This window comes from Streptomyces sp. NBC_01689 (assembly GCF_036250675.1).
Taxonomy (GTDB): domain Bacteria; phylum Actinomycetota; class Actinomycetes; order Streptomycetales; family Streptomycetaceae; genus Streptomyces.
This window is the reverse complement of record NZ_CP109592.1, coordinates 4,481,778-4,943,150: the sequence shown is the minus strand read 5'-3', so window position 1 is coordinate 4,943,150 and position 461,373 is coordinate 4,481,778. Positions and strand designations below refer to the sequence as shown.

General features: G+C 71.9%; 374 protein-coding genes, 3 tRNA genes, 3 rRNA genes, 2 pseudogenes and 1 riboswitch (2 of these 383 running past the window's edge). Of the genes and pseudogenes, 237 read left to right on the top strand and 145 right to left on the bottom strand.

The annotated features are described in order from the left end of the window. Both OG776_RS20945 and OG776_RS20940 read right to left on the bottom strand, forming a co-directional pair. On the bottom strand, nt 1-19 hold the beginning of the coding sequence (locus OG776_RS20945; RefSeq protein WP_148009354.1) for an LURP-one-related/scramblase family protein. Its footprint begins 476 nt before the window's first position; only the first 19 of its 495 coding nucleotides appear in the window; it begins with the start codon at nt 17-19; the stop codon falls past the left edge of the window. Next, entirely contained in the window at nt 16-1,035 is a 1,020-nt protein-coding gene (locus OG776_RS20940) for a GlxA family transcriptional regulator (RefSeq protein WP_148009355.1), read from the bottom strand. Before OG776_RS20940 ends, OG776_RS20945 begins: the two co-directional genes overlap by 4 nt. A gap of 52 nt (nt 1,036-1,087) precedes the next feature. On the opposite strand from OG776_RS20940, the gene OG776_RS20935 reads away from it, so the two are divergent. Both OG776_RS20935 and OG776_RS20930 read left to right on the top strand, forming a co-directional pair. Next, nucleotides 1,088-1,480, top strand: a complete 393-nt coding sequence (locus OG776_RS20935) for a cupin domain-containing protein (RefSeq protein ID WP_329322157.1) — start codon at nt 1,088-1,090, stop codon at nt 1,478-1,480. 65 nt (nt 1,481-1,545) lie between these two features. Then, on the top strand, nt 1,546-3,384 hold the full coding sequence (locus tag OG776_RS20930) for a thioredoxin-like domain-containing protein (RefSeq protein WP_329322155.1): 1,839 nt from the start codon (nt 1,546-1,548) through the stop codon (nt 3,382-3,384). Between the two features lie 7 nt (nt 3,385-3,391). On the opposite strand, the gene OG776_RS20925 is transcribed toward OG776_RS20930, so the two are convergent. The 3 genes from OG776_RS20925 to OG776_RS20915 form a co-directional block, all read right to left on the bottom strand. After that, complete coding sequence (locus OG776_RS20925) at nt 3,392-3,625, bottom strand: DUF6458 family protein (RefSeq protein WP_148009510.1); 234 nt, start codon at nt 3,623-3,625, stop codon at nt 3,392-3,394. A gap of 149 nt (nt 3,626-3,774) precedes the next feature. Further along, nucleotides 3,775-5,079 carry a M18 family aminopeptidase gene (locus OG776_RS20920; RefSeq protein WP_148009358.1) on the bottom strand — a complete coding sequence of 435 codons (1,305 nt, stop codon included), beginning with the start codon at nt 5,077-5,079 and terminating at the stop codon, nt 3,775-3,777. A 590-nt stretch (nt 5,080-5,669) separates the two neighbouring features. Continuing rightward, nucleotides 5,670-7,496: an acyl-CoA dehydrogenase gene (locus OG776_RS20915; protein ID WP_148009359.1), complete on the bottom strand. Its 1,827-nt coding sequence runs from the start codon at nt 7,494-7,496 to the stop codon at nt 5,670-5,672. A gap of 320 nt (nt 7,497-7,816) precedes the next feature. On the opposite strand from OG776_RS20915, the gene OG776_RS20910 reads away from it, so the two are divergent. The 3 genes from OG776_RS20910 (at nt 7,817) to OG776_RS20900 (ending at nt 10,571) form a co-directional block, all read left to right on the top strand. Continuing rightward, nucleotides 7,817-8,284, top strand: coding sequence for an SseB family protein (locus OG776_RS20910; RefSeq protein WP_148009360.1), 468 nt, complete (start codon nt 7,817-7,819; stop codon nt 8,282-8,284). Between the two features lie 115 nt (nt 8,285-8,399). Continuing rightward, nucleotides 8,400-9,371, top strand: a complete 972-nt coding sequence (locus tag OG776_RS20905) for a pirin family protein (RefSeq protein WP_148009361.1) — start codon at nt 8,400-8,402, stop codon at nt 9,369-9,371. A gap of 150 nt (nt 9,372-9,521) precedes the next feature. Beyond that, nucleotides 9,522-10,571, top strand: a complete 1,050-nt coding sequence (locus OG776_RS20900; protein WP_148009362.1) for an AI-2E family transporter — start codon at nt 9,522-9,524, stop codon at nt 10,569-10,571. Here OG776_RS20900 and OG776_RS20895 read toward each other — a convergent pair. After that, entirely contained in the window at nt 10,538-12,691 is a 2,154-nt protein-coding gene (locus OG776_RS20895; protein WP_148009363.1) for an ATP-binding SpoIIE family protein phosphatase, read from the bottom strand. The two genes, OG776_RS20900 and OG776_RS20895, sit on opposite strands and share 34 nt — an antisense overlap. Before the next feature lie 152 nt (nt 12,692-12,843). Between OG776_RS20895 and aspS the strand changes: the two genes are divergently transcribed. Beyond that, nucleotides 12,844-14,607: an aspartate--tRNA ligase gene (aspS, locus tag OG776_RS20890; protein ID WP_148009364.1), complete on the top strand. Its 1,764-nt coding sequence runs from the start codon at nt 12,844-12,846 to the stop codon at nt 14,605-14,607. Between the two features lie 138 nt (nt 14,608-14,745). Here aspS and OG776_RS20885 read toward each other — a convergent pair whose 3' ends face one another. The 5 genes from OG776_RS20885 to OG776_RS20865 all read right to left on the bottom strand — a co-directional run bounded on the left by OG776_RS20885 (nt 14,746) and on the right by OG776_RS20865 (nt 21,013). Further along, a complete protein-coding gene (locus OG776_RS20885) occupies nt 14,746-15,384 on the bottom strand; it encodes a DUF7003 family protein (RefSeq protein WP_329322149.1) in 639 nt (212 codons plus the stop codon). 76 nt (nt 15,385-15,460) lie between these two features. Further along, a complete protein-coding gene (locus OG776_RS20880; protein WP_329322147.1) occupies nt 15,461-15,937 on the bottom strand; it encodes a hypothetical protein in 477 nt (158 codons plus the stop codon). A gap of 116 nt (nt 15,938-16,053) precedes the next feature. Further along, nucleotides 16,054-17,775, bottom strand: a complete 1,722-nt coding sequence (gene metG, locus OG776_RS20875) for a methionine--tRNA ligase (RefSeq protein ID WP_329322145.1) — start codon at nt 17,773-17,775, stop codon at nt 16,054-16,056. Nucleotides 17,776-17,961: 186 nt separating this feature from the next. After that, nucleotides 17,962-19,764, bottom strand: coding sequence for a VWA domain-containing protein (locus OG776_RS20870; RefSeq protein ID WP_329322143.1), 1,803 nt, complete (start codon nt 19,762-19,764; stop codon nt 17,962-17,964). A gap of 307 nt (nt 19,765-20,071) precedes the next feature. Beyond that, entirely contained in the window at nt 20,072-21,013 is a 942-nt protein-coding gene (locus tag OG776_RS20865; RefSeq protein WP_148009368.1) for a LysR family transcriptional regulator, read from the bottom strand. A gap of 186 nt (nt 21,014-21,199) precedes the next feature. Between OG776_RS20865 and snpA the strand changes: the two genes are divergently transcribed. Next, the gene (snpA, locus tag OG776_RS20860; RefSeq protein WP_148009369.1) at nt 21,200-21,910 is read left to right on the top strand and encodes a snapalysin; all 711 of its coding nucleotides are present in this window, start codon (nt 21,200-21,202) and stop codon (nt 21,908-21,910) included. A gap of 207 nt (nt 21,911-22,117) precedes the next feature. Here snpA and OG776_RS20855 read toward each other — a convergent pair whose 3' ends face one another. Both OG776_RS20855 and OG776_RS20850 read right to left on the bottom strand, forming a co-directional pair. Further along, nucleotides 22,118-24,064: an FUSC family protein gene (locus OG776_RS20855; RefSeq protein WP_329322140.1), complete on the bottom strand. Its 1,947-nt coding sequence runs from the start codon at nt 24,062-24,064 to the stop codon at nt 22,118-22,120. 150 nt (nt 24,065-24,214) lie between these two features. Beyond that, nucleotides 24,215-25,030, bottom strand: coding sequence for an alpha/beta fold hydrolase (locus OG776_RS20850; RefSeq protein ID WP_329322138.1), 816 nt, complete (start codon nt 25,028-25,030; stop codon nt 24,215-24,217). A gap of 75 nt (nt 25,031-25,105) precedes the next feature. Between OG776_RS20850 and OG776_RS20845 the strand changes: the two genes are divergently transcribed. Continuing rightward, the gene (locus tag OG776_RS20845; protein ID WP_329322136.1) at nt 25,106-26,473 is read left to right on the top strand and encodes an aminotransferase-like domain-containing protein; all 1,368 of its coding nucleotides are present in this window, start codon (nt 25,106-25,108) and stop codon (nt 26,471-26,473) included. On the opposite strand, the gene OG776_RS20840 is transcribed toward OG776_RS20845, so the two are convergent. After that, nucleotides 26,388-27,287 carry a hypothetical protein gene (locus OG776_RS20840; RefSeq protein ID WP_148014667.1) on the bottom strand — a complete coding sequence of 300 codons (900 nt, stop codon included), beginning with the start codon at nt 27,285-27,287 and terminating at the stop codon, nt 26,388-26,390. The genes OG776_RS20845 and OG776_RS20840 overlap by 86 nt on opposite strands. Nucleotides 27,288-27,663: 376 nt before the next feature. Further along, the gene (locus OG776_RS20835; protein WP_329322133.1) at nt 27,664-28,119 is read right to left on the bottom strand and encodes a hypothetical protein; all 456 of its coding nucleotides are present in this window, start codon (nt 28,117-28,119) and stop codon (nt 27,664-27,666) included. Nucleotides 28,120-28,223: 104 nt separating this feature from the next. Here OG776_RS20835 and OG776_RS20830 point away from each other — a divergent pair, with 104 nt between their 5' ends. The 6 genes from OG776_RS20830 (at nt 28,224) to OG776_RS20805 (ending at nt 36,061) form a co-directional block, all read left to right on the top strand. Then, complete coding sequence (locus OG776_RS20830) at nt 28,224-28,859, top strand: NAD(P)-dependent oxidoreductase (RefSeq protein ID WP_329322131.1); 636 nt, start codon at nt 28,224-28,226, stop codon at nt 28,857-28,859. Nucleotides 28,860-28,916: 57 nt separating this feature from the next. Further along, complete coding sequence (locus tag OG776_RS20825; RefSeq protein WP_329322129.1) at nt 28,917-30,218, top strand: PP2C family protein-serine/threonine phosphatase; 1,302 nt, start codon at nt 28,917-28,919, stop codon at nt 30,216-30,218. An 83-nt stretch (nt 30,219-30,301) separates the two neighbouring features. Further along, nucleotides 30,302-31,369: a hypothetical protein gene (locus tag OG776_RS20820; RefSeq protein ID WP_148009370.1), complete on the top strand. Its 1,068-nt coding sequence runs from the start codon at nt 30,302-30,304 to the stop codon at nt 31,367-31,369. Between the two features lie 123 nt (nt 31,370-31,492). Beyond that, nucleotides 31,493-31,858 carry a hypothetical protein gene (locus OG776_RS20815; RefSeq protein ID WP_261994530.1) on the top strand — a complete coding sequence of 122 codons (366 nt, stop codon included), beginning with the start codon at nt 31,493-31,495 and terminating at the stop codon, nt 31,856-31,858. Between the two features lie 4 nt (nt 31,859-31,862). Next, a complete protein-coding gene (locus OG776_RS20810) occupies nt 31,863-34,628 on the top strand; it encodes a caspase family protein (protein WP_148009371.1) in 2,766 nt (921 codons plus the stop codon). Nucleotides 34,629-34,639: 11 nt separating this feature from the next. Then, the gene (locus tag OG776_RS20805) at nt 34,640-36,061 is read left to right on the top strand and encodes an extracellular solute-binding protein (protein WP_261994531.1); all 1,422 of its coding nucleotides are present in this window, start codon (nt 34,640-34,642) and stop codon (nt 36,059-36,061) included. Here the strand turns inward: OG776_RS20805 and OG776_RS20800 are convergent. Both OG776_RS20800 and OG776_RS20795 read right to left on the bottom strand, forming a co-directional pair. Further along, the gene (locus tag OG776_RS20800; RefSeq protein WP_148009372.1) at nt 36,036-37,289 is read right to left on the bottom strand and encodes an amidohydrolase; all 1,254 of its coding nucleotides are present in this window, start codon (nt 37,287-37,289) and stop codon (nt 36,036-36,038) included. The two genes, OG776_RS20805 and OG776_RS20800, sit on opposite strands and share 26 nt — an antisense overlap. Nucleotides 37,290-37,499: 210 nt before the next feature. Continuing rightward, a complete protein-coding gene (locus OG776_RS20795; RefSeq protein ID WP_148009373.1) occupies nt 37,500-37,682 on the bottom strand; it encodes a hypothetical protein in 183 nt (60 codons plus the stop codon). 152 nt (nt 37,683-37,834) lie between these two features. Between OG776_RS20795 and OG776_RS20790 the strand changes: the two genes are divergently transcribed. Beyond that, on the top strand, nt 37,835-39,178 hold the full coding sequence (locus OG776_RS20790; protein ID WP_148009374.1) for a helix-turn-helix domain-containing protein: 1,344 nt from the start codon (nt 37,835-37,837) through the stop codon (nt 39,176-39,178). A 105-nt stretch (nt 39,179-39,283) separates the two neighbouring features. On the opposite strand, the gene OG776_RS20785 is transcribed toward OG776_RS20790, so the two are convergent. Both OG776_RS20785 and OG776_RS20780 read right to left on the bottom strand, forming a co-directional pair. After that, nucleotides 39,284-41,119, bottom strand: a complete 1,836-nt coding sequence (locus tag OG776_RS20785) for an alkyl/aryl-sulfatase (RefSeq protein WP_329322123.1) — start codon at nt 41,117-41,119, stop codon at nt 39,284-39,286. Between the two features lie 250 nt (nt 41,120-41,369). Then, entirely contained in the window at nt 41,370-41,591 is a 222-nt protein-coding gene (locus OG776_RS20780; protein WP_101399314.1) for a hypothetical protein, read from the bottom strand. Between the two features lie 585 nt (nt 41,592-42,176). On the opposite strand from OG776_RS20780, the gene OG776_RS20775 reads away from it, so the two are divergent. After that, nucleotides 42,177-42,455 carry a ribosomal protein L7/L12 gene (locus tag OG776_RS20775; RefSeq protein WP_148014918.1) on the top strand — a complete coding sequence of 93 codons (279 nt, stop codon included), beginning with the start codon at nt 42,177-42,179 and terminating at the stop codon, nt 42,453-42,455. Between the two features lie 138 nt (nt 42,456-42,593). Here OG776_RS20775 and OG776_RS20770 read toward each other — a convergent pair whose 3' ends face one another. Both OG776_RS20770 and OG776_RS20765 read right to left on the bottom strand, forming a co-directional pair. Then, nucleotides 42,594-43,430, bottom strand: coding sequence for a hypothetical protein (locus OG776_RS20770; protein WP_329322120.1), 837 nt, complete (start codon nt 43,428-43,430; stop codon nt 42,594-42,596). Between the two features lie 107 nt (nt 43,431-43,537). After that, nucleotides 43,538-43,810, bottom strand: a complete 273-nt coding sequence (locus OG776_RS20765) for a hypothetical protein (RefSeq protein ID WP_261994954.1) — start codon at nt 43,808-43,810, stop codon at nt 43,538-43,540. 600 nt (nt 43,811-44,410) lie between these two features. Here OG776_RS20765 and OG776_RS20760 point away from each other — a divergent pair. Together OG776_RS20760 and OG776_RS20755 are read left to right on the top strand one after the other, a co-directional pair. Then, nucleotides 44,411-44,614: a cold-shock protein gene (locus OG776_RS20760; protein WP_010986199.1), complete on the top strand. Its 204-nt coding sequence runs from the start codon at nt 44,411-44,413 to the stop codon at nt 44,612-44,614. A 236-nt stretch (nt 44,615-44,850) separates the two neighbouring features. Next, entirely contained in the window at nt 44,851-45,126 is a 276-nt protein-coding gene (locus OG776_RS20755; RefSeq protein ID WP_329322117.1) for an SCO5918 family protein, read from the top strand. 81 nt (nt 45,127-45,207) lie between these two features. On the opposite strand, the gene OG776_RS20750 is transcribed toward OG776_RS20755, so the two are convergent. Continuing rightward, nucleotides 45,208-46,080, bottom strand: coding sequence for a hypothetical protein (locus tag OG776_RS20750; protein ID WP_148007924.1), 873 nt, complete (start codon nt 46,078-46,080; stop codon nt 45,208-45,210). A gap of 340 nt (nt 46,081-46,420) precedes the next feature. Continuing rightward, nucleotides 46,421-46,843 (bottom strand): ATP-binding protein, encoded by a 423-nt coding sequence (locus OG776_RS20745; protein WP_261994412.1) that lies wholly within the window; start codon nt 46,841-46,843, stop codon nt 46,421-46,423. A 334-nt stretch (nt 46,844-47,177) separates the two neighbouring features. On the opposite strand from OG776_RS20745, the gene OG776_RS20740 reads away from it, so the two are divergent. After that, nucleotides 47,178-48,173: an FkbM family methyltransferase gene (locus tag OG776_RS20740; RefSeq protein ID WP_329322113.1), complete on the top strand. Its 996-nt coding sequence runs from the start codon at nt 47,178-47,180 to the stop codon at nt 48,171-48,173. 45 nt (nt 48,174-48,218) lie between these two features. Here the strand turns inward: OG776_RS20740 and OG776_RS20735 are convergent, their stop codons facing one another. From OG776_RS20735 to modA, 3 genes are read right to left on the bottom strand one after another with little or no spacing between them, the layout of a single operon-like run. After that, complete coding sequence (locus tag OG776_RS20735; protein ID WP_329322112.1) at nt 48,219-49,412, bottom strand: ABC transporter ATP-binding protein; 1,194 nt, start codon at nt 49,410-49,412, stop codon at nt 48,219-48,221. After that, the gene (gene modB / locus OG776_RS20730; RefSeq protein WP_443077277.1) at nt 49,409-50,332 is read right to left on the bottom strand and encodes a molybdate ABC transporter permease subunit; all 924 of its coding nucleotides are present in this window, start codon (nt 50,330-50,332) and stop codon (nt 49,409-49,411) included. The genes OG776_RS20735 and modB overlap by 4 nt, the downstream gene beginning before the upstream one ends. After that, nucleotides 50,329-51,171, bottom strand: coding sequence for a molybdate ABC transporter substrate-binding protein (gene modA, locus OG776_RS20725; protein WP_329322110.1), 843 nt, complete (start codon nt 51,169-51,171; stop codon nt 50,329-50,331). Before modA ends, modB begins: the two co-directional genes overlap by 4 nt. 171 nt (nt 51,172-51,342) lie before the next feature. Here modA and OG776_RS20720 point away from each other — a divergent pair, with 171 nt between their 5' ends. From OG776_RS20720 to OG776_RS20710, 3 genes are all read left to right on the top strand, one after another. Then, nucleotides 51,343-51,828, top strand: coding sequence for a molybdopterin-dependent oxidoreductase (locus OG776_RS20720; protein WP_329322108.1), 486 nt, complete (start codon nt 51,343-51,345; stop codon nt 51,826-51,828). Nucleotides 51,829-51,893: 65 nt separating this feature from the next. Next, nucleotides 51,894-52,829: a LysR family transcriptional regulator gene (locus OG776_RS20715; protein WP_329322106.1), complete on the top strand. Its 936-nt coding sequence runs from the start codon at nt 51,894-51,896 to the stop codon at nt 52,827-52,829. A gap of 106 nt (nt 52,830-52,935) precedes the next feature. Further along, complete coding sequence (locus OG776_RS20710; protein WP_329322104.1) at nt 52,936-54,126, top strand: NAD-dependent formate dehydrogenase; 1,191 nt, start codon at nt 52,936-52,938, stop codon at nt 54,124-54,126. Between the two features lie 40 nt (nt 54,127-54,166). On the opposite strand, the gene OG776_RS20705 is transcribed toward OG776_RS20710, so the two are convergent. Beyond that, a complete protein-coding gene (locus tag OG776_RS20705) occupies nt 54,167-54,559 on the bottom strand; it encodes a TOBE domain-containing protein (RefSeq protein WP_329322102.1) in 393 nt (130 codons plus the stop codon). Nucleotides 54,560-54,659: 100 nt separating this feature from the next. After that, nucleotides 54,660-55,196, bottom strand: a complete 537-nt coding sequence (locus OG776_RS20700; RefSeq protein WP_148007931.1) for a universal stress protein — start codon at nt 55,194-55,196, stop codon at nt 54,660-54,662. Nucleotides 55,197-55,582: 386 nt separating this feature from the next. On the opposite strand from OG776_RS20700, the gene OG776_RS20695 reads away from it, so the two are divergent. Next, nucleotides 55,583-57,238: a glycosyltransferase family 2 protein gene (locus tag OG776_RS20695; RefSeq protein ID WP_329322099.1), complete on the top strand. Its 1,656-nt coding sequence runs from the start codon at nt 55,583-55,585 to the stop codon at nt 57,236-57,238. 56 nt (nt 57,239-57,294) lie between these two features. On the opposite strand, the gene OG776_RS20690 is transcribed toward OG776_RS20695, so the two are convergent. Next, complete coding sequence (locus tag OG776_RS20690) at nt 57,295-58,098, bottom strand: L,D-transpeptidase family protein (protein ID WP_329322097.1); 804 nt, start codon at nt 58,096-58,098, stop codon at nt 57,295-57,297. 382 nt (nt 58,099-58,480) lie between these two features. Between OG776_RS20690 and OG776_RS20685 the strand changes: the two genes are divergently transcribed. From OG776_RS20685 to OG776_RS20665, 5 genes are all read left to right on the top strand, one after another. Continuing rightward, nucleotides 58,481-60,097 (top strand): molybdopterin-dependent oxidoreductase, encoded by a 1,617-nt coding sequence (locus OG776_RS20685; protein WP_148007935.1) that lies wholly within the window; start codon nt 58,481-58,483, stop codon nt 60,095-60,097. A 284-nt stretch (nt 60,098-60,381) separates the two neighbouring features. Beyond that, nucleotides 60,382-61,044, top strand: a complete 663-nt coding sequence (locus OG776_RS20680; RefSeq protein WP_148009379.1) for a fasciclin domain-containing protein — start codon at nt 60,382-60,384, stop codon at nt 61,042-61,044. A gap of 148 nt (nt 61,045-61,192) precedes the next feature. Beyond that, complete coding sequence (locus tag OG776_RS20675; RefSeq protein WP_148009380.1) at nt 61,193-61,777, top strand: sigma-70 family RNA polymerase sigma factor; 585 nt, start codon at nt 61,193-61,195, stop codon at nt 61,775-61,777. Then, nucleotides 61,774-62,520, top strand: a complete 747-nt coding sequence (locus OG776_RS20670) for an anti-sigma factor (protein ID WP_329322094.1) — start codon at nt 61,774-61,776, stop codon at nt 62,518-62,520. Before OG776_RS20675 ends, OG776_RS20670 begins: the two co-directional genes overlap by 4 nt. A 323-nt stretch (nt 62,521-62,843) precedes the next feature. Continuing rightward, nucleotides 62,844-63,914 (top strand): chitinase, encoded by a 1,071-nt coding sequence (locus OG776_RS20665; RefSeq protein ID WP_148009382.1) that lies wholly within the window; start codon nt 62,844-62,846, stop codon nt 63,912-63,914. 204 nt (nt 63,915-64,118) lie between these two features. On the opposite strand, the gene OG776_RS20660 is transcribed toward OG776_RS20665, so the two are convergent. The 5 genes from OG776_RS20660 to OG776_RS20640 form a co-directional block, all read right to left on the bottom strand. Continuing rightward, a complete protein-coding gene (locus OG776_RS20660; RefSeq protein ID WP_148009383.1) occupies nt 64,119-65,114 on the bottom strand; it encodes an NAD-dependent epimerase/dehydratase family protein in 996 nt (331 codons plus the stop codon). A 184-nt stretch (nt 65,115-65,298) separates the two neighbouring features. Beyond that, complete coding sequence (locus OG776_RS20655) at nt 65,299-66,138, bottom strand: hypothetical protein (protein ID WP_329322091.1); 840 nt, start codon at nt 66,136-66,138, stop codon at nt 65,299-65,301. 325 nt (nt 66,139-66,463) lie between these two features. Then, nucleotides 66,464-67,237 (bottom strand): polysaccharide deacetylase family protein, encoded by a 774-nt coding sequence (locus tag OG776_RS20650; protein WP_329322090.1) that lies wholly within the window; start codon nt 67,235-67,237, stop codon nt 66,464-66,466. A gap of 170 nt (nt 67,238-67,407) precedes the next feature. After that, entirely contained in the window at nt 67,408-69,447 is a 2,040-nt protein-coding gene (locus tag OG776_RS20645; RefSeq protein WP_148009385.1) for a cell wall-binding repeat-containing protein, read from the bottom strand. A gap of 415 nt (nt 69,448-69,862) precedes the next feature. Beyond that, nucleotides 69,863-69,936: transfer RNA gene (locus tag OG776_RS20640), tRNA-Gly, on the bottom strand. Between the two features lie 517 nt (nt 69,937-70,453). On the opposite strand from OG776_RS20640, the gene dcd reads away from it, so the two are divergent. Together dcd and OG776_RS20630 are read left to right on the top strand one after the other, a co-directional pair. After that, the gene (gene dcd, locus OG776_RS20635; protein ID WP_148012425.1) at nt 70,454-71,029 is read left to right on the top strand and encodes a dCTP deaminase; all 576 of its coding nucleotides are present in this window, start codon (nt 70,454-70,456) and stop codon (nt 71,027-71,029) included. A 4-nt stretch (nt 71,030-71,033) separates the two neighbouring features. Continuing rightward, nucleotides 71,034-71,549 (top strand): phosphoribosyltransferase, encoded by a 516-nt coding sequence (locus tag OG776_RS20630; RefSeq protein WP_329322086.1) that lies wholly within the window; start codon nt 71,034-71,036, stop codon nt 71,547-71,549. 88 nt (nt 71,550-71,637) lie between these two features. On the opposite strand, the gene OG776_RS20625 is transcribed toward OG776_RS20630, so the two are convergent. Then, nucleotides 71,638-71,979: a hypothetical protein gene (locus tag OG776_RS20625; protein WP_148012423.1), complete on the bottom strand. Its 342-nt coding sequence runs from the start codon at nt 71,977-71,979 to the stop codon at nt 71,638-71,640. Between the two features lie 138 nt (nt 71,980-72,117). Next, nucleotides 72,118-74,709, bottom strand: a complete 2,592-nt coding sequence (locus OG776_RS20620; protein ID WP_148012422.1) for a helix-turn-helix transcriptional regulator — start codon at nt 74,707-74,709, stop codon at nt 72,118-72,120. A 548-nt stretch (nt 74,710-75,257) separates the two neighbouring features. On the opposite strand from OG776_RS20620, the gene OG776_RS20615 reads away from it, so the two are divergent. Next, entirely contained in the window at nt 75,258-76,031 is a 774-nt protein-coding gene (locus OG776_RS20615; protein WP_329322084.1) for a hypothetical protein, read from the top strand. 207 nt (nt 76,032-76,238) lie between these two features. Here OG776_RS20615 and OG776_RS20610 read toward each other — a convergent pair whose 3' ends face one another. From OG776_RS20610 to OG776_RS20600, 3 genes are all read right to left on the bottom strand, one after another. After that, nucleotides 76,239-77,252 (bottom strand): Yip1 family protein, encoded by a 1,014-nt coding sequence (locus OG776_RS20610; protein ID WP_148012421.1) that lies wholly within the window; start codon nt 77,250-77,252, stop codon nt 76,239-76,241. A 294-nt stretch (nt 77,253-77,546) separates the two neighbouring features. Beyond that, a complete protein-coding gene (locus OG776_RS20605; RefSeq protein ID WP_148012420.1) occupies nt 77,547-79,052 on the bottom strand; it encodes an FG-GAP and VCBS repeat-containing protein in 1,506 nt (501 codons plus the stop codon). A 301-nt stretch (nt 79,053-79,353) separates the two neighbouring features. Further along, complete coding sequence (locus OG776_RS20600; protein ID WP_329322081.1) at nt 79,354-81,636, bottom strand: (Fe-S)-binding protein; 2,283 nt, start codon at nt 81,634-81,636, stop codon at nt 79,354-79,356. Nucleotides 81,637-81,869: 233 nt separating this feature from the next. Here OG776_RS20600 and OG776_RS20595 point away from each other — a divergent pair, with 233 nt between their 5' ends. The 8 genes from OG776_RS20595 to OG776_RS20560 all read left to right on the top strand — a co-directional run bounded on the left by OG776_RS20595 (nt 81,870) and on the right by OG776_RS20560 (nt 91,412). Further along, complete coding sequence (locus tag OG776_RS20595; protein WP_329322079.1) at nt 81,870-82,889, top strand: MraY family glycosyltransferase; 1,020 nt, start codon at nt 81,870-81,872, stop codon at nt 82,887-82,889. 95 nt (nt 82,890-82,984) lie between these two features. Next, nucleotides 82,985-84,832: a molecular chaperone DnaK gene (gene dnaK, locus OG776_RS20590; RefSeq protein WP_148012417.1), complete on the top strand. Its 1,848-nt coding sequence runs from the start codon at nt 82,985-82,987 to the stop codon at nt 84,830-84,832. After that, nucleotides 84,829-85,491 (top strand): nucleotide exchange factor GrpE, encoded by a 663-nt coding sequence (gene grpE, locus OG776_RS20585; protein WP_148012416.1) that lies wholly within the window; start codon nt 84,829-84,831, stop codon nt 85,489-85,491. Before dnaK ends, grpE begins: the two co-directional genes overlap by 4 nt. A 33-nt stretch (nt 85,492-85,524) precedes the next feature. Continuing rightward, the gene (gene dnaJ / locus OG776_RS20580; RefSeq protein WP_148012415.1) at nt 85,525-86,712 is read left to right on the top strand and encodes a molecular chaperone DnaJ; all 1,188 of its coding nucleotides are present in this window, start codon (nt 85,525-85,527) and stop codon (nt 86,710-86,712) included. Between the two features lie 4 nt (nt 86,713-86,716). Next, nucleotides 86,717-87,163, top strand: a complete 447-nt coding sequence (locus OG776_RS20575) for a heat shock protein transcriptional repressor HspR (RefSeq protein WP_148012414.1) — start codon at nt 86,717-86,719, stop codon at nt 87,161-87,163. Nucleotides 87,164-87,892: 729 nt separating this feature from the next. Then, nucleotides 87,893-89,020 (top strand): substrate-binding domain-containing protein, encoded by a 1,128-nt coding sequence (locus tag OG776_RS20570; RefSeq protein WP_148012413.1) that lies wholly within the window; start codon nt 87,893-87,895, stop codon nt 89,018-89,020. A gap of 110 nt (nt 89,021-89,130) precedes the next feature. Next, the gene (locus OG776_RS20565) at nt 89,131-89,661 is read left to right on the top strand and encodes a hypothetical protein (RefSeq protein ID WP_261994851.1); all 531 of its coding nucleotides are present in this window, start codon (nt 89,131-89,133) and stop codon (nt 89,659-89,661) included. Between the two features lie 716 nt (nt 89,662-90,377). Next, entirely contained in the window at nt 90,378-91,412 is a 1,035-nt protein-coding gene (locus OG776_RS20560; RefSeq protein ID WP_148012412.1) for a helix-turn-helix transcriptional regulator, read from the top strand. Here the strand turns inward: OG776_RS20560 and OG776_RS20555 are convergent. Beyond that, nucleotides 91,375-92,358, bottom strand: a complete 984-nt coding sequence (locus OG776_RS20555) for a helix-turn-helix transcriptional regulator (RefSeq protein ID WP_148012411.1) — start codon at nt 92,356-92,358, stop codon at nt 91,375-91,377. The genes OG776_RS20560 and OG776_RS20555 overlap by 38 nt on opposite strands. Nucleotides 92,359-92,513: 155 nt before the next feature. On the opposite strand from OG776_RS20555, the gene OG776_RS20550 reads away from it, so the two are divergent. Together OG776_RS20550 and OG776_RS20545 are read left to right on the top strand one after the other, a co-directional pair. Further along, nucleotides 92,514-92,711, top strand: coding sequence for a hypothetical protein (locus tag OG776_RS20550; RefSeq protein ID WP_329322073.1), 198 nt, complete (start codon nt 92,514-92,516; stop codon nt 92,709-92,711). A gap of 40 nt (nt 92,712-92,751) precedes the next feature. Then, a complete protein-coding gene (locus OG776_RS20545; protein ID WP_187285880.1) occupies nt 92,752-93,048 on the top strand; it encodes a (2Fe-2S)-binding protein in 297 nt (98 codons plus the stop codon). A 172-nt stretch (nt 93,049-93,220) separates the two neighbouring features. Here the strand turns inward: OG776_RS20545 and OG776_RS20540 are convergent, their stop codons facing one another. Next, nucleotides 93,221-93,634 carry a pyridoxamine 5'-phosphate oxidase family protein gene (locus tag OG776_RS20540; RefSeq protein ID WP_148012408.1) on the bottom strand — a complete coding sequence of 138 codons (414 nt, stop codon included), beginning with the start codon at nt 93,632-93,634 and terminating at the stop codon, nt 93,221-93,223. A gap of 200 nt (nt 93,635-93,834) precedes the next feature. On the opposite strand from OG776_RS20540, the gene clpB reads away from it, so the two are divergent. Both clpB and OG776_RS20530 read left to right on the top strand, forming a co-directional pair. Beyond that, nucleotides 93,835-96,432, top strand: coding sequence for an ATP-dependent chaperone ClpB (clpB, locus tag OG776_RS20535; RefSeq protein ID WP_329322070.1), 2,598 nt, complete (start codon nt 93,835-93,837; stop codon nt 96,430-96,432). 390 nt (nt 96,433-96,822) lie between these two features. Continuing rightward, entirely contained in the window at nt 96,823-97,350 is a 528-nt protein-coding gene (locus tag OG776_RS20530; RefSeq protein WP_148012406.1) for a YbjN domain-containing protein, read from the top strand. A 28-nt stretch (nt 97,351-97,378) separates the two neighbouring features. Here OG776_RS20530 and OG776_RS20525 read toward each other — a convergent pair whose 3' ends face one another. Together OG776_RS20525 and OG776_RS20520 are read right to left on the bottom strand one after the other, a co-directional pair. Next, nucleotides 97,379-98,581 (bottom strand): hypothetical protein, encoded by a 1,203-nt coding sequence (locus OG776_RS20525; protein WP_410093265.1) that lies wholly within the window; start codon nt 98,579-98,581, stop codon nt 97,379-97,381. A 106-nt stretch (nt 98,582-98,687) separates the two neighbouring features. After that, nucleotides 98,688-99,878 (bottom strand): pyridoxal phosphate-dependent aminotransferase, encoded by a 1,191-nt coding sequence (locus tag OG776_RS20520; protein ID WP_148012405.1) that lies wholly within the window; start codon nt 99,876-99,878, stop codon nt 98,688-98,690. 192 nt (nt 99,879-100,070) lie between these two features. On the opposite strand from OG776_RS20520, the gene OG776_RS20515 reads away from it, so the two are divergent. From OG776_RS20515 to kynU, 11 genes are all read left to right on the top strand, one after another. Further along, a complete protein-coding gene (locus OG776_RS20515; RefSeq protein ID WP_329322068.1) occupies nt 100,071-100,385 on the top strand; it encodes a hypothetical protein in 315 nt (104 codons plus the stop codon). Between the two features lie 465 nt (nt 100,386-100,850). Then, nucleotides 100,851-101,393, top strand: coding sequence for a DUF2617 family protein (locus OG776_RS20510; RefSeq protein ID WP_148014785.1), 543 nt, complete (start codon nt 100,851-100,853; stop codon nt 101,391-101,393). Nucleotides 101,394-101,708: 315 nt separating this feature from the next. Continuing rightward, the gene (locus OG776_RS20505; protein ID WP_329322065.1) at nt 101,709-103,352 is read left to right on the top strand and encodes a polyamine aminopropyltransferase; all 1,644 of its coding nucleotides are present in this window, start codon (nt 101,709-101,711) and stop codon (nt 103,350-103,352) included. An 89-nt stretch (nt 103,353-103,441) separates the two neighbouring features. Further along, nucleotides 103,442-104,374, top strand: a complete 933-nt coding sequence (locus OG776_RS20500) for an SRPBCC family protein (RefSeq protein ID WP_329326468.1) — start codon at nt 103,442-103,444, stop codon at nt 104,372-104,374. Between the two features lie 556 nt (nt 104,375-104,930). Beyond that, the gene (locus OG776_RS20495) at nt 104,931-105,719 is read left to right on the top strand and encodes an aldose epimerase family protein (RefSeq protein WP_148012401.1); all 789 of its coding nucleotides are present in this window, start codon (nt 104,931-104,933) and stop codon (nt 105,717-105,719) included. A gap of 10 nt (nt 105,720-105,729) precedes the next feature. Then, on the top strand, nt 105,730-106,278 hold the full coding sequence (gene pyrE / locus OG776_RS20490; protein WP_148012400.1) for an orotate phosphoribosyltransferase: 549 nt from the start codon (nt 105,730-105,732) through the stop codon (nt 106,276-106,278). 161 nt (nt 106,279-106,439) lie between these two features. After that, entirely contained in the window at nt 106,440-107,462 is a 1,023-nt protein-coding gene (gene fbaA / locus OG776_RS20485; protein ID WP_148012399.1) for a class II fructose-bisphosphate aldolase, read from the top strand. Between the two features lie 74 nt (nt 107,463-107,536). Continuing rightward, a complete protein-coding gene (locus OG776_RS20480; RefSeq protein ID WP_148012398.1) occupies nt 107,537-109,072 on the top strand; it encodes an MFS transporter in 1,536 nt (511 codons plus the stop codon). Between the two features lie 95 nt (nt 109,073-109,167). After that, nucleotides 109,168-109,581 (top strand): DUF3151 domain-containing protein, encoded by a 414-nt coding sequence (locus OG776_RS20475; protein ID WP_148012397.1) that lies wholly within the window; start codon nt 109,168-109,170, stop codon nt 109,579-109,581. 155 nt (nt 109,582-109,736) lie between these two features. After that, nucleotides 109,737-110,585 carry a tryptophan 2,3-dioxygenase family protein gene (locus OG776_RS20470; RefSeq protein WP_148012396.1) on the top strand — a complete coding sequence of 283 codons (849 nt, stop codon included), beginning with the start codon at nt 109,737-109,739 and terminating at the stop codon, nt 110,583-110,585. Beyond that, complete coding sequence (gene kynU / locus OG776_RS20465) at nt 110,578-111,765, top strand: kynureninase (protein ID WP_148012395.1); 1,188 nt, start codon at nt 110,578-110,580, stop codon at nt 111,763-111,765. The genes OG776_RS20470 and kynU overlap by 8 nt, the downstream gene beginning before the upstream one ends. On the opposite strand, the gene OG776_RS20460 is transcribed toward kynU, so the two are convergent. Beyond that, nucleotides 111,762-112,364 (bottom strand): TetR/AcrR family transcriptional regulator, encoded by a 603-nt coding sequence (locus OG776_RS20460; RefSeq protein WP_148012394.1) that lies wholly within the window; start codon nt 112,362-112,364, stop codon nt 111,762-111,764. The genes kynU and OG776_RS20460 overlap by 4 nt on opposite strands. Nucleotides 112,365-112,547: 183 nt before the next feature. On the opposite strand from OG776_RS20460, the gene OG776_RS20455 reads away from it, so the two are divergent. From OG776_RS20455 to OG776_RS20440, 4 genes are all read left to right on the top strand, one after another. Next, entirely contained in the window at nt 112,548-113,426 is an 879-nt protein-coding gene (locus OG776_RS20455) for an alpha/beta hydrolase family protein (RefSeq protein WP_329322058.1), read from the top strand. 177 nt (nt 113,427-113,603) lie between these two features. Next, nucleotides 113,604-114,944 carry a sensor histidine kinase gene (locus OG776_RS20450; protein WP_329322056.1) on the top strand — a complete coding sequence of 447 codons (1,341 nt, stop codon included), beginning with the start codon at nt 113,604-113,606 and terminating at the stop codon, nt 114,942-114,944. After that, a complete protein-coding gene (locus tag OG776_RS20445; RefSeq protein ID WP_329322054.1) occupies nt 114,941-115,663 on the top strand; it encodes a response regulator transcription factor in 723 nt (240 codons plus the stop codon). Before OG776_RS20450 ends, OG776_RS20445 begins: the two co-directional genes overlap by 4 nt. Nucleotides 115,664-115,765: 102 nt before the next feature. Next, nucleotides 115,766-116,986, top strand: a complete 1,221-nt coding sequence (locus OG776_RS20440) for a cytochrome P450 (RefSeq protein WP_148012390.1) — start codon at nt 115,766-115,768, stop codon at nt 116,984-116,986. A gap of 235 nt (nt 116,987-117,221) precedes the next feature. Here OG776_RS20440 and OG776_RS20435 read toward each other — a convergent pair whose 3' ends face one another. Both OG776_RS20435 and OG776_RS20430 read right to left on the bottom strand, forming a co-directional pair. Beyond that, on the bottom strand, nt 117,222-118,910 hold the full coding sequence (locus OG776_RS20435) for an ABC transporter permease (protein ID WP_329322052.1): 1,689 nt from the start codon (nt 118,908-118,910) through the stop codon (nt 117,222-117,224). Continuing rightward, nucleotides 118,907-119,821 (bottom strand): ABC transporter ATP-binding protein, encoded by a 915-nt coding sequence (locus OG776_RS20430; RefSeq protein WP_329322050.1) that lies wholly within the window; start codon nt 119,819-119,821, stop codon nt 118,907-118,909. The genes OG776_RS20435 and OG776_RS20430 overlap by 4 nt, the downstream gene beginning before the upstream one ends. 103 nt (nt 119,822-119,924) lie before the next feature. Here OG776_RS20430 and OG776_RS20425 point away from each other — a divergent pair, with 103 nt between their 5' ends. Beyond that, nucleotides 119,925-120,446, top strand: a complete 522-nt coding sequence (locus tag OG776_RS20425) for a GbsR/MarR family transcriptional regulator (protein WP_329322048.1) — start codon at nt 119,925-119,927, stop codon at nt 120,444-120,446. A gap of 68 nt (nt 120,447-120,514) precedes the next feature. On the opposite strand, the gene OG776_RS20420 is transcribed toward OG776_RS20425, so the two are convergent. Then, a complete protein-coding gene (locus OG776_RS20420; RefSeq protein WP_329322046.1) occupies nt 120,515-121,417 on the bottom strand; it encodes a diacylglycerol kinase family protein in 903 nt (300 codons plus the stop codon). Between the two features lie 190 nt (nt 121,418-121,607). On the opposite strand from OG776_RS20420, the gene OG776_RS20415 reads away from it, so the two are divergent. Continuing rightward, nucleotides 121,608-122,891 (top strand): adenylosuccinate synthase, encoded by a 1,284-nt coding sequence (locus OG776_RS20415; RefSeq protein ID WP_148012386.1) that lies wholly within the window; start codon nt 121,608-121,610, stop codon nt 122,889-122,891. Nucleotides 122,892-122,954: 63 nt separating this feature from the next. Here the strand turns inward: OG776_RS20415 and OG776_RS20410 are convergent, their stop codons facing one another. Together OG776_RS20410 and OG776_RS20405 are read right to left on the bottom strand one after the other, a co-directional pair. Beyond that, complete coding sequence (locus tag OG776_RS20410; protein WP_148012385.1) at nt 122,955-123,143, bottom strand: DUF397 domain-containing protein; 189 nt, start codon at nt 123,141-123,143, stop codon at nt 122,955-122,957. Next, on the bottom strand, nt 123,140-123,979 hold the full coding sequence (locus OG776_RS20405; RefSeq protein WP_261994849.1) for a helix-turn-helix domain-containing protein: 840 nt from the start codon (nt 123,977-123,979) through the stop codon (nt 123,140-123,142). The genes OG776_RS20410 and OG776_RS20405 overlap by 4 nt, the downstream gene beginning before the upstream one ends. A 123-nt stretch (nt 123,980-124,102) precedes the next feature. On the opposite strand from OG776_RS20405, the gene OG776_RS20400 reads away from it, so the two are divergent. Both OG776_RS20400 and OG776_RS20395 read left to right on the top strand, forming a co-directional pair. After that, nucleotides 124,103-124,534 (top strand): hypothetical protein, encoded by a 432-nt coding sequence (locus OG776_RS20400; protein ID WP_261994848.1) that lies wholly within the window; start codon nt 124,103-124,105, stop codon nt 124,532-124,534. A gap of 191 nt (nt 124,535-124,725) precedes the next feature. Beyond that, the gene (locus OG776_RS20395; protein ID WP_329322043.1) at nt 124,726-126,540 is read left to right on the top strand and encodes a bifunctional metallophosphatase/5'-nucleotidase; all 1,815 of its coding nucleotides are present in this window, start codon (nt 124,726-124,728) and stop codon (nt 126,538-126,540) included. A 19-nt stretch (nt 126,541-126,559) separates the two neighbouring features. Here the strand turns inward: OG776_RS20395 and OG776_RS20390 are convergent, their stop codons facing one another. The 6 genes from OG776_RS20390 to OG776_RS20365 all read right to left on the bottom strand — a co-directional run bounded on the left by OG776_RS20390 (nt 126,560) and on the right by OG776_RS20365 (nt 134,552). Further along, complete coding sequence (locus OG776_RS20390) at nt 126,560-127,225, bottom strand: class F sortase (protein ID WP_329326467.1); 666 nt, start codon at nt 127,223-127,225, stop codon at nt 126,560-126,562. Between the two features lie 119 nt (nt 127,226-127,344). Then, nucleotides 127,345-128,259 carry a hypothetical protein gene (locus OG776_RS20385; protein ID WP_329322039.1) on the bottom strand — a complete coding sequence of 305 codons (915 nt, stop codon included), beginning with the start codon at nt 128,257-128,259 and terminating at the stop codon, nt 127,345-127,347. Nucleotides 128,260-129,102: 843 nt separating this feature from the next. Further along, nucleotides 129,103-129,753: a hypothetical protein gene (locus OG776_RS20380; protein ID WP_148012382.1), complete on the bottom strand. Its 651-nt coding sequence runs from the start codon at nt 129,751-129,753 to the stop codon at nt 129,103-129,105. Nucleotides 129,754-129,819: 66 nt separating this feature from the next. Further along, on the bottom strand, nt 129,820-132,252 hold the full coding sequence (locus tag OG776_RS20375; protein ID WP_329322036.1) for a dolichyl-phosphate beta-glucosyltransferase: 2,433 nt from the start codon (nt 132,250-132,252) through the stop codon (nt 129,820-129,822). Nucleotides 132,253-132,284: 32 nt separating this feature from the next. Further along, nucleotides 132,285-132,983 carry a GntR family transcriptional regulator gene (locus tag OG776_RS20370; protein ID WP_148012448.1) on the bottom strand — a complete coding sequence of 233 codons (699 nt, stop codon included), beginning with the start codon at nt 132,981-132,983 and terminating at the stop codon, nt 132,285-132,287. Nucleotides 132,984-133,196: 213 nt separating this feature from the next. Next, entirely contained in the window at nt 133,197-134,552 is a 1,356-nt protein-coding gene (locus tag OG776_RS20365) for an aspartate aminotransferase family protein (protein ID WP_329322034.1), read from the bottom strand. A 241-nt stretch (nt 134,553-134,793) separates the two neighbouring features. Here OG776_RS20365 and OG776_RS20360 point away from each other — a divergent pair, with 241 nt between their 5' ends. Further along, nucleotides 134,794-136,770, top strand: coding sequence for a serine/threonine-protein kinase (locus tag OG776_RS20360; RefSeq protein ID WP_329322032.1), 1,977 nt, complete (start codon nt 134,794-134,796; stop codon nt 136,768-136,770). A gap of 151 nt (nt 136,771-136,921) precedes the next feature. Continuing rightward, nucleotides 136,922-138,454, top strand: a complete 1,533-nt coding sequence (locus OG776_RS20355; RefSeq protein ID WP_148012379.1) for a substrate-binding domain-containing protein — start codon at nt 136,922-136,924, stop codon at nt 138,452-138,454. Between the two features lie 257 nt (nt 138,455-138,711). Here OG776_RS20355 and OG776_RS20350 read toward each other — a convergent pair whose 3' ends face one another. After that, nucleotides 138,712-139,452: an SLATT domain-containing protein gene (locus OG776_RS20350; protein WP_148012378.1), complete on the bottom strand. Its 741-nt coding sequence runs from the start codon at nt 139,450-139,452 to the stop codon at nt 138,712-138,714. Between the two features lie 335 nt (nt 139,453-139,787). Between OG776_RS20350 and OG776_RS20345 the strand changes: the two genes are divergently transcribed. From OG776_RS20345 to OG776_RS20315, 7 genes are all read left to right on the top strand, one after another. Further along, on the top strand, nt 139,788-140,129 hold the full coding sequence (locus OG776_RS20345) for a YbaB/EbfC family nucleoid-associated protein (protein ID WP_148012377.1): 342 nt from the start codon (nt 139,788-139,790) through the stop codon (nt 140,127-140,129). Between the two features lie 58 nt (nt 140,130-140,187). Next, complete coding sequence (gene recR, locus OG776_RS20340) at nt 140,188-140,787, top strand: recombination mediator RecR (RefSeq protein WP_148012376.1); 600 nt, start codon at nt 140,188-140,190, stop codon at nt 140,785-140,787. After that, entirely contained in the window at nt 140,780-141,439 is a 660-nt protein-coding gene (locus OG776_RS20335) for a DUF5063 domain-containing protein (RefSeq protein ID WP_148012375.1), read from the top strand. Before recR ends, OG776_RS20335 begins: the two co-directional genes overlap by 8 nt. A 388-nt stretch (nt 141,440-141,827) precedes the next feature. Continuing rightward, the gene (locus OG776_RS20330; RefSeq protein WP_148012374.1) at nt 141,828-143,105 is read left to right on the top strand and encodes an aspartate kinase; all 1,278 of its coding nucleotides are present in this window, start codon (nt 141,828-141,830) and stop codon (nt 143,103-143,105) included. Continuing rightward, a complete protein-coding gene (locus tag OG776_RS20325) occupies nt 143,105-144,262 on the top strand; it encodes an aspartate-semialdehyde dehydrogenase (RefSeq protein ID WP_329322027.1) in 1,158 nt (385 codons plus the stop codon). The genes OG776_RS20330 and OG776_RS20325 overlap by 1 nt, the downstream gene beginning before the upstream one ends. 453 nt (nt 144,263-144,715) lie before the next feature. After that, nucleotides 144,716-145,387 (top strand): SigE family RNA polymerase sigma factor, encoded by a 672-nt coding sequence (locus OG776_RS20320; RefSeq protein ID WP_148012372.1) that lies wholly within the window; start codon nt 144,716-144,718, stop codon nt 145,385-145,387. Next, on the top strand, nt 145,384-146,514 hold the full coding sequence (locus OG776_RS20315; RefSeq protein ID WP_261994844.1) for a hypothetical protein: 1,131 nt from the start codon (nt 145,384-145,386) through the stop codon (nt 146,512-146,514). The genes OG776_RS20320 and OG776_RS20315 overlap by 4 nt, the downstream gene beginning before the upstream one ends. Before the next feature lie 115 nt (nt 146,515-146,629). Here OG776_RS20315 and OG776_RS20310 read toward each other — a convergent pair whose 3' ends face one another. Beyond that, complete coding sequence (locus tag OG776_RS20310; protein ID WP_329322024.1) at nt 146,630-147,490, bottom strand: SURF1 family protein; 861 nt, start codon at nt 147,488-147,490, stop codon at nt 146,630-146,632. A gap of 111 nt (nt 147,491-147,601) precedes the next feature. Here OG776_RS20310 and OG776_RS20305 point away from each other — a divergent pair, with 111 nt between their 5' ends. Beyond that, the gene (locus OG776_RS20305) at nt 147,602-149,443 is read left to right on the top strand and encodes a S9 family peptidase (RefSeq protein WP_329322022.1); all 1,842 of its coding nucleotides are present in this window, start codon (nt 147,602-147,604) and stop codon (nt 149,441-149,443) included. Nucleotides 149,444-150,140: 697 nt separating this feature from the next. Here OG776_RS20305 and OG776_RS20300 read toward each other — a convergent pair. The 6 genes from OG776_RS20300 to OG776_RS20275 all read right to left on the bottom strand — a co-directional run bounded on the left by OG776_RS20300 (nt 150,141) and on the right by OG776_RS20275 (nt 156,747). Continuing rightward, nucleotides 150,141-152,135 carry an NAD-binding protein gene (locus OG776_RS20300; protein WP_329323737.1) on the bottom strand — a complete coding sequence of 665 codons (1,995 nt, stop codon included), beginning with the start codon at nt 152,133-152,135 and terminating at the stop codon, nt 150,141-150,143. Between the two features lie 397 nt (nt 152,136-152,532). Continuing rightward, on the bottom strand, nt 152,533-153,162 hold the full coding sequence (locus OG776_RS20295) for a hypothetical protein (protein WP_261994569.1): 630 nt from the start codon (nt 153,160-153,162) through the stop codon (nt 152,533-152,535). Beyond that, entirely contained in the window at nt 153,159-154,949 is a 1,791-nt protein-coding gene (locus OG776_RS20290) for an alpha/beta hydrolase (protein ID WP_329322020.1), read from the bottom strand. Before OG776_RS20290 ends, OG776_RS20295 begins: the two co-directional genes overlap by 4 nt. A gap of 2 nt (nt 154,950-154,951) precedes the next feature. Further along, the gene (locus tag OG776_RS20285) at nt 154,952-155,122 is read right to left on the bottom strand and encodes a hypothetical protein (protein ID WP_261994570.1); all 171 of its coding nucleotides are present in this window, start codon (nt 155,120-155,122) and stop codon (nt 154,952-154,954) included. A gap of 550 nt (nt 155,123-155,672) precedes the next feature. After that, nucleotides 155,673-156,566: a phosphorothioated DNA-binding restriction endonuclease gene (locus tag OG776_RS20280; RefSeq protein ID WP_148009617.1), complete on the bottom strand. Its 894-nt coding sequence runs from the start codon at nt 156,564-156,566 to the stop codon at nt 155,673-155,675. 31 nt (nt 156,567-156,597) lie between these two features. Further along, nucleotides 156,598-156,747: a hypothetical protein gene (locus tag OG776_RS20275; protein WP_261994571.1), complete on the bottom strand. Its 150-nt coding sequence runs from the start codon at nt 156,745-156,747 to the stop codon at nt 156,598-156,600. A gap of 155 nt (nt 156,748-156,902) precedes the next feature. Between OG776_RS20275 and OG776_RS20270 the strand changes: the two genes are divergently transcribed. Both OG776_RS20270 and OG776_RS20265 read left to right on the top strand, forming a co-directional pair. Next, nucleotides 156,903-158,140, top strand: a protein-coding gene (locus OG776_RS20270; protein ID WP_443077368.1) for an IS3 family transposase whose coding sequence is annotated in 2 segments (ribosomal slippage) — nt 156,903-157,233 and nt 157,233-158,140 — 1,239 coding nt in all. Because the reading frame shifts where the segments join, the coding sequence is not laid out codon by codon here. A gap of 797 nt (nt 158,141-158,937) precedes the next feature. Further along, a complete protein-coding gene (locus OG776_RS20265) occupies nt 158,938-161,115 on the top strand; it encodes an FG-GAP repeat domain-containing protein (protein ID WP_148012368.1) in 2,178 nt (725 codons plus the stop codon). Between the two features lie 451 nt (nt 161,116-161,566). On the opposite strand, the gene OG776_RS20260 is transcribed toward OG776_RS20265, so the two are convergent. The 3 genes from OG776_RS20260 to OG776_RS20250 all read right to left on the bottom strand — a co-directional run bounded on the left by OG776_RS20260 (nt 161,567) and on the right by OG776_RS20250 (nt 163,581). Continuing rightward, nucleotides 161,567-161,640 (bottom strand) — tRNA-Pro (locus OG776_RS20260). 28 nt (nt 161,641-161,668) lie between these two features. Beyond that, a complete protein-coding gene (locus OG776_RS20255; protein WP_329322017.1) occupies nt 161,669-162,469 on the bottom strand; it encodes a Pr6Pr family membrane protein in 801 nt (266 codons plus the stop codon). Between the two features lie 188 nt (nt 162,470-162,657). Then, nucleotides 162,658-163,581 (bottom strand): metallophosphoesterase, encoded by a 924-nt coding sequence (locus OG776_RS20250; RefSeq protein WP_329322014.1) that lies wholly within the window; start codon nt 163,579-163,581, stop codon nt 162,658-162,660. 156 nt (nt 163,582-163,737) lie between these two features. Between OG776_RS20250 and OG776_RS20245 the strand changes: the two genes are divergently transcribed. Beyond that, complete coding sequence (locus OG776_RS20245) at nt 163,738-164,202, top strand: GatB/YqeY domain-containing protein (protein ID WP_148012365.1); 465 nt, start codon at nt 163,738-163,740, stop codon at nt 164,200-164,202. A 408-nt stretch (nt 164,203-164,610) separates the two neighbouring features. On the opposite strand, the gene OG776_RS20240 is transcribed toward OG776_RS20245, so the two are convergent. Beyond that, the gene (locus OG776_RS20240) at nt 164,611-166,878 is read right to left on the bottom strand and encodes a transglycosylase domain-containing protein (protein ID WP_329322012.1); all 2,268 of its coding nucleotides are present in this window, start codon (nt 166,876-166,878) and stop codon (nt 164,611-164,613) included. Nucleotides 166,879-167,285: 407 nt separating this feature from the next. Between OG776_RS20240 and wblA the strand changes: the two genes are divergently transcribed. Beyond that, a complete protein-coding gene (wblA, locus tag OG776_RS20235) occupies nt 167,286-167,624 on the top strand; it encodes a transcriptional regulator WblA (protein ID WP_028799159.1) in 339 nt (112 codons plus the stop codon). Nucleotides 167,625-168,003: 379 nt separating this feature from the next. Here wblA and OG776_RS20230 read toward each other — a convergent pair whose 3' ends face one another. Further along, on the bottom strand, nt 168,004-169,524 hold the full coding sequence (locus tag OG776_RS20230) for an ArsA family ATPase (RefSeq protein WP_329322010.1): 1,521 nt from the start codon (nt 169,522-169,524) through the stop codon (nt 168,004-168,006). Then, a complete protein-coding gene (locus OG776_RS20225) occupies nt 169,521-170,498 on the bottom strand; it encodes an ArsA family ATPase (protein ID WP_148012363.1) in 978 nt (325 codons plus the stop codon). The genes OG776_RS20230 and OG776_RS20225 overlap by 4 nt, the downstream gene beginning before the upstream one ends. 95 nt (nt 170,499-170,593) lie before the next feature. Between OG776_RS20225 and OG776_RS20220 the strand changes: the two genes are divergently transcribed. The 4 genes from OG776_RS20220 (at nt 170,594) to OG776_RS20205 (ending at nt 173,373) form a co-directional block, all read left to right on the top strand. Beyond that, a complete protein-coding gene (locus OG776_RS20220; protein ID WP_143608830.1) occupies nt 170,594-170,755 on the top strand; it encodes a DUF4177 domain-containing protein in 162 nt (53 codons plus the stop codon). Next, nucleotides 170,752-171,222 (top strand): RidA family protein, encoded by a 471-nt coding sequence (locus OG776_RS20215; protein ID WP_148012362.1) that lies wholly within the window; start codon nt 170,752-170,754, stop codon nt 171,220-171,222. Before OG776_RS20220 ends, OG776_RS20215 begins: the two co-directional genes overlap by 4 nt. 454 nt (nt 171,223-171,676) lie before the next feature. Further along, on the top strand, nt 171,677-172,546 hold the full coding sequence (locus OG776_RS20210) for an NUDIX hydrolase (protein ID WP_148012360.1): 870 nt from the start codon (nt 171,677-171,679) through the stop codon (nt 172,544-172,546). After that, complete coding sequence (locus OG776_RS20205) at nt 172,543-173,373, top strand: MBL fold metallo-hydrolase (protein ID WP_148012359.1); 831 nt, start codon at nt 172,543-172,545, stop codon at nt 173,371-173,373. The genes OG776_RS20210 and OG776_RS20205 overlap by 4 nt, the downstream gene beginning before the upstream one ends. A gap of 140 nt (nt 173,374-173,513) precedes the next feature. Here OG776_RS20205 and OG776_RS20200 read toward each other — a convergent pair whose 3' ends face one another. Continuing rightward, complete coding sequence (locus tag OG776_RS20200; RefSeq protein WP_016642758.1) at nt 173,514-174,188, bottom strand: Crp/Fnr family transcriptional regulator; 675 nt, start codon at nt 174,186-174,188, stop codon at nt 173,514-173,516. A 336-nt stretch (nt 174,189-174,524) separates the two neighbouring features. Here OG776_RS20200 and nth point away from each other — a divergent pair, with 336 nt between their 5' ends. The 3 genes from nth to OG776_RS20185 all read left to right on the top strand — a co-directional run bounded on the left by nth (nt 174,525) and on the right by OG776_RS20185 (nt 177,754). Beyond that, nucleotides 174,525-175,634: an endonuclease III gene (nth, locus tag OG776_RS20195; RefSeq protein ID WP_443077276.1), complete on the top strand. Its 1,110-nt coding sequence runs from the start codon at nt 174,525-174,527 to the stop codon at nt 175,632-175,634. Between the two features lie 235 nt (nt 175,635-175,869). Next, nucleotides 175,870-176,541 (top strand): NUDIX hydrolase, encoded by a 672-nt coding sequence (locus OG776_RS20190; protein ID WP_148012443.1) that lies wholly within the window; start codon nt 175,870-175,872, stop codon nt 176,539-176,541. Between the two features lie 13 nt (nt 176,542-176,554). Further along, entirely contained in the window at nt 176,555-177,754 is a 1,200-nt protein-coding gene (locus OG776_RS20185) for a MarP family serine protease (RefSeq protein WP_329322005.1), read from the top strand. A 68-nt stretch (nt 177,755-177,822) separates the two neighbouring features. Here the strand turns inward: OG776_RS20185 and OG776_RS20180 are convergent, their stop codons facing one another. The 6 genes from OG776_RS20180 to OG776_RS20155 form a co-directional block, all read right to left on the bottom strand. Further along, the gene (locus tag OG776_RS20180) at nt 177,823-178,002 is read right to left on the bottom strand and encodes a hypothetical protein (RefSeq protein ID WP_148012357.1); all 180 of its coding nucleotides are present in this window, start codon (nt 178,000-178,002) and stop codon (nt 177,823-177,825) included. Between the two features lie 162 nt (nt 178,003-178,164). After that, the gene (locus tag OG776_RS20175) at nt 178,165-179,115 is read right to left on the bottom strand and encodes an alpha/beta fold hydrolase (protein ID WP_329322002.1); all 951 of its coding nucleotides are present in this window, start codon (nt 179,113-179,115) and stop codon (nt 178,165-178,167) included. Beyond that, nucleotides 179,112-179,588: a phage holin family protein gene (locus OG776_RS20170; RefSeq protein WP_329322000.1), complete on the bottom strand. Its 477-nt coding sequence runs from the start codon at nt 179,586-179,588 to the stop codon at nt 179,112-179,114. The genes OG776_RS20175 and OG776_RS20170 overlap by 4 nt, the downstream gene beginning before the upstream one ends. A 67-nt stretch (nt 179,589-179,655) precedes the next feature. Next, complete coding sequence (gene nhaA / locus OG776_RS20165; RefSeq protein ID WP_329321998.1) at nt 179,656-181,065, bottom strand: Na+/H+ antiporter NhaA; 1,410 nt, start codon at nt 181,063-181,065, stop codon at nt 179,656-179,658. A 246-nt stretch (nt 181,066-181,311) separates the two neighbouring features. Further along, the gene (gene acs, locus OG776_RS20160; protein ID WP_148012353.1) at nt 181,312-183,312 is read right to left on the bottom strand and encodes an acetate--CoA ligase; all 2,001 of its coding nucleotides are present in this window, start codon (nt 183,310-183,312) and stop codon (nt 181,312-181,314) included. 542 nt (nt 183,313-183,854) lie between these two features. Continuing rightward, nucleotides 183,855-186,311, bottom strand: a complete 2,457-nt coding sequence (locus OG776_RS20155) for a bifunctional SulP family inorganic anion transporter/carbonic anhydrase (protein WP_329321996.1) — start codon at nt 186,309-186,311, stop codon at nt 183,855-183,857. A 335-nt stretch (nt 186,312-186,646) separates the two neighbouring features. Here OG776_RS20155 and OG776_RS20150 point away from each other — a divergent pair, with 335 nt between their 5' ends. Beyond that, the gene (locus tag OG776_RS20150) at nt 186,647-187,918 is read left to right on the top strand and encodes a hypothetical protein (RefSeq protein ID WP_148012351.1); all 1,272 of its coding nucleotides are present in this window, start codon (nt 186,647-186,649) and stop codon (nt 187,916-187,918) included. On the opposite strand, the gene OG776_RS20145 is transcribed toward OG776_RS20150, so the two are convergent. Next, on the bottom strand, nt 187,908-188,888 hold the full coding sequence (locus OG776_RS20145) for an ATP-binding protein (protein WP_329321994.1): 981 nt from the start codon (nt 188,886-188,888) through the stop codon (nt 187,908-187,910). The two genes, OG776_RS20150 and OG776_RS20145, sit on opposite strands and share 11 nt — an antisense overlap. A gap of 100 nt (nt 188,889-188,988) precedes the next feature. Here OG776_RS20145 and OG776_RS20140 point away from each other — a divergent pair, with 100 nt between their 5' ends. Further along, a complete protein-coding gene (locus OG776_RS20140; protein WP_148012349.1) occupies nt 188,989-189,813 on the top strand; it encodes an oxidoreductase in 825 nt (274 codons plus the stop codon). A 408-nt stretch (nt 189,814-190,221) separates the two neighbouring features. Here OG776_RS20140 and OG776_RS20135 read toward each other — a convergent pair whose 3' ends face one another. Further along, nucleotides 190,222-191,055 carry an HAD family hydrolase gene (locus OG776_RS20135; RefSeq protein ID WP_148012348.1) on the bottom strand — a complete coding sequence of 278 codons (834 nt, stop codon included), beginning with the start codon at nt 191,053-191,055 and terminating at the stop codon, nt 190,222-190,224. A gap of 596 nt (nt 191,056-191,651) precedes the next feature. On the opposite strand from OG776_RS20135, the gene ssd reads away from it, so the two are divergent. The 7 genes from ssd to OG776_RS20100 all read left to right on the top strand — a co-directional run bounded on the left by ssd (nt 191,652) and on the right by OG776_RS20100 (nt 197,236). Continuing rightward, nucleotides 191,652-192,746: a septum site-determining protein Ssd gene (ssd, locus tag OG776_RS20130; RefSeq protein WP_148012347.1), complete on the top strand. Its 1,095-nt coding sequence runs from the start codon at nt 191,652-191,654 to the stop codon at nt 192,744-192,746. Between the two features lie 275 nt (nt 192,747-193,021). Further along, the gene (locus tag OG776_RS20125) at nt 193,022-194,218 is read left to right on the top strand and encodes a TadA family conjugal transfer-associated ATPase (RefSeq protein WP_148012442.1); all 1,197 of its coding nucleotides are present in this window, start codon (nt 193,022-193,024) and stop codon (nt 194,216-194,218) included. After that, nucleotides 194,212-195,078 carry a type II secretion system F family protein gene (locus OG776_RS20120; protein WP_443077275.1) on the top strand — a complete coding sequence of 289 codons (867 nt, stop codon included), beginning with the start codon at nt 194,212-194,214 and terminating at the stop codon, nt 195,076-195,078. Before OG776_RS20125 ends, OG776_RS20120 begins: the two co-directional genes overlap by 7 nt. After that, a complete protein-coding gene (locus OG776_RS20115) occupies nt 195,075-195,857 on the top strand; it encodes a type II secretion system F family protein (RefSeq protein WP_329321991.1) in 783 nt (260 codons plus the stop codon). The genes OG776_RS20120 and OG776_RS20115 overlap by 4 nt, the downstream gene beginning before the upstream one ends. 135 nt (nt 195,858-195,992) lie before the next feature. Next, nucleotides 195,993-196,205: a DUF4244 domain-containing protein gene (locus tag OG776_RS20110; protein ID WP_148012345.1), complete on the top strand. Its 213-nt coding sequence runs from the start codon at nt 195,993-195,995 to the stop codon at nt 196,203-196,205. Further along, entirely contained in the window at nt 196,192-196,593 is a 402-nt protein-coding gene (locus OG776_RS20105) for a TadE family type IV pilus minor pilin (RefSeq protein ID WP_148012344.1), read from the top strand. The genes OG776_RS20110 and OG776_RS20105 overlap by 14 nt, the downstream gene beginning before the upstream one ends. Before the next feature lie 241 nt (nt 196,594-196,834). After that, nucleotides 196,835-197,236, top strand: coding sequence for an Rv3654c family TadE-like protein (locus OG776_RS20100; protein ID WP_148012343.1), 402 nt, complete (start codon nt 196,835-196,837; stop codon nt 197,234-197,236). Here the strand turns inward: OG776_RS20100 and OG776_RS20095 are convergent. After that, complete coding sequence (locus OG776_RS20095) at nt 197,202-199,655, bottom strand: DEAD/DEAH box helicase (RefSeq protein WP_329321988.1); 2,454 nt, start codon at nt 199,653-199,655, stop codon at nt 197,202-197,204. The genes OG776_RS20100 and OG776_RS20095 overlap by 35 nt on opposite strands. A gap of 80 nt (nt 199,656-199,735) precedes the next feature. Between OG776_RS20095 and bldG the strand changes: the two genes are divergently transcribed. From bldG to OG776_RS20040, 11 genes are all read left to right on the top strand, one after another. Next, nucleotides 199,736-200,077, top strand: a complete 342-nt coding sequence (gene bldG / locus OG776_RS20090; RefSeq protein WP_003975386.1) for an anti-sigma factor antagonist BldG — start codon at nt 199,736-199,738, stop codon at nt 200,075-200,077. 114 nt (nt 200,078-200,191) lie between these two features. Beyond that, nucleotides 200,192-200,629, top strand: coding sequence for an ATP-binding protein (locus tag OG776_RS20085; protein WP_329321986.1), 438 nt, complete (start codon nt 200,192-200,194; stop codon nt 200,627-200,629). A 323-nt stretch (nt 200,630-200,952) separates the two neighbouring features. After that, on the top strand, nt 200,953-203,358 hold the full coding sequence (locus OG776_RS20080; RefSeq protein ID WP_148012340.1) for a sodium-translocating pyrophosphatase: 2,406 nt from the start codon (nt 200,953-200,955) through the stop codon (nt 203,356-203,358). 203 nt (nt 203,359-203,561) lie between these two features. Then, nucleotides 203,562-204,152 carry an oligoendopeptidase F family protein gene (locus OG776_RS20075; protein ID WP_148012339.1) on the top strand — a complete coding sequence of 197 codons (591 nt, stop codon included), beginning with the start codon at nt 203,562-203,564 and terminating at the stop codon, nt 204,150-204,152. 235 nt (nt 204,153-204,387) lie between these two features. Beyond that, a complete protein-coding gene (locus OG776_RS20070; RefSeq protein WP_187285874.1) occupies nt 204,388-205,917 on the top strand; it encodes a DUF7059 domain-containing protein in 1,530 nt (509 codons plus the stop codon). 613 nt (nt 205,918-206,530) lie between these two features. Continuing rightward, nucleotides 206,531-206,728 (top strand): hypothetical protein, encoded by a 198-nt coding sequence (locus tag OG776_RS20065; RefSeq protein ID WP_148012337.1) that lies wholly within the window; start codon nt 206,531-206,533, stop codon nt 206,726-206,728. A 236-nt stretch (nt 206,729-206,964) separates the two neighbouring features. Then, nucleotides 206,965-209,778 (top strand): type I DNA topoisomerase, encoded by a 2,814-nt coding sequence (gene topA / locus OG776_RS20060; protein WP_148012336.1) that lies wholly within the window; start codon nt 206,965-206,967, stop codon nt 209,776-209,778. Nucleotides 209,779-209,892: 114 nt separating this feature from the next. Beyond that, nucleotides 209,893-213,297, top strand: a complete 3,405-nt coding sequence (gene tmk, locus OG776_RS20055) for a dTMP kinase (protein WP_329321982.1) — start codon at nt 209,893-209,895, stop codon at nt 213,295-213,297. A gap of 354 nt (nt 213,298-213,651) precedes the next feature. Then, nucleotides 213,652-214,857 carry a DNA polymerase III subunit delta' gene (locus OG776_RS20050; RefSeq protein WP_148012334.1) on the top strand — a complete coding sequence of 402 codons (1,206 nt, stop codon included), beginning with the start codon at nt 213,652-213,654 and terminating at the stop codon, nt 214,855-214,857. 146 nt (nt 214,858-215,003) lie between these two features. Continuing rightward, nucleotides 215,004-216,617 carry an alpha/beta hydrolase gene (locus OG776_RS20045; RefSeq protein WP_148012333.1) on the top strand — a complete coding sequence of 538 codons (1,614 nt, stop codon included), beginning with the start codon at nt 215,004-215,006 and terminating at the stop codon, nt 216,615-216,617. A gap of 107 nt (nt 216,618-216,724) precedes the next feature. Beyond that, nucleotides 216,725-216,798 (top strand) — tRNA-Thr (locus OG776_RS20040). A gap of 1,515 nt (nt 216,799-218,313) precedes the next feature. Here OG776_RS20040 and OG776_RS20035 read toward each other — a convergent pair. Then, a complete protein-coding gene (locus OG776_RS20035) occupies nt 218,314-218,772 on the bottom strand; it encodes a MarR family winged helix-turn-helix transcriptional regulator (RefSeq protein WP_187285873.1) in 459 nt (152 codons plus the stop codon). Nucleotides 218,773-219,262: 490 nt separating this feature from the next. Between OG776_RS20035 and OG776_RS20030 the strand changes: the two genes are divergently transcribed. Together OG776_RS20030 and OG776_RS20025 are read left to right on the top strand one after the other, a co-directional pair. Then, complete coding sequence (locus OG776_RS20030; protein ID WP_261994841.1) at nt 219,263-220,159, top strand: glycosyltransferase family 2 protein; 897 nt, start codon at nt 219,263-219,265, stop codon at nt 220,157-220,159. A 300-nt stretch (nt 220,160-220,459) separates the two neighbouring features. After that, a complete protein-coding gene (locus tag OG776_RS20025) occupies nt 220,460-224,272 on the top strand; it encodes an AfsR/SARP family transcriptional regulator (RefSeq protein WP_329321977.1) in 3,813 nt (1,270 codons plus the stop codon). A 40-nt stretch (nt 224,273-224,312) separates the two neighbouring features. On the opposite strand, the gene OG776_RS20020 is transcribed toward OG776_RS20025, so the two are convergent. Together OG776_RS20020 and OG776_RS20015 are read right to left on the bottom strand one after the other, a co-directional pair. Continuing rightward, nucleotides 224,313-226,004, bottom strand: a complete 1,692-nt coding sequence (locus OG776_RS20020) for a bifunctional 3'-5' exonuclease/DNA polymerase (protein ID WP_329321975.1) — start codon at nt 226,002-226,004, stop codon at nt 224,313-224,315. A 138-nt stretch (nt 226,005-226,142) separates the two neighbouring features. Then, entirely contained in the window at nt 226,143-226,865 is a 723-nt protein-coding gene (locus OG776_RS20015; protein WP_148012329.1) for a Clp protease N-terminal domain-containing protein, read from the bottom strand. A 180-nt stretch (nt 226,866-227,045) separates the two neighbouring features. On the opposite strand from OG776_RS20015, the gene OG776_RS20010 reads away from it, so the two are divergent. After that, nucleotides 227,046-228,170: a DUF2786 domain-containing protein gene (locus tag OG776_RS20010; protein WP_148012328.1), complete on the top strand. Its 1,125-nt coding sequence runs from the start codon at nt 227,046-227,048 to the stop codon at nt 228,168-228,170. Nucleotides 228,171-228,195: 25 nt separating this feature from the next. Here the strand turns inward: OG776_RS20010 and OG776_RS20005 are convergent, their stop codons facing one another. Both OG776_RS20005 and OG776_RS20000 read right to left on the bottom strand, forming a co-directional pair. Next, nucleotides 228,196-228,735, bottom strand: a complete 540-nt coding sequence (locus OG776_RS20005) for a DUF4232 domain-containing protein (RefSeq protein ID WP_148012327.1) — start codon at nt 228,733-228,735, stop codon at nt 228,196-228,198. Nucleotides 228,736-228,972: 237 nt separating this feature from the next. Next, the gene (locus tag OG776_RS20000) at nt 228,973-229,446 is read right to left on the bottom strand and encodes a hypothetical protein (RefSeq protein WP_329321971.1); all 474 of its coding nucleotides are present in this window, start codon (nt 229,444-229,446) and stop codon (nt 228,973-228,975) included. A 1,535-nt stretch (nt 229,447-230,981) separates the two neighbouring features. Here OG776_RS20000 and OG776_RS19995 point away from each other — a divergent pair. After that, a complete protein-coding gene (locus OG776_RS19995; RefSeq protein ID WP_329321969.1) occupies nt 230,982-231,242 on the top strand; it encodes a DUF397 domain-containing protein in 261 nt (86 codons plus the stop codon). 114 nt (nt 231,243-231,356) lie between these two features. Here OG776_RS19995 and OG776_RS19990 read toward each other — a convergent pair whose 3' ends face one another. Further along, nucleotides 231,357-231,875, bottom strand: coding sequence for an ATP-binding protein (locus tag OG776_RS19990; protein ID WP_329321967.1), 519 nt, complete (start codon nt 231,873-231,875; stop codon nt 231,357-231,359). Nucleotides 231,876-232,212: 337 nt separating this feature from the next. Here OG776_RS19990 and OG776_RS19985 point away from each other — a divergent pair, with 337 nt between their 5' ends. From OG776_RS19985 to OG776_RS19970, 4 genes are all read left to right on the top strand, one after another. Then, the gene (locus OG776_RS19985) at nt 232,213-233,037 is read left to right on the top strand and encodes a helix-turn-helix domain-containing protein (RefSeq protein ID WP_148012323.1); all 825 of its coding nucleotides are present in this window, start codon (nt 232,213-232,215) and stop codon (nt 233,035-233,037) included. 185 nt (nt 233,038-233,222) lie between these two features. Further along, on the top strand, nt 233,223-234,683 hold the full coding sequence (locus tag OG776_RS19980; protein WP_148012322.1) for an aldehyde dehydrogenase family protein: 1,461 nt from the start codon (nt 233,223-233,225) through the stop codon (nt 234,681-234,683). 174 nt (nt 234,684-234,857) lie between these two features. Next, nucleotides 234,858-235,415: a DinB family protein gene (locus OG776_RS19975; protein ID WP_148012321.1), complete on the top strand. Its 558-nt coding sequence runs from the start codon at nt 234,858-234,860 to the stop codon at nt 235,413-235,415. Between the two features lie 36 nt (nt 235,416-235,451). Beyond that, nucleotides 235,452-236,093 (top strand): PadR family transcriptional regulator, encoded by a 642-nt coding sequence (locus tag OG776_RS19970; RefSeq protein ID WP_329321963.1) that lies wholly within the window; start codon nt 235,452-235,454, stop codon nt 236,091-236,093. A gap of 77 nt (nt 236,094-236,170) precedes the next feature. Here OG776_RS19970 and OG776_RS19965 read toward each other — a convergent pair whose 3' ends face one another. Both OG776_RS19965 and OG776_RS19960 read right to left on the bottom strand, forming a co-directional pair. Continuing rightward, nucleotides 236,171-237,577: a glutamate decarboxylase gene (locus OG776_RS19965; RefSeq protein ID WP_148012320.1), complete on the bottom strand. Its 1,407-nt coding sequence runs from the start codon at nt 237,575-237,577 to the stop codon at nt 236,171-236,173. Between the two features lie 85 nt (nt 237,578-237,662). After that, nucleotides 237,663-238,949: an ion channel protein gene (locus OG776_RS19960; protein ID WP_148012319.1), complete on the bottom strand. Its 1,287-nt coding sequence runs from the start codon at nt 238,947-238,949 to the stop codon at nt 237,663-237,665. A gap of 122 nt (nt 238,950-239,071) precedes the next feature. On the opposite strand from OG776_RS19960, the gene OG776_RS19955 reads away from it, so the two are divergent. Both OG776_RS19955 and OG776_RS19950 read left to right on the top strand, forming a co-directional pair. Then, a complete protein-coding gene (locus tag OG776_RS19955) occupies nt 239,072-239,833 on the top strand; it encodes a MerR family transcriptional regulator (RefSeq protein ID WP_148012318.1) in 762 nt (253 codons plus the stop codon). A gap of 255 nt (nt 239,834-240,088) precedes the next feature. Continuing rightward, a pseudogene (locus tag OG776_RS19950) lies at nt 240,089-241,132 on the top strand (VTT domain-containing protein); the annotation flags it as partial. Nucleotides 241,133-241,331: 199 nt separating this feature from the next. Here OG776_RS19950 and OG776_RS19945 read toward each other — a convergent pair. Together OG776_RS19945 and OG776_RS19940 are read right to left on the bottom strand one after the other, a co-directional pair. After that, nucleotides 241,332-242,972: a threonine/serine ThrE exporter family protein gene (locus OG776_RS19945; protein WP_148012316.1), complete on the bottom strand. Its 1,641-nt coding sequence runs from the start codon at nt 242,970-242,972 to the stop codon at nt 241,332-241,334. A 109-nt stretch (nt 242,973-243,081) separates the two neighbouring features. Next, nucleotides 243,082-243,573, bottom strand: a complete 492-nt coding sequence (locus tag OG776_RS19940) for an inorganic diphosphatase (protein ID WP_148012437.1) — start codon at nt 243,571-243,573, stop codon at nt 243,082-243,084. A gap of 79 nt (nt 243,574-243,652) precedes the next feature. Between OG776_RS19940 and dacB the strand changes: the two genes are divergently transcribed. The 6 genes from dacB to folE all read left to right on the top strand — a co-directional run bounded on the left by dacB (nt 243,653) and on the right by folE (nt 251,642). Next, on the top strand, nt 243,653-245,296 hold the full coding sequence (gene dacB / locus OG776_RS19935; protein WP_148012315.1) for a D-alanyl-D-alanine carboxypeptidase/D-alanyl-D-alanine endopeptidase: 1,644 nt from the start codon (nt 243,653-243,655) through the stop codon (nt 245,294-245,296). A gap of 406 nt (nt 245,297-245,702) precedes the next feature. Then, nucleotides 245,703-246,836 carry a zinc-dependent metalloprotease gene (locus OG776_RS19930; RefSeq protein ID WP_148012314.1) on the top strand — a complete coding sequence of 378 codons (1,134 nt, stop codon included), beginning with the start codon at nt 245,703-245,705 and terminating at the stop codon, nt 246,834-246,836. A gap of 193 nt (nt 246,837-247,029) precedes the next feature. After that, the gene (tilS, locus tag OG776_RS19925; protein ID WP_148012313.1) at nt 247,030-248,055 is read left to right on the top strand and encodes a tRNA lysidine(34) synthetase TilS; all 1,026 of its coding nucleotides are present in this window, start codon (nt 247,030-247,032) and stop codon (nt 248,053-248,055) included. 53 nt (nt 248,056-248,108) lie between these two features. Further along, nucleotides 248,109-248,669: a hypoxanthine phosphoribosyltransferase gene (hpt, locus tag OG776_RS19920; protein ID WP_148012436.1), complete on the top strand. Its 561-nt coding sequence runs from the start codon at nt 248,109-248,111 to the stop codon at nt 248,667-248,669. A gap of 198 nt (nt 248,670-248,867) precedes the next feature. Then, a complete protein-coding gene (ftsH, locus tag OG776_RS19915; protein WP_148012312.1) occupies nt 248,868-250,892 on the top strand; it encodes an ATP-dependent zinc metalloprotease FtsH in 2,025 nt (674 codons plus the stop codon). A 144-nt stretch (nt 250,893-251,036) separates the two neighbouring features. Beyond that, the gene (gene folE, locus OG776_RS19910) at nt 251,037-251,642 is read left to right on the top strand and encodes a GTP cyclohydrolase I FolE (RefSeq protein ID WP_148012311.1); all 606 of its coding nucleotides are present in this window, start codon (nt 251,037-251,039) and stop codon (nt 251,640-251,642) included. Between the two features lie 118 nt (nt 251,643-251,760). Here the strand turns inward: folE and OG776_RS19905 are convergent, their stop codons facing one another. From OG776_RS19905 to OG776_RS19880, 6 genes are all read right to left on the bottom strand, one after another. After that, nucleotides 251,761-252,249, bottom strand: coding sequence for a DUF3180 domain-containing protein (locus OG776_RS19905; protein WP_148012310.1), 489 nt, complete (start codon nt 252,247-252,249; stop codon nt 251,761-251,763). A gap of 64 nt (nt 252,250-252,313) precedes the next feature. Then, a complete protein-coding gene (folK, locus tag OG776_RS19900) occupies nt 252,314-252,925 on the bottom strand; it encodes a 2-amino-4-hydroxy-6-hydroxymethyldihydropteridine diphosphokinase (protein WP_148012309.1) in 612 nt (203 codons plus the stop codon). Next, on the bottom strand, nt 252,922-253,281 hold the full coding sequence (gene folB, locus OG776_RS19895; RefSeq protein WP_148012308.1) for a dihydroneopterin aldolase: 360 nt from the start codon (nt 253,279-253,281) through the stop codon (nt 252,922-252,924). Before folB ends, folK begins: the two co-directional genes overlap by 4 nt. 249 nt (nt 253,282-253,530) lie before the next feature. Further along, complete coding sequence (locus tag OG776_RS19890; protein WP_329321954.1) at nt 253,531-254,046, bottom strand: nuclear transport factor 2 family protein; 516 nt, start codon at nt 254,044-254,046, stop codon at nt 253,531-253,533. Further along, a complete protein-coding gene (gene folP / locus OG776_RS19885) occupies nt 254,043-254,903 on the bottom strand; it encodes a dihydropteroate synthase (protein ID WP_148012306.1) in 861 nt (286 codons plus the stop codon). The genes OG776_RS19890 and folP overlap by 4 nt, the downstream gene beginning before the upstream one ends. 188 nt (nt 254,904-255,091) lie before the next feature. After that, entirely contained in the window at nt 255,092-256,897 is a 1,806-nt protein-coding gene (locus OG776_RS19880) for a phosphatidylglycerol lysyltransferase domain-containing protein (protein WP_329321952.1), read from the bottom strand. A 224-nt stretch (nt 256,898-257,121) separates the two neighbouring features. Here OG776_RS19880 and OG776_RS19875 point away from each other — a divergent pair, with 224 nt between their 5' ends. Further along, nucleotides 257,122-258,249 (top strand): alpha/beta hydrolase, encoded by a 1,128-nt coding sequence (locus tag OG776_RS19875; RefSeq protein WP_148012304.1) that lies wholly within the window; start codon nt 257,122-257,124, stop codon nt 258,247-258,249. A 460-nt stretch (nt 258,250-258,709) separates the two neighbouring features. Continuing rightward, the gene (locus OG776_RS19870) at nt 258,710-260,356 is read left to right on the top strand and encodes a hypothetical protein (RefSeq protein ID WP_329321949.1); all 1,647 of its coding nucleotides are present in this window, start codon (nt 258,710-258,712) and stop codon (nt 260,354-260,356) included. A gap of 228 nt (nt 260,357-260,584) precedes the next feature. Here OG776_RS19870 and OG776_RS19865 read toward each other — a convergent pair whose 3' ends face one another. Beyond that, on the bottom strand, nt 260,585-262,027 hold the full coding sequence (locus OG776_RS19865; protein WP_329321947.1) for a PH domain-containing protein: 1,443 nt from the start codon (nt 262,025-262,027) through the stop codon (nt 260,585-260,587). Beyond that, nucleotides 262,024-262,527, bottom strand: coding sequence for a PH domain-containing protein (locus OG776_RS19860; RefSeq protein ID WP_148012302.1), 504 nt, complete (start codon nt 262,525-262,527; stop codon nt 262,024-262,026). The genes OG776_RS19865 and OG776_RS19860 overlap by 4 nt, the downstream gene beginning before the upstream one ends. A 31-nt stretch (nt 262,528-262,558) precedes the next feature. Here OG776_RS19860 and OG776_RS19855 point away from each other — a divergent pair, with 31 nt between their 5' ends. Then, nucleotides 262,559-263,710: an NADH-quinone oxidoreductase subunit D gene (locus tag OG776_RS19855; RefSeq protein WP_148012301.1), complete on the top strand. Its 1,152-nt coding sequence runs from the start codon at nt 262,559-262,561 to the stop codon at nt 263,708-263,710. Here OG776_RS19855 and OG776_RS19850 read toward each other — a convergent pair. Then, a complete protein-coding gene (locus OG776_RS19850) occupies nt 263,675-264,715 on the bottom strand; it encodes an SAM-dependent methyltransferase (RefSeq protein ID WP_329321944.1) in 1,041 nt (346 codons plus the stop codon). The two genes, OG776_RS19855 and OG776_RS19850, sit on opposite strands and share 36 nt — an antisense overlap. 118 nt (nt 264,716-264,833) lie before the next feature. On the opposite strand from OG776_RS19850, the gene OG776_RS19845 reads away from it, so the two are divergent. Both OG776_RS19845 and OG776_RS19840 read left to right on the top strand, forming a co-directional pair. Beyond that, nucleotides 264,834-266,039 (top strand): sensor histidine kinase, encoded by a 1,206-nt coding sequence (locus OG776_RS19845; RefSeq protein ID WP_329321941.1) that lies wholly within the window; start codon nt 264,834-264,836, stop codon nt 266,037-266,039. An 83-nt stretch (nt 266,040-266,122) separates the two neighbouring features. Continuing rightward, nucleotides 266,123-266,794, top strand: a complete 672-nt coding sequence (locus OG776_RS19840; RefSeq protein ID WP_148012298.1) for a response regulator transcription factor — start codon at nt 266,123-266,125, stop codon at nt 266,792-266,794. A 114-nt stretch (nt 266,795-266,908) separates the two neighbouring features. On the opposite strand, the gene OG776_RS19835 is transcribed toward OG776_RS19840, so the two are convergent. After that, on the bottom strand, nt 266,909-268,015 hold the full coding sequence (locus OG776_RS19835; protein ID WP_148015033.1) for a DUF5937 family protein: 1,107 nt from the start codon (nt 268,013-268,015) through the stop codon (nt 266,909-266,911). Nucleotides 268,016-268,187: 172 nt separating this feature from the next. Here OG776_RS19835 and OG776_RS19830 point away from each other — a divergent pair, with 172 nt between their 5' ends. Further along, a complete protein-coding gene (locus OG776_RS19830; protein WP_148015034.1) occupies nt 268,188-268,424 on the top strand; it encodes a hypothetical protein in 237 nt (78 codons plus the stop codon). 18 nt (nt 268,425-268,442) lie between these two features. Here OG776_RS19830 and OG776_RS19825 read toward each other — a convergent pair whose 3' ends face one another. The 3 genes from OG776_RS19825 to OG776_RS19815 are packed head-to-tail and all read right to left on the bottom strand — an operon-like array spanning nt 268,443 to nt 271,488. Continuing rightward, nucleotides 268,443-269,429 (bottom strand): aldo/keto reductase, encoded by a 987-nt coding sequence (locus OG776_RS19825; RefSeq protein WP_148015035.1) that lies wholly within the window; start codon nt 269,427-269,429, stop codon nt 268,443-268,445. A gap of 49 nt (nt 269,430-269,478) precedes the next feature. Next, a complete protein-coding gene (locus OG776_RS19820; RefSeq protein WP_148015036.1) occupies nt 269,479-270,255 on the bottom strand; it encodes a thioesterase II family protein in 777 nt (258 codons plus the stop codon). Between the two features lie 6 nt (nt 270,256-270,261). Next, nucleotides 270,262-271,488, bottom strand: coding sequence for a cytochrome P450 (locus tag OG776_RS19815; RefSeq protein ID WP_261995126.1), 1,227 nt, complete (start codon nt 271,486-271,488; stop codon nt 270,262-270,264). Nucleotides 271,489-271,976: 488 nt separating this feature from the next. On the opposite strand from OG776_RS19815, the gene OG776_RS19810 reads away from it, so the two are divergent. The 19 genes from OG776_RS19810 (at nt 271,977) to OG776_RS19720 (ending at nt 297,896) form a co-directional block, all read left to right on the top strand. Then, complete coding sequence (locus OG776_RS19810) at nt 271,977-273,572, top strand: condensation domain-containing protein (protein ID WP_261995127.1); 1,596 nt, start codon at nt 271,977-271,979, stop codon at nt 273,570-273,572. Continuing rightward, nucleotides 273,572-277,081 carry a non-ribosomal peptide synthetase gene (locus tag OG776_RS19805; RefSeq protein ID WP_148015037.1) on the top strand — a complete coding sequence of 1,170 codons (3,510 nt, stop codon included), beginning with the start codon at nt 273,572-273,574 and terminating at the stop codon, nt 277,079-277,081. The genes OG776_RS19810 and OG776_RS19805 overlap by 1 nt, the downstream gene beginning before the upstream one ends. Then, nucleotides 277,078-278,208: a cytochrome P450 gene (locus tag OG776_RS19800; RefSeq protein ID WP_261995128.1), complete on the top strand. Its 1,131-nt coding sequence runs from the start codon at nt 277,078-277,080 to the stop codon at nt 278,206-278,208. Before OG776_RS19805 ends, OG776_RS19800 begins: the two co-directional genes overlap by 4 nt. 34 nt (nt 278,209-278,242) lie before the next feature. Beyond that, nucleotides 278,243-282,016 (top strand): type I polyketide synthase, encoded by a 3,774-nt coding sequence (locus OG776_RS19795; RefSeq protein WP_148015041.1) that lies wholly within the window; start codon nt 278,243-278,245, stop codon nt 282,014-282,016. Nucleotides 282,017-282,018: 2 nt separating this feature from the next. Further along, nucleotides 282,019-283,380: an MFS transporter gene (locus OG776_RS19790; protein WP_148015038.1), complete on the top strand. Its 1,362-nt coding sequence runs from the start codon at nt 282,019-282,021 to the stop codon at nt 283,378-283,380. Then, nucleotides 283,380-284,732, top strand: a complete 1,353-nt coding sequence (locus tag OG776_RS19785) for a cytochrome P450 family protein (RefSeq protein ID WP_329326466.1) — start codon at nt 283,380-283,382, stop codon at nt 284,730-284,732. Before OG776_RS19790 ends, OG776_RS19785 begins: the two co-directional genes overlap by 1 nt. A 1-nt stretch (nt 284,733) precedes the next feature. After that, nucleotides 284,734-285,501 carry a thioesterase II family protein gene (locus OG776_RS19780; RefSeq protein WP_329321931.1) on the top strand — a complete coding sequence of 256 codons (768 nt, stop codon included), beginning with the start codon at nt 284,734-284,736 and terminating at the stop codon, nt 285,499-285,501. A 34-nt stretch (nt 285,502-285,535) separates the two neighbouring features. Then, nucleotides 285,536-286,360 (top strand): SDR family oxidoreductase, encoded by an 825-nt coding sequence (locus OG776_RS19775; protein WP_148012295.1) that lies wholly within the window; start codon nt 285,536-285,538, stop codon nt 286,358-286,360. 233 nt (nt 286,361-286,593) lie between these two features. Further along, on the top strand, nt 286,594-289,377 hold the full coding sequence (locus OG776_RS19770) for an amino acid adenylation domain-containing protein (protein ID WP_329321928.1): 2,784 nt from the start codon (nt 286,594-286,596) through the stop codon (nt 289,375-289,377). A 104-nt stretch (nt 289,378-289,481) separates the two neighbouring features. Next, nucleotides 289,482-290,414: a Rossmann-like and DUF2520 domain-containing protein gene (locus OG776_RS19765; protein ID WP_148012293.1), complete on the top strand. Its 933-nt coding sequence runs from the start codon at nt 289,482-289,484 to the stop codon at nt 290,412-290,414. Continuing rightward, on the top strand, nt 290,411-291,400 hold the full coding sequence (panC, locus tag OG776_RS19760; RefSeq protein WP_148012292.1) for a pantoate--beta-alanine ligase: 990 nt from the start codon (nt 290,411-290,413) through the stop codon (nt 291,398-291,400). The genes OG776_RS19765 and panC overlap by 4 nt, the downstream gene beginning before the upstream one ends. Next, nucleotides 291,397-293,196, top strand: coding sequence for an L-aspartate oxidase (locus OG776_RS19755; protein ID WP_329321925.1), 1,800 nt, complete (start codon nt 291,397-291,399; stop codon nt 293,194-293,196). The genes panC and OG776_RS19755 overlap by 4 nt, the downstream gene beginning before the upstream one ends. A gap of 5 nt (nt 293,197-293,201) precedes the next feature. Then, nucleotides 293,202-294,218: a carboxylating nicotinate-nucleotide diphosphorylase gene (gene nadC, locus OG776_RS19750; protein ID WP_148012291.1), complete on the top strand. Its 1,017-nt coding sequence runs from the start codon at nt 293,202-293,204 to the stop codon at nt 294,216-294,218. Between the two features lie 5 nt (nt 294,219-294,223). After that, the gene (locus OG776_RS19745) at nt 294,224-295,021 is read left to right on the top strand and encodes a type III pantothenate kinase (protein ID WP_148012290.1); all 798 of its coding nucleotides are present in this window, start codon (nt 294,224-294,226) and stop codon (nt 295,019-295,021) included. Between the two features lie 256 nt (nt 295,022-295,277). Then, a complete protein-coding gene (locus OG776_RS19740; protein ID WP_148012434.1) occupies nt 295,278-295,901 on the top strand; it encodes a hypothetical protein in 624 nt (207 codons plus the stop codon). 13 nt (nt 295,902-295,914) lie between these two features. Next, the gene (locus OG776_RS19735; protein ID WP_148012289.1) at nt 295,915-296,094 is read left to right on the top strand and encodes a hypothetical protein; all 180 of its coding nucleotides are present in this window, start codon (nt 295,915-295,917) and stop codon (nt 296,092-296,094) included. A gap of 145 nt (nt 296,095-296,239) precedes the next feature. Beyond that, the gene (locus OG776_RS19730; RefSeq protein ID WP_410093263.1) at nt 296,240-296,767 is read left to right on the top strand and encodes a BlaI/MecI/CopY family transcriptional regulator; all 528 of its coding nucleotides are present in this window, start codon (nt 296,240-296,242) and stop codon (nt 296,765-296,767) included. Between the two features lie 9 nt (nt 296,768-296,776). Continuing rightward, nucleotides 296,777-297,334: an amino-acid N-acetyltransferase gene (locus tag OG776_RS19725; protein WP_148012288.1), complete on the top strand. Its 558-nt coding sequence runs from the start codon at nt 296,777-296,779 to the stop codon at nt 297,332-297,334. A gap of 226 nt (nt 297,335-297,560) precedes the next feature. Then, entirely contained in the window at nt 297,561-297,896 is a 336-nt protein-coding gene (locus OG776_RS19720) for a histone-like nucleoid-structuring protein Lsr2 (protein ID WP_148012287.1), read from the top strand. On the opposite strand, the gene OG776_RS19715 is transcribed toward OG776_RS19720, so the two are convergent. Continuing rightward, nucleotides 297,875-298,618 carry an SCO3374 family protein gene (locus OG776_RS19715; protein WP_148012286.1) on the bottom strand — a complete coding sequence of 248 codons (744 nt, stop codon included), beginning with the start codon at nt 298,616-298,618 and terminating at the stop codon, nt 297,875-297,877. The two genes, OG776_RS19720 and OG776_RS19715, sit on opposite strands and share 22 nt — an antisense overlap. Nucleotides 298,619-299,048: 430 nt before the next feature. Here OG776_RS19715 and OG776_RS19710 point away from each other — a divergent pair, with 430 nt between their 5' ends. Next, nucleotides 299,049-301,574, top strand: a complete 2,526-nt coding sequence (locus OG776_RS19710; protein WP_148012285.1) for an ATP-dependent Clp protease ATP-binding subunit — start codon at nt 299,049-299,051, stop codon at nt 301,572-301,574. Between the two features lie 1,436 nt (nt 301,575-303,010). Beyond that, nucleotides 303,011-303,658 carry a M23 family metallopeptidase gene (locus OG776_RS19705; RefSeq protein WP_148012284.1) on the top strand — a complete coding sequence of 216 codons (648 nt, stop codon included), beginning with the start codon at nt 303,011-303,013 and terminating at the stop codon, nt 303,656-303,658. Between the two features lie 34 nt (nt 303,659-303,692). Here the strand turns inward: OG776_RS19705 and OG776_RS19700 are convergent, their stop codons facing one another. Then, nucleotides 303,693-304,277: a TetR/AcrR family transcriptional regulator gene (locus OG776_RS19700; protein ID WP_148012432.1), complete on the bottom strand. Its 585-nt coding sequence runs from the start codon at nt 304,275-304,277 to the stop codon at nt 303,693-303,695. 215 nt (nt 304,278-304,492) lie between these two features. Here OG776_RS19700 and OG776_RS19695 point away from each other — a divergent pair, with 215 nt between their 5' ends. Beyond that, on the top strand, nt 304,493-306,073 hold the full coding sequence (locus tag OG776_RS19695; RefSeq protein ID WP_148012283.1) for an MDR family MFS transporter: 1,581 nt from the start codon (nt 304,493-304,495) through the stop codon (nt 306,071-306,073). A 162-nt stretch (nt 306,074-306,235) separates the two neighbouring features. On the opposite strand, the gene cseC is transcribed toward OG776_RS19695, so the two are convergent. The 5 genes from cseC to OG776_RS19670 all read right to left on the bottom strand — a co-directional run bounded on the left by cseC (nt 306,236) and on the right by OG776_RS19670 (nt 310,967). After that, nucleotides 306,236-307,528 (bottom strand): two-component system sensor histidine kinase CseC, encoded by a 1,293-nt coding sequence (gene cseC / locus OG776_RS19690; protein WP_187285869.1) that lies wholly within the window; start codon nt 307,526-307,528, stop codon nt 306,236-306,238. A gap of 319 nt (nt 307,529-307,847) precedes the next feature. Continuing rightward, nucleotides 307,848-308,558 (bottom strand): two-component system response regulator CseB, encoded by a 711-nt coding sequence (gene cseB, locus OG776_RS19685; protein WP_148012282.1) that lies wholly within the window; start codon nt 308,556-308,558, stop codon nt 307,848-307,850. Between the two features lie 29 nt (nt 308,559-308,587). Further along, nucleotides 308,588-309,247 (bottom strand): hypothetical protein, encoded by a 660-nt coding sequence (locus tag OG776_RS19680; RefSeq protein WP_384960573.1) that lies wholly within the window; start codon nt 309,245-309,247, stop codon nt 308,588-308,590. Further along, nucleotides 309,235-309,786, bottom strand: a complete 552-nt coding sequence (locus OG776_RS19675) for a SigE family RNA polymerase sigma factor (RefSeq protein WP_148012281.1) — start codon at nt 309,784-309,786, stop codon at nt 309,235-309,237. The genes OG776_RS19680 and OG776_RS19675 overlap by 13 nt, the downstream gene beginning before the upstream one ends. A gap of 260 nt (nt 309,787-310,046) precedes the next feature. Then, nucleotides 310,047-310,967, bottom strand: a complete 921-nt coding sequence (locus OG776_RS19670; protein WP_148012280.1) for an A/G-specific adenine glycosylase — start codon at nt 310,965-310,967, stop codon at nt 310,047-310,049. A 557-nt stretch (nt 310,968-311,524) separates the two neighbouring features. Here OG776_RS19670 and OG776_RS19665 point away from each other — a divergent pair. After that, on the top strand, nt 311,525-312,361 hold the full coding sequence (locus OG776_RS19665) for a hypothetical protein (RefSeq protein WP_329321915.1): 837 nt from the start codon (nt 311,525-311,527) through the stop codon (nt 312,359-312,361). Between the two features lie 148 nt (nt 312,362-312,509). Here OG776_RS19665 and disA read toward each other — a convergent pair whose 3' ends face one another. Together disA and radA are read right to left on the bottom strand one after the other, a co-directional pair. After that, nucleotides 312,510-313,634 (bottom strand): DNA integrity scanning diadenylate cyclase DisA, encoded by a 1,125-nt coding sequence (gene disA / locus OG776_RS19660; protein WP_148012277.1) that lies wholly within the window; start codon nt 313,632-313,634, stop codon nt 312,510-312,512. Between the two features lie 68 nt (nt 313,635-313,702). Continuing rightward, nucleotides 313,703-315,112 carry a DNA repair protein RadA gene (radA, locus tag OG776_RS19655; protein ID WP_148012276.1) on the bottom strand — a complete coding sequence of 470 codons (1,410 nt, stop codon included), beginning with the start codon at nt 315,110-315,112 and terminating at the stop codon, nt 313,703-313,705. 428 nt (nt 315,113-315,540) lie between these two features. Between radA and OG776_RS19650 the strand changes: the two genes are divergently transcribed. Continuing rightward, nucleotides 315,541-317,292, top strand: coding sequence for a BACON domain-containing protein (locus OG776_RS19650; protein ID WP_329321912.1), 1,752 nt, complete (start codon nt 315,541-315,543; stop codon nt 317,290-317,292). Between the two features lie 3 nt (nt 317,293-317,295). Here OG776_RS19650 and OG776_RS19645 read toward each other — a convergent pair whose 3' ends face one another. Beyond that, nucleotides 317,296-318,156, bottom strand: a complete 861-nt coding sequence (locus tag OG776_RS19645) for a hypothetical protein (protein ID WP_148012274.1) — start codon at nt 318,154-318,156, stop codon at nt 317,296-317,298. Between the two features lie 71 nt (nt 318,157-318,227). On the opposite strand from OG776_RS19645, the gene OG776_RS19640 reads away from it, so the two are divergent. From OG776_RS19640 to ilvD, 4 genes are all read left to right on the top strand, one after another. Next, complete coding sequence (locus OG776_RS19640; protein WP_329321910.1) at nt 318,228-319,160, top strand: Ppx/GppA phosphatase family protein; 933 nt, start codon at nt 318,228-318,230, stop codon at nt 319,158-319,160. A gap of 278 nt (nt 319,161-319,438) precedes the next feature. Continuing rightward, nucleotides 319,439-320,263: a sugar phosphate isomerase/epimerase family protein gene (locus OG776_RS19635; RefSeq protein WP_329321908.1), complete on the top strand. Its 825-nt coding sequence runs from the start codon at nt 319,439-319,441 to the stop codon at nt 320,261-320,263. Then, nucleotides 320,260-320,874, top strand: coding sequence for a TetR/AcrR family transcriptional regulator (locus OG776_RS19630; RefSeq protein WP_329321906.1), 615 nt, complete (start codon nt 320,260-320,262; stop codon nt 320,872-320,874). Before OG776_RS19635 ends, OG776_RS19630 begins: the two co-directional genes overlap by 4 nt. A 205-nt stretch (nt 320,875-321,079) precedes the next feature. After that, the gene (ilvD, locus tag OG776_RS19625; protein WP_329321904.1) at nt 321,080-322,933 is read left to right on the top strand and encodes a dihydroxy-acid dehydratase; all 1,854 of its coding nucleotides are present in this window, start codon (nt 321,080-321,082) and stop codon (nt 322,931-322,933) included. A gap of 122 nt (nt 322,934-323,055) precedes the next feature. Here the strand turns inward: ilvD and OG776_RS19620 are convergent, their stop codons facing one another. Further along, entirely contained in the window at nt 323,056-325,173 is a 2,118-nt protein-coding gene (locus tag OG776_RS19620) for a serine/threonine-protein kinase (RefSeq protein WP_329321902.1), read from the bottom strand. A 180-nt stretch (nt 325,174-325,353) separates the two neighbouring features. Here OG776_RS19620 and OG776_RS19615 point away from each other — a divergent pair, with 180 nt between their 5' ends. The 4 genes from OG776_RS19615 to OG776_RS19600 all read left to right on the top strand — a co-directional run bounded on the left by OG776_RS19615 (nt 325,354) and on the right by OG776_RS19600 (nt 327,631). Continuing rightward, nucleotides 325,354-325,701: an SH3 domain-containing protein gene (locus OG776_RS19615; protein WP_329321900.1), complete on the top strand. Its 348-nt coding sequence runs from the start codon at nt 325,354-325,356 to the stop codon at nt 325,699-325,701. An 88-nt stretch (nt 325,702-325,789) separates the two neighbouring features. Continuing rightward, a complete protein-coding gene (locus tag OG776_RS19610; protein WP_329323733.1) occupies nt 325,790-326,080 on the top strand; it encodes an SH3 domain-containing protein in 291 nt (96 codons plus the stop codon). Between the two features lie 75 nt (nt 326,081-326,155). Continuing rightward, nucleotides 326,156-326,659: an EamA/RhaT family transporter gene (locus OG776_RS19605; protein ID WP_148012268.1), complete on the top strand. Its 504-nt coding sequence runs from the start codon at nt 326,156-326,158 to the stop codon at nt 326,657-326,659. Between the two features lie 99 nt (nt 326,660-326,758). Further along, on the top strand, nt 326,759-327,631 hold the full coding sequence (locus OG776_RS19600; RefSeq protein ID WP_329321897.1) for a class I SAM-dependent methyltransferase: 873 nt from the start codon (nt 326,759-326,761) through the stop codon (nt 327,629-327,631). On the opposite strand, the gene OG776_RS19595 is transcribed toward OG776_RS19600, so the two are convergent. Beyond that, complete coding sequence (locus OG776_RS19595) at nt 327,595-329,016, bottom strand: SulP family inorganic anion transporter (protein ID WP_148015004.1); 1,422 nt, start codon at nt 329,014-329,016, stop codon at nt 327,595-327,597. The two genes, OG776_RS19600 and OG776_RS19595, sit on opposite strands and share 37 nt — an antisense overlap. A gap of 298 nt (nt 329,017-329,314) precedes the next feature. Here OG776_RS19595 and OG776_RS19590 point away from each other — a divergent pair, with 298 nt between their 5' ends. From OG776_RS19590 to proC, 3 genes are all read left to right on the top strand, one after another. Continuing rightward, nucleotides 329,315-330,187, top strand: a complete 873-nt coding sequence (locus OG776_RS19590) for an ABC transporter ATP-binding protein (RefSeq protein WP_329321894.1) — start codon at nt 329,315-329,317, stop codon at nt 330,185-330,187. Continuing rightward, a complete protein-coding gene (locus OG776_RS19585; RefSeq protein ID WP_329321892.1) occupies nt 330,184-331,020 on the top strand; it encodes an ABC transporter permease in 837 nt (278 codons plus the stop codon). Before OG776_RS19590 ends, OG776_RS19585 begins: the two co-directional genes overlap by 4 nt. Nucleotides 331,021-331,119: 99 nt before the next feature. Continuing rightward, entirely contained in the window at nt 331,120-331,929 is an 810-nt protein-coding gene (proC, locus tag OG776_RS19580; RefSeq protein WP_329321890.1) for a pyrroline-5-carboxylate reductase, read from the top strand. A gap of 56 nt (nt 331,930-331,985) precedes the next feature. Here the strand turns inward: proC and trpS are convergent, their stop codons facing one another. After that, nucleotides 331,986-332,984 carry a tryptophan--tRNA ligase gene (gene trpS / locus OG776_RS19575; RefSeq protein ID WP_148012265.1) on the bottom strand — a complete coding sequence of 333 codons (999 nt, stop codon included), beginning with the start codon at nt 332,982-332,984 and terminating at the stop codon, nt 331,986-331,988. A gap of 836 nt (nt 332,985-333,820) precedes the next feature. Here trpS and OG776_RS19570 point away from each other — a divergent pair. The 12 genes from OG776_RS19570 (at nt 333,821) to OG776_RS19515 (ending at nt 346,986) form a co-directional block, all read left to right on the top strand. Beyond that, nucleotides 333,821-335,346 (top strand): 16S ribosomal RNA (locus tag OG776_RS19570). Between the two features lie 311 nt (nt 335,347-335,657). Beyond that, nucleotides 335,658-338,778 (top strand): 23S ribosomal RNA (locus OG776_RS19565). An 88-nt stretch (nt 338,779-338,866) separates the two neighbouring features. Further along, nucleotides 338,867-338,983: ribosomal RNA gene (gene rrf / locus OG776_RS19560) — 5S ribosomal RNA — on the top strand. The 16S, 23S and 5S rRNA genes sit together here, the layout of an rRNA operon. 82 nt (nt 338,984-339,065) lie before the next feature. After that, nucleotides 339,066-339,710, top strand: coding sequence for an HAD family hydrolase (locus OG776_RS19555; protein WP_148012264.1), 645 nt, complete (start codon nt 339,066-339,068; stop codon nt 339,708-339,710). Between the two features lie 136 nt (nt 339,711-339,846). Beyond that, a complete protein-coding gene (locus OG776_RS19550) occupies nt 339,847-340,554 on the top strand; it encodes a VC0807 family protein (RefSeq protein ID WP_261994837.1) in 708 nt (235 codons plus the stop codon). An 80-nt stretch (nt 340,555-340,634) separates the two neighbouring features. Next, complete coding sequence (locus OG776_RS19545; protein WP_329321886.1) at nt 340,635-341,867, top strand: MFS transporter; 1,233 nt, start codon at nt 340,635-340,637, stop codon at nt 341,865-341,867. Then, the gene (locus OG776_RS19540; protein ID WP_148012262.1) at nt 341,818-342,990 is read left to right on the top strand and encodes an acetoin utilization protein AcuC; all 1,173 of its coding nucleotides are present in this window, start codon (nt 341,818-341,820) and stop codon (nt 342,988-342,990) included. Before OG776_RS19545 ends, OG776_RS19540 begins: the two co-directional genes overlap by 50 nt. A gap of 107 nt (nt 342,991-343,097) precedes the next feature. Beyond that, complete coding sequence (locus tag OG776_RS19535; RefSeq protein WP_148012261.1) at nt 343,098-343,913, top strand: phosphatase; 816 nt, start codon at nt 343,098-343,100, stop codon at nt 343,911-343,913. 129 nt (nt 343,914-344,042) lie between these two features. Continuing rightward, on the top strand, nt 344,043-344,255 hold the full coding sequence (locus OG776_RS19530) for a helix-turn-helix domain-containing protein (RefSeq protein WP_004984898.1): 213 nt from the start codon (nt 344,043-344,045) through the stop codon (nt 344,253-344,255). 165 nt (nt 344,256-344,420) lie between these two features. After that, entirely contained in the window at nt 344,421-344,519 is a 99-nt protein-coding gene (locus OG776_RS19525) for a 30S ribosomal protein bS22 (protein ID WP_003948845.1), read from the top strand. Between the two features lie 341 nt (nt 344,520-344,860). Continuing rightward, nucleotides 344,861-345,922 (top strand): NAD-dependent epimerase/dehydratase family protein, encoded by a 1,062-nt coding sequence (locus OG776_RS19520; protein WP_148012260.1) that lies wholly within the window; start codon nt 344,861-344,863, stop codon nt 345,920-345,922. Between the two features lie 14 nt (nt 345,923-345,936). Next, nucleotides 345,937-346,986 (top strand): lysophospholipid acyltransferase family protein, encoded by a 1,050-nt coding sequence (locus OG776_RS19515; RefSeq protein WP_148012259.1) that lies wholly within the window; start codon nt 345,937-345,939, stop codon nt 346,984-346,986. 119 nt (nt 346,987-347,105) lie between these two features. Here the strand turns inward: OG776_RS19515 and OG776_RS19510 are convergent, their stop codons facing one another. The 3 genes from OG776_RS19510 to OG776_RS19500 form a co-directional block, all read right to left on the bottom strand. Further along, nucleotides 347,106-348,338, bottom strand: coding sequence for a DUF5667 domain-containing protein (locus OG776_RS19510; protein WP_148012258.1), 1,233 nt, complete (start codon nt 348,336-348,338; stop codon nt 347,106-347,108). A 263-nt stretch (nt 348,339-348,601) separates the two neighbouring features. After that, a complete protein-coding gene (locus tag OG776_RS19505; RefSeq protein WP_148012257.1) occupies nt 348,602-349,378 on the bottom strand; it encodes an ECF subfamily RNA polymerase sigma factor, BldN family in 777 nt (258 codons plus the stop codon). A gap of 602 nt (nt 349,379-349,980) precedes the next feature. Further along, nucleotides 349,981-350,925, bottom strand: coding sequence for an HAD family hydrolase (locus OG776_RS19500; protein WP_148012255.1), 945 nt, complete (start codon nt 350,923-350,925; stop codon nt 349,981-349,983). Nucleotides 350,926-351,113: 188 nt separating this feature from the next. On the opposite strand from OG776_RS19500, the gene OG776_RS19495 reads away from it, so the two are divergent. The 6 genes from OG776_RS19495 to hemB all read left to right on the top strand — a co-directional run bounded on the left by OG776_RS19495 (nt 351,114) and on the right by hemB (nt 358,513). Then, the gene (locus tag OG776_RS19495; protein WP_187285867.1) at nt 351,114-351,458 is read left to right on the top strand and encodes a glutaredoxin family protein; all 345 of its coding nucleotides are present in this window, start codon (nt 351,114-351,116) and stop codon (nt 351,456-351,458) included. 320 nt (nt 351,459-351,778) lie between these two features. Further along, entirely contained in the window at nt 351,779-352,537 is a 759-nt protein-coding gene (locus tag OG776_RS19490; protein WP_148012254.1) for a redox-sensing transcriptional repressor Rex, read from the top strand. Then, complete coding sequence (locus OG776_RS19485) at nt 352,534-354,303, top strand: glutamyl-tRNA reductase (protein ID WP_329321879.1); 1,770 nt, start codon at nt 352,534-352,536, stop codon at nt 354,301-354,303. The genes OG776_RS19490 and OG776_RS19485 overlap by 4 nt, the downstream gene beginning before the upstream one ends. Nucleotides 354,304-354,434: 131 nt before the next feature. After that, nucleotides 354,435-355,418: a hydroxymethylbilane synthase gene (hemC, locus tag OG776_RS19480; RefSeq protein ID WP_261994852.1), complete on the top strand. Its 984-nt coding sequence runs from the start codon at nt 354,435-354,437 to the stop codon at nt 355,416-355,418. Beyond that, nucleotides 355,415-357,124 carry a bifunctional uroporphyrinogen-III C-methyltransferase/uroporphyrinogen-III synthase gene (locus OG776_RS19475; protein WP_329321877.1) on the top strand — a complete coding sequence of 570 codons (1,710 nt, stop codon included), beginning with the start codon at nt 355,415-355,417 and terminating at the stop codon, nt 357,122-357,124. The genes hemC and OG776_RS19475 overlap by 4 nt, the downstream gene beginning before the upstream one ends. 396 nt (nt 357,125-357,520) lie before the next feature. Beyond that, the gene (hemB, locus tag OG776_RS19470) at nt 357,521-358,513 is read left to right on the top strand and encodes a porphobilinogen synthase (RefSeq protein ID WP_148012250.1); all 993 of its coding nucleotides are present in this window, start codon (nt 357,521-357,523) and stop codon (nt 358,511-358,513) included. Nucleotides 358,514-358,529: 16 nt separating this feature from the next. On the opposite strand, the gene OG776_RS19465 is transcribed toward hemB, so the two are convergent. Continuing rightward, nucleotides 358,530-359,258 carry a DUF4232 domain-containing protein gene (locus tag OG776_RS19465; protein ID WP_329326463.1) on the bottom strand — a complete coding sequence of 243 codons (729 nt, stop codon included), beginning with the start codon at nt 359,256-359,258 and terminating at the stop codon, nt 358,530-358,532. A 162-nt stretch (nt 359,259-359,420) separates the two neighbouring features. Between OG776_RS19465 and OG776_RS19460 the strand changes: the two genes are divergently transcribed. Then, entirely contained in the window at nt 359,421-360,896 is a 1,476-nt protein-coding gene (locus tag OG776_RS19460; RefSeq protein WP_329321872.1) for a helix-turn-helix domain-containing protein, read from the top strand. 114 nt (nt 360,897-361,010) lie between these two features. Continuing rightward, complete coding sequence (locus OG776_RS19455) at nt 361,011-361,913, top strand: SAM-dependent methyltransferase (RefSeq protein WP_329326461.1); 903 nt, start codon at nt 361,011-361,013, stop codon at nt 361,911-361,913. Nucleotides 361,914-362,054: 141 nt separating this feature from the next. On the opposite strand, the gene OG776_RS19450 is transcribed toward OG776_RS19455, so the two are convergent. Next, on the bottom strand, nt 362,055-362,936 hold the full coding sequence (locus OG776_RS19450) for a DUF4253 domain-containing protein (protein WP_329321870.1): 882 nt from the start codon (nt 362,934-362,936) through the stop codon (nt 362,055-362,057). A 160-nt stretch (nt 362,937-363,096) separates the two neighbouring features. After that, on the bottom strand, nt 363,097-364,866 hold the full coding sequence (gene argS, locus OG776_RS19445) for an arginine--tRNA ligase (protein WP_329321868.1): 1,770 nt from the start codon (nt 364,864-364,866) through the stop codon (nt 363,097-363,099). Nucleotides 364,867-365,055: 189 nt separating this feature from the next. Between argS and lysS the strand changes: the two genes are divergently transcribed. After that, the gene (lysS, locus tag OG776_RS19440; protein ID WP_148012244.1) at nt 365,056-366,798 is read left to right on the top strand and encodes a lysine--tRNA ligase; all 1,743 of its coding nucleotides are present in this window, start codon (nt 365,056-365,058) and stop codon (nt 366,796-366,798) included. A 97-nt stretch (nt 366,799-366,895) separates the two neighbouring features. On the opposite strand, the gene OG776_RS19435 is transcribed toward lysS, so the two are convergent. The 3 genes from OG776_RS19435 to OG776_RS19425 all read right to left on the bottom strand — a co-directional run bounded on the left by OG776_RS19435 (nt 366,896) and on the right by OG776_RS19425 (nt 370,417). Beyond that, nucleotides 366,896-368,257: a DUF2637 domain-containing protein gene (locus tag OG776_RS19435; RefSeq protein WP_148012426.1), complete on the bottom strand. Its 1,362-nt coding sequence runs from the start codon at nt 368,255-368,257 to the stop codon at nt 366,896-366,898. A gap of 201 nt (nt 368,258-368,458) precedes the next feature. Next, entirely contained in the window at nt 368,459-369,388 is a 930-nt protein-coding gene (locus OG776_RS19430; protein WP_148012243.1) for a DUF3558 domain-containing protein, read from the bottom strand. A 147-nt stretch (nt 369,389-369,535) separates the two neighbouring features. Further along, the gene (locus tag OG776_RS19425) at nt 369,536-370,417 is read right to left on the bottom strand and encodes a DUF3558 domain-containing protein (RefSeq protein ID WP_148012242.1); all 882 of its coding nucleotides are present in this window, start codon (nt 370,415-370,417) and stop codon (nt 369,536-369,538) included. A 214-nt stretch (nt 370,418-370,631) separates the two neighbouring features. Between OG776_RS19425 and OG776_RS19420 the strand changes: the two genes are divergently transcribed. Next, nucleotides 370,632-371,825, top strand: coding sequence for an RtcB family protein (locus OG776_RS19420; RefSeq protein ID WP_148012241.1), 1,194 nt, complete (start codon nt 370,632-370,634; stop codon nt 371,823-371,825). 139 nt (nt 371,826-371,964) lie between these two features. Here OG776_RS19420 and OG776_RS19415 read toward each other — a convergent pair whose 3' ends face one another. Together OG776_RS19415 and OG776_RS19410 are read right to left on the bottom strand one after the other, a co-directional pair. Next, complete coding sequence (locus tag OG776_RS19415) at nt 371,965-372,741, bottom strand: SDR family NAD(P)-dependent oxidoreductase (RefSeq protein ID WP_148012240.1); 777 nt, start codon at nt 372,739-372,741, stop codon at nt 371,965-371,967. 133 nt (nt 372,742-372,874) lie between these two features. Continuing rightward, nucleotides 372,875-373,213: a YnfA family protein gene (locus OG776_RS19410; protein ID WP_148012239.1), complete on the bottom strand. Its 339-nt coding sequence runs from the start codon at nt 373,211-373,213 to the stop codon at nt 372,875-372,877. Between the two features lie 131 nt (nt 373,214-373,344). Here OG776_RS19410 and OG776_RS19405 point away from each other — a divergent pair, with 131 nt between their 5' ends. The 5 genes from OG776_RS19405 (at nt 373,345) to OG776_RS19385 (ending at nt 378,684) form a co-directional block, all read left to right on the top strand. After that, nucleotides 373,345-373,812 (top strand): hypothetical protein, encoded by a 468-nt coding sequence (locus OG776_RS19405; protein ID WP_148012238.1) that lies wholly within the window; start codon nt 373,345-373,347, stop codon nt 373,810-373,812. A gap of 452 nt (nt 373,813-374,264) precedes the next feature. After that, complete coding sequence (locus OG776_RS19400; protein ID WP_148009910.1) at nt 374,265-375,353, top strand: LLM class flavin-dependent oxidoreductase; 1,089 nt, start codon at nt 374,265-374,267, stop codon at nt 375,351-375,353. Continuing rightward, nucleotides 375,350-376,099, top strand: a complete 750-nt coding sequence (locus tag OG776_RS19395; protein WP_148009911.1) for a CE1759 family FMN reductase — start codon at nt 375,350-375,352, stop codon at nt 376,097-376,099. Before OG776_RS19400 ends, OG776_RS19395 begins: the two co-directional genes overlap by 4 nt. 317 nt (nt 376,100-376,416) lie before the next feature. Beyond that, nucleotides 376,417-377,148, top strand: coding sequence for a response regulator transcription factor (locus OG776_RS19390; protein ID WP_148010971.1), 732 nt, complete (start codon nt 376,417-376,419; stop codon nt 377,146-377,148). Next, the gene (locus OG776_RS19385; protein WP_329321862.1) at nt 377,149-378,684 is read left to right on the top strand and encodes a HAMP domain-containing sensor histidine kinase; all 1,536 of its coding nucleotides are present in this window, start codon (nt 377,149-377,151) and stop codon (nt 378,682-378,684) included. Nucleotides 378,685-378,873: 189 nt separating this feature from the next. Here OG776_RS19385 and OG776_RS19380 read toward each other — a convergent pair whose 3' ends face one another. Next, on the bottom strand, nt 378,874-380,826 hold the full coding sequence (locus OG776_RS19380) for an APC family permease (protein ID WP_148009912.1): 1,953 nt from the start codon (nt 380,824-380,826) through the stop codon (nt 378,874-378,876). A 278-nt stretch (nt 380,827-381,104) separates the two neighbouring features. On the opposite strand from OG776_RS19380, the gene OG776_RS19375 reads away from it, so the two are divergent. Beyond that, nucleotides 381,105-383,690, top strand: coding sequence for a sensor histidine kinase (locus OG776_RS19375; RefSeq protein ID WP_329321860.1), 2,586 nt, complete (start codon nt 381,105-381,107; stop codon nt 383,688-383,690). 91 nt (nt 383,691-383,781) lie between these two features. Here the strand turns inward: OG776_RS19375 and OG776_RS19370 are convergent, their stop codons facing one another. Continuing rightward, a complete protein-coding gene (locus OG776_RS19370) occupies nt 383,782-385,848 on the bottom strand; it encodes an APC family permease (protein ID WP_148009914.1) in 2,067 nt (688 codons plus the stop codon). A 171-nt stretch (nt 385,849-386,019) separates the two neighbouring features. Continuing rightward, the gene (locus OG776_RS19365) at nt 386,020-386,577 is read right to left on the bottom strand and encodes a hypothetical protein (protein ID WP_261994604.1); all 558 of its coding nucleotides are present in this window, start codon (nt 386,575-386,577) and stop codon (nt 386,020-386,022) included. 349 nt (nt 386,578-386,926) lie between these two features. Between OG776_RS19365 and kdpF the strand changes: the two genes are divergently transcribed. The 6 genes from kdpF (at nt 386,927) to OG776_RS19335 (ending at nt 394,137) form a co-directional block, all read left to right on the top strand. Continuing rightward, entirely contained in the window at nt 386,927-387,016 is a 90-nt protein-coding gene (gene kdpF / locus OG776_RS19360; protein ID WP_055544543.1) for a K(+)-transporting ATPase subunit F, read from the top strand. An 8-nt stretch (nt 387,017-387,024) separates the two neighbouring features. Next, complete coding sequence (gene kdpA / locus OG776_RS19355) at nt 387,025-388,689, top strand: potassium-transporting ATPase subunit KdpA (protein ID WP_148009915.1); 1,665 nt, start codon at nt 387,025-387,027, stop codon at nt 388,687-388,689. Continuing rightward, nucleotides 388,686-390,818, top strand: coding sequence for a potassium-transporting ATPase subunit KdpB (kdpB, locus tag OG776_RS19350; RefSeq protein WP_187285670.1), 2,133 nt, complete (start codon nt 388,686-388,688; stop codon nt 390,816-390,818). The genes kdpA and kdpB overlap by 4 nt, the downstream gene beginning before the upstream one ends. A 5-nt stretch (nt 390,819-390,823) precedes the next feature. Then, the gene (locus OG776_RS19345) at nt 390,824-391,489 is read left to right on the top strand and encodes a potassium-transporting ATPase subunit C (protein WP_329321854.1); all 666 of its coding nucleotides are present in this window, start codon (nt 390,824-390,826) and stop codon (nt 391,487-391,489) included. A 21-nt stretch (nt 391,490-391,510) separates the two neighbouring features. Then, the gene (locus OG776_RS19340) at nt 391,511-392,200 is read left to right on the top strand and encodes a response regulator (protein ID WP_148009917.1); all 690 of its coding nucleotides are present in this window, start codon (nt 391,511-391,513) and stop codon (nt 392,198-392,200) included. 122 nt (nt 392,201-392,322) lie between these two features. Beyond that, nucleotides 392,323-394,137: an APC family permease gene (locus tag OG776_RS19335; RefSeq protein ID WP_148009918.1), complete on the top strand. Its 1,815-nt coding sequence runs from the start codon at nt 392,323-392,325 to the stop codon at nt 394,135-394,137. A gap of 312 nt (nt 394,138-394,449) precedes the next feature. On the opposite strand, the gene OG776_RS19330 is transcribed toward OG776_RS19335, so the two are convergent. Further along, nucleotides 394,450-395,136 carry a hypothetical protein gene (locus tag OG776_RS19330; protein ID WP_187285671.1) on the bottom strand — a complete coding sequence of 229 codons (687 nt, stop codon included), beginning with the start codon at nt 395,134-395,136 and terminating at the stop codon, nt 394,450-394,452. Between the two features lie 139 nt (nt 395,137-395,275). Between OG776_RS19330 and hemL the strand changes: the two genes are divergently transcribed. From hemL to OG776_RS19290, 8 genes are all read left to right on the top strand, one after another. Beyond that, on the top strand, nt 395,276-396,592 hold the full coding sequence (gene hemL, locus OG776_RS19325; RefSeq protein WP_148009920.1) for a glutamate-1-semialdehyde 2,1-aminomutase: 1,317 nt from the start codon (nt 395,276-395,278) through the stop codon (nt 396,590-396,592). After that, entirely contained in the window at nt 396,589-397,302 is a 714-nt protein-coding gene (locus OG776_RS19320) for a histidine phosphatase family protein (protein ID WP_148009921.1), read from the top strand. Before hemL ends, OG776_RS19320 begins: the two co-directional genes overlap by 4 nt. Before the next feature lie 172 nt (nt 397,303-397,474). Continuing rightward, nucleotides 397,475-398,791 (top strand): hypothetical protein, encoded by a 1,317-nt coding sequence (locus tag OG776_RS19315; RefSeq protein ID WP_148009922.1) that lies wholly within the window; start codon nt 397,475-397,477, stop codon nt 398,789-398,791. Nucleotides 398,792-398,857: 66 nt separating this feature from the next. Then, complete coding sequence (locus tag OG776_RS19310; RefSeq protein WP_148009923.1) at nt 398,858-399,481, top strand: TlpA family protein disulfide reductase; 624 nt, start codon at nt 398,858-398,860, stop codon at nt 399,479-399,481. Nucleotides 399,482-399,532: 51 nt separating this feature from the next. Continuing rightward, entirely contained in the window at nt 399,533-400,300 is a 768-nt protein-coding gene (locus OG776_RS19305; RefSeq protein ID WP_148010975.1) for a cytochrome c biogenesis CcdA family protein, read from the top strand. A 3-nt stretch (nt 400,301-400,303) separates the two neighbouring features. After that, nucleotides 400,304-402,163 carry a cytochrome c biogenesis protein ResB gene (resB, locus tag OG776_RS19300; RefSeq protein WP_148009924.1) on the top strand — a complete coding sequence of 620 codons (1,860 nt, stop codon included), beginning with the start codon at nt 400,304-400,306 and terminating at the stop codon, nt 402,161-402,163. Continuing rightward, nucleotides 402,160-403,236, top strand: coding sequence for a c-type cytochrome biogenesis protein CcsB (gene ccsB, locus OG776_RS19295; protein ID WP_148009925.1), 1,077 nt, complete (start codon nt 402,160-402,162; stop codon nt 403,234-403,236). The genes resB and ccsB overlap by 4 nt, the downstream gene beginning before the upstream one ends. Nucleotides 403,237-403,294: 58 nt before the next feature. Continuing rightward, complete coding sequence (locus OG776_RS19290) at nt 403,295-403,702, top strand: hypothetical protein (RefSeq protein WP_148009926.1); 408 nt, start codon at nt 403,295-403,297, stop codon at nt 403,700-403,702. Nucleotides 403,703-403,737: 35 nt separating this feature from the next. Here OG776_RS19290 and OG776_RS19285 read toward each other — a convergent pair whose 3' ends face one another. The 6 genes and pseudogenes from OG776_RS19285 to OG776_RS19260 all read right to left on the bottom strand — a co-directional run bounded on the left by OG776_RS19285 (nt 403,738) and on the right by OG776_RS19260 (nt 410,317). Then, the gene (locus OG776_RS19285; protein WP_329323732.1) at nt 403,738-405,282 is read right to left on the bottom strand and encodes an ABC transporter substrate-binding protein; all 1,545 of its coding nucleotides are present in this window, start codon (nt 405,280-405,282) and stop codon (nt 403,738-403,740) included. Between the two features lie 34 nt (nt 405,283-405,316). Then, a complete protein-coding gene (locus OG776_RS19280; RefSeq protein ID WP_329321848.1) occupies nt 405,317-407,413 on the bottom strand; it encodes a hypothetical protein in 2,097 nt (698 codons plus the stop codon). Nucleotides 407,414-407,554: 141 nt separating this feature from the next. Further along, nucleotides 407,555-408,025: pseudogene (locus OG776_RS19275) on the bottom strand (isopenicillin N synthase family dioxygenase); the annotation flags it as partial. A 3-nt stretch (nt 408,026-408,028) separates the two neighbouring features. Beyond that, nucleotides 408,029-408,499 (bottom strand): nucleoside deaminase, encoded by a 471-nt coding sequence (locus tag OG776_RS19270; RefSeq protein WP_329321846.1) that lies wholly within the window; start codon nt 408,497-408,499, stop codon nt 408,029-408,031. A gap of 93 nt (nt 408,500-408,592) precedes the next feature. Then, nucleotides 408,593-409,705, bottom strand: a complete 1,113-nt coding sequence (locus OG776_RS19265; protein WP_148009929.1) for an abortive phage infection protein — start codon at nt 409,703-409,705, stop codon at nt 408,593-408,595. Nucleotides 409,706-409,906: 201 nt separating this feature from the next. Further along, nucleotides 409,907-410,317 (bottom strand): PLD nuclease N-terminal domain-containing protein, encoded by a 411-nt coding sequence (locus OG776_RS19260; RefSeq protein WP_148009930.1) that lies wholly within the window; start codon nt 410,315-410,317, stop codon nt 409,907-409,909. Nucleotides 410,318-410,470: 153 nt separating this feature from the next. Between OG776_RS19260 and OG776_RS19255 the strand changes: the two genes are divergently transcribed. The 8 genes from OG776_RS19255 (at nt 410,471) to OG776_RS19220 (ending at nt 417,216) form a co-directional block, all read left to right on the top strand. Next, nucleotides 410,471-411,922 carry a menaquinone biosynthesis decarboxylase gene (locus tag OG776_RS19255; RefSeq protein ID WP_148009931.1) on the top strand — a complete coding sequence of 484 codons (1,452 nt, stop codon included), beginning with the start codon at nt 410,471-410,473 and terminating at the stop codon, nt 411,920-411,922. Beyond that, nucleotides 411,919-412,821, top strand: coding sequence for a menaquinone biosynthesis prenyltransferase MqnP (gene mqnP, locus OG776_RS19250; protein ID WP_148009932.1), 903 nt, complete (start codon nt 411,919-411,921; stop codon nt 412,819-412,821). The genes OG776_RS19255 and mqnP overlap by 4 nt, the downstream gene beginning before the upstream one ends. 31 nt (nt 412,822-412,852) lie before the next feature. Next, a complete protein-coding gene (locus OG776_RS19245) occupies nt 412,853-413,536 on the top strand; it encodes a UbiX family flavin prenyltransferase (RefSeq protein ID WP_148009933.1) in 684 nt (227 codons plus the stop codon). Nucleotides 413,537-413,663: 127 nt separating this feature from the next. After that, entirely contained in the window at nt 413,664-414,119 is a 456-nt protein-coding gene (locus tag OG776_RS19240) for an Lrp/AsnC family transcriptional regulator (protein WP_148009934.1), read from the top strand. A gap of 134 nt (nt 414,120-414,253) precedes the next feature. After that, nucleotides 414,254-415,417, top strand: coding sequence for an aminofutalosine synthase MqnE (mqnE, locus tag OG776_RS19235; RefSeq protein WP_148009935.1), 1,164 nt, complete (start codon nt 414,254-414,256; stop codon nt 415,415-415,417). An 84-nt stretch (nt 415,418-415,501) separates the two neighbouring features. Beyond that, the gene (locus OG776_RS19230; RefSeq protein WP_148009936.1) at nt 415,502-416,041 is read left to right on the top strand and encodes a GNAT family N-acetyltransferase; all 540 of its coding nucleotides are present in this window, start codon (nt 415,502-415,504) and stop codon (nt 416,039-416,041) included. Between the two features lie 95 nt (nt 416,042-416,136). Next, nucleotides 416,137-416,439: a DUF4229 domain-containing protein gene (locus OG776_RS19225; protein WP_148009937.1), complete on the top strand. Its 303-nt coding sequence runs from the start codon at nt 416,137-416,139 to the stop codon at nt 416,437-416,439. Nucleotides 416,440-416,523: 84 nt separating this feature from the next. Further along, nucleotides 416,524-417,216: a TetR/AcrR family transcriptional regulator gene (locus OG776_RS19220; RefSeq protein ID WP_148009938.1), complete on the top strand. Its 693-nt coding sequence runs from the start codon at nt 416,524-416,526 to the stop codon at nt 417,214-417,216. On the opposite strand, the gene OG776_RS19215 is transcribed toward OG776_RS19220, so the two are convergent. Continuing rightward, the gene (locus OG776_RS19215; protein WP_410093588.1) at nt 417,213-418,142 is read right to left on the bottom strand and encodes a MaoC family dehydratase; all 930 of its coding nucleotides are present in this window, start codon (nt 418,140-418,142) and stop codon (nt 417,213-417,215) included. The two genes, OG776_RS19220 and OG776_RS19215, sit on opposite strands and share 4 nt — an antisense overlap. Before the next feature lie 617 nt (nt 418,143-418,759). On the opposite strand from OG776_RS19215, the gene OG776_RS19210 reads away from it, so the two are divergent. Continuing rightward, entirely contained in the window at nt 418,760-420,661 is a 1,902-nt protein-coding gene (locus OG776_RS19210; protein WP_148009944.1) for an AMP-dependent synthetase/ligase, read from the top strand. Between the two features lie 98 nt (nt 420,662-420,759). On the opposite strand, the gene OG776_RS19205 is transcribed toward OG776_RS19210, so the two are convergent. Continuing rightward, the gene (locus OG776_RS19205) at nt 420,760-420,963 is read right to left on the bottom strand and encodes a cold-shock protein (RefSeq protein ID WP_148009945.1); all 204 of its coding nucleotides are present in this window, start codon (nt 420,961-420,963) and stop codon (nt 420,760-420,762) included. Between the two features lie 343 nt (nt 420,964-421,306). On the opposite strand from OG776_RS19205, the gene OG776_RS19200 reads away from it, so the two are divergent. The 6 genes from OG776_RS19200 to OG776_RS19175 all read left to right on the top strand — a co-directional run bounded on the left by OG776_RS19200 (nt 421,307) and on the right by OG776_RS19175 (nt 427,697). Beyond that, nucleotides 421,307-422,155 (top strand): menaquinone biosynthetic enzyme MqnA/MqnD family protein, encoded by an 849-nt coding sequence (locus OG776_RS19200; protein ID WP_148009946.1) that lies wholly within the window; start codon nt 421,307-421,309, stop codon nt 422,153-422,155. Nucleotides 422,156-422,310: 155 nt separating this feature from the next. Further along, a complete protein-coding gene (locus tag OG776_RS19195; RefSeq protein WP_329323731.1) occupies nt 422,311-424,062 on the top strand; it encodes a serine/threonine-protein kinase in 1,752 nt (583 codons plus the stop codon). Nucleotides 424,063-424,151: 89 nt separating this feature from the next. Beyond that, entirely contained in the window at nt 424,152-424,958 is an 807-nt protein-coding gene (locus OG776_RS19190; protein WP_148015070.1) for a prepilin peptidase, read from the top strand. 71 nt (nt 424,959-425,029) lie between these two features. After that, nucleotides 425,030-426,229 (top strand): cyclic dehypoxanthinyl futalosine synthase, encoded by a 1,200-nt coding sequence (mqnC, locus tag OG776_RS19185; RefSeq protein WP_329321837.1) that lies wholly within the window; start codon nt 425,030-425,032, stop codon nt 426,227-426,229. Nucleotides 426,230-426,236: 7 nt separating this feature from the next. Beyond that, nucleotides 426,237-426,836 (top strand): imidazolonepropionase-like domain-containing protein, encoded by a 600-nt coding sequence (locus tag OG776_RS19180; RefSeq protein WP_148009951.1) that lies wholly within the window; start codon nt 426,237-426,239, stop codon nt 426,834-426,836. A gap of 168 nt (nt 426,837-427,004) precedes the next feature. After that, a complete protein-coding gene (locus OG776_RS19175) occupies nt 427,005-427,697 on the top strand; it encodes a demethylmenaquinone methyltransferase (protein ID WP_148009952.1) in 693 nt (230 codons plus the stop codon). Here OG776_RS19175 and OG776_RS19170 read toward each other — a convergent pair. Together OG776_RS19170 and OG776_RS19165 are read right to left on the bottom strand one after the other, a co-directional pair. Further along, nucleotides 427,687-428,031 (bottom strand): PASTA domain-containing protein, encoded by a 345-nt coding sequence (locus OG776_RS19170; protein ID WP_329321834.1) that lies wholly within the window; start codon nt 428,029-428,031, stop codon nt 427,687-427,689. The genes OG776_RS19175 and OG776_RS19170 overlap by 11 nt on opposite strands. Nucleotides 428,032-428,112: 81 nt before the next feature. Beyond that, complete coding sequence (locus OG776_RS19165) at nt 428,113-428,619, bottom strand: GNAT family N-acetyltransferase (RefSeq protein WP_148009954.1); 507 nt, start codon at nt 428,617-428,619, stop codon at nt 428,113-428,115. A 99-nt stretch (nt 428,620-428,718) separates the two neighbouring features. Between OG776_RS19165 and OG776_RS19160 the strand changes: the two genes are divergently transcribed. Beyond that, on the top strand, nt 428,719-430,014 hold the full coding sequence (locus tag OG776_RS19160; protein ID WP_148009955.1) for a geranylgeranyl reductase family protein: 1,296 nt from the start codon (nt 428,719-428,721) through the stop codon (nt 430,012-430,014). Between the two features lie 517 nt (nt 430,015-430,531). Here OG776_RS19160 and OG776_RS19155 read toward each other — a convergent pair. After that, on the bottom strand, nt 430,532-431,371 hold the full coding sequence (locus tag OG776_RS19155; RefSeq protein WP_148009956.1) for a C40 family peptidase: 840 nt from the start codon (nt 431,369-431,371) through the stop codon (nt 430,532-430,534). 766 nt (nt 431,372-432,137) lie between these two features. Between OG776_RS19155 and OG776_RS19150 the strand changes: the two genes are divergently transcribed. From OG776_RS19150 to nuoN, 14 genes are read left to right on the top strand one after another with little or no spacing between them, the layout of a single operon-like run. Further along, a complete protein-coding gene (locus tag OG776_RS19150; RefSeq protein ID WP_007383963.1) occupies nt 432,138-432,497 on the top strand; it encodes an NADH-quinone oxidoreductase subunit A in 360 nt (119 codons plus the stop codon). Nucleotides 432,498-432,510: 13 nt separating this feature from the next. Further along, entirely contained in the window at nt 432,511-433,065 is a 555-nt protein-coding gene (locus OG776_RS19145; RefSeq protein WP_007383964.1) for a NuoB/complex I 20 kDa subunit family protein, read from the top strand. Then, the gene (locus OG776_RS19140) at nt 433,062-433,808 is read left to right on the top strand and encodes an NADH-quinone oxidoreductase subunit C (RefSeq protein ID WP_148009957.1); all 747 of its coding nucleotides are present in this window, start codon (nt 433,062-433,064) and stop codon (nt 433,806-433,808) included. Before OG776_RS19145 ends, OG776_RS19140 begins: the two co-directional genes overlap by 4 nt. Further along, nucleotides 433,805-435,139 carry an NADH-quinone oxidoreductase subunit D gene (locus OG776_RS19135; RefSeq protein ID WP_148009958.1) on the top strand — a complete coding sequence of 445 codons (1,335 nt, stop codon included), beginning with the start codon at nt 433,805-433,807 and terminating at the stop codon, nt 435,137-435,139. The genes OG776_RS19140 and OG776_RS19135 overlap by 4 nt, the downstream gene beginning before the upstream one ends. Before the next feature lie 29 nt (nt 435,140-435,168). Further along, the gene (gene nuoE / locus OG776_RS19130; protein WP_148010980.1) at nt 435,169-435,978 is read left to right on the top strand and encodes an NADH-quinone oxidoreductase subunit NuoE; all 810 of its coding nucleotides are present in this window, start codon (nt 435,169-435,171) and stop codon (nt 435,976-435,978) included. Continuing rightward, a complete protein-coding gene (nuoF, locus tag OG776_RS19125; protein WP_148009959.1) occupies nt 435,978-437,363 on the top strand; it encodes an NADH-quinone oxidoreductase subunit NuoF in 1,386 nt (461 codons plus the stop codon). The genes nuoE and nuoF overlap by 1 nt, the downstream gene beginning before the upstream one ends. Beyond that, a complete protein-coding gene (locus OG776_RS19120) occupies nt 437,360-439,864 on the top strand; it encodes an NADH-quinone oxidoreductase subunit G (RefSeq protein WP_148009960.1) in 2,505 nt (834 codons plus the stop codon). The genes nuoF and OG776_RS19120 overlap by 4 nt, the downstream gene beginning before the upstream one ends. Next, entirely contained in the window at nt 439,861-441,243 is a 1,383-nt protein-coding gene (gene nuoH / locus OG776_RS19115) for an NADH-quinone oxidoreductase subunit NuoH (RefSeq protein ID WP_148009961.1), read from the top strand. The genes OG776_RS19120 and nuoH overlap by 4 nt, the downstream gene beginning before the upstream one ends. Then, nucleotides 441,236-441,838, top strand: coding sequence for an NADH-quinone oxidoreductase subunit NuoI (gene nuoI / locus OG776_RS19110; RefSeq protein WP_148009962.1), 603 nt, complete (start codon nt 441,236-441,238; stop codon nt 441,836-441,838). The genes nuoH and nuoI overlap by 8 nt, the downstream gene beginning before the upstream one ends. Further along, on the top strand, nt 441,835-442,653 hold the full coding sequence (locus tag OG776_RS19105; protein WP_148009963.1) for an NADH-quinone oxidoreductase subunit J: 819 nt from the start codon (nt 441,835-441,837) through the stop codon (nt 442,651-442,653). Before nuoI ends, OG776_RS19105 begins: the two co-directional genes overlap by 4 nt. After that, complete coding sequence (nuoK, locus tag OG776_RS19100) at nt 442,650-442,949, top strand: NADH-quinone oxidoreductase subunit NuoK (protein WP_018568277.1); 300 nt, start codon at nt 442,650-442,652, stop codon at nt 442,947-442,949. Before OG776_RS19105 ends, nuoK begins: the two co-directional genes overlap by 4 nt. Before the next feature lie 14 nt (nt 442,950-442,963). Next, entirely contained in the window at nt 442,964-444,883 is a 1,920-nt protein-coding gene (nuoL, locus tag OG776_RS19095) for an NADH-quinone oxidoreductase subunit L (RefSeq protein WP_148009964.1), read from the top strand. A 5-nt stretch (nt 444,884-444,888) separates the two neighbouring features. Further along, nucleotides 444,889-446,460 (top strand): NADH-quinone oxidoreductase subunit M, encoded by a 1,572-nt coding sequence (locus tag OG776_RS19090; protein WP_148009965.1) that lies wholly within the window; start codon nt 444,889-444,891, stop codon nt 446,458-446,460. Next, complete coding sequence (gene nuoN / locus OG776_RS19085; protein WP_148009966.1) at nt 446,457-448,106, top strand: NADH-quinone oxidoreductase subunit NuoN; 1,650 nt, start codon at nt 446,457-446,459, stop codon at nt 448,104-448,106. Before OG776_RS19090 ends, nuoN begins: the two co-directional genes overlap by 4 nt. A 58-nt stretch (nt 448,107-448,164) precedes the next feature. Here nuoN and OG776_RS19080 read toward each other — a convergent pair whose 3' ends face one another. Beyond that, nucleotides 448,165-448,767, bottom strand: coding sequence for a hypothetical protein (locus OG776_RS19080; protein WP_148009967.1), 603 nt, complete (start codon nt 448,765-448,767; stop codon nt 448,165-448,167). Between the two features lie 285 nt (nt 448,768-449,052). Between OG776_RS19080 and recQ the strand changes: the two genes are divergently transcribed. Beyond that, the gene (gene recQ / locus OG776_RS19075; protein WP_329323730.1) at nt 449,053-451,029 is read left to right on the top strand and encodes a DNA helicase RecQ; all 1,977 of its coding nucleotides are present in this window, start codon (nt 449,053-449,055) and stop codon (nt 451,027-451,029) included. Nucleotides 451,030-451,136: 107 nt separating this feature from the next. On the opposite strand, the gene fahA is transcribed toward recQ, so the two are convergent. After that, nucleotides 451,137-452,342, bottom strand: a complete 1,206-nt coding sequence (gene fahA, locus OG776_RS19070; protein WP_329321820.1) for a fumarylacetoacetase — start codon at nt 452,340-452,342, stop codon at nt 451,137-451,139. 554 nt (nt 452,343-452,896) lie between these two features. On the opposite strand from fahA, the gene OG776_RS19065 reads away from it, so the two are divergent. Further along, the gene (locus OG776_RS19065; RefSeq protein WP_329321818.1) at nt 452,897-453,715 is read left to right on the top strand and encodes an HAD family hydrolase; all 819 of its coding nucleotides are present in this window, start codon (nt 452,897-452,899) and stop codon (nt 453,713-453,715) included. 75 nt (nt 453,716-453,790) lie between these two features. Here OG776_RS19065 and OG776_RS19060 read toward each other — a convergent pair whose 3' ends face one another. Then, the gene (locus tag OG776_RS19060; protein ID WP_148009970.1) at nt 453,791-454,519 is read right to left on the bottom strand and encodes a LysM peptidoglycan-binding domain-containing protein; all 729 of its coding nucleotides are present in this window, start codon (nt 454,517-454,519) and stop codon (nt 453,791-453,793) included. 4 nt (nt 454,520-454,523) lie between these two features. Next, a riboswitch (cyclic di-AMP (ydaO/yuaA leader) is annotated at nt 454,524-454,682 on the bottom strand. A gap of 582 nt (nt 454,683-455,264) precedes the next feature. Then, on the bottom strand, nt 455,265-457,613 hold the full coding sequence (locus tag OG776_RS19055; protein WP_329323729.1) for a CocE/NonD family hydrolase: 2,349 nt from the start codon (nt 457,611-457,613) through the stop codon (nt 455,265-455,267). Nucleotides 457,614-457,963: 350 nt separating this feature from the next. Here OG776_RS19055 and OG776_RS19050 point away from each other — a divergent pair, with 350 nt between their 5' ends. The 3 genes from OG776_RS19050 to OG776_RS19040 form a co-directional block, all read left to right on the top strand. Then, entirely contained in the window at nt 457,964-458,974 is a 1,011-nt protein-coding gene (locus OG776_RS19050) for a polyprenyl synthetase family protein (protein ID WP_148009971.1), read from the top strand. Between the two features lie 489 nt (nt 458,975-459,463). Next, nucleotides 459,464-460,741 (top strand): LolA family protein, encoded by a 1,278-nt coding sequence (locus OG776_RS19045; protein ID WP_148009972.1) that lies wholly within the window; start codon nt 459,464-459,466, stop codon nt 460,739-460,741. 32 nt (nt 460,742-460,773) lie between these two features. Next, a protein-coding gene (locus tag OG776_RS19040; protein WP_148009973.1) for an ABC transporter ATP-binding protein crosses the window boundary here: on the top strand, nt 460,774-461,373 show its 5' portion. Its footprint extends 372 nt past the window's final position; only the first 600 of its 972 coding nucleotides appear in the window; the start codon lies at nt 460,774-460,776; its stop codon lies beyond the right edge, outside the window.

The following is a 461,373-nucleotide window of genomic DNA, read 5'->3' as shown; positions in this document are numbered from 1 at the left end:
CGCGCACGAGGAATCTCATACCGTCACGGCTTCCCCCGTGGCCGGTCCGAAACGCCGTCTGTAGGCCGATGGGCTCAGTCCCGTCTCCCGTCGCAGCCGGGCCCTGAGGTTCGCGGCGGTACCGAGGCCGCTGTGCCGGGCGACGACGTCGATCCGGTGTTCGCCCCGCTCGATGAGACGGCAGGCCAGCGCCACCCGCTCCCCGGTCAGCCACGCCAGCGGGGTGGTCCCGAGCTGGGCGCGGAAGCGCCGGTGCAGGGTGGCCGGGCTGAGTGCGGCGTGGGCCGCGAGGCCGGCCACCGTGAGGGGTTCCCCGAGCCGCTCCCGCGCCCAGGTCAGCAGGGGTGCGAGGGACTCGTCCGGCACGTCGGGCACGGGACGCTCCACGAACTGTCGCTGCCCGCCGTCGCGGTGCGCGGCGAAGACCAGCCGCCGGCTGACGGCGTTGGCGATCTCCGCGCCGTGGTCGCGCCGCACGACGTGCAGTCCGAGGTCGAGCGCCGACGCGCTGCCGGACGCGGTGAGGATGTCCCCGTCGTCCACGAACAACACGTCCGGCTCCAGGCGCACCTCCGGGAACCGCTGACGGAACGACGAGGCCCACATCCAGTGACAGGCCGCCCGCCGCCCCGTCAGCAGCCCCGCCTCCGCGAGCGTGAACGCGCCGGAGCAGAATCCGATCAGCCGCGCGCCCCGCGCGTGCGCCCGGCGTATGGCGTCCAGGACCTCGGGGGAACGCGGCGCGTCGGTGTCCGGCCGGTTCGGCACGATCAGCGTGTCGGCGTCCTCGGCCGCGTCCAGCCCGGCGACGTCGGCGAGGGTGAAGAACCCGTCCCGCATCCGGGCGCGCCCGCCGGCGGCGCACAGCCGGAAGTCGTACAGCTCCCGTCCCAGCTCGGGTCTGCGCAGCCCGAAGACCTCGACGGCGCAGCTCATCTCGAAGGGGTTGGAGTTCTCGTCGACGATCAGGACGACCCGGTGCGCGGCCGTCCCGGGAACCGCCCCGGGGGCGGGGTGCGAGGATCCTTGCGGCATGTGCGATTTCTAGCACTCGTGGGCCCGCCGGACCAGGCCGAGGATGGGCGGCATGACCGACGAACCCGTCTCCCTGTCCGCCGCCCTCGCCTCCTTCTCCGACCTCTGGAGCCCCCGGATCGTCACCGCCGTCAACGACTACGACGTACGCGTGGCGAAGGTGGAGGGCGACCACCTCTGGCACACGCACGACCACACCGACGAGTTCTTCCTCGTCCTGGAGGGTGAGCTGACCATCGCCCTGCGGGAGCCGGCCGGCGAGCGGGCCGTCGTCCTTCCCAAGGGCTCCGTCTTCACCGTCCCGCGCGGCACCGAGCACAAGCCGAGCGCTCCGGCCGGCGCCGCGATCCTGATGTTCGAACCCACGGGCACCCTCACCGTCGGCGACCGGCACGACGAGATCCCGGCCCATGTGGACGCCACCACGGGTCACGCCCTGGGCTGAGCGCGGGGTCGCGCCCCGGGCCGAGCGCCGGCTGCGTGTTCCGGCCCGGATGGCATGCTTGAAGCATGAACGACGCCGTCCCCGCCCCCGCGCCCCGCCGTGTCCGTGTCCGTGCCCCCGAGCTGATCGGCAAGGGCGGCTGGCTGAACACGGGAGGTGACGCGCTCACCCTCGCCGACCTGCGAGGACGTGTGGTCGTCCTCGACTTCTGGACCTTCTGCTGCATCAACTGCCTGCACGTCCTGGACGAGCTGCGGGAGCTGGAGGAGAAGCACCGGGACACGCTGGTGATCATCGGGGTGCACTCGCCGAAGTTCGTGCACGAGGCCGAGCATCAGGCGGTCGTCGACGCCGTCGAGCGCTACGGCGTCGAGCACCCGGTGCTGGACGACCCGGAGCTCGCCACCTGGAAGCAGTACGCGGTGCGGGCCTGGCCGACGCTCGTGGTGATCGACCCCGAGGGATACGTCGTCGCGCAGCACGCCGGTGAGGGGCACGCGCACGCGATCGCCCGGCTGGTGGAGGAGCTGGAGGCCGAGCACGAGGCCAAGGGGACGCTGCGGCGCGGGGACGGCCCCTATGTGGCGCCCGAGCCGGAGCCGACCGCGCTCCGGTTCCCCGGCAAGGCGCTCGCTCTTGCGAACGGGAACTTCCTGGTCAGCGACACGACCCGGCATCAGCTGGTCGAGCTGGAGGCCGACGGGGAGACGGTCGTGCGGCGCATCGGGTCGGGCGTGCGCGGCTTCGTGGACGGACCGGCCGGCGTGGCCGGGTTCAGCGAGCCGCAGGGGCTGGCGCTGCTCCGTGACGGCGTGGACGCTCCGGTCGTGGTGGCCGACACCGTGAACCACGCCCTGCGCCGGGTCGACCTCGCGACCGGCGAGGTCACGACCCTCGCGGGGACCGGCCGGCAGTGGTGGCAGGGCTCGCCGACGTCCGGCCCGGCGCACGAGGTCGACCTGTCCTCACCGTGGGACGTGGCCTTCTTCGGCGGCAGGGTCTGGATCGCCATGGCCGGCGTGCACCAGTTGTGGGCGTACGACCCGGCGGACGGCGCCGTCGGGGTGGCGGCGGGCACGACGAACGAGGGGCTCGTCGACGGGCCGCCGGCCGAGGCCTGGTTCGCCCAGCCGTCCGGGCTGGCGGCGACGGGGGACCGGCTCTGGGTGGCCGACTCCGAGACCTCCGCGCTGCGCTGGGTCGCCCTCGACGGCAGTGTGCACACCGCCGTCGGCACCGGCCTGTTCGACTTCGGCCACCGTGACGGTGCCGCCGGACAGGCCCTGCTCCAGCACCCGTTGGGTGTCACGGCGCTGCCCGACGGCTCGGTCGCGGTCAGCGACACGTACAACCACGCGCTGCGCCGCTTCGACCCGGCGACCGGCGAAGTGACCACGCTGGCAACGGACTTGCGGGAGCCGAGCGACGCGGTCCTGGTCGGGGACGACATCGTGGTCGTCGAGTCCGCCCGGCACCGGCTGACCCGGCTGCGGCTGCCCGAGGAGGCCGTGCGGGTGGAGTCGGTGGCCCACCGCACCCAGCGTGCGGCCACCGAAGTCGCCCCGGGCGGGCTCCGGTTGGATGTGATCTTCCAGGCCCCGGCGGGTCAGAAGCTGGACACCCGTTACGGTCCGTCCACCCGGCTGCTCGTCTCCTCGACCCCGCCCGAGCTGCTGCTCGAGGGAGAGGGTGCGGGCACGGATCTCTCCCGGGCCCTGGAGCTGAACCCGGCCGTCACGGAGGGTGTCCTGCACGTCTCCGCGATGGCCGCGTCCTGCGACGACGATCCGTCGAACGAGTACCCGGCCTGTCACGTCCACCAGCAGGACTGGGGTGTGCCGGTCCGCCTCACCGAGGAGGGTGCGCGGCGGCTGCCGCTGGTGCTGGCGGGAATGGACGACTGACCCCGGGTCACACGCCGTATCCGCCGCGGTGGTGCCGCTCCTCCTCGATCACCGGGGTGGTCGGCGGCACCACCACGCGCCGCCGCCTCGCGATGCTGTTGAACGTCAGGACCCCGATCACTCCGACGACCATGAAGATGACCCCGACCAGGTCGAGGTTGACGCCCTTCATGTGCCAGTCGGTCGCGAACGTGAGGATGGCCCCCGCGCCGATCAGGATGATGCAGCCGCCCAGGCCCATGGGTGTCGCCTCCTTGGAGTAGCAACTCGCGGTCTTTCCGGGCCTGTTCCGGGTACCCGGGACCTCGCGAGACATGCGGAGGCGCTCACTCGCCTCTCGGTGGCACCGTGCGGCACCGCTCCGGGAGGCGCTTTCCGTGGCCGCGCGGCCTATCCCTCCAGGAACGCCACCAGGGCGCCTGCCAGCAGGAACGGGTCGTCGGTCGCGCACAGTTCACGGGCGCTGTGCATCGACAGGATGGCGACGCCGATGTCGATGGTCTTGATGCCGTGACGGGCCGCGGTGATCGGGCCGATGGTCGTGCCGCAGGGCATGGAGTTGTTGGAGACGAAGGACTGGAAGGGCACGCCGGCCTTCTCGCAGGCGGCGGCGAAGATCGCGCGGCCCGAACCGTCGGTGGCGTAACGGTTGTTGACGTTCACCTTGAGGATGGGGCCGCCGCCCGCGCGGGGGTGGTGCGTCGGGTCGTGCCGCTCGGCGTAGTTGGGGTGCACGGCGTGGCCGGTGTCGGAGGAGAGGCAGACGGTGCCGGCGAAGGAGCGGGCCCGGTCCTCGTACGTGCCGCCGCGCGCGTACACCGAGCGTTCGAGCACGCCGCCGAGCAGCGGGCCGTCGGCGCCGGTGTCGCTCTGCGAGCCGTTCTCCTCGTGGTCGAAGGCCGCGAGGACGGGGATGTACGGGAGTTCGGTGCCGGTGGCCGCCGCGGTGGCGACCGTGACCAGTGCCGCCGTGCCCGCGTGCACGGACAGCAGGTTGTCCATGCGGGGGCCGGCCAGCAGTTCCTTGTCGCGGCCCAGATAGGCGGGCGGTTCGACGGAGTGGGTCATCAGGTCCCAGCCGGTGATCTCGCCGGACTGCAGACCCGCCTCCTCCTCCAGGAACGCGATCAGGTCGCCCTCGCGGGCGTCGCCCAGGCCCCAGACGGGCTGGAGGTGGCGCTGCTTGTCGAGCTTGAGCCCGTCGGTGGAGACGGAGCGGTCGAGGTGGACGGCGAGCTGGGGGACGCGCAGCAGCGGCCGGTCGATGTCGATCAGGCGCGTCGAGCCGTCCCGCAGCGTCAGCCGGCCGGCCAGCCCGAGGTCGCGGTCCAGCCAGGAGTTCAGCAGCGGTCCGCCGTAGATCTCCACGGCCACCTGGCGCCAGCCGTGCGCGCCGCTGTCCGGCTGCGGCTTGACGCGGAGGTTGGGGGAGTCGGTGTGGGCGCCCACGATCCGGTACGGGGTGTGCGGCCCGGCGCCCTCGGGCACGTACCAGGCGACGATCGCACCGCCGCGCAGTACGAACCTGCCGCCGCTCGTGCCGTCCCACGCGTCGGTTTCGGCGACCTGACGGAATCCGGCCTTCTCCAGCCGCTCGGCGGCGTTCGCCACGGCGTGGTACGGCGTGGGGCTCGCCGCCAGGAAGGTCATGAGGTCGTCGGTGTGGCCGCGGTCGAAGCGGGCTGGGTAGCTCATGAGTTCACCTTAACGACGCTCGGGGGCCCCTCCCCGCGATGGTGAGAGGGCTCTCGTAAGGGGGATGTGAAGGGCGGACATCTGGCGGGAGCCGGATGTTCCCCGGTACCGCCCGGCCGGGGAGGGTGGTGCGGGAGGCGGTGCCACCCGTGTTCCGACACGTCCCGGGTGTCTCCGAAAGTTCACGCCCCGGCGCGCGTCGTCCGGTGCGCCTTTTCACGCGCCCCCTTCGCGCCCGTGGATCCCGGCCGGGTGGGCCGGCTCCCGGTCCGGGGCGCGTCCTGACGCGGACGCCGGTTGCGACGTCCGCGCTCCGACGTCTGTTCCGGTACCTGCTCCTCGGTCTGTTCCGGCCCCGGCCACGGGATGCCGCCCGCCTGGGGATGCCGCCACCACGGGATGCCGCCGCCACCACGGGTCTCCCCCGCCCGGTGGCGCCGTGCGGCCGGGGTGCCGCGCGCCCGGGAACCGTCCGCCCGCGCGTGCCGCCCGCTCCCTCGTGCCCGAACGGCCCGCCCCCGGAAACACTCCGGGAGCGGGCCGTCGAGCGGGTGCCGGTGGCCGCCGGGGCGGTCACCTGGGGGCCGGACTCAGAACGCCGCTTCGTCCAGCTCCATCAGGTCCAGGTCCACGCCCTCGGCGAGCTTGCGCGCGCCGGTGACGCCGGGCAGGACGTTCGCGGCGAAGAACTTCGCGGCGGCGATCTTGCCGTGGTAGAAGGGCCGGTCCTTCGCTGACGCCGTCTCCAGCTTCTCGGCGGCGACCGCGGCACCGCGCAGCAGCAGGTAGCCGACGACCACGTCACCGGAGGCGAGCAGGAGGCGGGTGGTGTTCAGGCCCACCTTGTAGATGTTCTTGACGTCCTGCTCGGTCGCCGCGAGGTCGGTGAGCATGAGGCCGACGATGGCCTCCAGCTCGACGGCCGCCTTGGCGAGCTGCTCGCGGGCGCCGGAGAGGTCCTCGCCGCCCGTGCCGAGGGCCAGGAACTTCTTGATGTCCTCGGCGAGCGAGTTCAGGGCCGCGCCCTGGTTGCGGACGATCTTCCGGAAGAAGAAGTCCTGGCCCTGGATCGCGGTGGTGCCCTCGTACAGGGTGTCGATCTTGGCGTCGCGGATGTACTGCTCGATCGGGTACTCCTGCAGGAAGCCCGAGCCGCCGAAGGTCTGCAGGGACTGGGCGAGCTGCTCGTAGCCCTTCTCGGAGCCGTAGCCCTTCACGATCGGCAGGAGCAGGTCGTTGAGGGCCTCCAGCGCGGCGGTGTCCTCGCCGGCGGCCTCCTTGACCTGGATGTCGTCCTGGATGGCCGCGGTGTGCAGCACCAGGGCGCGCATGCCCTCGGCGTACGCCTTCTGCGTCATCAGCGAGCGGCGCACGTCCGGGTGGTGCGTGATGGTGACCTTGGGCGCGGTCTTGTCCATGAAGTTCGCCAGGTCGGGACCCTGGACGCGCTCCTTGGCGTACTCCAGCGCGTTCAGGTAGCCCGTGGACAGGGTCGAGATGGCCTTCGTGCCGACCATCATCCGGGCGAACTCGATGATCCGGAACATCTGGCGGATGCCGTCGTGCTTGTCGCCGATCAGCCAGCCCTTGGCCGGGTGACGGTCGCCGAACGTCATCTCGCAGGTGTTGGAGGCCTTCAGGCCCATCTTGTGCTCGACGTTCGTCGCGTAGGCGCCGTTGCGCTCGCCCAGTTCGCCGGTCTCGAAGTCGAACTCGTACTTCGGGACGAGGAAGAGGGAGAGGCCCTTGGTGCCCGGTCCTGCGCCCTCGGGGCGGGCCAGCACGTAGTGGAGGATGTTCTCCGACATGTCGTGCTCACCGGACGTGATGAAGCGCTTGACGCCCTCGATGTGCCAGGAGCCGTCCTCCTGCTGGACGGCCTTCGTGCGGCCGGCGCCGACGTCCGAGCCCGCGTCGGGCTCGGTGAGGACCATGGTGGAGCCCCACTGCCTGTCCACGGCGATCTTCGCGATGTGCTTCTGGACCTCGGTGCCCTCCTCGAAGAGGATGCCGGCGAAGGCCGGGCCCGAGGAGTACATCCACACGGCCGGGTTGGCGCCGAGCACCAGCTCCGCGTAGGCCCAGATGAGGGAGCGGGGCGCGGTGGAGCCGCCGATCTCCTCGGGCAGGCCCAGCCGCCAGTACTCGGAGTCCATGAACGCCTGGTACGACTTCTTGAAGGAGGCCGGGACCGGCGCGGTGTTGGTCTCCGGGTCGAAGACGGGAGGGTTGCGGTCGGCGTCGGTGAAGGACGCGGCCAGCTCGTTCTCCGAGAGGCGCGTGAGCTCCTCCAGGATGCTCTTGGCGGTGTCCGTGTCCATCTCCGCGAACGGTCCGGTGCCGTACAGCTTGTCGCGCCCGAGCACCTCGAAGAGGTTGAACTCGATGTCGCGGAGATTCGACTTGTAGTGCCCCATGGCGACGGCTCCGTAAGGGTTCGGGGAGGCGGAGGTACTCGCAGCCTCGTTACACGTACCAGCAAGTAGCTACGATGATGCTACCCGTCGGTAATAAGAATCAACCCCTGACGGCCCTTATGTGATGAGGCTCTAACGGGACTTCGGCCGCGCGCCGGTGGAACCCGGGCCGGAGACGGCGGTGGCGCGGGCCGGACTCCGGCGCACGGCGGTATGGAGCGGGGGCCGGACGGCGGTGCGTGCGGGCGGATCCGGCGGCCGGGGACGTGGATGGGCCGTCCGTGACTCCCCCGGGGGCCGCGCCCACTAGTCTTTGGCCCATGTACGGCTACGACCAGAACGCGGGCGCTCAGCAGCAGCAGTACGCCCAGCCGCAGCAGCAGATGCCCGGCGGCTACGGCCAGCAGCCGCCGCTCTACCCCGAGCCGTCCCCGCCGTCGCTGCCGGACGCGGTCCGCGCCTTCACGACGGGATCGCTCGCCGCGGAGGACTTCCAGCAGGTCTTCGCCACGTCGAAGGTCTACTGCCCGCGCGGTGACAACCCCGGTTTCCTGGCGCTGCACAACACCCAGCAGCCCGTCATCCCCATGTTCAGCTCGCTGAAGGAGCTGCGCCGGTACGCCGGCAAGGAGTCCAAGTACTTCGTGATCACCGGTGCCGAGGTGATCGACCTCCTGCCCACCGGCTACGGGTTTGTGCTCGACATGGAGGGTGAGCACCGCATGGTCTTCGATGCCAAGGCCGTGGAGCAGATGGTGGACTTCGCGATGCGCCGTATGTACGGCTAGTCGCCGCTCGCCGAACATCGCGGACGCCCGGAGGGAATTCCCTCCGGGCGTCCGCCGTTACGGGTGGCAGAAAGTTCAACAATCAACTAAACTCGAAGCACAAGGAGGTACCGACATGCCTGCAGTGACCGTCGAGAACCCGCTCACCCTTCCCCGTGTGGTGGCGCCGGCCGACGCCGTGGCCCGTCCCGTGCTCACCGTGACGACCGCGCCCAGCGGCTTCGAGGGCGAGGGATTCCCGGTCCGCCGCGCGTTCGCCGGGATCAACTACCGCCACCTCGACCCGTTCATCATGATGGACCAGATGGGTGAGGTGGAGTACGCGCCGGGAGAGCCCAAGGGCACCCCCTGGCACCCGCACCGCGGCTTCGAGACCGTGACCTACATCATCGACGGGATCTTCGACCACCAGGACTCCAACGGTGGCGGCGGCACCATCACCAACGGGGACACCCAGTGGATGACCGCGGGCGCCGGCCTGCTGCACATCGAGGCCCCGCCGGAGTCGCTCGTCATGTCCGGCGGGCTCTTCCACGGCCTCCAGCTGTGGGTGAACCTCCCGGCCAAGGACAAGATGATGGCCCCGCGCTACCAGGACATCCGCGGGCGCTCGGTGCAGCTGCTGAGCACCCCCGACGGCGGCGCGCTGCTGCGGGTCATCGCCGGTGAGCTCGACGGCCACGAGGGTCCCGGCATCACGCACACGCCGATCACCATGGTCCACGCCACCGTGGCGCCGGGCGCAGAGATCACCCTCCCCTGGCGCGAGGACTTCAACGGTCTCGCCTACGTCCTCGCCGGACGCGGCAGCGTCGGCACGGAGCGCCGTCCGGTCCGCACCGGCCAGACCGCGGTCTTCGGCGCGGGCGGTTCGCTGACCGTCCGGGCGGACGAGAAGCAGGACGGGAACACCCCCGACCTGGAGGTCGTCCTCCTCGGCGGACAGCCGATCCGTGAGCCCATGGCCCACTACGGCCCCTTCGTGATGAACACCCGCGAGGAGCTGCAGCAGGCCGTCGAGGACTTCCAGAAGGGCCGTCTGGGCACCATCCCGGCGGTGCACGGGATGTCCGAGCGCGGTCTGTGAGGCCGTAGGGCCCGGGACGCCGTACCGACGGGCGTCCCACCGGCGCCGGCCCGACGCGGTACGTCCGCGCGGACGCGCGTCCCGGCACCGCGTCACCCGGGCGGGCCGTCCTGAGAGGACGGCCCGCCCTTCGCGTGGTCGGGTGGAGAGGTGCAGCTACTCCCCGAGGGCGTCCGGCGGCTGGCGGCCTGGTGCGCCGTGATCCTGCTCGTCGCCGGTGTGGCGTGGGTCGGGATCCGGCTGTGCGGGGAGCTGCGGACGGCGGTCGTGCCCGTGCTGCTCGCGCTGCTCGGCACCGCGCTGCTGCGGCCGCTGTACCGGCGGCTGGTGACGCTGCGGGTCCAGCGGTCGCTGGCCGCGGGCCTCACCTGTGTCGCGGTCGTCGTGGTGGTGGGCGGTGCGGTCTACATCGTCGTCGCCGCGCTCATCGACACCGGGGACCAGATCCTGGCCTCCCTCAAACAGGCCGCGCGGTCCGTCGCCGAGCACTTCGGCGCGCCGGGCACCTCCCTCGACGACCTCACCTCGCACTCCAGGGAGCTGCTGACCAAGTTCGGCGGGACGGCCGCGTCCAACGTCCTCAGCGGGGTCGGTCTGGTCGGCGAGAGCATCGCCGTCGCCGTCCTGGCCCTGCTGCTCGTCTTCTTCTTCCTGCGCGACTCGCACCGCGCCACGGGCCTGCTGCGTTCGCTCGCCCCGCACGGCACCGCCGACACCCTGGAAGCCATGGCCCGGCGCGCCTTCGGAGCGGTCGAGGGCTTCATGCGCGGGACCACGATCATCGCGCTGATCGACGCCCTGTGCATCACCGTCGGGCTGCTCGTCCTGCGTGTGCCGGGCGCGGTCGGGCTCGGCGCGCTGGTCTTCGTCGGCGCGTACATCCCCTATCTGGGCGCGTTCATCTCCGGCGCGGTGGCGGTGCTGGTGGCGCTCGCCGACCGTGGGCTGGTGATCGCGCTGTGGGCGCTCGGGGTCGTCCTCGCCGTGCAGGTGCTGGAAGGGCACGTGCTGCAGCCGGTGATCCAGAGCCGCACCGTGCAGATGCATCCGGCCGTCGTGCTGCTGGCGATCACGGCGGGAGCGTCCGTCGCCGGGATCCTCGGGATGCTGTTCTCCGTACCGCTGACGGCGGCGGCCTTCGGGGTGATCTCGGAGCTGCGCAAGCGCTACGCGTCGGGTCTGGTCGTGGACGACTCGTAGAACGCGAACCAGATGCTCTTGCCCTGGCCGCGCGGGTCCACGCCCCAGGCCTCCGCGAGGATCTCCACGAGCACGAGACCCCGTCCGGAGGAGGCCAGTTCACCGGGGTGGCGCCGGTGCGGCAGGTCGTCGCTCGCGTCCGTGACCTCCACCCGCATCCGGCGGTCGCCCGGGTCCCCGGTCACCTCGGCGACCAGCAGCGCGTCGTGGTCGGTGTGCACGAGGACGTTGGTCAGGATCTCGGAGACGAGGAGGACCGCCGAGTCGCGCTGGTCCTCCGAGGCCCAGTCGTGCAGCAGCTCGCGCACCTGCTGCCGGGCGTCCGCGATCCGTTCGGGGGCGGTCTGCGCCACGGTCAGCGCGGTACGGCGCGTCGCGGGCGGGACCGCCGCCGTGACCGTGTCCCGCGCGTCCACGCCCCGGCGGGACAGCAGCACCAGGGCGATGTCGTCCTCGCGCCGGTCGGCCAGCGGCCCCGGGGTGTGGTGCGAGGAGGGCCCGTGCACGCCCTGGACCAGTGCGTCGGCGAGTCCTTCCAGGTCGCCGTCGTGGGACTCCAGGATCCGCCGGATGCGCCGCCAGCCGGTGTCCAGGTCGTGGCCGCCGGTCTCGATCAGACCGTCGGTGCAGATCAGCATGGTCTCACCGGGCTCCAGGCCGAGCCGGGTCGTCGGGTAGTCGGCGTCCGGATCGATGCCCAGCGGCAGGCCGCCGGCCGTGGGGCGCATCAGCACCGTCCCGTCCGCCATGCGTATCGCGGGGTCCGGATGGCCCGCGCGGGCGAAGTCCAGCAGCCCGGTCGCCGGGTCCACCTCGACGTACAGGCAGGTCGCGAAGCGGACGTCCGCCGCCCGGCCGCCGCTCTGCCCGCTGGAGCCGTACGTCACCGAGTCCGTGACCCCGTACAGGAACCGTGACGCCCGGGAGAGGACCGCGTCCGGGCGGTGGCCCTCCGAGGCGTACGCCCGCAGGGCGATGCGGAGCTGGCCCATCAGCCCGGCGGCGCGCACGTCGTGGCCCTGGACGTCGCCGATCACGAGGGCGAAGCGGCCGGCCGGCAACGGGATCACGTCGTACCAGTCACCGCCGACCTGGAGACCGCCACCGGTGGGCACGTACCGCGCGGCGAGGCCCATGCCGGGCATCCGCGGGCCCAGCGTGGGCATCATCGAGCGCTGCAGACCGTCCGTGAGCTCCCGCTCCGTCTCGGCGGCCCCCGCCCGGGAGAGGGCCTGCGCGAGCATCCGGGCGACGGTGGTCAGCACCGAGCGCTCGTCGGGCGTGAAGCTGACGGGGTACATGAAGGCCGCCATCCACGCGCCCATCGTGCGGCCCGCGACGGTCAGCGGGAGGAAGGCCCACGACTCCCGGCCGAAGTGCTGGGCCAGCGGCCAGGAGACGGGATAGCGCTCCTTGTAGCTCTCGGGGGAGGAGAGATAGACGGCCCGGCCCGTGCGGACCACCTCCGCCGCCGGATAGTCCGTGGCCAGCGACATGTGGGTGAAGGGGCCCTCGTCCCCGGGCTGCTGTCCGTGGTGTCCGACGACGGTGAGCCGGTCGCCCTCGGCGCCGAAGACGGCCAGTCCGTCCGGGGAGAAGCCGGGCATCGAGAGGCCGGCCGCGACCCGCAGCACCTCCGCCGTCGAGCGGGCCTCGGCCAGGGCCCGGCCCGCGTCCAGCAGGAACGCCTCGCGCGAGCGCCGCCAGTCACCGGTGACCGGGGTGCGCGCGGCGGCGCCGGGGGAGGGTTCGGTGACCTCCTGAAGCGTGCCGAACAGCTGGAACTCCCCGGTGTCCGGGTCGATCGTCGGCTTGGAGCGGCTGCGCGCGGTCCGCAGCACCCTGCCGTGGCCGTCCATCACCCGCAGCCGCACCTCGGCGAGCGTGTCCTCGGCGGCGGCGAGCTGGACGACGCCGGCGACCTCGTTCCAGTCGGCCGGGTGGAACCGGGCACGGACGGCGGCCTCGGTGAGGGTCACCGCCTCCGCGGGCAGACCGAGGAGGCGGGCGGCCTCCGCGTCGAGGGTGACCAGCTTCTGATCGTTGTCCCAGCGCCACAGGCCGGTCGCGAGGGCGGCCAGGACGTCCCCCACGGCGGGCAGGGGCTCACCAGTGCGCATTGAACCACTGTATGAAGAGGTGATCGGTGGGTGCCACCGAGAGTATTCGGGGTGGTGATCTTTGGGTGGCCGGTACCCTTGGGGGGTCCGGGCCCGCGCCCGGAGGTTTCACGTGAAACAGACCCCGATCCGCGAAGACTGGATGAACGACGATGCATCGGTACAGGTCCCACACCTGCGGCGAGCTCCGCGCCTCTGACGTCGACAGCGACGTCCGGCTGAGCGGCTGGCTGCACAATCGCCGAGACCTGGGCGGCATCCTCTTCATCGATCTGCGTGATCACTACGGCATCACGCAGCTCGTCGCCCGCCCCGGCACCCCCGCCTACGAGGCCCTCGACAAGGTCTCCAAGGAGTCGACGGTCCGCGTCGACGGCAGGGTCGTCTCCCGCGGCGCGGAGAACGTCAACCCCGACCTGCCCACCGGTGAGGTCGAGGTCGAGGTGAGCGAGGTCGAGCTGCTCGGCGCGGCCGCTCCGCTCCCGTTCACCATCAACGCCGAGGACGGCGTCAACGAGGAGCGGCGCCTGGAGTACCGCTTCCTCGACCTGCGCCGGGAGCGCATGCACCGCAACATCCTGCTGCGTACGGCCGTGATCTCCGCGATCCGCCACAAGATGACGGCGCTGGGCTTCAACGAGATGGCGACGCCCATCCTCAGCGCCACCTCCCCGGAGGGCGCCCGGGACTTCGTCGTACCGTCGCGCCTCAACCCGGGCCGCTTCTACGCGCTGCCGCAGGCGCCGCAGCAGTTCAAGCAGCTGCTGATGATCTCCGGCTTCGACCGCTACTTCCAGATCGCGCCCTGCTTCCGTGACGAGGACGCGCGGGCGGACCGCTCGCCGGGCGAGTTCTACCAGCTCGACGTGGAGATGTCCTTCGTCGAGCAGGAGGACGTCTTCCAGCCGATCGAGAAGCTCATGACCGAGCTCTTCGAGGAGTTCGGCGGTGGCCGTCACGTCACCTCGCCGTTCCCGCGTATCCCGTTCCGCGAGTCGATGCTGAAGTACGGCTCCGACAAGCCGGACCTGCGGGCCCAGCTGGAACTGGTCGACATCACCGACGTCTTCGAGGGCTCCGAGTTCAAGGCCTTCGCCGGCAAGCACGTGCGTGCGCTGCCGGTGCCGGACGTCTCCGGCCAGACGCGGAAGTTCTTCGACGGTCTCGGCGACTACGCGGTCGAGCAGGGCGCGAAGGGCCTGGCCTGGGTGCGGGTGGGCGAGGACGGTGCGCTGACCGGCCCGATCGCCAAGTTCCTGACCGAGGAGAACGTGGCGGAGCTGACGAAGCGTCTGTCGCTGGCCCCGGGCCACGCGGTGTTCTTCGGTGCCGGTGAGTTCGACGAGGTGTCGAAGATCATGGGCGCGGTGCGGGTCGAGGCCGCGAAGCGCTCCGGCAACTTCGAGGAGAACGTCTTCCGGTTCTGCTGGATCGTCGACTTCCCGATGTACGAGAAGGACGAGGAGACCGGGAAGATCGACTTCTCGCACAACCCGTTCTCGATGCCGCAGGGCGGCCTGGAGGCCCTGGAGACCCAGGACCCGCTGGACATCCTGGGCTGGCAGTACGACATCGTCTGCAACGGCGTCGAGCTCTCCTCCGGCGCGATCCGGAACCACGAGCCCGACATCATGCTCAAGGCCTTCGAGATCGCGGGCTACGACCGGGAGACCGTCGAGGAGCAGTTCGCCGGCATGCTGCGCGCGTTCCGCTTCGGCGCCCCGCCGCACGGCGGCATCGCCCCGGGCGTCGACCGCATCGTCATGCTCCTCGCGGACGAGCCGAACATCCGCGAGACCATCGCGTTCCCGCTGAACGGCAACGCGCAGGACCTGATGATGGGCGCGCCGACGGAGCTGGACGAGACCAGGCTGCGCGAGCTGCACCTCTCGGTGCGCAAGCCGCAGCCGAAGTAGGACCCGTTCACGAACGGGAGCGGCCCGGAACCGGTACCGGTTCCGGGCCGCTCCCGTGTGCGGTGCGCGGGGGAGCTGTGTGCGCACGCCCGCCGTGCCGACCGCCCGGCAGGCTCCGCCGTGTTCACCTGATGGGTGTCAGAGCGTCCCGGCCTCGGGCCAGTGGGACCAATGGCTGTTGGGCGGGAGGGTCGGCCGGTACCGGGCCGGGTCCGAGGAGTGCAGCACCTCGGCGATCATCTGGAAGGTCTCGTGGGCGCTGGGCGGTGTGTCCCAGAGGTCCTCCGGCTGGTTCCACTCGTCGAGGCGCAGCAGGACGGGCAGGTCGGCCGGGAGGTCGGCACGGAGTTCCGTCTCGTCGGCCAGCAGCAGCGGCTTGTGCTCCGGGGCGAGCAGGCGGAACACGTCCTGCAACGGGACGCCGGCGCCCGCGGCGACCGGGAGCGCGGTCCCGCGGACGACCACCGGGACTCCTCCGGCGTAGACCTCCGCTCCCTCGGGGTCGATCTCCGCCATGTTGTCCACGCGCTCCAGGAAAGCGCCGAACCCGGGCTCACCGCGGGTGAGGCAGTTGCCGAAGCGGTGCACGACGTCGATGAGGTTGCCGCCGCGCGGGTTGTAGCCGAGCAGTTCGGCGACCAGGGCCCAGCGCGTACCGTCCCCGAGCGCGTGGATCCGGACGTCGACCGGGTGGTAGTAGCCGTTGTCGAGATCGGGGAACGCCGCCCGGTCCGCGCAGAGATCGAACTGTCCGAGGACCGACGAAGTGGTGATCACCGAGCCAGGGTAGGCAGATCCACGGCGGCCGGCCGGACCGGCCCCGCCCACGACGGAGCGACGGCCGGGGTGGGGCTCAGGTGTCGTACGTGCCGTCCCACGGGTCGCCGAAGCCGAGACGGTCGGGGTAGAGCTCGGCCCACGTCTCCTCCTCGTCCTCCTTGATCACCAGGCCGAAGAGCACGCCGTCGACGGTGAGCCGGAAGGGGCGGACCGCGATGTCCGTGTAGGAGCGCCGGGGCAGGCTCCGCAGGAGTTTCGCCAGGTGGGCCCTGGCCCGGGAGAGGACCGAACTCTCGCCGTGCGGGGCCATTTGCTGTTCGGCCCAGGTGCCCGCGCACCAGACCTCGGAGTCGCGGTAGTGGCCCTGGGAGTCGAAGGTGTGCAGCACCGTGTAGAGGCGCTTGTGCTCTTCCCAGCCGTCGTCGGGCCGGTAGCCCTCGGGGAATGCGTAGGTGACCGATGCCAGAAACTGGCCGTCCGCGTAGTGACCTATGGTCTCGGTGCGGGACTTCGGCTCGTAGGCGATCGGGATGACCGGAGGGACTGCCATGGCGAAACCATACGGGTGGGCACGAGCATGTCACCATCGGGGTCGGTTTCCGGCCGCCGGAGACGGCGGCGGGGCCCGGTGCCGAGTGACGCCGGGCCCCGCCGCCGCTGTACGGACTACTCCGGAGCGCCGCCGAAGCGCTCCTTGTACGACTTCAGGTCCTCGTCCGTGATCTTGGCGAAGAGCACCGGGGGCACGGTGAACGCGGTGCCCGCGGGAACGGCGTCCAGGGACTTCGCCTCGTCCGCGGACACCCACGCCGCCGTGTCGTCCGCCAGCGCGAACGCGGAGCGCATCGCCTTGGCGGAAGCGGGGATGAAGGGCTCCGAGACCACCGAGTAGAGGTGGATGAGGTTCATCGCCGTGCGCAGGGTCAGGGCCGCGCCCTCGGGGTCGGTCTTGATCTCCAGCCAGGGAGCCTTCTCCTCCAGGTAGGAGTTGCCCGCCGACCACAGGGCGCGCAGCGCCGCCGCGGCCTTGCGGAACTGCAGGGCCTCCATCTGGGTCTCGTACTCGGCCAGCAGACCGGCGATCTCGGTGCCGAGCTTCGCCTCCGTCTCGCCGGACTCCGCGCCGGCCGGGACCTCGTCGCCGAACCGCTTCCGGGAGAAGGACAGGACGCGGTTGACGAAGTTGCCGAGGGTGTCGGCGAGGTCCTTGTTGACCGTGGTGGTGAAGTGCTCCCAGGTGAAGGACGAGTCGTCCGACTCCGGCGCGTTGGCGATGAGGAAGTAGCGCCAGTAGTCCGCGGGCAGGATGTCGAGCGCGTGGTCGGTGAAGACACCACGCTTCTGCGACGTGGAGAACTTCCCGCCGTAGTACGTCAGCCAGTTGAAGGCCTTGACGTAGTCGACCTTCTTCCACGGCTCGCGGACACCGAGCTCCGTGGCCGGGAACATCACCGTATGGAACGGGACGTTGTCCTTGGCCATGAACTCCGTGTAGCGGACCGTGTCGTCGGCCTCATACCACCACGACTTCCAGTCGCGGGTCTCGCCCGCCGGCGCCGCGTCCGCCCATTCCTTCGTCGCGCCGATGTACTCGATCGGGGCGTCGAACCAGACGTAGAAGACCTTGCCCTCGGCGGCCAGTTCCGGCCAGGTGTCGGCAGGCACCGGGACACCCCAGTCGAGGTCACGGGTGATCGCGCGGTCGTGCAGGCCCTCGGTCAGCCACTTGCGGGCGATGGAGGAGGCCAGCTGCGGCCACTCCGCCTCGTGACGGGAGACCCAGGCCTCGACCTCGTGCTGCAGCTTCGACTGGAGCAGGAAGAGGTGCGTCGTCTCGCGGACCTCCAGGTCCGTCGAGCCGGAGATCGCCGAACGGGGGTTGATCAGGTCGGTCGGGTCCAGGACGCGCGTGCAGTTCTCGCACTGGTCGCCGCGCGCCTTGTCGTAGCCGCAGTGCGGACAGGTGCCCTCGACGTAGCGGTCCGGGAGGAAGCGGCCGTCCGTCGGCGAGTACACCTGACGGATCGCGCGCTCCTCGATGAAGCCGTTCTCGTTCAGGCGGCGGGCGAAGTGCTGGGTGATCTCGCGGTTCTGCTCGCTGGAGCTGCGGCCGAAGTAGTCGAAGGCGAGCTCGAAGCCGTCGTAGACCGTCTTCTGCGCGTCGTGCGCCTGCGCGCAGAAGGTGTCGACCGGGATGCCCCGCTCCTTCGCGGCCAGCTCGGCCGGGGTGCCGTGCTCGTCCGTCGCGCAGATGTAGAGGACGTCGTGGCCGCGCTGGCGGAGGTAGCGGGAGTACACGTCCGCCGGGAGCATGGACCCCACCATGTTGCCCAGGTGCTTGATCCCGTTGATGTACGGAAGGGCGCTGGTGATGAGGTGTCGAGCCATCGCGGGCTGCTCCCAAGTCGCTACGTGGGGTGACGTCGGGCGATCCAGGTCTGGTCGCCGGTCGTCTTACGAACCTTGAAATCGTAGCCGACACGGGTAGGCCGCCCGCCTCCCGTTTTACGGGTCGGGAAGCGGGCGGCCTCTGTCGGTGCTCTCCGGGATGCCGGCGGGGTGCCGGCGTCGGCGCTACGGACGCCAGTCGGCCAGGACGCCCTCGTAGACCTCGGCGTCCGTCAGCTCGCGGGGGGTGGGGCCCGCGTGGAAGAAGGACGTGTTCGCGGTCTTCAGCTTGCGCAGGTAGTCGAACGCCTTGTTCTCGTGCTCGCCGAAGGCGACGAAGGAGAAGAAGACGCCGGGGTGGGTCTTCGCCGCGTCGGTGAGCGCCTGGGTGGCCGGGGTCTTGGCGTCCGGGGCGCCGTCCGTCTGGAAGATCACCAGCGCGGGGGCCGCGGGGTCCTGCGACTTCTCGTGCTGCGCGAGGACTTCCTGGACGGCGACGTGGTAGCTGGTACGGCCCATGCGGCCGAGGGTGCCGTGGAGCTCGTCGACCTTGTTCTCGTAGTCGGCGAGGGTGAGCTCACCGGTGCCGTCGAGCTCGGTCGAGAAGAAGACGACCGGGACGGTGGCCTCGGGGTCGAGGTGCGCGGCGAGGGCGAGGGCCTGCTCGCCGAGGGCCTGCGCGGAGCCGTCCTTGTAGTACGCGCGCATCGACGCGGAGCGGTCCAGGACGAGGTAGACCCTGGCACGGGCGCCGGTGAGGTGCTGCTTCTCCAGGGTGGCCGCGGCTTCCCTGTACGCGGTGGCGAGGGTCGGGGCGGTGGCCTGGACGTGGGCGGCGGACGCGGCGCTCTCGGTAACGGGGGCGTTTTCGGCCTCGGCTTCGCCTTCGGCCGTGCGGGTGTTCCCACCCGCACCACCCGTGGCGGTCTCGTCGTCGGCTGCGAGTGGCCCCTGTGCGGCCTGTTCGCCGTCGGCGGCCGCCGCCACGACGGACTCGGCCTCGGCCAGGACGGCGGCCTCGGCCTCGGGTTCGGTGGTGGGGGCGGGCTCGGTGGTGGGGGCGGTCTCGGTGGTGGGGGCGGTCTCGGCCTCGGCTTCGCCTTCGGCCGTGCGGGTGTTCCCACCCGCACCACCCGTGGCGGTCTCGTCGGCGGCTGCGAGTGACTCCTGCGCGGCCTGTTCGCCGTCGGCTGCCGCGGGCTCGTCGGCCTCCGGGCCGGGCGTGGTCTCGCCCGTCTGCTCCGAGGCCTCGGGAGCGGCCGCCTCCACGACGGACTCGGCCTCGGCGACGACCTCGGCCACGGGCTCGGCTTCGGTGACGGTCTCCGCCTCGGGCTCGGTGGCGATTGCGGCCGCGGGCTCGGCTTCGGTGACGACCTCGGCGACGGGCTCCGTCGCCTCGGTCACGGTCTCAGGCGCGGGGACGGTCTCGGGCTCTGCCTCGGCCGTGGGTTCGGCCACGGTCTCCGTCTCGGCCTGGGGCTCGGCTGCCGCCTGGACCTCGACCTCGGCCTGGGCCTCGACTTCGGTTTCAGGCTCGGCTTCGGGGTCGCCCGCGGTCGCGGACCGTGCCTCACCGTCCACCTCGGTCGCGGCAGCCACCGGCTCCGGCTCGGTCACCGGCTCCGGAGCGGGCGTCGTCTGCGCAGCCGGCTCCGTCAGGGCGGGCGGCTCTGTCGGCTCCGTCGGCCTGGGGACCGTGACGTTGTCGAACGCCGCCGAGACCAGGTCGTCGGCGACCGATGTCGACGGCCCCGGCTTCGGCTCGGACGAAGGGGCGGGGATCTTCGGCTCCGTCTCCGTCGGGATCCGTTCGGCCGCCTGGGCGGGGATCGACGCGGAGGCCGGCTCGGCCTCCCGCGAGGGAACGTCTTCGGTCTCCGGGGCCGGAACCGAGGGAGCCGAAGCTTCCCGCGAGGTCTCCGCGTCGGCGTCACGCCCCTGGCGTGAGCGGCCGAACGCGTTCCGCAGGAGAGTGAGAATGCCCATGTGCGCAACCCTTCGCATGAGTTGAAGCCCGTCAATCCCTGGCCAGGACGGACACGTAAGGTTAGCGGCCGCTGTCGGCGATCTTGGGCAGGGTCGGGTACCGGCAGGTAGCGGTGTCAAGAGCGTTATCAAGACCCCTACGGCTCCCACGGGTTCACCGCACGTTCAGCGGATCGCCGCACCCCGGCGCCCACATCCCCCCGACATCAAGCCCAGGTCAAGGAATCATGTCGGAAGAGTAAAGTCCGCAGACTGCTGCCGTCGCGCACATCCTCACACAGGAAGCCGGCCGGAGACCGGCCGACGTTCACGGGAGCGCGGGAACCGGTGTCCCCGAACCGCCGTGTTCCAGCCACTCCCGGTAGGCGGGCGCCTGCCGGGCCGTCTCCTCGTAGGCGTCCGCGAGTTCCGGATGGACGCCGTCCAGCTCCGCCTCCGTACGGGCCGCGAGCAGCAGCCGTACCCCGAGCGGGTCGCCGTGCAGGGGGCGTACCGCCGTCTCGGGGCCGGACTGGCGGGTGGGCTGGCAGACCGTGACGACCTCGCCGGTGGCGACCAGGGAGGCCGCCGTGTGGTAGTCGCCGTGCAGGACCCGGGGGTTGAGTCCGGCGGAGCGCAGCATCCGGTGCACGGCGTCCCACTCGCCGTCGACCGTGGGGTCCACCATCCAGCGGTCCTGGGCCAGCTCGGAGAGGTGGACGACGGGACGCGCCGCGGCCGGGTGGTCGTTGGGCAGGGAGACGAACTGGGGTTCCCGCTCGACCAGGATGCGCAGCCGCAGTCCGTCCGGGATGCGCAGGGGGCAGCCCTCCACCTCGTGCACGAAGGCGACGTCGAGCCGCCCCTCGGCGACCAGGTTGAGCAGCGAGTTCGCGGACACGTCCATCTGCAGGAGGGGTTCCTGGCCGTGTTCGCGCAGACGTCGCAGCCAGCCGGCGAGGGCGCGGCTCGCGGTGGAGCCGATCCGCAGCTGGAGCCCGTCCGCGGCGGCGGCCCGCGCCTCGGCGACCAGGGACCGCATTTCGGCCACCAGCGGGCGGGCCCGCCCGAGCACGATCCGCCCGAGCGGGGTGGGCCGGCAGCCGGTCCGTTCGCGGAGGAACAGCTCGCCGCCCAGCTCCTGTTCGATCCGGCGCAGCTGGGTGCTCAACGAGGGCTGGGCGACGCCGAGCAGGCGCGCGGCACGGTGCAGGCTGCCGGTGTCGGCGATGGCGCACAGCGCGCGAAGGTGCCTGACCTCAAGCTCCATGCCTGCGGAGCCTAAGTCGGAAGCCGGGGTTGCACCAGACGCCCAAAACCCCTGCGGAGAGGGCGGGTTGGACAGTCCCGCGCGAGCCGATAGTCCTGGCCTATCGCCACTTGCCATCATCACAGCCGCCGCACAGGCACCGAGACTCACGGTGACGACTTCACTCCCCCACACAAGGAGTCATCGATGGGACTTCCCACGCCCAGGTCCAAGGTCCTGCTCGCGGCGGCGCTCGGTCTGGGCCTCGCGGCCGCCGGGTTCGGCACGGTCCCCGCCGTGGCGGCTCCCGCTGCCGCGCAGGACGCCGTGCACGCCGGACACTCCGCCCTCCCCGGATACGCCGGCTACGCGGGGTCCGCCGAGGAGAGCAAGGCCAACCAGGCGTTCTTCGCGGCGGTCATCAGGTCCGTCGCCGAGAAGCGCGCCGCGAACCCGAGCAGCGCCGCGGCCGTCACCGTGATCTACAACGCCTCCCGCGCCCCCTCCTTCAGCACCGAGATAGCCCGCAGCACCGCGATATGGAACGGCGCGGTGGCGAACGTGAAGCTCCAGTCGGGTTCGGCGTCGAGTGCCGACTTCACCTACCGCGAGGGCAACGACTCGCGTGGCTCGTACGCCTCGACGGACGGCCACGGCAGCGGGTACGTCTTCCTGGACTACGCACAGAGCGAGCAGTACAACCCGATCCGCATCACCGCTCACGAGACCGGCCATGTCCTCGGTCTGCCCGACCACTACTCCGGCCCGTGCAGCGAACTGATGTCGGGCGGCGGCCCCGGTCCCTCCTGCACCAACGCGAACCCCAACGCGGCCGAGCGGTCGCGGGTCAACCAGCTGTGGGCGGGCGGCTTCGCACAGGCGCTGGACAAGGCCCTGGCCAAGGCGAACGCCCGCTAGTCCCACCAGTCCTGCCCGTCCCCCCACGACCGGCACCAGCCCCACCCCCCACGGGTGCGGGCCGCCCCCTGCACGGGCGGCCCGCACCGCCGTTCTTCCCGGGACGGTCCCGGCCGCCGGTCCCGGCCGCCCGTCCCGGAGTCCGGCCCGCTTCCCGGGTGCCGCCTCCCGGTTCGGCTCCGCGGCCGGCGCTCAGTGCGGCCGCGCTCAGTGCGGCGACGCGATCGCGCGGGCCGCGGCGACCTCCTGCCGGAGGGGTTCGAGCACACTGCCGGCCGGGCCGGTGAGATCCGTGCGGACGGCGACGAGCACGTCCGTCTCGCGCAGCCCCTCGGACAGTTCCCGCAGTTGCAGGACCACCTGCGCGAACTCGGCGGCCGACGGGCGCGGGGCCCCGTGCCGGACCCGTACGCCGGCCGCGGTGGTCGCGTCGACGATCCGCTCGACGGCGACGACGAGCGGGAGCCAGGCGGCGGCGCGCCGGCCGTTGGGCGGGGGTTCGCTCAGGGCCCGCTGGAACTCGGTGCGGATGCCGGACAGGTCGCGGTGGAGCCGGCGCCGCATACGGGCGCGTTCGCCGGTGCCGGCGTCCTCCCGGGAGGCGTACTCGACGTAGCGGGCGGTGTCCGCGACCGTGTCGGCGAGCCGGTCGCCGACCCGGGTGTGCCAGCTCTCCGGCCACAGCAGATATCCGGCGACGAGCGCGATCGCGCATCCCATCAGGGAGTCGACGAGCCGGGGGACGAGCAGGGCGGTGCCCTGGTGGTTGAGGACGTCGGACAGGAGCAGGATCACCGGTGTGACGGCGGCGGTCTGGTGGCCGTAGCCGCGTGCGCCGAGGACCGGGATGAGGGGCGCGAGGACGAATATGGCCGCCACGTCCCACCGGCCGAGCGGCACGGCGGCGAGCACGACGGCCGCGACGAGGAGTCCCGCCACCGTTCCGAGCGCGCGCATCAGCGCGCGGGAGAAGACCGATCCGAAGTCGGGCTTCATCACGAAGGTGATGGTGAGGGCGACCCAGTACGAGCGGGCCACCGGCACGAGGGAGACCAGGGCTTGCGCGAGGCCGATGCAGACGGCGAGCCGCAGTCCGTAGCGCCAGGACCCGGCGGACAGCAGGACGTCGCGGGCGGAGCGCGCGGCGCGGACGCCGAGGCCGGCCGGCCTGCCGACCGGGTCGTCGGCGCCGCGGGTGTCGGCGCCCCGGCCGGTGACGACGCCGGCGGCGTGGGCGAGCGCGTGGTCGACGGCGCGCGCGGTCTCGTGGGTCGGGACGGGGAGCCGGAGGTCGGCCGGGCCGGTGTCCCCGGCCTCGACGGCGTCCGCGAGGCGGCGTACGGCCGCGGGCACCTCGGGGGGCAGCGGCTCGCGGTGCTGCCGGCCGTACTGGTGGGCGGCCGGGGCGCTCTCCACGACGGGGGTGACGGCGTTCAGCTGGGCCAGCAGCCGGGCGAGGTCCGGGTTGCGGCCGTGGTGGCGGGCGCGCCGGGCGAGGACGAGGTCGTAGGCCTGGTTCAGGGACCGGGTGACGGCGTGGCGGCGGTCGTCGTACGCGTCGGTGCCGCTCGCGGCGAGCAGGTCGGCGGCCGCCCGGTAGGCCTGCGCGACGGCGATCCGTTCGGGCACTCCCGAGCGCAGCGGCCACGCGAGCAGGGCGAGCGCGAGGACCAGCAGGCCGCCGCCGGACATCAGGAGGGGCGCGAGCCACCACGCGCCCGGCAGCGGGAGTCCGGCGCCGATCACGCAGTTGAGGAGGAGCAGCAGTCCGGACACGGAGGCGACGGCGCCGATCGTCGACAACATCCCGGAGACGAGGGCGACGGCGGTGACCGCGACGACGGTGGTCCAGCCGTGGCCGAAGGCGACCGCGCCGACGGTGACGCCGGCCGCGCCGAAGAGCTGCGGGACGGCGATGGTGAGGATGCGCATGCGGTACGCGTCGGCGGTGTCACCGATGACGCCGGACAGGGCGCCCATGGAGGCGAGCGCGCCGTATTCGGGCCGGCCCACGGCCAGTCCGATCGCCAGCGGCAGGGACATCGCCACCGCGGCGCGGACGACGGCCGCGCGGGAGACGGGGTCGTGCTGCGGGCGGAGGTTCCTGGCCAGCCAGTCGGGCGGGGTGAGCACACTGGGCAACTGGCGGGGCATGAGCCCATTATGACCGTTTCACGGAGCCGTCCCCGGACCCGCCCCCCAGGTCCGCGGGCCCGCGGCCGGGCGCCCGCGCGGACGGGTACGGGCCGGCGGGCGGCGAGACCGGAGGGCCGTGCGGGCCGGAGGGCGGCCGGTGCGCGGGTGTCATGTCCCCTGTGCCCCGGAGGGGACCGGGGTGGAGGCGTCGAGGCGGGCGAGGAAGGCGGCCAGTGCCTCGTTGAACTCCTCGGGGCGTTCCAGGTTCGGCAGGTGGGCGGCCGAGGCGATCACGCGCAGCGTGGAATCGGGCAGTGCCGCGTGCATCGCCTCCGCGTCGTGGACCGGGGTGAACGTGTCGTCCGCGCCGACCACGACGAGTGCCGGGACGCCGACCCGGGTCAGCAGGTCACGGTAGTCGGGGCGGAGCGCCCGCCCGCGCAGGGCCGCCGCGGCGCCCTCGGCCGGCGTGCCGGTCATCATCCGGTGCACCCGGTCCGCGACGCGCGCGTCGGCGTACGGGGCGACCATCCGGTGCAGCACCTCGTCGGCGTATCCCGCCATGCCCTCGCGCAGCAGCCGGTCCGCCGTCGCGGCCCGGGACCGCCGGCCCTTCGGAGTCTCCGCCGCCGGGAAGGTGTCGGCCAGCACCAGCGCGCGGATCCGCTCCGGGAACAGCCGGTAGCACTCCATGGCGATCTGGCCGCCCATGGAGAGCCCGGCGAGGACGCACGTGGTGACGCCGAGGTCGTCGAGGAGTGCCACGACGTCCTCGGCGAAGGCGGACAGGAGGGTGACGCCCGGGACCACCGGCGAGGCGCCGTAGCCGCGCAGATCGGGTGCGATCACCCGGCGGCCGGCCGAGAAGGCGGCGATCTGGGGAGCCCACATGGTGCGGTCGAAGGGGTGGCCGTGGATCAGGACGAGGGGTAGCGCCGACGCGGCGACATCCCCTTTGTCCTCGTATGCGAGGAAGGGTGCCATGTGCCGACCCTAGGACCGGCCAACTGCTCGGTGCAATAAAATCTTTGCTCTCGGTGCAATGTGAGGAGGTGTCGCGTGGAGGACTACCGGCGCATCGCCGACCGGCTGGCCGAGGACATCGCCGCCGGGCGGCTCAGGTCCGGTGAACAGCTGCCTCCGCAGAGGGTGTTCGCGCGGCGGCGCGGTATCGCCGGGTCGACCGCCGGACGTGTCTACGCCGAACTGGTGCGGCGCGGGCTGGTGGTCGGCGAGGTCGGCCGCGGCACGTTCGTCCGGGCGGCCCCGGTCCCCTCGGGCCGCGCCCTCGCCGAACCGCCCCCGGAACTCCCGGGCGGACCGGGCCCGTTCGGCTCCCCGTCCGGCGCTGTCGTCAACATGGAGCTGAACTACCCGGTCGTCCCGGGGCAGTCGGAGCTGCTCGCTCCCGCCCTCGCCACGCTGGCGCGCCCGGACCTGCTCACGGACGCGCTGCGCACGGCGCCCGCCACCGGCACGCCCGCGGCCCGCGAGGCCTTCGCCGCCCTGCTCGCCACCCCGGGCTGGCGGCCCGCCCCGGACCGGCTGGCGTTCGCGGGCAACGCGCGCCAGGCCGTCGCCGCCGCACTCGCCTCCCTCGTCCGGCCGGGCGGCCGCGTCGGTGTCGAGTCACTGACGTATCCGCTGGTCAAGGAGATCGCGACACGGCTGGGCATCACGCCGGTCCCGCTGGCGACGGACGAACAGGGGCTGCGTCCGGAGGCGGTCACCGCGGCGCACCGCTCGGCGCCGCTCGCCGCCGTGTACGTCCAGCCGACCCTGCACAACCCGACGTCGGCGACGGCGGGCGACACCCGCCGCAGGGAGCTGGCCGCCGCCGCCAGGGACGCGGACCTCCCCCTCGTCGAGGACCGGATCTGGTCCTTCCTCCAGGACGGCCGGCGGGGCCCGGCGCCCCTGGCCGCGTACGCCCCGGAGCGCACCCATGTCGTCGACGGGCTCTCCAAGCGCGTCGCGCCCGGACTGACGGTGGGCGTGCTCGTGGTCCCGCCGGAGCGGGTCGAGGCCGTCGGGGAGGCCCTTCGCTCCGGGGCGTGGACGGCGGGGCGCTTCGCGCTGGAGGCCGCGGTCCGCTGGATCGCCGACGGGACGGTGGGGCGGCTGGTCACCGCCAAGCGCGCCGACGCGGCGGCCCGGCAGCGGCTCGTCGCCCGGCATCTCGCCGGGTTCTCCGTACGGGCCGACCCGCACTCGTACTTCGCCTGGTGGGAGCTGCCCCCGCCGTGGCGCGCCGACACCTTCACGGCGGCGGCAGCGGCGCACGGGATCGCCGTCACCCCGGGCTCCGCGTTCGCGGCCGGGAGCGGCGTGCCCGACGCGGTCAGGCTCGGACTTGCGTCGGCTGGTCCGCCGGAGCTTGCGCGGGCGCTGCGGACGCTCGCCGGCGTCGCCCGTACGCGGCCGTGAGCAGCGCGGCCGAGGCCACCGCGACCCCCAGGCCGAGCAGCAGCCAGGAGACGAGGCGGAGGGTGCCGGTGAGGGCGTCGTAGACCGCGCCCGCCGCGCTCGGGGACACGTCGGCCGGCAGGTCGGCGAGGGTCAGCCGGCGGCCCACGGCGATCGCCACGCCGAGCAGCGCGGCGCCCAGCGCGGTCCCGAGCCCGGTGGCCAGCACCGCCCGTCTGCGGCACACCGCGACCAGGATGCCCGTCACGGCGAGGACGGCTGCCGCGGCCGGCAGCCAGAAGCCGGCGAATTCAAGCACGTGGAACCCTTTCCGGAGCTGGTTCAGGTCCTCGGACGGCAGCACCGTGATCTCGGTGTGCTCGACGGGGATCCGGTTGGCCAACGGCATGTGCTCGACCGTCAGCTGGCTCTTGACCCGCTGCGCGACCGGCGCGAGGTCGATGGTCACGGCCTCCTCGCGGTCGCTGTGCAGCGCCCGCATCACGGCGTCGTGCGCGGCCCGGTTCGCCGCCTGCCACGCCGCGCGGAACGCCGGGGTGTGGGTGAAGGAGCGCACCGCGTCCCGCACGAAGTGGTTCACCGGCTTCTGGAGCGGTGCGCCCACGTGGACCTCGCGCAGGATGCCGTCCGTGACCGCCGAGGCGATCGCCTCCCGCACGTCCGAGTCCGAGGCGAGCGGCGCCACCGTGGCCTCGTAGCGCCCGCTGTCGCCGATGCCGTACATCGCCCAGCCCGACAGCGCGCCGAGCGGCGCGAGCAGGCACGCGAGGACGATCAGAACGGCCGACAGGACGCTCCGGGCACGGGGGGACACCCTCTCAGGCAAAGCCCCGGCGAGCCCGGGCGCGAGCGGTGTGACTGCAGATGGGCGCACGTGACAAGCCGAACGGGGGCCGGGGCCCGTGCCCCCCCCCCGGGGAACCCCCGGGCGTCCCGGGGTTCCGTCCGCTCCGGTGGAGGGCTCACCCGAACGGGTGTTTCCTGGAACCTGGAAGAACCGGCGAACCTGGAAGAACCGGCGTGACCATCACGCCCCGCGGCTCCTGGGGCCGGCGTCCCAGGAGGTAGGTGAGTGAGGGAGGTGCACGAGACCCCGGCGGCCGCCGGGATCTCGTGCACCACATGCGGGCCGGGGTCTCGTGTGTCGTACGGGCCGGGTGCCGTGCGCCGCGGACGGCGCGGGAGGGGCGTCAGCCCAGCTGGTGACCGGCCGCGTCCTCGTGGGTGTAGTAGCGGTAGAAGTTCACGACGAACACGCCGAAGGCGACCCCCAGCGACATCATCGTGGACCGCCAGACACTGTGGTCGGCCTGGCTGTAGATGAAGCCGAAGGCGAGGCCGGCGAAGACGGCCCAGAGCACCGCGTGCAGTTCGCGCCGCAGCAGCGGAGCCACCAGCAGGACACCGACGCAGGCCACGGCGAACACGATCGCGCACACGAATCCGAACAGGATGTTCCAGCCCGTGATGGGCCCGCCACCGCGGTTGATGGCCGCCGCCCAGAACCCGTAGACGAGCCCGCCGAGCACGGGTACCGCCCACAGCGCGACGGCGTGGATGCGCGCGTCGAAGACGTCCGACGGCTGTGGCGCCCGTGCCGTGTGCCGTGTCCCGGGCGCCGATGAGGAAGGTGCCGCGTGAGCCATGGGAGGACTCCTCTCTCCTCGCCCCTGCCTTCCAGGGCACACCTCGCCCGGACGGCTGGCAAGTCGGGATGCGGGGGCTTCGGGCGCGTGTTTCGCTGACTCCCATGAAGCTCGTACTCTTCGGCGCCACCGGCATGGTCGGCAGCCGGATCGCCACGGAGGCGGCGGAGCGCGGTCATCAGGTCCTGGCGGTCAGCAGGTCCGGGCGGTCCCCGGTCCCCGGGGTCACCGCCACCGCCGCGGACGCGGCCGACGACGCCAAAGTGGCCGAACTGGCCGCGGGCGCCGACGCGGTCGCCTCGGCGTGCGTGCCGCCGAGGGACGGGCCGGACCTCACGGGTCCCTTCCTCACCCTCAACCGGGCGCTCGTGGACGGCACCCGCGCGGCGGGCGTCGCCCGGCTCGTGGTCGTCGGCGGCGCGGGCAGCCTGGAGGTCGCGCCCGGACAGGAACTCGCGGACCAGCCGGGTTTCCCCGAGCCCGTGCTCGCCGAGGCGCTCGCCCACCGCGAGGCCCTCACCTACTACCGCACCGTCGACGACCTCGACTGGACCTACGTCTCGCCCGCCGCGGACATCGGCCCCGGCCGGCGCACGGGCCGGTTCCGGACCGACGGCGACCGGCTGCTCACCGACGACCACGGCAACAGCCGGATCAGCGCCGAGGACTACGCCGTCGCCTTCGTCGACGAGCTGGAGACGCCCACCCACCCGCGTGGCCGGATGTCGGTGGCGTACTGACATCCGCCGCGCGCCGACAAGGACAGGCGGTACGGCGAGGTGGGCGACCGGCGACTCATGCCCGGCCCGCTGCCGCTCCCGGCCGGGCGGGACGACCCCGTCCAGCGGCAGAAACTCCTGAGAGCGCGCGGCCGCAGCGTCGCCTGGGTGCCGCCCGCGCTGCTGCTCGGCGGGATCGCGGCGGCCGACTGGAACACCTCGGGCGCGTTCCGGATGATCTCGTGGATCGTGCTCGTCCCGGGCATCGCGGCGGCGCTGTGCGGAGTGTGGGGCACGGCGGCCTTCGCCTGCCTCTCGATGCTCACCTACTTCGCGGTGGACCGGTCCTGGTCGTACCAGTACCGGACGGGGCTGGCCGACTTCATCCTCGTCGCCCTGGGCAGCCTCCTCGCGATCCTGGCCTGTGGGGTCCGGGTCCGCGGCGAGCGGCGCATGCTGCACATGCTGGACGTCGTCGAGACCACCCGGCGCACCGTGCTGCGCCCGATGCCGGCCGGCTGGGGCGGCCTCGACCACGCGGCCGTGTACCTGGCCGCCGACAGCGAGGCCAGGGTCGGCGGCGACTTCTACGACATCCAGCCCGGCCCCCGCGGCACCCGGCTGCTGCTCGGCGACGTCCAGGGCAAGGGACTCGGGGCGGTGGAGGCGGCGGCCGCGCTGCTCGGCACGTTCCGCGAGGCGGCCTTCCACGAGCCCGCCCTCGACACCGTCGCCGACCGGCTGGAGGTGCGCATGCTCCGGCACGTGCGCTACCGGGCGGCGCTCGGCCGTGACGACCGGGACCGTTTCGCCACCGGCATCCTGGTCGGCTTCCCCCAGGACGACCGGGACACCGTGGAGTTCGTCAACTTCGGCCACGAACCGCCGCTGGTGGTCGCCCCCGACGGCGTCCGCGACCTGCCGCCGGGCCACGGCCTGCCCCTGGGCCTCGCGGCCCTGACCGACGACCGGCCCCTCGTCCTGACGGCGGTGCTGGCCCCCGGCGAGACCCTGCTGCTGGTCACGGACGGCGTGACCGAGGCCCGTGACGCCGACGGAGTCTTCTTCCCGCTGCGCGACCGGGTGGCCGGCGCCCTCGCGGCCGACCCGGCGACCGCCGACCCGGAACGCCTCGTCGAACTCGTCCGCGACGGCACCCTGCGGCACTGCGGGGGGCACCTCTCCGACGACACGACGATCTTCGCGGTACGACGGCGGCCCGGCGGGGCCACCACGGGCGGCGGCATCGGGGGCATCGGCGGCCGGCGCCGGGGCGTTGGCCGGAGCGGCCGAGGCACGGGCGGCCGAGGCACGGGCGGCAGGGGGTGGAGGGGCGGCGGGAGCGCCGACGGCGGGGGCGGCGCCGGAAGCCGGCCATAGGAGGGCGTTTGCACGTCTGTCGTCCCCCCTTTGCAGGCGCAGAGGTTACGGTGCTGGCGTACGTGATCGATGGGGAGGGAACCATGCCCGGAACCGTGCTGCTCCTCGCGGCCTCGCCGGTCGGCAAGGGGTGTCTGGTGGACGCGGCGTCCGTGCTCCCCGTGCTCGCGGCCGTCTCCCCCGCGGTGCTGTCCGGCACGGAGACGGCGAACGTCGTCGAACTGGCCGACCCCCTGGAACCCCAGGCCGTCCTGACCCGGCTGCGGGCCGCGGCCGCCGCCCCCGGCCCGCTGACCCTGTTCGTGACCGGCCAGCTCCAGCTGGACCGCCGTCAGCGCCTCCCCCACCTCGCACTGGCCCGCACCACCCCGGCGACCGTCCGCTACACGGCCTTCCCCTGGCACTGGATCGCCGAGGAACTCCGGCTGCGCCCGCCCGGCACCACGACGGTCCTGGCCGACCTGCACGCCGACGCGGAGAGCTGGGACCACCTCGCCACCGGCACCCTGGCCGTGGGGCCGGGCGTCGGACTGTACGGCCGCGTGGCCCCGCCGCCGCCCCGGCGCACGGTGGCGTCCCCGGCGTACATGAAGGCCGTCGCCACCCTGCTGCGCAGCGGCCATCGCCCCGCGCTGCCGCTCCTGCACGAACAGGCGCTGGCCCGCGCCGAAGGGAACGGCGGGCGGCCGGGGATCGTGCTGGCGGTGGACGCCCGGGTGCCCGCGGCACCGGACCCGCACGCCGCGATCACCGCCGCCGCGCAGGCGGGCCGGCACGACGAGGCGGCGGCACTGGCCGGGCGCCGGGAACAGGAGGCGGTCCGCGCCTGGGGCGCCGCATCCGAGGAGGCCCTGCACTGGGCGGAGGTCCGTGCCGACCTGGCGATGCTGGCCGGGGACGCGGCCGGCAGCTGCCGGGTCTGGCTGGCGGTGGCGACCGTGCGCCTGGACGCGGGACAGGCCGCCGACGCCCCGGCCGTGGAGTCGGCCGTGGACCGGGCCCACCATCAGTGGGGCCGCGTCGAGGACCCGCTGCGCGCCCGTGAACTGGGGCTCGCCCTGGCCGGGTTGCGGCTGCGCGTGCCCGGGCGCCGGCAGGGCGCGCTGGACCATGTGCAGCGCGAACTCAGCCGGCTGGAGGCGCAGGTCTGACGGCCCGCCTCCGCCCACGGGCCCCTGGACGGAAGCAGCGGTGGGTACGACCCGTGCGGATCGCGTGCCGGTGATGGTCGAGAGCCTCCCCGGACGTCAACTCCGGTGCCATGATGGTGAGTCATGACTGCTGAGGGGGAGGGTGTGGCGACCCGGGCCGTCCGTGTGCGTCTGGACGGGACGGCGAGCGAGAGCGACGTCGGCGCACTGAAGAAGTGGCTGGAGCGGGAGAAGCCGCTGGAGGAATTGGTTGGGCGGGGCGATCTCAGGATCGAGGAGCGCGCCGGGACCGACGCGCAGGGCACGCCCATGGGCGTCGGCACGGACATCGTGCTGGTCCTGATCGGCGCGGGCGCCGAGACCCTGTTCAAGGAACTGCTCGCCCAGGTGAAGAGCGCCGTCCTGGCCTGGCGGGACAACCGCGGCTCCGTGGAGAACGGTGATCCGCCCGAAGCCCGTGTCGATCCCGTGGACCCCGACGAGAGGTAGTCGGGTGGACCGCTTCGACCCGCGCGGACGAGTGAACCGGGCCCTGCTGGTCGGGGTGTCGGAGTACGAGTTCACGCGACCGGAGCACCGCCACGGCGTCCCGAGCCCGCTGCCCGCCGTCGCCCACAACCTGTCGCTGCTCGCCGCCGCGCTGGAGCGGGGCGGAGTGCTCGGGCCGGGCGGGGTCACCGTGGCGCGCTCCCCGGCGCTGGGGGAGTTCCGCAAGGCGCTGCGGGCGGCCGTCGACGACGCCGAGGGACTGCTCCTGCTCTACTTCGCCGGACACGGCGCCGTGCCCAGCGCGGGCGACGAGCTGTGGCTGCAGATGCGTGACGCGGAGGTCGTCCGGGGCGGGACGGCCGGGTTCGAGGGGGCCGCCCCCTTCACCAACGTGCTGAGGATCCTCGCCGACAGCGCGGCGGAGCGGATCGTCGTCGTCCTCGACTGTTGCAACGCGGGCAACGCGGCCCGCGTGTGGGAGGCGGTGGAGCGCCCCGACCTCAGACGGCGCGTCTCCGTGCTCATGGGCGTGCAGGCCAACCACCGCATCGACGCGGGGGCCGGCGGCACCCCCACGCCCTTCACGGCCCGGCTGGTGGATCTGCTGACGGAGGGCGTGGAGGGGGAGGGTGACGAGATTCCCTTCCTGGCCCTGGCGGAGGCCCTCCGGGTGTACATGTCCGCCCATCACCGCACCGAGCGCGGAGAGCCCTGGGAGCCGCAGTGCCGCACGGAGAACCCGGCGGTGGACGTGCTGCTGGCGGTCCGCCCCGGGGCCACCGCGCCCGCCGGGGCCGAAGGGGGCCCGCTGCCCGGCGGCGCGGCCGGCGGATCGGTCCGCCGCGGGCCGGTCCGCCGCGGGCCGGACGACGCGGCCCCGCTCCGGCCCGGCGCCCTGCTCGACGCGGCGGCCCGCGCCGCGCGGACCCGCGTCCGTTCGGTCCGGGTGGCGCTCCACCGCGTCCGGGACCGGGGCGGTCCGCGCCCGCCCCGCCAGACGGGGCGGTGGCGCCCGGGGTGGCGCCGTTCCCGCCGCACCGCCGTCGCCGTCCTGGCCCTCGCCGTTCTGGCCGCCGCCGTCCTGGGCCTCGCCGGCTACCTGGTCCTCGGCCACGGCGCGTCCGGCGGGGCGCCCTGTGCCCCGCCGCTGGAACTGCGCCTGCTCACCGACCCCGACCTGGAGCCGGCCGTCCGCAAGGCGGCCGACACCTACCTCACCTCGGAGACGAACACCACCGGCGACGGCTGCCGGCGCAGCGGGATCACCGTGTACGCCGCCGGTTCGGCGGCCGTCGTGGCGGGCCTGCGCGACCAGTCGGACCCCTGGCAGCGGCCGGTCGACGACGAGCTCGACCCGCAGCGCGACATCGGGCCCCAGCCCGACATCTGGATACCGGGCACCGCGGCGACGGCCGCCCGGGCGCGTCCCACCGGGCTCCGGCGCAGCTATGTGTCGCTGGAGCCGGACGCCGCGCCCTTCGCGTACTCGCCGGTGGTGCTGTCCGTGCCGCAGGAGATCGCCGAGGCATCGGTGGCCGACCGCACCGGCGACTCGCTCGCGGGTCTGCGGCGGAAACTGACGCGGCGGGACGGCAGTGCCGAGGTACGGCGCGCGGACCCGGCGTACACGGACTCCGCGCTGCTGGCGACGGTCGGCCTGTACGGCACCGGGACGCCCGACGTGAGCCGGGCCGAGAAGGGCGTGGAGCAGACCGGGCCGGTCTCTCCCACCGCCGGTGACCTGCTCTGCGCGCTGCCCGACGACGCGGACACCGACCGGGGGACGGCGGCTCTGGTGCCGGAGTTCCTGATGGTGAGCGGTGTCGGCTGCGACCGGACGACGCGCACGCTGCGGATGGCCGAGTACCCCGACGACGTGCCGGCCCTCACGCCGCTCTTCGTACGGGTCCGGTGGAAGGACGGCGACGCCGACGGCGCGGCGCGGGACGACGCGGTCCGGTCCTTCCGCGAGTGGCTCACGGAGCCGGGCGGCGGGAGCGGTGACGGGAAGGGACACGGCGGAGGGCTCGCGGTCTTCGGCGAGGAGGGATTCCGTTCCCCGTCCGGGGCCCATGCCCTGCTCTCCTCGCGGGTCCCGGACTCCGGGCTGATCGCCGACCCCGGAGCGGCTCCCGGGGCGGCGGGCGCCGACGCGATGGAGACGGCCCTGAAGCGGTACCGCAACGCCAACGGGCCGGGCCGGGTGCTGTTCCTGCTGGACAGTTCCGGGTCCATGGCCGACCTCTGGCAGGGGCCGGGCGGCGCCCCCGGCATCCTGAAGCAGTCGTTCGCCGGGCTCGGCGACCGGGACGAGTACGGGGTGTGGTCCGTCGCCTCGCCGGGCGGCCGCCCCTACGACGAGATCCTTACGTTCGGCCCGCACGCGCGGCAGGACGCCGAGCGCACGGTCGACCGCGAGGCCGTCGTCCAGGACGCGGAGGCCGATCCGTACGCCGCGCTCGGGGCCGCGGCAGACACCATGGCCCGCAAGGGCAGGGACGACAGCCGTCCCGAGCTGATCGTCCTCCTCACGGACGACGAGGACAACGACCGCCTGACCGCGCACGGTCACCTCGGCGAACTGCTCGGACGGCTCCACGACAAGGGGGTTCCGGTGGTCATGGCGGCCCTGGACAGCGGCGGCTGCGCCAAGGACGGTCCCGGCCGGCGGATCTCCGAGGAGAGCGGCGGCCGTTGCCTCGACACCACGGGCGATCTCGTGGCCGACCTGCGGAACGAGGTAGCGCGCACGGGAACGGGGGACGAGTGACGGGACGACGGGTGCACGGAAGCGCGGCGGCCCGGCGGGTCCACGGGTGCGCGACCGCCCTGGTGCTCCTGCTGACCGCCGCGTGCACCGGCGGCGGACCCACGCCCTCCGGCGCACCCGTCTCCCCGGGCGGCCCCGGGGACATCATCGTGGCCAGCGGGCGGGACGTGACGGGCAAGGGCGGCGTCCGGCAGCAGCTGATCGACGCGTGGAACGCCCGGCAGGACAAGGAGCGCACCGGGGTCCACGCCCGGCTGGTCGAACTCCCCGGCTCCGCCGACGAACAGCGCAGCCAGCTCCTGGGCGCGCTGCAGTCGCGCGGCGCGGAGTACGACGTCGTCAACCTCGACGTGACCTGGGTGCCGGAGTTCGCCGCCGCGCACCTGATCAGCCCGCTGCGCGCGGACATGCTCGACGGCGACATGATCAAGTCGGTGGCGGACACGGCCCGTTGGGACGGGAAGGTCTTCGCCGTGCCGTTCAACAGCGACGTCGGCCTGCTCTACTACCGTCGCGACTACCTGGAGCAGGCCCACATCCGGGACACCGACCTGAGCCGGGGGGTCGGCTGGCAGCGGCTGCGGGAGCTCACCGACGCCGTCGAGGCACCGGGCGCGCGGCGGCCGCCGGACTACGAGAAGGGCTGGACCACGCAGCTGGGTCCCTACGAGGGCCGTACGGTCAACGGCGTCGAGGCGTTCCTGTCCGCCGCCGACGGTGTCGCCCTCACCGACGACCGGGGCCGCTACACCGCGACCGTGGCGGAGCTGACCGAGGGGGTGGCGGAACTGCGCGCCCGTGCCCAGCCCGCGTACACACTGGGCGACGCGTCCCGCTCCGACGAGACCGAGTCGCTCACCGACTTCGCCGACGGCCGTACGGCGTTCCTGCGCCACTGGCCGTACGCGTACCGCACCCTGCACCAGTCGCTCGGCGAGGCGCAGGTCGGCGTGGCCCCGCTGCCGGGCCGTGCGGTGCTGGGCGGCCAGAACCTCGCGGTGACCACGCAGTCGCCGCGGCGGGCCGCGAAGGCGAAGGAACTGATCCGCTTCCTCACCGGCGAACGGAGTGAACGCTGCCTGCTCGACGCGGGGTTCGCGGCCACCCGGGAGTCCGCCTACCAGGACGACGGGGTGACCTGCGGCACGGCCGCCGCACCCGGCGCCTCCCCCGCCTCTCCGTCGGCGTCGCCGACCGCGGAGAGCGCCGACCGCATGCCGCGCGACGATCAGGGCCGTCCCCGGTACGCGCGCACCATCCTGCTGCCCGCGCTGCGACGCGCCGTGCAGCGTCCCCGCACTCCGCTCTACGGGGCCTTCACGCAGACCTTCGCCACCGAACTGGGCAAGCTGTTCGGCGAGGACCCGCCGGGCGACGCGGAACTGGCCGCCGTACTCGACAGGGCGCTCAGGCGGGTCCTTCCGGACCGTTGAGGCAGGCGAGCGCCCCCGACACCAGCGTCCGTACGCCCGGCGCGAGGGTGCTCGGGTCGGGCGCGAAGTGCGGGCTGTGGTTGCTGGGCACGGCCGCGAACTTCTCCATCAGGTCGTCGCCGGGAGCGGCGTCCCAGACCTCCGCCGGGGTGCTCGTCACGAACCAGTAGGAGTACGGGATCCGTCCGTCCGCGAGCCTCGGGAAGTCCTCGCTGCCCATCGCCGGGCCGGGGTCGAGGATCGTCCCGGTGCCGAAGACCTCACCGTGCACCGCGGCGATCCGCCGGTCGGTGTCGGGGTCGTTGACGGTCACGGGGAAGCTGTTGCCCACGGTGACGTCGGGCTCGCGCGGGCAGCCGGCGGCCAGGCACTCGCCCGCCGCGATCCGCCGGATCGCCGTGATCATGCGTGCGCGCACCTCGTCGGACTGGGTCCGGAGGTTGAGGGCGATCCGCGCCTCGGCGGGGATGATGTTGTGGCGGGTGCCGGCCTCGATCCGGCCCACGGTCAGGACGGCCTGGTCGCGCGCCGCGACCTCCCGGCTGACGACGGTCTGCAGCCGGGTCACCAGGTACGCGGCGGTGACGACCGGGTCCACGGCCGACTCCGGGCGCGAGCCGTGCCCGCCCCGCCCGTGCACGACGATGTCCACGTCGGTCGAGGCGGACATGATGAGTCCGGGCCGGTGGGCGTAGAGCCCCGCCGGACCGGGCGCCGCGTGCTGGGCGAGCAGCACGTCCGGCGGCGGGAACCGCTCGTACACGTGGTCCTCGATCATCGCGGCCGCGCCCTCGCCGGTCTCCTCGGCGGGCTGCCCGAGCACCAGCAGCGTGCCCGACCAGGTGTCGCGGCCGGCGGCGAGCGCCCCGGCCGCGCCCGCCAGCCAGGTGACGTGCAGATCGTGTCCGCAGGCGTGCATCACGCCGGGCGTCAGGGAGGCGTACGGCAGCCCGGTCTCCTCCTGGACCGGCAGGGCGTCCATGTCGGCGCGGAGCAGGACGGTCGGGCCCGGCCCGTTGCGCAGGACCCCGACGACCCCGGTGCCGCCGATGCCCGTGACGGTGTCGAACCCGGCGGTGCGGAAGCGGTCGGCGAGGGCGGCGGCCGTCCGGTGCTCCCGTGCCGACAGCTCCGGGTGCCGGTGCAGGTCCCGGTAGAGGTCCTCCAGGGCGGGGACCGGGAGGTCGGCGGTGAGGTCCAGCGCGGTACGTGCGGCAGTGGAGTTCACCGGGTCAGGGTAGAGGCCGCCGGCGGAACGGGGGGATTTCCGCCGACGGCCGTTCGCGCCGTCCGCCGCGGGGGAGGACGCGGTGTCCGGACGGGCGGGTCCCGCGGGGGCGCCGGCGGGGGTGCCGCCGACGCGGGAGGCCGTCCGCCGTGCGTCCACATCCGTGGGCGACGGGGGTGTGCCGCGGGTCGTGGCCGGCCGCCGCGGCCGCTACGGTCGTGCGAAGGCGCCGTCGTACGCGGTCCCCGCGTGTCCGGAGCCCTGTTGGTGGAGGGCCGGGGCGGAGCCGTCGGCCCTGGCCGGGCCCGCGTTCGCCGCCAGCACCAGGGCGGCCACGGCGATCACGGCCGCACCGAGCACTCGGAAGTAGCGCGCGGAAATACGTCGGAGCACGGCGACCTCGCAACAACAGCGGCGTATTAAGCAGGCTTAACCCGGCGCTTAACGTAGGGGTTCGGAGCACCAAAGGGCAAGGGGCGCAAGGGGAGTTGGACATTAGTCAAAAGCCGTCTCGGGTTAAGTGGACTTAATGGCATGCTTAATCCATGGCGGAGCGTGACGGCCCGGAGGTCATCGGGCGCAGGGTCCAGCAGCTGCGTACGGAACGCGGGCTGACACAACGGCAATTGGCGGAACCGGCGTACACGCCCGCCTACATCTCGACACTGGAGGCGGGGCGGGTACGCGCCTCCGAACCCGCGCTGCGGCACATAGCCGAGCGGCTCGGCGTGGCGTACGAGGAGCTGGCGACCGGCCGGCCCGCCCACCTGGCCACCGATCTGCGGCTGCGGCTGACCGACGCGCAGCGCACCCTGGCCACCGGTGAGGCCGAGGTCGCGGCGGAGCAGTACACGGTGCTCCTCGCGGAGGCGGACACCCACGGACTCGTCGCCGAGCAGGCCGCCGCCCTGCTCGGGCTCGGCGAGTGCGCCCTGGAGAACGGGGACCTGGAGACCGCCCGCGAGCGGTTCGAGGCGTCGGAGCGGCGCCTCGGCGACGCCCCGCTGCCGCAGCGGGTGCCCGCCCTGCGCGGCCGTGCCGTCTCCCACTACCTCGCCGGTGAACTCCGGTACGCCTGCTATCTGTTCGAGTCCACGCTGGACGAACTGAACCGGACCGGGATGCACGACCCGGATGCCCTGCTGCTGCTCTACACCGGCGTCATCGCGCCCTACATGGACATGGGCGCGCACGCCCGCGCCGCCCAGGCCGCGGAGTTCGCGCTCGCCCTCGCCCCGCAGGTCGGCGAGCCCGCGCTGGTCGCCCGGATGCACCGCTCGGTGGCCCGCACCATGATCGCCGAGGGCCGGATCGCGGAGGCCGACGCCTCCCTCGCCAAGGCCGCCGAGCTCTACCGTCAGCTCCAGATCCGCACGGAGCTCGCCAACTGCCACTGGATGCGCGGATACCTCTACGCGCAGAACGGCGAACTGGAGCGCGCGGAGAGCGAGTTGCGCGAGGCGCAGGCCATGCTCTCGGCCAAGCGCGCGGCCCTCTACACCAGCCAGGTCAACGTGGAGCTCGCGGACGTGCTGCACCGGCGCGGCAAGTCGGACGAGGCCGCCGTCCTCCTCCACGAGGTGCTCGGCGACCTCAGCCCCGAGCGCGGCGCCGTGCACTCGGCGGGCGCGCACCGGCTCCTCGGCATCATCGCCGAGGACGCCCGGGACACCGAGACCGCCGAGGAGCACTACGTCCGGGCGCTGAGCCTGCTGGAGCGGGCCGGGGCGGCGGGCGACCTGGCCGACCTCTGCCGTCTGCTCGGGGACCTCCTGCGCCGCACCGGCCGGGTGGAGGCGGCCCTCGACGCCTACCGCACGGGCCTGGGCCACCGCACGGCGCCCGGCACGACCACCCTGGGCCCGGCCCCCGCGCAGCCACCGCTCTGACCCCCGGTGCGCGGGCGGGACCCGGTGCCCGCCCGCGCCGCACCCGCACTCCTCCGAGGCCGCCCGAGGCCCCTCACAGGGCCGCCACGGCGCCGCAGGGCGCCGTCAGGGCGTCACGACGGGGAACGCGCGGTCCGGCTCGGTGGCGTACGACAGGAGACGGTCCAGGAGGGCGGGGTCGCCGTCCGTCTCGACACCCGCGAGGCCCCGCCCCTCCAGCACCGCCCGCAGTTCCGGCCGGGTGAGGGTCAGGGTCAGTCCCGCGTGCGGCTTCGGGACGTGGTGCACCGGCATGCCGCGGTGCGTCAGCGCCCCGTGGTGGAGGTTGACGCGGTGACGGCGCTGCTCGTCCGTCACGACGAGGTCGAGGGTCAGGTGGTCGTGCCAGGCGCGCGGACCGTCGATGCGGACGGCGAGCGAGTCGAGGAGCATGCTCACGGTGAGCGCGGAGGTGAGTTCGGAGTCCGTGGTGTCGATGTCGGTGTCGGCGGTGACCCCGCGCAGCTCCAGGGCCGCGGTGAGGTAGTAGTTGCGCCAGGTGCCGTTCTCGGCGCCGTGCCCGAGCCGCTCGTAGACACCGCAGAGGGTCTCCTTGGCGGCACGGTCCGCCGGGTCGGCGAAGACCAGGTGGTTGAGGAGGGTCGCGGCGAAACGGAGGTCACCGTTGTCCGCGTACGCCCGCGCCTTCACCAGGGCCTCCGCCGGCCCGCCGGCCAGCTCCACGTACCGGGAGGCCAGTTCGGCGGGCGGATGCTCCCAGAGATGGGCGGGGTTCCCGTCGTACCAGCCCATGTACCGCTGGTAGACGGCCTTGACGTTGTGGCTGAGGGATCCGTAGTAGCCGCGCGCGTGCCAGGACCTCTCCAGGGCGGGCGGAAGCCGCAGCCGCTCGGCGATCTCCGCGCCGGTCAGGCCGTCGTTGAGCAGGCGCAGGGTCTGGTCGTGCAGGTACGCGTACAGGTCCCGCTGCTCGCCGAGGAACCGGACGATGTTCTCGCGCCCCCACGTCGGCCAGTTGTGGGAGGCGAACGCGACGTCGTAGGTGTCGGCGAACAGGTCGACGGTCTCGTCGAGGTAGCGGGCCCAGACGCGTGCGTCGCGGACCGGTGCGCCCCGAAGGGTGAGCACGTTGTGCAGGGTGTGACTGGCGTTCTCGGCCACGCACAGCGCGCGCTGGTCGCGCAGCAGGAAGTTCATCTCGGCGGGCGCCTCGGTCCCCGGCGTGAGCTGGAAGACGAACCGCACGCCGTCCACGGTCTCCTCCTGCCCGGTCCGGGTGACGTCCACGTTCGGGGCGACGAGCGTGACGGTGCCCGTGGAGGTGGTGGTGCCGAGCCCGGTGCCGATCTGGTCGCGCGGCCCCTTGGGCAGCGGGGCGCCGTACATGAAGGCGGCCCGGCGCAGCATCGCGTTGCCGGCGAAGACGTTCTCGCTGACCGCGTGCGCCAGGAAACCGCCGGGCGCGAGCACCGGCACCCCGCTCTCCGCGCCGTGCGGCAGCACACCGCGGGCGCCGCCGAAGTGGTCGACGTGCGAGTGGGTGTAGACGAGCCCGGTCACGCGGCGATGTCCGCGGTGCTCGCGGTAGAGGGCGAGCGCGGCGGCGGCGCACTCCGCCGAGATCAGCGGATCGATCACGACGACGCCCTCGCGGCCCTCGACGACGGTCATGTTCGACAGGTCGAGCCCGCGTACCTGGTAGACACCCTCGGTGACCTCGTACAGCCCCTGTCGCGCGCAGAGGCGTGCCTGCCGCCACAGACTGGGGTGCGCGGTCGGCGGGCAGTCGTCCGCGAGGAACCCGTAGGCGTCCGCGTCATGGACCACCCGCCCCGCGGCGTCCCGGACCACGCCGGGAACCAGGGCCGCGATGAACCCGCGATCCGCGTTCTCGAAGTCGGTCAGATCCTCGAACGGCAGCTCTTCGCCCGCGGCATCCATGTCCTCACCCTCGGCGGGACGGGGGCCTGGGGCGAGCGGGGTGGGCCGTTCGGGGGGCCGCGGGGGCCCGGCAAGGTGTCTCCGGACGGGGAGCCGGTGCGGCGCCCGGGCCGTCGCACACCGAAAACCCGGCAACCTGCGGATGGGGGAGCCGCGCGGTGAGGTGGCCGGGTCCGGTGGTGTCAGTCGGGTCGGGTGCCGCGAGCGACGCGGGTGGGGACGGCGGTGCGGGTACTGCGCAACGTGCAGGTCAGAGCCTGTCCATCCGGGTGTAGGGGCTGAGGATGCGGGCCTGGCGGGAGCCGAAGTCGACGAGCATGGCGATGCCCTCTTCGACGCCGATGATCGTGCCCAGGCCGAACTGGTCGTGGGAGACGCGGTCTCCGAGGCTGAATTCCTTGGCCACGGGGACGACCGGGGCAGCGAAGGGGCTGGTGGGCAGGTGGCGCCGGGGCGCGGAGGGTTTCGTCATCGTGTAGCCAGTATGGGCTTTGTTCGGCCGTTCGGAAGCCCCGGATTTCCTTCTTCGGCCGGAGAGCGGTTGCCCGAGGGGCCGCCGGCGGCCCCGGTGATCTTGGGCCGGGCACCCTCCCGGAGGCGGGGGCGGAGCCCGTCAGCAGCGCCGGGGAGGGGCGCCGGGAGGGTCGGCTTTCCGCCCTTGGCCGGGTGTTCCGCGGGGAGATCCGCGGTGAGGCCGGGCTGTGCGCCGCAGCCGCCCGCCGACGGGCGCGGGGGCCCGCGGCGCCCTTGAGGACGGCCGGGGAGCCGTCGGCCGGGCTCTGCATCAATTTGGTCAACACGCCCGCGCAGCCCTCGCCGAAGTCGTGCGGGTGTTCGAGTCGTGGGGGGCGGGTGCGCCGCGCGAGGCGTCCGGCGACGGACCGCGACGCCCCGGTCACCGCGACGCCCCGGTCGCCGGCGGCGGACCCGGTCGCTCGGCGGGTCCGGGTGGGTGGGGGAAGCCGGTCGCGCGGTTCCCCGTGCCCCCTGAGGGCGCTGCCGGTCCTCTTGCGTCGTCTCGGTGTGGACGCGCGGACGCTTCCCTAGGATCGGGCGCATGGGAATACTCGGGTTCTTCGTCCTCGCCATGATCGTCTTCGCGAGCTACGCGGGGCTGGAGAGCAGACTGGGCCGCACCGACCGCAGGATCGCCCGCGTCGAGCGCAAACTCGACCTGATCATCGGCCACTTGGACATCCAGCAGCGCGAACCGGAGCTGGAGCAGGTGGCCGCACTGGCGAGGGACGGCCGGAAGATCCAGGCGATCAAGGCCTACCGGGAGTTCACGGGCGTCGGCCTCAAGGAGGCGAAGGACGCCGTCGAGCGGATGGAATAACGCCCGCGGAGATCCGTACGCCCGGATCGGCGGATCGGCCCCGCCGACCGGTGCGTGCGCCCGGCCCGGCGGACCCGCGGGTCCGGCCCGGCCGGTCCCGCCCGCCCGCTCGGCCCGGGGCCGGGGAGCCGCGGTGCGTCAGTTCGTCGGGCTGGCGGCGGGTGTCTTCCCTTCGAGCACCTGCTGCAGCCGGGGGGTCCCCTGCTGGACGGCCTGTGCCGTGGAGTCCGACTCGGCGCCGTTCAGGCCGCCGTTGGTGAGGAAGAGGGCGCTGCCGCCGACCCGCACGGCGGCGACGTCCAGGGTCAGGGTCGAGGGCTCGCCGTCCAGCTGCCCGTTCATGGTCACCTGCAGGCCCTGCCGGGCGTCGCCCTCGTCGGGCAGCCGCGCCGAGACGACCTGTACGTTCTGCCGGCCGCCCTGCCCGTCGACGGCCGTGAACGCGGCGCACTTCTGGGGCAGCGTGGCCACCCACGCCAGCCGGGTGTGCAGCTCCGTCTCCCCGTACTCCGCGACCTGGTAGTGCATCTGGGCCTGGTTGTCGGTGTCGTCGAACCCGGTGACGGCCTTGGTCCCCTTCGCCGGGCCCAGCAGCTCCTCGGCGTAGAGACCGTCGAGCAGCTTCTGGCAGTCGGCGGCGGCGTTCTTGTCCGTACCGAAGCCCGACGCGTCGACCTTGCTCTTGAGCAGGCCGTCCCGCCAGGTCGCCGCTCCCGACGTCCCCGTCCACTGCGACGGCAGGTCCGCGTTGGTGATCAGCGCGGCCCTGGCCTGGTCCACGGTGAGCGTGCCGGCGGACGCGCCGGCCGACACCTCGGCCAGCGGGGAGCCGTGGACCGTGCCCCCGTCCGCGCCGCCGCTGTTCGAGCACGCGGCCGCCGACCACAGCACGCCCACCGTCAGGGCGCAGACCAGCAGCCGGGGGCCGGGGGACGGGGGGAGGACGGAGGCGGGACGGTACGGCGGACGGTTCACGGCGGGGGCCTCCTGACGGCGGGCACGATGTCTCCTCCCACGCCACCACCGGGCGCGGCGCGCCACCAGCGCACCGGGCCCGTCCGGGTGAGCGGCCGCGCCGGACCTCAGTCGGCCGGGTCGTGCGCCGGCCGCGGCCGGCGCACGGTGTCCGGCGACGCCACCCGCACCCTGCGGCTTCCGCACCGCGTGCACACCGCGTCGGCCAGCGGCGACCTGATCGCGACGCCGTCCTCGTCGACGTACTCCTGCGTGTGCAGGCCCGCGGCGTCGGTCGGATCGGTGAAGAACATGACCTGGAACGCCGCCTCCCAGGTGTGCCCGCAGTTCCGGCACGCGAACGCGAAGGTCTCGGACACCGAACCGGGCTCGCTCGTCATGCGCCCTCCTGCGTCGTACGGGTCGCACTCCCCGTCCCCCGCCCGTACGAGGTGCGCCCTGTCCCGTACGAGGTGCGTCCCGCGGGGGCCGCGGGACGGTCTCCAGCGCACACCGGTCCGCGCGGGGCGGCAACTCGAGGGGGGACCTGACGGGCGGGACGGCGGGTGGGAGGGCGCGCGACACGCCGGGCGGAAGCCGGCCGGCGCGTCCGCGCGGCCGCGGACCGGCGCGGTGACGCGTCGTACGGCGGGGTCCGGCCTGGGTGGCCCGTCCCTGAGGGGCCACCCAGCTCCGGGGCGGGAGATCCGGTGTGGGAGGTCACGGAATATCTGTCATGGCCGCGATAGAAAATGACTCGGCCATGGGGGTGGTTCCTTATTCCCCGGAGTGCGGTGAGATAGTGCGCCGACCTTCGGGAGCCCCGGCGTGCTAGTGTCGATATCAGTTGCAGTTGTGGTTCCCAAAGTCTTGGAGCGTACTTTCCGGTCCGTACCGGTCGGTCGCTTCTGAATTTCCGGTTTTATCCGGAGGGGGCAACATCGCGGCGACGCGGACCCGCACAGTGTGGGTCCTCGAGCTTTGCCCCGAAGGAGATTGACATGGCTACTGGCACCGTGAAGTGGTTCAACGCGGAAAAGGGCTTCGGCTTCATCGAGCAGGACGGCGGCGGCGCCGACGTCTTCGCCCACTACTCGAACATCGCCACCCAGGGCTTCCGTGAGCTCCAGGAAGGCCAGAAGGTGACCTTCGACGTCACGCAGGGCCAGAAGGGCCCCCAGGCGGAGAACATCGTCCCCGCCTAGTCCGGGACCCGCTGACGCCTGACTTCTGAGTCGGCCGACGCTTACAGGTGGCCGGGACCTGCACCCTGAGGTGCGGGCCCCGGCCACCTGCTTTTCTGTTTCATCCCCGGGTTTCGTCCCCGCGACTGGTTTCGTACCGGATTGAATTTCCGGCGAAATCTTCTGTCCGCCGTGCTCACTTTCCGGCCCGCCTCAACCGGTTTTCGGGCCACGGAACTTCATCCCGCGGAGGCACCATGCGTTGTGTGATCGCCCGTTTCCCCTTCGACCTCATCCCGAGCGAGGTCGAGCACTCGATGGCGGGCATCGAGCCCGAATCCGCCACCGGAGCCTCCGTGGTCGTCGGCCCGCACGCCTACCCCGTCAAGCAGGTCGGCGAGGTCATCACCCGGCAGGACCGCCGGGACTTCACCGAGGCCGAGGTGGCCCGCGCGCTCACCCGGCTCGGCTTCGAGTGCCGCCCCGCGGCCCCCGCCCCTACCGCCGTGCCCCACTGGGCCGAACCGGCCTGAGGCGTACCGCCGTACCTGACAGGGGCCGAACCGGCCTGAGGCCCGTCCCGCCGCACCCGGTTCCGCCGGGCCCGGCGGGTCTCACTTCTTCTCCCGCGGCGTCTTCCCCCAGGGTGTGCCCGGCACCCCCGTGGGCACCCTCGCCGCCACGAAGTCGACCGTCGCGTAGTGGCCGGGTGTGACGCGGGCGGTGACGCGGCGGAGGCCGCCCTCGACGTCGATCCAGTAGGTGAGGGGCGAGGTGTCGGCGGGCGAAGCCGTGGGGCGGGGGCCCGAGAACACGCCGTACCCGTGGCCGTCCAGCTTCTCCTCGCGCAGCCACAGCGGGCCCGACCGCGCGAGCCGCCGCGCGTCGCCGGGGCGGTCGGAGGCCACGGACAGCACCAGACGCAGGGCACGGTCCAGCGGGCTGGTGGAGTAGGGACGACGGGTCCACCGGCCGGGTTCCAGGACGCGTGCCCGGCGGACGGCCTGCGCGGCGGTCGTGACGACCTCCGGCGCGGGTGCCGGTGTCCGGTTTTCCTGTGCCCCCGTTCCCCGCCCTCCCGCGGTCGCCGGAGCCCGCGGCCGGACCTCGGCGACGCCGTCCGGGTCCCAGGAGAGCAGGACCCGTGACGTGTGGGCGCCGTCCTTCATCTCGCAGGCGCCCACCGCCCGGCGCGCACGGTGGTCGACCACGGCGCGCACGGTCACGGTCCCCGTCTCCTCCCCCGTCGGCGGCAGCCGCACCCGCACCTCGGCGGGGCTGGCCTCGTAGGCCCGGAACCGGGCCAGTGCCATGCGCCGGGCCTCGTCCGCCGACAGGGCGCGGGGCGTGGGGTCCTCGCCCCCGGGGAGCATGAGCAGCAGAACCGTCAGGGCGCCGGCCGCTGCCGCCGTCGCACCGGCGACGGCACGCAGGCCCGTCGGCGGCCTGTCGTGGCGGGAGCGCGGGGCGTCCGGGAAGAAGCGCATGGCACGTCTCTACATGCGGGTGGTCCGTCGGCGCCCGACTCCTGAGGGCGGCCCGCCCCGCGTCACCCACTCGGCGGACCGGCGGACCGGCTGAGTGGTGTGCTTCCGGAACCGGTGGGCGCGACACGCCACACGCGACGCGCGAATCCCCGGAGGGCGGAGGGCGGAGGGCGGAGGGCGGAGGGCGGACGGGGGACGGGGGCGGCGGACGGCGCGGCGGGCGCCGGAGAGTCGTACGCCCGGGTCCGGGAGACTCCGTTCGGTACCGGGACCGGGACGACCGGGCCGGAAGACCCCCTACCGGACGGGCGCCGGGCGGAGTCGTTCGGGCGGGGCCGGGCTACACGGCCAGGACCGCGCGGACCGTCTTGCCGCCGACGCCCGTGCTGACGACCTCCAGGCGATGGGCGAGGTGCTGGACCATCGCGAGACCGCGGCCGCTCTCCGCGTCACTGTCCACCAGGCCGACCCGGGGCCGGCCCGGACTGTCGTCGTGGACCTCGACGGTCACTTCGCCGCCGTGCCCCACCTGGAGACGCAACCGGCAGCCGGTACGCCCGTGCCGGACGGCGTTGGCGACGAGCTCGGACGCGATGAGCGTGGCGTCGTCGACCTGGTCGGCGGTCGGCGGCACCGTCCGCGGACGCGGCCGGGTGAGGAACGCCGATGTCAACCTACGGGCCCTGCCTGCCGAAACGGCCGTGCGTGGCAGGGTGTACTCCACGCGGGCGGTCTGCCGGACGGCGCGCTGCTGCGCACGCATGACAACCTCACTTCCCCTCCCAGGACACCAGGTACCCGGCGGCCGGACCCCCGCCGGCCGGGCCCCGCGCGATACGGCGCGCGGCGGTCCTGCCCCCGGGTGATGCCCGCCCCCGGCGATCGGCAACCGGCGATCGGGGTCACAAACGGGCCAACGGTGTACAGGAGACGGTCACCCGTGGTCTCTCCGTGCGCGGAGGTGCGGGTGGGGTGATCCGCCGGGCCGGCTGCCGGAGACCGTCATCCATTGTTCGTTCCGGCGAAAGTTGTTCGAGCAACTCCCCTGGCCCGCATGATTCTGCGAGGGTGTGGGGATGCCGACCCTTTACAGAAGAATGCTCGGTCTGCTCCCCCGGATAGGTGTGCAGGTCCTCGATCTCGGTTCGGGCGCGGCGGTGGTCTACCGACGCGGCAGCCGCTCCCGCGTGCCCGTGGGACGCACGGCCGATCTGGTCGCCCGTGGCGCCGGACGCTACGAGGTCACGCCCGTCGGCCCCGAGAAGAAGGCCGACATGTGGGTGGTCGCCCGGGAGTCCTCGGCGCGGGGCGACGCCTGGGGGAGCGTGCCCTTCGGCGAGTCCGGCGGTCGGCTGCTGGTCGACGAGACGGCGTCGGCGGCCGACGAGCGCCGCTTCCAGATCGCGGCCGCCGAGTACCTGTGCACCCAGCACGTGACCGCTCTGCTGGAGAAGTACCGGGTGAACTGCGTCTTCGACGTGGGCGCCAACGCGGGACAGTACGGCCGCCGGCTGCGCAGGCTCGGCTACACCGGCCGCCTCGTCTCCTTCGAACCCACCGCCGACGCCTTCCGGAAGCTGGAGCGCGCGGCGGAGAAGGACGACGACTGGCGGGTGTTCAACGTCGGACTGGGCCGCGAGGACTCCGCGCAGTCCATCCACGTGGGCTGGAACACCATGAACTCCCTTCTCCCGCCAAGCGACTACGGCAAGGACCGCTACCAGCGGTTCGCGAAGACCCGTACCGAGGACATCGAGATCCGCCGGCTGGACGGGATGCTGGAGAAGGCGCTGGACGGCATCGACGATCCCCGCCCCTACCTGAAGATGGACACCCAGGGCTACGACCTGGAGGTGTTCGCCGGGGCGGGCGAGCGGATCGCGGACTTCGTCGGCATGCAGTCGGAGGTCGCGGCGCTGCGGCTCTACGAGGGCAGCCCCCGCATGCGGGAGGCGATCGCCACGTACGAGGAGGCCGGGTTCGAGATCACGGGCATGTACCCGGTGACGCGTGAGGAGACGACCGCGCGGGTGGTCGAGTTCGACTGCGTGATGGTGCGCGCCGACGCGGTGCCGGGGGCCGCGCCCGCGTGACCGGCGCCCACGCCGATGCCGACGCGCGCACCGACGCCGTACGCCCTACGCCGGATACGCGTGTGTCTGGGCGGCTTTGACCGTCGCCCAGACCGGCGTGCCCGTCTGCAGGCCGAGTTCGGCCGCGGCGACGGTCGTCAGGTCGGCGGCCAGCGGGAGTTCACCCGTGAGGTCCACGCGGATCTGGTCGCCGTGCGTCTCCAGACCGGCGACCTCGCACCGCCACAGGTTGCGCGCGCTGGAGCCGGTCGGCCGGTCGCGGTACAGGGTGACGGCGCCGGGCGGGAAGGCCACGAAGACGGGGCCGGCCGGCTCCTCGGTGGTGGTGATCGCCGGGCCCGCGTCCAGTCGTACGGTGTGCCCTTCGGCCGTGCCCCGGTAGAGGTTGAGCCCGACCAGCTGGGCGATGTAGTCCGTGCGCGGGCGGCGGGCGATGTCCGAGGGCGTCCCCTCCTGGACCACGCGGCCGTGCTCGACGACGACCAGCCGGTCGGCCAGCACCATCGCGTCGAGCGGGTCGTGGGTGACGAGCACGGCGACGGCCTCGAACTCGGCGAGATGGCGCCGGAGTCCGGCGCGCACGTCGAGGCGGGTGCGGGCGTCGAGCGCCGCGAGCGGCTCGTCGAGAAGGAGCAGCCGGGGCCTGATGGCCAGCGCCCGGGCGAGGGCGACGCGCTGGGCCTGTCCGCCGGAGAGCCGGCGCGGTCTGACGCCGGCGTGGTCGGCCACCCCCATCCGGTCGAGCCAGTCGGCGGCCAGCGCCCGTGCCTCCGCTTTCGGCACGCCCTGACAGCGCGGCCCGAACGCGACGTTGTCCAGGGCCGTCAGGTGCGGGAAGAGCAGGTAGTCCTGGAAGACGACGCCGACCGGACGGGACTCCGGCGGCGTGCGGTCCAGCGGGACACCGTCCAGGCGGAGCCGGCCGCCGCGGGAGAGCGGGGTGAGTCCGGCCAGGGCCCGCAGCGCGGTGGTCTTCCCGGCGCCGTTCGGTCCGAGGAGCGCGACCACGTCACCGGGGGCGACGTTCAGTGCCACGTCCAGGTGGAAGGCGCCACGGTCGACGACGAGCCGGGCGTCGAGCCCATGGTCCCGCACCGGGTCCGGCCCCCGCTCCGGCGCGGCGTCCGGCTTCGCGAGCGGGTCCGGCCCCCCGGGCGGCCGCGCTTCCGTGACCGGTTCCGGCCTCGCCACCGGCTCCGGGGTTCCGCCCGTCGTGGGGTCGGGGTTCACTCCCGTCATGCCGCCCCCGTCATCCAGCGGTCCCGCAGTCCGGCGAGGACCGCGATCGACACGACGAGCAGCACCAGGCTGAGCGCGATCGCCGCGTCGGGGTCGCTCTGCAGGGCCAGGTAGACGGCGAGCGGCATGGTCTGGGTACGGCCGGGGAAGTTGCCGGCGAAGGTGATGGTCGCCCCGAACTCGCCGAGCGCGCGGGCCCAGGCGAGGACGGCGCCCGCCGCGATGCCCGGCGCGATCAGCGGCAGGGTGACCCGGCGGAACGCGGTGAACCGGGAGGCGCCGAGCGTCGCGGCGGCCTCCTCGTACCGCGGGTCGGCCGCCCGGAGCGTGCCCTCCACGCTGATGACCAGGAACGGCATCGCCACGAACGCCTCCGCGACCACCACCCCCGTCGTGGTGAACGGCAGCGTGATCCCGAACCAGGCGTCCAGCCACTGCCCGACCACACCGTTGCGCCCCAGCGCCAGGAGCAGTGCCACACCGCCGACCACGGGCGGCAGGACGAGGGGCAGGGTCACCAGCGCGCGGACGAACCCCCGTCCGGGGAAGTCGGTGCGGGCGAGGAGCCAGGCCAGGGGCACGCCCAGGACCAGGCTCACCCCGGTCGCCGCGGTCGCGCAGACCAGGGAGAGCTGCAGGGCCTGCCACACCGCGGTACTGGTCAGCAGGTCCGGCAGGCCGCGCCAGGGAGCCCGTACGAGCAGCGCGATCAGCGGCAGCAGCAGGAACGCCAGGCCGACGAGGGCCGGCAGGAGCAGCGGCAGCGGCACCCCGCCCCGGACACCCGGGCGGCCGGACGGCCGGATCCGGGGGAGGGCCACCGCCCGGACGCGTGGCCGGACGCGCGGACGCCGGGGTCCGTCGCCCGGGGTGTCGCCCCGCACGAGAACCTCGGCGTCCGCACGGTCCGGTTCGGTCACGGCTGCAGGAATCCGGCCGTGGTCAGTACCTTCTGGCCCTCGGGGGACTGCACGAGCGCGATGAACTCCTTGGCCGCGGCCGCGTTGGGCGCGTCCTTGAGCAGGGCGATCGGGTAGTCGTTGACGGCCTTGGCCGACTCGGGGAACTCCACGCCCTCCACCTTGTCACCCGCGGCGTTCACATCGGTCTTGTAGACGACCGCCGCGTCGGCCTCCTTCAGCTCCACCTTCGTCAGGGCGCTCTTGACGTCCTGCTCGTAGGAGACCGGCGTGAGCTTGAGACTGCTGGCGTCCAGCGCCTTCTGCGCGGCGGCGCCGCACGGCACCGTCTTGTCGCACAGCACCACCTTCAGACCGGACTTGGTGAGGTCCTTGAGGGAGGCGACCTTGTCGGGGTTGCCGGGCAGGGTCGCGATCTCCAGCTGGTTGCGCACGAAGGTGGCCGGAGTGCCGACCGCGTCGTTCTTGTCCGTCACGATCGCCATCGTCTTGGGGCTCGCGGCGGCGAACACGTCGGCCGGGGCACCTCCGGTGATGCTGGCCGCGAGCGTGTCGCTGCCGCCGAAGTTGAAGGTCACCTTCGTGCCCGGGTGGGCCGTCTCGAAGTCCCTGCCCAGGGTCGTGAAGCTCTCCTTGAGCGAGGCGGCGGCGAACACCGTCACCGTGCCCGACAGCTTGTCGGACTTCGGGGAGGAGCTGGACTTCGCGGAGCTGTCGGACTTCGTGGAGCCGTCCGAGTCGGAGGAGCAGGCGCTCAGGGCCAGCAGCGCGGCGGCGCCGACACCGGCCGCCTGCAGCATCCGGCCGGTGCGGCGGTTTCGGCGCGCGGATCGGGTCATCAGGTGTACTCCCTCGAAGGCCTCAGCATGCTGACGCCAATCATACTTTCGCAGATGCGAGCCATAAGTCTCCTGTCGCATCGCATGAGCCGTGTGATCGATGACCGGGTGTCCGCATGTGCGTTTGTACGGGACGGTGCTCTGGGTACGGTTTCCGGGAGGTGGTGCCCAGTGAGCCGGTCCCTGACACATCCGCCCGCGCACTCGCTCGCGACGGTCGCCCTGACCGGGGACCTCGCCCGCCCGGCCCGGCTGACCGTGCCCGATCTGCTGGGCTGGCCCCAGCACCGCGCCCGGGTCAGTTTCGAGTGCGCCACCAGCGGCGTGCAGCACCACCGCTTCGAGGGCCCGCTGCTGCACGACGTGCTGCGCGACGCAGGCCCCGGCTTCGATCCCGCCCGCCGCAAGGACCGCCTGCGCTTCCTCATCGCGGTGGGCGGCGCGGACGGCCATCACGCCCTGCTCACCTGGGCCGAGATCGACCCCGACTTCGCCCACGCCCCCGTGCTCCTCGCGGTCGGCGCCGACGGCACCCCGCTGGACCTGGCCGGCCCCCAGCTCGTGCTGCCCCAGGACCGCTGCGGCGCGCGGCACATCAGCCGCATCGACACCATCCACGTGGACGGCCGCTACGGTCCCGCACGCCCATGGACGTGACGCGAACCCGTCTGCGAGCCTGACCCGCCGGCGGTCGACGGCCGGCCGTCCGCGGGAGGTCGCGCATGCTGCTGCGTCAGCTGGAGTACCTGGTCGCGCTCGCCCGGGAGCGGCACTTCGCCCGCGCGGCGGCCGCCTGCTTCGTGTCGCAGCCCTCGCTGTCCGCCGCGATCCGCCGCCTCGAACACGAGCTGGGCGTGCCGATCGTGCGCCGGGGGCGGCGGTACGAGGGGCTGACCCCGGAGGGCGAGGTGGTGCTGGCCTGGGCGCATCGCATCCTCGCCGAGCGCGACGCGCTGCACCAGGAGCTGTCGGCGCTGCGCGGCGGCCTGACCGGCACCCTGCGTCTGGGCATCGTGCCCACCGCGCTGCCCGCGGCCTCCCTCCTGACCACCCCGTTCTGTGAGCGTCACCCGGGGGTCCGGGTCAGTCTGGAGTCCCTGTCGTCCGTGGACATCTCCCACGGGCTGGCCGAGTTCGAGCTCGACGCGGCGATGACGTACCTCGACGACGACGGGCTGCGGCACATGCGGCGCTTCCCGCTGTACGAGGAGCGGTACGTGCTGCTGACCCCGGTGGACGGCCCGCTGGCCACGGCGTCGACGGCCCGCTGGTCCCGTGCGGCCGGGCTGCCGCTGTGTCTGCTCAATCCCCGGATGCGCAACCGCCGCATCATCGACGAGTGCTTTGCCGCGGACGGCGCGACGGCGGCGCCCACGATCGAGTCCGACAGCGTGGCCGGACTGTACGCGCAGCTGCCGGGCGGCCGCTGGTCCAGCGTGATCTCACACGCGTGGCTGCACATGTTCGGCGTGCCGGACGGCATGCGGGTGGTGCCCCTCGAAGGGCCCGCGCACGGGCCGCGGGTGGGGCTCGTGGTGGCGCGGGACGACCCCCCGTCCGTCCTGGCGGAGGCGCTGGTGAAGGTGGCGCGCGAGGCGGGTGCACGGGACGCGCTGGACGCCCTGCTGACCAGCTACCTGGGTACCGCGCGGAGTTGATAGCCGTCGGCTATCTCCGTATAGCGACATTCGCTTTGACCTGCGGAATCGACTCCGAGCATGGTGAAAGGGACCTTCCGTAGACGGAGTTGAGGAGAGCCGCGACATGGCCAAGGTGCTCTGTGTGCTGTACGACGACCCGACCGACGGATATCCGACGACGTACGCCCGCGACGACCTGCCCGCCATCGACCACTATCCCGGCGGGCAGACCACGCCGACTCCCAAGGCCACCGACTTCACGCCGGGCCGGCTGCTCGGCAGTGTGACGGGTGAACTCGGCCTGCGGCGCTTCCTGGAGGAACGCGGACACACCCTGGTCGTCACCTCCGACAAGGACGGCGACGGCTCGGTCTTCGACCGCGAACTGCCCGACACCGACGTGGTGATCTCCCAGCCGTTCTGGCCGGCGTACCTGACCCCCGAGCGGATCGCCGCCGCGAAGAACCTGAAGCTCGCGATCACGGCCGGCATCGGCTCCGACCACGTCGACCTCGACGCCGCCATCGAGCACGGTGTCACGGTGGCCGAGGTGACGTACTGCAACAGCATCAGCGTCGCCGAGCACGTCGTCATGATGACGCTCTCCCTGGTCCGCAACTACCTTCCCTCGCACCGAGTGGTCCTGGACGGCGGCTGGAACATCGCGGACTGCGTGGCCCGTTCGTACGACCTGGAGGGCATGCACGTCGGCACGGTCGCCGCCGGACGCATCGGGCTCGCGGTGCTGCGCCGTCTCGCGCCCTTCGACGTGAAGCTGCACTACACCGACCGGCACCGGCTGCCGGAGGCGGTCGAGCGGCAACTCGGCCTGACCTTCCACCCGACCACGGCCGACATGGTGCCGCACTGCGACGTGGTCACCGTCAACGCGCCCCTGCACCCGGAGACGGAAGGGCTGTTCGGGGACGAGCTGCTCGCGACGATGAAGCGCGGCGCGTATCTGATCAACACGGCGCGGGCCCTGATCGTGGACCGGGACGCGGTGGGACGCGCGCTGCGCAGCGGGCAGTTGGCGGGGTACGCGGGTGACGTCTGGTACCCGCAGCCCGCGCCGGCCGACCATCCCTGGCGCACCATGCCGCACCACGGCATGACCCCGCACATCTCGGGCTCCTCGCTCTCCGCCCAGGCCCGCTACGCGGCGGGCACCCGGGAGATCCTGGAGTCGTGGCTCGACGGCACCCCGATCCGGGACGAGTACCTGATCGTCGACGGCGCCGGCCTCGCGGGCACGGGGGCGCACTCCTACTCGACGGCCACGGCGCCGACGGCACCTCCGGCGACCACGGCCTGAGCACGCGGGGCCACCGCCCGCCGAGGTTCCCGGACGGCCCTCAGGTCCGGTCGATGTGCACGTTGGTGGACTTCACACGGGCGGTGGCCTCCACGCCGACCTCCAGGCCGAGTTCCTCGACGGCCTCCCGGGTCAGCAGGGAGACCAGCCGGTGCGGTCCGGCCTGGATCTCCACCTGGGCCGCCACGTCGCCGAGTTTGACGGCGGTGACGATGCCCGGGAAGGCGTTGCGCACCGAGGTGTAGGACGTCTCGTCCTCCTCGCCGGTCTTCGCCAGATCGACGGAGAAGGCCGCGAGGTCGCGTCCGTCGATGACACGCCGGCCGCCCTCGTCGCGACGCGTGGTGATGCGCCCGGCGTCCGCCCACCGCCGCGCGGTGTCCGGGCTCACGCCGAGCAGCCGGGCGGCCTGACCGATGGTGTAGGACTGCATGCGCGCCAACATAGGCGCGAGATGCTTGCATCTGCAAGCAAGGGCGGCCGTACGGGGGTGGAGGGGACGCGCCCCGGGCTCCCGGGGAGCGGGCCGGGTCTCAGGAGCGGCCGTCCGTCAGCTCTCCCGCGTTCAGCGGCAGGCGTAGGCTGACCCGGCGCCGCACCGCGGCGAGTTCGCGGTGCAGCGGGGAGCGGGGCACGGCCAGCACCGGACAGGAGGCGTGCGCGAGGCAGTAGCGCGCCACCGAGGGAAGCAGCGCGCGGTGCACCCTGCCACGGCGCCCGGCGCCGATCACCAGGAGGTCACCGGCACGGTCGGCGACCCGCACCAGGGCGCGCCCCGGCCGGTCCCACACGGCCACCACCCGCAGCGGCACTCCGGGCCCGGCGCCGCCGAAGGCTGTGTCCAGGGCGGCACGCAGCCGTTCGGCCGCCAGCTCCCGGAACTCGGCCACGGGCGGCGCGAGCATCGAACTCGGATGCGTGAGCGCTCCTCGTGGCGGCTCCCACGCGCCCACGGCCACCAGCCCGGCACCCCTGCGGTGCGCCTCGGCCGCGCCCCGGTGCAGGGCCGCGAGGCTGCCCAGCGAACCGCTGACCCCCACCACGACACGTCGCCGCTCCGCCTCGCTCATCGCTGGCCCACCCCTCGGCGTACGTCCATACGGGCATCCGGGTCCCATGGAACGCGCCGGCGGTACGGCGCGGCCACGGTGTTGGCCGTCATCTGACGCGGAGACGACAGTTCCTGACACTCGCGACACGGTTCTGAAGCGCGTGGCGTCGATGTGCGGGGTGTGCGGGGTGCGCCGGACGCGCGGCGTGTGCGGCGTGCGCGAGGGGCGCGCATTTATCCGTGCAACCACCCGTATGTCGCGAAACGGCAACAGGCCCTTGCGCGGCCTCGCCCTTGTTGAAGCCTGGGGAGGGTAACGAGGGGGAAGTGTGAATATCTTGTTCGCTGTCCTGCTGATCATCGCGGGCGGGTCGGGCCACCGCCGCGTCGCGGGGAAGAAGCGGCATGCCGACTGAGTCGTGGCCCGTTCTGCTGGCGGTGGCCGTTCTGGTGTGCACGGCTCTCGCCGCCCTTCCGGTCGGCAGCAGACACAAACGCGCGGCACCGGGACGCGTGCTGGCGATCGTCTCCGTACGGGTCGACGAGGGTCCCGGCGAAGGCGAAGGCGACGGCGACGGCGGGCGCGGAGGGGCCGGTGGGGGCGAGGGCGACGGTGGAGGCGAAGGTGCCACCGCGCGGCTGTACGCGACCGTCCGCTCGCTGACCGGGCAGTCCAGGCCGGTCGACGCCGTCCATGTCGTCGACGACGGATCCGCGGCGCCCGTCGTCCCGTTCGAGCATCCCTCGGTCACCTGGCACCGGCTGCCCGGCGTCGGCAGACGCGCGGCCCGCGCCACGGTGGTGCGCCGACTGCGGGGCAACGGGCGGCCGTTCGACTACGTCCTCACCGTGGACGCGGGCTCCGAGGTGCACAAGGACGCGGTCTGGCAGATGCTGCGCGTCCTGAACGACCGCCGTGTCCAGGCCTGCACCGGAACCGTGCTCACCCGGGACCGGCACGCCGGCCTCACCGCCCGGCTGACGGACCTCAGGCTGTTCGTCCTGTGCGTGCTCGGGCGTGGACTGCGCTCCGCCGTGGGGGCCGCGCGCCCGGCCCCGGGGGGCGTCTCGCTCTACCGGATGCCCGTCCTGTCGGACCATCTGGAGCACTACGTGTCCTCGGGCGGCACCGCTGGCGACGACGACCGTCAACTCTGCGGCTACGCCCGCTCGCGCGGCCGGGTGGTCTCCGTGCCGCGCGCCTACGTCACCGCCGACGCGCCCGGCACCCTCGGCGAGACCTACAGGCAGCAGCTGCGCCGCGCGGGGGCGGTCCGGCGTCTGGTCCCCTGGGAGCTCCTCGCCCTGCCGGCGTCCGCCCGGACGGCCCGGCTGGTGGAGCTGGGCGCCGGGGCCCTGCTGCCGCTCCTGTCCCTCGGCCTCGTGGCGGAGGTCCGGCGCACCGGTTCCGCCGCCCCGCTGCTCCACGCCCTGGCGGGCGTCGGGGTGTTCACGCTGGCCGAAGCGCTGCTGTACGCGGTCCTGCGGCCCGGCCTGAGCCGTACGGAACGGCTGACGGCTCCCCTGCTGGCCCCGCTGCACGCGGCGATGATGTTCTTCGTGGTCCACCCGGCCACGTACCGGTCCCTCGTCGGGACCCGGCACGCGGACGCAGGCGTCCGCGAGGTCCGCGCCACCGCCCGGGGGGACTCCACCGAGTCCATGGCCGAGGACCGTGCGGACATTCGAGACACGCGGGACACGCGGGGTGCGTCGGATGCGTCGGGTCCGCGGGGACGGTCGTGCCCGGAGGGACCGTCCGGTCCGGCGGGGCCGGTGGGGTCGGTGGGGTCGGTGGGGTCGTCGGGTCGGACAGGTCCGGTGGGGTCGTCGGGTCCGGAGGGTCCGTCGGGCGGCCCGGGCACCCCGGAAGGGCCGAGGGACACGCGGTCCCCGGGCGCTCCGCGGAGCCCCGAAGGTCCACGCGGCCCCGAAGGTCCCCGGACACCGCGGAGCCCCGGTGTCGCGCGGCCCGCGCCGGGGCCGGCCAAACTCCTCGATCCCCTCACCGAACAGACCCTCGAAACGCCCTTGAGGATCCGTACCGCACACCCCGACTGACCTGTCCGGACCCGACACCCCTCCCGCGCACGGGGCATGGGGCGCGGTCCCGGACGTCAGCGGGCGAGGGACGCGGCGTCACCCATGACGACGACGGGGTGCTGGGCGGGGTCGAGCGTGAGCAGGAGTTCCCTCATGTGCCGCTGGGCGAGGCTGACGCAGCCGTGCGTCGGGCCGCCGTGGTCCACGTGCAGCCAGATCCCGCCGCCGCGGCCCGCGCCGAGCGGGCGGGTCCAGTCGAGCGGTGACGTGCCGGGCTCGCGGTTGTAGTTGATCGCGACGACGTAGTCGAAGGAGCCCGCGAGCGGTTCGCCCTCGAAACCGGTGCCGCCGACGGTGAAGCCACCCGAGCGGTCGTACGGCAGTCTGCTGCCGGGGTCGGACAGCCGTCCCCCGGCGTCGGTGAGGGCGAACACGCCTATGGGGGACCGGAGATCACCGGAATGGTGGTCGTCCGTCCAGCCCCGGAGCGCGTTGTGGGCGGGCCACTGGGCCCCGGCTTCCCAGCCCGTGTCCGTACGCCGGTACAACGTCGCCTCCGACACCGGGGAGTTCCTGCCCCGGCCGGTGACCAGGACGACCTGCCGCGCCGTGCGGGGGACGGCGGCGAGCGTGCGGGCGCCCAGGCCGGGCAGCCGCGCGGCGGTGGCGCTGCCGGGCGCCCCGCTGCCCGCGGAGGGCCGGGAGGGCCGGGCCTGCGTCGTGCCGGACGCGGCGGCGGGCGCGTCGGCGGCCGCTGTCCGCGCGCCGCCGGCGGATCCGGTGCCGCTCCCGCATCCGGTGAGGGCGACGGACAGGATCAGGACCACCGCGGCCGTCCCCGGGCGGACACCGCCCGTGCGGTTGATGGAGAAAGACATGATCATCATCCTGGACGGGACATGTGAGGAAGTGGTCAGCAGGCCTGAGAAGCCGAAGCAGGCGGAGAACCGGGGAGCACGTCCCGTGCCCGTACGCCGTCGCGAGGGCCCCCGGCCGCCGCGGTCGGTGTCCGGACCGTAGGCGAGCCGCCACGCGAATCCACCGGGCGTCCGGCGATTTCCGATGAATCCCCGGACTTTTCCCGCGGCCCGGCCCCGCTCCCGTCCTTTCGTGCCCTCTTGTTCGAAGCGGAACGCGGCGCGGATTGGTCGGGAACGAAAATTCCTCCGATGTGATGAGCGACCAATCCGCGGCACTGTTCTGCTTCGGATTCCGGCCGTGAGACAAGAACCGAGTACGTCGAGGAACGGCATCCGGTGGATGCGGCGGGCGCGTGCCGCGCTGAGCGGACTGCTCGCCGGCTACGCGGCCCTGGCCTTCGCCGAGTTGGTGTCCGCGTTCGTACGTCCGGAGGCCGGACCGGTCGTGGCCGTCGGGTCGGCGGCGATCGACCGGACACCGACGCCCGTGAAGGACTGGGCGATCCGCCACTTCGGCACGGACGACAAACTCGTTCTGCAACTCGGAATTCTCGCCGCGCTCGCCGCCCTGGCGATCCTGCTCGGTCTCCTCGCGAAGGCCCACCGCCGGACCGGCGCGGCCGGAGTGCTCGTGTTCGGCGTCGTCGGCGCGGCGGCCGCGCTCAGCCGTCCGGACTCCACGGGCGCGACCGACGCGCTGCCGTCCGTGGCGGGCGCGTTGACGGGCGGTCTGCTGCTGTACTGGCTCGCCGGCCGTCCGTCCGTGACCGGGCATCTCGACGCCGCGCCGGCCGACCGGCCCGGCGGGGACCGTCCCGTGGCGGCCGACGACACCGTCGGCGGGCCCGCCACGCCGAGGGAACCCGGCTGGGACCGGCGCGGCTTCCTGCTGTCCGCCACAGCGGCCGCCGCGGCCTCCACCGGCGCCGGAGCGCTGGGACGGTCGCTGAACGGCAGCCGCGGCCGTGACGCGGTGGCCGCCCGCGACAAGGTGATCCTGCCCGCACCCGGCTCTCCGGCGACCCCCGTTCCCCGCCGCGCGGGGCTGCGGATTCCCGGCGTCGGTCCGTTCCTGACGCCGACCGAGGACTTCTACCGGGTCGACACGGCCCTGGTCGTGCCCAGGATCGACGCCACCACCTGGCGGCTGCGCGTCCACGGCAAGGGGGTGACCCGGCCGGTGTCACTCTCCTTCGACGACCTGCTGCGCCGTGAACTGATCGAGCGCGACATCACGTTGACCTGCGTGTCCAACGAGGTCGGCGGCCCCTACGTGGGCAACGCGCGCTGGATCGGGGTACGGCTGGCGGATCTGCTGGCCGAGTGCGGGGTGACACCCCCCTCGAAGGGCGGTCCGGCCGATCAGCTGGTCGCCCGCTCGGTCGACGGCATGACCATCGGAAGCCCGGTCGACGACGTGATGGACGGCCGGGACGCGCTGCTCGCCGTCGGCATGAACGGCCGGCCGCTCCCCTTCGAGCACGGTTTCCCGGTCCGCATGGTGGTGCCCGGCCTCTACGGCTACGTGTCCGCGTGCAAGTGGATCCAGGACATCGAGCTCACCACCTTCGACGCCTACGACCCGTACTGGGTGAAACGGGACTGGGCGCGCAGGGCACCGATCAAGACCCAGTCCCGGATCGACACGCCCAAGCCGTTCGCCCGTCCGCGGGCGGGCACGGTGATGGTCGCCGGGGTCGCCTGGGCCCAGCACCGCGGTGTCCGCGAGGTGGAGGTGCGGGTCGACGACGGCCCCTGGCAGCGGGCCCGTCTCGCCGCCGAGGACACCGTCGACACCTGGCGGCAGTGGTCCTTCCCGTGGGAGGCGACCAAGGGCGGTCACACGCTGACCGTCCGGGCCACCGACGGCACCGGCCGGGTACAGACCGCGCTGCGGACCCGGACCGTCCCGGACGGCGCCGGCGGCCGGCACTCGGTGGTGGTGACCGTGGACTGAGCGGCCCCACCGGATGCGGTCCAGCGCGCCCGTACGGAAACCCGGCGCACGCGTCGTCCATTCATCCGAACGCCCTTGCCCCCCACCCCGTTTCCGCTCCCTTCCCGCCTTCCCGCCTTTCCGCCCTCTCCGTTCCTTCCATTCTTCCTCCGTCCTTCCCCCCCCACCAGGCTCCCCCTCCTTTCCCTCTCCCTCCGATTCCCCATTCCTCTCCGATCCTCATTCCCATCCGAAATTCCCCCCTCGAACGCGGCTTCCCTGCCGCGTCGTCCTAGGAGAACTCCATGAACACCCGTTTCCGCCGTACCGCCCTCACCGTCGCCGCGGCCGCCGTTCTGCCCCTCGCTCTGAGCGCCTGCTCGGACAACGGCAAGGACAGCGCCTCCTCCGACAACGCGAAGTCCTCGTCCACCGCGAGCGACACCGCGACCGACAGCGCCACCACCGGCTCCGGCGACATGACCGGCGGCGACCAGCCCTTCGGGCCGGGCTGTGCCACGGTGCCGAAGAACGGCGCGGGCTCCTTCGACGGCATGGCCAAGGACCCGGTGGCGACCGCCGCGTCCAACAACCCGGCCCTGTCCACGCTGGTCACCGCGGTGAAGAAGGCCGGTCTGGTCGACACGCTCAACACCGCCCAGAACATCACGGTGTTCGCGCCGACCAACGACGCCTTCGCGAAGATCCCGAAGGCCACGCTGGACAAGGTCCTGGCCGACAAGGCGCAGCTGACGAAGATCCTCACGTACCACGTCGTGGGCCAGAAGCTCGCTCCCAAGGACCTGGAGAGCGGCTCCTACCCCACGCTGGAGAAGTCAGAGCTGAAGACCGCGGGCTCCGGCGAGTCGTACAAGGTCAACGACGCCTCCAAGGTCGTCTGCGGCAACGTCAAGACCGCCAACGCCAACGTGTACATCGTCGACACCGTGCTGATGCCGAAGAGCTGACGCCGGAGTGCCGGCGCCGAGGAGCTGACGTCAGCACCCGGCGCCGCACCACGACTCCCGTGACGGGGAGGAGCGGGGAGGGTGGCCGGACCCCGGTCCGGCCACCCGCCCGCCACCCGCGTTCCCGCGCGTTCCGAAGGATGGCCAAGTGAAAGAAGCCGTGTACATCGGGAGCGACCCGGCCCGGCGTCCCGACCTCGAAGCGCTGATGCGGTCCGTGGCCTGTGGCGACGAGCAGGCCTTCACCGGACTCTACGACGCCGTCGCCGGCCCGGTGCTCGGCGTGGTGCGCGCGGTGCTGCGGGACCCGGCCCAGTCCGAGGAGGTCACCCAGGACGTGCTGGTCGAGGTGTGGCGCACCGCGCCCCGTTTCGAGGCCGCGCGCGGCTCGGCCATCAACTGGGTGCTCACGCTGGCCCATCGGCGCGCGGTGGACCGGGTCCGCTTCGCCGAGGCCACGGCCGCCCGGGATCACCGGGCGGCGCTGCTCGACCGGCTGCCCGAGTACGACGAGGTGACCGAGCAGGTCGAGATCCGGCTCGAACGCGAGCAGGTACGCCGCTGTCTGCGCACGCTCACGGAGCTGCAGCGCCAGTCCGTGACGCTGGCCTACTACCAGGGACTGACCTACCGCGAGGTGGCCGCCCGACTGTCCGTGCCGCTGGGGACGGTCAAGACCCGTCTGCGTGACGGTCTCATCCGACTGCGTGACTGCCTGGGAGTGAGCGCGTGACGACCACCGCCGACCTGCACACCCTGACCGGTGCGTACGCCCTGCACGCACTCCCGGACCAGGAGCGCGCCGAGTTCGAGGAGCACCTCGCCGCGTGCGCGGCCTGCGCCGAGGAGGTGGCCGAACTGGCCGCCGCCGCGGTCAGGATGGGGCTGGCGGTCTCGGCCCCGCCGCACCCCGCGATGAAGGCGCGGGTCCTGGACCGTGTCTCCGCCGTCCGGCAGGACGTCCCGCGGGTCCGTCCGCCCGCTCCGTCCCGTGCGCTCACCCGGCGGCTCGGACGCCTGGCGCTGGCGGCGTGCGTCGCGGTGGCCGCCGGACTCGCCGGCACCACGGTCTGGCAGCACACCAGGGCCGACGACGCGGGCCGGCGGGCGAGCGCGTCCCGGCAGCGGGCGGACGACCTCGCGGCGGTCCTCTCGGCCCCCGACGCGGCATCCCGCCACGTACGCCTCGCGGGCGGGGCGACCGGCACGCTTCTCGTCTCCAGGAGCCGCGGCCAGGTGGCCTTCGTGGCCTCCGGGATGGCGGTGCCCCCCCGCGGCAAGGTCTACCAGCTGTGGTTCGACGACTCCGGGGCCATGCGGCCGGCGGGGCTGATGGACGCCGGCCGGGTCACTCAGGCCGTACTGCTGGACGGTTCACCCCGGGGGGCCTCCGCGGTGGGCATCACGGTGGAACCGGCCGGCGGCTCGCCCCGCCCGACCTCGGTACCGGTCGCCCTCATGGAGCTGCCCGCCTGAGCGGACCACTGTGGTGGAGCCGCCCACCCCTGCGGGAGGGGCGTTCTCGTGGAGGCGTGTCCGTACCCGGCGGCCCCCCGGCGGTTGTCCGTCCGAGGGGGGCCGGGGAAACCGCCGCGGGACCGGCGATTCGTGGCAACGCCGGTGTTGTTCGGGTCAGTTCACCGTAAAGAACCTTGACAGTCGATTGGTCTAGTCCAACGATGGTCGCTGTTCGCCCCTGGTCCAGCGGAAGCCCTCCGGTGCGCAGTCGGCCCGGCAGGGCTCCCGCGGTGATGCCCGTCCGCCGTGCCCGCCTGCTCTTCCCCACCATGGGAGCGTCAATGAGACGACCTCGTCCGCTTCGTACCTTGCTGTCCTGCCTGACCGTGACCGCCCTCTCGGCCGGGCTCGTCGCCCTCGGCGGAGGCGGCGCGCTGGCCGCGACGCCGGCCCCCCGGCACGCCCCGAAGCCGCTCCCCGCCCACGTGGCGGCGCCGTACTTCGAGGCGTGGACCGGCGAGAGCCCGGCCGCGCTCGCCGCCGCGTCGGGCAACAAGTACCTCACGATGGCCTTCCTCCAGACGGACGCGCCGGGCTCGTGCACCGCGTACTGGAACGGCGCCACCACCCAGCCGATCGGCAAGGCCACCTTCGGCGCGGACATCGCCCGCATCCAGGCGCGCGGCGGCAACGTCATCCCGTCCTTCGGCGGCTACAGCGCCGACACCACCGGCACCGAACTCGCCGACAGCTGCACCAGCGTCGACGCCATCGCCAAGGTGTACGAGAGTCTCGTCACGACGTACGGCGTCACGCGGATCGACCTCGACATCGAGGCCGACTCCATCAACAACACCGCCGGGGTCGACCGCCGGAACAAGGCGATCGCCGAGGTCCAGCGCTGGGCCGAACGCACCCGTCACCACGTGCAGTTCTCGTACACGCTGCCCACCTTCGCCAACGGTCTCGCGCCCAGCGGGGTGGCCCTGCTGCGCAACGCCGTCGACAACGGGGCGCGCGTGGACGTCGTCAACATCATGGCCTTCGACTACTGGGACGGCGCCACTCACGACATGGCGGCCGACACGAAGAGCGCCGTGACCGGCCTGCACGGTCAACTGGCCGCGCTGCACCCGGAGAAGTCCACGGCGAAGCTGTGGAGCACGATCGGCGTCACCGTGATGCCCGGCATCGACGACTACGGCCCCGAGGAGACCTTCACCACGCAGGACGCCGTGACGGTCGAGAAGTGGGCCGCCGCGAGGGGCCTCAACACCCTCTCCTTCTGGGCCCTCCAGCGCGACAACGGCGGCTGCGTGGGCACCGCGGGCGCCAACGCCTGCTCCGGGATCGCCCAGGACACCTGGCACTTCAGCCACGTCTTCGAGCGGTTCACGCGCGGCGCCCACTGACGCCCCCCGTACGGCTCGAAGCCGTACGACCCGGCGCCGCCCGCCCCCGCCCACCCGTCCTCGTACCCGCTCCGTGCCCGGACCCGCGTTCGCCGGTCCGGGCACGGTGGTCCGGGGGCACCCCGGCCTCGGCCACGAGCCGTACGGGGGGAGGGCGCGCAGGAGATGCGCAGGCGCGAGCCGCGCAGCGAGGCGGAGGGAGCGTCACTCCCCGCGGAGCCGCGCCGTGGCGAACTCCCGCATCCCCTCCTCGAACCCGACCTCGGCCTTCCAGCCCAGTTCGGCCCGGAGCCGCGAGGAGTCGGCGGTGATGTGGCGTACGTCGCCGAGGCGGTACTCGCCGGTCACCACGGGTTCGGGTCCGCCGTACGCGGCGGCCAGCGCCCGCGCCATCGCCCCGACCGTGTGCGGCTCCCCGCTGCCGGTGTTGTAGGCGGTCAGCGCGCCGTCCCGGGGTGCGGCCGTGAGCGCGGCCACGTTCGCCGCCGCCACGTCCCGTACGTGCACGAAGTCCCGCCGCTGCCGTCCGTCCTCGAAGACGCGTGGTGCCCGGCCGTGCGCGAGGGCCGACCGGAAGAAGGAGGCGACACCCGCGTACGGGGTGTCGCGGGGCATCCCGGGCCCGTACACGTTGTGGTAGCGCAACGACACCGCCGAGCCGCCGGTGGCCCGGGCCCAGGCGGCGGCCAGGTGCTCCTGGGCGAGCTTGGTCGTCGCGTACACGTTGCGGGGGTCGGCCGGCGCGTCCTCGCCGACGAGGCCGGGGGCCAGTTCCTCACCGCACCGCGGACACCGGGGTTCGAACCGTCCCGCGTCCAGGTCGGCCACGGTCCGGGGACCCGGCCGCACCACCCCGTGCCACTCGCACGCGTACCGCCCCTCCCCGTACACCACCATCGACCCGGCGAGCACGAGCCGCCGCACCCCGGCCTCCGCCATGGCGGTCAGCAGGACCGCCGTACCGAGGTCGTTGCGCGACACGTACTCGACCGCGTCGCCGAACCCCGTTCCCAGTCCGACCATGGCCGCCTGGTGGCACACGGCGTCCACCCCCGGCAGCGCGGCCGCCACCGCGCCGGGGTCGCGCACGTCCAGGCCGTCGTCCAGGTCGAACACGACGGGTTCGTGACCGCTTCGCGCCAGCGCCTCGACGACATGGGACCCGATGAACCCGGCACCGCCGGTGACCAGTACACGCATGTCGCGCACGCTAGGCCCCCGATCCGCGCCCGCGCAGCGCCGCGCCCGGCATGTCACCGCTCCGTAAGACCTCACCCGGCCGCGCGGCGACCACGCCGGGATCAACCGTGCCGGTCGACGGGCCCGGTCCATCCCACCGACGGACCGGCGGCCGGCTGCCGCCGCGGCCCGTGTCCGGTGGGGGTCAGTGGTCGTCGCGGATGCTGGTCGCGATGCCGTTGCTGATGACGACCTCGGCGCCGAAGCCCTTCCTGGCCGCCGTCTCCAGCTGCTGCTCAGTGCACTTGGTGCCGTCCCGGCCCGCCGTGCCCGCGTCGCCGCAGATGTCGTCGTAGCCGCGGATGTCGGTGTCCTCGGCGACGAAGAACTGCTGCTCGACGCCCTTCAGGCCGGAGACCGTGAACTTGCCGGGGGCCAGCAGGGAGACGTTGCCGAACCAGGTGCCGCTGACACCCCTGCCCTTGTCGACGCCGTCGACCGCGGTCTCGCGCGAGCCGGTGCCGGACCCCTGCGGGGCGGCCGCGCGCCGCTCGGTCACCAGGGTCGCGACGCCGTTCCTCATCTCGACGTCGGCGCCGACGGCACCCTTCTTGGTCGCCGCCTCCAACTGGTCCAGCTTGCACGGCGCGTCCACCCTGGACCCCGCGTCTCCGCAGATCGTGCCGGCGCCGTGGACCTCGGTGTCGTCGGAGACCCAGAACTGCTGGTCACCCTTGCCCGGAGCGGACACGATGTACTTGCCCGGCGCGAGGTAGCTGACCTTGCCGTTCTCGAACGAGCCGCTGACGCCCTTGGAACGCGCGGAGTTCGCCGGGTTCGCCGCGTTCGCGGTGCCCGAGGACCCGGAGCCCGAGGAGTCCTTCGAGTTCTCGGCGTCCGAGACCTTCTCCGCGACAGCCGCGGCGCCCGTTCCGTTCTTGCCGGACGCGTCGGCGCCGGTGCCGCTCTGGCACGCCGTCATCAGCAGCCCGGCGGTGATCGCGATGGAGGCGAGGACGGCCTTGCGCAGGTGGCGGTTGATCACGGGAGGTTCCTTCCGGCGGGACGGTGGGGAGCCGGCGTCGTCCGCCGGGCTCCCGCTCTGTGTCGACCATGAGGGGCCCTGATGTGCGCAGGTCACGCCCGTCGTCCCTTCCGTACACCCCCGTCGCGGCCTCGTGACACGGCAACACTCCGGTGAAGGAACCGGGTTCGGCGACGCGCCGCCTTGCGGTGGTGACCGGGAGAGGCCGGACCACGCCCGCGCACCGCGCACGCGCCCACGCACCGCGCACGCGAGCACCGGGCGGGGCAGGGTGCTCCGGTGCCTGGGTGCCCGGCCGTGCCCGGGTGCTCCGGCGTTCCGGTGCTCAGCGCACGGGGAAGCCGAAGGAGTAGCCCTGCCCCTTGAGCCAGGGCAGGATCTGGCGCAGCGCCTCGACGGTCTGGGAGCGGTCGCCTCCCGCGTCGTGGAAGAGGAGCGTCGGCCCGTTGGGGAGTTCCTGCTGGACGGTGGCGACGATGGCGCTCGTGCCGGGCCGTTCGAAGTCCTTGGAGTCCACGTTCCAGCCCAGCGGCCGCATGCCCCGGGAGGCGGCGAGCTTGCGGCTGTCCGGGGTGAAGGCGCCGCCCGGGGCCCGGTAGTACAGGGGCCGTACGCCCCCGGACGCCTCGGTGATCATGCGTTCGGCGTCGAGTATCTGCTGCGACCGGTAGGCCGGGGACTTCTTGTCCATCGTGGTGTCGTGCGACACGGTGTGGTCGCACAGCCGGTGCCCGGCCGCGACCACCTTCTTCACGAGGTCGGGGTGGGCCTGCGCCTGCGTCCCCACCATGCAGAACGTCGCCTTCACCCCGTACTCCCGCAGTACGTCGAGCACTTGGGGCGTCCATACGGGGTCGGGGCCGTCGTCGACGGTGATGTTGACGCCGTGCGCTCCCTTGTCCGAGGCGTGCGCGATGGTCATCGCGACCGTCCTGACGGCGCCGCGCGGCGCGGCCGGCGCGGACGCCTTCGGCGAGGAGCTGCCCAGGGCGTCGGCCTGCGCGGTCCACACCGCGGCACCGGCCGCGAACATGGTCACCCCGAGCGCCGCCCCGATGACCTTGCCGTACCAGCCTCGCGTTCCGCCGTGCCGCGCCATGTCCGCCCTGCTTTCGCCGTTGCCCCGTGGTTCCCCGGTCGCGTCGTGACCACATGGCAGGACGAGCGATGCCGGCCGGGGGATCCGCCCGTTACGGATCACGGACAATCCCGGAGAAGTTCACGGACAACCGGGCCGCCCTCCGGGAGGAAGGCGGCCCGGACGCGGGGTCACTTCGAGACGGTCACCTTGAGCGGCGCCAGATCCGGGCTCGGAACGGGCCTGCCGGTGCTCGTGGTGCTCGCGGTGCTCCCGGACAACGGCCGGGCGGCCGGGCTCTGCGGGATGTCGCCCTTGTAGTAAGGGGTGTACGTGTAGGCGCTGTCCACGCCGATGGCCCTGCCGATCAGCGGGACGACCTTCGCGTCGACGGAGCCGTTGCCGCCGAACACGGCCACGTGGTTCAGACTCGCCGACGTGCGCATCATGTACCACTTGGTGTCGTACGTCAGCGAGGTGACGTCGGTCCACAGCAGCGGGCCGAACGTGGTCATCGCCGACGACGCGGAGACGCCGCCGGTCCAGCTGTTCACCGAGGCGACCGCGGCGTCCGACGGCGACGACCACCAGAACTCGGCGAGCCGCGCGGCGACCGGCGCCGGACTGCCGCCGAAGCGGTAGTAGCTGTACTTGCCGGGCCAGTGCGGCAGCTTGCCGCCGTTGTAGGCCTTGGCCAGGGCCGATTCGGCGTCGACCCCCACCGTGATGATCTTCGTCGTGCTCGGGCTGTACTTGTTCAGGTAGCCGTACACGGACGCCGTCATGGTCGAGCCCTCGGTCAGCAGCACGACCGCGGTGCCCGAGGTGCCGAGGGCGCCGGCGGCGGAGCTGGCCGCGAGGGCGTTGTGGTAGTCGGTGCCGGTCGCCAGGAACACGTACTTCGGGGCGCTGGTGATCGTCTTGGCCACGGCCACCGAGGTGGAGTAGCGCGAGACGTCGGACAGCCGTTTGGCGACGTACCCGAGCGAGGTCACCTTGGACGCCACCGAGCTGTTGAGGATGCCGGTGCCGCCGACCAGGTAGACGGTCCTGCCCTTGGGCAGCATGCGCTTCAGCTCGGTCTGGACGGCGGAGTCCAGGCCCGTGCGGGAGGTCATGAGCACCGGTCCGTGCTTCTTGCCGGCCAGCGAGGTCGCGGTGGTGGCGTACGCGGAGTCCGTCTTGCTGATCAGGACGGCCGCGCTCGCGTTCATCAGGCCCGGGACGCTCTTGCCGAGGGTGTTCCAGGTCCACTTGGAGGACGCGATGTTGGTGCCGTAGGTGTCGGCGCCGTAGACCCGGGAGATCGCGTTCTTCCGGAGCGGCTGCCAGGCCACGTCCGTGCCGTCGGCCATGGGCACCCGCGTCTCCGTGCCCGCGGCGAGGTCGTGGATCCAGATCTGCGAACCGCTGGGGGCGTCCGGGCTGCCGGCGAAGTAGGTGTCGTACGCGATCCGGTCGCCCTTGGGCGACCAGGCGGGACGGCGGTGGTCGACGGGGTCCGTGGTGACCTGGGTCAGCCCGGTGCCGTCGGCCTTGACCGTGAAGAGCTGCCTGTGTCCCGCGACGCTGCGGGTGAAGACGAGCGACTGCCCGTCCGGGGACATGCTCGGCTCGTCCGCGTCGGCGGCCACCTTCTTGAACGCCTTGGTGGGGCCGTTGTAGACCCAGACGGCCGGAGTTCCGGTGGTGGAGCAGCTCGTGCCGGTGCGCACGAAGGCCAGTTTGCCGTTGACGGCGCCGCTGGCCTTGGAGTCGCAGCCGTCGACGTCGGTGCCGAACAGGGCCTGAGGAGCGCGGGTGCTGTCGGCCGAGGCCACCCGCAGCCGGCCTCCGGCGGTGAAGACGATGTCGCCCCCGCCGTTCAAGAACGTCGGATCGGCCGGATGCCAGCCACTGCCCGCCGGCATGACGATGTCGTTGCCCGAGATCGACTCCTGGGCGTACGTCTTCGTGCGGAGACGGCTGTCGCCGGAGCCCACGTAGGCGATCTGGCTGCCGTCGGCGGACCAGGCGGCCTGGTCCGCGGTCTCGTAGAACTGCTCGCTCCTGGTCCCGTCGGGGTTGATGTAGCGCAGCGAGCCGAGTTCGTTGTACAGCAGCGTGCCGTCCGCGGCCGGCCAGCCCGCGGTGTCGGCGGTCGCCCGGTCCGGGAGGCCGGCGACGAGACCGGCCGCGAGCGCGGCGGCGGTCGTGAGCGCCGCGAAGCCGCGACGCGCAGAGATGTTCAATGTGCCCCCACAGATGAATGGATGGCTGCGTTTCCCCTCCCCCGAGGCGAACGGGCGGCATCGTGTCCGTGATCCGTACGGCAGCGGCGAAACCTTAACCCCGTACCACGGCATCTGTGGAGGCAGGGGCACCACCCGTGGACGCGTCGCGCCGCCGCCACCGGGCGGACGACCGGGGGAAGGACCACCGGTGCCTGCCGGACCGACGGTCCCCGGCGGCCGGGCGCCTGTCGCCAGGGGCGTGATGGACGCGGATCTCGACCCGCGGGTGCTGGTTGAACCGGGCGGCCGGCGCGACGGGTTCATTGCGGCCGGGGCGCAGGACCCGACAGGCGTTCTGGCACGGATCCGGCACACGACAGCCGGTCCCGGCGCAATACAAAAAGGCCCGGGTCTATGACCTGGGCCTCAGTCGTGGAGCGGGTGACGAGAATCGAACTCGCGCTCTCAGCTTGGGAAGCTGATGTTCTACCATTAAACTACACCCGCGTAAGACGCCGGTTGTCGATCCGGTGTCGAATGCCCGCTCACTCTACCCCATGCCTGGCCCCCGGCGCTGAAGCCGCGGGGCCGCTGTGCGTTTCGGGGGGTGGACACGGCTGCGGGGGAACGGAGTTGGGGCGTACGGTGGGGGCGTGGGAGAGGGTCCTGGCGGGGCCGGAGTGCCGCCTGGAGAGCCGTCCTATTCATCCCGTAATGTGGCTTTCGTCGTCAGCCACGCCAGTGTCTGACGAAGGCTCTTGGGGAAGGGACTCTGTGGACTTGATGGAGCGCACCGTCGTCCGATGTGCCGAGGGGCACGTGTTCAGCACCGCTTCGTTCCCGATGCAGAAGGCCGAGCGGCTCGGACCCGGTCGATTGATCCGGTGTCCGCGGTGCGCGCGGCTGCGGAGCGTCGTTCCGGTGGCGTTGGAGAAGCAGCAGCGGTAGTCGCCGCGCGGTCTCGGCAGCGCGTGGACGTGGGGCTGTTCGCAATTGCGGGCAGCTCCACGCGTATCCTCGGGGCGTGCTTCTCTCAGACAAGGACATCCGGGCCGAGATCGACGCCGGACGGGTGCGGATCGATCCGTACGACGAATCCATGGTGCAGCCGTCGAGCATCGACGTGCGGCTCGACCGCTATTTCCGGGTGTTCGAGAATCACCGCTACCCCCACATCGATCCCTCCGTCGAGCAGGCGGACCTGACACGGATGGTCGAGCCCGAGGGCGACGAGCCGTTCATCCTGCATCCCGGCGAGTTCGTGCTCGCCAGCACGTACGAGGTCATCACGCTGCCCGACAATCTCGCCTCGCGGCTCGAAGGCAAGAGTTCCCTCGGGCGGCTCGGCCTGGTCACGCACTCCACCGCCGGGTTCATCGATCCGGGCTTCTCCGGACACGTGACCCTGGAGCTGTCCAACCTCGCGACGCTGCCCATCAAGCTCTGGCCGGGCATGAAGATCGGGCAGCTGTGCATGTTCCAGCTCAGCTCGCCGGCCGAGTTCCCGTACGGCAGCGACCGGTACGGCTCCCGCTACCAGGGACAGCGCGGACCGACCGCCTCCCGGTCCTTCCTGAACTTCCACCGGACCCAGGTGTGAGGACATGAGCATGGCGGAAGCACGCGAGAACCTCACCTACGAGCGGTTCGGCACCGCCGTCCAGGAGCTCGCCCAGACCATCGCGGACGACGGGTACGAGCCGGACATAGTGCTCTCCATCGCGCGGGGCGGTGTCTTCGTCGCCGGCGGTCTCGCGTACGCCCTCGACTGCAAGAACATCCACCTGGTGAACGTGGAGTTCTACACGGGCGTCGGTACGACCCTCGAGATGCCCGTGATGCTCGCTCCCGTCCCCAACGTGATCGACTTCTCCGACAAGAAGGTCCTGATCACGGACGACGTCGCCGACACCGGCAAGACGCTCAAGCTCGTCCACGACTTCTGCGTCGACACCGTCGCCGAGGTCCGCAGCGCCGTGATCTACGAGAAGCCCCATTCGCTGGTCAAGTGCGAGTACGTGTGGCGGCGGACCGACGCGTGGATCAACTTCCCGTGGAGTGTTCTGCCTCCGGTACGCAGGTCCGGCGAGCCGGTCACGCCCTCCAAGGACGCGCTCTGAACGAGTGCACCGCGGGCGGACGCTGAGGGCGCGCCCCACGCGTCACACGCACCGCGCGCGTCACACATGTCGAGCGGACGGCCCGTGGTCAGCCCCCGCCCGTCGCGCTCGGGCGGATGTCGTTCAGGCTGCCGACGATCGTCGCGGGCGGCGGATCCGCCGGCGTGGGGACCTGGATGAGAAGGGGGACATAGACCATTTCCCCGTGCCTGAATTCCGCCTTGAACGAATGCCGATAACACACGAGGTCATTCGGGCTGCCCTGCGTCGCATAGCACTGGAGCGACGAATGCGCCGATGCGGTCCGCGCCGTCGGGGAAAGAGCGTCCGCTCCCCCCGTCGACGCGCCCCACGCGGCCAGCGCCGTACAACAGCAGGCCGCCGCCAGACCGGCACTCCGCAAGGCACTCCGCGAAGCTGCGTTCTTCATTCTCATCACCCTGAAGAGCTGAAGCAGGCTGCGAGTGCACTCGTTTCTCATTGTCCCACGATGCCGGAACGTGTGCCGGATCGAGCCGTCCGCGCTCCGCTCTCCGCCCCGTCGTGCGGAACGGCGTTCCGGGAATTCCTAGCGGCGGTCGGAATGATGGAGTTTGCGCGCGGCCTCGTGCCGTGTGTGGACGCCGAGTTTGTTCAGTACCGCGCCCACGTGATGCCCGGCGGTCTTGGGAGTGATGTAGAGGCGGGCCGCGATCTCGGCGTCCGACAGGTCCTCGTTGAGCAGCTTGAGGACGTCCAGTTCCCGGTTGGTCAGCCCGTACGGATTGGCCCGGGTGGCCGCCCGGGGGCCTCGCCGGACCGGGCGGACCCCGCGGCTGCGCATCACGGCCCGGGTGCGGGCCACGGCGGGCCGGGCGCCGAGGGACTCGAAGGCGGCCAGGGCCCGGCGCAGCGCCGGCGCGTCACCGGACAACCGGGCCAGCGCCGCGTCGTACGGGGAGCCGAGCGCGTCCCAGCGTTCCGCGGCGGCGGCCCAGTCGCCGGCCAGTTCCAGCGCATGGGGTTCCGACGCCGGCACCCGCGGGGGTTTTTCCCCGGAGCGGCGGATCCAGCAGGCCAGCGCCCCGGACAGCCAAGGGTGCTCGCGGTCCGTCAGCGCGTCCAGACCGCGCCGCGCCTCCGCCCGGACCCGCTCGTCCTCGCCGGCCAGCCAGGCCGCCTCGACCCGTGCCTCCCACCCCAGACCCGTGGCCGTCAGGCAGTTCGGATCGACGAGGTTCGCGGCCTGTTCGAGCAGCGGCCACGCCTGGGCCGTGCCCCGACGGGCCCGGACCAGGCCCAGGACGGTGAGGGCCAGGGCCCGGCCGACCGGCGGTGAGTCGGGGTGCGACAGGACCTTCTGCGCGGCGTCGGCCGCCGGGGTCCACAAGCCCCGGTTCAGTAGTCCCCAACTGCCCCAGGCTCTCGTGCACAGCAGGTGGAACAGCAGGTCGTGATCCAGGCAGTGGGCTTCCGCCCGGCTCACGGCCGCGGTGGTCCGGTCGGCGTCACGCCGCAGCACGGCGAACCAGCACATGACGAGTGCCAGGGAGGCCGCGTCCGCCGCCGGGTCCCGTGTCATCGCGACGGACACCGCTTGTTCGCAGTCCGACCAGCCGTGTCCTTCGGCCAGCATCCGTGCCGCCGCGGTGTGGAAGCGCGCCCGGGCGACCACGTCCGCGTCGCCCAGACGCTCGCCGAGGGCGATCGCCTTCTCCGCGTGGGCGGCGGTCACCGCCACCGCCTCGTGCTCGTAACAGGCCAGCTGACAGAGGTTCAGGTACGCCCGGGCCAGTTCCCGGCCCGGTTCCTGTCCTTCGAGCATCAGTACCGCGTCCTGGGCGGTCCGCCCCGACTCGACGGTGTGGCCGGCCGGCCACAGCCAGTCCGAGAGCCGGCGCAGGTTCTCCCCCTCGCGCAGCCGGTCGCCGGCCGTGCGCCGGGACGCGATGGCCGCGCGCAGGGAGCCGACGCCCTCGTCCAGCCGGCTCGCGAGGAAGGATGCCTCCGCGTGGCGTTCGAGCAGGGAGGTCCGCTCTCCGGGCGACAGCCGGTCGGCGTACCGCAGGGCGCGGGCGTACTGGTCGGCCGCTTCCCGGTGCGCACCCCGCGCGGCGGCACGGGCGGCCGCCGCGGGCGCGTACTCCACGACGGCGTTCGGATCCCCGGCGGCCTCGGAGTGGTCGGCCAGCAGTGCCAGGTCGTCCGGGGTGACCGGTCCGGACCGCATCGTGGCCAGCGCCTGCTGATGCACCCGCAGACGGCAGGCGGCGGGGATGGCGTCCAGCACCGCCAGCCGGGTCAGCTCGTGCCGGAACTCGGTCGCGTCTCCGACGGTGCGCACGATTCCGCAGGCCACGGCTTCTTCGAGCGCTTCCTCCGAGTCCGGCAGGACGCCGGTCAGCAGGGGCGGCGTGACCCGGCGGCCCAGGACGGCCAGTACGTCGACGACCGTGCGGGCGGCGTCCGAGAGGACGGCGAGGCGTCCCGCGACGGCCTCGCGCACCGTGGCGGGGATGTCCTCGTCGGGAGCCGCCAGGATCTCGCTGACGATGAACGGGTTGCCGGCGGAGAGGCGGAACAGCCGCTCGGCGTCCACGGTGTGCCCGGTGGCCAGGCGGGCGACGGCCGGACGGCTCAGCGGGACCAGGTCGTGGCGGTGCACCCATGGATACCGTGCCAGGGTGCCGAGCAGCGCGGTCACGTGGTGGGTGCGGCCGATCTCGTCGTCGCGATAGGTGGCCACCACCAGCGACGGAACGTTCGTCAGACGCCGTGCCAGGTATCTGAGGAGGTCCATCGTGGCCTCGTCGGCCCAGTGGAGGTCCTCGACGACCAGCAGGCTCGGACTGGCGCTCAGGTCGGCGAGCAGGCGGTCGAAGACCTCGTCGGAACGGCAGGTGCCCGCCAGTACCCCGGTCAGGGCGGTGCGGACGGTGGGGTCGAGGCGGGGTGCCAGATCCATGAGGGCGCCCAGCGGGCGGGGTGTGGCGAGGGGGTCACAAGCGCCGACGAGCACCCTGACACGGGGGTCGGCGAGTTGAGCCAGTCGGTGGACGACGGTGGTCTTGCCGATGCCGGCCTCGCCCCGCACAAGGGCGAAGCGTCCGGGGCCGCTCACGGCCGCCTGCAGGTGACCGGTGAGGTCCTGGAGTACGGCCTCTCGCTCTAGTAGGTCCATCACCAGCCATTTTCTCCCCGTGGCCGGGGCCGCGCAAAAGATCCAGACCGCTCGGGACAGGTGCGCAGGTGGGGTGGTACGACGCTCTGCGCGGACGGGGTGTGGGGACCGCCGGGAGGGGATCTGGGGTGTGCCCTCGTGGAACTTGGGGTGTTCGCCCGATGTACGCCCGGCCGCGGCGGAGCATGCTGACCGAGGAGTTCCAGAAACCGGGTCTTCCCGGTTCGTTGCTCGAACCGACCCGCGCCGAGAATGTCGCGCACCGCCTCCGCCCATCCCCCGGCAACGAATACCGACCCCTCGTGAGAGAAGAAAGACGAGGGAGTCGTCCCCTGCCGGGCCATGGGATTCCGGAGGTCGGAACGGTGGGAGTGCCGGGTCCGGCTCACTGAGTCGGTGGCACGTTTTGCGGTGAATGTGTTCCGCAATCCAATTGGGCCGTGAATCGGCAGGACCCACACCGGAAGGGAATCGTCATGCTCAACAAGATCGCAAAGCGCGCGGCAATGCTGACTGCATCGGTTGCTCTGGCTGCGGGCGGTGCATCGGTGCCGACCGTCGCCTTCGCTGCCTCGACACCCACAGGAACTCACGCGACGGCGCCGAGCGACAACAACAACAACAATAACAACAACAACAACCGAAGGGGTGCGAGGAACAACAACAACAACAATAACAACAACAGGGGTCGGGCGAACAACAACAATAACAACAACAACAACAACGGAGGCCGGGCGAACAACAACAACAACAATAACAACAACAACGGCGGGGGCGGGAACAACAACAATAACAACAACAACAACAACGGAGGCCGGGCGAACAACAACAACAATAACAACAACAACGGCGGGGGCGGGAACAACAACAATAACAACAACAACAACGGAGGCCGGGCGAACAACAACAATAACAACAACAACAACGGAGGCCGGGCGAACAACAACAACAATAACAACAACAACGGCGGGGGCGGGAACAACAACAATAACAACAACAACAACGGAGGCCGGGCGAACAACAACAATAACAACAACAACAACGGCGGAGGCGCGAACAACAACAACAACAATAACAACAATGGCGGAGGCGCGAACAACAACAACAATAACAACAACAACGGCGGAGGCGCGAACAACAACAACAACAATAACAACAACGGCGGAGGCGCGAACAACAACAACAACAACAATAACAACAACGGCGGAGGCGCGAACAACAACAACAATAACAACAACAATGGCGGAGGCGCGAACAACAACAACAATAACAACAACAACGGCGGAGGCGGGAACAACAACAATAACAACAACAACGGCTGAGCTTCAGAGTCCGACGGCCGGGTGGGTCGAAGCCACCCGGCTGCCGGGCTCTCCCGTGCTCGCCGCGCTATTGAGGGCCAGGTCGCCGCAGGTGGATTTCCACGCGGCCGGCGGGCACCGACGGGGGAACAGGGAACCGGGACGAAAAGGGGGCTCCTCCCGCACCGTGCGGGAGGAGCCCCTTTTCGTGTGGCGCGCCGCCGCGGGTCAGAACGTGCCGAGCTTGACGATCGACAGGATCGCGACCAGCTGGATCGCCGACGCGGCCAGGGCCTTCGGCCAAGGGAGGTCGTGGGACCGGCTGACCATCAGAGTGAGCAGAGCGCCCGCCGCCACCCACGTCACCCAGCCGAGGAGCTGGACGAAGGACGCGTCGCCGCCGAAGAACATGGCGACGACCAGGCGCGGGGCGTCCGTGATCGACATGATCAGCATGGAGAGGCCGACCGTCGGCTGCCAGGCGCCGTCGCCGCCGAGCTGACGGGCCAGCGTGTGGGTGACGACACCCAGGACGAACGTGCTGAGGACGATCGCCACGGCCGTCGTCAGGACGATCGGAACGGCGTTGGAGAGCGTGGCGGTGATGGCGTCCTCGCGGGCGCCGTCGAAGCCGAAGACCGCCAGCAGGCCGTAGAGGAACGTCACGATCAGGGCCGGGGCCCACATCGTGTAGTCGCGCATCTGCAGGAAGGTCTGCTTGGGGCTGACGACGATGCCCCTCAGCAGGTCCTTCCAGTGCAGGCGGGGACCCACGGGCGGAGCCGCGGCCTGGCCCGCGCGGTAGGTCTCGCCCTGGGAGTACGGGTCCTCGCCGACCGAGAAGGCCTGGGTGTGGCCGGGGCTGTTCGCCGCGTACGGGTCCGGGCCCTGCTGCGGGTGCCCGTCGCCGAAATACTCCGGCTCACCGCCGCCGGGGCCGCCCTGGGGCCAGCCGCCCTGCTGTCCACGGCCGTAGGGCTGCTGCCCGCCGCCGTACGGCTGACCTCCGTAGGGCTGCTGCTGCCGCGAGGGCGCGCCCGGGTGGCCGTACGGCTCCCGGCCTCCCTGGGGGGCCTGCTGCCCGTACGACGGTTGGTGTTGTTGCGGTCGCGCTTGCGGGGCCCGGTTGTCCCGGCCGCGCCCGATCCTGAATCCAGCCACGTAATCGAACGTACCTGGTCCCGCACGGTGACGTGCCGGACACGGGCCCCAGGACCGGGGTTTGGGTCCGAGCTGTGACATCCCCTAAGGGGCCGCGCAAGGGCCGAACGGGTGTTTTCCGCGGGGTGTCCGGGGGCCCTCACGAGGGACGTTGCAGCGCGCGGGGCGCCGGAGGCGGGGGTGGGAGACGGGCGGCCCGGCCGGTGAGGGCCCCCGTACGCGTCCGCCCCGCGCGCCCGCCCCGGACGTCCGTTGCCGGACACACGGCCGTACGGGTCGTGCGGGCCGCGACCGGTGAACGCCGGCAGCCCCGGCGCGGGCCCCCGCCCCGCGCCGGATCGCACCGGACCGTGTGGTCCTTCGCCGAACGCGGACTCAGTCCGCGAAGTTGGCGCCGAAGCCCGGGGTGCCCGTGGTCGAGACGCCCGCGTCGGCCGGCCAGACGGAGCGGGAGCCGGTCGTGGTGATCTTGGTGCCGTTGGAGGGGAGGTAGGTGACCGTGCCGTCACTGGAGTTCTCGTCCGAGCCCACCAGGAGGTCGGCCCTGCCGTCGCCGGTCACGTCGTCGAGCTTGACGTCCAGGCCGAAGAGGTCGCCCTTCTCGTCGTTGCCCGGGACACCCGGGGTGCTCTGCGTGAAGGCCTGCGCGCCGGAGGAGGTGTTGACGCCGTGCGTGGAGCCGTACAGGACGGTGACCATGCCGGCGTCCGCGTGGCCGTCGATGTCCTCGAACGCCGTGCTGACCACGAGGTCCTGGTAACCGTCGTGGTTGATGTCGCCGAGGTCGAGCTCGTAGCCGAAGCTGTCGTTCTTCTCCGCGGTGCCGGGCACGCTGCCGGTGTCCTGGCTGATCCCGGTGGTCGAGGCGGGACCGGACGCCGAGCCGTAGGTGATGTTCACCTTCCCGCCGTAGGCGGAGTCCGGAGGGGTCGTGCCGTCGCTGAGCTTGGTGTTGTCCCAGGGCGCGCCGCTGACGATGTCGCCGTAGCCGTCGCCGTTGATGTCACCGATGGCCGTGATGATGCCGGTCTTCAGGGTCTTCGCGGCGGAGACGTTCAGGCCGTTCGCCGTGCCGGGCACGTAGTAGTTCGTGTTCCAGCCGTAGTCGGTCTTGGTCTCGAAGCCGTCGACCACCAGGTCGGTGCGGCCGTCGCCGTTGATGTCGCCGGCGGTCAGGTTCAGCGGACCGCGGGCGGTGCCGCCGGACTGGATCGGGGGCTTGACGGTGGTGCGGGCGCGGCCGGCCGCTCCGCCCGTGGTGATGCCGCCCTTGTAGACGTAGATGGTGCTCGACGTGCTCCCGACGGCCAGGTCCGCCTTGCCGTCGCCGTCGAAGTCGCCCGCGGCCAGGTTCTTGCCCCACATGTCGTGCGAGGAGGCGGCCGGGTCGGCGATGTTCACGCCCTTGCCGGTGAGGCCGCTCGGGGAGCCCCAGAGGACCGCCAGGCCGCCGCCGTCGGTGTCGGTGCCGACCTTCTCGTGCGGGGAGGACACGGCGAGGTCGTCGTATCCGTCGCCGTTGAAGTCGGCGTACGCCGTCTCCGAGCCGAAGGCGTCGCCGGCCTCGGCGGTGCCGGGGACCCCGGCCGTGTTCTGGCTGATCGTGGAGCGCTTGGCGGCCGACACACCGGTGGCGGTGCCGTAGAGGGCGACGACCTGGCCGGCGGTCTTGTGGCCGCTCACGTAGGCGCCCGCCGCCGAGAAGGCGACGTCACCGATGCCGTCGCCGTTGAAGTCGGCGGCCGGGACGGTCGTGGAGTCGGCGGCCGTGGCCGTCGTGGCCGCGATGGTGAGCAGACCGCCCGTCAGCGCGGCCGCGGTGGCCGTCGCGAGGGCGAGCCGCAGCGCGCGGGAAGGGTGGTGCGGGTGCTGCTTGTGCATGCGGGGTTCTCCTGCGGCATGCGGGAATGCCTGGCGGGCATTCCGAGTCAATGGGGTGCGGACGGCCCACGTTCGCCGGGAGTTGCCCCGGTGTTCATGATCGGTCGGCGAACAGGAGACCCACAGGCAGGCAGGAGGGTTGTACGCGAGTTCGGATTTCCTGTGAGGGACGTGAGGGACGTGAGACTCCCGGGGTGGGAGCGTGTCCCCGGGACCGGACGCGGCGACGGCGCCCGCGGGGGAACGCGAACGCCGGAGGCGCTGTCCTCAGCTCCTCCGGCGTTCAGGGGACGTGCCCGGGCTACTTCACCGGTTCGGGCTCCGGCTCGCTCTCCGTCTCCGCGGCACCCGCCGGGTCGACCGGCGTCCGCACGGAGTCGAGCAGCAGCTGCGCGACGTCGACGACCTGGACGGACTCCTTGGCCTTCCCGTCGTTCTTCTTGCCGTTGACCGAGTCGGTCAGCATGACGAGGCAGAACGGGCAGGCGGTGGAGACGATGTCTGGGTTGAGCGAGAGGGCCTCGTCGACACGCTCGTTGTTGATGCGCTTGCCGATCCGCTCCTCCATCCACATCCGCGCGCCGCCGGCACCGCAGCAGAAGCCGCGCTCCTTGTGGCGGTGCATCTCCTGCTGGCGCAGGCCGGGGACGGCGGACATGATCTCGCGCGGCGGCGTGTAGATCTTGTTGTGGCGGCCCAGGTAGCACGGGTCGTGGTACGTGATCAGACCCTCGACCGGGGTGACGGGGAGCAGCTTGCCCTCGTTGATGAGGTGCTGGAGCAGCTGGGTGTGGTGGATGACCTCGTAGTCGCCGCCGAGCTGCGGGTACTCGTTGCCGATGGTGTTGAGGCAGTGCGGGCAGGTGGCGACGATCTTCTTCGCCGACTTCGGCTTCCTCGACTCGGGGGTGGTGTTGCCCTCGTCGTCCGTCTCCTCGCCGAAGGCCATGTTCAGCGCGGCGACGTTCTCCATGCCGAGCTCCTGGAAGAGGGGCTCGTTGCCGAGGCGCCGGGCGGAGTCACCGGTGCACTTCTCGTCGCCGCCCATGATCGCGAACTTGACGCCCGCCATGTGGAGCAGTTCCGCGAAGGCCTTCGTGGTCTTCTTCGCGCGGTCCTCCAGGGCGCCGGCGCAGCCGACCCAGTAGAGGTACTCGACCTCGGTGAGGTCCTCGATGTCGCGGCCGACGACGGGGATCTCGAAGTCGACCTCCTTGGTCCACTCCAGCCGCTGCTTCTTGGCCAGGCCCCAGGGGTTGCCCTTCTTCTCCAGGTTCTTGAGCATCGTGCCCGCCTCGGACGGGAACGCGCTCTCGATCATGACCTGGTAGCGGCGCATGTCGACGATGTGGTCGACGTGCTCGATGTCGACGGGGCACTGCTCGACGCAGGCGCCGCAGGTGGTGCAGGACCACAGGACGTCGGGGTCGATGACGCCGCTCTCCTCGACGGTGCCGACGAGGGGCCGTTCGGCCTCCGCCAGCGCCGCGGCGGGCACGTCGGCGAGGGCCTCGGCGGAGGCCTTCTCGTTGCCCTCCATGTCCTTGCCGCCACCCGCGAGCAGGTAGGGGGCCTTGGCGTGGGCGTGGTCCCGGAGGGACATGATCAGCAGCTTGGGGGAGAGCGGCTTGCCCGTGTTCCAGGCGGGGCACTGCGACTGGCAGCGGCCGCACTCGGTGCAGGTGGAGAAGTCCAGCAGGCCCTTCCAGGAGAACTGCTCGACCTGGGAGACGCCGAAGACGTCGTCCTCACCGGGGTCGGTGAAGTCGATGTCCTTGCCGCCGGAGGTCATCGGGAGCAGGCCGCCGAGGGCGGTCGCGCCGTCCGCGTTCCGCTTGAACCAGATGTTCGGGAAGGCGAGGAAGCGGTGCCAGGCGACGCCCATGTTGGTGTTGAGGCCGACCGTGATCGCCCAGCCCATGGTGACGCCGAGCTTGATCATGGCGGTCAGGTAGACCAGGTTCTGCAGGGTGCCGAGGCTCAGGCCCTTGAAGGCGGCGACCAGGGGGTACGACGCCCAGTACGCGGCCTCGTAGTGGTGGACGCCGTGGATCGCGCCCTCCAGACCGCGCAGGGTCATGATGGCGAGGCCGATGACGAGGATCACGGCCTCGACGAAGTAGGCCTGGCCGGTCTTGGAGCCCGCGAAGCGCGACTTGCGGCCCGGCTTGGACGGCCGGTTGAGCTGCCGGATCGCGATCAGCACGAGGATGCCGAGCGTCGTGAACAGCGCGATGAACTCGGTGTAGAGCTCGTAGGGCAGCCAGTCGCCGAGGACGGGCAGCGTCCAGTCGGCCTTGAACAGCTGGCCGTAGGCCGTGACGATCGTCAGGCCGAGGGTCAGGAAGCCGACGGCGACGAACCAGTGCGCGACGCCGACGATCCCCCACCGGTTCATCCGGGTGTGGCCGACGAACTCCTTGGCCAGCGTGATGCTGCGGGCCTTCCAGGCGTCGGTCCGGGAACCGGCCGGGACGGGCTGGCCGAGCTTGATGAACCGGTAGATCTGCGCGACGGCTCGGGCGATGAGCGCAACGCCGACCACGGTCAGGGTCAGCGACACAATGATCGCGGCGAGTTGCATTGGGGGCTCCTCGGGCCTGCGAGGTGGGGCTTTGTGTGATTACTAAGCGGTAACTTATGCAGTCCGTCTGAGACTACCCACTTCTTGCGCCGCACTGTAGTCAGCGGTGCGGTGATCTGCGTCGCTGAGGGTCGCCTGACGGGGATGTCTCTTCCCGGGGTCGTGGGGTCGACACGTAAACCCGATCGTGTTATCTGCAGCACATTTCAGACATTCAACCCTAAGTTGGCGCTGTGTTGTACGGAATCGCCGCCGCCCTCGCCGCTCTGTTCCTCGCCGCCGTGCTCGCCGCACTGCTCCGTGCGCTCGCCCTGCGCCTCGGTGCGGTCGAGCGACGCCGGGGGCGCGTGGTGGCGCTGCTCGGCGGGCCGGCGGTGGTCGTGGCGACGGGGCTGGTGGCCGGTGCCGGTGACTGGACGGACGTCGCGCCGCTGGGTCCGGCGGCCGGACGGCTGCTGGTCGCCGGGGCGGGGGTCGGTGCCCTCGGGCTCGTCGCCGACCTGAGAGCCGTGCCGCTCGCGGTGCGGGCGGCCGTCGTGACCGCCGCCGCGGCGCTGACCGTGCCGTTCGGTGAGCTCGGGCTGCCCGTGGGGATCGTGGCTGTCGGATGGATCGTCCTGGTCGCGCACGCGTTCACCTCCCTCGATCACGCCGATGGAGTGATGGGGACGGTCGCCGTCGTCACCGCCTTCGCCCTGAGCGGGTGCGCGGCCGCCGAGGTCATGGACGGTCTCGCGACGCTCCTGAGCGTGCTGGCGGCCGCGCTCACCGGGTTCCTGATGCACGGCTGGCCGCCCGCCCGGATCGCGCCGGGGCGCTGCGGCGGCCTGTTCGCCGGGTTCGTGCTGGCCTCGGCCGCGGTGCTGGTGCACGCCGGCCGGGAGGCCGGGCCGGGCGTGGGGGCCGTCTTCGCGCTGACGGTGGTGGCGACCGCCGACGCGGCACTGGTGCTGGTCTCGCGCCGGCGGGCCGGACGTCCGCTGCTGCGCGGAGCCTGCGACCACCTCGGCCACCGGCTGCGGCACCTCGGTGTCACCGCGCCGGGCGCCGCGGTCCTCGTCGGGGCCACCGGCTTCGCGGGTGCACTCGTCGGCCTGCTGATCGACCTGGGGTGGGTGGGGGCGTGGGCGGCGCTGTGGGTGGCCGGTGGTGCCTCCGTGATGGTGCTGGTACTCCTTCGCGTGCCCGCGTATGGGGCAGGGTTCCTGGGGAAACCGCAGGCAGGAGCCCACCTGCGCGTAAGGAACAGATAAGACTTGAGTCCCCTCGACTCAGCTCTGTTGACCGGGAGCCGGGTGTCGTGCACACTTGAGTCCGTTCCACTCAAGTCATTGCTGGAGGAATCGAAATGGCACGTGCGGTCGGCATCGACCTGGGCACGACTAACTCCGTCGTCAGCGTTCTGGAGGGCGGCGAGCCCACCGTCATCACCAACGCCGAGGGTGCCAGGACCACGCCGTCCGTCGTCGCCTTCGCCAAGAACGGTGAGGTGCTCGTCGGCGAGGTCGCCAAGCGCCAGGCGGTCACGAACGTGGACCGGACCATCCGCTCGGTGAAGCGTCACATGGGTACGGACTGGAAGATCGAGCTCGACGGGAAGCACTTCAACCCGCAGCAGATGAGCGCCTTCATCCTGCAGAAGCTGAAGCGCGACGCCGAGGCGTACCTGGGCGAGAAGGTCACGGACGCGGTCATCACCGTCCCGGCGTACTTCAACGACTCCGAGCGTCAGGCGACGAAGGAGGCCGGCGAGATCGCGGGCCTGAACGTCCTGCGCATCGTCAACGAGCCCACGGCCGCCGCGCTCGCGTACGGCCTGGACAAGGACGACCAGACGATCCTCGTCTTCGACCTCGGTGGCGGCACCTTCGACGTGTCCCTCCTGGAGATCGGCGACGGCGTCGTCGAGGTGAAGGCCACGAACGGCGACAACCACCTCGGTGGTGACGACTGGGACCAGCGGGTCGTCGACTACCTGGTGCAGCAGTTCAAGTCCGGCCACGGCGTGGACCTCGCCAAGGACAAGATGGCTCTCCAGCGTCTCCGCGAGGCCGCGGAGAAGGCCAAGATCGAGCTGTCCTCGTCCACCGAGACCTCGATCAACCTGCCCTACATCACGGCCTCCGCCGAGGGCCCGCTGCACCTGGACGAGAAGCTCACGCGCGCCCAGTTCCAGCAGCTCACCGCCGACCTTCTGGAGCGCTGCAAGACGCCGTTCCACAACGTCATCAAGGACGCGGGCATCAACCTGTCCGAGATCGACCACGTCGTTCTCGTCGGTGGCTCCACCCGTATGCCGGCCGTCGCCGAGCTCGTCAAGGAGCTGACCGGCGGCAACGAGGCCAACAAGGGCGTCAACCCGGACGAGGTCGTCGCCATCGGCGCCGCGCTCCAGGCCGGTGTCCTCAAGGGCGAGGTCAAGGACGTCCTGCTCCTCGACGTGACCCCGCTGTCCCTGGGCATCGAGACCAAGGGCGGCATCATGACGAAGCTCATCGAGCGGAACACGACGATCCCGACCAAGCGGTCCGAGATCTTCACCACCGCCGAGGACAACCAGCCGTCCGTGCAGATCCAGGTCTACCAGGGCGAGCGCGAGATCGCGGCGTACAACAAGAAGCTCGGGATGTTCGAGCTGACCGGTCTGCCGCCGGCGCCCCGCGGCGTCCCGCAGATCGAGGTCGCCTTCGACATCGACGCCAACGGCATCATGCACGTGACCGCGAAGGACCTGGGCACGGGCAAGGAGCAGAAGATGACCGTCACCGGTGGCTCCTCGCTGCCGAAGGACGAGGTCAACCGGATGCGCGAAGAGGCCGAGAAGTACGCGGAGGAGGACCACGCCCGCCGCGAGGCCGCCGAGTCCCGCAACCAGGGCGAGCAGCTCGTCTACCAGACGGAGAAGTTCCTCAAGGACAACGAGGACAAGGTCCCCGGTGACGTCAAGACCGAGGTCGAGGCGTCCGTCGAGGAGCTGAAGGCCGCGCTCAAGGGCGAGGACACCGCCGAGATCCGTACGGCCACCGAGAAGGTCGCCGCCGTCTCGCAGAAGCTGGGCCAGGCCATGTACGCCGACGCGCAGGCCGCGCAGGCGGGTGGCGCCGAGGGTGCCGCCGGTGCCGACCAGGCCAGGGCCGACGACGACGTCGTGGACGCCGAGATCGTCGACGAGGACCGCAAGGACGGTGCCGCGTGACGGAGGAGACCCCGGGTTTCGAAGAGAAGCCTGACGTCCCCTCCGGCGCCACCCCTGACGACGCCGAGCCGAAGGACGCCCCCTCCGCGGAGGGGGCGTCCCCGGCCGGGGACGCATCAGCCGCAGCACAGACCGCCGGTCTGACGGCCCAGCTGGACCAGGTACGCACGGCGCTCGGTGAGCGCACCGCGGACCTCCAGCGGCTCCAGGCCGAGTACCAGAACTACCGCCGCCGGGTCGAGCGCGACCGGATCGCGGTCAAGGAGATCGCCATCGCGAACCTCCTGACCGAGCTCCTGCCCGTCCTCGACGACATCGGCCGCGCGCGGGAACACGGTGAACTGGTCGGCGGTTTCAAGTCGGTGGCCGAGTCGCTGGAGACCGTCGCGGCGAAGATGGGGCTTCAGCAGTTCGGCAAGGAGGGCGAGCCCTTCGACCCGATGATCCACGAAGCCCTCATGCACTCGTACGCGCCGGACGTCACGGAGACGACGTGCGTGGCGATTCTGCAGCCCGGGTATCGCTTCGGCGAGCGCACCATCCGCCCCGCGCGGGTGGCCGTCGCCGAGCCCCAGCCGGGCGCGCAGTCCGCCAAGTCCGACGACACGACGGCTGAGGCGGCCGACGACAAGGAGAGCGGTGGCCCGGACGAGGGCTGACGTTGACACGACGAGGAAGGAGGGACGTCGGGGATGAGCACCAAGGACTTCATCGAGAAGGACTACTACAAGGTCCTCGGCGTCCCCAAGGACGCCACCGAGGCCGAGATCAAGAAGGCGTACCGGAAGCTCGCCCGCGAGTTCCACCCGGACGCCAACAAGGGCAACGCCAAGGCCGAGGAGCGCTTCAAGGAGATCTCCGAGGCGAACGACATCCTCGGGGACGCCAAGAAGCGCAAGGAGTACGACGAGGCACGCGCCCTCTTCGGCAACGGCGGCTTCCGTCCGGGGCCCGGAGCGGGTGGCGGCAACTTCAACTTCGACCTGGGCGACCTCTTCGGGGGCGGCGCCCAGGGCGGTGCGGGCGGCGGGGCCGGCGGCTTCGGCGGTGGCATCGGTGACGTCTTCGGGGGCCTGTTCAACCGCGGTGGCGCGGGCACCGGCACCCGGACCCAGCCCCGGCGCGGCCAGGACATCGACACCGAGGTGACGCTCAGCTTCACCGAGGCGGTGGACGGCGCGACCGTCCCGCTGCGCATGACCTCGCAGACGCCCTGCAAGGCCTGCTCGGGCACCGGCGACAAGAACGGCACACCGCGGGTGTGCCCGACCTGTGTCGGCACCGGCCAGGTGGCGCGGGGCTCCGGCGGCGGGTTCTCGCTGACGGACCCCTGCCCGGACTGCAAGGGCCGCGGTCTGATCGCCGAGCACCCCTGCCTGGAGTGCTCGGGCAGCGGGCGCGCCAAGTCGTCCCGCACGATGCAGGTCCGCATCCCGGCGGGCGTCACCGACTCGCAGCGCATCCGGCTGCGCGGCAAGGGCGCGCCCGGCGAACGGGGCGGCCCGGCCGGCGACCTGTACGTCACGGTCCACGTGGACGCCCACCCGGTCTTCGGCCGCAAGGGCGACAACCTCACCGTCACCGTGCCCGTCACCTTCACGGAGGCGGCGCTCGGCGGCGAGGTACGGGTCCCGACCCTGGGTGGCCCCCCGGTCACCCTGAAGCTGCCCCCGGGCACCCCCAACGGCCGTACGATGCGGGCCCGCGGCAAGGGCGCGGTCCGCAAGGACGGCACCCGCGGCGACCTCCTCGTCACCGTCGAGGTCGCGGTCCCCACGGACCTGTCGGGCAAGGCGCGTGACGCCCTGGAGGCGTATCGCGAGGCAACCGCGGACGAGGACCCGCGGGCGGAGCTGTTCCAGGCCGCGAAGGGAGCTTGAGCAGATGGACGGCCGTCGTCGAAACCCCTATGAACTGACCGAGGAGACCCCGGTCTACGTCATCTCGGTGGCGGCCCAGCTCTCCGGCCTGCACCCGCAGACCCTGCGTCAGTACGACCGCCTCGGACTGGTCTCCCCGGACCGCACGCCCGGGCGCGGCCGTCGCTACTCGGCCCGCGACATCGAACTGCTGCGCACCGTCCAGCAGTTGTCGCAGGACGAGGGCATCAACCTGGCCGGCATCAAGCGCATCATCGAGCTGGAGAACCAGGTCGCCGCGCTGCAGTCCCGTGTCGTGGAACTGGAGTCGGCCCTGGACGGCGCGGCGGCCACCATGCGGCAGCGCGAGGCCGCCGTGCACGCCTCCTACCGGCGGGACCTGGTCCCGTACCAGGAGGTCCAGCAGACCAGCGCCCTGGTGGTGTGGCGGCCGAAGCGGTCGCCGGAGTAGTTCTCGACCGTCGAAGGGGCCGGGAGGTGGTTCACCTCCCGGCCCCTTCGCATGCCGCCGGGCGGGAGGCCCCGCCGTACCGCGAAAGGGTCCTCCGCGCGGGCACGTTTGCCGACGGGAACGGCGGGACCGGCGGGGACGGCGGGACCGGCGGCGAGGCGGGACCGGCGCTCTCCTCCGGCGCGTCGGCGCGGGACCGGCCCCGGGCGTTCCCGCGCCGACGCGCGGGAGGGTGCCGAACCGGCCAACTCCGCGTCGCGGTCGGAGCGGTCCGTTTTCCGCGGTGTGTCCGGCGCGACGCCGTGCGCGTGAACGGCCGTCAGCCGCCGAGTCAGACAAATTCGGTCATTGCGGCCGGAGTTGTGCGAGGCGCCCGGCTGACGACCCGAAAGGTGACGCAGATCACTTGAGGTCGGAGGTGTGCCACCGCGCCGGGCCGGGACGGGGTCGCGTGCGACCGTCCGGAGCTGCGGTGATTCTCGGCCGTCTTCAAGTCTCCAGGTCGGGGGCGGGGGTTGCGCGGCCCCGACGGGGTGTGAGGGAAGCGGGTGCACCGTCGGCGTCGCGTGGAAGTGGAGGTGCGCCCTCTTTCCATCGTGTTCACTTGAGGAACACAGAACGCTGTTGCCATCTCGTTAAGTGGTTACTCCTTGACGCTGAGGTGATCGCCGCGTTGGCTTTCAGCCACCTGGGTCGCAAAGCAGCTACCTCGCCCGGAAGGCACCTGATGTGAACACTCGTAACACCCGGCTTCGTCGTACGGCCATAGCCCTGGTCTCGTCGGCGACGGCCGTCTTCCTCGCCGGCTGCGGGGTCGTGGACGGGATCGCCGGCAGCGACTCCAAGGCGAGCCCGACCAAGGGCGACGACCTCACGGTGGGTCTCCTTCTGCCCGAGAAGGCGAACACCCGTTACGAGAAGTTCGACTACCCGATCATCGAGCAGCAGGTCAAGTCGCTGACCCACGGCAAGGGCCAGGTGGTCTACAAGAACGCGGAGCAGAGCGCGAGCAAGCAGAGCGCCCAGCTCCAGCAGATGGTGGACGACAAGGTCGACGTCCTCCTCGTGGACGCGGTCGACTCCAAGGCCATCGCGAGCGGTGTCCGCAAGGCCAAGGCCGCGGGCATCCCCGTCATCGCCTACGACCGCCTCGCGCAGGGCCCGATCGACGCCTACATCTCCTTCGACAACGAGCTCGTCGGCGAGGTGCAGGCCAAGGAGCTGCTGAAGGCGATGGGCAGCAACACCGAAACGAAGCAGATCGTGATGATGAACGGCGCGGTCACCGACCCGAACGCGGCACAGTTCAAGGCGGGTGCCATGTCCGTGCTCGACGGCAAGGTGGAGATCGCCCGGAAGTACGACACCAAGGACTGGGACCCGGCCAACGCCAAGGCGAACATGGAGGAGGCGATCCAGGCCATCGGTCTCAGCCACATCGCCGGTGTCTACTCCGCCAACGACGGCATCGCGGGCGCGGTCATCGACGCGATGAAGACCATGGGTGTCAGCAACGTGCCGCCGGTCACCGGCCAGGACGCCGAGCTCGACGCGGTGCAGCGGATCCTCGGTGGCGACCAGTACATGAGCGTCTACAAGTCGTACCCGCAGGAGGCCACCGCCGCCGCCGAGATGGCCGTGGCCAAGGTCCAGGGCCGCGGGATCGAGTTCGACGCGCTGACCCGCGACCGGGTCGACAGCCCCACGAACCAGAAGATCCCCTCCCAGCTCGTCCCGGTGGTCGCCCTCACCAAGGCGAACATCAAGGAGACGGTCCTCCAGGACAAGATCTACAAGGTCTCGGAGATCTGCACCGCCAAGTACAAGGCGGCCTGCGCGGCGGCCCACATCAACTAGCCGTCCGTCCTGTCACGTGTGCGCGGGCGTCCCGGCCGGGGCGCCCGCGCACACGTCTCTCACGGCCCGGGTGAACCCTCCCGGGCCGGCCGGGCTCTCACCGGGAGACCGTGCTCGACGCGTTCGTACCGGAGGCGCCCGTGGCCATGATCGGCCTGTTCTGGATCACCGAGAAGAGCGTGTACGTGGGCGCCGAGCCCGCGGGGCACGGGCGAGGGGTGCGGCTCACCGCGGAGGGCGTGGAGGCCGTGGGCGGGGGCCGGCGGGGCTTCTGGGCGTGGCGGGACGTACGCGCGCTCACCGTGCACGACGTGCAGGTGCGTTCCAGCACCCGGTGGCTGGTGAACAGCGTGATGGACACGGTCCTGGACGTGGCGACCGGTGCCGGTGAGGCACCGCCCGCGTTCGAGCTGCACGTCCGTACGGACGAGGAGAAGGCCGAGCTGACGGTGTACACGGCGGCCGTCGGGGGCTATGTGCAGTCCGAGTACGAACTGTCGCTGGACCTGTTGAACCGTTTCGTCGAGGGCACGGCGGACGTGACGCGGCTGCTGGAGTGGGGGAGCGCGGAGGGCGACGGCGTCACGCCCTGGCGTCCCGCGCGGGAGGCACTGCTCAGGAGCTGGGCCGCGGCCCCCTGAGACCGGCCCTGAGGCCGGTTTTGAGGGCAGCCCTGAGGCCGGTTCTCAGGCCGGCTCCGAGAACAGCCCCCGAGGGCGGCCCTGGGGCCGGCCGTCGCGGCGGTCGGCCCCGGTCGCGGGTGCCGCTCCCGGCGGGACGGCCCAAGGCCCCCTGATGGCCTCCGGAGGTCCCTGAAGGCCCGCCGAGGGCTTCGCGGGCGGGCCCGGAGGCCGGCCGCCGCGGGACACCCGGCGCGCCCCTCGCGCCCCCGTCGCCTTCGCGCACCCGTTGCCCTCGCGAACCGGGCCCGCGAACCGCGTCCGCGAACCGCGCCCGCGAGCCGTGCCCACTCAGGACTTCGTCCGCGAGCCGCGCCCGTGCAAGAGCTCGTGCAAGACCCCGTCCGTGAGCCCGTGTCCGGGAGGTCTCCGGCCGAACACCGTGACGTGTCCCGGTCGTTCGCGGCGCGCGATCCGGCCGCCCGGGACCGCGCGAAGGCGGCGTCATGTTGTTGCAAGGCGCCGTGGGGAGGTGGGGAAATGTCAGGACGTATGCGGGCGAGAAGGGGCGCGCGGGGGGCGCGCCCGTGTTGCGATGGCGGTCGGGGCCGCGCATAGTTGCGCTGCGGAAGACGCGGGCCGGCGGTCCCGCGGTGCGGAAGTGCTCCGCCGTGGACGGTGCGGAGCGTCGCCTCACGGGGGTTGCTGGAGCCGGAGGTTGGAGCCAGGGGTGGGAGATGGCCGGGCACGGGACGGACAGGCATCCGCACGGCGCTGACCGACTCTGCGACGCCGGGGACCGGGTGTACTCCCGGGCCGTGCGGCGCGGACGGGTGCCGCGCGCGGACGCGGAGTCGGTGCCCTGCCTGGTCGAGCTGGCGCTGCTGCACCCGGACCCCGACGACATGGGATGGCTGGTGCCGACCTCGCCGCAGGAGGTCATGACGCGGCTGATCCGGGGTGTGTACGAGGAGGTCAGCGCGAGTCAGACGCGGGTGGGCGACGCGGTGACGGCGTTCGAGTGGTATGCCGGGCTCGGAGGCCGGACGCAGACGCGGGCCGAGGGCGTCGCGATCCGGGTCCTCGACGGACTGCCCAGGATCCGGGCCGCGATGGACGAGGCCACCGAGGCGTGCACCGACGAGGTCCTGACCGTGCAGCCGGGCGGCATCCGCCGCGAGGACGAGCTGTCGGAAGGCCTGCACCGGGCGCTGGAGATGCGCCGGCGGGGCGTGCGGATGCGGGACCTGTACACGCACGTGGCGCGGCACGGCCAGGGCCTGCACAACTACATGGAGATGATGGAGGGGGCGGCGGAGGCCCGGACGCTCGACGAGGTGGTGGAGCGGCTCATCCTCTTCGACCGCAAGGTGGCGTTCATCCCGGCCAACGACGACCGCACGATAGCGCTGGAGCTGCGGCATCCGGCGCTGGTCTCCTACCTGGTGACGGTCTTCGAGCGGCTGTGGAGGCTGGCGATACCGCTCGCCGCCCCGCTCCCGGAGACCGGCATCGACGGCATCACCCACCGGGAGCGCTCGATCGCGGCGCTGCTCGCCGAGGGGCACCAGGACGCGGTGGTCGCCGAACGGCTGGGGATCAGTGTGCGGACCTGCCGGGCGCACATCGCGCGCCTCTCGGAGACTCTGGGCGCGGCGAGCCGGACGCAGCTGGGCGTCCGGATCGCGCAGGCGGGCCTCGACGGGCCGCCGCGCTCCCCGGAGCCGCTGCCGGTCAGCTCTCCTGGTCCAGAATCCCCGACTGTGCGATGAGATAGCCGAGTTGGGCCCGGCTGCCACTGCCGAGCGACGTGGCCAGCTTGGCGACGTGGGCCCGGCAGGTACGGACGTTCATGCCGAGACGGCGGGCGATGGCCTCGTCGACATGGCCCTCCACCAGGAGCTTGGCGATGGAGTGCTGGATGTTCGTGATGCCGCCGGGGGCGGTCTCGTAGGGCGCGCCGGCGGTGAGCGGGACGGCGCGGCCCCAGATGAACTCGAAGACCTTGATCAGGTAGCGGACGAGCCCGGGGTGGCGCAGTTCCAGGGCGACCTGCTGGTCGTCGCGGGTGGGGATGAAGGCGACGCTCTCGTCGCAGACGATGAGTCGCTCCACGAGCTCGTCGATGGTGCGGTACTCGACCTTGCCGTCGGACAGCTGGGCCACGTACGCGAGTTTGTCGGGACTGTAGCGGGCGGTGTGCTGATACAGCGTCCGGATCTTCACACCACGTTCGATCAGGGGCCGGTCGCGTTCCAGCCCCTGGAGGAGGCTGCGCTCGGAGCCGCGGTCGCTCGGCTGGATGGTGAGCATCTCGTGCTGGCACTGGGCGGTCGCCAGGTTCAGCGCCGCGTTGATACGGTCGCCGCCCTCCAGCACCGTGATGGAGTGGGTGGGCGTCACCCCCTGGACGCTGAGGGCCATGAACGGCTCAAAAGCGTCACTCAACTCGACCGAGAGGCGCCTGCGTTCGGTGATCTCGCGCTCTATGGGGTTGAGTCGCTGGGCCAGCGCCACCGAAGGGGGCACCGGACGCAGCCAGTTCGGGTCGTCCGGATCGGGGTGGAGGAGGGCCAGTTCGACCAGACAGGGAGCCGGCTCCGCGTCCTCGCGCGCGATTCGTCCTGTGCGCAGCGCGTTCGCGTAGAGACGGCCTCCGTCCTCGCACAACTGGGTCACACCGTGGGGATGTGTCGCATTGGTCTGATTCGTTGTCAAAAGTCCACCCCCCAGGGTCCTGAACGTGCAGGAACATGATGCATCGATTATGTGGCCACGACGTGCCCGAATGAGCCATCGTCTTATTCGACGGGGGAAGACGGGACTTTCAAGTGAGGACGAAGCCGACTATGCGTAACAAAATGCTTCGCTCGGTGCTTGTCGCCGCCTTCTCCGCCATGGTGGCATTCGGAGCTCTGGGCGGCCTCTCCGGGACGAAGGCCGACGTACTGGCGGACAGTCACTGGCCGGCGGTGGCCACGGACAACGTACTGGCGGACAGTCACTGGCCGGCGCCAGCCGCGAACGACGTGGTGGTGACTCCGGCGGCGGATGACGGCACCGGGAGTTGACGTGACGACGCCCCCCGACGACCGCTCCTTCCGTCGCGAGATGGCTACCGCCTACCGCTCCGGCTGGCACTTCATCGACCTGGCGACCGCGATCCCGCACACCGGGGACTCGCTGATGGTGACCGTGTTCGGAGAGCCGGTCGTCGTCACCCGGGACGAGGAAGAGGACGTACGGGCGTACCGGTGTCTGCGACGGCCGCGCGGCGCGCCGCAGCCCGTGCGATGTGCCATCAGGTACGGAATGATCTTTGTGAACCTCGACCAGCGTGACCACCAGCTGGCCGAGCCGGAAGCCCCGGATGTAAGGACCATCTCAGCCACCCCCCGCAGTGCCTGACGCGATTCCCCCGTCGTAGTAGATCGCGCAGGTACTTCCCCCCGCAGCGGCGTCACCGTGACCTGAACACGGTGACGCCGCTGCAGTTTTGGGCGGAACATCCTGGTATCCGCATATCTGCGCATCCGCATATCCGGGTGTCCGCGTGTCCCGGGCCGGCCGTGCGGGGGGATCAGCCGTGCCCCAGGGCCGAGGTCAGGCTGATCTCGATCACCACCCGGGCCGGGTTGGGCGAGGGCGTCCTGCCGTACCGCTCCGCGTACCGCCGCTCGGCCTCCGCGACACGTGAGGGATCGGCGGAGACGGTCGCGCGCCCCTCCAGGGTCGCCCACCGCCGCCCGTCCACCTGGCAGACCGCGACCCGGGCGCCCTCGGCCCCCGCGGCCGTCACGTGTTTCGCCTTGGCGCTGGTCCCGCGGGTGATGACCCGGGCCAGACCGGCCTGTGGATCGTAGGTGACCCCGACGGGGACGACGTGCGGGCTGCCGTCCGCCCGGAGCGTGGTCAGGGTGCACAGATGCCGTTCCCGCCAGAAGGCGAGGTAGGCGGGGTCGGGATCGCGCGGTTCCACCGGATGTGCGGCCATGGCCCGAAATGTAGCCGCACCGGTCCGCCACAAGATGCCCCGGGTTTACCTTGAGTGGAATAGACTCAACTTTGTGTACGTTGGTTGAGTCAGTCCGTACAGGGCGTCCGTGTCAAGGGGAGTCCGTACGGGAAGCCGGTGCGCAACGTCCGTACCGGCAGTCTGTTCAGGAAGTCCGTGCACAGGAGGAGAACGCGAACGTGGACGCCGAGCTGACCAACAGGAGCCGGGACGCGATCAACGCGGCCACCAGCCGGGCCGTGTCCGGGGGGCACCCGGACCTGACCCCCGCACACCTGCTGCTCGCGCTGCTCGGGGGGCAGGACAACGAGAACATCATCGATCTGCTGGCCGCCGTCGACGCGGACCAGGCCTCCGTACGGGCCGGCGCCGAACGGGTCCTGGCCGCCCTGCCCAGCGTGACCGGGTCGACCGTCGCGCCGCCGCAGCCCGACCGCGAGCTGCTCGCCGTCATCGCCGAGGCGGCCGACAGGGCCAAGGAGCTCGGCGACGAGTACCTGTCGACCGAGCACCTGCTCATCGGCATCGCCGCGAAGGGCGGCCGGAGCGGGGACGTACTCTCGCAGCAGGGCGCCGGTGCGAAGAAGCTGCTGGAGGCGTTCCAGAAGACCAGGGGAGGGCGCCGGGTGACGACCCCGGATCCTGAGGGCCAGTACAAGGCACTCGAAAAGTTCGGTACGGACTTCACGGCCGCCGCGCGCGACGGCAAGCTCGACCCGGTCATCGGCCGGGACCAGGAGATCCGCCGGGTGGTCCAGGTGCTGTCCCGGCGCACCAAGAACAACCCCGTCCTCATCGGCGAGCCCGGCGTCGGCAAGACCGCCGTCGTGGAGGGCCTCGCCCAGCGGATCGTGAAGGGCGACGTGCCCGAGTCCCTCAAGGACAAGCGGCTCGTCTCGCTGGACCTCGGCGCCATGGTGGCCGGGGCGAAGTACCGGGGCGAGTTCGAGGAGCGGCTCAAGACCGTCCTGGCGGAGATCAAGGACTCCGACGGGCAGATCATCACCTTCATCGACGAGCTGCACACCGTGGTGGGCGCGGGCGCCGGGGGTGACTCCTCGATGGACGCCGGCAACATGCTCAAGCCCATGCTCGCCCGCGGCGAGCTGCGGATGGTCGGCGCCACGACCCTCGACGAGTACCGCGAGCGGATCGAGAAGGACCCGGCCCTGGAGCGCCGCTTCCAGCAGGTCCTGGTCGCCGAGCCGAGCGTCGAGGACACCATCGCGATCCTGCGCGGGCTCAAGGGGCGCTACGAGGCCCACCACAAGGTCGTGATCGCGGACAGCGCGCTGGTGGCCGCCGCGACCCTCTCCGACCGGTACATCACCTCCCGCTTCCTGCCCGACAAGGCCATCGACCTCGTCGACGAGGCCGCGTCCCGGCTGCGCATGGAGATCGACTCCTCCCCCGTGGAGATCGACGAACTCCAGCGCTCCGTGGACCGCTCGAAGATGGAGGAGCTCGCGCTCAGCAAGGAGACGGACGCCGCCAGCAAGGAGCGTCTGGAGAAGCTGCGCCGCGACCTCGCCGACAAGGAGGAGGAGCTGCGCGGTCTGACCGCCCGCTGGGAGAAGGAGAAGCAGTCCCTCAACCGCGTCGGCGAGCTGAAGGAGAAGCTCGACGAACTGCGCGGCCAGGCCGAACGTGCCCAGCGCGACGGTGACTTCGACACCGCCAGCAAGCTGCTCTACGGGGAGATCCCGACCCTGGAGCGGGATCTGGAGGAGGCCTCCGAGGCCGAGGAGGAGGCCGTCGGCGACACGATGGTGAAGGAGGAGGTCGGCCCGGACGACATCGCCGATGTCGTGGGCTCCTGGACCGGCATCCCCGCCGGGCGCCTCCTGGAGGGCGAGACACAGAAACTGCTGCGCATGGAGGAGGAGCTCGGCCGCCGGCTGATCGGCCAGAGCGAGGCCGTGCAGGCCGTGTCCGATGCCGTGCGGCGCACCCGCGCGGGCATCGCCGACCCGGACCGGCCCACCGGGTCCTTCCTCTTCCTCGGCCCGACCGGCGTCGGCAAGACCGAACTCGCCAAGGCCCTCGCGGACTTCCTCTTCGACGACGAGCGGGCCATGATCCGCATCGACATGAGCGAGTACGGCGAGAAGCACAGCGTCGCCCGGCTGGTCGGCGCCCCGCCCGGATACGTCGGGTACGAGGAGGGCGGCCAGCTCACGGAGGCCGTGCGCCGGCGCCCGTACAGCGTGGTCCTGCTCGACGAGGTGGAGAAGGCCCACCCGGAGGTCTTCGACATCCTTCTCCAGGTGCTGGACGACGGACGGCTCACGGACGGACAGGGCCGGACGGTCGACTTCCGCAACACCATCCTGATCCTCACCTCGAACCTGGGCAGCCAGTACCTGGTGGAGCCGCTGACCTCGGCGGAGGAGAAGAAGCAGCAGGTCCTGGAGGTCGTCCGCAGCTCCTTCAAGCCGGAGTTCCTCAACCGGCTGGACGACCTGGTGGTCTTCTCCGCCCTCGACAGCCAGGAGCTGGAGCGCATCGCCAGGCTCCAGATCGAGCGGCTCGCGCGGCGGCTGGCACAGCGCCGGATCACCCTGGAGGTCACCGACGCGGCCCTGGCGTGGCTCGCGACCGAGGGCAACGACCCGGCGTACGGCGCCCGGCCGCTGCGCCGCCTCGTGCAGACCGCGATCGGCGACCGGCTCGCCAAGGAGATCCTGGCGGGCGAGGTCAAGGACGGCGACACGGTCCGGGTGGACGGGTTCGGGGAAGGCCTGCTCGTGGGCCCCGCGACCGGCAAGACGCTCTGACGGGGACGCGGATGCCGGTGCCGGTGCCGGTGCCGACGCGGGCGGAGGTGCGCGGCACCGGGTGACGCGGCGAGTGGCACGGCGTGGGTACGAGGGGCGGGCGACACCGGCCTCGTACCGGCGCCGGGACCGGCGTGAACGGCTCCGGGGCCGGCGGGTGCCGGGCCGCCGGGGTTCCGCGCCGGCCGCCGGGTCACGTCCGTGAACGGACCGGTGGCGGCGGGGCGCCGGAGGCCGCCGGGGCGGGCCTCGCACCCCCACGACGACGGGTTCCGCCCCCGCCGCCGGTGACGTGATCGTGCCACCCCGGGCGACAGGCCCCGCCAGGGGTTGCCACTCCCCGCCCCGGATGGGGGAGGATGGCGGTATCCGTACGAAGGGAAATACACGGTGAGCATCGACCCGTCCTCGATTCCGAACTTCGGGGGCCAGCCCGAGCCGCAGCCCGGCGGACCGGCGGGCCCCGTCGTCCCGGATCAGGACCTCGTGAAGCAGCTCCTCGACCAGATGGAGCTGAAGTACGTCGTCGACGACGAGGGTGACCTCGCGGCGCCGTGGGAGGAGTTCCGTACGTACTTCATGTTCCGTGGCGAGGGGGACCAGCAGGTCTTCTCGGTGCGGACGTTCTACGACCGGCCCCACCAGATCGACGAGAAGCCGACGCTGCTGGAGTCGATCGACGACTGGAACCGCCGCACGCTGTGGCCGAAGGTCTACACCCACACGCACGACGACGGCACCGTCCGCCTGATCGGCGAGGCGCAGATGCTGATCGGCACCGGCGTCGCCCTCGAACACTTCGTGTCGTCGACGGTCAGCTGGGTGCGGGCCGCCATCGAGTTCGACAAGTGGCTCGTGGAGCAGCTCGGCCTGGAGCAGGAAGTGAACGAGGCGGACAAGCCCGAGGACGACGAGTAGTCCTCCCGCACTGGTTTTCCGCCAGGTTCTACAGCGGCGTGTGCGCGATGACGACGAGGTACGCGCCGTAGGCGAACGAGAGCCCGGCCAGGGCGCCGACCACCAGGACGGCGTGCCAGGGCCGGGCTCTTGCCGTCCGTACCAGCGCCCTGGCCAGTGGCAGCAGCAGCGGGAAGGCGGGCAGCAGGAAGCGCGGCTTGCACTCGAAGAACCCGGCGCCGCCGAGCGCGATCAGCAGCAGGACGCCGCTGTGGACGAGCAGCGGCAGCGGGGCCCGGTCCGCGATCAGCAGCGCGTACAGCAGCACGGCCACCGCCACGATCACCAGCGCCATGGGGAACACGAAGCGGTCGCCGCGCAGCAGCAGGTGCCGGACGAAGCGCAGCGCGCCCACGCCGAAGTCGAAGCGCGAGCCCCACAGCCGCTGCACCTCGAAGTAGCCGCCAAGTGGATCACCCCGGCGACGGCCCACCCACAGCACGTAGCCGCACCAGCCGAGCGGTGCGAGCGCGGCGCCCGTCCACAGGCTGTGGGGAACTTTCCGGCCGCGCCGCCGCCAGACCTCGCAGGCCGCCGCCGCGAGCACCGCCGCGGCGACCGCGAACCCGTTCGGCCGGGACAGGCCGGCCAGCGCCGCCAGCGTGCCGGCCCACAGCCAGCGTCCGGTGAGCACCGCGTACAGGGACCAGGCGGCGAAGGCGGTCAGGACAGGCTCGGTGTAGGCGAGGGACAGCACCACCGAGTGCGGGAGCAGGCCCCAGAGCAGGACGAGCGCGGTGCCGACGGCGCGGCCGTGCAGCCGGGCCCCGACCGCGTAGATCCCGCACGCGGCGGCCCCGGCCGCCAGCCAGGACACCACCAGTCCCGCCGCACCGCCGCTGAGCGGGACCACGGTCGTGACGGCCCGGACGAGTCCCGGGTACAGCGGGAAGAACGCCAGGTCGCTGTGGACGACGGTGGGCCTGAGGTGCTGGACGCGTACGTAGCCGTGCGCCGCGATCCCCAGGTACCAGAGGGAGTCCCAGGAGCGTCCGAGCAGGGCGAGCGGGTGCCTGCCGTGGGCCCGGGCGGTACCGGCGAGCACCAGGACACCGATGAGCCGGACCAGGACGAACAGCCCCAGCGCGTACACGACGGCGGGCGGCCGGCGCACGGACCGCGCCGCGCGGACGCGGTCGCCGTCGTCGGGCTTCTGGACGGCGGGGGCCGGAAGGGTACTGGCGTGGGTCACACCCGAACCCTGCGTCCCTCACGGGCCGGTCGCGAACGGTGCGCGTCCGCGCGGGTGCGGTTCTCCCCGCCCCGGCGCGCCACCCGCGGGACCCGCTGCCCGCGTGCTAGCGGAGCGCCCGGAGCCGCCCGGCCGCGTCCTCCAGGACTTCGGTCCGCTTGCAGAACGCGAAGCGTACGAAGGGCGCGCCCTCCTCGCGGTGGTCGTAGAAGACCGCGTTCGGGATGGCGACCACCCCCGCGCGCTCCGGCAGCGCGCGGCAGAAGGCGAAGCCGTCGCTCTCGCCGAGCGGGCGGATGTCGGTGGTGACGAAGTAGGTGCCGGCCGGGCGGAAGACCTCGAAGCCCGCCGCCGTGAGTCCGGCGGCCAGCACGTCCCGCTTGGCCCGCAGATCCGCGCGGAACGCCTCGAAGTACGTGTCCGGCAGAGCGAGCGCCTCGGCCACGGCGTACTGGAACGGCCCCGACGCCACGTACGTGAGGAACTGCTTCGCCGACCGCACAGCGGTGACCAGGTCCGGCGTGGAGGTGATCCAGCCGACCTTCCAGCCGGTGAACGAGAAGGTCTTGCCCGCGCTGCCGATGGTGACGGTCCGCTCCCGCATCCCGGGGAAACCGGCCAGCGGCACGTGCTCGGCGTCGTCGAACACCAGGTGCTCGTACACCTCGTCCGTCACGACGAGCAGGTCCCGTTCGACGGCGAGCCGCGCGATCTCGCCGAGTTCCTCGCGGGAGAGGACGGTGCCGGTGGGGTTGTGCGGGGTGTTGAGGAGCAGCAGCCGGGTGTTGTCCGTGACCGCGTCGCGCAGTTCGTCGAGGTCCAGGCGGAAGCGGCCCTCGTGCGGGCGCAGGGTGACCGGGACGCGGGTGCCGCCGGCCAGCGCGATGCCGGCGGCGTAGGAGTCGTAGTACGGCTCCAGGGCGATGACCTCGTCGCCGGGTTCCACCAGGGCCAGCAGGCTCGCGGCGATGGCCTCGGTGGCGCCCGCCGTGACCAGCACCTCGCGGTCGGGGTCGTACGAGAGTCCGTAGTGGTGCTTCTGGTGTTCGGCGATCGCCGTCCGCAGTTCGGGCACGCCGGGGCCCGGGGGGTACTGGTTGCCGCGTCCGTCGCGCAGCGCCCGCACGGCCGCCTCCCGGACCTCCTCGGGTCCGTCCGTGTCGGGGAAGCCCTGGCCGAGGTTGATCGAGCCGGTGCTGAGCGCCAGGGCCGACATCTCGGCGAAGATCGTCGTGCCGAACTCGGCGAGGCGGCGGTTGAGCAGCGGACGGCGGACGTCGGATGTCATGCCGGTCATCCTGCGCCCAAGCCGGGGAGTTCCTCAACTCACCCGCCGCCCGGCCCCGGTCCGAGGGCCGTCCGGTCCTCCGATGCTCAGGAGTTGCTCAACTCTGCTTTGGCCGGCGGGACGCGGGGGCATCCCCCTGTCACGCACGACGCGAGGCGCCCACGGGGGGTCGCCTCGGGGGAACGAAAGGAGGGTGGCGCCATGATCATCGGCATCATCCTGGCGGTCTTCTTCATCGTCCTGATCGGCGGTCTGAGGGCCGGCCGCCGCGGTCGCGGCAAGGCCGGTCAGGTGCGGGCCCGCGGCTCCCGCTCGGGCGGGAGCGCCCTGGGGGGCGGTGCGGGCGGGGGCGGCAGCTGGTGGGCCGGCGGGGGCGACTCCTCCGGCGGCGGCCACCACGGGGGGCACCACGGCGGTCACTCGTGCGGCGGCGGCCACTCGTCGTGCGGCGGCGGCTCGTCGTGCGGCGGCGGGTCGTCCTGCGGGGGCGGCGGCGGATGCGGTGGAGGCAGCTGACACGGGGCAGCCGAGCTCCACACGGACACGCGTCCGCGGCACGCGGTGGTGCCCGCCGGGAACGGCTTCCGGCGGGCACCTCCGTGTTCGGGCCGAGAAAATTCACGCGGACGTGCGGGTGCCGCCGGAGCTTCCCCTCGTGAGCCGTCCGGGAGGCTTTCCGGCCGTGGTGACCGGCGGGTGTGGCGGTGTTCCGGGAGGCCGGAGAGGGCTTCCGCTTCCGCGCGCCCGGCGCCCGCCGTGGTTGAACAGTTGAACTGTGGAGCCCTCGGGGGGATGGAAACCCTACGAAGTTGGGTAAAAACGCTGTGGTGGCACCACAGTTCATGATTCCCTCTAAATCACCAACGCGGCCCTCGGATCGCCCCTTCCTGACAGGGCTGACCGGGCTAACCGGGTCGATCCCTCACACCGACCGGGTGCGCCGGACCCCCACCTCCCTTTGCGTGCTAGCGGAGCCGACCCATGCTCACGACCCTGAACACCGCCTACACCGACACGCGCGCGGCCGACCTCGCGTGGGCCCTGGGGCGCGAGCCGCTGCCCGCGCTCGCCACCCTGGACCTCGAACTCGACGGAGCGAGCCTGCAGTTGCGGCTCCTCGGCGCGTCCCACCAGGTCCTCCTCCAGGAGGAGCGGGGCAGCTGTTCGGAGACCGTCGCCTGTATCGCCGGCAGCAGCACACCTCTTCCCCTCGGCGTGGCCAAGCGGGTCGGCGACTGGGAGTACGAGTTCGCGGCGCGCGTCGAGACCCTCTCGTGCGGCTCCTTCGCCGGACGCGCCCAGGAGTTGCTGGCCCTGGTCTCCGACCACCCGAACGGACTCGTCGGCGTCTTCCCGGGCAGCCCGCACGCCTTCACCGCCCTGCTGGCCCAGCGCCACGAGGGCCAGGTCCACTGGCGTACCTGGCACGCCTACCCGCAGGACGGCCAACTGGTGGCGACCCGCACGAGAGTGGGAGTGCGGGTACCGGCCGACGCCGATCTGCTCAGCGCGTCCGGCGTGTGAGGCAGATCGGCCGGGCGCGTCCGGCGGGCGTGGCCGGGTCGGCACCGGCCGGTCCGCGCGTGCCGCCGCGGACCGGTCCGACCCCGGGCCCTGGGGACACGTCCGTCCGGCCGAACCCGCGGCCGCGAGGACGGCCCGCGAGGACGGCCCGCGAGGACGGCCCGCGAGGGCGGGCCGGGAGGGCGACCCTGGAGGACGGCCCACGAGGGTGGCCCGGGAGGGTGAAGCACACGCTCCGACAACCGTACGGACGAGCCCCAGATCCACACGTGTGGGTGACGAGGCGTGGAGCCGGTCTCACGTAGCGTTCCCAGCGTGATCGAACCGCACGCGCCAGCTCCCCCCGGCGCGCCGCCGTCCTGGGGCGTCCAGGGCCAGGCGCGGCTGCCCGTCCGTACGGGCACCGGCCGGTTCCTGGTCCTCGCGGGTGTGTTCGTCTGCGCGGCCTGCGGACTCGTGTACGAGCTCGAACTCGTCGCGCTCGCCTCCTACCTCGTCGGCGACTCGGTCACCCAGGCCTCGGTCGTGCTGTCCGTCATGGTCTTCGCCATGGGCGTCGGCTCGCTCGCCGCCAAGCGGCTGCGGCCGCGCGCGGCGGCCGGCTTCGGAGCGGTCGAGGCCGCGCTCGCGCTGGTCGGCGGCTGCAGCGCGATGGCCCTGTACGCGGCGTTCGCGTGGACCGGCGGCTGGGGCGGCGTCTGGGCGGACGGGCCGCGGTATCTGCTGGCGGCCTTCTCGCTCGCCATCGGACTGCTGATCGGCGCCGAGATCCCCCTCCTCATGGAGCTGATCCAGCGCATCCGGCGGCAGGACCCGGGCGGGGCGGTCGCCGACCTGTTCGCCGCGGACTACGTCGGCGCCCTCGTCGGCGGGCTCGCCTTTCCCTTCCTGCTGCTGCCCCGGCTCGGCGAGCTGACCGGCGCGCTGCTGACCGGGGCGGTGAACGCGCTGGTGGGCGGCGCCCTCGTCCTCGGCCTGTTCCGCGGGGACCTGAGCAGGCGCGGACGCTGGCTCCTGCTGATCGCCAACGTGACCGTCCTCGGCCTGCTCGCCGCGGCCGCCGTGCTCGTCGACGACTTCGAACACGCGGCACGGCAGGCGGTGTACGGCCGGGACGTCCGCGTGGCGCTGCGGACCGGCGTACAGGAAGTGGTCCTCACCGGCGGCACCCGCGGACATCCGCTCGGCCTCTTCCTGGACGGACGCCTGCGGGCCGACGGCCGCGACGAGCGCCGCTACCACGAGGCGCTGGTGCACCCGGCGATGAACGGGCCTCACGCGCGCGTGCTGGTCCTCGGCGGCGGCGACGGACTCGCGGTCCGCGAGGTGCTGCGCCACCCGGACGTCCGGCGCGTCGACGTGGTCGACCGCGACGCCGGGGTGGTGGGGCTGGCCCGCCGGGACCCCGCCCTGTCGGCGCTGAACGGGCACGCGTTCGACGACCCGCGGGTGCACGTGTTCACCGCCGACGCCTTCTGCTGGCTGCGCCGCGACCCGCGCCGCTACGACGTGGTGATCTCCGACCTGCCGGACCCCGGGATCACGGCGAGCGCGAAGCTGTACTCGCAGGAGTTCTACGGGCTGACGCGCCGGGCGCTGGCCGGGGGCGGGCGACTGGTGGTGCACGCCGGGCCGGTCTCCTCCCGCGCCCGTGCCTTCTGGACGGTCGAGGCGACGGTGCGGTCGGCCGGCCTGCGCACCGACCCGTACCGCGTGAACGGACGCGACCCCGCTTCGCCGGCCGGCCCCGGCCGTACCGAGGGGACGCCCCGGGCCCCGCGCGACTGGGGGTTCGTCCTCGCGTCCGCCGGGCGCACGCGCCTGGGCCTCGACCCCCGCGGGCCCGCACCGCGCTGGCTCACCCCGCGGTCCCTCAGGGTGGACGCACGGGCCGTTCGGCTGACCCGGATCACGGGGCTGGTGCCCTCCACGCTGGCGCATCCGCGCTACTCCGACTGACCCGCGGGGGCGGGGGGAACGGGGGAACGGGGCGGGAATCCCGGGATACGCGGGTGCGGTTCCCACCGGCCTGGGTAGGCTCGGCCGACATGGAGCATGAGGTGTTCGTTCCGGTTCCAGCCGAGCGGCTGAGGGAGGCGCTGGCCGATCCCGCGCGGGTGGCCCGGGCGGTGCCCGGGCTCCAGCAGGACGCCGGCACCGCGCCCGTCTCCGGACGGCTGCGCGTCCGCGTCGGCGGCCACACCATCACCTATCGCGGTGCGGTGCGGGTCGTCGCCCGTGACGACGGCGCGTACGCGGTCGAGGGGGACGGCACGGAGGCGCGGGGCACCGGAACCGTGAAACTCGCCCTCACCCTGCGGCTGGCACCGGCCGAGGGCGGCACCACGCTCGTCGTCACCGGGACCGCCACGGCGGACGGGCGCCTCGGTGAGCTCCCTCCCGCCACGGTCGCCACCGCCGCGACCCGCCTGCTGAACCGCTTCGCGGAGAACCTCGCGACCGGCACGGGGAGCGCGTCCGCGACGGAGGGCGGCACCGGGAGCGAGGGCGTCCCCGGGGGCGAGGGCGTCCCCGGGACCGGGATGGAGGCCGGGCCCGCGTCCGGTTCCGCCTCCGGTTCCGTCTCCGATTCTGTGTCCGGTTCCGGGGCCGACGACGTGAGTGAGCCGGAGACCGGCGACGAGGGTGACACGACGCCGTCCGACGTCGACGCCGAGGTCACGCCGCCGTCCCTCGCCCCCCTGGCCGGGGACGACGGGGACGACGGGGAAACGGCCGCGGCGGTGCCCGGGCCGGTGGACGGAGAGGACTCCGTCGCCGAGGCGGCGCACGCGCGGCGGACGATGATCGGGCGCAGCGCGGAAGAGGTCGACCATGCGCCGCCGCGCGGGCGTTACGCGCCCGTTCCGGCACCGGAGACCGACGCGGGGAGCGCGGCGCTTCGCTGGGCGGCCCCCGCGGCGGCGGTGGTGCTGGCCTCGGCGATCGTCGTCACCCGGGCACTGCGCAAACGCCGCTGAGGTTTGCCAGTCGTCCTCGGTGGGCTGCGCCCCCCCCGGACCGCTGCCAGGGGGCTGCCGCCCCCTGGACCCCCGCCTTCGCCCGAAGGGCTCGTCCTCAAGCGCCGGACGGGCTGAGGGTGTGGGTCTGCGTTGATCGGGTCCGGGGTTTTCGCCCGAAGGGCTCGTCCTCAAAACGCCGGACGGGCTGATGATGCGAGCCCGCGCTCATCGGGTGCCGGGTCTTCGCCCGAAAGGCTCGTCCTCAACGCCGGACGCGCTGGAGATGCGGGCCCGCGCCGGAAAGGCCACGTCGGCCACCGCCTTTTCAGCGCCGGCCGGCACCAGCAGCCCGTCCGGCGCTTGAGGACGAGGCCGTCCAGGCCGATGCGGGGGTCTGGGGGCGGCAGCCCCCAGGGGCACGGAGGCCGAGGGTCACCACCCCGCATACGCCGCCGCACCCACCCAGCCCGTCCGGCGTTTGAGGACGAGGCCCTTCAGGCCGGAGCGGGGGTCTGGGGGCGGCAGCCCCCGGATACGGGCCGGTCGGCTCAACCGGACCAGTAGGGTCAACTCCGTGAGTAACGAAGACATCACGCTGACCGCGGGCGACGCGGAAGCGACCGTCACGCCGGGCAACGGCGGACGGCTCGGCAGTCTGAAGGCCGGCGGCGTGGAACTGCTGCGCCAGGGTGCGAAGTTCGGGTGCTTCCCGATGGCACCGTGGTGCGGACGGATCCGCGACGGCCGCTTCCTGGACGGCGCGACCGTCCGGCAGATGCCCCTCAACTCCCCGCCCCACGCCATCCACGGCACCGCCCGCGACGGCGCCTGGCGCACCGCCCGCGCCGACAAGCGGGAGGCCGTCATCGCGTACGACCTCGTCGCGCCCTGGCCCCATCCGGGCCGCGTCACCCAGGCGTTCGCCCTGACCGAGGACTCCCTCACGCTCACCATGTCCGTGGAGACGCACGATTCCTCCTTCCCGGCCCAGGTCGGCTGGCACCCGTGGTTCAACCGGACCGTGGAGGGAGAGGACGTCCAGGTCGGCTTCACCCCCGCGTGGCAGGAGGAGCGCGGCGCCGACCATCTGCCCACCGGCCGCCGCGTCGACCCCCTCGCCGGCCCCTGGGACGACTGCTTCGGCATGCCCGGCGGTGTCGACGTCACGCTCACCTGGCCGGGCCGGCTGGAGCTGAAGGTGACCAGCCGCGAGGAGTGGGTCGTCGTGTACGACGAGCAGGAGGCGGCGGTGTGCGTGGAGCCGCAGACCGGTCCGCCGAACGGGCTGAACACCCACCCGCGCCTGGTCACCCCCATCGAGCCGCTGGAGGCGTCCATGACCTGGAGCTGGCGGCGCCTCTAAGCTGGCGGGCATGAGTGACGTACGCGGCGCGCTGCTGCAGCAGATCAAGGACAAGGCCGTGGTGCACGGCAAGGTGACCCTCTCCTCGGGTCTGGAAGCCGACTACTACGTGGACCTGCGCCGGGTCACGCTGGACGGCGAGGCCGCGCCGCTGGTCGGACAGGTGCTCCTCGACCTCACGGACGGGCTGGACTTCGACGCGGTCGGCGGTCTCACCATGGGCGCCGACCCCGTCGCCGGTGCGATGCTGCACGCCGCGGCGGCCCAAGGCCGCAGGCTGGACGCCTTCGTCGTGCGGAAGGCGGCCAAGGCGCACGGTCTGCAGCGCCGTGTGGAGGGTCCGGAGATCAGGGGACGGCGGGTGCTCGTGGTCGAGGACACCTCGACCACCGGCGGCTCGCCGCTCGCCGCCGTCGAGGCGGTCCGGGAGGCCGGCGCCGAGGTCGTCGGTGTGGCGACGATCGTCGACCGCGCGACCGGTGCCGCCGAGAAGATCGAGGCCGGCGCCGGAGTGCCGTACCTCTTCGCCTTCTCCAAGGACGAGTTGGGCCTCGACTGACGTCCGGTCCGGGATCCCGCCGGCCTGGGGGGTCCCGTATGCCGGACAGGGTGACCTGAGCACCGGGTCACGTCTGGAAGGATGGGGACGACGATGACGTCGCCCCCTAGGTCAGGGCCGTAACCAGCAGAACGCCACCCGCACATACAAGGAGCGGACAGATGCCCATCGCAACCCCCGAGGTCTACGCCGAGATGCTGGACCGGGCGAAGGCAGGCAAGTTCGCCTACCCGGCCATCAACGTGACCTCCTCCCAGACGCTGCACGCTGCGCTGCGCGGCTTCGCGGAGGCGGAGAGCGACGGCATCATCCAGATGTCCACCGGTGGCGCGGAGTTCCTCGGCGGCCAGCACAAGAAGGACATGGTGACCGGCGCGGTCGCGCTCGCCGAGTTCGCGTACATCGTCGCCGAGAAGTACGACATCACGGTCGCGCTGCACACGGACCACTGCCCGAAGGACAAGCTGGACACCTACGTCCGGCCGCTCCTGGACATCTCCGCCGAGCGCGTCGCCCGGGGCGAGAACCCGCTGTTCCAGTCGCACATGTGGGACGGCTCCGCCGAGACCCTCGCCGACAACCTGGCCATCGGTCAGGAACTGCTCGCGAAGGCCGCCGCCGCGAAGATCATCCTCGAGGTCGAGATCACCCCGACCGGTGGCGAGGAGGACGGTGTCTCGCACGAGATCAACGACTCGCTCTACACCACGGTCGACGACGCGATCCGCACCGCGGAGGCCCTCGGCCTGGGCGAGAAGGGCCGCTACCTGCTCGCCGCGTCCTTCGGCAACGTGCACGGCGTCTACAAGCCGGGCAACGTGGTCCTGCGCCCCGAGCTCCTTAAGGAGCTGAGCGACGGTGTCGCCGCCAAGTTCGGCACGGCGTCCCCGTTCGACTTCGTCTTCCACGGCGGCTCCGGCTCCTCGGCCGAGGAGATCGCCACCGCGCTGGAGAACGGCGTCGTGAAGATGAACCTCGACACCGACACGCAGTACGCGTTCACGCGTCCGGTCGCCGACCACATGTTCAGGAACTACGACGGCGTCCTGAAGGTCGACGGCGAGGTCGGCTCCAAGAAGACCTACGACCCGCGGACCTGGGGCAAGCTGGCCGAGGCCGGCATGGCCCAGCGGGTGACCGAGGCCTGCGCCGCGCTGCGTTCCACGGGCACGCGGATCAAGTAACCGGACCTGGCCACATCACTCCGGTCGGGGCTCGGCACCTCCACGGTGCCGGGCCCTTCCGTATGCTCCGGAGTATGGCTGTGCCCTCGCAGGAAACACCGGCCGTACGGATCGCCACGCCCGCGGGCCGGTGGATCCTGCTGACCACCGTGCTCGGCTCCAGCATGGCCATGCTGGACTCGACCGTCGTGAACGTCGCGCTGCCGCGGATCGGCCGTGACCTGGACGCGAGCCTGGCCGCGCTGCAGTGGACCGTGAACGCGTACATGCTGACGCTGGCCGGGCTGATCCTGCTGGGCGGCTCGCTAGGGGACCGGTTCGGGCGCCGCAAGGTGTTCGTCCTCGGCGTCGTGTGGTTCGCCTCCGCCTCGCTGCTGTGCGGGCTCGCGCCGAACGCGGGCGTGCTGATCGCGGCGCGCGCCCTCCAGGGCATCGGCGGGGCGCTGCTGACCCCCGGTTCCCTCGCGCTCATCCAGGCCTCCTTCCACCCGGACGACCGGGCGAAGGCCGTCGGCCTCTGGTCGGGTTTCGGCGGCATCGGCGGTGCGGTCGGCCCGTTCCTGGGCGGCTGGCTGGTGGACGGCCCCGGCTGGCGCTGGGTCTTCCTGCTGAACATCCCGCTGGCGCTGGTGTGCGTGCCCGTGGCCCTGCGGCACGTCCCCGAGTCCGACGGGAGCACCGTCGTGCCCGGCCGGGACCAGGAGGCCGCGGGCGGGCGGCCGCACCGCGGCTTCGACGTGCTCGGCGCGTCGCTCGGCGCGCTGGCGCTCGCGCTGGTGACGTACGCGCTGATCGAGGCCAGGAGCGGGTCCCCGGTGGTCTGGGTGACCGCCGTCGTGGGGGTGGCCGCCGGGGTGGGCTTCGTGCACGTCGAGCGCAGCCGGCCGGATCCGATGATGCCGCCGGACATCTTCGCGTCGCGCCAGTTCACGGCCGTCAATCTCGTGACGCTCTGCGTGTACGCGGCCTTCGGCGGGTTCTTCTTCCTGACCGCGCTCCAGCTCCAGGTCGTGGCCGGCTATTCGCCCCTGCAGGCGGGTACGGCGCTGCTGCCCACCACCGCGCTGATGCTGCTGTTCTCCGCCCGCTCCGGCGAGCTGGCGCAGCGCATCGGGCCGCGCATCCCGCTCACGGTGGGCCCGTTGCTGTGCGCCGTGGCCATGCTGATGATGCTGCGGGTCGGCAAGGACGCCGTGTACGTCAGCGACGTGCTGCCCGCGCTCCTGGTGATGGGGGCGGGCATGGTGACGCTGGTCGCGCCCCTGACGGCGACCGTCCTCGCCTCCGTGGACACCGGGCGGGCGGGCCTGGCGAGCGGCATCAACAACGCGGCGGCCCGGGTCGGCGGCCTCCTCGCGGTGGCGGCGCTGCCGGTGCTGGTGGGCATGGGCCCGGAGGCGTACCGCTCGGCGGACGCCTTCGACTCCGCCTTCCGGCGGGCGATGCCGCTGTGCGCGGGCGTGCTCGTGGTGGGGGCGGTGCTGGCCTTCGCGACCGTCCGCCGGCCCGCGCCCGACTGCCGTCGCCCCCAGTGCCGTACGCACGGCTGTGTGACCACGCCCCCGCTGGAGCCGCAGCGCGCGGCGCGCCCGGGCCGGCTGCCGACCTGAGCCGTCCCGGGGCCGCTCGGCCGCTTCCGCGGAACCGGCGGCTCCCGGGGGTGGGCGGACGTCACCGGGCACCGGCGATGCAGCAGACTGAGCGCATGACGATGCACGAGAACCTCCTCGGGGGACCGCCCCCGACCCATCTGCCCGACGACCCGGAGCCGCGCGAGCTCCTCGCGAACGGCACGCCGTCCGCCGATGTCGCCGCCAAGTACCCGACGTCCTCGCTGGCCTGGGCCCAGCTGGCCGACGAGGCGTACGAGCGGGGCAGCGTCGTGGAGTCGTACGCGTACGCCCGTACGGGTTACCACCGCGGGCTGGACGCGCTGCGGCGCAGCGGCTGGAAGGGGCACGGCCCGGTGCCGTGGGAGCACGAGCCGAACCGCGGCTTCCTGCGCGCCCTGAACGCCCTCGCCCGCGCCGCGCAGGCGATCGGCGAGAAGGAGGAGTACGAGCGCTGCAGCCAGTTCCTGAAGGACTCCTCGCCGACGGCGGCCCAGACGCTCGGATAGGGCCGTACGGCCGTGGGACCCGTCCGGCGGGTGTGACCGGGCGGGTCTTGCGTTTTCGGGGGACGATTGCGCAGGATTCCCGGTGGGGACCGGGGCCCCCGTGCCGAGGACGGCAGGGGCGGACCGCTACCCGGAGCACGTATCAGGAGACAGCGATGTCGTCCCATCTGGCCCGGCCCGAGGTGGCCCAGGAGCCCGACACCCCGCATCTCGACTTCCACGGCACCACGCCGTACGAGGACTACGTCCAGGCGGACGTCCTCACCCATCTGCAGCAGACCCGCTCCGACGATCCCGGAGAGATGGTCTTCCTGGTGACCACCCAGGTCATGGAGTTGTGGTTCACGGTCATCGTGCACGAGTGGGAGACCGCGGCGCAGGCGCTGCGCGAGGACCGGCTGCCCGTCGCCGTGGCGGCCCTCAAGCGGTCCCTGCGGGAGCTGGAGGCGCTGAACGCGTCCTGGCGGCCCCTCGCGCAGCTCACGCCGGCGCAGTTCAACTCCTACCGGTCCGCCCTCGGTGAGGGCTCCGGGTTCCAGTCCGCGATGTACCGCCGGATGGAGTTCCTGCTCGGCGAGAAGTCCGCGTCGATGCTGGTCCCGCACCGGGGCGCGCCGCGGGTGCACGCCGAGCTGGAGAAGGCGCTGCACGAGCCGAGCCTGTACGACGAGGTGCTGCGGCTGCTCGCGCGGCGGGGGCACGCGGTCCCGGCCGAGGTGCTGGAGCGGGACGTGTCGCTGCGGTACGAGCCCTCGCCGCGGGTCGAGGCGGTGTGGACGGAGCTCTACTCCGGGGACGCGGAGAACGACCTGGCCCGGCTCGGGGAGGCGCTGACGGACGTCGCGGAGCTGGTGTGGCGATGGCGCAACGACCACCTCGTCGCGACGCGCCGCGCGATGGGCGCGAAGACGGGTACGGGCGGCTCCGCCGGGGTGGCCTGGCTGGAGAAGCGGGCGCAGAAGAACGTGTTCCCCGAGCTGTGGACGGCGCGCAGTCATGTCTGAGTCGTACGCCGGGAGGGCGGCCGCGCTGGACGCGGCGGACGAACTGGCCGCGCTGCGCAAGCAGTTCGTGCTGGACGACGTGGTGTACCTGGACGGGAACTCGCTCGGCGCGCTGTCGGTGAACGTGCCAGGCCGGGTCGACGACGTGGTCCGCAGGCAGTGGGGCGAACTGCGGATCAGGTCCTGGGAGGAGAGCGGCTGGTGGACGGCCCCGGAGCGGATCGGTGACCGTGTGGCGCCGCTGGTCGGCGCCGCTCCCGGGCAGATCGTGGTCGGTGACTCGACGAGCGTGAACGTCTTCAAGGCGCTGGTCGGGGCCGTGCGGCTGGCCGGTGCCGGGCGGGACGAGATCGTGGTCGACGCGACGACGTTCCCGTCGGACGGTTACATCGCCGCGTCGGCGGCCCGGCTGACGGGCTGCGCGCTGCGTCCGGTGGAGCCGTCGGCGGTGCCGGACGCCGTCGGGCCGCGCACCGCGGCGGTGCTGCTGAACCACGTCGACTACCGCACCGGCCGGCTGCACGACCTGCCGGCGCTGACGGCCGCGGTGCACGCGGCGGGCGCGCTGGCGGTCTGGGACCTCTGCCACAGCGCGGGGGCCCTGCCCGTGGATCTGGACGCCCACGGCGTCGACCTGGCGGTGGGCTGCACCTACAAGTACCTGAACGGGGGGCCGGGGTCGCCCGCGTACCTCTATGTCCGGACCGGTCTGCAGGAGCGTTTCGACTCCCCGCTGCCCGGCTGGAACGCGCACACGGACCCGTTCGCCATGAGCGCGGAGTTCATACCGGCGCAGGGTGCGCCGCGGGGCCGGGTCGGTACGCCGGACATCCTCTCCATGCTGGCCCTGGAGGCCGCGCTGGAGGTGTGGGACGGGGTGTCGGTCGACGCGGTCCGGGCGAAGTCGCTCGCGCTGGGCGACTTCTTCCTGGAGTGCGTCGAGGCGTACGTCCCCGGGGGCCGCGTGGAGTCCGTGACGCCGTCGGCCCACGCCGAACGCGGCAGCCAGGTCTCGCTGCGGTGCGCGGACGCGGGGGAGGTGATGAAGCGGCTCATCGCCCGCGGTGTGGTCGGTGACTTCCGCACTCCGGACATCCTCCGCTTCGGCCTCACCCCGCTGTACGTGGGGTTCGCGGACGTGGAGCGGGCGGCTCGGGTGCTCGGGGAGACGCTGGGTTAGACGACGTACACCCCGGCCGCCGCGGCCGCGAACGCCGCCTCGGCGGCCCGGTCGGCGGCGGCCCCGTCCGGCACCGCGCCAGTGGTGAGCAGCGTGTAGTAGAGGGGCGCCGACACCGCCCGCACCACCTGCGCGGGGTCCGTCCCGGCCGGCAACTCCCCCCGGGCGACGCCCTGTTCGACGCACGGCGCCCACTCGTCCACCCGCACCTCGTAGAACCGCCGCAGCGCCTCGGCCGTTCGCGCGTCGGACGTCGCCGCCGCGATCACCGCCCGGAACAGCGGCCCCTGCCGGGCGTCGGCCAGGGTCCGACGCACCAGCGCGGCGTTGGCCCGCAGATCACCGAGGACCGACCCGGTGTCGGCGCGGGGCAGCGACTGTTCCGCCATGTCGCTCAGCAGATCGGCGACCAGTCCCGCGACCGATCCCCACCGCCGGTACACCGTCGTCTTGCCGACCTCCGCCCGCCGTGCCACGTCGGCGAGGTCGAGATGCGCGAACCCCCGCTCGGCGAGCACGTCCCCGGCGGCGTGCAGGACGGCCGCGCGGACACGGGCGGTGCGCCCGCCGGGACGCACGGTGCCGGGCTCGGCGGACATCACGGGCTCCCTCGGGGTCGGCTTGTGATACCCGCCCAGCGTAACGGCACAGCAGAACCGTTTGACCCTCACCGAGCGTGACATCCGGGTGTAGACGCACGTCATCGGCCTGATACCGTCCCCGCCAACGGCCGATCACCCTCCCGGTCCGCCAAATCCGTTTCAGCGCTGAGAGGTTGGAGCATGTCGGACGACGCCGCAGCACGGGACGCCGCAGAGGAGGCCTCGGCCTTCTCCCACCCGCCCGTCGATCCCGACGCCACGGCCGTGTACGGCGACCACCCCGACCAGGTGATCGACTTCTACGCCCCGCGCGACCCCGACCCCGCGCTGCCCGTCCCGCTGGTCGTCGTCCTGCACGGCGGTGCGTGGCGCGCCCCGTACGACCGCCGGCACGTCACCCCGTTCGCCGACTTCCTGGCGCGTCGCGGCTTCGCGGTGGCCAACGTCGAGTACCGCAGGGGCGCGGTGCTGCCCGCGCAGGGCGGCGAGGGCCCGGTGGCGGGCCGCTGGCCGGACACCTTCGACGACGTCGCGGCCGCGCTCGACGCGCTGCCCGCGCTGGTCGGCGCGCACCTCCCGGCGGTCGACCCGCGCCGCACGGTGATCACCGGCCACTCCGCCGGCGGTCATCTCGCCCTGTGGGCCGCCGCCCGGCACGTCCTGCCCGCCGACGCGCCCTGGCGCACCGACCGTCCCGCCCCGCTGCGCGGTGTCGTCGCCCTCGCCCCGATCGCCGACTTCCAGATCGCCGGGAAACTCGACGTGTGCTCCGGGGCCGCCCGCCAACTGCTCGGCGGTGAGGAGCGGTTCGCTGAACGGCAGCCGTACGCGGACCCCGCGCACCTGCTCCCCACCGGCATCGCCACGACGCTCGTGCAGGGCCGCACCGACCTGGTCGTGCCGCAGGCGGTCGCCGAGTCCTACGCCGAGGCGGCGGCGCGGGCCGGAGAGGTGGTCGGTCTGACGCTCCTGGAGGACGTCGGCCACTTCCCGCTGATCGACCCGGCGGCGGACGCGTGCGCGGTGGTGGCCGAGGAGATCGCCCAACTGGCCTGGTGACGGCGGAAGCCGCGGCCCGGTGACAGCGGCGGCCACGGCCGTCCCGTACCCCCGGAAGCCGGCCCCGGCCCGCCCCCGCACCCCCTCCGGGGCCGCCCGTAGTACCTGAGACGGATCCGCCAGGACCCTTCTCACAGGTGACGACGGCGACCCGGCGGGCGGCCTACCGTTTCGAACGTGACCGAGACGACCCAGACGCAGACGACACCACCGGGCGGTGCCGGGCCGCGCAGCCCGGAGGCCCGGTTCACCGCGGACGCCCTGCGCGGACTGCGGCAGGACCTGTTCCACGACGCCTTCGCCTACCGCCCGCTCCCGCGCATGCGCGTGGACGGCCCGCTCACCCGGCGTCTGCCCCCGGGCGTCCGGGAGTACGCGGCCTGGACCCCGCACGCCGTCACCACGCTCGCCGGACTGTTCGCCATGGCCCTCGCGAGCACCTCGGGCGGCGGCTCCGGCACCCTGAGCCTCGTGCCCGGCTTTCTCGCCCTGCTCCCGGTCCTGCTCACGCTCGTCCGGCCGGCCGGCGCCTTCTGGTTCTCCCTCGCGGCGACCCCGTTCGCGGCGGTGTTCGGGGAGAGCTGGAGCGCCTGGCCGTGGCCGCCGGGCGCCTTCGTCTCCCACCTGGTGGTGCTGACGGTCGTGGCGCTGCGGACGGGCCCGCGCACCGCCGCCTGGATGTGGGTGCTGACCGCGTTCTACGGGATGGCGGCCGAGACCCTCTTCGGCGCCGGGCACTACGGGACCGACTCGGTGGCCCTGCTGTTCCTCGCCGCCCTGGCCCTGCTCGCCGTCACCGTCCTGCACATCCGCCGGGCGGCGGAGCGCGAGGTGACCGCCCAGCAGTCCGTGACCGCGCACGAGCGCTCCAAGCGCACCCTGCTGGAGGAGCGCACGACGATCGCGCGCGAACTGCACGACGTGGTGGCCCACCACATGTCGGTGGTCGCCATCCAGGCGGAGGCCGCTCCCTACCGGGTGGAGAACCCGCCGCCCGAGCTGGAAGCGGCCTTCGCCACGATCCGGGAGAACGCGGTGGCGGCGCTGACCGAGCTGCGCCGGGTCCTCGGTGTCGTACGCGCCGAGGACTACGAGGCCCCGGACGCCCCGCAGCCCACCCTCGCCGACCTGGAGGCGCTGCTCGCGAATGTGCGGGACGCGGGCCTGAGCGTGGAGAAGGTGGTCACGGGCGCGGTGCGCGAACTCCCGCAGGGCGTCGAGCTGTCGGCGTACCGCATCGTGCAGGAGGCACTGAGCAACACGCTGCGGCACGCGCCCGGTGCCACCGCCCGCGTGGAGATCGGGTACGTCCTCGGCGGGCTCGGCCTGCGGATGGTCAACGGCCCCGCGCCGGTCACGAACCTGGTGAAGTCGACGCACGGCGCGGGCCACGGCATCACCGGCATGCGGGAGCGGGTCACGATGCTGGACGGCGAGATGACCACCGGCGGGACGGACGACGGGGGATACGAGGTGACCGTGTTCCTGCCGGTGCCCGTGCCGGAGGAGGCCGCATGACGCGGGGGACGGCGGACGGGACGGCCGTCGGCCCGGTGCCCGGGCAGCGGCCCGGCGCCATCCGGGTGGTGATCGCCGACGACCAGGTGATGGTCCGCGAGGGGTTCTCCGTGCTGCTCAACGCGATGCCGGACATCGAGGTGGTCGGCGAGGCGGTGAACGGGCGGGACGCGGTCGAGCGGGTCCGTGAACTCGGCCCGGACGTCGTCCTGATGGACATCCGCATGCCGGAGCTCAACGGCATCGAGGCGACCCGCGAGATCGTCGCCGCGGACGGCACCGCGAAGGTGCTGGTGCTCACCACCTTCGACCTCGACGAGTACGTGTATCAGGCGCTGCGCGCGGGAGCCTCCGGCTTCCTGCTCAAGGACGCCTCCGCGCGGCAGCTCGCCGACGGGGTGCGGGTGGTCGCGGCGGGCGAGGCGCTGCTCGCCCCCTCGGTCACCCGGCGGCTGATCACCGAGTTCTCCAGGCTCGCCGACGCCCCGCGGCTGCCGGCCACGGCCCAGGCGGCCTACGGCGATCTGACCGAGCGCGAGACGGAGGTGCTGGTCCTGATCGCGCAGGGTCTGGCGAACGCGGAGATCGCCTCCCGGCTGTTCGTCGCGGAGTCCACGATCAAGACCCATGTGAGCCGCATCCTGGTGAAGCTCGGACTGCGGGACCGCACCCAGGCGGCGGTCTTCGCCTACGAGGCACGGCTGATCACGCCCAGGTGACCCCGCCGGGTCCCGGCGCCGGGCGGCACGGGACGGGCCGCGGACGCCCGGGTGCCGGGACACCCCTGGTCAGAGCGGGGTGCGGCGGGCTAGCGTCCGCTCATGGCAGCTTTGGAGACCCCCGGGACCTTCGACCCCTGGGACCCGGCGTTCGTGGCGGACCCGTACCCCGCCTACGCACACCTGCGTGAGCGCGGCCGGGTCCACCACTACGAGCCGACCGACCAGTGGCTGGTCCCGCACCACGCGGACGTGTCGGCGCTGCTGCGGGACCGGCGCCTGGGCCGGACGTACCAGCACCGGTTCACGCACGAGGACTTCGGGCGGACGGCTCCGCCGCCCGAGCACGAGCCGTTCCACGTGCTCAACGACCACGGGATGCTGGATCTGGAGCCGCCGGACCACACCAGGATCCGCCGGCTGGTCTCCAAGGCGTTCACCCCGCGCACGGTCGAGCGGCTGGGACCGTACGTGCGGGGGCTGGCGCGCGAACTGGTCAGCGGTCTGGTCGCGGCGGGCGGCGGTGATCTCCTCACCGATGTCGCCGAGCCGCTCCCGGTCGCCGTGATCGCCGAGATGCTGGGCATCCCCGAGTCCGACCGGGCACCGCTGCGGCCGTGGTCGGCGGACATCTGCGGGATGTACGAGCTGAACCCCTCCCAGGAGACGGCGGCCAGGGCGGTACGGGCGTCGGTCGAGTTCACGGAGTATCTGCGGGAGCTGATCGAGGCCCGCCGCAAGGAGCCGGGCGACGACCTGATCTCGGGGCTCATCGCCGCGCACGACGAGGGCGACCGGCTCACCGAGCAGGAGATGATCTCCACGTGCGTGCTGCTGCTGAACGCGGGGCACGAGGCCACGGTCAACGCCACCGTGAACGGCTGGTGGACGCTCTTCCGCCACCCCGGCCAGCTGGCCGCCCTGCGCGCCGACCACTCGCTGGTCCCCACGGCGGTGGAGGAGCTGATGCGCTACGACACCCCGCTGCAGATGTTCGAGCGGTGGGTGCTCGACGACATCGAGATCGACGGTACGACCATCCCGCGCGGCGCGGAGATCGCCCTGCTCTTCGGGTCCGCCAACCACGATCCGGCGGCCTTCGCCCGCCCCGGCGAACTGGACCTCTCCCGCGTCGAGAACCCGCACATCTCCTTCAGCGCGGGCATCCACTACTGCATCGGCGCGCCCCTGGCCCGGATCGAACTCGCCGCGTCACTGGGCGCGTTGCTCGAACTGGCCCCGACGCTGCGGCTCGCGGAGGAACCGCGGCGCAAGCCGAACTTCGTGATCCGGGGGCTGGAGGGGCTCAGCGTCACCCTCTGACCCGGCGGCCGAGCGTCCGTGGCCCGGCCCGCGCGGCCCGCGCCCGCCCGACGGCGGCCCGCGCCCGGTCGACGCGGCGGTCAGGCAGCCGGCGGCGGTCTGCACGCGCTCTCCCCCGACCGGCAGGGACGCGGCGAGGCGGTCCGGGGGCCCCGGAACGGCGCCCGGTGTCCGCGTCCGGGTGCGTGGCCCGCGCCCGGTCGACGCCGGACGCGCGGCGTCCGGGGCGCGGGGGTCAGGCGCTCAGGTCCCGGCGGCGCAGCGCCGTCAGCCCGGCGGCGGTCAGGCCCACCGCGAGGACGGTCAGGACCAGCACCGGCGTCCAGGTCATCTCCCCGCCCGGCAGCTTGGGGAGGTGCCCGTACGGGGAGAGGTCCATGAGCGCCGGGGGGACGTCCAGGGCGGGCCCGATCCAGCCCAGCAGGAGGACGAGACCCGCCACGCCCCAGGCGCCGGGGGCGACCCGGGGGGAGACCCCGTACAGGAGGACGGCCAGTGCGCCGAGCGTCCAGACCGCCGGGACCTGGAGGAGGCAGGCGCCGAGCACGGGCCACGCCTCGTGGCCGTAGCCCAGCCCGAGACCGGCTCCGCCCAGCAGCATGATCAGGACCGCTCCGCCGAAAGCGATGACCAGGTGCCCGGCCGCCCAGCGCAGTCGGCCCACCGCGTTGGCGAGGACCGGCTCGGCCCGCTGGGAGATCTCCTCGCCGTGCAGCCGCAGCACGGCGGAGACGATGTACAGCGCGGCCACCATCCCGAGCATGCCGGTCATCGTGGCGAGGAACGCGTCCGTGATCCCGGACCGCCCCCCCATCCGTTCGATGATCTCGCGGGTCCTGGCGTTGTCGCCGACCAGGTCGGACACGCCCTGGGTGATCCCGCCGAACGCGGCTCCGGCGGCGAGGAAGCCGAGGCCCCAGCCGGCCAGGGCGCCGCGCTGCAGCCGCCACGCCAGCGCCCCGGCCGTGCCGAGCCGTCCCGCGGCGGGCCCCGGCCGCGTGGGCAGGAAGCTCATGCCGATGTCGCGCCGCCCGGCGAGGGCGTGGGCGAGCGCGCCCTGCAGGACGACGGCGACGGCGAACAGGAGGAGCACCCACCACCGCTCGCGGGCGAACGGCCGTTCGTTCTCCAGCCAGCCCAGCGGCGACATCCAGGTCAGCGGCGACGAACCGTCGTCCGCCGCGGCGTCGCCGGCCGCCCGCAGGACGAACGCCGCGCCCAGCGCGGCACCCGTCAGCCCTTTCGCCAGCCGCGCGCTCTGCGCGAACTGGGCGACGACCGCCGCCGCCGTCGCGAAGACCATCCCGACGCCCCCGATGCCGAGGCCCAGCGCCAGCGCGCCCGGGGCTCCCTGACCGGCCAGCCCGCCCGCGACGAGCACGACGAGCGCGCCGTTCGCGGCCAGGGCGGCCAGAAGCGCCGCCGTCAGCGGGGCACGCCGTCCCACCATCGCCGACGAGAGGAGTTCCTGGCGTCCGCTCTCCTCCTCCTCGCGGGTGTGCCGGACGACGATCAGCAGACTCATGATCCCGGCGAACAGACCGGCGTAGCCGCCCCCGCGCCAGGCGGTGAGACCGCCGAGGGAATCGCCGAACACCGGCCCGTACGTGGCACGCAGTGAGCTGTTGGTGAGCATCTGCCGTGCCAGGTCGGCGCGTTCGGCGGCGGTGCCGTACACCGATTTCAGCGTGTTCGGCAGGGACAGGACCATCAGCGCGATCACGCCGGTCCACAGGGGAGCCGTCCAGCGGTCGCGGCGCAGCGCGAACCTCAGCAGCGCCCCGGTGCCGGCCAGTTGACGGGTGCCGCCGGACCGCACCGCGAAGGCGGCGACGGCGCCCCGCGATCTCCCGGCCCCCGAGGTGCCCGTCCTGCCGGTGCTGTCGGTGCTGTTCGCGGTGTTCCCGGTGTCGGTGGTGGTCATCGCGCCTCCTCCTCGGGCGCGTCCTCCTGGTAGTGCCGCAGGAAGAGCGCCTCCAGGGTCGGCGGGGCGGCGGCCAGGGACCGTACGCCGGAGTCGGTGAGCGAGCGCAGGACGGCGTTCAGCTTGTCCGTGTCGACGTCGAGCCGCACCCGGGTGCCCTGCACGTCGACGTCGTGCACCCCGGGCAGCGACGCCAGGGCGCCGGGCGGGCCCGCGAGTTCGGCGGTGACACCGGTACGGGTGAGGTGGCGCAGCTCGGCGAGTGTGCCGCTCTCGACGGTGCGGCCCTTGCGGATGATGCTGACCCGGTCGCAGAGCTCCTCCACCTCGCTGAGGATGTGGCTCGACAGCAGGATCGTCCGGCCCCGGTCCCGCTCCTCCTCGACGCAGCGCCGGAAGACCTCCTCCATCAGCGGATCGAGGCCGGAGGTGGGCTCGTCGAGGATCAGCAGGTCGACGTCCGAGGCGAAGGCGGCGACGAGGGCGACCTTCTGCCGGTTGCCCTTCGAGTAGGTGCGGCCCTTCTTGGTGGGATCGAGCTCGAACCGTTCGACGAGTTCTGCGCGCCGGCCGTGGTCGAGGCCCCCGCGCAGCCGGCCATACAGGTCGATGACCTCGCCTCCGGACAGGTTCCGCCAGAGCGTCACGTCGCCGGGGACGTAGGCGATCCGGCGGTGCAGCTCCACCGCGTCCCTCCAGGGGTCGCCGTCCAGCAGCCGTACCGTGCCCGCGTCGGCCCGCAGCAGGCCGAGCAGGACCCGGATGGTGGTGGACTTCCCGGAGCCGTTCGGGCCGAGGAAGCCGTGCACCTCGCCTGCCTCCACCCGCAGGTCGAGACCGTCCAGCGCACGGGTCCGGCCGAACGACTTGCGCAGTCCGGATACCTCGACGGCGAGGTGTGCCTTCGTCATGGCCCAGAACGTACGCTTCTTTCAGAAATTTGTGAAGTTAAGGAAACCTGTGAACCCCGGATACACTCGGCGGTGGTGCGCGAGCAGGGGAGATGATCGGCGGATGGAGCGACCGAACGCGGCGGAGCGGGATCTGGAGGCGGTCTCGCGGTTCGTCGAGGGCTTCGCGGCGCAGCTGGTCGAGGCCGGGATGCAGCGGATGCCCGCCCGGGTCTTCGCGGCGCTGCTCGCCTCCGACTCCGGTGCCATGACCTCCGCCGGGCTGGGCGAGCGGCTCCAGGTCAGCCCGGCCGCCGTCTCCGGGGCGGTGCGCTATCTCGCGCAGCAGCACATGGTCTCCCGCGAGCGGGACCCCGGCTCCCGGCGCGAGCGCTACCGCGTGCACAGCGACCAGTGGTACGAGGCGCTGACCAGCCGTGACGCCGTGCTCAAGCGGTGGGAGGCGGCCCTGCGCGAGGGTGTCGACAGCCTCGGCCCCACGACCCCCGCCGGACGCCGGCTCGCCGAGACGCTCGCCTTCTTCGAGTTCGTCGACGGGGAGATCGCCGGGATGATGGAACGCTGGCGCGCCCACCGGGAGAAGCTGTACGGCCGCGACGACCCGGCCGTCGGCGGAGGCACCTGATGGAGCCACCTGACGGAGGCGGCGACCGGCTCCACGGTGAGGACCGGATCCGCGGCGCGGGGTCGCGCTCAGCCCGGGAGGGTCAGCCCCCAGCCGCCCTGCCGCACCGTCCACGTCCGCGTCCGCACCGGCCCCGAGACCACCGAGTCCGCGCGGTACCGGAAGTCGGCGCCGGACACGGTCACCCGCTGCCCCACCACGCGCAACGACGAGGCCTGCGCGCCCACGGACGCCGGCCGCACCTCCACCACCGCGCCCCCGGGCAGCCCCGGTACGACGGACACGGCCTCCACCGGCTGGTCCAGGTCGACCAGGGTCACCCCGTCGACCTCGACCCGCAGCCGCGAGGGCCCCGGCGCGGCGGGCACGGACACCGCCCGTCCCCAGCCCCTCGCCCTCGTCCGCCCCGACGCGACCCCCGCGGGCCGCGTGGCGAGCGTACGGACCAGCGACTGACACGTACGCAGCCACGGGTGCGCCCCGGGAGCGTGCGCGTCGATCTCCTCCGGGTCCTCGGGGACCTGGACGGGCGCGCCCGCCGGCGGTATCCGCAAGGCCCCGAGCACGACCCCGTCGCTGTCGTCGACGAGCAGGTCCAGCCGCCGCTCGACCCCGTCGAGCACCGCCCGCGCCGCGGCCACCGCTCCGGTGGGCACTCCCAGGGCCCGTGCCAGGGAGAGCGATCCGCCGACGGGCACCAGTCCCAACCCGCACACGGCCAGATCCCGTTGTCGGTGCAAAAGGGACACGGCCCGCAGCAGCGTCCGGTCGTCGCCCACGACGACCGGTCTCCGGGCCCCTCTGCGGGACAGCGCCCGGGCGAATTCCTCGGGCCCCTCCGGGAGGCACACCTTCGTGGCCGCACCCGCGCTGAGCACGTCTTTTGCGATCCGTACCGACTCACCGTCACGGCGTCGGGCGACCGGGTCGATGACCACCAGAAGCTGGTCGGAAGCCGCCACCTCGGTCATGCCTCGCTTCCTCGGGTAGCATCTTTGTGCAAGAGCCCCTTGCGCTATTGCGCCAGGGGCTTCGTCTATTCCGGGGCACCCGGTCGGACGGTCGCGGCCGAAGGAGGTCGCCGGTGTACGCAGCCGTGCAGTGCCGCAGCCGCGTACTCCCCGACCTTGGACATGCCCCGCCCGGAAGGGGTGTACGCCTGTGCCCGCACTTGTGCTGCTCGGTGCTCAGTGGGGTGACGAAGGCAAGGGAAAGGCCACCGACCTGCTCGGTGGATCCGTGGACTACGTGGTGCGCTACCAGGGCGGCAACAACGCCGGCCATACGGTAGTCGTGGGCGATCAGAAGTACGCCCTCCACCTCCTCCCTTCCGGAATCCTCACGCCGGAGTGCACTCCGGTGATCGGAAACGGAGTCGTCGTCGACCCGTCTGTCCTGTTCTCCGAGCTGAACGGACTGAACGAGCGCGGCGTCGACACCTCCAAGCTTCTGATCAGCGGAAACGCTCACATCATCACGCCGTACAACGTCACCGTCGACAAGGTGACGGAACGCTTCCTCGGCAAGCGGAAGATCGGTACGACGGGACGGGGCATCGGGCCCACCTACGCGGACAAGATCAACCGCGTCGGCATCCGTGTCCAGGACCTCTACGACGAGTCGATCCTGACCCAGAAGGTCGAGGCGGCCCTCGACGGCAAGAACCAGCTCCTCACCAAGGTCTTCAACCGCCGCGCCATCGAGGCCGGGCAGGTCGTCGAGGAGCTGCTGACGTACGCGGAGCGGCTGAGGCCGTACGTGGCCGACACGGTCCTGGTGCTCAACAAGGCGCTCGACGAGGACAAGGTGGTCCTCTTCGAGGGCGGCCAGGGCACCCTGCTGGACATCGACCACGGCACCTACCCCTTCGTCACGTCCAGCAACCCGACCGCCGGCGGTGCCTGCACGGGCGCGGGCGTCGGCCCGACGAAGATCAGCCGGGTCATCGGCATCCTGAAGGCGTACACCACCCGCGTCGGCTCGGGCCCGTTCCCGACCGAGCTCTTCGACGAGGACGGCGACGCGCTGCGCCGCATCGGCGGCGAGCGGGGCGTCACGACCGGCCGTGACCGCCGCTGCGGCTGGTTCGACGCGGTGATCGCCCGTTACGCGACCCGGGTCAACGGCCTGACGGACTTCTTCCTGACCAAGCTGGACGTCCTGACCGGCTGGGACGAGATCCCGGTCTGCGTCGCGTACGAGATCGACGGCAAGCGCGTCGAGGAACTCCCGTACTCCCAGACCGACTTCCACCACGCGAAGCCGATCTACGAGACCCTGCCGGGCTGGTCCGAGGACATCACCAAGGCGAAGTCCTTCTCCGACCTGCCGAAGAACGCCCAGGCGTACGTCAGGGCGCTGGAGGAGATGTCGGGCGCCCCGATCTCCGCCATCGGGGTCGGCCCCGGCCGCGACGAGACGATCGAGATCAACTCGTTCATCTAGCCGGCGACGACGCGCCCCCGGTGAGGCCTCGGCCGACCCGGGGGCGTGCGGTGTCCCGGACCGTCAGAGGACCCCGGCGAACCGGCGCCAGGCGGCCGGAGAGACGGTGAGGGTGGGCCCGGCGGGGTTCTTGGAGTCGCGGATGTGGACGGCGTCCACTCGCGGGGGGTGCTGTTCGTGGGCGACTTCGAGGCACTGGCCGCCGCTGTCGTTGCTGTAGCTCGACTTGAACCACCGCAGTGTGCTGCTCATGGCTGCTCCTCTCCTGCCAACTTCTGGATGAGGCTCAGCGAGTCGTCCGGGCCCAGAGCCTGTGAACGGATCTTCGCATAGCGGTGCGCGAGTTGAGAGGCCTTCTTCGCATCGCTGACCAGGATGCTCTCGTCCTCGATTTCCATGTAGACCACGTGATGGTGCTCCTTCGTCTCCACGAGGATCATGTCGCCTCGGGCACCCGCGTGTCCGCCGCGCACCCCGCGTTCCAGCGGCATCACTTGGACGCTGACATTGTCCCGCTCCGCGTCCTGCGCGAGCGACCGCAATTGGCCACGGTGGATCTCCCAGCTCGCGAACGGCCGCCTCAGCGCGGCCTCGTCGAGGATCAGCTCGATCATGGCGGTCGGCTCCCGGTCGAAGAGTGCCTTGCGCGCCAGCCTCGCTTCGACCAGTTCCGAGACCTTGTCGTCGGGAAGCCTGGGGAAGCCGCCGCCGATGAGGGCCCGCGCGTACTCCTCCGTCTGGAACAACCCGTCCACCACGTACGTCTGGTACGAGGAAAGGGTCATCGCCTGCGCCTCCATCACCGCGAAGTTCTTGAACTGCGGCGGATATTTGTCCAGGAGCACGTACTTGCGCGCGGTCTCGAACAACCCCAGCCCGCCCCCGATCACCTCCTCCAGCTTGACGAGCATCGTGTCGCTCGCCGGCTGGGCGCACGTCTCCATCGCGCTGACCGCGGACGCCGTATAGCCGATCTGCCTGCCCAACTCCTCCTGCGTCAGCCGGTGCTGTTCACGGAAGGCCTTCGACATCGCGGCGACCATGTGCGCGGTCCCGCCCGCCTCCACCTTGTTCTCCGCCCGCGCCATGCGGTCACCCCCGAACTCAACCGAACTCAACCGGTCACCAGAGCGCCCACGCCGATCCGTACCGTTGCCGATGGTCGACGCAGAGTCATGGAAACGCTAACCCCGCCTGCCGAAACTGTCCTCATGGATACGCAAAGTGACGACGTAAACCTCCGTGTGCCCCCACTCACCCCGGAGATCCCGGACTGGATGCCCCCGTCCGGCATCCAGCTCCGCAAGGCGGGCGTCCAGTTCGACGCCGTGCGGGTGGACGGCGACCCCGGCCGCACCGTCGCCGACCGCCTCGCGCGGGCCACCGGGGGCGACCCCGGCCCGGTCGTCGAGGAGGCCCGCGGGCGCCGCGCCGTCTACTTCCTCGTCCCCGTCGGCAGCACCGCGCACCGCTCGTGGCCGCCCGGCGTCACGCGCCTCACCGCGGGCCCGCACCGCGTCGCGTACATCCCGGTGCCCGCGCTGGGCGGGCCGACCTGGCCGCTGGCCTGGCGCTACCGGCCCACCGCGCGCGACCACCTCGTCCACGCGCTGCTGCTGCGCGCGGTGGCGGAGGGCTGCTGAGCGGCGGCCGGAACGGGCGGTTCCGGGAGCGTTCGAGATGCGGACCGCTCCCGGGATGCTCATCCTTGACCTGGACATGGCTTGCTCCTGGTTCCGGACGGGGCGTGACCCGACCACGCTCTACGCGTGTAGTCCCCGTAGGGCCCGCACGGCTCGTCCCTCTGTCCGCGTCCCCGTCTCCAGGAGCCCGTATGCCCGTCAACCCGCTGAACCGCCGGGAGTTCGTCAAGAAGTCCGCCGTCGCCGGTGCGGCCGTGGCCGTCGCGGGGACGTCGGCGGCGACCCCCGCGCGAGCCGCGGACCACGGCGGGAAGAAGCCCCGTACCTGGTCGTTCTCCATCCTCGGCACCACCGACCTGCACAGCCACGTCTTCGACTGGGACTACTACACCGACGCGGCGTACACGGACAAGGCCGGCAACTCCGTGGGCATCGCCCGGGTCGCCACCCTGGTCAAGCAGCAACGGGCCGCCAAGGGCGCGGACCGCGTGCTCCTCGTGGACGCGGGCGACATCATCCAGGGGACCTCACTCGCGTACTACTACGCCCGCGTCGACCCCATCACCGGCACCGGCGGCAAGCACGGCCCGGTGCACCCGATGGCGATCGCCATGAACGCCATGAAGTACGACGCCGCCGCACTCGGCAACCACGAGTTCAACTACGGCATCGAGACCCTGCGCCGGTTCGAGGAGCAGTGCCGTTTCCCGCTGCTCGGCGCCAACGCGCTCGACGCGAGGACGCTCCGGCCCGCCTTCCAGCCGTACACCGTGAAGCGCCTCCGCGTCCCCGGCGCCCCCGACATCAAGGTGGGCATCCTGGGGCTCACCAACCCCGGGATCGCCCTGTGGGACAAGGACAACGTCTCCGGGAAGATGGCGTTCACGGGTCTCGTGGAACAGGCGAGGAAGTACGTGCCGCGGATGCGGGCCCTCGGCTGCGACGTCGTCTTCCTCACCGACCACTCCGGCCTCGACGGGTCGTCCTCGTACGGTGACGAGCTGCCGTACGTGGAGAACGCCTCCAACCTGGTCGCCGAGCAGGTCCCCGGCATCGACGCCATCCTCGTCGGCCACACCCACACCGAGGTGTCCTCCTACACGGTCACCAACGCCGGGACCGGCAAGGACGTCGTCCTGTCGGAACCGTACTGCTACGGCATGCGGCTGACCGTCTTCGACTTCGAACTCGAACTCGCCCACGGCCAGTGGAAGGTGACGAGCACCAGGGCGCAGACCCTCAACAGCAACGCCGTCGCCGAGGACGCCGAGATCACCAGGCTCCTGACGGCGGACCACGAACTGGTCGTGAAGTACGTCAACACACCGGTCGGCACCTGCACCGCGGACCTCTCCGCGGCGGAGGCCTGCTGGAAGGACGTCCCCGTCATGGACTTCATCCACCAGGTCCAGATGGCGGCCGTCGCCACCGGCCTGTCCACGGCCGACGCGGCCCTCCCGCTCATCTCCGTCGCCGCGCCCTTCAGCCGCACGGCGGACATCCCGCGGGGCGACGTCACCATCCGGGACGTGGCCGGGCTCTACATCTACGACAACACCCTCTACGGCAAGAAGCTCACGGGTGCCCAGCTGAAGGACTATCTGGAGTACGCGGCGAAGTACTACTACCGCGTCCCGTCCGGGACGAAGGTGGACACCGCCACCCTCACCAACGCCAACAGCTTCTGGGACTACATGTACGACACGGCCGCGGGCGTCGACTACGACATCGACATCGCCCAGGCCGAGGGATCGCGGATCAGGAACCTCACCCACCAGGGGGTGCCGGTCGCCGACGACCAGGTCTTCGTGGTGGCCGTCAACAACTACCGCGCCAACGGCGGCAGCGGCTACCCGCACATCGCGGCCGCCGACATCGCGTACAGCTCGACCGACGAGATCCGCCAGCTGATGATCGACTACGTCACGTCCAAGGGCGTTCTGGAACCGGCGGACTTCGCCGACGGCAACTGGAGGCTGACCCAGGACGGCACGCCGGTCTTCTGAGATCCCGGTGCCCCGCGGGTCAGACGAGGTGGGCGAAGACCACGAGGTTCTCGGTGTAGTCCTTCGCGCCGTGGTCGTAGACACCGGCGCAGGTGATCAGCCTGACCTGGGCCTGCGGGGTGTCCGCGTACACGCGGTCGTTGGGGAAGTGGTCCTTCTCGAAGGCCTCGGCGTCGTCGACGACGAAGGACGCGGTGAGGCCGTCGGCGCGCTCCACCCTGAAGGTGTCCCCCTTGCGGAGGGAGCTGAGCCGGGCGAAGACGGCCGGCGAGGTGCTGGTGTCCACGTGCCCGGCGACGATCGAGGTTCCCGCCTCGCCGGGCGTCACCCCGTCGGCGTACCAGCCGACCATGTTCACGTTGTCCGCGGGCGGCGGGTTGAGATGGCCCTTCGCGTCGACCGAGAGGGCCGTGAAGGGCGCGTCCACCGCGATCTTCGGGATGACCAGCCGGGTCGGCGCGGACGACGGCAGGTGCTTGCCCGGCACCGAGGACGACCACGGCATGAGCGCGGCCGAGTCGTGGGGCGACCGGGAGTCGTCGGCCGGCTTGGGCGGGCCGCCGAACACTCCCAGTACCAGCAGCAGGATTCCGGCGCACCAGGCACTCATCGGTACGCCGGGGCGTGAGCCCTGCCCTTGCGGCACGGACTCGGTCACGCCGGGGGAGGACGGCTGGGCTGCCATCGGGAACCACCTCACTAGGGCACTGCGGCGGAGCGGGTTCGGCACGCGGGGAACCCGGCCGGGCCGTCACGACGGGGGCCACCCGCGGCGGTCCCGGCCGACAGGACGCCGGGCATCGGTCAGGACATGCCGCCCGCCGCGCTCCTGCGGCGCAGCGCGTACACGCCCGCTCCGGCCAGCGTCAGGATCGCGAGGCCGCCGGCCGTGACGCCCTTGTCCGCGAGCGCGCCGCCACCGGTGTGGATGCCGCCGTTGGGCTTGTCGCGGCCGGAGTCGTTGCCGCCGCCGCCGTTGTCGCGGCCGTTGCCGTTGCCGTTCCCGTTGCCGCCGCCGTTGTCGCGGCCGTTCCCGTTCCCGTTGCCGTTCCCGCCGTTGTCACGGCCGTTGCCGTTGCCGTTGCCGTTCCCATTGCCGCCGCCGCCGTTGTCGCGGCCGGACCCGTTGCCGTTCCCGTTGCCTCCGTTGTCGCGGCCGTTCCCGTTCCCGGTCCCGTTGCCGTTGCCGTTCCCGTAGTCGCCGTTGCTGTCGTTCTTGTAGGTCTCCGGGTTGAACCTGGCGTCGTCCTTGTTCCAGTCGTCGCTCTTCAGCATGCTGAGCGCGCCGCCGCCGGTGTGGATGCCGCCCCGGGGCTTGTCGTGGTCGAAGCCCTCGTCGTCCCCGCCGAAGTCGCCGCCCCGGTCCGAGTCCCCGCCCCGGTCGGAACCCTTGTCACCGCGGCCGGAGCCCTTGTCGCCGCGGCCGGAGTCCCCGCCGCGGCCGGACTCGCTGCCGCCACGGTCGGAGCCGACGTCCTCGCCCCCGCCCCAGTCCGAATCGCTCCCCTCGTCGCCGTCGTCGCTCTTCAGCTTGAGGAGCGCGCCCCCGCCGGTGTGCATGCCGCCCTTCGGCTTGTCGTGCCGGCCACCGTCGTCGTTGCTGTAGGAGGAGTCGTCGTGGCCACCGTCGCCCGCCGTGGCGGCGAAGGCGCCGGGAGCGGCAATCGCGAGGGCGGCCGTGGCCGTCGCGGTAGCGAGAAGCATGCGGGCAGAACGCATTGTCGAGTCCTTCCGTCGCAGCCGAGCCGCTGACACTTTGTCAGCACGTGGGGAACCCGACCCCGACGTGATCCACCGTCAGCCCCTCCCGGCGCGCTCACCACTCGAGCGGCGCGACCGGTGCGGGTCCCGGCACCGGCCGCGGGGCGCCCCGAGGCTGCCCCTGACCGGGCCGAACCTCTCTGACCTGCTACTTCATCGTGAACTGTCCGCCGTGTCCCACGCCGGTGCGGCCCCAGATACAACCCGATCGGTCGCAACACGACTGCGCGCGCCCGGTGCCCCGTCAGCCCTCCGCACCCGCCCTCCCCCGGGGCGGCGGAGGGAAGCGGGAACCGCCCCGGCGCGGCCTCCCGTCACGGGTGCGGGCGGTGTCCGCCTCGCTCCGGGCGAGGAGGAGCGGGCCGGTCCGGTCCGCAACCGGACGGGGCCGGGCCGGCCGGAGCGGACATCCGACGGCGGACACCCGACCAGGCCCGGAGCACCCCGTGACCCCGGGCCGGGCGGCTGCGGCCACGACGGGGGCGGGGGCGAGACCGGTGAGGTGGGGCCGTTGCTGGTGTTGCCGAAGGGGCGCGGAGGCCGTAAGAGCTCGCGGTCCGGCCGTCCGCCCCCACCCGGGGAGCGGGACGGCCGGACCGCCTCCGAAGGTGGGGAGGAGCGGGCCCCGGGCGCTCACACAGCGACGGACGCCGCCGGGCGTGTAGCCCGGCACCGGGCGTGTGGCCCGGCACCGGGCGTGTAGCCCGGCACCGGGCGTGTGGCCCGGCACCGGGAGGGGTGCGCCGGTGGCCGTCAGGGAATACGCGTGGAGCGGGCCCCCGGCGGCCGGCCGGACGCTCCTCAGCTGAAGATGATCATCGAGCCCTGGGCCAGGCTCCGGGTCGCCGCCGCGTGCAGGCCGAGCCAGACGTGCCGCTCACGGGCGAACGGACTCGCGTCGTACGGGGCGGGGGCGGCCGGCTCCTCCAGCTCCGTGGGGGCCGACGGCGGCTGCGGCGGGGCCGGCGGATTGGCCGGGTCGATGCCGATCGAAGGAGCGACGAACTCCAGCTCGCGCAGCAGCGACTGGGAGGAGCCCAGCGGGCCGCCCCCGGCGAGCAGTTCGTCGTCGGCGAGTGGGTGCGGGAAGTCGACGGGCACGTAGGCGCCCGCGTGGTCGTAGTGCCAGACGAGGTGGGACTGCTGCGCGTTGGTCTGGAACATCTCCAGCAACTGCTCGTAGTCGCCGCCCAGTTCGTCGACCGGGGTCACCGCGAGACCGCACATCTGCAGCAGGTACGCCCGGCGCAGGAAGTGCAGGGCGTCGTAGTCGAAGCCCGCGACCGGGGCGACGTCACCGGACAGCCCCGGCATGTAGGCGTACACGGGGACCGGCGGGAGCCCGGCCTCGCCCAGCACCTTGTCGTACAGCGCCAGTTCCTCGGCGAACGGGTTGTCGGGGGTGTGGCACAGCACGTCGACGAGCGGGACAAGCCACAGGTCACAGGCCAACAGACGGCTCCTCTAGCTCCTGGGGAAGCACGGTGGTCAGGGAAGCGTAATGCGTGGGGCCCGTCCTCAGTCACCCTCGTGCAGATCCCATACCCAGACCCCGTGAACCCACGTGCCGGGGCGGCCCACCAGCTTGTCCAGGGCATCCCGCAGCTCGTTCTGGTGGGGCTGAGGGACCAGCACCAGCGCGCCCGCCCTCCAGAACGCGAAGTCGGCACGGGCCTGCGCCTGCCAGTTCTTGCCGATCACCGGGACCCTGCCCGAGTAGCGGACGTCACGCAGCATGTTCGAGGTGAAGCGGGGGGAGGCGCCGTAGATGCCGATGTGATCGGGCCCGTACGGGCCGTTGTAGTACCCGCCGGGCAGCGAGAAGCCGAGGCCCGCCGCCGTCTGCCAGTGCAGCGCCTCCGCGGCGCCCGGGTCCGGAAGCGGCACCGGCACCAGGGACTCGCCCTTGGCCGGGTCCACGTACGCCCGCCACGTCCCGTCGGTGAAGAAGGCGGGGACCGGCACCCGTTCGACGGTCTTCAGGGGGGCCGGGACGAGGGGGAGCAGCGCGGCCGCGACGGCGAGGGCGCCGAAGTACTGGGTGGCGGCGCGCCGGGCGCTCAGCAGCCCCTCGATCGCGACGGCCACCAGCATGCCCAGCACGGGTGCGCAGATCATCGCGACCCGGCCCTCGATGACGGACTCGAAGAGGGGCTTGTGGGCGAGCAGCGCCCAGGGGCCGGGCAGCACGACGTCTGTCGTCGGGACGCGGAACCTCGGTCCCAGCGAGAGCACGGCGGCGGCCAGTGCCGTGAAGGCGAGCGCCTTGACGAGCGCCCGCTCCCACAGCCGTACGACGACCGCGAAGGCGAACACGACCAGCGGCCACCCGTAGAAGGCGTTCTGCTCGGTGGGGTTGAGGGAGAGCGCGCTCGCCCGCCCGGCGTCCCCGGCGAGCAGCGAGCGCTCGGCGAAGGAGAGCAGGGCGAGGGGGCTGTTGCCGGCGTTGTCGCCGTGCAGCACGCTCGAGTAGCTCTGCGGGCCGGCGAACTGCCAGTACAGCGGGAACGCGACGATCGGCAGGCACACGGCCCCCGCCACCGCCAGTCCGTTCAGCAGCGGACGCCATGCCTCCCGGGCGGCGTCGCGCCGGACGAGCCCGTAGCCGAGGGCGAACAGGGCCATGCCCATCGACGCGAGCAGCAGCGGCTCCTCGCCGAGGAAGATCTGGTACGCGGCCATCAGGCCGAGCACGATCCCGTCCCGGACGACCCGCGTGCCGGCGCACAGCCGCAGCGCGCGGTCGATGATCAGCGGGACCATGAACAGGATCACGAAGTTCGGGTGCGCGTTCGCGTGACTGATCATCGGGGGGGCGAAGGCGGCGAGCGCGGCGCCGGCGAACGCCGCGCCCCGGTGGGCCACGACCCGTTTGGCGATCAGCCAGTACCAGGCGGCGCCGGTCGCGGCCAGCCCCAGCGTCATGACGAGGCTGAGCGCGACCGCCGGGCCGAACAGCAGGGTGACCGGCGCGAACGGGACGGACAGGCCCAGCATGACCGTGTTGGCCATGAGGTTCACGCCGTCGGGGAAACCCTGCAGGGTGGTGAAGAGCGGGTTGTGGAGATGGCGGACGTTGTCCGCCGTGACCGCGAAGAACCACTCCCACTGGTTCTGGTCCTGGAGGGAGTCCGGGAGATAGCGGCCGTCCGGGTCCGCCCAGCGGCCGGAGTAGAGGGCGACCGCCATCAGGAGGAAGAGGGCGACCGCGAGGAGGTCCGCGGGGCGGACGGAGCGGGCCTTGAGGACGGTCAGTTCGGCGAGGACCCGGCCGTAGTCGAGGGGCCGCACCTTCGAGCCCGGCTGGTGGGACCAGCGGACCGGGACCTCGGCCAGCGGCCAGCCCGACCGGCGGAAGTACTGGAGCACCTCCACGTCGATGCCCCAGCCGTTGAGCCGTGACGCGCCGAACGCCTCCCGCGCGCGCTCCCCGTCGAAGAGCTTGAACCCGCACTGGGTGTCGCGTATGCCGGGCACCGCGACGCTGCGTATCAGGAAGTTCCCGGCGCGGCCGAGCAGCTCGCGCAGCCGGTGCTGGTGCTTGTCTATCGTGGCGCCCGGCGTGGCCCGGGACCCTATCGCGGCCGCGTGGCCCTCGCCGAGCGCCTTGTCGAGCAGTTCCAGCTCCTCGATGGGCGCGGCCAGATCGGCGTCCGTGACGAGGACCCGGCGGCCGTACGAGGCGAGGACGCCCAGACGCAGGGCGTTGCCCTTGCCGCGGTTGCGGGGGCTGGTGACGAGCTGGACGCGGGGCTCGCGGGCGCGGACGGAGTCGACGACGTCCTGGGTGCCGTCGGTGGATCCGTCGTCCACGACGATCAGTTCCCAGGTGCCGAAGCGGGTCTCGTTGTCGCGCAGATGCGTGATGATCGCGTCGAGGGTCGGCGCGAGCCGTCGCTCCTCGTTGTAGGCGGGGACGACGACCGACAGGTCGATGGCGGGAGCCGGCATGTCCTCTATGACGTCCGTGGTCCGGTGCGCGCTCATTCGGCGGCCAGACGTTCGATGAGGGCTAGGGAGTGCGCGTTGTACTCGGTGACGATCGTATGCGCCGTCTCCGGGTCGCGCCGCGCGAGCGCGTCCACGAGTTCCGTGTGCCCGGACCAGAGATAGCCCCGCAGGTCGTCCACCCGGCGGAGGTGCTGCACCGTGCAGACCCAGGACTGGACGCGCAGCCGGTGCAGGAAGTCGGCGAGGTAGGCGTTGCCGAAGAGGGCGCTCAGCTCGCGCCAGAAGCGCAGGTCGTAGCCGATGAGGATGTTCAGGTCGCCCGCGACGGCGGCGCGCTGGGCCTCCTCGCCCCGGCGGCGGACGCCCGCGAGGGCGGCGAGGACGCGGGGGTCGTCGGCGAGTTTCATGCCGTCGCCCTCGATGAGGCTGTGGAACATCCCGTCCGCGACGAGGCTACGGGCCTCGATCATGCCGCGGAAGTCGGCCGGGGAGTACTCGTGCACGCGGAAGCCGCGGTGCTGGTCCGCGTCGAGCAGGCCCTGCGCGGACAGATCGACGAGGGCCTCGCGGACCGGGGTCGCGGAGACGCCGTACTGCTCGGCGATCTCCTTCACCGTGAATTCCTGCCCCGGCTGGAGGCGGCCTGCCAGCACCTCGTCGCGGAGTGCGTCGGCGATCTGCTGCCGCAGGGTGCTGCGGGTTACGGCGCCAGTGCCGCCGGTGCCGGGCATGGTGTGTCGCTCCCCCATCGCGTACGGGTGCACGTGCGTGCCTTGTGGTTCCTCTATGAGCACGTCACCTTACGCGGTGGGGTTCCCCCGGAGGCCTTCTCGCCCCGTCCCGGGGCGCTGCGCACCCCGGGCCCCCGCATCGGCCTGTGCGGCCGATGCGGGGGGCCGGGGGCGGTGCACCCGGCTACGGACGGGTCGGGCCGGACACGCTGGTCAGACCGTGTGTTCGTCGGCCACCGACAGGGCCGTGTCCAGCACCGCGAGCCCCTCCTTCGCCTCGGCCTCCGTGACGTTGCACGGCGGCACGACATGCGTACGGTTCATGTTCACGAAGGGCCACAGCCCGTGGGCCTTCGCGGTCGCCGCGAACGCCGCCATGGGCGCGTTGTCCGTCCCCGAGGCGTTGTACGGCACCAACGGTTCCCGCGTCTCCCGGTCCCTGACCAGCTCAAGGGCCCAGAACACGCCCGTACCGCGCACCTCGCCGACACTGGGGTGCCGCTCGGCGAGCTCCCGCAGCCCGGGTCCGAGCACCGTCTCCCCGATCCGCGCGGCCTGCTCGACGATGCCCTCCTCCTCCATCACGTTGATCGTGGCGACGGCCGCCGCGCACGCCAGCGGATGCCCGGAGTACGTGAGGCCGCCGGGGTAGGGGCGGCGCGCGAAGGTCTCCGCGATCTCGGCGGAGATGGCGACGCCGCCCAGCGGCACGTACCCGGAGTTCACGCCCTTCGCGAAGGTCATCAGGTCCGGCGTCACGTCGTAGTGGTCGGCGGCGAACCACTTTCCGGTCCGCCCGAACCCGGCCATGACCTCGTCCAGGACGAAGACGATCCCGTACCGGTCGCAGATCTCCCGCACCCCGGCGAGGTAGCCGGGCGGCGGCGTCATGATGCCGGCCGTGCCGGGGATCGTCTCCAGGACGACGGCCGCGATGGTGCCCGGTCCCTCGAAGGCGACGGTGTCCTCCAGGTGCTGGAGCGCGCGCTCGCACTCCTGCCGCTCGTCCTGCGCGTGGAAGGGGGAGCGGTAGAGGAACGGCGCCCAGAAGTGGACGACCCCGGCCGCGCCGATGTCGTTCGGCCAGCGCCGCGGGTCACCGGTGAGGTTGATCGCGGTGGAGGTGGCCCCGTGGTACGAGCGGTACGCGGAGAGGATCTTCGGACGCCCGGTGTGCAGCCGTGCCATCCGCGTCGCGTTCTCCACGGCCTCGGCGCCGCCGTTGGTGAAGAAGATCTTGTCCAGGTCGCCGGGGGTCCGCTCGGCTATCAGCCGGGCCGCCTCCGACCGCGCCTCGACGGCGAAGGCGGGCGCGAACGTCGTCAGGGTGGCGGCCTGCTCCTGGATCGCGGCGACGACCTTCGGGTGCTGGTAGCCGATGTTGGTGAAGACGAGCCCGCTGGTGAAGTCCAGATACCGCTTGCCTTCGTAGTCCCAGAAGTACGACCCCTCCGCGCCGGCGACGGCGAGCGGGTCGATGAGCTCCTGTGCGGACCAGGAGTGGAACACGTGCGCGCGGTCCGCGGCCTTCACTGCGGCGCCGACCTGGGGGCTGGGCTGAGGGGTCATGCGCCGAAGCGTAGGTGTCCACGGAGCGGACGCGATATCGGCGTCCTGTCTGCGGTCCGGTGCTTTCCGCGACAGTCTGTCGGGCGTGGGAGCCCCGGGACGGAGTGCCCGGCGGACGCGCGACGGGCGTCACGGAAACGCCAGACGCTGTTACGGAACCGTAGACGGCACCCCACCCGCCTCCCCGGACGGCCCCACTATCCTCGGGCTGTTGCACACGTACGGGGGAGGGCGCGCGACGATGGAGAAGCTGGGGGACGGGGACCCGCGTCAGATCGGGGTGTACCGGCTGATGGCGCGGCTCGGTGCCGGCGGGATGGGGAACGTCTATCTCGCGCGCTCCGACCGCGGCCGTACCGTCGCGGTGAAACTGGTCCGCGAGGAGCTGGCCGAGCAGGAGGAGTTCCGGGCCCGCTTCCGGCAGGAGGTGCAGGCCGCGCGCCGGGTCGGCGGGTACTGGACCGCGCCCGTGCTGGACGCCGACACCGAGGCCGCGATCCCGTGGGTCGCGACCGGTTACGTGGCCGGGCCCAGCCTCCAGACGGTCGTCGGCCACGACCACGGCGCGCTCCCGGAGCGTTCCGTGCGCATCCTCGCGGCCGGTCTCGCGCACGCCCTGAAGGACATCCACGCCGCCGGACTCATCCACCGCGACCTCAAGCCCTCCAACGTGCTCGTGACGATCGACGGCCCGCGCGTCATCGACTTCGGGATCGCGCGCGCCCTGGAGACCGTCACCGACGGCGGTCTCACCCGCACCGGCGCCCTCATCGGCTCGCCGGGCTTCATGGCGCCCGAGCAGGTCCGCGGCGACCGTGTCACGCCTGCCTGCGACGTCTTCTGCCTGGGCTCGGTCCTCTCGTACGCGGCCACGGGCGTGCTCCCCTTCGGGGCCGCCGGCAGCGGGGCGCACGCGATGATGTTCCGCATCGCGCAGGAGGACCCGGACCTGGAGGGCGTACCGGAGGGGCTCGCCGACCTCGTAGGGCACTGTCTGCGCAAGGACCCCGGGGCGCGGCCCTCGCTCGACGAGATCCTGCAGCGGACGGGCGCGGAGGACACGGTGTCGGGCGGACGGTCCCGTGACCCGTGGCTGCCGAGTGCGCTGGTCGCCCAACTCGGTCGGCACGCCGTGCGGTTGCTGGACACGGAGAACCCGGACGCGACGCCCGCCGCGCTCCCGACGGTTCCGCAGCGGGCCGCGGACCCGACGGCCGCCCCGGCCCCCGACCTGTCCAAGCCACCCGCCGCACCCGCCGCGTCCGCGCCCGCATCCGAGCCCGCACCCGAGCCCGCTGGACCCGCCGCATCCGCCGAGCCCGTCGCCTCCGGCGCGGTGCCGGTCCCCGAGGTCTCCCCGGAGCACGCGGCCACCCCGCCGCCGGGGCAGCCGGGCCCGGCGGACCATCTCCCCACGATGATCGGGGGTTTCCACGGGACGCCCCCGCCGGCCGCACCGCCCGCGCCGCATCCCGCGTACGGCTACCCCCAGCAGCACCCCAGCCCCGCGGGACCGCCCGCCTACGGCTATCCGCAGGGCGGTTGGGGCACCCAGCCGGGCTCCTACGGCACGACGACGCCGTACGGCCCCGGCGCAGGACCCGTCCCCGACCACCTGGAGCCCCCGCGGAGGAACGGACGCTCGACCGCCGCCCTGATCGTGGTGGCGCTGGTCGTCGCGCTGGGCGCGGGCGGCTCCGTGTACGCCCTGATGCAGGGCGGCAGCGGCGGCACCGACGACTCGAAGGGGACCCGGCCCACCACCGCTCCCGCGACGCCGGGCCCGTCGGCGTCCGGGCCGTCCGGCTCCGCCTCCGCTCCGGCCCCCACCGAGTCGTCGGCCTCGCCGTCGGCCGGGAGCGGGACCGTCCCGGAGGGGTTCCTCGGCACCTGGGGCGCCTCCATCGACAACGCGACGGGGCACAACACACGTCGGCTCACCATCCGGCAGGGCGAGGTCGGCGACACGGTCCTCTCGCTCACCGCGGACGGCCCGCTCGGCAGCGGCACCTACCACTGCGTCTTCGAGGCCACGCTGACCACGGCCCCGGCGGCCGACAGCACGCTGCGGATCGGTCCCTCGCAGGTCGTCTCCGGCGAACCGCTCTCCTCCTGCACCCCGGGCGCCGCCTCGGAGGTGACCCTGTTGCCCGACGGCGGTCTGCGCCGGGTGAACAGCGACTCGGGCGACGCCCTGACGTACACGAAAAGCGGCTGACCGGCGTATCCGGGAAGCGGTGCCCGCGGGCCGGCCGCGGTCGGGGCCGGCCGCCGCCGACTTCCGCCGAGACTTCATCCGGCGTACGCCGGGCGTTCCCGGTCCTGGGCGTACGGTGACCGCACCGTCGGGCTCGGGGGAGTGGCTCGCGATGGAGTGGTTGAGCGCAGAGAACGTAGTGGCCGTCGGGACCGCCGTGATCGGTGTCGTCTCCTCCGCTGTGATGGTCTGGTACGAGCGGCGGGTGCCGCGGCGCAAACGCATCGGGTACCGGGTGCAGATGGACAACCCGGTGGGCGACGACGTGCGTTCGGGGCGCGCCAACGTGCGGCTCGGGCTGTTCGACGAGGCACCGGGCATGGCCGACGCCACCCTGGTGCTGCTGCGGATCGAGAACGACGGCTCGCAGAGCATCGCGGGCGACGACTACACGAGCCGTGAACGGCACGGTCTCACCGCGGTGTTCACCGACCGCACCATCCGGGGCGTGTCCGTCACCCAGCCGCCCGGCACCGACCACCTGATGGACCACTTCACCCCGGCCGCGGGGCTCAGTTACGAGGGCGGCACCCTGCGCATCCCGCGCGTCCCGCTCAACCGGGGCGAGCACTTCAAGCTGCTCGTGCTGCTGTCGGGCGGTGACGTCGGCCGGAACATACGGCTCATCGGCGGCCTGCGGGACGGCGAGGTCAGCCCCAACCGCAGTACGACACCGGACGACCAGCCGCCGCTGTTCAGCCGCGCGGCCCGGACGATCACCGTGGTGCTGACGGCGTGCGTGGTCACCCTCGCGCTGATCGTCGTGCTGCGGGACGACTCGCCGCCGCCGATCGGCTGCGAGAAGGGCACCCTGACGGTCACCGGCTCGACCGCCTTCGCGCCCGTCATGAGCGAGCTGGCGAAGAAGTACGAGCGGGACTGCGGGGGTTCCGACATCGTGGTCGACGCGCACGGCAGCACGGCGGGGGTGCGTGAGCTCGCGGACGCGGGGGCCAAGGCCGAGAACGGGTCGCCGCCCGTCGTGGCCCTCTCCGACGGGCCCAAGCCGAGCGGGTTCCCGCAGCTGCGGGAGAACCGGGTCGCGGTCTCGGTCTTCGCGCTGGTCGTCAACGACGGGATCCCGCTGCGCGGCCTCACCCTGGACGAGGTACGCCGCCTCTACCGCGGCGAGATCCGCAACTGGAAGCAGCTCGGCGGCCCCGACCGGCCGGTGCTCCTCGTCAGCCGGGACGCCAACTCCGGTACCCGGCAGGTCTTCCAGCGCCGGGTGCTGGGCCGCGGCGAGATCGCGAACTCCTCCCTCGACTGCGTCCACAAGGACGACGCGACGGCCCCCGTGGTGCGCTGCGAACTCGACTCCACCGACCAGGTGCTGAGCACCGTGGCGGGGCTCCCCGGCGCGATCGGGTACAGCGAGCTGAACCTCGCGACCGGCCGCAAGGGCCTGCACCGGCTCACCCTCGCCGGCCACACCCCCTCCGTGGAGGCGCTGGAGCGCGGTGCCGGCGACTACCCGTACCGCGAGATCGAGTACGCCTACACCTACGGCCAGCCGCCCGCCGACTCCCTGGCCTCCAGCTTCCTCGCCTACATCAGCAGGGGCAGCGGCCAGGACGTGATCCGCACCCACGGCCACCTGCCGTGCGGCACCCCGGTGGGCCTGAAGATCTGCGGCACGAACTGACCCCACGCCGCCCTGACAAGGGGCGCGGGGAACGGCGCGACAAGCCCTCACGCCCCCGCACCGAACACACGGCCTGGGCCCCCTGATGAGGGGCGCGGGGAACGGCGCGACAAGCCCTCACGCCCCCGCACCGAACACACGGCCTGGGCCCCCTGATGAGGGGCGCGGGGAACGGCGCGACAAGCCCTCACGCCCCCGCACCGAACACACGGCCTGGGCCCCCAGCCCCCACCCCCCACCTGGCCCCGCCCGGAGGGCTACCGCGGCTCGGGCGGCCGCTGCCGCGGCATGTTCGGACGAGTCCCCGGCGGCAACGGAACCCGCCCCTGCGGCGCCCCCTCCGCCCGGGGCGTCCCGGCCGCCGACGACTGGATCCCCAGCGGCGCGGTCCCCGTCCGGAACTCCACCATCCAGTCCGCCGTCTCGGTCCTGACCAGCTCCGTCACGTCCTCGCAGAACCTGCGCAGGACACCGAGACACCGCTCCGCCGCCTCGCTGGCGGTCCCCTCCGCCGGCCCCAGCACCTCCCGCACGCTCTCGGACGCCCAGTCGAACTGGAGCGCCTGGAGCCGCCGCTGCACGGCCTGCGCCGTGGCCACGTCCCTTATCCACCCGGAGGTCACCCCGAAGAACCGGTCGCCCGCCACACACGCCACTCCGAGCAGCAGCGCGAGATACCCCCAGGGAGCCACGCCGCCGACGACTCCGGTGAGATCCAGCAGCGGCAGCGCCGCTCCGGCCACCGCGCCCAGCGCCGCCCCGCCCCGCAGCACCCGGGCCGCCCACCGCTTCCCGGACCGGTCCGACAGGTACCAGGACGCCGTGTCGAGGGCCCCCCGCTCCACCCACCGGTACAGCTCGTGGAGCCGCTCGGCCGGTTCGCCCCAGTCCCCGAGCGGGAGCGGCCTGCCGGTCAGGTCGCCCGGCCGGGGCCCCGCGGACCCGTCGTTCCGGGCGTCCTGGGGCGGCCCCTCGGGCTGCATCTCCGGCTGGCTCACCCGGCACTCCCTCCTGACGACGGTGATGACGCCGACGACGACGCGGACCACGACTCCGGCGACGACGGCTCCGACGAAAACTAGTGACGTTGTGTGATGCTGCGTGACGCATGATGCCCGGGCGCCGTCCCTTTCCTACCGCCCAATGGGTGGCGATGGCCTGATTTTCACCGGTTTTCCGCCCGGACGTGGGTCTTCGTCAGGTATAGGCGGACGGGCGGTGTCACTCGAAAGAGTGCTGGGGCGACCGGCCCGTCGACCACGTAGGCTCGTGCTGAGCGGGAAAACCCCGCCCGCGCAGTGGTGCGGACAGCCGTACGACCCAGGAGCTGATCGTGATTCCCGGTGGTGGCCAGCCCAACATGCAGCAGCTGCTCCAGCAGGCCCAGAAGATGCAGCAGGACCTCGCGAACGCGCAGGAGGAACTCGCGCGCACGGAGGTGGAAGGCCAGTCGGGCGGCGGTCTGGTGAAGGCGACGGTGACCGGCTCCGGCGAGCTCCGCGCCCTGGTGATCGACCCGAAGGCGGTGGACCCCGAGGACACGGAGACGCTCGCCGACCTGGTCGTCGCGGCGGTCCAGGCGGCGAACGAGAACGCGCAGGCGCTCCAGCAGCAGAAGCTCGGCCCGCTCGCCCAGGGCCTCGGCGGCAGCGGCATCCCCGGTCTGCCCTTCTAAGACCGGCGGCGGCCAACTACCGTACGTACTGAACGAATCCAGGAAGGGCGGCAGTCCGTTGTACGAAGGCGTGGTCCAGGACCTCATCGACGAGTTGGGGCGGCTGCCCGGCGTCGGTCCCAAGAGCGCGCAGCGGATCGCCTTCCACATCCTGCAGGCCGAGCCGACGGACGTCCGCCGGCTCGCGCAGTGCCTCATGGAGGTCAAGGCGAAGGTCCGCTTCTGCGCGACCTGCGGCAACGTGGCGCAGGAGGAGCTGTGCAACATCTGCCGCGACCCGCGCCGCGACCTGTCGGTGATCTGCGTGGTCGAGGAGCCGAAGGACGTCATCGCGATCGAGCGGACGCGTGAGTTCCGGGGGAAGTACCACGTGCTCGGCGGTGCGATCAGCCCGATCGAGGGCGTCGGTCCGGACGACCTGCGGATAAGGGAGCTGCTCGCCCGCCTCGCGGACGGCGCGGTCACGGAACTCATCCTGGCCACCGACCCGAACCTGGAGGGCGAGGCCACGGCCACGTATCTCGCCCGCATGATCAAGCCCATGGGCCTCAGGGTCACCCGCCTGGCCAGCGGCCTCCCGGTGGGTGGCGACCTGGAATACGCGGACGAGGTCACGCTCGGCCGCGCCTTCGAGGGGAGACGACTCCTAGATGTCTGACGCCACACTGCACGCCACCAACCAGGACCCCGACGACTTCGGCGTCCAGATCGCGGACCAGGTCGAGAGTTTCCTGGTCGCCGTCGCCGAGGTGGCCAAGGGCGACGAGCCGGACTCGGCGGTCCCCTTCCTCCTCCTGGAGATCTCCCAGCTCCTGCTGGCGGGCGGCCGCCTGGGCGCGCACGAGGACATCGTCCCCGACGAGCGCTACGAGCCGGACCTCGGTCCCGAGCCGGACGTCGACGAGCTGCGCCAGCGCCTCGCCGTGATGCTGGAGCCGATCGACGTCTACTCCGAGGTCTTCGACCCGTACGAGCCCCGCAGGGCCCCGGTCGCCTGCCGGATCTCGGACGACTTCGCGGACGTCATCACGGACCTGCGCCACGGCATGGCCCACTACCGCGCGGGACGCACCAGCGAGGCGCTGTGGTGGTGGCAGTTCTCGTACTTCTCGAACTGGGGCTCCACCGCCTCGGCCGCCCTGCGCGCCCTGCAGTCCCTGGTGGCCCACGTGCGGCTGAACCAGCCTCTGGACGACCTGAACGGCCTGGACACCGACCAGGACCTCGGTGAGGAGATCCTCGCGGAGGAGGCGGGCCGGGTGATGGCCGAGGAGCTCGGCGGACCGCTGGGCCTGGGCACGTCCAAGTAGTCCGGCGGCGGTCCGGCGAAATCGGTCCGGCGAAAACAGTCCGGCGAAAACGGCCTGGCGGGAGCGGTCCGGCGCCGCGATCCGCCCGGTGCGCCGTGACGTACCCGCTGCGCCCGGCGTGCGCTCCCTCCTCGTCCGTGCCCGGGTCGCACCGGTCCCCGTGTGACTCGGGGCACTTTCCGGAGTGGCGGAGCCCGGACGCGGGCAGATGCCGCCTCGGAGCGGCCGGAGGATCCCTGACGGCCTCGGTCGACCTGACGGTCCGCAGTGATCACGTCGTGAGCGGGACATCTCACGATGCGATACTTCGGAAGGGAAATCCGGCCGCTCGTTAAACTGAGCCGACCGCAGGAGTGCGGTGCAGAGACAGATGGAGCGAGGAGCGCACGTGGGCCTTGTCGTGCAGAAGTACGGAGGTTCCTCCGTAGCCGATGCCGAGGGCATCAAGCGCGTCGCCAAGCGGATCGTGGAAGCGAAGAAGAACGGCCACCAGGTGGTCGTGGTCGTTTCCGCGATGGGCGACACGACGGACGAGCTGATCGATCTCGCCGAGCAGGTGTCTCCGATGCCCAGCGGGCGAGAGTTCGACATGCTCCTGACCGCGGGTGAGCGGATCTCCATGGCCCTGCTGGCGATGGCGATCAAGAACCTGGGCCACAGCGCCCAGTCCTTCACCGGCAGCCAGGCCGGTGTCATCACCGACTCGGTCCACAACAAGGCGCGGATCATCGACGTCACGCCCGGTCGTATCCGGACCGCCCTCGACGAGGGCAACATCGCCATCGTCGCCGGGTTCCAGGGCGTCTCCCAGGACAAGAAGGACATCACCACGCTCGGGCGCGGCGGGTCCGACACGACGGCCGTCGCCCTCGCCGCGGCGCTCGACGCCGAGGTCTGCGAGATCTACACCGACGTCGACGGCGTGTTCACCGCCGACCCGCGGGTGGTGAAGAAGGCGAAGAAGATCGACTGGATCGCCTTCGAGGACATGCTGGAGCTCGCCGCCTCCGGCTCCAAGGTGCTGCTCCACCGCTGTGTGGAGTACGCCCGCCGCTACAACATCCCGATCCACGTGCGCTCGTCCTTCAGCGGACTGCAGGGCACCTGGGTCAGCAACGCACCGATCCAGCAAGGGGACCAGAAGGTGGAGCAGGCCATCATCTCCGGTGTCGCTCACGACACCTCCGAGGCCAAGGTCACGGTCGTCGGTGTCCCGGACAAGCCGGGCGAGGCCGCCTCGATCTTCCGGGCCATCGCCGACGCCGAGATCAACATCGACATGGTCGTGCAGAACGTGTCCGCCGCCTCCACGGGCCTCACGGACATCTCCTTCACCCTTCCCAAGACCGAGGGCCGCAAGGCCATCGACGCCCTGGAGAAGGCCCGGTCCGTCATCGGCTACGACTCGCTGCGCTACGACGACCAGATCGGCAAGATCTCGCTGGTCGGCGCGGGCATGAAGACGAACCCGGGTGTCACGGCCGGCTTCTTCGAGGCGCTCAGCGACGCCGGGGTCAACATCGAACTGATCTCGACCTCCGAGATCCGCATCTCGGTCGTGACCCGCGCGGACGACGTGCCGGAGGCCGTGCGCGCCGTGCACACCGCCTTCGGTCTCGACTCCGACAGCGACGAGGCCGTCGTCTACGGGGGCACTGGCCGCTGATGGCCGAACGGACCGGGCGACCGGCTGAACACTCCGGACCCTCCGGTCGCCCCGGTCACTCCGATCACCTCGGACGTCCCGGACGCCTCGGACGTCCCACGCTCGCGGTCGTGGGCGCGACCGGCGCCGTCGGCGGCGTCATGCTCCAGATCCTGTCCCAGCACGCGGACATCTGGGGCGAGATCCGGCTGCTCGCCTCCCCGCGCTCGGCCGGCCGCAAGCTGGCCGTGCGCGGCGAGCAGGTCGAGGTGGCGGCCCTGAGCGAGGCCGCCCTCGACGGCGTCGACGTCGCGATGTTCGACGTGCCCGACGAGGTGGCCGCCCACTGGGCGCCGATCGCCGCCGCCAAGGGCGTGATCGTCGTGGACAACTCGGGCGCCTTCCGGATGGACCCGGACGTGCCCCTGGTCGTCCCCGAGGTCAATCCGCACACCGCGCGGATGCGTCCGCGCGGGATCATCGCCAACCCGAACTGCACCACCCTCTCCATGATCGTGGCGCTCGGCGCGCTGCACGCCGAGTTCGGACTGCGCGAACTGGTGGTCTCCAGCTACCAGGCGGTGAGCGGCGCCGGGCGTGCCGGCGTCGACACCCTGCGCCAGCAGCTGTCCCTGGTCGCCGGCACGGAACTGGGGACCAGCCCCGGCGACGTACGCCGCGCGGTGGGCGACAACACCGGCCCGTTCCCGGAGCCGGTGGCGCTGAACGTCGTACCGTGGGCCGGGTCGCTGCGCGAGGACGGCTGGTCCTCGGAGGAGATGAAGGTCCGGGACGAGTCCCGCAAGATCCTCGGCCTGCCCCACCTGCCGGTGGCCGTGACCTGCGTCCGCGTTCCGGTCGTCACCACGCACTCCCTCACCGTCCACGCCCGCTTCGAGGACAGGGTCACGGTGGCGAAGGCGCGGGAGATCCTGGCCACCGCGCCCGGGGTCGTCCTGTTCGACGATCCGGCCGCCGGCGAGTTCCCCACCCCCGCCGACGTCGTGGGCACCGACCCGACCTGGGTCGGCCGCGTCCGCCGGGCGCTCGACGATCCGACCGCCCTCGAACTCTTCGTCTGCGGCGACAACCTCCGCAAGGGCGCCGCGCTCAACACGGCGCAGATCGCGGAGCTGGTGGCGGCGGAGCTGTCGGTCCGTGCCGCCGACCGGGCGTGACCTGCGCGGCGGGTTTCCCGGCCGCGGGCGGGGGCCGCGAAAAATCTCCCTGGTCATCTCCGGAATCGTTTGTAGGATCTGTGTGAGTCCTGTGGCCGGAATAATGGTCCGGACCACTTGATCGAGACCCACCCGGCGTTCGAAGATTTCCCTCCCCGTCCTCCGCAACCGTGCGGAGGGCGGGGAGCGTCTTTGCGGTAGCCCTGCGCGGGTGGTCCGGGGGCGGCAGGGCACATGGGGCATAGGGGATGAGCTTTAACGCATGAGGGCTTTCAGTGCACTTTCAGGCGCGCTGTCGGGCGCGTCGGCATGTGTTCCGGTGGGCGTGGCGGAGTGCGCGAGAGCGGGTGCCGCGATGCGCGCACGGGTGGGGGTTTCGGCCGAAGTGATGGCCGAGGCGAATGTGATGCCCGTCGCGTACAACCCTGACGGGGGGACGCGTGTCCAACTGGCGTGGCAGAGGTACTCGAATTCACCGCGGTACAGACGAGGGGCGCGGCCCTGCGTCCACCCCGCCGACTCCGCAGCCCCGGCGCGCCCGGCGGCATGCCGGTGATCGCGCCCATGCCCGCAGCGCGGCCCGCCCGCATACCGAGCCAGCGCGACGGCGCTGAGGACAGCAGCACGGCCGCAGGCACGACGGTCGACCATCTGACCGAGACCTACCGCGCCCACTACCGGTCGCTCCTGGGTCTCGCGGCGCTCCTGCTCGACGACACGGCCTCCTGCGAGGACGTCGTCCAGGAGGCCTTCATCCGGGTGCACTCGGCGCGCAAGCGCGTCCGTGACCCGGAGAAGACGCTCGCCTACCTGCGGCAGACCGTCGTCAACCTCTCGCGGTCCGCCCTCCGCCGGCGCATCCTCGGCCTCAAGCTCCTCTCGAAGCCGATGCCCGACATGGCGAGCGCCGAGGAGGGCGCGTACGACCTGCTGGAGCGCGACGCGCTGAAGAAGGCGATGAAGGGCCTGCAGCGCCGCCAGCGCGAGGTCCTGGTGCTGCGCTACTTCGCGGACATGACCGAGGCCCAGGTGGCCGAGACCCTCGGCATATCGCTCGGCTCGGTCAAGGCGTACGGCTCGCGCGGAATCGCGGCGCTCCGGGTGGCCATGGAGACCCCGGCATGAGCGAGAACGAGAACGGGCGGCGCCGTGACGGGGAACGGCATCCGGAGCACGAGCACACGCAATCGCACGCTGGGAACGGAACTGTGAACCACGGCCCCGACGGACAGCCCGGCGAACCGGGCACGGCCGACCTGGGCACCGAAGCGCTCGCCCCGGACGAACTGGCACTGCGCCGGCTGCTGCACCAGGCGGTCGAGGAGATCGAACCCACCGACGGCACGCTGGAGCATCTGCGCCGCGCGGTGCCGGCCCGGCGGGCCCGCAAGCGCCAGGCCCTCGTGGGCATGGCCGCCGCCGCGCTCTTCATCGGCACGGCCGTCCCGGCCCTGATCCACGTCTCGAACGCGTCCGGTTCGAACGCCGACCCCTCCATCGCGGGCAACAGCTCGCAGGCACAGGGCGGCGCGGGCCAGGGCAAGAACCCGGACGGCGGCGAGAGCACCGCGGGCGGCGGCTCCGGCACCTCCAAGGGCCACGACAAGAAGGACCCGACGGGAGCACCCGACAAGAACAAGGACGCGAGCACCGGGGCGGCCACCGGAGGCCCCGATCCGTCGGCCTCGGCACCCCCCGCGCCCCCCTGTACGGGGGCGCAGCTCAGTGCCACCGGCACCGTCGGCGTCCCGGACGCGGCCGGTGCGGTCTACGGCTCCTTCAGCGTCTCGAACGCCTCCGGCATCAGCTGCACCGTCAGCGGCGCGGGTGCCGTCAGCACCCTGGCCCAGGGCGCGGCCGACTCGTCCAAGATCAGCGTGGTGACGCATGTCGCCGGCGACGCGGCCACCGGCCTGCCCGACCCGTCCACGGGGGTCGCCTCGCTGGTGCTGCAGCCGAGCGTCTCGTACGTCGTGAAGTTCGCCTGGGTGCCGTCGGAGACCTGTCCGACCACCGGCGGAGGCGATCCCTCGCCGGATCCCAGCTCCACGGAGGGCGCCACCACGGTCGGCGGCACCGGCACGGACACCGGCGGTACGGGCACCTCGGCCCAGCTCCTCAGGGAGGACGGCGTGGCCGACGGCAGTGTCACCGTCTCCTACGCGACGGACACGGGCGCGAGCACCTCGGCGACGGTGACCGGCGCCTGCGCGGGCACGGTGTACCGGACGGGGATTCTGGCCGCGTCCTGAGCACGGGCGACCCCGGGACACGGACGTCCCCGGGGCCGGGCGCCGGGCGTCCACGGGGCGGTTCCCGAGCGCCTGCGGAACGGACTCCGGGCCGCCCGGAGCGGTCTCCGAGGCCCTACGGAACGGGGCTCTGGGCGGGATCCCGCACCGCACGCCCGTCCGGGTCCCCCTCCGGGGTCCCGTTCCGTTCCTGATCCGCGCCTCCGTCGGTCCCCTCCGAGGGGATCAGACCCAGCTCGGCGTCCCGCGCGAACTCCGCCTCGCGGCGCAGCAGCCGGAACCACATGAAGACCACGAAGCCCGCGAAGACGAACCACTCGCCGGTGTAGCCGAGGTTCTGGAACGCCTTCAGGTCGAGGCCGGTGCCCTGCGGGGCGGTCGCGGGCACCGCCGTCATCCCGCTGTCGGCCTTCGCGAGGGTGATCCAGGCGTCGTAGACCTTGTACGGCACCAGGTTCACCAGCGACGCGGAGCTGATCGCGCCGGTCTGTCCGGCGGGAAGGCCGCCGGCGGCGCTCACCCCGTCGGAACCCGGGCTCTCCGAGACCTGCAGCGCGCCCGTGACGGTCACCTCGCCGGCCGGCGCGGCGGGCGCCTTCGCCGGGTCCGCGGTACCGGGCAGCCAGCCCCGGACGACGGGCAGCGCCTGGCCGCCCTCGGTGCGCAGCAGCGTGAGCACGTAGAACCCGTGGCTGCCGTTCAGTTCGCGGCCCGGCACCAGCAGCTGCCTGCCGTACCGGCCGGTGGCGACGGCCTGCTTGCCGGACGTGTCCTTGTCGACGGGCAGCAGTTCGCGCAGCGGCCTGGCCGGGTCCGTCCGGGCCGCCGCGGCCTGCTCACCGGCGTCGCGCTGGTCCTGGACCCGGTCCTCGAACCGGCTCAACTGCCACGACCCCATGAAGATGCAGAAGGGGATGGCCAACAGCACGAAGACGTTGATCCCCCACCAGCGGGGCGTCAGCAGGAACCGGTACACGACTTCAAAGGTACGGTGCCGCCGCGCGCGGCCGGGCTCGGGGTCCCGGAGTTGTCCACAGGCTGGGGGCCTCGGCGGCGCGAGGACGGGCGGGCCAGGCACTATGGGGCCATGACTGAGAGCAACGGGTCCGTCGAGCAGCAGCAGGCGGCCATGCCCGACTGGGAGAAGCGCTTCAGGGCACCGAGGGTGTCGCTGCCGGACTGGGCGGAGGACGCCCCGCACCGCTCGCTGTTCGTCTCCAACGCGACCGGGACGTACGAGCTGTACGCGTGGGACCGCGATACGGGCGAGCAGCGCCAGGTCACGGACCGGGCGAACGGTACGACGGACGGGGTGCTCTCCCCGGACGGCGCATGGATCTGGTGGTTCGACGACAAGGACGGCGACGAGTTCGGCATCTGGCGCCGGCAGCGTTTCGCCGCGCCCGACGCTTCCGCCGCCGGTCCCGGGGGCGTGGACGAGCCGGCGGCACCGGGCCTGGAGCCCTCGTACCCCGGGGGGCTCGCCATCGGCCGGGACGGGCGCACGGCGGTCGTGGGCCGCTCGACGGACGAGGACGGGTCGACGATCCACCTGGTCCGGTCCGGCGAGGACCCCGTGGAGATCTACCGCCACCGGGAGTCGGCCGGTGTCGGCGACCTCTCCCACGACGGCTCCCTGATCGCCGTGGAGCACACCGAGCACGGCGACGCGATGCACTCGTCGCTGCGCGTGCTGCGCCCGGACGGCACGACGGTCGCGGAGCTCGACGACACCAAGGGCGGCACGGTCGAGCTGGGCCTCGAGGTGCTGGGATTCGCCCCGGTCGACGGGGACACCCGGCTGCTCATCGGCCATCAGCGGCGCGGCCGTTGGGAGCCGATGGTGTGGGACGTCGCGACCGGCGAGGAGACCGACCTCTCCCTCGACCTGCCCGGCGACGTGGGTGCCGAATGGTATCCGGACGGTTCGGCGCTGCTGATCGTGCACGGTTTCGAGGCCCGCAGCGAGCTGTGGCGCTACGAGCCGGCGACCGGCGAGCTGCTCCGCGTGCCCACCCCCGCGGGCACGGTGTCCGGGGCGACGGCCCGCCCCGACGGCAGCGTGGAGTACCTGTGGTCGTCGGCGGCCGAGCCGTCGTCCGTCCGCTCGACGAGTGGCGGGGTCATCCTCGATCCGCCCGGTCTGAAGTCCCCGGGCTCGGTCCCCGTGGAGGACGTCTGGGTGGAGGGCCCCGGCGGCAGGGTCCACGCCCTGGTCCAGAAACCGGCGTGGGCGACGGGACCGCTGCCGACCGTCTTCGACATCCACGGCGGCCCGACCTGGCACGACAGCGACGCGTTCGCGGCCGGCCCGGCGGCGTGGGTGGACCACGGGTACGCGGTGGTGCGCGTCAACTACCGGGGTTCGACCGGGTACGGACGGGAGTGGACGGACGCCCTCAAGCACCGGGTCGGGCTCATCGAGCTGGAGGACATCGCGGCGGTCCGTGAGTGGGCGGTGACGTCCGGACTCGCCGACCCCGAGCGCCTGATCCTCACCGGTGGTTCCTGGGGCGGCTATCTCACCCTGCTGGGCCTGGGCACCCAGCCGGACGCCTGGACCCTCGGCATCGCCGCGGTCCCGGTCGCGGACTACGTCACGGCGTACCACGACGAGATGGAGGCGCTGAAGGCCATGGACCGCACGCTGCTGGGCGGCACTCCGGAGGAGGTCCCCGAGCGTTTCGAGGCGTCCTCGCCCCTGACGTACGTGGACGCCGTCAAGGCCCCCGTCTACATCTCCGCCGGCGTGAACGACCCCCGCTGTCCCATCCGCCAGGTCGAGAACTACGTCGACCGCCTCGCCGCCCGGGGAGCCGTCCACGAGGTCTACCGCTACGACGCGGGCCACGGCTCCCTGGTCGTCGACGAACGCATCAAGCAGGTCCAGCTGGAACTGACCTTCGCGAAGAATCACCTTCCGGCCTGAGGAGCGCGTCCGGCAGGGACCGGTGCCTCCGGCGGTTACCTGGGGGACGGGGGTCTCCGGTGGTGGCGGGTGCCTCGGGCGGTGGCGGGTGACTCCGGTGGTGAGCCGGGGTCTCCGGTGGTGACGGGGGTCTCCGGTGGTGAAGAGGGTGACGGTCGGGATGAGGTGACGAGGACGACGGAGGTGGCTGCGGGGATGCGGTGACGAGGGGCGGGCCGGTGACTAGGGGCGCCCCGACGCCCCGGGGCGCCTCGGCGCGGGCCTGCCCCGCCGCAGACGTCCCTAACGGCCTGGCGCCATCGACGTGTTCCTCCCGGCAGCCGTCCCGGCCCGTCCCTACCGACGTGTCTACGAGGCCCACTCCCACGGGGTGGCACGCCCCGGGGGTCAGGGCCGGAGCCGAGGCTTCCCGGGGTTGAGGGCGGGAGTCCCGGCTTCCCGGGGTTCAGGGCGGAAGCCCAGGCCCCCCGAGTTCAGGGCCGGAGCCCCGGCCTCCTGGGGTCCAGGGGCGGAGCCCCGGCGAAGGCTGGGGCGAAGCCCTGTGGGGCCCGGGGGCGAAGCCCCGGTGGGGTCTGGGGCGAAGCCCCAGGAGGATGGGACGGGTAGGGGCGGCGGGGGCGAAAGACGGGGACGCCCACCCCCACAACCCGCCCTCTGAGCCCCGCCCCTCACTCCGCCCCGCCCCCCGCCCGGAGGGCTACGGCTCGGCCCGCTCCGGCTCCCGCTCGCGCCCCCGCCGCCCCAGCAACTCCGCCAGCCCACGGCGCGTGGCCGCCAGCACCACCCGGTCCTCCGCCCGCAGCACATAGGAGGAGGGAAGATCCCAGACCAGCCCGCTGGGCGCCCGCCCGGAACCCGCCCCGCTGGGCGCCCGCCCGGAAGCCGCGCCCCCGCTCCCCCCGCCGCCCGGGGAATCCCCCCGCCGGCCCACTCCCGTCTCCAGCGCGAGCACCCGCCACGCCCCGGCCCGGAAGGCGTCCCCCACAGTCCGCCCCTCCAACTGCGCGTGCCCGCCCACCTGGATGGCGGCGAACAGCAACACCCGCCGTTCGACCGGGATCGCCCCGAGGATCTGCCGCCCCATCATCGCCCCGGCGAACGCGGGCGCGGTGAGATGCGAAACGCTGCGGCTCCGGGTGAGCGCCTGCGGATGCGCGGCCCGCAGGGTCCGGTACACGGCGGTCGCGAAGTCGTCGTCGTACAGCCGCAGCACCACCCGCAGATCGGGCCGCACCGTACGGGCGTACAGCGCCGCCTCCAGGTTCGTCGTGTCCGCGCTGGTCAGCGCGAGCAACGCGTGCGCCCGGTGGATCTTCGCGGCCTCCAGCACACCTTCCTGGGTCACATCCCCCAGCACCACCGGCACCCGCAGCCGCCGGGCCAGCGCGAGTCCCCGCGCCTCGGGGTCGGCCTCCACGCACACCACGGGAATGTTCAGCTCCCGCAGGCGCGCCAGCACCCGTGTACCGATCTTGCCGACCCCGAGCAGCACCACATGCCCGGACAGCCCCCGCGGCGGCTTGCGCAGGGCGGACCCGCTCCGGAACGTACCCAGCGCCTCCAGGACGGCGGCGAGCAGCACGGGAAGCAGCAGCAACCCGACCAGCCCGGAGAAGAGCTGGAGGACCTGCCGCCCGGCCGGTTCGCCGATGGCGGGGTTGTTGATGGCGAAGAGGTCGAGCAGGGTCAGATAGGTCGCGCGGAGCGGGGGCTCGCGGGTGACGGCCATCGAGGCGACCGCCAGCCCGATCACACACGCCACCAGCCCGGCGAACGACCAGCGCAGCCGCCGCGACAGCAGCGACGCGAACGGCGGCACGCTGCGCCCGCCGGACACCACGGGTCCCGTGTACGAGACGGTCTCCAGGACGACGGTCCCGCGCCCGGTGGCGGCGGCCACCGCCCGTTCGTCGGGCAGCAGCCGGGGCCCCTGCGGGCCGCTGCTCTCCGAACCGTCCGCCCCGGCCGGGTCGTTGGTGGTGGCGGACAGCAGCGCGAGCGTGCACAGGCCGGGGTCGGCGACCTCGCCGGGGCCGGGCGGGGGCCGTTCCACGGCTCGCAGCATCAGCCCGTCCGTCTGGACGACCTTGCTGGTGCCGGCGACGGCGGTCGCGGCGAGCGCGGGCGCGGCGGTGTCGGCGTCGGACAGCACGGTGGTCGACGCGTCGAACCCGCCGGTGCTCCCGTCACCCCGGTCACCGCCACCGTCGCCCTGGCCGTCGTCGATCCCGGCGGTGGCCAACGCCGAGGCCTGGTCGAGGAGTTCCTTGATGTGCTCGCCGAGCCGCCGGTTGTAGAGCCGGATGACGAGCCGCAGCCGCGGATTGAGCCGGCGCGCGGTGAGCGCGGCGCGGATGTTGGTCTCGTCGTCGTCATGGACGAGCGCGAGGGCGGCGGCCCGCTCGACACCCGCCTCGGCGAGCACGGTCTCGGTGAGTTCGGTGGCCTCCAGCACCCGCTCGGAGCCGGGAGGTTCGCTCACCCGGCCCGGCGGCCCGTCTCCGTTCCCGGCGGCCCGGTTCACCGCCGCGGAGACCCGGTCGAAGAGGGTCGAGCCCCGGGCCCGCCCCACCACCGGCGGCCGCACGCGCCGCTGCGCGGGCGGCACGACGAGCGTCACCCGCTCGCCGTACACCCCCCGCAGCTCAGCGGCGAGCCGGTGCGCGAGCGCGTCGTCCCCGGCCACCACCATGTGCGCGACGTTCTCGGACGACGGACCCTGGTACGGAAGACTCCCCACAAGAAAGAAGAGTGCCGCACGGGGAGGCGTGGTTCCACACCGCACCCACCACAAGTACCGCTCCCGTACCTACGGTTGAGAAACGATGCTCGGACCCCGACGCTCCCTGACCCTCGGGGACCACAAGGCCGTTCGTGCTGCGGAAGGACCCACCAGCCCGGTCGGCCGGGTGGGAGGCGGCTTCGGAGAGCGCGGCTCACGGGATTCGACCGTCCTCGACGGCTCTGAGTTCACGGCGCGATCTCGCACTGAGCCCGGCAGGCCGGACTGCCGTCGCGTCCGCCTGAGCTCCGGCCGACAGGGTTCCGTCGAAGTCCGTGTCGCTGAACCGCAGTTCTGTCAGCGGCCCTCACGAGCTCGGCGGCGCCGAGGGTGTTGCTGTCGAGGGTGCGATCGGACCGGTGGAAGACCAGAAGGCGTCGTTCACGTTGGGGCGGGGGATCGCTTTGCCGTAGTAGCTGTGGCCATTTACTTGCGTTGATGGTGCGGCAACGTCTGATTTCTTGACGCAAGCGGTCTGGACGTCAAGAAAGAACTGTCCCTCCCCGCCGACGATCAAGCTCATCTTCAGTAGTCCGTCACTGGTCTCCGCGTACACCTCAGGGAATTCCCTGTCCGGGTTGACATCGGTGATTTCATGGCCGTCCCGCTTCCAGTAGCGCTCAATCACGCCGATGAGAGCCCCCCTCCTCGCCTCCGAAACCTTCGTCATCACGACTGCGCGGCGAGTGACATCCCCGTACCCACTGGATGCGCCGTCGCAACTGCCGTGATCTGAGGTGTCGTGAGTCCACTCGATGGAGGGTTTCACTGCCGAGAGAGTCCGTTGAATCAGTTTGTCGGCCTCGTTCGCCACTCCCTGCATATCCACTTTCGAACTCCCTTTTGCTTTTCCTGAATCTCCGTTGCCCGCGCTGCAGCCGGCGAGGGAGAGAATGGTGAGCGTGATGCCGATCGTTCGGACAGAATGCTTCTTCATCGAGGTTCTTCCGTCTTGATGTGATCGGATCTTCCGGCGACAATCTTGGCGATATTATTGGCCGCTGAGGGATTTCTGTCGGGATCAAAATATCCCGAGTGGGCCGGTGTCATCCCTTCACCTGAGAGCAGGAGCGGCAGCGGCCCGTCCCCTGATTCCATCCGTGTGGCGCCGAACTCCTTACTGGTGGGGTCTCTGCCGAACCAGCGCTCATCGTCCAGCGAATTGACGATGGCAGGGTCAGGGCCAAGAAGGCTACTTTTGGCCGGAAGCCAGGAAACCGGATCATTCCCGGCCGATGCCGCAAAGACATGCCCTTTACCGACGTTGAGTTCGCCTGCGGTCTGTGCACCCGTTCCGGGGCTTCCCAGAAGGACGATGTCGTCGACGCCTGGGATTCCGCCGTGCTCGCGGGCTGCGGTTCCCACCAAGAGGGAGCCGTATGAATGCCCGATGGCCGTGATGTGTGGATTCTTGTTCTCGTTGGTGGCTTCTACGCCCTCCATGAAGCTGAGGTAAGCGGGAGCACCCTTACTTGCGTTGCCTGTGGATGCTACCTCGGCGAAGTTGGGAGCGTCGTAGCCCAACCAGACGATGGAAGCAGTGGAGTGGTCGTACTTATAGGCTCCCTTCTGCGTCTGCAGTGCCCGGCGGACCGTGTCACCCGCGAAGTCACCGTCAAGCTTGGTGCCAAGCCCGGGAACATAAGCGGAGACGTTTTTTGAGGTATCAGGATTTCCGTAACTGACGATCGCCCGCCCGTTCCCCTCGTCTCCGACGCCCAGCAAGAACATCGGTGGACTGCCACCTTCGTCGAGTTTTTCCTGAATTCCCTTCAGGCCATCGAGTTGAGATTTTGAGAGGTCGTCATCCTGGACCTCGAGCTTTGCGATGAGGGCCTTCAGGTTCTCACGGTTCGCGTGATCGCGAACTTCGGCCGGAATTCCGTCAAGGTTTCCGATGAGGCCAGGGAAAGCGGAAAGATATTCTTGGCGTTGGTCCGGCGTGAGGTGCTCCCACCAGGCCTTGCGGTCCGCAGGAGACTCGTCGAGCGGAATTTGGTCCTCGAGGTAGGGCATCGCGGATGCGCCAACAATATCAATATCGGAAGCCAGGTCGGCCCAAGTCTTGGTATCCAAATCCAATCCAGGCGTGGCTTTCAGTCTCTCCAGTGCTCCGGAATAGCGGACGTCGATCTCTTGAGCGCGGAGCACGGCGTAAGCCACGCGGTCGGCGATGTCCATGGCCCTCGCGTAATGCGGATTCGGACTCTCGAACGTGGCTCCGTCTGCCCCGGTGCCGGGTTGGTAAAGCCCTACCTTGCCGGAAGAAGGACTCGGGTTGCTCGAATCGAACCGTCCGTTCTGGCCGTAGGCCGTTCCGCCGGGAACTTCCTTGTCCGTCAGCTCGCTCTGCCCACCGGCGGGATATCCGATACTGCCGTTCTCGTTGACGGTGTAACCGAGGGCCGCAGCGTCGTCCAGAGCCTCCAGGAGTTTATTGCGCTGGGTGGCTAATTCCGTTGCCAGACCGTCGACGCTGCCGCGAATGAGCCCGCACTCGGCCTGGATGTAGTAGTAGTTGTCGCTCAGCCGCTTGAGTCGCTTCACCGCGGCGTTCGCCGACTCACTCTCTTGGGTCTTGGCGAGCGGGCCACCCATCCGGCCGTCGACCTGTTCACGCGCGGAGTCGGCATGCCGGGACGTCGCGCCCCAGCCATCGGCTGCGTCAGAGAGCTCGGACAGTTTGAGATCCCTGAGTTGCTGCCAGGTCAGTGTCGACACCATGGTTACTCGCCCTTCACCTTGCCGGCCACCTTCACCGAGTCGGCCTTGGCGCCCACCTTGACGTCCACTTCACCCATGTCCCGAGCCACCCGGCACAACTTGGGGCCCAGCGCATCGCACTCATCTCGAACGGCGCCCAGACGCCTCTCCCACGAGGCGAGCACGGACTTCAAGACGCCCATGCTCGCGAGTCCCACTGATCCGTCGCCTACACCGGCATGGGCGGAACTCAACTCCGTCTTCGACCTGCCAGTGCTCGTCCGCAAATCGTCGGCGGTGCCCGCGGCTCGTGTCCACGGCCCGTGCGAGTGTTTGAGGATTCCCGCGCCGCGGCCCCCGTCCGTGCCGCCAGTGGGTCCACCAGGGTCAGCAGGAAGCTGATTGAGCTGCATCTGTGTTGTGTGCCGCTCGGCCGCTACCGCTTTGAGCTGCTCCCACTCCTCCCACGCCATGCGTGGCCCCCTCATGCCTTGTCGGATGCCGCCGAGCGGTTGGGACAATGCGGCCGCAGCGCTCTCGTGATCGAGAAGCACAGTAGCGATAACGCGTCACCTGCCTCATCCGTGTCGGCCACCAGTGCAACTGAGTACGGGTACTCAGTTGGACCAAGCCGTGGATCTGGAGGAGAGACGCTGTCCGGCGTGGTCGGAGGTGCATACGCCGGCGGTGTGAACTCCGCTGACACTTCACGAACTTGCCGTGCTACAGAACAACTCGCGGGCGTCAGGCGGCAGCCGGGCGGGGGCTGCCGTGGAAGACCTGGCTGGTGTGCCAGGAGCGGTGGGCTGCCGCGACGGGCGAGATGCCGGGTTGCGGACCTATGAGCGGACGGCCCGCGAGTGCCGTGACATGCTCGCGGGCAGCCTGGCTGCGGCCGATGAATTGCTGCGAGACCAGGATGCGATGGCCGTCGCCTATGCCGAGGACTCCCTTGTCGAAGAGCTTGTGGTGCAGCGAGCACAGGCACAGGCCGTTGTCGACGTCGTCCGGGCCGTCGAACGCCCACCAGCGCACGTGTGCAGCCTCCAGGCCGACAGGCGCCGAGCCGATCACGCCGTCGTAGCCGCAGAAGGCGCACTGGTACTCGTACGCGGTCAGCACCATCTCGCGCATCCGGCGGTCCCGCTGTCGCCTCCCGGGCGCTGCCAGAGCGCCGGTCTCAGCCAGCTCCAGTTCCAGGCCCACCGCGTCGCACAGGTCCTGGTGCAGTGACGGCGGGAAGTGCAGATCCAGCAGCACCCTTGCCATGCGCCCCAGCAGCGACGGTTCGCACTCAAGCGCGGCCCGGAGGTCCTGGGCCAGCCGCCCGGTGGCCCCGCCGGCCCGTAGTTCCCGCACTCCGGTGCCCGGGCTGCCGGCGCCGCGGCCGGTCCGCACTTCCCATACCCCGTCGCTCACCAGGTGGTGGAAGGGATAGGCGGGCGTGGTCGCGCGCGCCGGACCGTACTCCACCAGCAGTTGCCTCAGATCCGATTCCACCGCGCTGTACAGCAGCTCGTCCGCGGCGTCCGCCTGAAAGCGGCCCAGCGCGTACAGCAGCAGCAACGGCTTGTGCGGCGCCCGCACCCCGTCCCGACTCCACTGCCTCAGCTTCGCGGCCCGCTCCAGCCAGTCCATAGCGGTGATCGTAGTGATGCCCTGCCGCGCCTCATGCTGTCCGGGCGGTAACTCCTCCTGCGTCTGCGGCGGGCGCACCGGCTTCGCCCATGCGCCTGCCGGCCCGCCATTCCAGCGCCGGGGGTTCCTCGGTGAACTCGATCAGATGCTGACCGACGAACCGTTGCAGCGCGTCGCGCACCTCCGCCAGGGTGGCGTGGAAGAACTCCTTCCGGCTGTTGACCTGGTTGACCCGCCGTGACGCGAACGAGGGCCACTGGGGTCGGGGCCTCCCCCTGAGTGGTGGACACGCTGATACTGGATCTGCTTGATCCGGAGGAAGCGAGAACACCGCCGATGGCGATGAAGGACTACTCAGACGAGTTCAAGGCCGATGCCGTGGCCCTGTACGAGTCCACACCCGGGGCCACCTACAAGAGCATCGCCGCCGACCTGGGCATCAACCGGGCCACCCTGCGCGAGTGGGTGCTGCGGGACCGCGAACGCCGCGGTGTCACCGCCACGGCTGCAAAGCCGGCCGTCCAACCGGGGGCGGCGGTGCCCTCCGACGCTCCGGACGAGCGGATCCGGCAGTTGGAGGCCCGGGTGGCCGAGCTCGAGGCGAGTGAGCGGAAGCTCGCGACCGAGCGGGACATCCTCCGCAAGGCGGCCAAGTATTTCGCCGGAGAGACGAACTGGTGATCAGCCGCTTCCAGTTCGTCGACGACCACCGGGACACCTACGAGGTGAAGCGGCTCTGCCACGTCCTGGACGTGAACCGGTCCAGCTACTACAAGTGGCTCGCCGGCGCCGAGGCCCGGGCCGCCCGGCAGCACAAGGACCGGATCCTGGCCGAGGAGATCCGCGAGATCCACGGCGAGTCCGGCGGCGCCTACGGCTCCCCGCGAGTGACCGCCGAGCTCCGCGAGAAAGGACGGCGGGTCAACGAAAAGCGGGTCGCCCAGATCATGCGGACGTTCTCGATCACCGGCATCCGCCTGCGCAGACGCGTGCGCACCACTGTCCCGGACCCGGCAGCCTCACCGGTTGCGGACCTCTTCCAGCGGGACTTCACCGCCGCCGATCCGGGACGGAAGTACATGGGCGACATCACGTATCTCCCGCTCGCCGGCGGGGAGTTCCTCTATCTCGCGACCGTACTGGACTGCTTCAGCCGCAAGGTCGTCGGCTGGTCCATCGCCGACCACATGCGCACCGGCCTGGTCGCCGACGCGCTACGGATGGCAGCCTCGACCCGCGGCCGCCTCGACGGCGCCGTGTTCCATTCCGACCACGGGGCCCAATACGGATCCCGGGCCTTCGCCGGCCTCTGCGACCAGCTCGGGGTCACCCGCTCGATGGGCGCGGTCGGCACCAGCGCCGACAACGCGGCCTGCGAAAGCTTCCACGCCTCCCTGAAACGCGAGACCCTCCAGGGCGCCCACGACTATGGTGACGCCGCCACCTGCCGCCGGACCGTCTTCGCCTGGCTGACCCGCTACAACACCCGCCGCCGGCACTCCGCCAACGGCCACCTCAGCCCCAACGAATACGAACACCGACACCACACCGCTAAGCTCACGCTCGCCGCGTGATCAATAACCGCGTGCCCACCTTCACGGGGGAAGGCCCGTCGGGCCGCCGGTCCGGCGGCGGCATCCATCCCGCGGGTGGCACAGGCCAATCCGGCGGCGGATTGAAACGTATGTGGTCATTACCCACTCCCTCGCCCCCGAGGCTCCCCGGCACGCAGGGCGCCAGACATCGGGTTCCAGGTGGAACGCCACGAAGTCCCGAGCGGTGAACTCATCGAGCAGCCAGTGAGTCTCGTACGTGGGGGAGTGTCGTCCGGTGAGGAGTGCTGCAAGGGGCAGTGTGGGCATGCCTGACGGCAGGTCACCACGATGCCGTCCAGCTGGTATTCGCGCACCGCAACCGTCAGGTGACACTGGTTCGGTAGTCAGGTCCTGCCTGGAACCCGTCGCTCGGCACCGCGTCCAGAGCTGGCTGGTGTGCCATCAGGGCGCCGCCCAACACGCTTTCCCCAGTGGCGGTGGGGTGTTGAACTACGTCCAGAGGAGTCCACCCGGGTTCATGACCGGCCGCCCCGTGGCCAAGAGCGGCCTCCTCGTCTCGGCTGCACGTCGGCGAACAGTGAGGGGTCGGCACAAAGGTCTTCGGGATCCACCTCGGGACTACGTCACGGTGCGCCTCGCGGACGACACCCGGGTCCGCCGGCTGCCCCGCTGGACGCGCCGGCGGAATCCCTCTGCGCAGGAGGAGGAAAACCCTCGCGTGGGCCGATCTTGGCTGATATACGCTGCGCCTGACTTGATCGAACAGTTCGGCGAATCCGTACCACCGGATACGCCCTGCCCGGGGGGGCATTCCCATGACTTCGCAGTTCCGCGCGGTGCTCGGCATCGCGCTCACGCCAGTCCTCGCCCTGGCTGCCGCGGCCCCGGCCGCCGCCACCACCGCCGCGGCCCCGGCCGCGCCCGCGGCCACCGGCACCACCGCGGCCAGCGGTACCGCCCCGGCCACCGTCGAGACGCACGCGCCGGGCCCGTGGGGCACCCGCATCCTGCACGCCCCGAGCCCCGACCCCGTCTCCTCCTCGGGCGGGGTGAACGCCTTGGAGTCGGCCGGGAACGGCGCCCTCGTCTCCCTCACCGGCGACGGGCTCTCCCGTACCACCCGGGTCCGGCCCGCCGGCAGCACCCGCTGGCTCGCCCCGCAGACCTGGCCGGACGCCGGCGGGTACAACACCGAGCTCGTCTCGCTCGGCGACGGCTCGGTGCGCCTGGTCTGGCGGGCCAAGCGTGCCGACGACCACAACGACTACTGGCTGAAGGTGGCCACCCTCGCGCCCGGCGCGACCGCCTTCTCCGAGCCCGAGTACATCGCCGCGGTCCCCGAGAAGGGCTACCACCACCTGGCGGCCGCCCCCGACGGCCGACTGGTGGCCGTGTGGTCGGTCTCCGGTGTCGTGAAGGCCGCCGAGAAGAGCGGCCCGCGGGCCGCGTGGACCGCTCCGGCCGACCTCAACGAGCAGCCGCCGTCCGGCAGTCGGGACATTTCCACCATGGACCTGGCGGTCGCCAAGGACGGCACCGCCCTGCTGGTGTGGCAGTGGCAGGCGAGCAAGGTCGTCGTCGCCCTGGAGAAGGCCCCCGGCGCGTCCGCCTGGACCGCGGTGCAGGGCTTCCCGGTCCCGGGCGTGGACCTGGCGCGCCCGAAGGTGTTCGCTGATCCACAGGGCGGCTTCGACGTGTTCTACGACGACATCGCGCACCTCATGCACACGCGCCGGCCCGTCGGCGCCACGCAGTGGAGCACCCCGCGGTCCGCCGCCAACTACGGCAGCACGTACGGGATGACGACGCCCGTCCACCTGCCCAACGGCGACCTCTTCGTCGCCGGCGGGCCGGGCTACTCGACCGGCCCCTGGTACGCGGTGCGCTCGGCGGCCACCGGCGCCTGGCAGCAGTACACGCAGCCCTTCTCCACGCACAAGAAGGTACGCGCGGTCGACGCGGCCGCCACCTCGGGCGGCACGGTCACGGTGACGTGGCGGGAGGGCTACTCGGGCGAGGAGTACACGATGGCCGCCGTCTTCAAGGGCGGCACCTGGTCCGCCCCGCGGCGACTGAGCGCGACGAGTGCCCAGTTCGCCGGGGTGCCCCAGGTGGCCGCCGACGAACTCGGCCGGCCCGTCGTGCTGTGGGACGAGTACAAGCTGAGCGAGACGAACAGCTTCGCCCTGGACGGCGTCTACCAGGCCACCACCACCAGCCGCGCGTTGCCCAAGTGGCGTGACTACACGGACGACGGCAAGGCCGACCTGTTCGGCCGTAGCGGCACCGCGCTGAAGGTGTACGCGGGCGACGCGACGAAGCTGTCCGCGGGGCAGCGCACGAGCAGCTGGCCGACGGGCACGCTCGTGCTGCCCTTCGGCGACCTCGACGGCGACCGCTGCGACGACGTGTTCGTCCGCTACCCGAACGGTGAGGCCCGCGTCTACCCGACGATCTGCGGCGGGCTGCCCGACCAGCTGTCGTTCCACGTCAAGGTCTCCTCGGACTGGAGCGGGTACGACGCGGTCGTCTCGCCGGGCGACGTGACGGGCGACGGGCGGGCCGACCTGCTGACCCGGTCCGCCTCGACCGGGAAGCTGTACCTGTACGCGAACAACGGCGCGGGCGGCTTCAAGGCCCGCTCGCTCGCCGGGTCCGGTTTCGGCGGGTACAAGAGGCTGATCGCTGCCGGGGACCTCGACGGCGACGGCAAGAACGACCTGCTGGCCATCGACGCGTCGAACGAGCTGTGGCGGTTCAGGGGGACCGGCGCCGGCACGTTCACGTCCCGGTCGCTGGTCTTCAAGGACTGGGGCACCTCCTACAAGGACGTGGTCGGCGGGCTCGATCTGTCCGGGGACGGCCGGGCCGACCTGATCTCGCTGGACAAGGACGGCCGGGCCTGGCTGAACCGGGGCAACGGCCACGGCGGCTTCGACAACCGGTCGCAGGCCGGCAAGGCCACGAACTGGTCGGCCATCCGCATCTCCTGACGGCGCGGGTCCGGGGGCCACTCGGCACCACGGGGATCCCGGGGTCCGGCTTCGCGTCTGGTTCCGGTTCCGGCGCGTCCGCCCGGACCATCTCGCCCCGGAAGGTCAGCGGACCGGCCGGGTCAGGCAGCCGCGGCCGCACCGTGACGCCCGGCCGGGCAGGGCGCCGTCCACTTCCGTGGGCGGCGCTCGTGTCCCTGGTCTCCGACCGCGGCGTCCCACCGGAGGGGATCCGGTACGGCTGAGATCGACGAGATCCTCCGAAAGCAGATCCGGCCCGTGATCAGACCGCCGCCGTGATCATGGACGGCATCTTGGGCCCAGACCGAGGCGGGTCGCAGGCACCACTCACGGCACTCCGGAATCGACAGTCACGCAGTAGTTATGCACACAGCAACGCCAGAGGGGCCTCACCGATTCGGTAAGGCCCCTCTGAACTGCTATTCAACTGTCGGGGTGGCGGGATTTGAACCCACGACCTCTTCGTCCCGAACGAAGCGCGCTGCCAAGCTGCGCTACACCCCGATCGTCGCTGCTCTCGCGGCGACGTCGTTTACTTTAGCCCACCGGTGGCCGGAGACGAAATCCGGTTTTCTGGGCGTCGGCCGCCGTGGCGCAGCGGGTCGGGGCGGAGGTGATCCACGGCGACGACGAAGAGGGAGAGGGCGTAGAAGGCGACGCCCAGGATCGCCGTGTTTCCCAGGATGCCGACGTATCCGTGCCGGTCGGCGTCCACGAAGGGGTAGAGGTAGCGCTCCGTCGTGCCGGGCGCGAGCATCGCGCCGCGGGCGAGGGAGAAGGCCAGGTAGACGAGGGGGTAGAGCAGCCAGGTCGCCGCGTGGCGCATCGCCAGGTGGGCCGGGCGGGTCAGCAGGAGCCAGTCGATCGCCACGGCCACGGGGGTCACGGTGTACAGGAGCAGGTTCGCGATCGCCTGCCAGCCGTGGAGCGAGGCGGTCTCGCCGGTCATCGAGAAGCCGCCGGGGCGGCCCGCCAGATGCAGGTGGTAGACCAGACCCGTGATCAGGATGTACACGAGCGTGCCGCCCGTGAGGGTCGCGGGCAGGGGGCGGCGGGCGAACCAGGCTCGTCGGGCCGAGGCGGTGAGGACGACCGCCACCAGCAGGTTGCTCTGGGTGGCGAAGTAGCTCAGTACGTGTCCGGGGCTGCCCAGGTACAGGTCGATGGCGATGCCCGCCGCCGCGGCGAGCGCGACCAGGAGGCGGAAGGCCGCCGCGAGCGGGCGGTGCACCGGGGCGACCACCGCCGCCGACGGGACGTTGTACGGGGCCAGAGCGGCGATACCCGGGATCGGGGGGAGGTCGGGTATGTCCTTGGGGATCGGGGCGATCATGGGCCCACGCTAAGCGGAGTGGGCGAATCGGGCTATTTGGGGCATCCGGTCGGGTTACGGCCCCGTGATGCTCCGGACCTGCACCGCCGGTACCGGTGCAGGCATGGGTACAGACACAGGCGCAGGCGTGCGCCGTATGCGCATCACGGGTCGTGACCGGCCGTGCGGGCCCACCCCTGATCGGGCTGCTAGCGGCTCACCAGCGTCAGGAGCGACGCCTCCGGCGGGCACGCGAAGCGGACCGGTGTGTAGCGGCTCGTGCCGCAGCCCGCCGAGACGTGCAGGTACGACGTCTGCCCTTCCGCCGTGTGCTTGGACAGGCCCTTCACGCGGTCGGTGTCCAGGTCGCAGTTGGTGACGAAGGCGCCGTAGAAGGGGAGGCAGATCTGGCCGCCGTGGGTGTGGCCGGCCAGGAGCAGGGGGTAGCCGTCCGCCGTGAACGCGTCGAGGGCGCGCAGGTACGGCGCGTGGACCACGCCGAGCGAGAAGTCGGCCGACTCGGAGGGTCCGCCCGCCACGCGCGCGTAGCGGTCCCGCTTGATGTGCGGGTCGTCGAGACCGGTCAGCTCGATCTCGGAGCCTTCTATCTTCAGCGTCCCCCGGGTATTCGTCAGGTTCAGCCAGCCCGCCGCGTCGAAGCCGTCCCGCAGGTCCTCCCACGGGTTGTGGACCACGTTGACCGCCGGCTTGTTGCCGTTCAGACCGTGACGGCCCTGCGCCTTTTCGAACAGGTACCGGGCGGGGTTGCGGAGTGTGGGGCCGTAGTAGTCGTTCGAACCGAAGACGTACGCGCCGGGGAACTCCATCAACGGGCCCAGGGCGTCCAGGACTTCGGGGACGCCTTCCGGGTCGGAGAGGTTGTCCCCGGTGTTGATGACGAAGTCGGGGCGCAGGCCCGCAAGGGATCGCAGCCACTGCTGCTTCTTGCGCTGCCCGCTCACCATGTGGATGTCGGAGACCTGGAGGAGACGCAGGGGCCGCATGCCCGGCGGCAGGACCGGGACCGTCACCCGCCGGAGGCGGAACGAGCGGGCCTCGAACCCTGCCGAGTACAGCAGTCCGGCGGCGCCCACCGCCGTGATTCCCAGGGGTACTCCGTATCGTGCGCGCATACGTCCATCGTGTCAGACCCGGGCGGCTTCGCGTTCCGGGCTGTGGACAACCCCGGCGTCGCCGGGCGGCGCAGACGGCGGCGGCCGTCACGGCCACCGGAACCGCCGTCGAAATCAGCAGGCGCCCGCCGTGCCACACCTGCGACAATCGTGGGCATGACCACGCTCAAGTCGAAGCTGCAGGAAGACCTCAACGCCGCCATCAAGGAGCGCGACGAGCTCCGCTCCGCCACGCTCCGGCTGACCCTCACCGCGATCACCAAGGAGGAGGTCTCGGGCACGACGAAGCGCGAGCTCTCCGACGACGAGGTGCAGAAGGTGATCGCCCGTGAGGCGAAGAAGCGCCGTGAGGCCGCGGACGCCTTCGCGCAGGGCGGTCGCCCGGAGTCGGCCGAGCGGGAGAAGGCCGAGGGCGAGCTCCTCGCCACGTACCTGCCCAAGCAGCTCTCCGACGAGGAACTCCAGCAGATCGTCGGACAGGCCGTCGAGGAGGCCAGGGCGGCGGGCGCCGAGGGACCGCGTGCCATGGGCCAGGTCATGAAGATCGTCAACCCGAAGGTCGCGGGTCTGGCCGAGGGCGGGCGGGTCGCCGCCGTCGTCAAGAAGCTGCTCGCGGGCTGAGGCTCCGAACGGCCACGGCCACGGCCACGGCCACGGCCACGGCACACGGCACACAGCACACGGCACACAGCACACGGCCACAGCGCACGGCCAAGGCCCACGACCCATGGCCAAGACTCACGGCCTCCCGCCACGACGTACGGCGAGAGCACGGCGGCCTACACCAAAGGACCTACGCCACGAGGGCCGTGCGCCAAGAAGGACCCACGCCAAGAAGGACCACGCCAAGAAGGACCCACGCCAAGAAGGACCTACGGCAAGAGGGACGCCACCGCGGTGGCGTCCCTCTTTTCTCGTTCCTCGGTGCGACCGGTCCCGGCGCGTGCCCGATGCCGGCCGGCCCCCGGCCCTCCGTCGGCCTCCCGAGAGCCGGCGGGGGCGGGGGACGAGCGCCCCGGCCGGGTGCTGTCAGTGCCGGCGCCCGCCGGTGCCGTTCTGTCCCTGGATGAAGCCCTCGGGGAGCGAGAAGGTGGGGTTCGGCTTCCCGCCGCCGTTCCCGTTGCTGCCGTTGTTCCCGCTGATGGTGTTGCCGCGGTCGTCGCCGCCGCCCGGGCCGCCGTCGTCCGGGCCGCCGTCGTCCGGACCACCGTCGTCGTCGTGGTCCCGCACCGGGTCGGGAATGTCGATCATGTTGAAGGAGGGGGAGTCCTTGCCCACGAGGGCGCCCGTCATGGCGTCCTTCCAGATCGGGCCCGGTACCTCGCCGCCGTAGACGAGCGAGTGGTAGACGCCGCCGATGTTGATGTTCGTCATCTTGACGTTCTGCTTGGGGCTGCCGACCCAGACCGCGCCCGCGAGGTTCGGGGTGTACCCGACGAACCAGGCGTTGCGGCGCTCGTCCGTCGTACCCGTCTTACCGGCGTTGTCCCGGTCCGTCAGACCGGCCTGCTGACCCGTACCGGAGTCGATCACACCGCTCAGCAGCGTGTTGACGGTGTCCGCCGTCTTCTCGGACATGGCCCGCGTGCAGGTCGACTTCGGGACCTCCAGCGACTTCTGCTTGCTGTCCACCTGCTGGGTGATCGACTCGATGGCGATCGGCGTGCAGTACATGCCCCGGGAGGCGAAGGTGGCGTACGCGCTCGCCATGGTCAGCGGGGCGATGCCCTTGGAGCCGAGGGTGATGGCGGGGACCTCGGGCAGCTTGTCGCCGTTGCCCTGCACGACGTGCAGTTTGTCGGTCAGCTTCACCACCGGGCAGATGCCGATGTCCGAGATCATCTGCACGAAGTAGGTGTTGACCGACTTGGCCATCGCCGTCTTCAGCGGGTACGGGCCGTCCTCCGACTCGCTCTCGTTCGAGAGGGTCTCGTTCTGCTGGTTGGTCCAGGGCTTGCCGCACGTCTGCACGGGGCTGGGGTAGGACATCTTGTACGGCGCGGAGTACTCCTGCGTCGGCGGCAGGCCCTGCTCCAGCGCGGCCGCGGCCACGAACGGCTTGAAGGTCGAACCGGTCGGGAAGCCGAAGTTCGAACCGCCCATGTCGCGGTCGACCGAGTAGTTGTACTCCGTCTCGTTCTTCCCGTAGCCGTACGGCCTCGACTGGCCCATGCCGACGATCTTGCCGGTCCCCGGCTCGACCAGCGTGGCCGCCGTGGCGACCGAGTCCGACTTGTTGACGTGGGACTTGATCGAGTCCTGCACGGACTTCTGGGACTGCGGGTCGAGCGTCGTACGGATGGTCAGGCCGCCCTGGTTCCAGAGCTTGGCCCGGTCCTCCTTGGTCTTGCCGAAGACCGGGTCGGTGAGGAACACGTTCTCCACGTACCGGCAGAAGAAGCTCGCGCCCTTGACCGCCGTGATGCAGCCGTTCTTCGGCTGGCTGACCTTCAGGCCCAGCTTCGCGTTCTTTGCCTCCTCGGCCTCCTGCGGGGAGATGTCGTGCACCTCGGCCATGCGCTGCAGGACGGTGTTGCGGCGCTTGATGGCCTCGGCCTCGTCGTTGACCGGGTCGTACCGGCTCGGCGACTGGACGATGCCCGCGAGCAGCGCCGACTGCTGGAGGTTCAGGTCCTTCGCGGGCTTGGAGAAGTAGCGCTGGGCGGCGGCCTCGACGCCGTAGGCCTGCTCGCCGAAGAACGTGATGTTCAGGTAGTTCTCGAGGATCTTCTTCTTGCCGAGCTTCTCCTCGAGCTGGATCGCGTACTTGAGCTCACGGATCTTGCGGCCGAGGGTCTGCTGGGTGGCCTGGGCGACCTTCGTCGGGTCGTCGCCGGCCTCCTCCACGAAGTAGTTCTTCACCAGCTGCTGGGTGAGGGTGGAGGCGCCCTGGGCCACTCCGCCGTTCTGCGCGTTCTGGTTCAGGGCGCGCAGGATGCCCTTCAGGTCGACCGCTCCGTGCTGGTAGAAGCGCGAGTCCTCGATCGCGACGATCGCCTTCTGCATGTACGGCGAGATGCTCTTGAGGTCGACCACCGTGCGGTCGCGCGAGTAGACCGTCGCGATCGGACCGCCCTGGCTGTCCAGGATGGTCGTGCGCTGACTCAGCGCGGGACTCTTCAAGTTGTCGGGAATCTCGTCGAAACCCTGGACGGAACCCTTGGCCGCGAGGCCCAGCGCGCCCGCGGCGGGCAACGCGATTCCGGCCATGACTGCTCCGGCGAGCACGCTGACACCGAGGAACTTGGCGGCCTGCTGCGTGGGCGACAGACCACCACCCGAGAGCTTCTTTGGCATGGGGGCAGCCTACGTTCTCATTCGCCGGACACGCGTATATGCCTTGGCCTAAGCTGCTCTCAACTGTCACAGCAGTGCGGCTACGTATCAATACGTCCGGCGAACCCGAATCGTTCCGGAGGTTCCCCAGTTTTTTGGGGAGGTCGTGTCCGAATCAGCCTCATGCGTCACCAGGCGTCCGTTGTGACTCAACTGAACTGTCCCGCTTTGTCGGGATGGTCGCGCATGTCCTCGGGTCACTCCCCCGGGTGATCTGCCGCTTACGCATAGTCCGTTCGGGCCATTCAAGATTGGGCCCGAAGGGGGTGTTGCGCTGTGCCCACCTTCCGTAACGTCCTCAACTGGCGGCGGTGAATATGCCGCTGCCGCCGTGGGGGAGCCTCGATTCGGGAGAGGACGGCGCCGGTATGGGCTGGGTAACCGACTGGAGTGCGCAGGCGGCCTGCCGCACTACCGATCCGGATGAACTGTTCGTTCAAGGAGCAGCGCAGAACAGGGCGAAGGCAGTGTGTACCGGATGTCCGGTACGCACGGAGTGCCTCGCCGATGCGCTCGACAACCGCGTCGAATTCGGCGTGTGGGGTGGCATGACGGAGCGGGAGCGTCGCGCACTGCTGCGCAGGCGTCCCACCGTCACCTCGTGGCGTCGCCTGCTGGAGACCGCGCGTACGGAGTACGAGCGCGGCGCGGGCCTGCTGCCCCTCGACGAGGAAGAGGTGTACGAGCGTTACGCGGCGGTGGGCTGAAGGTTCTCCTCGGACCACGGACCACGGACCACGGACCACGGACCGGTCAGCCGGGGCGTTCCCGTACGGCGCCCACATCGGGGTGCGGTCGCACGGTGAGCCGTACGCCACCTCGCGCGCGGCGGTGGACCGACGCGGAGCTGGTGCCGGTGCGCCGGTGGTGTCGCCGCGCCGGTGATGTGGTGCGGCAGCGTGCCGGCAGGGGTGACGGACCTCATCAGGGGACAAGGCGCCCTCAGGGCGCGGCAGAGGGCCACAAGGGCCGCCGGGAGGCGGCCCCATGGACCTGTCACCCGGACCTTGTGACGGGTACGGGCTCGTGGACGGCCGCGGGCCCGTGGTGGTCACGGGCCGGGCGGCGGATGGTCGCGGCGTCGGGTCAGGCGTCGGACTCGGGCAGCTCCGGCCGGTTGGCCGCGAGCCGTTCCCCGATGTCCCGCAGCCCCGCGAGGTCATGCACGTCACCGGGCAGCGCGGCCACTTCGGCCACGGCCACTTCGGGGTGACGCGCGGCGAAGCGGTCACGGGTGCGCTGCTCGCGGGAGAGCAACTGCATGCGCTCGGCGTGCAGCCTCAGCAGATCTGCGGTGAACTGTTCGACGGTCCGGTCGGTGACGGTCCGGTCGGTGTCCGTGGCGGCGGGGGAGCCTTCGGCGGAACCGTCGGGAGCCTCGGTGCCTTCGGGAGCTGATGGCGCGGGAGCAGAGGACTCTGAACTGCCGTGCGTGTCGGGAGAGTTACGAAGTCCAGCTTTCCCGCCCTCCTGATCCACAATGCGGGCCCCGTCAAGATTTTCCGCAGCCTCGGAGCCAAGATCTTCCACGGTGTCGGGATCGACGTCCTCGGCGGCCGCGGCGTCGAGGTTCTCCGCCGCCGCGAGTGCCCGTTCCGCCGACAGCTGCGCGGCGCCGCTGCCGTGCACCCGGTTGAGGACCAGGCCGGCGAACGGCATGTCCTCGGCTGCCAGCCGCTCGACGAAGTACGCGGCCTCCCGCAGCGCGTCCCGCTCCGGGGCCGCCACGACCAGGAACGCCGTGCCGGGCGCCTGGAGCAGCTTGTACGTGGCGTCCGCGCGGGTCCGGAAGCCGCCGAACGTGGTGTCCATCGCCGCCACGAACGTCTGCATGTCCTTGAGGAGTTGTCCCCCCAGCAGCTTGCCCAGGGTGCCGGTCATCATCGACATACCGACGTTCAGGAACTTCATCCCCGCGCGGCCGCCCAGCTTCGCCGGAGCGGTGAGGAGCCGGATCAGGCGGCCGTCCAGGAACGAGCCGAGCCGCTTGGGGGCGTCCAGGAAGTCCAGCGCGGAGCGGGACGGCGGCGTGTCGACGACGATCAGGTCCCACTCCTCCCGCGCCCGCAGCTGGCCGAGCTTCTCCATCGCCATGTACTCCTGCGTGCCCGCGAAGCCCGCCGAGAGCGACTGGTAGAAGGGGTTGCCCAGGATCGCGGCGGCCCGCTCGCCGTCCGCGTGCGCCTCGACGATCTCGTCGAAGGTGCGCTTCATGTCGAGCATCATGGCGTGCAGTTCGCCGCCCGCCGAGTCGTCGATGCCCTTCACCCGGCGCGGGATGTTGTCGAGCGAGTCGATGCCCATCGACTGGGCGAGCCGGCGGGCCGGGTCGATCGTGAGCACGACGACCTTGCGGCCCCGCTCGGCCGCGCGCAGCCCCAGGGCGGCCGCCGTCGTCGTCTTCCCGACACCGCCGGACCCGCAGCACACCACGATGCGGGTCCCCGGGTCGTCGAGCAGCGGGTCGACGTCCAGGACACGGGCGGAGCCGATGCCGCGGGCCGGGTCCTGGGCCCGGGCCGGATCGTGGGCCCGGGCCGAGTCGCCGCCGCGGGCGGGGTCGCCGGTACGGGCGGGGTCGTGGGCGCGGGCCGGGTCCGGACTCATGAGATCCCTTGCTGACGCAGTTCCTTGGCCAGTTGGTACAGGCCCGCCAGGTCCATTCCCTCGGCGAGCAGCGGGAGCTCGTGCAGCGGAAGGCCCTGCTCGGTGAGGACGGCCCGCTGCTCGCGCTCCAGGGTGTGCCGCTCGGCGTACTCCTCCGCCTGCTCCAGGAGGGGGCCGACGAGCCGCTCCGCGTTCCCGCCGCGGCGGGCGCCGCCGAGACCCGCGGCGGAGAGCGACTTGGCGATGGCGCTGCGCGCCACGGCGCCCGTGAACTCCAGGTCGGCGTCGTCGAGGAGCGCGGGCCGCACCATGTTCACGATGATCCGCCCGACCGGCAGCTTCGCCGCGCGCAGTTCGGCGATGCCGTCCGCGGTCTCCTGGACGGGCATCTCCTCCAGCAGCGTCACCAGGTGCACCGCCGTCTCCGGAGACTTGAGGACACGCATCACGGCCTGTGCCTGATTGTGTATCGGGCCGATCTTGGCGAGCCCCGCGACCTCGTTGTTCACGTTCAGGAAGCGCGTGATCCGCCCGGTGGGCGGCGCGTCCATGATCACGTAGTCATAGGCGAACTGTCCGCTCTTGTCCTTCCTGCGCACGGCCTCGCACGCCTTGCCGGTGAGGAGCACGTCCCGGACGCCGGGCGCGATGGTGGTCGCGAAGTCGATGGCGCCGAGCTTCTTCAGGGCCCGTCCGGCGCTCCCCAGTTTGTAGAACATCTGGAGGTAGTCCAGAAGGGCCAGTTCGGGATCTATGGCGAGGGCGTACACCTCCCCGCCGCCCGGAGCGACGGCGATCTTCCGCTCCTCGTAGGGCAGCGCTTCTGTCTCGAAGAGCTGCGCGATGCCCTGTCTGCCCTCGACCTCCACGAGGAGGGTGCGCTTGCCCTCTGTGGCGAGGGCGAGCGCGAGGGCCGCGGCTACCGTGGTCTTGCCGGTACCGCCCTTGCCGCTGACGACCTGGAGCCTGCTCACGTCTTCGAGCCTAACCAGTCCACCGCCGGAGTACGCAGGAGGCTGTGGACAACGTGCGCGCGAGGCCCTCCGCGGCAACGGCTACAGTCGGCCACATGACCAAGTGGGAATACGCAACCGTGCCGCTGCTCGTCCATGCCACGAAGCAGATTCTGGACACCTGGGGCGAGGACGGCTGGGAGCTTGTCCAGGTCGTGCCCGGGCCGAACAACCCCGAGCAGCTGGTGGCCTACCTGAAGCGTGAGAGGTCCGCATGAGCGGCACCGTCGAGTCGAAGCTCGCGGAGCTCGGGCTGACCCTGCCGGACGTCGTCCCGCCGCTGGCCGCGTACCAGCCGGCCGTGCGGTCCGGTGTGTACGTGTACACCTCCGGCCAGCTGCCGATGGTGGAGGGCAAGCTTCCGGTGACCGGGAAGGTCGGCGCCGAGGTCACGGCCGAGGAGGCCAAGGACCTGGCCCGCATCTGCGCGCTGAACGCGTTGGCCGCGGTCAAGTCGGTCGCGGGTGACCTGGACCGGATCGCGCGGGTCGTGAAGGTCGTCGGGTTCGTGGCCTCGGCGGCGGACTTCGTCGGTCAGCCGGCCGTGGTGAACGGAGCCAGTGAGCTGCTGGGCGCGGTGCTCGGTGACAAGGGCGTGCACGCGCGGAGTGCCGTCGGGGTGGCGGTACTGCCGCTGGACGCGCCGGTCGAGGTCGAGATCCAAGTGGAACTGACCGAGGCGTAGGCACTCCGGGCGGGGCGGGGTCGGCTGGGTGTTCCTGTTCGCGGGGGCCCGCCGCCCCTGCTCGTCCCGTCACCCGGGGCTCCGCCCCGGACCCCGCCAAGGGCGCTGCGCCCCCTGGACCCCCGCCCTCGCCCGAAGGGCTCGTCCTCAAGCGCCGGACGGGCTGATCATGCGGGCCTGCGCTCATAGGCCCCGGACGGGCTGGAGATGCCCGCCCGCACCGGAAAGATCACGTCCGGCCATCAGCCCTTCAGCCTCGGCCCCGCAGCGCCCGGCCCGCATCTCACGGCCTCGCAGCGCGCGGCCGGCATCGCACGGCCCCGCGGCGCCCGGCTCGCGCCCTCAGCCGCTCCGGCGCTCGACGAAGAGGCCCTCCAGGCCGAAGCGGGGTACGACCCTTCTTGATCGACCGGCGCCCCTCGAACATTCGCCCGGCTCGGGATAGCCTCCGGCCATGGCGAATGGGCAGTGGTATCCACCGGAATGGCCCGAGCGCATCCGCGCGCTCGCGGAGGGCACCCTGACACCGGTGCCCCCGAGGCGGGCCGCCACGGTCATGCTGCTCAAGGACACCGACACCACCCCTCTGGTGCACATGCTGCGCAGACGCACCACCATGGCCTTCGCCGGAGGCGCGTACGCGTACCCGGGCGGCGGCGTGGACCCCCGCGACGACGACCACCGGATCCGCTGGGCGGGCCCCACGCGCGCGTGGTGGGCCGACCGGCTCGGGGTCGACGAGACGTCCGCCCAGGCCGTCGTCTGCGCGGCGGTCCGCGAGACGTACGAGGAGGCCGGTGTCCTCCTCGCCGGTCCCACCCCGGACACGGTGGTCGGCGACACCACCGGGGACGAGTGGGAGGCGGACCGCGCCGCCCTGGTCGCCCGTGACTTCTCCTTCGCGGAGTTCCTCGACCGCAGGGGCCTGGTCCTCAGATCCGACCTCCTGGGCGTCTGGACCCGCTGGATCACCCCGGAGTTCGAGAGCCGTCGCTACGACACCTGGTTCTTCGTGGCCGCGCTCCCGGACGGGCAGCGCACCCGCAACGCCTCCACGGAGGCCGACCGCACCGTGTGGATCCGCCCCGAGGACGCGACCGACGGATACGACAAGGGCGAGCTCCTGATGATGCCGCCCACCGTCGCCACCCTGCGCCAGCTCGTCCCGTACGGCAGCGCGGCCGACGTTCTCGCCGCCGCGCCCGCGCGCGATCTGACACCCGTCCTGGCCAGGGCGCGCCTGGAGAACGGCGAAGTGGTGCTCTCCTGGCCCGGACACGACGAGTTCACCAAGCACGTCCCGACCGGAGGGAGCCCGGCATGACCGACGCCGCGGCCCTTCCCGGCCGGCCCCGGGGCGGGGCCCTCTCCGGTCCGGCCACCGCGCGTGCCGTGAACGTCCTGGCCCCCAACGCGTCCGCGATGACCCTGGACGGCACCAACACCTGGATCGTCTCGGAGCCTGACTCCGAGCTCGCCGTGGTGATCGACCCCGGGCCGCTGGACGACGTCCATCTGCGGGCCGTCCTCGACACGGCCGAGAAGGCCGGGAAGCGGGTCGCGCTGACCCTGCTGACGCACGGGCACCCGGATCACGCGGCGGGCGCCGCGTCGTTCGCCGAGCTGACGGGGACGAAGGTGCGGGCGCTGGACCCCGCGCTGCGGCTCGGGGACGAGGGACTCGCGTACGGCGACGTCGTGGACGTGGGCGGCCTCGAACTGCGGGTGGTCCCGACGCCCGGGCACACCGCCGACTCGCTGTGCTTCCATCTCCCGGCCGATCGGGCCGTCCTGACGGGTGACACCGTCCTGGGTCGCGGTACGACCGTCGTGGCCCACCCTGACGGCCGCCTGGGGGACTATCTCGACTCACTGCGGCGGCTGCGCTCGCTCACGGTCGACGACGGCGTGCGCACGGTGCTGCCCGGACACGGACCCGTGCTGGAGGACGCCCAGGGTGCCGTCGAGTTCTACCTCGCCCACCGGGCCCATCGCCTGGCCCAGGTCGAGACGGCGGTCGAGAACGGTTACGGGTCACCGCGGCAGATCGTCGCGCACGTCTACGCCGACGTGGACCGGTCGCTGTGGCCCGCCGCCGAACTCTCCGTCCGGGCGCAGATGGACTACCTGCGCGAACACGGCCTCATCTAGGCCCGGCCGGGACCGGTCCAACTCGTACGTCATGAACGACGTACGTCATGAACGACGTACGTCATGAACGACGTGCAAGGGGCCCCGTCCTTCGACGGGGCCCCTTGCACGTACTCACTCACGAGCGAGCGGCGAAGCGGTCAGCGGGACCGCTTCGCGAGGCGCTCGACGTCCAGCAGGATCACCGCGCGGGCCTCCAGCCGCAGCCAGCCGCGGCCCGCGAAGTCGGCGAGCGCCTTGTTGACCGTCTCGCGCGACGCGCCGACCAGCTGGGCCAGCTCCTCCTGCGTCAGGTCGTGCACGACGTGGATGCCCTCCTCCGACTGCACGCCGAAGCGGCGGGAGAGGTCCAGGAGCGCACGGGCCACCCGGCCGGGCACGTCCGAGAAGACCAGGTCGGACATCTGGTCGTTGGTCTTGCGCAGGCGCCGGGCGACGGCGCGCAGCAGGGCGGCGGCCACCTCGGGCCGCGCGTTCAGCCAGGGCTGGAGGTCGCCGTGGCCGAGGCCCAGCAGCTTGACCTCGGTCAGCGCGCTGGCGGTCGCCGTGCGCGGGCCCGGGTCGAACAGCGACAGCTCGCCGATCAGCTCACCGGGGCCGAGGACGGCCAGCATGTTCTCCCGGCCGTCCGGGGAGGTGCGATGGAGCTTCACCTTGCCCTCGGTGACCACGTAGAGGCGGTCTCCGGGGTCGCCCTCGTGGAAGAGAGCGTCGCCGCGGGCGAGCGTCACCTCACTCATGGAGGCGCGGAGCTCCGCCGCCTGCTCGTCATCGAGCGCCGCGAAGAGCGGGGCGCGCCGCAGAACGTCGTCCACGAGTTCTCTCCTTGTCGACCTGCTCAGGGGATCTTGCTCCCCCGTGGTACCAGGGGAGCGTGTTCCCCATCTTGCTGGACGGTCCAAACAGTGTGATCAGTCACAAGTCTGCCGCACGGGCGTCGCGGGCAGTGCGGCAGGGGGCCAATTGGAGGCTGATCTTCTGGGTCCGGGGCGGATGTCGGTGCAGGGCTCTAGGCTGGCCGGGTGTCCAAATCGCCGGTGAGAGCACAGGCCAAGGGGGCTGGGCGGGTGGTGGTACGTCGCGATTCCGCTGTGGGCGAACAGGGCCCCGATGGAAGCACGAAAACGACAAAGGGGGCAGATTCTTCGCCGGTGAAACCGACGGTGAAGAAGGCCGCCAAAAAGGCGACAGCCACGACGAAGAAGGCGACAGCGACGGCCAAGAAGGTGACGGCGACGATCAAGAAGGTCACTCCCTCGAAGGCCGCGGCGAAGAAGACGGCTCCGGCGAGGGCGACGGCTGCGGCGGAGGATGCGGCTCCGGCGCAGGCGCCGACCCCCGCGAAGAAGACAGCCGCGGTGAAGAAGAAGACAGCCGCGGCGAAGACGACCACCGCGGTGAAGAAGACGGCTGCCGTGAAGAAGACGGCCGCGGCGAAGAAGACCGCCGGCGTGAAGAAGGCCGTCCCGGCCAAGAAGCCGCTCGTCGCCGAGCCGTCCACCGCCCTCGTCCGCAGAGCCCGCCGGATCAACCGCGAACTCGCCGAGGTCTACCCGTACGCCCATCCGGAACTGGATTTCGAGAACCCCTTCCAGCTGCTCGTCGCCACGGTCCTGTCGGCGCAGACGACCGACCTGCGGGTGAACCAGACGACTCCGGCGCTCTTCGCCAGGTATCCCACCCCGGAGGACCTCGCCGCCGCGAACCCCGAGGAGGTCGAGGAGATCCTGCGGCCGACGGGCTTCTTCCGGGCCAAGACCAAGTCGGTGATAGGGCTCTCCAAGGCGCTGGCCGAGGAGTTCGGGGGCGAGGTCCCCGGCCGTCTCGAAGATCTCGTCAGACTCCCGGGCGTGGGCCGCAAGACGGCCTTCGTGGTGCTCGGGAACGCCTTCGGCCGGCCCGGCATCACCGTGGACACCCATTTCCAGCGGCTCGTACGGCGCTGGCAGTGGACCGAGGAGACCGAGCCCGACAAGATCGAGGCCGCCGTCGGCGCGCTCTTCCCGAAGAGCGAGTGGACGATGCTCTCCCATCACGTCATCTTCCATGGCCGCCGTATCTGCCACGCCCGCAGACCGGCCTGCGGCGCGTGCCCCATCGCCCCGCTCTGCCCGGCGTACGGGGAGGGCGAGACGGACCCGGAGAAGGCGCGCAAACTCCTGAAGTACGAGAAGGGCGGCTATCCAGGCCAGCGCCTCAACCCTCCGCAGGCCTATCTGGACGCCGGTGGCGTCCCGGCGCCCCCGCTGGGTGCCGGATGACGGCGGGCGCGACGGCGGACGGTGAGAGGGACGGGGAACGGGGGTGGCTATGACGGGCGCGAGCGACACGCACCGCGGGCACATGGAGACGCACGACATCGACAGGTACGACGAGCCCGGCACCGGCGCGACGCACGGCCGGCCCGGCACACAGCCGATTCCCGGTGCCCATACGACGCGTGGCGCGGCACCCGGTGACGGCCCCGGCCCGGCGGCCGGCGCCGCCGCCGTTCCGGTGACCCCCGTTCCGGTGACCAAGGAGGGGCTGCCCGCCTGGCTCGACCCGGTGGTGCACGCCGTCGAGACCGTCGAGCCGCTCCAGCTGAGCCGCTTCCTGCCGCCGGCCGACGGCGCGGGACGGCAGTCCGCCGTCCTCGTGCTCTTCGGCGAGGGCGCCCGCGGTCCCGAACTGCTCCTCATGGAGCGCGCCGGCTCGCTGCGCTCGCACGCCGGACAGCCCTCCTTCCCGGGCGGCGCCCTGGACCCCGAGGACGGCGACCCGAAGGGCGACGGGCCGCTGCGGGCCGCGCTGCGCGAGGCCGAGGAGGAGACCGGGCTCGATCCCGCCGGCGTCCAGCTCTTCGGCGTCCTGCCCCGCCTCTACATCCCGGTGAGCGGCTTCGTGGTCACGCCCGTCCTGGGCTGGTGGCGCGAGCCGACCCCGGTCGGCGTGGTCGATCCGGCCGAGACGGCCCGGGTCTTCACGGTCCCCGTGGCGGATCTCACGGACCCCGCGCACCGTGCGACGACCGTGCACCCGAGCGGCCACCGAGGTCCGGCATTCCTGGTCGAATCGGCCCTGGTGTGGGGCTTCACCGCAGGCATCATCGACCGTTTGCTGCACTTCGCGGGGTGGGAGCTGCCCTGGGACCACGAGAAGCAGGTCCCGCTCGACTGGCGCGCGTGACAGGGTGTCGTTCGTGAACGTGCTGGACATCCTGCTGCTGGTCGCCGCCGTGTGGTTCGCGATCGTGGGCTACCGCCAGGGCTTCGTCGTCGGCATCCTGTCGGTGATCGGCTTCCTGGGCGGCGGTCTCGTCGCCGTCTACCTGCTCCCCGTCGCCTGGGACGCCCTCACCGACGACGCCACGGTCAGTACGACCGCCGCCGTCGTGGCGGTCGTCGTCGTGATCGTCTGCGCCTCCGTGGGCCAGGCCCTCACGACGCACCTGGGCAACAAGCTGCGCCGGTACATCACCTGGTCACCGGCCCGCGCCCTGGACGCGACGGGCGGCGCCCTGGTCAACGTGGTCGCGATGCTCCTGGTGGCCTGGCTGATCGGCTCGGCGCTCGCCGGTACGACGCTGCCGACGCTCGGCAAGGAGGTCCGCGGCTCGAAGGTGCTGCTCGGCGTGTCGCGCGCGCTGCCCTCCCGGGCCGACACCTGGTTCGCCGACTTCTCCTCCGTCCTCGCGCAGAACGGTTTCCCCCAGGTCTTCAGCCCGTTCGCGAACGAGCCGATCACCGACGTCCAGCCCCCCGACCCGGCGCTCGCCAACAGCCCCGTCGCCGTCCGCGCGCGGGACTCCATCGTCAAGGTGATGGGAACCGCGCAGAGCTGCGGCAAGGTCCTGGAGGGCACCGGCTTCGTGTTCGGCAACCGCCGGGTGATGACCAACGCGCACGTGGTCGGCGGCGTCGACGAGCCCACCGTCCAGATCGGCGGCGAGGGCAGGAAGTACGACGCCAAGGTCGTCCTGTACGACTGGGAGCGCGACATCGCCGTCCTCGACGTACCGAACCTGACCGCGCCGGCCCTGCGGTTCACCACCGGGGACGCGGGCAGCGGAGACAACGCGATCGTCGCGGGCTTCCCGCAGAACGGCGCGTACAACGTGCAGCCCGCGCGGGTGCGCGGCCGGATCACGGCCAACGGACCCGACATCTACCACCGCAAGACCGTGCGCCGCGACGTCTACTCACTCTTCGCGACGGTCCGTCAGGGGAACTCCGGCGGCCCGCTGCTCACGCCCGACGGCAAGGTGTACGGAGTGGTCTTCGCGAAGTCCCTCGACGACGCCAACACCGGATACGCCCTCACCGCCGACGAGGTGCGGCCGGACGCGGACCGGGGCCGTACGGCCAACCAGCAGGTCGACAGCGACAGCTGCGCGCTCTGACGGGGTCTCATGTACCGCTCCGCCGACCGGACGACCCGGGTGACCGGGTCGCCGGGCGGTGCGGTGGTTCAGCCGCGTGGATGGCGCAATCGCACCGAGACCCAGCGGGCCCGACGGCGCAGAATGCGCGGGATTCCTACCTGAAGACCCGTGCCCTGAAGCTGCGGGGTGCCCCTCTGATGGGAGCTCAGGCCCGTCGCCGAGCGGCGGTTGCGTGGTGCGTCACTGTAGTCGTGCGTCCAGCCCATACCCCGACGTGTGCCCCTGCCCCAAGGTCGATAACCGCTCCATGAGGCCCCAATTGGCCTATGCGCGAGGCATTTGGCTGTTCGTAGGACAGACGTTCCCCTTTGCGCACCGGGAGCGATCGGGCGGTCACCGAAGGGGGCCGTCGGCTGGCTGAAAACGGCCTACCGGTCGGGCTCGGGATCCTTCAGCCAGTTGATGAGTTCGGTCGAGAACGCCACCGGGTCCTCCTCGTGGGGAAAGTGCCCCAGACCGTCGAACAGCCGCCAGCGGTACGGCGCTTCGACGTACTCCCCGGAGCCCGCGGCGCTCCGCGTCCGCATGACGGGGTCGAGCGACCCGTGCAGATGCAGCGTCGGCACCCGGACGGGCCGTTTCATCCGCCGGTTGAACTGGATCCCGTCCGGACGGGCCATGGACCGCACCATCCACCGGTACGGCTCGATGGAGCAGTGCGCCGTGGACGGGATGCACATGGCGCGGCGGTACGTGTCCACGGCCTCGTCGTCGGGCAGCCGCGGCCCCGACCAGTCCCGCAGCAGACGGCCTACCAGGGCACCTTCGTCCGCGACGAGTTGGCGCTCCGGGATCCAGGGCCGCTGGAACCCCCAGATGTACGAACTCGCGGAGGTCTGCCGCACGTCGGAGAGCATCGCCGACCGCCAGCGGCGTGGGTGCGGCATGGAGGAGACGACGAGGCGGCGCACCAGCTTGGGGCGCATCGCGGCCGCCGTCCACGCCAGATACCCGCCCAGATCGTGTCCGACCAGCGCGGCGTCGGGCTCGCCGAGGGACCGTACGACCCCGGTGATGTCGAGCGCGAGGTTCGCGGGGTCGTAGCCGCGCGGGGTGCGGTCGCTCCCGCCGACACCCCGCAGATCCATGGCCACGGCCCGGAACCCGGCGTCGGCGAGCGCCCCCATCTGCCGGCGCCAGGTCCACCAGAACTGGGGGAACCCGTGCAGCAGCAGAACGAGGGGCCCGTCGCCCGTCTCGGCGATGTGGAAGCGCGCGCCGTTGGCGGCGACGTTCCGGTGGGTCACCTCGCGGCCGCCGGGGATGTCGAGGCGTACGACCGAGGTGGGTTGCGCCGATGGAGTGGCGGGGTCCGTCATGAGGATGAGCGTGCCACAGCTTCCAGGGAGTCCTCGACCGGCGCAGGCCGGGGGTGCGGCTTGGCGTTCTGCAGGACGCCCGCCGTCTCCTTCACCGAGGCCGCGACCTTCTGCGGGCCCTTGCCCTTCTTGGCCTTCTTCGCGAAGACCACACCGATCAGCGCGAGGACGCCGGCGACCAGCACGTTCGCCGCGAACGACAGGACGAAGCAGATCGCGAGGTTCCAGTGGGTCCAGGTCCGGATGCCGTACGCCAGGGCGAAGCTCAGCATGGGGAGGGAGAAGATCAGTACCGCCCCGGCCACCGCGAACGCGCCACCGCTGACCGCACCGCGCTTGACGTCCCGCTTGAGCTGCGCCTTCGCCAGTGCGATCTCGTCGTGCACCAGTGCGGACATCTCGGTCGTCGCCGAGGCGACCAGCTGGCCGATGCTGCGTTCGGCGCCGACCGGGCTGCCGTCGGGTGCGCTCATCGCGGACTCCCTCTTCTGCATGTGTCTGCCGTCTGGCTTCTGCGGGTGTTTGTGTCGTCTGGTCAGATCATGCCGGACGGCCGTTCTCCTCGCTTGCCCCGCCCGCCACTTCGGCAAGCCTTCGGTGCTCGGCGGCCTTGCGTTCGTGGATCTCGGCCATCCGCAGGTGGTAGGCCGGGTTGTCCTGTTCGTAGATGTCGGGGATGCCGTCGCTGTCCTCGTCGCGTTCCTCCGCCTCGCACAGCGCACGGTACTTGGCGTTGCGGATCTTCAGCAGTGTCGTGGCAAAGACGGCCGCGACGAGCGAGCCGGCCAGGACGGCGGCCTTGACCTCGTCGGTGAGCACCGGGTCGGCGGTGAAGGCCAGTTCGCCGATGAGCAGGGAGACGGTGAAGCCGATCCCGGCGAGGCTCGCGACGGCGAAGACGTCGGGCCAGGCCAGGTCGTCGCTGAGCGAGGCCCGGGTGAAGCGGGCGGTGAGCCAGGTGCCGCCGAAGACGCCGACCGACTTGCCGACCACGAGCCCAAGGACGACGCCCAGTGTCTCGGGCCGGGTGAACACCTCGCCCAGCGCCCCGCCGGAGACCACGACCCCGGCGCTGAACAGTGCGAAGAGCGGCACGGCGAGTCCGGCGGAGAGCGGCCGTACGAGATGCTCGACGTGCTCGCCGGGGGAGTGCTCCTCGCCCTCGTGCCGGTGGCAGCGCAGCATCAGGCCCATGGCCACGCCCGCGATGGTGGCGTGCACGCCGCTGTTGTACATCAGCCCCCAGATGGCGAGGGCGAGCGGCAGGTACACGTACCAGCCCCGCACGCCCTTGCGCAGCAGCACCCAGAACACGGCGAGTCCGGCGACGGCCCCGCCGAGGGCCGCGAAGTCGAGGGTGTCGGTGAAGAAGACCGCGATGATCAGGATCGCGAGCAGGTCGTCGACGACGGCGAGGGTGAGCAGGAAGGCGCGGAGGGCTGACGGCAGGGAGGTGCCGATGACCGCGAGCACGGCGAGCGCGAAGGCGATGTCGGTGGCGGTGGGCACGGCCCAGCCGGCCAGGGAGCCCCCGCCCGCGGCGTTGGTGAGGGCGTAGACGAGCGCGGGTACGGCCATTCCGCAGACCGCCGCGGCGACCGGCAGGAGCGCGGCCTTCGGGTCGCGCAGGTCCCCGGCCACCAGTTCGCGCTTGAGTTCGATACCGGCGACGAAGAAGAACACGGCGAGCAGCCCGTCGGCCGCCCAGTGCCGCACGGACAGGTTCAGCCCGAGGGCTCCGGGACCGAAGTGGAAGTCGCCCACCGTGGCGTAGCTGTCCCGCAGGGGGGTGTTGGCCCAGATCAGCGCGGCGATCGCGGCGAGGAGGAGGAGTACGCCGCCGACGGTCTCGGTCCGCAGTGCCTCCGCCACGAAGTTCCGCTCGGGCAGCGACAGCCGCCCGAGGAACCTGCGGTTGTCGGTGGTGGTGCGGGGACGGGGCGCGGCCACGGCGGGACCTCCGGGTCGGTACGACGCGCTGACGACCGTCAGGCGGGATCGCCGACGACGTTGCCGACCAGACTTCCCGGCACACCCTGAGGCCTCAGTTTACCTTGGCATTACAGCCGGATAATGCGCCATACGGACATTCGACACCAATGGGTTCCGTGGAGGGTGCCGAAACGCGAGTGTGGGAGGCACGCGAGGTGCCTCCTACACTCGGGCGGGCCGTCGGGCCGTCGGGCCGTGGAGCCCTCAGTCCTCGCTGGGCGCCGCCGGCAGCTTCTCCTGGATCAGGTCCATGACCGTGGAGTCGGTGAGCGTGGTGACGTCCCCGAGCTCCCGGTTCTCCGCCACGTCGCGCAGCAGCCGGCGCATGATCTTCCCGGACCGGGTCTTCGGCAGCTCCGCGACGGGCAGCACCCGCTTGGGCTTGGCGATCGGCCCCAGCGTCGCCCCCACGTGGTTGCGCAGGTCGGCGACGAGCCCGGCGTCGTCCGCGGAGGCCGTTCCGCGCAGGATCACGAACGCCACGATGGCCTGTCCGGTCGTCTCGTCCGCCGCGCCGACCACCGCCGCCTCGGCGACCGCGGGATGCGACACGAGCGCCGACTCGACCTCCGTCGTCGAGATGTTGTGCCCGGAGACCAGCATCACGTCGTCGACCCGTCCGAGGAGCCAGATGTCCCCGTCCTCGTCCTTCTTGGCGCCGTCCCCGGCGAAGTACTTCCCCTCGAAGCGGGACCAGTACGTGTCGAGGAACCGCTGGTCGTCACGCCAGATCGTGCGCAGCATCGAGGGCCACGGCTCGGTCAGCACGAGGTACCCGCCGCCCCCGTCGGGGACCTCCCGGGCCTCGTCGTCGACGACCGTCGCCGAGATGCCCGGCAGCGGCCGCTGCGCCGATCCCGGCTTGGTCTCGGTGACGCCCGGCAGCGGCGAGATCATCATCGCGCCGGTCTCGGTCTGCCACCACGTGTCCACGATCGGCGTCCGGTCCGCGCCGATGTGCTTGCGGTACCAGATCCACGCCTCGGGGTTGATCGGCTCGCCCACGGATCCGAGGACCCGCAGCGAGGACAGGTCGAACTTTGCGGGGATGTCGTCGCCCCACTTCATGAACGTACGGATCGCGGTGGGCGCGGTGTAGAGGATCGTCACCCCGTACTTCTGCACGATCTCCCAGAACCGGCCCTGGTGCGGGGTGTCCGGGGTCCCCTCGTACATAACCTGCGTCGCACCGTTCGAGAGCGGCCCGTACGTGATGTACGAGTGCCCGGTGACCCAGCCGATGTCGGCCGTGCACCAGTAGACGTCGGTCTCCGGCTTGAGGTCGAAGACGGCGTGGTGGGTGTACGAGGCCTGCGTGAGGTAGCCGCCCGAGGTGTGCAGGATGCCCTTCGGCTTCCCCGTCGTCCCGGACGTGTACAGGATGAACAGCGGGTGCTCGGCGTCGAACGCCTCCGGCGTGTGCTCGGCGGACTGGCGCTCGACGATCTCGTGCCACCAGACGTCGCGGCCCTCGGTCCAGTCGACCTCCTGCCCGGTGCGCCGGACCACCAGCACCTTGTCGACCCCGTCGACCCGGCTCACCGCGTCGTCCACGGCCGGCTTGAGCGCGGACGGCTTGCCGCGCCGGTAGCCGCCGTCGGAGGTGATGACCAGCTTGGCGTCGGCGTCCTGGATACGGGTGGCGATCGCGTCCGCGGAGAACCCGCCGAAGACGACGGAGTGCGCGGCCCCGATCCGGGCGCAGGCCAGCATCGCGACGACGGCCTCGGGGATCATCGGCAGATAGACGGCGACCCGGTCGCCCTTGCCCACGCCCAGCTCGGTCAGCGCGTTGGCGGCCTTCGAGACCTCGTCCTTCAGCTCGGCGTAGGTGATCGCGCGGCTGTCGCCCGGCTCGCCCTCGAAGTGCAGGGCGACGCGGTCGCCGTTGCCGGCCTCGACGTGCCGGTCCACGCAGTTGTACGCGACGTTCAGCTTCCCGTCGGCGAACCACTTGGCGAACGGCGGGTTCGACCAGTCCAGCGTCTCGGTCGGCTCGGTGGCCCAGGTCAGGCGGCGGGCCTGCTCGGCCCAGAAGCCGAGCCTGTCAGCCTTGGCCTGCTCGTACGCCTCCGCGGTGACGTTGGCGTTCGCTGCCAGGTCGGCGGGCGGCGCGAACCTGCGCTCTTCCTTCAGCAGGTTGGCCAGGCTTTCGTTGCTCACGACATCTCCCTTTCCCAGGGTGTCCGTTGTGTCCCAGGCCACAGCTCATCAGACCAGGGGCCCCGGTGACAAGGGCCGACCCCAAATTGGTTTAGACCTGTTAGGGGCCGGGCTTGTCCTGTGGTCCTCCAGTCTTCCCCCGGCGCTCACGCCGCGACCTACAGGGGTACGTACGCGGTGGCCCCGTCCACGCCTGGTCCACGCCCGGTCGACTCCGGGTCGGCTATGGGGCGGTCCCGGGGGTGCTCCTGCGTGACGAGGACTCCGTACTCCGAGGCACGGACGGCCGCCCGTCGGGGTTCACCCGACGACGACCGAAACGGGCAGGTTCCCTCGATTCCTCGCCCCGCCGCGATGGTGCCGGTCGGGGTCAGGTACGTCAGCCCGTCCGGCGTTCGAGGACGAGCCCTTCGGGCGACGGCGGGGGTCCAGGGGGCGCAGCGTCCCTGGCGGAGCCCCGGGTGTCGGGTCGGGCAGGGGGGCGGGGCGAAGAAAGGCCCGCCCCGACAACGCGGTCGAAAACAACCCACGTGGACGACGCAAGCCGTGCGGCCCCGCCGCCGGGGCCGCACACCGTGCCCGATTCACACGGGACGCCGCAGCTCCTCCTCCGCCCCGACATGATCGAACAGCTCGTCACCGTCCCGGTCGACCAGCAGATACGCCTGTGCCTCCCCGACGTGGAAATACATCCCGTGCAGTTCGAGCGCCCCCTCCCGCAGCGCGCGCGTCACGGAGTCATGCGCCCGGAGATGCTCCAACTGCTGCACCACGTTGGTCAGACACAGCTGTTCCACCGCGTCCGCCGGCGCCCGTCCCGCGAGCCCGGCCCCCGGCCGTTCCCCGGCGGCCATCCGCTCCAGGCTCGGCAGCCCGTGCCGCAGCCACCGCCGCAGGGGTGTCTGCGCTCCGCCGGGGTCGGAGTTCAGCAGGGCCTGCATGGCCCCGCACCCGGAGTGCCCGCACACCGTGATGGACCGCACGTGCAGCACGTCCACCGCGTACTCGATCGCCGCGGCCACCGAGTCGTCCCCGCTCTCCTGCCCGGGCCTGGGCACGAGGTTGCCCACATTGCGCACGACGAAGAGATCGCCGGGGCCGCTCGACGTGATCATCGAGGTGACGAGCCGGGAGTCGGCGCAGGTGAGGAACAGCTGTGACGGGCTCTGTCCCTCTCGCGCCAGCCGTGCCAGCTCGTCCCGGACCAGGGGCGCGGTGTTGCGCTGGAAGGCGCTGATGCCCCGGGCGAGTCGATGGTCGCTGTGCCCCCGCCGGCCGTCCGCGTCCGCCCCGCTCGGTCCGGAGGAAGCCGTGACGTCGCCCGGCCCGCCGGAACCGTCCGAACCGGCCGCCTCGTCGGACCCGTCCGGTCCAGCGGTTCCGCCGGGCCGGCCGCCGGGGGATCCGGACTGGGGGTTGGCGGAGGGCTCGCAGTGGTGGTTGCGCCAGGGTGTCCAGGGCCGGCAGCGGCAGTGCGCGGAGCCGGAGGGCTCGGCGATCCGGGCACCGCTCCGGCCGGTCAGCTCGACCGTGCCGCCCTGCGCGAGATGCGACTGCTGCCAGTCGTGCAGCGACTCGTACGCCGCGTGGTCCATGAACGAACCGTCCAACTCGACGACGGCGGCGGCGCCCCGGGGCACCAGGTGCAGGGCGCGGCTGAGCCTGGGCACCGCGAGGAAGGTCAACTGGCCGCAGACATGGATGTGATGGACCTCGTCCCTCTCCTCGTGGGTGATGCGGGTGCGGGCGAGGCGGTGCATGGCGACGACGACGGCCACGGCGACTCCCAGCGCCACGCCCTCCAGGACGCCGAGGAGCACGACGCCGAGCGTGGTGACCGCGTACACCACCACCTCGCGGTGGCGGGTGACCGTGCGGATGTGGTGCAGCGAGACCATCTGGATGCCGACGGCCATCACCAGGGCGGCGAGGGACGCGAGAGGGATCAGCTCCAGGATCGGGACCATGAGCAGCGCGGCGATCACTACGAGAACGCCGTGCAGCATGGTGGAGTTCCGGCTCACGGCACCGGCCTGCACGTTCGCCGAACTGCGGACGGCGACCCCGGCGACGGGCAGTCCGCCGAGCGCTCCGGAGACGGCGTTCGCGGCGCCCTGCCCGAGCAGTTCCCGGTCCAGCCGGGAGCGGCCCACCCGGGTCTGCAGCTCGGGTCGCGCGGACACGAGCTTGTCCACGGCCACCGCTCCGAGCAGCGACTGCACGCTGCACACCAGTGTGGTGGTGAGGACGGCGGCGGCGATCCCGAGCACCGGCCCCTCGGGCAGCCCGGCCAGGGCGTGGCTGCTCCATGAGGGCAGGTCGACCTTGGGCAGGACGATTCCGGTGAGCGAGGCGGTCGCGGTGGCCCCGGCGACGGCGACGAGCGCGGCCGGGACGGTGCGCAGGATCCGTCCGACCCGCCCGGGCAGCCGTGGCCAGGCGAACAGGAGGGTCAGTGTCAGCAGGCTCATCGACACCGCCCCGGGATGGACGCGGGTCAACTGCGCGGGCAGTGCCCGGAAGTTCTCCAGGACGGAGCTCTGCGGGACGCCGCCCAGGACGACGTGCAGCTGGGCGACGGCGATCGTCACGCCGATCCCGGCGAGCATGCCGTGCACGATCGCGGGGCTGACGGCGAGTGCGGTGCGGGCCACGCGCAGACAGCCGAGGCCCAGTTGAGCGATGCCGGCGAGGACGGTGATGGCGCAGGTCGTGCGCCATCCGTAGCGGTGGATGAGCTCGGCGGTGACGACCGTGAGCCCGGCGGCCGGCCCGCTCACCTGGAGCGGTGAGCCGCCGAGACGGCCGACGACGATTCCGCCCACGGCGGCGGCGACGAGCCCCGACTGGAGCGGGGCGCCGGTGGCGAGGGCGATACCGAGGGACAGGGGCAGTGCGATCAGGAAGACCGCGATCGATGCGGACAGGTCGGCGCCCGCGATACGGAACCGGCGGGGCGGGACCGGCGGGCGGCTGTGGGGCGGGTGGTTGCGCTCGGGCCGAGTCGAGTCGGCGGCGCGGGTGGGGACGCAGGCAGACATTCCCGTCTCCTCCGGGGCGGCGCGGTCGCGGAACAGGTGGTCCCCCGGGCCAGGGAGGCGGGGGGGCGGATCGCGGCCGTGGGTCACGGCGTACAGCGGCGGGATCTTCAACGATCGGTAAATAGATCGTAATGCAGAGTAAAGGCCTTCTGGGGATTTTCCTCGCAAATGGGGCAATAAATCACTCTCGGGGGTGAAGGGGGTATTTCATCGGCTCGTCTTACTTATCTGGTCCCGGTCTCGTGCGACGTTGGCGGCGCTGTCGGTATTCGCTGCGGATCTCGCAGGGCGCCCTCGACGGCGGCGCCCCGACCGAAGGAAGAAGGTGGGCGGAGATGGCCACGACCCACAGGATCGCCGCGGGGGTGGCACTGGCCGCGGTCTGCGGCGCGGCGCTCGTCGGGTGCGGCACCGGTGCCACCGGTTCCAAGGAGGGCGCGCACGGTCCGGCGGCGGCCGTGCCGGGGGCCGCGGGACCGCAGGGAGCCCCCCGGCTGATCGGCGACGGCTCCACCGCGTACACCGGGGCGCAGCCGCACCTGCCCGCTCCCGACAAACTGAAGCCGGGACAGAAGCCCCCGCAGTTCGTGGTCTTCTCGTGGGACGGCGCCGGTGAGGACGGCCGGAAACTCTTCTCGCACGTCCGGAAGGTCGCCAAGGCCAACCGGGCGACGATGACGTACTTCCTGAGCGGTGTGTACCTCCTTCCGGAGAGCAGGCGGGAACTGTACCGGCCGCCGGGCCACTCGCCGGGCACCTCGGAGATCGGCTTCAACGACGCCGAGGGCATCAGGAACACGCTGGGGCAGCTGCGGGGCGCGTGGCTGGACGGCAACGAGATCGGTACGCACTTCAACGGCAACTTCTGCGGGCCGGGCGGCGTCAGCGAGTGGTCGGTGGCGGAGTGGAGGAGCGAGATCGCCCAGGCGAAGTCGTTCGTGAGGTCCTGGCGGACCAACACGGGGATGAAGGACGTCCCCTCGCTGCCCTTCGACTACGACAAGGAGCTCATCGGCGGCCGCACACCGTGTCTGGAGGGCCGGAAGAACTTCGTGAAGGCCGCCCGGCAACTGGGCTTCCGCTACGACACGAGCGGTGTCGCCAACCAGGTCTGGCCCAGCAGGAAGGGGGGCCTGTGGGACCTGTCGATGCAGCTCGTACCCTTCGCCGGCCACTCCTACGAGCAGCTCGCCATGGACTACAACTTCATGGTCAACCAGTCGGGCACCCTGACCCAGGGGGACCCCGCCAAGCGGCGGACCTGGGGCGACGAGGTCCGGGACAGCCTGCTCAAGGGCTTCCGGCGCGCCTATGACGGCAACCGCGCCCCGCTGATCATCGGCAACCACTTCGAGTCCTGGAACGGCGGCACCTACATGCGCGCCCTCGACCAGGTCATCGAGAAGGTGTGCACGAGGGCCGACGTGCGCTGCGTCTCGTTCCGCCGGCTCGCCGACTGGCTCGACGCCCAGGACCCGGCCACGCTGGACAAGCTGCGTGGCCTCAACGTCGGGCAGGCCCCCAAGCAGGGCTGGGCGTCCTTCCTGTCCAGGCGCCCGGCCCCCGCCCCGAAGGGGGTCCCCGGGGCGCCGGCGGTCAGGCCGTAGCCACCAGCCCCTCACCGAGGACGAACCCGGGGTCGACCTGCGCCGCCAGGTCCGCCCCGGTCCTCTCGTTGGCCCAACTGCTCGCGTTCTTCAGGTGGAAGTGCACCATCTGGCGCGTGTAGCGCTCCCAGTCCCGCAGCTCGTACGTGGCGTCCGCGGCCTCCTGCAGGGTGCGCAGGGAACGGCGGTTGGCGTCCTCCAGGTGCTCGAACCGGGGCGGACGGCCCTTCTCCATGGCGCGCACCCAGTCGGAGTGCCCGACCGTGACCAGCAGGTCGTTCCCGACCTCGGCGCGCAAGAAGTCGATGTCGTCCTGGCTCTGCACCTTGTTGCCGACGACCTTGAGTGCGACTTTGAAGTCGCGGGCGTACTCCTTGTACTGGCGGTAGACGGAGACCCCCTTCCGGGTCGGCTCGGCCACGAGGAACGTCATGTCGAAGCGGGTGAACATGCCGGACGCGAAGGAGTCGGAGCCCGCGGTCATGTCGACCACCACGTATTCGTCGCGGCCGTCGACGAGGTGGTTCAGGCAGAGCTCCACCGCGCCGGTCTTGGAGTGGTAGCAGGAGACTCCGAGATCGGCCTCGGTGAATGGGCCGGTGACCATCAAACGGGCGTCGCCGCCGTCGAGTTCCACCGGGCGCGCGCAGGCGTCGAACACGGGGTTGTTCTCCCGCACCCGCAGCAGCCTGGACCCCTCGCCGGGCGGGGTCGTCTTGATCATCGTCGCGGCGGACGCGATCCGCTGGTTGGAACCGCGCAGGTAGTCCTTGATCAGGGGCAGTCGCGCACCCATGGCGGGCAACGCGACGGCCACCTCCTCGTCGAGCCCGAGTGCTGCCCCGAGGTGCTGGTTGATGTCCGCGTCCACCGCGACGACCGGCGCGCCCGAGGCGGCGAGATGGCGGACGAACAGGGCGGACAGCGTGGTCTTGCCGCTGCCGCCCTTCCCCACGAAAGCAATTTTCATGTTCACCAAGCGTAGTGGGTCAGTGGCTCAACGTGTTCGGGCGGGGTGAAGAAGACCACTCCTTCGTGGGGCGGGCGGCGGGGTGCGTAGTGTCGTACTCATGAGTACGACAGGCGCGACCGCCGATCCGCTCGCGACCCTGGCCTCGCTGCCCGGGGTGGCCGAATCCGTGGAGTCCGTCCGCAAGGCGGTGGACCGGGTCTACGGGCACCGGATCATGCGACGTCGCAGCAACGAGATCACTTCCGAGGCCGCGCTGCGTGGTGCACGCGGCTCCGCGGCGCTGTCCGGGGCCGACTGGGCTCTCGAAGAGGTGCGCCGGCGCACCGACTTCAGTGGGGACGACGAGGCGCGCACGGTCGGCGCGGCCCTCCGGCTGACCGCCGAGTCCGGCCAACTGCTGTCCATCTGGCGGCAGTCGCCCCTCCGGGTGCTGGCGCGGCTGCACCTGGTCGCGGCAGCGGACGGGGAGGACGCGGTCGGCCGGCCGCGCCAGGACGGCGAACCGGTCGACGAGCCGCTCGTCGAACTGCCGCTGCCGGGCGCGGCCGAGGTGGCCGGCCGGCTGGAGGGGCTCTCCCGGCTGATCATCGCGGGCGGCGCGGCCCCGGCCCTCGTCACGGCGGCCGTGGTGCACGGCGAACTGCTCGCCCTGCGCCCCTTCGGCACCCACAACGGCCTGGTCGCCCGGGCGGCGGAGCGCATCGTGCTGATCGGCAGCGGCCTCGACCCGAAGTCCGTCTGTCCGGCGGAGGTCGGTCACGCCGAACTCGGCCGCGCGGCCTACGTGGCCGCCCTGGAGGGTTATGTGTCGGGCACCCCGCGCGGCATGGCGGCCTGGATCGCCCACTGCGGCGAGGCGGCCGGACTGGGGGCCAGGGAGTCGACGGCCGTCTGCGAGGCGCTTCAGCGCGGCGCGGCGTAGGTCCCGGAACAGGGTTGCGGCGGTACGAGTTCTCGTACCGCCGCTGGCATGCTCACCGGGTTACCAAGCGTCCTCGATGTGTTGCCCATCAGGTCGGGAACTGCTGCCCGTCACCTGGTGCGGCTGGCCCGTAATCGACGGGTCGACGTCGCGTGGGTGCCTGGTGTCCATGCTCGGTCCGTGGGGCCTTGGTTGAGTTTTAAGGTGATCCTTTCGGATGTCCTTGGTCTCGCGGGCCGTTAAAACCTTTCTACTCCAGGTCCGGAGGAAGCGGAACCCCTGACCGCACTTCTTTACTTTTAGGTTCAAAGGCCTCTGAATCGGGCGGGACCGGGCGGGAATCGCGCCCCCGCTGCGCGGACAGATATGTCCCGCGCGACAGCCTCCCGCCGCCGTGGCGCGCCGCTGTCACGACGCCGTGGCGCGCCGTCTGCTCGCGTACCAGACCAGTCCGGCCGTGGCCGCCGCCGCACCTATCGCCGCGGCCGCGACGAGCGCGGGGCGCGGCGGGACCGACAGCGCGGGCAGCCGCTGCTTGAGCCGCACCGGACGGTGGAAGTCCAGGACGGGCCACCCCCGCGCGACCGCCTCGCGCCGCAGCGTGCGGTCCGGGTTCACGGCATGGGGATGTCCGACGGACTCCAGCATCGGGACGTCGGTCGCCGAGTCGCTGTACGCGTAGCACCGCGCCAGGTCGTATCCCTCGGACGCGGCCAGCTCCTTCACGGCCTCGGCCTTCGTCGGCCCGTAGGCGTAGTACTCCACCTCCCCGGTGAAGCAGCCGTCCTCGCCCACGACCATCCGGGTGGCCACCACCCGGTCGGCGCCGAGCAGCTCCCCGATGGGCTCGACCACCTCCGCTCCCGACGTGGACACGATCACGACGTCGCGTCCTGCGGTGTGGTGCTCCTCGATGAGCGAGGCGGCCTCGTCGTAGATGATCGGGTCGATCAGATCGTGCAGCGTCTCGGCGACGATCTCCTTGACCTGCTGGACGTTCCAGCCGCGGCAGAGCCCGGACAGGTAGGAGCGCATCCGTTCCATCTGGTCGTGGTCCGCGCCGCCCGCCATGAACACGAACTGGGTGTACGCGGTGCGCAGGACGGCCCTGCGGTTGATCAGCCCGCCTTGGTAGAACGACTTGCTGAACGTGAGCGTGCTCGACTTCGCAATGACCGTCTTGTCCAGGTCGAAGAAGGCTGCTGTGCGAGGCAAGGAGTGGTTTTCCACGAGCCCGAGCATAGGCGCCCGCCATTCGGGCTAGTGTGGGGCGCGTGGGTTTGCCTGAGAGGGCTCTCGGGTACACCATGGAAGTCACGGATCGTTCGCGACCGTGCTAACCCGGTCCGACTCCTCCCCCCCCGAGTCGGCCGTGGGGACGACCCCCGCTCTCCCCCCCGGCGGGGGTCGTCGCATGTCCGGATGGGTTTTCACCCTCCCTTGCGTGACCCTGAACCCCTCTTGTCGCCGCTGCGCCGGTCCCTTCGGCATGCGCATGATTCATCACTGTGGGTAGTCGGTCCGCTGCTCCGCGGAAGTCGTACACAGGCTTCCGCTAAGGGTGAAGGCGATATTCACAACCACTGAGTTGTCCACAGTTATCGACCAAGATCCACACGATTTTCCGGATCGCTGCACCGTGATTCCAGCGCGTCCCGCTCGCGGCGAGTTCCTCGCGGCGAGTTCACGGCCGGTTCCGTTTGTGGGACGCGTTTGGCCGGTTCGTGTCGGCCGTTCATATGGAGGCCGCTCGTCGGTTCTCCGTACGGACGGGAATCACGGGTCCGCGGGCAACCTCGCGGGCTCCGTGCGGGAAGCAGCGAAGGGGGCTGGAGATCGTGGCGGGAGCCATCACACACGACGAGCCGCCCGCCGCCGACGGGCGGCAGGGCGGACCACTGATCGTCACGGAGGACGTCGAACTCCTCGACGACCTGCTGCGGCTGTGCGCGGCGGCGGGCGCGAGGCCGGAGGTGCACCACGGTGTGCCCGAGCGCGGAGGGAGCTGGGAGGCGGCACCACTGGTGCTGGTCGGTGACGACGCCGCGCGGCGGGTGCGCGGCGCCGCGCGCCGGCGCGGGGTGGTGCTGGTCGGGCGGGACCAGGACGACTCGGGTGTCTGGCGGCGGGCCGTGGAGATCGGCGCCGACCATGTCCTGATGCTGCCCGACGGCGAGCAGTGGCTGGTCGACCGCATCGCCGACGTGGCCGAGGGCGTCGGGCGCCCGGCCCTCACGGTGGGCGTGATCGGCGGCCGGGGCGGAGCGGGGGCGTCCACGCTCGCCTGCGCGCTCGCCGTCACCTCGGCGCGCGAGGGGCGCCGCACCCTCCTCGTGGACGCGGATCCCCTGGGCGGCGGACTCGACGTACTGCTCGGCGGAGAGGCGGTCGAAGGCCTGCGCTGGCCGGCGTTCGCCGCCTCCCGGGGCCGGGTCGGCGGCGGCGCGCTGGAGGAGTCCCTGCCCGAACTGCACGCGCTGCGCGTCCTCAGCTGGGACCGGGGCGACTCCGTCGTCGTCCCGTCGCAGGCGGTCCGCGCCGTGCTGGCCGCGGCCAGACGGAGGGGCGGCGCGGTCGTCGTGGACCTGCCCCGCCGCGTCGACGACGGTGTCGCGGAGGCGCTGGCCCAGCTCGACCTCGGAGTGCTGGTCGTCCCCGCCGACCTGCGCGCGATCGCGGCGGCCGGACGGGTGTCGTCCGCGGTCGGCATGGTCCTGCGTGATCTGCGCGTGGCGGTCCGGGGCCCCTACGCACCGGGGCTCGACGACCGCGAGGTGGCACGGCTGCTGGGACTTCCCCTGGTGGGTGAGGTGCCCGCCGAATCACCGCGGCCGGACACCGGCGTGCCACCCGGCGGAGCGGTACGAGGCCCGCTCGCCCGGTTCTGCGCCACCTTCTGGGAGCGGGTGGCGAGGGAGGGCGGTGGCTCGTGAACCGGGACATCGACACGAGGACACACCGCGGCGTGACCCTGGGCGGACCCACGGCACCGGGCCGGCCCGAGGACCCGGCGGAGCGGCCACGGCGGACGGCACGGGCCGGACCGGCCGGGCGACCCGCACCACCAGGACGGTCGGTGCCACCAGGACGGCAGGCGCCGTCGGGGCTTCTGGAACCGTCAGGCCTCTCGGGACCGCGTGGACACATGGGATCGGTGGCGCCGGGAGGGAGGGCCGGTCCGCCAGGGAGCATGGCTCGGGCGGGACACATGGGCCGCGTGGGACACCCGGAACGTACCGAGCGCCGGGAGCTGTTGGACGGTGTACGGCGGTGGCTCGCCGAGAGCGGAGCCGAGCCCACACCCGCGCGCGTGGCACAGGCCCTGCGCGCCCAGGGACGAGTCCTCGGCGACGCGGAAGTGCTCGGGGCGGCACGGCAGTTGCGTTCCGAGCTGGTCGGCAGCGGACCACTCGAGCCGTTGCTCGCCGACCCGTCGGTCACCGACGTCCTGGTGTCCGCGCCCGACCGGGTCTGGGTCGACCGTGGCGGAGGCCTGGAGCTGACAGCTGTCTCCTTCCCGGACGCGGCGGCCGTACGACGCCTCGCGCAGCGTCTCGCGGCCGTGGCCGGGCGCAGGCTCGACGACGCGCGCCCCTGGGTCGACGCCCGGCTCCCGGACGGCACCCGGCTGCACGCGGTGCTGCCCCCGGTCGCCGTCGGTTCGACCTGTCTGTCGCTGCGCGTCGTACGGCCGCGCGCGTTCACGCTCGACGAACTGGTGGCCGCCGGGACGGTGCCGCCGGACGGGGACCGGGTGCTGCGGGCCCTGCTGGAGGCCCGGCTGTCCTTCCTGATCAGCGGGGGCACCGGCTCGGGCAAGACGACGCTGCTGAGCGCGCTGCTCGGGCTGGTCGGTCCGGGGGAGCGGATCGTGCTGGCCGAGGACTCGGCGGAGCTGCGGCCCGACCATCCCCATGTGGTCCGGCTGGAGGGCAGGCCCGCCAACCAGGAGGGCGCCGGGCTGGTCACGCTGCAGGACCTGGTCCGCCAGGCGCTGCGCATGAGACCGGACCGGCTGGTCGTGGGCGAGGTCCGCGGCCCGGAGGTCGTGTCGCTGCTGGCGGCGCTCAACACGGGCCACGAGGGCGGCTGCGGAACAGTGCACGCGAACGCGGCGGCGCAGGTACCGGCCCGCCTGGAGGCGCTGGGCACCGCTGCCGGGCTGGACAGGGCAGCTCTGCACAGCCAGTTGGCGGCGGCGCTGTCGGTGGTCCTGCACCTCGTGCGCGACCGGACGGGGCGGCGGCGCATCGCCGAGGTGCACGTCCTGGAGCGCGAGCCGTCGGGGCTGGTGGTGACGGTGCCCGCACTGCGCTGGGGCGCACGGGAGTTCGCGTTCGAGCCGGGTTGGGAGCGGCTGCGGGGGCTGCTCCACGACGGAGACGAAGGGAGCGGACCGTGCTGACGGGGACCGGCGGGATGTCGGCGGCGGCCATGGCCTGCGCCGGAACGGCCGCCTGGCTGATGAGCGACTGGGACGCGGCGGCCCGTAGAGCCCGGCTGCTGTGCGCGGGCGGCGTGCCGGCGGCCGGACCGTGGACGGGGGAGAAGGCGCGGGCGGGATGGCGGCGGCTGCGCGGGCGGGTGCGGCCCGAGGCGTGGTCGCTGGTGGCCGGGGCGGCCGTCGCGTTGCTAGGAGCCTCGGTCGTGCCGCTGCTCCTCGGCGCCGCCGGGATGCCGTTGCTGCGGAGGGTGCGACGGGCCGGGGAGGCGGACCGGGAGAGGGAGCGCCGGGGCGATGCGGTGATCGCCCTGTGCGGGGCTCTCGCCGGTGAGGTGCGGGCCGGACGGCAGCCGGGCGAGGCGCTGTTGAACGCCGCGCACGACTCGGGCGGCCTCGGCGGGGCGCGGCCGGCGGTGCTGGCGGCGGCGCGGTTCGGCGGGGACGTACCGGACGCGCTGACCGACGCGGCGCGGCAGCCGGGGGCCGAGGGGCTGGTGGGACTCGCCGCGTGCTGGCGGGTGGCCGTGGACCGGGGTGCGGGTCTCGCGGCGGGACTCGACCGCCTGGAAGGGGCGCTGCGCGCGGAGCGCGACCAACGGGCGGACCTGAGAGCGCAGCTGGCGGGATCGCGGTCGACGGCGGTGATGCTCGCGGGGCTCCCGGTCCTGGGGCTGCTGCTCGGCACGGCGCTGGGAGCGGATCCGCTGCGGGTGCTGCTGCACAGCGGACCGGGCCTGGGCTGCCTGCTGGTCGGCGGGGTGCTGGAAGGCGTGGGGCTGTGGTGGGCGCTGCGCATCGTGAAGGGGGCGGAGGCGGCATGAGCGCGGAGATCGTCCACAGGCTGGGGATGCTCGCGTACGGGGCGCTGGTGGTCGGGTGGCTGGTGCGAGAGTGCGGCCGGGCGCGGTACGAGCGGCGGCTGCGCGGCAGGCTGGCCGAGTTGCTGGACGTGCGGCGGGGGCCGGAGCGACGGCGCTTCGACGTCCGGGGAGCGGGGCGGCGGTGGCTGCCGCCGGCCGGTGCCGTGTGCGCGGGCTGGGTGCTGGTCGGAGGGCCGGCCGGGGTCGTGACGGGACTGGTCGCCGCGTTCGGGATCGTGCGGTGGCGCCGACGGCGCGGGCCGGCGCCCGAGGAGGAGTACGACAGGGCGCGGGCCGCCCGGCAGCTTCCGCTCGCCGCCGACCTGGTGGCGGCCTGCGTCGCGGCCGGTGCGGATCCCGTCGCCGCGGCTCGCGCGGTCGGCGAGGCCCTCGGCGGGCCCGTCGGTGAGCGGCTCGCCCGGGGTGCCGCGGAGGTGCGGCTCGGCGGCGAACCGGCGGACGCCTGGCGGCGGCTGGCGTCGATACCGGGAGCCGGAGGTCTGGCGCGGCTGCTGGAGCGGGCGGGGGAGTCGGGAGTCCCGGCGGCGGTGCCGGTCGCGCGACTCGCCACCGAGGCCCGCGCGGAACGGGGGCGGAGCGCGACGGCGCGCGCCCGCAGGGCGGCGGTCCTGGTCACCGTGCCCGTGGGGCTGTGCTTCCTGCCCGCGTTCCTCGCGATCGGTGTCCTGCCCGTGGTGATCGGGCTGGCGGACGGCGTGCTGGGAGGTGGTGGCGGATGACCGGCCCGACGACCGGCGACGGGCGGCGGGAGACGGCACGGGTCGAGTGACCGAGCGGCAGAGACGGCACGGGCCGAGGGGCCGGGTCGGGAGCAGTGATCAGTGATCAACAGAATCGAACCCACGGGGGTTGAGATGCGCAAGACGGTACGAGTTCGGGTGCGAGTGCGGGCATGGATGCGCGGGCTGGCGGCGCGGGGTGACGCGGGGATGGTCACCTCCGAGTACGCGGTGGGGGTCATCGCGGCCGTGGCCTTCGCCGCCGTGCTCTACAAGGTGGTGACGAGCGGCCAGGTCAGTGCGGAGCTCCAGGACATCGTGGGGCGGGCGCTCAATGGCCAGACGTGAGCCGGTGCCGGGAGGCGCGGTACGGTCCGGCGACCGCGGGTTCGTGACCGCCGAGGCCGCGGTGGTGCTGCCCTCGCTGGTACTCGTCGGGATGGCGCTGGTGTGGGCCCTGCTCGCCGCGTCCGCGCAGATCCAGTGCGTGGACGCGGCGAGGGCGGGCGCCCGTTCGGCGGCCCGCCAGGACCCGCCCGCCACGGTCCTGGAGACGGCCCGGCGCGCGGCACCCCGCGGTGCCAGGGTCACGGTGAGCCGGACGGGTGATCTGGTCCGGGTCACGGTCACGGCGAGCGCGCCGGGCCCCGGCGTCCTGGCCCTGGAACTGAGCGACGAGGCCGTGGCCCTGGCGGAGGAGACCGTGGGGGTGACCGGGGATGACCCGAAGCGGTAGCGCGCCTACCGTCCGCCTCCACCCCCACCGCCTACGGTTCTCCCGGCTTCCCCGGCTTCCCCGGCTTCCCCGGCTTCCCCGGCTTCCCCGGCTCTTCTGGCCTCCTCGGCGCCCTCGGGTCCTGCGGCTCCCGCCCGTTCTTCGGCGGTCCCTCGGCGCCCTCCCGCGCCCCCCGCGCTCCCCGCAGGCCGTCCCGGGCTCTCCGCGCGCCCTTCTCCGGGCCGTACGGGCCGCGGCCTGGGTGAGGAGGCGGACGGATGCCGCGGGCTCCTCCGACCGGGGGTCGGCGACCGTGTGGGCGGTCGGGGTGATCGCCGTGCTGTGTGCCGTCTTCGGGGCGGTCCTGGCCATGGGGCAGGTGGTCGTGGTGCGCCACCGCGCGGCGGGGGCGGCCGACCTGGCCGCGCTCGCGGCCGCGGACCACCGGGCGGACGGGAGCGCGGTGGCCTGCGCGGTGGCGGACCGGGTGGTCCGGGCCCAGCGCGCCCGGCTGGTCCGGTGCGCGGTGGAGGACGGGATCGCGGACGTCACGACCGTGTCCGGTGCGGGGCCCTTCGCCACCGAGATCAGGTCCAGAGCGGGGCCGCCCGCGCCCCTGGACCCGGCGGCTACTCAGGCGGGGCTCCCCGCAGCAGTTCGGTGAGCAGCCGGACGGCACCCCGTTTGTGCAACGGCTCGTTGCCGTTGCCGCACTTGGGGGACTGGATGCAGGACGGGCAGCCGGCCTCGCACTCGCAGGAGGAGATGGCCTCACGGGTGGCGGTGAGCCAGGAGCGGGCGGTGTGGAAGGCGCGTTCGGCGAAGCCCGCGCCGCCGGGATGGCCGTCGTAGACGAAGACCGTGGGCAGCAGGGTGTCGGGATGCAGGGGGACGGACACGCCGCCGATGTCCCAGCGGTCGCAGGTGGCGAAGAGCGGGAGCATGCCGATCGACGCGTGTTCGGCGGCGTGCAGGGCGCCGCCGAGGATCTCGGGGGTGATGCGGGCGGCGTCCAGCTGGTCCTCGGTGACGGTCCACCACACGGCGCGCGTGCGGAGCGTGCGCGGAGGGAGGTCGAGCTTCGACTCGCCCAGCACTTCCCCGGTGATGACCCGGCGGCGCAGGAAGGAGACGACCTGGTTGGTGACTTCGACGGAGCCGAAGCACAACCGGCCGTCGCCCCAGGGGATTTCGGTGTCCGTCTCCAGGACGGAGATGGCGGTCGTGTCGCGGGCGACCGTCGAGTACGGCGGGGCGGCCTCCTCGACCAGGGCGACGGAGTCCTCCAGGGCCAGGTGCTTCACCAGGTACGTACGGCCCTGGTGCAGGTGGACCGCGCCTTCGTGCACCGTCGTGTGCGCCGCTCCGGCGTCCACCGTGCCGAGCAGCCGCCCCGTTCCTGCCTCGACGATCTGCACCGGGCTGCCGCCCTCGCCGCGGATGTCGGTCAGGTCGGCGGCCCGCTCCCGGCGCGTCCAGTGCCAGGCCTTCGTGCGGCGGCGCAGCAGCTTCGCGGCCTCCAGCTGCGGCAGCAGATCCGCGGCGGCCGGGCCGAACAGCTCCAGGTCCTCGTCCGTGAGGGGGATCTCGGAGGCGGCGGCGCACAGGTGCGGGGCGAGGACGTACGGGTTGTCGGGGTCGAGGACCGTGGACTCCACCGGCCGGTCGAACAGCGCTTCGGGGTGGTGGACGAGGAACGTGTCCAGCGGGTCGTCACGGGCGACCAGGATCGCCAGCGCGCCCTGCCCCGACCGGCCGGCGCGGCCCGCCTGCTGCCACAGGGACGCCCGGGTGCCGGGGTAGCCCGAGATGACGACGGCGTCCAGCCCGGAGACGTCCACGCCGAGTTCGAGGGCGGTGGTGGCGGCGAGACCGAGGAGTTCCCCGGAGTGCAGGGCACGTTCGAGGGCCCGGCGTTCCTCAGGGAGATAACCGCCCCGGTACGCGGCCACGCGCCGGGCAAGCGAGGGGTCGATCTCGGCCAGTCGCTCCTGGGCGATCACCGCGATCAGTTCGGCGCCGCGCCGGGAGCGCACGAAGGCCACCGAACGTACGCCCTGGACGGTCAGGTCGGTGAGCAGGTCGGCGGTCTCGGCCGTGGCGGTGCGCCGGACGGGCGCGCCCTTCTCGCCGTGCAGTTCGGTGAGCGGGGGCTCCCAGAGGGCGAAGACCAGTTCGCCGCGGGGGGAGGCGTCGTCGGCGACCTCGACCACGGGGAGGCCGGTGAGGCGGCGGGCGGCGACGGAGGGTTCGGCGGCGGTCGCGGAGGCCAGCAGGAAGACGGGTGAGGAGCCGTAGCGGGCGCACAGGCGGCGCAGCCGGCGGATCACCTGGGCGACGTGGGAGCCGAACACGCCGCGGTAGGTGTGGCACTCGTCGATGACGACGTACTTCAGGGCGCGCAGGAAGGAGGACCAGCGGGGGTGGGAGGGCAATATCCCGCGGTGCAGCATGTCGGGGTTGGTCAGGACGTAGTTGGCGTACTGGCGGACCCACTCGCGTTCTTCGACGGGTGTGTCGCCGTCGTACACGGCCGGCCGGACGGCGTTGCCCAGCGATTGTGAAAGTTCCTTCACAGACCGCCGCTGATCGGCTGCGAGGGCCTTCGTGGGCGCCAGGTAGAGCGCGGTGGCCCCCCGGCCGTTCGGCGCCTCGGAGCCGTCCAGGAGGGCTGTGAGGACCGGTACGAGGTAGGCCAGGGACTTGCCGGAGGCCGTGCCGGTGGCGACGATCACGGATTCGCCGTCGAGGGCGTGCTCGGCGGCGAGTGCCTGGTGGGCCCAGGGATGGTCGATGCCCGCGGCCTGCACGGCGGCGACGACCTCCGAACGGATCCGGTCGGGCCATACGGCATGGCGACCCGCCCGCGGGGGCAAGTGCTCCGTATGAGTGATGCGCGAAGCCCGGCTCGGCCCCGAGGCGAGCCGGTCCAGGACAGTGCCCGGAGAAGGGCGCGAAGCGGTGTCCGCCGAGGTTCGATCGGATCGGTGATTCTTGGCCATCGGCATCGAGTGTGTCACTGGAGTGACGGACAATGGGCTCAAGGCGTCGTGCACGCCTGCCGGTAAGTGATTGAATGCCATCGCGGCTGGCGAACCGTCCCGGGGGCTCTGCCGAGGTGTCCCTTGGGATGACCGCTCGATAGCAAGGTGCTGGAGGATCCGTGGACCTGTCCCTGTCGACCCGTACCGTCGGCGATCGTACGGTCGTCGAGGTCGGTGGCGAAATCGATGTATATACCGCGCCCAAGCTGCGTGAGCAGCTGGTCGAGCTGGTGAACGACGGCAGTTTCCATCTTGTCGTCGACATGGAGGGCGTGGACTTCCTCGACTCCACCGGTCTCGGCGTCCTGGTGGGTGGCCTGAAGCGTGTGCGTGCCCATGAGGGCTCGCTGCGACTGGTCTGCAACCAGGAGCGCATTCTGAAGATCTTCCGCATCACCGGTCTCACCAAGGTGTTCCCCATCCACACCTCGGTCGAGGAAGCGGTAGCGGCCACCGACTGACCCCGTCACGGGGCGCCGCGGGATCGTGGCGCCCGGAACGGTAGAAGCAATGGACGGGGACCGGGCCTCGGCGGCCCGGCCCCCTGACAGCACGCCCGTAGGTGAGGGGGATGCATGGCCACCGTTGAACTCCGCTTCAGCGCGCTGCCCGAGCACGTCAGGACCGCCCGACTGGTGGCGGCAGCGGTGGCGCGCAGGGCCGGAGTGGACGAGGCCGTTCTCGACGAGGTCAGACTCGCCGTGGGCGAGGCCTGCAGCCGTGCCGTCGGACTGCACCAGAGCAGCGGCATCTCGGCGCCGGTGCGGGTGACGCTGATCGAGGAGGAGAAGCAGTTCTCCATCGAGGTCGGCGACGAGGCGCCGCGTTCGGCGCCCGGTGAGACGGTGCCCGGAGCATCTCGCGGCGATGCCGACACGGACGCCGAGGAGGACGAGATGGGCCTCGCGGTCATCAGCGGCCTCGTCGACGACGTGGAGGTCAGCGCCGGCGAGCACGGTGGACTGATCAGGATGAGCTGGCCGACCACGCCGCCGGTCACGCTCGTTCCCTGATGTCCCCCTCGTAGCAGGACACGCAACAAGACACATTCATCACCCGAAGGGCCCTGCCTCGCAGGGCCCTTTTTTCTGCGCCCGGGCAGGTGAGATGACTGCACGCGCCTTTCGTGAATTGGTTCACGATCAATCACGCGATTGGGTGATCAAGGGTCAACGCTTTTGGGGCATTACCTCTTTTGGGTTCTGTGGACACCCGTCGATCATTTGCTGACGGGGATGTGAAGGCGAATTCCGTTTACCGCGTACTGTTTTGATCAGGTTCCGGTACCTACAATCCGTCCACATCTTGAGCTCAGCCCAAGCGTCAAGGAGGACGAATGGCGGGGCTTTCTACCCCTCATCAGTTTGACCACCCCACAACCTTCGCAGCCGCAGTGCTGACCGACGACAACCGCCTGATCGTGATGGTCATCGGTGTCGTCGCGCTGGCGGCCCTCGCGGTCGCCGGGGTTCTGGTACGACAAGTGCTCGCGGCCGGCGAGGGCACCGACAGCATGAAGAAGATCGCGGCAGCGGTCCAGGAGGGCGCGAACGCGTATCTGGGGCGGCAGTTGCGCACTCTGGCGGTATTCGCCGCCGTGGTGTTCTTCCTGCTCATGCTGCTGCCCGCGGACGACTGGAATCAGCGTGCCGGAAGGTCGATCTTCTTCTTGATCGGCGCGGTGTTCTCGGCGACCACCGGATACATCGGCATGTGGCTCGCCGTGCGGAGCAATGTCCGTGTGGCCGCGGCGGCACGGGAAGCGACTCCGGCCGCGGGTGAACCCGAAAAGGATCTCACCGCGGTCTCGCACAAAGCCATGAAGATCGCATTCCGTACGGGCGGCGTCGTCGGCATGTTCACGGTGGGGCTCGGTCTGCTGGGCGCCTCCTGCGTGGTGCTGGTGTACGCGGCCGACGCGCCGAAGGTCCTGGAGGGATTCGGACTCGGCGCCGCGCTGATCGCGATGTTCATGCGTGTCGGCGGCGGCATCTTCACCAAGGCCGCCGACGTCGGCGCCGACCTGGTCGGCAAGGTCGAGCAGGGCATTCCGGAGGACGACCCGCGCAATGCCGCGACCATCGCCGACAACGTGGGCGACAACGTCGGAGACTGCGCCGGCATGGCCGCGGACCTCTTCGAGTCGTACGCCGTCACGCTCGTCGCCGCGCTGATCCTCGGCAAGGCGGCGTTCGGCGACTCCGGGCTCGCCTTCCCGCTGATCGTGCCCGCGATCGGCGTCCTCACGGCCATGATCGGCATCTTCGCGGTGGCTCCGCGCCGTTCCGACCGCAGCGGCATGTCCGCGATCAACCGCGGTTTCTTCGTCTCCGCGGTGATCTCGCTGGTGCTGGTCGCGGTGGCCGTCTTCGCCTACCTGCCGGGGAAGTACTCCGGGCTGGACGGCGTCACGGACGCGTCGATCGCGGGCAAGAGCGGCGACCCGCGGATGCTCGCGCTGGTGGCCGTCGCGATCGGCATCGTGATGGCCGCGCTGATCCAGCAGCTGACCGGCTACTTCACGGAGACCACCCGACGTCCCGTACGGGACATCGGCAAGAGCTCGCTCACCGGCGCGGCCACCGTGGTCCTCGCCGGCATCTCCATCGGTCTCGAATCGGCCGTCTACACCGCCCTGCTGATCGGCCTCGGTGTGTACGGGGCCTTCCTGCTCGGCGGCGCGTCCATCACGCTGGCGCTCTTCGCCGTGGCGCTCGCCGGGACCGGCCTGCTCACCACGGTCGGTGTCATCGTCGCGATGGACACCTTCGGACCGGTCTCCGACAACGCCCAGGGCATCGCGGAGATGTCCGGCGACGTCACGGGAGCGGGCGCGCAGGTGCTCACCGATCTGGACGCGGTGGGCAACACCACCAAGGCCATCACCAAGGGCATCGCGATCGCCACGGCCGTCCTCGCGGCCTCGGCGCTCTTCGGGTCCTACCGGGACGCGATCCTGTCGGCCGCGAACGACGTGGGCGAGAAGGTCTCCGGCCCCGGCGCGCCGCTGAACCTGATGATGGACATCTCGCAGCCCAACAACCTGGTCGGGCTGATCGCCGGCGCGGCGGTCGTGTTCCTCTTCTCGGGTCTCGCGATCAACGCCGTGTCGCGCTCCGCGGGGGCCGTGGTCTACGAGGTGCGGCGGCAGTTCCGCGAGCACCCCGGGATCATGGACTACACGGAGAAGCCCGAGTACGGGCGGGTCGTCGACATCTGCACCAAGGACGCCCTGCGGGAGCTGGCCACTCCGGGTCTGCTCGCGGTCCTCGCGCCCATCGCCATCGGGTTCACGCTCGGTGTCGGCGCGCTCGGCTCGTACCTCGCGGGCGCGATCGGGACCGGCACGCTGATGGCCGTCTTCCTCGCCAACTCCGGCGGCGCGTGGGACAACGCGAAGAAACTGGTGGAGGACGGTCACCACGGGGGCAAGGGCAGTGAGGCCCACGCCGCCACGGTGATCGGCGACACGGTCGGCGACCCCTTCAAGGACACCGCGGGACCCGCGATCAACCCGCTCCTGAAGGTGATGAACCTGGTGGCGCTGCTGATCGCACCGGCCGTCGTCAAGTTCTCGTACGGCGACGACAAGAACCTCGCCCTGCGCATTCTGATCGCGGTGCTCTCGCTGCTCGTGATCGTGGGCGCGGTGTACGTCTCCAAGCGGCGCGGGATCGCCGTGGGCGACGACGAGGACGCGGAACGGGTCGCCAAGTCGCCGGATGCGGCGGTGGTTTCGTAGTCCCTGGGTTCTCCATCCGGCCGGACATCGGCCAACGGGCGGGCGGGCGGCGCGTATTGAGGCGCCGCCCGCCCGCCCTGTGCGTTCACCGTCGTGCCGTGAGCCTTCTCTCGCTTGGTGCAAATGGCTTCAATAAGGGACCAATCGGACGCACGGCCCGCGGGTGTCGCCCGGATGGCGTGTATGTTCCGGGGCCGAGAGCCATGGAAGGGACCAATCCGGTGAACAAGAAGCTCACGGCCGCACTGTCCGGCGGTGCGGTACTGGTACTGGCGCTGTCGGGCTGCAGCAGCGACAACGGCAACGACGACAAGCTGAACTCCTGGGCCAAGCAGGTCTGCGACGCCGTACAGCCGCAGGCCAAGAAGATCGAGGCCGCCAACGCCGCGATCCAGAAGGAGACCTCGGACAACAGCGCGCCGGACGCCGTCCGGACCACGGACGCGCAGGCCTTCCAGGACATGTCGGACGCCTACAAGGCGATCGGTGCCGCCGTCGACGGTGCCGGGCCTCCCGATGTCACCGACGGCAAGCGGAAGCAGACGGACGCCGTGAAGGAACTCAACGGCATCTCCGCGTCCTACGCCGCACTCAAGAAGCAGGTCGACGGGCTCGACACCAAGGACCAGGCGAAGTTCGCGGACGGCCTCAAGGGCATCGCGACGCAGCTCGCCAAGCTGAGCCAGAGCGGCAACGACGCCCTGAAGAAGCTGGAGGAGGGTGACGTGGGCAAGGCGATGGCGAAGCAGGAGAGCTGCAAGACGTCGGCGTCGCCCTCGGCGGCCCAGGGCTGAGCCGCGGCCGGGCGAGCCGCCGCCCGCGCGGCTAGGGCCCGGTAGGCGCCCCGGACAGGCCCCGGTACGCAGCTGGAGCTGGGCCGGAGTGGCGCCCGACAGGTGTCCCGACGGGGACCCGGCACGCCCGCGTGCCGGGTCTCCGGCATGTCTGTCCACAGGCGTACGGCCGTTGTCCACAGGTATGCGTGCCGTCATCCACAGGAGTGCGTGCCGATCGGCGTGAACGGACACAATGGGGGATGTGAGTCACACCAGCCTGCCACCGTTGCCCTCGCCCGACCGCGTCGACGTCGCCGCCCGGCTGCGGGACGCCCTGCTCGGCGTCTCGTTCACCGCGGACGGGATGCTCGACCTGCTCGGCGCACCCGCCTACGCGGCGCTGGCGCGCAGCGAGACCGTGCCCGCACTCCGCGCGACCCGCGGGGACACACCGCTGGAGACGCTCGTCCGGCTGTTCCTGCTCCAGCAGCCCGTGCCGCACGCGCGCGTGGCGGACGTGCTCCCGGTCGAGGACTGCCTGGAGAGCGGCTGGCTGGCCCGGACGGGCGGGGACGAGGTCACCGCGACGGTGGACGTCCGGCCGTACGGGGGACCCGACGGCGAGGACTGGTTCATCGTGTCCGACCTCGGCTGCGCCGTCGGCGGCGCGGGCGGCATCGGAAGCCGTGAGGAGGGCGTCGTCCTCGGAGTGGGCGGCGCGTCCACGACCCTGGCCGGCATCACGGTCCGCGAGCCCGTCGCCGCCGCGCTCGATCTCGGCACCGGCTCCGGCATCCAGGCCCTGCACGCGGCTCAGCACGCCACGCGCGTGACCGCGACGGACCTCAACCCGCGCGCGCTGCACATCACCGCGCTCACCCTCGCGCTCTCCGGCGCCCCGGCGGCCGACCTGCGCGAGGGCTCGCTCTTCGAACCGCTCGCGCCCGACGAGACGTACGACCTGATCGTCTCCAACCCACCCTTCGTGATCTCGCCCGACGCCCGGCTCACCTACCGCGACGGCGGAATGGGCGGGGACGATCTGTGCCGCACGCTCGTTCAGCAGTCGGGTGACCGGCTGAACGAAGGGGGATACGCCCAGTTCCTGGCCAACTGGCAGCACGTGGAGGGTGAGGACTGGCAGGACCGGCTGCGCTCCTGGGTGCCGCGCGGGTGCGACGCGTGGATCGTGCAGCGCGAGGTCCAGGACATCACGCAGTACGCGGAGTTGTGGCTGCGTGACGCGGGCGACCACCGCGCCGACCCCGCCGAGTACCAGGCCCGGTACGACGCCTGGCTGGACGAGTTCGAGGCGCGCAAGGTCAAGGCGGTCGGCTTCGGGTGGATCACGCTGCGCAGGACGGCGGCCGCCGAGCCCTCGATCACGGTCGAGGAATGGCCGCACGCCGTCGAGCAGCCGCTCGGTGACACCGTGCGCGCGCACTTCGCCCGGGTCGACTTCCTGCGGGCCAGCGACGACGCGGCGCTGCTCGCCGGGCACTTCAGGCTCACCGCCGAGGTGGTCCAGGAACAGGTCGGGCTGCCCGGCGCCGAGGACCCGGAGCACGTGGTGCTGCGCCAGAACCGCGGGATGCGGCGGGCCACCAAGGTGGACACGGTGGGCGCGGGCTTCGCCGGTGTGTGCGACGGCACGCTGAGCGCCGGTCGGATCCTCGACGCCATCGCCCAACTGGTCGGCGAGGACCCGGTGCTGCTGCGCGACCGGACGCCGGGTCAGATCAGACTGCTGGTGGAACAGGGGTTCCTCGAACCCGCCGAGTGACACGGGCGCCTGCCGGCGGACCACGCGGGGGTCGGCTGTCGGCGCCTCGGGCTCCCGTCCGGCGGCCCTGGGCTTCCGTCCGGCGCCCCGGGCTTCCGTCCGGGTCCCCGGTCCCTCCGGGTCCGTTCCCCCATCCGGACCCCTCCGGGTCCCTTCCCCCGTCCGGACCCCTCCCGGTCTCCTCGTCCGTCCGGGCCCGTCGGCTCGCCCGGTCGCCCCTCCGGGGTCCGTCGGCGAGTCCGGGGTCCGGCGGGATGTGGATTTGGCCAACATCCGGCCGGTGCCGGCCGTTCCCGGTGATCCCCGCGCAGGTGCGCCGTCCACCGGCCCGGGAAGCACCGGAGGCGCTTCCCGAAGCGCGGCGGACCCGTCTCGGAGACGCGCGGGCCGGGCCCGGCCCGGACCGGGGACGACGAATTCGCCACACTCCCGGGCCCGGCGAGCCGCTCCGGCGGGGCGGGAATTCCCTGAGGGCGGCCGCGCGGGCCGCCGACCAGGCGGTGCGGGTCCGCCGATGGGGTGCCGTCCCCCCGGCGTTCACCACAGGTTCGCCCGGTCGCTTCCAGGACGTGCCAGCCTCCCGAACCTGGGACCCGGGGCGGAAGGCACAGCGATGGAAAGTGGACCGGCGATCTTCGTGGGGACGGCGTTCGCCCTGTTCGGAGGCGCTCTGCTGACATGGACGGTGGTGCGGCTGCGGCAGGGCGCGCCCATCGCCGCCGGTGTGAACCGCGTCGCATCGGCGACGCTCGCGAGCGTCGCCGGAGTGGGTGCGCTGGCACTCGGGATGTGGTGTTTCACGCGCGTGTGAGGGCGGGGCCTCCGGTAACCGGGGGATCACACTCCGGATGGGGCCGGAAGGGCGGCTGCGTACTCCGGGCGGCAGGAATGGCGGTAGTCGGGTTACCGTTCGAGTGGCCGTTGCGGGCTTTTCCCGTTTGACACGGGGGCGGGATGTACCGTCACACTCCGCAGCGTCAGCATGACCCGACCCCCGGGACCAAGGCCTGGGGAGACCCCCTGCGTCGACCGGAGAGAAGAGCGAAGTTGTCCCCGACCAGCGACACCGCACACGGCGGCCGCCGACTCGTCATCGTCGAGTCGCCTGCCAAGGCGAAGACGATCAAGGGCTATCTCGGCCCCGGCTATGTCGTCGAAGCGAGCGTCGGGCACATCCGCGACCTCCCCAACGGCGCCGCGGAGGTGCCGGAGGAGTACACCGGCGAGGTGCGCCGCCTCGGCGTGGACGTCGAGCACGACTTCCAGCCGATCTACGTGGTCAACGCTGACAAGAAAGCCCAGGTCAAGAAGCTCAAGGACCTGCTGAAGGACTCCGACGAACTCTTCCTCGCCACCGATGAGGACCGCGAGGGCGAGGCCATCGCGTGGCACCTCCTGGAGGTCCTGAAGCCCAAGGTCCCCGTCCACCGGATGGTCTTCCACGAGATCACCAAGGACGCGATCCGCAGCGCCGTCGCCAACCCGCGCGAGCTCAACCAGCGCATGGTGGACGCCCAGGAGACCCGCCGCATCCTCGACCGTCTCTACGGCTACGAGGTCTCGCCGGTCCTGTGGAAGAAGGTCATGCCGCGGCTGTCGGCGGGCCGTGTCCAGTCCGTGGCGACCCGCCTCGTCGTCGAGCGGGAGCGCGAGCGCATCGCCTTCCGTTCCGCCGAGTACTGGGACCTGACCGGCACCTTCGGCACCGGCCGCCGCGGCGACGCCTCCGACCCGTCCTCCCTGGTCGCCCGCCTCACGGCGGTCGACGGCAAGCGCGTCGCCCAGGGCCGCGACTTCGACTCGCTCGGCCAGATCAAGGGCGCGAACACACTCCACCTGGACGAGACGAACGCCCGCGCGCTCGCCGCCGCCCTGGAGAACACCGCCTTCTCGGTCCGCTCGGTCGAGTCCAAGCCGTACCGCCGTTCGCCGTACGCGCCGTTCCGTACGACCACCCTCCAGCAGGAGGCCTCGCGCAAGCTCGGCTTCGGCGCGAAGGCCACCATGCAGGTGGCCCAGAAGCTGTACGAGAACGGCTTCATCACGTACATGCGTACGGACTCCACGACCCTCTCGGACACGGCGATCACCGCCGCTCGTACCCAGGTCACGCAGCTGTACGGTGCCGACTACCTGCCGGCCCAGCCGCGCACGTACGCCGGAAAGGTCAAGAACGCGCAGGAGGCGCACGAGGCGATCCGCCCCTCGGGTGATCGTTTCCGCACCCCCGCCGAGACGGGTCTGACCGGCGACCAGTTCAAGCTGTACGAGCTGATCTGGAAGCGGACCGTCGCCTCCCAGATGAAGGACGCGGTCGGCAACTCCGTCACCGTGAAGATCGCCGGCAGGGCCGCCGACGGCCGGGACGCCGAGTTCAGCGCGTCCGGCAAGACGATCACCTTCCACGGCTTCCTGAAGGCCTACGTCGAGGGCGCGGACGACCCGAACGCCGAGCTCGACGACCGCGAGCGCCGTCTCCCCCAGGTCGGCGAGGGCGACCCGCTGTCCGCCGAGGAGATCACGGTCGACGGGCACTCCACCAAGCCGCCCGCCCGCTACACCGAGGCGTCGCTGGTCAAGGAGCTCGAAGAGCGCGAGATCGGCCGTCCGTCGACGTACGCGTCGATCATCGGCACGATCCTCGACCGCGGCTACGTCTTCAAGAAGGGCACGGCCCTGGTGCCGTCCTTCCTGAGCTTCGCCGTCGTCAACCTCCTGGAGAAGCACTTCGGGCGGCTCGTCGACTACGACTTCACCGCCAAGATGGAGGACGACCTCGACCGCATCGCGCGCGGCGAGGCGCGCGCCGTGCCGTGGCTCAGGCGCTTCTACTTCGGCGAGGGCGAGGCGACGGGTGCCGCCGAGGCCGGCAACGGCGACGGTGACCACCTGGGCGGCCTCAAGGAGCTCGTCACCGACCTGGGCGCCATCGACGCCCGCGAGGTGTCGTCCTTCCCCGTCGGCAGCGACATCGTGCTCCGCGTGGGCCGCTACGGCCCGTACGTCGAGCGCGGCGAGAAGGACGCCGAGAACCACCAGCGCGCGGACGTGCCCGAGGACCTGGCCCCGGACGAACTCTCCGTCGAGCTGGCGGAGGAGCTGCTCGCCAAGCCGAGCGGCGACTTCGAACTCGGCGCCGACCCGGAGTCGGGCCGCCAGATCATCGCGCGGGACGGCCGCTACGGCCCGTACGTCACGGAGGTGCTCCCCGAGGGCACCCCGAAGACGGGCAAGAACGCCGTCAAGCCGCGCACCGCGTCCCTCTTCAAGTCCATGTCGCTGGACACGGTGACCCTCCAGGACGCCCTCAAACTGATGTCCCTGCCGCGCGTCGTCGGCAAGGACGCCGAGGGCGTGGAGATCACCGCACAGAACGGGCGCTACGGGCCGTACCTGAAGAAGGGCACGGACTCCCGCTCCCTGCAGACCGAGGACCAGCTCTTCACCATCACGCTCGAAGAGGCGCTGGAGATCTACTCCCAGCCCAAGCAGCGGGGCCGCGCGGCCGCCAAGCCGCCGCTGAAGGAGCTGGGCGAGGACCCGGTCAGCGCGAAGCCCGTCGTCGTCAAGGACGGCCGCTTCGGCCCGTACGTGACCGACGGCGAGACCAACGCGACCCTGCGGTCCGGCGACAGCGTCGAGGACATCACCCCGGAGCGCGGCTTCGAGCTGCTCGCCGAGAAGCGCGCCAAGGCCCCCGCCAAGAAGACCGCGAAGAAGGCCGCCGCCAAGAAGACGCCGGCCAAGAAGGCCCCTGCCAAGAAGGCGGCCGCGAAGAAGACGACGACGTCGAAGACGGCCGCCAAGAAGGCGCCCGCCAAGAAGACGGCGGCGAAGAAGACGGCGGCTTCCGAGAGCTGAGACCGGGCCGGCGCCGCCCGGCACATGTGGACGCCCCCGTACCTTCCGGTGTGGGGGCGTCCACATGTTCGGGCACCCCTCCGGACAGTCAGTGGATCCCGATAGGCTTGCAGAATGACGCGAGCCGAGCAGCCTACGGCCCACACTCCGACCCCCGACGACGCCCTGGTCGCGGATTCGCGCGAGCGCGCCGTGCGCGCGCTGCTGCGCCAGCCGCAGCTGAAACGCCTCTGGGGTGCCCACCTCGTCGGGAGCGTCGCCGACGCCCTGGCCCTGCTCGTCCTGGTCGTGCTCGTCCTCCAGGCTGCGGTCGCCGAGGGCTCCTTCGGCGGCGGTTACCGCGGTGTCGCCCTCGCCGTGTCCGCGGTCTTCGCGGCGCGCGTGCTGGCGACGCTGCTCTTCGGAGCGGTCCTGCTGGGCCCGCTCACCTCGCTGACGTCGAAGGACGGCCCGCTCGACCGGCGCTGGACCATGGTCGGCGCCGACGGGCTGCGCGCCCTGCTGCTGATCGTGGCACCCCTGTGGATCGACTGGACACCGGACGACGCCCTCGCCGTCCTCCTGGTCGTCGCGTTCGTGACCGGGGTCGCCGAGCGCTTCTGGACGGTCAGCCGGGAGGGCGCGGCCCCCGCCCTGCTGCCCGCGCCGCCCCTGGAGGGCGCCACCGTGCGCCCGCTGCCGGACCACATGGACGCGCTGCGGCGCCTCTCCCTGCGCACCGGGTTCGTGGCCGTGCCGCTGGCGGCGGCCACGCTCGTCGCGGTGTCCCTCGTCAACAACCTGCTGGGCTCCGGGATCGCCTGGTTCGACCAGCACCAGGCCGCCCTCGCCTCGTACGTCGCCGCCGGGCTGTTCGCCGCCTCGCTCTCCGTGCTCACGTTCCTCGAACTGCCCGGCACCCGCACTCCTCGGGCCCGCTCGCCCCTGGAGGGCCTGCGCCGCCCGAAGACGGGCACGGACGTCGACAAGGGCCGCACCGGCGTGATCCCGCTCCTGGTGCTCGCCTGCTCGGCCGTCGCCGCGGCGATCGCGGCCGCCGTCGCCGTCTCCGTGCTCCAGGCCAAGGACCTGGGCGGCGGACCGGTCATGTACGGGCTGCTGGTACTGGCGCTCACCGGCGGTGTCGTCATCGGCATCCGAACCGCCCCGAAGGTGCTGCCGTCGCTGTCCCGCCGCCGGCTGCTCTCCCTCGCGATCGCCTTCACCGGTATCGCCCTGCTGGCCGCCGGACTGGTCCCGGACGTGACCACCGTGCTGCTGATCGTCGGCCTCGCCGGCGTCGGCGCGGGCGTCGCCGCGAACACCGGTCACGCGCTGCTCGACCTGGAGACCGAGGAGTACCGGCGGTCCCGCACCACCGAACACCTGAACGCGGTCGTACGGGTCTCGGTGGCGCTCGGCGCGCTGCTGGCACCCCTGGTGGCCGCGGCGATCGGACCGCACCGCCTGGAGAACGGCAAGTTCGTGTTCGCGCACGGCGGCGCCGCCTTCACCCTGATGCTCGTCGGCGCTCTGCTGCTGCCCGTCGCCGCCCTGGTGCTCGCCAAGGTCGACGACCGCTCGGGCGTGCCGCTGCGCCACGACCTGCTGGACGCGCTGCGCGGCGGCGACGACCCGCTGCCGACGACCGCCGCGAACGGGTTCTTCATCGCCCTGGAGGGCGGCGACGGAGCCGGGAAGTCGACCCAGGCCGAGGCGCTCGCCGAGTGGATCCGGGCCAAGGGACACGAGGTCGTGGTGACCCGCGAGCCCGGTGCCACGCCGGTCGGCAAGCGGCTGCGGTCGATCCTGCTGGACGTGTCGTCGGCGGGGCTGTCGCACCGCGCGGAGGCGCTGCTGTACGCCGCCGACCGCGCGGAGCACGTGGACACGGTGGTGCGGCCCGCGCTGGAACGCGGTGCCGTCGTCGTCTCCGACCGCTACATCGACTCCTCCGTCGCCTACCAGGGCGCCGGCCGCGACCTGTCGCCGACGGAGGTCGCCCGCATCAACCGGTGGGCGACCGACGGCCTGGTGCCGCACCTGACGGTGCTGCTCGACGTCTCCCCGGAGGCGGCACGCGAGCGGTTCACGGAGGCGCCGGACCGGCTGGAGTCGGAGCCCGTCGAGTTCCACACGCGCGTGCGGTCCGGATTCCTGACGCTGGCCGCCGCCGACCCCGGCCGCTACCTGGTCGTCGACGCCGCGCAGGAGCCCGAGGCGGTCACCACCGTCGTCCGGCACCGGCTCGACGTGATGCTGCCGCTCTCCGAGGCCGAGGTGAAGGCCCAGGAGGAGGCGCGCAAGGCGGCCGAGGAGGAGGCCCGGCGCAAGGCCGAGGAAGAGGCCGCCCGCAAGGCCGAGGAGGAGCGCCAGGAGCGCGAGCGTCAGGAACAGCTCGCCCGGCTGCGCGCGGAGGAAGAGGAACGCAAGCAGCGCGAGCTGGAGGAGGCCCAGCGCCGCGAGGCGGAGCGGCAGGCGGAGGAGGCCCAGCGGCGTGCCGAGGACGCCCGCCGCCGGGCCGAGGAGGAGCGGGCCCGCCTGCTGGCCCGGGAGAAGGTCAGGGCCGCCGAGCAGGAACGGCTGCGCAAGCAGGCCGAGGAGGAGGCCCGGCTGCGCGCCGAGGCGGAGGCCCGGCGGGTGGAGAAGCAGCGCAAGGCCGAGGAGGCGCTGATGCGCGCCGAGCGGGCACGGCGCGCGGCGGCGGAGACGGCGGCCGCTTCGGCGGCGGCCGCGGCCGCCGTGAGCGCCGCCGCGACCTCGCCGTCGACCGGGACTTCGCCGTCCTCCGGGGCCTCCGCGACCCCGGCCGCGTCCGACTCCGGTCCGGCGCGGGCTTCGGCCCCCGCCGCGAACCCGGCCGGTACGGGCACCGGTGCTCGTACGGCCGGCGCGGGCGCCGGTGCCCGCGCGGAGTCCGACAACGAGACGACCGTGCCGACGCCGGTCGTCACTCCTCCGGAGACACCGGGCGGCGCGGTCGACGACACGGCGAAGCTGCCACCGGTACGGGACAGGGACGGTCGCGGCGGTGCGCGGTCCGATTCCGAGGAGACGGCCAAGCTGCCGAAGCCGCCCGTCCCGGAGGGCTCCACGGAGCGGACGGCGGTGCTCCCGGCGGTCGGGGGCGCGGTGGACGAGACGGCCGTCCTGCCGCCGGTGCCCCCCCACGCCGCCGACGAGACGGCGGTACTTCGTCCGGTGCGCGACGGCGACTCCGAGGACGCCAGGGGCAGGAACCGGGACCGGGTCGACGGCGCCGGGGGCGGGGACGCGGCGGGCCGGGTGCCCCCGGGGTACTTCCGGGACGAACGGCCGGCGGCACGGCGTTCCGACGACACGGTGGACCGCACCCGCGAGCTGCCCCAGGTCGACGCCTCGGGCACGCCCCGGCGCCGCCCCCGGCCCGACTGGGCCGAGGAGACCCCCCTCGACGACCTGCCCACCCTCGCGGACGAGCTGCTGGGCCCGCGGGACGACGACGAGGCGGACGACGGGCACGACGACGGGCACGACGGACGTGGAGGACGGCGCCGCTGACGCCGGGGTGGTCGCCCTGGTGTCCGTGACCGTCGCCGCGGTGGCGGTGCCGTCGAGAGGCGTGGCCCGGGCGGCCGGCTGACCGGACGTGAGGGTGCCGACCTCGTCGTGCGCTCTCCGCCTCGCCGTACGCTCCCCGGCTTGCGGCCGTCATCCTGCGGGCCTGCGGGGCGGGGTTCTCCTCGGCGGCCCCGGACCGGACCGGCTCAGCTCGGCTCCCGCGTGCCGCTGACGTCGGGTCGGTCGCCCGTGGGTCCTGGGGCCTTGGGGCGTTGGGTCCGTGGGTCCTGGCTGTCAGTGGTGACCCGCACAATGGACGCGGGAAGGCAGAGCGCGACGAAAGGGCGGTGCCCCGTGCCCGTATGGGACGACCTGGTGGGCCAGGACAAGGTGAGCGAGCAGCTCGCCGCCGCCGCGCGGGACGCCGACGCCCAGGTCACGGCCGTCGCCGGGGCCACCGCGCCCCCCGAGGCGTCCAGCATGACTCACGCCTGGCTGTTCACCGGCCCGCCCGGCTCGGGCCGTTCCACCGCGGCGCGTGCCTTCGCCGCGGCGCTCCAGTGCGTGAGCCCCGACCGCGCGCTGGGCGGAGTCCCCGGCTGCGGTTTCTGCGACGGCTGCCACACCAGCCTGGTCGGCACCCACTCGGACGTGCAGATCGTCCGCACCGACCTCCTCTCCATCGGTGTGAAGGAGACCCGGGATCTGGTCCGCCGCGCCCAGATGTCGCCCGCCGTCGGGCGCTGGCAGGTCATCGTCCTGGAGGACGCGGACCGTCTGACGGAGGGCGCGGGCAACGTGCTGCTGAAGGCCGTCGAGGAGCCCGCTCCGCGCACGGTATGGCTGCTGTGCGCACCCTCCATCGAGGACGTCCTGCCCACCATCCGCTCCCGCTGCCGCCTGCTGACGCTGCGCACACCACCGGTGGAAGCGGTCGCCGACCTCCTCGTACGGCGTGACGGCATCGACCCCGAGGTCGCCGCGGCCGCCGCCGGCGCGACCCAGGGGCACATCGGGCGGGCCCGGCGTCTCGCCACGGATCCCCGCGCTCGTGAGCGCCGGGCCGCCGTCCTCAGGCTCCCGCTCCGGGTCGACGACGTCGGTGGTTGCCTCAGGGCGGCCCAAGAACTGGTCGACACGGCCTCGGAGGACGCGAAACAGCTCGCCGAGGAGGTCGACGTGAAGGAGACCGAGGAGCTGAAGGCCGCCCTCGGCGCGGTCCAGGGCGGACGCATGCCGCGCGGCACCGCGGGCGTCATGAAGGACCTGGAGGACCGGCAGAAGCGCCGCAGGACGCGTACCCAGCGCGACAGCCTGGACCTCGCGCTCATCGACCTCACGGGTTTCTACCGTGACGTCCTCGCCCTCCAGCTCGGCTCCCGCCTGGCCCTCGCCAACGCGGACTCCGCGGACGCGCTGGAGAGACTGGCCCGCGGCAGCTCGCCGGAGGCCACCCTGCGCCGGATCGACGCCATCGCCGCGTGCCGTGAGGCCCTCGACCGCAACGTGGCCCCGCTGCTGGCGGTGGAGGCGATGACCATGGCGCTGCGCGCGGGCTGAGGGGCGGCGGACGAGCGGATGCGTGGCCGGGCGCGCCCGGAAACGCGGCGGAGCCCGGGCGGCACCTGAGGTTGACGATGTCACTCGTCCGAGGCGCGTACGCCACTGAAGGTGATCGAACGATCGCGTGAGGTTACGCTCGCGGAATGTACTTCAGGCGCATCCTCAGGCCCCTGCGCAGGGGCGGCATGCTGCTGGCCGCCACGACGCTGCTCGTCTCCGCCTGCTCCTCGGGAAGTCTCACCACGACGGCGTCGGAGGCGTCGGCCTCGCATCCGACGGCGTCGTCGCCCAAGGAGACCGGGGCGGTTCTGGCCCCGCTGCCCGACTCCACGCCGGCGGCGCTGACGTCGTACTACGAGCAGAAGCCGACCTGGCGTTCCTGCGGTGCGCCCGGCTTCGAATGCACCACCATGAAGGTGCCGCTCGACTACGACGACCCGGCCTCGGGCGCCATCAAGCTGGCCGTCGCCCGCAAGAAGGCCACGGGCCCGGGGAAGCGGATCGGCTCCCTGCTGGTCAACCCCGGTGGCCCGGGCGGCTCGGCGGTCGGCTACCTCCAGTCGTACGCCGGCCTCGGCTACCCGGCGAAGATCCGCGCCCGCTACGACATGGTCGCCGTCGACCCGCGCGGAGTGGCCCGCAGTGAGCCGATCGAATGCCTCAGCGGTCCCGAGATGGACACCTTCACGAAGACGGACATGACGCCCGACAACGTCAGGGAGACCGACGAACTGGTCGAGGCGTACAAGAAGTTCGCCGAGGGGTGTGCCCGGCACTCGCCCAAGGTGCTGCGCCATGTGTCCACGGTCGAGACGGCCCGGGACATGGACATCGTGCGCGCGGCGCTGGGCGACCAGAAGCTGAACTACGTGGGGGCGTCGTACGGGACGTTCCTGGGCGCGACGTACGCGGGCCTGTATCCGCGGCGGGTGGGCCGCATGGTCCTGGACGGCGCGCTGGACCCCTCGATCGACGCCCGCACCCTCAACAAGGACCAGACGGCGGGCTTCGAGACGGCCTTCCAGTCCTTCGCGAAGGACTGCGTGCGGCATGCGGACTGCCCGCTGGGCGGCCGTGGCACGAGCCCCGGCCAGGTGGGCAAGAACCTCAGCGCCTTCTTCAAGAAGCTCGACTCGAACCCGATCCCGACGGGTGACCCCGACCGTCGTCAGCTCACCGAGTCCCTCGCGACGACGGGCGTGATCGCGGCGATGTACGACCAGTCGGCCTGGCCGCAGCTGCGCGAGGCGCTCGGCGCGGCGATGAAGGACAAGGACGGCGCCGGCCTGCTCGCCCTCTCGGACAGCTACTACGAGCGGGACGCCAAGGGCCACTACACGAACCTGATGTTCGCGAACGCGGCCGTGAACTGCCTCGACCTCCCGTCCGCCTTCTCCGGCCCCGGGCAGCTGGAGAAGAGCCTCCCCGCCTTTGAGAAGGCGTCCCCCGTCTTCGGTGAGGGGCTGGCCTGGGCCGCACTGAACTGCGCGTACTGGCCCGTGAAACCGACGGGCGAGCCCCATCGCATCGAGGCGAAGGGCGCGGGCCCGATCCTGGTGGTCGGCACCACCCGGGACCCGGCCACCCCGTACGCCTGGGCGCAGTCCCTCGCCGGGCAGCTCTCCTCCGCCACGCTCCTGACGTACGTCGGTGACGGGCACACCGCCTACGGCCGGGGCAGCACCTGCATCGACTCCGCGATCAACGGCTACCTCCTCGACGGAACCCCTCCGCCCCGGGGAAAGCGCTGCTCATAGCCCTCCCGCACGCCCCGGAACCGGGCCCTCCGGGGCGTGTACGGAGCACCCCCGGAAACTGTGTAGACTTACCGACGTTGCTGATCGCACCATAGTGCGGACAGCGCGCCGCCTTAGCTCAGATGGCCAGAGCAACGCACTCGTAATGCGTAGGTCTCGGGTTCGAATCCCGAAGGCGGCTCTGTGGAAGCCCCAGGATTCTCACTCGCCGTGACCTGGGGCTTTTGCTTTTTACTGAATACGGCGGCGGCGCCGTGCACGAGCCGCGCGGCGGTCCCCGGTCTCGTTCCTGGTCTCAGTCGCGGTGCTGAGGGGCAGATGTCGGGGCGGGCCAGTACCAGCGTGCGGGGCGCCGAGAGCCCCTTGGCGCGCGCACCGGCAGGGTCCCGGCCGAGAGCCGAGAGCCGAGAGCCGAGAGCCGAGAGCCGAGAGCCGAGAGCCGCTCCACCGACCTCGCGTCCCGCAGCACCCGCAGCACCCGCAGACGCCTCCCCGCCGGTCACTGCCGGTACCGATCAAAGCGGTCCATCGGGCTGTCCGGCGAACTGTCATGAAAAGATCGAGGTAGATTCAAGGATCAATCCTTCGGGCTCATTGTTTGAGCAAAGAGATCGCCAAAAGGATAATGTTCTCGCGGTCGCGGGTCGATGGGCACTGACGGAGCATGAGATTCCGATTGCTTGCCTACAAGGCCACTCCATAGCCAATGGCTCATGTTCAATCGTCATGCTCAAATCTCGCTCAGATCAGTCGAGTTTCCTTGACGATCACCCAGGCGGTCCGCGATTGTTCTGTTCATGTCGCTCCCAGGGGGAGCGACAACGGAGGGAACAACGAACGCCATAACTCGAGCATGCACAGCCGCTGCGCTTGTAGGAACCCTTCTCCCAGTTGAAGGAATATCCCTTCGAGCCGAGGGCGAGCCATCCGTCCGGGACTCGGTGATGGAGACGCTCGGGTCGGGCGGGCAGCCGACGGCGGCTGTAAGTGGACCGTCTCGAACCACGGGACCGCCTAGCTTCCGGCACTCTCGCCCTGCATCGCCCACTCGTGAGTCGAGGACGATCTGATGAAGCTGTCCCTGCTGGCCGCCGGCCTGTCGGCCCTGGTGCTTGTGTCGGCCTGTTCCGGGGGAGCTCACTCCCGGGCGACCGCCACCCGCGGGGCGACGCGGTCTCCGGCACAGGCGACGCCCGGGACCGGCGCGCCCCCCTCTCCGGTACAGACCCCGACGAGTCCGGACCGTCTTCCCGATCCGATCCGGTCGTCACTCCCTGTCGGATCGAAGACGCTGTACACGAAATCGGGTCACGGTAAGGGCGGTGTCACGCTTCCCGCGTCGGCGGGGAAGGCCTCATCCATCACGGTGATGTGGACATGCGCCGGTCCCTCCCAATTCGGCGTCATCGCCACCGGAAAGCGTCTCGCCCGGTCTCAGTGCGGTGACGGGACCGGTGTATTCACCGCCGAGATACCACACGCCCAAATGCATGAACTGGCGTGGAAGTTCTCGGCGGCCGATTCGGTGATCTGGCGAATCGTCGTCACCCAACCACCCGGGAAATAGAAACGAGCGCGCCGACGCCCGGCAGAATCCGTCGCGCTCTTCCGCCGAGCCATGCGACGCGTTCTCGCACCGTCCGGTGAACCCCGGTCGCCATCGGACCCGAGCCTCCACCCCCTGGACCCGGCGGGGTCAACCCCGTGGCCAGGGGCGTCCGTCGAGGCGTTCGATGTCGCGGTTGAAGCGGCTGAGGTAGGCGGCGAACTCGGCCACGTCCTCGGCCGTCCAGTCCACCATCACCTTCTCCAGACCTTCCAGGTTCTCGGTCCGGTGGATGTCGAGACGGCGCTCGCCCTCGGCGGTGATGGAGAACTTGCGGGCCATGCCCCCCTCGGGGTCGGGCATGCGCTCGACGACCCCGGCCCGCACCATCGCGGCGGTCTGGCGGTTGAGGGTCGAGGCGTCGAGGCCGAAGGCCTCGCTGAACTCGCCGATCGACATCGGCCCCTGCGCCTGGATGCGGCTGAGCAGGACGTACGCGCTGCGGTCCAGACGCTCCTCGCCGGCTCCACGTGCCCGCGGGTTGAGCATGTGCATGTGCCGCCCGAGCAGCATGGTCTCGAATTCCAGCAGATCAAGTGGCTTGTCCACGCGAGGCATCCTTCAGTCTCCGGCTCGCTCCCCTGTCAGGAGAACTGGCTGCGGCTAGATATACCACTCGTATGTGCATTATACACGAGACATGTACCGTGCACATTGGGAGGTCTGATCCCTGGCCCTCGATGTGTCCCTGATGTCCGGTCCTGGCGGTGATGGCGAGGCGGCGGTCCGCGGCGTCCGTCAAGAGTCGGTGAGAGTCGGCGGACTTCCGGGCGTGCTCCCGTGGCGGCGGTCGCCGCGCCGAGTAGGTTCGCCCCTGATCGCGCGGCCGGAAGGCCGGGGCGAGCCCCTGACCGGGCCGGACGCGGGTCCGCCAGGTGGCCGGGGCCGGATCCCGTGCGCCGAGGCGAGCCCCGTGGGGAGCCGTGAACGGCGTGAGGAACCGCATGCGCGGAGAGGAAAGCCGGGCGTACCTGAGGGATACGCCCGGTGAACAGCTAGCATCGCGGGCAGTGTTGTCGGCCTGGGATGGAGTGGTGTCGTGCCGGAGGGTCCACGGATCGCCGTTGCCGTCGTGACGATGGGCAACCGGCCCGTCGAGGTCGACGCGCTGCTCACCTCGGTGGCCAAGCAGGACGTGCCGCCCGCCCGGATCGTGATCGTGGGGAACGGGTGCCCGCTGCCCGACTTCGCCGAACGGCTCGGACTGCCCGGTGAGGTGACCACCGTGGAGGTCGACGAGAACCTCGGCTGCCCGGGCGGACGGAACGTGGGCCTCGCCAGGCTCGCGGAGTTCGGGGACGTGGACGTCGTGGTCGAACTCGACGACGACGGGCTGCTCGTCGACGCGGACGTCCTGCGCAAGGTCCGCGACCTGTACGCCGCCGACCCGCGCCTCGGCATCGTCGGCTTCCGGATCGCCGACGAGAACGGGGAGACCCAGCGCCGGCACGTGCCCCGGGTCGGGGCGAAGGACCCGATGCGCGGCGGCCCGGTCACCGGGTTCCTCGGCGGTGGCCACGCCCTGTCGATGCCCATGGTGGCGGAGATCGGCGACTGGCCGGCCGAGTTCTTCTTCGCCCACGAGGAGACCGACATGGCCTGGCGTGCCATCGACGCCGGGTGGACCGTGCTGTACGAGCCCGAACTGCTGCTCCAGCACCCGAAGACCTCGCCCGCACGGCACGCCATCTACTACCGGGTCACCGCCCGCAACCGGGTCTGGCTCACCCGCCGCCGGCTGCCCCTCGCGCTCATCCCCGTGCACCTGGGGATCTGGGTGCTGCTCACACTCGTACGGACCCGGTCGCTGGGCGGGCTGCGGGCCTGGTTCGGCGGTTTCGCGGAAGGCCTGCGCGAGTCCGGCGGCAGGCGTCAGCCGATGCGGTGGCGGACGGTCTGGCGGCTCACGCGGCTCGGACGGCCGCCCGTCATCTGACGGTCCGCCGGGTACCGGGGACGACGAAGGCCCCGGTCGTTCACCTCCGCCGACCGGGGCCCTCTCTGTCCCCGGATCCGGCCACGGCGGCGACACTCCCCCGAGTTACGCGTCAAACGCGCGCACCGTCGGGCCAGATCCGATGCCCTGATCCCATCAGCCCGCGCCAACGGATCGCTAACATGTGGCCAACGGTTCCCTCGGGAACCGGCCAACGGTTCCGCCGGAGCCGGGAGACGGTCGGTGCGAAGTCGCCAGGGGCACGGCCGGACGGTCGCGTGGGAAGGCAGTGGGCGGGCTATGCGGTACGGGCTGCGGTTCGGGCTGCTGGGTCCACCGGTGCTGTACGACGCCGACGGAGAGGTCCGGCCGATCGGCAGCGGCAAGATGCGCGCGCTGCTGGTGGCGCTGCTGCTGGAGCCGGGCCGGGTCGTCTCGGTCGACGCGCTCAAGGACGCGCTGTGGGGCGGGACGCCCCCGGCGTCCGCACAGGCCTCGCTGCAGAACCACGTCACCCGGCTGCGCCGGCTCCTCGACGATCCGGAGCGGCTGCGGGCGGTGCCGCCGGGATACGTCCTGCGCGTCGGCGAGGGCGAGTCGGACGTCCGCGTCTTCGAGTCCCACGTCACCGCCGCCCGTGCCGCGCACGCCGGACGGGACGGCGAGGGCGCGCTGCGTGAAGCCCTCGCGGGGCTCGCGCTGTGGCGCGGCACCCCGCTCGGCGGCGTCCGCTCCGAGCTCGGCGGTCACGCCCTGGTCCAACGCCTCGAGGAGGCGCGGCTGCTGCTCCTGGAGTGGCGCTACGAGGCCGAGTTGTGGCTCGCGGGGACGGCCGCCGCCCGTGCCGGAAGCGAGGCGGGCGCGGGGAGCGCCGGAAGCGGCACGACCGGCGATGACGGGGGAGGGCCGGGGAGTTCGGCCAGGTCCGGCGGTACGCCCGGCGGTGCTGAGGGCGCCGAGGGTGCGGCGGGGGTCGCGGGGATGCGCGGCTCCGGGACACGTAAGGGCCTTGCGAAGGCGGACGGGTCCGGTGGCTCCACGGGGTTCGCGGGAGCGGACGGCTCCGGGGGCCTGCTGGGCACCACGGGCGGCATCGGTCCCGGCTGTGCCCGACTCGCCGCTCTCGCGCCCGAGTTGGCGGCACTGGTCGCCGAACACCCCTTGCGGGAGGCGTTCCACCGGCTGCTGATGCTCGTACTGCACCGCACCGGCCGGCAGGCGGAGGCCCTGGCCGTCCACCGCGATCTGCGGGCCCGCCTGGTCGAGGAGCTGGGCGTCGAGCCGGGCCCCGCCGTGCGCGAGGCGCATCTGGAGATCCTGCGGGAGCGGGATCCCGGTGGATTCGCCGGATCGCCCGGAGCGCGCGGGTCGACCCGGACGGGCAGGGCGGATGCTGCGGACGGGTCCGGCAGGCCCGGCGGACCGAGGGGAGCGGGCGGACGCCCGGCGGGCCGACCGGGCGGCGGAGTCGGACCGGCCGGATCTGACGGGAACCAGGGAAACCACGGAAACCACGGACACGACGGAAGCAGGGGAAACGACGGAAACGACGGGCCGGGCGGGACGGACGGACCGTACGGAGCCGGCGCCGTCGAGCAGGACGGCCGTACGGAGACGGACGCGGCGGCCGGCCCGACGCGGACCCCCTCACCCCGCCCCGCGCAACTCCCACCCCCGCCCGCCCACTTCACCGGCCGCAGCGACGTACGTGACGAACTGGGCCTGGTCCTGGACACGGACCGGCGGCTGCGCCTGCCCGTTCCGGCCGTGGCCGTCATCAGCGGTATGGCCGGGGTCGGCAAGAGCGCGCTGGCCCTGCACGTGGCCCATGGGCTGCGGGAACGTTTCCCTGACGGCCAGCTGTACATCAACCTGCACGGGGCCACCCCCGGAATGACCCCGCTCACACCCGGCCAGGCGCTCGCGGCGCTGCTGCGCGACCTCGGGGTCGAGCCGCGTCGCGTTCCCGAACTCCCCGACGCCGCGGCCGCGTTGCTCCGCTCCACGCTGGCCCCGACGCGCACCCTCATGGTGCTCGACGACGCCGTGCACGCCGCGCAGGTGCGGCCCCTGCTGCCGGCGGGGGCCGGGTGCGCGGTGATCGTGACGAGCCGGTCGCCGCTCACCGCGCTGGACGGCGCGCACCGTTTCCCGCTCGCCCCGCTGTCGGACGAGGACAGCGCGGCACTGCTGCGCGCGGTCTCCGGACGCCGCGACGGACTCGACAGCGGGCACCCGCTCGTCGAACTCACCGGACGGCTCCCGCTCGCCCTGCGTGTCGTCGCCGCCCGCCTCGCCGCGCGCCACGCCCTCACCCCGGATGCGCTGGCCGGTCAACTGACGGACACGGAAGGCCGGTTGCGTCATCTGGAGTACGACGACCTGAGTGTCCGCAGGTCGCTCGCGGTGGCCCATGACGCGCTGCGCGCCTCGGACCGCGAGGCCGACCGGGACGCGGCCCGGGCCCTGTGCAGCATCGGCGCGCTCGATCTGCCGGTCTACGGCGCGCCCCTGCTCGCCCGGCTCTCCGGCATCGCCGAACACCGTGCCGAGGCCGCGCTCGACCGCCTCGTCGACGTCGCCCTCCTGGAGGAGACGGCGTACGCCCGCTACACCCCCCACGACCTCGTCCGCGACTTCGCCCGCGAGATCGCGGGAACGACGGAGGCGACGGAGGCGACGGGGACGGCGGGAACGACGCGGACGGCAGGAACGCCCCGGGCGTCGGTGGCGACGGTGACCTTGGTGGCGACGGGGTTCAGCAGTGGGGTGTCCGAGGCGGCGGCAGCACCCGGACCGAGCGGTTCGAGCGGCTCCACCGCCGCGACCGACTCAGCCGCCCCGACCGATTCCACCGGCTCGGTCGGACCCGCCGCCCCGACCGAATCGATCGGCTCGGTCGAACCCACCGGGCCGGCCGGCCCGGCCTCTCCCGCGGGCGGGCCGGAGCGTACGGGCCGGGCGGCGGACACGTCCGACGCGGTGGTCCCGAACCCCTGTGTCTCCGAGCGCGCCCTGCGCTGGTACGCCGGAGTCGCCGCCCGCTCGCTCGAAGTGATCGTCGAGGCGGGGCTCGACCGCGCGGACCGCAGCCGTCCGACGGCCACGCAGCCCGCGGCACACGCGGCGGACGCGGCCGCCACACCCCCGTTCCGTTCGGCCAAGGACGCCTTCGCCTGGGGCGATCTGGAGCTGGAGAACGTGATGACGCTGGTGGAGCGGTACGCGGAGGTGTCCGCGTACGTTCCGGTGCTGGTGCGGCTGCTCAATCCCTACCTCCAGCGCAGCGGCCGGGTCGCGGAGTCGGAGGTGCTGCTGCGCACGGCGCTGGACGCGGCACGGCGGCTCGGGGACGAGGCAGCGCAGGCGTACGCGCTCGGAGACCTCGCCGGGCTGCACTTCATGACGGGACGGGCGGGCGAGGCCCTCACCCTGAACGACGAGGCGCTGGCGATCTGGCGGCGGCTCGGGGTGCTGTCATGGGTGCGGCGCGGTCTGAACAACCGCGGCATGCTCCTGGAAGGGCTCGGACGGTACGAGGAGTCCAGCGAGGCGCTGCTGATGAGCCTCGAACTCTCCCGGGAGCTGGGCGACCCGCACACGGAGGCCATCACCTACAGCCACCTCGGCAACCTGTACGAGCACACCGACGCCCGTGCCGCCATCGACCACCACCGCCGCAGCCTCGCGATCGGCGACGCGATGGACGACATGATCATCCGCCACTCCGCGCACTGCAACATCGGCTACGCGCACCTCACCCTCGGTGAACCGGCCGCCGCCGTACCGCACTTCGAGAAGAGCCTGCGCATCCTCGGCGGACACGACGACTGGCACGGGGAGTCGCAGACCCGGCTCGGACTGGTGCGCGCGCTGCGCGGGGTGGGGCACTGCGAACGGGCCGCGCGGGAGTGCGAACTGCTGCTGCGCCGCGCCGACCGGCGCGCCGACCAGTTCACCGGCGGGCTGGCCCGGCACCAGCGCGGACTGCTGCTGCGCACCCGCGGTGACGTGGAGGGGGCGCACGAGCAGTGGCGGACGGCGCTGGAGGCGCTGGACGGGAGGGACACCTCGGTGGTGGGGGAGCTGCGGGAACTCCTCCGGGGGGCTTGAGGGCTGTCGCGCGCGCCGGGGATCACGGGACAGGCCTCGGCTACTTCGCGTCGGCGTAGCACTCGACCACCGCGGTGGTGAACGGGAAATGGACCGGTGTCTCGCCGAAGGTCAGCCTGCCCGCCAGTTCCGCGGCTTCCCGGATCGCCGCCACGACCGTGTCCGCCTCCTCGGCCGGGCAGTGCACGATCACCTCGTCGTGCTGGAAGAAGACCAGTTCGGCGGCGAGGCCGGCGCAGGTCCGGCGGAGGGCGGCGAGCAGCAGCAGCGCCCAGTCGGCGGCGCTGCCCTGGACGACGAAGTTCCGTGCGAAACGGCCGCGGGCCCGGGAGTTGGAGGAGGCGTACCCGGGCACCCAGCCCTGGTCGCCGAGCGGCTCGGCGGGCTCGTCCTGGGGGAGACCCGCCTCCTCCGACGTCCGGTCGGAGGCGCCGGCGGCCGGGGGGCTGGTGCGCCCCAGCCAGGTCCGGACGAGCCGGCCCTCCTCGCCCTCGCGGGCGGCGTCGTCCACGTACGCCACCGCCTTGGGGAAGCGGCGGCGCAGTGCGGCCAGGTTCTTCAGGCCGTCGCCCGAGGTCTGCCCGTACACCGCGCCGAGGACGGCCAGCTTGGCCTGGGCGCGGTCGCCCGCGAAGGCCCGGTCCGACACCGCCTGGTAGAGGTCGCCCTCCCGGCCCGCGACCTCCATCAGGCCCGGGTCGCGGGAGATCGCGGCCAGGACGCGCGGCTCCATCTGGTCGGCGTCGGCCACCACGAGCCGCCAGCCGGGGTCGGCGACGACGGCCCGGCGGATGACCTTGGGGATCTGGAGCGCGCCCCCGCCGTTGGTCACCCAGCGCCCGGTGACCGTGCCGCCCGGCAGGTACTCGGGCCGGAAGCGGCCGTCGCGCACCCAGTCCTGCAGCCAGGACCAGCCGTGGGCGACCCAGATCCGGTACAGCTTCTTGTAGGCGAGCAGGGGTTCCACGGCCGGGTGGTCGACGGATTCGAGCTCCCACCGCCGGGTGGAGCCGACCTTGATCCCGGCCTGCGCGAAGGCCTTGACGACGTCGGCGGGCAGATCGGGTCTGACCCGTCTGCCGAAGGCCGCCGAGATCTCGTCGGTGAGCTCGGCGAGGCGGCGGGGCTCACCGCCGCCCGCGTACCGCTCGCCGAGCAGTTCGCGCAGCACCTCGCGGTGGACGTCCGCGCGCCACGGCAGTCCCGTCGCGTTCATCTCCGCCGCCACCAGCATGCCCGCGGACTCGGCGGTGGTGAGCAGGTGCATGCGCTCGGGGTGGGTGGTGGCGGCGTGGCGGCGCCACTGGTCCGCGTACACCCCGACGAGGTCCTGGAGGGGCAGGTGGACCGGGCGCGGTTCGAAGAGGGAGGACTGCGAGCCGGGCTCGGCCGAGCGCTGCGGGGGGTCCGCCGGCACGGGGCCGCCGCGCAGTCTGGCCAGCGCGGCGGCCGCCGAGCGGGGTTCGCCGAGCCGGCCCTCGTGGCCGAGCAGGAGGTTCTCGGCGGCCTCGATGTCGTAGCACCGGTCGACGCGCACTCCGGCGGCGAGCAGGCGTGGGTGGACGCCGGCCGTGGACCGCCAGACCCACCGGACCACGTCGGGCCGGGCCCGTACGGCCTCGACGAGGTCGGCCTCCCTGCGCACCGGTCCCGCGGGCAGCCCGTCGGGGCCGAGGGGGGCGAGCTCGGCGCCACCGTCCTCGGTCGGCCCGACAGCCCACCGGTCGCTCATGGGGCCGAGTCTCGCAGGAGGGTCTGACAACGCTGCCGCTCCGCCGCGCCGCCGCGGCCGGATGCGCCGTCGCGGCGGGGCGGGTCCGGCCGGTCATGACCGGCCGGGTCGGTCACGGCCGGCCGGGCGAGGGGCCGGTCACGGTGCCTTGGTGAGCTCCGCCAGCGAGCGGGCGATGTGGGTCTCCGTCGCCTGCTTGGTGATGCCGACGCCGCTGAGCACGCCCTGCCCGTTCTCGTGCTCCAGGAGGGCCAGCAGGATGTGCTCGGTGCCGATGTAGTTGTGACCGAGGCGGAGGGCCTCGCGGAACGTGAGCTCCAGGACCTTCTTCGCGGCGGGCCCGTAGGGGACGAGTTCCGGGACCTCGGCGGCGGCCGGCGGGAGCGCCGCGGTCGCCGCCTCGCGCAGGGCCTCCGGGGTGACGCCCTGAGCGGTGATCGCGAGCGCGGCGAGTCCCTCCGGTTCGGCGAGCAGGCCGAGGACCAGGTGCTCGGGCACACCCTCGGCGTTCCCGGCGGTCCTGGCCTCGGAGTGCGCGGCCATGACCACGTGCCGGGCGCGCGGTGTGTAGCGGCCGAAGCCCTGGTTGGGGTCGAGGTCCGCCTCGGCCTTCGGCACGAACCGCTTCTGTGCCGCCTGCCGGGTGACGCCCATGCTCCTGCCGATGTCGGTCCAGGAGGCGCCCGATCGCCGGGCCTGGTCCACGAAGTGCCCGATCAGATGGTCGGCCACGTCGCCGAGGTGGTCCGCGGCGATCACCGCGTCCTGGAGCTGGTCGAGTGCGTCGGTGTGGACCTTCTTGATGGCCTCGATGAGGTCGTCGAGGCGCACGGATGAGGTGCCGAGCGGATTCGTCGTCATGTGTCAACCTTAAGTTGACACTCCGGGGGTGTCAACCCGAAGTTGACATCGCCTCGGTGTCTCGTCCGGGCCGCTCCGGGAGATCGTTGTCCACAGGCTGTGGATACTTTTTCCGCGCTACGGAAGCACCGGCGGCACCTGCCCCGGAGGTGGCACCGGCACGCGTGACACGATCGGAGGATGAGCAGCAGTACGACGCCCAGCACCGTGGAGCGCGCCTTCGCGGCCGCCCTCTACGCCGACACCGACGCGGCCCTCGACACGGGCGCCTCGCTGCTCGCCGCCGACCCCACGTCCGACACCGAACTCGCCCGGCGCGGCGCGGAGTTCGTGGCCGCCGCCTGGCGCCGCGGCTGGCAGCCGGCCGACCTCGTACGGATCGTGCGGCGCGACCTGGACGACCTCCATGTGCGCCTGGTGTCGGCCCTGATCCTGCGGGAGGACCGGACGCCGCCCCGGGGGCCGCGCTGGGCCGCCCAGCTCGACGGCCTGGCCGCGGACGCCGAGCCGCCGCGCACCGACCGCTTCACCCACGCCACCACCGTCCTGGAGCTGTACCGGCTGCTGCTGCGGCTGCCCGCCATCGAGCCGCTGGACCTGGATCCGCCCCGGCAGGACGCGCCGCAGGACTCCCGGATGCTCACCCGTATCCGGGCCCTGCTCGCCAAGGCCGAGGCGACCGGCTTCCCGGAGGAGGCGGAGGCCCTGAGCGCCAAGGCGCAGGAGCTGATGGCACGGCACAGCATCGACGAGGCGTTGCTCGCCGCCCGGACCCATGCCAAGGACGCGCCCGGCGCCTGCCGCATCGGTGTCGAGCCGCCGTACGAGACGGCCAAGGCGGTCCTGCTCGACGCGGTGGCCGGCGCGAACCGCTGCCGCGCCGTGTGGAACGAGTCCCTCGCCTTCTCGACCGTCGTCGGCTTCGAACCCGACCTGGAGGCGGTCGAACTCCTCTACACCTCGCTGCTCGTGCAGGCCACCGCCGCGATGACGAAGGCGGAAGCGGCGCAGCGGGCCGGCGGACGGAAGCGTACGAAGACGTTCCGGCAGTCGTTCCTCGCCGCGTACGCCCATCGGATCGGCGACCGGCTCGCGACGGCCGCCGAGGGTCAGGTGGCGTCGTCGGAGGGGGAGTTGCTGCCCGTCCTGGCGGCCCGCGACGTGGCGGTCACCGACCACATGGAACAGATGTTCCCGGACACCGTCACCACCCGGCTGCGCGGGGTGGACGACGCGGCCGGCTGGCAGGAGGGGTCCGCGGCGGCCGACCGGGCCCAGGTCAGGGCCCGGCCGCCGCTGCGGTGAGGTGACGGACGGCGCGGCCGGTCGCTCAGTCGCCGGCCGGCTGGAAGGTGCTCACGGAGGCGTTCAGGTCGTCCGGCCCGGTCTTTCCCGCGAGGGGACCGTACGACCACTTGAAGCGCCGGGCGTCCTTGGCGCCGGGCAGGCTGATCTTCAGTGAGGTCGCGTCCAGGCTCTTGGCGTCGCCCGCGGTGCCCCGGACATAGGTGATCGTGAAGGAGGCGGTGCCGTCCTTCGCCAGGGTGATCTTCTGCGGCTTCGCCGACTTGTCCGCGAAGACCTCCGTGCCCTTGGCGCTGTCCTGCACCTCGATGCCGGGGAACCCTTCGAGGGCGCACGTGCCGCCGTGGTTGGTGAGCGTGACGGGCACGTTGCCGGTGTCCCCGGCCGCGGGGGCGGTGTTGGCGGGGCCGACCTCGAAGTCGATCCCGTCGATCGCGCAGACGCCGGAGGAGGCCGCGGTCGCCGTGGAGCCGCCGGAATCCTTCTTGTCGGCACCACCGCTGTCGCAGGCGGACAGCGTGAGGGCCGCCGCGGCGGTGAGGACGGCGATCGGAAGGACGCGCATGGGTTTCCCCCTGGGTTCGTGACGGTGCACACCGATCATCACGCAGACCGGAGGGTGAGTGTCGCGCGACCCCCCGCTCCGGCGCGTCGTCCGGGCGGCCGCCGGCCGGGGAATCACCGGGACGTCGAGAGGCGCGGACCGGCGGGCGTCCGGTCCGCGGCCGCGGCACGGGGCGGGGCCGGGGCCGTGTCCGCAGGCAGAGCCCGTACGGGGGCGGCCGGGCGGGACGGCCGGCCGTCAGGACCCGAGGCTCGCCGTCGGCAGCCCCGAAGGCAGCTTGCCGCCCTGGGCCTTGGTGAAGGACTCCTTGCCGAGACCGCCCGACCAGGTGACCTTGAGCGTCGCGCCGTTGACGGAGTCCACCATGCCCGTGGTGCGCTGCTTGTTCCCGTCCGTGCAGGTGAGGTGGATCATCCGCATGCCCGCCTCCTCCCCGGCCGTACCGCTGCACACGGTGCCGCCGGTCGCGAAGAGCCCGGCCTGCTTCCCGGTGATCACCAGCGCCACCGCCTTGCCGCCCGTGGTCGCCAGCCAGCTGCCCTCCAGGCCGCTGCTCGCGGAGGGCGACGTGCTCCCGGTGCCGCCGGTCCCGGACCCGCCGGAGGACGCGGTGGTCCCGGTGGAGTCCGCACCGGGCGGGGCGGAGCCGGAGTCGCCGCCGCTGCAGCCGGTCAGTGTGAGCGCGCCCGCCAGACCCGCGACCACGAGCATGGCGGTGGCCGCGGTCCGAACCCGCCGACGCGGGAGGATCGCCGAAGTCGCCGATGTCACTGAAACCCCCAAGGGTGGTGGTGTCGCTGGGGTCGCCGGAACGACCGCAGCAAGCTACCAGGAGCGTGCGGGGGTGCCTCGGGCGCGTCATGCGGATGCCCCGCGGGGCACGACCGGCCTCGCCTCCGCCCCGCGCCCGGGCCTCGGCCCCGGCCCAGGCCTTGGGCTTCGGCTTCGGCTCCGGTCCCGAGCTTCGGCTCCGGCTTCGGCTTCGGCTTCGGCTCCAGGCCAGACCCGGTCCCGGCCCTGGCCGGAGTCCCGGCCCTGGCCCGGGTTCCGGTCTCGGCTCGGGTCCCGGCCCTGGTTCCGGCCCGGCCCCCGTCCGGGCCAGAACCAGGCCCCGGCCCCGCTCCGGCCCAGATCCTGGCGCCGGCTTCGGCCGCAGCCCAAACCCCGGCTTCGGCGCCTGCTCGGGGCCCGGTTCTAGGCCCGGCCCTGGCCCCGACCTCGACCCCTACCCCGGCTCCGACCCCTACCCCGGCTCCGACCCCGGCCCCCGGGCCGACCCCGACCCCGGCGCCGACCCCGGCCCCGGCGCCGACCCCGGCCCCGGCGCCGACCCCACCCCCCGGGCCCCCTCTCCGTCCTCCGGTGCGCACCCGCCCTTCCCTGCCTTCACCCCCGGGTGGTCGCCCGCGGTCCGCGCGTGTCGGCTGGGGGGGAGAGGAGGCGGCTTCCGGTGTCCGCGGCGGATGCCCGGTGTTCGCGGTGTTCGCGACGGCGGGGTCCGCGGTGCTGTCGGGTGCGCCCCCGGATCCGGCGGAGCCGATGGCCGGGAAGTGCCCCGGCGCGACCGCGATCCCGCACCGGAGATCCGGCCCCTGCGCCGCGGCTTCGGACGTGCGGGCCCGGCCGCACCCCGCCCCGACGTGCGGGACCGCGGCAAGGTCGCGTACGACGAACGGGCCGGGCCGACCCGGCCGGGAGGCCGCCGACCTGCCGCGCGGGCTCCTCCACGGTGGCGGGAGGGCGCGCGACACCGGGGGCGGCCGTGTGACGTCAGGGGCGGTAGGGGATGGTGGTGTGTGCGAGCGGGAACGTGGAGGCCCGGCCGCCGGCGCCGCACCGCCGTACCGGCCACCGCCCGGTTCCCGGGCCGGAGGTTGAGAACCGGACGTTGAAGCCGAACGTTGAAACTCGAAGGGCCCGCCGTGCGTCTGTTCCTCATACACAGGGATTCGACCCGGACGAACCCTTACGGATACCGGGGCGGACGAGCATGCACGGGGGCCGGGAGGCGCGTGTCGGGCGCTTCCCGGGGAAGACGGCGGGCCGGTGACGGTCCGCCGGGCAGCAGGCCGTAGTCAAGCGCGCAGCAGGCAGTAGTCAAAGGCCGGTAAAAGCTGTAACCGTGGGACCACCCCCCGTGCACGTGCATCTGCTCATGCATCTGCACATGAACAGAGCTATGATCCGGGGCAGTTGGCCACTGCATCAATGGCCACATCGGCCACTGCACGACCGGGGAGCGACCTGTGGACCACGACGTGTGCGACGTGGATGTTGTGTACAACGGCATGGCGGCGACCGAGCTGACCGGGGTGGCCTGGCAGAAGAGCAGGCACAGCAACTCGCAGGGATCCTGCGTGGAGTTCGCGAGGCTGCCGGGGGGTGACGTGGCGATGCGGAATTCGCGGTTCCCCGACGGGCCGGCGCTCGTCTACACCCGCGCCGAGATCGAGGCGATGCTCCTGGGTGTCAAGGACGGCGAGTTCGACCACCTGATCGCGGGCTGAGCCCGGGGTGGCGGCGGACGGACGGCGGGCATCCGCTCCGTGAACGCGGCGCAGCCGTCACGTCGCATAGCGTGACGCGCGTAGAACCGCGGCGCCGAGAAGCGCCGCGGTTCTTCATTCGGCCGGAGCCGGCGCGGGGCCGTGCGGCGGGAGCCGGAACAGCGCCCAGACGACCTTGCCGCTGAGGGTGCCCGCGAGCGGGTGCCAGCCCCAGCTGTCGGCGAACGAGTCGACCAGGAACAGACCCCGTCCCGACTCGGCCGAGAAGTTGTCCGAGTCGCCGGCCACCGGACTGTCGTGACTGGGGTCGCGCACCGCGCACACCAGGCGTGAGGTCCATCGCATCAAGTGCAGCCGCACGGGCGCGCCCTGGTCGTCCGCGCGGGGCGTGTCCGAGGGCAGTGCGTGCCGCAGGGCGTTGGTGACGAGCTCGGAGACGACCAGGCAGACGTCGTCGAAACGGTCGCCGATGTCCCACTGGTCCAGGGTCCTGCGGGTGAACTGCCGGGCGTCGCGCACCGCTTCGTACCGTGCGGGCAGGGCACAGGAAGCGGCGTCGGACACGGCCGCGGGATCGAGCGGCGGAAGTCCCTGCCGTAAGGGCTCGAGCATGGTCGATCCATTCGTCCCCATGCGAGGCACTCCCGGGTGTTCGCGGTCGTTGCGATGCAGCGGTGGCGCGGGGACCATGGTTCCGAATGCGTACAGCAGATGCAAGGGCAGATGCACGTGCACGCGCCGGGATTGAAGAGTCTTGCCCCCCTTTCCGGTGACTTCTTCTGTCACCTTCTTCCCTCTTGTTGGCCCCCGCGTGATCCGTCGCTGCGCGAGGGCTTCGCAAGCTTCCCGTTTCTGTAATCGAACGAGTACTGCTTGGAGTGTTTTAGTGGCAGACTTCGGCGTCTGAAGACGGTTGGGGAGGCGGACGAACGTGAGCGCTGGTGAGTCGAGCGGCTCTGTGGTGCGGCGCATGCTGCTCGGGTCACATCTGCGGCGCCTGCGGGAGGCGCGCGGAATCACCAGGGAAGCGGCCGGCTATTCGATCCGTGCCTCCGAATCGAAGATCAGCCGCATGGAGTTGGGACGGGTGAGCTTCAAGACGCGCGACGTCGAGGACCTGCTGACGCTGTACGGCATCACGGACGAGGCCGAGCGCACGTCCCTGGTCTCCCTGGCCAAGGAGGCCAACGTCGCGGGCTGGTGGCACAGTTACTCGGACGTGCTGCCCAGCTGGTTCCCGACCTATGTGGGCCTGGAGGGCGCGGCGCATCTGATCCGGTCCTACGAAGTCCAGTTCGTGCACGGCCTGTTGCAGACCGAGGCCTACGCCCACGCGGTCGTCTCCCGCGGGATGAAGGGCGCGAGCGCGGCCGACGTGGAGCGACGGGTGGCGCTGCGCCTGGAGCGGCAGAAGTACCTCGTCTCCGAGAAGGCCCCCGAGTTCCACATCGTCCTCGACGAGGCCGCGCTGCGCCGCCCCTACGGGGACCGTGAGGTGATGCGGGAGCAGCTCCAGCATCTGATCGACGTGTCGGAGCGCCCGAACGTGCGCCTCCAGGTCATGCCGTTCAGCTTCGGCGGCCACTCCGGCGAGAGCGGCTCCTTCACGATCCTGAGCTTCCCCGAGTCCGACCTCTCGGACGTCGTCTACCTGGAGCAGCTCACCAGCGCGCTCTACCTGGACAAACGCGAGGACGTCACCCAGTACGAGAGCGCGCTGAAGCAGCTGCAGCAGGACAGCCCCGGACCGTCCGAGAGCCGGGATCTGCTGCGCGGACTGCTGCAGCTGTCCTGACCCCCCGGGCCGGCGCCCGCCGGACGCTTCCCCGGCCTCCCCGGGAAGTCTGCACGGACTGTCCCGAGGTGCACTCCAACTCCCTTTGGTCACAAGTACGATGACGTCTGATCAGACGTTGATCGGATGTCTGCTGACTCAGACTCGAAATGTCTGCCTCGGCAGCAAGGGGATCGAGGGAGCACATGTCGTCCTACTTCACCGACCTGGCCCGGCAGTACATCGGCGGGGAGTGGCGCCCGGGCACCGGATCCTGGGACATCATCGACTTCAACCCGTACGACGGTGAGAAGCTGGCGTCGATCACCATAGCCACGGTGGACGAGGTCGACGAGGCCTACCGCGCGGCCGAGCGTGCCCAGAAGGAGTGGGCCGCGGTCAACCCGTACGCCCGCCGCGCCGTCTTCGAGAAGGCCCTGCGTCTCGTCGAGGAGCGCGAGGCGGAGATCACCGAGGTCATCGTCGCCGAGCTGGGCGGCACCCACCTCAAGGCCGGGTTCGAGCTCCATCTCGCCAAGGAGTTCCTGCGCGAGTCGATCCAGCTGGCGCTGCGGCCCGAGGGCCGGATCCTGCCCTCGCCGATCGACGGCAAGGAGAACCGCGTCTACCGGGTGCCCGTCGGTGTCGTCGGCGTGATCAGCCCCTTCAACTTCCCCTTCCTGCTCTCCCTGAAGTCCGTCGCGCCGGCCCTGGCGCTGGGCAACGGCGTGGTCCTGAAGCCGCACCAGAACACCCCGATCGTCGGCGGCTCGCTCGTCGCGAAGATCTTCGAGGACGCGGGCCTCCCCGGCGGCCTGCTCAACGTCGTGATCACCGACATCGCGGAGATCGGCGACGCCTTCATCGAGCACCCCGTGCCGAAGGTCATCTCCTTCACCGGTTCCGACAAGGTCGGCCGGCACGTCGCCACCGTCTGCGCCTCGCACTTCAAGAGCGCGGTCCTCGAACTCGGCGGGAACAGCGCGCTGGTGGTCCTGGACGACGCCGACATCGACTACGCCGTGGACGCGGCCGTCTTCAGCCGGTACGTCCACCAGGGCCAGGTCTGCATGGCCGCCAACCGCGTCCTGGTGGACCGCTCGGTCGCGGACGAGTTCACCGAGAAGTTCGTCGCCAAGGTCAGGACGCTGAAGGTGGGCGACCCGAGCGACCCGCGGACGATCATCGGCCCGGTCATCAACTCCTCCCAGGCGGACGCGATCACGGCCGCCGTGGACCAGGCGATCGCCGAGGGCGCCACCGCCCTCGTCCACGGCGCCACCACCGACAACCTGGTCGAGCCCACCGTCCTGACGGACCTGCCCGCCGACTCCGGCATCCTCCGGCAGGAGATCTTCGGCCCGGTCGCGCTCCTCGTCCTCTTCGACGGCGAGGAGGAGGCCGTACGCCTCGTCAACGACACCCCCTACGGGCTCAGCGGCGCCGTCCACACCGCCGACGTGGAGCGCGGGGTGTCGTTCGCCAAGCAGATCGACACCGGCATGTTCCACGTCAACGACGGCACCGTGCACGACGAGCCGCCGGTCGCCTTCGGCGGCGAGAAGCACTCGGGCATCGGCCGCCTCAACGGCGAGGCGACGGTCGAGGCGTTCACCACCCAGAAGTGGATCTCGGTGCAGCACGGGCGGAGCTTCTTCCCGTTCTAGAACGCGGGGCGAGGGTCTCGTCCGGCCGGGAGGCGGGCGGGGCCCTCGCCGCACGCGCGGACACGGCGCCGGGAATCGCCAGGTCACGCCGGGCCCTTGCGGACAGAAGCTGACCGCAAGGGCCCGTAGCTTCGTCGGTGTCAGACAGGACGACCCGATGAAAGGCGGCGGACCATGGTGACGCACGTTTCGGCCGAGACCCCCGGTGACGAGCGCGGAGCGCTGCTCTCCTTCCTGGAGGGCGAGCGCGGCGGCATCCGCCGCGCGCTGACCGGTCTGACGACGGAGCAGGCCACGAGCCGCCCGAGCGCGAGCGAACTGTCCCTGGCGGGCCTGCTCAAGCACGTCTGCGAGGTCGAGCAGAGCTGGATCGCCCGCGCCGGGCAGGAGCCGCCCGCGGTGGAGCGGGACGAGTCCAACTGGCACGAGTGCTTCGTGCTCGTCGGCGACGAGACCGTGGAGCAGCAGCTCGCGCTGTGGGAGAAGGTCGCGGCCGGCACGGAGGCGTTCATCCGCTCGGTGCCGAGCCTCGACGACACCTTTCCGCTGCCGGACGCGCCCTGGTTCCCGCCGGACGAGCGGGTGTCGATGCGCTGGGTGCTGCTGCGGCTGATCTCGGAGACGGCCCGGCACGCCGGCCACGCCGACATCATCCGCGAGTCCCTGGACGGGGCGACCGCGTTCGGTCTGGTGGCGCGGGAACGGGAGGCGCGGGAGCAGGCGGCCCGCTGACCGGCGGTCCGGGCGGCCGGCCATAACCTTGGGCCCATGTCAACGATCCGTCTGCTGGTGCTGGGGGCCGTGCGCCAGCACGGGCGGGCCCACGGGTACCAGGTGCGCAACGACCTCGAGTACTGGGGCGCGCACGAGTGGTCGAACGCCAAGCCCGGTTCGATCTACCACGCGCTCAAGCAGATGGCGAAGCAGGGCCTGCTGCGCGCCCACGAGACCGCGCCGTCCACCGCGGGCGGGCCTCCGCGCACCGAGTACGAGATCACGGACACGGGCACGGAGGAGTACCTGGCTCTGCTGCGCCGGTCGTTGACCGCCCGCGACCAGAAGCCCGACGTCCTCTCGGCCGCGCTCGGCCTCATGGTCGACCTCGGCCGGGCGGAGGTCCTCGGGCTGCTGCGGGAGCGGGTGCGTGCCATCGAGGAGTGGCGGGCGTCCGTCACCGGGTACTACACCCCGGAGGGCGGTCCCGGGCAGCTCGGGCACATCGGCGAGATCATGAACTTCTGGGTCCACTCGGCGGACTGCGGAGCGGAGTGGACGCGGGGGCTCGTCGAGCGGATCGAGGGCGGGGCGTACACGTTCGCGGGGGAGGGGGCGCCCTTCGTCGGGGTGCTGGCGGACGGGGAGGAGAACCCGTACGCGACGGGGGTGGCGCACCCCTCGGACCGCACGTAGCGCCCCCTGGACCGCCTCCTGGGCCCCCGCCGGCGTCCTCCGGCGTCCTCCGGCGGGGGTACGGGGGTCCTGGCCGCTCAGTGGTGGAAGCCCGTGGCCCGCTGCCTGTCCTGGGTCCACGGGTGCGGCTGGCGGCGCAGCTGGGGCACCAGCCGGGTCAGGTCCTCCATGAAGAGGTCGGCGAGGTCGGCCGAGAACCCGTTGCGGCAGACGACCCGCAGCACGGACAGGTCCTCCCGGTTCGCCGGGAAGGTGTACGCGGGCACCAGCCAGCCGTGCTCCCGCATCCGCCGGGACACGTCGAAGACGTCGTACGCGGTGACGTGGGGCGCCGTCGTGAAGGCGAACACCGGCAGCTGGTCGCCCCGGGTGATCAGACGGAAGTCCTCCAGCGCCTCGATCCGTCCGGCGAGCCCGCGGGCCAGGTCCCGGGTCGTCTGCTGGACGGCCCGGAAGCCCTCCCGGCCCAGCCGCAGGAAGGTGTAGTACTGCGCCACGACCTGCGCGCCGGGCCGGGAGAAGTTGAGCGCGAAGGTCGGCATGTCGCCACCCAGGTAGTTGACCCGGAAGACGAGCTCCTCCGGCAGCTCCGCCGGTGACCGCCACAGCGCCCAGCCGACACCCGGGTAGACGAGCCCGTACTTGTGCCCCGAGGTGTTGATCGACGAGACCCGCGGCAGCCGGAAGTCCCAGACCAGGTCCGGGTCGAGGAAGGGGGCGATCATGCCGCCGGACGCGCCGTCCACGTGGACCGGGATGTCCAGGCCCGTCCGTTCCTGGAGCCGGTCGAGCGCCGCGCAGAGGTCGGCGATCGGCTCGTAGGACCCGTCGAAGGTGGAGCCGAGGATTCCCACCACCCCGATGGTGTTCTCGTCGCACAGCTCGGCCGCGGCCTGCGGGTCGAGGTGGAACCGGTCGCCCTCCATGGGCACCTGACGCGCCTCGACCTCCCAGAAGTTGCAGAACTTCTCCCAGCAGACCTGGACGTTGATCCCCATGACGAGGTTGGGCCGGGCCCCCGGGTAGCGGTCCGCGTTCCGCTTCGACCAGCGCCGCTTCAGCGCCATCCCCGCGAGCATGCACGCCTCGCTGGAACCGGTCGTGGAACAGCCCACGGCGGCCCCGGGATCGGGCGCGTTCCACAGGTCCGCGAGCATCGCCACGCAGCGCCGTTCCAGCTCGGCGGTGCGCGGGTACTCGTCCTTGTCGATCATGTTCTTGTCGAGGCACTCCCCCATCAGCACCCCGGCCTGGGGCTCCATCCAGGTGGTGACGAAGGTGGCGAGGTTCAGCCGCGCGTTGCCGTCCAGCATCAGTTCGTCGTGGACCAGCTGGTAGGCGATCGTGGGGGTCAGCGGCCGGTCCGGGAGCCGGTGCTTGGGCGGGGCCTCGGTCATGTCACCGAGCGGATTCGCGTCACCGAAGAAGGGGTTGACGGACATCGGTCGCTCGTCGGGCTTCTCGGGACCTCGGTGGAGCGGCATGTGCTCTCCCATCGCGTCGGAGGGTCGGAGGGTCGGAGGGTCGGTGGGCGGGTCCGGGCGGGGCCGTGGGGCCGGGGTCGGTGGGTCAGCGAACGGCGGTTCCGTCCTGGTGGAGCTGCATCTGCGGTCTGCCGGTCACCAGGAGCCAGGCCGGCAGGCTCGCGATGCAGAGCAGCGCGAGGATCGTGGGGGAGGCGACCAGGACGGCCGCCGTGAACAGGCTCAGCCAGCCCTGCCGGGTGACCGCGAGGAGCATGCCCAGCACGCCCGCGGACACGCCGAGAGCGGGCGGGACCGCCGGGACGAGCGCGTGGGCGAACAGGCCGAAGGCGGAGCCGATGAAGACGGCCGGGAAGATCCGCCCGCCCCGGAAGCCGCAGGACGCGGCGACCAGCAGCGCGGCGAGCTTGACCACCGTCATCGTGGCGAACTGTCCGGCCGACCAGCCCTCGGGGTTCTTCGCCAGCTCGGCGACCTCGTCCAGCCCCTTGAAGAGCGTCAGATGCCCTCCCAGAGCGCCCAGCAGGCCGAGGACGAGCCCGCCGAGCGGGAGCGCCAGCATGGGGTGCCCGAGTCGGGAGAAGGCGCCGTGGACGTACGGGAAGGCGTAGACCGCCGCCATGCCGAGCAGCGCGGCCGCGGAGGCGATCACGAGCGCGACCAGGACGTGGCTCCCGCTGAGCGGCCCGAGCGGGGGCAGCCGGAGGTCGAAGGCCGGACGGGACACCAGGGCGGTCGTCGTGGCACCCGTCGCGGCGGCCGTCAGCGGCCCGAACAGGTGGTCCCACAACCTGCCCTCCAGCGGCTGTCCGGCGAGCGCCTCGGAGATGACCAGCGCCGCCGCGACCGGCGTCCCGAACAGCGCGCCGATCGTCGCCGCCTCGGCCAGTTCCGCCCACAGACCGCCGGGCAGCCGGGGCGCGAGTCTGCGGCCGAGGCAGAACGCCAGCGCCACGTTGGTGGCGATGATCGGGTTCTCCGGCCCCAGACTCGGACCGCCGGCCAGCATCAGGGCGGTCGCCACCAGCAGGCCCGGCAGCAGGGCGAGCCGCATCGGGGGCGCCGAGAGACCGATGGTCGCCGGGTCGGGGCCCGCGTGGCCCGGGGCCTTCCACACCACCAGTCCGACCAGGACACCGGTCGAGGTGAGGACGACGAGCATCCAGAGGACGGAGTACCGGCCGATCCCCAGCGACGCGGGCAGCCCGTTCCAGAGCACCTCCTGCAGTCTCTCCGCGAGCGAGCTCACCGCCAGGTACAGGAGGCTGGCCGCGACGCCGACGACGAGTGCCGGGACGATCACCGGCAGCAGCGCCCGCGCGGGGGCCGCCGGGACGGAGGCGGGTGCCTGCCGGGCCGCGTCGTGGGTCACGCGGTCACCCTAAGCGGGCAAACCGGACAGCACATCCGGAGTGGGGCGGCCCCCGATCCGCGCTTGCACCTCACGTGACGTCAGGGGCCAGGCTGAAGGGCGTACGGAGGAAGGAGCGGGAAGTGAGCTATTCGGTGGGCCAGGTCGCCGGTTTCGCCGGGGTCACGGTGCGCACCCTGCACCACTACGACGAGATCGGCCTGCTCGTGCCGGGCGGGCGCAGTCACGCGGGGCACCGGCGCTACGGCGACACCGACCTCGACCGGCTGCAGCAGATCCTGTTCTACCGGGAGCTCGGCTTTCCGCTGGACGAGGTCGCCGCCCTGCTCGACGACCCGGAGGCGGACCCCCGCGCGCATCTGCGCCGGCAGCACGACCTGCTGACCGCCCGGATCGGCAAACTGCAGAAGATGGCCGCGGCCGTGGAACACGCCATGGAGGCACGCACGATGGGCATCGATCTCACGCCCGAGGAGAAGTTCGAGGTCTTCGGGGACAAGGACCCCGAGGCACACGCCGAGGAGGCCGAGCGGCGCTGGGGAGGCACCGAGGCGTACGCCGAGTCGCAGCGCCGCGCCGCCCGCTACACCAAGGACGACTGGAAGCGCATGCAGGCCGAGGTGGCCTCCTGGGGCGAGCGTTACGACGCCCTCATGGAGGCCGGTGAGACCCCGGACGGCGAGCGCGCCATGGACATGGCCGAGGAACACCGGCTCCACATCACCCGGTGGTTCTACGCCTGCTCGTACGAGATGCACCGGGGTCTCGGCGAGATGTACGTGGCCGACGAGCGGTTCAAGGAGTTCTACGAGTCCATGCGGCCGGGCCTGGCCGGACACCTGAAGGAGGCGATCGCGGCGAACGCCGCGCGGCACGGAGGCTGACGGCGGCGCTCCCGCGCGGCGGGGCGGACCGAGCGGGGCCGTCCTTCGGGGGACGGGAGAACGAGGCCGCGGGGCGACGGGGCGCACGGCCGCGGCCGTATCGTCCGGTACCCCGCGGCTCACGGCTTTGTGCCAGGGGGACCACAGTGCATGCTGGGGGCATCGGTGGAACCTGGCGTGGACACCACGCGTTGATAGTTTTGGCCGCCGTACCAGGACGCCTCCTCTTCCTTCACCCCTCAGGAGCCCGGAACCGTGACGACGTTTGCCCTCGGTCCAAGCTGGCTGGATCCGAACACGCTCCTGGAGAACTTCGGCATCTGGGGCCTGCTGCTCATCGTCTTCGCGGAGTCCGGCCTGCTCATCGGGTTCTTCCTGCCGGGCGACTCGCTGCTGTTCACCTGCGGTCTGCTGATCACGTCGAACAGACTGGACTTCCCGCTGTGGGGTGCCGTCGCCCTGATCTGCGTCGCGGCGATCCTGGGCGACCAGGCGGGTTACCTCTTCGGCAAGAAGGTCGGCCCCTCGCTCTTCACCCGCCCGGACTCCCGCCTCTTCAAGCAGGAGAACGTGGTCAAGGCGCACGAGTTCTTCGAGAAGTACGGGCCCAAGTCCCTGGTCCTGGCCCGCTTCGTGCCGATCGTGCGGACGTTCACGCCGATCATCGCGGGCGTCAGCGGCATGCGGTACCGCTCCTTCATCACGTTCAACGTCATCGGTGGCGTCCTGTGGGGCGCGGGCGTCACGCTGCTCGGCTCCTGGCTCGGCAACATCACCGTCGTGAAGAACAACATCGAGGCGATCCTGATCCTGATCGTCCTCGTCTCGGTGGTCCCGATCGCCATCGAGTTCCTGCGGGCGCGCTCCAAGGCCCGGAAGAACCCGCAGGAGCCGGAGGCCCCCCAGGGTCCGGCCGCGTATCAGCAGCAGCCGACGGCCCCCGTGATGGACGACGCCACGCGCCCGCTGCGCATGCACCAGCCGCAGCAGGGCCAGGACCCGTACCACCAGGACCCCTACCAGCAGGGTGCGTACCAGCCGGGCGCGTACCAGCAGGACCAGTACGGGCAGGACCGGCACGAGCAGGTTCAGTACGGGCAGGACCGGTACGGGCAGGATCAGTACGGGCAGGACCAGTACCGGCAGGGCAGCCGGCAGCCGGGCAGCCACCCGCAGGACCCGTACGGCCAGGGGTATCCGCAGCAGCAGGCCCCGTACTCCCAGGGCCAGGGGTACCAGCAGCCGCCGCAGCCGCAGCAGCCCTACGGTGGCCAGGACCAGGGCTACCACCAGGGGCACGGCCAGAACCACCAGGGCCACGGCGCGCCGGACCACGGACAGCACGGCGGCGAGGACGGCCAGGGTCAGGCCCACCCGCCCCAGCAGTACCCGCAGGGTTACCCCCAGCAGCCGTACGACGCGCAGCAGGACCCGTATCGCCAGAGCCGCCCCCGCGGCTGAACCCGGCGGGCCGCGCCCCCGAGGGGCGCGGCCCGTCTCAGAAGCCCCTGGTCCGCTTGGCGGCGCGCCGCCCCGCGGCGGAGCCGCCGGGCAGCCGCAGGAAGAGGCGCGAGATCTCCGACCCGAGGTTCACCCCGATCGCGATGGCCATCGCGAGCGCGGCGGCCTTGGTGAGGGACACCAGCCCCTTGTCGACGTTGTTCTGGGCGATGGACAGCAGCCCGAAGTAGGTGGCCGAACCCGGCAGCAGGGGCCCGATCGCGGCGGTCGTGTACGGCAGCGCGGAGGCGAAGCGGTAGCGGGACAGCAGCTGCCCGAAGAGGCCCACCAGGCCCGCCGCGACGGCCGTCGAGGCGACCGGTGAGATGCCGCCCGGGTAGTGCATCGCCCCGTACACCGACCAGGCCACCCCGCCGTTGAGGGTCACCGCGAGGACGGTGGACCGTTCCTGCTGGAGCAGCACCGCGAAGGTCAGCGACAGCAGCATGGACGCGGCGATCTGCACCAGCGGGCGCTCGGAGATGCTCAGCGCCTGGTCGGGGTTGAGCTGGGCGTCGAACTTCACGCCGAAGTACAGGACCACCAGGACCCCGACGACGATGCCGACGAAGAGGTACATGACCTCCAGCAGCCGCGCGGACGCGGTGATGTAGAAGCCGGTCAGCCCGTCCTGCACACCGGCGACGAGCGCCCGTCCCGGCAGCAGCGCGAAGAGCCCACCGGTGATCACCGCGGACGCCTTCACGTCGACGTGCGCGAGCTGCAGCGCGACCCCGATCGCGGCCGGCGGCATCGCGGCCACCGTGAACTGGTAGAACTCCGGCAGTCCGCGTCCGGCGCACAGCCACGCGAGCCGGTCGCCGAGCATCGCGCCCAGCGCCGCCGCGACGAACACCACGGCGTCACCGCCGACGAGCACCGAGGCCGCGCCCGCGAGCAGCCCGCTGGAGCCGGTCAGCACCCAGCCGGGATACGGGTGCCGGTTGCGCCGCATCTCGGCGAGCCGCCGGTAGGCGTCCTCCAGGGAGATGCCGGTCTCGGGGTCGCTCAGGTCGTCGACGAGCCGGTAGACGGCCGCCAGGCGGGTGTAGTCGGTGCCCCGGCGCCGGACCGTGCGCGAAGCCGTCACCGGGTCGTCCACCAGGGACGGCTGGTGCGAGATCGACAGCAGGGTGAACGTGACGTTCGGCTCGCAGCGGTCGAGGCCGTAGGAGCGGCAGACGGCGAACATGGCCGCCTCCACGTCCTCGGCGCCCTCGCCGCCCGCGAGCAGCAGCTCGCCGATGCGCAGCGTCAGGTCGAGCACGCGCGGCACGGCGGGCCCCGTGTCGTCCTCCTTGTGCACGAGCTCGGGCGCCGGGCGCTCGGCCACGGGCATGCGCAGCATCGTGCGCATCCGGTCCTGCCAGGGCACGTCCTTGGTCAGACTGACCACGGGGACGCCGGTCGCCGGGGTGAAGGCCGGCGGGGCGTGCCGCGCGCTGTAGGTGCGCGGCGTGCTGAAGGCGGACCCCTCGGCATCGGTGCCGGCCGGCTCCGGGGGCACCAGCCCCTTGGGGATCGCGAACTCCGACGTGGTCCCCGACTCGCCCTCGCCGGCCTGCGCCACGCCGTCCGGCTGGACGAAGGCGCTCCTCGCCTCGTCCGACTGCGGTTTGCGGTCCTCCGCGTCCGTCACCCACTGCTCCCGACTGCTCAGGTCCAGTACGCCCCAGTATGCGCACTGATACACGAACGGGCCGCGCCACCCCGGCAGGGGTGGCGCGGCCCGGTGGTCTCAGGAGGGATCAGTGACCGCCCTGCTCCTTGAACCGCTTGTAGGAGCGCTCGATCTCGGCCTCGGCCTCCGTGCGGCCCACCCAGTTGGCGCCCTCGACGGACTTGCCGGGCTCCAGGTCCTTGTAGACCTCGAAGAAGTGCTGGATCTCCAGGCGGTCGAACTCCGACACGTGGTGGATGTCGCGCAGGTGCTCCACGCGCGGGTCGTGCGCCGGGACGCACAGCAGCTTGTCGTCGCCGCCGGCCTCGTCCGTCATGCGGAACATGCCGATCGTGCGGCACTGGATGAGGCAGCCCGGGAAGGTCGGCTCGTCCAGGATGACCAGCGCGTCCAGCGGGTCGCCGTCCTCGCCGAGGGTGTTCTCGACGAAGCCGTAGTCGGCCGGGTAGCTGGTCGAGGTGAAGAGTCGACGGTCCAGGCGGATCCGACCGGTCTCGTGGTCCACCTCGTACTTGTTCCGCGAACCCTTCGGAATCTCGATCGTGACGTCGAACTCCACCGGTGGCTCCTCCATGATCAACACATAGTTCTGGTGATTAAGTGTCCCTCACGCAGGTGGGTGATCGCGAAAGGGGCTGGTGGTCGTGCCTGAGCTGAGGGCCTGGCGGGCCGCGAGACCGCATGTGCTGCGGGTCGCGCGGGCCGTTCAGCCGCGCGTGACGCGGGTCGCGCGGGCGGCGCGACCGCCGGTGAGGCGGGCTGCGCAGTCCGTTCGGCCGCAGCTGGTGCGGGTCGCTCGAGCCGTGCGGCCGCGCTCCGGGAGGATCACGACCCCCCAGCTCACGGCCTTGGCCGCCACCGCGGGTCTGGCGCTCGCGGTCGGGGCGGTGACCGTGGCCGGTCCCTGGGACTCCACCGGTCAGCGTACGGCCGAGCGTGACTGGGCCGCATCGCGGGACCGGGAGGGTGGCGCAGATCACGGGCGGGACGCCGGTACGTCCGCGGTGTCGCCGCGGCCCGCGCCGAGCGCCGCGTCCGTCCTCACCGGCCTCGGCAGCGCCACGTCCGCGGCGCCCGCACCCGACGGCAAGGCCCTCGCGGCCACCCTCGACCGGCTCCTGGGCGTGCCCTCGCTCGGCACCCGGCGCACGGCCGTGGTCGTCGACGTGGCGACCGGCGGGCGGCTCTACGGCAAGGACGCCGGCGGGGCGCAGACCCCCGCTTCCACCACCAAGATCGCCACCGCGGTCGCCGTGCTCTCCGCCGCGGGCGCCGACCACCGGCTCACCACCCGCACGGTGCTGGAACCCGGCACCAAGGAGGTCGTCCTCGTCGGCGCCGGCGACCCGACACTGACCGCCCGCAAGGACGCCGGGGAATGGGCGAGCCTGCGCACCCTCGCCGACGGCACGGCGAAGGCGCTGAAGGCCCGCCACCTGGACGAGGTGACGCTCTCGTACGACACCTCGCTCTACTCCGGTCCCGCCGTGCACCCCATCGGGCCCAACCCCAACCTCGCACCGGTCAGCGCCCTGACGGCCGACGAGGGCCGCACCGACGCCTCCACCAGCGGCCCGGCCGACCGCACCGCGGACCCCGCGGGTGACGCCGCCGCCACCTTCGCGGACCTGCTGCGGGCCAAGGGCATCGACGCCTCCTCCCCCGGACCGTCGAAGGCGACCGGTGGCGCGCAGGCCCTCGCCTCGGTCTCCTCGCCGCCCCTGTCGGCCCTGGTGGAGCGGATGCTGACGAACAGTGACAACGACATCGCGGAGGCCATGGCGCGCCAGGTCGCCGTCGCCACGGGACGGAAGGCGAGCTTCGGGGGCGGCGCCGCGGCGATCGACGCGCAGCTGCGCAAGCTCGGACTCCCGCTGGCCGGGGCGCACTTCACGGACGGCAGCGGCCTGAACCGCGACGACCGGCTGACGGCCGACCTGCTCACCGCGCTCCTGGTGAAGGCCGGCGATCCCGCCCGCCCCGAACTCCGCCCGGTCCTGACCGGTCTGCCGGTCGCGGGCTTCACGGGCACCCTCACCGACCGCTACAGCGGCGACTCCGCGGGCCCCGGCGTCGTACGCGCCAAGACCGGCACCCTGACCGGGGTGAACACCCTCGCGGGCACGGTCGTCGACGCGGACGGACGGCTGCTGGCCTTCGCCTTCCTGGCCTCCGGCACGTCCGACCCGATGGCCGCCCAGTCGGCCCTGGACGGCGCGGCCTCGGCGCTGGCGGGCTGCGGCTGCGGCCGGCCGGTGTCGTCAGGATCGGGCGGGCACTGAGGGACGGTGCCCCACGGCGGGAGCCGGGCCCGGCGGACGCGCGCCCCCGCCACCGGCGCGGCTCGGACGCTTCCGGGCCGTCGTGACGGTCCGGACGATCCGGTGCCGTCGTCACCGCCCGGACGTTCCCGCGCTGTCGGCACGGCCCGCACGCCCCCGGGCCCTCGGACCGCCCGGATGCGGCGACCCTCCGTCCGCCCGTCGTGGACGGCCGGACCGGACGGGCCCGGACCGGACGGAACCGGGCCGTTCGGAGTCCGGGCGGGCGCGGACCGGGCCCCGCCGCCGGACGCGCCGAGGAGCCCTGCGCCCCGGCTGTCGCACGAGCCCCGTCAGCCCCGGCCGGAGGGCTCATCCGGCGCCTTACCCCTCACCGCGGGCGGACCCCCTCACGTACGGTTGACGCATGACGAGCATCGGTGGTGCCGCATCTGCTGGGATGGTCGACTGGAACCTCGCGGTGGCGACCGCGACACGGCTCGTGCGGCCCGGCCCCGACGTGAGCCGCGACGAGGCCCGGGAGGTCGTCGCGGAGCTGCGCCGGCACGCCAAGGCCTCCGAGGCGCACGTCCGCGGCTTCACGCGGATGGGCACGGAGGACATCCACGACACCCCCGTGCTCGTGGTCGACCGCCCCGGCTGGGTCCGGGCGAACGTCGCCGGGTTCCGCGAGGTCCTCAAGCCCCTGCTGGACAAGATGCAGGAGCGCCGGGGGAACGGTCCGGGCGGAGCCGTCCTCGGCGCCGTCGGCGGCAAGGTGACCGGCGTCGAACTGGGCATGCTGCTGTCGTTCCTGTCGTCGCGCGTCCTCGGCCAGTACGAGACCTTCGCCCCCGCGACCCGCGAACTGCCCGCCGGTGAGAACGGCGGCGGCAGGCTCCTCCTGGTCGCGCCGAACATCGTCCACGTGGAGCGCGAACTCGACGTGGATCCCCACGACTTCCGCCTGTGGGTCTGTCTGCACGAGGAGACCCACCGCACCCAGTTCTCGGCCGTGCCCTGGCTGCGGGACCACCTGGAGGGCGAAATCCAGTCGTTCTTGGCGGAGACCGAGGTCGACCCCATGACGGTCCTGGAGCGCATCAGGGAGGCGGCGCAGTCCCTCGCGGGCGGGCGTCCCGAGGGCGAGGAGGACGACGAGGGCCGCTCGCTGGTCGAGATCGTGCAGACGCCCGCCCAGCGGGAGATCCTGGCCCGGCTGACGGCCGTGATGTCGCTCCTGGAGGGGCACGCGGACTTCGTCATGGACGGCGTGGGCCCGGAAGTGGTCGCCTCCGTCGGGGAGATCCGCGAGAAGTTCCAGCAGCGCCGGGCCAAGGGCGCCTCCCGCCTGGACCTCGCCCTGCGCAAGCTGCTGGGTCTGGACGCCAAACTGAAGCAGTACAGGGACGGCGAACGGTTCGTGCGCGCGGTCGTCGAGCAGGTGGGCATGGACGGGTTCAACCGTGTGTGGACTTCCCCGAACACGCTGCCGACCAAGACGGAGATCGCCAAACCGGCGGACTGGGTCGCGCGGGTGCACCGCAAGGCGGAGTCGTGAACCCTACGGCAAGGCCGTGAGACGAAACCGGCCGACGGCAGGGGAACGCCCCTCCAATCACCCGTCCGAGGGACCGTGGGCCATGCGTAGGCGTGCAATGCTCGGGGAACGGCCTGTTTCTGTCACCATCTACACACTCTGAGTGACCGAAACTCGGGCTCACCCCCCGAAAACTTCATGAAGGGAACCGGACATGGGTCCCCATCCTGCGGTCGCGGCGATACGCCTGGCGGTCCGCCGCGTACTCCACGACATCCTCACCGACCACACGCGCCCCCTCGGCGCGCCCACCCCGTACGCCCCGCTCGGCCCGCTCGTTCTCGTGGCCTGCTCCGGCGGAGCCGACTCCATGGCGCTCGCCTCCGCGCTCGCCTTCGAAGCCCCCAAACTCGGCATCCGCGCCGGTGGCATCACCGTGGACCACGGCCTGCAGACCGGCTCCGATCTGCGCGCCGACGAAGTGGTCGCGCGCCTCGTCGAGCTGGGCATGGCGCCCGTCGAGTCCCTCGCCGTGACCGTGGGCCGCGACGGCGGCCCCGAGGCCGCCGCCCGCGACGCCCGGTACGCCGCCCTGGACGCCGCCGCCGAGCGCCACGGCGCCGCCGCGATCCTCCTCGGACACACGCGCGACGACCAGGCGGAGACGGTCCTGCTGGGCCTCGCCCGTGGCTCGGGCATCCGCTCCCTGTCCGGAATGGCCGAGGTCTCGGGGGCCGGCGGCCGTTACCGGCGCCCGTTCCTGCACCTCGACCGGCAGACCGCGCGCAAGGCCTGCATGGCCCAGTCGCTGCCCGTCTGGGACGACCCGCACAACGCCGACCCGGCCTACACCCGCTCGCGGCTGCGCCACGAGGGTCTGCCCGCCCTGGAGAAGGCGCTGGGCAAAGGGGTGGTCGGGGCCCTCGCCCGCACCGCCCAGCTCTCCCGCGACGACGCCGACGCCCTCGACGCCTGGGCCCGTCAGGCCGAGGCCTCCGTACGGGACACCGCGGGCCTGCTGGAGTGCGCCAAGCTCTACGCCCTGCCGCCCGCCGTCCGCCGCCGCATCCTGCGCCGGGCCGCCATCGAGGCGGGTGCCCCGGCCGGTTCGCTGTTCGCCCGCCACATCGAGGAAGTCGACCGGCTGATCACCGGCTGGCGCGGTCAGGGAGTCATCAATCTCCCGGGCAAAGTCGTCGCGCAGCGGCAGGGTGGCAGACTGGTGATCCGGCAAAGCTGAACCGCGCCCCCCTCCGGGGAGGGCCGGGACGGCCGGTGGGACGACCGAAAGTGATGCGGGTGGACGCGAAAGACATGGGCACCGACCTCAAGTCGGTGCTCATCACCAAGGAAGAGATCGACGCCAAGCTGGCCGAGCTGGCCGCGAAGGTCGACGCGGAGTACGCGGGCAAGGACCTGCTGATCGTGGGGGTGCTCAAGGGCGCCGTCATGGTCATGGCGGACCTCGCGCGTGCGCTGTCCACCCCCGTCACCATGGACTGGATGGCCGTCTCCTCGTACGGCGCGGGCACCCAGTCCTCGGGCGTGGTGCGGATCCTCAAGGACCTCGACACCGACATCAAGGGCAAGCACGTCCTGATCGTCGAGGACATCATCGACTCCGGGCTGACGCTGTCCTGGCTGATCTCCAACCTCGGCTCCCGCGAGCCCGCCTCCCTCAAGGTGTGCACGCTGCTGCGCAAGCCGGAGGCGGCCAAGGTCGCGATCGACGTGGAGTGGGTCGGCTTCGACATCCCGAACGAGTTCGTCGTCGGGTACGGCCTGGACTACGCCGAGAAGTACCGCAACCTCCCGTTCGTCGGTACGCTCGCGCCCCACGTCTACGGCGGCTGAACGGCCGGGTCCCGGTCTTCGTAAGACGATCGGGAACCCCAGCGGGTTTCGCGCCGTTGGAGCATGCGTGGGCGGGATTGTCAGTCGTCCCCTGCGGCTTCGGGTGACAATGCTGGGGTACCGTCCGAAGAACAGTCTTTCTAAGTCTTTATCAAACTCACTATGGCAGGAGGGACGGGGCGGCTCCGCTCCGTATGGATGGACGTGAAGCGATACTTCCGTGGGCCGGTCATGTGGATCGTGCTGGCCGTCCTTGCCGTGGTCGTGTTGATGCAGGTCGTCGGCTCGTCCGGCGGCTACAAGACAGTGGACACCGGCCAGGTCGTCCAGGCGATCAATGACAACAAGGTCGAGTCGGCCAAGATCACCACTGGCGACGAGCAGGTCATCAAGGTCTCGCTGAAGGACGGCGAGAAGGTCGATGGCAGCTCGAAGATCCAGTCGAGCTACATCGGCGACCAGGGCGTGGCCCTGGCCAACACCCTGCAGGACAAGTACCAGAACAAGCAGATCCCGGACGGCTACACCGTCTCGCCGTCCAAGCAGAACCCCTTCCTGGGCATCCTGCTGTCGCTGCTTCCCTTCGTCCTCATCGTCGTCGTCTTCCTGTTCCTGATGAACCAGATGCAGGGCGGCGGCTCCCGGGTCATGAACTTCGGGAAGTCCAAGGCGAAGCTCATCACCAAGGACACCCCGAAGACGACGTTCTCGGACGTCGCGGGCTCGGACGAGGCGGTGGAGGAGCTCCAGGAGATCAAGGAGTTCCTGCAGGAGCCGGCGAAGTTCCAGGCCGTCGGGGCGAAGATCCCCAAGGGTGTGCTCCTCTACGGGCCTCCCGGTACGGGCAAGACGCTGCTCGCGCGCGCCGTCGCGGGTGAGGCGGGCGTTCCCTTCTACTCGATCTCGGGTTCCGACTTCGTCGAGATGTTCGTCGGTGTCGGTGCCTCCCGGGTCCGTGACCTCTTCGAGCAGGCCAAGGCGAACGCCCCGGCGATCGTCTTCGTCGACGAGATCGACGCGGTCGGCCGTCACCGCGGCGCCGGCCTCGGCGGTGGTCACGACGAGCGCGAGCAGACGCTGAACCAGCTGCTCGTCGAGATGGACGGCTTCGACGTCAAGGGCGGTGTGATCCTCATCGCCGCCACGAACCGGCCCGACATCCTCGACCCGGCACTCCTGCGCCCCGGCCGCTTCGACCGCCAGATCGCGGTCGACCGCCCGGACATGCAGGGCCGTCTGGAGATCCTCAAGGTCCACCAGAAGGGCAAGCCGGTCGCCCCGGACGTCGACCTCTCCGCCGTCGCCCGCCGCACCCCCGGTTTCACGGGTGCCGACCTGGCGAACGTGCTGAACGAGGCCGCGCTCCTCACGGCACGCAGCAACCAGAAGCTCGTCGACAACAACATGCTCGACGAGGCGATCGACCGTGTGGTCGCGGGCCCGCAGAAGCGGACCCGGATCATGTCGGACAAGGAGAAGAAGATCACCGCGTACCACGAGGGCGGCCACGCCCTGGTCGCGGCGGCGTCTCCGAACTCCGACCCGGTCCACAAGATCACGATCCTGTCGCGCGGCCGGGCCCTCGGTTACACGATGGTCCTGCCGGACGAGGACAAGTACTCCACGACGCGCAACGAGATGCTGGACCAGCTGGCCTACATGCTGGGCGGCCGCGCGGCCGAGGAGCTCGTCTTCCACGACCCGACCACGGGTGCCGCGAACGACATCGAGAAGGCCACGGCGACGGCCCGCGCGATGGTCACGCAGTACGGCATGACCGAGCGTCTCGGCGCGATCAAGTTCGGCGGCGACAACACCGAGCCGTTCCTCGGCCGGGAGATGTCGCACCCGCGCGACTACTCGGAAGAGGTCGCCGCGCTCGTCGACGAAGAGGTCAAGAAGCTCATCGAGAACGCGCACAACGAGGCCTGGGAGATCCTGGTCGAGAACCGCGACGTTCTGGACGCGCTGGTGCTCCAGCTTCTGGAGAAGGAGACGCTGAGCAAGGAGCAGATCGCCGAGGTCTTCGCTCCCATCGTGAAGCGCCCGGCCCGCCCCGCGTGGACCGGCTCCTCCCGGCGCACGCCGTCGACCCGCCCGCCGGTGCTCTCCCCCAAGGAGCTGTCACTGACGAACGGGGCGAACGGCGCGACGCCTTCCATCGCCAAGACGGAGTCCGTCCCGGCGAAGGAAGCGGCTCCCGAGGACCGCACCGAGAGCTGATCCGCTCGGCTCCCGAAGGCCTCTGCAGGCCCGGAATGACTGCCGCGTTTCCCAGGTTTTAGCCTGGGGGGCGCGGCATTTCGGTATGTCCGCACGTCGGCGCGTCGAACCGCACGCGCCGGGAGGCACAGGAACGAGGACCACATGACCGACCCCGTGACGCTGGACGGCGAGGGCTCGATCGGCGAGTTCGACGAGAAGCGCGCCGAGAACGCCGTACGAGAGCTTCTCATCGCGGTCGGCGAGGACCCGGAGCGTGAGGGCCTGCGGGAGACCCCGGGCCGCGTGGCCAGGGCGTACAAGGAGATATTCGCCGGGCTGTGGCAGCGGCCCGAGGACGTGCTGACGACCACGTTCGACCTCGGGCACGACGAGATGGTGCTCGTGAAGGACATCGAAGTGCTGAGCAGCTGTGAGCACCATCTGGTCCCGTTCGTCGGGGTGGCCCACGTGGGGTACATCCCGTCCGCGGACGGCAAGATCACGGGGCTGTCGAAGCTGGCCCGGCTCGTGGACGTCTACGCCCGCCGGCCGCAGGTGCAGGAGCGGCTCACCACGCAGATCGCCGACTCCCTGATGGAGATCCTGGAGCCGCGCGGCGTGATCGTCGTCGTGGAGTGCGAGCACATGTGCATGTCGATGCGCGGTGTCCGCAAGCCCGGCGCGAAGACCATCACCTCGGCGGTGCGCGGCCAGATGAGGGACCCCGCCACCCGCAACGAGGCGATGAGCCTCATCATGGCGCGCTGAGCCGGCCGGGGCCGCACCGTCCCCACCGGGTGTGCCCTGGTGCGCCCCGCCGGCGTGCCGGCCGGGGCCCCGCGCCGGGGACGGAGCGCGTCGGGCCGCCGCCCGCGTCGTGCGGGTGTCAGGCGGCCGGGGCGGGGCCGCCGTGTTCGTTGTCGTCGTCCTCCGGGAGCTTGCAGACGCGCTCCAGGAAGAAGGCGGCCGCTATGACCGCGATGCCGGCCAGGACCGAGAAACCGGCGTAGATGGCCTGGTCGCGGCGGGCCGGGACGTCCAGGGACTCGAGCAGGAACGCGCCCGCGCCGCCGTACATGCCCGCCACCAGGGCGGCGACCAGGGCGCTCGCCTGGCCGAAGACGACCGCGCGGGCCGCCATCAGCGGGTCGACGCCCTTGGCGCCGGGACGCCGCTCGCGCTGGGCCTTGAGCCGGGCGCGCAGCGAGAGCGCCGTGGACAGCAGCACGACGGCGATCAGGGCCAGCACGATGGGGGCGGCCAGCGGGACGCGGGGCAGTGTCCCCACCGCGTTCCACAGGCGGGCGCCCGCCCAGCACAGCACCCCCGCCACGACGAACACGGCGGCCAGCGTCCTGATCCGCAGCTCTTTCACTTTGCCCCTTCTGTCACCCGCCCCCGGACGGTCGTCCGGCCTCTGGTCGTCCTGACCTTAACGACTACTCGGGCAGCCGGAGTTCCAGGTCGGCGCGGGGCGCGACATCCTCGCGGCCGACGCCGGCGAGGAGCTGCCCCACCGGGCCGCGGCCGGGCAGCTGGGCCTCGGGATCGACGTCGTGCCAGGGGGCGAGGACGAAGGCCCGCTCATGAGCGTGCGGGTGAGGGAGCGTCAGGACCGGGTCGTCCGAGACGACGTCGCCGTACGCGACGATGTCCACGTCGATGGTGCGCGCGCCCCAGCGTTCGTCGCGGACCCGGTCGAAGGCCTCCTCTACCGCGTGCGCCCGCTCCAGGAGCGAGGACGGGGGGAGGGTGGTCCTGAGCACCACGACCGCGTTGAGGTACGAGGGCTGGCTGCCGGGCTCGACGCCCCACGGCTCCGTCTCGTAGACGGGCGAGACCGCTTTGACGCGCACGCCGGGGGTGTCCTCCAGGGCGTCGACGGCGCCCTGGAGGGTCTCCAGCCGGTTGCCCAGGTTCGAGCCGAGCGAGAGGACCGCCCGCTTCGGGTTCTGCAGGGTCGTGTCGGCCGCGTCCACGCGCTCCACCACGGAGGCGGGCACCGGCTGGACCGTCGGGTCGCTCTGGCCTTCGGTGTAGGACGCAGTCATACTCGGCTCCGGGTGATGGTGACGGTCACGTCGTCGAAGGGGACCGTGATCGGCGCGTCCGGCTTGTGGACGCAGACTTCGACCTCCCTTACCCCGTCGTGCTTCAGGCAGGCCTGGGCGATGCGCTCGGCGAGCGTCTCGATGAGGTCGACGGGCTCGCCCTCGACGATGGCCACGACCTCCTCGGCGACGACGCCGTAGTGCACGGTCTTCGTCAGGTCGTCGTCGGCAGCGGCCGGCCGGGTGTCCAGGCCCAGCGACAGGTCCACGATGAAGGGCTGTCCCTCCTCGCGTTCCTTCTGGAAGACACCGTGGTGTCCGCGAGCCTTGAGGCCGCGCAGCGCGACACGATCCACGCGAATCACTCCTGCAATCGTCGGTAGGGCCCGTCGTGCACCGCGTGCGGTCGGCACACCGGCCTGCGGTCGAATCTACCTGCGGGCACTGACAGTGTCGGCCCGCGGGGGCGGGCCCCCACATGACGGTCACGAGGTTTCATCGGGTGTTTCCCCTGGGGAACGCGGCGGCTCACGGGTCGGGAGCGGCCCATACCCGGCGGTTCGTGATTCCAACCACTTCTTGGTCCCGCCGGGGGGCCGGCCCACTCAACCGGGTGTCTCCTCGTCCTCGTCCTCGCCGGACTCGGCGAGGACGGGGGAGGCGTGGTGCGACCAGAGCTTCCAGCCGTCGTCGGTGCGCCGGAAGACGTTCGTGGCGACGACCAGCTGGCCCACCAGCGGGCCGAGCTCGTCGCTGTCGTCGGGTGCGGGGCCGCCGCTGAGGATGTTCTCGGTGCAGGTGACCAGCGCGGTGTCGCCGGCCACGGAGACGTGCACGTCCGTGAGGAAGAACTGGATGTACTCGGTGTTCGCCATGATCAGCGCGTACGAGCGCAGGACCTCGCCGCGGCCGTTCAGGACCGGCCAGCCGGGATGGACGCAGGAGATCCGCGCCTCCTCGCCCTCGACCCCATCCCCGGTGTCGTTGTCGTTGTCGCCGACCGTGTCGAGAGGGGCCAGCCACAGGGACGACAGCCCTTCGAAGTCGCCGGTCTCCAGCGCCTCGTAGAACGCGGTGTTGGCGCGTTCGACCTGCTCGACGTCGGTGCGCGGTGCGCTCACTGGGCTCCCTCGACGGCCCGGGCGACGCGTACCGCGTCGGCGGTGGCCCGTACCTCGTGGACACGGACCGCCCACGCGCCCTGGTGGGCGGCGAGCGCGGAGACGGCGGCGGTGGCTGCGTCCCGTTCGCGGGCCGGCGGCGGGGCGCCCTCGGGACCCGCGAGGACATGGCCGAGGAACCGTTTGCGCGACGCGGCGACCAGGAGTGGACGGCCGAGGCCGGCCAGCCGGTCGAGGTGGGCGAGGAGGGCCAGGTCGTGTGCGGAGTCCTTGGAGAAGCCGAGGCCCGGGTCGACGACGATCCGGTCGGGGCGGACACCTCCGGCCAGAACGGCCTCCACGCGTGCGTGCAGCTCGTCGACGACTTCGGAGACGACGTCCGCGTAGGTGCCCCTGACGTTGCCGCCCTCCAGGAAGCCCCGCCAGTGCATGACCACGAAGGGGGCTCCCGCCGCGGCCACGGCGGAGATCATCGCGGGGTCCGCGAGACCGCCGCTGACGTCGTTGACCAGGGCGGCCCCGGCGGCGAGCGCCTGCTCGGCGACGCTGGCGCGCATCGTGTCCACGGAGACGGTGACGCCCTCGGAGGCCAGGCCCCGCACGACCGGGACGACTCGCTTGAGCTCCTCCGCCTCGTCGACGCGGGACGCGCCGGGGCGGGTGGACTCGCCGCCGACGTCCACCAGGTCGGCGCCCTCGGTGACCAGGTGGAGGCCGTGTTTGACGGCGGCCGTCGTGTCGAACCAGCGTCCGCCGTCCGAGAAGGAATCGGGCGTGACGTTGACGACTCCCATGACCGCGCAGCGGTCCCAGGTCGGCAGTCCCGCGACGTGGCCGCGCCGGCGCTCAGTGCTCATACGACCAGCCTAGGCCTCCGGTGCGGGCCGGAATCCTCTGCGGGTCGCCCCCGGCCGGGGGCGACGGACGGTCGCGCGGCGGGTACGGGCCGCTTCTGCGGGCCCTCCCCGGCGTGCGGGCCCGCGGCGGTGCGGGCGAGGGCCCCCTGGCCGGCGGGAGGGGCCCTCGTGCGCGTCCGGACCGGCGGTCAGGCGGCTCTGACCCCGCGCTCCGTCACCCCGTGCGCGCAGGGGCGCGGGGCCCGGACGCGGCGGCGGAGCAGACCGGGCAGGGCCAGGTTCAGGAAGCCCTCCGCCTGCATGGCGGCGAAGCCGATGCGGGGAAGGTCGCGGGAGGAGCCGTAGACGACGAAGCGGGGCTCCCAGCGCGGGCGGAACTTGGCGTTGAACTTGTACAGGGACTCGATCTGGAACCAGCGGGAGAGGAAGACCAGCAGTCCTCGCCAGGCGCGCAGCACGGGCCCCGCGCCGATCTTCTCGCCGCGTGCCAGCGCGGAGCGGAACATGGCGAAGTTGAGCGAGATCCGCGCGACGCCGAGCCGGGGGGAGGCCTCCAGGGCGGCCACGATGAGGAGCTCGTTCATGCCGGGGTCGGCGGCGCGGTCGCGTCGCATGAGGTCCAGGGAGACCCCGTCGGTGCCCCACGGGACGAAGTGGAGGACGGCCTTCAGGTCGCCGTAAGGGCCGGGGACGTCGTCGGCCTTGTGAGCGGTGGCGATCAGGCAGTCGCCGTCGGACGGGTCGCCGATGCGGCCGAGCGCCATGGAGAAGCCGCGTTCGGTGTCCGTGCCGCGCCAGGCCTCCGAGGCGCGGCGTATCCGGTCCAGTTCGCCCTCGCTCAGGTCACGGATGCGCCGCACCCGGGTCTCGTAGCCGGCCCGTTCGATGCGTTTGACCATCTGGCGCACGTTGCGCATCGCGCGCCCGGACAGGGAGAAATCCGCGACGTCCACCACCGCCTCGTCGCCCAGTTCGAGGGCGTCCAGGCCGGTCTCGCGGGTCCACACCTCACCGCCCGTCTCGGAGCAGCCCATCACCGCCGGGGTCCAGGAGTGGGCCTTGGCCTCGTCCATGAAGCGCTCGATGGCGCCGGGCCAGGCCTCGACGTCCCCGATGGGGTCGCCGCTGGCCAGCATGACCCCGGAGACGACGCGGTAGGTGACGGCCGCCTTGCCGCTGGGCGAGAACACGACGGCCTTGTCCCGGCGGAGCGCGAAGTGACCGAGCGAGTCGCGTCCGCCGTGCTTGTCGAGCAGGCTCCGCAGCCGCGTCTCGTCGTCCTCCGTGAGGCGGGCGGCGGGGTGTTCGGGACGGAAGGCCAGATAGATCGTCGTGACGGCGGTCAGCCAGCCGAGGGCGCCGAGCGAGAACGCGACCGTCCAGGAGGTGGGTCCGGCGTAGTCGACGGGGCCCTCGAAGCCGATCAGGCCGTAGAGCACATGGGCGATGCGGTCGGCCAGACTCGGATCGCCGACCATGCGGTCCTCGTGGACGCTGACGATGACCAGTCCGAGGACGAGGGAACCGGCGCCCATGAGGACGAAGTTCGCGAGCGCCCGCCAGCGGCTGCGCGGGTCGGGCAGCGCCTCGAACTCGCTCCGGTGGCGCAGCAGGGGTGCCAGCAGCGCGAGCGAGATGACGACGCCGATGAGCGAATGGCGGTACGCGAACTGCGCGACGGCGCCGGCCGGCAGCAGGACGACGGCGGCGCGCCACGCCCGGCGCTTGCGGCGCCGCAGTCCGTGGGCGAGGAGCAGGAGGAGCACGCCCGCGCTGAGCGACAGCGCCGCGGCGAAGGGGCCGAACGAGCCCGGCAGCACCTCGGCCAGGGCGTGCATACGGCTGCGCCGGAAGCGCGGGAAGACGCCGGCGGCGATGTCCAGGACCCCTACGAGTGTGCAGGCCCTGGCGACGAGGGCGGGGACGGCCTCAGGGCGGGGACCACGGACTATGCGCCGCGTCCCACCTGTTCGGTCTGGAACCCCACCCGACATTTCCCCATCTATCCTGACAGACATCGCATCCCGTAGTTCTGCGAGAGACCTTGATTCCGGTCCCATTCCGGCATCCGGCGACATTGCGCCCTCTAGGACGGTGTCTTGGGGGGTCAGGTTCACTCCCCATCGGAAAGCCGGTTCAAAAGGCAAGGAAAGTCCGGGGCAAGCTCCTGCGAAGGCGCGGAGCGGGCCCGGGACGGGAAGCGCAGGCGGAACAGCCCATGGGTCTCACAAGCAACAAGGTGCTGGTGCTGGCGATCTTGTTCGCCGTGCTGCTGTTCGTCGGCACGGTGTGGTGGTGGCCACGGCTGGCGCGGCGCGGCTGGCGGGCCGTCGGCGGACGGATCGGCATGCTCCTGGTCACCCAGCTGGCCGTCTTCGTCTCCCTCGGGCTGTTCGCCAACCAGGCCTTCGGGTTCTACGCGACCTGGGCCGACCTCTTCGGCCAGGAGAGCGGTCAGGGCGTGGTGGTCGACCACTCGGGCCGGGAGGGGGCCGGCGGTCCCCTCCAGGTGGTCGACACCCGGCAGGTCAACGTGTCGGGCGGTGCCCGGCCACAGGTCGGCGGGCAGATCCAGAAGGTCGACATCGTCGGCCGTACGAGCCGCATCGCGACCCCCGCCTACGTGTACCTGCCCCCCGAGTACTTCCAGTCGCGCTACCGCACCCGCACCTTCCCGGCGGCCGTGGTCCTCACCGGGTACCCGGGCACCGCGGAAGCGCTCATCAAGGGGCTGCACTACCCGCAGACGGCCCATGAACTGGCCAAGGACGGCAGGATGCAGCCGATGATCCTGGTCATGATGCGGCCCACGGTCGCGCCGCCGCGGGACACCGAGTGCGTCGACATCCCGGGCGGACCCCAGACCGAGTCCTTCTTCGCGCGGGACCTTCCCGAGGTGGTCGCGGCCCACTACAGGGTGGGCAAGAAGCCCGGGAGCTGGGGGATCATCGGCGACTCCACGGGCGGGTACTGCGCGCTGAAGCTGGCCGTGCACCACCCCGGGACGTACGCCGCCGCGGCGGGCCTGTCGCCTTACTACAGGGCGCCGATCGACCCGACGACGGGCGACCTCTTCCACGGGAACCGCCTGCTGCGCAACGCGGCCGACCTGCGCTGGTACCTGCGGCACAACCCGGCGCCCACCACGTCGTTGCTGGTCACCAGCAGCAAGGTGGGCGAGCACAACTACCGGGACACGCTGCGGTTCATCGACCAGGTGAAGGCCACGGGGCGGACCGGGATCGCGTCGATCATCCTCGACAGCGGCGGTCACAACTTCAACACGTGGCGGAGGGAGATCCCGGGGACGCTGCAGTGGATCAGCGGGATGCTCAGCGACCGCTGACGTTCCGTCCGGGAGCGCCGGCGGGGCGCTCCCGGAGGGCTGCCGACGGTCTCCCGGGGGCCGTGCCGACGGCTCCCGCCGAGCGGGGGACCGGAACCGCGGAGAAGATCAGGAGAATTCCCGTCGACCGTTTCGCGCCACGTTCCGCGGCCCTTACGCCGTCCATTCGAGGAGAAACGCGATCCGGAAGGGCCTTTCGGAATGACGCGCGTCCGGACGGCCCGTCAGGACGGCCGGTGCGGACGGCCGGTCCGGACCAGGGGGCCGGGACGTAGCGGCTGATCAGCAGCCGCGAAGGGCCGCGGGCCCCCGGGGCACCCGCCTCCGGTGGGTACGCGGTGGTCCTTCCGGGGTGAGTGATCTCCTCCGGGGCCGCCGGGGTGTCATGAAGGTTTCGGGGTGGCTGTGTTTTTACCGGGCGGGGCTCCACGATTCGCCTACGCGCGGTAAGTTTCTGGCCATGCCACGTGGACGTCATCGCCATTCCCCGCCTCTGCACAGGCTGCTGCCTCCCTCGGCGATCGCGGGCGTCTCGCTCGTCTGCGCCGTGGGGCCCTGGCTGTTCACGGAGCCAGGTGTGCTCCGCATGCTGGCGGCGGGCGCCGCGGTGACCGCTGTCGCCGGTGCCGTCGTCATGCGCAGCTGGGACACGGCGGCGGGCAAGCGCGTCGCGGATCTCACGCGCGCGCGGGCGAGCGACGAGTGGCGTCACGAGGAGCGCGTCGCCGAACTGGAGACGGACCTCGACGAGTCGCGCGAGCTGCGCGCCAAGCTCGAACGCACGCTGCGGGCCAGGCGGGCGGAGCTGGCGGGTCTGCGCAACGAGCACGCGGCGCTGCTGCGCCGGTACGCCACGGCGGAGACCGAGCGGGCCAGCGCGCTGGAGGGCCGGCGGCTGCTCGAGATAGAGAGCTCGGCTCCGGTGCCCGAGCTGCCCGCGGCGGGGGAACCCGCGGACTCCGAGGGCTCCGTGGACGCCGAGGGCTCCGCGGAGCCGGAGACCGCCGGGACGGCCGACCCGGCGCGGACACCCGAGGACGTGGCCGTCGCGGGCGAGGAGACGGACGCCGAGGTGACCGCGGACGAGGAGGCCGGCGAGGAGCCGGTGTCCGAGGCCGCGGCGTCTGCCGAGGCCGCCGAAGCCTTCTCCCCGGCCGGCTCGTCGCTCTTCCTGCGCGCCGACGCCGCGCTCAGCCGGATCACGGGCGGTGCCGCGGAGGCCGGCGCGGACGGCGACGCGCGCGACGACCATGACGACCACGCCGCTTCCCCGGGCGCCGACTCCACCGAAACCCCCGAAGCCACCGAGGCCGACGGCGACGCTCACGCGGACGCCGACGCGGAGTCCGACACGGCCGTCGGCACGGAGTCCGAGGCGGACGCCGGCACCGGACCGAGCGCGGAGTCCGACCCCGAGCCGGACCCCGACCCGGAGGCCGAGTCCGTCCCGCAGGACGACGAACCCGGCGCCTCCGCGGGTGCCGGGCCCGGCGACTCCCGGGCGGACGGGTCCGCGCACGACGCGCCCGCCGCGCCCCTGAACCCCTCGGACCAGCAGCCCGCGCGCGCCGACGCCACCGACGCCGCCCCGTCCGCGGACGGCTCCGACGAGCAGGCGGCCGGGACCGGTCCGTCCACGGCGTCCGAGGCGGCCGGTGAGCACACGCGCACCGACACCGCGCCGTCGCGGATCCCCGCGCAGACGCCCGCTCCCTCCCCGGTCCACGCGAAGGCGTCTCCGGCGGCCGAGGAGGCGGCCCTGCCGGTGAAGCCCGCCAAGCCGATGCGTCCCTCCGGGCACTTCACCGTGCCGACCGCGGTCGCCGTCGTGCCGACCGCGCCCGCGCGGCGGCCGTCCGTCGAGGGCGGGTTCGACTTCTTCGGCACGCAGCAGGAGACGTCGTCCGACGCGATGGAGTCGGTGCAGAACGAGGACCTCGCGGACGTGGTCGGCCAGGAGGCGCTCGCCCTGCACAAGGCCGAGGCCGAGGCCGGATTCAAGCCCGTCGACGAGGGGTCCCGCGGGGTCGGCCAGGTGATCGACCTGACGGCGCACGACGAGACCGAGCACATCGACGTCGGTGTGCTGCGGAGCGCGGTCTCCTGACCGCGGCTCCCCCCCGCCCGGAACGCCGGGCGTCCGTGACCCCGAGGGCAGTGGCGGCGCGCCACTGCCCTCGACGCCGTCACCGGCCGTGCGCCCCGGCGGCACCCGGGCCGTACGCACCGGACGCACCAGCCGCGCGCACCGGGTGACCACACCAGCCCCCGCGCCGACCTCGCGCGCCACGCCCGTCCAGGCCCTCCACGGCACCTCCCGCGCCGGACCTCCGCGTCAGACCTCGTCCGTCACCCCGTCGAGGCCGTCCGCGCCCTCCACGGCACCTCCCGCGTCGTCCTTCACGGCGCCCTCGGCATCGCCCACCGCATCGCCCTCCGCGGCTGCCGCCATCCAGCGGTCCGGGCGGGCCTCCCGGCGCCCCGTCCGTGACCGGTCCGCCTGCGCCCGGAGCAGCTCCGTGGCCTCCTGGGCGCCACGCAGGCGCGCTGTCACCGTCTCGTCGGCCCCCGTGTCCACATGCACGTCGGCGAGGCCGTGGAGGCGCTTCCAGGGCCCCTGCGTCAGGCGGATGCTCTGGACCTTCGCATGCGGTACGAGGGAGAGGTTGCGGCGCAGCAGGCCGTGGCGCGCGGCGAACACCGTGTCGGTGACGGCGAGTCCGTACCCCCGCCACCAGAACGGCACGCGCCATCCGGCACGGCGCGGCGGCCGGGCCGGGGCGGGCGGCACCGTCACCCCCGGCAGGACGCCCGCGATCACGGACTCGGCGACCTCGCGCGGGGCGACCGGCACCAGGACGGAGTTGGACGACCCGGCCACGTCCAGCTCGACCCGTACCCACCCGCGCCGCCGCCACAGCAGCGGCTCGATGATCCGTACGGTCTGCACGCGCCCCGGCGGCACCGTCTCATGGGTGCGGTCGAGCAGGCCGTGGTCGATGCGCAGGCCGTCGGGGGAGTCGCCGACCGTCCAGTCGTACTCGCCGACGAACCGGCCCACGCTGCTCGCGCCCGCGGCGCCGAGCAGCGGCACCCCGGTGGCGAGGACCGACCACACGCTGTGGGTGGCGAACCAGAGCACCGGCGGCACGACGAGCGCGGCGGCCAGGGAGCCCCAGGTCGCGCCGGTGAGGACCAGCGAGACGGCCAGGACGCCCGGCGGGACGTGCAGCAGCCGGCGCACCGGGGCCTCGCCGACCTCGCGCGCCGTCCCGGGGGCGAAGCCGGCCGCGCGGGCGAGGAGTTCGGCGCGCAGGGCGCGGGCGTCGTCCTCGCCGAGGAAGGCGAGCTCGTCCTTCTTGTGGGCGCCGACGACGTCGAGTTTGAGTTTGGTGACGCCCGCCACGCGGGCCAGCAGCGGCTGGGTGACGTCGACGGCCTGCAGGCGGTCGAGCCGGATGTGCGCGGTCCGCCGGAAGAACAGGCCGGTGCGGATGCGCAGTTCGGTCTCGGTCACCGCGAAGTGGGTGAACCACCAGCTGAGAAAGCCGTAGAGGGCGGCCGCCGGGACGATCACGGCGAGCCCGATGAGCAGGGCCGTCGTCGTCAGCCGGGTCAGCTGCTCCTGCGCCTGGTCGGGGTCGTGCACGGCCCACCCGGCTATCACGGCGACGGGCGCCCAGGCCCGCCGGAACGGCGTCACGGGATGCAGCCGCCGCTCGACCAGCGGCCTCTCCTCCCGGACGAGGTCCCGGGGGTCCGGCGCCGGCGTGGTCACAGTCCCGCCGATCGGGCCTCGCCCAGTTCGGTCAGCCGGTCGCGCAGCCGCTCGGCCTCGGCCGGGTGCAGGCCCGGGATGCGGGCGTCCGTCGCGGCGGCCGCCGTGTGCAGCTGCACGCTCGCGAGCCCGAAGTGCCGCTCGACGGGTCCGGAGGTCACCTCGACCAGCTGCATCCGGCCGTACGGCACCACGGTCTCCTCGCGGAACAGCACCCCGCGGCTGATGAGCAGGTCGTCCGCGCGCTCGGCGTACCGCCAGGAGCGCCAGTTGCGGCCCAGCATCCGCCATCCCCACGCCGTCAGGGCGAGCGGGAGCAGGGCGAAGAGCGCCCAGACCGGCCCCGCGAGCAGCCCCGGCAGGAGGGCGACGGCGACCGTCAGCAGCCCCAGCCACACCACCAGCAACAGCCGGCGCATCCGCAGCAGGCCCGGCGGGAGCCCGGTCCAGACCGGCTCCGCGGCGGTGTCGGGCGCGGCTTCCGTGCTCCGCTTTTCCATGCCGCAAGGGTACGTACGCCAGACTGTGTGCATGACTCCCAAGACGGAGACCACCATCGGTATCGGCGGCGCCGCGGAAAGCACCGACATGGTGCTCAACATCGGGCCCCAGCACCCGTCGACACACGGCGTGCTGCGGCTGCGGCTCGTGCTCGACGGCGAACGCATCCAGCACGCGGAGCCGGTGATCGGCTATATGCACCGCGGCGCGGAGAAGCTGTTCGAGGCACGCGACTACCGCCAGATCGTCATGCTCGCCAACCGCCACGACTGGCTCTCGGCGTTCTCGAACGAGCTGGGCGTGGTGCTCGCCGTGGAGCGGATGCTCGGCATGGAGGTCCCCGAGCGCGCGGTGTGGCTGCGCACGCTGCTCGCGGAGCTCAACCGCGTCCTCAACCATCTGATGTTCCTGGGCTCCTACCCCCTGGAGCTGGGCGGGATCACGCCGATCTTCTACGCGTTCACCGAGCGCGAGGAGCTCCAGCACGTGATGGAGGAGATCTCCGGCGGGCGCATGCACTACATGTTCAACCGGGTCGGGGGCCTCAAGGAGGACCTCCCCGCCGGCTGGACCACCCGCGCGCGCGGCGCCGTCACCGCCCTGCGCTCGCGGATGGGCGTGTACGACGACCTGGTGCTCGGCAACGAGATCTTCCGGGGGCGCACGCGGGACGTCGGCGTCCTCGCGCCGGCGGCCGTGCACGCGTACGGCGTGAGCGGACCCATCGCGCGCGCCTCGGGGGTCGACTTCGACCTGCGCCGGGACGAGCCGTATCTCGCGTACGGGGAGCTCCAGGACACCCTGAAGGTCGTCACACGGCAGGAGGGCGACTGCCTGGCGCGCTTCGAGTGCCTCCTGGAGCAGACGCACAACGCGCTCGACCTCGCGGACGCCTGTCTCGACCGGCTGGCCGAGCTGCCGCCCGGGCCGGTCAACCAGCGCCTCCCCAAGGTCCTCAAGGCGCCCGAGGGCCACACGTACGCGTGGACCGAGAACCCCCTCGGGATCAACGGCTACTACCTGGTCAGCAAGGGCGAGAAGACCCCGTACCGGCTGAAGCTGCGCTCGGCCTCGTACAACAACATCCAGGCGCTGACCGAGCTGCTGCCCGGCACGCTGGTCGCGGACATGGTGGCGATCCTCGGATCACTGTTCTTCGTGGTCGGCGACATCGACAAGTAGGGCGTCGAACCGGGCGCGGTCGCCGGGCCGGTCCGCCCCCACCGGCTGGAGCAGCCAGCCGAAGTCGCCCAGGCCGCCGGGCGCGGTGAGCTCGGCGGCCTCCCCGGCGCTCGCGAGGGCGCGCACGTAGGCGGCGGGATCGCCGGAGGCCAGCGCGAGCGGCGGCCGGGCTCCGCTCACGCCCAGCGCGCGCAGCGCGGCCCGCTGGGTCACCACCCGCCCCCCGGGCAGCAGACACGCGTCGAGGGCGACGTGCGCCGTGATGTCGCACGACCCGTCGGGCACCGGGCGCGTCTCCCGGCCCTCCCGGAAGCCCGTGAGCGTCCCGAAGGGCGGCCGGGCGGCGGCGGGGTGGGCGTAGTCGGCGGCGACGGCCAGACCGCGGTCGAGGGTGGCCACGGCCCCGGCCCAGGCGGTGTCCCTGGGGAGCCCGATCTCGGCGCGGGTCCCCTCGCCGGACGCCGGCCACCAGTCCCGCAGCCAGCGCGCCCCGGGCCCGGTGACGGGCTCCCCGAGCCGCTCGGAGCCGTCCTCGGCCCGTACGAGGACCAGCCGCCGTACGCCCTCGGGGTCCACCTCCGCCACGTCCACCGGCACGTTGTCCAGCCACTCGTTGGCGAAGAGCAGCCCGGTGATCCCGCGCGGGGGCTCCGCCAGCCACTCGATGCCGGGGCCGAGTCCGGCGGGGCGGCCGGCGTGTTCGACGGCGTACCCGCGGGTGCGGGCGGCCACGTCGGCGGGGAGGGCGGCGAGGACACCCGTCACGAGTTCGCCGTGACCGGCCCCCATGTCGACGAAGCCGAGCGCGGCGGGTCGGCCGAGGGCCTCGTCGACCCGGCACAGCAGCCGCGCCACGGCCGCCGCGAAGAGCGGGGACGCGTGCACCGACGTCCGGAAGTGGCCCGCCGGCCCCTCGGGCCCGCGGTAGAAGCCCGCCGGGCCGTACAGCGCCTCCCGCGTCGCCTCGCGCCAGCCCCGCCACTCGCCCGCCGTCTCTTGGGTCACCGGCTCAGACTAGGCGCCGGGAACGGGGGAGCCTCCACCTTGGGGAGTACGAGCACCGCTCCCGGATCGGCCCTCCGGTTGACCCCTGCACACTGCACGCTTCCCTACTCTGGGTTACGTGCAGCGCCTTTATGACTTCCTCCGCAGACACCCGACGTGGGTCGACGGCTTCTGGGCCGTCGTCCTGTTCGGGATCTCCGCCGTGAGCCTCACCAATGTCAACGGCGCTGCGAGCCACCACGGGTCGCGTGCGACGGCCCTCCCGATCGCCGTGATCCTGAGCCTCGTCGTGGCGCTGCGCCGCCGCATGCCCGAGAAGATGCTCGTCCTGGCGGCCGCGATGGGCCTCGCGCAGCTGATCCTGGACGTCGAGGTGGTGCCCGCCGACTTCGCGATGCTGGTGATCATCTACACCGTCGCCGCGGACGGCGCCCGCTGGGCCTCCCGCTTCGCGCTGGCCGGCGGTCTGTGCGCGGCGACCCTCTCCCAGATCCGCTGGCCCCAGACGGACTCCAGCTCGCTGGGCAACGTCCTGATAGCCGTCTTCCAGACGGTGCCGTTCGCGCTCGCCTGGGTCCTCGGCGACTCCATCCGCACCCGCCGGGCCTATCTCGCCCAACTGGAGGAGCGCGCCGCCCGGCTGGAGAAGGAGCGCGAGGCACAGGCCAAGGTCGCCGTCGCCGCCGAGCGCGCCCGGATCGCCCGCGAGCTGCACGACGTGGTCGCGCACAACGTGTCGGTGATGGTGGTCCAGGCCGACGGCGCCGCCTACGTCATGGACACCGCCCCCGAGCAGGCGAGGAAGGCCCTGGAGACCATCTCCGGGACCGGCCGGCAGGCGCTCGCCGAGATGCGCCGCCTGCTCGGCGTCCTGCGCACCGGCGAACACCAGGAGGTCGGCGAGTACGTGCCGCAGCCCGACGTGGAGCAGCTCGACGACCTCATCGAGCAGTGCCGCACCTCGGGGCTGCCCGTCGACTTCAAGGTCGAGGGCACACCGCGCCCCCTGCCCAGCGGCGTGGAGCTCACCGCGTACCGCATCGTGCAGGAGGCGCTCACCAACACGCGCAAGCACGGGGGCCCGAACACCGGCGCGAGCGTGCGGCTGGTCTACTTCGACGACGGCCTCGGCCTGCTCGTCGAGGACGACGGCAAGGGCGCGCCCCACGAGCTGTACGAGGAGGGGGGCGCCGACGGGCAGGGGCACGGTCTGATCGGGATGCGTGAGCGGGTCGGGATGGTGGGCGGCACCCTGGACGCGGGACCGCGCCCCGGTGGAGGCTTCCGCATCAGCGCCCTGCTGCCGCTCAAGCCCGCGCACTGACACCTGTACACGTGCCGAACCGCGGGCACGTCCGATCCGTAGGCAAGTCAAGTGAGTGAAGTGAGTGAAGTGAAGGGACTCCGATGGCGATCCGCGTGATGCTCGTCGACGACCAGGTGCTGCTGCGCACCGGTTTCCGGATGGTGCTCGCCGCCCAGCCGGACATGGAGGTCGTGGCCGAGGCGGGCGACGGGGTCGAGGCCCTCCAGGTGCTGCGGGCGACGGCCGTCGACGTGGTGCTGATGGACGTCCGCATGCCGAAGCTGGACGGGGTGGAGACCACCCGCCGGATCTGCTCGGAGCCGGACCCGCCGAAGGTGCTGATCCTCACCACCTTCGACCTGGACGAGTACGCCTTCTCCGGGCTGAAGGCGGGTGCCTCGGGCTTCATGCTCAAGGACGTGCCGCCCGGCGAGCTGCTCACCGCGATCCGCTCCGTGCACAGCGGGGACGCGGTGGTCGCGCCGTCCACCACCCGGCGCCTGCTCGACCGCTTCGCGCCGATGCTGCCCAACGCCGGCAAGGAGCCCCGGCACAAGGGGCTGGAGCGGCTGACCGACCGCGAGCGCGAGGTGATGATCCTGGTCGCGCAGGGTCTGTCGAACGGTGAGATCGCCGCCCGTCTCGTGCTCTCCGAGGCGACGGTGAAGACCCATGTGGGCCGCATCCTGACGAAGCTGGGGCTGCGGGACCGGGTGCAGGTGGTGGTCCTCGCCTACGAGACCGGGCTGGTCCGGGCGGGCGGGCACCGCTGATCCTCCGGCGGCGGGCCGGGCGGGCCGGGCGGGCCGGGCGGGCCGGGCGGGCCGGGCAGGCCCCGGCCCCTCCGCACGCTTCCGCCGGGGCCGCCCGGGGCCGCTCGGCGCGGCTCAGCGCAGGATGCCCTCCAGGAAGTCGCTGCCGAGCCGGGCCACGACCGACACGTCCAGCTGGTGCAGCACGTAACGGCCGCGGCGGCGCGTGGTGATCAGGCCCGCCTTCTTGAGCACCCCCAGGTGCCGGGATATCTCGGGTGCCGTCATCCCGTTCACCTGGGCGAGCTCGCCCGTGGTGAACGCGCTGCGGGCCAGGCTGCGGCAGATGCGCATCCGGACCGGATGCGACAGGGCGGTCATCCGCAGGGTCAGCTGCTCCAGGGAGGACGGGGCGGACAGCTCGGGCGAGCCGACCGGGTAGTGCAGCACCGGCTGCCAGCCGTACCGGTGCAGCACCATCAGGTGCGGCCAGCCGAGACTCGTCGGCACCAGGAGGAGGCCGCCGTCCCCGGTGGCCGTCCGGCCGTGGCCCAGCTTGTCGACCGTGATCGTCCGGGTGCCCGCGTCGAGCGCCAGCGCGGGGGAGACCGAGGCCACGGCCTCGGCCAGGCCCTTGCGGCGCAGGAGGTCGGTCTTGTGCCGGGCGTCCGCCGCGAGCTGGTGGCGCAGCCGGGACCAGGTCTCCGCGAAGAACGCCTCGTCGCAGTCCTCCAGGAACTGCCGCAGCCAGGCCCGGATCTGCGGGGGGTCGTCCAGCAGCCGCTTGCTGAAGCGCACCTGCTGGGGGCCGCGCGCGGCGGCCAGCTCCAGCGCGCGGTGCTGCAGCAGCGGGTCGGAGAGCGTGTGCGGGCCGGGCTCCTCGTACGGGAGCGCGCAGGTGAACTCCAGCGCGGCGTCCACGAACTGCTCGTCCGACAGCTTGTCGAGCTGGGCCAGCTCCTCCGCGAGCGTGGCACCCGGGAGCGCGCCGCGGCCGGGCAGGCCCGCGTACGGCAGGAACAGGTCGGAGAAGGTCGACCGCCACAGGAAGTCGGCCTCGCTCATCCGGTCGGCGAGGTGCGGGTCCAGCCGGGGGGTCACGCCCGTCGCCCAGCCCTGCAGCCCGGGGTGGTGCCCCGGCTCGGCCAGCGCGTGCAGCGCCATCCCGAGCTCGGCCAGCGGCGAGGGCACGACGGCGACCCGCTCCGGCCGCAGCCCGGTGACATCGATGCGCACGCTCATGACCTCATGGTGCACCCCGGCACCGACAACGCCGTCCCCGATTGACGGCGCACGTCAATCGGGGCGACGTACGCCGGACGCGGACGCAGGCTGGGGAGAGCACCGGGGCGGACCGTACAGGGCCCGCGGGTCCTCCCCGCCCGTCCCGAACCTCCCCGAGAGGCGATCCGTCATGACCGTCACGCAGCAGTACCTTCTCGACGTCCACCGGGCCTGTCAGCACGGCGAACCGGTTCCTCCCGCGCCCGGGCGGCACGACCTGCGGGTCGTCCGCGGGCTGCGCGAGCGCCGGCGGTTCCTGGCCGTCCTGGCCGGGCGCCCGGCCAGGGGCCGGATCCGCGGGTTCCTCCTGGACCGGGGGCCGCGGCGCGGACGGCACACCGCGGCCCGGCGGTCCGCGGCGCGGTGAGCCGTCGCGGGGGAGGGCTCAGTTCACGCCGTCGAGCTTGGCGCGCTGCTCCGGGGTCAGCGTGAGGTCGACGGCGGCCAGGCTGTCGTCGAGCTGCGCCACGGAGGACGCGCCGACCAGCGGCAGGACCGGGATGTCGCCGCCCATCAGCCAGGACAGGACCACCTGGTTGACGCTCGCGCCGGTCTCCGTGGCGACCTCGCGCACGGCCTGGAGGCGGGCGGGCGTGGCCGCGTGCTCGAAGCCCGGTCCGAGCGGCTTGTCGTCGCGCACGTAGGCGCCGGACAGCAGCGGCGAGTAGGCGACCTGGGTGAGGGACGGATTGGCCCGCACGTAGCTGAGCAGGTCGGCGCTGACCAGGCCCTGGTTGCCGTCGGGCGAGCGCAGGCTCGGGATGTCGGTGCGCTGGCGCAGGTAGCTGTGGTGGTGCTGGAGGACCTCGTAGCCGGGCAGTCCGGCGGCCCTGGCCAGGTTGCGGGCGGCCTCCACCCGCCAGGCCCAGTGGTTGCTCGCGCCGAGCAGACCCGCGACACCGTCGGCCACGACGTCGGCGAAGCCGGTGACGGTCTCCTCCAGCGGCGTGTTCTCGTCCATGATGTGCGCGTAGAGGAGATGAATGCGCTCGATGCCGAGCCGTTCCCGGCTGCGCTCGGCGGATTCCCGGATCGATTTGGCCGAAAGTCCCTCCACATCTCGGCTGAATCCCGTTGCCGGGGCGTTCGGGCGGGCGCCGAGTTTGGTGGCGATGGTGATCTCGTCGCCGATCCCGCGGTTGCGGATCCAGCGGCCGAGCAGTTCTTCGCTTTCCCCGCCCTGTGTGCCGTTGACCCAGAACGCGTAATTGTTGGACGAGTCGATGAAGGTTCCGCCGGCTTCGACGAAACGGTCGAGAATGGCGAAGGACGTCGCTTCGTCGGTCACCGTCCCGAAGAGCATGGAGCCGAGGCTCAGAACACTCACCTCGCGGCGGGTGGCCGGGTCGCTGCCGATGACGCGGTATTTCATGGAGAGTCCTCTTCAGGGCTTCGTGAGTACACGGGTGAGACCGGAACAATTAATTCCGGGTGAATAGCTGCCGGTCCCCTGTCGCGTTCAGGGTCGCGGTCACGGTGTCCACCATGGCATCGAGATGCGGAACGAGAAAGAAGTGGCCGCCCTCGAACACGTGCAGGAGGAACTTTTCCGTCGTGTGCGCGGCCCAGGCCCGGGCCATGGGAGCGTCCACGCGCGGATCGGCGTCCCCGATGAAGGCGGTGACCGGGCAGTCGAGCGGGGGCGCGCCCCGGTAGCGGTAGGTCTCCGTGGCGACGTAGTCGCTGCGCACCGCGGGCAGGATCACCGCCAGCAGCTCGAGGTTGTCCAGCATGCGGTTGTCCGTGCCGCCCAGGAGCCGCATGTCGGCGATCAGCTTCTCGTCGCTCGCCAGGTGCACCGAGCCGGGCGCGGGTACGGAGGGGGCGCGCCGTCCGGAGACGAACAGGGCGGTCGGCCGGGCGCCGCGGGCGTGCAGCCGGCTGCCCACCTCGAAGGCGAGCGTGGCCCCCATGCTGTGTCCGAACAGGGCGAACGGCTCCTCGGCCCATGCGGCGAGTTCGGCGGCGACGAGGTCGGCCAGCTCGTGCAGGTCCTCGACGCGGGGTTCGTCGAACCGCTCCTGGCGGCCCGGGTACTGCACGGCCAGCACCTCGGTCCGCGGGGTCAGCCGCGCGGAGAACGGGTGGAAGAAGGAGGCGTTGCCGCCCGCGTGCGGGAAGCAGAACAGCCGCAGGGCGCCGCTCTCCGCGGTGTGGAAGCGGCGCAGCCACGGGGTGGACGGGGCGTCGGTGGGCACCGTCCGTCACCCGGCCCCGGGGGCGCCGGCGCGCGGCCGTGCCGTGATGGGCACGTGCTTCCAGCCGGAGACGAAGTTCGAGGCGAGGCGCTCGGGCCGGCCGGCCGGTCTGAAGTCCTCGAAGCGGGTGAGGAGTTCCTCGAAGAGGATGCGCAGGGTGATCCGGGCGACGCTGTGACCGATGCAGTAGTGCGGGCCGATGCCGAAGGCCACGTGCTTGTTGGGCCGGCGGCGGATGTCGAAGGTCCCCGCGTCGGTGAAGGCGGCCTCGTCGCGGTTGGCCGAACCGAGCCAGACGACCACCGCGTCGCCCGCGGCGACCTCGGTGTTCCTGACCGTCACGTCACGGGTCGCGTAGCGCAGGAAGTGGTTGACGGGCGAGGCCCAGCGCAGCGCCTCCTCGGTGGCCGTGGTGTTGACCTCCGGGTGCGCGGCCCAGTCCTCCAGCACGCCCTTGTCGATGAACTCCGCCATCACGTAGTTGGGGGAGTGCGGGGTGGTGACGTTCGCGCCGAGCAGCAGGCTGTAGCAGTTCGCCACGATCTCGCCGGGGTCCATGTGGCGGCCCTCGAACTCGGTGGAGATCAGGACGCTCAGCAGGTCGTCGCCGAGGTTCTGACGGCGGAAGCGCATCAGGTCCTGGAAGTAGGCGAACAGGTCGCGGTGCGCGCGTTCCAGGGTGGCGGCCTTGCCTCCCGGGTCCTGGTACTCCGGGTCGTCCGCGGCGATGCAGATGGTCGTCAGGCGGCTGAGCCAGGGCCAGTCCGCCTCGGGCAGACCCATCATCGTGCCCGTCACGGACATCGGCATCGCCAGCATGGCCTCGGCGAAGTCGAAGGTTCCGCCGTCCCCGAGCGGTGAGATCAGGTCGACCACCAATGGCCTGATCATGTCCTTCTGCCGCTCGACGGCCTTCACCGCGAGGGCCTTTTTCAGACGCGTCTGCATCTCGGTGTGGCGCGGGGGGTCGGTGACGGCCAGCTGCTTGCCGCCCGCGGGGTCGTCGGTGCCGAGGAGGTCGAGCATGGTGCCGCGTTCCGAGGTGAAGGCCTCGGTGTCGCGCAGGACCTGTTCCGCGTCGTCGAATCCGACGATGTTCCAGAACCCGGGCTTCTCGTCCACCTCCTGGCGCGTCAGGGTGTCCTGTTTCCGCATCTCCCGCCACACGGCGTGCGCGTCGCCGCCGCTGTACAGCCTGGGGTCGACGAGATCCGTCGTCGTTCCCCGGTGCACGGGGCATCCGGGAATTGCAGCGCTGGGTGTCGCGGCGTCATGGACTTTCAAGGCGGTTGTCCTTTCGTCCGGGAGCGGGCCCTCCTCTCGAGTTCGGCGGGACGGAGGAGGCCGCGAGTCAACGTACAGGATCGCTGCGGCGTGAATCCGAATGATTAGACCATGTGTCCCCGGGTGACCACGAGTACGCAATGAATTGGACACGTTCCGTTGGCCTGAACAGATTTGGGCCACGTGGCCAAAATCAATAGGCAGGGACCCGTCCGCAGGTCCGGGGGGTGATTCCAGCCGGTCTCCAGTGACCCTTGACACGCTGATCTGCGGCGACCTAGGGTCATCCAGCCATTGTCGATGGCGACCGTCCGGCCCCGATTGTCATCCCTCTCAGCTCGCCGCGGTGAATACGCGGCGCGGGGGGTTTGTTTTTCTCGGCTCTGTCGTTCGTGTTCGCGGCTCCATTGGTCAAATGAGATTCGGGGGATTCTCTCGTGCTGTCCGATTCGTCGTTAGAAGAGGCTCTGTGGTATCCGGCCACCCGGATGCAACAGGGCCTGTGGGTCCTCGATCGTGACGAACTCCAGAGACCCACCCAGCTCGTCCCGTCCGTGGTGGAGTTCACCGGCGAGGTGCACCACGAGCGGCTCCTCGACGCCGCCCGGCTGACCATCGCCCGGCACCCTTCGCTCCGGGCCCGTTTCCGGTACGACACCAAGCGCCGCCGGGTCGAGTACGCGACCCACGGCGAGCCCGGCACGGCCGTGTTCCGGGACGCCGAGGCCGAGGGGCTCACGGAGTCCGAGGTCGACGCGTTCGTGCGGGAGCTGTGCGGCACCCCGTTCGACCTGGCCGTCGACGCCCCGGCCCGGGCCGTCGTCGTCCGGCTCGACAGCCGCCGCACCCTGCTGGTCCTCGTCTCGCACCACATCGTGGTCGACGGGCTGTCGCGCACGATGCTCCTGGAGGAGATCTTCACCGTCTACCGGGCCGGGCTCGCCGGCACGGAGCCGGAACTGAGCAGCCCGCCCCACCCCGCCTCGGTCGTCGCCGACCGCGCTCCCGAAGAGGTGACCGCGCAGGTCGACGAGGTCGTCGAGCGTCTGCGCGGGGCCCCCGTCGACGTGCGTCTGCCCTTCGAGCGCGGCGCCGGCGACGACCTGGAGGCCGCCCGGCTGGGCGCCACCGTCACCGGCCGGCTCGATCCGGAACACACCGCGAAGGCCCTGGCGGTGGCCGCCGAGGAGGGCTGCACCACCTTCATGCTCGGCGTCGCGCTGCTCGCGGGCACACTCGCCCGCGGCAGCGGCCAGCGGGACTTCCTCATCGCCTTCGCCTGGCCGGGCCGCGACCACCCGGACGCGGCCGACGTCATCGGCATGTTCATCACCACGGTGGTGCTGCGCGTCTCCCTGGAGACGGACACCAGCTGGCGGGAACTGCTGCGTGCCGCCCGGCTCGGCAGCATGGAGGCGTTCATGGACGCCGACGTACCGCTGGACGCGCTCGCCGCGCGGCTCAACCCCGACCGGACCCGGCTCTGGCCGCCGCTCACCCCGGTCCTGCTCAACCTCGACGACGCGCCCCACACCCCGGAACTCGCCCCCGGCGTCACCGGCCGGCTCCGCCCGCTCGACCCGCTCTACGTCAAGTACGACCTCGCCGCGTTCGTCCGGACCGTCGACGCCGCCGACGGCCGGCAGCTGGAGCTGTCCCTCGACTACCCGACGGACGTCACCGACCACTCCGCCCTCTCCGTACTCCTGACGGATCTGCGGCGCAGCGCCGCGGACATGGCCACTTCACCGGAGGAACCCGTGCTCGAACAGCCCGTCGAGACGATCGACCTGGACGACCCCGAGGAGCGGCTCGAACTCGTACGGACCCTCTGGCGCGAGGTACTGGGCACCGACGACGTCGACGACGACGTCAGTTTCTTCGAGTCGGGCGGCGACTCGCTGCTCCTCGTGGTCCTGGTCGAGCGCCTCAGCCAGGCCTCCGGGCGGGCCCTGCGCACCGTCGACCTGTTCCGCTCCACCACCGTCAGCGGCCAGGCCGAACTGCTCACGGCCCCCGCCGGGGCCGTCTGATGACACCGACCCGCGAAGCACTGGCCGCCTTCGTCCTCGGTGACGCGGTGGACCCGGCGCATTTCGCCGGCGAGACGTTCCTCGCCCTCGGCGGCGACTCGCTGCGGGCCATGCGGCTGACCGCTCTCGCGCGGGAGCAGCTCGGTCTGCGCATCCCCGTGAAGGACCTGCTCGGCCCCCGGCCGCTCGCCGAGGTCCTCGCCGCGGCCCGGACCGAACCGGCCGCCCCGGTGACCGCCCCGGCCGGCTCCCCCGACGACACGGCCCTGTCGCCCGCCCAGCGCGGCATGTGGCTCATCGAGCGGGTGGCCGGCGGATCGCCGTACAACCTCGTCTTCACCTGCCACACTGAGGACGGCCGTATCGACCGCGGCGCCCTCGTCAAGGCGCTCGCCGAGACGGCCGCCCGCCACGAGGCGCTGCGCACCGTCTTCCGGGAGAGCGCGCGCGACGCCGGGGACGAGGTCGTTCGGGAAGTACTGCCCTCCCACACACCGCAGTTGACGGAGATCGTGCACGAGGGGCCGGTCGAGGACTTCGACGCCTACGTGCGCCGCGAGGGCGCCGAGCAGGGCCGCCGCCCCTTCGACCTGTCGGCCGCGCCCGCCTGGCGCCTGCTCCATCTCTCGCACCCCCGGGGCCGCGACGCCGTCGTCCTGGCCGCCCACCACATGGTGCTCGACGGCTGGGCGGTCGGGCTGCTGCTGCGCGAGCTGTTCGCCCGGCACGCCGCGCTCACCGGCAGCGGACCCGCACAGGGCGACGAACCCGGCGTCTCCGTCCACGCACTGACGGAGCGTCAAGAAACGCTGCGGGCGAGCGGAGCGTGGGACACCCAGGCCGAGTTCTGGAGGAGCCACCTCGACGGGGTGCCCACGACCCTGGAACTCCCCGCCGACCGCCCGCGCCCCACCCTCCAGGACGCGGCGGGTGAGCGCACCCCCCTCGACCTCGGACCCGCCGTGTCGGCCGCCGTCACCGAGCGGGCCCGCGCACTCGGGATCACCCCGTACGCCTTCCTGCTCGGCGCCTTCGCCCTGGCCGCCGCCCGCCGCACCGGAGCACGGGACCTGCTCGTCGGCGTTCCGCTGCTCGGCCGCGGCGGCGGCGACCTGGAACGGCTGGTCGCCGTCGCGGGCAACCTCGTCCCGGTCCGCGTCACCGTCGACGAGGAGGCGAGCCCCGCCGACTATCTGCGCTCCGTGCACGCCTCGCTCGGGCAGAGCATCGACGCGGGCGACCTGCCCTTCGAGGAACTGGTCTCCCGGCTCGGCGTCGAGCGCAGCCTCGGCTGCCACCCGCTCGTCCAGATATGCTTCGGCATGCACGACCAGCTGGTGCCGCGGTCCCTGGACGCGGGCACCGCGCGGCTGCGGGTCGAGGAAGGACACGGCGGCGGCTCGCAGTTCGACCTGACCATGCTCATCGGGCACGCCGAACCGGCCTACGCGGGCCATGTCGAGTACGCCACCGGCGTGTGGACCGGCGCCGAGGCCCGCTCCTTCGTCGCCGACTTCCTGGCCGGTGCCGCGGAACTGGCCACCGGTGCGGCGGCCCGCGTCGAGGACGTGCGCTGCATGTCCGCCGAAGGCCGCGCCCGGCTCGCCGAACTCAACGACACCCGGGACGAGTTCCCCGCGACCTCCCTCGATGCGCTGTTCCGCGCCGCGGCGGCCCGCACCCCGGACGCCGTCGCCGTACGCGACGGGTCCGCGCGGCTCACCTACGCCCAACTGGCCGACGCGGCACGCGAACAGGCACGTTTGCTGCGCGAGGCCGGGGTCCGCCCCGGCGACCGGGTGCTGGTCGGCGTCGAGCGCTCGGTCGCCGAGGCCGTCGCCGTGCTGGGCGTGCAGTGGGCGGGCGCCGCCTACGTCGGCGTCGAACAGAGCGCGACGGACGCCCAGTTGGCGGGATTCATCGCCCGTGCCGAACCGTCGGCCGCGCTGGTCGGATCTCTCGCCGGGGACGCCGCGCGCCGCTTCCGGGCCCTGGGTACGGAGCCGGTCGCGGTGTGGGAGCCGGCCTGGCGGCCCGCCCCGGCCGCCGACGGTGACGACGACCTCGCGCCCGAGGACCCCGCCCGTCTCGCCTACGTCGCCTTCACCTCGGGCTCCACCGGCGAACCCAAGGGCGTCGCCGTGCCGCACCGTGCCGTGATCCGCCTGGTGCACGAGGCCGGTTTCGTGCGCCTGGGACCGGCCGAGCGGATGCTGCGCCTGTCCCCCCTGGCCTTCGACGCCTCGACCCTGGAGGTGTGGGGCGCCCTGCTCACCGGGGCGGCCCTGGAGGTGCATCCGGCCGGCCTGGCCTCACCCACCGAACTGGGCGCGTTCCTGCGCGAGCGCGAGATCACCGTCGCCTGGCTCACCGCCGGCCTGTTCCGGCTCGTGGAGGAGTTCGCGCCGGAATCCCTGTCCGGGGTGCGGCAGTTGCTGACCGGCGGTGACGTGGTCCCGCACGAGCACGCCGCCCGGGTGCTGGCACGCCACCCCGGCATCGTCCTCACCAACGGCTACGGGCCCACCGAGAACACCACGTTCACCACCACCCACTCGGTCGCCTCGCCCGACGAGATCGACGGCCCGCTGCCCATCGGCCGCCCCGTGCCCGGCACGCGGGTGTACGTCCTCGACGCGCGGCGCAGGCTGCTGCCGCCCGGCGCGGTCGGTGAGCTGTACGCGGCGGGTGCCGGCCTCGCCGACGGGTACCTCGGGAACGCCACCGAGACGGCCCGGTCCTTCGGCGAGTTCTCGCCCGACGTCCCCGAACGGCTCTACCGCACCGGCGACGTCGTACGTGTCGACTCCCGTGGCCGGCTGTGCTTCCTCGGCCGCGCCGACGACCAGGTCAAACTGCGCGGCTACCGGGTCGAACTCAGCGCCGTCGCCGACGTGCTGACCGGCCACCCGGCCGTCCAGGACGCCGTCGTGCAGGTCACCGAGGGCGACAGCGCCGACAAGCGGCTGATCGCCGCGGTGGTCCCGGCGCCGGGCGCCGCCCTCGCGGCCACGGAGCTGCGCACCCTGCTCCTGCAGAAGCTGCCCGCCTACATGGTCCCCACCCTGTGGACGATCGTGGACCGCGTCCCCGTCACCGCCAACGGCAAGGTCGACCGGCGCGCCCTCGCGGCCGCCGCGGTCCCGGCCGGACAGGCGACACGGGCCGCCCGGACCCCGCTGACCGCGCAGACCCCTCCGGCCACGAAGACCCTTCCGGCCGCGGAGACCGCCCCGGTGGCCGGGACCGTCCCGGCCGTGGAGACCGGCGGCGACCCCACCGCCCACATCATCGAGCTGTTCGCCGAGATCGCCGAGGGCCCCGAGCGGGAGACCCCGATCGACGCCGACACCGACTTCTTCATGGTGGGCGGCAACTCCCTCGGAGCGGTGCGCCTCATGCGCAGGCTGAAGGAACGGCTCGGGGTGAGCGTGCGGCTGCGCGACTTCCTGCTCTCCCCGACCCCGGCGGGCCTGGCGGCGCTCGTCGAGAAGGCCGGCCGCGCGTGAACGGTACGCCCCCGCTCGCGTGGGACGAGGGCCTCGAATGCTGGGTCGTCGCCGATCCGCGACTCGCCCGGCAGGTCCTCAACCATCCCGGCTTCACCTCCGGGACCTTCGAGCGCTCCTTCCAGCTCTACATGACCGAGGCCGCGCGCGAGGAGTACCGGGAGCTCACCGAGTTCCTGAGGCTGTGGTTCGTGCAGGCCGACGCTCCCGAGCACACGGCACTGCGCCGCCCGGTGCAGCGCGTGATGTCCGCCTCGTACGTGCGCTCCCTCGCCCCGCGGGTCGAGGAGTTCACCGAGGAGTGCCTCGACGCGCTGGCCGCGGGCACGCCGCACGACATCGTGCCCGCCGTCGCCGACGGGATCTCCGGCAAGGTGATGGCCCACGTCGTCGGCGTCGCCGAACCGCCCGAGGTGCTGCACCGCTGGGCACGCACCCTGTCGCTGTTCATCGGCGCGATGTACCGCCGGGACCACGCCGAGCACGCCCACCGCACCATGGTGGAGATGACCGAGGCGCTGTCCCGGGCCACCGCACCGAAGGCCTTCCCGCAGGAGAGCCCCGAGGACCGGGCGCGCACCGCCGCGACCTGGGCGATGAACCTCTTCGGCGGGCTGGAGACGACCTCGTCGCTGCTGGCCTCGACGGTCCTGGACGTCCTGGGCGAACCACCGGTCTGGGACGCCGTACGCGAACAACGCCCGGGTGCCGCCGAGGAGTTCGTGGAGAGGGTGCTGCAACGCCGCCCGCCGCTGCGGCACCTGGGCCGGGTCGTCGCCCACGACCAGGAACTCGCCGGGGAACGGATGACGCGGGGCGACCTCGTCCTCGTCAGCCTCACCGGCGAGAACCCGCTCGCCGACCCCGCCGCACCGGCCGGCCCGCCCGCGGCCTGTCCGGTCACCGGCGCGACGGACGACACCGGCGGGTCCGAGCAGCACCTCGTCTTCGGATTCGGGCCGCACTACTGCGTCGGCGCACCGCTCGCGCGGCTGGAGGCGGCCGTGCTGCTGCGCAGGTTCGCCGCGCGCTTCCCGGACGCGCGGCTCGCCGGCGAGGCCCCGGAGTGGGGCCCCAACCTCTCGTACGTGGGCCTCGACCACCTCTACGTCGACCTGGGGGTGTGACGTGCCGAGCGCAGGGGATCGCGCGGACGGTGCCGTGGCCGTCGTGGGCATGGCCTGCAGGCTGCCCGGGGCCGACGACCTGGACCAATACTGGGCGGCGCTGACGGCGGGCCGGGACGGCATCAGCCGCTTCGATCCCGAGCGGCTCGTCGCCCTGGGCGCCGACCCGGACTACGTACGCCGGGAGAACTTCGTCCCGGCCATGGGCGTCATCGCCGGATCGCGCCGCTTCGACCGGGCGTACTTCGGCTACAGCCGGGCCGAGGCCGCCGCGACGGACCCGCAGCAGCGGGTGTTCCTGGAGTGCGCGGTCACCGCGTTCGACGACGCGGGACTCGACCCGACCCGCTTCCGGGGCCGGATCGGGGTCTACGCGGGCGCCGACCGGGTCGGCACCCGCTCCGGTCCCGGCCAGGACGACATCGGCGAACTCGCGCGCTACATCGGGCAGGAGAAGGACTTCCTCGCCACCCGCGCGGCCTACAAGCTGGGGCTGCGCGGCCCCGCGCTCACCGTGCAGACCGCCTGCTCCACCTCGCTGACCGCCACTCATCTCGCGGTCCGCGCCCTCGTCGGCGGCGAGTGCGACGCGGCCCTCGCCGGCGGCGTCACCGTCATGCCCGACGGGGAGTGGGGCTATCTCCACGAGCCGGGCGGCATCCTCTCGCCCGACGGCCGCTGCCGGCCCTTCGACGAGGACGCGGCGGGCACCGTGCCCAGCGAGGGCGTCGCCGTCGTCGTGCTCAAGCGGCTGGCGGACGCCCTGCGCGACGGCGACCGGATCGCCGCCGTGATCACCGGTACCGCCGTCAACAACGACGGCTCCGACAAGATGGCGTACACCGCACCGTCCCTGACCGGGCAGAGCGAGGTGATCCGCGCCGCACAGCGCGTCGCCGGGGTGGACCCGGCCGACGTCGACCATGTCGAGGCGCACGGCACCGCGACCCGGCTCGGCGACCCGGTGGAGGTACAGGCGCTCGCCGACGTCTTCGGGGGCTCCGCGTCGGCCCGGGACCGGTGCGCGCTCGGCGCCGTGAAGGGGAACATCGGGCACACCGGTGTCGCCTCCGGTGTCGCCGGGCTGATCAAGACCGCGCTGATGCTGGAACGCGGCCTGCTCGTGCCCACGGCCCACTTCACCCGGCCCAACCCCCTCCTGGAACTGGACAGTTCACCGTTCCGGATCGTCGGGCGCTGCGAGCCTTGGGAGCCCCGCCGGGGCGACGGGCCCCGGGTCGCCGCCGTCAGCTCCTTCGGAGTCGGCGGCACCAACGCCCACGTGCTCCTGGAGTCCGCGCCCCGCCGCGCCCCGCTCCCGGACCGCGGCGGCCCACGGCCGTTGCTGGTGTCCGCCGCCGGGCCCGAGGCGCTCGGCCGGATGGCCCGGGCGCTCGCCGACCACCTCACCGCGGAGCGGCCCGCGCCGCCGCTGGCCGAGGTCTCCCGCACGCTCGCCGGGCGGCGTGTCCACCGTCACCGGGCGGCCGTCGTGGCGCACGACACGGAACAGGCCGCCCGGTCGCTGCGCGCGCTCGCCGAGCGGGCCGAGCGGGAAGGTGCCGGGGAGGCCCTCGCCGGGCCGCGCGGGCTCGGCAAGGTCGCCTTCGTCTTCCCGGGGCAGGGCACCCTGCGGCACGCCGCGGGTGCCGCGGCCCACCGCCGGCTCCCCGGGTTCCGGGCGGCGTTCGACATGATCCGCGAGACCGTCCTCGACGGCCACGCGATCGACCTGAGCCCCGTCGTCGACGAGAAGGACGGCGCGTCCGAGGACTGGTTCGCCGACACCGTGCACCAGCAACTCGCCCTGTTCGCCCTCGGATACGCCTTCGGCAGCCAGCTCAGGGACTGGCGCGTGCGGCCCGCCGCGCTGCTCGGCAACAGCGTCGGCGAGTACGCGGCCGCCGCCGTCGCCGGGGTCTGGTCGCCCCAGGACGCCGCCGGTCTGGTGTGCCGCCGGGCCCGCGCCATGTGGGACACCGAACCCGGCCGTATGGTGAGTGTGGCCGCCGACGTCCGCGAGGTCACCGCACGGCTGCCCGCGGGCGGCGAGGTCGGCGTCGCCGTCGAGGGCCCCGGAACCGTCGTCCTGTCCGGACCCGAGGCGGCCGTCGCGGACCTCCTGTCGGGCGACGCGCTGGCGGGCCTGCCGATCACGCCGGTGCACACCCGGCGCGCCTTCCACTCGAAGGCCATGGAACGGGCAGCCGAGGAGGTGCGCGCGTCCCTGTCGTCGGTGCCCGCGCGCCCGCCTCGGCTGCCGCTCGTCTCCAACGCCACCGGCGAGTGGGCGGACCCCGCGCAGGTGGCGCGCCCCGGCTACTGGGCCACCCAGCTGCGCAGCCCCGTACTGCTCGCCCGCGCCATGGAGACACTGCTGGCCTCGGGCTGCACGACCTTCGTCGAACTGGGCCCGGGCAGCTCGATGCTCGGCGGACTGCGCCGCAGCCCCGGCTGGGACGCCGCGTTCACCGCCGTACGGCTGACCGGCCGGCCGGCGGAACCCGCCGACGACGCCCTTCTGACGGCGCTCGGCACGCTGTGGGAACGAGGCGCCGACCGTGCCGTCCTCGATGTGCTGGAGCCCGCCGGGGAGGGGACCGCGCGCTGCTCACTGCCCGGCTACCGGTTCCTGGGCGAGGACCCGCGGGAGCTCCCCGCGGACCGGGACCCGCGCGGTCTCCCGGCCGGTGACCCGAGCCCCGCACGGCCGAGCCCGCCGGCACCGGCACGCACCGCGCCCCGCGGCGTCCTCGGGCCCGCGGACGTCCGGGCCGTGCTCGAAGAGCTGTGGTGCCGCACGCTCGGTGTGGCCGCCGCCCGCGACGACGACGACTTCTTCGCCCTGGGCGGCGAGTCCCTGATGGCCGTCACCCTGACGTCCGCGGTCAGGGAGCGCACCGGGTGCGCGCTGTCCGTCACCGACTTCTCACGGCGTCCCGCCTTCGGGGACCTGGTGGAAGCCGTGACCGGCGGGCTGCCGGAATCCGGCGGTGCGCCGCCGCCGGTCCCCGGCCTGGCGACCCTCGCCGAGGGGCGCCCGGGGCGGCGGCCGCTGTTCCTCGTCAGCGACGCGGTCGGCAACGCGCTGCCCTACCGGGAACTCGGCGACGAACTGGGTGCCGCGGGCGGCAGACCGGTGCTCGCGCTGGAGGACGTGGACGACGCCCGGGGCACCCCCCGCACGGTCGGCGCCGTGGCCGCGGCCCGCCTCGGGGCACTGCTGAGGGCGCAGCCCGAAGGCCCGTACACGCTCGGCGGCTGGTCCTACGGCGCGGTCGTCGCCCACGAGCTGGCCCGGCTGCTGACCCGGCGCGGCGAGCGCGTCGACCTGCTCGTGTGCCTGGACGGATTCGTGCCCGACACCGGGGGACTGCCGGTCGGCGTCGCCCCCGAGTTCCTGCGCGCCGGCCTGCGGGCCCAGGCCGAGGCGGCCCTCGGTGCCGGCCCGCTCGCCCGGCGGCTGCGCCGGGACCCGGCGCTGCGGCGGCGGTTCACGTCCCGCCAGGCAGGGCTGCTGCGCTACCGGCCGTCGCCGCTGCCCTGCCCCGCTGTCCTCTTCAAGGCGTCCGGCGGGCCGGCGGACACCGGCGGGCCCACCGGCACGGACCGACCGCGCGCCCGCCCGACCGGCCTCTACGCGGGCGGGCTGCGCGTCGAGTCCGTCCCCGGTGACCACTGGTCCATGCTCGCCTCCCCCCACGCGCGGCCACTGGCGAGCAGGCTCCTCGACGTGCTGGACGCGGTCGACGCGTCGCGCCCCCGGGGAGACGGCCGCACTGTTCGACAGGAACGAGAAAGGGAATGACCATGGCGGAGAATCCACCCGACACGGATCTGGTGGCGGGGCCGGGAGCGTCTCCGGTGAGCGAGGCGGTCGGTACGGCCACCGAACCGGCACCGGCGCGCCCCGAGGAGCCCAAACCCCTCCTGCGCAACGGCGACTTCCAGGCACTGTGGACCAGTGAGGCGTTCGCCGCGCTCGCCAAGGAGACCGCCGAGGTCGCCTATCCGCTGCTGATCCTCGCCACCCACGGCAGCGCGTTCTACGCCGGTGCCGTCGGCTCCGCCCAACTGGTCGCCGCCAGCGTGATGTCGATACCCGGCGGCACCCTCGCCGACCGGGTCGACCGACGGCTGCTGCTCATCGTCTGCAACATGGTCCGGGTCGTGCTGCTCGGCCTGTTCGCGCTGCTCATCTCCACCGGGCACACCGACCCGGCGGTCATCTTCACCGTCGCCGTCGGCTCGGCCGTCTGCCTCGGCATCTCCAACCCGACCGGCCTCGCGGTCATCAAGCAGCTGGTCCCGCCCTCGCAGCTGACCCAGGCCACCGCGCAGAACCAGGTCCGCTACTTCGCGGCGACCATGGGCGGACCGCCCGCCGGCGGCTCGCTGTTCGCCGTCGCGCGCGCCTTCCCCTTCCTGAGCGCGGCCCTCGCCTTCCTGGTCTCCTCCGTGCTGCTGCTGTTCATCCGCAAGCCGCTGAAGGTGGAGAACGCGGCGCCCGGCGAGAAGCGCAACGCCGCCGAGGGTTTCCGTTTCCTGGCCCGCCAGCCCGTACTGCGCCTGCTGATCATCTGGATCATGGGCTCGAACATGGCGTTCACCCACTCCGGCGTCTTCCTCGCGCTGATCGCCACCGCCGAGAGCCGGGGCGCCTCACCCGCCTTCACCGGCCTGCTCCTGTCGATCGCCGGGATCGGCGGTGTGGTCGGCTCGCTCCTCGCGAGCCCGATCATCAAGCGGGTGAAGCCGCCGGTGCTGTTCCTCACCGCCGCCTGGATCGGCCCGGTCGCCGCCGTGCTGCTCGCGAACGTCTCCGGGCTCGTCCCGCTCGGCATCATCGTCGCCTGCGTCTTCCTGCGCGGGCCGATCACCAGCGCGCTGTTCCTCGCGTACCTGGCGGCCATGGCACCGGACAAGGTGCAGGGCCGGGTGCTCGGCGCCGTGATGTTCATGTCGATGATCGCCGCCCCGATCGGCGTGTTCGGCGTCGGCGCCCTCTTCGACCTGGCCGGGTCCACCTGGGTGTTCACGGCCATGGCCATCGCCTCGGGCCTGGCCGCCCTGCCCACGCTCAGCCCCCGTATCCGCAAGCTCGCCCCGCCGGAGGAGTACGCCGTCGCCACGGCGGACCCGTCCGGGGACCCGACCTCCAAGGAGACGTGATGGCCGCCGACACCGCACGGCAGACTTCCGCCACCGCCCGCCCCGCCGCGCCCGCCCCGGCGGACCCCGCCGTCACGGCCCTGGCCGCGGCGACGGGCGACGGGGACCGGCTGCCGCCGGAGTTCTTCACCGATCCCGATCCGGCGGCCGGCGCCACCCACGCCGCCAACGCCCGGCTGCGCGCGACCGGCTGCCCCGTGCACCCCATCAACTACCCGCCCGGCGGCGAGGCCTACGTGGTCTCCGACTACGAGACCGCGCTCAAGGGGTTCGCCGACCCCCGGCTGTCCAAGTCCGTCGACAACGCGCCCGCGTGGTTCCGCGACCTGCTCAAGGACAGCAGCCCGGTCCTCATCCGCAACATGATCACCGCGGACGCGCCCGATCACACCCGGCTCCGCCGCCTGGTCAGCCGCGCCTTCGTACCGCGCCGGATGGCGCTGCTGCGCCCGCGCATCCAGGAGATCACCGACGAACTCATCGACGCGCTCCCCGAGTCGGGCGAGATCGACCTGATGGAGTTCGCCTTCACCCTGCCCATGCGGGTCATCTGCGAGTTCCTCGGCGTCCCGATCGAGGACCGTCCCGAGCTGCACGCCTGGGGGTACTGGCTGAGCGGCGCGCCGTTCGCGGACGAGGAGTCCAACCGCAGGCTGAAGGAGGCCAGCGACAGCATCGAGAGGTACCTCGTCGGGCTGCTCGACCGGCGCCGCGCCGAGGGGGTCGGCGAGGACCTGGTCTCCCTCCTGCTGCGGGCCGCCGACGAGGAGGACGTCTTCACCAACGACGAGCTGGTCTCCACCCTCGTCCTGCTGATCATCGCCGGTCACAAGACCACCGCGAACCTCATAGGCAACGGCATGCAGGCACTGTTCAGCCACCCCGACCAGTTCGAACTCCTCTCCTCAAAACCGGAGTTGGTGGAGTCGGCGGTCGAGGAGTTCCTGCGCTTCGAGCCGCCCGTCTACCGGGGCACCCTCCGGGTGGCCACCGAGGACATGGAGCTGGGCGGCTGCCCCATACCCCGCGAGAGCTTCGTCCACATCCTCATGGACGCCGCGAACCGGGACCCGGAGGCCTTCGAGGACCCGGACCGCCTCGACATCACCCGCGACGCCAACCGCCACCTCGCCTTCGGCCAGGGCGCGCACTTCTGCGTCGGCGCCCCGCTCTCCCGCGTCGAGGGCCAGGTCGCCTTCCCGACCCTGCTGCGCCGCCTCGCCGGGCTCGAACTCGCGGTCCCGCACGACCGGTTGGAGTGGGTCTTCGACAACTCCACCAGCCGCGGCCTGAAGAAGCTGCCGGTGCGCTACGAGGCCCGGCTCGCCGCCGACGCGCAGGAGGCGCACTGAGATGACGACGACCACGACACGGGACGGGAGCACCGGGGCGACGGCCGCCGGCACCACCACGACCCTGGTCTGCCTGCCCTTCGCGGGAGCGGGCGCCTCCTTCTTCCGGCCCTGGCAGCGCATGGCGGGCGAACACCTCACGATCCTGCCGCTCGGCCTTCCCGGCCGTGAACGCCGGATCGACGAGGACCCGTACACGGACGCCCGCACGGCCACCGACGGACTGCTCGGCGACCTGCGCGCCGCACTCGGCGCGGACCCCGGACAGCCCCGCAGGATCGCCCTGTTCGGCCACAGCCTGGGTGCCGTCCTCGCCTACGAACTGGCCCACCGGCTGGCCGCGGAACCGGACGGGACCGACCTCGTACACCTCTTCGTCAGCGGCTCCCCGCACCCCGCGGAACAGCGGACCCGCCGCGCCACCGGTCTGCCCGACGACGCGTTCCTCGCCCGGGTCAACGAGTTCGCCGGCTACACCCACGAGGCGCTCGACGACCCGGAGATGCGCGAGCTGATCCTGCCCACGCTCCGCGCCGACGTGGAGATGCACGAGAGCTACGCGCCTTCCACCGACCTGGCGCTGCCCGTACCGCTCACCGTGCTGCGCGGCAGCCACGACGAACTGGTCCGGCGGGACGAGGCGGCCGCCTGGGCCAAGACCGCGGGCGGGGACTTCCGCACCGTCGAACTGCCCGGCGGCCACATGTATCTGACCGGGTCCGCGGGGGCGCTGCTCGCCGTCGTCCGCGCCGATCTGGGTCTCGGCTGAGCCGGGAACGGCCCGGAGAAGGGGGGAGCGAGTCATGCGCTTGACGGGGAAGGTGGTCGTCGTCACCGGGGCGTCCCGCGGCCTGGGCCGGGCCACGGCCGCCGCCTGCGCGGCCGAGGGCGCCGACCTGGCGCTGTTCGACCTCTGCGAGGACCTGCCGGGGGTGCCGTATCCGCTGGGCACCACGAGCCAGCTGGAGCACACCGCGGCGCTGTGCCGCGCGTCCGGGGCAGCGGTGCTGACGGCCCGCTGCGACGTGCGCGACCTGCGTTCCGTCGAGGAGGCCGTCGCGCTCGCCGAGGACCGCTTCGGCCCGCTCGACGGTGTGGTCAACAACGCGGGGATCGCGGCGCCCTCGGGCCGGCCCGCGCACGAGATCGGCGAGGAGGAGTGGGCGCTGATGATCGACGTCGACCTCTCCGGGGCGTGGCGGATGATCCGTACCGTCGGCAAGGCGATGAGCGCCCGCCGCTCGGGCAGCATCGTCAACATCGCCTCCACGGCGGGCCTGGTGGGCTACCGGCACTTCGCCGGGTACGTCGCCGCGAAACACGGGCTGATCGGACTCACCAAGGCGGCGGCGCTCGACTACGCGCCCAGGAAGGTGCGGGTCAACGCCGTCTGTCCCGGCTCGGTCCGGGACACCGCGACCGCCGAGGGCCGCATGCTCGCCGAGATCGCGCGGGCCCTCGACGTGCCGGTGAGCGAGCACGAGGAGACGTTCGTCGCGGCGCAGCCGATGAACGCCCTGATCGAGCCGGAGGACGTGGCGTCGGCGGTGGTCTACCTGCTGTCGGACGACGCCCGGCAGGTGACGGGGTCGACGCTGACCGTGGACGGCGGGTTCACGGCCCGCTGAGCACCTCCGCGGACGTCTGGCCGTACCGGTTACCGGGTGCCGACCCGCCGTGTCCGATCGCGGCCGGCCGGGCGGGCCCGTACGGCGGGGTGAGGCGGAGCGCCCGGCCGGGCGGGGCGTGGCGGACCCGGGCGCCCGGACAGGACCAGGCAGGCCCACGCGGGCCCATGCGGGCCAGGACGAGCAGGCAGGACCAGACAGGGCCGGACGGCCGGAACAGGGGAGGGACACCCGTGCTGGGTGCAGAGTGCCATGCGGTCCGCGTCGCGGTGACCGGGCTCGACGCGCGGCGACTGGAGGCCCGGCTGAGCGCCGCCGGCCCCTGGCGGCTGTGGCCGGACGACGTGCCGGCCGCGCCGGACGACCCGCTCGCCGTACGCCGTCGCGAGGCGGAACTGAGGCGTCCACTGACCGGGGGCGTGCGGTGCGTCCGCCTCGGCTACGCCGACGGCACGGCGGACCTCGTCGTCGTGGCGCACCGGACCTGTCTGGACGGGCCCGGCCTGCGCCGTCTGACGGAGGTGCTGACCGGGGAGCGCCCGCCGTCGCCCTGCCCGCCGCCCGCCGCGCGCCGGGCCTGCCCGCCGCCGGCCGCCGCCCCGGAGTGGGGCCGCGGTGATCCGGCCGCCACGGGGCAGGGCGTGCACCACCTGGACCTGCCCGTCCCGTACGCCACCACTCCCGCCGCACTCCGTCTGCCCGCGCTGGCGGTGACCCTCGCCCGCTACGACGGCCACGGCGCGACCGGTACGGCGACGGTCGCAGGCGACCGCGCGGGAGCGCTGGAGTACGCGGTGCCCCCGACGGCCACCCTGGCGGAGCTGGCCGGCGCGGCACCGGCGACGGTGCCCCGGGGCGTGCTCGCGGGCGTCGCCGAGGACACGGAAGGCGTGCCCGGACCGCCGCCGGAGGACCCGGCGCCCGCCCCGGACCGCGCCGGGCCGCGGGAGTGGCTGCCCTGCCTCGCCCCGCCCTTCCCCCTCACCTTCGCCTTCTCACCCCTGCCCGGCGGCGGCACCCGGCTCTCCTGCTTCTTCCGGCTCAGCCATGTCTCGACGGAGGTGGCCGAGGGGTTCACCCGGCATCTCGGCCACGTGTACCGGCAGTCGGCGCTCGCACCGGAGACCGCCGTCGCGGACGTGGAACTGCTGGACGACGAGGAGCGGCGACGGGTGGCGCGGGTCGGGCGGCCCGGCACCACCCTCGCGTCCGAACCACGCACGCTGCCCGAGGCGTTCGCGCGGGTGGCGGCCGCCACGCCCGACGCCGTGGCCCTCTGCGACGGCGAAACGGAACTCACCTACCGGGAACTGGACGAGCGCTCGGCCCGCGTCGCGGCGGGGCTGTGGGCCCGCGGAGTGCGCCGCGGCGACCGCGTGGGCGTCTGCCTCGAACGCACCGCCGAACTGGTCGTCACCCTGCTCGCCGTGGTCAGGGCCGGAGCCGCGTACGTCCCCACCGACCCGGCCTACCCCGCCGACCGCCTCGCGCACACCGTGACCGACGCGGGGCTGCGTCTCGTGGTGACCCGGCTCGACACGTTCCCCCGCGACGGCGGGGTCCTGCCGCTCACCCCCGACGAACTCGCCGACACCGCTCCCGCCGACCCGGCCGGCCTCCCCGCCGCGGCCCCCGACGATCCGGCGTACGTCATCTACACCTCCGGTTCCACCGGCCGGCCCAAGGGCGTGCTCGTACCGCACCGCAACGTCGTCTCCCTGATCGACGCCACCCGGGACGAGTACCGGCTCGGCGCCGACGACACCTGGACGCTCTTCCACTCGGCCGCCTTCGACTTCTCCGTCTGGGAGATCTGGGGCTGCCTGCTGACCGGCGGACGCCTCGTCGTCGTGCCGTACTTCGTCGCCCGCGACCCGGACGACTTCCGCGACCTGCTCCTCGCCCGCCGGGTCACCGTGCTCAGCCAGACCCCGTCCGCGTTCTCCCAGCTCCTCCAGGCCGACCACGCACCGCTGCCGGTCCGGCTCGTCGTGTTCGGCGGCGAGCCCCTGGACAGCCGCATGCTGCTGCCCTGGTTCGACCGGCACCCCGAGAGCACCTGCCGCGCGGTCAACATGTTCGGCATCACCGAGACGACCGTGCACGTCACCGCGCAGACCGTGACCCGCGCGCTCGCCCTCGCCGGCTCCCGGTCCGTGGGCCCCGCCCTGCCGGGCTGGCACCTGTACGTCACCGACGAACGGGGCCGTCTCGTGCCCCCGGGCGTCACCGGCGAGATCTGCGTGGGCGGCGCGGGCGTCGCCGCCGGCTACCTCGACCGGCCCGAGCTGACCGCCCGGCGCTTCGTTCCCGACCCCTACGTCCACGAGCCGTCGGCGCGGATGTACCGCAGCGGAGACCTGGGACGGCTGCGTCCCGACGGGAGACTGGAACACCTCGGCCGGATCGACAGCCAGGTCAAGATCCGGGGCTTCCGCATCGAACTCGACGAGATCCGCTCCGTGCTCCTGGAGGACCCGGCCGTCGCCGCCGCGGCCGTCGTGGTGCGCCGTGACGACCCCGCCGATCCGGCCGCGGCCCGACTCGACGCCTACGTGGTGCCGTCCGACGGCGGCTGCGCCCCCGACCCGCACGGCGTCCGACGGCGTGCCGCCGGCATCCTGCCCGAGCACATGGTCCCGGCCACGGTCACCGCTCTCGACGCCCTCCCGCTGACCACCAACGGCAAACTCGATCCGGCACGGCTGCCCGCCCCGGCCCGCGCGGCGGCGCCCGCACGGCCCGGACCGGGACCTTCCGGGCCTTCCGGACCGGGCGCCGCCCCCGAGCGCCGCGACGGCGAGGGTGACACCGGTCTCACCACCGCGCTCCTGGAGATCTGGGAGACGGTCCTCGGCACCCCCGTGGGCCTCGACGACGACTTCTTCGAACTCGGCGGGAACTCCCTGTTCGCGGTCCGCATCGGCGCCGCCCTGCGCGCCCGCGGCCTGCCCTCCCCGCCGCTGCGCGACCTCTACCGGGCGCCCACGATCCGGGCTCTCACCACCTCGCGCTGAACGACGGTCCGGCCTTCCCAAATCGCCCCCGACCCCAATCGCGTTAACATGACGAGAAATCGTCCGGTACCCCGCGCGGACTGGAACGGGAAGGCCTCCGTCGAGTGAGTACATTCCAACAGCCGGAACCGAAGGACCGCCCCGCGCGCCTCGCCGTCGGGGTCGTCGGCGCGGGCCGGGTCGGCCCCGCCCTCGCGGCGGCCCTCCAGCTCGCCGGACACCACCCGGTGGCCGTGTCCGGGGTCTCCGACGCCTCCAGGCGACGGGCCGCGGCGCTCCTGCCCGACGTGCCGATGATGTCCCCGGCCGAGGTCCTGGAGCGCTCCGACCTGGTCCTGCTGACCGTCCCGGACGACACCCTGCCCGGCCTCGTCGAGGGGCTCGCCGAGACCGGCGCGGTCCGGCCCGGCCAACTGCTCGTGCACACCTCCGGGCGGTACGGCGCACGCGTGCTCGACCCCGCGCTCCGGGCCGGCGCCCTGCCGCTCGCGCTGCACCCCGCCATGACCTTCACCGGCACCCCGGTGGACGTGCAGCGGCTGGCCGGATGCTCCTTCGGGGTCACCGCGCCCGAGGAGCTGCGCCTCGCCGCCGAGGCCCTCGTGATCGAGATGGGCGGCGAGCCCGAGTGGATCTCCGAGGAGTCCCGGCCGCTCTACCACGCGGCCCTCGCGCTCGGCGCCAACCACCTGGTGACCCTGGTCGCCGAGTCCATGGACCTGCTGCGCACCGCGGGCGTCGAGGCACCCGACCGGATGCTCGGCCCGCTCCTCGGCGCCGCCCTCGACAACGCCCTCAGATCCGGCGACGCGGCCCTCACCGGACCCGTCGCGCGCGGGGACGCGGGCACGGTCGCGGCCCACGTCGCCGAGTTGCGCGCGCACGCCCCGGAGACCGTCGCCGGGTATCTCGCGATGGCGCGCGCGACCGCCGACCGCGCCCTCGCCCACGGACTGCTGAAGCCGGAGCTCGCCGAGGACCTCCTCGGCGTGCTCGCCGACGGCGCGTCCCTGCCCGACGACGGGAGCGACCGATGACCGCCCTGCTGCGCACCTCCGACGACCTGCACGCGCGCGGACGCGGCGACCGCCGGGTCGTCGTGATGACCATGGGGGCCCTGCACGAGGGCCACGCCACCCTGATCCGCACGGCACGCGGGATCGCGGGCCCGGGCGGCGACGTCGTCGTCACGGTCTTCGTGAACCCGCTCCAGTTCGGCGCCGGCGAGGACCTGGACCGCTACCCGCGCACCCTCGACTCCGACCTCGAGATCGCCGGGCGGGCCGGCGCGGACGCCGTGTTCGCCCCCTCGGTGGACGAGGTCTACCCGGGCGGCGAACCCCAGGTCCGGCTCTCCGCCGGGCCGATGGGCGAACGGCTGGAGGGCGCCGCGCGCCCCGGCCACTTCGACGGCATGCTCACCGTCGTCGCCAAGCTGCTGCACCTCACCCGGCCCGACACGGCCCTGTTCGGGCAGAAGGACGCCCAGCAGCTCGCCCTGATCCGCCGTATGGTCCGCGACCTGAACTTCGGCATGGAGATCGTCGGCGTGCCCACCGTGCGCGAGGAGGACGGGCTCGCCCTCTCCAGCCGCAACCGCTTCCTGGCCCCCGACGAGCGGCGCACCGCCCTCGCCCTCTCCCAGGCGCTCTTCGCCGGCCGCGACCGGCACGCCGCGCAGGAGGCCCTGCGCGCACGGGCCCGCGAGGTGCCCGCCACCCGCGCGCGTGCCGAGGCGCTCAGCGCGATCGGCGAGTCCCGCGCCGCCGCCGACGCGCACGCCGTGGCCAAGGCCGCGCCCGGCGGCCCGTCCGGTGTCCGCGCCGCCGCCCGCCTCGTCCTGGACGAGGCGGCCCGCCTCCGGCCGCCGCTGGCGCTGGACTACCTGGCACTGGTCGATCCGTCCGACTTCACCGAGATCCAGGACGACTTCACCGGCGAGGCGGTCCTCGCCGTCGCCGCCCGGGTCGGGACGACCCGCCTGATCGACAACATCCCCCTCACCTTCGGAGCCGCCTCGTGACCGGCAAAGGCACAGGTACCGGTAAAGGCACAGGTACTGGCATACGACTGCACGCGCCCGCCCCCGGCTGGGCCCTCACCGCCGACGTGGTCGTCGTCGGGTCCGGCGTCGCCGGCCTGACCGCCGCCCTGCGCTGCGAGGCAGCCGGCCTGACGACCGTCGTCGTCACCAAGGCCCGCCTGGACGACGGCTCCACCCGATGGGCCCAGGGCGGCATCGCCGCGGCCCTCGGCGAGGGCGACACCCCCGAGCAGCACCTCGACGACACCCTGGTCGCGGGCGCGGGACTGTGCGACGAGGACGCGGTACGCATCCTCGTCACCGAGGGCCCCGACGCCGTACGCCGCCTCATCGCGACCGGAGCGCACTTCGACGAGTCCTCCGAGGGCGACCTGGAACTCACCCGCGAGGGCGGCCACCACCGCCGCCGCATCGCGCACGCGGGCGGCGACGCGACGGGCGCCGAGATCTCCCGGGCGCTCGTCGAGGCGGTCCGCGCGCGCGGCCTGCGCACGGTGGAGAACGCGCTCGTCCTGGACCTCCTGACGGACGCCGCCGGCCGCACCGCGGGTGTGACCCTGCACGTCATGGGGGAGGGCCAGCACGACGGCGTGGGAGCCGTGCACGCCCCCGCCGTGGTCCTCGCCACCGGCGGCATGGGCCAGGTCTTCTCCGCGACCACCAACCCCTCCGTCTCCACCGGCGACGGGGTGGCCCTCGCGCTGCGGGCGGGCGCCGAGGTCTCCGATCTCGAATTCGTCCAGTTCCACCCGACCGTGCTGTTCCTCGGCCCGGACGCGGAGGGCCAGCAGCCCCTGGTGTCGGAGGCGGTCCGCGGCGAGGGCGCCCACCTGGTCGACGCGGACGGCGTGCGCTTCATGCTCGGCCGGCACGAACTGGCCGAGCTGGCGCCCCGGGACATCGTCGCCAAGGGCATCATGCGCCGCATGCAGGAGCAGGACGCCGAGCACATGTACCTCGACGCCCGGCACTTCGGCGCGGAGATGTGGGAGCACCGCTTCCCGACCATCCTCGCCGCCTGCCGCGCGCACGGCATCGACCCGGTGACCGAGCCCGTCCCGGTCGCCCCGGCCGCCCACTACGCCTCCGGCGGTGTCCGCACCGACGCCCGGGGCCGCACCACGGTGCCCGGCCTGTACGCCTGCGGCGAGGTCGCGTGCACCGGCGTGCACGGCGCCAACCGGCTCGCCTCCAACTCCCTCCTGGAGGGACTGGTCTACGCCGAGCGCATCGCGGCCGACATCGCGCACCGCCGTGCCGAGGACGGCCTCCACGCGCGCGTGCCCGAGCCGGTCCCGCACCCCGACCGGCCCGCCCACCCGCTGCTCGCGCCCGAGTCCCGCTTCGCCATCCAGCGGATCATGACGGACGGCGCCGGCGTCCTGCGCTCCGCCCGGTCCCTGGCCCAGGCGGCCGACCGACTCCAGCGGCTGCACACCGACGCCCGGGACGCCCTCGACGAGAACGGCAAGACCTCCGAGCCCGGCGTCGACACCTGGGAGGCCACCAACCTCCTGTGCGTGGCGCGGGTCCTGGTCGAAGCGGCCCTCAGGCGCGAGGAGACCCGCGGCTGCCACTGGCGCGAGGACCACGCCGACCGCGACGACACCGACTGGCGCCGGCACATCGTCGTACGGCTGAATCCCGACCGCACGCTCGCCGTGCACACCACCGGCACAGCAGACTTCCCCCCGACCCTCCCCCCGGCGGACGGCCCCGCCCGGAGCGGGGAGATCCCCATGTCCCAGCAGACGTCCCGCGACCAGGAGCAGTGACCGACGTGAGCACCCCCGACCTTCCCCTCGCCCAGAGCGGCGGCTGCGGCGACGGCTGCGGCTGTGGCGGCGCCGACATGGACGGCGACGAGTCGTACATGGAGTGCGGCCTCGACCCCGCGCTCGCCCAGCTCCTCGCCGACGCCGGGCTCGACCCGCTGGAGGTCGAGGACATCGCGAACGTCGCGATCCAGGAGGATCTCGACAACGGCGTGGACGTGACGACCGTCGCGACCATTCCCGAGGACGCGGTCTCCACCGCGGACTTCACCGCCCGGGACGCGGGCGTCGTCGCGGGCCTGCGGATCGCCGAGGCGGTCGTCTCCGTCGTCTGCACCGACGAGTTCGAGGTGGAGCGGCACGTCGAGGACGGCGACCGCGTCGAGGCGGGACAGAAGCTCCTCAGCGTCACCACCCGCACCCGCGACCTGCTCACGGCCGAGCGCAGCGCGCTGAACCTGCTGTGCCGCCTGTCGGGCATCGCGACCGCCACGCGCGCGTGGGCCGACGTCCTGGAGGGCACCGGCACCCGCGTCCGCGACACCCGCAAGACGACCCCCGGCCTGCGCTCCCTGGAGAAGTTCGCGGTGCGCTGCGGCGGTGGCGTCAACCACCGCATGTCGCTGTCGGACGCGGCGCTGGTCAAGGACAACCACGTGGTCGCCGCGGGCGGCGTGGAGCAGGCCTTCACGGCCGTCCGTGAGGCGTTCCCGGACGTCGCGATCGAGGTCGAGGTCGACACGCTGCACCAGCTGCGCGAGGTCCTCGCCGCGGGCGCCGACCTGATCCTCCTCGACAACTTCACGCCCGTCGAGTGCGAGGAGGCGGTGGCCCTGGTCGCCGGCCGCGCGCTGCTGGAGGCCTCGGGCCGGCTCACCCTCGGCAACGCGGAGGAGTACGCGAAGACCGGCGTCGACTTCCTCGCGGTGGGCGCCCTGACCCACTCCTCGCCGATCCTGGACATCGGCCTGGACCTGCGCGACGCGCCGGCCGGCGAGGCCTCCACGGACGAGGCGGAGTAGCACCCATGCTCCTCACCATCGACGTCGGCAACACCCACACGGTCCTCGGCCTCTTCGACGGCGAGGAGATCGTCGAGCACTGGCGCATCTCCACCGACGCCCGCCGCACCGCCGACGAGCTCGCCGTCCTCCTCCAGGGCCTGATGGGCATGCACCCGCTGCTCGGCGAGGAACTCGGCGACGGCATCGACGGCATCGCGATCTGCGCGACCGTCCCGTCCGTGCTGCACGAACTGCGTGAGGTCACCCGCCGCTACTACGGCGACGTCCCGGCCGTCCTGGTCGAGCCCGGCGTCAAGACGGGCGTGCCGATCCTCACCGACAACCCGAAGGAGGTCGGCGCGGACCGCATCATCAACGCGGTCGCGGCCGTCGAGCTCTACGGGGGGCCGGCGATCGTCGTCGACTTCGGCACGGCGACCACGTTCGACGCGGTCAGCGCCCGGGGCGAGTACGTGGGCGGCGTCATCGCGCCCGGCATCGAGATCTCCGTCGACGCGCTCGGGGTCAAGGGGGCCCAGCTGCGCAAGATCGAGGTGGCCCGGCCGCGGGCGGTGATCGGCAAGAACACCGTCGAGGCGATGCAGTCCGGGATCATCTACGGGTTCGCGGGACAGGTGGACGGCGTCGTCAACCGGATGGTGCGGGAGCTCGCCGTGGATCCGGACGATGTCACCGTCATCGCGACCGGCGGTCTCGCGCCGATGGTCCTGGGCGAGTCCTCGGTCATCGACGAACACGAGCCGTGGCTCACGCTGATCGGTCTCCGCCTGGTCTACGAACGCAACGTCTCCCGCACCTGAGGAGGCACTCCGGCCGCCCCTGCCTGTCCCGTTCCCGGGGGCGGCAGCCTTTGGCGGGTGCGGTCGTCGGCCGAACGGTCCGAGCCCTTCCGGCGATGCGCGGGTCGGAGGCGGCAGCCCGCGGCGGGGAGGCCCGGGAGGCGGAGCCACCGGGAGATGGGCCGGGGCCAGGACACGCGTAGGGGGATATGGCGGATTTTGTCTGATTAGCGCGTATCGTCACGGCATGCCCACGCCCTACGGATCCCGCGGCGGCATGGCGTTCGGTGCGCAGGAGTTGCGTGTGCTCCGTCGCGCTCTCGCCCTCGCCCTCCATCCCGCCCCCGCCTCGGCCGAAGACGTCCAGGACTGCCTCCGGCTCGCCGAATCCGTCGACGAGGCCGCCCGCGAGGGAGCCAGGCTCCGGGCCTTCCTGCTGGCCGACCTCTCCCGCTACCGGGCCGCGCTGCCCGGCACGGCCGCCGGCTACCTCGTCCTCCTGGAGGAAGCCCTGGCCACCGGCTACCGGCCGAATCCGGACGATCTCGCCGCCCTGCGCGCCCTGCGCGGCACCCCCGCCGCGGCCGCCCTCCTGGAGCGCTGCTGCGACCTCGCCGAACGGGACGTCGCGGCCCGCCTGGCGAGCCGCACGGGCACTCCCACGGTTCCGGCGTCCCGTACCCGCCTGACCGCGCTGCGGGGAGGCCTGGCGCCGCACGGGGGCCCCGACGAGCCGGTCCGCAAACCGGCGGACCGGCCCGCCGCCGACCCGAAACCGAACCCTCCGGGCAGGGGCCCGCGCCCCGACCGGCCGATCCCCACGCCGGGCGAGGTCTTCCCGCCCCGGCGCAAGCCGGTGCCGCCACCGGTGAACCCCCCTCAGCAGCTCGCGGCGGGCTAGCTACTCTGGAGGCATGGACTATGTCTCCGCGCTCGTGCCCCCCGTAGTGATGGCCGTGTTCTTCATCGGGCTGATCGTGACGATCGTCAAGACCCAGGGCGGTGCCAACAAGTCCAAGGAGGACGCGGTCGTCGACGCCGCCCTCGCGCGCGCGGACGGCGCCCGCCAGGCCTCCCGGGACTCCGAGGCCTGAGCGACCGGCCCCTCCTGGGCCCCGTCCGCGGACGGATCGGCGTACGACTCATACGTTTTTCGAGTCGTACGCCCTTTTTGTTGCCGATCTCCCACTATTGTTCTGAGCTGTGCCTCGCCCATTGGGAGAACTCGAAGACTCGGTCATGACGCGGGTGTGGAAGTGGAACCGCCCGGTGACCGTTCGAGAAGTCCTGGAAGACCTTCAGCAGGAACGGTCCATCGCGTACACCACGGTGATGACCGTTTTGGACAATCTCCATCAGAAGGGCTGGGTGCGCCGTGAGGCGGAAGGCCGGGCCTATCGATATGAGGCGGTGTCCACGCGTGCCGCCTACTCCGCGGCCCTCATGAACGACGCATGGTCCCAGAGTGACAACCCCGCGGCGGCTCTCGTCGCCTTCTTCGGCATGATGAGCCAGGAACAGCGTCATGCGCTGCGCGACGCCATGCGTATCGTGCAGGGTCCCGAAGAAGGCCCGGCCGATGCCGAAACACCGGCGCCTCCGGAAGCTTCCGGTGAGAAGCGCGACGAGAAGCGCGACGAGAAGTCGCCCGCGAAGCCGGACGAGAACGCGGCGGAGAAGCCGGGCGGCGAGAACCGGGCCGGGAACGCGGGTGAGAAGCCGGGCGGCGAGAACCCCGCCGCGGACCCCGACGGCACCGGGCGATAGCGTCCGCTCATGCCAGCAGAGCATCCGGCGCGGCGGCCCGCGCCGCATCCCGGAGACACCGCGAAAGCCATCACCGTCCGGCGGGCCAGGACCGGCGATGTCCCGGCGGTGCGCCGCCTCCTCGACGCGAACGTCCGACAGCGCATCCTGCTCGACAAAGCCACGGTGACGCTTTACGAGGACATCCAGGAGTTCTGGGTGGCCGAACGCGACGACAACGCCGAGGTCGTCGGCTGCGGAGCGCTGCACGTGATGTGGGAAGACCTCGCGGAAGTGCGCACTCTCGCGGTGAACCCCGCGGTCAAGGGCGCGGGAGTCGGTCATCAGTTGCTGGAGAAGTTGCTGCACACCGCCCGCTGGCTCGGCGTTCGCCGCGTTTTCTGTCTCACCTTCGAAGTGGACTTCTTCGCGAAGCACGGCTTCGTGGAGATCGGTGAGACGCCGGTCGACACCGATGTGTACGCCGAGCTGCTGCGTTCCTATGACGAGGGCGTCGCGGAGTTCCTCGGCCTCGAACGAGTGAAACCGAACACCTTGGGCAACAGCCGGATGCTTCTGCATCTGTGATCGCCGGCCACTATTCCGCCGGACCGCCTTGCCCGCGTTCCCTATGTCCGAAACGCGCACGTTTCCGGGCTTCCAGCGGCCCCCGAGTCTCCGCCAGGGGTTTGTGTTTTTCCAGCAAAAGCGGTTTGCTTTCCGACGTACTGCAGTACTGCATATAACAGGGGACGCGAAACGGCGGCCGACGCCGCGGTCCTCGGCCCTCACGTTATCGATGAAAGGAAATCCGGTGGCACAGAAGGTTCAGGTCCTTCTTGTCGACGACCTCGACGGTGGCGAGGCGGACGAGACCGTGACGTTCGCGTTGGACGGCAAGACCTACGAGATCGATCTCACGACCGCCAATGCGGACAAGCTGCGTGGTCTTCTCGACGCCTACGTGAAGGGCGGGCGTCGTACCGGTGGCCGCGCTTCGGGCGGACGCGGAAAGACCCGCGCCGCTTCCGGTGGCAGCCAGGACACCGCGCAGATCCGCGCGTGGGCGAAGGAGAACGGTTACGAGGTCAACGACCGTGGCCGCGTTCCCGCGCAAATTCGCGAGGCCTACGAGAACGCCAACGGCTGAGCGCACGCGCGCCGCAGCCGGATGCGGTGGCAGTGGGTCGCCATCGTCTCCACGAGCCGTACGAGATCGGGGGCGCCCCCACCGCCCCCCATGGCCGACAGGGTCGGCAGCGAGGGTTCCACCTCGCACCCCGGCTCAGGGGGCCGCAGCCAGACGGCGGCCCCCTGCGGACCGGGCGCTCCCGCTCGAAGCGGTCCTTCGGGCATCCCCGGCGGCAGCGGAGCCCCGATGCTCCCGCCCGCGCCGATCGCCGTGAGATCCAGCGGGACGGTGCCCCACTCCAGCCAGTCGAGCAGCCCCGGCAGCTCCTCCGCGCTCCCCTCGGCCACCAGCAGCCGCATCCGTGCCCCGCGCCGCCCGGGCCGGCCCCCGGATCCGGCCGCCGCGTCCCCCGGGCGGCCCCCGGAACCGCCGGAATCCGCGGAACCCCGCCACCCGGAAACCCCGGACGCCCCGGATACCTGGGACACCCCTGAACCCCCTGGACCACCACGCCGTTCCGGCAGGTTTCTGTGCAAGGCCACCGGAGACGTCGGGCCCAGGTGCCGCAGCGCCGCGAATCCCGCCTCCGCAGGGACTTCCAGCACGTCGAAGCGCATTCCGGTGGCCAGTCGCACCGGTGCGCCGGGCACCGTCGTCCAGCCCAGTTCGGTCTCGTACCACCGCCGCGTCCGGTCGCTCGGGTCGAGCGGGCGGCGAGGAAGGGGGACAGTGGGAACCATGACAGGAGCAACCGACGGAAGGGCTCCAGAGTTACGCTGGGTGTTTCGTGATGAGCGCAGAGTGCCGAACCGGGGGGCGTGCGGGGACGATCGGCGGCGCAACGATGTTCGCCCGTAGCGGAGGGAACCCGTGCGCGCCGCATGGAGTGTCAGTGCGTACGGGTAAGACATCCCTAGTGGGAGGGGCGACACGCAGAGCCTGGGCACCTCACGTTCGCCATCGGCGTACAGCTCATGAGGGTATCTGCCTGGCCTGCGGGAACATCGTCTCGCACCATCAGGTTGGAGCAGATGTCGGCGTTCGGGGTCAGGAGGCCAAGGACGGTGTCGGCAGTTGGAATGAGCGGTCCCCGCTTGCGGGACTAAGCTGCGGAAGGACAGGGAGGGGAGCGTCCCCTTACTGCCTGACCGCTCTGAGGAGCGATTAACGATGTTCGAGAGGTTCACCGACCGCGCGCGGCGGGTTGTCGTCCTGGCTCAGGAAGAAGCCCGGATGCTCAACCACAACTACATCGGCACCGAGCACATCCTCCTGGGCCTGATCCACGAGGGTGAGGGTGTCGCCGCTAAGGCCCTGGAGAGCCTCGGGATTTCGCTCGAGGCGGTCCGCCAGCAGGTGGAGGAGATCATCGGGCAGGGGCAGCAGGCCCCGTCCGGGCACATCCCCTTCACCCCCCGTGCCAAGAAGGTCCTGGAGCTCTCGCTCCGCGAGGCCCTTCAGCTGGGCCACAACTACATCGGCACGGAGCACATCCTGCTCGGCCTGATCCGTGAGGGCGAGGGCGTCGCCGCCCAGGTCCTGGTCAAGCTGGGCGCCGATCTCAACCGGGTGCGGCAGCAGGTCATCCAGCTGCTCTCCGGTTACCAGGGCAAGGAGACCGCCACCGCCGGCGGTCCTGCCGAGGGCACCCCCTCCACGTCCCTGGTCCTCGACCAGTTCGGCCGGAACCTCACCCAGGCCGCTCGTGAGTCCAAGCTCGACCCGGTCATCGGGCGCGAGAAGGAGATCGAGCGGGTCATGCAGGTGCTCTCCCGCAGGACCAAGAACAACCCGGTCCTGATCGGTGAGCCCGGCGTCGGCAAGACCGCCGTCGTCGAGGGCCTGGCGCAGGCCATCGTCAAGGGAGAGGTGCCCGAGACCCTCAAGGACAAGCACCTCTACACCCTGGACCTCGGCGCGCTGGTCGCCGGCTCCCGCTACCGCGGTGACTTCGAGGAGCGCCTGAAGAAGGTCCTCAAGGAGATCCGCACCCGCGGCGACATCATCCTGTTCATCGACGAGCTGCACACGCTCGTCGGCGCGGGTGCCGCCGAGGGCGCCATCGACGCGGCCTCGATCCTGAAGCCGATGCTGGCCCGCGGTGAGCTCCAGACCATCGGTGCGACCACGTTGGACGAGTACCGCAAGCACCTCGAGAAGGACGCGGCCCTCGAGCGCCGCTTCCAGCCGATCCAGGTGGCGGAGCCTTCCCTCCCCCACACGATCGAGATCCTCAAGGGCCTGCGCGACCGCTACGAGGCGCACCACCGCGTCTCCATCACCGACGAGGCACTGGTCCAGGCCGCCACCCTGGCCGACCGGTACATCTCGGACCGCTTCCTGCCGGACAAGGCGATCGACCTGATCGACGAGGCGGGCTCCCGGATGCGCATCCGCCGGATGACCGCACCGCCGGACCTCCGCGAGTTCGACGAGAAGATCGCGGGCGTCCGTCGCGACAAGGAGTCGGCCATCGACTCCCAGGACTTCGAGAAGGCGGCCTCTCTCCGTGACAAGGAGAAGCAGCTGCTGGCGGCGAAGACCAAGCGGGAGAAGGAGTGGAAGGCCGGCGACATGGACGTCGTGGCCGAGGTCGACGGCGAGCTGATCGCCGAGGTCCTCGCGACCGCCACGGGCATCCCGGTCTTCAAGCTGACCGAGGAGGAGTCGAGCCGCCTGCTGCGCATGGAGGACGAGCTCCACAAGCGGGTGATCGGCCAGAAGGACGCCGTCAAGGCGCTCTCCAAGGCGATCCGCCGTACCCGGGCCGGTCTGAAGGACCCGAAGCGTCCGGGTGGCTCGTTCATCTTCGCGGGCCCGTCCGGTGTCGGTAAGACCGAGCTCTCCAAGGCCCTCGCCGAGTTCCTCTTCGGTGACGAGGACGCGCTGATCTCCCTCGACATGTCGGAGTTCAGCGAGAAGCACACGGTGTCGCGTCTCTTCGGTTCGCCCCCCGGTTACGTGGGCTACGAGGAGGGCGGCCAGCTGACGGAGAAGGTGCGCCGCAAGCCGTTCTCGGTCGTCCTCTTCGACGAGGTCGAGAAGGCCCACCCGGACATCTTCAACTCGCTGCTGCAGATCCTGGAGGACGGTCGTCTGACCGACTCCCAGGGCCGGGTCGTGGACTTCAAGAACACGGTCATCATCATGACGACCAACCTCGGCACGCGGGACATCTCGAAGGGCTTCAACCTGGGCTTCGCGGCCACGGGTGACACGAAGTCCAACTACGAGCGCATGAAGAACAAGGTGTCGGACGAGCTCAAGCAGCACTTCCGTCCCGAGTTCCTCAACCGCGTCGACGACGTGGTCGTCTTCCCGCAGCTGACGCAGGACGACATCCTCAAGATCGTCGACCTGATGGTCGGCAAGGTGGACGAGCGCCTCAAGGACCGGGACATGGGCATCGAGCTCTCCCAGTCCGCCAAGGAACTGCTGTCCAAGAAGGGGTACGACCCCGTCCTGGGCGCGCGGCCGCTGCGTCGCACGATCCAGCGCGAGATCGAGGACACGCTGTCGGAGAAGATCCTCTTCGGCGAGCTGCGTCCCGGGCACATCGTGGTCGTCGACACGGAGGGCGAGGGCGACACCGCGACCTTCACCTTCCGCGGTGAGGAGAAGTCGGCACTGCCCGACGTCCCGCCGATCGAGCAGGCCGCGGGTGGGGCCGGTCCCAACCTGAGCAAGGAGGCGTAGCCCTCCGGGCTCGCCGCGGTACAAGAGAAGGGGCTGCCCCGGGACTTCGGTCCCGGGGCAGCCCCTTTCGCGTGCCGTTCGGGCCCGTGTCCCGGCCCCGGATCGGCGGGCGGCCGTGTGTGACGTGGTGCGAGGCGGCGCGACGCCGAGGCATGGCGCATGCGTCACGCCGCTGGGTGGAGTGCCCGCGTCCGGGCGCGACCCTGCGGGAGGCGGCGCGGCGGGGCGGGGCGGGTCGACGGCCCGCGCGTGCAGCGTCTCGTCGGCGCGGGCGCCGCGCTCCCCGAGGTGCTCCTGGTCCGCGGCGGTCCCCTCGCCGGAGCAGGCGGCCGGCGGCCAGGCGCCGGGCGGGCCTTCGGCACGCGGCGGCCGTGTGCTGGGCGGGGCGGGTCGACGGCCCGCGCGTGCAGCGTCTCGTCGGCGCGGGCGCCGCGCTCCCCGAGGTGCTCCTCGACCGCTGCGGTCCCCTCGCCGGAACAGGCGGCCGGCGGCCAGGCGCCGGGCGGGTCCATGGGCCCGCGCGTGCAGCGTCTCGTGGGCGCGGGCGCCGTACTTTCCGGGGTGCTCCTGGCCCGCGGCGGTCTCCTCGCGGGAACAGGCGGCCGGCGGCCAGGCGCCGAGAGGGGAGTTCGGCACCCGGTGGTCGGGTGCCGGACGGGGTACTTCGGCGCCCCGTGCTCCACGGTGAGCGGCGCGGTCGCGGGCGGTGGCGGGCCGATGTCCTCGACGGGCGACCGCGGCGGCGGTGCGGGCGACGATCGGCCTCCGCCGGAGCCCCTGCCGTCCGCGCGCGAGGCTGCGCGGCGCCCGGCCAGGTTCGTGTGCGGAACCGCGCCCGCGCGAGCCCCACACGGAAGCGTGCGCGACCCGTCGGCCCCGCGTGGCCACGGCCCGCACGCGAGGCGGGCACCGTGCGCGGAGTGTGTGCCCCGGTGCACGTCCCGTGCGAAAACACCCCTCCCCACCGCCCCCGCCGGGTGCCCTGACCGCCTCGGAACGGAGGTGCGCGGGAGGTCGGGAGAGGGGGCGGGCAAGGCTCCGCAGGTGCCTCCGCGGTGACATGACGCACAGGCGATTTGTCCCGTACTAGGGAGGTTAGTGGAGAAGTCCATGGGGGCAAAACGGACTTTTCGGGTTGGGCTCCCACAGGGGTCCGAGGGGTGGGTGTGGCGGCGCGCCGGGAGGCCGCTCCCGCCGTGTCGTACGGGGCCGGAAGTGGGGTTAAACCTCACTTCTTCCGTAGAAAACGGACGAATCATGCCAGGACGTAGCGTCTGTCAAGGAGTCGGTCGTTTCGGGGTCAAGTACGACCTAGCGTCGTAGAAGGGGGCTTTGGGGATTCGCCGGGGTCCGGGTTACCAAGGGATGGCCCCCTCCGGCAGCGACCGTGCTCCGGATGGGTTCAAGCCCCCCGTCCCCGTCTCCACGAGGTTCAGATGTCGAAGCGTGTCACGTCCCGTCAGTCCCGTACGTCCCTGCTGCGTAGCCGGACGGCCGTCCTCGCCGCCTCGGTGGGTGCCTCGGTCGTGCTGGGCGCCGGGATCGCGTCCGCCAGCACCCTGGACAGCGCCGCGACCAGCACGACGGCCGGTGTCCTGCAGACCCAGGCCGCCGCCCAGGCCAAGGCCGCCGCGAAGACCGAGCACGCCGCCGCCAAGAAGGCCGCGTCCTGGATCGACCCGGTGAAGAAGTACACCCTGTCCGCCACCTTCAACCAGGCCGGCGGCATGTGGGCCCACAAGCACTCCGGCCAGGACTTCGCGGTCCCGCAGGGCACCGACGTGTCCGCCGCGCACGGCGGCACGGTCGTCAAGGCCGGCGGCAACGGCGCCGGTGACGGTCCCGCGTACGGCAACGCCATCGTCATCAAGCACGCCAACGGCGTGTACTCGCAGTACGCCCACCTCTCCCGTATCGACGTACGGATAGGCCAGGTCGTCGCCACCGGTCAGCACATAGCGCTGTCGGGCAACACCGGGAACTCCAGCGGGCCGCACCTGCACTTCGAGATCCGTACGACCCCGAACTACGGCTCGGCCGTCGACCCGGTCGCGTTCCTGCGCTCCAAGGGTGTGACGGTCTAAGCACCCCCGGGTGTGACCTCGAAGGCGTGACGGTTCACGGGGCGACAGGCCCGCTGTGCGCCTGCGTCACCAGATCGACGGCGACCTCCAGGATGGCCTTGCGCTTCTCCTCGGGGTCGCCTTCGACGTCCTTCAGCATGAACATCCCCGCGTGCATCGAGAACAGCGCGCTGATGCAGCGGACCTGGTTCGTCAGGTCCGCGTCCGGCTCCTTGAGCAGATCGATCATGCGGAGCATGCGGTCCTTGAAGTCCTCGCCGGTGCGCAGCTCACGGACGGCGGCCTGGTTCTCCTGCATGAAGCGGAAGAGCGGGGCCGCGTCCGCGAGGGCGTTGCTGTAGCGGTGCAGGATCTCCTGCTTCGTCGCCAGCGTGCGCGGCTGCTGCCGCCCCCACTCGATCAGCTCGTCCATGGGCCTGGACAGATCTTGGAAGAGGCTCTTGAGGATGTCTTCCTTGGTCTTGAAGTGGTAGTACAGCGCCGCCTTGGTGACGTCCAGGTGCTCCGCGATCTCGCGCAGCGAGGTCTTCTCGTAGCCGTGCTCGGAGAAGAGTTCGAGGGCCACGTCCTGGATGCGCTGGCGGGTGTCCCCGCGGCGCTGTCGCTTGGTGCCGTCCATGGTGTCGCCGCCCATCGTCGTACTCCTCGCACTCCTTGAGAAAACGTACGTGCCGCCCCGCGGGCAAATCCAGGAAAACTTACTTGACGCCCGGCTAGTTAGGGGTCTACTTTCCCTCAGTGTAGTCAACTTGCCGGTCGGCAAGTAAGTGGCAAGCCGGGGGCAGTCGCCCCGACACCAGCGGGCGTCCAGCGGGACCCAGGGGAGTGGGAATGATGGCGGACAACACGGAAGCGGTCGTAGAGACCGAGAAGCAACCTCGCAGCGTACGGGTCGTGCTGCTCGCGCTCATGATCGCGATGCTCCTCGCCATGCTCGACAACATGATCGTGGGCACGGCGATGCCGACGATCGTCGGCGAGCTCGGCGGTCTGGAGCACCTGTCCTGGGTCGTCACCGCGTACACGCTCGCGACCGCCGCGTCGACCCCGATCTGGGGCAAGCTCGGCGACATGTACGGGCGCAAGGGCGCCTTCATGACCTCGATCGTGATCTTCCTCGTCGGTTCCGCGCTCAGCGGCATGGCACAGGACATGGGACAGCTGATCGGCTTCCGTGCCGTCCAGGGTCTCGGCGCGGGCGGCCTGATGGTCGGTGTCATGGCGATCATCGGAGACCTCATCCCGCCCCGTGAGCGGGGCAAGTACCAGGGCATGATGGCGGGCATCATGGCGCTCGCCATGATCGCCGGACCGCTGGTCGGCGGCTCCATCACGGACCACTGGGGCTGGCGCTGGTCCTTCTACATCAACCTGCCGCTCGGCATCGTCGCGCTGCTGGCCGTCAGCGCCGTGCTGCACCTGCCGAAGAAGCGGGTCGAGGCGAAGATCGACTATCTCGGTGCGGGGCTGCTGACCATCGGCATCTCGTCCATCGTGCTCGTCACCACCTGGGGCGGCAGCGAGTACGCCTGGGGCTCCGCCCGGATCATGGAGCTCATCGGCATCGGGGTCGCGGCGCTCGTCGGCTTCGTCTTCGTGCAGACCAAGGCCGCGTCGCCGATCCTGCCGCTGCACATCTTCCGCAACCGCAACTTCACGCTGATGTCCGTCATCGGCTTCATCACCGGCTTCGTGATGTTCGGCGCGGTGCTCTTCCTTCCGCTGTACCAGCAGTCGGTGCAGGGCGCGTCCGCGACCAACTCCGGCCTGCTGCTCCTGCCGATGCTCGGCGCGATGCTGGTCACCTCGATGGTCGCCGGACGGGTCACCACCAGCAGCGGCCGCTACAAGGCGTTCCCGGTCGTCGGCAGCGTGCTGATGGCGGTGGGCCTGTTCCTGCTCTCGCGGATGGACACCGAGACCACCCGGCTGACCTCGGGCCTCTACATGGCCGTGCTCGGCCTGGGCATGGGCTGCCTGATGCAGATCACGATGCTGGTGGCACAGAACAGCGTCGAGATGAAGGACATGGGCGTCGCGTCCTCGTCGACGACCCTCTTCCGTACGCTCGGCTCGTCCTTCGGCGTCGCGATCATGGGCGCGCTCTTCAACCACCGCGTCCAGGACGTGATGGCGGAGCGGGCCGGGGCGCTGGGCTCCAAGATGACCGAGCAGTCCGCGCAGCTCGACGCGGCCAGCCTCGCCAAGCTGCCGGCCGCGGCGCGTGAGGCCTACCAGTTCGCGGTGTCCTCCGGCACGCACTCCGCGTTCCTGCTGGGCTCCGTGGTGGCCCTGGGCGCCCTGGTCGCGGCGGTGTTCGTGAAGGAGGTCCCGCTGCGGGGCGCCGGAGCGCCCGGCAAGTCGGCCGAGGCCGACGCCGCGCCGCCGGTGCAGACCCTGGCGGAAACCGTCTGATCCCGCTCGTTCCGAAGGCCCCCGGCGTGTCCGCCCCGGGGGCCTTCTCCTGTGCCGCGGGTCGTTCACGGCCCGTAGGTCACGCAGGTCGTTCACAGTCCGTGGGCCCGTGGGCCCGTAAGTTCCCCCGCACACGCGCCCGCCGGCCCACGACCCCGTTCCTCACGCCGGCAGCAGAGGGAAGCTGCCCGTGTTCGTGGGTGCGTGCTCCGGCAGCCACAGCACCGCGACCGCGCCCTCCGCGGCCACGTGCACCGGGGCGCCGGCGGGCCGGATGTTGCGGAAGGTCAGCCGCGCGCCGAGCACCCGCGCCTGACCCGCCGCGATGGTCAGACCCAGCCCGTGGCCGTGGCCCGAACGGTCGCTGCTGCCGGTGCGGAAGCGGCTGGGGCCGTCGGCGAGGAGTTCCTCGGGGAACCCGGGACCGTGGTCGCGGACACGGATGACGCGGCCCTCCACGGAGACCTCGATCGGCGGCTTGCCGTGCCGTGCCGCGTTGGCCAGCAGGTTGAACAGAACCCGTTCCAGGCGCCGCGGATCGGTGGTGACCTCCGACTCGTGGATCACGCGTACGTCGATGTCGGGGTCCTTGGCGGCCACCCGGCGCGCGACGAACTCGCCGAGCATGATGTCCTGCAACTCGGCCCGCTCGGAGGCACCGTCAAGCCGGGCCACCTCCAGGACGTCCTCGACGAGCGTGCGCATGGCCTGCGCCCGGTCCCGGACGAGCTCCGTGGGGCGGCCGGGGGGCAGCAGTTCGGCCGCGGTCAGCAGTCCCGTGACCGGTGTGCGCAGCTCGTGCGCGATGTCGGCGGTCACCCGGCGCTCGGCCTCGATGCGCTGCTGGAGCGCGTCCGCCATGGCGTCCACCGCCCGCGCCAGATCGTCGGTCTCGTCGCGCACGACCCCGCCGATCGCCTCCCGTACCCGGACGTCGGTGTCACCCTTGGCGACCTGGTTCGCGGCGGCCGCGGCCTTGCGCAGCCGGCGCGACAACTGACCGCCGATCAGCACGCCGAGGGCGCTGCCGCCGAAGACGACCGCGATCGAACCGATGATCAGTGCCTGGTCGAGGTCCTTCATGACGTCGGTGTTGCGGTCCGTGAACCCGGTGTGGAGCGAGAGGACGCGGCCGTCCTTGAGAGGGACGGCCGCCCATATGTCCGGCACGCCGTTGGGGCGGTCCGCCACGTAGGTGGCCCGGCGGCCCTGTTCTACCTTGGCCAGCAGGTCCCCCGGGATCGTCGGGTCGTCGACCTTGACCCCGAAGGACTGGGTGCGGCCGGACTCGTACATGCGCTGGGCGACCTGGATCCGCTCGTCCGCCAGGTCACGCGAGTTGTCGAGCATCGAGACGCGTGCCGCGTTGTGCACGACGAGGCTCAGCGCGACCGCGACGAGGGCGCCGACCAGGGCGATGGCGGCGCTCAGCTTCCAGCGGATCCCGGTGCGCATACCGGTGAGCCCGGCCTCGGCGAACCGGCCACCGCGGCCGGCTCTCCCGGCACCCGCACCCGCACCCGTTTCCGTGCCCCGGCGCGCACCGTCGGTGAACCCGCCGGACCCACGACCGGCAGCCCCCGTCCGGCCACCGGTCACGCCCTGCCCGGCACCGCCACCGACGCCGCGGAGGGACACCTCACCCGGCCCGGCGGGCCGGCCGCCGTCCCACGGGACGTGCGCGCCGCCCGGTCGGCCGAGGTCACCGGAGCCGGTGACCGGTCCGCCGTCGCCCGCCGGCTCCCGGCGCTGGAACTTCCCCCGCATATCCCGCTCAGGCCTTCAACTTGTAGCCGAAACCGCGGACCGTCTCGATCCGGTCCTGGCCGATCTTCGTCCGCAGCCGCTGGACATGGACGTCGACGACGCGGGTGTCACCGCCCCAGCCGTAGTCCCACACCCGTTCGAGCAGCTTGTCGCGGCTCAGCACCGTGCCCGGCGCGGACGAGAACTCCAGCAGCAGCCGCATCTCGGTGGGGGTCAGCGCGACCGGCACCCCGCCCTTGAGCACCTCCATGCCCTCGGTGTCGATCTCCAGCTCACCGTCCCCGAAGGAGAGCAGGCCGCCGTCGACCGGCGAGGGCGCGTCCGTCCCCCCGTTCGCGCCGCTCGCGTGCCCGAACCTCCGCAGCACCGCGCGGATGCGGGCGACCAGTACGGCCCCGTCGAAGGGTTTGGTCACGTAGTCGTCGGCGCCCGCCTCGAGGCCGAGGACGACGTCGATGGAGTCGGCCCGCGCCGACACCATGATCACGGGGACCGTGGACTCGTCGCGGATGCGACGGCAGAGGCTGACGCCGTCCAGACCGGGGAGCATGACGTCCAGCAGCGCGATGTCGGGGCGGTCCGCCCGGAACGCCTCCAGCCCCGACAGGCCGTCGGGCATGGCCGTGACCGCGAAGCCGTCGCGCTCCAGCGCGAGTTGTGTGGCCTCGCGGATCACATCGTCGTCCTCCACGAAGAGGACGTGGGTCTGGTCTGCCATCCGGCTGCTCCGTTTGCTCCGTCTGCTCGTCAGTTCGCGGCGGGGGCGGGGGTGGCGGTGGCGCCCACCGCGTTGCTGTAGTCGTTGTGCGTGCGCGACTTCTCGGTGAAGCGGGTCGCCGACCAGCCGTAGGTGATCACTTCTTCGCTGGAGGGGTACGACACCGGGTCGCCCCTCTTGTACAGCTGCTGGGTGACCACCAGATCGCCCCGGTCGATCTCCGCGTAGACCGGCGGTTCCTCGGTCCTGAAGACGTTCTCGTACCGGCCCTTCTCCTCGCGGTACACGTACGAGCCGATGCCCACCGCGTCTCCGCAGGTCATCACGTTGACGACGACGTCGTCCGCGGGGCCGCCGGTCAGTTCCCCGTACGACACGTCGACCGGGTACTCGTCGGCCACGCACGGCTTGAGGGCGCTCTTGACCGACGCACTGACCTCGGGGTCGTCCTTGACGAGCTTGACCACGTCCACCCGCTTGGCCGCCTTCGTCGGCGAGGGGGAGGCGGTGGGCGTCGTGGGGGCCTTGGCCACCGCCTCGCTGCCCGCCGGGCCCTCGTCACGGGCGCCCGTCCCCCCGGTGGCGCAGGCGGTCAGGAAAAGGCCGAGGGCGGCGAGCGCGGCCGTCGCCGCACTCCCCGCCTTCAGTACCCGGCCGGCCCTCCTGGCCCGAATTCCTAGGCCGCGCAACGCTCCCGCTCCTTACCCGGTTCGAGCGCGCGGGCACCGCGCTCCTCCTGGTCCCGGCTCTCCAGCTCCTCGCGGAGCCGGGCCAGCGCCCGGTGCAGCGTGCTCTTGACCGTTCCGGCCGACATGCCGAGCGCGGCGGCCGTCTCCTCCGTGGACATCTGCTCCCAGTGTCGCAGCACCACGACACTGCGCTGCTTCGGAGCGAGCACCTTCATGATGTCCATGAGGAGCGCGCGGTCCGCGTGCTGCTCGGTGGAGTCCTCGACGCGGGCGTCCGGGAGCTGCTCGGTGGGGACCTCGTCGAGCTTCCGGGCGCGCCACCACTCGGTCCGGGTGTTGATCATCACGCGGCGCAGGTAGGCGTCGGCCAGCCGCTTGTCGGCGATGCCGTCCCAGCGGCCGTAGGTGCGGACGAGCGCGGTCTGCAGCAGGTCCTGGGCGTCCACGGGGTCGGGGACCAGGCGACGGGCACTGCGCAGCAGCGCGTCCTGCCGGGTGCGGACGTACTCCTCGAATTCGAGCACCTCGCCGTGCGCCATGATCAACCGCCTCCATCCCCGTTTCCGACCCGCCTGCTGCCGGTTGTGTCCGTCGCTTCCGTACCGCTGTCGATCCGCTGTGCGTGCGGTACGGCAATGAAGCTACGGAGGCGTTGTCACGGGGTTGTCCGAGACAGCCTGCGAGGAGCACTCGGCTGTACGTCGGTTGTGTAACGGAGGGAGGAGGCGGGTGACGCGCGGCGGTCACATGTCCGTGTTGGGGATGTTTTGGTGAGGTGCGGTTCGCGGGGCGACCGTCTCTACGTCAAGGGCAGCCGATACAAACCGCCCGTGAGGGGTTCGACGAGTCCGTCGGCGACGAGCCCGTCCAGGGCCCGGGCGCGCTGCACCGGTTCCTCCCACACGCGGTCCAGGGCGGACTGCGGGACGGGCGTGACGGCCTCCCTCAGCACGGCGAGCAGCTTGCCGCGCACCTGACGGTCCGTACCGGCGTACGTCTGCCCGCGGCGCGGCGGACCGTCGTGCTCCGGCTTGCCCGCCAGCCGCCAGGCGCACTGGGCGGCGATCGGACAGCGGTGGCAGCTCTCGTTCTTCGCCGTGCAGATCAGCGCGCCGAGTTCCATCGAGGCGGCGGCCCAGCGGGAGGCGGTCCGCTCGCTCTCGGGGAGCAGGGCGCGGGCGAGCTTGCGCTCGGCGGCCGTGGTGGCGTTCGGCGGGTACTGGACGCCGGCCACGGCCCGGGCGAAGACCCGGCGCACGTTCGTGTCCAGCACGGCGTGCCGCTGGCCGTACGCGAAGGACGCCACCGCCGCGGCCGTGTACTCGCCGATGCCGGGCAGCGCGAGCAGCTGCGCGTGCTCCGTGGGTACGTCGCCGCCGTGCCGTTCCGTTATGGCGACCGCGGCGCCGTGCAGGCGCAGGGCACGGCGGGGGTAGCCGAGCCGGCCCCAGGCGCGGACCGCTTCGCCCGGCGCCTCCTTGGCCAGGTCGGCCGGGCGGGGCCAGCGCGCCACCCACTGCTCGTACACGGGCAGGACGCGGCTCACCGGGGTCTGCTGCAACATGAACTCACTGACCATCACACCCCACGGGCCTGCGTCGGGGCGGCGCCAGGGAAGGTCACGGGCGTGCTCGTCGAACCAGGCGATCACCGGTTCGTGCAGGGTCTCGCCGGGGGCGGTGGGCTGGGGGCTGGGTGTGGGCATGGTGGGTGCAGTCATGGCCCTTCCGATCCTGCCATGGGTCGGTGCCGGGGCGTGCTTCCCGCGTCCATGGGCGGGTTGCGTGATCCCGCGCCCATCCCTGGGGGCTGCCGCCCCCAGACCCCCGCTTCGGCCTGGACGGCCTCGTCCTCAAGCGCCGGACGGGCTGGGTGGTGGGCGTGTGTTTGCAGGGTGGGCGTCGGTCCGCGCGATGTCTGGGGGCCGCCCCCGGACCCCCGCGTCGGCCTGGACGGCCTCGTCCTCAAGCGCCGGACGGGCTGATGGTGTCGGCCGGTGCTGAAGGGTTGGTGGCCGACGTGGTCTTTCGGGCGTGGGCGCGCATCTCCAGCCCGTCCGGCGTTCGAGGACGAGCCCTTCGGGCGAAGGCGGGGGTCCAGGGGGCGCAGCGCCCCTGGCGGGGTCCGGGGCGGAGCTCCGGGGGACGGGTCGGGTAGGGGCGGCGGGGGCGAAAAACAGGCAGGAACCGGGCTGCCGAGATGATGATCCGGAAAAGTTGGGTCCCAGGGCGGCGGGTGGGGCAAGCCCCGGCCCCGATCTCTCGTACAGTTTGCGCCGTGGGATCTCTGCGCAATCCGGTCGGGCCGCTACCCTCCACCATCTACTGGCGTCGGAGGGCCGTTCTGCTGTCTCTGGTGGCGCTGTTGGCGCTCCTGACGGTCTGGATCGTCAGCGGCGGAGGCGGCGGGAAGAAGGGCGCGGACGGTTCCAACGGGAAGAGCCCGGTGGAGACGATCACCCCGGGCCCCTCGGGATCCGGCCCGGCGATAAGCCAACACCCGGGCGGACGCGACGAGTCGAGCGGCAGCGCGAACGCGGGCGGCGGCAACGGCGGCGGCACCGGCGGCGACGGCGGGTCCGGTGACGGGAACGGTTCCGGCGGCGCCGACGGCGGCGGCACCGGCGGCTCGGACGACGACGCCAACGGCGGAGGCGCCGGATCGGGGGGCTCCGCGGGTTCCGCGGATCAGGTCCCGGCCGGCTCCACTCTCCCCAACTGCACACCCGGCGCGGTCAAGTTGACCCTCCGCAGCGTCCACAACTCGTACGGTCCGGGCGCCAAGCCCTCGATCCAGCTGATCGCGAAGAACTCCTCCAGCGGCGACTGCAAGGTCGATCTCGGCCCGAAGAAGGCCGTCCTGACGGTCACTCAGGCCGGGAAGGACAAGAGCTTCTGGTCCTCCGCGGACTGCCCCAAGGACGCCTCCAGCCTCTTCTTCCGTGTTCCGGCCGGCGGTCAGGCGACCTACACGGTGGACTGGGACCGCACCGCCAGCGCCCCCGAGTGCGCGACGCCCCCGGCGGGTTCGGCGCCCACGGGCACCTACCTGGTGGAGGCGAAGGCGCCGGGGCTGGCGAAGGCACGGACCTCGTTCGTGCTGTCGCAGGACTGACGCCCGCGGCGACCCGTGACCCCGGGCCCGGGTGAGCCGGTTCCCGGGACGGTCCCGACCATCCGGACCGGGGCCGCGGGAGTCCCGGCGGCCCCGACCTCGGTCGCGGGAGCCCCGAGCGGGACGGCCCGGAACCCGCGCCCTCCGGTCAGACGTACCGCTCCAGGATCGACGACTCCGCCAGCCGCGAGAGCCCCTCGCGTACGCTGCGCGCCCGCGCCTCGCCCACGCCGTCGACCGCCTGGAGGTCGTCGACGCTGGCGGCGAGGAGCTTCTGCAGGCCGCCGAAGTGCTCGACGAGACGGTCGATGATCGCGCCGGGCAGGCGCGGGACCTTCGCGAGGAGCCGGAACCCACGCGGCGAGACCGCGGAGTCGAGCGCCTCGGGGGAGCCGGTGTAGCCCAGCGCCCTTGCCACGGTGGGCAGTTCGAGCAGCTCGGCGTGGGCGAGGGCGTTCAGCTCGGAGAGCGCCTCGTCCACCGTGCGGGAGCGCTTCGCGGTCGGCTCGGGCACGTAGTCGCGGACCACCAGCTCACGCTCGGGTTCGACGCCCGCGATCAGTTCGTCGAGCTGGAGGGCGAGCAGACGTCCGTCGGTGCCCAACTCCACCACGTACTCGGCGATCTCGGTCGCGATGCGGCGCACCATCTCCAGACGCTGGGCCACCGCCGACACGTCCCGGACGGTGACGAGGTCCTCGATCTCCAGCGCGGAGAGCGTGCCCGCGACCTCGTCGAGACGGAGCTTGTAGCGCTCCAGGGTCGCGAGGGCCTGGTTGGCGCGCGAGAGGATCGCGGCGGAGTCCTCCAGGACGCGTCGCTGACCGTCGACGTAGAGGGCGATCAACCGCATCGACTGGGAGACCGAGACGACGGGGAAGCCGACCTGCTTGCTCACCCGGTCCGCGGTGCGGTGCCGCGTACCGGTCTCCTCGGTCGGGATCGTCGGGTCCGGCACCAGCTGGACGCCGGCCCGGAGGATCTTGGTGATGTCCTTGTCGATCACGATGCCGCCGTCGAGCTTGCACAGCTCGCGCAGCCGGGTCGCGGTGAACTCCACGTCCAGCACGAAGCCGCCGGTGCACATCGACTCGACGGTCTTGTCCCAGCCGAGCACGATGAGTCCGCCGGTGTTGCCGCGGAGGATCCGTTCGAGCCCGTCGCGCAGGGCCGTGCCGGGTGCCACAGCGCTCAACGAGGCGCGCATCAGGCCATCGGCACCGGAGCTCCCACCGGACTTTCCGGGAGCTGCTGCCCGGTCGTTGGCTGCCACTGCACTCCTCCGGTCGCGGGTTTCCGGTCGCCCTGGGTTCGTACGGACGGGCGAGACCAGGGCAAAGTCTACCGGCGCTCCTCGTCCTCCCGTGGGGCCTCTCGACGACGGGAGCGCGGAAGGACCCGCAGAGCCTCGCCCATGTCGGCGACTTCCAGGACCTTCATACCGGGTGGAGTCCTGCCCGGATCGCTCGGAACGAGGGCGTGGGTGAAGCCCAGTCGGTGGGCCTCGGCCAGTCTCCGCTGCACCCCCGTGACCCGTCTGACCTCCCCGGCGAGGCCCACCTCGCCGATCGCGACGAGGTTCTTGGGGAGAGGAGTGTCACTCGCGGCGGACGCGAGCGCGAGGGCGATCGCGAGGTCCGCGGCCGGCTCGGAGAGCTTCACGCCGCCGACCGTCGCCGAGTAGATGTCCCGCTTTCCGAGGGCGCTGATCCGGCCCCGCTGCTCCAGGACGGCCAGCATCATGGAGACGCGGGAGGTCTCCAGGCCGGAAGTCGTCCGGCGGGGGGACGGGATCTGCGAGTCGACCGTGAGGGCCTGCACCTCCGCCACCAGCGGCCGGCGGCCTTCCAGGGTCACGGTCAGACAGGTGCCCGGGACCGGCTCGGCGCGGCGGGTGAGGAAGAGGCCGGAGGGGTCGGTCAGCCCGGTGATGCCCTCGTCGTGCAGTTCGAAGCAGCCGACCTCGTCCGTCGTCCCGTAACGGTTCTTGACCCCCCGGACCAGCCTGAGGCGTGCGTGACGGTCGCCCTCGAAGTGCAGGACCACGTCCACGAGGTGTTCCAGCAGGCGGGGGCCGGCGATCGCGCCGTCCTTGGTGACATGGCCCACCAGGAGCGTCGACATGCCGCGCTCCTTGGAGGCGCGGATGAGCGCCCCGGCGACCTCGCGGACCTGGGCCATGCCGCCCGGGGCGCCGTCGATCTCCGGGGAGGCGACGGTCTGGACCGAGTCGAGGATGAGGAGGGAGGGCTTCACGGCGTCCAGGTGGCCGAGGACGGCGGCGAGGTCGGTCTCCGCGGCCAGATAGAGGTGGTCGTCGATGGCCTTGATGCGGTCGGCGCGCAGCCGGACCTGGCTCGCGGACTCCTCACCCGTCACGTACAGCGTGCGGTGCTCGTCGCTCGCCGCCTTCGCCGCCACGTCCAGGAGGAGGGTGGACTTCCCGACGCCGGGCTCGCCCGCGAGCAGGACGACCGCGCCGGGCACCAGACCGCCGCCCAGGACGCGGTCCAGCTCGGGCACGCCGGTGCTGCGCGCGGTGGCCTGACGGCCGTCGACCTGGCCGATGGGGACCGCGGAGGTGGTGACCCGGCCGGGCGTGGTGGTCCGCACCGCGGGGGCGCCGTACTCCTCGACCGTCCCCCACGCCTGGCACTCGGGGCAGCGGCCGAGCCACTTGGCCGTCTGCCAGCCGCACTCGGTGCAGCGGTAGGACGGCCGGTCCTTCGCGGTTTTCGTACGGGCAGCCATGACCGAACCGTAGCCGAGGCCACCGACAACGCGGCCGGCCGTCATGTCCGCCGCCCTGCCCCGCTGTCATGTCCGCCGACATTTCGGTGCCAGTGCGGCTCCGTGCGGCTCCGTGCCGGGGGTCCGGTCCCGCTCCGTGCGGCTCCGTGCCGCGTCCGGTCCGGTCTCGGTCCGGGCCGCGAGGCCGTCGCCGGTCCCCTTCCGGCCGCGGGGGCGGCGGTGCCGGCCCGCTCCCCGTCACGTCGGCCGCGCCGGGGGCGTCCGCCGGGCGGGAACCGTCGCGCGCCCCCCGTCCGTCGCCGCCCGTGGAGGTCCAGGCCACGGAATCGGAGGCCGGTGTCCCCTTATGAGGGATCGTTTCACCCGTACGGATTAAATATGCTCAAGGGGGAAGAAGGGGTCGCCGTCGGGCACCTACGGTCGCACGGGTGATGAGCAGCAGTCCGGAGACCTCGACACACACCACGCACACCACCGGCGCACACCGGGCGCACGGCGCGGCGCGCAAGCGGGTGGCACTGTCCCGTGGCGCAGCGGCCCGCACGATGGCCCAGCACCCTCCCGCGCGCTACGAGCCCTATCTGGACGGCCTGTTCACCTACTGCCTGTCCGTGCTGTGCGACCACGACGCGGCCACCGTCGCGCTCGGTGACGTCCTCGCCCTCGCCGACCGCCGGGGCCAGCGCGGCCCGGACTCCCCGGACGACCGCCGGGCCTGGCTGTACGCGCTCGCCCGCTGGTCCTGCCTGCGGGGGCTCGCCGAGGCCCGGCGCAGACACCAGGCGACCCACGCCTCCGGGCGCCCCGCGACCGCCAAGGGCGAGAAGGAGGCCGCCGACCGGCGCGCGGCCGAGGCGCTCGCCGTCCCCGTCTCGGACGAGGTCCGGACCCTGCGACAGCGCGAACTCGCCCTGCTGGCCTGGCCGGAGGCCGCCGGGACCACCCCCGAGCAGCGGGAGGCGCTCGAACTCGCCGTCCGCCACCAGCTCGCCGCCCCCGAGGTCGCCGCCGTCCTCGGCATGGACACCACGAAGGCGCGTGAGCTGCTCGCCTCCGCCGCCTGCGAGGTCGAACGCACCCGCGCCGCGCTCGCCGTCGTCGAGACCGGCACCTGCCCGAGCGTCGCCCGCCTCACCGGCGACAGCCGGCTGGTCCTGAGCGCCGGGCTGCGCCGCGAGCTCGTCCGGCACGTCGACGACTGCCCGCGCTGCCGCCGCACGGCCGAGCGCGCCGCGCCCGGTACCTGGCCGGGCACGAGCGTCACGCCCGCCGCGCTCCCCGTCCTGCAGGCCCCGCGCGCCGCCCTGCACGTCGCGCTGGCGCACGCCCCGCGGACCCGGGGCGCCGCCGCGCCGCGCTTCGACCGGCGCGGCTTCCCGATGGACCCCAAGGACCGGGCCGCCCGCCGGGACCGGCTGCGGGCGCGCGCCGTCACCACGACCGTCGTCGCCACCGTCGTCGCCGCGCCTGTGCTCGCCCTCTGGGCGGCCTACCGCGGCGCGCCCCTCACCGGGGAGGGCGCGGACGGGCGCCCGGCCACCGCGAGCGAGGCGCACGGCCACGACGGCATCGACGGCACGGGCGGGGGCGGTTACGAGAACGCGGGCAACGCCAGCACCAGACCCGGCCACCGCTTCGCCAAGAGCGACGGCACGCCCGACGTGTCGGTGGAGGTCACCAGCGCCGCGGGCGCGGGCAGCGCCGCCGGACAGCTCTCCGTGCGGGCCACGGGCAGCGGCGACACCACCCTCATCACCCTGACCGCGTCCGGGAGTTCACCCGTCCACTGGTCCGCGCGCTCCGGAGCGCCCTGGCTCTACCTGAGCCGGTCGTCGGGCACGATCGCCCCCGGGGAGACCGTGACGGTCAAGGTGTACGTCGATCAGCTCCGCCAGCCGGTGGGTGCCTGGAGCGCGCGGGTGGCGATCGCGCCCGCGGGCGCCGTGGTCACCATCGGCGGATACGGGAACGCGCGCCCGTCCGCGCCCGGGGGGTCCGGGTCCGGCCAGGGGACGGGCGCCCCCACGCCGTCCGGCCCCGGCTCGGCGACGCCCTCACCCGACCCGTCGCCGACACCGACCGGCCCGTCCCCGACACCCACCCCCACGGACTCGCACCCGTCGGACCCCGGCGGGTCGGCCCCGCCGCCCGCGGGCACCGACGACCCGGTCCCGTCCTGACGGTCAGGCGACCGGGTCCGCGGGATGCGGTGCGAGCAGGGGGAGCTGCGCGGCCAGCCGCTGCTCACAGAGCTCCACCAGCCGGTCGTACCCGGCCTTGCCCATCAGCTCCACGAGCTCCGGACGGTACGAGACGTACACCGGGTCGCCCGCTCCGTGCGCCGAGGTCGCCGACGTGCACCACCAGTGCAGGTCATGGCCGCCCGGACCCCAGCCGCGGCGGTCGTACTCGCCGATCGAGACCTGGAGCACCCGGGTGTCGTCGGGCCGGTCGATCCACTCGTACGTGCGGCGCACCGGCAGCTGCCAGCACACGTCCGGCTTGGTCTCCAGCGGCTCGCGGCCCTCCTTGACCGCCAGGATGTGCAGCGAGCAGCCCGCGCCGCCGGCGAATCCGGGCCGGTTCTGGAAGATGCACGAGCCCTGGTACGGGCGCGTCTGGCGCTCGCCGTCCTCGTCCTGCGACACCCAGCCCGTCTCCAGGCCGATGTCGTGGTGCTGCCAGATGTCCGGCGTGAGCCTCGCCACGTGTCCGGCCACCCGCTTCTCGTCGTCCTCGTCCGAGAAGTGGGCCCCCAGCGTGCAGCAGCCGTCGTCGGCGCGGCCGGCCTGGATGCCCTGGCAGCCGCTGCCGAAGATGCAGTTCCAGCGAGAGGTCAGCCATGTCAGATCGCACCGGAAGACCTGCTCGTCATCGGCGGGATCCGGAAACTCCACCCATGCCCGCGCGAAGTCGAGCCCCTTCTCGTCGGCCGCCGCGGCCGTCGCCGGCGCCGCCTTCGGGGACTTCTTGGACTTCGTGGCCTTCGCCTGCGAAGAACCCTTGGTCGAATTGTCAGGCTTCGCCTTTTTCGTCTTTGGCACGCGTCCAGGGTAAGTCGCCGGAGGCGGCTCCGGGGACGGCGGGCGGCCCCGGTCGCAGTAGCGTTCCGTACATGAGACTCGGTGTCCTCGACGTGGGTTCGAACACGGTGCACCTGCTGGTGGTGGATGCACACCCTGGCGCGCGCCCGCTGCCCGCGCACTCGCACAAGGCCGAATTGCGGCTCGCCCAACTGCTCGACGCGAGCGGGGCGATCGGCTCCGACGGTGTCGACAAACTCATCGAGACGGTCCGGGACGCGCTGGAGGCCGCCGAGGACAAGGGGGTCGAGGCGATGCTGCCGTTCGCGACCTCCGCCGTGCGTGAGGCCAGCAACGCGGACGAGGTCCTGGCCCGGGTGCAGACCGAGACCGGTGTCGAGCTCCAGGTGCTGACCGGCGCGGAGGAGGCCCGGCTGACGTTCCTGGCCGCCCGCCGGTGGTTCGGCTGGTCCGCCGGGAAGCTGCTGGTCCTCGACATCGGCGGGGGATCGCTGGAGATCGCGTACGGCCTGGACGAGGAACCGGACGCCGCGGTGTCGCTGCCGCTGGGCGCGGGGCGGCTGACCGCGGGCTGGCTGCCGACCGACCCCGCCGACCCGGCCGAGATCAAGGCGCTGCGGCGCCATGTCCGGGCCCAGATCGCCCGTACCGTGGGGGAGTTCAGCCGGTTCGGTGCCCCCGACCACGTCGTCGCCACCTCCAAGACCTTCAAGCAGCTCGCCCGGCTGGCCGGGGCGGCACGCTCCACGGACGGGCTGTACGTGCAGCGGGAGCTGAAGCGGCGCTCGCTGCAGGACTGGGTGCCGCGGCTCGCCTCGATGACGGTGGGCGAGCGGGCGGAGCTTCCCGGAGTCTCCCCGGGGCGGGCGGGGCAGCTGCTCGCGGGGGCGATGGTCGCGGAGGGGGCGATGGACCTCTTCGGGGTGGAGACACTGGAGATCTGTCCGTGGGCGCTGCGGGAGGGCGTCATCCTGCGCCGCCTGGACCAGATGGAGACGGTGTAGCCGCCGGCGCGGCTGCCGCCGGTCCCGGTCCCGGTCCCGTACGGGACCGCGTCCCGACGTGTCCGTAGTGGGCACTCCGCGCCGTCCGCCGTCCGGGGACGGGCCCTCCACGCGATGTCCGGCCCCTGGACGGGCCCTTCGTACGGCGCCCGGGGTGCCGCCGGGGCGCGGCCTCCCCCGGCTCGGGGACACCCCCCCCGCAGCCCGCGCGGCCCATTCGAGGGGGTCCCGGGTCACCGCCTCCCCGCGCTCAGGCCACTCCCCGTACTCTGTCCCTCGTGGCAGAACCAGTGGTGCGCATCCCGGATGCGAAGGTCGCGCTGTCCACGGCGTCCGTGTATCCGGAGTCGACGGCGACGGCCTTCGAGATCGCGGCGCGCCTCGGTTACGACGGTGTCGAGGTCATGGTGTGGACCGACCCCGTCAGCCAGGACGTCGACGCACTGCGGCGGCTCTCCGACCACCACCGGATCCCGATCCTCGCCGTCCATGCCCCCTGCCTGCTCATCACCCAGCGCGTCTGGTCCACCGACCCGTGGACGAAACTCCAGCGCGCCCAGGCGGCGGCCGAGAAGCTCGGCGCGAGCACCGTCGTCGTGCACCCCCCGTTCCGCTGGCAGCGCCAGTACGTGCGCGACTTCGTCTCCGGCGTCTGGCGCATGGCCGACGAGACGGACGTACGCTTCGCCGTCGAAAACATGTACCCCTGGCGCTATCGCGACCGGGAGATGCTCGCGTACGCCCCGGACTGGGACGTCACGAAGGACGACTACCGCCACTACACGATCGATCTCAGCCACACCGCGACCGCCCGCACGGACGCCCTGCAGATGATCGACCGCATGGCCGACCGCCTGGGCCACGTCCACCTGGCCGACGGAAACGGTTCCAACAAGGACGAGCACCTGGTCCCGGGCCGCGGCACCCAGCCCTGCGCCGAGCTGCTGGAGCGCCTCGCGCTCGGCGGTTTCGACGGCCATGTCGTCATCGAGGTCAACACCCGCCGCGCGATGTCCAGCGCCGAACGCGAGGCGGATCTCGCCGAGGCACTCGCCTTCACCCGCCTGCACCTCGCCTCCGCCGTCAAGGTGCCCCGCCGGTGACGGACGCGGCCCCCCGCCGCCGCGGGCGCCCCTCCCGTACGCAGACGCAGGCGGCCCCCGCCACCCGCGACCGCATCCTCGACGCGGCCCGCGAGGAGTTCTCGGAGCGTGGCTACGAGAAGACGTCGGTCCGTGGCATCGCGAAGGCCGCCGGGGTCGACTCGGCCCTCGTGCACCACTACTTCGGCACCAAGGAACAGGTCTTCGAGGCCGCCGTCGAGGTCGCCTTCGCCCCCGCCCTGGCGGCTCCCACGGCCGTCGAGGACGGCCCCCTCGACGGCATCGGGGAACGCCTGACCCGCTTCATCTTCGGCGTCTGGGAGAACCCGGCCACTCGCGCGCCCCTCCTGGCGATCATCCGTTCCGCCGTGAACAACGAGACCGCCGCGGCCGTCTTCCGCCGGCTCATCGCCGCGCAGCTGCTGCGCCGCATCGCCCAGCGCGTCGACCTCCCCGACGCCGAGATCCGCGCCGAGCTGGCCGCCGCCCAGCTGGTGGGGGTGGCGATGCTCCGGTACGTGATCAAGGTCGAGCCGCTGGCCTCGGCGGACCTGGAGCCGATCATCAGGCGGGTGGCGCCGGTGGTACAGGGCCACCTCACCCTGCCGTGAACGGCCGCCCGCGCCCGACCGCCCCGCGCCCGAGCCCGACCTCCGTGCGGCAGCGCCCGGCCGCCCGTGGTCCCCGTCCGTCCTCCCGCGCCCCCGGTACCCGCGCACCGAGACAGGCATCCCGCATTCCGGACGCCGCGTCCGAATCCTGGCGCGGCGGCGTAGGCTCGATACCGGTCACAACTCTCCGAAGGAGCGAGCGACGATGCCCGAACTGAGGTCCCGCACAGTCACCCACGGCCGCAACATGGCGGGCGCACGCGCCCTTATGCGCGCCTCCGGTGTACCGGGCGCGGACATCGGACGGAAGCCGATCATCGCGGTCGCCAACTCCTTCACGGAGTTCGTGCCGGGCCACACGCACCTGCAGCCGGTCGGCCGGATCGTCAGCGAGGCCATCACGGCCGCCGGGGGCATCGCGCGCGAGTTCAACACCATCGCGGTCGACGACGGCATCGCGATGGGCCACGGCGGCATGCTGTACTCGCTGCCCTCCCGCGACCTGATCGCGGACTCGGTCGAGTACATGGTGGAGGCCCACTGCGCCGACGCCCTGATCTGCATCTCGAACTGCGACAAGATCACGCCCGGCATGCTGATGGCGGCCCTGCGCCTGAACATCCCGACGGTCTTCGTCTCCGGCGGCCCGATGGAGTCCGGCCGCGCCACCCTGGTCGACGGCACGGTCCGCACGCTCGACCTGGTCGACGCTATCTCCGACGCGGTGAACGACAAGATCTCGGACGAGGACATCCTCCGTATCGAGGAGAACGCCTGTCCGACCTGCGGTTCCTGTTCCGGCATGTTCACCGCCAACTCGATGAACTGCCTGACCGAGGCGATCGGCCTCTCCCTCCCCGGCAACGGCTCGGTGCTGGCGACCCACACGGCCCGCAAGGGCCTGTACGAGGACGCGGCCCGCACCGTGGTCGACATCACGCGCCGCTACTACGACGAGGACGACGAGTCGGTCCTGCCGCGCAACATCGCCACGCACGCGGCCTTCGAGAACGCCATGGCCCTCGACATCGCCATGGGCGGCTCCACCAACACGATCCTGCACCTGCTGGCCGCCGCCCAGGAGGCGGGCGTCCCCTTCGGTCTCGACGAGATCAACGAGGTCTCGCGCCGGGTGCCGTGCCTCGCCAAGGTCGCCCCGAACGTCGCGAAGGACCGCACGTACTACATGGAGGACGTGCACCGGGCCGGTGGCATCCCCGCCCTCCTCGGCGAGCTGCACCGTGCGGGCCTGCTCAACGAGGACGTCCACTCCGTCCACAGCCCGTCCCTCTCGGACTGGCTGAAGACGTGGGACGTGCGCGCGGGCTCCCCGTCCCCCGAGGCGGTCGAGCTGTGGTACGCGGCCCCCGGCGGCGTCCGCTCCTCCGAGGCCTTCTCGCAGTCCGAGCGCTGGGCGGCGCTCGACGAGGACGCCGAGGGCGGCTGCATCCGCTCGGCCGAGCACGCCTACTCCAAGGACGGCGGCCTCGCGGTCCTCAAGGGCAACCTGGCGATGGACGGCTGCGTCGTGAAGACGGCGGGCGTCGACGAGTCCATCTGGACCTTCGAGGGCCCCGCGGTGGTCTGCGAGTCGCAGGAGGAGGCCGTCGACAAGATCCTCAAGAAGGAGATCACCCACGGCGACGTCGTGGTCATCCGCTACGAGGGCCCCAAGGGCGGCCCGGGTATGCAGGAGATGCTCTACCCGACCTCCTTCCTCAAGGGCCGCGGCCTCGGCAAGACCTGTGCCCTGATCACCGACGGCCGCTTCTCCGGCGGGACCTCGGGCCTGTCGATCGGCCACGCCTCCCCGGAGGCGGCCTCGGGCGGCACCATCGCGCTGGTCCGGGACGGCGACCGTATCCGCATCGACATCCCGGGCCGGTCGATCGAGCTCCTGGTCGCCGACGAGGAGCTGGCCGCCCGCCGCTCCGCGCTGAACGGCGTCTACGCCCCCGCGAACCGCGAACGCAAGGTCTCGGCCGCCCTCCGCGCGTACGCCGCGATGGCCACGAGCGCGGACAAGGGCGCGGTGCGCGACGTCTCCAAGCTGGGCTGACCCACCACGGCACACCGGGCCGGTCCGAGCCCGACCCACCGCGGCACGATCGAGGGGCCGCCCCCCCACCGGGGGCGGCCCCTCGATCGTGCCGCGGGCCTGCCCAGCCCCGGTACGTCTCTTCACCAGGCCGCCGGATCGTTCCCCGCCACCGCGAACACGGTTCCGTCCGGCGCACCCGTGTAGACACGGCCGTCGGCGATCAGGGGGACGGGCAGCGAGCCCGCGACCCGGTCGGACGCGGCTCCCGGCCGAGCCCGGGTCTGGCCGACGAGCTTCCCGCGGGCGGCGTCCACGGCGAGGAGCCGTCCGTCCGGGGTGGTGATGTACACATGCCTGGCGTCGATGGCCGGTACGGAGCCCTGGCTCACCGAGGTCTCCAGGCGCCAGCGCTGCACCCCGGCGTCCACGTCGACGGCGACAAGCGCACCGAGGGTGCTCATCAGGTAGACGGTGCCGGCGCGGACGCCGGCCTGGGTCTGCGGCAGTGACAGGCCGATCTTCACCCGGCGCGACGTCTTGTCCACCGGGTCGTAGCGGACCAGGGCTTCGGTTTCGGTGTCCTTCGTGACGGACGTGAAGTAGACGGCGCCCCGCCAGGTACCGACTGCATCCAACGTGCCGGTCATACGGGTGCTCCACCGCACGTTCCCGGTCTTCGGATCCACCGCGGTCACTCGCGTACGCGTTCCGTTGTCCGTCGTGCTCGTCGCGTAGGCGAGTCCGTCCCCTGCGAAGGAGGCGATGTTCGGTGCGGTCTGCCCCGGCAGGCTCCGGCTCCAGCGCTTCTCACCGGTGGCCCCGTCCAACCCGGTGAACGTCCCGTCGGCCCCGGTGAGGAGCACCATGCCGCCGACGTGCTGCCATCGATCGTACGTCGAGAGGTCCATCGTCCAGCGCACCGTGCCGGATGCCGGATCGAGGGCTTCCAGGAGCTGTCCGGACCGGGTCACCACGTGTACGAGTCCGCCCGACACGACGGGTTCCCCGTCCGGGAGACTCCTGTCGGGTGAGGCATGACGCCACAACACTTTCCCGTCCACCGGGTCGAGAGCGTACGTGAGCCCCCGCTGGGCGCAGAACAACTTGCCGCGGCCGTAGCCGCATCCCGGCATCCCTGAGGCATGGCCCGCCGGGCTCGTGCTCCATCCGGTGAAAGCCGGGGATGCGGAGCTCTGCTGACGGTCCGTAGGGACACCGGTGCCGTCGTCGTGTCCGAGCAGCTGCGTCGTGCCCAGTGTCCCGCCCGAGAGGAGCGCGAGAGCACCCAAAGTGAGGGCCATGCGCTTGAACGTCCTCCTCCCGGGGCCCTGCGTGCGGGGAGGCGCGGGTTCCTCGGCCGCGGCGGCGTCGGAGGCACCGGCAGAGGAGGCGGAGCGCTGCGCCGGAATGAACGTCTGGGTGTCGTACGAGGCTGCCACCGAGCGTAGTTCCCGCATCAGTTCGTCCGGTGTCGGACGATCCTCGGGTTCCTTGGCGAGGCAGCGGGTGACGAGTGGTGCGAGATTTTCCGGTACGTCGGTCAGATCCGGTTCGTCGTGCACGACTTGGTAAGCGACGACATAGGGGCTGTCGGAGTCGAAGGGGCCGCGGCCGGTCGCCGCGTGCACCATCACCGAACCCAGGGCGAAGATGTCCGCGGCAGGCCCGACGTCGCGCGGGCGCCGGAACTGCTCGGGTGCCATGAAGGGTGGCGTTCCGATCAGCTTGCCCGTCTCGGTGCGCAGTTCACTGTCGGAGGGGCGCGAGATACCGAAGTCGATGACCTTGGGACCGTCTTTGGCGAGCAGGACGTTGCTGGGCTTCAGATCCCGGTGTACGACGCCTACTCGATGGATGTCGCGCAGAGCCTCGGCCAGTCCGGCCATGAGCCGACGCAACTGGGATGCGGACAGCGGGCCGTTCTGTTTCACCTGCTCCGCGAGGGTCGGGCCCGGTATGAACAGGGTCGCCATCCAGGGCCGTCCGGCCTCCGGGTCCGCATCGACCACGGGCGCCGTGAACGCCCCGCTCACCCGGCGCGCGGCAGCGACCTCCTGTCGAAATCGCCCTCTGAACTCAGGGTTCTGAGCGAACTCGGCGTGCACAACCTTGACGGCGAGCCGCAGCCCCGAGGCGCTGCGGGCCAGATGGACCACGCCCATGCCGCCGGACCCGAGACGCTCCTGAAGGCGGTACTGCCCTGAATATTCGGGAAGGCCCGCTTCCGGATCCACTCCGGTGTTCCGTTGTGGCGCCATGGACCCACCCCCGTGCTGTTCGTCCGCGCGCGCGACGCACGGAGCCTAGTCGATTCTTCGTACGAACCCGAGGCGGCTTGCTAGCCTCCGCGTGCGACAGGCGCACACATGTGCTTCTCCTGATCGCACCTGATGCACCTGTCTCCATCTGATTCATCTCATTCGACGGGGGAGGCCTTCATGGCTGTTGAGCGCATGGAAAGCACGGACAGCGTCGCCAGTACGGAAAACCGGAACGGGGAAACGGCGACGGCGACCGCCGACACCGACGTCGCCCGACTGGTTACTTACCCGATCGCACCTGGCTCGGTGCTGAACGTCCGCAGCGGCCCGGGCACCGGCTACCGCATCGTGCGGGTCCTGTCCGAGGGCTCACGTGTACCGATCTTCTGTCAGACCCCCGGCCAGTCCGTGAGCGGCCCGTACGGCACCACCAGCATCTGGGACAACATCGCCAACGGCGAGTACGTCTCGGACGCGTACGTGAAGACCGGCAGCGACGGCTACATCGCGCCGCGCTGTTCCTGAGCAGAAAGGGACGAACAAGGCAATGAAGACTCTGACACGCAGGAGAGCCATGCTGGCCGGAGGGCTCGCCGCCACCTTCACGCTGGTGATGGGAGGTGTGGCGGACGCGGAGTCCCTGAGCACTGCGACGCTCAAGACGTATCCGATCGCACCGGGCACCAGCGTGAACGTCCGCAGCGGCCCGGGCACGCACTATCCCATCGTCCGCACCCTGCCGGCGGGCTCGTCCGTACCGATCTACTGCCAGTGCCCGGGCGAGACCGTCAGCGGGTACTACGGGACGTCGAACATCTGGGACAACATCGCCAACGGCCAGTTCGTCTCCGACGCCTACGTGAAGACGGGCAGCGACGGCTACGTCGCGGCACCCTGCGCCTGACCGGAATCCCGGCCGGGAAGCGGCAGCGGTTCGGGCGAGGCCGGGTCCCGCGGTGACCGGAGCGATAATCGACGTGTGAGCGATACGACCGAGAACGGCACCGGTACCCCCGCGGGACCCCAGCCCGAACCCCTGCGCTTCTTCGGGACGACCTGGGTGAAGCACGACGGCGGCTACCCGGCCCGCCGTGCCGGTGTGGCGGTCGGCTCGCTCGTCGCCGCGGTGGCCGCCTGCTTCGTGCTGCGCTTCGCCTACCAGGGCCTGACGATCGCGGACGTCGGCCGGCCGGTGACGATCCTGGTGGTCGTCATGTTCGCGGTGTGCAGCGCGCTCGCCTTCCGCCACACCTGGGACGCCTTCTCCAAGCGCCCCGACCCCGACCGACAGGCCTCCCTCCGGGGCCTGCTGGCCATCGGCTTCGTCGGCACCCTCCTCGCGTACTCCGTCCGCTCCCTCAGCGAGGCCCCGGGCGAGAAACTGCACCGGGAGGAGTACGAGGCGGCCCGCGCGCGTTACGACCGGCGGTCCGGCGGCCGCACCCGCAACCCGTCGAGGAAGCGCCGGTCCCCAGGGTCCTGACGGCACCCCCGCCCGGCACCGGAAGCCCCCGTTCCGCAGTGTTGGCGACAGGGCCGAAAACCCGTGTGCCCCCACAGCGACACGCGCCACCATGAACACATGACCCCCTCCTCCCACCCCGACGCCGACTCCCATCCCGACGCAGATCCCACCCCCGACGTCGATCCCGACACGGCATTCCGGATCCGCGCCCGCGCCACCCGCGCCCACTCCTTCAACACCGCCGCGGCCCAGTACGCCGCCAACCGCCCCTCGTACCCGCCCGCCCTCTTCGACACGGTCGAAGAGCTCGCCGGCCGCCCCCTCACCGGCGCACGGGTGGTCGACGTGGGGGCCGGCACCGGTATCGCCACCAGGCTGCTGCGCGCGAGGGGCGCGCACGTCCTCGCCGTGGAGCCCGGCGCGGGCATGGCCGCCGAGTTCCGCCGCGCCGTCCCCGGCACCCCGATCGTCCGGGGCGACGGCAACGCCCTCCCGCTCGGGGACGCCCGCGCCGACTTCCTGACCTACGCCCAGTCCTGGCACTGGACCGACCCCGCCCGCTCCGTGCCGGAGGCGCTCCGGGTCCTGCGCCCCGGCGGCGCCCTCGCGCTCTGGTGGAACACGGACGCCCTCGACGTTCCCTGGATCGCGGCGCAGGCCCGCCGTATCGAGCGGTACTTCGGGGACGAGCAGGCCAGCAAGCGGGGCACCGGCAGCAAGGAGGGCGTGGCCGGCACCCGTGTCGAGCTCGCCTTCGAGGGCGCTCCGCGCGTCCCGGACCACGCCCACCGCGTCGTGCGCTGGAGCCGCCGCGTCCCCGTCGACACCCACCTCGCCAACGTCACCAGCCACTCGATCTTCCTTGTCCTCGGCGAGGAGGGCACGGGGGCCTTTCTCGCCGAGGAGCGGGCGCACCTGCTGGAGGCGTTCCCGGACGGGCTGGTCGAGGAGGTCTACGACGTGCTGGTGATCGTGGCGACGCGTTCGTGATCCCGCGCGGCGGCCCACCGCTCCAGGGCCGCCGCGCACGCGTGATCCACGTGCCGCAGGCCGCCCAGCTCCAGCCGTACGTCACGGTCGTGCGGCAGCGCCTCCAGGGCGTCCAGCAGCTTCGGCAGCCGCAGGAACGTCGCGTTCCCCATCACCCGTACGACCATCCCCGCGTCCCCGCGGTCCTCGGTCTCCACGTGCACATGACTGATGTCCCACGCGGTCTTGGCCACGGCGAGCGCCAGCCCGATCAGCACCCCCTCGAAGAGGTTCCCGGCCACGATCGCCACCGCGGTCACCCCCAGCACCACGACCTCGCCCCGGTGCCCGCGCCACAGCGTCCGCACCTCCCGCACCGGCACCAGCTTGCAGCCCGCGTGCACCAGCAGCCCCGCCAGCGCCGCCACCGGAATGATCCCCAGGACCCCGGGCACCACCGCGGTGAAGAGCAGCAGCCAGACGCCGTGCAGCACCCGGGAGGCCTTCGTCCGCGCCCCCGCCCGCACGTTCGCCGCGCTCCGCACGATCACCGCGGTCATCGGCAGCGCCCCGAGCACCCCGCACACCGCGTTCCCCGCGCCCTGCGCGATGAGTTCGCGGTCGTAGTCGGTCCGCGGCCCCCGGTGCAGCCGGTCCACGGCCGCCGCGCTGAACAGCGACTCGGCCGAAGCGATCAGCGCGAAGGCCAGCACCGTCCCCAGCACGCCCACTTCCGTGAGCCGTCCGAGCTCCGCCAGGGACGGCGGCTGCACGGAGTCCAGCAGCCCGTGCACCGTCACCCGCCGTACGGGCAGGTCCAACAGGCCGGTCGCCGCCGACGCGAGCGCGACCGCCACCAGCGGCGCGGGCACCACCCGCGCCCCGCGCCGCCACCGCGGCCACAGCAGGAGCACGGCCACGGTGGCGCCGCCGACCGCGAGCGCCCCCGGATCGGCCGCCCCGGGCAGCGAGGGCAGCCCGGCGATCTTGCCGAGCCCGCTCGCGGGCGCGGCGGTGTCGCCCAGCGCGTACACCTGGCCCGCGATCAGGACGAGCCCGATCCCGGCGAGCATCCCCTGCACCACGGCCACGGACACGGCCCGGAACCACCGCCCGAGCCGTAACGCGCCGAGCACGAGCTGCACCAGCCCGGCCCCGAGCACCAGCACGCCGAGGGCCGGCAGTCCGTACGTCTGCACCGCCTCGTACACCAGCACGGTCAGCCCGGCCGCCGGCCCGCTGACCTGCAGGCTGCTGCCGGGCAGCAGCCCGGCGACCAGCCCGCCGACGATCCCGGTCACCAGGCCCAGTTCGGCCGGCACACCGGAGGCTATGGCGACCCCCACACACAGGGGCAGCGCGACGAGGAACACCACGAGGGACGCGTACAGATCGGCTTTGCGCATCACAACAGCACCTCCGGTCGAGAGCGGCAGACGCGTGGGCTGCCGCGCCGGGGGAGGGCACGGCGACGTACGGGCGCGGCCCAGCGGCCGGTGGGCATATGACCACGCACTGAAATCCATTGTCGGTAACGGGAGTTGATCGCGCAGCCCCTCCCTGTGACCGGCGCGTGAACGTGGAAGCGCACCACCCGCACCACACGCCGGAACGCCCTCTTCCGATCACGCCCCCGCGCGCCTGCGCCGTCGAACGCGACCGGGCTTGACGGCCGTGCCCCGTGAGCGCAATATTCATCACGTGATGAATATTGCGCGGCACGCGCCCTCCCCGGACGACCCCCCGGACCCCTCTGCCTCTCCTCTCCCCTCCGCCCCTTCCACCGCCGCCCACGCCCCGCACGACCCCCAGCCGGCCGTGCGCGCCGAGGGCCTCACCGTCGTACGGGGCTCCCGCACCGTCCTGCGCGGCCTCGACTTCTCCGTACCGCGCGGCCAGATCACCGGACTCCTCGGCCCCTCCGGCTGCGGCAAGTCCACGCTCATGCGGTCCACCGTCGGCACCCAGGCCCACGTGACCGGCACCCTCGAAGTCCTCGGCCGTCCGGCGGGCGACGCGGCCCTCCGCTCCCGCATCGGCTACGTCACCCAGGCCCCCTCCGTCTACGACGACCTGACCGTCCGCCAGAACCTCGACTACTTCGCCGCGATCCTCGACCCCGGACGCGCGGCCGCCGACCGCCGCGACCACCACGTCACCCGCGCCATCTCCGACGTCGACCTCACCTCCCACGCCGGCTCCCTCGCGGGGGACCTCTCCGGCGGCCAGCGCAACCGCGTCTCCCTCGCGGTCGCCCTGCTCGGCACCCCGGAACTCCTCGTCCTCGACGAACCCACCGTCGGCCTCGACCCGGTCCTGCGCCGCGACCTGTGGACCCTCTTCGACGCCATCGCCGCCGACCGGGGCGCCACCCTGCTCGTCTCCTCCCACGTCATGGACGAGGCCGAGCGCTGCCACCGGCTCCTGCTGATGCGCGACGGCGAGATCCTCGCCGACGACACCCCCGACGCCCTGCGCGAGTGCACGGGCTCCGAGACCGTCGAGGCCGCCTTCCTCCACCTGGTCGACGAGGCGAACGCGACCGCGGACAGGCCCCGCAAGGAGACCCTCCGATGACCACCGGCACCAGCACCGACACCGGCACCAGCGCCGGCGACGGCACCGCCCCGGCCCCGAGCCGGAGCACGACAGGGGACCCGCGGCCGAGCGCCCTCGGCCTTTCCCGCACGACGGCCACCGCGGCACGCGTCCTGCGCCAGCTCCGCCACGACCCGCGCACCATCGCGCTGATGATCCTCGTCCCGTGCCTGATGCTCGTCCTGCTCCGCTACGTCTTCGACGGCAGCCCGCGCACCTTCGACTCCATCGGCGCCTCGCTCCTCGGCATCTTCCCGCTGATCACGATGTTCCTGGTCACCTCCATCGCGACCCTGCGCGAACGCACCTCCGGCACGCTGGAACGCCTCCTCGCCATGCCGCTCGGCAAGGGCGACCTGATCGCCGGCTACGCCCTCGCGTTCGGTGCCCTGGCCGTCGTCCAGTCGGCCCTCGCCACCGGTCTCGCGGTCTGGTTCCTCGGCCTCGACGTCACCGGCTCCCCGTGGCTCCTGCTCCTCGTCGCGCTGCTCGACGCGCTCCTCGGCACGGCCCTCGGCCTCTTCGTCTCGGCCTTCGCGGCCTCCGAGTTCCAGGCGGTCCAGTTCATGCCGGCGGTGATCTTCCCCCAGCTGCTCCTGTGCGGCCTCTTCGCACCCCGCTCCAGCATGCAGCCGGCCCTGGAGGCGGTCTCCGACGTGCTCCCCATGTCCTACGCCGTCGACGGGATGAACGAGGTCCTCAGGCATACGGACATGACGGCCGGCTTCGTCCGCGACGTCCTGATCGTGGCGGGCTGCGCCCTCCTGGTCCTCTTCCTCGGCGCCGCCACCCTGAAGCGCCGCACGCGCTGACCGGCCGGGTCCGTCCGCCCAGCGGACGGACCGCCCCGCCCGACCGCCCGGGTGCGAGGATGACCCCAGGACGACGCACCCCTGGAGGGCACCCGCACCATGAGCCAGAAAGTCGCAGTCCTCGGTACCGGAAAGATCGGCGAAGCCCTGCTGAGCGGAGTGATCCGATCCGGCTGGGACCCCGCCGACCTCCTCGTGACGGCCCGCCGCCCCGAGCGCGCCAGGGAGCTCCAGGAGCGCCACGGAGTCACGGCCGTCACCAACGCCGAGGCCGCCAAGAACGCCGACATCCTGATCCTCACGGTCAAGCCGCAGGACATGGGCACCCTCCTCGACGAACTCGCCCCCCACCTCCCCGCCGACCGCCTGATCATCAGCGGCGCGGCCGGCATCCCCACCTCGTTCTTCGAGGAGCGGCTGACCGCGGGCACCCCGGTGGTGCGGGTCATGACGAACACCCCCGCCCTCGTCGACGAGGCCATGTCCGTCATCTCCGCCGGCAGCCACGCCACCGAGGAGCACCTCACCCACACCGAGGAGATCTTCGGCGCCGTCGGCAAGACGCTCCGGGTCCCCGAGTCCCAGCAGGACGCGTGCACGGCCCTCTCCGGCTCGGGCCCCGCGTACTTCTTCTACCTGGTCGAGGCCATGACGGACGCCGGCATCCTGCTCGGGCTGCCCCGCGACAAGGCCCACGACCTGATCGTCCAGTCCGCTATCGGCGCCGCCGTGATGCTCCGCGACAGCGGGGAGCACCCCGTGCGGCTCCGCGAGAACGTGACGTCCCCCGCGGGCACCACGATCAACGCGATCCGCGAACTGGAGAACCACGGAGTCCGCGCGGCCCTCATCGCCGCGCTGGAGGCCGCCCGCGACCGCAGCCGCGAGCTGGCCTCCGGCAACGGCTAGCGACACGGCGGCACGAGCGGCGAAGGGGCCGGGCACACCCGCCCGGCCCCGCCGGTTCAGCCCGCCGGCAGCAGCCCGACCGCCCGGTACGCCGAGTCCACCCGGGGTCTGGCCATCTCCCTGGCCCTGGCGGCGCCGTCCCGCAGGACACCCTCCACGTAACCGGGGTCGACGCACAGCCGCCGGTGCCGTTCCCGCAGCGGCCGCAGGAGTTCCACCACGGCCTCGGCGGTGTCCTTCTTCAGGGCTCCGTACGACTGATACGCACCGCTCAGGGTCTCCGGGTCCGTGCCCTCGCAGGCGGCGAGGATCTCCAGCAGGTTGGAGACCCCCGGCCGCTCCCGCGGATCGTGGACGACGTCCTGCCCGCTGTCCGTCACCGCACGCATGATCTTCTTCCGCGTGACGTCCGGCTCGTCGAGCAGATAGACGACGCCCGGCCCCGCGTCGTCGCTCTTGCCCATCTTCGACGTCGGGTCCTGGAGGTTCATGACCCGCGCGGCGACCTCGGGGCGGGTGGCCCGGGGCACCGCGAACGTGTGCCCGTAGCGCTGGTTGAACCGCACGGCGAGATCCCGGGTCAGTTCCACATGCTGTGTCTGGTCGTCCCCGACCGGCACCTCGTCGGTCCCGTACGCCAGGATGTCCGCCGCCATCAGCACGGGATAGGTCAGCAGCGACAGCCGTACGCTCCCACCCCGCTCCCGTTCCCGCGCGGCCTTCTCCTTGTACTGGATCATCCGCCGCATCTCCCCGTCGGTGGCGACGCACTCCAGCAGGTACGACAGCCGGGCGTGCTCGTCGACATGGCTCTGCACGAAGACGGTGCACAGCTGTGGATCGAGCCCCGCGGCCAGCAGCAGGGTCGCCGCCTGCCTGCTGAGCCGGCGCACCCGTCCCGGATCGTGGTCCACGGTCAGCGCGTGCAGATCGACGATGCAGAACAGGGCGTCGGCCCGGTGCTGATCGACGTCGGCCCAGCGGCGTACGGCCCCCAGGTAGTTCCCCAGCGTCAGATGCCCGGTCGGCTTGACCCCGCTGAAGATCCGCTTCATCTCTCCACACCCTCTGGTCGAGGCCGCCGCGCCCGCCGGCCGGCCCCCAGGAGGGAGAAACAGAAACGGCCGCCGGGGCGGCGGCCGTTGGGTACATACGTGAGCACGGCCGCCGTCAGGCGGCCCACCACTGCTGGGTGCACGTATGTGTCGTCATGGCCCCGAGGGTACGCGCCCGAGGGGCGTCCGGGGCGGAGTTGACACACCCCTGCCGCGTACGTAGTGTTCTCCGAGTTGTCCGACGTGAGCGCCGACTCCGGTCGGTCCCCGGACAACCATTCCGCAACAAGCCTCCAGCGAACGGCGACTCGTCGTCGTTTCGTTTCCGTGCGCGTTTGCGAAATGAGGAATCCGCGTTCGAAAGGACGCCCTCGATTAGCTCGGAGGGCAGGAATCCGCTAAAGTCTCACTCGTCGGAACGGCCCAACGGCCGCGAAGACAACCCCCGCTGACCGGGAATCAGGCCCGAAAGGATCTGATAGAGTCGGACTCGCCGGAAAGGGAAACGCGAGAGCGGGAACCTGGAAAGCGCCGAGGAAATCGGATACGGAAACGGTCTGATAGAGTCGGAAACGCAAGACCGAAGGGAAGCGCCCGGAGGAAAGCCCGAGAGGGTGAGTACAAAGGAAGCGTCCGTTCCTTGAGAACTCAACAGCGTGCCAAAAATCAACGCCAGATATGTTGATACCCCGTCTCCGGCCGATCGGTCGGGGCGAGGTTCCTTTGAAAAAGTCCTGCCTTTCGGGGCAGGCGCACAGCGAGGACGCTGTGAACCGGGGGATTATTCCTCCCTCGGTTCCGCTCTCGTGTGTGTTTCGCCGGATTACCGGTAAGCATTCACGGAGAGTTTGATCCTGGCTCAGGACGAACGCTGGCGGCGTGCTTAACACATGCAAGTCGAACGATGAAGCCCTTCGGGGTGGATTAGTGGCGAACGGGTGAGTAACACGTGGGCAATCTGCCCTTCACTCTGGGACAAGCCCTGGAAACGGGGTCTAATACCGGATAATACCTGCCTGGGCATCTGGGTGGGTTGAAAGCTCCGGCGGTGAAGGATGAGCCCGCGGCCTATCAGCTTGTTGGTGAGGTAGTGGCTCACCAAGGCGACGACGGGTAGCCGGCCTGAGAGGGCGACCGGCCACACTGGGACTGAGACACGGCCCAGACTCCTACGGGAGGCAGCAGTGGGGAATATTGCACAATGGGCGAAAGCCTGATGCAGCGACGCCGCGTGAGGGATGACGGCCTTCGGGTTGTAAACCTCTTTCAGCAGGGAAGAAGCGAGAGTGACGGTACCTGCAGAAGAAGCGCCGGCTAACTACGTGCCAGCAGCCGCGGTAATACGTAGGGCGCAAGCGTTGTCCGGAATTATTGGGCGTAAAGAGCTCGTAGGCGGCTTGTCACGTCGGGTGTGAAAGACCGGGGCTTAACCCCGGTTCTGCATTCGATACGGGCTAGCTAGAGTGTGGTAGGGGAGATCGGAATTCCTGGTGTAGCGGTGAAATGCGCAGATATCAGGAGGAACACCGGTGGCGAAGGCGGATCTCTGGGCCATTACTGACGCTGAGGAGCGAAAGCGTGGGGAGCGAACAGGATTAGATACCCTGGTAGTCCACGCCGTAAACGGTGGGAACTAGGTGTTGGCGACATTCCACGTCGTCGGTGCCGCAGCTAACGCATTAAGTTCCCCGCCTGGGGAGTACGGCCGCAAGGCTAAAACTCAAAGGAATTGACGGGGGCCCGCACAAGCAGCGGAGCATGTGGCTTAATTCGACGCAACGCGAAGAACCTTACCAAGGCTTGACATACACCGGAAACGGCCAGAGATGGTCGCCCCCTTGTGGTCGGTGTACAGGTGGTGCATGGCTGTCGTCAGCTCGTGTCGTGAGATGTTGGGTTAAGTCCCGCAACGAGCGCAACCCTTGTTCTGTGTTGCCAGCATGCCCTTCGGGGTGATGGGGACTCACAGGAGACTGCCGGGGTCAACTCGGAGGAAGGTGGGGACGACGTCAAGTCATCATGCCCCTTATGTCTTGGGCTGCACACGTGCTACAATGGCAGGTACAAAGAGCTGCGAAGCCGTGAGGCGGAGCGAATCTCAAAAAGCCTGTCTCAGTTCGGATTGGGGTCTGCAACTCGACCCCATGAAGTCGGAGTTGCTAGTAATCGCAGATCAGCATTGCTGCGGTGAATACGTTCCCGGGCCTTGTACACACCGCCCGTCACGTCACGAAAGTCGGTAACACCCGAAGCCGGTGGCCCAACCCCTTGTGGGAGGGAGCTGTCGAAGGTGGGACTGGCGATTGGGACGAAGTCGTAACAAGGTAGCCGTACCGGAAGGTGCGGCTGGATCACCTCCTTTCTAAGGAGCATCTAGGCTGCCAGGTTCGCCTGGTGGTCCAGGGCCATTACGTCGGCAAACGTTCGACGGTGGTTGCTCATGGGTGGAACGTTGATTATTCGGCACTTTCAGTCATCTCAGGCTGCCAGTACTGCTCTTCGGAGTGTGGAAAGCTGATCGGAGTGGCGAGGGTGTCGGGCACGTTGTTGGGTGTCTGAGGGTACGGCCGAAAGGCTGCCTTCAGTGCCGGCCCCAGTGAACTCCGGTTGTAGCCGGGGGTGATGGGTGGTTGGTCGTTGTTTGAGAACTGCACAGTGGACGCGAGCATCTGTGGCCAAGTTTTTAAGGGCGCACGGTGGATGCCTTGGCACCAGGAACCGATGAAGGACGTGGGAGGCCACGATAGTCCCCGGGGAGTCGTCAACCAGGCTTTGATCCGGGGGTTTCCGAATGGGGAAACCCGGCAGTCGTCATGGGCTGTCACCCATACCTGAACACATAGGGTATGTGGAGGGAACGCGGGAAGTGAAACATCTCAGTACCCGCAGGAAGAGAAAACAACCGTGATTCCGGGAGTAGTGGCGAGCGAAACTGGATGAGGCCAAACCATATGCGTGTGAGACCCGGCAGGGGTTGCGTATGTGGGGTTGTGGGATTTCTCTTTCACGGTCTGCCGGCCGTGAGACGAGTCAGAAACCGTTGATGTAGGCGAAGGACATGCGAAAGGTCCGGCGTAGAGGGTAAGACCCCCGTAGTCGAAACATCAGCGGCTCGTTTGAGAAACACCCAAGTAGCACGGGGCCCGAGAAATCCCGTGTGAATCTGGCGGGACCACCCGCTAAGCCTAAATATTCCCTGGTGACCGATAGCGGATAGTACCGTGAGGGAATGGTGAAAAGTACCGCGGGAGCGGAGTGAAATAGTACCTGAAACCGTGTGCCTACAAGCCGTGGGAGCGTCGGATGTGTGCTTGCACATGTCTCGTGACTGCGTGCCTTTTGAAGAATGAGCCTGCGAGTTTGCGGTGTGTTGCGAGGTTAACCCGTGTGGGGAAGCCGTAGCGAAAGCGAGTCCGAATAGGGCGATTTAGTAGCGCGCTCAAGACCCGAAGCGGAGTGATCTAGCCATGGGCAGGTTGAAGCGGCTGTAAGAGGTCGTGGAGGACCGAACCCACCAGGGTTGAAAACCTGGGGGATGACCTGTGGTTAGGGGTGAAAGGCCAATCAAACTCCGTGATAGCTGGTTCTCCCCGAAATGCATTTAGGTGCAGCGTCGTGTGTTTCTTGCCGGAGGTAGAGCACTGGATAGGCGATGGGCCCTACCGGGTTACTGACCTTAGCCAAACTCCGAATGCCGGTAAGTGAGAGCGCGGCAGTGAGACTGTGGGGGATAAGCTCCATGGTCGAGAGGGAAACAGCCCAGAGCATCGACTAAGGCCCCTAAGCGTACGCTAAGTGGGAAAGGATGTGGAGTCGCACAGACAACCAGGAGGTTGGCTTAGAAGCAGCCACCCTTGAAAGAGTGCGTAATAGCTCACTGGTCTAGTGATTCCGCGCCGACAATGTAGCGGGGCTCAAGCGTACCGCCGAAGTCGTGTCATTGCAGCAATAGGGCCAACGCCCGCTGTGATGGGTAGGGGAGCGTCGTGTGCCGGGTGAAGCCGCGCCGGAAGGCAGTGGTGGACGGTTCACGAGTGAGAATGCAGGCATGAGTAGCGATACACACGTGAGAAACGTGTGCGCCGATTGACTAAGGGTTCCTGGGTCAAGCTGATCTGCCCAGGGTAAGTCGGGACCTAAGGCGAGGCCGACAGGCGTAGTCGATGGATAACCGGTTGATATTCCGGTACCCGCTGTGAAGCGTCAAACATTGAACCAGGCGATGCTAAGTCCGTGAAGCCGCCCTGGAGCCTTCGGGCGAAGGGGAGTGGTGGAGCCGACGGACCAGACCTGTAGTAGGTGAGTGATGGGGTGACGCAGGAAGGTAGTCCATCCCGGGCGGTGGTTGTCCCGGGGTAAGGGTGTAGGACGTTGTCCAGGTAAATCCGGACAGCACATAGTCTGAGACCTGATGCCGAGCCGATTGTGGTGAAGTGGATGATCCTATGCTGTCGAGAAAAGCCTCTAGCGAGTTTCATGGCGGCCCGTACCCTAAACCGACTCAGGTGGTCAGGTAGAGAATACCGAGGCGTTCGGGTGAACTATGGTTAAGGAACTCGGCAAAATGCCCCCGTAACTTCGGGAGAAGGGGGGCCATCACCGGTGATGAGTCTTGCACTCTGAGCTGGGGGTGGCCGCAGAGACCAGCGAGAAGCGACTGTTTACTAAAAACACAGGTCCGTGCGAAGCCGTAAGGCGATGTATACGGACTGACGCCTGCCCGGTGCTGGAACGTTAAGGGGACCGGTTAGTCACTCTTCGGGGTGGCGAAGCTGAGAACTTAAGCGCCAGTAAACGGCGGTGGTAACTATAACCATCCTAAGGTAGCGAAATTCCTTGTCGGGTAAGTTCCGACCTGCACGAATGGCGTAACGACTTCTCGACTGTCTCAACCATAGGCCCGGTGAAATTGCACTACGAGTAAAGATGCTCGTTTCGCGCAGCAGGACGGAAAGACCCCGGGACCTTTACTACAGTTTGATATTGGTGTTCGGTTCGGCTTGTGTAGGATAGCTGGGAGACTTTGAAGCTCGCACGCCAGTGTGGGTGGAGTCGTCGTTGAAATACCAGTCTGGTCGTGCTGGATGTCTAACCTGGGTCCGTGATCCGGATCAGGGACAGTGTCTGATGGGTAGTTTAACTGGGGCGGTTGCCTCCTAAAGAGTAACGGAGGCGCCCAAAGGTTCCCTCAGCCTGGTTGGTAATCAGGTGTTGAGTGTAAGTGCACAAGGGAGCTTGACTGTGAGACCGACGGGTCGAGCAGGGACGAAAGTCGGGACTAGTGATCCGGCGGTGGCTTGTGGAAGCGCCGTCGCTCAACGGATAAAAGGTACCCCGGGGATAACAGGCTGATCTTCCCCAAGAGTCCATATCGACGGGATGGTTTGGCACCTCGATGTCGGCTCGTCGCATCCTGGGGCTGGAGTCGGTCCCAAGGGTTGGGCTGTTCGCCCATTAAAGCGGTACGCGAGCTGGGTTTAGAACGTCGTGAGACAGTTCGGTCCCTATCCGCTGTGCGCGTAGGAATATTGAGAAGGGCTGTCCCTAGTACGAGAGGACCGGGACGGACGAACCTCTGGTGTGCCAGTTGTCCTGCCAAGGGCATGGCTGGTTGGCTACGTTCGGGAGGGATAACCGCTGAAAGCATCTAAGCGGGAAGCCTGCTTCGAGATGAGTATTCCCACCCCCTTTGAGGGGTTAAGGCTCCCAGTAGACGACTGGGTTGATAGGCCGGATCTGGAAGGCGGGTAACCGCTGGAGGTGACCGGTACTAATAGGCCGAGGGCTTGTCCTCAGTTGCTCGCGTCCACTGTGTTGGTTCTGAAACCACGAACAACCGTCGTAGCCGTTTTGGCTGTGGCTCCGGTTGTGTTTCATAGTGTTTCGGTGGTCATAGCGTGAGGGAAACGCCCGGTTACATTCCGAACCCGGAAGCTAAGCCTTACAGCGCCGATGGTACTGCAGGGGGGACCCTGTGGGAGAGTAGGACGCCGCCGAACAAATATTGAGGAGACCCCCGTACCGGGAAATCGGTACGGGGGTTTTCTGCGTTCAGGGGGCATTCCGTCCTAGTGTTGCCGCATGCGCTATGACCTGGTCATCTTCGACAACGACGGCGTCCTCGTGGACAGTGAACCGATCTCCAACGGCATCCTCGCCGCGTACCTGACCGAACTCGGACACCCCACCTCGTACGAGGACTCCGTCCGGGACTACATGGGGTCCGCGATGCACCGTGTCCACGACCTGGTCCAGGAGCGCACCGGGCAGCGGCTGCCCGACGACTTCGACGACGTCTTCCACGCGCGGGTCTTCGCCGCGTTCGAACGCGAACTGCGGCCGGTCGCCGGAGCGGTGCAGGTGCTGGAGAAACTGACCGCGGACGGAGTGCCGTACTGCGTGGCCTCCTCCGGCAGCCACGAGCGGATCCGGGTGGGACACCGCACCACCGGCCTCGACCGGTGGTTCGACGAAGGACGGGTCTTCAGCTCCCAGGACGTGGGGAAGGGCAAGCCGGCCCCCGACCTGTTCCTGCACGCCGCCGAGCGGATGGGCGTCCCACCGCGGCGGTGCGTCGTCGTGGAGGACAGCCCGCTCGGCGTGCGGGCGGCGAACGCGGCCGGCATGGACGTGTACGGGTTCACCGCCATGACCCCCGCGGCACGGCTCACCGGGGCCACCCGGCACTTCTCCGACCTGGCCGACCTTCTCGACCTGCTCGTATGACCCCCGCCACCGGGCGCCGCTGACATTTGTCATGACGAGCTCCGGACGATCGTTTCTGTCGGCGAGCGGGGTCCGGCCGCGAAGCTGAATACAGCGAAGAGCGGCACGTACACGGCGACGACGGAGGGACCCGACCATGAGCGTCACGGCCACGGAGAGCGGTATCGCGGCGGCTGTCGCCGACGGCGGACCGAGGGCCGCCACCCGGCGGCACTTCCTGCCGCTGGTCGTCGACGTGGCGGTGCCGATCGGCTCGTACTACCTGCTCAAGAGCGGCTTCGGGATGAGCACCATGGCGGCGCTCGGGTGGAGCAGCGTGGTGCCCGCCGTGCGGACCGTGTGGAGCGTGGTGCGGGAGCGGAGGGTCAACGCGCTGGCCGCGCTGATCCTGTTCGTCAACGTGGCGGGCCTGCTGCTGAGCCTGGTCGCCGGTGACCCGCGGCTGATGCTCGCCAAGGACAGCGGGGTCAGCAGCGTGATCGGGATCGGCGTCCTGGTCTCCGTGATGGCGGGCCGGCCGATGATGACGACGGCGATGAAGCCGTTCGTGACCAAGGGGGACCCGGCGCGGACCGCCGCCTGGGAGCGGCTGATCGGCGGGTCCGAGCGGTTCCGGAGGTTCGAGCGGACCTTCTCCCTCGTGTGGGGCGTGGCGCTGCTCGGCGAGTGCGTCGTACGGATCGTGGGGGCGTACACGCTGCCCGTCGACACCATGGTGTGGCTCGGCACGGTCGTCATGATCGGCACGATGGCGCTGGCCATGGTGGTCAGTGGTGGTCTCGCCGCCGGTCCGATGGAGGCGATGGTCAGGGGGGAAGCGGCCGGCCGGACCGGGGAGCTGTGACCGTTTCACCGCAGAGTTGAGCGGAATTCATCTTCGGCTGGATCTACCCACCGGTAGGCCGGGGCCCTACGCTCGCCGCCATGACAGATGTGCTGCGGCGCGGCAGGGCCTCGCTGGCGTTCAGCTTCTTCGCCCAGGGCGCCACCTTCGCGCTGCTGGTGACGCGCATCCCGGCCATCCAGGACCGATACGGGGTCTCCGACGCGCTGCTGCCGGTCTTCCTCGCGGCCGTGCCGATCCTGGCCGGTGTGGGGAGCGTGACCACCGAGCACCTGGTCAAGCGGATACGTCCCAGCCGGCTCCTGCGCTGGTCCCAGCCCGTGGTGCTGCTGGCGCTGCTCGGGGTGGGCACGGGGGACCGGCTCGTGGAGATGGCGGTGGCCCTCGGTGCCTTCGGGCTCGCGGTCGGCGCGCTCGACGCCTCCATGAACATGCTGGGGGTGAGCCTGCAACGGGCGTACGGGCGCAGCATCATGCTCGGCTTCCATGCCACGTACAGCCTGGGCGGGATCGTGGGCGCCTCGCTCGCGTGGGCGGGGGCGCACTGGCACCTGTCGTTGTTCACGTCCTACCTGCCGGTCGTGCTGGTGCTGCTGCCGGCCGCGTTCCTGGGCAGCCGGTGGTACGTCGACGGGGACGCGGCGGCCGGGCCGCAGAAGGCGGGGGACGGGCCGGAGGGGAAGGCGGAGGGCGGCCCGGTCGTGTTCAAGCTGCTGCTGCCGCTGTGTCTGGTGATGACGTTCGCGTACATCGGGGACTCGACGGTCTCCAACTGGAGTGCCAAGTATCTGCAGGACGTGCTGGGGAGTTCGGAGCAGCTGGCGACCGTTCCGTACAACGTCTACATGGTGATGACGCTGGTGGGGCGGGCCGTGGGGGACGTCGGGGTGCGGCGGTTCGGCGCGGTGGCGGTGGTGCGGCTGGGGGCCGTGGTGGCGGCGCTGGGGTTCGGGGTGGTGGCGGCGGCGCCCGGGGCGTGGGTGGGGATGCTCGGGTTCACCCTGCTGGGGCTGGGGCTGTGTGTGCTGGTTCCGCAGACCTTCGCGGCGGCCGGGAGGCTCTTCCCGGGGGCTTCGGACGCGGCCATCGCGCGTCTGAACATCTTCAACTACGTGGGGTTCCTGGTCGGTTCGCCGTTGGTGGGGGCGCTGGGCGACGCGTGGAACTACCGGGGCGCCATGCTGGTGCCGATGGTGTTGGTCCTGGTGACGCTGGGGTACGCCCGCTCGTTCGCGCCCGGTCCGGACCGATACGGTGACGGGCATGAGCGGCCGCGCACAGCTGATGTGGGACGAGGCAGTAACGGGCTATGACTTCGGTCCGGACCATCCGATGGATCCGGTCCGGCTGGCGCTGACCCGGGGACTGGTCGGTGCCTTCGGGCTCGACCGGGACGTGGACGTGGTCGCGGCGAAGGCGGCCGGGGAGTCCACCCTGCGGCTGGTGCACCGGCAGGACTACGTGGAGGCGGTCAGGGCCGCCTCCGCCGATCCGGCGGCGGCGGACGTCTCGTACGGGCTGGGGACCCTGGACGATCCCGCCTTCGGGGGGATGCACGAGGTGTCCGCGCTCATCGCGGGGCAGTCGGTCGGCGCGGCGGAGGCGGTGTGGCGCGGGGACGCGCTGCACGCGGTGAACTTCGCGGGCGGGCTGCATCACGCGATGCCGGGTGCCGCGTCGGGGTTCTGCGTCTACAACGACGCCGCGCTGGCGGTCGCGCGCCTGCTGGAGCTCGGGGCCGAACGGGTCGTCTACGTGGACGTCGACGTGCATCACGGGGACGGGGTGCAGGCCGCCTTCTGGGACGATCCGCGGGTTCTGACGATCTCGCTGCACGAGCACCCGCGGGCGCTGTTCCCCGGGACCGGATGGCCCGAGGAGACCGGCGGTGAGGGGGCTGAGGGCGGCGCGGTGAACGTGGCGCTGCCGGCCGGGACGGGGGACGCGGGGTGGCTGCGGGCCTTCCACGCCGTCGTGCCCGAACTGGTCGCGGACTTTCGGCCGCAGGTGCTCGTCACCCAGCACGGCGCCGACACCCACTTCGAGGACCCGCTCGCGCATCTCGCGGTCTCCCTCGACGCGCAGCGGGCGGTACAGGTCGCCTGTCACGACCTGGCGCACGAGTACGCCGACGGGCGGTGGGTCGCGCTGGGCGGCGGCGGGTACGCGGTCGTGGAGGTCGTACCGCGGTCGTGGACGCATCTGGTGGCCGTCGCGGCGGGGCGGCCGATCGCGCCCGAGACGGTGATCCCGGAGAGCTGGCGTCAGGAAGTCTTCGCCCGTACACGGCAGTTGGCGCCGGCGAGGATGACGGACGGGCGCTGGCCGGTGCCGTGGAAGGACTGGGAGTCGGGGTACGACCCGGCGGACCGGCTCGACCAGGCGATCGTGGCGACCCGGCGGGCGGTCTTCCCGCTGCGGGGACTGCTCGCGTAGGACCGCTCCGCCGGGTGCCGCCGGAGAGAGATGTCCATTACGCCAACTGTGGGGCGTTTTCTGGATTTTCGGGGTGAACGTCCGGCGCATGTACCAGCATCGCTGACGTGTTGAGCACCGGAGCATTGCGCGCGCATCTGCTGGCCGCCCGGCTGGCCGGGCCCGTCGCCACCTCGCGCGAGGAGAGTCTGCGGAGTTATCGGCTCTTCGCGGCCCGTGATCCTCGTGTGTTGCTCGGACTTGATCCCGAATGGACCTGGCGGCAACGGGATCTGATCGAGTTGATGGCGGACAAGTGCGGGGTTTCGGCCGATCCGGCCCACACGAGCGGGCATGATGTGATCGACCCGGAGCGGACCCTGGCCGCGCTGGAGGCCTTCGCCCGACGGCTCGGTCAGGCGGCCCGCAACCGCGAACCGGTCCTGCTGGGAACCGGTCACCCGCACCGGCTGCTCGGTTTCTACGCCACTCTCGCGGACGCGTTGTCGTCGGCGGGATGTACCGTCCTCACTCCCGCGCAGGGTAGCTCTGTCGACATAACGACCCGGTTCGGTCTACGCACGTACAGCCTCGACTACGTACAGGGCGTCGCGTTGGTGCGCGAACCGGGGGTGCGTGCCCCCCGTGGTGCGACCGGCGCGCACTCCCACTCGCCACTCCCGGTTCGTACCGTTCTGGGCGCCGCGGCGGAGGCCGGGGGACCGCTCCCGGAGCTGGTGATCGGTGACCACGGATGGGTCTGCGGAGCAGGTCAGCTGGGGTTCGAGGCCATGGGGCTGGCCGATACGGACGATCCCGCGCTCTTCGTCGGAGAGGCAGAGGGGCGGGTGTCCGTCGTCGTTCCGGTTGATGACGCTGTGCGGTCTGATTACTACCGACCGCTTACTCGCTATGTACTCAATCGAGCGTGTCTGTCACAGTAGGCGGCCGATGGCATCCCCTCTTCCCCACTCGCATCACCCGCCCCTACATTGGGGAGTGAGCACGCAACGACGAAGAGTCACCGGAAGGGGAAGCCGGTGGCCGTCGAGTGCGGAAGGTTCAGGTGTGTCATGGCTGCAGCGGGCGAGAGGCCTCTGAACGAGGTTCAGTTCCTTACCGTGGCGGAAGTCGCCTCGGTGATGCGAGTGTCGAAGATGACCGTGTACCGCTTGGTGCACAGCGGTCATCTGCCGGCGATCCGGGTGGGGAGGTCCTTCCGGGTGCCGGAGCAAGCGGTTCACGAGTACCTCCGCGAGAGCTATGTGGGGGTGGAGACGGCCTGACGGCGGCCGGGTGGAGTTCCCGGAAAGCCCTCGTGGCCACCCCGGGAATGCACTCGGATCACCTCGATTACGACCCTGGCGCTCGGACGGGTAGGCTGGCCCCTCATAGGTCGTGTGGGCCCATGCAGCCCAGCACCGAGTAAAGAGAAGTGAGCGAGGGTAGTCGTGGGCTCTGTTATCAAGAAGCGGCGCAAGCGGATGGCCAAGAAGAAGCACCGCAAGCTGCTCAAGCGCACTCGCGTTCAGCGTCGCAACAAGAAGTAAGGCCGTGCCCCGCCTGAGCGGGGCTCGTCCTTGCGAGGTGCGACAGCTGTCGACAGCGCGCTCTGTGGCCCCCCACCTGCCGGTGGGGGGCCACAGCGTTTTCCGGCCGCGGGCGGCCGCGCGTCTGCGCCCGCGGTGCCCTCAGGGAGGATGCTGTGCGTACGCCTGCGGGCCCCGCGGTCCCGTCCGGTCGTAGGCCCCCGGCTCACCGTCATCGCGTGCGCCGGGCGGTCATCCCGGCGCAACATCGACCCGCTAGGTTGGCGGCACACGGGGAACACGGCAGGCTACGAGCAGAGCTACGTCCAGATACGTCCAGCACGGGAAGAGAGGCGCTGATCTTGGGGAAGGTCGTGCTCGTGACCGGAGTGGCCCGCCAGTTGGGGGGCCGGTACGTACGACGGATCCAGCGTGACCCGCAGGTGGACCGCGTGATCGCCGTGGACGCGGTGACGCCCGAGCACCATCTGGGCGGTGCGGACTTCGTCCGGGCCGACATCCGCCAGCCCACGATCGCCCGGGTGCTCGCCGAGCACTCCGTCGACACGGTCGTGCACATGGACGTGACGGGCACCGCGCTGAGCGGCGGCAGCCGGACGACGGTCAAGGAGACCAACGTCATCGGCACCATGCAGCTCCTCGGCGCCTGCCAGAAGTCCCCGACGGTCAAGCGGCTCGTCGTGAAGTCCAGTACGAACGTCTACGGGTCCGCGCCCCGCGACCCGGCCGTGTTCACCGAGACGACCCCGCCCAAGTCGCTGCCCAGCGGCGGCTTCGCGAAGGACACGGTCGAGGTCGAGGGGTACGTACGGGGCTTCGCGCGCCGCCGGCCCGACGTCGCCGTGTGTGTGCTGCGCTTCGCGAACATCCTCGGCCCGAGCGCGGATTCGCCCCTCGCGTCGTACTTCGCGCTGCCGGTGCTGCCGACGGTGTTCGGGTACGACCCGCGGCTCCAGTTCGTGCACGAGGACGACGTCATCGAGGTGCTGCGGATCGCCTCGGACGAGCCGGAGCGGGGCACGCTGAACAGCGGCACGTTCAACATCGCCGGAGACGGCGTCCTGTTGCTCTCGCAGTGCGCGCGACGGCTGGGCCGTCCCACGGTGCCGCTGCTGTTGCCCGCGCTCACCTGGGTGGGCACGGCGGTGCGTACCCTGGGGGTGACGGACTTCTCCCCGGAGCAGTTGCGGCTGCTGACGCACGGCAGGGTCGTGTCGACGAATCAGATGCGCGAGACGCTGGGGTACAAACCGAAGTACTCGACGGCCGAGACCTTCGCGGACTTCGCACGCAGCCGGGGCCCGGGACTCCTGCCCCCCGAGGCCCTCGCGGGGGCCGTCGACAGGATCGCCGCGCTGCCCGTCCTGGGCGGCGGCCAGCCCCCGACACTGAGCGCCAACTGAGGAGCGCATCGACGATGGCGGACGCCAAGGTCATTCCGTTCGACGACGACCGCTCGCGCGGGGGTGCGGCGCAGCGCCCGGCGCGGCGGCGGACCACGGGGAGCCGGCGCACGGGCGATCCCGCGGTGGTCCGTGAGGTCCAGCCCCTGCCGGGCCGGCCCCACCCGCAGGATGATGTTCCTGTGACGCGTGAGGAGAAGCCGGTTCAGCAGCCCCGGAACGGTGGCGGGCTGGAACGGCGTGTGGCCGGGGGCCTCGCCTTCCTGCGCCGGCGTCTGACCGGTGACTACGAGGTCGACGACTTCGGGTACGACCAGGAGCTCACCGACCAGGTCCTGATGTCCATGATCCGCCCGCTCTACGAGAAGTACTTCAGGGTCGAGGTCAAGGGCATCGAGAACATCCCCTCCGAGGGCGGGGCGCTGATCGTCGCGAACCACTCCGGGACGCTGCCGCTGGACGGCCTGATGATGCAGGTCGCGGTCCACGACAACCATCCGGCGGGCCGGCATCTGCGGCTGCTCGCGGCCGACCTGGTCTTCATGCTGCCGGTCGTCAACGAGCTGGCCCGCAAGGCCGGTCATACGCTCGCCTGTGCCGAGGACGCCGAACGGCTGCTGGAGCGCGGTGAGCTGGTCGGGGTGATGCCGGAGGGCTTCAAGGGCATCGGCAAGCCGTTCAGCGAGCGCTACAAGCTCCAGCGCTTCGGGCGCGGCGGGTTCGTTTCGACGGCCCTGCGGCAGGGCACCCCGATCATCCCGTGCTCGATCGTGGGCGCGGAGGAGATCTACCCCATGATCGGGAACGCGAAGACGCTCGCGCGGCTCCTGGGATTCCCGTACTTCCCGATCACGCCGACCTTCCCGTGGCTCGGGCCGCTCGGGGCCGTGCCGCTGCCGACGAAGTGGACGATCCAGTTCGGTGAGCCGATCCCCACGGACGGGTATCCGCCGGAGGCCGCCGAGGACCCGATGCTGATGTTCAACCTGACGGACCAGGTGCGGGAGCAGATCCAGCACACGCTGTACAAGCTGCTGGTGCAGCGCCGGTCGGTCTTCTTCTGACGCCGGTCGCCGGTCCCGGGCCGCCGGGTCCCGCGACCCCTGACGTACGCGGATACGCGGATACGACGGTGGGGCACCCTTCGAGGAAGGGTGCCCCACCGTCGTAGGTGCCCGCGGGGTTACCGGCTGTCCTCGCTGTCGATGCCCAGCCCCGGAAGGAGACCGGGGAGCAGCGGGGGCAGGGTGACGTCGGGGGCGCCACCGGCCGGGCTGGACTTGCCCGCCGACGGGGAGGTGCTGGTGGTGTCCTTGGGCGGGTCCAGCAGGCCGCCCGTGCTGCCGCCGAGGAGACCCTCGCCGGTGGTGCCCGAGGCGGACGGCTTCGGCTTGCTGGTGCTGCTGTGGCTGCCGGCGCTGGAGCCGCTGCTGGCACTGGGTGCCGGACGGTCCGTGCCGGTCGAGCCGGGGGCGTCCGAGCTGGCACCGCGGTGCCGGCCCGTGCCCTCCTGCACGGGGGCCTTCGGGAGCAGCGAGCGCAGCGGGTCGACCTCCTGGTCTATGGCGGCGAAGACCGACGAGACCTGCTGACTGACGTCGCCGAGCTGGACGGGCAGTCGGTCGCGCAGTGCGCCCCAGGCCTGGCGGTGGGACTGGGCGAACGCGGAGAGGGCCTGGATCGGGCCGAGGGAGCCGTCCCGTTCGTACGCCTCGTGCAGCAGGCGGTGGCCTTCGGTCGCGTCGTGCTGCATGCCGGACAGGGCGCGCCTGACCTCGCCCAGGGATTCGTGGTCGAGGCTGCCGGAGCGGCCCCGCTCCATCAGGCGGCGCGCCTCGCTCAGCCGGGTCGAGGCCTGGTCGAGGTAGAGCTCGCCCCGGTCGCTGTCGCCGTGGGCCAGGCCCAGCTTGATGTCCTCCATGCCTCGCTTGAGCCCGTAGAGCGAGTCTCCGGGCAGGGCGTCGGAGCTGGCGGCGGCCACTCCGCCGAACGCTCCGGCGGCGACGCCCACGGTGAGGCCGCCCGCGGCGAGCCCCTTGGACAGGCGCGAACGCGGTCGTAGCTTCCCCAGTCCGCTCGCCCGGTGCGCGCCTCGTGCCCGGTGCGAGCGCTGCCCGGGCACGGAACGGTCCGGGCCATCGCCCTCCGCGGCGGTGCCTTGCAGCAGCATGGCCTCCATCGCCGCGACGAGCTGGGCTCGCTGGACGACTTTGACCTCGGGGTCCAGCTCCGGTTTGGGCAGCTCGCCGAGACCGGTGGCGAGGGCCATCAGCAGGCCCTGCTCGGTCTGTTCCGCAGCAGCCGGGGGCGGTGCCGATCCATCGGGCTGCTCGGCCGCCGTGCCCTGGTCGGACTGCTCGTCCAGGGCCTGGGCGAAGGCGTTCGCCCGCCGGTGTGCCGATACGTTCGCGATCACTGGCGGCACCTCCTCTCGTCATGACGGTCGACTCCCCAGGGGGTCCTGAGGGTTGCACGCCCCGGGCGTGTCCACACGATCGGGTGACCGGTGGGAGCCGGGGAGTGACCACAGGGAGCCTGTATCCCGCACAACGAGCGTCGCGGCACTTGGGTTACGGACGACGGATGATCGGACCACGAAGTCAACAGACTTTTACAGAAGGTGAGTTGAGCGTCGCGGACCGTAGGCGGCTGTGCGGGTGGGGGGACGGGGTACGGGTTTCAGCGGGCGTCGTCCGGCAGGAGCCGGGCGAGGGTGCGGACGGCTCGGTACTGGAGGGTCTTGATGGCGCCCTCGTTCTTGCCCATCACCCGGGCGGTCTCGGCGACCGAGAGTCCCTGCAGGAAGCGCAGGGTGACACATTCCTGCTGCTGGGGGTTGAGACGTCGTACGGCGTCGAGCAGTGCCGCGTTCGACAGCGACTCCAGGACGGAGTCCTCGGGGCTGCGCTCGACCTCGTTCGCGTCGAGCATCTCGCCCGTGGTCACCTCCAGGCGGAAGCGGCTCGACTTGAAGTGGTCGGCGACCAGGTTGCGGGCGATGGTCACCAGCCAGGCGCCGAAGTCGCGGCCCTGCCAGGTGAAGGTGCCGATGCGCCGGAGGGCGCGCAGGAACGTCTCGCTGGTGAGGTCTTCCGCGGTCGCCTTCCCGCCGACGCGGTAGTAGATGTAGCGGTACACGGTGTCGCTGTACTGGTCGTAGAGCCGCCCGAAGGCATCGGCCTCGCCGGCCTGGGCGCGCTCGACGAGGTCCATCATCCGGGCGCTGTCGCTGTCTGCGGCCGGGCGGCGTGCGGTGGGCGTGGCGGCCGAGCCGGAGCGGCCCCGCCTGCCTACCGCCGCGCTGCCGTCGGCCAGTGCGTAGCACGGGCCGACGGGCGCGGGGAAGGCGAAGGCGGGGACGGCGTACGCGGTGGGGACGAAGCCGCGCAAGCGGTCGAGGACCGTTGCGCGCAGCGTAGCCAGGCCCGAGGCGTCAACCCCGACGTGTGAGTACACGGGACTCCCAGAGGCAGAGCTTCCATCACGTTCAGTGCGGGACCATTCACCCGTCGTAGCGACGGAGGGGTACCGGTTTGCGTCTGAGGAGAATAACGCTTCGTACAGGCAGTGCTACACCCAGTTGCTCAAATCATCGATTACGTCGCTTCTGTAACCTATTGACGCCTGATCAAGTGTCGTTCGGTGACCGATTGTTGATCGGATCAGGTCGGTTTTCGGCTCGGAGCGGGGCGTGTTGTGGCCGGGTGAGGGTGGCGGGACTGGTTGGGGCGTTGTGGGGGTAGGACGGCGGGAATGTGCGGCGGCGCGCCGGGGGCCGAGGGGCTTCCCGGGTGCGGGCGAGCGGGGGCCGGCGCGCGGTCGCGCGCGGCCCCTCGGCGACGGTGTGGGGCTGAGCCCCGGCCGTCTCGGGCGTTCCGGGTGCCGGTCGGCGGGGGCTGGGTCCGCGATTGCCCGCGCCGCTCAGAGGCGTCGGGCGCGAAAAGCGTCGGGCGCGCCCGCGGGTGGAGTGGCGGGCGCGCCCGGCGGATCAGCCCCGCGCGGGCCCGGTGTCCTCGGTGCGGGCGCGTGTCTTCGGGGAGTGAGCGGAGATTGCGGGGTCAGCGGCGGCGGCGGTGGAGGGCGATGGCCGCCGCCGTGCCGCCGGCCACCGCGCCGACCCCGGCCGCCGCCGGGATGCCGACCTTCGCGGCCTTGCGCGCTGTGCGGTAGTCCCGCAGCCGCCATTCGCAGGCACGCGCGTGCCTGCGCAGCTTGGCGTCGGGGTTGATCGCGTAGGGGTGACCGACCAGGGAGAGCATGGGGATGTCGTTGTGCGAGTCGCTGTAGGCCGCGCACCGCGTGAGGTCCAGGCCCTCCGCCGTGGCCAGCGCGCGGACCGCCTCCGCCTTCGCCGGACCGTGCAGCGGCTCGCCGACCAGCCGGCCGGTGTAGACGCCGTCCACCGACTCCGCGACCGTGCCCAGCGCGCCGGTCAGTCCCAGGCGGCGGGCGATCACCGTCGCGATCTCGACCGGGGCGGCCGTGACCAGCCACACCTTCTGGCCCGCGTCCAGGTGGGCCTGGGCGAGGGCGCGCGTGCCGGGCCAGATGCGCTCGGCCATGTACTCGTCGTAGATCTCCTCGCCGATGGACATCAGCTCGGCGACCCGGTGGCCCTTGACGATCGACAGCGCCGAGTCGCGGGCGTCCTGCATGTGTTCGGGGTCCTCGACCCCGGCCAGCCGGAACCACGCCTGCTGCCAGGCGAACCGTGCGAGATCGCGGGTCTCGAAGAACTTCCGCTTGTACAGGCCCCGTCCGAAGTGGAAGAGCGCGGCGCCCTGCATGACGGTGTTGTCCAGGTCGAAGAAGGCGGCGGCCTTGTCGTCGCCGAGCACCGGGAAGTCCGGTTCGTGCTCGGGGACGTCCGGTTCGGCGTCGTGGGCCAGTTCCTCCAGTTCCCGCGAGGATTTGCGCGCTGCCTCCGCCGAGGCCTCGCCTGCCAACACGCTCCGCGCGGTGGCGGAGCGCCTACGGGGAGTGAGCCATCCGAGAGCGGCCATGGCGTGAGCATAGCCAGTTTGTTCGGTGGTACCGGAGTCGCGAGGGTTCGAGGCTGTGAACTCTCCGCGACCGAGCCGTTAAAGAAGGGGTCCGCGGCGTTTCCGATCGGCGCGTCGGAGCCCGTGTCCGGGGCCGGTTGTCGCCTTGCGCGCCGAAGGGGGGCCCATGGGGCGCCCGCGGCGGGAGAATGGCCGGTATGAGTCCCATGTTCGGGCGCGGTGAGCGCCGTACGGAGAAGGCCGAGCGGGTGCGGAGGCCGGAGAAGGCCGAGAAGGCGGAGGCGGTGGCTCCGGGTGAGCGGTCGGTCACCCTCATCAGGAAGCCCGGCTGTCATCTGTGTGATGACGCACAACAAGTGGTGGAGAAGGTGTGTGGGGACCTCGGCGTGCCGTGGGAGGGGAAGGACATCACGCAGGACGAGGAACTGCACCGCGCGTACTGGGAGCAGATCCCCGTTGTGCTGGTGGACGGCGCGCAGCACACGTTCTGGAAGGTGGACGAGGGGCGTCTGCGCAAGGCCCTGGCCTCGTAGCGACGCCGGGACGCGGCCCGAGTCCGTCCTGACCGAGCAGTCCAGGTGGTCCGGAAAGTCGCCTAGGATCGACGGCGATTGGTCTCGGGGGCGGGATTCGTTGAGGAGTGTGTACGGCTTTGCCCCCTTCAGGTGCGGAACGAAGCTGTCCGCGCGCTGGTTCCATACCCGCGCGCCGGGCATGCGTGACCCCCGTCACGTTGCCCGGGCAAATCGGACACCATCTTTGTGCACGCGTTCACAAAGACATAGCCTGCATTCGACGGGGCGGTCTAGGTACGTGTGACCGCCTGCAGCCCCGCTCTACCCGCAGGAGCACCGTGGCAACTGGCCGAACTCACCGACCGGCGACCCGCAGCCGAGGAATTCCCGAGGCCACCGTCGCCCGTCTTCCGCTGTACCTCCGAGCCCTCACCGCACTGTCGGAGCGCTCGGTCCCCACGGTCTCCTCGGAGGAGCTCGCGGCCGCGGCGGGGGTCAACTCCGCGAAGCTGCGCAAGGACTTCTCCTACCTGGGCTCCTACGGGACGCGCGGTGTGGGGTACGACGTCGAGTATCTCGTCTACCAGATCTCCCGCGAACTGGGCCTGACCCAGGACTGGCCGGTAGTGATCGTCGGCATCGGAAACCTCGGCGCCGCGCTGGCCAACTACGGAGGGTTCGCGTCCCGCGGCTTCCGGGTCGCCGCGCTGATCGACGCCGACCCCGAGATGGCCGGAAAGCAGGTCGCGGGCATCGCCGTGCAGCACAGCGACGGCCTGGAGAAGATCATCGACGAGAACGGCGTCTCCATCGGCGTCATCACCACCCCGCCGGGCGTGGCCCAGCAGGTCTGCGACCGGCTGGTCGCCGCCGGGGTCACCTCCATCCTGAACTTCGCGCCGACCGTCCTGTCCGTCCCGGACGGCGTCGACGTGCGCAAGGTCGACCTCTCGATCGAGCTCCAGATCCTCGCCTTCCACGAGCAGCGCAAGGCCGGCGAGGAGGCCGAGGCACAGGCCGGTGCCGCCGCCCAGGCCGCCCAGGAGAACAACGGCAAAGGACCCGACGGGGACGTTCCCGCCGTGATGCCGGCATGAGTCTCCTCGTCGTCGGGCTGAGCCACCGCAGCGCCCCGGTCAGCGTCCTCGAACGGGCCACGCTGACCGCGGACACGCAGGTCAAGCTCCTCCAGGACACCGTCGCCGCCGAGCCGGCCGCCGAAGCCGCGGTGCTCGCGACCTGCAACCGCATCGAGCTGTACGCCGACGTGGACAAGTTCCACGCGGGCGTCGCCGAGCTGTCCACGCTGCTCGCGCAGCACAGCGGGGTCGGGCTCGAGGAGCTCACCCCCCACCTCTACGTGCACTACGAGGACCGGGCCGTCCACCACCTCTTCTCGGTGGCCTGCGGGCTGGACTCGATGGTCGTGGGCGAGGGCCAGATCCTCGGCCAGATCAAGGACGCCCTGGCGGCCGCGCAGGAGCTGCACACCGCGGGCCGCCTCCTGAACGACCTGTTCCAGCAGGCGCTGCGGGTCGGCAAGCGCGCGCACTCCGAGACCGGGATCGACCGGGCCGGGCAGTCCCTGGTCACCTTCGGCCTGGAGCAGCTGTCCTCGGGCGCGCCCGTCGACGTCTGGGCCAAGGGCAAGCGCGCCCTCGTCATCGGGGCCGGCTCCATGTCCTCGCTGGCCGCGGCGACGCTCGCGCGCGCCGGGGTCGCCGAGATCGTCATCGCCAACCGCACCCCGGACCGCGCGCGGCGCCTCGTCCAGATCCTCGAAGAGAACGAGGGCGGCGCCTGGGACGTGACGGCCCGCGCGGTACCGATGGACTCGGTGCCGGTCGAGCTGACACGTGCCGACATCGCCGTCTCCTGCACCGGCGCGACGGGTCTCGTCCTGACGGGCGAGTCGGTCGCGGCGGCCGTCGCGGGCCGCACGGGGCGGGCCGTCGCCGGTCAGGGCGTCGGCTCCGCGCGCACCGCGCCCGACGCGGACTCCTCCCGTCCGGCACCGGTCGCGCCCGTGGACGGCACCGGCCCGCTCGCGCCCACGAGCGTCGGCACCGAGGACGGCTGCCCGCTCGACGTCTCCACCGTGCAGGGCACGGCCGGGTTCTCCGTGCTCGGCGAGGCCGCCGTGGCCGGCATGGCCGCCGCCGAGCTGGAACAGCACGCGGCCTGGGTGGACAACGGCGACGCGGCGGCCCGTGCCCCGCGGGCCGCGGGGCTCCTCGACCCGGAGGCCGACACGGAGGCCATCGCGGCGCTCGCCGCGGCCGTGGCGGTCGTCGGCCGGGTCCCCGAGCGCCGCAGGCCCGAGCCGGTCGCCGAGGCGCCCCGGCCCGCGCCCGTGCTGGCCCTGCTCGACCTCGCCATGCCCCGCGACATCGACGCGGCCGTGCACCGCCTGCTCGGCGTGCGCCTGGTCGACATCGAGTCGCTGGCCGAGGCGTCCGCGGACGCTCCGATGGCCGCCGACGTGGACCAGGTGCGGCGGATCGTCGCCGACGAGGTGGCCGCCTTCAGCGCCGCCCAGCGGGCCGCCCACATCACCCCCACCGTCGTGGCGCTGCGCACCATGGCCGCCGACCTCGTCGCGAGTGAGATCGCGCGGCTCGACGGACGGCTGCCGGACCTCGACGACAAGCAGCGGGGCGAGATCACGCAGACCGTACGGCGTGTCGTCGACAAGCTGCTGCACGCGCCGACCGTACGGGTCAAGCAACTGGCCGCCGAACCCGGCGGCGCCGGGTACGCGGACGCGCTGCGGACCCTGTTCGACCTGGACCCGGAGACGGTCGCCTCCGTCTCGCGGGCCGAGAACAACACCGAGAACGCCAAGAACCGAGGGCGAGCATGAGTGAGCCGCGTGAGCCTCAAGGGCGCACCGGCGGCGAGAGTACGAACGTGCGCGGGCCCGATGGGCTCGGCACCGCCGGACTTCCGACGCCGGACGCATCGCCCCGAAGGGCTGAGCCGGAGCAAGGGGCACTGAGGCTGGGGACCAGGCGCAGCAAACTCGCCATGGCCCAGTCCGCACAGGTGGCGGACGCAGTGAGCAAGGTGACCGGACGGCCCGTCGAACTCGTGGAGATCACGACGTACGGCGACGTCTCCCGTGAGGACCTCGCGCAGATCGGCGGCACCGGTGTGTTCGTCGCCGCGCTGCGCGAGGCGCTGCTGCGCGGCGAGGTCGACTTCGCCGTGCACTCGCTCAAGGACCTGCCGACCACGCAGCCCGACGGGCTGGTCCTGGCCGCCGTGCCGGCGCGGGAGGACGCGCGTGACGTGCTCGTCGCCCGCGACGGTCTGACGTTCCCGCGGCTGCCGGAGGGCGCACGGGTCGGTACGGGGTCGCCGCGCCGGATGGCCCAGCTGAACGCGTACGCACGTGACCACGGGATGACGATCGAGACGGTCGCGATCCGGGGGAACGTGGACACCCGCATCGGGTACGTGCGCGACGGGAAGCTCGACGCCGTCGTGCTGGCCGCCGCCGGCCTCAGCCGCCTGGGGCGGCTGAGGGACGTGACGGACTTCCTGTCCGTCGACACCGTTTTGCCCGCCCCCGGCCAGGGGGCCCTGGCGATCGAGTGCGCCGCGGACGACGCGGACCTCGCCGCCGCGCTCGGAGCGCTCGACGACCCGTTCACCCGGGTCGCCGTGACCGCCGAGCGGTCCCTGCTCGCCGCCCTGGAGGCAGGCTGCAGCGCACCCGTGGGCGCGCTCGCCGACTTCCCCCGCGCTCTCGACCCCGGTCGAGCGGCGGGGAGCCCCGTGGCGGACGCGCAGATTGTCAAGGAAATGCGCCTGCGCGGCGTCGTCGGCACGACCGACGGCTCGACGCTGGTGCAGTTGTCCACCACCGGTCCCGTGCCCGAGACGCACGACCGCGCGAGGGAGCTCGGCCGTGAACTCGCCGCCGAGATGCTCGCCAAGGGCGCGGCCGGTCTGATGGGGGAGCGAGCACATTGAGCCCCACCAACCTTCCCGCCGGTCCCGAACACGGGCACGTCACCTTCCTCGGTGCCGGACCCGGAGATCCGGGACTACTGACCCTGCGCGCCGTCGAGGCGCTGGCGATCGCGGACGTCCTCGTCGCCGGGCACGAGGTGCTCGACGTCGTGCGTACGCACGCCAGGCAGAACGTCGCGGTGCTGAACACGGACACGGCTTTCGGCACGTCCGCCGGTCCGTACCCGGGCACAAACGCGTCCCCCTCAGCGGTTGTTGACGCCGTGTCAGCAGCCGAAGGTGACCCCGCGTCGAGGGACGCCGCCAATCTTGTCATGGAGGCCGCGCGGGGCGGCAAGCGGGTCGTGCGTGCGGTGTCCGGGGACCCCGGGCTCGACACGTACGCCGCCGAGGAGATGCTGGCCTGCGCCGCCGCGGGCGTGCCGTTCGAGGTCGTGCCCGGCGTCGCCGCGGCCGTGGGCGTGCCCGCCTACGCCGGTGTGCCGCTGCGGGACGCGCAGGGCGCGGACGTGCGGTTCGTCGACGCGCGGACGGCCTCCGACCGGTGCTGGACCGAGGTCGGTGCGTCGGACGGCACCGTCGTCGTGTCGGCGACGCTCGACTCGGTGGCCGCGGCCGCGGGGGAGCTCGTCTCCTCCGGACGCAAGCCGGACACCCCGATGTCCGTGACGGTCGCGGGTACGACCACGCGGCAGCGGACCTGGTCGGCCACGCTCGGGACCATCGCGCAGACCCTGAAGCAGGCCAAGGTGCTGCCGTCCCCGGACGGCGGCCGGCCGGTGATAGCCGTGGTCGGCGAGCGTTCCGCCGCCGCCCAGCGCGACCAGTTGTCGTGGTTCGAGTCCAAGCCGCTGTTCGGCTGGAAGGTGCTCGTGCCGCGCACGAAGGAGCAGGCGGCCTCGCTCTCCGACCAGCTGCGTTCGTACGGCGCCGTGCCGCACGAGGTGCCCACCATCGCCGTCGAGCCGCCGCGTACGCCGCAGCAGATGGAACGCGCGGTCAAGGGGCTCGTCACCGGACGGTACGAGTGGATCGCCTTCACGTCGGTCAACGCGGTGAAGGCGGTACGGGAGAAGTTCGAGGAGTACGGGCTCGACGCGCGCGCCTTCGCGGGGATCAAGGTCGCGGCGGTGGGCGAACAGACGGCGAGGGCGCTGGTCGCCTTCGGCGTGAAGCCGGATCTGGTGCCGAGCGGTGAGCAGTCCGCGGCCGGCCTGCTGGACGACTGGCCGCCGTACGACCCGGTGTTCGACCCGATCGACCGGGTGTTCCTGCCGCGGGCGGACATCGCCACCGAGACGCTGGTCGCGGGGCTCATCGAGCTGGGCTGGGAGGTCGACGACGTCACGGCCTACCGGACCGTGCGGGCGTCGCCGCCGCCGGCGGAGACCCGTGAGGCGATCAAGGGCGGCGGCTTCGACGCCGTGCTGTTCACGTCCTCGTCGACGGTGCGGAACCTGGTCGGTATCGCCGGCAAGCCGCACAACGTGACGGTGATCGCGTGCATCGGTCCCGCCACCGCCAAGACGGCGGAGGAGCACGGGCTGCGGGTCGACGTCATGGCCCCGGAGCCGTCGGTGCACAAGCTGGCGGAGGCGCTGGCGGACTTCGGCATGCGGCGGCGGGCCGCCGCGGCGGAGGCGGGGGATCCGGTGACGCGGCCCAGTGAGCGGCGGCCGGGGGCGCGGAGGCGGCGGGCCACGTAGGTCTTTGCCGGGTGAGTGGGGCGGTCGGGGCGGGGTTTTCCCGCCCCCGCCGCCCTTACCCGTCCCGTCCCCGGGGCTCTGCCCCGGACCCCGCCAGGGGCGCTGCGCCCCCTGGACCCCCGCCCTCGCCCGAAGGGCTCGTCCTCAAACGCCGGACGGGCTGCGGGTGTGCGCCTGCGCTCATCAGGCCCCGGGTCTTCGCCCGTAGGGCTCGTCCTGAAGCGCCGGACGGGCTGAGGGTGCGTGCCTGTGCTCATCGGGGCCCCGCCTTCGCCCGAAGGGCTCGTCCTCAAACGCCGGACGGGCTGAAGGGGTGCGCCCGCGCTCGTCAGGCCCGGCGGGCGCACCGGCACGATGTCGGCAAAAGGGGTGCGGCGGCGGGCGTAGCGTGGGGGGATGACCAAGTACGGATCCTTCCCCGGTACGCGGCCGCGGCGGCTGCGTACGACGCCTGTGATGCGGCGCATGGTCGCCGAGACCCGGCTGCACCCCGCGGACTTCATCCTCCCCGCGTTCGTGCGCGAGGGCGTGAGCGAGCCGGTGCCGATCGCGGCGATGCCCGGGGTCGTGCAGCACACCCGGGACAGCCTCAGGAAGGCCGCCCTGGAGGCGGTGGAGGCCGGGATCTCGGGGATCATGCTCTTCGGCGTGCCGGAGGACTCCAAGAAGGACGCCGTGGGGACGGCCGGAACCGACCCGGACGGGATCCTGCAGGTCGCCCTGCGGGATGTGCGCGCCGAGGTCGGGGACGACCTCCTTGTCATGTCCGACCTGTGTCTCGACGAGACCACCGACCACGGGCACTGCGGAGTCCTGGACGCCGAAGGGCGTGTGGACAACGACGCGACCCTGGAGCGGTACGCCGAGATGGCCCAGGTCCAGGCCGACGCCGGGGCCCATGTGGTGGGCCCCAGCGGGATGATGGACGGGCAGATCGGTGTCGTCCGTGACGCCCTGGACCAGATCGGCCGGGAGGACGTCGCCGTTCTCGCCTACACCGCCAAGTACTCCTCGGCCTTCTACGGACCCTTCCGGGAGGCCGTCGGCTCCTCGCTCAAGGGCGACCGCAAGACGTACCAGCAGGATCCCGCGAACCTCCGGGAGTCCCTGCGGGAGCTCGCCCTCGACCTGGAGGAGGGCGCCGACATGGTGATGGTGAAGCCGGCCGGCCCCTACCTGGACGTCCTGGCGCGGGTCGCCGACGCGGTCGACGTGCCCGTGGTCGCCTACCAGATCTCCGGCGAGTACTCGATGATCGAGGCGGCGGCCGAGAAGGGCTGGATCGACCGGGACAAGGCCATCCTGGAGACGCTGACCGGCATCAGGCGGGCCGGGGCGCGGAACATCCTCACGTACTGGGCGACCGAGGTCGCCCGGACGCTGCGCTGAGGGCTGTCCCGGAGCCTCAGTAGGACAGCGCGTCGTCGAGGCTCTGCTGCCAGTACGTCACCGTGAGCTTGTCGTCGACGTGCACGCCCTTCGCGGGCAGGGCCGGGGTCGAGCTGCTGCCCTTGGCGAAGCCGATCACCAGGGTCTTCGCCGTGTAGCCGTGGCCGCCGCTGCCGTCGCCCGCCGACAGCAGGACCCCCGCGTAGCCGGACTCGCCCGGGGCGAGGGTGACGACCGCCTGCGGGTGGGTCTCCTCGGCCACCGGCGGGACCGACTGCGCCTCGCCGAAGCGGGCGATCGGGTCGCCGGTCAGGTCGCAGTTCTTCGAGCCGGTGTTGGTGACGGTGAGGAGCAGGTGGTCGAGGGGGCGGGAGACCTCGGTCGCCGTGGTCCGGGTGTTGGAGCCGTTGCAGGCGGCGTTCCGGCTGCTCCCGCCGCCGGTGCCGGCGCCGCCTCCCGCGGCCTTGCCGCCGCCCGAGGAACCGCCCGTGGCGCCGGAGGAACCGCCCGTGGAGCCCTTCGGGGCGCCCTGCGTCGGAGTGGCGGCCGAGCCGCCGGCCGAGGTGCCGCTGTCGGCCGCAGGCTCGGCCGTCTTCGAGCCGCCCGGCCGGGCCGAGGACTCGGACGCGGCGGACGGTCCCTCGTCCCGTACGCCCTTTCCGTTGTCGCACGCCGTGAGGGCGAGCGCGGCGAGCGCGACCGTCGAGGCGGCGAGCAGACGGGTGCGGACGGTGCGTGCGGACATGGGTGATCCCCCTGTGGGTGTCGGACCGGGAAGGCCGCTCGACCGGTCGAGGCGAGCGGCGTGCTTGGATGACCACAGCTTGTGGGGTGATCCGTCCCGGCCGCCACGGTTGCCGGGGGATGCGGGACGCCGGAACGTTCGTATGGGGTCTGAACTGGGAGAATGTCGTCTCCCTGGAACGCGGGCCGGGACGCGGGGGATGGAGGAACGGTGGCCGGGGACCAGTTCGCGGAGCTGCTTCGGGAGTTGAAGGAGCGGTCCGGGCTCAGTTACGGGGTGCTCGCGAAGCGGTTGCACGTGAGTACGTCCACGCTGCACCGCTACGTCAACGGGGACGCCGTGCCGACGGACTACGCGCCGGTGGAGCGGCTCGCGCGGGCGTGCAGGGCGACCCCGGAGGAACTGGTGGACCTTCACCGGCGGTGGGTCCTCGCGGACGCGCTGCGCGGGCAGAAGGGCGCGCCCCCCGGGGCCCTGACAAGAGCGGGCGGAACGCCGGACGGGGGCGAGGACGGGGACACGGGCCGGGACGGAGGCGCGGGCGAGGACCGGGGCGCGGACAAGAGCGGGGACGGGGGCACGGTCCGGGGCGGGAGCGGTGAGCCTGCGGCCCGCGGGGCCGCGGACGCGGTGACGGTCGCGGACGTCCGCGGGGAGAGCGGGCCCGGTTCCCTGCCGGGGGCCGGTCCGGAGACGGGTGACCGCGTCCCGGCGCGGCGGAACCGGCGGACGGTGGCGCTCGCCGCCGCCGGTGCCGTCGTGGCCGCCGCCGTCGCCTCCACCGCGCTCGTCGTGCACCTCGGGTCCGGCGGGAGCGAGGACGACACGAAGGGGCACGCCGTCGCTCTCGGCATACCGTCCGGCGCGCGTCCGCGCGCCGACGGCACCACGGTCGGCACGCCGCGGGGGCCGGCGTCGCCGACCGCCTCGCGCCACGGCGGGCCCGCGGCGTCCGCCTCGTCGATCGGCGGCCCGGTGGACCCGGACGCGCCCACCGGGCAGGGCGCCGGCGGAAGCGCCGCCGCCGAGGACGGCGCCACCGCGCCGACCGTCGTCGTCGACCCGTACAAGTGGGAAGATCCGTGCAGCCAGCACTATCTGGTGAACCGGAAGACCGAGCAGATGCCGCCGCCGCCGAACGAGGCGGACGCGCGGCGGTGGGTCGCCGCGCTCGGCGGGGTCGCCGGCGGGGAGCAGATGCTCGCGCTGACCGTGCAGGGCACCGGGAAGGCCACCGTCGTCCTGAAGGGTCTGCACGTGCGGGTGCTGGAGAAGAACGCGCCGCTCGCCTGGAACGACTTCGCGATGGGGGTCGGCTGCGGCGGCGGTGTGGGGACCAAGTCGTTCGGAGTGGATCTCGACGCGGGGCGGCCGGTGACCACCCCCAAGGCCGGACAGCGGGACTTCCCGTACAAGGTCAGCGAGTCCGACCCCGAGGTGTTCTACGTCTTCGCGGACGCGCAGGCGCACGACGTGAGCTGGTACCTGGAACTGGACTGGTCCAGCGGGTCGAGGAGCGGCACCGTGCGGGTCGACGACCACGGGAAGCCGTTCCGGACGAGCGGGAGCGTGGGGCGTCCCGCGTACGACTATCCGCTGGGCGGCAGCGAGTGGCAGCCGGCGGCTCCACCCGGGTAGGGGCGGTGCCTCCCGCCGGGCGGCGGGTGGTGACGTCGTCCCCGGCACGATCAAGTCGCCCCAGGAGTTAGGTTGTTGCCCGTTCGATGACGCGACTCCCCAGGGAGAGGCCTTATGCCCGGTGATGCTCTCGGCCAGGACCCCGCCGAGCTGAGGAGGAGGATCGACACCACCAAGGCGCACCCGGCCCGCGTCTACGACGTCTTCCTCGGAGGCAAGGACAACTACCCGGTCGACCGGAGCGCGGCCGCCGCGGCGCTCGCGGCGAACCCGCGCGGATACCTCGACGTCCGGCACAACCGGGACTTCCTGCGGCGCGCGGTGACCACGCTGACCGGGGACGAGGGCATCCGCCAGTACCTGGACATAGGTACGGGACTGCCGACGCGGGAGAACGTGCACCAGATCGCGCAGCGGATCGCTCCCGCGTCGCGGGTCGTCTACGTGGACAACGACCCGGTGGTCCTCGCCCACGCGCGGGCGCTCCTCACCAGTGGGCCGGCGGGGGTGACCGACTACGTCGACGCGGATCTCAAGCAGCCCGCGCGGATACTCCAGGAGGCCGCGAAGACCCTCGACCTCGATCGGCCGGTCGCGCTCGTGCTGGTGGCGATCCTGCACTTCATCGAGGACGACGAGGCCTATCCGATCGTGCGTGACCTGGTGAAGGCGCTGCCGTCCGGGAGCCGGGTGGTGCTCAGCCACCTCACCGAGGACCTGAACGCGGAGAACGTCCGGGCGGTCCAACGGACCTACACCGAGCGCGGGTTCACCTTCGTGCTGCGCTCCAGGTTCGAGGTCGAGCGGTTCTTCACGGAGAGCGGGCTGGAACTGGACGAGCCGGGTGTCGTGCCGGTGCACCACTGGCGGCCGGACGGATCGGCGCCCGCTCCCGAGGCCGCCGACCCCGGGTTCCTCGCGACCCTCGACGACATCGAGATGGTCCGCTACCGCGACATCAACGACGTCACGGACGCCGACATCAACGTCTACGGGGCGACCGCCGTCAAGCCGTGAACACCCGTGAGCCCGCGGGCCGGTGAGCCTGCGGGCGGCGGCGGCGGCGCGGCGGGCGGGACACGGACCGCGGGGGCCGGCCGGGTTCCGGCCCGGTCGCGGACCGCCGCACCCGCCGCCCCCCGCCGCGCCGAAAAGGCGTCAGTCCCACCAGAAGGACCACACCGCCTGGCCGAGCACCTCGTGCTCCGCGTACGCGCGCAGTGTCTCGTGGTGGCCCTGGGTGATGTTGTCCGGGCAGAACGCGAAGTGCTCGGCGGCCACCGCCTCGGCCGCGTCCCGGGTGGTGGGCGGCGCCGCCACCGACAGCACCAGCTGGTCGAGGGTGAGGGCGACCACCCGTATGCCGAAACGGTCCTCCCAGGAGCGCAGCACCGCGCACAGACGGCCCACGTCGCCCTCGTGGTTGAGCGGACCGCACCAGCCGATCGCCGCCGGGATGTCGGCGCTGCGGCGGGCCGGGACCAGGGCCAGGCGCGGCTCCTTCAGCCACGAGCCGCCGGTCACGAGGGAGTCGGCGATCTCGGCGGCCCGCGTGTCGGGGTCGGCCTCCAACATCGTCGCGGCCGCCGGACCTGGCCAGGTGAGACCGAACGGCGCGACCGTCTCGTCGTACGTCGGCTGCTCGCCGAAGAGCTCGACGACGGCCGGCGTGCCGGGGCCGCCCTCGTCCGCGCCGAGTTCCTCCGCCGCGTACTCCTCCCAGGACTCCGCGAGGACGTCCTCGGCGTCGTGGTCCCCGGGATAGGACGCCTCTCCCGGCAGCAGGTCCCAGTCCTGCGGCCCGCCCTGATCACCGCTCACGTCGATCAGGAGGGGGAGCAGCCCGGACGTCCGCCGCGCGGGCTCCAGCGTCCCCCAGCCGCCGGGCGCGGCCGGTCCGTCGGCGTGCCACAGCAACGGCTCGTGCCACGGGCCATCACCGGTCGCGTCGATCAGTCTCCCGGCCGGGAGATCAAGCCCGAGCGTGTGCCCGCTCGGGTCTGCCGCCAGCCTCGGCAGCGGATTCGGAAGTGTCGCCATGCCGGTGACTGTAGGGGCCGCCACTGACAACGGGGCACCGGCCCGGACCGGCCCGGGACGCGGTCCGCCGGGGCCTTCGGCGGGACGCGGAAGGGCCCCGCCGCCCGGGATCCTCCGGGAAGCGGGGCCCTTCCGGCCGTTCGTGCGCGAGCCCGCGCTGTCAGAGGCGCTCGGGCGTCCGGATGCCCAGGAGGGCCATGCCCTGGTGGAGCGTGCGGGCCGTCAGGTCGCAGAGGAAGAGGCGGTTCTCCGCGACCTCTTGCGCCGGGGCCGGCTTGATGACCGGGCACTGGTCGTAGAACGTCGTGTACAGGGACGCCAGTTGGTACAGGTAGGCCGCCAGCTTGTGCGGGGCGTACTCGGCCGCGACCTCCTCCAGCGTCTCCCCGAACCGGTCCAGATGCAGACCCAGCGCCCGCTCCGCCGGGGCCAGTTCGAGCTCCGGGTGGGCGACCGGCGTGCGCTCGCCCGCCTTGCCGAAGATCGACCGGATGCGGGCGTACGCGTACTGGAGGTACACGGACGTGTCGCCGTTCAGCGAGACCATCTGGTCCAGGTCGAACTTGTAGTCCCGCACCGCCGAGGTGGACAGGTCCGCGTACTTCACGGCGCCGATGCCGACGTACCGGCCGTTCTCCTCGATCTCCGGCTCGCTCAGGCCCACCTTCTCGGCCTTCTCCCGCACGACCGTCGTCGCCCGCTCGATCGCCTCGTCCAGCAGGTCGACCAGCCGGACCGTCTCGCCCTCACGGGTCTTGAACGGCTTGCCGTCCTTGCCGAGCACCGTGCCGAAGGCGAGCTGGTGCGCCTTCACGTCGTCGTTCAGCCAGCCGGCCCGGCGCGCGGTCTCGAAGACCATCCTGAAGTGCAGGGACTGGCGGGCGTCCACGACGTAGAGGAGCGTCGACGCCTTGAGCCCGAAGACCCGGTCGCGGATCGCGGACAGGTCCGTCGCCGCGTAGCCGTAGCCGCCGTCCGACTTGCGCACGATCAGCGGGACCGGGTTGCCGTCGGGGCCCTTGATGTCCTCGAAGAAGACGCACAGGGCGCCCTCGGAGCGGACGGCGACGCCGGACTCCTCCAGGAGGCGGCAGGTCTCGTCCAGCATGTCGTTGTAACCGGACTCGCCGACCACGTCCGGGTCGCGGATCTCCATGTCCAGCTTCTCGAAGACCGAGTAGAAGTAGATCTTCGACTCGTCCACGAACTTCTGCCACATGGCCAGCGTCTCGGGCTCGCCCGCCTGCAGGTCCACCACCCGGCGCCGCGCCCGGGTCTTGAACTCCTCGTCGGAGTCGAAGACCGTCCGCGCCGCCTTGTAGAGGCGGTTCAGGTTCGACATGGCCTCCTCGCCGGAGACCTCGCCGCCCTGGTGGTCCAACTCGTGCGGGTGCTCGATCAGGTACTGGATGAGCATGCCGAACTGGGTGCCCCAGTCGCCGATGTGGTGGCGCCGGACGACGGACTCGCCGACGAACTCCAGGATCTGCACCACCGCGTCGCCGATCACGGCCGAGCGGAGGTGCCCGACGTGCATCTCCTTCGCCACGTTCGGCTGCGCGTAGTCGATGACCGTCGTGCCCGGGTGCGCCACGAACGGCACACCGAGACGCGCGGTGTCCGCGTACCGGGCCGCCAGGTTCTCGGTGATCGCCCGGTCGGTGATCGTGATGTTCAGGAAGCCGGGGCCGGAGACCTCGATGTCCTTGATCACCTCACCCGACTCGACCCGCGCCACGACCTGCGTCGCCAGCTCTCTCGGGTTCGCCTTCGCCTTCTTCGCGAGCGCCAGGATCCCGTTGGCCTGGAAGTCGGCCCGGTCGCTTCGTCGCAGCAGCGGGTCCGCGGAACCGGCCTCCGGCAGGGCTGCCGTGAGGGCGTCCGCGAGGCGCTGGTGGACGGAGGCGGTGAGGGACGTGACCGAGGCCATGGGGTGGATGCCGTTCTCCTCGAGGAATTCAGACGGACCCGGTCAGTATCCCATGGGGGAGCAAGCGGAATTCGCTGCGACGGCGCGGCCCCGCCGGGTGGCGGGGTCACTGAAAAGCCGTTTTCGTGGTTCCGGTCCGAGCTGGGAGAATGGTTCGGTCAGCCGTACTGGCGTATCAGAAAGAAGGACGTGCCGATCGTGGCTCAGAGCACCGAGACCACCGACTGGGTCTCCCGTTTCGCGGACGAGGTCATCGCCGAGTCGGAGCGTCGTGCCCCGGGCAAACCGGTCGTCGTCGCGTCCGGACTCTCCCCCTCGGGGCCCATCCACCTCGGCAACCTGCGCGAGGTCATGACCCCGCACCTGGTCGCCGACGAGATCCGCCGCCGCGGCCACACCGTGCGCCACCTGATCTCCTGGGACGACTACGACCGCTACCGCAAGGTCCCGGCCGGCGTCCCCGGCATCGACGAGTCCTGGGCCGAGCACATCGGCAAGCCCCTGACCTCCGTCCCCGCCCCGAAGGACTCGGAGTACCCGAACTGGGCCGAGCACTTCAAGGCCGCGATGACCGAGGCGCTCGCCGAGCTCGGCGTCACGTACGACCCGATCAGCCAGACCGAGCAGTACACCACGGGCGCCTACCGCGAGCAGGTCCTCTTCGCGATGAAGCACCGCGGGGACATCGACGCCGTCCTCGAGCAGTACCGCACCAAGAAGGCCCCGGCCAAGAAGCAGCAGGGCCAGAAGCCCGTGGACGAGGCCGAGCTCGAAGCCGCGGAGGGGTCGGGCGCCGCCGCCGAGGACGACGGCAGCTCCACCTCCGGGTACTTCCCGTACAAGCCCTACTGCGGGCGCTGCGAGAAGGACCTCACCACGGTCACGGCGTACGACGACGACACGACCGAGCTGACGTACACCTGCTCGTCCTGCGGTTTCTCCGAGACCGTGCGGCTCAGCGAGTTCAACCGCGGCAAGCTGGTCTGGAAGGTCGACTGGCCGATGCGCTGGGCCCACGAGGGCGTGATTTTCGAGCCGAGCGGCGTCGACCACTCGTCCCCGGGGTCCTCCTTCCAGGTCGGCGGCCAGATCGTCGGGATCTTCGGCGGCGAGCAGCCGATCGGGCCGATGTACGCCTTCGTCGGCATCAGCGGCATGGCCAAGATGTCCAGCAGCAAGGGCGGCGTCCCCACCGCGGCCGACGCGCTGCGGATCATGGAGCCGCAGCTGCTGCGCTGGCTGTACGCGCGCCGTCGCCCCAACCAGTCCTTCAAGATCGCCTTCGACCAGGAGATCCAGCGGCTCTACGACGAGTGGGACAAGCTCGCCGGCAAGGTCGCCGACGGCTCCGTGCTGCCGGCCGACGCCGCCGCGTACGCCCGCGCCGTCGGCACCGCCGCCGGGGAACTGCCCAGGACGCCCCGCCCGATGGCGTACCGCACCCTCGCCTCCGTCGCCGACATCACCGCCGGCGCCGAGGACCAGACCCTGCGCATCCTGAGCGAGCTCGACCCGCAGAACCCGCTCGGTTCCCTCGACGAGGTCCGCCCCCGGCTGGACAAGGCCGAGACCTGGATCAACACCCAGGTCCCGGCGGAGGAGCGCACCGTCGTACGCGACGAGCCCGACGCCGCGCTGCTGGCGTCCCTCGACGACGGGGGGCGGGAGTCGCTGCGGCTGCTCCTGGAGGGACTGGAGAAGAACTGGTCCCTGGACGGCCTGACCCACCTCGTCTACGGAGTTCCCAAGGTCCAGGCCGGCTTCCCGGCCGACGCCACCGCCAAGGAGCTCCCGCCGGAGATCAAGGTCGCCCAGCGCACGTTCTTCGCGCTGCTCTACCACCTGCTCGTCGGGCGCGACACCGGCCCGCGGCTGCCCACGCTGCTGCTCGCGGTCGGCCAGGACCGGGTGCGCAAGCTGCTCGCGGTGTAGTCACCCGCCGTCCTGCGGCGGTCCTCGCGCGGTACCGCGACACGGGGAGGGGGCGTCCGGTGATCACCGGACGCCCTCCCCGTATCCGTCGGCGGGTCTACGCGATGTGGTCTTCCTGGAGTTCCGCCGTGTGGCGGTTGGTGAAGCGGTTGACCATGCGGTCGGCCTCCCGCTGCGGGAGCGTGGTGCCGTAGGTGGCCTCCACGTCGCCCCTGAACTGGCCCGAGGTCGGATAGCTGCCGTCTATCGACTTCTTGAAGACCAGGTAGTAGTCCTCCTCGGTCGGCTCCGAGCCGCCGCCGGCGCCCAGCTCACGGGTACGGCCCGGGCCGGACGGGATCGGGAAGGTGCCGGTGTCCTCCGGAGAGGGCTCCGGGACGGGCTGCTCCTCGAACCGCTGCCGCGGGAACGCCTGCTGCTCGAAGCGCTGCTCCTCCTCGAACTGCTGCTGGGCCTCGAACCGCTGCTGGGCCTGGAACCGCCGCTGCTCCTCGAACTGCTGCTGTTCCTCGAACTGCTCGGCCTGCTGCTGCTCCTCGTACCACTGCCGGTACGCGACGTCCGGGTCGTACGTCGGGTCGTAGTCGCCCTGGTACGCGACGGACTGGGGGTCGCGCGCCTGGAGCCACTGGCTGTGCGCCTCGGCGGCGTGGTCCTCCGGCTGCTCGGGCGGCTCGTACGCCTCGGCGGCGAGAAGCTGTTCGCGGACGGGGGCCGCGGTGCCCGGTACGGCGGGTACGGCCGGTTCCGGCTCGTGGGCCCGCTCCAGCCGCGGCGCCGGGGGCAGCAGCGCGGGCTCGATGCCGGCGGCGGCGAGGCCGGAGGGGGCGGTCTCGGCGAGCGGGACGCCGTAGCGGGCGAGCCGCAGCGGCATCAGGGACTCCACCGGGGCCTTGCGGCGCCAGGCCCGGCCGAAGCGGGAGCGCAGGCGGGCCTGGTAGACCAGCCGTTCCTGCTCCAGCTTGATGACCTGTTCGTAGGAGCGCAGCTCCCACAGCTTCATCCGGCGCCACAGGAGGAAGGTGGGCAGCGGGGAGAGCATCCAGCGGGTGAGACGGACGCCCTCCATGTGCTTGTCGGCGGTGATGTCGGCGATCCGGCCGATCGCGTGCCGGGCCGCCTCGACGGAGACCACGAACAGGACCGGGATCACGGCGTGCATGCCGACGCCCAGCGGGTCGGGCCAGGCCGCGGCGCCGTTGAACGCGATCGTCGCGACCGTCAGCAGCCACGCCGTCTGGCGCAGCAGCGGGAAGGGGATCCTGATCCAGGTGAGGAGGAGGTCCAGTGCCAGCAGGACGCAGATGCCCGCGTCGATGCCGATCGGGAAGACGTACGCGAAGTTCCCGAAGCCCTTCTTGAGGGCAAGCTCGCGCACGGCCGCGTACGAACCCGCGAAGCCGATTCCCGCGATGACGAGCGCACCGGCGACGACCACGCCGATGAGAATCCGGTGCATCCGGGTGAGCTGAATGGGCGCGGACACCCGTACTCCCCTCCCCTTGCGTGTTGTTCCTTGCGTGTTGTTGCGCGCAACAGGGTGGCACATGTGTGCGGCGTACGGGTGGGCGGTAGCGAAGGAGCCCGGCCCCCCGGGGGCGCGGGCTCCGTCAAATGCGCTGGAAAACCTACGAGTTGATCCGCCGGAGCGGTCGGGATGTCAGCTCTTCGCGGCCGCGGACTTCGAAGGGGAAGCGCTCTTGGAGGCCGACTTCGAGGGGCTCGCGGACTTCGACGGCTTCGCGGACTTCGAGGCGGACGCGGACGGGGACGCCGACTTGGAGGGCGCGCCGGACCCGTCCGGGGCACCGCCCGGCCTGCTGCCGTCGTGGTTCGCGGTGGCCACCGCGGCCACCACCTCCCTGGCCGCCTTCTCGGCCGCCTTCGTCAGGTCGTCCGCGCCGGGCGCCTTGTCGCCGGCCAGGCCGGCGCCGTTGTAGTCGAGCGTGATGACGACGTTCTCGACGCGCGTCACGACCGTCTGCTGCTTGAAGGTGCCTTCCTTCTTCTTCAGGTCGTAGTGCACGGCCGTCGACGTGTCACCGGTGCCGGAGACCGGCGCCGAACCGGAGGCCTTGGCGCCGGTCGCCGTCTGCGCGTCCTTGACCTGCTTCTCGTAGTAGGTCTGCGCGAGCTGGTTGCCCTCGCCGCGGGCCGCGTCCGAGTCGAAGCGCAGCAGCGAGACGTTCAGCCAGCGGAACTGGGAGCCCTTGACGCCCTTGTTGTCCAGGCTGTTCCAGGAGCAGTTGCCGCGGTTCCCCGCGTCGTTCGACTGGCCCGCCTTGGCCGACTTCACGCCCTTCGGGACGAGTTCGCCCAGCGTCTTCTTCGAGAGCACCGAGCAGGGGCTCGGCAGCGTGGCGTACGCGGCCTCCTTGACGGCGTTCGCGGTGGCGTCCGGGGAGCCCGTCGGGCTCGTGCCGGTGCTCGCCTTCGCGTCGCCGGCCCCGGAGGCGGAAGCGGAGCCGGAGTCCGAGCCGGAGTCCGAGGAACAGCCGGCGGCGACGAACATCGCCGGGACGGCGGCTGCGCAGACAAGGATGCGGGTGAGTCGCGGGGCTCGGCCTACTCGCTGTGCTGGTCGGTGCATGGTTCCTTCACTCGTGGCGCTCGTGGTGCGGCCGCACTTGGGACGTGCGGCCGGTCGGGTCCGAGGGGCCACGGTACGCGGTGAGGCAGCCGGGTGGTTCCGGTTCCGGGGGTTCGCGGGGGAGCCCCGGAGACCCCCGCGGGCCCGCTAACCGTTGAACCGGTCGACCAGCTTCTGGGCCAGATTCCGTGCCTTGTCCTGCATTTCCTTGCTGTCCGGGGCACCGGCGGAAGCGGTCGGCTGCTCGGCGTACTCGACCGTCACGATCACGTTGGACGTGCGGAACACCACAGTCACGGTGCGCTGCTGGACGGTCGAGGAGGCCGGGCTGAGCTTGTCGTCGAGGAAGGCCTCGTCACCCAGCGAGCCGAGCTCGCGGGGCTGGAGGTCGGTGGGGGTCCCGCTCGTGCCGGGGGAGGCCGCCCCGCCGCCGGCCCCGGGGGCGGACGTGGAGCCGGCCGCGGACGGGGAGGTGGACGGCGCGGACGGCGTGGGGGAGTCGCCGCCGCTGCCGGAACCGTCACCGGACTCACCGCCGGAGCCGCTGGGCGTGGCGGACGCGGTGGCCGATCCGGCGGGCTCGGGGAGGTCCGCCGCCGCCTCCTTGGTCGCGTAGATGCCCTGGGCGCGGGTGTCGTCGCTGATGGAGTTGTCGTACGAGACCACGCGCTCGAAGTCGACGCTGAGGTGGTCGGTGGCGTCGGTCGACTCCACCTTCCAGCCGCAGCCGACGCGGCGGTCGGTGTCGTAGGTGAGGGTGGCCTCGCCCTCGTAGGCGGTGTCGCGCTGCTCCTGGTCGGTGATCTGCCTGATGCCGGGCAGCAGCGCGTCGAGGCTGTCGTGGCTGACGGCGGCGCACGCCTCCGGCAGCGTGCGGTACTTGCCCGGCTGGGCGGCCGGGGTGGTCGCGCCGGCGTCGCCCGGTTTCGGGTCCGTCGCGGTGTCCCCGCCTCCCGACCCGCCCGTGCAGCCGGCCAGCAGGGCCGCGAGGAGCACGGCGGTCCCGGGGACGTACGCCTTCCGCTGCACGGTGAGGCTCCTCTCGACGGATTCCGGGGCGCGTGGCCCGGGAGGTCCTGTGGTGCTGTCCTGTGGTTATTCGGTTGCCGCGCGGGGGCGGCCCCTGCAGACAATGTGTATCGCACGCACTGCCGTGGACGCCGGTCCGTTGTCCTGTACGTCGACCTTGGCACCGCTTTTGCGTTATATGACTTTTGTTGCTTTGTGGGGGAATGGGGATGTCATGTCGTACGTGGAGATGCCGGGTGCCCGGGTGCCCATCCGTATGTGGGCCGACCCGGCGTCGGTCGAGGACGTAGCGCTGCGCCAGCTGCAGAACGTGGCGACGCTGCCGTGGATCAAGGGCCTCGCCGTGATGCCGGACGTGCATTACGGCAAGGGCGCCACGGTGGGCTCGGTCATTGCGATGCGGGACGCGGTGTGCCCGGCGGCGGTGGGGGTCGACATCGGCTGCGGGATGTCCGCGGTCAGGACGTCGCTCACCGAGGGCGACCTGCCGGGGGACCTGTCCCGGCTCCGGTCCAGGGTCGAGCAGGCGATCCCGGTGGGACGCGGGATGCACGACGCGCCGGTCGAGCCCGGTGACGTGCACGGACTCGTCACCGCGGGGTGGGACGACTTCTGGGGACGGTTCGACGGGATCGCCGACGCGGTCAAGTTCCGCCGGGAGCGTGCCGCGAAGCAGATGGGGACGCTCGGAGCGGGCAACCACTTCGTCGAGATCTGCACGGACACGACCGGTTCGGTCTGGCTGATGCTGCACTCCGGTTCCCGGAACATCGGCAAGGAACTGGCCGAGCACCACATCGGTGTCGCCCAGAAGCTCCCGCACAACCAGGGTCTGATCGACCGTGACCTGGCGGTCTTCGTCGCGGACACCCCGCAGATGGCGGCCTACCGCAACGACCTGTTCTGGGCGCAGGAGTACGCGAAGCACAACCGCACCCTGATGATGGCGCTCCTGAAGGACGTGATCCGCAAGGAGTTCAGGAAGGCGAAGCCGACCTTCGAGCCCGAGGTCAGCTGCCACCACAACTACGTCGACATCGAGCGCTACGAAGGCATGGACCTGCTCGTCACGCGCAAGGGCGCGATCAGCGCCCGGGCCGGGGAGTTCGGCATCATTCCGGGATCGATGGGGACGGGTTCGTACATCGTGAAGGGCCTGGGCAACGAGAAGTCCTTCAACTCGGCGTCGCACGGCGCGGGCCGGCGCATGAGCCGCAACGCGGCCAAGCGCCGCTTCTCGACCCGGGACCTGGAGGAGCAGACGCGGGGCGTCGAGTGCCGCAAGGACTCCGGTGTCGTCGACGAGATCCCGGGCGCGTACAAGCCGATCGAGCAGGTGATCGAGCAGCAGCGCGACCTCGTGGAGGTCGTGGCGAAGCTCAAGCAGGTCGTCTGCGTGAAGGGCTGAACCGCGGGCGGGGCGGGGCCCGGACCGGCGACGGTCCGGGCCCCGCCCCGCCCACACGGTCGTCCGTGGCCGCGTGGGCCTCACCGCCGTGCGCGGATCCGCCCGTTCACCGCCGTCCGCGGGCGCGTCGCGTCCGGTGTCACAGCTCCCGGTGGACCTTCGTGTTGGACGCCTGGGCGCGGGGGCGGACCACGAGGAGGTCGATGTTGACGTGGCTGGGGCGGGTGACCGCCCAGGTGATGGTGTCGGCCACGTCGTCGGCGGTGAGCGGCTCGGCCACGCCCGCGTACACCTTCTGGGCCTTCTCCGTGTCCCCGCCGAAGCGGGTCAGCGCGAACTCGTCCGTCTTGACCATGCCGGGCGCGACCTCGATGACCCGGACCGGGGTGCCGACGATCTCCAGCCGCAGCGTCTCGGCGAGGACGTGCTCGGCGTGCTTGGCCGCGACGTAGCCCGCGCCGCCCTCGTAGGTGCCGTGGCCGGCGGTGGAGGAGAGGACCACCACCGTTCCGTCGCCGCTGGAGGTGAGGGCGGGCAGCAGGGCCTGGGTGACGTTCAGGGTGCCGATGACGTTCGTCTCGTACATCAGGCGCCAGTCGGCCGGGTCGCCGGTGGCCACCGGGTCGGCGCCCAGCGCGCCGCCCGCGTTGTTGACCAGGACGCCGATGGTCCGGAAGGCCGTGGCGAACTCGTCGACCGCCGCGCGGTCCGTGACGTCGAGGGTGTACGCGGTGGCCTGGTGCCCCGCCGCGTTGATCTCCTCGGCCAGCGCCTCGATGCGGTCCTTGCGGCGCGCGGTCAGGACGACGCGGTAGCCGGCCGCGGCGAGCTGCCGGGCCGTCGCCGCGCCGATGCCGCTGCTCGCGCCGGTGACGACGGCGATACGGGAGGACGCGGAGGGCGCGGCGGACGTCATGGGCTGCTCCTGAGGTGTACGGCGTACGGCCGCGGTCACGTCGGGGCGTACGGCATGCGGTGATCGGTCCTGGCCAGGATAGGCAGGCGGTCGTCGCGCGCGTCGAGTCCGTCCGTTCCCCGGGCGGCCCGTCTCAGCCGCCGCCGCGCGGCGCGTACATGATCACGGCCATCCCGGCGAGGCAGATCAGCGCGCCGGTGACGTCCCAGCGGTCGGGGCGGTAGCCGTCCGCGACCACGCCCCACGCGAGTGAGCCGGCCACGAAGACCCCGCCGTACGCGGCGAGGATCCGGCCGAACTCGGCGTCCGGCTGGAGCGTGGCCACGAAGCCGTAGACGCCCAGCGCCATGACGCCCGCGCCGATCCAGAGCCAGCCGCGGTGCTCGCGGACGCCCTGCCAGACCAGCCAGGCGCCGCCGATCTCGAAGAGCGCGGCGACGACGAAGAGGGCCACGGAACGGACGATCACCATGCCGTCACTCTCGCACGGGCGCTCCGCCCGCTCCCCGTCACCTGTTGGAGGGCGCCTGTCGGCGCTCAGAGGTGGCATACATCGGGTGACCTGATGAGCGTTCTGGGCGTTCGAGTGAAGGAAGTGACGGCATGCGGATTCTCCCCGCGGTGGGTGCGATGGGGGCGGGGGCGGTCGTGGTGATGGCCGGGGCCTGCCCGGTCCGGGCCCTCGCCCCGGAGGCCGACCTCGCCTACCACGGCTCCGTGGCCATGGCGGCCGGACGCTTCGACCTGCGGCTCGTCCCGCAGAACCACGGCCCGAACGAGGTCTCCGGGGCGACGGTCCGGCTGCGCTGGTCGGCACCGCTCGCGGACCGGCAGCGGCTGCCCGGCGGCTGTGTGCGCTCGGACGTGCGCACCGTGGTGTGCCGGACGGGGGAGCTGCCCGCGGACGGGCTGGGGGACCCGATCGCGCTGACGGTCCGGCTGCGGGGTGTGCCGACCGAGGCGGCGCTGACGATCGACACGGTCTGGGGCGGCGGCGCGGTGGACCGGAACCACGCCAACGACCGGCAGCGGGTGCTGGCCCTGGACACGGGCGACTCGTACGCCTTCTAGCCCTGGGGGGCAGGGAACGGCGGCATGCGTGCCCGCGCGTGACGGCGGTGGTTCGTCGCGGTGACGCGGGGCTCGTGCGGTCGCTGGGGGGCGGGCCGTCTCGGTGGAGGGTGCGGCGGACGGGGCGTGCCTGGCGGAGCCGGGGGCGCCGGCGGACGCGGGCGTGCTCACGCTCCGGGTCGCCGGGTCGCCGGGTCGCCGGGTCGCCGGGTCGCCGGGTCGCCGGGATGCCGGGACGTCAGGGCTGGGACCGGGCGTCCGCGGCGCCACGCCCGGCCGGCGGAGGGGAGGCCTGTGCGGGCGGGTGGTCCTCCTCCCCCGGGGCGCGGGAGCGGTGCCGGTGAAGTGGAGGTCCGGGGGCGGGGGCGGGGGAGCGTGCCCGGGAATAGGTCGGCGGGGATCGCCGTTTGCGGCTATAGTTGAATCGTAAACAACCTGGAGGGCGAGCGAGCATGCAGTTCGGGATATTCACCGTCGGCGACGTGACACCGGATCCGACCACCGGCCGGTCACCGAGCGAGCACGAGCGCATCAAGGCCATGGTCGCCATCGCGCAGAAGGCCGAGGAGGTGGGCCTTGACGTCTTCGCGACCGGTGAGCACCACAACCCGCCGTTCGTGCCCTCCTCACCGACCACGATGCTCGGCTACATCGCCGCCCGCACCGAGAACCTGATCCTCTCCACCTCCACCACCCTGATCACCACCAACGACCCGGTGAAGATCGCTGAGGACTTCGCGATGCTCCAGCATCTGGCGGAGGGCAGGGTCGACGTCATGATGGGCCGCGGCAACACCGGCCCGGTCTATCCGTGGTTCGGACAGGACATCCGCCAGGGCATCAACCTCGCCGTCGAGAACTACGCGCTGCTCCACCGCCTGTGGCGCGAGGACGTGGTGACGTGGGAGGGCAAGTTCCGCACACCGCTGCAGTCGTTCACGTCCACCCCCCGGCCCTTGGACGGGGTGCCGCCGTTCGTCTGGCACGGCTCGATCCGCTCCCCCGAGATCGCCGAGCAGGCCGCGTACTACGGCGACGGCTTCTTCCACAACAACATCTTCTGGCCCGCCGACCACACCAAGCGGATGGTCGAGCTCTACCGCGAGCGGTACGCGCACTACGGGCACGGCACCCCGGAGCAGGCCGTCGTGGGCCTGGGCGGCCAGGTCTTCATGCGGCACAACTCGCAGGACGCCGTACGGGAGTTCCGGCCGTACTTCGACAACGCCCCGGTGTACGGACACGGGCCGTCCCTGGAGGAGTTCACCGACCAGACCCCGCTGACCGTCGGCTCGCCCCAGCAGGTCATCGAGAAGACGCTGACCTTCCGGGAGTACGCCGGTGACTACCAGCGCCAGCTGTTCCTGATGGACCACGCCGGCCTGCCGCTGAAGACCGTCCTGGAGCAGCTCGACCTGCTGGGCGAGGAGGTCGTCCCCGTCCTGCGCGAGGAGTTCGCCAAGAACCGTCCGGCCTCGGTGCCGGAGGCCCCGACCCACCGGGCCCGCGTGGCCGCCGCCCGGGAGGTGACCGTCGCATGAGGCTCGTCGTCGTCTCGGCGGGGCTGAGCGTCCCGTCGTCCACCCGGCTGCTCGCCGACCGGCTGGCCGCCGCGGCCGTCGACGGGACCGCCGCGCGGGTGGAGGTCGTCGAACTGCGCGACCTCGCCGTCGAGATCGCGCACCACTTCACCAACGGGTTCCCCGGGCGGGCACTGGGCTCCGCACTCGACGCCGTGACGACGGCGGACGGACTGATCGTCGTCACACCGGTGTTCTCGGCGTCGTACAGCGGACTGTTCAAGTCCTTCTTCGACGTACTGGACATGGACGCGCTCGCCGGGAAGCCGGTCCTGATCGCCGCGACCGGCGGCTCGGCCCGGCACTCCCTGGTGCTCGAACACGCCCTGCGCCCGCTCTTCGCCCATCTGCGCGCCGTCGTCGTACCGACCGGGGTGTACGCGGCCTCCGAGGACTGGGGCGCGGAGGGACTGGCGGACCGGATCGACCGGGCGGCGGCGGAGCTGCGGTCGCTGATGACGGCGCTCACGGCAGCCGCCGGTACGGCGCCGGAGGCGGCCGGCACGGCCGGTAGCGAGGGTGTCGGCGCAGCCGGCGGCGCGGACGCGACCGACGGTTCCGGGGACCCGGGGCCGGCCGGTTCGGCGCCCGCCGCGAAGCCGCCCGTCCCGCGGGGAACCGCTCCGGCGGCGCCCGTCCGGACCGTGTCCGGGGGCGGCTTCGAGGTCGTCCCCTTCGAACAGCAGCTCGCGGCCCTGCGGCCGTAGGTGAGCGGGCCGGAAGGCCGGACGGACGGTGAGCGGGCCGGAAGGCCGGACGGTGTGCGGCCCGCGGCGCGGACAGGGGTGGGCCGCCACCGTCGTGCGCTTCCGGCCCACCCCCGCGCGCCGGCCCGACGTCCGTCCGGCCGGAGCTGCCGAGGGCCCGAGCGTGACGGTCCGCCCGGCATTCGCGACAGAGTGACCCGGCCGGGTAAGGGCCCCGCGCGGGGAGGGGTGAGAGCCGGGTAAGAAGCCCACACCCACCCGCCTCTTCCGGTGGTGGGCGGCCGAGGGCTTGGCAGACTGGTCAGGTGCCCCAGACTGTGCTGCTCGCCGAGGACGACCGTGCCATCCGCCATGCCCTGGAAAGGGCGCTGACACTGGAGGGCTACGCGGTGACGGCCGTCGCCGACGGCGTCGAGGCGCTGGCACAGGCCCACCGCACCCCGCCGGACATCCTGGTCCTGGACGTCATGATGCCCGGCATCGACGGACTCCAGGTCTGCCGCGTCCTGCGCGCCGAGGGCGACCGCACACCGATCCTGATGCTCACCGCCCTGGTCGAGACGGCCGACCGCATCGCGGGCCTGGACGCCGGGGCCGACGACTACGTGGTCAAGCCCTTCGACGTGGAGGAGGTGTTCGCCCGGCTGCGGGCACTGCTGCGCCGCACCAGCCCGGTCCCCGCGGTTCCCGCCGCCGGAGCGGAGACCGCGTCCGCCCCGGCACCGGCGCCGGCGTCCCGCGAGGTCCCGGGCCAGATCGCCGCGGCCGGCCTGCACATGGACGTCCAGGCCCGTCGCGCCTGGCGCGGACAGCGCGAGCTGGAACTCACCCGCACCGAGTTCGAACTCCTCGAACTCCTCGTCCGCAACGCGGGCATCGTCCTCGACCACGCCACGATCTACGACCGCATCTGGGGCTACGACTTCGGGCCCGGCTCCAAGAACCTCGCCGTCTACGTGGGATACCTGCGGCGCAAACTCGACGGACCGGGCGCTCCGGCGCTGATCCACACCGTGCGGGGCGTGGGGTACGTCCTGCGGGAGGACTGAGTGCCCCCGGGCCGGCTCACCTGGCTGCGTCCCCGGCGGCTGTCCTCCCTGAGGGCGACCTTCACCCTGTCGTTCGCGGCCGTCGCCGCCGCGGTCACGGTCCTCGTCGGGTTCCTCAGCTACGACGCCGCGGCCCGGCTGGTGCGGGTGGACCAGCAGACCGTCTTCTCCGAGGTCGTCCAGGACCTGCGCGGCCAGGTGCGGGAGACACCGCTCGACCCGGGTGACTTCTCGTCGTCCGACCCCGACCACGACGGTCCGCTCGACGACGTCATCCGGCCCAGCCGTACGGACGTGCAGGTGCTCGGGCCCGGCGGGGCCGTCGCCGAGCGCGGGCGGCCGGTCCTGCCCGTCGTCGCCGGTGACCGGCGGATCACCGCGGCCCCGGCCGCAGGCACCTGGACCGAGCACCGGGAGGTGGACGTCGGAGGGGACCTCTACCGGGTGGCCACGGTGGCGCTCGGCGGCGGCCGCGGTGCCGTGCAGGTCGCCCAGCAGTTCAGTGACACGGAGGACCTGCTGCGGGAGCTCCAGCAGCGGACCGTGCTGATGGTCGCGGCCGTGGTGATCGCGTCGGGGCTGTTCGGGTGGTGGCTCGCGCGGCGGATCACCCGGCGGCTGGTACGGCTGGCGGGGGCCGCCGAGGACGTGGCGCGCACCGGGCGGCTCGGCATCCAGGTGCCGGTCGCCGGATACGACGAGGTGGCGCGGCTCGGGCGCTCCTTCGACCGGATGCTCGGACGGCTCGCCCGCTCCGAGGAGGACCAGCGGCGACTGGTCCAGGACGCGGGGCACGAACTGCGTACGCCGCTGACCTCGCTGCGTACCAACATCTCGATGCTCCGGCGCATCGACGAACTGCCGCCCGGGGCCCGCGAGGAACTGGTCGCCGACCTCGCCCAGGAGTCCCGTGAGCTGACGGACCTCGTCAACGAACTGGTGGCGCTCGCGGCCGGGCAGTCGGACACCGAGCCCGTGCGGCGGGTCGATCTCGCCGATCTCGCCGAGGACGTCGTGATCGTCGCGCGGCGGCGCAGCGGGCGGGACGTCATCCTCCGGGTGAGCGGGGACACGACGGTGGACGGGCGTCCGACGGCGTTGCAGCGGGCGGTGTCGAATCTGGTGGAGAACGCGGTGAAGTTCGACCGGGGCGGGGACACACCGGTCGAGATCGTGGTGGCGGGGACGGTGCGGGGCGGGGGCGACCGGGGGATCGGGGCCGGTGGTGGGGGCGGTGCCGGTGGGGGCGCCGGTGCCGGCGTCGCGGCCGGTGGGGGGCGTCCGGGCAATGTCCGTATCGAGGTGCTCGACCGGGGGCCCGGGATCGCCGAGGGGGATCTCGTACGGGTCTTCGACCGCTTCTACCGTGCGGCCGACGCGCGCAGTCTGCCCGGGTCCGGGCTGGGGCTGTCCATCGTGCGGGAGGTTGCGACGGCGCACGGCGGGGCGGCGTTCGCCTATCGGCGGGAGGGGGGCGGGGCGGTTTTCGGTTTCACGGTGAGCGGGACGGGTGACCGTGCCTTGTCCGAGGGGTGAGGCCCTCGCTGCCCCGTCCCACCGGGGCTCTGCCCCGGACCCCGCCAGGGGCGCTGCGCCCTCTGGACCCCCGCCCTCGCCCGAAGGGCTCGTCCTCAAACGCCGGACGGGCTGATGGTGCGCGCCCGCGCTCACAGGTCGCGGACGGGCTGGGGATGCGGGCCCGGGTTCGAAGGCCGTCGGCCGGGTTCAGCCGACATGGACGCGTGGTCGGCGTGCGGGGTCCGGCTCGGCCTCGCGGAGCACCTCGCGGGTGACGGGAGCGACCTCGCCCTGACCGAAGAGGAAGAACCGGAGGAAGTTCGTGAACGGGTTCCCCTCGGTCCACTCGAAGTAGATGTGCGGGGTGCACCGGGTGCTGTCCCGGACGTGCAGGAGCAGCGCCGCGAGCGCGTTCGGTACGGACGCCGACTCCAGCGTCAGCACCCGGTACCGCCCGTGCAGCACCTCCCCCCGGACCGTGAGCCCCGACTCGAACTCGGACGCGTCGACCACGGTGACCTCGACGAACACGAAGTCCTCGGTGCCGGGGACGTCGTTGTCGGCGCGGATCTGTTTGATCTTCTCCCGGTACTCACCGACGTCCCGGCTGTCCGGTTCGTTGGCGACGAAACGGATCCGGCGGCTCGCGATGTCCCGGACGAACCGCTCGGCCATGGCGTCGAGGGTCACGCCGGTGACGCGCAGCTCGAAGGCGCGGGCGAGCCGCGAGAGGAGCGAGACGAGGATGATGCCGGCGATGAAGCAGGCGCCGATCTTGACACCGTCGGGACGTTCGATGACGTTGACGACGGTCGTGTACAGGAAGACCACGGAGATGACGCCGAAGGCGACGGTCCAGTGACGCTGGCCCGCCTTGCGGGCGGCGATGGTCACCGCGATGGCGGCGGAGCTGATCAGCACGAGGACACCGGTGGCGTACGCACCGCCCTGGGCGTCGACGTCGGCGTCGAAGATCCAGGTGACGAGGAAGGCGACCAGGGTGAAGACGATCACCATCGGGCGGACGGCACGCGCCCAGTGCGGAGCCATGCCGTAGCGGGGCAGATAGCGCGGCATCAGATTGAGCAGCCCGGCCATGGCGGAGGCGCCGGCGAACCACAGGATGGCGATCGTCGACACGTCGTACACCGTGCCGAAGACACCGCCGAGGTACCGGTGCGCCAGGTAGGCGAGCGCGCGGCCGTTGGCCCGGCCGCCCGACTCGAACTCCTTCTCCGGGATGAGCACGGTCGTGATGAAGCTGGTCACGATCAGGAACACGCTCATGATCACGGCGGCGGTGGTCAGCAGCTTCTTGGTACCGCGGATCCGGCCGGCGGGCTTCGCGTCGGTGTCGCCGGGGTCGCCCTCGACATGCGGCATGACCGCGACGCCGGTCTCGAAGCCGGACAGGCCGAGCGCGAGCTTCGGGAAGACGAGCAGGGCCACCCCGATCATCGCGAGGGCGTTGCCGTGCTCCGCGGTCAGGGCCCGGCCCCAGTCGGTGATCACGTGCTCCTCGGCCAGCACGTGCCACAGGCCGGTCACCGCGACCACCACGTTGAGCCCCAGATAGATCCCCACGAGGACGACCGCGACACCGATCGCCTCCAGGAAGCCCTTGAGGAAGACGGCGCCGAGCAGGGCGACCAGGAAGAGGGTGATCAGCATCTGCCGGCCCCGCAGGGCATCGGTGAGATGCGGGTTCTCGACGAGGTGGGTGGAGGCGTCCGCGGCCGACAGGGTGATGGTGATCAGGAAGTCCGTGGCGGCGAAGCCCAGCAGGGTCAGGACGAAGAGCTTGCCCTTCCAGAAGGACAGCAGCCGCTCCAGCATCGCGATCGACCCCTCGCCCCGGGGGCTCTCCTCGGCCACCCGCCGGTAGACGGGCAGCGCGCCCGCGAGGGTGACGACGACGAGCACGACGGTCGCCACCGGGGACAGCAGCCCGGCGGCCAGGGCCGCGATGCCGGGCTGGTAGCCGAGGGTGGAGAAGTAGTCGACGCCGGTCAGGCACATGACGCGCCACCACCGCTGCCCCCGGTGCGCGGGCTCGGGCTCGGCGGGCCCCGGCACCCGGTGGCCCTTGCCCATGTCGGACAGGCCCTCCAGCATCCACGCCCGCAGCCGGCTCGGGGCGGTGTGCTCGGTGCTGGCCATCGGCGTGCTCTCCTGACGTACGGCCCTCCCGCGGACACCGGGGGACCCGATGGCCGGGGACCCGCGGACGAAGGGTCCGGACGCGTCCAGCTTGCGTCAGGACCGGGTGGTCCCGCATCACGGGCGCGCCGGGCGCGGGACGCGGGGCCTGACCCGGACCCGGGCTCGTCAATGGGATGTCAACTTCCCCGGCTGTGGCGCCAGGGAACCGTCAAGACCGCCGCACGCCCGCGGGTGCCCGGGTTTGGCTGGAGGGTGACGGGTTTGGCTGGAGGGTGATGAACGAGGCACGGCCGACGCGTGAGGTGCGGCCCGGACGGCTGAAGGTCTACCTCGGGGCTGCCCCGGGCGTCGGCAAGACCTACCGCATGCTCGACGAGGGACACCGCCGCGCGGCCCGCGGCGCCGACGTGGTGGTGGGGTTCGCGCGGTGCCACGGACGCCCGCACACCGAGGCGATGCTCCACGGCCTGGAGGTGGTGCCGCCGGTCCGTCACCACCACGGGGGCGAGGAGCGCGAGGAGATGGACCTCGCCGCGGTCCTCGCGCGCCGCCCGCGGGTGGTGATCGTCGACGAGTTCGCCCACACCAACGTGCCCGGAGACGGCCGCAACGCGGAACGCCGCCAGGACGTCGAGGATCTGCTGGCCGTCGGGATCGACGTCATCACGGCGCTGGACATCCGGCACCTGGAGTCGCTCGGCGACATCGTCGAGCGGATCACCCGGGTACCGCAGCGCGAGACGGTGCCCGACGAGGCCGTCCGCCGGGCCGACCGGATCGAGCTGGTGGACATGGACCCGATGGACCTGCGCCGCCGGATGGCACACGGCACCATCTACGGACCCGACCGGATCGACGCGGCCCTCGCCGACCACTTCCGCCCCGCCAATCTGACGGCGCTGCGCCGGCTCGCCCTGCTGTGGATGGCCGACCGCGTCGACGAGGCGCTGCTCTCGTACCGCCCGGAGCGGGCCGGCGACGGCGGACGCCAGCCCCGTGAGCGGGTCGTGGTCGCGCTCACCGGCGGGCGCGAGGGCGAGACCCTCATCCGGCGCGCCGCCCGCGTCGCGGGTCTTCCCCGCGCTCTCGACGCCCCCGGACCGACCGGCCCGGGGGCGTCCCGGCGGCCCGCGGGCGATCTGCTCGCCGTGCACGTGACGCGCAGCGACTCCCTCGCCGCCGGTGCCTCGCACGCCTCCCTCGCCCGGCAGCGGCGGCTCGTCGAGAACCTCGGCGGCAGCTACCACTCGGTCGTCGGCGACGACGTCGCGACCGCGCTGGCCGAGTTCGCGCGGGCCGAGGACGCCACCCAGCTCGTCCTCGGCACCAGCCGCCGCGGACGCGTCGAGCGGTTCGTCACCGGACGCGGCACCGGGGAGACGGTGACCGAGCTCTGCGCCGACATCGACGTCCACACGGTCGCGCACGAGCGGGCGGGCCGAGGCACCCTGCTGCCGTCGCGGCGCCGTACGCTGCCCACCGCGCGGCTGGTCGCCGGACCGGTCGCCGGTCTTGTCCTTCCGGTGCTGCTCACCCTCCTCCTCGCCCAGGTGCGCGGCACCGTCAACCTCACCAGCGAGGCGCTGCTGTTCCTGCTCACCGTGGTGGGGGTGGCCTGCATCGGCGGTGTCGCCTCGGCCGTGATCGCCTCGGTCACGGCGTCGCTGCTGCTCAACTACTGGTTCATCCCGCCGGTCGGCTCGTTCACGCTCGCCGATCCCAACGCCGTGCTCGCGGTGGGCGTCTTCACGGTCGTCGCCGCCACGGTCGCGGCCGTCGTCGACCGGTCGCTGCGGCTGTCCCGGCGCGCCGCCCGCGCGACCGCCGAGGCGGAGACCATGTCGTCGCTCGCGGGCACCATCGTCCGGGGCGGTGCGACGATCCCGGCTCTGCTGGAGCGCACCCGGGAGACGTTCGGCACGGACTCCGCGGAGCTCGTGGACCGGCCGCCCCCGCCGGGCACGGACACCGGGGCGGTCGTGGTCGTGCCCGCGGGGCCGGGCTCCCACCTGGTCCTGCGCGGCCGCGTCCTCGCCTCCTCGGAGCGGCGGGTGCTGGCCGCGTTCGCCGCGCACGTCGGGTCGGCCGTCGAACGGGCCAGGCTCGCGGAGGCCGCCGCCGAGGTGGAGCCGGTCCGGGCCGCCGACCGGATGCGCACGGCACTGCTGCGGGCGGTCGGCCACGACCTGCGCACCCCGCTCGCCGCCGGCTGGGCCGCGGTGGCCTCGCTGCGCAGCCGTGACGTCGAGTTCTCCGCCGCGGACCGCGACGAACTGCTCGCCACCGCCGACGAGTCGATGGCCAAGCTGAACCGGCTGGTGGAGAACCTGCTCGACCTCAGCCGTCTGCAGGCCGGCGTGCTGTCGCTGAACCTGCGGGCCACCGCCCTGGAGGAGGTGCTCCCGGCGGCGCTCGCGGACGTTCCCGGGGTCGGGGTCGGTGACCTGGAGAAGCTCCCGGCCGTCCTCGCCGACCCGCCGCTGCTGGAACGGGTGATCGCCAACCTGGCCGGCAACGCCGCCCGGCACACCCCGGCGGGGCGCCCCGTGCTGCTGACCGCCAGCGCGCACGCGGGCCGGGTCGAGGTGCGGATCGTGGACCGCGGCCCCGGTGTCCCGGCGTCCGGCCGCGACCGGCTCTTCGAGCCCTTCCAGCGGCTGGGCGACACCGACAACTCGACGGGGCTCGGTCTCGGTCTCGCCCTGTCACGGGGTCTGACCGAGGCGATGAACGGCACCCTCGTCCCGGAGGACACCCCGGGCGGCGGCCTCACGATGGTCCTGTCCCTGCCGTGCGCACAGAGCGCCGAGAGCGCCGAGAGCGCCGAGAACGCCGAGAACTGCGACGGGGTGACGAGGTGACGAGGGGACGGCGGCAGGAGGGGGCCGTCCGCGCCGGCACGCTCGCCCGTGGGGGCCGTGCCGGCACCGTCCCCCGTGTCGTGCCGGTGGGTCACCCCCGGGGTGCCGGCGGCGCGGCGTCGCGGGCGCGCCGCCGGCGGCGCGGCCGTCGCGGGGCGGTCCGCGGCTCGCCCCGGCGCACCGATCCCGGCGCGCGGGCGGCCGGCCGGTCGGCGTGGGCCGCCGAGGTCAGCTGCCACGGCACGCTCGTGACCATCACACCGGGTGTGAAGAGCAGCCGGTTCTTCAGCCACAGGGCCGACTGGTTGTGGAGGAGGTTCTCCCACCAGCGTCCGACGACGTACTCGGGGACGAAGACGGCGACGATGTCGCGGGGACTCTCCCGGCGCATCGAGCGGACGTACTCCACGACCGGCCGGGTCACCTCGCGGTAGGGCGAGTCGATGACCGTCAGCGGGACCTCGATGCCGTACTCCTCCCAGCGTCCGCGCAGCGCCGCCGCCTCGTCACGGTCCACCGAGACCGTCAGGGCCTCCAGACGGTCGGGGCGCAGGGCCCGCGCGTAGGCCAGGGCACGCAGCGTGGGCTTGTGCAGGGTGGACACCAGGACGACGGCCAGCACCCGTGACGGAGAGGTGAGTTCGGCCTTCGGGTCGGTCACCGCCAGTTCCGCCGCGGTGGCGTCGTAGTGGCGCCGGATCCCGCGCATCATCACCCACAGCACGACGGCCGCGAGGACGGCGAGCCAGGCGCCCTGGGTGAACTTGGTGGCCAGCACGATCACCAGGACCAGGCCGGTGACGACCGCGCCGACCGTGTTGATCGCCCGGGCCGTGTGCGGTCGGCGGCGCCGGGCCGGTGCGGGCGCGGCCCGCAGTTCGCGGTTCCAGTGCCGGACCATGCCGAGCTGGGAGAGCGTGAAGGAGGTGAACACCCCCAGGATGTAGAGGTGGATGAGGCTGGTGACGTTCGCCCGGAAGCCCCACAGCAGCAGACAGGCGACGAACGCCAGCGCCAGGATGCCGTTGGAGAAGGCCAGCCGGTCGCCGCGGTTGTGCAACTGGTGCGGCAGGTAGCGGTGCTGGGCGAGCAGCGAGGCGAGCAGCGGGAAGCCGTTGAACGCCGTGTTCGCCGCCAGGATCAGGACGAGCGCGGTCACGGTCTGGATGAGGTAGAAGCCGGGGCTGTGCTCGCCGCCGAAGACCGCCGCCGCGATCTGGGCGATGACCGTGCGCTGGGTGTAGGCGGAACAGGGGACGGTGAGTCCCGTCAGGCGGCACGGGTCGCCGGTCACCCGCACCTTGGTGAGCAGCGCGAGCGCGGTGACACCGACAAACATGACGACCGCGGTGAACCCCATGACCGCCAGCGTGGTGGCCGCGTTCGCCGACTTGGGCCTGCGGAACGCCGGTACGCCGTTGGAGATGGCCTCCACCCCCGTCAGCGCCGTGCAGCCGGAGGAGAACGCGCGCAGCACCAGCATCAGCAGGGCCGGGCCCATCAGGTCCGTGTCGGCGGGGGCCGGGGTGATGCCGTAACCGGCGCTCTCGGCGACCGGCGCGTCCCCGAGGGCCCAGCGGACGAGTCCCGTGACCACCATGATCAGCACACCGCCGACGAAGAGGTAGGTGGGGGCGGCGAAGGCCCGTCCCGACTCGCGCACGCCCCGGAGGTTCGTCGCGGTCAGCAGCGCGACGAAGCCGATGGCCAGCAGGACGCGGTGGGCGGCCAGCTGGGGGAGGGCCGAGATGATGTTGTCCACGCCGGAGGCGACCGAGACGGCCACCGTCATCACGTAGTCGACGAGCAGGGAGGCGGCCACCACCAGACCGGCGGAGGGGCCGAGGTTGGTCGACACCACCTCGTAGGACCCGCCGCCGCTCGGATAGGCGTGCACCACCTGGCGGTACGACAGCACCACGACCGTCATCAGGCAGACGACCGCGGCCGCGATCCAGAGGGTGAAGTGCAGAAAGGCCAGGCCGCCGAGGGCGAGGACGAGCAGGATCTCCTGGGTCGCGTACGCCACCGAGGACAGCGGGTCGGAGGCGAAGACGGGCAGCGCGAGCCGTTTGGGCAGGAGCGTCTCGTGCAGCTCCTCGCTCCGCATGGCCCGGCCGATCACCAGCCGCTTGAGGATCGCCGTCACGTTGAACACGGCCGGAGACTAAGCCGGGAGGGTGCCCGGGGCGGGGAGGGCGTACGGCCCGGGGGCCCTCAAGAGACCGTTAGGGTCCCGTCGCACACGTGCAGATGGAGCAAGGGACGGCGGGAACAGGGAGGGGACCGGCGTCGCGCCGGGACCTCCGTCACCGTGCCGGAACCGCCGTCACTCCAGTCCCGACACCCTGAAGACCGTGCGTGCCGTCTCGCGGTCGACCCGTTCCGAGATGCGCCGCAGGGCCGTCTCCCCGCAGGTCAGCGAGCCGCTGCGGGCGGAGGCGCGGGCGTCCTCGTCGAGGCGGTGCCACAGCGGGGGGTTGGCGACCAGGACCCGGGGGTCGATCTCGGCCCGCGCGCCGAAGGAGTCCCGCAGGACGAGCCGCTGTCCGACCCCGTCCAGACAGCGCACCGACACCAGGTGGTCGGTGCGCACCCGGTGCCGGCGCAGCGGTCCGCGGGTGCTCAGCCACCCCTCGCCGGCCGCGACCCGGGACGGGTAGAGCACCAGGAGCAGCAGTGCCGCGAGCCCGGCCCACAGCGCGGCGCGCGGAGGGGTGAGGCTGCCGGCGGCCGCGTCGATGAGCAGCAGGAGGGCGAGGAGTCCGCCCGCGCAGCGGAGCGAGCTGCGCAGATCCCTCTCCCAGAGGCGGTCGTGCGCCACCTCGGCCGGGTCTCGGTGCGGTACCGGTGCGGGGGCGTGGCGGGTGCGGTCACGGCGGTCCATGGCACCGACGGTAGAGAGCGCGCGGGCCGGAGGCACCCCGCCTTGACGGGCCTCTGACGAGCGGGCGCGTCAGGGTTCCGACAAGGCCCGGCGCCTTCGGACCGGGGGCGATCACCGTGCCGGTGGCGCCTCCGGGGGCTCGCGTATGGGTCGCGTCAAGGCGGTACGAACCGCCGTAAGGGAGACGTCAACGGCGCTCGTTTCCGGCCGTCCAGGGGTTTTGCTCTAAGCGTCCGAGTCGTTCTCCGAATCTCATCCAGGAGCTCACGATGGCCGATGTGGCCTTCGTCGTCACCACGATCGCGGTGTTCGCGCTGGTGGCCCTCATCGCCAAGGGGGTGACGAAGCTGTGACCGCCGAGAACATCGTCGGCCTGATCGTGGCCGTCGCCCTGCTGGGCTATCTCGTCCTCGCCCTCGTCTTCCCGGAGAGGTTCTGAGTCCCGACATGAGTCCCGTCCTCGCCGGCGTGCTCCAGCTGCTCGCCCTCGTCGCGGCGCTGGCCCTCGCCTACATCCCGCTCGGCGACTACATGGCCCGGGTCTACTCCTCCGACAAGCACTGGCGCGTCGAGAAGTGGATCTACAAGGGCATCGGCGCCAACCCGAACACCGAGATGCGCTGGCCGGCGTACCTGCGCGGTGTCCTGGCCTTCTCCGCGGTCAGCGTTCTCTTCCTCTACCTGCTGCAGCGCCTCCAGGGCCATCTGCCCGGCTCGCTCGGCTTTGCCGCGATCGACCCGGACCAGGCGTTCAACACCGCCGCGTCGTTCGTCACCAACACCAACTGGCAGTCCTACTACGGCGAGCAGGCCATGGGCCACGTCGTGCAGACCGCCGGTCTGGCCGTGCAGAACTTCGTCTCCGCGGCCGTCGGCATCGCCGTCGCCGTCGCGCTCGTACGAGGGTTCGCCCGCTCCCGCACCGGTGAGCTCGGCAACTTCTGGTCCGACCTGGTGCGCGGCACCGTACGCATCCTGATCCCGCTCTCCGTCGTCGCCGCGATCGTCCTGGTGGCGTGCGGGGCGATCCAGAACTTCTCCGGCATCCACGAGGTCGGCCAGTTCATGGGCGGCTCGCAGCAGTGGAACGGCGGGGCGGTCGCCTCGCAGGAGGCCGTCAAGGAGCTGGGCACGAACGGCGGCGGTTACTTCAACGCCAACTCCGCGCACCCCTTCGAGAACCCGACCCCGTTTACGAACCTGTTCGAGATCTTCCTGCTGCTGGTCATCCCGTTCGCGCTGACCCGCACCTTCGGCCGCATGGTCGGCTCGATCAGGCAGGGCTACGCGATCCTCGCCACGATGGCCACGATCTGGCTCGGCTTCATCGCCCTGATGATGTGGACCGAGTTCGCCCACCACGGTCCGGCGTTCGACATCGCCGGCGGTGCGATGGAGGGCAAGGAGAACCGTTTCGGTGTCGGCGCGTCCTCGATCTTCGCGGTGTCCACGACCCTGACCTCGACCGGTGCGGTGGACTCGTTCCACTCGTCGTTCACCGGTCTCGGCGGCGGCATCACGATTCTGGGCATGCAGCTCGGCGAGATCGCGCCCGGCGGTACCGGGTCCGGTCTCTACGGCATCCTGATCCTGGCGGTCATCGCGGTCTTCATCGCCGGTCTGATGGTAGGCCGCACCCCGGAGTACCTGGGCAAGAAGATCGGCACCCGCGAGATCAAGTTCGCGGCCTGCTACATCCTCGTCACCCCGGCCCTGGTGCTCGTCTTCACCGCCGCCGCGATGGCGCTGCCCACCCCCGGACACTCGATGACCAACAGCGGGGCGCACGGGTTCTCCGAGATCCTCTACGCCTACTCCTCGGGCGCCAACAACAACGGTTCGGCCTTCGCGGGCCTGAACGCGGACACGCAGTGGTTCAACAGCACGATCGGTCTCGCGATGCTGCTGGGCCGGTTCCTGCCGATGGTGTTCGTCCTGGCGCTCGCCGGTTCGCTCGCCGAGCAGCGGCCCGTCCCGGAGACCGCGGGCACCCTGCGCACCCACAAGCCGCTCTTCGTGGGCCTGCTGGTCGGCGCGATCCTGATCATCACCGGTCTGACCTACTTCCCGGCCCTCGCGCTGGGCCCGCTGGCCGAGGGGCTGGCGTCATGACCACCGACGTAACGAACCAAGAGGACGAGATGTCCACAGCCACTCCGACCCGGGCGCCGCACAGCGACGTGCCGACCGGCCACAAGTCCGACGAAGGCCGTGTCGGCGCGGGTCTGTTCGACCCGCAGCAGCTGCTGAGGTCGCTGCCGGACGCCTTCCGCAAGCTCGACCCCCGGGTGATGGTCAAGTCGCCCGTCATGTTCGTGGTGCTGGTCGGCTCCGTCCTGACGACGGTCTTCTCCTTCAAGGACCCGGGCGACTGGTTCGGCTGGGCGATCAGCGCCTGGCTGTGGCTGACCGTGATCTTCGCCAACCTGGCGGAGGCGGTGGCCGAGGGCCGCGGCAAGGCCCAGGCGGACACCCTCAGGAAGGCGAAGACGGACACCGTCGCGCGCCGTCTGAACGGCTCGGCCGAGGAGCGGGTGCCCGGCACCGACCTGCGCGTCGGGGACCTGGTGGTCTGCGAGGCGGGCGACATCATCCCCGGTGACGGCGATGTCGTCGAGGGCGTCGCGTCCGTCGACGAGTCGGCCATCACCGGTGAGTCGGCCCCCGTCATCCGCGAGTCCGGCGGCGACCGTTCGGCCGTCACCGGCGGCACGAAGGTCCTCTCCGACCGGATCGTCGTCAAGATCACGACGAAGCCCGGTGAGACCTTCATCGACCGGATGATCGCGCTGGTCGAGGGCGCGGCCCGGCAGAAGACCCCGAACGAGATCGCGCTGAACATCCTTCTCGCGTCCCTCACGATCGCCTTCCTGCTCGCCTGCGCCACGCTGCCCCCGTTCGCGGACTACGCGGGCACGCACCTCACCATGGTCGTGCTGGTGGCCCTGCTGGTCTGCCTGATCCCGACCACGATCGGGGCCCTGCTCTCCGCGATCGGCATCGCGGGCATGGACCGGCTGGTCCAGCGCAACGTGCTGGCCATGTCCGGCCGCGCGGTCGAGGCGGCGGGCGACGTGTCGACCCTCCTCCTGGACAAGACCGGCACCATCACCCTCGGCAACCGCCAGGCCGCCGAGTTCGTACCGGTGACCGGCACCACGGAGGCCGAGGTCGCCGACGCCGCCCAGCTCTCCTCGCTGGCCGACGAGACGCCCGAGGGCCGCTCCATCGTGGTCCTCGCGAAGGAGAAGTACGGTCTGCGCGAGCGTCACCAGGGCGAACTCGCGGGCGCCGACTGGATCGCCTTCACCGCCCAGACCCGTATGTCGGGTGTGGACGTCGACGGACGCAGGATCCGCAAGGGCGCGGCCGGTTCGGTCGTGGCCTGGGTCGAGGAGCGGGGAGGCACCGTCGCCGCGGACGCCGAGACGCTCACGAGCCGTATCTCCCAGGCGGGCGGCACCCCGCTGCTGGTGGCCGTCGAGGACACGGCGGGGGCGCGCGTCCTCGGGGTGATCCACCTCAAGGACGTCGTCAAGGAGGGCATGCGCGAGCGGTTCGACGAACTGCGCCGCATGGGCATCAGGACCGTCATGATCACGGGCGACAACCCGCTGACGGCCAAGGCGATCGCGGACGAGGCGGGTGTCGACGACTTCCTGGCGGAGGCCACCCCCGAGGACAAGATGGCCCTCATCAAGCGCGAACAGGCCGGCGGCAAGCTGGTCGCGATGACCGGCGACGGCACCAACGACGCGCCCGCGCTGGCCCAGGCGGACGTCGGCGTGGCGATGAACACGGGGACGTCCGCCGCCAAGGAGGCCGGCAACATGGTCGACCTCGACTCGAACCCGACCAAGCTCATCGAGATCGTCGAGATCGGCAAGCAACTGCTCATCACCCGGGGCGCGTTGACGACGTTCTCCATCGCCAACGACGTCGCGAAGTACTTCGCGATCATCCCGGCGCTGTTCGCGGCGGTCTACCCGGGCCTGGACAAGCTGAACATCATGCGCCTGTCCTCGCCCGACTCCGCGATCCTGTCGGCGGTCGTCTTCAACGCGCTGATCATCATCGCGCTGGTGCCGCTGGCCCTGCGCGGGGTGCGGTACCGGCCCGTGAGCGCCGACCGGATGCTGCGGCGCAACCTCGGGATCTACGGCATCGGCGGCCTGATCGCCCCCTTCGTCGGCATCAAGATCATTGACCTGCTCATCTCCCTCATCCCCGGAATCGGCTGATCGCCATGAACAACTCGGTTACGAACACGGCCCGGTTGCTCTGGGCCGGCCTGCGGGCCCTGCTGGTCCTCACCGTCGTGTGCGGGGTGATCTACCCGCTCGCCGTCACCGGCGTCGGCCAGGCCCTGTTCCACGACAAGGCCAACGGCTCCGAGATCAGCGCCGGCGGGAAGGTCGTCGGCTCCTCGCTGATCGGCCAGTCCTACAACCTGCCGCTGAAGAAGGGCCAGGAGACCCCGGAACCCGACCTCAAGTGGTTCCAGGGCCGCCCCGCCAACGGTCTGGGGACGAACTCGGTGAACACGCAGTACAAGCTGATCCTGTCCGGCGCCACCAACCGGGCGGGCGACAACAAGGACCTGATCGACTGGGTGACCGCCGCCAAGAAGGCCGTCGTCAAGGACAACTCGGTGAACGGTTACACCGTCCGGCCCTCCGACGTGCCGGCCGACGCGGTGACGTCCTCCGGCTCCGGCCTGGACCCGGACATCTCCCCCCGGTACGCGGACATCCAGGTCCACCGGGTCGCGGAGAAGAACGGCCTGCCCGTCTCCCAGGTGCAGAAGCTGGTCGACGAGCACACCGACGGCCGCACCCTCGGCTTCATCGGCGAGCCCCGCGTCGACGTCCTCGAACTCAACATCGCGCTCAGGGCGCTGACCGGGAAATGACCGGGAGCCAGTGACTCACCGATGACCCGGGTGCTGGTCGTGGAAGACGACCCCCAGCTCGTACGAGCGCTCGTGATCAACCTGCAGGTCCGCCGGTACGGAGTGGACGCGGCGCCCGACGGCGCCACGGCCCTCCGGCTGGCGGCCCTCCGGCCGCCCGATGCCGTCGTGCTGGACCTCGGGCTGCCCGACATGGACGGCGTGGACGTCATCAGGGCGCTGCGCGGCCGGAGCCGCGTACCGATCCTGGTGCTGTCCGCGCGCCGCGCCTCCGGGGAGAAGGTCGCCGCGCTCGACGCGGGCGCCGACGACTACATCACCAAGCCGTTCAGCATGGACGAACTCCTGGCCCGGCTGCGAGCCGCCGTCCGCCGCAGCCGGGCCCCGGCCCTGGGGCCCGGCGCCGAGGTGGTCACCACCGCGGACTTCACCGTCGACCTGGTGGCGAAGAAGGCGCGGCGCGCGGGCCGGGACGTCCGTCTCACCCCCACCGAGTGGCATCTGCTGGAGATCCTGGTCAGCAGTCCGGGCCGCCTCGTGCCGCAGCGCCGGCTGCTCCAGGAGGTGTGGGGCGCCTCCCGCAGCGACAAGACCAACTACCTGCGGGTCTACATGGCCCAGCTCCGCCGCAAGCTCGAGTCCGACCCGTCCCGTCCGCGTCACTTCATCACGGAGCCGGGAATGGGCTACCGCTTCGAGACGGGGGACTGAAGGGGCCCGGACGCCGTGTCCGGGCCCCGCGCGTCCTTGGCGGCCCCCGGCCGGGTGGACCCGCCACACTGGCTCCGGACGGGACGAATCATTCGGAACCACCCTGTATCGCGAGGTCCTCGATGGCGTACGGACTGGCCCGCCGCGAACTGCGGCCGAGAGTTCCCTTGCGGCACGGAGAGGGTGACAAGTCCCGCCTGACCAGCATCGAGGGGCTCGCCGCACTGTCCCTCGACGCGCTGAGCTCGGTGGCGTACGGACCCGAGGCGATCGTGCTCGTCCTGATCGCCGCCGGAACGGGCGCCCTGAACGCCACCCTGCCGGTGACCCTGGTCATCGCCGCGCTCCTCGCGGTGCTGGTGGTGTCGTACGGCCAGGTGATCGCCGTCCATCCGGGCGGGGGCGGCTCGTACGCGGTGGCGAAGAAGGACCTGGGGGCGTCCGTCAGCCTGCTCGCGGCCGCCAGCCTCGTCGTCGACTACGTGCTCACCGTCACCGTCAGTCTGGCGGCGGGCGCCGCGAGTCTCGCCTCCGCCTTCCCCTCGTTCGGCCCGCACCTGCTCACGATCTGCCTGATCGGCCTGGCCCTGCTCACCGCCGTGAACCTGCGGGGCGTCGCCGACAGCGCCCGGGTGCTGATGCTGCCCACCGCGCTGTTCGTCGCGAGCATCCTCGGCATCGTCGTGCTCGGGCTGCTGCGCGCTCACCCGGTGGCCGTCGTGGGCACCGAACAGCCCGTCCACGCCACCGAGGCACTGGGCGTCCTGCTGCTCCTCAAGGCGTTCTCCTCCGGCTGCTCCGCGCTCACCGGGGTGGAGGCCATCGCCAACGGGGTGCCCTCCTTCCGCGATCCGCGGGTCGAGCGCGCCCAGCGCACCGAACTGATGCTCGGCGCGCTGCTCGGGCTGATGCTGATCGGCATGGCGCTGCTGATCCGCCGCGACCAGGTGGCCCCGCGCGGCGGCGTGACCGTACTGGCGCAGCTCACGGCGGGCGCGTACGGGACGGGGTGGCTGTACTACGCCACGAACCTGGTCGTCACCCTGGCCCTCGCCTTCGCCGCCAACACCAGTTTCGGCGGACTGCCCGTCCTGATGAGCCTGCTCGCCAAGGACCACCGGCTGCCGCACTTCTTCGGGCTGCGCGCGGAACGTCCGGTCTACCGCTGGGGAGTGGTGTCCCTCGCCCTCCTCGCGGCGGTGCTGCTGATCGCCGTGGACGCGGACACCCACCGTATGATCCCGCTCTTCGCGATCGGGGTGTTCATCGGCTTCAGCGTCAGCCAGATCGGACTGGTGCGGCACTGGGCGGGGACGCGGCCGCGCCGCTGGCTGCCGCGCGCCGTGCTCAACGGGATCGGCGCGGTGCTGACGGTCGTGGCGGGGATCGTCCTGCTGGCCACCAAGTTCCTGGAAGGGGCCTGGGTGGTGGTCGTCATCGTGCCGCTGCTGATGCTGCTGTTCTCCCGCGTCCAGCGCTACTACACGGAGGCCGGCCGGGAACTCGGGCTCGGCGAGACCCCGCCCCCGCTGGACGTCGCCGACTCCCTCGTCATCGTCCCGGTCGGCGAGGTCAGCCGCCTCACCCGGCACGGGCTGCAGGCCGCGCTCGCCCTCGGCCACGAGGTCGTCGCCGTCGCCGTGCACGCCGATCCGGCCAAGGTCCGTGCGCTCAGGGAGAGTTGGGACCGCTGGAATCCGGGGGTACGGCTGGACGTCATCGACAGTCCGCAGCGGTCGCTGGTGGAACCGATCGTCGGGTACGTCCGGCGGGCGGCGGAGGGAGGCCGGCAGATCGCCGTCCTCATCCCCGAGGTCGAACCGCTCCACCGGCGCTACCAGCTTCTGCAGAACCAGCGGGGGCTGCTGCTCGCCACGGTGTTGCGGGCGCGGACGGACGTGGTCGTCTGCGTGGTGCCGTACCGGCTGAACGTCTGAGTGTCCCCCCGAACCGGGCGCTCAGGTCCGGGGGCTGCCGCCCCCAGGCCCCCGCTTCGGCCTGGACGGCCTCGTCCGCGAGCGCCGGACGGGCTGGGGGCGCCGGCCGACGCCGAAGACCGGTGGCCGGAGGTGATCTCTCCGGCGTGGGCGCGCATCCTCAGCCCGTCCGGCGCTCGAGGACGAGCCCTTCGGGCGACCAGGGGGGTCCCGGGGCGCAGCCCCCAGGGACGGCAGCGGGGCGGGACCCGCGAGTTCCGCCCGTCCGTGCTCACCTCAGAGGTCCCGCCCCGCGTCGGCGCGGACCGGGACTCAGGGCCACACCAGGCAGTACGGCTGATGCCCCGCCTCATGCAGACGGTGGCTGAAATCCTGCCATTCGTGGAGAAGCTGGTACACGTTGAACGCGTCCCGGGGCCCGCCCCGGTCCGGCACCGTCGACCAGATGAACGCCGCCGCGCCCACCGCCTCCTCGCCGATCCCGCGCAGCGGGTCGACGACGGTCATCGGGAGCTTCACGACGGCGTAGTCGGGGTGGAGGACGACGAGTTCCAGCGGGGGCACCTTGTGCAGCGGGACGCCCTCGATACCGGTGAGGACCATCGCGGCCATCGTCTCCGGCTTGATCTTGGTGAACATGCCGTTCATGCCGAGCTCGTCGCCGCCGAGTTCCTCGGGGCGCATGGAGATAGGCACCCGGGCCGCGGTCGCGCCGTCCGGTGCGCCGAAGTATTTGTACGTCACCCCCACCCGGCCACCATTCCCGCTTCCTGCCCTGAGCCGGTCTGCCCCGCGGTCCGTGTAGTCCATACCGTCCATACGGGCCGACGAGTCGATCCGCTCAGGATCGCCCTGTGATCCTTGTGACCCTTGCGATCCCGGCGTGCCCATTGCCTGACGTGCCTCGGCTTCCTCCGCCTCGCGCCGGTGCCTTCCCCGCCGGGCACGCCGAGGACCGAGGTCATCGGTCCCCTCGCCCAGTCCGCCACCGCGATGCATATCTCCACCCGACTGCTTTTCTAAGGCGCGCGACCCCCGCCACGCAACCCGATCATCGTGACAGTGACCTCCCCCACGGCCGCACGCCGAAACGTACGCTGAAACACCTGTCCGCAGGATCTTCGAAGCCTCTGACACCATGGCCCGTGTGAGCTATCCGTACGAAGCCCCAGTTTCGCAGACTCTTTTCGACCGTGCGGCTGCCGTCACGCCGGGCGGCGTGAACTCTCCGGTGCGCGCCTTCCGCGCCGTGGGCGGTACGCCCCGCTTCATGGTGTCCGGAAACGGTCCATACCTGACCGATGCCGACGGGAGGGAATACGTCGACCTCGTGTGCTCCTGGGGGCCGATGATCCTCGGTCATTCCCGGCCCGAGGTCGTCGCCGCCGTCCAGGAGGCCGTCGCCCGCGGCACCTCCTTCGGCACACCGGGTGAGGGCGAGGTCGCGCTCGCGGAGGAGATCGTCGCCCGTGTCGAGCCGGTGGAGCAGGTCCGCCTCGTCTCCAGCGGGACCGAGGCGACGATGTCCGCCATCCGGCTCGCCCGCGGGTTCACCGGGCGACCCAAGATCATCAAGTTCGCCGGGTGCTACCACGGGCACGTGGACGCGCTGCTCGCCGCGGCCGGCAGCGGCCTCGCGACCTTCGCGCTGCCCGACACCCCCGGTGTCACCGGTGCCCAGGCCGGCGACACCATCGTCCTTCCGTACAACGACCTCGAGGCCGTCAACGCCGCCTTCCACGCGCACCCGGGCGAGATCGCCTGCGTGATCACCGAGGCGTCGCCCGGCAACATGGGTGTCGTGCCGCCGCGTCCCGGCTTCAACCAGGGGCTCAAGGACGCCTGCGCGAAGAACGGCGCCCTGTTCATCTCGGACGAGGTCATGACCGGGTTCCGTACGAGCCGGTCCGGCTGGTTCGGCGTCGACGGGGTCAGGCCCGACCTGATGACCTTCGGCAAGGTCATGGGCGGCGGCTTCCCGGCCGCGGCCTTCGGCGGACGCAAGGACGTCATGGGGCATCTGGCGCCCGCCGGTCCCGTGTACCAGGCGGGCACGCTCTCGGGGAACCCCGTCGCGACCGCCGCCGGACTCGCGCAGCTGCGGCTGCTGGACGAGGCCGCGTACGAGACGGTCGACGCGGTCTCCGCGCAGATCCGCGGGCTCGTGACCGAGGCGCTCACCAAGGAGGGTGTGACGCACCGGCTGCAGAACGCCTCCAACATGTTCTCGGTCTTCTTCACCGGTCGTGAGGTGCGCGACTACGAGGACGCGAAGGCACAGGAGTCCTTCCGGTTCACCGCGTTCTTCCACGCGATGCTGGCGCAGGGCGTCTACCTGCCGCCCTCGTCCTTCGAATCGTGGTTCGTTTCCACGGCCCATGACGAGCGGGCCATCCAGCGGATCGCCGACGCCCTTCCGGCGGCGGCACGGGCAGCGGCGGAGGCCACTGAATGAGCGAGAGCACGGCCGGGAGCACGAGCGAGAGCCGGCGTCAGGACATCACCGTCGTCCATGTGATGCGGCACGGCGAGGTGGCCAATCCGGACGGGGTGCTCTACGGGCGGCTGCCCGGATACCACCTCTCCGAGCTCGGGCGGCAGATGGCCGACCGGGTCGCCGAGCACCTGGCGTCGCGGGACGTCACCCAGGTGATCGCCTCCCCGCTGGAGCGGGCCCAGGAGACCGCGACCCCGATCGCCAAGGCGCACGGACTCGACCTCGGCACCGACGGGCGGCTGATCGAGGCCGAGAACGTCTTCCAGGGCAAGACCTTCGGGGTGGGCGACGGCGCGCTGCGCAGGCCCGAGAACTGGAAGTACCTCGTCAACCCGTTCAAGCCGTCCTGGGGCGAGCCCTACGTGGAGCAGGTCGTCCGGATGATGGGGGCGCTGGACGCCGCCAAGGACGCGGCCCGCGGTCATGAAGCGGTCCTGGTCAGCCACCAGTTGCCGATCTGGATCGTGCGTTCCTTCGTCGAGCGGCGGCGGTTGTGGCACGACCCGCGCAAGCGGCAGTGCACGCTGGCGTCCCTCACGAGCTTCACCTACCGCGGTGACAAGATCGTCTCGGTCGGTTACAGCGAGCCCGCCCGGGATCTCGTCCCGTCCCATCTCCTCGCGGGCGCCAAGCCGGTGAAGGGGAAGAGCAAGGCGTTCGGCGCGTAGCCGCTCCGGCGGCGCGGGTGAACGTCCGGTGACCAGGACGTGTGCCCCTCGGATCGATCTTCGTAAAATACGATCAAATGAGCGAGTGAGCGGAACCTATCCGTGCTTCGTGCCCTCTCATCATGTGTCTGCTGAGAGACAGCTGAGAGGGCGCGAAGGAGATGGGGACCGCATGCGGGACATCAGCCGCAGGGGAATGATCGGCCTCGGAGCGGGTGCCGCGGCGGCACTCGGACTCGCGGCGTGCGGGACCGCGGACCACGACTCCTCGAGCGGTGCGGGCGATGCACGGCCGGGCAGGACCGGCGGGTCGTCCCGGCCCGGCACCCCCAAGCCCACCGCGCGCCCGATAGGCGACGGCTCCACCTCCTTCACCGGCAAGCAGCCGAAGCAGCCCCAGGCGCCGGTGCCCCTGGAGCCCGGTGAGACCCCTCCGCAGTTCGTGGTCTTCTCCTGGGACGGCGCGGGGGAGGTCGGCACCGGCCTCTTCTCCCGGTTCCTGCGGCTCGCCGAGGAACACGACGCGCACATGACCTTCTTCCTCTCCGGGCTCTATCTGCTGCCCGAGTCGAAGAAGCGCAAGTACCTGCCGCCGAACAACCCGCGCGGCGCCTCCGACATCGGCTACCTCACCGACGAGCACGTCAAGGCGACCCTCGGCGGCGTCCGGCAGGCCTGGCTCGACGGCCACGAGATCGGCACGCACTTCAACGGCCACTTCTGCTCCGGCCACGGCACCGTCGCCAACTGGACGCCGGCCCAGTGGCGCAGCGAGATAGACCAGGCCAAGTCCTTCGTCAAGGAGTGGCGGACCAACACGGGCTGGAGCGACCTGCCCGCCCTGCCGTTCGACTACGACAAGGAACTCGTGGGCGGCCGGACCCCCTGTCTGCTCGGCCAGAACAACCTGCTGCCCACCGCGAAGGAACTCGGCTGGCGCTACGACGCCTCCTCGCCCGGGGGGCGCCAGCGCTGGCCGCAGAAGAACCACGGACTGTGGGACCTCCCGCTGCAGGCGGTCCCCTTCCCGGGCCACAGCTTCGAGGTCCTGTCCATGGACTACAACATGCTCGCCAACCAGTCGGTCAACTCGACGAAGGCGCCGTCGTACAACTACCCGGGCTGGCGGAAGCAGGCGGCCGAGGCCTACATCGCCGGATTCCGGCGGGCCTACGAGTCCAACCGCGCGCCCTTCTTCATAGGCAACCACTTCGAGGAGTGGAACGGCGGCATCTACATGGACGCCGTCGAGCAGGCCTTCAAGCACATCGCCCGGGAGAAGGAGAAGGGCGGGGACGTGCGGCTCGTCTCCTTCCGGCAGTTCGTGGACTGGCTGGACGTGCAGCCGCCGGAGATCGTGGCCAAGCTGCAGACCCTCGACGTGGGCCAGCGGCCGGCCGGCGGCTGGAAGACGTTCCTCGGCGACCCGGGCAAGGGCGGCGACGCCTCCTCCACCGCCTCGCCCGACGGGTCGGCCAGCACCACCTGAAATGGTGTTTCCCGCCCGCGAGGGGGGTGCGGAAGATCCCCGAAACGGGCATGCGAAACTTTTCACATGAGTGCCGCCTGTCGCGCCGAATCACGCTCGAACCGCACCCGTGGCCGCGCCGTCCTGCTCACCGCCGGGGCCGCCGCCGCCACGCTCGTCCTGTCCGCGTGCACGTCCGGGGGGACCTCCGGGGGATCGGGCAACACCAACTTCGTCGCGGGCAAGGACGGCATCTCCACCGTCGCGAAGGGTTCGCGCACCGACGCCCCGGACCTGTCCGGCTCGACCGTCGACGGCAGGAAGATCGACGTCGCGGACTACAAGGGCAAGGTCGTCGTCCTGAACGTGTGGGGCTCGTGGTGCCCGCCGTGCCGGGCCGAGGCGCCGAACTTCGTCAAGGTCGCCAAGGACACCGAGGCGAAGGGCGTCCAGTTCGTCGGCATCAACACCCGCGACTCCGAGACCTCGCTCGCCCGCGCCTTCGAGAAGGAGTTCGGGGTCACGTACCCGAGCCTCTACGACCCGACGGGCAAGCTGATGCTCCGCTTCAAGAAGGGCACGCTCAACCCCCAGACCATCCCCTCGACGCTCGTCATCGACCGGGACGGGAAGGTCGCCGCGCGGACGCTGCAGGCCCTCAGTGAGGACAAGCTGCGCGAGATGCTCGACCCGATCATCGCGGAGAAGTGACCTGACGTGTCCCTTCTCGCCGCCTCCGCCGACCTCACGACGTCCGCGCACCTGACGACCACCCTCGCCGAGGTGGGGGGCCGCAACGAGACGGTCTACAGCGGGGCCCTGCTGCTCGCCGTGCCCGTCGCCCTGCTCGGCGGCCTCGTCTCCTTCTTCTCCCCGTGCGTGCTGCCCCTCGTACCGGGCTATCTGTCCTACGTGACCGGCGTCACCGGTACGGATCTGGCGGAGGCCAGACGGGGCCGGATGGTCGCGGGTGCCGGCCTGTTCGTGCTCGGCTTCACCGCCGTGTTCGTCTCCGGCGGGGCGCTCTTCGGGTACTTCGGCTCCACGCTCTACGGGCAGCAGGGCACCCTGTCCAAGGTGCTCGGCGTGCTCATGATCCTGATGGGCGTCTTCTTCATGGGGATGATGCCCTGGCTGACGCAGCGGGAGTTCCGCTTCCACCGGCGGCCGGTGGCGGGTCTGGTCGGGGCACCCCTGCTCGGCGCACTGTTCGGGATCGGCTGGACGCCCTGCATCGGCCCGACCCTCGCCTCCGTGCTGGCGCTCTCCTCCAACGAGGCGAGCGCGGGCCGCGGGGCCGTACTGACCGTCGCGTACTGCCTCGGTCTCGGCGTGCCCTTCGTGCTCGCCGCTGTCGCCTTCCGCAAGGCGCTCGGTGCCTTCGGCTGGGTCAAGCGCCACTATGTCTGGGTCATGCGCATCGGCGGCACCATGATGATCGTGACCGGTGTGCTCCTGCTGACGGGTGCCTGGGACAGTCTGGTGCAGCAGATGCAGACGTGGTCCAACGGTTTCACGGTAGGGATCTGATCGATGAGCACGACCGACACCGATACCGACGACGGCACCGGTAGCACGGCGGCGCGACCGGTGGCCGCCAAACGGCACATCGGGGTGAGCGCCGACGGCGAACTCGGCGAGGCCGGTTCGCAGCTGTCCACGGCGCCCGTCGACACGGCCGTGCCCGGCTCGTTCGGCGGGATGCGGGCGCCCGGCGCCGCCGGCGCCCTGGCCTGGACCGGCCGTGAGGCCGTCGGCTGGGCCCGCTGGTTCTGGCGGCAGCTGACCTCCATGCGGGTCGCGCTGATCCTGCTCTTCCTGCTGTCGCTCGGGGCGATCCCCGGATCGCTGATCCCGCAGTCCGGGACCGACGCGCAGAAGGTGGCGGACTTCAAGAGCGCGCACTCCCTCCTCGGTCCGGTCTACGACCGGCTGGGACTCTTCCACGTCTACAGCTCGGTGTGGTTCTCGGCGATCTACATCCTGCTCTTCGTCTCGCTCATCGGCTGCATCGTGCCCCGCACCTGGCAGTTCGTCGGCCAGCTGCGCGGCCGTCCGCCGGGCGCGCCGCGGCGGCTGGACCGGCTGCCCGCGTACGCGACCTGGCGCACCGCCGCCGAGCCGGAGCAGGTCCGCGCCGCCGCGCTCGAGGTGCTCGGGCGGCGCCGCTTCCGGGCACACGTCGCGAAGGACGCGGTCGCCGCGGAGAAGGGCTACCTCCGCGAGACCGGCAACCTGCTCTTCCACATCGCGCTCATCGTGATGCTCGTCGCCTTCGCCTGGGGCCAGCTCTTCAAGTCCGAGGGCAACAAGCTGATCGTCGAGGGCGACGGCTTCTCCAACACGCTCTCCCAGTACGACGACTTCAAGTCGGGCAACCTCTTCGGCAGCGACGACCTCACGCCGTTCAGCTTCGACCTGAAGAAGTTCACGGGCACCTACGAGCGGACCGGTCCCAACAAGGGCACCCCGCGGACGTACCAGGCGGCCGTCACCTACAGCGTGGGCGCCTACGGCAAGGAACGGAAGACCGTCGTCAAGGTCAACGAGCCGCTGAAGATCGGTGACTCGAAGGTCTACCTCACCGCCCACGGCTACGCGCCCGTGGTCACGGTCCGCGACGGCAAGGGAGAGGTCGTCTTCCACGACGCCGTACCGATGCTGCCGCTCGACTCGAACGTCACCTCGCAGGGCGCGGTCAAGGTGATGGACGGCTACCGCGACGCGCAGGGGCGGCCCGAACAGCTCGGCTTCTCGGCCTTCTTCGTGCCGACCTTCGCGGGCGCGGGCAAGGGCACGATGTTCTCGCAGTTCCCCGCGCTCGACTTCCCGGTGCTCGCGCTGTCCGGGTTCCACGGCAGCCTCGGGGTCGACGCGGGCATCCCGCAGAACGTCTACCAGCTCGACACGTCCAAGATGAAGCAGTTCAAGGACGCCAAGGGCAAGATCCTCAAGGCGCGTCTGCTGCCCGGCGAGACCATGAAGCTGCCCGGCGGTGCCGGCTCGATCACCTTCGACAAGGGCATCAAGCAGTGGGCGAACTTCCAGGTCACCCAGCAGCCCGGCAGTGACTGGGCGCTCGCCGGGGCCTTCACGGCGATCCTCGGACTCGCCGGTTCGCTCTTCATCCAGCGCCGCCGGGTATGGGTGCGCGCCACCAGGGGCGCCGACGGCGTGACCGTCGTGGAGATGGCGGGCCTGGGCCGCAGCGAGTCCGCGAGGCTTCCCGAGGAGCTCGGCGACCTGGCCGCGCTCGTGCACGAACAGGCACCCACCAAGACCGACGGTCCCGGCACCGGGACAGACCCCGAAGCCGAGCCGGGCGCCGATCCGGACACCACCGACCCCGACCCGCACGCCGTACCTGCCGCCGAAGGGGCTGAGAAGCAGTGACTCTCGCCACCGCAACCAACGAACACCTCGCCAACGTCAGCAACACCCTGATCTACTCCGCGATGGCCGTCTACACCCTGGCCTTCTTCGCGTACATCGCCGAGTGGATCTTCGGCAGCCGCAGCAAGGTCGCCCGCACGGCGGCCGCGCTCACCGCCGCTCCCGGGGCGGCCGCTCCCGCGGTCACCGTGAAGTCGGCGGGCGGTACCACGGTCCTGGAACGGCCCCAGGTCGTCACCCGGTCCGCGGCCGGCGCGCGGGACGTGCCCGACGGTCCGGGAGCGCACGGCGGCGACGAACAGGGTGACCTGTACGGCCGTATCGCGGTGTCTCTCACCGTGGTCGCCTGGGCCGTCGAGACGGCCGGCGTGGTGGCCCGCGCCCTGTCGGTGCAGCGTGCGCCGTGGGGCAACATGTACGAGTTCAGCATCACCTTCTCGGCTGTCGCCGTGACCGTGTACCTGGCGTTCCTGCTGGCCGGGAAGAACATCCGGTGGCTGGGACTGCCGCTGGTCACCACGGTCCTGCTCGATCTCGGGCTCGCCGTCACCGTCCTGTACACCGCCAGCGACCAGCTGGTCCCCGCCCTGCACTCGTACTGGCTCTACATCCACGTCTCGACCGCGATCCTCTGCGGCGCGATCTTCTACGTGGGCGCGGTCGGCACCCTGCTGTACCTCTTCAAGGACTCCTACGAGAACAAGCTGGCCGCCGGTGGCCGGCCGGGGAGCTTCGCCACCTCCGTCATGGAGCGGCTGCCCTCCGCGGCCTCCCTCGACAAGTTCTCCTACCGGATCAACGCGGCCGTCTTCCCGCTGTGGACCTTCACGATCATCGCGGGCGCGATCTGGGCCGGCGACGCGTGGGGCCGCTACTGGGGCTGGGACCCGAAGGAGACCTGGGCGTTCATCACCTGGGTCGCCTACGCCTGCTATCTGCACGCTCGCGCCACGGCCGGCTGGAAGGGCCGCAAGGCCGCCTACATCGCGCTGATCGCCTTCGCGTGTTTCCTCTTCAACTACTACGGCGTCAACATCTTCGTCTCCGGCAAGCACTCCTACGCCGGCGTCTGACGCCCCCGCCGCCGTGAGCACGGGTGCGGAACCCTCCGCCCCGGGCCACGCTGGTGTCATGACCGGAACCATCGAAGAGGGAGCCGTCGAGACCCGGGGGGACACGCGCGTACGGCACTGGCTGCTGCGTCTTCCCCAGCCTGTGGACAGGGTCTGGGCGGCGATGGCCACCCCCGGGGGACTCGTGGGATGGCTGGCGCGCGCGGAGGTGTTCGAGCCGCGGCTCGGCGGGGCGGTCGACCTGCGCGGGCTCGGCGCCGGGCGGATCACCGCCTGGGACGTCGAGCGCGTCGCCGAGTACACGATCGAGGGCCGCGGCCGGGTCCGGTTCCATCTGGAGCCCGCGCCGCCCGGCGGTACCGGCTCCGGCACCACCCTCCGGTTCACCCACACCTACGAGGGCGACTACGAGCCCGGACCGTGGCGGATCCGCTTCGAACGGCTGCTGACCCTCCTGACGGACTAGGCGCCGGCCTCGTCACGGCGACGGCGGACGGGCCGTCACGACGGTGGCAGGCACTCCTTCGCCGGCGGCTTCCCCTCGGGCCACGCGATCTTCACGAAGCGGGCGCGGGACTCCGGGGTCAGCTGCACGATCGGGACGGCCTTGTCGTACGGGTTGCCGTGCGCGTCCAGGCAGATCCACCCGCTCGCCCCGTTCACCCGCAGCTCCCTGCCCTTGACCTGCGGCCACTGGAGGCCCACGTCCGCGAGGGCGGGAATCCTCCCGGTCGGCGACGCCCCGCGGATGCCCCGCACGGCGAGCCGCATCGCGTCGTAGGCGATGATCAACTGCCCGTCGTCCAGCGCGATCGGGCCGACGGGACCGACCGGTTCCTTCGCGGCGTCACCGAGCAGGGCCCGCAGGGTCCGCGCGTCGGTCACGCCGCCCCCGGTCCGCGGGGTGTCGCCCGACCAGGCGTCCGGATGGGCGAGAGCCGTGTACCGCACGGTCAGCAGCGGATCCTTGAGGGCGGCCGGATCGAGGTCCCGGTCCCCGGCGAGGTACGAACCCTCGTCGCCGGTGAGGACGGTGAACCGCCGGTCGTGGCAGCCGCGCTGGCCCAGGGTGTTGATGAACTGGCGCAGCTGGGTGTGGCGCCCGGCGAACAGGACGGTGTCGGTACCGGCCGGGGTGTTGCACAGGATGTTGGTGATCTGCGCGAAGACGTTGGAGGTGCTGCCCTCCTTGCTGCGGTCGGCGGGCGGGGTGAAGGGCTGGGCCTCGTAGCGCGAGCCCTTGAGCATCTTCTCGAAGGACCCCTGCAGCGTGCGCGTGTAGGGGTCGCCCGTGCGGTCGTAGACCAGGAAGGCGTTGACGGCCGAGACCCTGGCGAAGGAGGCGAGCGCACGGGCCTCGTCCGTGTTGGTCGGGGAGACCCGGGCGAGGCCGGGGAAGGGGTCCTTGCCGTCCTGCCCGTTGGCGAGGTCGTCGGCGGTGATCGAACTCCCTATCACCGGGATGCCCCGCGCGGTCAGCTCCGCCACCGCCCGCTTGTTGTTGTCGGTGCTCTGACCGACCCCGGTCACCGCGCGCAGCCGGTCGGGCCCCTTCGCCATCCGTGCCAGCCGGTCCACCGTGTACTTCCAGTGCGTGCCGGTGGAACCGGGGTTGGCCAGCACCAGACGGATCTTCGGCTTCAGCCCGGTGGTGTCGTGGTTCGCCTGGTACTGGGCGAGATAGGCGCCCTGCAGTTCGTGCAGCACGTCGCCCAGGTTGTCGGCGTCGGTCGCGGTGAAGGGCTCCAGCAGGGCGACGGTGACGTAACTGCCGGGCTTCAGGCGGGCGTTCTCCCGGTGGATCGCCCGTACGGTGTCGGTGAACCGCGACCGGCCGAAGGCGTACGTGGTCCAGGAGACACCCACGCACTCGTCGCTGCCCTCGGGCCGGACGACCCCCGGGGCGCAGGACCGATTCTCCTTGGCGGCCGTCATACCGCCCCACACGCCGAGGCCCACCAGGACGGCGGCCAGGGCCAGCGCCACGTACCGGCGGAACCGGATCTCCCAGACGTCCTCGCGCAGCCATCGCCACCAACGCGTCATCATGCGTCCCCGTCCCGTGTGATCTCCCCCGGCCTCACTGATCCCCGGTGCCGTTCTCGTCGTCGGGGACCCGCAGTGGGCGTCCGGCCAGCGCGTCCGCCGGCCACTCCCGCGAGGCCCGCCAGAGCAGCGGGTTGCCCGCGGGCCGCAGGTTCGACAACTGCTCCAGCTCGAAACGGAGCCGGTCCCCCACCTTCGGGTCCGGCAGCACCAGCGGATCGGTCAGCTGCCAGACGGCGTGCAGCAGCCGCCGTACCCGCAGATGCAGTACGGGGTCCACGCTGTCCGGCGGCAGCTGGGCGGCGTCCGTGCGGCCGAGCGCGATCGACGCCCGGTCGTCATGCCCCGCCCGGCGGTCGTGGCCGTCCGGGCCATGGGCGTGGAAGTACGGCGCGGACGCGATGAAGAGCAGCGTCGCCAGCCAGCTCCCGGCGTCGGCGCGCGGGAATGCGCCCCGCAAGTGCGCCACCGCCGAGTCCGTGTTCCCCAGGGCGAGTTCGTGGTACAGCCGGTAGCGGTCCCGGTCGGGCCGGTCCCCGTCGGCGTAGTGGCCGACGAGGGTGCGGTGCACGGCACGCCACCGTTCGTGGTCCGGGTCGGCGTGGTGCAGGCGCAGCAGGAGCAGCGCGCGCAGGAACGGGTCGCCCACGAACTGTCCGGCGGTCGCGGGCAGGCCCTCCCGGGCGAGCCGCTCCTCCAGGTCGAGGACGCCCGAGGCGCCGAAGTCGTCCGGGAGGCGGACCGCCGCGAGGGCGCACGCGGAGTCCCGGTCGTGGGCGGCGGCGAGCACGGTCAGCTCGTCGAGCCGGCCGCCGGGCACCAGCCGGTCCAGCAGTTCCAGATAGGTGGGGCGGCCGTCGCGGTCCTCATGGACGACGACGTCCGCGGTGAGCAGCGGGCCGAGCGAGGCGGCCCCGCGGGGCAGGTTCTGCCGGGCGGACTCCGCGAGGAGGGTCACGCCGAGCGGGCTGCCGCCGGTGAGCCGGTGGGTGGCGTGCGGAAGATGCGGTGGCACGTCGAGGCCCTGGGCGGCGCTCCCCAGCAGGTGCAGGGTGTCGTCCGGCGTCAGCGGCGGCAGGGCGAGGAGCAGGGCCCGGGAGGACGGCGAGGTGCCCGGCTCCCAGCCGGTGTGCCGGACCACCTCGGGCAGGGTGCGCCGGGCCGCGTTGCGCAGCGCCGGGTGGGAGTCGCCGCGCAGGGCGGCGCAGAGGACGACCTGGTCGGCGATGCCGTCGGCGCGGTCCCGCAGCACGGGTTCCAGCAGCCCGAGGCCGGCCGGCTCCTGCACGTTGTCGATCAGGACCACCGGCCGGCCCGGCCGGTGCGAGCGCTGCACGACCCCCGCGTAGGCGTCGTCGAGATCGGCCAGCAGGGCCCGTACGAGATGGCGTTCGGCGTGGGCGCGGGAGTCGCCGCCGGCCCGGAAGTGCGCGGAGAGCAGGATCAGTCCGAGTTTGGCGTTGCCGCCGGCGTTCGGATAGTCGCGGTACCAGGTGGCGGCCCGGCGCAGCCTGCGGTGGGTGGGGGCGATCCCCTCGGCGAAGGCCTCCAGGGTCGCCTCGATGATCGGCTCCACGACCGGTCCCGTGCTGCTCATCGAGGCGATGAGCTTGGCGACGACCTTGCTCACCCAGCGGCCGGCGAACCCCGACAGCCGTGAGCCGGTCTCGTTCAGGAGCAGGATGCGCTCCGCCTCCTGCCGGATGCGTGGCACGTCGCGGTCGCTCCAGCCGCCCGCCGCCACCGCGAGCAGCCCGGAGGCCAGCCGCGGGAAGCCGATCCGGCCCGCGCCGGTCACCGGTTCGGCGAGCTGCTCCGCGATGGTGGTGAGCGCCTGCCCGACCGGCGACCAGGACTCCGGGGGCCGTTCGGGCGGGGGAGCGGTGAACTGCCGGTCCTCACCGTCCACGAGCGCGACAGGTGTATGGCCGCGGTAGGCCTCCCGCAGCTCGTGCAGGACCGCGCTCCTGCCCTGCCCCCGGCCGCCGGTGAACACCACGAAGGGCGGTTCCTTCGGGTGCTCGACCGGGACCGTGCGCAGTTGGTACGGGCGCAGCCCGACGAGACGTGAGGCGAGACCGGGCGGCTCGGTGTCGAACAGCGCCCCTCGTCCGTGCAGCCCTCTGTGCACCGCATCTCCCCCTGGCGCGGTCCGGTCCTGCCTGTGCTGCTGTGAGGTGTATCAATACCAGTGTAAAAAGGGGGAGTTGCTTCGGACTAGGGTGCGTGATGTCCGTTTGGTTACGGAATTCTTCCGTGTCCTTTCCCGCGGCTAGTCCACAGTGATCGAATCGAGCTTGGCCCGCAGACAGGTGTGGGAGTCGACCGGCGGGTACGCGACGCGTCCCACCGGAGCGGGTACGGACTCCACCACCGTCCCCGGTGTGCACTCGCCGAAGTAGACCAGCGACATCAGCTCCTCGACGGGCGCGTCCGCGTCCGTGAAGACCTGCGGCCCGCCCCGGCCCGCCTGCCGGTCCAGGAGGGTGACGGTGCCGAAGTCCGTGTGCGGGCCGATCCGGAACCGGTTCGGCCCGGGCGTGCCCACGACCTCCCGCCCCGGATACCAGTTGATGGTGAAGCCGTACGTCGGGTGGTCCATGTGCCGGGTGAAGAAGTCCGGTTCCAGCCCGAGGGCCTCGCCGAGGAGGGCGAGCAGGTGGTTCGCCAGTCCGGCCATCCGGGTCAGGTACTCCTCGCACAGGTCCCGCAGCCCGGGGGCTCCGGCCGGCGAGGGGCCCGGCCGTCACTCACCGATGTCCTCGTTCCACAGGTCCGGGTTCTCCGCCACGAAGTCGCGCATCATGGCCGCGCACCCGGGATCGTCCAGCCGCACGATCTCCACCCCGTGCTCGGCCAGCCAGTCGTGGCCGCCGTGGAAGGTCCCGGCCTCCCCGATCACGACCCGGGAGATGCCGAACTGCCGGACCAGGCCGCTGCAGTACCAGCACGGCGAGAGGGTGGTCACCATGGTGGTACCGCGGTAGGTCCGACGCCGTCCGGCGGCGCGGAAGGCCGCGGTCTCCGCGTGCATGGACGGATCGCCGTCCTGGACGCGCCGGTTGCGGCCGCGCCCGAGGAGGGTGCCGTCCGCGCCGTACAGCGCGGCGCCGATGGGGATACCGCCCTCCGCGAGCCCGGCGCGGGCCTCCTCGACGGCGGTGGCGAGCCACGCGCGGGCCCGTGCCGGGCCCACTGTCTGATCGATGCGCTCCATGGGTCCACTCTCCTGTGGCCGGCGCGCGAGGGCAACGCGCGACGGGCCCGGACCCAGCGGCCCGGACCCGGCGGCCCGGGCGCGGACGGACCGTCAGCGGCAGTGGCGCGCGTACTGCCGGGCCAGCGCGTGGAAGGACTCCTTCGGCTCCCGGTGCGGGCCTGCGGTGTGCGGGGCGCCGGGCCGTCGGTCCTCGACCGACTTGACCAGGGCGTAGCTCGCGGTGTCGAGGTCGTGGCGCGGATCGTGGGGGCGGTGCGGGGCGTCCGGGGTGACGAAGGTGTACGCCATCGCCGAGTACAGGCCCATCGACTCGAACACCGAGAGAACCTCCGTCAGATAGGCGGCCTGCGCGTGTTCGCTGCGCACGATGCCCTCCTCGATCTCCGGCGGCTCCTTGGTGCGGTCGACGACGTCCCACCCCATGCCGCCGCGCTCCGGTGCCCCCTCGAAGGTGCAGCAGCCGAACTCCATGACGGCGACGGGCTTCCCGAACCGGGTGTACCGGGCGAGATCGCGGACGTAGCCGTCCCGGTGCCGGAAGAACCCGTAGTAGTCGAGGCCGACGAGGTCGAAGAGCCGCCAGTCCACGTCCTCGTCCTGCGCGGCGGCGTACGTCAGCCGCCCCCGGAAGACGGAGCGGCCCACGCCCGCCGCCCGGGCGGTGAAGCGGCGCAGGCGCCGCGCCGTCGCCACGGGGTCGTACGCGCCCTTGAGGAGGTTGTCGATGCGCTCCTCGGCGTCGGCGCCGGGCACGATCCCGGGCACGTACAGCAGGAACTCGCACCCCACGCTGAGGTGCACCCCGGCCCCCTGCCCTCGCAGCCGCTCCGCGCAGCGGCCCGTCTCCGCGAGATGGTCGAGGATGTCCCGCTCGGGCACGTCGCCGAGGGTCGGTTCGAGCCAGACGTGCAGGCCCCGCTCCGCCGCCTCGGCTGCCGTGGCGGCGAGCCGTTCGACGCCGTCGCCGGTGACCTTGACCGAGTTGGCGTGCAGGTCGTGCGCGAGGGCGCGCAGGTCACCGCGCATGCGCCGGGCGCTCCACGAGGTGCCGGGCGTCTCCCCGTCCGCCACCTCGTAGACCGCGCCCCGGTAGGTGAGTCCGCGGCCGCCCGTCGCCGCCCCGGCCCGTCCCGCCGGCAGCACCGCCGCCGCGGTCCCCGCCGCGGCCATTCCCAGGAACCGTGCCCTGCTGATCTCCCGCATCGCGCCTCCCCGTGTCGTCTCCCACCCCAGTCTGGGAAGCGGGCCGCCGCCACGCCGTCCGCCGATGGTCTACGGGCGGCGGCCGAAGGTATGAGGCGTGACGGCCTGCACGGAGCATCGGCCGACGGAGGCGCGCGGAGGACGTGGGAAGCACCCGGAACCAGGGGACCACCGAGAGCGTGGGGAGAAGCCGGGGGTTCGTCAGTCCCGCGGCTCGTCGTCGGGCCCGCTCCGCCGCTCCCGCCTCCGCAGCTCCTCCTCGCGGCGCTGCAGGTCGGCCTCCCAGTCCTTCAGGAGTGCCTCGTCACGGTCCGGCCGCTCGGCCTTCCCGGTCCTGAGCGATTCGAGGAACTCCGGGTTGTCGTCGGGGGCGACGTACGGCGTGCCCTGCTCGCGGCGCCACCCGGCGGCGCCCGCCTGGCCCCCGCGCCGCGTGCGGCCGGCGACGAGCCAGGCGACCGGTCCGACCAGCACCTCGCCGAAGAGCAGGATGATGATCACCCACACCACCTTCGGCAGCCCGCGGACCTCTTCCTCGGGGGTGTTCAGACAGTCGATGAAGGCGTAGATCCACAGCGCCAGGACCAGCAGGAAGGGCAGATACCTGAGCATGGCCGAACGGTCCCCCAGTGAGCGGTGGCGGGGCGGCACACGGCCCCGGTGACGCGGCCAGGGTAGCGGTTGGCGCCGCCGGGCGGCCCCCGCCCGCCCGGCGACGGTGGGGCGCACGCAGTCGCCGTCAGGGCCTCGGCGATACTGGAACGCATGGCTTACGACGATCTTCGCTCCCTGCTGCGGGCACTGGAGCGCGAGGGCGACCTCAAGCGCATCAAGGCCGAGGTGGACCCCTACCTGGAGGTGGGGGAGATCGTCGACCGTGTGCAGAAGGCGGGTGGCCCCGCGCTGCTCTTCGAGAACGTGCGCGGCTCCGCCATGCCGCTCGCCATGAACGTCTTCGGGACCGACCGGCGCCTGCTGAAGGCCCTCGGACTGAAGTCGTACGGCGAGATCTCCGACAAGATCGGCGGACTGCTCCGGCCCGAACTGCCGCACGGCTTCGTGGGAGTGCGCGAGGCCTTCGGGAAACTCGGCGCGATGGCCCACGTACCGCCGAAGAAGGTCAAGGAGGCACCGGTGCAGGAGGTCGTCCTGCGCGGCGACGACGTCGACCTCGACGCGCTGCCCGCCCTCTTCACCTGGCCCCAGGACGGCGGCTCCTTCTTCAACCTCGGGCTGACCCACACCAAGGACCCCGAGAGCGGCACCCGCAACCTCGGGCTCTACCGCCTGCAGCGCCACGACAAGCGGACCATCGGCATGCACTGGCAGATCCACAAGGACAGCCGCAACCACTACCAGGTTGCCGCGCGCAGGGGGGAGCGGCTGCCCGTCGCGATCGCCTTCGGCTGTCCCCCCGCCGTGACGTACGCCTCCACCGCTCCGCTGCCCGGTGACATCGACGAGTACCTCTTCGCCGGGTTCATCCAGGGCAAGCGGATCGAGATGGTGGACTGCAAGACCGTTCCGCTCCAGGTGCCCGCGCAGGCCGAGGTGGTCCTGGAGGGGTGGCTGGAACCGGGCGAGACGCTGCCCGAGGGCCCGTTCGGCGACCACACCGGTTTCTACACCCCGCAGGAGCCCTTCCCGGCGCTGACCATCGACTGCGTCACCATGCGGAAGCGGCCGCTGCTCCAGTCCATCGTCGTGGGACGCCCCCCGACCGAGGACGGCCCGCTGGGCCGGGCCACCGAGCGCTTCTTCCTCCCCCTGCTGAAGATCATCGTGCCGGACATCGTGGACTACCACCTGCCCGAGGCGGGCGGCTTCCACAACTGCGCGATCGTCGCGATCGACAAGAAGTACCCGAAGCACGCCCAGAAGGTGATGCACGCCGTCTGGGGCGCCCACATGATGTCCCTCACGAAACTCATCGTGGTCGTCGACTCGGACTGCGACGTCCACGATCTGCACGAGGTCGCGTGGCGGGCCCTGGGCAACACCGACTACTCCCGTGACCTCACGGTCGTGGAGGGTCCCGTCGATCACCTCGACCACGCCTCCTACCAGCAGTTCTGGGGCGGCAAGGCGGGTATCGACGCGACCAGGAAATGGCCCGAGGAGGGCTACACCCGGGACGGCGGCTGGCCCGAGATGGTGCTGTCCGACCCGCAGACGGCAGCGACGGTCGACCGTCGCTGGAAGGAGTACGGGCTGTGAGTTCAGCTTCCGCGGCGCTCCCGCAGCCGGGCCGCACCAAGGCGTTCCTGCGCCTCGTCATGATCGAGCACTCGGTGTTCGCGCTGCCCTTCGCGTACATCGCCGCGCTCACCGCGATGTACGAACTGGACGAGAACATCCACTGGGGCCGGCTGCTCCTGGTGACCGTCGCGATGGTCGGGCTGCGCACCTTCGCGATGGCGGCGAACCGGATCATCGACCGCGAGATCGACGCCCGCAACCCCCGCACCGCCCACCGCGAACTGGTCACCGGCGCGATGAGCGTGAAGCACGCCTGGACCGGCGCGCTGGTCGCCCTGGTCTTCTTCCTGGGCGCGGCGGCCCTGCTCAACCCGCTCTGTCTGGCGCTGGCGCCCGTCGCCGTGATCCCGATGGTGGTCTACCCCTACGGCAAGCGGTTCACGAACTTCCCGCAGGCCATCCTCGGACTCGCGCAGGCGATGGGCCCGGTCGGCGGCTGGCTCGCCATCAGCGGCGAATGGTCCTGGAACGCGGTGATCCTGGGACTCGCGGTCGGCGTCTGGATCGGCGGCTTCGACCTGATCTACGCCTGCCAGGACGTCGAGACGGACCGCGAGGTCGGTGTCATGTCCGTCCCCGCGCGCTTCGGCATCCCCGCCGCCGTCCGCGGGGCGCGGGTCTGCCACGCCGTCACCACGGCGCTCTTCGTCTGGTACGCGCTCGCCACCGGCGCCGGTGCCTTCTTCTGGTTCGGCCTGGTGATCGTCGCCGGAGCGTTCCTCTACGAACACAGCATCGTCAAGCCCCACGACCTGTCCCGGCTGAACCGCGCGTTCTTCAGCGTCAACGGATTCATCGGCATCGCGCTGTTCGTCTGCGCCCTGCTCGATCTGCTGGTCCGCGGCCTCACGGTCTGAATCCCGACAGCCGCCGGATACCCTCGACACCATGAAGCCAGGACAGACGCAGCGCCGGCCTTGGATCGTGGGGGTGTCCGGCGCGTCGGGTACGCCGTACGCCGCGGCCGTGCTGCGTGCGCTGCTGGCGGCGGGCGAGAGCGTCGACCTGGTCGTCAGCCGGGCCTCGCGGCTCACCCTCCTCGACGAGACCGGACTCCCCTTCCGTGACGCGCACTGGCGGGACGACCTGCGGGAATGGCTCGCGCGGGGCGCCGACGGCAAGCCGGGCACCTTCGACTCCTCCGAGGAACACCTCGACGCCGTGCGGCACTGGAGCGCGGGCGACCTGGCGGCGGGACCTTCCTCGGGGTCGTACCCCGCCAAGGGCATGCTCATCGTGCCCGCCTCCACGGCCTGTGTGGCGGGGGTCGCCCTCGGCCTGTCGAAGGACCTGCTCCAGCGCGCCGCGAGCGTGACCCTGAAGGAGGGGCGCCGGCTGGTCGTCTCGGTGCGCGAGACCCCGCTGAGCGGGCAGACGCTGCGTCACCTGGTGGCGCTGGACGACGCGGGCGCGACCGTACTGCCCGCCTCGCCCGCCTTCTACGCGGGCGCCACGCACATCCAGGACCTCGTCGACTTCGTCGCCGGGCGGGTGCTGGACGCGGCGGGCGTCGAACACCGGCTGTACCGCCGGTGGGAGGGCGAACTCGGCGGTGGCTCCCGCGCGACCTGAGCCCCGGCGCCCGCTCCCCCTTCGGCACCGGGCCGGCACCACCTCGCAGGACCGCACGACCTCGCACGACCCAGCGGACTTCACACACTTCAGGACCCACACACCTCAGCGGAAGGCTAGCGATCGCATGGACGCGGTGGACAGGCAGCTCATCCAGGCACTGAGAGAGAACGGCAGAGCCTCCTACGCCGAGCTGGGCCGTCTCGTCGGTCTGTCGGGGCCCAGCGTCACCGACCGCATCAACCGGCTGGAGGCGGCCGGCGTCATCACCGGCTACCGCGCCACCGTCGACTCCGCCTCGCTCGGTCTCGGCGTCACCGCCCTGATCGGCATCTCGCTCTCCGACGCGGCCGACCACGAGGACGTGGCCCACCGCATGCGGGACCTCGGCGAGATCGAGGACTGCTGGTTCATCGCGGGCGACGACTCGTTCATGCTCAAGGTGCGGGCGAGCGACGTGGACGGCCTGGAGAAGACCATCCGGCGGCTGTCGGGCACGAAGGGCGTCTCCAGGACCCGTACGACGATCGTGCTCTCCACGAAGTGGGAGAACCGGGTGGGGGAGCTGCCCGAGGAGGAGTAGGGCCGCGGCGGGCACGGCCTGCCACGCCGCCAGGACCCGTTCCCCGCGCCCGCCGGCGCCCCCGGCGGGGCCGTGAACCGGCGGTGACCTGGCGGGGCGTACGGTTGGGGGGTCTGTCGGAGAAAGGTGTGAGCATGGATGTCGGGCTCAAGCGCGAGCTGGAGGACAAGGTCCGGGCCGGTGAGCGGCTGACCCGCGAGGACGGCATCGCGCTCTACGAGTCGGACGACCTGGCCTGGCTGGGCGGACTCGCCCACGAGGTGCGCACGCGGAAGAACGGCGACGTCGTCCACTTCAACGTCAACCGCCACCTCAACATGACGAACGTGTGCACCGCGTCGTGCGCCTACTGCTCCTTCCAGCGCAAGCCGGGCGAGAAGGACGCGTACACCATGCGCATCGAGGAGGCCGTCCGCCTCGCCAAGGCGATGGAGAACGAGAACCTCACCGAGCTGCACATCGTCAACGGCCTGCACCCGAACCTCCCCTGGCGCTACTACCCGCGCTCCCTCAGCGAGCTGAAGAGGGCGCTGCCGAACGTCTCGCTCAAGGCGTTCACGGCGACGGAGATCCACCACTTCGAGACCATCTCCGGCCTGTCGGCGTCCGACATCCTGGACGAGCTGATCGACGCCGGTCTGGAGTCGCTGACGGGTGGCGGCGCGGAGATCTTCGACTGGGAGGTGCGTCAGCACATCGTCGACCACCGCACCCACTGGGAGGACTGGTCGCGCATCCACCGGCTGGCGCACTCCAAGGGCCTCAAGACCCCCGCGACGATGCTGTACGGGCACATCGAGGAGCCCCGCCACCGGGTCGACCACGTCCTCAGGCTGCGTGAGCTGCAGGACGAGACCGGCGGTTTCCAGGTCTTCATCCCGCTGCGCTACCAGCACGACTTCGTGGACATGAAGGACGGCAAGGTCCGCAACAAGCTGCAGGCGCGCACCCAGATGGCGACCGGCGCCGAGGCGCTGAAGACCTTCGCCGTCTCCCGGCTGCTGTTCGACAACGTCCCGCACGTCAAGGTCTTCTGGGTCATGCACGGCGTGCAGACGGCCCAGCTCGCCCTGCAGCACGGCGCGGACGACATGGACGGCTCGGTCGTCGAGTACAAGATCACGCACGACGCGGACAACTACGGCACCCCGAACAAGCTGACCCGCGAGGACCTGCTCGACCTGATCCGCGACGCCGGCTTCCGTCCCGTGGAGCGCAACACCCGCTACGAGATCATCCGCGAGTACGACGGCCCCGACCCGGCGCGCCGGGAGGCCCCGCAGGCGATGCGCGTCTGACGCACCGGGGCGCCTGCCACTGTTCGACGGAGCGACCTCCGCGGTTGAGGGAGGCGCGCGGTCCGTGTTCTAGCCTGGGTGACCGTGCCACTCACGTTCACCCTCTTCACCGAGGACACGAAGCCGCCCCGGACCCTGCCCGACCAGCTGCTCACGCTCTGGACGGACGTCACCAACGCGGGCGGCTCGGTCGGTTTCGTGCCGCCCGTGACCCCCGCCGACATACGCCCCCGCGCCGAGGCCCACCTCGGCGCCGTGGCCGAGGGCCGCACCCGGCTGCTCGCGGCCTTCGGTGCCGACGGCAGGCTCGCCGCCACCGCCTTCCTCTCCTTCAACGAACACCCCCTGATGCGCCACTGGGCCTGGCTCTACACCGTCATGGTCGACCCGGCGCTCCAGGGCCGCGGCCACGGTGTCGAACTGCTCCACGAGGCCGAGCGGTACGCCCGCGACCTCGGCCTCGACGCGCTCCGGCTCACCTGCCGGGGCGGGGAGGGACTGGAGCGCTTCTACGCCTCCTGCGGCTACAAGGAGGTCGGCCGGGTGCCCGACGCGATACGGGTCGCGCCGGGCGACGACCGGGACGACATCGTCATGCTGCTGCCTCTGCCGCGCGGGGAGTGAGGACCCCCTGAGTGATCCGCGCTCCCGGCGTGCTTCACTGGACGGTGCCCTTTGGGAACGTTCGAAACGGATTCGGAACGGAAGAGTGGATTGACATGGGCCGCTACACACTGATGCGCCTCGGTATCTTCGCAGGCTGCCTCGTGGTCGTCTGGGGCCTCGTCTACTCGGGCATCGCTCCGCGCGGTCTGGGCGACTCCAACTACATGTGGGTGGTCCTGCTCGCGCTGGTGATCTCCGCGCCGATCAGCTTCGTCGTGCTGCGCAAGGAGCGGGACCGGGCCTCCGCCCAGGTCGTCGCCCGCGTGGACCGGGCGAGGGCCAACCTGGAGGAGAACCGCCGCCAGGAGGACCACGCCGACGACGCCGCCCGCGGCGCGCAGGGCCGGCCCTCCTGACACCTCCGCGCCACCGGCCGTACGGCCCCGGCCCCGCGTTTTCCCGGTGCGGGTGCGGCGGCGGCCGATCGTACGCTTGCCCGTATGGGTGCTGTGAAGAACAAGCGGATGCCGCGTGCGGTGCGTGAGCAGCAGATGCTCGACGCCGCGGTGCGGACCTTCGGCCGGCGGGGCTACCGGTCCGCGTCGATGGACGAGATCGCCGAACTGGCGGGCGTGTCCAAGCCGTTGGTCTACCTGTACCTGAACTCCAAGGAAGACCTGTTCACCGCCTGCATCCGGCGTGAGGCCGTGGCTCTGACCGCCGCGGTGCGCGCGGGTGTCGTGCCGGGGCTGCCCGCCGACCGCCAACTCTGGGAAGGCCTGCGGGCGTTCTTCACCCATACGGCGCGCAACCCCGACGGCTGGTCGGTGCTGCACCGTCAGGCGCGCACGCACGGAGAGCCGTTCACCTCCGAGGTCGCCGCGATGCGCGAGGAACTCGTCGCGTTCGTCACCCGGCTGATCGTCGTCGCCGCGCGCGAGGCGCACCGCGACCCGTCCCTTCCCGAGCACGAGGTCGCCGGGCTCGCCGAGGCCCTCGTCGGCGCCGCCGAGTCCCTGGCGGCCTGGGCCAACGCCACGCCGGGCGTCTCCGCGCGGCAGGCCGCGGCGACCCTGATGAACTTCGCCTGGGCGGGCCTCGGCGGCCTCATGGAGAACCGCCCCTGGTCGCCCCCGCCGCCGCTCCCGGCCGACGCCCAGGCAGGCCCCGGCCCCCGGCCGGAGCCGGCCTAGACCGGACCCGCCCCCGTTCCCGGCCGGCGGCGCACCTCCCCGGTGAGATGCGGACGGCCCGTCTCCCCGGCGTCCGCCGGGGCGCGGAGCGCGAACGCCGGGCCGTCGGCGGCGTAGACGACGGTGCCCGGCAGGGGGACGGGGGCCTTGAAGTCCGCGCGCACCTGGACCGGTCCCAGCGGCCCCTGTTGCGCGAGGCAGCGGGCGACGGACCACATGCCGTGCGCGACCGCCCGGGGGAAGCCGAAGAGGCGGGCGGTGAGCGGGTGCAGGTGGATGGGGTTGCGGTCCCCCGACACGGCACCGTAGCGACGCCCCACGTCGGCGCCGAGACGCCACTCGGCACGGGCGGTCAGCGGAGGTGCCGCCGCGTCCGCGCTCCCGGGCGGCGCCGGCTCCGGGGATGCCGGAAGGGTGCCCGCGTCCGTCCGGTGCCGTGCCAGATAGGTGCTGCGCGACGCCCACACGAGTTCACCGGCGTCCCGCATCTCGGTCACGATCCGCGCCTCGGTCCCACGGCGGTGCGGGGCCAGTCCCTCGACGTACACGGAGAGTCCGTACGTTCCGGTGGCGGCCGGCGCGCGCCACTGCCTGATTTCGAGGGAGGTGTGCACCAGCCCGAGCAGCGGCAGCGGGAACGGGCGGCTCGCCATGACCCGCATGGCGAGCGGGAAGCCGAGCACGTGCGGGTAGGTGACCGGCACCGCGTCCGATCCGGTGGCGAAGCCGCAGACGCGTTCGTAGGCGGCCAGGCGGGCGAGGTCGACGCGGAGATCCCGGACGACGAGCCGCCCCGGCGGAACCGAGGCGTCCGGACGGGGCCGCTTGAAGGGCGAGCGGAGCGCACCGCGCAGCAGGTGAGGGGTGAGCGCCGGGGGAGCGGCGAGCGTGAGGGTCCCCGTATCGGGGAACGGACGGTCGGTCACGAAGAGCTCATGGCGGTCGGCCACGGTCCAACTCCCAGCGGGGCTCGAATTTACCTCAGAGTAAGTTACCTGCGGTAAGCCGAGGACGCGAGAGGACGGACATGTACCCCCGGCCACCATTCAGCCCGCCCGGCGCTTGCATGCAGCCCGTCCGGTGTTCGGGGGCGGGCTTCTGGAGTGGTGAAGCGCAGGCACGCATCTTCAGCCCGTCCGGCGTTTGAGGACGAGCCCTTCGGGTGATGCGGGGGTCCAGGGGGCGGCAGCCCCTTGGCGGGGCGCGGGGGCGGAGCCCCGCAGGGGGTCCGGGGGCGCGGCCCCCGGGCGGGCTCCGGGGCGCGGCTCCGGGGACGGGACGGGTAGGGGCGGCGGGGGCGAAGAAAAGGGCTACCTCGGGTAACTCGCACCGCGCCCGCCCCAAACACCCACAAACCCCACACCCCGGCCCCGTACGATCCCGCTCACCCGGCCCGTACACCCCCCGGGTTCACCCCCTTGTGAACCCCCCGCCCCCCAGGCCCGTATGAGGCATCGACACCCTCACACCGCCCCGGCCCCAGCGGAACGGCCCGGCCGAACGGCCCCGGCAGAACAGTCCCGGCAGACGAAGGAGTCGCCCCGTGCCCAGCCCGTCGTACCACTCCCCGCCCTCCCTCGTGGAGCCCGAGATCAGGCGGTTGGACGGCGTCGTGCGCGAGGTGTCCGTGCCGTCCCTGGTCGCCCCGGTGACCCACGGCTCCCTCGCCGACATCCCGTTCGACAACGCCGCCGAGGCACCCGGGGCCCCGGTCCTCAGCCGCAAGGACCCCGACGGCGGCTGGCAGGACGTCACGGCGGCCGAGTTCGCCGCCCAGGTCCTCGCGGTCGCGAAGGGGCTGATAGCCGAGGGTCTGGCCCCGGGCGACCGCATCGCGATCATGGCCCGCACGACGTACGAGTGGACGCTGCTCGACTTCGCCGCCTGGGCCGCCGGGCTCGTCACCGTGCCCGTCTACCCGACCTCCTCCGTGTTCCAGGTCCGCTGGATCCTCCAGGACTCGGGAGCCGTCGCCCTCGCCACCGAGACCATGGCCCAGGCGTCCGCGCTCGGCCCGGAGCGCGACCGGATCCCCGACCTGCGGCACATGTGGGTCTTCGACAAGGGGCACCTGGAACGGCTGGCCGAGCGGGGCCGGGACGTGCCGGACCAGGAGGTCGCCGTACGCCGTGGCGTGCTGGGCCCCGACACGCTCGCCACGCTCATCTACACCTCGGGCACGACCGGCCGCCCCAAGGGCTGCGCGCTCACCCACGGCAATTTCTTCGCCGAGATCGACAACGCGGTCGAGCTGCTCTACCCGATCTTCCGGAGCAAGACCTCGGACGCCGCGTCCATGCTCCTGTTCCTTCCGCTCTCGCACGTCTTCGGACGGATGGTCGCGGTGGCCTGTCTGCGCGCCCGGGTACGGCTCGGGCACGCGCCGAGCCTGAGCACCGAGGACCTGCTCGCCGACCTCGCGAGCTTCCGGCCCACGTTCCTGCTGGCCATCCCGTACGTCCTGGAGAAGGTGTTCAACACCGGCCGGGCGACGGCCGAGAAGATGGGCCGCGGCGCGTCCTTCGACCGGGCGGCGCGCATCGCGTGCGGCTACGGCGAGGCGGTCGAGGCCCGGCAGCACGGCACCGGCCCGGGCCCGTCCCGCTCCCTGCGGGCGGCCCGTGCCCTCTACGATCCGCTGGTCTACCGGCGCATCCGCAACGCGCTCGGCGGCCGGGTCCGCTACGCGATCTGCGGCGGCTCCCCGCTGGGCCGGCGCCTCGCCGCGTTCTACGCGGGCGCCGGCATCGAGATCTACGAGGGGTACGGACTGACGGAGGCCACCGCGGCCGCCACGGTCACGCCCCCGCTCAAGCCCCGGCTGGGGACGGTGGGCTGGCCGCTGCCGGGCACCCGGGTGCGGATCGCGGGGGACGGTGAGGTCCTGCTGAGCGGCGGACAGATCTTCCGGGGTTACTGGGACCCGCACGCGGGCGGAGTGGTCGACGCGGCTCCCGACGGCTGGTTCGCCACCGGCGACATCGGTGAGCTGGACGACGGCGGCTATCTCTCCATCACCGGCCGCAAGAAGGAGATCCTGATCACCGCGGGCGGCAAGAGCGTGGCCCCCGCGCCCCTGGAGAACTGGCTCCGCTCACACCCGCTGATCTCCCAGTGCATCGTCCTCGGCGACCGCCGGCCGTACGTCACCGCGCTCGTCACCCTCGACCTCGACGGCATCACCCACTGGCGTCAGATGATCGGCAAGCATCCCGTGCCGCCGGAGCTCCTCGTCGACGACCCCGAGTTGAACGTCATCGTCCAGCGCGCGATCGACGAGGCCAACAAGCTCGTCTCGCGCCCCGAGTCGATCCGCCGCTTCGCCGTCCTTCCGGTGGACTTCACGGAGGAGGCCGGCCATGTGACGCCCACCCTGAAGCTCAAGAGGTCGGCGATCGAACGTGACTTCGGCAAGGAGATCGAGAGCCTGTACCTGAATCCCTGAGCCGGGAAAGGCAGGAGCCCCGCGACCGGCTGGCGCGGGGCTCCTTGGGTACTGCTATCCGTTCCGGATCAAAGCATTGGGCTCATGGAGCCGAAGGCTTAGAGCGGGGTGACGTTCTCCGCCTGCGGGCCCTTCGGACCCTGCGTGACGTCGAAGGAAACCGCCTGGTTCTCTTCGAGAGAGCGGAAACCGCTCGCGTTGATCGCGGAGTAGTGGACGAAGACGTCCGGGCCGCCGCCTTCCTGGGCGATGAAACCAAAGCCCTTTTCGGCGTTGAACCACTTCACGGTTCCGGTAGCCATAAGCCCTCCTTGGGCCCAAAGGGTTGCCCTGCTCCAGAACCTGCGATTGTGTAAACAACTGCATACGTCTGAAAACGACGAGAGCCCGCGGTCACATGCTCCGCAGGCTCTGTACTGCAAGGGAAACCAAACTGCAACTTGCGGCGAGCCTAGCACGCGGGCAGCCGAAAGCAATAGGGGGAAAGATCACGTCACCCGGACGTCTGACCGGTCCGGCGTTTACGTTGACATCGTGATGTCGGCCCACCGAAGGAAGGGTGGCCGCAGAGGGTCCGGAAGCCCGCTCGGGCTTCCCGGGGACCCTGAGGACTGCACCGTACCGCATGGGGTCTAGCCTCGCGATGTGGACAATTCTCGCACCCGGCCGCGCGTCGGCCACATCCAGTTCCTCAACTGCCTGCCCCTCTACTGGGGGCTCGCGAGAACGGGAACGCTCCTCGACTTCGAGCTCACCAAGGACACCCCCGAGAAGCTCAGCGAGAAACTGGTGCAGGGCGATCTCGACATCGGGCCCATCACGCTCGTCGAGTTCCTCAAGCACGCCGACGAGCTGGTGGCCTTCCCCGACATCGCGGTCGGCTGCGACGGCCCGGTGATGTCCTGCGTGATCGTCTCGCAGGTCCCGCTGGACCGGCTGGACGGCGCCAGGGTCGCCCTCGGCTCGACCTCCCGCACGTCGGTACGCCTGGCGCAGCTGCTGCTGGCCGAGAGCGTGGGGGTCCGGCCGTCCTACTACACGTGCCCGCCCGACCTGAGCCTGATGATGCAGGAGGCCGACGCCGCCGTGCTCATCGGGGACGCGGCGCTGCGGGCCAACCTGCTCGACGGGCCGAAGTTCGGCCTGCAGGTGCACGACCTCGGCACCCTGTGGAAGGAATGGACGGGGCTCCCGTTCGTCTTCGCCGTCTGGGCCGCGCGACGCGACTACCTGGAGCGCGAGCCGCTCGTCACCCGCAAGGTGCACGAGGCGTTCCTCTCCTCCCGGGACCTCTCCCTCGACGAGGTCTCCAAGGTCGCCGAACAGGCGGCCCGCTGGGAGGCCTTCGACGAGCGGGTGCTGGAGCAGTACTTCACCACGCTCGACTTCCGCTTCGGGGCCCCGCAGCTGGAGGCCGTGCGGGAGTTCGCGCGGCGGGTCGGCTCCACCACCGGGTTCCCGGCGGACGTACGGGTGGAACTGCTGAAGCCCTGAAGCACCGGGTCCTCGTTCCCTGGTTCCCAGGTTCCCTGGTCTCCCGGGGAGCGGGGACCCGAAGCCCTGGGGCCCGGGGCGCTCGGAGGCGTACGGAACTACCCTGCTGGGCAGTGCGTCCAGTGCGTACGGGGGAGGGATGAGCTGTGAGTGTCATGCAGCCGCTCGGAGTCGACGAACCCACGGTCGTGGGGCCCTACCGGCTGCTCGGCCGGCTCGGCTCCGGCGGCATGGGGCGCGTGTACCTGGGCCGCAGCGCGGGCGGGCGTACGGTCGCGGTCAAGATCGTGCACCCGCATTTCGCGCTGGACGAGGAGTTCCGCGCCCGCTTCCGCCGCGAGGTGGAGGCCGCGCGCCGGGTGGGCGGCGCGTGGACGGCCCCCGTCCTGGACGCGGACCCGGAGGCGCCGGTGCCCTGGGTGGCGACCGGGTACGCGGCCGGTCCCTCCGTCGCGGCCGCCGTCGCGGACACCGGCCCGCTGCCGGTCCCGTCCGTACGGGTCCTGGGCGCGGGCCTCGCCGAGGCGCTCGGCGCGGTCCACGTGCTCGGTCTCGTCCACCGCGACGTCAAGCCGTCCAACGTCCTGCTGACCCTCGACGGCCCCCTCCTCATCGACTTCGGCATCGCCCGCGCGACCGACGGCACGGCCTCGCTGACCTCGACGGGCGTCTCCGTCGGCTCCCCCGGCTACATGTCGCCGGAACAGATCCTCGGCAAGGCGGTCACGGGGGCGGCCGACGTCTTCTCGCTCGGCGCGGTCCTGGTGTACGCGGCGACGGGCGAGTCCCCCTTTCCCGGCGACTCCTCCGCCGCCCTCCTCTACAAGGTGGTGCACGAGGAACCCCGGCTCGGCTCCCTGGAGGGCGACCTGCGGGAACTGGCGGCGGCCTGTCTGGCGAAGAACCCGGACGGGCGGCCGGCCCCCGCCGAGGTGGCGGCCCGGCTGGCCCCCGACGGAGCGGCCCGTTCGGTGGCGGCCGGATGGCTGCCGGGCCGGCTGGTCGAACAGGTCAGCCGCGGCGCGGTCCAGCTGCTGAACCTGGAGGCGGCCCAGACCGCGCCGCCGGGGTCGGGTCCGGTGGGGTTCGACGGGCGGGGCACGGACGCGGGCACCGGCACACCGGAAGCAGGAACCCCCGGCGCCGGGACCCCCGCGGCCGGCGGGGTCTTCGGACCGCCGCCCGCGATGCCGCCGTACCCCGCGCACCCCACGCCCGCGCACCCCACGCACGTGCCGGACCAGCGCCAGCCGCGGGACGCGGCCGAGCTCCGCGACGGCCCTCCCGCCCACCCCGGCCACGGCACCGGCAAGGTCTCCGTGAGCCTGGCCACGACCTCGGTCCCGGGTACGGACGGCCGTGGCCGCAGGGTCAGTTGCACGGTCGCCCTGGCCGTCGCCGGAGCGCTCGCGGCGGTGACGGTGGGCTCCGCCTTCCTCTTCGACCTGCTGCCGGGCGGCGCTCACTCGTCGGACTCCAGCGGCTCGGACTCGGCGGCGAGCCGTCCCGCGGCGTCCCCGCCCCCGTCCGGTACGGCGGACACCGGGCTCGGCGCGGTGCCCGCGAAGTACCTCGGCACCTGGGAGGGCGACGCCTACGCGCTGGACGGGAAACTGCCCGCGGGCACCTTCCGCCTCACCCTGCACCGGGCCGCCGTGGGCAAGGATCTGGGCACCTTCCGCTCGACCGACCTGATCGGGGGCGTCTGCGAGGACGACCTCGTCCTGAAGAAGGTCACGGACGGACGGCTCACCGCGACGAGCGTCGCCAGGAAGTCCAACCCCGGCACCTGCACGACGGGCAGTCACGAGGTGCGGCTGACCCCGGCCGGGGGCGAGCTCAAGTACGAGACCGACAACCCCGACGCGGGCGACCCGGTGGCCCGGCTGTCGAAACAGACGCACTGAGCCGGACGCGCACGGCTCAAGAGCGCCGAACGGGACCGGCGGGTCCGGGGCGGCGGGCCCTGCCCGGACGGCTGCCCGCTGCGTAGGGTGTGGGCGTGGACCCCGTTCTCTGGCTGACCGCGGGCGCCGCCGCCTGGGGCGCGGCGGCGGGTGCGCTCGTGCCACGGGCCGCCCACCGCTTCTCGGTCGAGCCGGACGAACCGTGGCGGGACCGGTGTCCCGGCGGGCACGTCCTCACCGGCGCCGCCGGCGGCTGGCTCGGGCTCGCCCGCTGCGCCGAGTGCGCCGGCCGTCCGGTGCCGGCGGTGTCCGGCGCCGCGGGACACCCGGCCCGGCTCGCCGCCAGGACGTCGTACGGACCGCGCACGCCCCTCGTGGCGCTCGCCACCGCCCTCGTCTGCGCCGGTCTCGCCCTAGCCACCGGAACCCGTCCCGAGCTCGCCGCCTGGCTGCTGCTCGCGCCGCTCGGCGTGCTGCTCGCGGTCGTGGACTTCAGGGTGCAGCGGCTGCCGGACGTGCTCACCCTCCCGCTCGCGGGCCTCGCGCTCGCGCTGCTGGGCGCGGCCGGTGTGCTGCCCGAGCACGCCGGGACCTGGTCCACCGCGCTGTTCGGGGCCCTCGCGCTCGGCGGCGCCTACTTCCTCCTCTTCCTCGTCAATCCGAACGGCATGGGGTTCGGGGACGTGAAGCTCGCGCCCGGACTCGGGGCGGTGCTCGGCTGGTACGGCTGGGGGACCGTCGTCCTCGGCACCTTCGCCGGGTTCCTGTTCGGCGGTCTGTTCGGACTGGGGCTGGTGCTCGCGCGCCGGGCCGGGCGCAGGACGTCGATCCCGTTCGGTCCGTTCCTGATCGCCGGGGCGTACGTCGGGCTGCTGATGGGGGCGTACGCGGCCTGACGTCGGGGTCCTGGTGGGGCTGGCGTAGGCTGGCCGGGTCCGTCCACACCCTTATGAAAGGGACGTTCCCGGTGACCGAGAAGGCCGACCTTCAGTCCGTCCTCGACCGTGCCGCCGAGGGCGGGCGCATCACCCCGGAAGAGGCCCTCGACCTCTACCGTGACGCTCCGCTGCACGCGCTGGGCGCCGCCGCCGACGCCGTACGCCGCCGCAGGTACGCCGGTACCGGGCACATCGCGACGTACATCATCGAGCGGAACATCAACTACACCAACGTGTGCGTCACGGCGTGCAAGTTCTGCGCCTTCTACGCCGCGCCGAAGGACACCGCCAAGGGCTGGAGCCGCGACCTCGACGACATCCTGCGCCGCTGCGCGGAGACCGTCGAACTCGGCGGCACCCAGATCATGTTCCAGGGCGGCCACCACCCCGACTACGGCGTCGAGTACTACGAGGAGCACTTCTCCGCGATCAAGGAGAACTTCCCCCAGCTGGTCATCCACTCGCTGGGCGCCTCCGAGGTCGAGCACATGGCCCGGATCTCCAAGGTCGGCGTGGAGGAGGCCATCACCCGCATCCACACCGCGGGCCTGGACTCCTTCGCGGGCGCCGGCGCCGAACTGCTGCCCGCCCGCCCGCGCAAGGCCATCGCCCCGCTCAAGGAGTCCGGCGAACGCTGGCTGGAGATCATGGAGATCGCGCACGGCCTGGGCGTCGAATCCACCTCCACCATGCTCATGGGCACCGGCGAGACCAACGCCGAGCGCATCGAGCACCTGCGGATGATCCGCGACGTGCAGGACCGCACCGGCGGTTTCCGCGCCTTCATCCCGTACACCTACCAGCCCGAGAACAACCACCTCAAGGGCCGCACGCAGGCCACGCTCTTCGAGTACCTGCGCATGATCGCGATCGCCCGGCTCTTCCTCGACAACGTGGCCCACATCCAGGGCTCCTGGCTGACCACCGGCAAGGAGGTCGGCCAGCTCTCGCTGCACTACGGCGCGGACGACCTCGGCTCGATCATGCTGGAGGAGAACGTCGTCTCCTCGGCGGGCGCCAAGCACCGTTCCAACCGTATGGAGATCATCGACCTGATCCGCAAGGCCGGGCGCGTGCCCGCCCAGCGGACCACGACCTACGAGCACATCGTCGTGCACGACGACCCGGCGGACGACCCGGTCGACGAGCGGGTCATGTCGCACATCTCGTCCACCGCGATCGCGGGCGGCACCGCCCACCCCGAGCTGAAGCTTCTGGCCGCCAACTGACCTCCCCATGCTGACGATCCACACCGCCGAGCGGTCGCCCGGGACCTCGGTCCTGGTCGACGGGGCCGCCGTGTCCGCAGTCGGCCCGTACGAGGAACTGGCCGCCGCCCACCCGGACGCGAAGGTACGGCGCTGGCCCGGCATCCTGACACCGGGACTGCTGAACCCGTACGGCCCCGAGCTCCTGGAAGCCACGTACCACCCCGATCCGCGCGAGGCCGACGGCTTCGGTACCGAACCCATCGGCGGTGAGCGGGCCCTGCGGATCTTCCGCGCGGACCCGGCACGCCTCGGCGCGAGCGCGCGGCGCGGGGTCCAGCGGATGCTGGCGCACGGCACGGTCGCGGTGGCCGGGGAGTTGCGGTCACGGCCCGTGGTCGACGCGGTGCGCAGGGCGGGCCTCGCGGTGGGACGGCGGCCGGACCGTCTCCCGGGCCCGGCGGCGCTGTCCCCGGCCCCGCTGATCCTGCTGCCGGCGCTGGCGCCGGGCGGTCCCGCCCGGTTCGCGGTCTTCGACGTGGCGGACCGCGCCGAACTGGTCCGGCGCGGCGCGGGGACCTGCGTGGCGACCGTGATCGGCGGCCGGCTGGTGTACCGCGGCCGCTGATCAGGCAGATGTCCCCGGCCCGGCCCGCGAACGCCTACACACACGCTCCCGAACTCTGTCGCCCGGCCGCCCGGAAGAGGCCGGGGCGTTCGCCTGAGTGGCGGTACCGGAGCCGCGTACGGGCCGGGTGCCGGAGAACCGCCCGTGCCGTGCTGCCACAATGGGGCCGTGACCCGCGCATCCCTGGACAAGCAGCCGCACGAAGTCGCCTCGATGTTCGACGACGTGGCGGAACGGTACGACCTGACGAACGACCTGCTGTCGCTCGGTCAGGACCGGGTGTGGCGCAGAGAGGTCGCGAAGGCGGTCGACGCGCGCCCCGCGCAGAAGATCCTGGACCTGGCGGCCGGCACCGCGACCTCGTCGCTCCCCTTCGCCCGCACCGGCGCGTACGTCGTCCCGTGCGACTTCTCCCTCGGCATGCTCCGGGTCGGCAAGAAGAACCACCCCTGGCTGCCGCTGACCGCCGGTGACGCGACGAAGCTGCCCTTCAAGGACGACACCTTCGACGCGGTGACGATCTCCTTCGGTCTGCGCAACGTCCAGGACACCGACACGGCGCTGAGCGAGCTGTACCGGGTGACCAAGCCCGGCGGCCGGGTCGTGATCTGCGAGTTCTCGCACCCGACCTGGGCGCCCTTCCGCACGGTGTACACCGAGTACCTGATGCGGGCGCTGCCGCCGGTCGCCCGCGCGGTGTCGTCCAACCCCGACGCTTACGTGTACCTCGCCGAGTCCATCCGGGAGTGGCCAGACCAGCCCGCGCTGGCCGAGCGGCTGCGCAAGGCCGGCTGGTCGAAGCCGGCGTGGCGGAACCTCACGGGTGGCGTGGTCGCCCTGCACCGGGGCTTCAAGGCCTGACGGTTCTCAGCGCCTCGAACGGGTCGCCCGGCTCTTCGAGCTCCCGGCGCAGCCCTCCCGGCGGCGGGAGCGGCAGCCGCGGTTCACGCACCCCGGAGCCCCCCTCCGCGTCACCGGGGTCGAACCACACGGTGACCACGGCACCGCGGGGGATCCCGGAACCGGGCGGCGGGTACTGGCGTACGACGTAGTCGACGACGGTGAGAGCGAAGTCGGGCCGGTCGGGCGCGGCGAGCAGCACACCGCGCGCCTCGGCCCTCTCCCGCGCGTCCACGGCCATCAGGCCGACGAGCCGCGGTACGCGCACTTCGGGTGTCTCGGGTGTCAGGCGCACGGACGTCACCCCCAGCGGTACCGGCAGGGTAAGCCCCGGCCGGTCCCCCGCGGAAGGCGTCGACGGCTGCCGCGCGGGCCGTCAGAGGGTGAGCCGGTAGCAGTGCGCGGCGTCCTCCGGCCGGGGATAGGCGAAGACCTCGGACAGTTCCATGCCCACGCGCCGGGTGACGGCGATGGAGCGTTCGTTGGCGGGTCTGACCATGGCCACGACCCGGGCGACGCCGGCCGCCCGCACCCGCTCCAGGGTGGTCAGCGCGGCCGCGGTGACGTAGCCCTTGCCCCAGTGCGCGCGTCCGAGCCGCCAGCCGATCTCGATCTCACCCCGGGGCCCCCACTCGCCCGGCCACGGCTGCGCGCCCGTGAAACCGAGCACCTCGCCCTCCGGGTCCACCATCGTCCACAGGCAGAACCCGAGCTCCGCGTCGTGCCGCCGCTGCCGCGCGGTGAGCTCCTCGTACACGGACAACTCGGCCGCCCGGCCGCCGTGGAACGCCATGACCTCCGGGTCGGCGAAGATCCGGTGCCAGGCGAACGCGTCCTCGTCGGTGGGAACGCGGAGTCGGACGTCGGGGAGAGCTCGGTTCACGGGGGCAGCCCTTCAGCCAGGTCATCAGTACCGCTGCATAGACTGCCCATGTCCAGTGCCCGTCAGCACGCAGATTTCGAGTCTTGGGGAGACCCCGCCGTGACCGAGCCCCAACCCCTCTCCGAAAACACCGCAGATGTGATCGTCGTCGGGGCTGGGCCAGCCGGTTCCACGACCGCCTACTACCTGGCGAAGGCCGGTCTCGACGTCCTGCTCCTGGAGAAGACCGCCTTTCCCCGGGAGAAGGTCTGCGGTGACGGGCTGACCCCGCGCGCGACCAAGCAGCTCGTGTCGATGGGCATCGACATCTCCGAAGAGGCCGGCTGGCTCCGGAACAAGGGACTGCGCATCATCGGTGGCGGTGTCCGCCTCCAGCTCGACTGGCCGGATCTCGCCTCGTACCCGGACTACGGACTCGTCCGCAAGCGCGACGACTTCGACGAGCAGCTGGCACGGCAGGCGCAGAAGGCGGGCGCGCGGCTGTTCGAGCGCTGCAACGTCGGTGCCCCGATCATCGACGACCGCACGGGCCGCATCACGGGCGTGCACGCCAAGCTCGGGGACTCGGGGGAGAAGCGGGAAGTCACCTTCCACGCTCCGCTGGTCGTCGCGGCCGACGGCAACTCCACCCGTCTCTCGCTGGCGATGGGTCTGCACCGCCGCGAGGACCGCCCGATGGGCGTCGCGGTCCGTACGTACTTCACCTCGCCGCGCCACGAGGACGACTACCTGGAGTCCTGGCTGGAACTGTGGGACCGCCGGGGCCCCGAGGACCGTCTGCTGCCCGGCTACGGCTGGATCTTCGGCATGGGCGACGGGACGTCCAACGTCGGCCTCGGTGTGCTCAACACCTCCGACTCCTTCAAGGAGCTGGACTGGCGCGAGGTCCTGAAGGCCTGGTGCGCCTCGATGCCGGAGGACTGGGGCTACACCCCCGAGAACATGACCGGCCCGATCCGCGGCGCGGCCCTCCCGATGGCCTTCAACCGCCAGCCGCACTACACGAAGGGGTTGTTGCTGGTCGGCGACGCCGGCGGTCTGGTGAACCCCTTCAACGGCGAGGGCATCGCGTATGCCATGGAGTCCGGGCAGATCGCCGCGGACGTCATCGTCCAGGCCCACGCCCGCTCGACCCCCTCGCAGCGCGAGCTGGCCCTCCAGCGCTACCCCCGCGTCCTCAAGGACACCTACGGCGGCTATTACACGCTCGGCCGCGCGTTCGTGAAGCTGATCGGCAACCCGAAGGTCATGAAGATCGCGACGCAGCGCGGTCTGACCCATCCCCTGCTGATGAAGTTCACCCTCAAGATGCTGGCGAACCTGACGGACCCGACCGGCGGCGACGCGATGGACCGGATCATCAACGGCCTGTCGAAGGTGGCCCCGAAGGCCTGAGGCCGGGTCCGCGGGTCCCGCGGCGCTCTTCGAGCCGCGGGACCGGCGCGACGGGGGACGCCGGGGCGGTTCCACGGGTGCGGGGCCGGCGGGGGACCGGGTGCGCGGCCGCGCGTTGGCCCTGAAGGTGTGTCCGGGCCCGCCGGGATACGGAGGCACGGGGGATCGGGAAGCAGGGGGACCGGGGAGCACGGGGGACCGGGGCACGGGGGCTCCGCGATCTGAAAGGGCGCCGGGCGCGCCGCCGTCCGCCCGGTGGCAGGGCGCATCCCGCGAGGGCCGCGGAGGCGCTCCGCGGTGGCCAGCGGACGACGGCCGCCGTCGGCAGGCTCTTCCCGTCACCGTGAACGGCTGCCGTGGACCCGCCGCTGTGAAGCCCCTGTGAGGCCTCTCCGAGGCCTTCTGAGGCCTTCTGAGGCCCGAACGGGCCCGAGGGCACTCCCGCGGACACGACGACGGGGGCCGCCGCCCTCAGGCGGCGGCCCTCAAGCCGTAGGACTTCGCGGGCGGGTGCGGCTCAGAGAACGCGGACCGCGCCGGTGGCCGGGTAGCCCGAAAGGTTCTGGATGACCACGCCCTTGGAGGGGTTGGCGGCGTCCAGGTACTGCCCGTTACCGATGTACACGCCCACGTGGTAGGCCGAACCGGCCGAACCCCAGTAGAGGATGTCGCCGACCTGGACGTTGGACAGCGAGACCGGCGTACCGGACGTCGACTGGTCCTGCGAGACGCGCGGCAGGTCGACACCGACCTGCTTGAACGCGGCCTGCACCAGACCGGAGCAGTCCCAGGCGTTGGGGCCCGTCCCGCCCATCACGTAGGCGTCACCGACCTGCGCCTTGAGGAAGGCGATGACGGTCGCGACGCTGCCGCTGGCCGGCGCCGAGACGGTCGAGGCCGTGGAGGTGGAGGCCGAGGCGGACAGGGTGGTCCGCGCGGCGGAACGCGAGGCCGCCTGTTCGGCGGCGGCCTTGCGCGCGGCCTCGGCCTTCTTCTTGGCCTCCGCCTTCTTCTTGGCGTCGGCGAGGTCCGCCTTGGCCTGCTTCGCGGCCTTTGCGGCGGCCGCGTCGCGCTCGGCCTGCAACTCGTAGTTCGCCGCGGCCTGCTGGGTGGCGTCCGCGGACTGGGCGACCTGGGTCGCGAGGTCGGCCGTCAGGGTCGGCAGTTCAAGGGTCTGCGTCACGGGCTCGGCCGCGCTCGCAGAACCGGCCGCACCGGCTACGGCCAGGGTGCTGAGAACGCCACCGGCAACTCCGGCGCGCATCGCGAGCGTCGACGCGTTGCGGCGGGGCTTCCGGTGGCTACGTATGTGAGCGGTGTGGGACATGGGTACAACCGGTATCAGGGGCTCCCTCATACCTTCAAGAAACGTGTGGTGCGCCACAGTTGTTCAATCCGCGGCCGAATCCGGTGCGCGTCACTCCTTATTGACGCCGTAACGGGCATTGCGGACAGGGATGATCAAGCCTGTGATCATGCTGTTTCTGTGATTCGCCCGAATTGCCCTGCGCCTACCACTGGTTGCGGCCGGTGGCCAAGCCCCGCTTATCTGGCGCATAGACAGATGTGTCACAGGTCACAGGGGCGTCTCAGGAGCGGCGTGCCCCGCGCGTAGATCCCGAATGCCCCGCGCGTAGATCCCCGACGCCCCGCGCGTGGATCGCGAACGCCGGCCGCTCGTGAACGCGTGCACGCGCGAAGGTCGTCCACATCCGTCCACACGCCTCCCTCCGACGTGTGAACGAGCTCCTCTATCAAGCCTTCCCGTCCATCGCCAATTTGCATGCGGAGGAAGTCTCTTGATATGGAGACGTCACCTCGGACCTGGGGTGACTTGCGGAAATGTCACCTCTGGTGACCGTGCGGACGCTTCGCGTGTGAAGATCACCGCTCATCCGACTTCATGATCGTTCGTCAGGTGGTGGAGATCACAAAGCTAGTGCAATACCCCGTGTCGCAGATCACAGACCGGCGGGCATAGGATGCGTGGCAGTTGGGCTTGTGACCTGCTTCACATGTACGCGATCTTCGTCGGGACGCACGGGGTTCGCGGGACGCGTGGGCGGCGATACCGGCCCGACGCAACCGCCAGCAGTCAGTGCCGACTGAGAGGAGCGAGGAGCGTGAACGCGTATGCGCCGATCCTCGTACTGGGAGCCCTCGGGGCAGGCTTTGCGATCTTCTCCGTGGTCATGGCCACGCTTATCGGTCCAAAGCGATACAACCGGGCCAAGCTCGAGGCTTACGAGTGCGGTATCGAGCCGACCCCCACGCCGGCCGGCGGCGGGCGCTTCCCGATCAAGTACTACCTGACGGCGATGCTCTTCATCGTCTTCGACATCGAGATCGTCTTCCTCTACCCCTGGGCCGTCACCTTCGACGCCCTGGGTGTTTTCGGGCTCGTGGAGATGCTGCTCTTCGTGCTCACCGTCTTCGTCGCGTACGCGTACGTATGGCGGCGCGGCGGCCTGGAATGGGACTGAGGGGCCATTAAGCATGGGACTCGAAGAAAAGCTGCCGAGCGGATTCCTGCTGACCACGGTCGAGCAGGCCGCGGGCTGGGTGCGCAAGGCGTCCGTCTTCCCCGCCACGTTCGGACTCGCGTGCTGCGCCATCGAGATGATGACGACCGGCGCGGGCCGCTACGACCTGGCGCGCTTCGGCATGGAGGTCTTCCGCGGGTCACCGCGCCAGGCGGACCTCATGATCGTCGCCGGGCGCGTCAGCCAGAAGATGGCGCCGGTTCTGCGGCAGGTCTATGACCAGATGCCCAACCCCAAGTGGGTGATCTCCATGGGCGTCTGCGCCTCGTCGGGCGGGATGTTCAACAACTACGCCATCGTGCAGGGGGTCGACCACATCGTTCCGGTCGACATCTATCTGCCCGGCTGCCCGCCGCGGCCCGAGATGCTGATGGACGCGATCCTCAAGCTCCATCAGAAGATCCAGTCCTCGAAGCTCGGCGTGAACGCCGAGGAGGCGGCCCGCGAGGCGGAGGAAGCGGCGCTCAAGGCGCTCCCCACCATCGAGATGAAGGGCCTGCTGCGGTGAGCGACGCGAACGGCGCCGGCAACGGCGTGAACCCGGAGAAGGACCTCGGCGCGTCCAACCTCCCCGGCCAGCGCGGCGACGGCGGTGAGGAGATCCGCGTCCAGCGCGGCATGTTCGGCGCCGACAACGGGGGCGACACCTCCGGCTACGGCGGCCTGGTCCGCTCCGTCCGGCTGCCGGGCCCTGCCTCCCGTCCCTACGGCGGCTGGTTCGACGAGGTCGCCGACGAGCTGGAGGGCGCCCTGGAGGAACAGGGACTCGTCCCCGAGAACGCGATCGAGAAGACGATCGTCGACCGCGACGAGATCACCTTCCACATCGAACGCGAGTACCTGGTCAGGGTCGCCCAGACCCTCCGTGACGACCCGGCCCTCCGCTTCGAACTGTGCACGGGCGTGAGCGGAGTGCACTACCCCGGCGACAAGGGCCGCGAGCTGCACGCCGTCTACCACCTGCGCTCGATCACCCACAACCGGCTGATCCGCGTCGAGGTCAGTGCCCCCGACGCCGACCCGCACGTCCCGTCGCTCGTCCCCGTCTATCCGACGAACGACTGGCACGAGCGCGAGGCGTACGACTTCTTCGGCCTGGTCTTCGACGGTCACCCGGCGCTGACAAGGATCATGATGCCGGACGACTGGCAGGGCCACCCGCAGCGCAAGGACTATCCCCTCGGTGGCATCCCCATCGAGTACAAGGGCGCCCAGATCCCGGCTCCGGACCAGCGGAGGTCGTACTCATGAGCACGCAGACCCCTTCTTCTGCCGCATCCGCCCGCGAGACGACCGAGGGCACCGTCTACACCGTCACCGGCGGCGACTGGGACGAGATCGCGCAGTCCGCGGCGAAGTCCGACGACGAACGCATCATCGTCAACATGGGCCCGCAGCACCCGTCCACGCACGGCGTGCTCCGGCTCATCCTGGAGATCGACGGCGAGACGGTCACCGAGGCCCGCTGCGGTATCGGCTACCTCCACACCGGCATCGAGAAGAACCTCGAATTCCGCACGTGGACCCAGGGCACCACGTTCGTGACGCGGATGGACTACCTGACGCCGTTCTTCAACGAGACGGCGTACTGCCTCGCGGTCGAGAAACTCCTCGGCATCGAGGACCAGATCCCGGACCGCGCCTCGATCATCCGTGTGCTCCTGATGGAGCTGAACCGGCTCTCCTCCCACCTGGTGTGCATCGCCACCGGCGGCATGGAGCTCGGCGCCACCACGATCATGATCTACGGCTTCCGCGACCGTGAACTGATCCTCGACATCTACGAGCTGATCACCGGCCTGCGGATGAACCACGCGTACATCCGCCCCGGCGGACTCGCCCAGGACCTGCCGCCCGGCGCGGTGGACCAGATCCGCGAGTTCGTGAAGAAGATGACGAAGAACCTCCCCGAGTACGACAAGCTCGCCACCGGGAACCCCATCTTCAAGGCCCGTATGCAGGACGTCGGCTACCTCGATCTGGCCGGCTGCATGGCCCTCGGCGCCACCGGACCCGTCCTGCGCTCGGCCGGCCTGCCGCACGACCTGCGCAAGTCCCAGCCGTACTGCGGCTACGAGACGTACGACTTCGAGATCCCGACCGCCGACACCTGCGACTCCTACGGGCGCTTCCTGATCCGCCTGGAGGAGATGCGCCAGTCGCTGCACATCGTCGAACAGTGCCTGGACCGGCTGCAGCCGGGCCCGGTCATGGTCGCCGACAAGAAGATCGCCTGGCCCGCGCAGCTCGCGCTCGGCCCCGACGGTCTGGGCAACTCCCTGGACCACATCAAGAACATCATGGGCACCTCCATGGAGGCCCTCATCCACCACTTCAAGCTGGTGACCGAGGGCTTCCGCGTCCCGCCGGGCCAGGCGTACGCGGCCGTCGAGTCGCCCAAGGGCGAGCTCGGGGTGCACGCCGTCTCCGACGGAGGCACCCGGCCCTACCGGGTCCACTTCCGGGACCCGTCCTTCACCAACCTGCAGGCCATGGCGGCGATGTGCGAGGGCGGCCAGGTCGCCGACGTCATCGTCGCCGTCGCGTCCATCGACCCCGTGATGGGAGGCGTCGACCGGTGACCACCACCCCCGAGGGCGTCAGCCTGGGCATGCCCCGACTGCCCGCGCCCGACTACCCGGACGACGTTCGGACCCGGCTGGAGGCGGACGCGCGCGAGATCGTCGCGCGCTATCCGGACTCCCGCTCGGCGCTCCTGCCGTTGCTGCACCTCGTGCAGTCGGAGGAGGGCCATGTCACGCGCACGGGGATGCAGTTCTGCGCGGACGTGCTGAGCCTGACCACCGCCGAGGTCACCGCGGTCGCGACCTTCTACTCGATGTACCGGCGCAAGCCGAGCGGTGACTACCAGGTGGGGGTGTGCACCAACACCCTGTGCGCGGTCATGGGCGGCGACGCCATCTTCGAGGCCCTGCAGGACCACCTCGGCGTCGGCAACGGCGAGACCACCGGTGACGGCAAGGTCACCCTCGAACACATCGAGTGCAACGCGGCCTGCGACTTCGCACCCGTCGTGATGGTCAACTGGGAGTTCTTCGACAACCAGACCGTGGACTCCGCGAAGCGCCTCGTCGACGAGCTGCGCGCGGGAGCGGTGGTCGAGCCCACCCGTGGCGCCCCCCTCTGCACCTTCAAGGACACCGCCCGGATCCTGGCGGGCTTCCCCGACGAGCGCCCCGGTGCCGTCGAGGCGAGCGGCGGCGCGGGCCCCGCCTCGCTGATCGGCCTGCGCCTGGCCAAGGGGGAGAGTGGCGCCGCACGCGTGGTCCATCCGCGCGGCGGAGGCGCTCCGCAGGACCAGCCGCCGGCCGAGCACCTCAGCTCGCACGACGCGCCGCAGGACACGTCGGCCTCCGATCCGTCGCACCCGGCGGGTCCCACAGCCGAGGAGGGGGAGTGATGACGTTGGCACCTGAGAACGGGGGCACCGCCCGCGCGAGCGCGTTCGAGCGTGACGGCGGGACCAGCCCCGAGAAGCTGCTCGCACCTGTGCTGTCGGCCTTCTGGGACGAGGAGGAGTCCTGGACCCTCGACGTCTACCGGAGGCACGAGGGGTACGAGGGACTGCGCAAGGCCCTGGCCATGTCGCCGGACGACCTGATCGCGTACGTCAAGGACTCAGGTCTGCGCGGCCGGGGCGGCGCGGGATTCCCCACCGGAATGAAATGGCAGTTCATTCCGCAGGGCGACGGAAAACCCCACTATCTAGTTGTCAACGCCGACGAATCGGAGCCGGGGACCTGCAAGGACATCCCACTCCTCTTCGCGAACCCGCACAGCCTCATCGAGGGCATCGTGATCGCGTGTTACGCCATCCGGTCTTCGCATGCGTTCATCTATCTGCGCGGTGAAGTGGTCCCCGTGCTGCGGCGGTTGCACGAAGCCGTACGCGAGGCGTACGAGGCGGGCTACCTCGGCGAGAACATCCTGGGCAGTGGCCTCGACCTGCAGCTCACCGTGCACGCGGGCGCGGGCGCGTACATCTGCGGTGAGGAGACCGCGCTGCTCGACTCGCTCGAAGGCCGCCGTGGTCAACCGCGGCTCCGTCCCCCTTTCCCAGCCGTCGCAGGGCTCTATGCGTGCCCCACTGTCGTGAACAACGTCGAATCGATCGCGTCAGTTCCCGCAATCCTGCACAAAGGCAAGGAATGGTTCAGGTCGATGGGGAGCGAGAAGTCCCCGGGCTTCACGCTCTACTCGCTCAGCGGCCACGTCACCAGCCCCGGCCAGTACGAGGCCCCGCTCGGCATCACGCTCCGCCAGCTCCTCGACATGAGCGGCGGGATGCGCGCGGGACACCGGCTGAAGTTCTGGACGCCGGGCGGCTCCTCGACCCCCATGTTCACCGAGGAACACCTCGACGTCCCGCTCGACTACGAAGGCGTGGGCGCCGCCGGTTCCATGCTCGGCACCAAGGCGCTCCAGTGCTTCGACGAGACGACCTGCGTCGTCCGTGCGGTCACCCGGTGGACCGAGTTCTACGCGCACGAGTCCTGCGGCAAGTGCACCCCGTGCCGCGAAGGGACCTACTGGCTCGTGCAGTTGCTGCGCGACATCGAGGCCGGCAAGGGCGTCATGTCCGACCTCGACAAGCTGGGCGACATCGCCGACAACATCAACGGCAAGTCGTTCTGCGCCCTCGGCGACGGTGCCGCCTCGCCGATCTTCTCCTCGCTCAAGTACTTCCGTGAGGAGTACGAGCAGCACATCACGGGCCGCGGCTGCCCCTTCGACCCGGCCAGGTCGACGGCCTGGGCGGACAAGCACACGGAGGTGAACGCATGACGGTGACCACCAGCGCTCCCTCGGGAGGGGGAGAGGCGGCGGTTCCGCCGGAGGATCTCGTCTCGCTGACGATCGACGGCGCCGAGATCAGCGTGCCCAAGGGCACCCTGGTCATCCGCGCCGCGGAAGAGCTGGGCATCGAGATCCCCCGCTTCTGCGACCACCCGCTGCTCGACCCGGCCGGCGCCTGCCGCCAGTGCATCGTCGAGGTCGAGGGACAGCGCAAGCCCATGGCGTCCTGCACGATCACGTGCACGGACGGGATGGTGGTGCGGACACAGCTCACCTCACCCGTCGCCGAGAAGGCCCAGCACGGCGTGATGGAGCTCCTGCTCATCAACCACCCGCTGGACTGCCCGGTCTGCGACAAGGGCGGCGAGTGCCCGCTGCAGAACCAGGCGATGTCGCACGGCAGCGCCGAATCCCGCTTCGAGGGAAAGAAGCGGACCTACGAGAAGCCGGTCCCGATCTCCACGCAGGTGCTGCTCGACCGCGAGCGGTGCGTCCTGTGCGCCCGCTGCACCCGGTTCAGCAACCAGATCGCGGGCGATCCGATGATCGAGCTGATCGAGCGCGGCGCGCTCCAGCAGGTCGGCACCGGGGAGGGTGACCCCTTCGAGTCGTACTTCTCCGGCAACACGATCCAGATCTGCCCGGTCGGAGCGCTGACCTCGGCGGCCTACCGCTTCCGTTCCCGCCCCTTCGACCTCGTCTCCTCGCACTCGGTGTGCGAACACTGCGCGGGCGGCTGCGCGACGCGCACCGACCACCGGCGCGGCAAGGTGATGCGGCGCCTCGCGGCGCCCGACCCCGAGGTCAACGAGGAGTGGCTGTGCGACAAGGGCCGCTTCGGCTTCCGGTACGCGCAGCAGCGCGACCGGCTGCAGACGCCCCTGGTCCGCGGCGCCTCCGGTGAACTGGAGCCCGCCTCCTGGCCGGAGGCCCTGGAGACCGCGGCCCGGGGGCTGCTGGCGGCCCGGGGCCGGACCGGTGTCCTGACCGGCGGCCGGCTCACCGTCGAGGACGCCTACGCCTACAGCAAGTTCGCCCGCGTGGCCCTCGACACCAACGACATCGACTTCCGCGCGCGCGTGCACAGCGCCGAGGAGGCCGACTTCCTGGCGGCCCGGGTGGCCGGACGGGGACGGGACCTCGACGGCACCGGCGTCACGTACACATCCCTGGAGAAGGCGCCCGCGGTCCTGCTCGTCGGCTTCGAGTCCGAGGAGGAGGCGCCCGGAGTCTTCCTGCGGCTGCGCAAGGCCTGGCGCGGACACGGCCAGCGGACCTTCTCGCTCGCCACGCACGCGACACGCGGTCTGGCCAAGGCGGGCGGCACGCTGCTACCCGCGGCGCCCGGCACCGAGACCGAGTGGCTGAACGCCCTCGCGAGCGGCGTCGGCCTGGAGGGCGACGGAGCCGTCGCCGCCGAGGCACTGCGCGGCGAGGGAGCGGTGATCGTCGTCGGCGAGCGGCTCGCCGCGGTGGCCGGCGGGCTCACCTCCGCGGTACGCGCCGCGTCCGCGACCGGTGCCGCGCTGGTGTGGATCCCGCGACGGGCGGGCGAGCGCGGCGCAATCGAGGCGGGCGCCCTGCCGTCGCTGCTGCCGGGCGGACGTCCGGCGACCGACCCGCGCGCGCGAGAGGAGGTCGCCGCCGCCTGGGGCGTCGCCCAGCTCCCGCACCGCTACGGCCGCGACACCGGCCAGATGGTCGAGGCCGCCGCGGCCGGCGAGCTGCAGGCCCTGCTGGTGGCGGGCGTGGAGGTCGACGACCTGCCGGACCCGGCACGCGCGCGTGCGGCGCTCTCGGAGATCGGCTTCCTGGTGTCGCTCGAACTGCGTCCCGGCGACGTCACCGAGCACGCGGACGTCGTCCTCCCGGTGGCCGCCGTCACCGAGAAACCGGGAACCTTCCTCAACTGGGAAGGCAGGGCCCGCCTGTTCGAGGCCGCGCTCAAGCCCGACCAGATGACCCGCACCCTGGCGCCCACCGACGCGCGGGTGCTGCAGATGCTGGCCGACGCCATGGACGTCCACCTCGGCCTGCCGGACCTGCGCACCGCGCGCGGCGAGCTGGACCGGCTCGGTGCCTGGGACGGTCCCCGGGCCGCCGAACCCGTCGAGATCGCGGCGTCGCTGCCACGTCCCGCCGCCGGTGAGGCCGTCCTCGCGGGCCACCGGCTGCTGCTCGACCGGGGGCGGCTGCAGGAGGGCGACGAGGCGCTCGCCGGGACCCGGCACGCGGCACGCGCGCGCGTGTCGGCCGCCACGGCCGCCGAGGCGGGTGTCAAGGAGGGCGACCTCCTCGCCGTCACCGGCAGCGCCGGGACGGTCTCCCTCCCGCTGCAGGTCACCGAGATGCCCGACCGCGTGGTCTGGCTCCCGCTGAATTCCGCAGGCGGGGGCGTCGCCTCCGACACGGGGGCGCTGCCCGGCGCACTCGTCCGCATCGGTCCGGCGACGCTCGCCACCGAGGCCCCCAAGGAGGTGGAGGCATGACGCCGTACACGTCGTACCTCGCCACGGAAGACCTCTCCATGTTCGGCCGCGACCCCTGGTGGCTGGTCGTCGTCAAGGCGGTCTTCTGCTTCGCCTTCCTGATGATCACCGTGCTCTTCTCCATCGTGTGGGAGCGCAAGGTCGTCGCCTGGATGCAGCTGCGCATCGGACCGAACCGGCACGGCCCCTGGGGCATGCTCCAGTCGCTCGCCGACGGCATCAAACTGATGCTCAAGGAAGACGTCGTCGTCAAACGCGCCGACAAGGTGGTCTACATCCTCGCGCCGGTCGTGGCGGCCATCCCGGCCTTCATGGCGATCGCGGTGATCCCCTTCGGCCCCGCGGGCAACGAGATCTCGATCTTCGGGCACCGCACCACGATGCAGCTCACCGACCTGCCGATCGCGATGCTCTACATCCTCGCGGTCGCCTCGGTCGGCATCTACGGGATCGTGCTCGCCGGCTGGTCCTCCGGATCGACCTACCCGCTCCTCGGCGGACTGCGTTCCTGCGCGCAGATGATCTCCTACGAGATCGCCATGGGCGCCGCGTTCGCCTCGGTGTTCCTCTACTCCGGGTCGATGTCCACCTCGACGATCGTCGAGCAGCAGCACGACCGCTGGTACGTCCTGCTGCTGCCGGTCTCCTTCGTGATCTACATCATCACGATGGTCGGCGAGACCAACCGCGCCCCCTTCGACATGCCGGAGTCCGAGGGCGACCTCGTCGGCGGCTTCAACACCGAGTACTCGTCCATCAAGTTCGCGCTCTTCATGCTCGCCGAGTACGTGAACATGGTGACGGTCTCGGCCGTGTCGACCACGCTGTTCCTCGGCGGCTGGCGGGCCCCGTGGCCCATCAGCACCTTCTGGGAGGGCGCCAACCACGGCTGGTGGCCGATGCTCTGGTTCGTGGTGAAGGTGCAGCTGCTGCTGTTCTTCTTCATCTGGCTGCGCGGCACGCTCCCGCGCGTCCGCTACGACCAGCTGATGAAGCTCGGCTGGAAGGTCCTCATCCCGGTCTCCGTGGTGTGGCTGATGCTCGTCGCGACCGTGCGGACCCTGCGCAACCAGCACTACGACTTCGCCGACATCGCGCTGTACGTCGGCGGCGGTGTCCTCGTCCTGCTGCTGATCTCGTTCGCCGCGGACGTCTTCCGTGCGAAGCCCGAGGCCGGCGAGGCGGCCGCCGAGCCCCCCGCCTTCGACCCGATGGCCGGTGGATTCCCGGTGCCGCCGCTGCCGGGGCAGGAGCTGCCGCCGGTGCCGCGGCGCCGCCCGCGCCGTGAGCGGGAGTTGATTGTCAGTGGTGGGTCCGACACTGTGAGTGACGGATCGAACGGCGGATCTCGTGACGGAAAGGAGGGGTCCGATGTCTGAGGAGCCGAAGGAGACCAAACCCGGTTTCCAGAACCCCGTCGCCGGCTTCGGTGTGACCTTCAAGGCCATGTTCAAGAAGCGGCTCACGGAGCAGTACCCGGAGCAGCACAAGACCACGGCCCCGCGGTTCCACGGCCGGCACCAGCTCAACCGCCATCCGGACGGCCTGGAGAAGTGCGTCGGGTGCGAGCTGTGCGCGTGGGCCTGTCCCGCGGACGCCATCTACGTGGAGGGCGCGGACAACACCGAGGAGGAGCGCTACTCGCCCGGTGAGCGCTACGGCCGCGTCTACCAGATCAATTACGCGCGCTGCATCCTGTGCGGTCTGTGCATCGAGGCGTGCCCCACCCGCGCGCTGACGATGACGAACGAGTTCGAGCTCGCGGACAGCAGCCGCGCCAACCTCATCTACACCAAGGAGCAGCTGCTCGCCGGTCTCGAGGAGGGCATGGTCGAGTCACCGCACTCGATCTTCCCCGGGACGGACGAGCAGGACTACTACCGGGGCCTCGTCACGGAGGCGGCGCCCGGCACCGTGCGCCAAGTGGCCGTCTCCAAGGGCGAGAAGCCCCATGAGGAGGGGGTGGACGCATGAGCGCGCAGCTCGCCGCCTACTCCACCTCCACCGGAGAGGCCTTCCAGTTCTGGGTGCTCGGCACCGTCGCCGTGATCGGCGCCCTGTGCACCGTCTTCATGAAGAAGGCCGTGCACAGCGCCCTCTGCCTCGCCGGGACCATGATCGTCCTGGCGGTGTTCTACCTCGCCAACGGCGCCTATTTCCTGGGCGTCGTGCAGATCGTCGTCTACACCGGCGCGATCATGATGCTGTTCCTGTTCGTGGTCATGCTCGTCGGTGTCACCGCGGCGGACTCCCTGAAGGAGACCATCAAGGGGCAGCGCTGGCTGGCCCTGGCCTGCGGTCTCGGCTTCGGCGTCCTGCTGCTCGCGGGCATCGGCAACGCGTCCCTGACGGAGTTCAACGGCGTGGGCAAGGCCAACGCCCACGGCAACGTGGAAGGTCTCGCGGCCCTCATCTTCACGAAGTACGTGTTCGCCTTCGAGATCACCGGCGCGCTGCTCATCACGGCCGCCGTCGGCGCCATGGTGCTCACGCACCGCGAGCGCACCGAGCGCCCCAAGACCCAGCGCGAGCTGTCCGAGCAGCGGGTGCGGGAGGGCAAGCACCTGCCGCCGCTGCCGGCCCCGGGTGTCTACGCCCGGCACAACGCGGTGGACATCGCGGGTCTCCTCCCGGACGGCACCCCCTCGGAGCTGACCGTCAACAAGACGCTGCGGGACCGCGGTCAGGTCCGTGACGTGTCGACCGAGGCACTGAGCGATCTGAAGGCCCTGGAGCAGCGCGCCGAAGAGCGCCTGGAGCGGACGAAGACGGAGGAGGCGTCCAAGTGAATCCGGTCAACTACCTCTACCTCGCCGCCCTGTTGTTCACGATCGGCGCCACCGGCGTGCTGATCCGGCGTAACGCGATCGTGGTGTTCATGTGCGTCGAGCTCATGCTCAACGCCTGCAACCTCGCGTTCGTCGTCTTCTCCCGTATGCACGGCAATCTCGACGGCCAGATCATCGCCTTCTTCACGATGGTCGTCGCCGCCGCGGAGGTCGTGGTCGGGCTCGCGATCATCGTGTCGCTGTTCCGTTCCCGCCACTCGGCCTCGGTCGACGACGCCAGCCTGATGAAGCTGTAAGGGGTCGCTGAACCGTGACTACAGACAACCTGATTGCGCTGCTGGTAGCGGCGCCCCTGCTCGGAGCGGCCGTACTGCTGTGCGGCGGCCGTCGGCTCGACGCCGTCGGCCACTGGATCGGTACGGCGCTCGCGGCGGCCTCCTTCGTGATCGGCGCGGTCCTCTTCGTCGACATGCTGGGCAAGAGCGCCGCCGACCGGTCCCTGAGCCAGCACCTGTTCAGCTGGATCCCCGTAGCGGGCTTCCGGGCGGACGTCTCCTTCCAGCTCGACCAGCTGTCGATGACGTTCGTCCTGCTGATCACGGGCGTCGGCTCGCTGATCCACCTGTACTCCATCGGCTACATGGAGCACGACGAGCGGCGTCGCCGCTTCTTCGGCTATCTGAACCTGTTCCTCGCGGCCATGCTGCTGCTCGTCCTCGCGGACAACTACCTGCTGCTGTACGTCGGCTGGGAGGGCGTGGGCCTCGCCTCGTACCTGCTGATCGGCTTCTGGCAGCACAAGCCCAGCGCCGCCACCGCCGCGAAGAAGGCCTTCCTGGTCAACCGCGTCGGCGACATGGGCCTGTCGATCGCGATCATGCTGATGTTCACCACCTTCGGCAGCTTCGCCTTCGGGCCGGTGCTCGGCACCGAGGAACACCCCGGGCTGGTCGGGGGCGCCACCGAGGGCAAGCTCACCGCGGTCGCGCTGATGCTGCTGCTCGCCGCCTGCGGCAAGTCCGCCCAGGTGCCGCTGCAGTCCTGGCTCGGGGACGCGATGGAGGGCCCGACCCCGGTCTCGGCCCTCATCCACGCCGCGACGATGGTCACCGCGGGCGTCTACCTGATCGTCCGCTCCGGCGCGATCTTCAACGCCGCGCCCGACGCGCAGCTGGTCGTCACCGTGGTCGGCGCCGTCACGCTGCTGTTCGGTGCGATCGTCGGTTGCGCGAAGGACGACATCAAGAAGGCGCTCGCCGGCTCGACGATGTCGCAGATCGGCTACATGGTGCTCGCCGCGGGCCTCGGGCCCATCGGGTACGTCTTCGCGATCATGCACCTGGTGACGCACGGCTTCTTCAAGGCGGGGCTCTTCCTCGGCGCCGGTTCGGTGATGCACGGCATGAACGACGAGGTCGACATGCGCAGGTACGGCGGCCTCAGGAAGTACATGCCGGTCACCTTCGTCACCTTCGGCCTCGGCTACCTCGCCATCATCGGTTTCCCGGGCCTGTCCGGCTTCTTCTCCAAGGACAAGATCATCGAGGCAGCCTTCGCCAAGGGCGGTACCGAGGGCTGGATCCTCGGCGGCGCGGCCCTTCTCGGTGCGGCGATCACCGCGTACTACATGACGCGCGTGATGCTCATGACCTTCTTCGGCGAGAAGCGCTGGCAGCCGGACGCGGACGGCCACGAGCCGCACCCGCACGAGTCGCCCCGGTCCATGACGATCCCCATGATCGTGCTGGCCTTCGGATCGGTCTTCGCGGGCGGCCTCTTCAGCATCGGCGACCGCTTCCTGCACTGGCTGGAGCCGGTCACCGGGCACTCGGAGGGCGACTCGCCCGTCAGCGCCCTCACGGTCACGCTGGCCACGATGGTGCTCCTGGTCGTCGGCGCCGGGATCGCCTACCTCCAGTACGGGCGCGGGCCCGTCCCGGCCGTCGCCCCGCGCGGTTCGCTGCTCACCCGGGCCGCCCGGCGCGACCTGCTCCAGGACGACTTCAATCACGTCGTGCTGGTGCGCGGCGGGGAGCACCTGACGCGCTCCCTGGTGTACCTCGACCACACCCTGGTCGACGGGGTGGTCAACGGCACGGCCGCCTCGATGGGCGGCCTCTCCGGGCGGCTGCGCAAGTTGCAGAACGGATATGCCCGCAGTTACGCGGTCTCGATGTTCGGCGGTGCGGCGGTCCTCATCGCCGCGACCCTGCTGATGAGGGCGGTCTGATACCGATGTCCTTTCCTCTGCTGACAGCGACGGCGGCGCTCCCGGCCCTCGGAGCCGTCGCCACGGCCGCGGTGCCGGCCGCGCGACGGGTCGCCGCCAAGTGGCTGGCGCTGCTCGTCTCGCTCGCCACACTCGTCCTGGCCGCGGTCGTGCTCGTACGGTTCGACCCCGGCGGCAGCCGTTACCAGCTCACCGAATCCCACTCCTGGATCAAGGACTTCGGGGTGCGGTACGAGCTGGGTGTGGACGGCATCGGGGTGGCGCTGGTGGCGCTGACCGCGCTGCTGATCCCGTTCGTGATCCTCGCGGGCTGGCACGACGCCGACCCGCAGGAGACCGGTAACAGGCGCTGGCGTCCGACGCAGGGCTTCTTCGCCCTGATCCTGGCCGTCGAGGCGATGGTGATCATCTCCTTCGAGGCCACCGACGTCTTCCTCTTCTACATCTTCTTCGAAGCCATGCTGATCCCGATGTACTTCCTCATCGGCGGCTTCGGGGACAAGGCCCACGAGCACGGTGACGAGGTGGCGGCGACCCAGCGGTCGTACGCCGCGGTGAAGTTCCTCCTCTACAACCTGGTCGGCGGTCTGATCATGCTGGCCGCGGTCATCGGCCTCTACGTGGTCGCCGGGAACTTCTCCCTCCAGGAGATCGTGCAGGCCCGCGCCAACGGCTCGCTGCACATGGCGACCAGCACGGAGCGCTGGCTGTTCCTGGGCTTCTTCTTCGCGTTCGCGGTGAAGGCCCCGCTGTGGCCGCTGCACACCTGGCTGCCCAACGCCATGGGCGAGGCCACGGCCCCGGTCGCGGTCCTGATCACGGCGGTGGTCGACAAGGTCGGCACCTTCGCGATGCTCCGCTTCTGCCTCCAGCTCTTCCCCGAGGCCAGCAAGTGGGCGACCCCGGCCATCCTCGTCCTCGCCCTGATCAGCATCGTCTACGGGGCACTGGTCGCGGTCGGCCAGCGGGACATCAAGCGGCTGGTGGCGTACGCGTCGATCTCCCACTTCGGCTTCATCATCCTGGGCATCTTCGCGATGACCAGCCAGGGCCAGTCGGGCGCGACCCTCTACATGGTCAACCACGGGATCTCGACCGCCGCGCTGATGCTGGTGGCGGGCTTCCTGATCTCGCGGCGCGGCTCGCGTCTGATCGCCGACTACGGAGGGGTGCAGAAGGTCGCCCCGGTGCTCGCCGGTACCTTCCTGGTCGGCGGCCTCGCGACCCTCTCGCTTCCCGGGCTCGCGCCCTTCGTGAGCGAATTCCTCGTCCTGGTCGGCACGTTCACGCGCTACCCGGTCGTCGGCATCGTCGCCACCTTCGGCATCGTGCTCGCCGCGCTGTACACGCTCGTCCTCTACCAGCGGACGATGACGGGCCCGGTGAAGCCCGAGGTCGCACAGATGCCCGACCTGAGGGTGCGCGAACTCCTGGTGGTCGCCCCGCTGATCGCCCTGCTGATCTTCCTGGGCGTCTACCCGAAGCCCGTCACCGACATCGTCAACCCCGCGGTCCAGCAGACCATGTCGGACGTACACAAAAAGGACCCCCAGCCCGAGGTGGAGGCGGCCAAGTGAGCGCAGCAGCCGTCCACAGCCTGTGGACAACCGCGGCGGAGCCGATCACGAAGATCGACGCGCCGAAGATCGAATACGGGCAGTTGTCGCCCACCCTGATCGTCATCGGGGCGGCCCTCGTCGGGGTCCTGATCGAGGCCTTCGTCCCGCGGAGGTCCCGCTACTACGCCCAGGTGTTCGTCTCCGTCGTCGCGCTCGCCGCCGCCTTCGCCGCGGTGGTCGCGATGGCGGCGGGCGGATACGGGACGACGAAGGCGCACATTGCCGCGATGGGCGCGATCGCCGTCGACGGACCCTCCCTGTTCCTGCAGGGCACCATCCTGCTGGCGGGCATCCTCGGCGTCTTCACCTTCGCCGAGCGCAGGCTCGACCCGGAGACCCACGGCAACCGCGTCGACTCGTTCGCCGCACAGGCCGCCTCCGTGCCCGGCAGCGACAGCGAGAAGGCGGCCGTCAAGGCCGGGTTCACCACCACCGAGGTGTTCCCGCTGCTGCTCTTCGCGATCGGCGGGATGCTGGTCTTCCCGTCGGCCAACGACCTGCTGACGCTGTTCATCGCGCTGGAGGTCTTCTCGCTGCCCCTGTACCTGCTGTGCGCCGTGGCCCGCCGCAAGCGGCTCATGTCGCAGGAGGCCGCGGTCAAGTACTTCCTGCTCGGTGCCTTCGCCTCCGCGTTCACCCTGTTCGGCATCGCCCTGCTCTACGGCTACGCGGGTTCGGTGTCGTACGCCAGGATCGCGCAGGTCGTGGACGGCACGGTCACCTCCGTCGACCCGGCTCTCGCCGGCACCATGGGCAACGACGCGCTGCTGCTGATCGGCGCCGCGATGGTCGTCATGGGCCTCCTCTTCAAGGTCGGCGCGGTGCCCTTCCACATGTGGACGCCGGACGTCTACCAGGGCGCGCCGACCCCGGTCACCGGCTTCATGGCGGCGGCGACGAAGGTGGCCGCCTTCGGCGCCCTGCTGCGTCTGCTGTACGTCGTCCTGCCGGGCCTGCGCTGGGACTGGCGGCCGGTCATGTGGGCCGTCGCGATCGTCACCATGCTGGGCGGCGCCATCGTCGCGATCACCCAGACGGACATCAAGCGGCTGCTGGCGTACTCGTCGATCGCGCACGCGGGCTTCATCCTCGCGGGTGTCATCGCGGCCTCGCCGGACGGCGTCTCGTCGGTCCTCTTCTACCTGGGCGCCTACTCGTTCGTGACGATCGGGGCCTTCGCGGTCGTCACCCTGGTCCGCGACGCGGGCGGCGAGGCGACGCACCTGTCCAAGTGGGCGGGCCTCGGACGGCGCTCCCCCTTGGTGGCGGCCGTCTTCGCGGTCTTCCTGCTGGCCTTCGCGGGCATCCCGCTGACCTCGGGCTTCGCCGGAAAGTTCGCCGTGTTCAAGGCGGCGGCGGAGGGCGGCGCGGGCGCGCTGGTCGTGGTCGGTGTGATCTCGTCCGCGATCGCCGCGTTCTTCTACATCAGGGTGATCGTGCTGATGTTCTTCAGCGAGCCGAAGCCGGAGGGGCCGACGGTGGCGGTGCCCTCGCCGCTGACCATGACGGCGATCGCGTTCGGCGTCGCGGTCACGCTGGTGCTGGGCGTCGCGCCGCAGTACTTCCTCGACCTGGCGAACCAGGCGGGCGTCTTCGTGCGCTGACCGGCACGTGGAACGCCCCGGGCCCCGCCTCCTCCCAGGAGCGGGGCCCGGGGCGTTCTCAGTGGCCCATCTGGCTCATGTGGTCCGTCCGGCCCGCCTGTGCCTTGTGGGCCGAGGGGGCGTTGGGACACGACACCCGGGGGTTCCACCGGTTGAACAGGCCGTTGGGGTTGTGCTTCCAGAGCCAGACGTGCAGGTCGTAGTGGACCGGCATGCCCCGGTAGTGACCCGGCATCGGGCCCTCGAACTTCTGACCGAACAGCGAGGGCCGGTCGCCCGACGTCTTCAGGTTCTGGTCCGCGTCCACCACGATCCACTCGACCCCCGCCAGCCTGCGCCTGCCGTCCGGCCCGTCCTCGAAGAGCAGGGCGCCGGGCTTCGCCGGATCGAGGGAGCCGTAGCGGGACTCGTTGAAGTAGTGGTGACCCATGGCGCCGTGGCCCGCCGGGTCCGCCGAGCACGGATAGGGAACGTAGCCGTCGGCGAGAGCGGCCGACTCGTCGAGGTACTTCGCGCTGGCCGCGTAAGCCTTGCTCAGGCCCCGTGCGGCCGTCGGGTCCACGGGGCCGCCCGCGGCCGGGGCAGGCACGGCGGCCAGGGTGAGCGACGCGGTGACGGCCGTCGCGAGGGCGAGGGCGGTCCTGAGCGGACGCTGGGACATGGGGTGGCTCCTAGACGGGAGAGGGGGAGCGGCGGCGTGCGGGACGTGCCGGTCCGTCGGCTGCGGCTCCCCTCCGCCCGAGCAGCATGTCCCGCCGCCGCGCGGGGCCGCCATACGAAGGGGGCCAACGGGTGGAACGCGGGCAGCGGCGGAGTGAGTGGGAGGGCCGGATTCCGGAACCCGGAGAAGCCGGCCGGTCGCAGCCTGTGGACAACTCCAGGAGTGTCGGCGCGGACCCCTATCGTGGACGCAGTGGTCGAGGCGCGACGCACGGGGGACAGGACGATGGGCGGGACGGGTGTGATGACCGAAGCGGACGCGACGGAGCAGCTGGGGGAGAGCGAGGCACTGGCCACGCTTCACCGGGTCTTCGGGTACGACGCCTTCCGCGGCGAGCAGGAAGCGATCATCGAGCACGTGGTGGCGGGCGGTGACGCCGTCGTCCTGATGCCGACGGGCGGCGGCAAGTCACTGTGCTATCAGATTCCCTCCCTGGTCAGACCGGGTACGGGCGTGGTCGTCTCACCCCTGATCGCCCTGATGCAGGACCAGGTGGACGCACTGCGCGCGCTGGGTGTGCGCGCCGGGTTCATGAACTCCACGCAGGACTTCGACGAGCGCCGCCTCGTCGAGGCCGAGCTGCTGGCCGGCGAGCTGGACCTGCTGTACCTGGCCCCGGAGCGGCTGCGGCTGGAGAGCACGCTGGACCTGCTGTCCCGGGCGAAGATCTCCGTCTTCGCGATCGACGAGGCGCACTGCGTCGCCCAGTGGGGCCACGACTTCCGCCCGGACTACCTGACGCTCTCGCTGCTCGGAGAGCGCTGGCCGGACGTCCCGCGCATCGCGCTGACGGCGACGGCCACCCGCGCGACGCACAAGGAGATCACCCAGCGCCTGGCCATGCCGCACGCGCGCCACTTCGAGGCGAGCTTCGACCGGCCCAACATCCAGTACCGGATCGTCCCGAAGGCCGACCCCAAGAAGCAGCTGCTGTCGTTCCTGCGCGAGGAGCACGCGGGCGACGCGGGCATCGTGTACTGCCTCTCGCGCAACTCGGTCGAGAAGACCGCCGAGTTCCTGTCCCGCAACGGCGTCGAGGCGGTGCCGTACCACGCGGGCCTGGACGCGGGCACCCGCGCCGCGCACCAGTCGCGCTTCCTGCGCGAAGAGGGCCTGGTCGTCGTCGCGACCATCGCCTTCGGCATGGGCATCGACAAGCCGGACGTGCGGTTCGTCGCCCACCTCGACCTGCCCAAGTCGGTGGAGGGCTACTACCAGGAGACGGGCCGCGCGGGCCGTGACGGACAGCCGTCCACGGCCTGGATGGCGTACGGCCTGCAGGACGTCGTGCAGCAGCGCAAGCTGATCCAGGGCTCCGAGGGCGACGAGTCGTTCCGCCGCCGGGCGGCCGCCCACCTGGACTCGATGCTGGCACTGTGCGAGACGGCCCAGTGCCGGCGCTCCCAGCTGCTGGCCTACTTCGGCCAGGACCCGCACACCCCGGCGTGCGGCAACTGCGACACCTGCCTGACGCCGCCCGAGACCTGGGACGGCACGGTCTCGGCGCAGAAACTGCTGTCCACGGTGGTGCGGTTGCAGCGCGAGCGCGGGCAGAAGTTCGGCGCACTCCAGATCGTCGACATCCTCCTGGGGCGCCGGACCGCCAAGGTGATCCAGTTCGACCACGACCAGCTGTCGGTGTTCGGCATCGGCGAGGAGCTGTCGGAGTCCGAATGGCGCGGTGTCGCACGGCAGTTGCTCGCGCAGGGGCTGCTCGCGGTCGAGGGCGAGTACGGGACGCTGGTGCTGACCGAGGAGAGCGGGACGGTGCTGCGGCGCGAGCGGGAGGTGCTGCTGCGCAAGGAGCAGCCGAAGCCGGCCACGGCCCGTTCCTCGTCCTCGCGGGGTGAGCGCAAGGCCAAGGCCGTCGCGGAGCTGCCGCAGGAGCTGGTCCCCGCCTTCGAGGCCCTGCGCGCGTGGCGCGGGGAACAGGCGAAGGAACAGGGGGTCCCGGCGTACGTCATCTTCCACGACGCCACGCTGCGCGAGATCGCGACGGTGTGGCCCACCTCCGTGGCGGACCTCGGGGGGATCAGCGGGGTGGGCGAGAAGAAGCTCGCGACGTACGGGGAGGGCGTGGTCGGCGTGCTCGCGGCCCTGGGTGGCGCCCCTGGAGAAGCCTCGGCACCCGCCGCCGCGGAGGAGGCGCCGGACCCGGACTGGCCGGAGCTGGACGCGGAGCCGCCGGAGGACTGGATGTAGCGCGACCCGGTCCGTGCCCCGGGGCCGGGGGAGGCGGGACAGGGGCCCCGTCGGGCGGCACCCACCCCGCGCCCGGGCCGGGCGCGGGGTGACTAGGGGAGAGGGGACTAGCGGATGCGCCCCGTCACCTCGCCGAGGCCGACCCGGGTACCGCCTGGGCCGGGGGCCCAGGCCGTCATCGTCACCTCGTCGCCGTCCTCGAGGAAGGCGCGCTTGCCGGTGGGGAGTTCGAGAGGCTCGCTGCCGTTCCAGGTGAGTTCGAGGAGGGAGCCCCGCTCTTGCGGCGAGGGCCCGCTGACCGTTCCCGAGCCGTACAGGTCACCGGTGCGCAGGGAGGCTCCGTTGACCGTCATGTGGGCGAGCTGCTGCGCTCCCGTCCAGTACATGGTGGAGAAGGGCGGCTCCGAGACCACATGGCCGTTGACGGCGACGGAGATACGGAGGTCGTACCCGCCGGGGTCCTCCGCGGAGTCGTCCAGGTAGGGAAGTAGGGGGTGCGTGCGGGCCGGGGGCGCGACCCGGGCGTCGTCCAGGGCGTCGAGCGGGGTGATCCACGCCGACACCGAGGTGGCGAAGGACTTGCCCAGGAACGGACCGAGCGGGACGTACTCCCAGGCCTGGATGTCACGCGCCGACCAGTCGTTGAGGAGGCACAGGCCGAAGACGTGGTCGCGGAAGTCGGCGAGCGGCACCGGGGTGCCGAGGGGCGAGGGAGTGCCGACCACGAAACCGACCTCCGCCTCGATGTCGAGCCGGACGGACGGGCCGAAGACGGGCTCGGCGTCGGCGGGGGCCTTGCGTTGACCCGACGGACGCGCCACCTCCGTACCCGACACCACCACCGTGCCCGCGCGGCCGTGGTAGCCGATCGGAAGGTGCTTCCAGTTGGGGGTGAGGGAGTCCGCCGCGTCGGGACGGAAGATCTGTCCGACGTTCCGGGCGTGGTTCTCGGAGGCGTAGAAGTCGACGTAGTCGGCGACCTCGAACGGGAGGTGCAGGGTCACCTCGGAGAGGGGGTGCAGATGGGGCTCCACGGTCTCCCGGTGGGCCGGGACCGTCACCCAGGCCGTCAGCGCGCGGCGCACGTCGGACCAGGCCGTGCGGCCCGCCGCGAGCAGCGGGTTCAGGGTCGGTCGCGCGAGCAGGCCGGCGTACGGGGAGCCGAGCGCCAGAGCCGCCGCACCGGCGTCGAGGACGTGGTCGCCGAGCCGGACGCCGACGCTCCGTTCGGACGAGCCGGCCCGGGAGAAGACGCCGTAGGGGAGGTTGTGCGGGCCGAAGGGATCGCCCTCGGGGACATCGAAGGGGGGCATCGGGTGGTGCCTCGCTTTCGTGGTCGTACGCGCCGTGGTCCAGGTGTTCCACACGTTCTGTGTGGTCTGGGCACACGTTACGGGGGAGCGACCGTGCCGGGCAGTGTCTGAAGAGTTCGCCATGTCCGCAAAGGTCTCTCCGGATCGGGCAATTCCAGCGCGATGCTCGCGGTCGTACAGCGGCTGCCGCCGGTGCGGGGCGGGGCGTTCCGGGGCGGGTGCCGACCCCGACTTGCGACGTGGACCCCGGGACCGTCCTCGATCCTGGGTCCGTCCGCGGCCCGGGTCCCGGTCCCGGTCCTGGCCTCGGTCCGGGCCCCGGTCTCGGCCCCAGCGGATGGCGGCCGAGCGTGAGCGGATCGCAACGGCCCGGTGCGGGGCGGGTGTTGGTGGGGACGGCCGGTGGATCCGGGGTGTCCGGCGCGGCGGATCGAGGGCGGCTGACGGCGTCAATGGCCTCCGGCCCGTGCGGTGAACGGCGTTGCTGACGGGATACCGGACGTCGTCCGGTTCACGCCGGGCCAGTGAGTCGTTCGATCCGTATTCTTCGGATCATGGCCGCGCCGACTGCATATTCACTCATCGCCACTGACCTGGACGGAACGCTGCTCCGCGGCGACGACACGGTCTCCGACCGGACCCGGGCCGCGCTGGCGAGCGCGGTGGAGGCGGGCGCCCGGCACCTGGTCGTGACGGGGCGTCCCGCGCCGCGGGTGCGTCCGCTCCTCGGTGAACTCGGCGGCGCGGCACTGGCGGTGTGCGGCCAGGGGGCACAGCTCTACGACGCGGTCGAGGACCGTCTGCTGTGGTCGGTGACACTGGACAGGGAACTCGCGGAGACGGCGCTGGGCAAGATCGAGGCGGAGGTCGGACTGCTCCACGCGGCGGTGGACCAGGACGGCGTGGACGGGCTGACCCTCATCGAGCCCGGCTATGTGATGCCGCACCCGACGCTTCCCGCGGTACGGGTCGGGCGCCGGGACGACCTGTGGGCGGAGCCGATCAGCAAGGTGCTGCTGCGCCACCCGTTGCTGTCCGACGACGAGTTGGCCGCGACGGCCAGGGGAGCGGTGGGTTCGCTGGCCACCGTCACCATGTCGGGTCCCGGCACGGTCGAACTCCAGCCATGCGGGGTGACCAAGGCGACGGGGCTGGCGCTGGCCGCCGCCCATCTCGGGCTGGCTCGCGAGACCACCATCGCCTTCGGGGACATGCCCAACGACATCCCCATGTTCGACTGGGCCGCCCATGGGGTCGCCATGGCCGGTGCCCATCCGGAGCTCAAGGCGGTGGCCGACGAGGTGACGCTGTCGAACGAGGAGGACGGGGTCGCGGTGGTGCTGGAGCGGCTGTTCCCGCTCTTCGCCCGGTAGCCCCGGCTCTCCGTCGTCGCCCGGTTCGCGGGGCGCCGGAAGTCCGTTCCGGCGCCCCGGTTCCGGGGCGTCCCGTCAGTAGGCGCCGTTGACGTTGTCGATCGAGCCGTACTTCGCCGCGGCGTAGTTGCAGGCGGCGGTGATGTTCGCGACCGGGTCGTAGGGGTCCATCGACGTGCCGGGCACGTGGTAGGCCTTGAACGTCGGGTCGATGACCTGGAGCAGGCCCTTGGAGGGGATTCCGGCCGCGGCGTTGGAGTCCCAGTTGTTGATCGCCTTCGGGTTCCCGGAGGACTCCCGCATGACGTTGCGGTAGATGCCGTTGTAGGTGCCCGGGATTCCGGACTTGGCCATGATGTCGAGCGACTGCTTGATCCAGCCGTCGAGATCGTTGGTGTACGTCTTGGCGGCCGCGGTCGTGACCGTCGTGGACTTCGCGGTCTTGGCGACCGCCGCGGTGGCGCTTGTCGACTTCGTGGCGTTCTGGACGGTTTTAGTCCCGATCGTCAGGGTGATTCCCGTGCGGAGTGCCGACGGGTCGGAACCGATGACCGCGGTGTTGGCCTCGTACAGCTTCTTCCAGCCGCCGGTGGAGGGGTACTTCTTCGCGATCTTGACCAGGGTGTCGCCCGCGACCACCTTGTAGGTGACGAGCTGGGCGTCGGAGGTGCCCGTGGCGGCCTGTGCGCAGGTGGCGCCCAGGAGCGGGAGGGCGAGTACCGCGGCGCCCGTGCCGGCGGCGAGGATGCCGCGGACGAGGGTGCTGCGGGACTTCGGGTGGCTGTGTCTACCTGCTGCGGCCATGACGAGTTCCTCTCCGGCGCCTGCGAGGTGAGCTGTCGGGTTCGGGCGGGAGCTGCCCGGCCGCACGGTGAGTGCGACTTCACCCCTAGCCGTTCCGGACTCCGGATCGGCGACTTACCTGGGTCCCCCGCTCCTGCCGTGCGTGTGTGGTCGGGTTCGGTCTCCGGTCGGCGGCAGGATTGGGCGGTCCGTCCGGAGTGACGTGAAGGTATGCGAGAGCACATGTCCGAAACAAGACTTGATGTCGCGGTGTAGATCGTTTTCACCAGGACATAAGGGCAGTTGATTTGCCCGATTAATCCGGAATTCTTCGCTCAACTTGGCTTATGCAAATGGGTAGTCGTTGAGCGGGAGGACGGTGTTGATGACCTTCGCGCGTGACTCAACTCACTCATTGCGCCAGGAATAAACCGGCAATGGCGGCAAGTCGGGCATATAAGGCGCGTGTAAGGCGTCGCTGTGAGGCTCGTCAGGGGCGGACGTACCGACCGTACGGTCCGGCCCGTGACGGGGGTGTCGTGGGGGAGCCGGCCGCCCTCGCTCCTGAAGTGGCGCCCACGGGAACGCCGTTCAGGGCGCCCGCGGTGATCCCTGTCGGGCCGGAGAACGAACTCCGTTCCGGGATAAGGCTGTTGTCCCAGGGTGTCGTGTCCGCCCAGATGACGGCGACGGGCGGGACGGGTTCCCGGTGGCCGGGAGGGAGGGCGGGCGTCCCTCGCCGGGATCCGTCAGGTCGGCCGGGGATTCACCGGCGCGTGCTCCGCTCCGCGGGGGCGCCGGTGTCGTCGTCGGACCGTCGGCCCGCCGTGCGCGGGATCCTCCGCTCCCAGGTCCGGTGGAAGACGACCTCGTCGCCGTCCTTGCAGACCAGCTCGCCGGAGGCGATGAAGTCGTCGTGTTCGCAGGTGACTTCGGAGCGGACCTCGACCCGTGCGTCCCAGACCCCGGGTGGCTCGGCCCGGTGCAGCCGGACCGACCAGGAGGAGCGGGCGCGGGCGGTCAGGGGGTCGGCCTCGCGCACGGAGTACGTCTCCAGCCCCTCCTCCGTGTGCGCGAGCCCGTCGGGGTGGACACGGGTGCCGTGGTGGTGGGGGACCGCTTCGAGGCACCACTCGTCCTTCGCCACGTCGTGCACGACCCTTTGTTCCGGGCGGGGTTCGTCGAGGGTCGGCGCGGAGACCACCCCGAGCGGGACGGAGTGCTGTGGCTCCGCGAAAGTGATCGTGGGGTCCGACTCCCTTGCCCGGACCGGGAGTTCGAGGGAACTGGCCGACGGGTCCAGGGTGAAGCCGGCCTCCGGTCCCGGCTCGGGCCAGATCCACGGCCAGTACGTGGAGGAGAGGGCGAGACGGATGCGGTGGCCGGGCGGGACGGCGTAGCCGATGGCGGCCAGGTCGAGACGGACGTCCTCCGTGGTGCCCGGTACCCGGCGGGTCACCTGATCGCGGCCGTTGCGCGGCGACATGATCAGGGCACCCCGAGTGACCAGGGTCGAGGAGCCGTCGGGGGCCACGTCGCACACCCGGGCGATCACCTGCCCCCGGGCCGCATGGAGGGTCAGGCGCAGGCGCACGCACGGGCTGCCCAGGATCCAGGTCTCGCCGGGCACCTCGAACTCGAAGCAGGCGGATCGCGCGTCCTCCTCCCGCTGGTCCGGCGGCAGGTCCGCGTCGCCCCCGGCGGGGCGGAAGCGGCCCGCGTCCACGCCGGTGTGCTGAGGGGAGCGCACGAGCACCGGCGCGCCCCGGAGCGGGTGGGTGACGGGGGTGACCAGGGGGGAGGGCCAGGCGGTGTCGCCCACCCACCGGCCGGACAGGACCGGGTAGGCCGTCGCCGGCGGGTGCGCGTCCATGACGTAGGAGCGCAGCAGGGGCTCCGACATCACCGATCCGGCACCGGTACCCGCCGGTGTCCTGGGGTTCGGGTCCGGGTTCGGGTTCGCGTCAGGGGCCGGGTCCGCGACCGGGTCCGGGGCGGGGTCCGGATTCACGCCCAGGTCTGAGACCGCGTCCGGCTCCGCGACCGCGACCGCGACCGCGACCGCGACCGCGTCCGGCTCCGCGACCGCGACCGCGCCTGCGTGCGCGTCCGGATCCGGGTCCCGGTCCGCCGGTGCGCTCGTGGCCGGGGCGGTCGGCCCGGGTGTGCCGGGCCGACCGAGCCAGTGGTCCCACCAGCGCAGCGTCTCCTGGAGGAAGCCGATCGCCGCGCCCGGCGACCGGTCCTGGTCAGGGTACTGGTGCGACCAGGGCCCGATCAGGCCGCGTACCCGGTCCGGCGGGAGGCCCTGGACCAGGCGCAGCACCGCGTCGCGGTGCGGGTCGTGCCAGCCGCCGACCGCCAGTACGGCCGCGCGGATCGCGGAGAGGTCGCCCGGGGTCCCGCCGCGGCCCTCGTCGCCCGCGCCGTCCTCGCCGTTCCCGTCGCCCCCGTGCACGCCTTGGGCCGGGTGCGGCGGCCTCGTACGGATGAACCGGTCCACCGCCTCCAGGCGGTCCGCCCACAGGCCGCGCCACATGGCCTCGCCGACGTACGCGGGGTCGGGTGGCCGGGCGGTGCGGGCGAGTGCCGCGGCCGCGCGGGCGTGCGCGCCGGCGGTGAGGAGGGAATGTCCCGCACGGCCGGGGCCGACGCCCGGACCGAAGCCGTCGTCGGCCGGGCAGACCGTGACGACCGCCTTCAGGGGTTCGGGCGCGCGGGCCGCGACCCGGAGGGAGATGTCACCTCCCCGGGAGATGCCGAACATGCCGACCCTGCCGTCGCACCAGGGCCGGGCGGCCAGCCAGTGGACCACTTCCACCCCGTCGGCGGGCTCGGTGGTCTCCGCGCCCGCGGGCACGCCCTCCGAGTTGCCGTGGCCACGGGCGTCCACCCGGACGGAGGCGTAGCCGTGGCCCGCGTACCAGGGGTGGCGCTGCGCGTCGCGCGGCGCCGTCGAGTCGCTGAGGCGGTCCGCGAGGTATTCGAGCAGTGCGGGGACGGGTTCCTCGGTGCACGGGCGCCACATGCGTGCGTACAGCCGGGTGCCGTCCGCCAGGGGGATCCAGAGGTCCTCGTGAGTCGTCTCGTAGGGGAAGGCTGTACGGATGTGCATGCTCGTCTCGGTGTCCTCGGTGTCCTCGGTGTCCTCGGTGTCCTCGGTGCCCTCGCGGGATTCGTCCCATATGGCTACATAAGTGCCGATGACGAACATACCGTTCGGGATCGGCCGCCGCCGGAACGTGGGACCGTCTGCGTCCCGGAGACATCGGAGGCCGGGCGGGAGGGAAGTCGGGAGGATGTCGGGAGGAAGTCGGCGGCGGGGACGGTGGGCGCTCGTGGTGATCGAAACGTGACCGGATACGCTGACTTGAGTGATGGCAGCGACACATCGACAAACCGTGTCATCGACCGAATGATCGACCGAGTTCGCCATGTGATCGTCAGCAGACAGGAGAACCTCTCGTGACCGTCGTCGGGCCGTTCGGGCTGAGCGTGCGGGACCAGGCTCTCGAAGCCGATGTCCAGGCCGGATTGGCGGCTGTCGAGGAGGGCTTGCTCGAAGTCACCAAGAGCGAGGTCCCCTTCATCACGGAAGCCGCGCAACACCTCCTGCGGGCGGGCGGGAAGCGGTTCCGCCCGCTGCTCGTGATGCTCGCGGCGCAGTTCGGCGACCCCTACGCGCCGGGTGTCGTGCCCTCGGCCGTGGTCGTCGAGCTGACTCATCTCGCCACGCTGTACCACGACGACGTGATGGACGAGGCCGACGCGCGGCGCGGGGTGCCCAGCGCGAACACCCGCTGGGGCAACTCGGTGGCCGTCCTCACCGGCGACTTCCTCTTCGCGCGCGCGTCGCACACGCTGGCCGACCTCGGGCCCGAGGCCGTCCGCGTCCAGGCCGAGGCGTTCGAACGGCTGGTCACCGGACAGATCCTCGAGACCGCGGGGCCGCGCGACGGGCGGGACCCGGTCGAGCACTACCTCGACGTGCTGAGCGGCAAGACCGGTTCGCTGGTCGCCGTGGCGTGCCGGTTCGGCGCGATGATGTCGGGCGCCGACGAGACGGTCGTGGACGTACTGACGCAGTACGGGGAGCGGCTGGGCGTCGCCTTCCAGCTCGCGGACGACGTGCTCGACATCGCGTCCGACTCGCACGAGTCGGGGAAGACGCCCGGGACGGATCTGCGCGAGGGCATTCCCACGCTGCCGGTGCTGCGGCTGCGCGAGCGGGCGGAGCGGCTCGGTCTCGCCGAGGACATCGCGCTGTGCGAGCTGCTGGACTCCGACCTCACCGACGACGACCGGCACGCCGAGGCGCTGGCCCGGCTGCGGGCGCACCCGGCGCTGGAACAGGCGCGCCGGGACACCGTGCGGTACGCGGAGGAGGCACGGGCCGCGGTGGCTCCGCTGCCGGAGTGCGACGCGAAGGCCGCCCTGGTGGAGCTCGTGGACGCGGTGGTGCACCGCGCGGGCTGACGCCTTCGCCGGTGCCGCGCGACGGTCCCGGCCGGTGCCGCGCGACGGTCCCGGCCGGTGTCCGCGACGGTGGACGCGAGGGTGCCTTCCATGGCGGACGGGCCCGGGATTGTGACGTGCGTCACATACTTGGGTCATGTCCAGAATCAGAATCGGTCCGCATCGGTGGCCGATGGCGGGAGGTCGCTGACCTATGGCCGAAGGTCGGAGGCCGACACGGGGACGCGGCCCCGCCGGTGCGGGAGAGCGCGGAATCGCGGGATGCGCGGGGCGGTGTGCTCGGCGACCCCTACGGGTCGCGGGAGACACCGCCTCTCCGTGTCATACCGAAGGAGTACGCCGAGTTGCGTCCGGGGTCTGACGCATCTCTCCGCCCGATTTGGTCATATGGAGAACACCACTCCTCACCGGTTCGGGTGAGAATGGCGGCTAGAGGTGTGGGGAAGCGCAGGATGGCAGGCCGCCGCCGACGACGGAGGTAAGGCACACATGGCACCGAACGAATCCGACAGGAACGCCGGAGCGGAAGGGCTGCGCGACGAGGCCGACGACACGCGCGCCGGCCGCCGCAGGGCCACGCGGTACGTCGTCCCGGTCGCGGTGGTGGGGGTGGCGGCGGCGACCATCGGGCTCGTCCCGGCGCTCGCCGACTCCGGTGACCCCAGCCTGCCGAAGATCACCGCGCAGCAGCTCGTCGAGAAGATCGCGGCGTCCGACGTCCAGCAGCTCTCCGGCACGGTCAAGATCACCGCCGACCTCGGACTGCCCGACCTGGGCGGCCTGGAGAACAGCCTGATGTCCGGCGCCGCCCGGGGTGACGGCGGCTCCTCCGCCGACCCGCAGTCCAAGCTCATGGAGCTGGCCTCCGGCACGCACACCCTGCGCGTCGCGGCCGACGGCCCGGACAAGGGCAAGGTCTCGCTGCTGGAGAACGCCGCCGAGTACAGCGTCATCCGCAACGGCAAGGACGTATGGGCGTACGACAGCAAGTCGAATGCGGTGTACCACTCGACGGCGGCCGCCTCCGGCGAGCGGCGGGGAGCGGCGCCCGAGGACGTCCCCGGCACGCCCAAGGAGCTCGCCGACGAGGCACTGAAGGCCGTCGACGACACGACCTCCGTGACCGTCGACGGCACCGCTCAGGTCGCGGGCCGGGACGCCTACAAGCTGGTCGTCAAGCCCCGGCAGTCCGGGTCCACGGTCGGCGCGATCAGCGTGGCGGTGGACGCGAAGACCGGCGTGCCGCTGAAGTTCACGCTGACACCGGCGAGCGGCGGCGCGGCCGTCGTGGACGCGGGCTTCACCAAGGTCGACTTCTCCAGGCCGGCCGCCTCGACCTTCGACTTCACCCCGCCGAAGGGTGCGAAGGTCACCGAGGGCGACGAGCTGGGCAAGGACCTCGGCAAGCACGCGGACAAGGGCACGGACCACGACGGGAGCGGGCACGGCAAGCTCCCGGGGGCCTCCCCGAAGCCCGGTGGGGACCTCGGCAAGGGCCTCGGCGGCGGGAAGACCATCGGTGAGGGCTGGAGCTCGATCGTCGAGTTCGACACCGGCGGCCAGGGCGTGCCCTCCGGCTCCGCGTCCGGCGAGGGCCCCTTCTCCGGGTTCCTGAACTCGCTGGGCGACCACGTCTCCGGCAAGTTCGGCTCGGGCACGGTCTTCTCGACCCGCCTGATCAACGCGCTGGTCACGGACGACGGCAAGGTGTACGCGGGCGCCGTCACCAAGTCCGCGCTGGTGAAGGCGGCCGACGCGGCCCAGTAGACGCGCCGGCGAAGCTCGAATCGAGGGAGCCCATGGAGGAACTGTCCGCCGCGGAACCGGACATGGTGGACACGGTGATCGCCACCCGTGCGCTCACCAAGCGCTACCGCGGCGGGCAGCTCGCCGTCGACGGTCTCGACCTGACCGTCCCGGCGGGCAGCGTCTTCGGCTTCCTCGGACCGAACGGCTCGGGCAAGACCACCACCATCCGCATGCTGATGGGCCTGATCGAGCCGACCTCGGGCACGGCGCGCGTCCTGGGCCGGCCCATGCCACGCGCCGCGCGCACCGTCCTCCCGCAGGTGGGCGCCCTCATCGAGGGTCCCGCCCTGTACGGCTTCCTCTCCGGCCGCGACAACCTCCTGCGGTACGACGCCGCCGATCCGACCGCCGACCCGCGCACCCGGCGCGCACGAGTCGCGGCCGCCCTCGACCGGGTCGGACTCACCGCCGCCGCGGGCAAGAAGGCCAAGGCGTACTCGCTCGGCATGAAGCAGCGGCTCGGGCTCGCGGCAGCGCTCCTCCAGCCCCGCCGGCTGTTGGTCCTGGACGAGCCGACCAACGGCCTCGACCCCCAGGGCATGCGGGAGATCCGCTCCCTCGTGCGGGAACTGGCCTCGGACGGCACGACC

Excerpts from the sequence above, each read along its gene's own strand:
- OG776_RS20690 (WP_329322097.1), bottom strand. The coding sequence starts at position 58,098 with ATGTCTTTCTCCATCAACCGCACGGGCGGTGTCCGCCCGGGGACGGCC.
- OG776_RS19550 (WP_261994837.1), top strand. The coding sequence starts at position 339,847 with ATGAGCGTCACGGCCACGGAGAGCGGTATCGCGGCGGCTGTCGCCGAC.
- OG776_RS19985 (WP_148012323.1), top strand. The coding sequence starts at position 232,213 with ATGCTGCTCGGGTCACATCTGCGGCGCCTGCGGGAGGCGCGCGGAATC.
- OG776_RS20110 (WP_148012345.1), top strand. The coding sequence starts at position 195,993 with ATGCGCAAGACGGTACGAGTTCGGGTGCGAGTGCGGGCATGGATGCGC.
- nuoH (WP_148009961.1), top strand. The coding sequence starts at position 439,861 with ATGACGCCGTACACGTCGTACCTCGCCACGGAAGACCTCTCCATGTTC.
- OG776_RS20230 (WP_329322010.1), bottom strand. The coding sequence starts at position 169,524 with ATGAGTCCGGACCCGGCCCGCGCCCACGACCCCGCCCGTACCGGCGAC.
- OG776_RS20865 (WP_148009368.1), bottom strand. The coding sequence starts at position 21,013 with ATGGAGCTTGAGGTCAGGCACCTTCGCGCGCTGTGCGCCATCGCCGAC.
- OG776_RS20280 (WP_148009617.1), bottom strand. The coding sequence starts at position 156,566 with ATGGACTGGCTGGAGCGGGCCGCGAAGCTGAGGCAGTGGAGTCGGGAC.
- hpt (WP_148012436.1), top strand. The coding sequence starts at position 248,109 with ATGCGGGTGGACGCGAAAGACATGGGCACCGACCTCAAGTCGGTGCTC.
- OG776_RS20520 (WP_148012405.1), bottom strand. The coding sequence starts at position 99,878 with ATGACCGGCATGACATCCGACGTCCGCCGTCCGCTGCTCAACCGCCGC.
- OG776_RS20940 (WP_148009355.1), bottom strand. The coding sequence starts at position 1,035 with ATGCCGCAAGGATCCTCGCACCCCGCCCCCGGGGCGGTTCCCGGGACG.
- OG776_RS20695 (WP_329322099.1), top strand. The coding sequence starts at position 55,583 with ATGCCGACTGAGTCGTGGCCCGTTCTGCTGGCGGTGGCCGTTCTGGTG.
- OG776_RS19060 (WP_148009970.1), bottom strand. The coding sequence starts at position 454,519 with ATGGCCGCAGCAGGTAGACACAGCCACCCGAAGTCCCGCAGCACCCTC.
- cseB (WP_148012282.1), bottom strand. The coding sequence starts at position 308,558 with ATGGCAGACCAGACCCACGTCCTCTTCGTGGAGGACGACGATGTGATC.
- folP (WP_148012306.1), bottom strand. The coding sequence starts at position 254,903 with ATGAGCACTGAGCGCCGGCGCGGCCACGTCGCGGGACTGCCGACCTGG.
- OG776_RS19340 (WP_148009917.1), top strand. The coding sequence starts at position 391,511 with ATGACCCGGGTGCTGGTCGTGGAAGACGACCCCCAGCTCGTACGAGCG.
- OG776_RS19065 (WP_329321818.1), top strand. The coding sequence starts at position 452,897 with ATGGCCGCGCCGACTGCATATTCACTCATCGCCACTGACCTGGACGGA.
- aspS (WP_148009364.1), top strand. The coding sequence starts at position 12,844 with ATGCATCGGTACAGGTCCCACACCTGCGGCGAGCTCCGCGCCTCTGAC.
- OG776_RS19285 (WP_329323732.1), bottom strand. The coding sequence starts at position 405,282 with ATGACGCGTTGGTGGCGATGGCTGCGCGAGGACGTCTGGGAGATCCGG.
- OG776_RS20470 (WP_148012396.1), top strand. The coding sequence starts at position 109,737 with ATGTCGTCCCATCTGGCCCGGCCCGAGGTGGCCCAGGAGCCCGACACC.
- OG776_RS20835 (WP_329322133.1), bottom strand. The coding sequence starts at position 28,119 with ATGGCTCACGCGGCACCTTCCTCATCGGCGCCCGGGACACGGCACACG.
- OG776_RS20775 (WP_148014918.1), top strand. The coding sequence starts at position 42,177 with ATGGGAATACTCGGGTTCTTCGTCCTCGCCATGATCGTCTTCGCGAGC.
- OG776_RS19730 (WP_410093263.1), top strand. The coding sequence starts at position 296,240 with ATGACGCGGGTGTGGAAGTGGAACCGCCCGGTGACCGTTCGAGAAGTC.
- OG776_RS19875 (WP_148012304.1), top strand. The coding sequence starts at position 257,122 with ATGGGTCTCACAAGCAACAAGGTGCTGGTGCTGGCGATCTTGTTCGCC.
- OG776_RS19255 (WP_148009931.1), top strand. The coding sequence starts at position 410,471 with ATGGCTTACGACGATCTTCGCTCCCTGCTGCGGGCACTGGAGCGCGAG.
- trpS (WP_148012265.1), bottom strand. The coding sequence starts at position 332,984 with ATGAAGCGGATCTTCAGCGGGGTCAAGCCGACCGGGCATCTGACGCTG.
- OG776_RS19315 (WP_148009922.1), top strand. The coding sequence starts at position 397,475 with ATGCGGGACATCAGCCGCAGGGGAATGATCGGCCTCGGAGCGGGTGCC.
- OG776_RS20005 (WP_148012327.1), bottom strand. The coding sequence starts at position 228,735 with ATGCGCGTCCTTCCGATCGCCGTCCTCACCGCCGCGGCGGCCCTCACG.
- OG776_RS20070 (WP_187285874.1), top strand. The coding sequence starts at position 204,388 with ATGGGGGATGTGAGTCACACCAGCCTGCCACCGTTGCCCTCGCCCGAC.
- OG776_RS20015 (WP_148012329.1), bottom strand. The coding sequence starts at position 226,865 with ATGACGACGAATCCGCTCGGCACCTCATCCGTGCGCCTCGACGACCTC.
- OG776_RS20680 (WP_148009379.1), top strand. The coding sequence starts at position 60,382 with ATGAACACCCGTTTCCGCCGTACCGCCCTCACCGTCGCCGCGGCCGCC.
- OG776_RS20435 (WP_329322052.1), bottom strand. The coding sequence starts at position 118,910 with ATGACCACCACCGACACCGGGAACACCGCGAACAGCACCGACAGCACC.
- OG776_RS19055 (WP_329323729.1), bottom strand. The coding sequence starts at position 457,613 with ATGCACATCCGTACAGCCTTCCCCTACGAGACGACTCACGAGGACCTC.
- OG776_RS19415 (WP_148012240.1), bottom strand. The coding sequence starts at position 372,741 with ATGACGTCCGCCGCGCCCTCCGCGTCCTCCCGTATCGCCGTCGTCACC.
- OG776_RS20150 (WP_148012351.1), top strand. The coding sequence starts at position 186,647 with ATGGCCACGACCCACAGGATCGCCGCGGGGGTGGCACTGGCCGCGGTC.
- OG776_RS19225 (WP_148009937.1), top strand. The coding sequence starts at position 416,137 with ATGGGCCGCTACACACTGATGCGCCTCGGTATCTTCGCAGGCTGCCTC.
- OG776_RS19555 (WP_148012264.1), top strand. The coding sequence starts at position 339,066 with ATGCGCTATGACCTGGTCATCTTCGACAACGACGGCGTCCTCGTGGAC.
- OG776_RS19220 (WP_148009938.1), top strand. The coding sequence starts at position 416,524 with ATGGGTGCTGTGAAGAACAAGCGGATGCCGCGTGCGGTGCGTGAGCAG.
- OG776_RS19375 (WP_329321860.1), top strand. The coding sequence starts at position 381,105 with ATGAACGAGGCACGGCCGACGCGTGAGGTGCGGCCCGGACGGCTGAAG.
- OG776_RS20365 (WP_329322034.1), bottom strand. The coding sequence starts at position 134,552 with ATGACCCCTCAGCCCAGCCCCCAGGTCGGCGCCGCAGTGAAGGCCGCG.
- OG776_RS19825 (WP_148015035.1), bottom strand. The coding sequence starts at position 269,429 with ATGAAATACCGCGTCATCGGCAGCGACCCGGCCACCCGCCGCGAGGTG.
- resB (WP_148009924.1), top strand. The coding sequence starts at position 400,304 with ATGAGCACGACCGACACCGATACCGACGACGGCACCGGTAGCACGGCG.
- OG776_RS20355 (WP_148012379.1), top strand. The coding sequence starts at position 136,922 with ATGGAGTGGTTGAGCGCAGAGAACGTAGTGGCCGTCGGGACCGCCGTG.
- ilvD (WP_329321904.1), top strand. The coding sequence starts at position 321,080 with ATGCCCGAACTGAGGTCCCGCACAGTCACCCACGGCCGCAACATGGCG.
- OG776_RS20205 (WP_148012359.1), top strand. The coding sequence starts at position 172,543 with ATGACCGACGCCGCGGCCCTTCCCGGCCGGCCCCGGGGCGGGGCCCTC.
- OG776_RS20560 (WP_148012412.1), top strand. The coding sequence starts at position 90,378 with ATGGCCGGGCACGGGACGGACAGGCATCCGCACGGCGCTGACCGACTC.
- OG776_RS20420 (WP_329322046.1), bottom strand. The coding sequence starts at position 121,417 with ATGACCGAGGTGGCGGCTTCCGACCAGCTTCTGGTGGTCATCGACCCG.
- OG776_RS19990 (WP_329321967.1), bottom strand. The coding sequence starts at position 231,875 with ATGGGGACGAATGGATCGACCATGCTCGAGCCCTTACGGCAGGGACTT.
- OG776_RS19715 (WP_148012286.1), bottom strand. The coding sequence starts at position 298,618 with ATGGTTCCCACTGTCCCCCTTCCTCGCCGCCCGCTCGACCCGAGCGAC.
- OG776_RS20025 (WP_329321977.1), top strand. The coding sequence starts at position 220,460 with ATGCGGTACGGGCTGCGGTTCGGGCTGCTGGGTCCACCGGTGCTGTAC.
- OG776_RS20600 (WP_329322081.1), bottom strand. The coding sequence starts at position 81,636 with ATGCAACTCGCCGCGATCATTGTGTCGCTGACCCTGACCGTGGTCGGC.
- OG776_RS19695 (WP_148012283.1), top strand. The coding sequence starts at position 304,493 with ATGGCGGACAACACGGAAGCGGTCGTAGAGACCGAGAAGCAACCTCGC.
- OG776_RS20010 (WP_148012328.1), top strand. The coding sequence starts at position 227,046 with ATGAGCAGCAGTACGACGCCCAGCACCGTGGAGCGCGCCTTCGCGGCC.
- OG776_RS20790 (WP_148009374.1), top strand. The coding sequence starts at position 37,835 with ATGGCGGAGCGTGACGGCCCGGAGGTCATCGGGCGCAGGGTCCAGCAG.
- OG776_RS19700 (WP_148012432.1), bottom strand. The coding sequence starts at position 304,277 with ATGGACGGCACCAAGCGACAGCGCCGCGGGGACACCCGCCAGCGCATC.
- OG776_RS20625 (WP_148012423.1), bottom strand. The coding sequence starts at position 71,979 with ATGAAGAACGCAGCTTCGCGGAGTGCCTTGCGGAGTGCCGGTCTGGCG.
- OG776_RS20265 (WP_148012368.1), top strand. The coding sequence starts at position 158,938 with ATGACTTCGCAGTTCCGCGCGGTGCTCGGCATCGCGCTCACGCCAGTC.
- OG776_RS19725 (WP_148012288.1), top strand. The coding sequence starts at position 296,777 with ATGCCAGCAGAGCATCCGGCGCGGCGGCCCGCGCCGCATCCCGGAGAC.
- OG776_RS20240 (WP_329322012.1), bottom strand. The coding sequence starts at position 166,878 with ATGCCAAAGAAGCTCTCGGGTGGTGGTCTGTCGCCCACGCAGCAGGCC.
- nuoE (WP_148010980.1), top strand. The coding sequence starts at position 435,169 with ATGCCCCGACTGCCCGCGCCCGACTACCCGGACGACGTTCGGACCCGG.
- OG776_RS19180 (WP_148009951.1), top strand. The coding sequence starts at position 426,237 with ATGCTGACGATCCACACCGCCGAGCGGTCGCCCGGGACCTCGGTCCTG.
- OG776_RS20665 (WP_148009382.1), top strand. The coding sequence starts at position 62,844 with ATGAGACGACCTCGTCCGCTTCGTACCTTGCTGTCCTGCCTGACCGTG.
- OG776_RS20210 (WP_148012360.1), top strand. The coding sequence starts at position 171,677 with ATGGCGAATGGGCAGTGGTATCCACCGGAATGGCCCGAGCGCATCCGC.
- OG776_RS20065 (WP_148012337.1), top strand. The coding sequence starts at position 206,531 with ATGGAAAGTGGACCGGCGATCTTCGTGGGGACGGCGTTCGCCCTGTTC.
- OG776_RS19710 (WP_148012285.1), top strand. The coding sequence starts at position 299,049 with ATGTTCGAGAGGTTCACCGACCGCGCGCGGCGGGTTGTCGTCCTGGCT.
- OG776_RS20250 (WP_329322014.1), bottom strand. The coding sequence starts at position 163,581 with ATGCGCGCACGATACGGAGTACCCCTGGGAATCACGGCGGTGGGCGCC.
- OG776_RS19485 (WP_329321879.1), top strand. The coding sequence starts at position 352,534 with ATGAGTCTCCTCGTCGTCGGGCTGAGCCACCGCAGCGCCCCGGTCAGC.
- OG776_RS19145 (WP_007383964.1), top strand. The coding sequence starts at position 432,511 with ATGGGACTCGAAGAAAAGCTGCCGAGCGGATTCCTGCTGACCACGGTC.
- fahA (WP_329321820.1), bottom strand. The coding sequence starts at position 452,342 with ATGCCCCCCTTCGATGTCCCCGAGGGCGATCCCTTCGGCCCGCACAAC.
- dnaJ (WP_148012415.1), top strand. The coding sequence starts at position 85,525 with ATGAGCACCAAGGACTTCATCGAGAAGGACTACTACAAGGTCCTCGGC.
- OG776_RS19740 (WP_148012434.1), top strand. The coding sequence starts at position 295,278 with ATGGCGTTCGGTGCGCAGGAGTTGCGTGTGCTCCGTCGCGCTCTCGCC.
- OG776_RS19540 (WP_148012262.1), top strand. The coding sequence starts at position 341,818 with ATGAGCGGCCGCGCACAGCTGATGTGGGACGAGGCAGTAACGGGCTAT.
- OG776_RS19240 (WP_148009934.1), top strand. The coding sequence starts at position 413,664 with ATGGACGCGGTGGACAGGCAGCTCATCCAGGCACTGAGAGAGAACGGC.
- modA (WP_329322110.1), bottom strand. The coding sequence starts at position 51,171 with ATGACCCGATCCGCGCGCCGAAACCGCCGCACCGGCCGGATGCTGCAG.
- OG776_RS20370 (WP_148012448.1), bottom strand. The coding sequence starts at position 132,983 with ATGCCCGGCACCGGCGGCACTGGCGCCGTAACCCGCAGCACCCTGCGG.
- OG776_RS20375 (WP_329322036.1), bottom strand. The coding sequence starts at position 132,252 with ATGCCGGCTCCCGCCATCGACCTGTCGGTCGTCGTCCCCGCCTACAAC.
- folK (WP_148012309.1), bottom strand. The coding sequence starts at position 252,925 with ATGACTGCGTCCTACACCGAAGGCCAGAGCGACCCGACGGTCCAGCCG.
- OG776_RS20315 (WP_261994844.1), top strand. The coding sequence starts at position 145,384 with ATGAGCGAGAACGAGAACGGGCGGCGCCGTGACGGGGAACGGCATCCG.
- OG776_RS19745 (WP_148012290.1), top strand. The coding sequence starts at position 294,224 with ATGCTCCTCACCATCGACGTCGGCAACACCCACACGGTCCTCGGCCTC.
- OG776_RS20755 (WP_329322117.1), top strand. The coding sequence starts at position 44,851 with ATGCGTTGTGTGATCGCCCGTTTCCCCTTCGACCTCATCCCGAGCGAG.
- OG776_RS19595 (WP_148015004.1), bottom strand. The coding sequence starts at position 329,016 with ATGCGCAAAGCCGATCTGTACGCGTCCCTCGTGGTGTTCCTCGTCGCG.
- OG776_RS19080 (WP_148009967.1), bottom strand. The coding sequence starts at position 448,767 with ATGTCCCAGCGTCCGCTCAGGACCGCCCTCGCCCTCGCGACGGCCGTC.
- OG776_RS19500 (WP_148012255.1), bottom strand. The coding sequence starts at position 350,925 with ATGGCCGCTCTCGGATGGCTCACTCCCCGTAGGCGCTCCGCCACCGCG.
- OG776_RS20425 (WP_329322048.1), top strand. The coding sequence starts at position 119,925 with ATGGAGCGACCGAACGCGGCGGAGCGGGATCTGGAGGCGGTCTCGCGG.
- OG776_RS20455 (WP_329322058.1), top strand. The coding sequence starts at position 112,548 with ATGTCGGACGACGCCGCAGCACGGGACGCCGCAGAGGAGGCCTCGGCC.
- OG776_RS19785 (WP_329326466.1), top strand. The coding sequence starts at position 283,380 with ATGGCCGCCGACACCGCACGGCAGACTTCCGCCACCGCCCGCCCCGCC.
- kdpA (WP_148009915.1), top strand. The coding sequence starts at position 387,025 with ATGAGTCCCGTCCTCGCCGGCGTGCTCCAGCTGCTCGCCCTCGTCGCG.
- OG776_RS19265 (WP_148009929.1), bottom strand. The coding sequence starts at position 409,705 with ATGCGGGAGATCAGCAGGGCACGGTTCCTGGGAATGGCCGCGGCGGGG.
- OG776_RS20850 (WP_329322138.1), bottom strand. The coding sequence starts at position 25,030 with ATGGCACCCTTCCTCGCATACGAGGACAAAGGGGATGTCGCCGCGTCG.
- OG776_RS20610 (WP_148012421.1), bottom strand. The coding sequence starts at position 77,252 with ATGTCACAGCTCGGACCCAAACCCCGGTCCTGGGGCCCGTGTCCGGCA.
- OG776_RS20500 (WP_329326468.1), top strand. The coding sequence starts at position 103,442 with ATGGAGCATGAGGTGTTCGTTCCGGTTCCAGCCGAGCGGCTGAGGGAG.
- OG776_RS20780 (WP_101399314.1), bottom strand. The coding sequence starts at position 41,591 with ATGACGAAACCCTCCGCGCCCCGGCGCCACCTGCCCACCAGCCCCTTC.
- OG776_RS20175 (WP_329322002.1), bottom strand. The coding sequence starts at position 179,115 with ATGACGGACCCCGCCACTCCATCGGCGCAACCCACCTCGGTCGTACGC.
- OG776_RS20895 (WP_148009363.1), bottom strand. The coding sequence starts at position 12,691 with ATGCGCACTGGTGAGCCCCTGCCCGCCGTGGGGGACGTCCTGGCCGCC.
- OG776_RS20605 (WP_148012420.1), bottom strand. The coding sequence starts at position 79,052 with ATGCACAAGCAGCACCCGCACCACCCTTCCCGCGCGCTGCGGCTCGCC.
- argS (WP_329321868.1), bottom strand. The coding sequence starts at position 364,866 with ATGGCCTCGGTCACGTCCCTCACCGCCTCCGTCCACCAGCGCCTCGCG.
- OG776_RS19270 (WP_329321846.1), bottom strand. The coding sequence starts at position 408,499 with ATGGAGCGCATCGATCAGACAGTGGGCCCGGCACGGGCCCGCGCGTGG.
- OG776_RS19705 (WP_148012284.1), top strand. The coding sequence starts at position 303,011 with ATGTCGAAGCGTGTCACGTCCCGTCAGTCCCGTACGTCCCTGCTGCGT.
- OG776_RS20080 (WP_148012340.1), top strand. The coding sequence starts at position 200,953 with ATGGCGGGGCTTTCTACCCCTCATCAGTTTGACCACCCCACAACCTTC.
- nuoF (WP_148009959.1), top strand. The coding sequence starts at position 435,978 with ATGACGTTGGCACCTGAGAACGGGGGCACCGCCCGCGCGAGCGCGTTC.
- mqnE (WP_148009935.1), top strand. The coding sequence starts at position 414,254 with ATGGATGTCGGGCTCAAGCGCGAGCTGGAGGACAAGGTCCGGGCCGGT.
- OG776_RS20920 (WP_148009358.1), bottom strand. The coding sequence starts at position 5,079 with ATGAGCTACCCAGCCCGCTTCGACCGCGGCCACACCGACGACCTCATG.
- OG776_RS20715 (WP_329322106.1), top strand. The coding sequence starts at position 51,894 with ATGCTGCTGCGTCAGCTGGAGTACCTGGTCGCGCTCGCCCGGGAGCGG.
- tilS (WP_148012313.1), top strand. The coding sequence starts at position 247,030 with ATGGGTCCCCATCCTGCGGTCGCGGCGATACGCCTGGCGGTCCGCCGC.
- OG776_RS20305 (WP_329322022.1), top strand. The coding sequence starts at position 147,602 with ATGACTGAGAGCAACGGGTCCGTCGAGCAGCAGCAGGCGGCCATGCCC.
- OG776_RS19855 (WP_148012301.1), top strand. The coding sequence starts at position 262,559 with ATGACTCCCAAGACGGAGACCACCATCGGTATCGGCGGCGCCGCGGAA.
- OG776_RS19310 (WP_148009923.1), top strand. The coding sequence starts at position 398,858 with ATGAGTGCCGCCTGTCGCGCCGAATCACGCTCGAACCGCACCCGTGGC.
- OG776_RS20405 (WP_261994849.1), bottom strand. The coding sequence starts at position 123,979 with ATGGCGCGGGCGGAGAACAAGGTGGAGGCGGGCGGGACCGCGCACATG.
- OG776_RS20125 (WP_148012442.1), top strand. The coding sequence starts at position 193,022 with ATGGGCCGCGTGGGACACCCGGAACGTACCGAGCGCCGGGAGCTGTTG.
- OG776_RS19365 (WP_261994604.1), bottom strand. The coding sequence starts at position 386,577 with ATGGACCGCCGTGACCGCACCCGCCACGCCCCCGCACCGGTACCGCAC.
- OG776_RS20735 (WP_329322112.1), bottom strand. The coding sequence starts at position 49,412 with ATGACGGGAGTGAACCCCGACCCCACGACGGGCGGAACCCCGGAGCCG.
- OG776_RS19780 (WP_329321931.1), top strand. The coding sequence starts at position 284,734 with ATGACGACGACCACGACACGGGACGGGAGCACCGGGGCGACGGCCGCC.
- OG776_RS20095 (WP_329321988.1), bottom strand. The coding sequence starts at position 199,655 with ATGGCATTCAATCACTTACCGGCAGGCGTGCACGACGCCTTGAGCCCA.
- OG776_RS19405 (WP_148012238.1), top strand. The coding sequence starts at position 373,345 with ATGCGGATTCTCCCCGCGGTGGGTGCGATGGGGGCGGGGGCGGTCGTG.
- OG776_RS20390 (WP_329326467.1), bottom strand. The coding sequence starts at position 127,225 with ATGGCAGCCCAGCCGTCCTCCCCCGGCGTGACCGAGTCCGTGCCGCAA.
- hemL (WP_148009920.1), top strand. The coding sequence starts at position 395,276 with ATGGCCCGTGTGAGCTATCCGTACGAAGCCCCAGTTTCGCAGACTCTT.
- OG776_RS19320 (WP_148009921.1), top strand. The coding sequence starts at position 396,589 with ATGAGCGAGAGCACGGCCGGGAGCACGAGCGAGAGCCGGCGTCAGGAC.
- fbaA (WP_148012399.1), top strand. The coding sequence starts at position 106,440 with ATGCCCATCGCAACCCCCGAGGTCTACGCCGAGATGCTGGACCGGGCG.
- OG776_RS20685 (WP_148007935.1), top strand. The coding sequence starts at position 58,481 with ATGCGGCGGGCGCGTGCCGCGCTGAGCGGACTGCTCGCCGGCTACGCG.
- OG776_RS19455 (WP_329326461.1), top strand. The coding sequence starts at position 361,011 with ATGCCCGGTGATGCTCTCGGCCAGGACCCCGCCGAGCTGAGGAGGAGG.
- OG776_RS20385 (WP_329322039.1), bottom strand. The coding sequence starts at position 128,259 with ATGCGTTCTGCCCGCATGCTTCTCGCTACCGCGACGGCCACGGCCGCC.
- OG776_RS20630 (WP_329322086.1), top strand. The coding sequence starts at position 71,034 with ATGAGCATGGCGGAAGCACGCGAGAACCTCACCTACGAGCGGTTCGGC.
- tmk (WP_329321982.1), top strand. The coding sequence starts at position 209,893 with ATGACGCGAGCCGAGCAGCCTACGGCCCACACTCCGACCCCCGACGAC.
- OG776_RS20620 (WP_148012422.1), bottom strand. The coding sequence starts at position 74,709 with ATGGACCTACTAGAGCGAGAGGCCGTACTCCAGGACCTCACCGGTCAC.
- nuoI (WP_148009962.1), top strand. The coding sequence starts at position 441,236 with ATGTCTGAGGAGCCGAAGGAGACCAAACCCGGTTTCCAGAACCCCGTC.
- cseC (WP_187285869.1), bottom strand. The coding sequence starts at position 307,528 with ATGCGCACCGGGATCCGCTGGAAGCTGAGCGCCGCCATCGCCCTGGTC.
- OG776_RS20925 (WP_148009510.1), bottom strand. The coding sequence starts at position 3,625 with ATGGGCCTGGGCGGCTGCATCATCCTGATCGGCGCGGGGGCCATCCTC.
- OG776_RS20180 (WP_148012357.1), bottom strand. The coding sequence starts at position 178,002 with ATGGGCTGGACGCACGACTACAGTGACGCACCACGCAACCGCCGCTCG.
- OG776_RS20740 (WP_329322113.1), top strand. The coding sequence starts at position 47,178 with ATGCTCGGTCTGCTCCCCCGGATAGGTGTGCAGGTCCTCGATCTCGGT.
- OG776_RS20855 (WP_329322140.1), bottom strand. The coding sequence starts at position 24,064 with ATGCCCCGCCAGTTGCCCAGTGTGCTCACCCCGCCCGACTGGCTGGCC.
- OG776_RS19970 (WP_329321963.1), top strand. The coding sequence starts at position 235,452 with ATGTCAACGATCCGTCTGCTGGTGCTGGGGGCCGTGCGCCAGCACGGG.
- OG776_RS20105 (WP_148012344.1), top strand. The coding sequence starts at position 196,192 with ATGGCCAGACGTGAGCCGGTGCCGGGAGGCGCGGTACGGTCCGGCGAC.
- OG776_RS20710 (WP_329322104.1), top strand. The coding sequence starts at position 52,936 with ATGGCCAAGGTGCTCTGTGTGCTGTACGACGACCCGACCGACGGATAT.
- OG776_RS20115 (WP_329321991.1), top strand. The coding sequence starts at position 195,075 with ATGAGCGCGGAGATCGTCCACAGGCTGGGGATGCTCGCGTACGGGGCG.
- OG776_RS19600 (WP_329321897.1), top strand. The coding sequence starts at position 326,759 with ATGACCCCCTCCTCCCACCCCGACGCCGACTCCCATCCCGACGCAGAT.
- OG776_RS19870 (WP_329321949.1), top strand. The coding sequence starts at position 258,710 with ATGCCACGTGGACGTCATCGCCATTCCCCGCCTCTGCACAGGCTGCTG.
- OG776_RS19395 (WP_148009911.1), top strand. The coding sequence starts at position 375,350 with ATGAGGCTCGTCGTCGTCTCGGCGGGGCTGAGCGTCCCGTCGTCCACC.
- OG776_RS19860 (WP_148012302.1), bottom strand. The coding sequence starts at position 262,527 with ATGGAAAAGCGGAGCACGGAAGCCGCGCCCGACACCGCCGCGGAGCCG.
- OG776_RS20475 (WP_148012397.1), top strand. The coding sequence starts at position 109,168 with ATGACGATGCACGAGAACCTCCTCGGGGGACCGCCCCCGACCCATCTG.
- OG776_RS20440 (WP_148012390.1), top strand. The coding sequence starts at position 115,766 with ATGGCAGCTTTGGAGACCCCCGGGACCTTCGACCCCTGGGACCCGGCG.
- OG776_RS20295 (WP_261994569.1), bottom strand. The coding sequence starts at position 153,162 with ATGAAGAAGCATTCTGTCCGAACGATCGGCATCACGCTCACCATTCTC.
- OG776_RS20760 (WP_010986199.1), top strand. The coding sequence starts at position 44,411 with ATGGCTACTGGCACCGTGAAGTGGTTCAACGCGGAAAAGGGCTTCGGC.
- OG776_RS20170 (WP_329322000.1), bottom strand. The coding sequence starts at position 179,588 with ATGAGCGCACCCGACGGCAGCCCGGTCGGCGCCGAACGCAGCATCGGC.
- panC (WP_148012292.1), top strand. The coding sequence starts at position 290,411 with ATGACCGCCCTGCTGCGCACCTCCGACGACCTGCACGCGCGCGGACGC.
- OG776_RS20020 (WP_329321975.1), bottom strand. The coding sequence starts at position 226,004 with ATGAGCGACCGGTGGGCTGTCGGGCCGACCGAGGACGGTGGCGCCGAG.
- OG776_RS20145 (WP_329321994.1), bottom strand. The coding sequence starts at position 188,888 with ATGAAAATTGCTTTCGTGGGGAAGGGCGGCAGCGGCAAGACCACGCTG.
- OG776_RS19435 (WP_148012426.1), bottom strand. The coding sequence starts at position 368,257 with ATGCACCGGATTCTCATCGGCGTGGTCGTCGCCGGTGCGCTCGTCATC.
- OG776_RS19545 (WP_329321886.1), top strand. The coding sequence starts at position 340,635 with ATGACAGATGTGCTGCGGCGCGGCAGGGCCTCGCTGGCGTTCAGCTTC.
- OG776_RS20765 (WP_261994954.1), bottom strand. The coding sequence starts at position 43,810 with ATGACGAGCGAGCCCGGTTCGGTGTCCGAGACCTTCGCGTTCGCGTGC.
- OG776_RS20155 (WP_329321996.1), bottom strand. The coding sequence starts at position 186,311 with ATGTCTGCCTGCGTCCCCACCCGCGCCGCCGACTCGACTCGGCCCGAG.
- OG776_RS20660 (WP_148009383.1), bottom strand. The coding sequence starts at position 65,114 with ATGCGTGTACTGGTCACCGGCGGTGCCGGGTTCATCGGGTCCCATGTC.
- OG776_RS19835 (WP_148015033.1), bottom strand. The coding sequence starts at position 268,015 with ATGAGCGTGCGCATCGATGTCACCGGGCTGCGGCCGGAGCGGGTCGCC.
- OG776_RS19930 (WP_148012314.1), top strand. The coding sequence starts at position 245,703 with ATGACGAGCATCGGTGGTGCCGCATCTGCTGGGATGGTCGACTGGAAC.
- OG776_RS19465 (WP_329326463.1), bottom strand. The coding sequence starts at position 359,258 with ATGTCCGCACGCACCGTCCGCACCCGTCTGCTCGCCGCCTCGACGGTC.
- ftsH (WP_148012312.1), top strand. The coding sequence starts at position 248,868 with ATGGACGTGAAGCGATACTTCCGTGGGCCGGTCATGTGGATCGTGCTG.
- OG776_RS19735 (WP_148012289.1), top strand. The coding sequence starts at position 295,915 with ATGGACTATGTCTCCGCGCTCGTGCCCCCCGTAGTGATGGCCGTGTTC.
- OG776_RS19135 (WP_148009958.1), top strand. The coding sequence starts at position 433,805 with ATGAGCACGCAGACCCCTTCTTCTGCCGCATCCGCCCGCGAGACGACC.
- OG776_RS19640 (WP_329321910.1), top strand. The coding sequence starts at position 318,228 with ATGAGACTCGGTGTCCTCGACGTGGGTTCGAACACGGTGCACCTGCTG.
- OG776_RS19120 (WP_148009960.1), top strand. The coding sequence starts at position 437,360 with ATGACGGTGACCACCAGCGCTCCCTCGGGAGGGGGAGAGGCGGCGGTT.
- OG776_RS19790 (WP_148015038.1), top strand. The coding sequence starts at position 282,019 with ATGGCGGAGAATCCACCCGACACGGATCTGGTGGCGGGGCCGGGAGCG.
- OG776_RS20255 (WP_329322017.1), bottom strand. The coding sequence starts at position 162,469 with ATGATCGCCCCGATCCCCAAGGACATACCCGACCTCCCCCCGATCCCG.
- OG776_RS19155 (WP_148009956.1), bottom strand. The coding sequence starts at position 431,371 with ATGAGGGAGCCCCTGATACCGGTTGTACCCATGTCCCACACCGCTCAC.
- OG776_RS20575 (WP_148012414.1), top strand. The coding sequence starts at position 86,717 with ATGGACGGCCGTCGTCGAAACCCCTATGAACTGACCGAGGAGACCCCG.
- OG776_RS20360 (WP_329322032.1), top strand. The coding sequence starts at position 134,794 with ATGGAGAAGCTGGGGGACGGGGACCCGCGTCAGATCGGGGTGTACCGG.
- OG776_RS20075 (WP_148012339.1), top strand. The coding sequence starts at position 203,562 with ATGGAAGGGACCAATCCGGTGAACAAGAAGCTCACGGCCGCACTGTCC.
- OG776_RS20140 (WP_148012349.1), top strand. The coding sequence starts at position 188,989 with ATGAGTACGACAGGCGCGACCGCCGATCCGCTCGCGACCCTGGCCTCG.
- OG776_RS20395 (WP_329322043.1), top strand. The coding sequence starts at position 124,726 with ATGCCCGTCAACCCGCTGAACCGCCGGGAGTTCGTCAAGAAGTCCGCC.
- OG776_RS20910 (WP_148009360.1), top strand. The coding sequence starts at position 7,817 with ATGTACGGCTACGACCAGAACGCGGGCGCTCAGCAGCAGCAGTACGCC.
- OG776_RS20870 (WP_329322143.1), bottom strand. The coding sequence starts at position 19,764 with ATGGGCATTCTCACTCTCCTGCGGAACGCGTTCGGCCGCTCACGCCAG.
- OG776_RS20335 (WP_148012375.1), top strand. The coding sequence starts at position 140,780 with ATGTCTGACGCCACACTGCACGCCACCAACCAGGACCCCGACGACTTC.
- OG776_RS19805 (WP_148015037.1), top strand. The coding sequence starts at position 273,572 with ATGACACCGACCCGCGAAGCACTGGCCGCCTTCGTCCTCGGTGACGCG.
- recQ (WP_329323730.1), top strand. The coding sequence starts at position 449,053 with ATGGGCGGGACGGGTGTGATGACCGAAGCGGACGCGACGGAGCAGCTG.
- OG776_RS19430 (WP_148012243.1), bottom strand. The coding sequence starts at position 369,388 with ATGCACCGACCAGCACAGCGAGTAGGCCGAGCCCCGCGACTCACCCGC.
- OG776_RS19830 (WP_148015034.1), top strand. The coding sequence starts at position 268,188 with ATGACCGTCACGCAGCAGTACCTTCTCGACGTCCACCGGGCCTGTCAG.
- OG776_RS20460 (WP_148012394.1), bottom strand. The coding sequence starts at position 112,364 with ATGTCCGCCGAGCCCGGCACCGTGCGTCCCGGCGGGCGCACCGCCCGT.
- OG776_RS20785 (WP_329322123.1), bottom strand. The coding sequence starts at position 41,119 with ATGGATGCCGCGGGCGAAGAGCTGCCGTTCGAGGATCTGACCGACTTC.
- OG776_RS20880 (WP_329322147.1), bottom strand. The coding sequence starts at position 15,937 with ATGGCAGTCCCTCCGGTCATCCCGATCGCCTACGAGCCGAAGTCCCGC.
- OG776_RS19615 (WP_329321900.1), top strand. The coding sequence starts at position 325,354 with ATGGCTGTTGAGCGCATGGAAAGCACGGACAGCGTCGCCAGTACGGAA.
- OG776_RS20545 (WP_187285880.1), top strand. The coding sequence starts at position 92,752 with ATGGCTACCGCCTACCGCTCCGGCTGGCACTTCATCGACCTGGCGACC.
- OG776_RS20220 (WP_143608830.1), top strand. The coding sequence starts at position 170,594 with ATGACCAAGTGGGAATACGCAACCGTGCCGCTGCTCGTCCATGCCACG.
- OG776_RS19260 (WP_148009930.1), bottom strand. The coding sequence starts at position 410,317 with ATGCTCAGGTATCTGCCCTTCCTGCTGGTCCTGGCGCTGTGGATCTAC.
- OG776_RS20045 (WP_148012333.1), top strand. The coding sequence starts at position 215,004 with ATGTACTTCAGGCGCATCCTCAGGCCCCTGCGCAGGGGCGGCATGCTG.
- OG776_RS19345 (WP_329321854.1), top strand. The coding sequence starts at position 390,824 with ATGAACAACTCGGTTACGAACACGGCCCGGTTGCTCTGGGCCGGCCTG.
- OG776_RS20540 (WP_148012408.1), bottom strand. The coding sequence starts at position 93,634 with ATGGCCGCACATCCGGTGGAACCGCGCGATCCCGACCCCGCCTACCTC.
- OG776_RS20510 (WP_148014785.1), top strand. The coding sequence starts at position 100,851 with ATGCTCACGACCCTGAACACCGCCTACACCGACACGCGCGCGGCCGAC.
- OG776_RS20325 (WP_329322027.1), top strand. The coding sequence starts at position 143,105 with ATGGCCGAACGGACCGGGCGACCGGCTGAACACTCCGGACCCTCCGGT.
- OG776_RS19675 (WP_148012281.1), bottom strand. The coding sequence starts at position 309,786 with ATGGCGCACGGCGAGGTGCTCGAATTCGAGGAGTACGTCCGCACCCGG.
- OG776_RS20745 (WP_261994412.1), bottom strand. The coding sequence starts at position 46,843 with ATGCGTGCGCAGCAGCGCGCCGTCCGGCAGACCGCCCGCGTGGAGTAC.
- OG776_RS20215 (WP_148012362.1), top strand. The coding sequence starts at position 170,752 with ATGAGCGGCACCGTCGAGTCGAAGCTCGCGGAGCTCGGGCTGACCCTG.
- OG776_RS19045 (WP_148009972.1), top strand. The coding sequence starts at position 459,464 with ATGGCACCGAACGAATCCGACAGGAACGCCGGAGCGGAAGGGCTGCGC.
- OG776_RS19450 (WP_329321870.1), bottom strand. The coding sequence starts at position 362,936 with ATGGCGACACTTCCGAATCCGCTGCCGAGGCTGGCGGCAGACCCGAGC.
- dnaK (WP_148012417.1), top strand. The coding sequence starts at position 82,985 with ATGGCACGTGCGGTCGGCATCGACCTGGGCACGACTAACTCCGTCGTC.
- metG (WP_329322145.1), bottom strand. The coding sequence starts at position 17,775 with ATGGCTCGACACCTCATCACCAGCGCCCTTCCGTACATCAACGGGATC.
- OG776_RS19980 (WP_148012322.1), top strand. The coding sequence starts at position 233,223 with ATGTCGTCCTACTTCACCGACCTGGCCCGGCAGTACATCGGCGGGGAG.
- OG776_RS20515 (WP_329322068.1), top strand. The coding sequence starts at position 100,071 with ATGATCATCGGCATCATCCTGGCGGTCTTCTTCATCGTCCTGATCGGC.
- OG776_RS19530 (WP_004984898.1), top strand. The coding sequence starts at position 344,043 with ATGGCTGCAGCGGGCGAGAGGCCTCTGAACGAGGTTCAGTTCCTTACC.
- OG776_RS19585 (WP_329321892.1), top strand. The coding sequence starts at position 330,184 with ATGACCACCGGCACCAGCACCGACACCGGCACCAGCGCCGGCGACGGC.
- hemB (WP_148012250.1), top strand. The coding sequence starts at position 357,521 with ATGACCAAGTACGGATCCTTCCCCGGTACGCGGCCGCGGCGGCTGCGT.
- OG776_RS20815 (WP_261994530.1), top strand. The coding sequence starts at position 31,493 with ATGACTGCTGAGGGGGAGGGTGTGGCGACCCGGGCCGTCCGTGTGCGT.
- proC (WP_329321890.1), top strand. The coding sequence starts at position 331,120 with ATGAGCCAGAAAGTCGCAGTCCTCGGTACCGGAAAGATCGGCGAAGCC.
- OG776_RS19205 (WP_148009945.1), bottom strand. The coding sequence starts at position 420,963 with ATGGCTACCGGAACCGTGAAGTGGTTCAACGCCGAAAAGGGCTTTGGT.
- OG776_RS20480 (WP_148012398.1), top strand. The coding sequence starts at position 107,537 with ATGGCTGTGCCCTCGCAGGAAACACCGGCCGTACGGATCGCCACGCCC.
- OG776_RS19495 (WP_187285867.1), top strand. The coding sequence starts at position 351,114 with ATGGCCGGTATGAGTCCCATGTTCGGGCGCGGTGAGCGCCGTACGGAG.
- wblA (WP_028799159.1), top strand. The coding sequence starts at position 167,286 with ATGGGCTGGGTAACCGACTGGAGTGCGCAGGCGGCCTGCCGCACTACC.
- OG776_RS20650 (WP_329322090.1), bottom strand. The coding sequence starts at position 67,237 with ATGGCGCGGCACGGCGGAACGCGAGGCTGGTACGGCAAGGTCATCGGG.
- OG776_RS20410 (WP_148012385.1), bottom strand. The coding sequence starts at position 123,143 with ATGAGCAGCACACTGCGGTGGTTCAAGTCGAGCTACAGCAACGACAGC.
- kynU (WP_148012395.1), top strand. The coding sequence starts at position 110,578 with ATGTCTGAGTCGTACGCCGGGAGGGCGGCCGCGCTGGACGCGGCGGAC.
- pyrE (WP_148012400.1), top strand. The coding sequence starts at position 105,730 with ATGAGTGACGTACGCGGCGCGCTGCTGCAGCAGATCAAGGACAAGGCC.
- OG776_RS19330 (WP_187285671.1), bottom strand. The coding sequence starts at position 395,136 with ATGCATCGCGGTGGCGGACTGGGCGAGGGGACCGATGACCTCGGTCCT.
- OG776_RS20930 (WP_329322155.1), top strand. The coding sequence starts at position 1,546 with ATGAACGACGCCGTCCCCGCCCCCGCGCCCCGCCGTGTCCGTGTCCGT.
- folE (WP_148012311.1), top strand. The coding sequence starts at position 251,037 with ATGACCGACCCCGTGACGCTGGACGGCGAGGGCTCGATCGGCGAGTTC.
- OG776_RS19620 (WP_329321902.1), bottom strand. The coding sequence starts at position 325,173 with ATGGCGCCACAACGGAACACCGGAGTGGATCCGGAAGCGGGCCTTCCC.
- OG776_RS19195 (WP_329323731.1), top strand. The coding sequence starts at position 422,311 with ATGCAGCCGCTCGGAGTCGACGAACCCACGGTCGTGGGGCCCTACCGG.
- OG776_RS19090 (WP_148009965.1), top strand. The coding sequence starts at position 444,889 with ATGTCCTTTCCTCTGCTGACAGCGACGGCGGCGCTCCCGGCCCTCGGA.
- OG776_RS20905 (WP_148009361.1), top strand. The coding sequence starts at position 8,400 with ATGCCTGCAGTGACCGTCGAGAACCCGCTCACCCTTCCCCGTGTGGTG.
- OG776_RS20085 (WP_329321986.1), top strand. The coding sequence starts at position 200,192 with ATGGCCACCGTTGAACTCCGCTTCAGCGCGCTGCCCGAGCACGTCAGG.
- OG776_RS19290 (WP_148009926.1), top strand. The coding sequence starts at position 403,295 with ATGACCGGAACCATCGAAGAGGGAGCCGTCGAGACCCGGGGGGACACG.
- OG776_RS20000 (WP_329321971.1), bottom strand. The coding sequence starts at position 229,446 with ATGCTCGTGGTCGCGGGTCTGGCGGGCGCGCTCACACTGACCGGCTGC.
- OG776_RS19775 (WP_148012295.1), top strand. The coding sequence starts at position 285,536 with ATGCGCTTGACGGGGAAGGTGGTCGTCGTCACCGGGGCGTCCCGCGGC.
- OG776_RS19105 (WP_148009963.1), top strand. The coding sequence starts at position 441,835 with ATGAGCGCGCAGCTCGCCGCCTACTCCACCTCCACCGGAGAGGCCTTC.
- radA (WP_148012276.1), bottom strand. The coding sequence starts at position 315,112 with ATGGCTGCCCGTACGAAAACCGCGAAGGACCGGCCGTCCTACCGCTGC.
- OG776_RS19335 (WP_148009918.1), top strand. The coding sequence starts at position 392,323 with ATGGCGTACGGACTGGCCCGCCGCGAACTGCGGCCGAGAGTTCCCTTG.
- OG776_RS19610 (WP_329323733.1), top strand. The coding sequence starts at position 325,790 with ATGGGAGGTGTGGCGGACGCGGAGTCCCTGAGCACTGCGACGCTCAAG.
- OG776_RS19670 (WP_148012280.1), bottom strand. The coding sequence starts at position 310,967 with ATGACTGCACCCACCATGCCCACACCCAGCCCCCAGCCCACCGCCCCC.
- OG776_RS19400 (WP_148009910.1), top strand. The coding sequence starts at position 374,265 with ATGCAGTTCGGGATATTCACCGTCGGCGACGTGACACCGGATCCGACC.
- OG776_RS19975 (WP_148012321.1), top strand. The coding sequence starts at position 234,858 with ATGGTGACGCACGTTTCGGCCGAGACCCCCGGTGACGAGCGCGGAGCG.
- OG776_RS20300 (WP_329323737.1), bottom strand. The coding sequence starts at position 152,135 with ATGGTGGTGGCCGGGGACGACGCGCTCGCGCACCGGCTCGCCGCTGAG.
- OG776_RS20245 (WP_148012365.1), top strand. The coding sequence starts at position 163,738 with ATGACCACGCTCAAGTCGAAGCTGCAGGAAGACCTCAACGCCGCCATC.
- OG776_RS19840 (WP_148012298.1), top strand. The coding sequence starts at position 266,123 with ATGGCGATCCGCGTGATGCTCGTCGACGACCAGGTGCTGCTGCGCACC.
- OG776_RS19460 (WP_329321872.1), top strand. The coding sequence starts at position 359,421 with ATGTCGTCTCCCTGGAACGCGGGCCGGGACGCGGGGGATGGAGGAACG.
- OG776_RS20445 (WP_329322054.1), top strand. The coding sequence starts at position 114,941 with ATGACGCGGGGGACGGCGGACGGGACGGCCGTCGGCCCGGTGCCCGGG.
- OG776_RS20290 (WP_329322020.1), bottom strand. The coding sequence starts at position 154,949 with ATGGTGTCGACACTGACCTGGCAGCAACTCAGGGATCTCAAACTGTCC.
- OG776_RS20830 (WP_329322131.1), top strand. The coding sequence starts at position 28,224 with ATGAAGCTCGTACTCTTCGGCGCCACCGGCATGGTCGGCAGCCGGATC.
- OG776_RS19380 (WP_148009912.1), bottom strand. The coding sequence starts at position 380,826 with ATGGCCAGCACCGAGCACACCGCCCCGAGCCGGCTGCGGGCGTGGATG.
- kdpB (WP_187285670.1), top strand. The coding sequence starts at position 388,686 with ATGACCACCGACGTAACGAACCAAGAGGACGAGATGTCCACAGCCACT.
- OG776_RS19880 (WP_329321952.1), bottom strand. The coding sequence starts at position 256,897 with ATGTCGGGTGGGGTTCCAGACCGAACAGGTGGGACGCGGCGCATAGTC.
- OG776_RS20700 (WP_148007931.1), bottom strand. The coding sequence starts at position 55,196 with ATGAGCGAGGCGGAGCGGCGACGTGTCGTGGTGGGGGTCAGCGGTTCG.
- OG776_RS20430 (WP_329322050.1), bottom strand. The coding sequence starts at position 119,821 with ATGACGAAGGCACACCTCGCCGTCGAGGTATCCGGACTGCGCAAGTCG.
- OG776_RS19245 (WP_148009933.1), top strand. The coding sequence starts at position 412,853 with ATGAAGCCAGGACAGACGCAGCGCCGGCCTTGGATCGTGGGGGTGTCC.
- snpA (WP_148009369.1), top strand. The coding sequence starts at position 21,200 with ATGGGACTTCCCACGCCCAGGTCCAAGGTCCTGCTCGCGGCGGCGCTC.
- OG776_RS19410 (WP_148012239.1), bottom strand. The coding sequence starts at position 373,213 with ATGGTGATCGTCCGTTCCGTGGCCCTCTTCGTCGTCGCCGCGCTCTTC.
- OG776_RS20915 (WP_148009359.1), bottom strand. The coding sequence starts at position 7,496 with ATGGGGCACTACAAGTCGAATCTCCGCGACATCGAGTTCAACCTCTTC.
- OG776_RS19420 (WP_148012241.1), top strand. The coding sequence starts at position 370,632 with ATGTCGTACGTGGAGATGCCGGGTGCCCGGGTGCCCATCCGTATGTGG.
- OG776_RS20820 (WP_148009370.1), top strand. The coding sequence starts at position 30,302 with ATGCCCGGAACCGTGCTGCTCCTCGCGGCCTCGCCGGTCGGCAAGGGG.
- OG776_RS20825 (WP_329322129.1), top strand. The coding sequence starts at position 28,917 with ATGCCCGGCCCGCTGCCGCTCCCGGCCGGGCGGGACGACCCCGTCCAG.
- OG776_RS19965 (WP_148012320.1), bottom strand. The coding sequence starts at position 237,577 with ATGCCGCTCCACCGAGGTCCCGAGAAGCCCGACGAGCGACCGATGTCC.
- OG776_RS20705 (WP_329322102.1), bottom strand. The coding sequence starts at position 54,559 with ATGCAGTCCTACACCATCGGTCAGGCCGCCCGGCTGCTCGGCGTGAGC.
- OG776_RS20400 (WP_261994848.1), top strand. The coding sequence starts at position 124,103 with ATGGATACGCAAAGTGACGACGTAAACCTCCGTGTGCCCCCACTCACC.
- OG776_RS19590 (WP_329321894.1), top strand. The coding sequence starts at position 329,315 with ATGAATATTGCGCGGCACGCGCCCTCCCCGGACGACCCCCCGGACCCC.
- OG776_RS20135 (WP_148012348.1), bottom strand. The coding sequence starts at position 191,055 with ATGCTCGGGCTCGTGGAAAACCACTCCTTGCCTCGCACAGCAGCCTTC.
- OG776_RS20935 (WP_329322157.1), top strand. The coding sequence starts at position 1,088 with ATGACCGACGAACCCGTCTCCCTGTCCGCCGCCCTCGCCTCCTTCTCC.
- OG776_RS19515 (WP_148012259.1), top strand. The coding sequence starts at position 345,937 with ATGGCGGACGCCAAGGTCATTCCGTTCGACGACGACCGCTCGCGCGGG.
- OG776_RS20750 (WP_148007924.1), bottom strand. The coding sequence starts at position 46,080 with ATGCGCTTCTTCCCGGACGCCCCGCGCTCCCGCCACGACAGGCCGCCG.